Origin of the sequence: Acetobacter ascendens, from assembly GCF_001766235.1 — a bacterium.
Lineage (GTDB): Bacteria > Pseudomonadota > Alphaproteobacteria > Acetobacterales > Acetobacteraceae > Acetobacter > Acetobacter ascendens.
In genome coordinates, this window is record NZ_CP015164.1 from 455,212 (window position 1) to 915,180 (window position 459,969).

A 459,969-nucleotide genomic window follows, 5' to 3' on the forward strand; every position below is an offset into this window, starting at 1 on the left:
TTTCATTGCGGTAGCAAATGCCAAGGCCGCCGCCACAATCTACAACGCTTACAGCATTGCCTGCGGCGCGCACGGTGTGCACCAGCTCCGCCACGCGGGCATAGGCTGCACGATAAGGGGCTGTAGTTAAAATCTGGCTGCCAATATGGGTGGCAAACCCAACAGGGCGTACACCGGGGAGGGTAAACGCATGGGCATATAGTGCTGCGGCATCTTGAAACGGAATGCCAAATTTATTGGCGGCCAAGCCGGTTGTAATTTTGGCGTGGGTTTTGGCATCCACATCCGGGTTTACGCGCAGCGTAATAGTGGCCTGTTTGCCCAGTTTGCTGGCGATGGCTGAAATAGCTTCCAGCTCTTCCGCACTTTCCACGTTAATCTGGCCAATGCCGTGGCTAATGGCCTGTTCCAGTTCGGCATCTGTTTTGCCAACGCCGGAAAACACAATGTGGTCTGCTGGAATGCCCGCCTTTAAGGCGCGTGCCAGCTCACCACCGCTTACAATGTCCGCCCCAAACCCTTCCTGACCGATCAGGGTAAGAATGGCCAGATGATCATTGGCTTTCACGGCATAATGGATGGAAACATCCAGCCCGGCATTGCTCATGGCTGTGTGCATACGCTGCATACGCGCGCGCAGCGTGCCAGCCCCTAATACCCAACAGGGCGTGCCAACAGAATCAGCTATGGCGTTCAGGGCCACGCCTTCCAGCATCAATCCACAGGTGGGGTCAACTGTAAGCTGCGGGTGCGTATGTAACAGTTCTGCCAGTGTTGGGTCGGCATCGGTATAAACAGGTGTTTCGGCCATGAGGCGTAAAGACCCTGATTGCAAAAAAGGAGCAGGAGGCCACGCCAAGAAAGCCTCGGCATGGCAGGTTATGTTGTGCGGTGCAGTATCAAACCAATATAGTGCGCACTGCGGTCTTATTCATCCGGTGGGTACATCCGCGGGTAGGTAATTTTATTTTGTGGGCCGGGCTGATGCGGCGTGCCCTTTTTGCCGCAGGCTGCCAAAGGCAGAAACAAGATAGTGGCTAGCGCAAGGCCAAAAATCAGGCGGTAATTCATGGTTTTACTGCCCTGTTACGGTGGGTTCTGCACCCAGAGTTTTCAGCCAACGCTGCGCTTGCGCACTTACATTGCCCGGTGCGGTGCCACCTTCGCTGGTGCGTGATGCAATAGAGGCATCTACGCTGAGAACCGAATAGATATCATCCGTAATACCGGGTTCTTCAGCCTGCATTTCCTGCAATGTCAGATCTGCCAGCCCAACGCCTTTTTCCTCGGCTTTCGCAACCAAGCGGCCAGTTACGTGGTGTGCTGTGCGGAATGGCACTTTCAGCACCCGCACCAGCCAGTCTGCAATATCTGTGGCTGTGGAATAACCGGAACCTGCCAGCGCGCGCATCTGGGCGGTGTTGGCTGTCATATCCCGCACCATACCATCACATGCGGCAAGAGAGAGAACAGCGGCATCCGTGGCTTCAAATACGGGTTCCTTATCTTCCTGCATATCCTTGGCGTAGGCCAGTGGCAGGCCTTTCATAACCGTTAGCAGGCTAACAAGGCTGCCGGTCATGCGTCCGGTTTTGGCGCGCACCAGTTCTGCTGCATCTGGGTTGCGCTTTTGCGGCATGATGGAAGAGCCGGTGGTGAACGCATCTGAAAGACGGATGAAGGAGAAAGGAGAGGAACACCAGATGACTATTTCTTCCGCCATGCGCGAAAGATGCATGGCCATAATGGACAGCGCAGAAAGATACTCCAACGCAAAATCACGGTTGGATACAGAATCCAGAGAATTGGCGGTAGGGCGGTCAAAATGCAGCAGTTCGGCGGTCATCTTCCGATCAATGGGGAAGGATGTGCCTGCCAGCGCGGCCGAACCCAGCGGGCATTCATTCAGGCGCTTGCGTGTGTCTGCCAGACGGCCCCGATCCCGCGCCAGCATTTCCACATACGCCATCAGGTGGTGGCCGAATGTGACTGGCTGTGCGGTTTGCAGGTGCGTAAAGCCCGGCATGGGGGTGGCGGCGTGTTCCTCTGCCCGGCGGGCGAGAGAGCGCATAAGGGCGGCAACCTGCTGGTCCAGCCCATCAATGGCATCACGCACCCACAGGCGGAAATCTGTTGCAACCTGATCATTGCGGGAGCGGGCAGTGTGCAGGCGCTTTCCGGCCTCACCAATCCGGTCAGACAGCCGGGCTTCGATATTCATGTGAATATCTTCCAGCGCTTCGGAAAAGGGGAAGTTGCCAGCTGCAATTTCCTGCCCGATTTCTGTCAGCCCCTTGCGGATGGTGGCTTCATCATCCTTGGAGATAATGCCCACATGCGCCAACATGGCAGCATGGGCGAGGGAGCCGGCAATATCCTGCTTCCACATCACCTTATCAAAGCCGATGGAGGCATTGATGGCCTGCATGATCTCAGAAGGGCCACCGGCAAACCGCCCACCCCACTGGGCGTTGGCGTTTTTCTGGTTTTCCGTTTCCGTGCTGTTCTGGCTGTTCAGAGACATTTTAGGCCCTAATTCCGTCCTGCTGCGTAAGATGTGCTCAGGCGTTGGCTTATACTGCCGCGGCGCGGATGCAAAGATGCCACAGTAATGTTGCGCGCCCTAGGGCGCAAATGCCGGTTTGGGCAAAGGGCGTGGCAGGGCCGATCCTGCGGCGGGGCTGTTCTGTGCGCTGCGGTGCGGGAAAGGGCTGTGCCCGGCGGCAATTCTCTGCTTAAAAGCAAGTGAAATTCAGGGAGTTCATGAACATGACAACACCACACAAGCTTACAACCTTTGCCGTGATTGATCCCGGCCCGAATGTGCTTTTGGAAGTTATGCGCGCAGAAAGCCCGGTTGTGGCTGTTGAGCGCTTGGAAGGCAAAATGCGCGGCCCGGAATATGTGGCGGCTCGTAGTTACGATGTTGGCGGCGAAGAATCGCTGGATGGCGCAGATCCGGCCTATCTGGTGTACGAACTCGATGATAGCGGGTTGGATGCAGAAGGCCTGACGGGGGAAGACGCAGGGCAGGTACGTGCACAGGCCGATCTGGCTGCTGTTGTGGTATCTTCCGCCAAATAAGTTTTTCAAACCCGAACGAGAGTGTTCTGTGGCATGGCGGAAAGGGTAGGCGTTACCTGCTTTTTCCGCACCATGCCGTGCGATGCAGGAGGTGGAAGAGGCATGTCTGTTGATCAGGTGCTGATGGCAGAAAGTTTTGTGGTGCATGGCCGGGATGAAGGTGGCCCCTTTGTGCTGGTAAGTGACCATGCAGGCCGTGCCATTCCGCCTGAACTGGGTGATCTGGGGCTAAGTGCGCAGGAACGTGCGCGCCATATTGGCTGGGATATCGGCATAGATGGCGTAGGCCGCAAACTGGCTGATCTGCTGCCTGCTGTGTTGATTGAGCAGGTATATTCCCGCTTGGTGATTGATTGTAACCGTGCGCCCGGCCACCCAACCTCCATCGTGCAGGTAAGCGATGGCACAACAGTGCCGCGCAACCAGAATATCTCGGCGCAGGATCGGGCTTGGCGGGAGCAAACAATTCTGCACCCTTATCACGCCCGTATTCGGCAGGAACTGGACGCCCATGTGGCCGCTGGCCGCCAAACGGTGGTTGTGGCACTACACAGTTTTACGCCATCCATGCACGGCAAACAGCGCCCGTGGCATGCAGGGCTTTTGCATAATCATGATTCCCGGCTGGCTCGTATCATGATTGCTCTTTTGCAAAAGGCTGGCTTGGTGGTGGGGGATAACGAACCCTACGCCCTGACAGATACATCAGATTACACCATCCCTCAGCATGGTGAGCAGCGTGAACTGCCGCATATTGAAATTGAAATTCGGCAGGATCTGATCGCCGATGATGCCGGGCAGACCGAATGGGCAAACCGTCTGGCCCGCGTGCTGCCACAGGCATGGCAGCAGTTTTGTGAACAGTATGGAGAAAGCGCATGACCGCCACAGATACAGCCAAGCCGCAGATTATTACGGGCAAGGCCAAGCTGGCGGGTGTTCTGGGCTGGCCCGTTGCACATTCGCGCTCTCCCGTGCTGCATAATTACTGGTTGCGGCGTTATGGCGTGGATGGCGCTTATGTGCCGCTGCCCGTTGAGCCAGATGCGTTTGTAGCAGCCGTTCTGGGCTTGCAGGCAGCGGGCTTTCGGGGCGCGAATGTGACCATTCCGCACAAGGAAGCCGCCTTTAAAATTGCGGATGTGCTGGACCATTCCGCCCAGCGTGCAGGTGCCGTGAACACGCTGGTGTTTGAAGATGACGGCAAAATTCATGGTTACTCAACAGATGGCGCAGGTTTTGTCGCCAGTATGGAAGCCGCAGGATTAAATCCGCCCAAACAGGCACAGGCTCTGCTGCTAGGTGCTGGTGGGGCTGCACGATCTGTTGCTGCCGCTTTACAGGATTGTGGCCTGCGTGTTGCCGTTACCAATCGCACCCAAGGGCGAGCAGAAGAACTGGCAAAAGCTCTGCCGGGGCTGGACGTGGTGCCGTGGAATGCGTGGGAACAACGCCTTGGCACGTTTAGTCTGCTGGTAAACACCACATCTTTGGGTATGGAAGGTGGCCCGGATGCGGCGTTCCGGCCTTCCTTGGCGCATGCGGGCAAGGAACTGGTGGTGGCGGATATTGTGTATGTACCGCGCATAACGCCGTTGTTGGCAGAAGCTCAGTCTGCTGGTCTGCACACTTTGGGTGGGCTTGGTATGCTGTTGCATCAGGCACGGCTGGGTTTTCAAAAATGGTATGGCGTGAACCCAGAAGTGGATGCCGCAACGGAAGCTTTTGTGCAGGAAAGTTTCTAAGGGTTACAGTAAGGGCATGAAAATTCTGGGCCTTACTGGCGGTATGGGCATGGGCAAAAGCACCGTGGCCACATTGTTGCAGCGTGCAGGCTTGCCGATATTTGATGCAGATGCCGAAGTGCGCAGCTTGCAGGCGGATCATGGGGCCGCCTTGCCCGCCATAGCGCAACTGGTGCCGCATGCTGTGCAAAACGGACACTTGGATAGAGCCATATTGCGGCAAGCTGTGATAAAAGAACCGGCACTGCTGAAAAAACTGGAACACATCATCCACCCTATGGTGCGGGCTGCGCGTACACGGTTTTTACGCATGCAGCGCTTGCAGGGGGCGCATTGTGTGGTGCTGGATATTCCATTGCTGTATGAAACAGGTGCCCAGCGTGAATGTGATGATGTTTTGGTGGTATCCGCCCCACATTGGGTACAGGCGCGGCGCGTGGCCAAAAGGCGAGGCATGCCATCAGCCGAGGCGCGCAAGCTGATAGCGCGGCAAATGCCAGATGCTCAACGCGTGCGCCAAGCCGGCAAGATTATCCACACTGGCGGTAGTATGTGGGAAACAGAGCGGCAGGTGCGCCAGATAATCAGGAGCCTGAGGGCATGAAAAGATCCATTCTGTTTGATACGGAAACCACAGGGCTGGACCCGGCAACGGGTGACAGAGTGATTGAAATTGCAGCCCTGGAACTGGTGGGAGACCTGCCAACAGGGCGCACTTTTCATACGCTGATAGACCCCGAGCGCGATGTGCCGGAGGAGGCTTCCCGCGTGCATGGCTTTACGCGGGCAGATCTGGAAGGCAAACCCAAATTTGCCGAAGTGGCGGATGATTTTCTGGCCTTTGTGGGGGATGACCCACTGATTGCGCATAACGCCCGGTTTGACTTTGGCTTTATGAATGCAGAGCTTAAACGCGCAGGTAAGAAAACGCTGGGGCTGGACCGTATGGTGGATACGCTGGATATGGCGCGAGAGCGCTTTCCCGGCATGCCCAACAGTTTGGATGCCTTGTGCCGCCGCTTTGGCGTAGATCTTTCTGCCCGAACCACCCATAACGCGCTGCTGGACTGCAAACTACTGGCCGATGTGTATGTGGAACTTATGGGCGGCCGCCAGCATGGCCTTGGGCTGATGGCAGAAGATGGGCAACTGCCTTCTGTGATGTATGAAGGGCCGATGAACCGCAAGGTTGTGCGGGTGCAGCCAACACCGCAGGAACTAGCAGCACATGCGGCATTTGTTGCCGGCTTGAAAGAGCCCATTTGGGAACACTGACCGCACATTGAAACCGTGTAGTGAATTCTTGCGAAAAGGGCTTTGCAGGGGCGGGTGGGTATGCCATCCTTGATTCTACAAAACGTGACAAAATGTACAAAAATGTTTTGTCAGCCGTTTCCACCGCTTTTTACGCAACGGAAAAGGTAAGTTGTTTCAATGAATTCGGGGAGCCCTTTGATGCGTTCTGCATCCCGCCATTTTGCTGCTGCCTTGGCGCTGTGCGGAGCATGGTTCATGCCTGCGGGCGCAGAAACCATGCTTGGCCCGGTTACGGCAACAGTTACATTTAATACGCGTTCGGCGGATCTGGGTGTAGGATATACATGGGGCCGTGGCGTGCTAACATATGGTGGCCGCCAGTATCCGTTTGAAATCAAAGGGACTTCCGCTATTGCTGTTGGGTATTCCTCTGGCCACAGTGTAGGCAAGGTATACAACCTTCAGCGTATTGAAGATTTTGAAGGTACATTCTGGGCGCTTTCGGGTGAGGCCACAGTTGGGCGTGGTGTTGGCGGCCTGCTGATGGAAAATAATGATGGCGTGCGCATCCGGCTGGATGAATACCGTTCTGGCGGCCGTATTGCGGCATCACCTTCCCGTCTGACAATTCATTTGCTGAATAAAATAGGTACACCCGTCGTAACGGCGTCGGTTGGTCAGAAATCAGCCCACTAAATACATTACATCCGCGCCTGATGGCTTAATGTGTCAGCAGGCGTGTGGTTGTTTGTAGAATTGTTTTTTCATCAAATAAGCGTAGGGCCCGTTTTAGCCCAGCATCGCCCATACGCTGGCACAAGGCTGGGTTCTGCACCAGCGTTGTAAGGGTTTTAGCCAGTTCTGCTATGGTGCCGGGAGGCACAAGTAGCCCGGTTGCACGCGGCACAACCTGTTCGCGCGAACCCCGTATATTGGTAGCAACTACTGGCAATCCGCACAGCATGGCTTCAATAATAGACATGGGCAGGCCTTCAAAATGGCTGGGCAACACAAAAATATCTGCTGCTGCCAGTAAAGCCGGAATATCTGCCCGATAACCAAGGCATTTTAGCCTTGGGCCAAGTACAGCACGTGCTTTGGTAAGGTATTCATCCATATTGGCACCGTGGTCCGATGCCAGTCTTTCTCCTACAATCCATAATTCTGCTTCAGGCACCCGCTCCATGGCCGCCAGAAGTTCTGGATACCCTTTGTGGCGTACAAGGCGAGAGACAACAATAATTACAGGCGTTTGCGTAGATGTGCCCAGTTCTGCCCGGATACGGGTTCTGGCTTGCGCATCTGGGTGAAAGCGGGCCGGGTCCCGCCCATTTCCAATCGCAACCGGGTGGGAGTGAATATGCAGGCGTTTGGCATCCTGCGCTTCTTCATGGCTGACGGTCAGGTAAACATCAGTCATGCGCCCGCACAGAATTTCCAGCATCAGAGCCAACCCGCGCCGTAGGCGGGAGCCGGGTTGGTTAAACAAAAAGCCGTGGCACGTATAGGCAATGCGCGGCACACCGCACAACTTGGCTGCCACACGCGCCAGAATGCCGCTAATAGGCATATGGGCGTGTACCAAATCCGGCTTTTCTTTTTTTATAAGCCGAACAAGTGCCCAAAAGGCTCGTAGCTGCGCAGGCACGGAAAATGAACGTGCAAAAGGCAGTGTTTCAACCCGAAACCCTTCGCTTCTGGGGTGTTGAAGCAAAGGGCCATCTGCACAAACGCCTATCACCTCATGCCCTTCTGCCCGTAACTCTCGCATAAGAGGCAACAGAAAATGAGTGAGTGAAAAATCGACGTTTGTGATTTCCAGAATTTTCACGTCAGCCCATTACGCATTCTTGAGAGAAAGCGACCAGCAGATAGGCGGTTTGCTTGGGGCCTGAGGCACTGGCGGCGGTGGCAGCAAGGTGTTTTCCAAGCCACTGGCCTCGGGGGCAGAAGGGGCAACCAACAAGCCAGAACCTACTTCTGGCACTGTTGGCATCTGTGCTTCCGGCATAGCAGAGGCGGGGGCTAATTCAGCTTGTTCTTCCGGTTCCATTGCGGGAGAAGAAACTGCGCTTTCATCGTTTTGGTGAGATTGAGTGGGAATGAGCACCAACTGCCGTGTGGCTTCACATTTTCCCTGCCCCAGATAAACGCTTTCTTCTATTTCAATATCAGCGTCAGACCAGAAGAACCATGTTTCTTCTGGCGTGTGCAGCAAATAGCCATCTTCTTCCTGCTCAATGCTTACATCAGGATGCAGGTGGAAGCGGATGCAAAGCGGCACTGGAATACTCACGTCTTCCAGCTTTTCAATGCCCTGCAGAACCATGCCGTCTTTATCCAGATAAATCTTGCGAGAATACAGGCCACCCCCTTGGGGCTTGTAGCCATCATGCGTCATGCTCAGGCAATGCACGCCATCCTGCACAGACGTTTGGCGTGTAACCTGTGGCTTTTGAGAAATGCCGCCATTGGCATCAAACCGCATGGGGGTGAGGTCTGCCAGTTCCAGAACAGAGTGCGCAGCCGGATAACGCAAGGCTTCAGCCCACCCACGTTGGATACTGCTGCCGCAATTTACAATCAGCCGTTGTCTGCCGGATGAAAACTCAAAGGACAACATGCCCGCGTGTGCGCTGCTATCATAACCCGCAGGGGCGGCAGAGGCGGCATCGGCAATTAGCAGGGCGCGTCCGTTGTTCAGGCGTGCAAAGCCAGATTCTGGCAGGCCCGCAGCTACAACGCGTGTGCGGGATGCACGGCTGAGCACGTGTTCAATAAATTGCGGGTTTTGTTCACTGCTGCCATTAAACAGGGCCAGCCCGCCATCACCATGCCGCATAGCACGCAAGGCAGGGGCGCTGCGGTTGGCGGCATCCAGCACGCTGGTGGGCAATGGCACGCGGGCGACCTGTAGAATATACAGCATTTCTGCCAGTTCGCGCACGCATTGCAACAGGTCTTCCGGGCAGCGAGTAATATGGCCGCCATCGGGCAGAATCTGCTGGCTGATGGCGGCATCAATCAAACGCAGATAACGGCTTAGAAATTCAGGATAATCAGGCAGGGAAACTGCAACAGCCAACAACCCTTTAAGGGCGGTAAGGGCACGCCATCCTGTGGCTTCCTCTGGCATGAGCGCCATTATGGAACGCGCTTCCATAATCAGCGAGGCCATAAGCTGCTGACGGAAAGAATCATCCGCCGATGCCGCAAAAAATTCGTAACAGCCCAACCAAGCGGCCAAGCGGGCACCAGTTATGGATGGGTCTGAAATAGGCCGTTCTGCCGGGGTTTGCTCCATCCATTGGGCCACTAGCGTACGGGCCTTAATGCGGGCAGATTCAGCACCCAGTTCCCGCAGATCCTGCAACCACGTAAAACCTTGCAACCAGCGCCGATAGGCTTCTGGCCATTGTGGGTTATCCCACTCCCCTTCAATCAGAGGGCGTTGGGTGTCTTCAAAAAGTGTCTGGTTGCGAACAAGCTGTTCACCCCCAGCAGCGTTTCCTGACCACAGATCCCGCAAAGCAACGGCAGGGGCTGCCGGCACGTGGGCAAACCCTCCCAATGGGTTGCGCATGGCATAGGCAAGGCGGGCTCCGCGGGTCCAGCGACGCAGGGGCATTGGAAGTTCAGAACTCCATCAAGGCAGGTGCAGAAAAAGTTAAGATCTGTTTATGGCAGAATATTCATGCAAGGAATGACTTATTTGCCGGATGTGGCTTTATTTTGGCTTAGCAACATGTGTGCGCAATGCGGCAATGGCGGTGGCATAATCTTTTTTGCCATATACGGCACTCCCGGCAATCAGCACATCTGCGCCAGCATCTATGGCTAGAGGAGCAGTTGCGGCATCTATGCCACCATCTACAGCCAACCGGATATCGCGCCCGCTTTGGGTGATCATGTCGCGAATGCGCCGAATTTTGGGGAGCTGGCTGGACAGGAACTTCTGCCCCCCAAATCCGGGGTTAACAGTCATCACCAAAATAATGTCCACCAAGTCCAGCACTTCACTAATGGCTTCTGGCGGTGTGGCGGGGCACAGCACAACGCCCGGCTTGGCCCCTAAATCCCGAATGCGCTGTAAGGAGCGGTGAGTATGCGGCCCGGCTTCAATGTGGATCAGAATCTGATCTGCCCCGGCTTGTGCAAAGGCTTCCAGATACGGGTCCACCGGTGCAATCATCAGGTGCACATCAAATGGCAGATCGGAACAGGGGCGGAGCGCCTTAACCACCGCAGGCCCGAACGAAATGTTGGGCACAAAATGCCCATCCATAACATCCAGATGCACCCAATCTGCCCCAGCCTGCTTGAGCGCTGAAACTTCTTCTCCCAACCGGGTAAAATCGGCAGCGAGAACACTTGGGGCGATAAGGGGATAAGATACAGGGCGCATACCCTGTTTATCGGCAATCCTACGCCCGTGCGCAACAGTATGTTTGGTCTTTTTTCAAACAGTTTTGCAAATGTTATGGGCGAATAAAGCGGGCGGCAAAAAATCCATCCATGCTGCCTTTGTCTGCCCACATTCCGGGGTGGGTGCGTAGCCAGCCTTCGGGGGTTCTGGCTTCTGGCAGAAAGGCCAGTTCTTCTGGCGTAAACGGGGCTGGCACCAGCCCCATGGCTTCTGCCGCACGGGCGCGGTCTGGCCCTTCTTCCTGCTGCAAGGAGCACACGGCGTAAACCAGCCGGCCACCGGGGCGCAGCATGTTTTTAGCAGCTTCTAGTAAACGGTCTTGCCCGGCGGTGAGTGTTGTTAAATCACGCGGGCGTTTCACCCACAAAACATCTGGGTGGCGGCGTGCCGTGCCTGTGGCAGAGCAGGGGGCATCCAGCAAAATGGCATCAAGCGGGGTATCGGGCTGCCATGTGCCAGCATCTGCCTGCAGGGTGGCAACATTGGCAAGGCCCAAACGCGCCAGATTTTCCTTCAGCCGTGCCATACGGTTGGGGTTGTTCTCAATAGCAGCGACCTGCGCACCGGTTATAGCAAGCTGCGCGGTTTTGCCGCCCGGGGCCGCACACAAGTCGGCTACCTTTTCACCTTTCTTTACGTGCAGGAGGTGTGCAGGAAGTGTGGCTGCTGCATCCTGTACCCAAAAAGCGCCTTCTTCATACCCAGTCAGATCAACAACGCGGGTGCCTGCCGGGTAACGGACAGACCCATTGGGCAGCACAATCCCCCCTTCCGGCGCTGTGGCACCGGGGCGCAGGGTAATATCCAGCGGGGCTTCGTGGCTGATACCTTCAGCTATGGCGCGGGGCACACCACGGCCCAGCACACTCCATGAGCTCCATAGCCATGCGGGAATATTCAGCCGTGCCTGATCCAGCCCTTCCAGCACGTTTTGCCCTTCTGCCGCTACCTTACGCAGCACGGCATTGGCCAGCCCGGCAAATGGGGCCAGCTTGCGCCGGCGCAGGAGGGAAACTGTGGTGCCAACAGCAGCATGCGGAGGTGTTTCTAAAAACAGAAGCTGCGCACAGCCAATCATCAGCGCCACACGTACGGGTTCTGGAGGTTCCTTGCGTAAAAACGGTTCCAGCACAGTGCGCAGCGTGCCCATATGGCGCAATGTTGCTGCGGCCAAGCGGTGCGCTGCGGCTCTGTCTCGCGGTTCGGCCTTATGTGCTTCGGCTGAGCGAGAAAGGCTGTTTTCCAGCATGCGCCGGTGTTCCACCACGCCGCACAGAATATCAAAGGCGATATCGCGCGTAGGATCAGGCTGTGGAGGGGCTGGGCGGTCTTTTCCACGCTTTGGGGAACGGGGGGCGCGTACTGGTGTGTTCATAAGACTGTCAGAACCGTTCAGGAAAACAGAAAAGGAAAAAGCGCCTTACCCAACAAGCAGGGCGCATTCTGCCGGAGCAGAAACAGGGCGTTGAAGCAGAAAGTGGCGGAGCACCTGCGGGTAAAGCTGGTGTTCCTGCCGCAGAACGCGCGCCCCAAGTGTATCTGCGGTATCATCCGGCAGAACAGGCACAGCGGCCTGGCCCAGGATAGGCCCTTCATCCATGCCTTCTGTTACCAGATGCACAGTGCATCCATGCACGCGCACGCCAGCTTGCAGCGCACGTTCATGCGTATGCAGGCCGGGAAAAACAGGCAGCAGGCTGGGGTGAATGTTCAACATCCGGCCAGCCCATGCGCCGGTTAAAAACGGGGTGAGCAGGCGCATATAGCCTGCAAGGCAGATAGCCTGAGCACCAGATTCTGTTAGGGCCGCGTGTACAGCGCGTTCATGCGCTTCGCGGTTTTTGCCAAAATCACGATGGTTGACAGCCAGCGTGCGCAGGCCTGCTTTTTTAGCCATTTCCAGCCCCGGTGCATCCGGGTTGTTACTTAAAACAAGGCAGATACGGGCAGGAAAGGAAGGATCTTCACACGCGCGGATCAAGGCCGTGGCATTGCTGCCTCGGCCACTGATCAAAATGGCAATGGGTGTTTTTTCAACGCTCATGCTGCGCGAAAATCCGGAGTGGCCTGCATTTTTAGATCAGGCTTGGCGGTGGGGGAGGCCGCTTTGGCAATATACCCAATACGCACGGCCGGTTCACCCATATCATGCAGGCGGGCCAGAACAGCATCGGGTTCTGGAGTAATCAGGATCATGCCGATACCGCAGTTGAACACACGCAGCATTTCTTCTGTATCCACATTGCCGGTGCGGGCCAACCATTTGAACACAGGCGCCACGGGCCATTCCTGATCAATCACCGCATCAAAGCCATCAGGCAGCACGCGTGGCAGGTTACCGGGCAGACCGCCGCCGGTAATGTGGGCCGCACCATGCAGCAGGCCGGCTTTATGCAGGGCCAGAACCGGGCGCACATACAGGCGTGTGGGCTCTAAAAATGCTGCGCCAAGATTTTTGCCCGGGGCAAAGGCTGCGGGGTCTGTCCATGCCAGATGGGCATCTGCCACAATGCGTCGCACTAATGAGAAGCCGTTGGAATGTACGCCAGAAGAGGGCAGCGCAATAAGGGCATCACCTTCTGCAATGCCGGAGGGCAGGAGCGCGCCACGTTCTGCCGCACCAACGGAAAAACCAGCCAGATCATAATGCCCATCGGCATACATGCCGGGCATTTCTGCTGTTTCACCGCCTACAAGGGCACAGCCAGACTGTTCGCACCCGGTGGCAATGCCGCGCACAACCTTGGCGGCGCTGTTAACAGACAGACGGCCTGTCGCGAAGTAATCCAGAAAGAACAGGGGTTCAGCACCCTGCACGATCAGATCGTTCACACACATGGCTACCAGATCAATGCCCACTGTTTCGTGCAGGTCATTATCAATAGCCAGTGTCAGCTTAGTGCCTACGCCATCTGTGCAGGACACAAGTACGGGGTCTTTAAAGCCGGCGGCCTTCAGATCAAACAGTGCGCCAAATCCGCCAAGGCCCCCCATTGTGCCGGGGCGGTCTGTGGCTTTGGCCGCCGGTCGAATGGCATCAACAAGGGCTTCGCCTGCTTCAATGTCCACGCCGGAATCACGGTAAGTGAGGCCGGAGGAAGGGGTGCTAGGTGAAGACGTCATGCGCGTGCTCTTGGTCCGAATGAGAATAAGGGTCGATGTGCGGGACAGGGTGGGTTAGGATTCCCGCTTGAGGACAGTCTTTACGGCAGGAGAAGCGGCGCGCAAAGCGGCATGACACGGATTGATGAAACAAAAAGCCCCTTAAACGCGCCTTCGGGTGGGCAAAAGCGCCAAAATGAGGCCAGCGAGGCAGAACAGATTGCCTTGCCCTTTGCGCATCGCCCCCGATTCGGAAGGTCGGACTTTGTGGCAGCACCCTCCAATGCGGCGGCACGGGCATGGGTGCTGGATGCAGAAGCTGCTGCGCGTTGGCCAGAAGGCCGCATGGCCCTGTGGGGAGAAAGTGGCACGGGCAAAACGCATCTTCTTTCTATTTGGGCGGGCCGTTATGGCGCACCCATTATGGAAGGCAGCCGCCTGAACACGCATGAAGCCGCAATGCTGTTTGAGGATGGCGGGTTCCGTGCCGCTGCATTGGATAATGCCGATAAAGTACCCAATGAGCGGGACTTGCTGCACCTTATCAATCTGGCGCGGGAGCGGCGTGTGGCTTTGTTAATGGCAGCCCGCAGGCCGCCAGCACGTTGGCCGGTTGTGCTGCCAGATTTGGCAAGCCGCCTGCGGGCTACCGCTTCTGTGCCGTTAGGTTCGGCGGAGGAGGGGCTGTTGCACCGCCTTTTACTGCGGCTGTTGGCTGAACGCCAGATTGTGGTGGGCGCACAGATAACAGAATGGCTGTTGCGCCGCTTGCCACGCCGCGCAAGTGCCATGCGGGATTGCGTGGCGATGCTGGACCAAGCCGCATTAGAATCGGGCGGGCGGGTCACACGCGCTCTGGCTGCCAATGTTCTGGAAAGCCTGCTGGCGCGGGAAGAATAATGAATATATTCGCTTCAAACGTGTTGTGATGTTTCAGTTTTATGACATCATCATCAGAATGATGAGCTGAACTTTTCGCGCCAGCCGTGTTTGCGTAAAGCTTTGCTTGCCCCAAGGCAGGAAACGGGGCGCATGATGCAGCACAAGGAAAGGAAGAAACGTGACGGCGCAGGATAAAAAAGAGCAGGCCCCTGTAAAAGCGCGTTCACCAGCCCGAAAAGCAGCGCCCAGAAAACCTTCTACCCGCCAACCTCGGCAGAGCAGAAAAACGGCAGAGCGGAAGATCACTCTGGAAATGCCAGAACGGTTTATCAACCGCGAGCTGTCTTGGCTGGATTTCAACCAGCGTGTGGTGGAAGAGGCCGATAACGCCCGCAATCCCTTGCTGGAACGCCTGCGCTTTTTATCTATCAGCGCCAGTAATCTGGATGAGTTCTATTCCGTACGTGTGGCCGGGCTTGTCGGGCAGGTGCGTGAGGGGCTGACCAAACTTTCCCCCGATGGCCGCACGCCAGCCCAGCAACTTGAGGCTGTGCGCGAACGCTGCGCCAGGCTGCTGCGTGAACAGCAGCGAATCTGGACAGAACTGCGCGGCCTACTGGCTAAAGCGGGCGTAGAACTGTGTGAACCAGATGCGCTAACAGATGCCGATACGGAATATCTGGCTAAAATCTTTATGGACAGGGTGTTTCCGGTTCTTACACCCCTTGCGGTGGACCCAGCACATCCTCTGCCGTTTATCCCCAATATGGGTTTGGCACTGGGTTTACGCCTGCTTTATGCAGATACGGGCCTGTTTGCCATGAACGCCCTTATTCTGTTGCCTGCGCAGATAGAGCGTTTTATTCGCCTGCCATCTCCCACTCCGGCAACGGATGCCACAAATCCACCGAAGGTACGGTTCTTCCGTCTGGAAGATCTGATTACCCTGTTTATTGATCGTCTGTTCGATGGTCTGGAAGTGGGGGAAAGCGGCGTGTTGCGCGTGGTGCGCGACACCGATGTGGAATTTGAGGACGAGGCAGAAGATCTTGTCCGCTCCTACGAAACAGCCCTGAAACGCCGCCGCCGTGGGGTGGTGATCCATCTGGATATGGAAAAACGGGTGCCGACGGAATTGACAGAAGCCATTGCCTCGGACCTTGATTTGCCGCCCGATGAAATTGCCGTACATTCCGGCATGATCGGCGTGGTGGATCTGAAGCAGATGATTGTGGATGATCGGCCGGATCTGCTGTTCCCGCCCTATACTCCGCGCTTTCCCGAACGTATCCGAGATTTTAATGGCGATTGCTTTGCCGCCATCCGCGCTAAAGATTTGCTGGTGCATCACCCGTTTGAAAGCTTTGATGTGGTGGTGCAGTTCCTGCGGCAGGCAGCGCTAGACCCTAACGTGATTGCCATTAAGCAGACGCTGTATCGCACATCGCGCGATTCACCCATTGTGAAAGCGCTGATTGAGGCAGCAGAGGCCGGTAAATCCGTAACCGCTATGGTGGAATTGCGAGCCCGGTTTGATGAGGAAGCCAATATTCGCCTTTCCCGCGCGCTGGAAGCCGCAGGCGTGCAGGTGGTGTTTGGTTTTGCGGATTTAAAAACCCACGCCAAACTCAGCCTTGTAGTGCGGCGAGAAGGCGGGCTTGTGCGCTCTTACGCACATTTTGGCACGGGCAATTACCACCCCATTACTGCCCGTATTTATACAGATCTTTCCTTTTTTACGTGTGATCCGGCATTGGCGCGGGATTCTGCGCGCTTGTTCAATTACGTTACGGGCTACGCCATGCCCGCACAGATGGAGAAAATTGCTTTCTCCCCCATCACCATTCGCAGCACGCTGAAGGAACTGATTCAGGAAGAAATTGATCACGTTAAAGCTGGCAAACCGGGCAGTATCTGGTTGAAGATGAATGCGCTGGTGGACCCGGAACTGATTGATTGCCTGTACAAGGCCTCCTGCGCGGGGGTGAAGATTGTGGGTGTTATACGCGGCATCTGCTGCCTGCGGCCGGGTGTGCCCGGTCTTTCAGAAAACATCCGCATTAAATCCATTGTCGGGCGCTTTTTGGAACATTCGCGCATTTTTGTGTTTGGTAACGAACATCGTCTGCCATCGCGCTATGCCAAGGTCTTTATTTCTTCGGCAGACTGGATGACGCGGAATATGGATTGGCGCGTGGAAAGCATGGTGCCTATTACCAACCCCACCGTGCATGCGCAGGTTTTGGGCCAGATCATGGTGTCCAACATTCGCGATACCTTACAATCATGGATGCTGGAACAGAATGGAGAATGGCGGCGTGTAAACCCCGGAAATCGGCCTTTTTCCGCACATGAATGGTTTATGACACATCCTTCACTTTCCGGACGGGGCTCAGCCGCGCATGACACACCCATCCGGGCCCCGGCGTCTTTGACCTCTTCACAGGACTTGCTGATAGATTGATGTCTGAAATCATGAGCTTTTTTCTTGCGTCGGGATTATCGCATCCCCGTTGTTCCAAGCTGCATAGCCAGTTTTTGCAAACGGGGAGGGGCTTCTGATGGAGGCTGATCAACCGTGCCGTTCCGCAGTGGTGGATCTTGGCTCCAATTCCGTAAGGCTTGTGGTTTTTGAAGGACGTTCACGCAATCCGCTTCCCATTTTCAATGAAAAAGCCGTGCTGCGTTTGGGGCGCGGGCTGACCGAAACGGGGAAGCTGAATGAAGAAGGCGTGGAAATGGCGAAGGAAGTGCTCAGCCGCTTCCATGCCATTGCCCGTGCCATGAAGGCTGATCCGTTTGAAATTCTGGCAACCGCCGCTGTGCGGGATGCCAGTAATGGGCCTGCTTTTGTGCAAACCCTGCGTGAAAGCATGCCCGGTGTGCCCATCCGTATTCTTTCTGGCAAGGAAGAAGCCGATCATTCCGCTATTGGCGTTATGTGCGGTGTTCCCGGCGCATCTGGGTTGGTGGCTGATGTAGGTGGTGGGTCTTTAGAACTCATCCATCTTACGCCGCAGGGGCGGCATGATGCCACAACCTTGCCGCTGGGTATGATCCGGCTGGCCGATCGTTCTGGCCGAGATCTGGATAAAGCCAAAAATCTGGCAGATAAAGATATTGGCGGCGTAGAATGGCTGCCCAAGGTAAAAGGCAGCACGCTTTATCTGGTGGGTGGGGCGTTTCGTGCATTGGCGCGGCTTCAGATTGCGCGTACGCAATATCCGCTCAACATCGTGCATTATTATACAATGGATGTGCAAGAAGCACGGGAAATGACGGGCTGGCTGCAAAACAGCTCGCGCCGCAGTTTAGAACGTCTGCCCGGTGCCCCCCGTAAGCGGTTGGATGATACGCCTTTTGCCGCGATGGTGTTGCGGCGGCTGATGAAGAAGGTGCAGCCGGATAAAATTGTCTTTTGCGTGGATGGCCTGCGCGAGGGCTGGTACATGCTTAAGGTTGCGCCGGATATTCTGGCCCAGAACCCGATGGATGTGGTGGCGCGTGAAATGTGTGTCCGTTTTGGGCGCAGTAATTCACTTCCTTACGCCTTGATGCAGTGGACAGATTTTTTACGGCCGGAGGAAACGGCGGAAGAAAAATATTTGCGTCATCTGGCTTGTTATCTGTCTGATATCGGCAGCCACGATCACCCGGAATATCGGGCAGAGCAAACATACTGGCGTATCCTGCGTGTGCAGAGTGGCGGGTTTGACCATCCTTCCCGCGCATGGTTGGCGTTAGCGCTAGCTATCCGTTACGCCGCAGATCAGCAGGCACCTTTCTTGGCGACGTCTCGCGCATTGTTGAACGATCAGGACTGGAAGAGCGCTGTGGTGCTGGGGCTGGCCCTGCGTCTGGCGTATTCTCTCTCCGGCGGTGCAGGGCGGTTGCTGGAAGGTACATCCCTTGAATGGGAAGAAGATGCATTGGTGCTGATCCTGACATCTGCCCGCGTGGCCGTAAAAGGAGAGAGCGTGCGCCGCGGGTTAGAACGTTTGGGCCAAGCCTTGGGTGTTGCAACACGTTTCGAGATTGAACTGGTCGGCTGATATGCCATAGACAGGATACAGGTGCGGGGTGGACAACCCCCATCTATCGGGGCACATTACGGTTTATACATCCTGATATGGTGCAGTGGCGCGGTTGGTTGGCCGGCTTGCTGTAACTGTCTGCCAGAATCAGGTTTTGAATAACCGGTAAAGCAGCGGAACCTTATCTCGTGTCTTCTGAAGAGATCATAGATCCCACAGTCCAGCACGATGCTTCTATCCGAAGGGTTCTGCTGCATCTTGTTCTGCCATTTGTTGTTACGGTTATGGCCGTGCTGGCCATTGCGCTGGTGGGGATAAATTCCTACCGTACCACCAAGGAAGGCGTTTCCACCCTTACGCACCAGCTTATGGGCGCTGTGCAGCAATATATTGTGCAGCAGGTTACAGATTACATTCTGCCAGCCGCCACCGGTAATCTGATTGCCTCGGGCATGATTGAACATGCTCCTGCACAGGTGGAAGACAAGGTCTTTTATTCTTACGGCAGCACCATGTTGCGGAAGATTCCGCAGCTTCAGTCCTTCTATCTAGCGGATGATGAAGGGCACTTCATGCTCATCGCCCGTGCCGCGCAAAAAGGTGTGCAGGAGCATGTACGCCTGATTGAAAAAAATGGGCACAAATATTTCCATCACGCATTCTGGGATGAGAGCGGGCAGAAAATTTCCGAAACGGAAGATGATGCCAATGATTATGACCCACGCACGCGCGATTGGTACAAAAATACAGCCGGAACAGATAAGGTAACCTGGTCCAAGCCACATTTGTTCCCCACCACCAGTCAGTTTGTCATGACCAGCTCCCTGCGGTTCAAGACAGACGCTGGACATACAATGGTGTTTGCCACCAACATTTCTCTAAACGAACTCAGTTCTTATCTGGATCAGATCAAGGTTGGTAAAACTGGCTCCGCTATGATTGTGGATAGCCGGGGCCTGTTTATTGCCGGTAAAAATCTTACGCAGCAGGCCAAGGCCGCTGGGTGGGACCCGGATAAAATGGTGCTGGACCGCAATGCCTATCCGGTTTTTGCGTTGGGGTATGATCACTACCGTGTGCGTGGTGTTGGGCCACGGCATGTTACGTGGGATGGCACGGATTACATCACCATTGCCGCAGCTTTGCCACGCTATTCTGATAGCTGGATTTTGCTGATGGCCGCGCCCGAAAGTGATTTCGGGTCCTTCGCGCACCAAAGCAGCCATCAGAGCTTACAGTTTTTGGCCATTATTACGGTTTTCTCGCTTGTGCTTGCCGGGTTGCTTGTGCGGCAGGTGCGGCGGACAGAGTCTAGCACGCGCCTGTTGGTGAAGCAGAAAGAGCAGATCCAGCGTGAAAGCTCTGCTGTGCAGCAGGTGGCCGTTGCGCCACGTCTGTTTGACCCCACAGTGGAACCATTAAGTCTAACAGAGCAGTTAACGCTTGTAACAGGTGCGCGGCGTGCCACGCTTTGGCGCTTCCTGCATGATGGTGCTGCCATGGTGTGTGAAGATGCGTACGATCAAACGCAGAACACACATTCCGGCGGGTTTGAAATGGCCCGCACAGAATTGGGACCGTTCTTTTCTGCGATTGAAGAAGGCAACGCGTTCTCGGTTGAAAATGCAGCCGTAGACCCGCGCACTACGCGGTTTGAACGTCTGACCATGCGTGAACTGGGCACAAAGGCATTGGCTGTTTGCCCTGTGCATGGCCCGCATGGGGTGGAAGGCGCGATTATGCTGGAAGATCCGCATCTTCAGCCGCACCTGCTTTACTTCCTTGATCTTATGGCCGGGGTGGCAGCCCTGCGCTTTGCTGCACAGGCACAACTGCTGAATAACCAGACAGACAAGATTGTAGATGTCGGGCAGCAGGTTGCCACGCTGGATGTGCCCGCGCCCAAATCTGATAATATGCTGATGAAGGCGCCAGAAGCCACAGCCGTTAATTCCGCCAGCATTTATCCATCTGTTGCTGTGTTGGTTATCACGTTCTCTGACCCCGTGGTGGAAGGGGGAAAACAAACCGAGGCCCTGATTGAACTCATCAATCAACTGGCGGCAGATGTGCAGTCCGTCGCGCAGGAAGAAAAACTGTTTGCCGTGGAAGTGGCCGGCCACCGCATGATCTGCATGGCAGGTTGCCTGCCCACGCCAGATGTTACAGCCATTGTGCGCGTTGCAGATGCCGCGCTTAAAATGCGTGAAATCTTTATGGCATCACTGGCCGCGGCGGATCTGGAACCCGTGTTTACTATGGGGATTGATTACGGCCCGGCATTTGGTGGCGCGGTAGGGAACGAACCCAAGGTATTCAACCTGTGGGGGCAAACGGTATCTCTGGCCGAGTTGATGGCACAGGGTGCGGCAGACCCCGGCACCATTCAGGTGACAGAGCGTGTTTATGGTGTGCTGCGTGACAGATATCTGTTCCGTAGCCGTGGTTCCTTCTTTGCACCGCATCTGGGTCTGGGGCGTGCCTATACATTGGCGGCAAGGCGATGAGTGGGAGCCAGCAAACAGGCGGCCCCAACCTGCCGTCGGATGATGAACCAGATCTGATTCTGCAAACAGATGCACATAAGCCTGCCAAGCGTATTCCGGTGCATGAGTGGATACGCAGGAAGCTGGCATGGATCGGTCGGCTTGTGCGTAGGCAGGCACGGTTTTTTCTGGTTGTGCTGGGGGCAGGCTGGGGCGTGATTTTTGAGAGTTTTCGCTCTCACGCATGGCGCCGCACGGTGCGGTACGAATTTGTAACCACCATGAACAACATTATCGGCGGTGGGGTAAGTGCATCACTGTTTGCTGGTATGCTTACAGGTGTGGCGGCTGTTTCTCAGGTTATTTACTGGTTGGGTCTTACCGGCCTTGCCAAAATGACAGGCTCCATTCTGGTCAATGTGGTTATCCGTGAAATTGCGCCCATTCTGGTAGGTATTCTGCTGCTGGGGCGTAATGGCATGCTGTCCGCCACAGAGTTGGGGCTGCTGACCATTGGCGGACAGGTGCGGTCCATGCAGTCTGTGGGGATGGACCCGTTTTTGATGCTGGTTCTGCCGCGCACGCTGGCGTTTACCGTGGCTGGGTTTACGCTGGGTATTCTGTTCTCCATGTCATCACTGATAACCGGGTACGTGATGAGCCGTATTTCCGGCGTGATTACCAACCCGATCTGGACATTTCTGGATGATGTGGCTGCGGCCATGTCTGTCACAGACTACGCCGTTATTCCGCTTAAATTCATCATGGTTGGTTTTGTGGTGGGGCTGGGCGGCTGCCTGACAGGCCTGACTGCCACCAATGAAGATTCACTGCGCACCTTGCTGCCACGCGGCTTTTCCCGCGGGATGCTGATTGTGATGATGGTGAGCGTTCTGTTCAGTCTGGATCTGTAAGATGGAGGCATATTCAGCAGGCCCACTTCTAGAACTGAACAAGGCGGTGCCCTCATTTGAGGATAGCGGACTGCCACCAGTGTCCTTCAGCATGAAATTGATGCCCGGCGAATGTATGATTGTGGAAGCGCGAGACCCAAGCCGCGCCACCATGTTTGCAGATTTGTGCAGCGGTATGGTGGAACTGGAAAGCGGGCAGGTTAGCTTTATGGGGCTGGATTGGGCAAACCTGCAGGATCGGGAACTTAACGCTCTGCGCGGGCGTATCGGGCGCATTACACGCCGCGCCAGTTGGGCGGAGTTCATGCCCACGCATCTGGGTATTATTTTGCAGCAGTTGCACCATACCACCCGCAGTTTGGATGATCTGGTGGCAGAGGCTGTGCGGCGTTCAGAAAGTTTTGGTCTGCCGGGTGTGCCCACAGTTAGCCCATCCCTGCTTTCAGATACGGATCTTACGCGCGTTTCATGCGTGCGGGCTTTTATGGGGCAGCCGCATTTGCTGCTTTTGGAAGACCCGCTGGAGGGTGGCTCGCCCGAACTGTACAACTCTTTCCTTTCTTCGGTAACAGAAGCGCGGGATAGAGGGGCAGGCGTAATCTGGTTGGTGCGCAGCAATGCCGTTTGGCAAAGTTACCGGCAGGGTATTACCTCCACATGGCGTCTTGCTGATGATGGCCTAGTAGCAGTACGGATGGCATAATGTTCCAGCTCCGCTTAAGACAGAAAGTGAAACCTCTTATTTCTCTGCGTTATGCAGATGAATGGGTTGGGTTTCTGGTTCTTCTCAGCCTTGTTATTTTTGCAGGCGCGGTGATTGAAGCCGGCGTGCTGCGAGATTGGCTTACTCCACCTGCGCGCTTGCGCGTGGTGCTGCCAGCTTCTGGCGTGGGCGGCCTTACGGTTGGGGGGGATGTGCAACTTATGGGTGCCCATGCTGGTACCATCCGTTCCATCAAGCTCAATCCATCTGGCAACATGTATGCGCTGGTGGATCTGGACCCGCAGGCCAAGCCGTTTATCCGGCGTGATAGTTCAGCCATTATCCGCAAACAGCTTATTGTAACTGGTGCCGCCTATCTGGATCTCAGCCGTGGGCATGGGGAGCCAATGGATTGGAGCTACGCAGTTGTAAGCGCAACGCCAGCCCCCAACCCGGCAGACCAGATTACCGCTACGCTCAACAGTATTCAGGCTGAAATCATGCCCGCACTGGCAAGTGCTCGGCACATGATGGCGCAGCTTGATGGCACCATTAGCGATATGCACGCAGGCAAAGGCACCGTTGGCCAGTTGATGACGAATGATCAGCTGATCAAACAGGCAGAAGCCACCATTGTCTCGCTCAATGGGGTGATTGACCGCCTGAAACCGATTGAAAATCAGATTTCCGGCATCATGAACAAAACCGATGCCACGGTGGCAAACCTGAAAGGGGCCTCGCATGATCTAAAGGGTGCAACACCGCATCTGCCGGGTATTGCGGCTAATCTGGATGCCAGCACCGCAGATCTGCCAGCATTGCTGGCGCAGGCGCAAACCACCCTTTACGGGCTGGAAAAACTAACAGACCAGTTGCGCGGTATGTGGCTACTGGGGGGGCAAAAAGTGGTACGGCATAACCGTCTGTCACCTAAGCAGGTGCGGCCATGAGGTATTTTTCTCCCGCTGTGGCTGTTTTATGTCTGCCTTTGCTGTTGGCCGGGTGTGGTGGCGCTACGCAGGATAAACCCACCGCGCAGGATGATGCCGCGTGGGATCAGGCCATGACAGCCGGGCGAGATTCCTTTGAACTGGGGCGTTATACCGTAGCTGTTACGCAGTATCGCAAAGCAGCAGATCTGGCTTTGCTGCGGGATGATACCAGCGCGATAACCGAGGCCGGGTATGATCTGGCCGTGGCACAACTGGCTGCAAACACGCCAGATAAAGCGTTGCAAACAGCACAGGCTACACGGCAGGCCGCTGGCGTGCGTGGGCAAACGCAGCTTTATTCGCTCGATCTGGTAGAGGCCGCTGCACATTACAGGCTGGGCCATTACAGTTCTGCCATGTCATCTGCCACGCAGGCCATGCAGTCATCCGATAGTGCATTGGCAGGCAGAGCTGCTCTGGTGCTGGGGCTTGCTGCAGATGCGCAATCCGATAGCGCCAATCTGCAAAAAGCAGCTACCTATCTTGGCAGCCTTAAAAAGCCGCTTTCTGCCACGCAGCAGGCAGATCAGGCGGAAATTCAGGCGCGTATGCTGCGTCAATCCGCACCACAGCAGGCGGAAGCTTTGGCCGTGCAGGCGGCTGATCTGCGGCGTAATGATGGCTCTTACCGTGATATGGCACGCGCACTGGCTCTTGCTGCGCGCATTGCTTCTGCTCAGGGTGATCAGCAAAAAGCCCGTGCGTTGTGGGAGCGTGCTGCGCAAAGTGCAGCAGCGCAGTCTAGCGGCTTAAACCGGATGGATGTGCAAACACTGGCGCATGGTTCCATCAACAAAGGTAACTACGTGCCGCCTGAAGATGATGCCGCAGCATGGGCGCGGGATGCCGGGGGTGTTTCCCTGCGTCCGTTTGAAGAAAAAGACGCACAGTAAAACGTGTAAGGCGTAAGTGGCTGGGGTAATGCAGCGGAACCTGATTATTGCACGCTGTGGGGCCCATTCCTTGCATCCAGAATGGCTAAAAGGGGGCGTGCCAGAATGGGATCTGGTGTTATGCCCATTTCAGCCTGTGGATACGCAGGGTCTCCCCAGCCAGATGATACCGGGCCATAAATGGGATGGCCTTTATCGTTTTCTAACAGAATGGAATGGATGGAAGCAGTACGACTATATCTGCTTTCCGGATGATGATCTGTTAGCTACGGCAGAAACGTGGAACCGCTTTTTTGCTGCGTGCAAGCAGTATAACGCCAAATTGGCAGCTCCAGCACTTACGCCGGGTTCTTTCTGTAGCCACCTTTCTACTTTGCAGAATAAAAACTTTAAGGCCCGCGCTTCTACATTCGCAGAAATTATGGCGCCATGCATGCAGCGGGATTTTTTACATCAGGCGCTGCCAACGCTGCGCTTTTCACGCGCTGGCACAGGGTTCGGGCTGGATTTGCTGTGGCCCATGATGCTGGGTTGGCGCGATATATGGATAATGGATGCCACCCCGGTAGAACATACGCGCCCGGTAGGGCAGCAGCGCTCTTCCGCATTGAGGGAAATTAGCCAGTATGATTTTCGTTTTATAGCGGGTTTGGGCGTAGTTGGTGCTACGTGGTCTTACGGTGGATATCCCCCGCAAGGCACGTATCTGGATTATCATGATAGCCGCTTTGCAGAACTTTATAGGCAAGGTTACGCCTATGTGCAGCAGCACTATCCGCAATATTGGGCGGAAGTTTGTACGTTTCAGTCAAGCGCACACCCGCAGGTAAGTGCGCAGGCGCTTGATAAGCTGGAACAGGCCCTGTTCCATTTAAACAAGGATGCCGGGAACATTCTTTCTCGCCATAGGCCCGCCATGTTGTCCACCGTGTCGCAATGGTCATGGTCTCATGATGCTGCACGTGAAGCCTCTGGCGGGAACGATGGGTTGATAAACGGCGGATACGGTTTTCATACAGATTTTGAAGATGATCCGTGGTGGCAGGTTGATCTGGAACAGATGTGCAGAGTGCAGGAAGTTGTAATGTACAATCGGCTGGATCAAAAAGAATGCTGTGTGCAGCTAAATATTCTGGCCTCTCATAATGGCACGGATTGGCACACGGTTTTTACCAAACGGGATGATACGCATTTTGGTGGGGCGGATTCTGCACCCTTGCATGTGGTTTTGCCCAAACCTGTTATGGCGCGTTTTGTGCGTGTGCAGGCCCTTGGCCATACGGTGCTGCATCTGGATCAGATAGAAGTGATAGGCACACCCAGCAGCATGAGGGCACAAAACGGTTTTTTTGAAAAGGTTATCTACAAAACCGCACGTTTTCTAAACGCAATGCGCTCATCATAAAAACTCAGGGTTTTATTATGTTTTTTGAGGGAGCTTGCAGGGGTTCCATGCAGAATTGTTGAGGCACGCTAAGGCTGTGCCGTGTATCACCGCAACAGAGGGCGCATCCCCATACCGGGCCGGTGCGCGGAGCGGTGATCATGAAAAGACTATTGCGAAGGTATAAAAAGAAAAGCCAGATTGATAAGGAAATTCGTCACACGCCGCTGGAGGATGTGGGCGGATCTTCTCCGGCGCAGAAAAAGAAGGAAAGCGGGCGTTTTTCTTTAAGCACGCGTGAAGCCGCTAAGCGTTTTAGAGCCCATGCGCTGGTAGAAGAAAAAGGCCACCACGATGTTGTGCGTGTGGGGCTGAAAGATAGCGTATGGACAGATCTGTACCATCACGCCCTTACAGCAAGCTGGCCCGCATTTACGGCTGTAGCTGTGCTTTCTTACCTGCTTATCAATTTGATATTTGCGCTGCTGTATATGGTGGCGCCAGATCAGATTACGAGTGATAGCCAGCATACTCTGCTTTCACTGTTCTTTTTTAGTGTGCAAACACTTTCCACCGTGGGCTACGGGGGCATGACGCCCGTTGGTATTTACGCCAATGCCATTGTCTCATTGGAAGTGTTTATCGGCATGATGCTGACAGCCGTGGCAACGGGTTTGCTCTTTGCCCGTTTTGCCCGGCCACGTGCGCGTATCATGTTCAGTAATACCGCTGTTGTCAGTAGTGAAAGTGGTATTCCCGCGCTGTGCATTCGTATTGCCAATTTGCGTGTTAGCGTTATTCTTTCGGTGGATGTAGAAGTAGCGCTTTCCCGCTTGGTTATGGGGGAAAATGGGCATCTGGTGCGCAAGTTTGACCAGTTATTACTTGTGCAGTCTCATGTTCCAGTGCTGCGTTTTGCCTTTGTAATGGCACATGTGATCGGGCCGGAGAGCCCTTTACACGGCAAAACAATGGCGGAACTGGAAACCGAGGAAGCCGAAATTATTGTAACAGTTACCGGCACGGATGAAGCCTTGGGACAAACAGTGTTTGCCAGAACGGCTTACAGGTTTGACCGCGTGCGCAATAACCATCGGTTTGTAGATATCGTGGTGTCCCGCCCAGATGGCCGCATTGCGGTAGATTATACGCGCTTCCATGATGTGGAGCAGCATTAAGCACTACGGCGTGTCGTCAGTTAAGCAGGATGATGATTGAGGCGAACTGCACGGCTGCGAGGAAGGTCGATTTCAGTTTATCGTAGCGGGTTGCGATAGCGCGAAACTGCTTGAGTTTATTGAAGAACCTCTCAACAAGGTTCCGTTCGCGGTAGAGAGAAAAATCGGTTTTCCGTCGTGTCGTTCTGTTGCGTTTTGGCGGGATGACCGGGGTAATCCCGCGCTGTATCAGCCGATCGATCAACCTGTCCGCGTCATACGCCTTGTCAGCAAGGAAAGCATCCGGTTCGATGTTTTCCAGAAGTGGTTCTGCCTGGGTGATATCGGCATCCTGTCCCGGTGTGATGCCGAGTTCCACTGGATTGCCCAGAGCGTCGCAGATGGCATGGATCTTTGTAGTTAGCCCGCCTCGTGATCGTCCGATGGCCTGATCCGTGCCCCTTTTTTGAGAGCTCCGGCACTATGCTGATGCGCTCGGACAATTGTGCTGTCGATCATCATGTATTCGTTGTCGTAATCAGCGGCCAGATAACGAAATATCCGTTCGATGACGCCGCTTTCACACCAGCGGCGCAGACGCCGGTGCACGTTTTTCCAGTCACCGAAACGGGCAGGAAGGTCGCGCCATGGAATACCCGCGCGATAGCGATACAACACCGCCTCCACGAACAGACGGTTGTTCACCGCAGTGCCGCCGACATAGCCTTCTCGACCAGGAAGAAGATCCTTTATCCGCTCCCACTGGTCATCGCGTAAACTATAGCGCCGCATCTGTCTGTCTCCCCAAAAAAACGGGAAAACAGTCAGCACACGCAGACACAAAGTACAACCCTCACGTGCCACTCTCAGGGCTTAACTGACGACACGCCGTAGGGTTTTAGGCGGTCAGTCGATCTGGGGCATCGGCAAGGTGGAAGCGCCGGGTGATATCCATAAATGTGGCATGGGCCGTAAACTCATGCCGCAATACCTCCAGCGCCCCTATGGCACGAATAAGGTCTATTTGTTGAGATAGGTTTCGTTCTGTCATGGCCGCTGGCAAAAGGGCCCGCATGGCTTGGGCAGAAGCAAGGGCAGGGGCCTGTGTATAGCCTTTTATCTGGCTGATTGTTTCTAGCACATGTGCAATTTTCTGGTGTTGATCTACAGATAACAGTTTGTGAGACAGCACATTGTGCAGGCGCAAAATAAGCAGGCCAGTTGTCATCGCACTCATGGCTCCTGTCAGATAGGCTTCCACCAAGGCATTTGGGTGGGTGCCTGCATGGCGAATAATCTGTGCAAGCCTGTCCCCCGAACGGGCAATCCACTGGGCAGATGTAAATGTCAGGCGGCCTTTGGCCATCAGGCGCAAATCACGCACCATTTTGCGGCGTAGCCTCCAGCGTTCTTCGGCAGGATCAAACGGCAATACAAGGCGGAAGGCCCATATCCCCAGCCCAATACCCAGAACAACTGCGGGTGTGGTGTTAAACCACGTAATTTCATCCATACGGCTGTGGTTGGCTGGCCCCACCATAAAGGGCAGAAAGTTATTATAGGCAGCCGCTGTGCCCGCAATACTGCCGGGGGCTCGTAAAGCCAGCCCACCAACCAGCATGGGAAAAAAGAGTGATGCCAACAGGGTTTCTACTCCAGATTGCTGAGGTAGGACCACAAAGCTGAGAATGAACGAAATAATAGCTGTCCACACTGCGCCACGGAAGAAGCCGCTGGCCGCATGTACCGGATCTTCAAATGAGGAGAAGCGTGTGGAGGTTACAGCCACAAACATGGCAAGGGTAGAGCCATCGGGCCATGCTGTTATTTCCCATATCAAGCCACCTGCGCAAATGGCCGCAGCGGAACGGATGCCGTTATTAGTGGCCAGCAGCACATCTTTTTCAGAATGGCGGTCAAACCGGAAATGGTCAGACCTGCTAGGCGTCTGGGTGGCAATAAAGTGCTCCAGAACAAGGTCCAGTTCCATCAGTAGTTTGGCTAGGGCAGATTCCAGAATGCGCCCTTCCAGCAGATCGCGCTGCTGCTGTTGCAGAGTAGGGGCATCTTGCTGTTGCAGAGATTGAAACTTTGCCAGCCGTTCTATGCCACGTTGTTGGCTGCGGGTGCGGTAAAGCCGGATTTGGGCGCGCGCCCGTGTTGCCGCAGTTATGGTGGCATCCTGTTCCAGCTCTGTCGGTAATGCCGTGAGGAGTGCGCTAATATCATCAATCGCTTGCTGGAAGTCAGGCGGGACGGGCGTTGCGGCCTGCATGTGAATACGCAGCGTCATGCTTCGGGCCAAAAAGGCGAAAACAGCATTCAGGCTGGCACGTGCGTGGTCTCCCGCATGGTTGTGGGGACCCATTTCAATTTCACTAAATTCTGTTTGATCTGCTAAGGAAGGAATACTTCCCAGCAAGGCGCGAGAGCGTAGCAGGCCATCGGGCTGGTTGCGTAACAGCCCTTGCACACCTGTGCACGCACCTTGCAATGCACCCAGCAAGCGCTCTCGCATTTCCTGTTGGGCCATGTGTTCAAGGCGCGGGGCAAATAGGGCGGCCAGCAGGCTTTCACACACAATACCCAGCGTAATGTAGGTGGTGCGGGAAAGTGCTATCATAAACACGTTGTCGGGCTGGTTGGCAGCGCTCAGTACAATAATGGTGGTGGTGAAGGACACCAGCACCAGTGCGTAAGACCGAAAATTACGCAGGAATGTTGCAATGGCACAGCATCCGCCGGCCCATATGGCCAGAAACGGAAAAACAAGCCCCGGCTCCTGCGGTAAGGCTGCCAAAAACGCAATACCCGCCACTGCGCCAATGCAGGTGCCAATCAACCGCCATTTGGCTTTGGAGAGGCTTTGCCCACGAGAGTTCTGCGCCACAATCCATGTGGTCATGGCGGCCCATTGGGGGCTGTCCATTTCCATCCACAAGGCCAAGCTTAGGGCAATAAATGCCGCTATAGTGGTGCGGAGGGCAAAGCCCAGATCAGCCGGGGCCGGGGCAATCAACCATGCCAGCGGAAAGGAAGAGCCGCTGTGTATTTTGGCATGCAGGGCGCGATACCATTGTAATGGAAATGAAACCACGCAGCCAGATGCCCCAGATTGAAGTTGTTGTTATAACAATTTCTTGAGCATCTGACAAAAAAAGAGCCGGAACAAAAGCCCGGCTCTTTAACAGCTTGATTGTCGCGGTGTTTATACTGCGCGGTAGGGTTTGGAGGCATCCAAAAATACGGCGTTGGCATCCAACTCGTGCGAGACCACAATCAGGTAGGCAATGGCGCGTGTAAGCTCGATACGGGTGGAAATATTGGGTTCCATTGCTTCCATGCGGCGGAGGGCAGATGTTGCAACCCGTGCAGCATGTGCCGTGTGGCCGTATTTACCGGTAAAGTGGCTCATACGTTTCATAACAATTTCAATGGCGCGTTTGGCTGCCGGTGGAATCTGGTTGCGTTTCAGCAGGGTGCGCAAACGGATAATGTTTAGCCCGATAGTCATGGCTGCCAGCGTGCCCTGCAAACACCCTTCAATGGTGGGGGAAGGCGTGGGACCGGCGTGGCGGATCAGGCGGGCAAACCTATCAATATTGCGGCCAATCCAGTCTCGCGTTTCGGGCATGGGCTCTGCCGATGCCAGCGTGCGCAAATCATGCAGCATGGTACGGCGCATACGCCAGCGTTCTGCATTATTGTTAAAGGGTAGTACGGCGCGGAAAATCAGCACGGCAAAAAACACGCCCAGCAGTACGGCTGCGGTGGAATTGAACCATCCGATTTCGTTCTGGCGCCCTTGGTTAAGGGGGTGCACAAAGTTGGGCAGCAGCAGCGTATAGGCCGCAGAATGCAGGGCAGTGCCCGCGTTACGGGCTGCCAAGCCGCCCGCAATCATGGGCAGTGCGAGTGAACCCACCAGCATTTCGTAATCTGCCTGCGTGGGCAGTACAAGAAACACCAGAAAGAACGAAACAACAGCCGCCCATATGCCACCCACCATGAACTGTGATGAGGCAACAACGGGGTTTTCTCGGGTTGCAAACAGCCCGCAAACAATGGCCACAAAGGTAATAAAGCCCAAACCTGCGGGCCATGCCGTACATTCCCATACCAACCCGGCAGCCGTAATGGCCACCATGGCACGCACGCCATTATAAACGGCTTCGCGCTTATCTACGTGGGCTTGCAAACGGAAGTGAAAATGATCCCCACGGATAAAGTGCTGGCTGGCATCATATTCCCGGATAGCCTGTTCCAGCTCACCCAACAGTTCATCCAGCGCATTGTGCAGGATGCGGCCATCGAGCAGGGCGGGAATGTCTGTATCGTTTGCGGGGTTATCATCAAATGCCGTGTCAATTTCCTGAGAAAGCGCATCGACCACACGTTGATGGCATTCAGCACGCAGCAATTGCAGATCGTGCAGCAGTTCTTGCACGCTTTCATCGGAATCCAGCCGGTTGGCAACAGAGGTCAGAAACTCGCTCACATGGGCTGCTGTTTCCCGGAAAGCAGGTTGGTCTGTTTGCACATATTGCAGGCGCACAGCCATACCCAAACCGCGTGAAAGCAGCACGGAAACGGCTGCCAGTGCAGCGCGCGCGTGGTCACCTTCATGCCCGTGCGGACCCATTTCCACTTCGGAAAATTCGATCTGATCGTTGATTGAAATCAGCGGGCCAAACATGGCGCGGGAGCGCACCAATGCTTCCTCATCCCCAGCCAGCAGGCTGGAAACAGAGGTGGACACGTTGGAAAGTGCAGTGCGCAGTTTATCGCGCATGTTGCGGCGTGCTGTTTCAGCCAAGTTATAGGCAAACAAACCTGCCAGCGTGCCCTCGCACACAATGCCCAGCACAATGTAGGATGCGCGGGACATGGCAGTCATAAACACGTTTTCTGGGTGCGGAATGGCGCCAATGGCAATAATGGCGGTGGTGTATCCGGCCAGCACAAGGGCGTAGGAACGGAAGTTACGCACCAATGTAGCCAAGGTGCAGCATGTTCCGACCCAAATAGACAGAATGGGGAAGAACAGCCACGCATTCTGGTTAAAGGCCGAAATAAGGGTAATAGACATTATCACCCCTATGGCCGTACCTACCAGACGCCATCGGGCTTTGGAAAGACTTTCCCCGCGGGAGCCTTGGGCCACAATCCAGACAGTCATGGCGGCCCATTGTGGGTCATCCAGTTCCATCCACAGGGCAATCACCAACGCCAGCAGGGCTGCGGCAGTGGTGCGTACAGCAAAACCGATGGCCGCAGGTGTGGGAGAGATCAGCCAAGCAAAAGGCAACTTCCCGCGTTCACCCGGCCGGTGCAGGGGGCGGAAATTGCGCAGGGGGCCGATCCGGTCAAGGATAAACATAGGGAGACTGGGCACGGCGACTATTTTATCCTGACAACGAAAAACAGGGAGGAACGCCGCACAGGGTAGCCTGATTCCCTGCTTTTTCCTTGTGGGTTCAGACGCATATCAGCTATCAGTCTTCCGGCGATGAACGCGCGTGGGATCAGAATTTATTTATAAATCTTGCACATATAAGCTATCATGTTCCCGGATAGAAAATACTGTGAATATACTATGCTCACAGTTGCTGTAAGATAAACGAAAGTAGGCGCGATGTCTGATTTCCTTCAAAACATTCTTGGTAAAGTAGAAAGCGCTCTGGGCGTGGATGTGCAGGGAGCATTACAGCAGCAGTTGCAGTCTTTGCTACAGCCGCAGAATCTGGAAGCACTGCTTACGCGGGCAGATCAGGCCGGGCTGGGTGATAAAGTGCGTTCATGGGTCAGCCAGGGTGGCAACGTGCCCGCTACTCCGGATGAAATTCAGACCATTCTGGGCAGCGATATAGTGCATAATCTGATCGCAAAAACCGGCCTGCCAGCAGATACCGTGCTGACCGCTCTGGCACATTTTCTGCCAGCCGCAGTGGATAAGCAGACCCCACAGGGCGTGCTGCCAGAAGCCGGAGCAGAAACCAAACAGGCGTAATATTTTCTGCACGCCTGCAATGCGCATGTGTTGAAGGCGTGCATCCTGCGTATGAATCCGGTAGAATTACGCCATGGATTTGGGCGAACGCATTAAACGCATGGATAGCTGGCTGCTGGATGAAGTCTGCCAGCCTTTGGCAGATAAACTGCCAGAACGTCTGACCGCTTTTGAAGTGGGGATGAGCTGCCAGCTTGGCTCTTTATTATTGTCTGCGGTTTCCATTATTGCCGTATTTGTCGTGACCGGCATGAATGATTTTGGAAACATGATCTTCAATGTGCTGGTCTGGGCGTTGTGTGTTACGTTTTTTATTGGGTTGGGCCGCCTGCGCGTGCTGGTGCAGCCGGGCAAGGCTAATCCCTTGCGCTACATGCTGATTAGTGTGCGCATTATCTCTATTCCGTTTACATTTTACGTGATTTACCAAGCCATTACATCGCCAGTCACGTTTAGTTCGGCAATGTGGTTTAACGCGTTTTCTAATATTGTTTTTGTCGTGGGGTTGTATTTTATTTCTTGTCAGCCCCGTCCGCCCCAACGCCGGGCGAAGGAAGAAATCTGGGGCCGTGTTATAGCCCCAGAAGGCAGCGGTCTTTAACGCTTAATAAATGTCATGGGGAACATCGATCAGGGGTTATCCTGATCGTGCTCTCCCTGTGCAATGCGTGCCTGCACAGCACTGCGCCATGTTGCATCCTGCGGGGCGGCATCCAGAGCTTTGCGGAAGAGCGCAAGCGCTTGCGGCGTAACCTGATGATTGGTGCGTGTCATGGCTTCTGCCGTGCGGGCAGCCAGTTCAGCATCAAAACCCATATCTAAAGCACGGTTCCACGCATCTGCGGCTTCAGCATAATGCTCGCGGGAGGCCTCAACCTGCCCAAGTAGGAGATACCCTTGGCGCAAAGCAGGATCACCCGGCGGCAGTGTGGCCAATGTCTGTTTCAGGCGTGCCACCAGCATATCATTTTTTGTGTCCTGCATATGCTCAGCGGCAAGGCGCGGGCCAAGTGGTTGCGCAGGCAGGGAGGGCACGCCGTTTGTCAGATACAGGCCCACAGCCAGCACGGGGGCTAGCCCAAGGCCGATCCAGCCCACTGTGGCCGCGCGGGAATTATCGGCGGAGGATGGTGCTTTATCAGCCGCCAGAATGCGGCGCTGAATTTCCAGCCGTGCAATTTCATGTTCAGCAGGGGCAATTAGCCCAATTGTCAGGTCGCGATCTACCTCCGCCAATTGGGCTTCGTGCAAGGCAAGGGCGGCGCTGCGTTCATCCCGCACGGTGCGGGTGCGTTTCCATAAAGTGGCGCAGACAGGGGCCAGAGCCAGCAGGCTGAGCAGGGCAATGGAAAGCCAGATCATGGGGCGTTATCCTTATCCTTTGTCAGCTGGGCCAGCCGGTTTTTTTCTTCTTCTGTCAGCGGAGGAGGAGAGGGCGGGGCAGCAGCGCGACGGCGATAAAAGATAAAGGCCGAGACAAGCCCCAGCAGCAGCGCCAGAACTGGCATACACCACAACAGCAAGGTGCTGAATGAAAATGCAGGTTTCAGACGGATGAAGTTGCCATAGCGGTTTACCATCCAATCCATAATCTGCTGGTTGTTTTCACCTTTGGCAACGTGTTCGCGCACCACGCGGCGCAGATCTCGCGCCAAGCCAGCGCTACTGTCTTCAATGGATTCATTTTGGCAGACAAGGCAGCGCAGTTGGGAGCCAATGGCCTCAGCCCGCGCTTCATCCTTGGGGTTGGGCAGCATTTCCATGGGGTCATCCACCGCCAGCACCAGCGCAGGTGCCGCAATAAGGGAGAACCCAACGCAGGAGGCTGCCAGAAAACGGCGCATGTTCATGGCGTTTTCAACTTTTCAACCAAAGGCAGAAGTGTCTGGTTCAGAATGTCGTCCGTAAGCGGGGCTGCCGTGTGCCAGCGGATAACGCCACCGGGGCCAATCAGAAATGTTTCCGGCACGCCAGAAATACCCCATTCAATACCCACGCGGCCTTCATGGTCACTCCCAAGGCGGGAGAACGGGTTGCCGGAGTGCTTGAGAAAGTTTTCCGCATTTTCTGGCCTGTCCTTGTAGGCAATACCCCACATCGTCAGCTTGTCTTTCAGCGTCATCAAGGTTGGCATTTCTGCAAGACAGGGAATGCACCATGAGGCAAAAAAGTTCACCAGCACAGGCTGTGTCAGGTTGCGTAAATCCTGCGTGTTAAAGCCCTGCATGGGGGGCTGATCTGGCAGCGTAAAATCCGGCACCGGGCGGTTAAGCACTGGCGCGTTGATATCATGCGGGTTGAAGGAGCCATGCTCCATGCCGGAAAGCATTTTCCAAAATGCAACGCCCACAACGCCAGCCCCCGCCAATGGCAAAGCCATAAGCAGGCGACGGCGGGACGCATTGGGGGGTGTTTCTGAATTGCTCATAATACTGCACTCATTTCGGCAGAAGGTTTGGCACGCTGCGGCGCACCCACACGCACACGACGGTCAGATAGCGAAAGTGCGCCACCAAAAGCCATAACCAGCGCCCCCAGCCACATCCACGGGGCCAGCGGGTTGTAATGCAGGCGCAACACGTAGGTGGGGTTGCTATCTGGCCCGTGCTTGTCACCCAGCACACCATACAGATCTGCCAGCAGGTTGGTGTGGATGGCAACATCGGTTGTGGTCTGGTTTTGCGTATTAAAGCTGCGTTTAGAAGGGTGCATAACCGTGACAAGATGCCCGTTATGCCGCACTTCCAGCGTGCCCACCATAGCGGTGTAGTTTGGCCCCGGTTCCTGCTTTACGTTTGTAAGTGTCCAGTCATATCCAGCCAGATGCTCTGTGGTGCCAATAGGCACTTCCACAATTTTATGCTGTGCCTGAGACATAGCGGAAAGCCCAAGCACCGTAATGCCCACGCCAATATGTGCAATGGCGGTGCCAATAATGGCGCGGGGCAACATACGCGCACGCTGCACGCTTGTGGCAAATGGCGCACGGAACAGGCGCACACGTTCCACAACATCCGTAATGGTGGATGTAATAATCCAGATAGCTGCCGCCGCGCACAGAATAGGCAGAACGCCAGAAAGGCGGAAGGCCGCAATGGCACAAGCAATAGCGGTAATAACAGCCGCCACCCACAGCTTCTGCAAAATGGGCCAAAGCTGCGCACGCTTCCACGGCAGCATGGGGCCAAACCCCATGAAGATGAACAGCGGCAGAGCCAGCGGAATGGTGGTGGCATCAAAAAATGGTTTGCCCACAGAAATGGTGCGGTCAAACAGCAGGGACATAAATGGCGGATACATTGTGCCCGTTAGCACCACGGCGCAGAGCGAACACAGCAGAATGTTGTTCAGCACTAACGCCCCCTCGCGCGAGACCGGGGCAAACAGGCCTCCAGAGGTGAGGGATGGAGCGCGATAGGCAAATAGCGCCAGAGAGCCACCAATCACCACAGCCAGCAGGCCCAGAATAAACACGCCACGTGCAGGATCATTTGCAAAGGCGTGCACGGAGTTCAGGATGCCCGAACGCACAAGGAAGGTGCCGGAAAGTGAGAACGAGAACGTGCCAATAGCCAGCAGCACGGTCCAGATTTTAAGGGCTTCACGCTTTTCCACCACAATGGCGGAGTGAATAAGGGCGGTGCCTGTCAGCCACGGAATGAGTGAGGCATTTTCCACCGGGTCCCAAAACCAGTAACCACCCCAACCTAACACGTAATAAGACCACCAGGACCCCATAGCGATCCCGCAGGTTAGGAAACACCAAGCGGCCACGGCCCAAGGGCGCACCCAACGGCCCCATGCGGCATCCACCCGGCCTTCCAGCAGGGCGGCAATGGCAAAAGCAAACGGCACGGCAAAGCCAACATAACCCGTGTAGAGAATAGGCGGATGAAAAGCCAAGCCGGGGTCTTGCAGCAGGGGGTTCATACCCTGCCCATCCATTGGGGCAGGCCAGATACGGGCAAATGGATCTGACGTGGTAAGGCAGAACAGCTCAAACCCGGTAGCCACCAGCCCTAGCACGCCAATGACGCGGGCGCGCAGGGCAGATGGCAAGTTACGCCCAAAAGCCGCAACAGCCGCGCCGCACAGCCCCAGAATAAGTGCCCATAGAAGAATGGAGCCTTCGTGGTTCCCCCATACGCCGGTAATCTTATACAGCAGCGGTTTGGAAACCGCGCTGTTGGCCGCAATGTTCTGGACAGAAAAATCATCCGTAACAGCGGCGTAAACCAGGCAGAGGAAAGAGGTTAGCAGCGCAATAAGCTGGCCAATGGCAAGGCCGGGAGCCAGTGCCATCAGCCGTACATCGCGGCGGCGTGCACCCATAAGGGGGAGAATACCTTGTATGGCAGCAAGCACGCAGGCCAGCGCAAGGGCGTAGTGTCCGAGTTCGGGGCTCAGCATGTCAGGGGGTAGACTCCCGCTTTTTCAGGTCTGTATATTAGTTGGTGGCAGGCTGGGTGGCGGTGTTTTTGCGGGCATCCTGCACCGTCATTTTGTTCCAGCTATCCGCACTGGGTGGCGGACCAAAACGTGGGTCCCACTTCCCGGCTTTTTTCAGGGCCTCGGCCACTTCCTTGGGCATGTAGGTTTCATCATGCTTGGCCAGCACTTCAGTGGCGGCAAAATCGTGCGAGGGCTGTACCGTGCCAATGGCTACAACGCTTTGCCCTTCACGGAACAGATCTGGCAAAATGCCTTCGTAATGCACGGTAACAGCGGCCTGACCATCGGTAACGTTAAACGTGGCAACAGGTGTTTCACCCCTGCGTTCACGATGGACAGAGCCAGCCACCACCATGCCACCCAGCTTGACGGTTCTATCCTTGGGCGGAGCGGAGGCCATTACCTGTGAAGGCGTGACAAAAAACACGATATCGGAAGAAAAAGCCCGCAGAATCAAAGCTGCGGCGGTGCCAAGGCACGCCACACAGGCAATGACAAGCCAAAGGCGACGGGTTTTGCGGGTCATGATTGCGGAGCGGCTCCTGCCTTGCGGGGGGCTTTTTGTTCAAGGGTGGCCAGCCGAATGCGGTCGCGCTTCAGGCGCAAGGCAGCGCCAACGGAAAACACAAGCGCCATAATGGCAAACAAGCCGTAGCTGGCGGCAATATAAGGCAGATGGGTCATGCAGCGTTGCCTCTACGGCGGGGGGAGGTCAGCAGAGCGCGAATACGGCTTTCCATCACGGCAGCGCGGGTGCGGGCCACAACAATAGCGGCAAAGCCAAGCCCCATGCCCAAGGCAGACAAAGCTAAAGGCCACAGCATGGAAGAAGACATGGTGGGCGCGCCCGTAAGAGTAATGCTGTCTGGTTGGTGCAGGGTATTCCACCACTGCACACTAAACTTGATAATGGGCAGATCAACCGCTCCTGCAAGGGCCAGAATGGCGGCGGCTTTATAGCCACGCTGCGGATCATCAAACGCGCGAATAAGCGCGATATGCCCCAGATACAGGAAAAACAGCACCAAAACGGAGGTTAGCCGCGCATCCCACACCCACCAGGTACCCCACATGGGTTTGCCCCAAAGGGAACCTGTAGCAAGGCAAAGCGCAGTGATAGAAGCACCAACAGGGCCAATTTCTACTGCGGCCAAGTCAGCCAGCGGGTGCCGCCATACAAGTGAGAGCAGGCCACATATGGCCAATCCAGCATACCCCGCAGAAGCCAGCATGGCGGCAGGCACATGCACATACATAATGCGCACGGAATCGCCCTGCTGCCAGTCTGCAGGGGAGAAAAACAGCCCCCAGCCCAGCCCTGTAAGAGTAAGGAGTATGGCAGGCCACGTAAGCCACGGCTGAAGGCGTGCCCCCAGCTTAAGAAACTGGCCGGGATTGGCATACCGATGGAAAAAATTGCCGGTACGCGCGACAAAGGTCGGAGAGGCGCTCAAAAGTCAGTCCGTTCCATCTGTATCTGGTTCAATCCTGTGGTCTTCCTCTTTCACCACCATTGTGGAAGTGGGAAAAGGACTACCTGTGTCCCCTTTTACAACATTCCGTGCCTCTTGACACGATGCAGTTGTTCATGGGCGTCTTGCCCACACAACACAACGGAGGAAATTATGCTGTTTGCCATTACCTGTACGGATCGCCCCGGCGCGCTGGACCTGCGCAAGGCCACACGTGCGCAGCATCTGGCATTTTTGGAAGCCCATAAAGATGGTATCCTTTTTGCAGGTCCGCAGTTGGATGCTAACGGCAACCCCTGCGGCAGCCTTGTTTTACTAGAAGCGCCAGACCGCGCCACAGCAGAAGGTTTTGCGGCGGCAGATCCGTATGCAAAGGTTGATCTGTTTGAAAGCGTGATTATTCGCCCGTTGCGGACCGTGTTCCGTGATGGCCAGATGGCTGAATAATCATGGCCTACTGGCTGGTGAAAAGTGAGCCGGATGCCTTTAGCTGGGATGAGCAGGTGGCCAATGGCGTAGAGCCATGGACAGGTGTGCGCAACCATCAGGCCAAAAAGAACCTAGCGGCCATGAAGGCGGGAGACCGCGCTTTTTTCTACCATTCCAACGTGCAACGCGCCATTGTTGGTGTGGTGGAAGTGGTGCGTGAAGGCTACCCAGACCCAACGGCAGAAACCGATAAGTGGGTATGTGTGGATGTAAAAGCCATAGCCCCCATGCCCACACCGGTAACACTGGCGCAGATTAAGGCGGAACCTACGCTGGAAAGTCTGGCTTTGGTGCGGCAATCTCGCTTGTCTGTCTGTCCCGTATCAGCAGAGCACTGGCAGATTTTGTGTGACATGGGTGGGTGGCAGGAACCAGCCTGAAACGCAGCCCGTGTTCACGATATTTTGTAGTTTGTGGGTAAATACAACCCAACAAAAAAGGCCGCTCCATGATGGGCGGCCTTTTTTGCAAGCAGTGCAGAGCAGGAATTAGCTCTGTGTTGCCAGTGTCCATGCCTGAGCAGAACGGTTGCCAGAACGGCAATAGGCAAAAATCGGGCCTGGCAGGGTGTTGATGGCTTCCTGCGTTTCAATCACGGCATCGGAAGAAGGTGTGAGCGGTGCAGAAACTGGAATGGCAATAAAGGAAAGGCCAGCTTTGCGTGCGGCTTCACCAACAGTTTCAGCAGAAGGCTGGCCAGCTTCTTCGCCATCCGGGCGGTTGCAGATAATGGTTTTGAACCCTGCACCCTGAATAAGCGGAATATCTTCCACCGTAATCTGGGGGGAAACTGCAAAATCGGGGGAAACAGAATGATACTGCATGGGAATAGGTATCCTGAAAGCTAAAAAGAACTGCCGCAGAATGCGACTTTTGGGGCTGAATGCAAGGTCAAAGCAGCCAGACCCAAAAGCGTGTGCGATTGATTATCTGTTTAGCGGTGAATGAAGTACATATCGGAATACAGGTTTTTCAGTGCAGCGTGGTCTGCTAGGCAGTGGCGCACCAATACAGCGCGCAGGCTGATAGCGGCCTGCTGCACGGCTGGGTCTGTGCTATCCGGGTGCAGGGCTGGGTAGTGCTGCATACAGGCTTTAAGCGTAGGGTTGTTCATATCCACGCCAGAGCGGATCTTTTCTTTTAGCTCGCTATAGTAATCGGAAACTTCTTTATCAGAATCCCACAGCGGCACGGAGGTATCCACCTTTCCGTTGTGCATGAAGTAAGCCACCGTGAAAAAGCCTGTTTCAGGTGCAGCCGTGCCGGATTGAACTGTCATGCGGCAAGCGCGTTGTGAATATGGCGGAAAGCTTACATCCGGCATGGCGGAAGAAGCTTGCACCTGTATGGCTGGCGCAGGCGTATTGGGGTTGGGAGAAGCATCCTCAACATCTGCACCACCGGCTTCATGTGCCTTTTCCCATGCTTTTGCCACCAGAACGTGGAAACGGTCAGACTGGCACAGATCAGGTGCAGTGCGTGCTTCAGCCAGCGGGGTTTCATATGTCTGTTCCTGCGGGGTGGCGCAGGCTGTAGTTGCTACAACAGCCGCCAGCGGTGCCAGCCGCAGAAAGCGCCGTACAGAACGCTGGATGGATGAAGGATCGGTCATGTCAGGATACTCCGCAATAAGGTGTGCGCCTGGATGGAGAACGGTATTTCTGCTTTGGAGTGTGTAAGGGCATTATGCAAGCCTTACAACGGCGCGGGCCGCGTATGCAGGGTGGATAAGGTGCTGGGTGCTGTTTTTCGTGCCCTGTGCCTGTTATGATTGCTACGGAATAGAGAAAAATAAGGCGCCAGAGTGCGTCGCTGCTTCGTTCGCAAACGGGCGTAGCATGCAGCAGGCAGGAGAGGCACGGATGAGCACACAAAAAACAGCAGGGAATGCCCTGGCCCCCATGCTTTTGGAAGGGCACGAACTGGCAGAACTGGAACAGGCTCTGGCCGATGTGGAATCTGGCCGGGGTGTTCTGGTGCGTCTGGCAGACCTTATGGGCGGTGCTGTTGGGCATGCCGCACGTTTGGGCCTGCGTGGTTTGGGCATGGCCCCCAATATGGAAGAAAAAATGCGCGGGCTGGCAGAAACTGCCATTGCACGTGCGTTTGATGTGGCCATTGTGGGCATGAAAGGCCGGACAGATAGCCAAATGGCAGAAGCCCGTTGGCGTGGCCCGGCATTGCAGGCTGCGGTGGCTGTTTCTGGCGCAGTGGGTGGCTTTAGTGGCTTGGCCGGTTTGGCCCCGGATATTGGTTTTACAACGCTCACAATCATGCGCGAAATTGCACGTGTTGCGCGGGAGGAAGGGGAAGACCTGTCTGACCCAGATGCCCGCCGTGCATGTTTGGAAGTGTTTGCGCTTAAAGCTTTCCCGAACAGCAGAACTGGCGAAGAAAGCGAACTGGGTTATTTCTCGGCTCGCGCCGTGCTGCGTGGCCGCCCGGTTGTGATGCTGATTGCTGAAGTGGCCTCTCATTACGGTTTGGCGCTGGGGCAGAAAATTTCCCTCCAGCTTATGCCTGTAGCAGGTGCGCTGTGTGGGGCCTCTTTGAACACGGCATTCTTTAACCATTACCGTGCGCTTGCCCGTGCGCATTTCACCATTCGCCGTTTGGAGCGTGAACATGGGCCGGTTGTGCGTGATACCGCTATGTCCATGCGCGAAGATCTGGCCGAACGTGGGGTAGAAGCCTAAGCCATTTTGAGCTAAAGCGAGAGAAATGCAAAAAAGGCCAGCACCTTTATGGGCTGGCCTTTTTGCTGGTTAGGCGGGTTTTTTCACCACCTTGCGGGGTGGTTCGCCCTCAAGAAATGTGGTGAGAATGGCAAAGCCAAGCTGGGTGATGCCGATAACCTTGGCCGCCAAATGGTAATGCGGGGCCCAAAAGCTCACGGCAAAGCACGCTGCAATACCAATCAGGCAAGACAGGCGCATGTTCATGGCAAAAGCTGCTCCTTATACCGTAACGGGCGTGGGCATGGGCAACCCTTTTGCTAAGGCCTCAACATTGTCTAGCGCCAACATGCACATGGCGGTGCGCGTTTCTATGGTGGCGCTGCCTGCGTGCGGTGTCATGAAGATATTGGGCAGGGCTGTCAGCCGTGGGTTGGGGTTTGGTTCCTGCCGGTAAACATCCAGCCCAGCCCCAAACAGATGGCCAGATTCCAAAGCCTCTATCAGCGCATCTTCATCCACCAGGGACCCACGCGCCGCATTTACAAACACACTGCCCTTGGGCAGCAGGGAGAATGTCTGACTGTTCATGAGGGGAGGCGCGGAAGGTGAGCCCGGCATGTGCAATGTGAGCACATCGCAATGGGGCAGCATGTCTTCCAGCTTTTCAAAATAGGTGGCACCAGCTTCTTCTGCGGCGGAAAGGCGGCTGCGGTTGTGATAAAGAATGGTCATGTCAAAGCCGCGTGCACGCTTTGCCACAGCCTGCCCAATACGGCCCATGCCCACAATACCCAGCCGCTTTCCGGTAACACGATGGCCCAGCATGCCGCCCATACCAAGGCCATGATGCCAGCCGTTTTTCATGAGCGTATAATATTCGGCGGCCCGGCGGCAGGCGGCTAGAATCAGCATCATGCTTAAATCGGCATTACAATCTGTTAGCACATTCGGGGTGTTGGAAACCGCAATCCCGCGTGCATGCAGGGCGGGAATATCCAGATGGTCTAGCCCAACGCTTACGGTAGATACCAGTTTTACGCATTCTGGCAGCGCATCTACATCCTTACCTTTAAGGGGCGCGTTATTGGTAAGCACAACGGCAAAAGGCTGAAATTCCTTAGCGAGTTCCAGAAGTGCCGGTGTTTTTAGGCTTTTTTCTGGAGGGGGTGGCGCTGTAAATTCTGTTTTAATACGATCTTCCGCAGCATTTAACAGGCGGATGGAGCGGATAAGGCGAGGTGCTTCTGTGCTCACAGGCAACTCCGTAGGCTGGTGAGTTGGTGGTTGTCTGGCACAAGTTTGTGCCCAATGCAGGCTGGCATCAAGCAGGGTCAGACAACATATGGGCTATGACACTCCATAACGGCATGCAAAGCTAGAGGTTGCCTTGGCATGCGGAATGATGGGTTGCAGAAAAGGAACATACAGCAGATGACACAGGAACTTACCCCCCAGATCATGCTAGGTGCATATGCGGCGGGACTGTTCCCTATGGCGTCTGATGCAACGGATACTACCTTGCGGTGGTATGACCCGGACCCACGCGGTATTTTGCCGCTGGATGGTTTTCATCTCCCGCGCCGTTTGCGCCGCACTGTGCTGTCTGACCAGTTTGACGTGTGTGTGGATCGGGATTTTCCCGCCGTTATGCGCGCATGTGCCGCACCCGCACCCGCACCCGCACCGGGGCGAGAAACCACATGGATAAATAGCGAGATATACCGCCTGTTTTGCGCTCTGCATGACATGGGCTTTAGCCACAGTGTGGAATGCTGGCAGAATGGTGAGCTTGTTGGTGGCCTGTATGGCGTAGCCCTTGGCGGTGCGTTTTTTGGAGAAAGCATGTTCAGCCGCACAACAGATGCCTCCAAAGTGGCCTTGGTGCATTTGGTGGCACGCTTGCGCTTGTGCGGGTTTGTTGTGCTGGATACACAATTTGGCACTGAACATCTGGCCCGCTTTGGGGGTGAGGAAATACCAGCAGCCGAATATAAAGCCATACTGGAAAAGGCCGTAAGCATGCAGCCGCGCTGGCAGCGGAATATTCCGGCCGATGTGCTGGAAGCAGAAATCCGAAACATGTAAGTAACTGCCATATTCCGGCCCGTGGCATGCTTTAGGGGTGCAGTATGTTGCTTGCGTCCAAGGTAGAGAGCAAAGCGCGGGCCTATAATTTGAATGACTGGAATGGATGATATTATGAGCACACGCCTGTATGGTCGTATGCGTTTTTTTTGCCTGATGAGTGTTCTGGGGGCTGCTGTGCCTGTGGTGGGTGCGGTTATTCCCGGGCAGGCACAGGCACAGGTTGCGCTGGATCATCCGCGTTTAACGCCCGCGCGTGATGCTATTATTGATTACAGCTTTCAGCCTCAGCCCACAGCGCAGGATTTGCAAAACGGCGCCAAGCCAGACACCTCTGTGGCAACGCGCCATGTGCAAGTGATGTTCTCTGGCGATGGCGGGCTTATGCGCATTAACTACATGACAAACATGGAAGGTGATGAAAGCCGTGGAGCCGTCATTATCAACCGGGCTTCACAGGAAGTACTGGTAATTTTGAATGACCGGCATATCTACACCCGCCTTGTGCAGCAAGAAGGTATCCGCAACCCTTTTTTGCTTGATTTGTCCATGCAGTTTACGCGCAAAGGGAGCGATGTTGTGGCCGGGCAACCGTGCACTGTCTGGGCTGCGCAATCTGCCCAAGGGCAGGCCACGGCTTGCGTAACGGATGATGGCTTTATTCTTTCCCAAACCGGTATTGATGTAGATGGGCTGAATGGCCGTATCCGTGCCATGAAAGTATCTTACGACCCCGTGCCCGATAGCGTGTTTCAGCCGCCTGTAGGCTTTCAGGAAGTTAACCCGCATAGCGGCAATAAGAACGGTGGTGGTTCAGCGGGTGCCGCACCGGCACAGCCTGCTGCGCCTTCTGGCGTAGGGCCGATGATATCTGCCCCAGCTACAAGTGGTACGGAAGGAAATCCGTAAGATGTTTGCAAAGCGTTTGCTTGCAGGTGTGGGGTTTGTGCTGTTGGGGGCTGTGGCTTCCGGCACGGTAGCCCACGCCCAGATACAGCCCCAAACACCAGAACCAACACAGATAAGCCCTGCCGATGCACCAGTGGTGACGCCATCTGTTGATGCAGATGTGGTGTATGAGCTGAACTCAGCCCAAGGTGATGCACACACGCAGCAGCGTATGCGCTGGCAGGTCAGCTCCCTACGCCAGCGGCTGGACCCGCAGAATTCTGATGTGTTTATGATTACATCATGGACAGATCATACTCTTACGGTGGTGGATACCGCACGCAAGCGTGCCAGTGTGATGCCCGTGCCCGGCCCACAGCAGATTACTCCGCCAGGGCAGCCCGCAGCGGCTGGCACCTATGCACGATTGGGGAATTCCGTTGTGGCGGGTGAACAGTGCACATTATGGCGCACAACGGATGCCGATGGGCACCCAACAGATGCATGCTATACGCCAGACGGCCTGCTTTTGCAGGTTGCGCAGCAGGAGCAGGTTACGGTGCGCGCGCTGAGTGTAAACCGAACCTCGCAGCCAGATAGCGTGTTTGCCATTCCGTCCGGGCTGAAGCGGGAAGCCCCTGCACACCCATAAGGTTTGATGTTTCGGGCGGCATAAAACGGAAAAAGAGAACGTCGCCATGAAAATCCGCCCCAGCTTTTCACTTTTTTATCTATTTCTCGCTGGGGTGAGCCTGCCTGTGTTTGCGCTGGCGGATGATGGAAGTTCCGGCACAGTTTCCGTATGTTTGCGCGCAGATATTGCACAACCGCCCCAAGCTATGCAGGTGGTGGCATCTGGCACTGTGTTTACAGCACAAACCAAAGCTGGTGGCCGTAAGGGCGGGGAAGAAAACGAAGCGTTGGTCACCACCGAAACCGTAACCCTAACCCATATGCAGCCATGTATGGATGCAGATGCATCCTCCGTTATCTCGCACTCGCGGCACTGGTTGGTTTCCCCCGTGCAGCCGCAGTCTGGCGTGGTGTTTCATGCTGTTGGGGAGGTCAGCGGCAATGGTCTGGATACCGCGTTTGACGATGAAGGCACATCTTTTCGCGATATCGTGCGGGCAGGGGGCATTACCGCCACAGTGCACAACCCGCTGACGGATGCCGTATCCCTTATGGAAGGAGCGGCTGATCTTCCCCCCAATGCAGATGGAGAAGATCCCGCTATTGATGACAAATAACCCTGCCCCTTAACGAAGCCCCGCAAAGGGGCGGCCACCGGGTTAAAAAATCCGGCGCAGCGCTCCGGGTAAAAAGATGGAATAGGGGTTTATGTGCAGGGAAGGATTGCTCATCTGCCCAGCCACGCCAAACGTTACGGCAACAAGCCCGCCATCTTTTTCCGGGCTGAACATCCAGCCAATGCCCGGCAGCTTTCCGGGCAATTTGTTAATGGCAAAAATAGGCACCACAGTGCCGTGTAAATCTATGCTGTTCTTATCCAGATTTACATTGCCTTCAAGCGTTGCTCCCAGCGCGTTGTTGCCGGTTCTGCCATCATGAATATTCAGCACGCCATCTTTGAATGTTACGGGCAACACAAGGTGTGTGACCATAAATTCTGATGTTTTGTGTGCCGCCAGCCAGCCGTAAAACGAGATATTCCGCGCCATACGCAAGGCCGTTGGGGCTTTTTTTAGCACAAATGGCGTTACGGTTATGCGGCCGTTAAACGGGGCGGAGGCCTCCGTATCATCAAAAGATCCGCTAAGAACGGCGTGGCCACCTTCAACATCCGGCAGAATGTTAAAGTCAGACAAAAATGCACCCATGTCCGGGATAGAAACGCGTAGGTCTCGCCCCGCGGCTTTGGGGGTAAGTGTCATGCTTACGGGGGTGGGCCCGTGCATGGCAAAATACATTTTTTCCAGCCGCTGACCGTTATCCTCAAAATAGGCTTTTACAGCTTTTAAGGAAGGTTTGTCCGGGTTGTAGCGCAGTGTGTTGGCTGTCAGATCAATAGCCCATGCTGTACCCGGAGGGCCATGTAGCTTGCCGGTAGCAGCCTCTGGCACATGGTAGCCGCTGCTGGCTGGCTGCGTGGGTTTGGGGTCTGATGGATCTCCCGTTACCAAGGGGGAAAGATCCAGCATGTCTGCATATACGCCAACATGAATGACTGAGCCTGTTACACCTTTTTGCGGCAATTCCAACATGGCGTGACCAGTGGAATTGGCAACGCGGAAGGAAGAGATAATCAGTTGAGGTGCATGGTTGGGGCGTAGGCGGGCCTTGCCACGCACATCCAAATCCGGGCCAGTGGCCAGAATACGATCGACCGCAACAATCTGGCCATTCTTCAGCCCCAGTGTGGCGTTTGCCTGTGCCGCGCGCCCCGGAGCCTTATGCCAGAGAGGAATACGGATTTGGGAGTTCCTGAGGTTGAGGTTGATATCCACAAGCCCATGATGATCTCCGTACTGGCGGTAATCCACCACGGCATCAGCCGAACCACCAAAGTGGTCTCCCGTTGCAAAACCGGCAGCCGTTGCGGTTTGCGGAGTGATGCGAGATGTCAGATGCGCCTGTTCCAAAAGTCCGGTGGGCGGCACATGTCGGAAATCTGTTGAATAGGAAATATTGGAGGGCAAGCCTCCCAATACGCCATGCCCAGCAAGGGAAAGCCCATCCGCCGTGGCATCCAGCTTGATATCAGCACGCCGTACACCACGCCCTGCCACCACATTATCAAGCGATGCCTGTGTGATATCGGCATGGCCCTTAATTTCCATGTCATCAATGCTGACATCGTCTTTCAAGGGCAGGCTGAGCATAAGCTGAAGTTTAGCGCGCCCGCGTGGGTTACGAAGATCCAGCGGGTGGCGGGAAAGCAGATGCAGGCGTGGTTCGGCCAGAAGAGCCATAACATCCTGCAACTTGCCATCCAGTTGCGTGTTGATAATGCCGGTCTGGTCTTTTTTGGTCAGGCCCACAATGTCCATGCTGCCGGGGCCCGCGGCAATCCGACCCGTGCCATTTTGGCCTACATTTTTACCAGCACGGTCAACAAGCTGGTAGCCGTGGTCAAACTTGATGCTCAGCTTGTCCAGCCCATCCACATCCATATGGGCATCCATGCCCCGGAGCGGAGAAATGGGCCGCAGCCAGTAGATGGTCAGCCCCTTGGCATCCAGCCCTCCGGCAATGTTGCTAACATCTACACCATTCCAACCCGTTTTGCTGGATAAGGAAACAGTGGTGTGCAGGTTGTAGGCCACACCATCTGTAATGTTTTTGGTCACCCACTTTTTGCCGCCCTTGGCAGCCTTATCTGGCCAATAATAAACCAGATCAGGAAAGTATACCTGCGGAATATCAGCAGTAACCTGCCCGGAAACGGTGGTAGGGTTTACCAGATCAGTGGCATCCACTTGCCCGGATACCGCCAGATTAAGCCCTCTGGCTTCATCTTCCGGGTGGTCTGGATTGCGCAGGTTTGCGGTAATGTTATGGACAATAATATGCGCAGGCGTGCTGCCATCCTTAAGATGGTCAAGCCGCAGGGTAATATTGGCTGAGCCACCGTTTAAAAAGTAACGTGCTCCGGCGGCTGTTACCTTGCCGCTTTGTGCATCTGCATGCAGATCCATCGCACCCGGCATCAGCCAATCCGAACCCGGCGCAGGCAGGAAACTGACATCAGACGTCACCGCAATAGGCGTTCTGATATGTTGCAGATCATGGGAAATATGGGAAAAACTGGCAGGCTTAACGGCATTGGTTGCCAGATGCCATACAATGCCTTTGCCATCTGTATCTGACAGGCTGTTGGCTTTTACCTCTATGTGGCAATCGGGGTTTTCTTCCCCCGTTACGGCAAATTGCACCGCACCCGTTATGCCCTTTTTGCCTTGGGCTGAGGCCATGTGCAATGTGGCATCCAGCGGAGAAGCTACCCAATGTGTGCCGGTAAGCTGGTCATTCATACGCACAATGGCGTGCGAGATAACAGCGCGGTCCAGCCCAGCGGTATCCACACTTCCGCTATCACCTGCCCCAGCAGAAGGAGGGGTATCAAAATCAAACCCCACAGCTCCGTTTTTACCACGGCGCAGGGCAAGATTTACGCCTTCTAGCTCCACCGCGCGCAGGGCAATGCCACCATGCAACAGGGCCAGTGTATCTAGTGTAACATGCGCTTCATGCACGGTATCAACAACTGTGCGATCCGGGCCTTTAACAGCAATATCCTGCAGAACAAGCATGACCGGAGATGTGAAGCCATCACGCAGGCCGTTCCATTCCAGATAGGCGCGGTTGAGCCCCAGTGTGGCGACGGGAGGCTGCTTTTTGCTGCCGGAAATAACGGTAACGGGCAACAAAGGGCGCACCAGCGGCGTAACATTTATGGGCCCCAGCGCCATGCGTGCAAACAGCAAAGCTGTGCCCACAAGTGGCAGCCCAACCATGGCATAGGCACCATAGACCAGAAATCGCCGGGTTTTTGTGCGCCGTGGGCGCGTGGTGTCTTGACCGTTGGAAGTCAACGCAGCAAGCCTTTATTGTTCACAGCACGGGCCAGATCATGACGCAGGCAGACCATTCCCTTTTTCGAGACGTAAGGCAACCTAGGGGGCATGGTTCCCGCATGTGGCCAGATGCAGATTGGCCCGCCCCGGCTGATAAACGTGCAGCCGATCTGTTTACGCAGGACATGCTGGCCCTTGCGCAGGATGCCGGTATTGCAGATTCCATCATGATACAGCCGGGCGCGAGGGAGCTTCTGGCCTGCCTTGGGGGCAACAGCCCTTATCTGGCTGATCTGGCGCGTGAAGATGTTCTGGCCTTTGCGGCCCTGCTGGAACAGGGGCCGGATATTTGTGTGCAGGATGCGTTTGCAACATGCGCGAAGTTTGACACAACATCGGGGCGAGAGTGTGTCGCAGCTTTTTTGCGGCATACAAAAAAACGTATAGCTTTTATTTGCGCTGTGGCGGATCTGGGTGGCTTCTGGTCTTTGGAAGAGGTGACACATGCCCTGAGCCGTTTGGCTGATACCGCGTTGGATCTGGCTGTCAGGCATTTATTGTTAAGCGCCTTTCAGGCAGGGCAACTGGCTTTACCCAACCCGGAACAGCCCGCGCAGGGCTGCGGCTTTGTAATTCTGGCCATGGGTAAGCTGGGCGCGCGGGAACTGAATTTTTCATCCGATATAGACCTGATGGTGCTGTATGATCCCACAGCGTACCCTCAGTCGGACACAGTGCGGCGTGTGTTCGTGCGTATGACTAGCGATCTTGTGAGCCTGATGGAAGCACGAGATGCCAATGGATACGTTTTTCGTACAGATTTAAGGCTGCGGCCCGATCCATCCTCCACGCCTCCGGCGGTTACAGTGCAGGCTGCTACCCTGTATTATGAAAGCCTCGGCCAAACGTGGGAACGCGCAGCCATGACAAAAGCGCGCCCCGTGGCGGGGGATCTCACGCTGGGGCGGCGTTTTCTGGCAGCTATTCGACCATTCATCTGGCGCAGGCATCTGGATTTTGCGCTGATTGATGATCTGCATGACATGAAGGCCCGGATTGACCGTTACCGTAAGGCGGGCCGGACAGATTTAACCACCCTGCCGGATACTGTGCTGGCAGATCCTTCCGCCAGTATAGAGTGGCTGTTGGGCCATAACCTCAAGCTGGGGCAGGGCGGTATTCGTGAAATTGAATTTATCGCGCAGGCTATGCAGCTTGTCTGGGGTGGGCGCGAGCCTGCGTTGCGGGATAAAACCACCTTTGGCGCACTTAAAAAACTTGTGGGTTCAGGCCGCCTGCCACGGGAAGAGGCCGAGGTGCTGGCCCGCACCTATCGCTTTTTGCGCGATGCGGAACATCGCTTGCAAATGCGCGCAGACCACCAAACTCATAGCCTACCCGATACGCGGGAAGGATTTGAAGCTTTTGCCATCTTCATGAACTATCCAGATGCCGAAGTGCTGGCGCTGGATATGTTGCCCCGTATGCGTGAGGCACGGCGTATTTTTGAACGCCATTTTGTGCTGCATTCCGCCCAGCCGGAAGAAGTGGAGGGCAGCGTGCTGGTGCCGGGGCCGGAAGATGGGCAAACGGCAGAACTGTTGCAAAAGCACGGTTTCCCGCCCGAACAGGTGGAAGAAGCTACGCAGGTTCTTACCCGTTGGCGCGGTAACGGCTTGCGGGCGCTGCGGTCTGAACGCGCACATGCGTTGTTGCGTGTGTTGTTGCCGACATTGCTGGCCAGCTTTGGTGCTCGCAGTAATCCTCTGGCCTGTTTGCGCCGGTTTGATGCGTTGCTGGCGCGGCAACACGCCGGGGTGCAGCTTCTTTCTCTGTTTGAACGCAATCCGGCGTTGGTGGACCGTATTGCTAATATCTTTGATGCCTCGGTTTTTCTGGCAGATTATCTGGCAGACAAGCCCTCTGCGCTGGAAGGGTTGTTGGAATCCGAGCCAGAGGAAGGACGTACGGTTGTAGCGCGCCTTCAGCATCTGGCGGAGGAAATGGCAGATGTTGAAGAGCTGGTAACAGCTCTGCGCCCGCTTTTGCGCGGCGAGGAATTTCGCCTATCCGTTGCCTTGTTGGAAGGCCGCATTACGGAAAACGAGGCCGAAAAGCAGCGCACGGTGCTGGCGGATATTATTATCACCATTGTTAAACACGCGGTGGAAGTAGAGCACACACGCCGCTACGGGCATGTTCCGGGCGGTGGTATGGCCATTGTAGCACTTGGCAAAGCTGGCTCGCGCGAGATGATGCCGAGGTCTGACCTTGATTTGCTAATGGTATTTGATCATCCCGAAGATGTGCAGGCCAGTGAGGTGCCGCAGGCGGATACAAAAGCAGAGCGTCCGCTGTTTTCTGCCCCGCGTTCTGTGGGGGTGGCGCAGTATTACACACGGTTGGCCCATGCTTTTATTGCTGCGCTAACTGCACCGGGGCCAGAAGGGCCATTATACGCGGTGGATATGCGGTTGCGTCCCTCTGGCGCAGCAGGGCCGGTTGCTGTCTCGCGCCCCGCTTTTTTGCGTTACCACACAGAATCCGCATGGACATGGGAGTGCATGGCGCTCACGCGTGCCCGTATTGTGGCCGCTCCAGCAGAATTGAAGCGTGTTTTAAGGCAGGATCTGGATACCATTCTGGATGGCCATTTGCGGGCCGAGCCAGCACCTCGCGCAATACTGCTTAAAGATGCCTGCGCCATGCGCGCACGTTTGGCGCGAGACCTGCCCGCATCTTCTGTGTGGGATGTTAAACGGCGGCTGGGCGGGCTGATAGATGTGGAATTTATTGCCCAGATTTATCAGTTGATTGGCGCAAATAGTGCTGTGCGGGATGTAAGTACTCGTTTGGCGCTGGGGCGGCTGGAAAAGGCAGGGCTGCTGAGTGCAGAAGATGCCCAGTTTTTAAAGCAGGCCGAGTTGTTCTGGCGTCAGCTTCAGGCTGTATTGCGGCTGCTCTGTGGGGCAACGCCGCCTGTTGATCTGGAGCGTGATCTGGCATCGGCATCATTAAACGTGCTGCTAAGAGCCATGAAGCTGGAGACCCTGCCGGATCTGATTGAAAAAGCAAACATTCTAGCGCGTGATGTGCACGCAGTTTTTGTCCGGCTGGTTGGCCCGGTGGCATAAGCCGGGTTTGAAGCTGGAACAGCTTGCTAACCTAGCACGTTCAGTCTGGCGTAAGAGATGTTAAAAGAAGGAAACCCAAGCATGACGGAAAAACACACGCTTAAAGTAGGGGATGTTGCTCCGGCGTTTGATATGGAAGCAAGCGGTGGCCGTAAGGTGACGTTGGCAGATTTTAAGGGCAAGCCATTTGTTCTGTATTTCTACCCCAAGGCAGATACACCCGGATGCACAAAGGAAGCCTGCGGATTTAACGAGGCTCTGAAGGATTTTGACAAGGCAGGCCTGACCGTTATTGGCGTCTCGCGCGATCCGGTGAAAAAGCTGGATGCCTTTGCAACCAAATATGACCTAACATTTCCCTTGGCATCAGATGAAGCCGGGAGCGTGACAGAGGCCTACGGCGTGTGGGTAGAAAAAACCAATTACGGCCGCCAGTATATGGGTATTGAGCGCACAACTTTCCTGATTGGGGCGGATGGTAAAATCGCGCATATCTGGCCCAAGGTGAAAGTGCCGGGCCATGTTGAAGCCGTGCTAGAAGCTGCCCGCACATTGGCGGGCAGTGCCTGATTTTTGCTTTTAGGCTTTAGTTATTACCACGCTTGGTAATATCCGCCGCCCGGGGGGCCATAATAGCCGTAGCCCGGTCCGGGCATAACCGGTACGGCTGGTACCACGTAAGCTGGTGGAGGCGGAGGAGGGGGCGGTGCGTAAGCCACTGGCGGGCCACCAGCCATTGTGGCTCCGGCCAAAGCCCCCACGGCCAATCCGCCAATAAGGGCACCGGCAATGGCGCCGCCGCCGGGGCCACGATGATGGTAATAGCCGCCCCTTGGCCCGCCCCAGCCGGGGCCACCCGGTCCGCCACGTGGGCCACCGGCCCAACCGGGGCCGCCCATCATATGTGGGCCAGGTTGCGCCTGCGCCATTGGCACGCTTGCCAAGCCAAGGCCTGTAATAACGGGCAGGGCCATCAGAAGTTTGGTTATCTGGCGCATGAAATGAGCCTCCTTGAAACAGGATTACACCTGCGTTCTTTGCCTCATTTCAAATAATGGCGCGTCTTATGGCAAATTAAAGGCGTATCCGCGGCGTTATTTTGCACAGCTATTTTATGAAACTCTCAGGCTCGTAATTAAAAGACCGTAACTGGCATGTTGCCTCATGCGTGAAAGACAACATGCCGTGCACTGATATTAGGAACGTGCAGGAGCGGCGGCCGGTGCGGTAATGCGGTTTGCCTGTTTAAGACGCAAAACCGTAAGCAGGGTGACCGCCGCACAAATGGAAACATAACCGGCAAACCAGTTTTCGTGCCCGATCTGTTTACACCACAGAGCAATGTATTCCGTAGTGCCACCAAAAATGGAAACCGTGAGCGCATAAGGCAGAGCCACACCCAAAGCGCGAATACGGGTTGGAAACAGCTCTGCTTTCACAATGGCGTTAATGGATGTGTAGCCCGATGCAATAAACAGCGCCGTAACAATCAGGGCAAAAGCCGCCCATGGGGACGAAGCACCTGCAAGCATATGCAGCAGCGGAATAGTGCCAAATGTTGCGCCAAAGCCAAAAAATAGCAGCAGCGGTTTGCGGCCAATTTTATCAGAAATGGCCCCAAAAACAGGCTGCATGGCGGCAAATACCACCAGACTGGCGGTGGAAATAAGGGTTGCTGTTTCCTTGGGAAAGCCCAGCGTATTGGCCAGATATTTCTGCATGTAAATGGTATAGGTATAAAATGCTACGGTGCCACCAAGGGTAAGGCCGCATACCGTCAGCACAGCCCGCCAATGATGCAGAAGAACGCGAATACCGCCTTTTTCTTCTTCTGTATGTGCGTTTTTAAAGCTGTCACTTTCTGTCATCTGGCGGCGTAGCCAGAACACCAGCACAGCGCCTAAAGCACCCATCAGAAACGGCACACGCCAGCCCCTGCTTGCAATCTGCTGTGGTGTAAGCAGCACGTATTGCATGACCAATAGCAGAACAAGTGCCAGAAGCTGGCCCATAACCAGTGTGACATACAAAAAGCCAGACCAGAATCCGCGATGTTCCGGTGTGGCCACTTCTGCCAGATAGGTAGCGGATGCCCCGTATTCTCCCCCAAGGCTCAGGCCTTGCAGCAGGCGGGCAACTAACAGAAGCAGCGGAGCTGCAAGGCCGATTTGATCATAAGTAGGGCATACGGCAATGGCCAAAGACCCAAAACACATGGTGAGCACAGAAATGGTGAGCGCGCTACGCCGGCCATATCGATCCGCCGCCATGCCCAAAGCCATCCGCCCACAGGGCGCATGAAAAAACCTACAGCAAATACTGCGGCTGCATTTAAGAGTTCTACGGTAGGATTGCCGTGTGGAAAAAAGGCATGCGCAAAGTAAATGGTGAAAGAGGAATAAACATACCAATCAAAATATTCCAGTAGGTTGCCTGCGGAACCTGCCACAATGCCGCGAATGCGCTGTGCCGTGTTCACTCTTATTGTTCTCCTGTCTGGAAGAGGGATGGTGTTATTTAACCACGCATCCCGGATAACAAATTTTATTGGCCCACTGCATAAAGCATGTGCTGCACGCAGGGCAGGCGGATGGGTAGGTCATACCACCGCCTATGGTTTCTTGTCATTACGGATGTGCGATAAAGCTGATTGTGGCGGGTATTCTATGCATTTGTGGTGCTTGCTCTTGTTGCAAACATCAGACAAAACAAGGCATGAGTTCCATAATTGTTCTTTTGAGTGTTGCTATCTGTGCCCTGCTATTGGGGGCTGGTGCTGTTGTTGTGCTACGCCCCAAATCCGGGGGTGGCACAGATGCAGATCTGCTGGCCCGATTGTACGTTCTTGTAGAGCGCGAGGCCACCACAGCACGTTCGGATATTGCCGCACAGCGCAACAGCATGGTGGAAATGGAACGTGCCATGGGTGGGCGTATTGAGCGCATGCGCACGGAATTGGCCGAGCAGCTTGGCGCGCTGGCCGGAGGGCTGGGGCGGGAGCAGGCCGAAGCCCGCGCCGCACAGGCCGAAGCCTTGCGTAATCTGGCAGACACATCTGCCCAGCAGCTTGCCTCCATTCGCCATGCGGTTACAGAACAGTTGCACGAAGCCGTAGAGCAGCAGATGCAAACATCGTTTCAGCGTGTGCTGGAGCAGTTTTCTGCCATGCAAAAGGCCATGGGTGAGGTACGGGCCATGACAGGCCAGATAGGGGACCTCAAACGTCTGTTCAGCAATGTTAAAACCCGTGGTGGCTGGGGTGAAGCCCAGTTGCGCGCCATTTTGGATGATGTGCTGCCGCCCGGTACGTATGAAAGCAATGTACGGATTGGCAATGGGAATGACGTGGTGGAATTTGCCATCCGCATGCCGGTTAAATCCAGCACACCGCCCCTGTTGCCAGTAGACAGTAAATTTCCCACCGAGGCCTATGAGCGGTTGTTAAATGCCGCAGATGAAGGCGATACGGCGGGGGAAAAGGCAGCCCGTAAATCTCTGGAAAATACCATGCGTCTAGAGGCGCGCAAAATTTCCAGCAAATATATCCATCCGCCCAAAACAGTGGAGTTTGCCGTACTGTATCTGCCCACAGATGGGTTATATACAGAAGTGGCACGTATGCCGGGGCTGATTGATGATCTGGGGCGGCAGTTTCGGGTTATGGTTATGGGGCCGGCTCTTATGCCAGCCATGTTGCGCACAATCCATCTGGGGTACGTTACACTCGCGCTGGAAGAGCGGACAGAAACCATAGCGCGCCTGCTGGGGGCCACACGGCAGGAAATGATTAAGATGGATGGCGTGCTGGATAAACTGGCGCGCAATGCACAGGCCATGTCCTTTTCTATCGAGGAAGCCCGCAGGCGCACACGTTCGGTCAGCCGCAAGTTGCGTGAACTGGATGAACCGGAAGACAATACCGCCGGAACAGAAGAGTCTGAAATTGAATTTACTGGTGTTGATTCAAATGGGATGGCATCAGGGTAACAGATGAATGGAACAGCAGATATGCTCAAGGAAGATGCCGATTTTTTCTCACCCAATGGGAAAACGGTGCTTCTGGTAGAAGATGATGGCACCATAGCCGAAGAAATTGCAGCTGAACTGACAGCCCGCGGTTTTAAGGTGCTGCATGAAGCCACAGGAGATGCCGGGCTGGAAGCTGCCTTACGGCTAGAGGCCGATGTTATGGTGGTGGACCGTCTTTTGCCCGGTCTTGATGGTTTGAGCGTTATAGAAACCATGCGCCAGCAGGGCATACGTCTGCCGGCCCTGGTGCTTTCTGCCCTTTCGGCGGTGGATGATCGGGTAACGGGTCTTAAAGCGGGTGGGGATGATTATCTCACCAAGCCTTTTGCCATAGAAGAACTGGTAGCCCGTATAGAAGTCCTGTTGCGCAGGCCGGATGATACGCGCAGCACCAAGCTGCATCTGGGGCCGATTGATATGGATCTGATAGAACGCCGTGTCTGGCGCGATGGACGGGAAATTGAGCTGCTGCCGCGTGAATTTCGTTTGCTTGAATATCTCATGCGCAGGCCGGGGCAGGTGCTCACACGTTCCATGTTGCTGGAAGATGTGTGGCAGTATCGGTTTATTCCGCGTACCAATCTGGTGGATGTGCATATTGGCAAGTTGCGGCGTAAAATTGATGGGCCGGGAGAGGAACCGTTGATCGAGAGCATTCGCGGAACGGGATTCCGGCTGCGTGTTCCTGACTGAACTTTTTCGCACAGCTACTTTTCGCATCACCCTTATGGCGTTGGCCGCCATGGCGGGGGTGATGGTCATGCAGTTTGGCCTGGTTTACGCGCAGCTTGAGGCTGTGGAATCTCGCCGTTCCACCGAGTTGCTGAAAGGTGAGGCCGAACTGCTGGCCCAGATGTCTCCCGAGCATCTGGAATACGTTATTCGCCGGCGCGCCACGGATGATCTGCGGCTGATCATTAACAGTGCCGGGCTGTTTGATTCCGGGCATGCCCTTATTGCTGGGGATTTGCGCACATGGCCTAAGGGCCTGAAGGCGGATGGCAAACCCCATAATGTAGAAATCTACCCCGAAGAAGGGGATTCGTACCCCTTGCGCGTGCTGGCAGAAAAACTGCCAGATGGCACTATTTTGGTGTTGGGGCGCAGTTTTTATCTGCTTTCTGAACAAAAACTCATGCTGCGCCACACCATGTTGGTGGCGGCCATTCCCACTTTTGTGTTCGCGTTGTTTCTAGGGATCGTGCTGAGCCACCGCGCACTTTCCCGCGTGAAGGAAATGCACGAGGCCATAGACCGCATTATGGCCGGGGATATCCATGAACGCCTGCCCGCGGCCAAGGAGTGGGATGATCTGGAACGCTTGGCTGGCAGTGTAAACCGTATGTTGGACCGGCTGGAACGGCTGATGGACGATATGCGGGAGGTGGGGAATGATATTGCGCATGATTTGCGCACACCTCTTTCCCGCGTGCGTGCCCGATTGGAGCGGGCACTCTCTACCGGAACAGAGCCGGAAGCGCTTGAGGCCACGGTAGGGCGTGCCGTGGATGATCTGGACCAGTGTTTAGGTATTATCACCGCATTGCTGCGCATTGCAGAAATAGAAAACAGCCGCAGAAAAGCAGGCTTCGGGCAGGTGCTTTTAGCCGATCTGGTGGCAGACGTATTTGATTTGTATGAACCCATAGCTGAAATGGAAGATAAAGTGCTGGTTGCAAAGGAGGGCGAAGCCCCTTGCTTTGTATGGGGAGACCGACACTTGTTGATCGAGCTTTTGGCTAATCTAGTTGATAACGCTATCAAATTCACACCAGAAGGTGGCCGTATCACTCTGGGTTCACAGCGAATCAACGGGGCAGCAACCCTGTTTGTAACGGATACAGGTGTAGGTATTGCACCAACAGAAAGAGAAGCCGTGCTTTCACGCTTTTATCGGTCAGATAAAAGCCGCCACGTACCGGGTAGCGGGCTGGGGCTTAGCCTTGTGTGCGCCATTGCGCATCTGCACGAAGCCCATGTCACCATTGAAACAGGGGCCGAAGGAATAGGCACCTGTTTTAGAATTACCTTTCCATCCGCTTTTTTACAAAAGGTTGAAGATTGCACGTAATGATGTTGGCGGGCCGCAGATATGTATGTAACGATAAAACCATGCCAAATCTGCCTGTCTGCAATGCAGCGTCTCTAACCGTGCAAGGTTGGAGCGCATGAACGAAATTGTCGTTACCGCGCTTAAAAAGCCGTATACGTTTGTGGTGCTTTCCATCCTGATTCTGGTGTTCGGAATCAGGGGGATATTTAATACGCCTACAGACGTATTTCCCAGCATTCGTATTCCTGTTGTGGCAGTGGTCTGGACCTATACGGGCCTGATGCCTGAAGATATGTCTGGCCGCGTGGTATATTATTACGAACGCGCCCTGACCGCGACCGTGAATAATATCGAGCATATCGAGAGCCAATCGTATTACGGCCGTGGGATTGTGAAGATCTACTTCCAGCCCGGTACGGATACATCTGTGGCGCAAACCCAGATTACCTCGGTATCGCAGACAGTTATCAAGCAGATGCCCACGGGTTCCACACCGCCATTGGTGTTGGCTTATAACGCATCTTCTGTGCCGGTTATCACGTTGCAGGTGTCTTCCACCTCCATGACGGCCTCACAGATTTACGATATGTCCTCCAACCTTATCCGCCCTGCGCTTGTTTCCGTGGCGGGGGCTGCCATTCCCAACCCTTACGGGGGGCAGCCGGGCAATATCATGGTGGATCTGGACCCGGTTAAGCTGCTGGCGCATCGGCTTTCCCCGGTGGATGTCTCTCGTGCGCTGAACAGCCAGAATATTGTGCTGCCTGCGGGTGATCAGCGCATTGGCCCGTTTGACTGGATGGTTCAGACCAACGCCTCTCCCAAAAACATGGAAGAGCTGAACATGATCCCCATCAAACAGGTGAGGGATGCCGTGGTGCGCTTGCAGGATGTGGCGTGGGTGCATGCAGGCGGGCCGCCGCAAACCAACCTTGTGCTGGTAAAAGGGCAACAAGGCGTTTTGATCGTCATCATGAAAAGTGGTGATGCCTCTACGCTGGATGTTGTGGCGGGGGTTAAAAAGCTGCTGCCGGGCATTGTAAAAACCCTGCCTGAAGGCGTGAGCATCAAAGTGTTGAATGATGCCTCCACCTTCGTGAAGGAATCCGTGCAGGATGTGGTGCGTGAAATGCTCACTGCCGCATGCCTGACAGGGCTTGTGGTGCTGCTGTTTCTGGGGTCTTGGCGGTCTACTGTTATTATTGCCACCTCCATTCCGCTGGCCATGCTCTGCTCTGTTATCGGGCTGGGATGGGCCGGGCAGACCATCAACGTCATGACACTGGGTGGCTTGGCGCTGGCCGTGGGTATTTTGGTGGATGACGCCACGGTGATGATCGAAAATATCGATGCGCACCTTGAGATGGAGAAGGATCTGGAAACGGCCATTATTGATGCCGCCAACCAGATTGTTATTCCCACCTTTGTGTCCACCATGTGTATCTGCATTGTGTGGATGCCGCTGTTCCAGCTTACGGGTGTTGCGGGCTGGCTGTTCATGCCGATGGCCGAAGCCATCATTTTTGCCATGATCGCCTCTTTCATTCTGTCCCGAACACTGGTGCCCACTATGGCCAAATACATGCTGGCGGCACAGGTGGCGGCCCATGCGCATGGGCCGCAGGAACCCAAAACCATTTTTGGCCGCTTTCAGCGTGGGTTTGAGCGCAAGTTCGAGCAGTTCCGGCACCGGTATCACGAATTGCTTTCGCATCTGGTGGCAACGCGCGGCACTTTTGTACCGGTGTTTGTGCTGTGCTCTCTTGGCTCCTTGGGGCTGCTGTTCTTTGTGGGGCAGGATTTCTTCCCCGAAGTGAACTCGGATGCCATTGCCCTGCATATGCGTGCGCCCATTGGCACAAGGCTGGAGGAATCCGGTAAGATTTCTCAGTTAGTGAATGATGAGATCGAACGCACACTGCCGGGGCAAGTAGAAGGGCTGGTTGATAACTGCGGCTTGCCATTTAGCCCGCTGAACCAAGCCTATATTCCAACGCCAACTGTGGGCACGCAGGATTGCGATATTACGGTTTCTCTTAAAAATCCGGCATCTCCTGTGGCGGAATATCGGCGGCTTTTGCGCCATAATCTGAATATGAAATTCCCCGGCACACAGTTCTCCTTCCTGCCGGGGGATCTGACAGCTAAAATCCTGAACTTCGGTCTGCCATCACCTATTGATGTGCAGGTGATTGGGCGCAACCTGTCGGAAAACTTCCGTTTTGCGAACCGTCTGGCAGAACGCCTGCGCCATGTTACGGGCCTGACAGATGTGTTTGTGCAACAGCCCATGACCACGCCGACACTTATGGTGAATACCCGCCGAACCTATGCATTGGGCACCGGTATTACAGAATCCGATGTAGCCAATAACGCACTGGTTTCTCTGTCTGGTAGTTCTCAGGTGGGGCAGGTGTACTGGCTGGATACCAAAACAGGTGTCTCGCATCTGATTGATATTCAAACACCGGCACCTTTCCTCCAAACCATGAATGATCTGGAAATCACGCCTGTTGATAAAGGGGATGGCAACCCATCAGGCCAAGACCCGCAAATTTTGGGTGGTTTGAGCAAGATTGATCAGATTGGCACCCCGGCGGAGGTGGCGCATTACAACATCATGCCGGTGTTTGATATTTACGCCACAAACGAAGGGATAGATCTTGGCACTGTCTCGCGCGAGGTTTCGCGTATTGTAGATGAAGCGCAGGGCGATCTGCCTCATGGTTCCTCCCTCAGCGTGCTGGGGCAGGCTATCACCATGAACAGTGCCTATGTGCAGTTGCTGGGTGGCTTGGCCATGTCTGTGCTGCTGGTTTACCTGCTGATTGTGGTGAACTTTCAGTCTTGGCTAGATCCGTTCATCATCATCACCGCATTGCCCGGTGCGCTGGCTGGTATTTCATGGAGCTTGTTTCTTACGCACACCACGCTTTCTGTGCCTGCGCTTACAGGGGCTATTATGTGCATGGGCACCGCCACGGCTAATGCCATTCTGGTGGTGGCCTTTGCGCGTGAACGGCTGGAAGAGCACGGTGATGCCATTAAGGCCGCGTTGGAAGCTGGGTTTGAGCGTATTCGCCCCGTGCTGATGACAGCCTCTGCCATGATTATTGGCATGTTGCCCATGTCTTTAAGTAATTCGCAAAACGCACCCTTGGGTAAGGCAGTTATGGGCGGCCTGATAGTGGCAACTGTTGCCACTCTGCTGTTCGTGCCCTGCGTATTTGCCATGCTGCACACACGTAAAAAACCGCATGAAACCGAACAAGAGGAAGCTGCCGCATGACCCAAGAGCATCCAGACGCTTCAGGGCCTCAATCTCCCACGCCGGCTGGCAGCACACGTAAACGCAAGATCGGGTTTGTGGCTGTTGGTGGGGTTGCCATCCTGCTGGCAGTGGTGGGTATTGTTCAGCGCCACACGCAGTATGTTAATCTGGCGCATGAAACGGCACATAACGCTATTCCATCCGTGCAGGTTATCTTCCCCCAGCCGGGGCCAGATGAACGCACGCTTTCCCTGCCAGCCAATATAGCCGCGTGGTATCAGGCGCCCATTTATGCGCAGGTCTCTGGCTATGTGAAAATGTGGTACAAAGATTTTGGCGCCAAGGTGAAGGCAGGCGATGTGCTGGCCGAAATTGATACACCGGGATTAGATGCCCAGTTTGCCGCTGCCAAAGCCAACCTGAATGTGGCGCTGGCGCGGTACAAGCTGGCCCAGATTACAGCAAAACGCTGGAAGGCCCTGCAGGGTACGCAAGCTGTTTCTCAGCAGGAAGTAGATGTACAGGCAGCGAATGCCGAGGCCCAGAAGGCCGAGGTAGAAGCCGCCCAGCATGATGTAGAACGTTATGCCGCGCTGGAAGCATTTAAGAAGATTGTTGCGCCGTTTGATGGCGTTGTTACATCGCGCTTGGCGGATGTGGGGGATTACGTCAACGCCGGACGTGGGGATATAGATGCCCACGGCAATGCTACCGAGCTGTTTAGTGTGGCAGATGTGCATGCCATGCGTGTGTTTGTGGCCGTACCGCAGGATTATGCAGATATTATCTCCCCTCGGTTGGAGGCGGATTTAAGTATTCCGCAATATCCTGAACGCACCTTCCGGGCGCATTTTCTGGCTACGGCATCGGCCTTTAATGCCTCCACCCGTACCGTCACAACAGAATTGACGCTGGACAATAAATCCGGAGAGTTGTGGCCTAATTCCTATGCCACTGCCACGTTCCATGCTCCCGGTGATACGGAAGAACTGATTCTACCATTGGGCGCCATTGTATTCAGAGCAGAAGGTACGCAGGTTGCGCTGGTGGATGATACCAACCACGTGCATCTCGTAAGCGTCACACTGGGCACCAACTTTGGCACAACAGTGCAAATTCTGCGCGGTGTGAAAAAAACGGATCGGGTTATTAATAACCCATCCGCAGGCCTGCTGGATGGGCAGGAAGTACGCATTGTTAAGGGCACGCCCGGCTATAACCTGCCTAGCACGCCGCCTGCGGCCAAAAAAGCAGAACCCCAAAAGCCAGTTCCTCCCACCAAATCATCCGAACAGGAGGAAGGAGATGACACCCGCGCAATGCCCGATGACAGCGCGGATGCCTCTGAAGCTGGGGCCCGCCCATGAGGAAGGGGAACATTCTGCCGCGTAACGTCACACATATTCTATTGGTAGGGGTGGCTACATCAGCCTTGGTGGGCTGTGATATGGCCCCGCGCTATAAGCCTGCGCAGTTTGTGCTGCCTGATAACTGGAGCGGGCAGGGCGTAATGAAGCCTGCACATCCATCGGATAGCGCCATGCGTCCGGATTGGTGGACAATGCTGGGTGATCCGGTGTTGAACCAGTTGGAAGATCAGGCCATGCGTCTGAACCCGGATTTGCAGGCGCAGGCAGAAGCGTTCATGCAATCGCGCGATATGGCGGCGGAAGCCAAATCTCACCTCTATCCGCAGTTGAATGGCGCGGCGAGCGGGGAAAAATATAAAGGCTCACAACACAGGCTCTGGCATGAGGCCGGGGCAACCGGGCCGATGTATATGTCGTCCGAGCAGTATTCGGCCACCGCAACGTGGGAGCCGGATTTTTGGTCTGCTATCCGCAACCGTATCCGTATGGCCAAGCAGGGTGTGCAGGAAGATGCTGCCAATTATGCCTCAGCACGTTTGAGCCTACAGGCAGAGCTGGCATCGGATTACGTTATTCTGCGCGGGTTAGATGCGCAGGATGCGGTGTACAAGGATTCCATCCGGTATTACCAAACAGCCGTGCAGGTTACGCGCATGCGTCTGGCCGGGGCAATTGCTCCGGGTATGGATGTTTCCCGTGCAGAAGCCCAGCTTTACACCACACAGGCGCAGGAAACAGATATCCGTACCCAGCGTGATGTTATGGAACATGCCATTGCTGTGCTGGTAAATCAGGCTCCGGCCTCGTTCCACATCGCGCCGGTTACAAAGCTGACGTTTGAAGAGAAAGAGCCACCCATAGCGCTGCCTTCTACCTTGCTAGAACGCAGGCCGGATATTGCTGCGGCAGAGCGGCGTATGGCCCAGGCCAATAGAACCATAGGCGTATCTCGCGCGGCGTTTTATCCGCACGTTACATTTAACGCCATGACAGGCTTTATGGATAACGGGTTCGATCTGGCCTCGCTGTACAACGCCATGTACCAGTTTGGGGCGCAAGCTGTGCTGCCGTTGTTTCAAGGTGGTCTGCGGCGAGCAGAATTGCAGCGCACATGGTCAGGCTACCGGCAAACGGAAGACCTTTACCGTGCCACGGTGCTGGATGCTTTTCAGGAAGTGGAAGACAACCTAACGCGCACCAACCGTTTAAAAACGCAGGTGAAGCAGGAAAGTAACGCTGTAGATGCGGCCTTGCGCACGCAGGGTATGACGATGGTGCTATATACTGGCGGGCTCACCAATTATTTGGATGTTGTGGTGGCGCAGGTGGCGGCGTTGAACGCGCGCATTTCATTGGTGCAGGCGCAAACCCGGCAGGTGGATGCACGTGTGCAACTTGTGCGTGCCCTTGGGGGCGGGTGGTCTCGTAGCCAATTGCCGCATGGTGAGGAAACCATCATGCCTTTCAAGCCCTTGCAATATGAAAATCTGCGGCATGCAGCCCCATTGGGCGGCATTAGCACCCAGACAGATCCGGTTTCCAATGATCTGACAGGCGGCATGAAAAACACACAACCACTTGACACACAGCCAGCGCCCCGGTAAGCGCGGCACTTCTGATCGGAACGCGGGAGATTCTTGTCTGCGCCCTGTGCGTGGTGCGGAATCGGAAGAACCGCGGTCCGGGTTCATTTTGAGGAGTCCCGGATATGGCCAAAAAAGTTGTTGGCTACATCAAACTTCAGATCCCCGCTGGTAAGGCTAATCCTTCCCCGCCGGTTGGTCCGGCACTGGGTCAGCGCGGTCTGAACATCATGGAATTCTGTAAGGCATTTAACGCCAAGACCCAGGGTCTTGAGCCGGGTATGCCGATTCCGGTGGTTATCACCGCATATGCAGACCGTACGTTCAGCTTCATCACCAAAACCCCGCCGAACACTTACTTCCTGCTGAAGGCCGCCAAGATTTCTAAGGGCAGCCAGACAGTTGGTAAGGGTGGCAGCGTTGGTAAAGTGACCATGAGCCAGCTTCGTGAAATTGCTGAACAGAAACAGCAGGACATGAACGCAAACGATCTGGATGGCGCAGTGCGCATGCTGGTCGGCTCTGCCCGCTCCATGGGCATCGATGTGGTGGAGGGCTAATCTATCATGGCAAAGAACAAGCGTCTCGCCGCTGCGCGTGCCAAGGTTGAAGCTGGTAAAGTTTACGGTGTTGATGAAGCTGTTGCGCTGGTAAAAGGCAATGCAACAGCCAAGTTTGACGAAACCGTTGAAATTGCACTGAACCTGGGTATTGACCCACGTCATGCAGACCAGATGGTTCGTGGCTTTGTTTCCCTGCCGAATGGCACGGGCAAAACCCTGCGCGTTGCCGTGTTTGCACGTGGCCCGAAAGCTGAAGAAGCTCAGGCTGCTGGTGCAGACATCGTGGGTGCAGAAGACCTGATGGAAAAAGTGCAAGCTGGCGAAATCAACTTCGACCACTGCATTGCTATGCCTGACATGATGGCCCTTGTGGGTCGTCTGGGTAAGATCCTCGGCCCGCGTGGGCTGATGCCGAACCCCAAGCTGGGCACCGTGACCATGAACGTAAAGGGCGCTGTTGAAGCGGCTAAGTCTGGTCAGGTTGAATATCGCGCTGAAAAGAGCGGTATTGTGCATGCTGGCGTTGGCAAGGCTTCCTTCAGCGAAGATAAGCTGGCTGAAAACGTGCGTGCATTTATTGATGCCGTGCAGAAGGCCCGTCCGTCTGGCGCAAAAGGTGCTTACATGAAGAAGGGCGCTCTGTCCTCCACCATGGGCCCGGGCGTTCAGTTGGATCTCTCTGCCTTCGCTGGTTGAGAAAGAATGACGCTGCGCCAGCTTTCGGGTTGGCGTGGTGCATGAAGGGGTGGTTACGGCTGCTCCTTCTTCCTGTCCGAGACCGTGCGCAACTTCGGTTTTAATCAGCCTTCGGGTTGGCGAACGGTAAGACGGGAATGCTGGTTACAGGTCGTATTTACGGCACGCCAGATATTCCGTTTCAAGGACAGGCGAGCGGGTTTCGTTATGTATAGCGAAACCTAAAGGGCAACCCGTTCTGTTGGGCGCAAGCTTGATGGAACAAGACGGAGACGGGATTTGAACCGTACGGAAAAGAAGGCCTTTATCGCCTCTCTGGCCACCGTTTTCGCCCAGACGTCCATGGTTGTAGTCACCCGTAATGACGGGCTGACTGTGGCTGCTGTGACGGAACTGCGGCGTAAGGTGCGTGCAGCGGGTGCGAACTATAAGGTCGCTAAAAACCGGCTGGCAACTCTCGCCCTGGATGGGACCCAGTTCAACGGCATCGCGCCGCTGCTGCAAGGCCCGACCGCGCTTGCGTGGTCTGAAGACCCTGTGGCTGTGGCTAAGGCTGTCGTTGAGTTCGCCAAAACAAATGACAAGCTTGTGCTGCTTGGTGGTTCTCTTGGTTCTCAGGTGCTGGACGCCGATGGAATCAAGGCTCTTGCCGAGCTGCCGTCTCTTGATGCGCTGCGCGCGCAGCTCGTGGGTCTTATCTCCACGCCAGCTACGCGTATCGCCAGCGTTACTCAGGCGCCGGCAGGCCAGCTTGCACGTGTTTTTGGGGCCTATGCCAAAACGGGTGAAGCTGCCTGATTTCATTCCTTCATATGAGGGGATGTTAAAGAATTTTGCGCTGCCTTCGTGCTTGAAGGTTGCGTTCTGCTAACCAGTATCTATATTAGGAAGTCAAACTATGGCTGATCTTGCTAAGCTTGTTGACGAACTGTCCGCTCTGACCGTTCTTGAAGCTGCTGAACTTTCCAAGCTGCTCGAAGAAAAATGGGGCGTATCTGCTGCTGCTCCTCCTGTAGCAGTTGCTGCTGCTGCACCTGGTGCTGCTGCTGCTCCGGCTGAAGAAAAAACCGAATTCACGGTTGTTCTGGCTGGCGCTGGCGACAAGAAGATCAACGTGATTAAGGAAATCCGTGGCATCACCGGTCTGGGTCTGAAAGAAGCCAAGGATCTGGTTGAAGGTGCACCGAAGACCGTTAAAGAAGGTGTCAGCAAGGACGAAGCTGACAAGATCAAAAAGGCTCTTGAAGGCGCCGGGGCAACCGTCGAAGTCAAGTAAGTTTGCCAAATTTCTGATGCAAGGCATCGGAGAAATGGGAAAAAAGGTTTTCGGGTGGGGCATTGTGCCTCTGCCCGTTTGCCTGTTTCGGGTTGATCTGAAACAGGAGCCGGGTAAAACCGGTATGGGCTTGAGACCAAAATTAGGTCGGACCATCAGGCTCGCGGGACGACCACGGGCATGATGGTCCGAGATAAATGGGCGGGGCAGGAGCGACGATGAACGCAATCACTAAATCGTTCACAGGACGGAAGCGGATTCGCAAAAGTTTCGGGCGGATTCCCGAAATCGCCCCGATGCCGAACCTGATTGACGTGCAGCGTGCGTCTTACGAGACATTCCTTCAGGCGAATGTATCGCCTGATGCGCGTACTCCAACAGGTTTGCAGGAGGTATTCCGTTCCGTTTTCCCCATCAATGATTTTGCGGGGCGGGGGCGTCTGGAATTCGTCAGTTACGAATTTGAAGAGCCTAAATATGATGTGGAAGAATGCATTCAGCGTGGCCTGACGTATGCGGCACCGTTGAAGGTTATTTTGCGCCTTATCGTGTGGGATGTGGACGAAGATACGGGGTCTCGTTCCATTCGCGATATTAAGGAGCAGCCAGTCTATATGGGCGATATGCCGCTCATGACAGACAACGGCACCTTTATCGTAAACGGTACAGAGCGTGTTATTGTCAGCCAGATGCACCGTTCACCCGGTGTGTTCTTTGATCATGATAAAGGTAAAACGCATTCTTCCGGCAAATATCTGTTTGCTGCACGCGTTATTCCTTACCGTGGTTCTTGGCTAGACTTTGAGTTTGACGCCAAAGATCTGCTTTACGTTCGTATTGACCGTAAGCGTAAGCTGCCTGTCACTACGCTGCTGTATGCGCTTGAAGGCGCAGCATCTGAAGCTGCACGCAAAGCTAAGGCGGCGGAAGGTGGTGATGTTGACTCTATGGAAATCAAGGGGATGGATGCCAATGAAATCCTCTCTTATTTCTATAATGCTGTCACATTCATAAAAACAGCCAAAGGCTGGGCCCGTCTGTTTGATGCGGACTCTTTCCGTGGTCTTAAGCTGCTGGCGCCGCTGGTGGATGCAGAAACCGGTGAAGTGGTGGCGGAAGCCGAAACCAAGCTGACGGCCCGTATGGTGCGCAAGATCGCGGAAAAAACGCGTGAAGTGCTGGTGGGTGAGATCGATCTGCTTGGCCGCTACATCGCTCATGATATCGTCAATATGCAGACTGGCGAAATCTATGGTGAGGCAGGTGAAGAAATCACCGAGGCACGCCTTGCTGCTTTGGAAGAAGCTGGCATTACAGAACTTCCTTTGCTGGCGATTGATGCAGCTAACGGCCCGTGGATCCGTGATACCCTCACAGTAGATAAAAACAGCAGCCGTGATGAAGCGCTGATTGATATCTACCGCGTGATGCGCCCCGGTGAGCCGCCAACGGCTGAAACCGCCGAAGCCATGCTGAATGGCCTGTTCTTTGATCCTGACCGCTATGATCTTTCCGCCGTTGGTCGCGTGAAGATGAACATGCGTCTGGACATGGATGTGCCAGATACAGTGCGTGTGCTGCGTAAAGAAGACATTCTGCGCACCATTAAAACACTGTGCGACCTTAAAGATGGTCGCGGCCAGATTGACGATATTGATAACCTTGGTAACCGCCGTGTTCGCTCGGTTGGTGAACTGATGGAAAATCAGTACCGCATTGGCCTGCTGCGTATGGAACGTGCCATCCGTGAGCGCATGGGTTCTGTGGATATTGATACGGTCATGCCGCATGATCTGATCAACGCCAAACCTGCTGCCGCTGCTGTGCGTGAGTTCTTCGGTTCTTCCCAGCTCAGCCAGTTTATGGATCAAACCAATCCGCTGTCTGAAGTCACGCACAAGCGTCGTCTATCAGCGCTTGGCCCGGGTGGTCTTACCCGTGAGCGCGCAGGCTTTGAAGTGCGTGACGTTCACCCAACGCATTATGGCCGTATCTGCCCAATTGAAACGCCGGAAGGCCCGAACATTGGTCTGATCAACTCTCTGGCAACCTATGCCAAAGTCAACAAATATGGCTTTATTGAAACGCCTTACCGCCTGGTGAAGGACGGCGTGCTGCAGGATGGCTGGAAGTACCTCTCCGCTATGGAAGAGGAAAAGCTGGTTGTTGCGCAGGCCGATGCCAAGGTGAACGATCAGGGTGCTCTGACAAGCGATCTGATCTCCGTGCGCCGTAACGGTGATTTCCGTCTGGTTCCACCAACGGAAGTAACGGCGTGTGACGTTTCTCCCAAGCAGTTGGTGTCTGTTGCAGCAGCGCTGATTCCGTTTCTGGAAAACGATGACGCGAACCGTGCACTGATGGGTTCCAACATGCAGCGTCAGGCTGTGCCGCTGGTGCGTTCTGATGCACCGCTGGTTGGCACAGGCATGGAAGCTGCTGTGGCGCGTGATTCCGGTGCAACAATCGTCGCCAAGCGTGATGGTATTGTTGACCAGATTGACGGTGCCCGTATCGTGGTGCGTGCAACAAACGCAACAGGCTCTACGCAGGGTGTGGATATTTACCGTTTGCGTAAGTATTCCCGTTCCAACCAGTCTACCTGTATCAACCAGCGACCTCTGGTGCATGTTGGTGACAATGTGCGGGCTGGCGATATTATTGCCGATGGTCCTTCCACGGAGCTGGGTGAATTGGCGCTGGGGCGTAACGTGCTGGTCGCGTTTATGCCTTGGAACGGTTACAACTTCGAAGACTCCATCCTGATTTCCGAACGGATTGCCAAGGATGACGTTTTCACCTCGATCCATATCGAGGAATTCGAAGTTATGGCTCGTGATACCAAGCTGGGTCAGGAAGAAATCACGCGTGATATTCCGAATGTGGGTGAAGAAGCCCTGCGGAACTTGGATGAAGCCGGCATTGTTTATGTAGGTGCCGAAGTTAATCCGGGTGATATTCTCATCGGTAAGGTGACACCAAAGGGTGAAAGCCCGATGACACCAGAAGAAAAGCTTCTGCGTGCTATCTTTGGTGAAAAAGCCTCCGATGTGCGTGATACGTCTCTGCGTCTACCGCCTGGCACGTCTGGCACAATTGTAGATGTGCGCGTGTTCTCTCGTCGTGGTGTGGATAAAGACGAACGCGCCATGGCTATTGAACGTGCGGAAATCGAACGTCTGGCTAAAGACCGTGACGATGAACGCGCTATTCAGGAACGTTCTTTCTATAGCCGTCTGCGTGAAAAACTGCTGGGGCAGGTTGCTGGAGCTGGGTTCAAGGGTATTCGCTCTGGAACCGAGATCACAGATGCTGTTCTGGATGAACACCCGCGTGCTACGTGGCGCCAGATCGTTGTTGCTTCTGACAGCGTTATGGCAGAGCTGGAAACCCTGCGGCGTGAATTTGATGCGGCTATTGCTCGCATTCAGGCACGTTTTGAAAGCAAGGTTGAAAAGCTGCAGCGTGGTGATGAACTGCCGCCTGGCGTGATGAAGATGGTCAAGGTCTTTGTGGCTGTTAAGCGTAAGCTGCAGCCTGGGGATAAAATGGCCGGTCGTCATGGTAACAAGGGTGTGGTTTCCCGCGTTGTTCCTGTTGAAGACATGCCATTCCTGGAAGACGGCACAGCGGTTGATCTGGTGCTGAACCCACTGGGTGTGCCTTCACGTATGAACGTGGGGCAGATTTTGGAAACGCATCTGGGTTGGGCCTGCGCCAAAATTGGCCGTGGCATCGGCGATATGGTGGATGAATACCAGCGTAATGGCGAAAAACGTCAGGAACTGCTGGACCGCCTGAAAGATGTGTATGGGGATAAGGTTTACAGCGAAGACATTGCGAACATGAGCAATGATGAGCTGGTTGAACTGGCCAATAACCTGCGCAAAGGCGTGCCGATTGCAACGCCAGTGTTCGATGGTGCTTCCATTCCGGATATTGAAGCCATGCTTGAAAAAGCTGGTGTGAATAAATCCGGTCAGTCTCAGTTGATTGACGGGCGTACGGGTGAGCCGTTCGAGCGTAAAACAACTGTTGGCTACATCTACATGCTCAAGCTGCACCATCTTGTTGATGACAAGATTCATGCACGCTCTATTGGCCCATACTCGCTGGTTACACAGCAGCCTCTGGGTGGTAAGGCGCAGTTTGGTGGTCAGCGCTTTGGGGAAATGGAAGTGTGGGCGCTAGAAGCATACGGCGCAGCTTACACTCTGCAGGAAATGCTGACTGTGAAGTCGGATGACGTTTCTGGCCGAACCAAAGTTTATGAATCCATCGTGCGTGAGCAGGATGGTTTTGAGGCCGGTATTCCGGAAAGCTTTAACGTTCTGATCAAAGAGCTGAAGTCTCTGGGTCTGAACGTAGAACTGGAGCAGGGGGCCGAGTGACGGTGAATTTCGCCACCACCATCCGTTCTTATTTCAAAGGGGAGGTCGGGGTAGAAACCTCGGCTCCCCGTTTCCCGCTGGGGGCTTCGGCACATGAATGAGCTCATGAAAATTCTTGGCCAGACCGGCCAGGCGATGACATTTGATCAGATTAAGATTCAACTGGCATCGCCCGAACAGATCCGTTCCTGGTCTTATGGCGAAATCAAGAAGCCCGAGACCATCAACTATCGTACGTTCAAGCCAGAACGGGATGGTCTGTTCTGTGCGCGTATTTTTGGTCCGATCAAGGACTATGAATGTCTTTGCGGTAAATACAAGCGGATGAAATTCCGCGGTATTATCTGCGAAAAGTGCGGTGTTGAAGTTACGCTGGCCAAGGTGCGTCGTGAACGCATGGGCCATATTCAGCTTGCCAGCCCCGTTGCCCATATCTGGTTCCTGAAGTCTCTGCCCAGCCGTATCGGCCTGATGGTTGATATGACGCTGAAAGATCTGGAAAAGGTGCTTTATTTTGAAAGCTACCTGGTTCTGGAACCTGGCACGTCTCCGCTAAAGCAGTATTCCTTGCTGACGGAAGAACAATACCTTGATGCCATGGATGAATATGGCGATGAAGGTGTTGAAGTCGGTATCGGTGCAGAAGCCATTAAAAAGGTTCTGGAGCGTATTGACTGCGACGCCGAAAAGGTAGAGCTGCGCCAGGAACTCAAGGAAACAACTTCAGAAGCCAAGCGCAAGAAGCTGGTTAAGCGTCTGAAGCTGATTGAAGCGTTTGCAGAAAGTGGCTCCCGCCCAGAATGGATGATTCTGGATCTGGTCCCGGTTATTCCGCCGGATTTGCGTCCGCTGGTGCCGTTGGATGGTGGTCGCTTTGCAACGTCTGATCTGAACGATCTGTATCGTCGCGTTATTAACCGTAATAACCGTCTGAAGCGCCTGATGGAGTTGCGTGCGCCCGATATTATCGTGCGTAATGAAAAGCGTATGCTGCAGGAAGCTGTGGATGCGCTGTTTGATAACGGGCGTCGTGGCCGTGCGATCACGGGTGCTAACAAGCGTCCGCTGAAATCCCTGTCCGATATGCTTAAAGGTAAGCAGGGGCGTTTCCGTCAGAACCTGCTGGGTAAGCGCGTCGATTATTCTGGTCGTTCCGTTATTGTGGTGGGTCCAGAACTTAAGCTGCACCAGTGCGGTCTTCCCAAGAAGATGGCATTGGAACTGTTTAAGCCGTTCATCTACGCCAAGCTGGAAAAATACGGGCACGCGACCACCATTAAAGCAGCAAAGCGGATGGTGGAAAAAGAGCGTCCGGAAGTTTGGGATATTCTTGAAGAAGTTATCCGTGAACACCCGGTTATGCTTAACCGTGCGCCTACGCTGCATCGTCTGGGTATTCAGGCGTTTGAACCGGTGCTGGTTGAAGGTAAAGCTATTCAACTGCATCCGCTGGTCTGCACCGCGTTTAACGCAGACTTTGACGGTGACCAGATGGCCGTGCACGTGCCGCTGAGCCTTGAGGCCCAGCTTGAAGCACGTGTGTTGATGATGTCCACCAACAACATCCTCAGCCCGGCAAATGGTAAGCCGATTATCGTGCCTTCTCAGGATATCGTTCTGGGGCTGTATTACCTCAGCCTCGAAACACCTGAATTCAAGGTTACGCCGGATCGTTGTGAATATGACGAGACAACAGGTGCTCTGACCAAAGAAGGTGCGCCGTCTTTCTCTTCTATCGGCGAAGTGGAATACGCACTGAGCGCCGGTGCGCTGAAGCTGCATGATAAAATTCGTGCACGCTTCCAGAAGGTCGGTGCAGATGGCAAGGTTACTTACGAAACAGCCGTGACCACGCCTGGTCGTGTGCTGATTGCGCAGATCCTGCCGCAGCATGAAGCTGTGCCGTTCTCCCTTATCAACCGTCAGCTTACCAAAAAGGCTGTGTCTGACGTTATTGATACGGTGTACCGTCATTGTGGTCAGAAAGAAGCTGTTATCTTCTGTGATCGTCTGATGGCTCTGGGTTTCCGCCACGCTGCTAAGGCCGGTATTTCCTTCGGTAAGGATGACATGATCATCCCGCCCGAAAAGAAAGAATTGGTTGATCGCACGGCTGCCGAAGTAAAAGAGTTTGAACAGCAGTATCAGGATGGTCTGATCACGGCTGGCGAACGCTACAATAAGGTGGTGGACGCATGGTCACGTTGCACGGATGAAGTGCAGGCGGCCATGACCAAAGAAATTTCTCGTCAGGAAGTTGGCAAGCAGATCAACTCCGTGTGGATGATGAGCCACTCCGGGGCTCGTGGGTCGCCGGCTCAGATGAAGCAGCTGGCCGGTATGCGTGGTCTGATGGCCAAGCCATCTGGTGAAATTATTGAACAGCCGATTATCGCCAACTTTAAAGAAGGTCTGTCGGTTCTCGATTACTTCACCTCTACCCATGGTGCACGTAAAGGCTTGGCTGATACCGCGCTGAAAACCGCTAACTCCGGGTATCTTACCCGTCGTCTGGTGGACGTGGCGCAGGACAGCATCATTATTGAAGAAGATTGCGGCAGTGAACGTGGTCTGACGGTGCGCGCAGTTATGGATGGTGGTGAAGTTGTCGCTTCTCTATCCGAACGTATCTTGGGCCGTACTGTTGCTTCCGATGTAGTGGCTCCAGGCACCAGCGAAGTGATCGTTCCACGCAATCATCTGATTGATGAAGCTGATGCGGAACGGATTGAAAAATCCGGTGTGGAAACGGTTCATATCCGTTCTGTGCTGACCTGTGATAGCCGCGTTGGTGTATGCGGCCATTGCTATGGGCGTGATCTTGCGCGCGGCACACCGGTAAACATCGGTGAAGCTGTGGGTGTTATCGCCGCTCAGTCCATTGGTGAGCCCGGCACACAGCTGACAATGCGTACCTTCCATATTGGTGGCGCGGCGCAGCGTGGTGCGGAACAGTCCATGATCGAAGCCTCTCGTGATGGCCAGGTTGTGATCCGTAACCGCAACGTTGTTCACAACAGTCAGAACGTGCCGATTGTGATGGCACGTAATTGTGAAATTCTGCTGTCTGATGAAAACGGGGTAGAAAAAGCCCGTTACCGTGTGCCGTATGGTGCACGCCTGCTGACAGAAGAGGGTGCAAAGGTTGCACGCGGTCAGAAGCTGGCTGAGTGGGATCCGTACACCCTTCCGATCATCACGGAAAAAGCTGGTAAGGTTGAATACCTGGATCTGATTGACTCCATTACGCTTGTTGAGCGTATGGATGAAGTGACAGGCCTGACATCCAAGGTGGTGGTTGACTATAAGCAGGCAGGTAAGGGTGTGGATCTGCGTCCACGTCTGCAGCTTAAAGCTGCCAACGGTGATGTGGTGAAGCTGGATAATGGTGCAGATGCCCGTTACTTCCTCTCCCCCGAAACGCTTCTGTCCGTTGAAAACGGCACGGAAGTGAATGCCGGTGACGTTTTGGCCCGTCTGCCGCGTGAAGGGTCCAAAACCCGTGATATTACGGGTGGTCTGCCGCGCGTAGCTGAACTGTTTGAAGCACGTCGGCCAAAAGACCATGCGATTATCGCGGAAATGGAAGGTCGCGTTGAATTCGGGAAGGATTACAAGTCCAAGCGCCGTGTTATCGTGAAAAACGATGAAACGGGTGAGGAACAGGAATACCTAATCCCGAAAGGCAAGCACATTTCCGTTCAGGAAGGTGACTTCGTGGAAAAAGGTGATCCGCTGGTCGATGGTCCGCGGGTGCCCCACGATATCCTGAAGGTGATGGGTGTAGAAGCTCTGTCCGATTACCTGATCAACGAAATTCAGGATGTGTATCGTCTTCAAGGTGTGAAGATTAACGATAAGCATATTGAAGTTATTGTGCGCCAGATGCTTCAGAAGGTCGAAATTCTGGAGCCGGGTGACACGACGTATCTGATTGGCGAAACCGTTGACCGTATTGAGTTTGAGGCTGAAAATGCCAAGAGCATCAAAGCAGGTGAGCGACCAGCCCAGGGTATGCCGGTGCTGCAAGGTATCACTAAGGCCTCTCTGCAGACACAATCCTTCATCTCTGCGGCATCGTTCCAGGAAACCACACGTGTGCTCACAGAAGCTGCTACGGCAGGGAAAGTGGATAAGCTGATGGGCCTGAAGGAAAACGTGATTGTTGGGCGTCTGATCCCAGCAGGTACGGGCAGTGTTATGAAGCGTCTGCGGGCCATTGCGGCAGAGCAGGATCGCCAACGTGTTGGGCGTTCCGCGGCCGAATAAACGTTGCAAATATGCTTCATGAAGGAAGGATCAGGGGAAACCCTGGTCCTTTTTTCATGTACAGCACATGCAATTCTTTAAGAATCGCAGGGTAAAACTTGACTCCCAGCGGGGGGAGGGTTAGGTAGCAGCCCTCAGCTCTGGATATCCCTGTGGATAGAAAGAGCAATTAGGTTTTCTGTGTGAGTCTAGCATGCGGTTGGCTTCCGGGGTGGAAGCGGGGCCGGATGCCAACATAGCCCCATACAGGCAAATGCCTGATGGGATCTTTTTTAATGAAAGTCGGCAGTCAGAAATAATGGCGGTCGGCCGAACTGTGTAAGGATCGGGAAAGGCGCATGTCGACCATCAACCAGCTCATTGCCAAGGGGCGCAAGCCTGCGGTCAAGCACAACAAGGTGCCCGCGCTGCAAGGATGCCCCCAAAAGCGCGGTGTTTGTACCCGTGTTTATACCACGACGCCAAAAAAGCCGAACTCCGCACTGCGTAAAGTCGCTAAGGTGCGTCTGACGAACGGTTATGAGGTGGTCAGCTATATTCCAGGTGAAGGTCATAACCTTCAGGAGCATAGTGTTGTGCTGATCCGCGGCGGTCGTGTGAAGGATTTGCCGGGTGTGCGTTATCACATCCTTCGTGGTGTTCTGGATACGCAGGGTATTGCCAAGCGGCGTCAGCGTCGTTCGCTGTATGGCGCCAAGCGTCCGCAATAAGAGGAAGAACAGGTATGAGTCGCCGTCATCGCGCAGTAAAGCGCGAGATCCTTCCCGATCCGAAATTCGGAGATATCGTTGTCACGCGTTTCATGAACGCGCTGATGTACGATGGTAAGAAGTCTGCTGCAGAAAGAATCGTATACGGAGCGCTGGATGCCATGGTGCGTCGTAGCGGTAACGGTGCGGATGCAGTGGTTCTGTTCCACAGTGCGCTGGATAACGTAAAGCCGGCTGTTGAGGTGCGTTCTCGCCGTGTTGGTGGTGCAACCTACCAGGTGCCGGTTGAAGTTCGCGCAGACCGCCGTCAGGCGTTGGCGATCCGTTGGGTGATTGATGCTGCGCGCAAGCGTGGCGAAAACACCATGCAGGATCGGCTTTCCAATGAGCTTCTGGATGCCGTCAACAATCGTGGCGCAGCAGTGAAGAAGCGGGAAGACACCCACCGTATGGCGGAAGCTAACAAAGCATTCAGCCACTATCGCTGGTAATGAAAGAAGCTGCTGCATTTCCTCTTGCAGTGAGTTTGCAGGGCTTATAACAACTGCATCCCGAATGGTTTTTGGGGCATGGAGTAAAAAATGGCTAAGGCTAAATTTGAGCGGAATAAACCGCACTGCAACATCGGCACCATTGGTCACGTTGACCATGGTAAGACCTCTCTGACGGCTGCGATCACCAAGACGCTTGCTGCTAAGGGTGGCGCTGAATTTAAAGCGTATGACCAGATCGACGCTGCTCCGGAAGAACGCGCTCGCGGCATCACCATTTCCACGGCTCACGTGGAATATGAAACCGACAAGCGTCACTACGCGCACGTTGACTGCCCCGGACATGCTGACTACGTGAAAAACATGATCACGGGTGCAGCGCAGATGGACGGCGCTATTCTGGTTGTGTCCGCAGCTGACGGTCCGATGCCGCAGACCCGCGAGCACATCCTGCTTGCTCGTCAGGTTGGTGTGCCTGCTCTGGTTGTCTTCCTGAACAAGGTTGACCAGGTTGACGATCCAGAACTGCTTGAATTGGTTGAAATGGAAGTGCGTGAACTTCTGTCTTCCTACCAGTTCCCAGGCGACGATGTGCCGATCATCAAGGGTTCCGCTCTGGTAACTCTGGAAGATGGTGATCCGGAAATTGGTGCAGACCGCGTTCGTGATCTGATGGACGCTGTTGACTCCTACATCCCGCAGCCGGAGCGTCCGGTTGACCGTCCGTTCCTGATGCCGATCGAAGATGTGTTCTCCATCTCTGGTCGTGGCACCGTGGTAACGGGTCGTGTAGAACGCGGCGTGATCAATGTTGGTGACGAAATTGAAATCGTTGGTCTGAAGCCGACCACGAAGACAACCGTAACCGGCGTTGAAATGTTCCGTAAGCTGCTTGACCGCGGTGAAGCTGGTGACAACATCGGTGCTCTGCTGCGTGGCACGAAGCGTGAAGATGTGGAGCGTGGTCAGGTTCTGGCAAAGCCAGGTTCCATCACGCCGCATAAGAAGTTCAAGGCAGAAGCTTACATCCTGACGAAGGAAGAAGGTGGTCGTCATACACCATTCTTCACGAACTATCGTCCGCAGTTCTACTTCCGTACGACTGACGTGACGGGTGTTGTGCACCTGCCGGAAGGTACCGAAATGGTGATGCCGGGCGACAACTGCGCTATGGAAGTCGAGCTGATTGCTCCGATCGCCATGGATGAAGGTCTGCGTTTCGCTATTCGCGAAGGTGGCCGCACGGTTGGTGCTGGCGTTGTTTCCTCCATTATCGAGTAATCGATAGAGGATATGAGCCTAAGTGGCCCCGACCGATTGATTTTGGTCGGGGTCTTACTTGGCGGCCGGGATTCCCCGGATAAGTAAAGTGTTGGACTAAAAAACAAATGGACAACCAGAACATCCACATTCGCCTGAAAGCGTACGATCATCGGGTGCTGGACAACAGCACGAAAGAGATCGTGAATACGGCGAAGCGTACGGGTGCGCGGGTTCGGGGTCCTATCCCGCTTCCTACGCATATCGAACGGTTTACGGTTAACCGTTCTCCTCACGTTGATAAAAAGAGCCGCGAGCAGTTCGAAATTCGAACTCATCGCCGTCTGCTCGACATTGTTGAGCCCACTCCGCAGACCGTGGACGCTCTCATGAAGCTCGACCTCGCCGCTGGCGTTGATGTCGAGATCAAACTCTAAGGTCCAGACGATGCGCACCGGATTGATCGCAAAGAAGTTGGGTATGTCCCGACTGTTCAAGGAAGATGGCACGCATGTGCCTGTTACCGTCTTGCATGTTGATGATGTGCAGGTGGTTGATGTCCGTAACCAGGAGCGGGATGGCTACGTAGCTGTTCAGTTGGGTATGGGTAAAGCCAAGGTGAAAAATGTAACCAAGCCGAATCGTGGGCATTTCGCTCGCACGAAAGTAGAGCCCAAGCAGGCTCTTCGTGAATTTCGTGTAGCTGATGATGCCGCTCTTGAGGTTGGTGCTACCCTTTCAGCTTCTCACTTTGTTGTTGGCCAGAAGGTTGACGTTACAGGTGTGAGCAAAGGTAAGGGATTTGCTGGCGCAATGAAGCGCTGGAATTTTGCTGGTCTTGAAGCCACGCATGGTGTGTCTATTTCGCACCGTTCGCATGGTTCGACCGGTAATCGCCAGGATCCCGGCAAGACCTTTAAGAACAAGAAGATGGCTGGTCATCTCGGTGATGAACGCGTGACCACCTTGAATCTGGAAATCGCAGCGGTCGATCCGGAAAAGAATCTGATCATGGTTCGTGGCTCCGTGCCAGGAGCGAAGAACGGTGTTGTTCTGATCCGTGACGCCATTAAAAAAGCCCGCCATGGTGACGCGCCTTATCCGGCCGGCCTCGTGAAGGCGGAGGGCTGAGGTCATGGAAATCGAAATCAAGACGCTAGACAACAGCAGCGCTGGTTCTGCAACACTTCCGGACGAAATTTTCGCCGTAGCACCGCGTGCAGATATCATGGCTCGTGTTGTGCACTGGCAGCTGGCAAAGCGCCGTGCTGGCACGCACAAGGTGAAGGGCATGGGCGAAGTGTCCGGCACCACCAAAAAGCCGTATCGCCAGAAAGGCACGGGTAGCGCCCGTCAGGGTTCCTTGCGTGCGCCGCAGTATCGTACCGGTGGGGCAGTGCATGGTCCAGTCGTGCGTGATCACGGCTACGACCTGCCGAAAAAAGTGCGTCGCCTTGGCCTGATCTCCGCGCTTTCTCAGAAGGCAAAAGACGGCAAGCTGATTGTGCTGCAGTCTGCTTCTGGCGTTGATAAAACCAGCGAACTGGCAACGAAGCTGAAGTCTCTGGGTTGGACATCTGCACTGATCGTGGATGCTGCTGTGGACGAGAACTTCGGTCGTGCCGCCCGTAACCTGCCCAAGATCGACATTCTGCCGACCATTGGTGCGAATGTTTACGACATTCTGAACCACGAGGTGCTTGCTATTACGCAGGCCGGCCTTGAAGGACTGAAGGAGCGCCTGGCATGACGAACATTCTTGCCATTCGCAAGAAAGCCGAGCGTCTTTCCCGTGAAGCAATGTACGACATCGTGCGTACACCTGTGATCACGGAAAAAGCTACGGCGCTTTCTGAAAAGAATCAGGTTGTTTTCAAAGTGGCTATGTCCGCTACGAAGCCTGAAATCAAGGTTGCGGTGGAAACGCTGTTCGGTGTCAAGGTTGTTGGTATCAACACTTTGGTGCAGAAGGGAAAAACCAAGCGCTTTAAAGGGCGTGTTGGGCAGCGTTCTGACGTGAAGAAGGCGTTCGTTCAGCTTGCGGAAGGTCAGTCCATTGATCTTACCGCCAAGCTGGCGTGACCGAAGGTAGAAATTCATGGCTCTGAAGCACTTTAATCCTGTCACGCCAAGCTTGCGTGGTACGGTGCTGGTTGATCGTGCTGACCTTTGGAAGGGTAAGCCGGTCAAACAGTTGACCGAAGGTAAAAACAAGACAGGCGGTCGTAATAATAACGGTCGTATCACTTCCCGTTTCCGTGGGGGTGGTCATAAGCAGTCTTACCGTTATGCAGACTTCAAACGTCGTAAGTTTGATGTTCTGGGTACGGTAGAACGTCTGGAATATGATCCGAACCGCACCGCGTTTATTGCGCTGGTGAAGTACGAAGATGGTGAGCTTGCATATATCCTGGCTCCGCAGCGCCTGAAAGTTGGTGACAATGTCATCGCTGGTGCACGTGTGGATATTAAGCCTGGTAATGCTATGCCACTGGCTTCCATCCCGGTGGGAACGATCATCCATAACATCGAGCTGAAACAGGGTGCAGGCGGTAAGCTAGCACGTTCTGCAGGCACATATGCCCAGCTCGTTGGTAAGGATTCCGGCTACGCCCAGATTAAGCTGCAGTCTGGTGAGCTGCGTGTTGTTCGTGGTGAGTGCATGGCTACCGTTGGTGCTGTGTCCAATCCGGATAACATGAACCAGCATATGGGTAAGGCAGGGCGTTCCCGTTGGTTGGGTCGTCGTCCTCATAACCGTGGTGTGGTGATGAACCCAGTTGATCATCCGCATGGTGGTGGTGAAGGCCGTACATCTGGTGGCCGTCATCCGGTTACGCCGTGGGGCAAGCCAACCAAAGGGTACAAAACTCGGGTCAACAAGCGGACGGACAGTCTGATTATCCGTCGTCGAAAGACCGGCAAGTAAGGGGCAATATAAGATGGCACGTTCCGTCTGGAAAGGCCCGTTCGTCGACGGGTATCTGCTGAATAAAGCTGAGGTATCCCGCGCGTCGGGTCGTAACGAAGTGATCAAAATCTGGTCACGTCGTTCTACAATTCTTCCGCAGTTCGTCGGTCTGACGTTCGGTGTTTATAACGGTCAGAAGTTTCTGCCCGTACAGGTTACGGAAAACATGGTCGGACATAAGTTCGGCGAATTTTCCCCGACCCGTACATTCCACGGGCATGGCGCTGACAAGAAGTCTAAGCGGGGCTAAGCAGAGATGAGCAAGCCGAAGCATCCGCGCACACTCGCGGAAACAGAAGCGCAGGCAGTTACGCGCAACATCCGGGTTAGCCCCCGCAAGCTGAACCTTGTGGCCGGCCTGATCCGCAACAAGCCTGCTTCTCAGGCAGTTGCAACGTTGACGTTCTCTAAGCGCCGTATCGCTCAGGAAGTGAAAAAGACGCTGGAAAGCGCAATCGCTAACGCTGAAAACAATCACCAGCTGGACGTTGACCAGCTGGTGGTGAAAACAGCTGAAGTTGGAAAATCCATTGTTATGCGGCGTTTTCATGCCCGTGGCCGTGGGCGTTCTGCTCGCGTTGAAAAGTTTTTCAGTCACCTGAAGATTGTTGTAGCTGAACGGGCTGCTGAGCCTGAAGCAGCTTCTTCCGAACAGAAGGCGGCCTGAGGTATGGGACATAAAGTCAATCCAATCGGGCTGCGGCTCGGTATCAACCGCACGTGGGATAGCCGGTGGTATGCCGATTCCGACTATTCAAAGCTGCTTCATGAAGATTTGAAGCTGCGTGCATTCCTGCGCCGCAAGCTGGTTGGCGCTGGTGTGTCTCGTGTCGTTATCGAACGTCCGGCTAAAAAGCCCCGCGTTACCATTTACGCTGCCCGTCCGGGTGTTGTGATTGGGAAGAAGGGCCAGGACATCGATGCGCTCCGCAAGGAGCTGACACGTATGACAGGCACGGAAGTTGCGCTGAACATTGTTGAAATCCGCAAGCCGGAAATCGATGCAACATTGGTTGCAGAAAACATTGCTCAGCAGCTGGAACGTCGTGTGGCTTTCCGTCGTGCTATGAAGCGTGCAGTGCAGTCTGCAATGCGTCTGGGCGCACAGGGCATTCGTATTAACTGCTCTGGTCGCCTTGGTGGCGCAGAAATTGCACGTATCGAATGGTATCGTGAAGGTCGTGTGCCTCTGCACACCCTACGTGCTGATATCGATTATGGCACAGCCACAGCAAAGACCACTTATGGCACTTGCGGTGTAAAGGTCTGGATCTTTAAGGGCGAAATTCTTGCTCATGATCCGATGGCTCAGGATCGCCGGGCGGCCGAACAGGCTCCTCAGCGCTGAGGAGAGGGATAAAACAACATGCTTTCCCCGAAGCGGACAAAATTCCGTAAAGCCCACAAAGGCCGTATCTACGGCCTTGCTAAAAGTGGCACCACGTTGAACTTCGGTACGTTTGGACTGAAGGCTCTTCAGCCGGAACGTATTACGGCACGCCAGATTGAAGCCTCCCGTCGGGCTATCACACGTGCCATGAAACGTGCAGGTCGCGTCTGGATTCGTATTTTTCCTGACCTTCCGGTCTCGACAAAACCTGCAGAAGTGCGTATGGGCTCCGGTAAGGGTTCCCCCGAATTCTGGGTGGCCCGTGTGAAGCCAGGTCGCATTCTGTTCGAGATCGAAGGTGTACCCCCTGAACTGGCGCGTGAAGCGTTGGCTCTGGGTGCAGCAAAACTGCCGATCAAGACCAAGTTTGTGACCCGAATTGGAGATGCGTGAGATGGTAAAGGCAACTAAGCCAGCCGATTTGCGCGCCAAGACTCCAGACGAGCTCGAAGCTCGTCTGGTTGAATTGAAGCGTGAGCAGCTTAATCTGCGTTTCCAGCAGGCCACGGGTCAGACTGAAGCGCAGAGCCGCATGCGTGCGGTGCGCCGTGAGATTGCACGAATCAAGACGATTGCGGTGCAAAATACAAAGACTGCAGCAGGTGCAAAAACATCTGCTGCCAATGCCTGAGGAGAGTTAGCCGATGCCAAGGCGCGTCCTGACCGGGCGTGTGACCAGCGATAAGATGGACAAAACCATTACGGTTCTTGTTGATCGTCGCGTCATGCATCCGCTCTATAAGAAATTCATTCGTCGCTCTAAAAAATATGCGGCGCATGATGAAGAAAATATCTGCAAGGTTGGTGACTCCGTGCGGATTGTTGAATGTCCGCCTATTTCACGCCGCAAGACGTGGACTGTGATTTCCCGCAACGGCGAAGTCGTTGGTGCGGAAGCCGGTGCATCGGCTTAACGTAAGGATATTTAGGTTATGATCCATCCCGAGACCAACCTTGACGTGGCCGATAATTCCGGCGCACGTCAGGTGCAGTGCATCAAGGTACTGGGCGGCTCCAAGCGGAAGTCCGCCTCGGTCGGCGACGTGATCGTCGTTTCCGTTAAAGAAGCTATCCCGCGCGGGAAAGTGAAGAAGGGCGACGTTCACCAGGCTGTTATCGTGCGGACTTCCTATCCTGTCCGTCGGCCTGATGGTAGCGCTATCCGTTTCGATAAAAACGCAGCCGTGCTGATTAACAAGCAGCAGGAACCAATTGGTACGCGTATTTTTGGACCGGTTGTGCGTGAATTGCGTGCGAAGAAGTTCATGAAGATCATCTCTCTTGCGCCGGAGGTGTTGTAATGGCTGCCCGTATTAAAAAAGGCGATACGGTTGTCGTCATCAGCGGTTCCTCCAAAGGAACGCAGGGAGAAGTTCTGGAGGTTCGTCCTTCTGAAAGCCGTGCTGTTGTACGTGGCGTGGCGCTGATTAAGCGCCATCAGCGTGCGCGCCGCATGGGTGAAGAAGGCGGGATTATTACCCGTGAAGCGCCCATTCACCTTTCTAACCTGAAGCTGATTGATCCGGCCTCTAAAAAGCCCACACGTGTTGGCTTCCGAGTGCTGGAAAACGGCAAAAAAGTTCGCATCGCTAAGGCGACCGGCGAAGCTATTGAAGGTTGAGGGGCTACGAATGAGTGCGAAACAGGAAGGTCGTTCTCTGCCGCGCTTTCAACAGCGGTATGAAAGCGAACTGCGTGCCAACCTGCGCAAGCAGTTTGGTTACAAAAATGAAATGCAGGTGCCTCACCTTGAGAAAATCGTCCTGAACATGGGCGTGGGTGAAGCTGCTGGCGATCAGAAGAAGCTGGATGCTGCTGTTGCAGAAATGGCTCTTATTGCTGGTCAGAAGCCTGTTAAAACAGTGGCGAAGAAAGCTATCGCGGGTTTCAAGATCCGTGAAGGTCTGCCGATTGGCTGTAAGGTCACTCTGCGCCGTGCACGGATGTATGAATTCCTTGACCGTCTGGTAACCATTGCTATGCCACGCATCCGCGATTTCCGCGGTCTGCCGGCTACCAAAGGTTTTGACGGTCGTGGTAACTTTGCTCTGGGTCTGAAAGAACAGATCATCTTTCCTGAAATCGAATACGATAAGGTAGATGAAATCCGCGGCATGGACGTGGTATTTGTTACCAGTGCAAAGACAGATGCAGAAGCCAAGGCCCTACTTAAGGCGTTTGATCTTCCCTTCTTGGGGTGATACAGACCCTTCTGGGTGTTTTAATGTGTGATCTTGGAAAACCGTCGAAGGTTTTCGAAGGGTTCCGGAGGTAATTTGTATGGCTAAGACTTCTGCCATTCTGCGTAACGCAAAGCGCGCGCGCATGGCGGCACGGGATAAAGAGAAGCGGGTAGCTCTCAAAAATATCGTTATGGATCGTTCTCTTCCCGTGGAGGATCGGTTTGATGCGTCTTTGAAGTTGGCTGAACTGCCGCGCAATGGTTCGCGCGTGCGGGTTCGTTTGCGCTGCAAACTGACAGGTCGTTCTCGCGGTAACTACCGCAAGTTTGAGCTGTGCCGTATTGCTTTCCGTGATCTGGCATCTGAAGGCCAGATTCCGGGCGTGGTTAAAGCAAGCTGGTAAGGGCGCGAGATGTCACTTTCTGATCCTTTGGGTGATATGCTCACCCGTATTCGTAATGCTCAGCGTGCGCGTCATAATGCTTGTGTGGCTCCGGCTTCCAAGTTGCGCGTGAGTGTTCTGGAAGCTCTGCAGCGTGAAGGCTACATTCGTGGCTATAAGCGTGAAGACGTCCGTAAGGGTATTGCTCAGCTGCATATCGAGCTGAAATATACTGACGGTGAGCCGGTTATCCGCGAAATCCAGCGCGTTTCACGCCCTGGCCGTCGCGTATATTCCAAAATTAAAGAACTTCCTCGTGTTTGTGCCGGTCTGGGTGTTTCCATCCTTTCTACGCCGCGTGGTGTTCTTTCCGATGTTGAGGCTCGTGCTGCCAATGTTGGCGGTGAAGTCCTCTGCCGTGTTTTCTAAGGAGGGGTAAATGTCACGCGTAGGCAAGTATCCTGTTGAAGTGCCGGCAGGGGTAACCATCGCTATTGCAGATGGTGTTCTGAAGGCCAAAGGAAAGTTGGGGGAGTTGGCTCTGCCACTTTCTTCACATGTTTCCGTTGATGTGCAGGATGGTAAAGTTGTTGTGCAGCCAGTGGGCACTGCTGCTCAGGCTCGCATGATGTGGGGTACAACACGTGCCCTGATCGCAGCGGCTGTTAAAGGGGTTTCGGAAGGTTTTTCCAAGGCTCTGGAAATTAACGGCACAGGTTACCGTGCGGCTGTGCAGGGTTCCAATCTGGTGATGAACCTTGGGTTCTCCCATGATGTTGTGTATCCGATTCCTGCAGGCATCAAGATTTCTACGCCGCGTCCGACGGCTATTGTGGTGGAAGGGATCGATAAGCAGCGGGTTGGGCAGGTTACCCTTGATATCCGCAGCTTCCGTAAGCCTGAACCTTACAAGGGCAAAGGTGTTCGGTACGAAACGGAAACCATTCGTCGTAAGGAAGGCAAGAAGAAATAATGAGCACTCAGCAGGAATTGCGGAACCGCCGTCGGGCGCGTCTCCGTTTTCAGCTGCGCCGCAAGGCAGGTGGGCGCCCGCGTCTGTTTGTTTTCCGGTCTGGCAAGAACATTTATGCTCAGGTGATCGACGATGCGCAGGGCCGCACTCTGGCCTCAGCGTCCTCCTTGGATAAGGAGCTGCAGACGGATCTGAAAAAAGGTTCGACGCAGGAAAGCGCTGGCGCTGTCGGTAAGCTGGTTGCACAGCGCGCCGTTGCTGCAGGTGTATCTCAGGTCGTGTTCGACAGGGGGTCTTATCTTTATCACGGGCGCGTCAAGGCCCTGGCAGAGGCGGCCCGTGAGGGCGGTCTCTCCTTCTGAGGAAAGGATCACGGAATGGCTCGTGAACCAAGAGAAGGCGGTCGAGGCGGCCGTGAGCGTGAACGCGAAGGGGATGAACTGGTTGACAAGCTGGTAACCATCAATCGCGTTGCGAAAGTGGTTAAAGGTGGTCGTCGGTTTGCTTTCGCCGCTCTGGTTGTCGTTGGTGACCAGAAAGGGCGTGTTGGCTACGGTGCAGGTAAAGCGCGCGAAGTTCCTGAAGCAATTCGTAAGGCTACGGAACGCGCCAAACGTGGCATGATCCGTGTCCCGATGAAGGAAGGCCGTACACTGCATCATGATGTTGCTGGTCACTTCGGTGCCGGTAAGGTTGTGCTGCGGTCAGCCGAAGCAGGGACGGGGATCATCGCTGGTGGTCCGATGCGTGCTGTGTTTGAAAGCCTTGGTATTAACGATGTTGTTGCGAAGTCTCTGGGCACCCGGAACCCGCACAACATGGTTAAGGCAACCTTTGATGCGCTAACACGTTGTGCCAGCCCACGTTCTGTAGCTAGCCGTCGCGGTAAGAAGGTTGCTGAAATCTTCGGTAAGCGTGAACAGGCAGTTGCTGCGGAGGGCGCTGATGTCTGATAAAAAAACCTTTAAGGTTGTGCAGATTGCGTCCGGTAACGGACGTAAGCCTGGGCAGCAGGCAACTTTGATCGGTCTGGGTCTGAACAAGATTGGCCGTGAACGCGTTCTGGAAGATACCCCGTCTGTCCGGGGTATGGTACGCAAAGTGGCTCACCTGGTGAAGGTGGAGGATTGAAATGAAGCTGAACGAACTTCGTGATAACGAAGGTTCCCGTTACCGGAAGAAGCGTCTTGGGCGCGGTATTGGTTCTGGTAAGGGTAAGACGTCTGGTAGGGGTGTAAAAGGCCAGAAAGCTCGTGAAGGGGTTTCCCTGAACGGGTTTGAAGGTGGTCAGCTTCCTATCTACCGTCGTCTGCCAAAGCGTGGTTTCAAAAACATCTTCCGTAAGGTTTATGCTCCTGTAAACCTTGGCGCGGTGGAAAAAGCCCTGGCTGATGGCAAACTTGCAGCAGATGCAGCAGTTACTGAAGAAGCTTTGAAAAAAGCTGGTCTGGTTGGCACTGGCAAATATGCTGGCGTGCGCATTCTGGCCGAAGGTGAGCTGACAAAAGCTGTTACGTTTGAAGTCTCTGGCGCATCAGCTTCCGCTGTTGCAGCAGTAGAAAAAGCCGGAGGTAGTGTTAAGCTGCTGCAGCCAAAAGCTGCTGAAGCCAGCGCTTCCTGATGTTGCAAAAAGGAGAGCAGTGTTCGCACTGTTCTCCTTTCTTGTTCCTTCTCAGAATGTTGTCTGAATTTTTCAGGCGATTGTGCCAGCGTCTCCACAGCCGTGGTGGCGCTGTTTGTATGAAAGGACGGATGCATGGCTTCCGCGGCCGAACAACTGGCTGCCAACTTTAATGTAGGCTCTTTTGCCAAAGCGACTGAACTTAAAAAGCGAATCTGGTTTACGCTGGGTGCGCTGATTGTTTACCGCTTGGGCGCATACATCCCGGTTCCGGGGGTAGATGCCACAGTTATGGGGCAGCTTCTGGCGCAGCATCAGGGTGGTATTCTGGGCATGTTCAACATGTTCACGGGGGGTGCGCTTGGGCGTATGACCGTGTTCGCACTGAACATCATGCCATATATCTCTGCGTCTATTATTGTGCAGCTTATGTCTACTGCTGTGCCTTCTCTTGAGGCTCTCAAGAAGGAAGGTGAACAGGGGCGTAAAAAGCTTAATCAGTATACACGTTACCTAACTGTTCTTATCGCGCTGTTTCAGGCGTATGGGATAGCGGTTGGGCTGGAGAATGTACATAGCGCTGCAGGCGCTGCTGTTGTTCATCCAGGTATGTTCTTTTTGCTTTCATGCGTAACCACGCTTGTTGGCGGAACCATGTTTCTGATGTGGCTGGGTGAGCAGATTACCGCGCGCGGCGTGGGGAATGGGATCTCACTCATTATCTTTGCGGGTATTGTGGCCAACCTGCCGCATGCACTGGCAAGTCTTTTTCAGCTTGGCTACACGGGCGCACTTTCGCCGTTTTTTGTGCTGCTTTTCTTGGTTCTCGCAGCGCTTACCATCATGTTCATTGTGTTCATGGAGCAGGCGCAACGCCGGGTTGTTATCCAGTATCCAAAACGCCAGATGGGGCAGCGGATGTTTGGGGGTGATACAACCCATATGCCACTGAAAGTGAATACTGCAGGCGTTATTCCACCGATTTTTGCCTCTTCGGTGCTGCTGATTCCGGTAACGATTGCTGGCTTTATGAATGGCAAGTCTCTGCCTGGTTGGCTTTCATTTCTGGGGCAGGAGCTTGGGCAAGGGCAGCCGCTGTATATGCTGTTCTATGCTGCCATGATCGTGTTTTTCTCATATTTCTATGCGGCCGTTACCTTCAATCCGACGGAAACAGCCGATAATTTGAGAAAGCAGGGTGGTTTTATCCCCGGTGTGCGTCCTGGTGCTTCTACGGCATCGTACTTTGATAAAATTCTCACCCGTCTGACTACGATCGGTGCAGCGTATATGGTGGCAGTCTGTCTGTTGCCTCAGATCCTGATCAGCCACTACAACGTACCGTTCTATTTTGGCGGAACGAGTCTGATTGTTATTGTGTCTGTAACTATTGATACGGTCACACAAATTCAGTCTCATCTGGTGGCGCATCAATATCAGGGGCTTATGCGTAAATCGCGCGGCGGTAGGAAGCAGAGGATCATCAGACGATGAATATTATTTTTCTGGGCCCTCCCGGCGCGGGAAAAGGTACGCAGTCCAAACTTCTTGAAGAACGGTATGGGCTGATCCAGATTTCTACGGGCGATATGCTGCGTGCAGAAGTGTCCAAGGGATCTGAAACCGGAAAGCAGGCAAAAGCTTTAATGGATGCTGGGAAACTGGTTCCTGATGAGCTGATTATTGCAATGCTGAAAAGCCGGATTGCGCAGGCAGATTGCCAGAATGGCTTCATTCTGGACGGTTTCCCGCGCACACTGGCGCAGGCTGAAGAGCTGGACAGCATGCTGTCTTCTGATGGGAAGAAGATCGATACGGTTCTCTTCCTGGATGTAGACGAAGAAATTCTGGCAGATCGGATTTCCGGTCGCTTCACTTGTGGCAACTGCGGCAAAACGTACAACGAGGTCTCTAACCCACCTAAGGTGGAAGGAACCTGTGATTCTTGCGGTAGCCATGAGTTTAAGCGTCGGGCGGATGATAAGCGGGAAACCGTTGTTGAACGGCTGAAAGAGTACCGGAAACTCACGGCACCGATTCTGCCGTTTTATGAAAAAACCGGACGGCTGCACAAAATTAACGGCATGCTGTCGGCCTCTGAAGTGACAGGCGAAATCGAAGATGCGCTTGCCAGCGAGGGGCTGATCACGAAAAAGTGATCCGTTTTCGTTGACTTGTGGCGGTGGCCGGTATATTTCGCGGCCACCAAGTGAAATCTGCCCCAAGGGCTATGAGCGTTCGTGGTTAAGGCGGGCGAACAGGAGTATAAGGCGTGGCACGTATTGCCGGCGTGAATGTCCCGACCAACAAACGGGTTGTTATCGGGCTTCAGTATATTTACGGGATTGGCGCAACTAAGGCTGCTGAAATCTGCAAAGCTCTGGAAATTCCGGAAGCAAAGCGGGTAAATGAGCTGAGCGATGACGAAATCCTGAAGGTGCGTGAACTGATCGACAGCAAGTATCGCGTTGAAGGCGATCTGCGTCGTGAAATCGCAATGAACATCAAGCGTCTGATGGATCTGGGCTGCTACCGCGGTCTGCGTCATCGTCGTGGTCTGCCTGTGCACGGTCAGCGCACACACACCAATGCCCGCACGCGCAAGGGCAAGGCTGTGGCGATTGCAGGCAAGAAAAAAGCAACGCGCTAATCCAACTGGTTAGGATGTCTAACCCTGCTATGGCAGGCTCTGGGCAGGGACTGAGGTAGAAAAGACATGGCGAAAGCCGCAACTCCGCGTATTCGCAAAAAAGAGCGTAAGAACATTATTTCTGGCGTGGCGCATGTGCTCTCCACGTTCAACAACACCATGATCACCATCTCTGATGCGCAGGGGAATGCCATTTCTTGGTCTTCCGCTGGTGCACAGGGTTTTAAGGGGTCTCGGAAATCTACGCCTTATGCGGCGCAGGTTGCGGCGGAAGACGCAGGTCGCAAGGCTCGCGAACATGGTATGGAAACTCTGGAAATCGAAGTTTCCGGTCCTGGGTCAGGGCGTGAAAGCGCACTGCGTGCTTTGCAGGCTGTTGTTGGTTTCACCATCACCTCCATCCGCGATATGACGCCGGTTCCGCACAATGGCTGCCGCCCGCGTAAGCGTCGCCGCGTCTAAGTCCTGAGCAGGAAGACAGCTTATTCATTAGGCTGTCTTCCGGTTGTTGTGTCCACTTCAGAGAAATCGCTGCGATTGCAGTGGTTTTTCGTATTGAAAGGCCGGTACCTTGGTCCTTCAGAAAAACTGGCAATCTCTGATCAAGCCTGAAAAGCTTGAGGTCGAATCCGGTGTGGAGCCAGCACGCATCGCAACCGTGGTTGCAGAACCTCTGGAACGCGGGTTCGGGATGACACTGGGGAATGCGCTGCGGCGTGTTCTGCTGTCCTCGCTTCAGGGTGCGGCTGTTACTGCTGTGCAGATTGACGGCGTGCTGCATGAGTTCTCGTCTGTTGCAGGTGTTCGGGAAGATGTTACGGACATCGTGCTGAACATCAAGCAGCTGGCACTGCGTATGCATGGCGAAGGGCCAAAGCGTATGATGCTGACGGCCACAGGCCCCGGTGAAGTGCGTGCCCGTCAGATCCAGACCGGCCATGATATCGAGATCATGAACCCCGATCTTGTTATCTGCACGCTGGACGATGGCGTTAAGCTGGGCATGGAGTTTATTGTTAACATGGGTAAAGGCTATGTGCCTGCCGCGGCTAACCGCCCGGAAGACGCACCAATTGGCCTGATTCCGGTGGATGCAATTTATTCCCCTGTAAAGCGCGTGTCTTATAAAGTTGAGCCTACCCGCGTTGGGCAGGTGACCGACTATGATAAGCTGCTGCTGACGGTTGAAACCAATGGCGCTGTAACACCTGAAGATGCTGTGGCTCTGGCTGCACGTATTCTGCAGGATCAGCTTCAGCTGTTCATCAACTTTGATGAACCGCGCCCTGTGCAGGCTGAAGAGCCTGAAGATGATCTGCCGTTCAACCGCAATCTGCTGCGTAAGGTGGATGAGCTTGAGCTGTCTGTTCGTAGTGCAAATTGCCTGAAGAACGACAACATCATCTACATTGGGGATCTGGTGCAGAAGAGCGAGCAGGAAATGCTCCGTACTCCGAACTTTGGCCGGAAATCCCTGAACGAAATCAAGGAAGTTCTCACCTCTATGGGGCTGTCCTTGGGTATGAATGTGCCGGCTTGGCCGCCGGAAAATATTGAAGAGCTGGCAAAGCGGCTTGATGAGCCGTTTTGATCTGACTTTTCACACGATACGTAGGAACTGAACTATGCGTCACGGGATTGCCGGCAGAAAGCTCGGCGTTACTTCTTCTCATCGCGCAGCCATGTTTCGTAATATGGCTGTTGCACTGATCAAACACGAACAAATCACCACCACGCTGCCTAAAGCTAAGGAACTGCGTCCGGTTGTTGAAAAGCTGATTACGCTGGGTAAGCGGGGCGACCTGCATGCTCGTCGTCAGGCTTTTGCCATGCTGCGTGATGATGTGATCGTGAAAAAGCTGTTTACTGCTATTGCAGAACGCTACAAGGCTCGTAGCGGCGGTTATACGCGCGTTCTGCGTGCTGGTGTGCGTTATGGCGATGCCGCACCTATGGCTGTTATCGAACTGGTTGATCGCGATGTTTCTGCCAAAGGGCAGGACAGCGGCCCACGTCCGGAAGCAGAAGAAAAGCAGGATCTGGCTGCATAAGCTACTCATCCGGTTTTTAGAAAAAGGCTGGCTCAGAAATGGGCCGGCCTTTTTTTATGCTTTATATTAAGTGCCCTAGTGATGCGATTTTATATCGTGAAATTGGCTGGAAAATTTACACCATTTCTACTTGCTATATTGACAATATAGCCTTGTGGCACGTTAGTAATTGCAAAATGAATGGCGTAAACAAACACGGTGGCATTATGAGGCGAGTTTTTCTGCGGATTATGCTGGTGATCAGCCTGCTTTTTGTAGGGCTGACACAGCAGGCACGGGCCGGAACCCCGGTGCGTATTGGGTATATTCCTGTTCTGGGTTCATCCGCTCTGTTTGTTCTGGATGGTGAAGGCTGGGCTAAGCAGGCTGGGCTGGATTTGCAGCTTGTGCGTTTTGGCTCTGGCCCGCAGGCTATTCAGGCTTTGGTATCCGGGCGGATTGATGCCTACGTGGCGGGTGTACTGCCGCTGTTGCAGGCGCGTGCGCATGGCGTGGATGTTAAGGTTGTTGCTTCTGGCTCGGTTGAAGAATTGGAGTTGGTGGCGCGCGGCCCATTGGCACAAATGATGCCAGAGGGGCAAGAAGGTGGCTTGTCTGCTCAGGTCATTAAGGACGGCTTTGCCAAGTTCAAGCAGGAGCAAGGCCATCTGCCAAGGGTTGCTGCACAGCCAGCCGGTTCTGTGCCGGATATCATGCTGCGTTATTGGCTGCAAAAACGCCTTGATATTGCGCAGCCAGCCTCTGTTATCAACATTGCCGGTGTAGATATTGATGCCGCACAGCAGGCGTTTCTGGCTGGTGCAGTAGATGCCGCCGTATTGCGCGAACCTTCTTTAACAGTTGCAAAAATGCGCGTGCCGGAAGCCAGAATTCTGGCCACTGGGCATGATATGCTGCCCGATCAGCCGGGTTCTGTTCTGGCTATTGTAAAACCAACTGAAGTTCCGTGGGCAAAAACGCTCACAGGCCTGTTTGTTAAAGCCAACACCTTGGTGGCCCAGCACCCGGATGAAGCAGCTCCTTTCGTGCGCACGGCACTGGGTGGCGGTATGCTGAAGGAAGAAGTGCTACAAAAGGCCCTTGTACGCTCTGCACAGCATTTTGTGAGCGATCCTGCGCGTATTGTAGAAGGCGTGCGTCAGTTGCAGGATTTTGAGGTTGAACAGGGGCTTTTGCGCAAAGCCGAGCCAGTGGATGGCCTGTTTGATCTGGAGATGTGGAAGCAGAGCCAGCAGTGAGGGATAAAGTTTCGTTTTCAACAAAATGGGCGTTAGGTCTTGTTGGGCTTATCGTCTTTTTTGGAGGGTGGGAGACAGCAGTCCGAACAGGGTTGCTGCCTTCTGGTATGGTGCCTGCTCCCAGTTCACTTGAGCCAGCCTGGCTGGATGAAGTGCGCGGAGGCTTTTGGCAACAGGCCATTCTAGACAGTCTGCATCATTATCTGTTGGGCCTGCTTATTGGTTCCGTGCTGGGGGCTGGTTTAGGTATTCTGTGCGGAATGCTGGCTGTTGTGGATGGTTTACTGGAAGGTATTGTCCGGCTGCTGCGCCCCGTGCCGGGTTTGGCGTGGGTGCCTTTTGCCATTTTATGGTTTGGTCTGAACACATCAGGCGCCACTTTTGTCATCGCCATTTCGGTCTTCTGGATCAACTTTTACGCGGCTCATAGCGCAGTGCGCGGGGTGGACCCAGAGCTGTATGAACTGGCTGCCGCTTTTGGGCATGGCAGCTTTTTTGGCCGCTTGTTCAAAGTGGTGCTGCCTGCGGCCTCTCCCGGCCTTATGTCTGGCCTACGCACAGGCTTGGGGCAGGGCTGGATGTCTGTTGTGGCGGCGGAGCTGTTTGGTGTTCCCGGTATTGGTGCGCGAATGATGCAGGCCTCCAGCTTGCTGGCAACCGATGTTGTGGTTGTTTACATGCTCACCATGGCCCTGCTTTATGCGGTAACTGATTTTCTGTTCGGGTTTGTAAGAAAGCGCGTGCTGAGGTGGCAACCATGAGCGAAAAACATAGTGTTGCCAGCTTGGATAATGTCGGCCTCTCGCATGATGGCGGGGCTAATTTTGTACTGCGCAATGTCAGCCTGACATTGGAGCAGGGCGAATTTGTTGCGCTTTTAGGCCCATCTGGTGTGGGTAAATCCACATTGTTGCGCGTGTTTATGGGGCTGATGCAGCCTACGGAAGGCACAGTAGGCGGTTCGGCCTGCACAACAAATGCAGAAGAAACAGGCACCAAACGGCGCCGGCGTGCCTTGGTGTTTCAGGATGCGCGGCTTATGCCGTGGCGCTCTGTGCTGAAAAATGTTGAGTTCGGGCTGGAAGGCTTGGGCCTCACGCGTGAAGAAAAGCGTACCCGCGCTATGGATGCGCTCAAACTGGTGGGGCTGGAGGAAGCAGCAGACCGGTGGCCACGCCGCATGTCCGGTGGTCAGCGCCAGCGTGTAGGAGTTGCCCGTGCTTTTACCGTAAACCCTGATCTGCTGTTGATGGATGAGCCCTTTGGCGCGCTAGACCCCATTACACGTAGCAGCCTGCAAGAAGAACTCCAGCGTATCTGGATGCAAACACATAAAACCGTGCTGTTTGTAACGCATGATATTGAGGAAGCCTTGCGCCTTGCCACACGCGTGGTGGTGCTGGCAGGTGGCCCACCAGCAGGCATTACGGGGGAAATTGCCATTACAATGGATGAAAGAAACCCCGAAAGCACAGCTTTCAGAACATATGCTGCCCGTTTACGCGCCATGATTGCAGGGGAAAAAGACCCCGGTGGCGCTCCGTACTGGCGTTCTGCTGAAATTTAGTTGAAAAGCATATAAATAAACATAACACGGCATCCTTTGCGGGGTGTCGTGCGTTCACATGCAACAAAACGGGGAGACATCGCATGAGCGATGACAACACAAAGGATTACGCGCTGGAAGAAGGCATTGGCCGTGTTCAGGATGGTGCGGAAGGCTTGTTCAGCCAACTCCCCAGTTATGATGAAATGAACCCAGGCAAGCGTTGTGCTGCAACAGAAGCAGTGAAAGATGTGGTGATTGACCGGCCATTCCTGATCCTGCCGGTTGTGGGGATTTTCAGTTTTATTGTTGGTGGCCTGCTGCGTCGGCGACGTTGAGGTTTTTGATAGACGTCTTTCAGTCAGAAAAACTCTGCCTGAAAGTATGAAGGAGATGATTACATGCTGAAGCTGGCACTGTTTTTTCTGGTTATTTCCCTTATTGCGGGGCTGTTCGGTTTTGGCGGCATTTCCACCGCAGCCGCAGGAATGGCAAAAATCCTGTTCTTTATTGCAATTATTCTTTTTGTTGTTTTTCTGGTGGTGGCCTTGCTGGCTGGGCGCGCCATTACAAAATAACAGGTTCTGAATAACCAGAACATGGAGGGTTCTAAAAACCCCCTGGTTTTGAGGTCTTCTGTATGATTCTATTTCTTCTGCGTTGATTGAGGGAATGGCGATATGAAGCAGTCTGGTTTCTTTGATGTTGAAGAGCGTCTTGCCCGGCTGAGTGGGCTTGGCGATCAGCTCGAAGCGTTTTCCCGGACTGTGGATTTTGAAGCGTTCCGTCCTGATCTGGACAAGGCCCTGGCGTATTCCGATGGAAGCAAGGGCGGACGACCGCCATTTGATCCTGTGCTGATGTTCAAGATCCTGGTGATCCAGACGCTCAACAATTTGTCTGATGAGCGGACGGAATATCTGATCAACGATCGCCTCTCCTTTATGCGTTTCCTTGGGCTGGGACTTTCAGATCGGGTGCCGGATGCCAAAACGGTCTGGCTGTGTCAAAAGCGTTTGACACAGGCGGGTGCCATTGAAAGGCTGTTTGACCGCTTTGATGCGACCCTGCGTAACGCCGGGTATTTGCCGATGTCAGGCCAGATCCTGGATGCCACGCTGGTAGCGGCTCCGAAGCAGCGGAACACCAATGCAGAGAAAGCGGATCTGCGAGCAGGCCGTATTCCTGAAGACTGGCAGGACAAACCCGCAAAGCTGTCGCACAAGGATCGTCATGCGCGCTGGACACTGAAGTTCACGAAGGCGAAGCGGCAGGATGATGGAACCATGCCATCCAGCGATCTCGCCATCCCGTTCTTTGGCTATAAATCGCATGTTTCCATCGATCGGAAATACCGGTTCATCCGCAAATGGAAAACAACGCATGCCGCTGCCAGTGATGGCGCGCGATTGAGAGAGGGGCTTCTGGATAAAACCAATACGGCCTCAAGTGTCTGGGCCGACACGGCCTATCGCTCAAAAGACAACGAAGACTTCATGGAAAAGCAGGGCTTTGTCTCCAAGGTTCATCGCAAAAAGCCGCATCTCAAGCCTATGCCCCGGCATATCCAGAAATCAAATGCTGGAAAGTCGGTCATCCGCTCGCGTGTCGAGCATGTCTTTGCCGATCAGAAGTCACAGACGGGGCTGTTTGTCCGGACTGTCGGTATCAGTCGAGCCACCATGAGGATCGGGCTCGCCAATATCGTCTACAATATGCGCCGCCTCCTCTTCCTCGAAAGATTGAACGCGAGCGCATAGCCATCCAGCGAGAGACAACTCCCAATCTGCTCAAAACGCAGACTGGACGCCATCGCAAAAACCGTCAATCAAATCGCCAAAACCCAGAAATTACCGGCCAAGCACATCAATCAAGGGTTCTTCGATCCCTCCACATGAAAAACCCCCGGTCTGCAAAGGCCGGGGGTTTTTGTTTGTGTAGCCGAAATGCGGCAAACCCTAGTTTTTGTCCTTCTGAATAAAGGAAGGCAGAAGGGGGTTGTCTGTCTGCATGGAATCTTTGCTAGGCAGGGAGGAAGCATCCCATCCACCGCCAAGAGCCTCAATCAGCGTGACGGAATCCAGAATGCGGCTTTGCTGAATTTGCAGCGCCGTTTCTGCGTTGGAAAGAGCTGTTACTTCCGCCGTAATCACCGTGGTGTAAATCTGGGTGCCAGCCATGTACTGGTTGAAGGAAATCTGCACAGCCTTGTTGGCTGCTTCTACAGCAACGGCCTGCTGGTCTGCCTGATCTGCCAGCACGCGCAGGTTGGCAAGCTGATCTTCCACCTGTTGCAGGGCGGTTAGTACGGTCTGGCGGTAGGCAGCCACGTAGTAATTGTAATTGGTGTTGGCTTCACGCACGGCAGCGGTACGTGCACCACCTTCAAACAAGGTTTCCGTGGCGGAAGCGCCCAAGGCCCAAATACGGTTGGCTACCTGCACCAGCGCCCCTACCGGGTCACCACTGTAGGAGTAGCTGGCCGTTAGTTTTACGTCTGGGTAAAAGGCTGCAAGTGCTGCGCCAATCTGGGCGTTATATTCTTCCATCCTACGTTCTGCGGCAGAAACATCTGGCCTACGTTGCAGAAGCTCTGAGGGCACAGCAACGGGAATAGCCGGAATATCGCGCGTGAGTGCACCATGTGGGATGGAAAGATCTGCCGGAGATTTGCCCATCAGAATGGCAATGGCGTGTTCATATCCTGCGCGGGCGGCATCTGTTGCGGTGGCTTGAGCACGAGTTTGTTCAAGCTGCGTTTTGGCCTGCATTAGGGTGGTGGGGTCAGCCGTGCCCGCATCATACTGGTTTTTGGTAATCTGGTAGGAGCGCTCGTAAAAATCTACGTTTTTTTGCAGCAGATCGTGCAAGCTGTCCTGATACCGCAGGTTAAAATAGGCTGTTGCCAACTGTGCCTGATAGGAGAGTTTGGCATTGGCCAAATCAGCCGCAGAAGCCTGAGCCTCTGTGACCTGAGCCTGAATCTGGCGGCGGATATTGCCCCACAAATCCAGATCCCACGAGGCTGAAGCCCCCATTGCATAGGTGTTTTCAGTGGTGTTGGAGGCAACGGATGACGTTGTATCTCCGTAATTGATGATCGTGCCCGATGAGCGAGAGCCACGGCCAGAACTCTGACGGTTGAAGGAGAGGGCACCGCTTAACGTAGGATATAGTTCTGCCCGTATGGCGTTAATAGCAGCGCGGGCATTGCGGTATCTGGCCTCATACTGCGCCACGTTCTGGTTGTTGATTTCAACCTGAGATTCAAGCTGGTTCAACAGCGGGTCATTATACAACGTCCACCACGCGCCTTTGGGAATGGCGGCCAAGCTGGGTTGCGCATAGTTCCAGCCAGCAGCAGGCCGAAGCTCCTTAAACTGCGGAGAGATAATGGCCGAAGGGCGTTTGTAATTGGGGCCAACCATGCAGCCCATAAGCGCCAGTGGTGCCATAAGGCTGGCAGCGCGGCGGGACAGTTTTTTGTGTTTGAGCATCATGCTGGAAAAAGAAGGCGAAACCATCAGCTATCCTGCCGGGAGGTGCGAGAAAAGAAAGAGCGCAGGCGTATTTTCTGAACGTGCAGTCGCCACGTATCAAGCGTAAGATAAATAACAGGGGTGGTGTAAAGCGTAAGTGCCTGACTGACGAGCAACCCACCCACAATGGCAATGCCCAACGGGTGGCGCAGTTCTGCCCCATAGCCATTGGTGATCATCAGCGGGGCTGCCCCCAGTGCTGCGGCAGCGGATGTCATGATAATGGGGCGGAAGCGGAGCAGGCAGGCAGTACGAATGGCCTCAAGTGAAGACATGCCATGTTCACGTTCTGCCACAAGGGCAAAGTCCACCAACATGATGGCGTTTTTCTTCACAATGCCAATCAGTAAAATCACCCCGATCATGGCAATAAGCGAGAACTCTTCACCAGCCAGTTGCAGCGCCAGCAGCGCCCCAACACCCGCAGAAGGCAGAGTGGAAAGAATGGTGAGCGGGTGCAGGTAGCTTTCGTACAGAATACCCAGAACAATATACACGGCGCATAGAGCTGCCAGGATCAGCAGGGGCTCATCATTCACGGCCTTCTGGAACTGTGCGGCATTTCCCGCAAAGCTGCCGTGGATGGTAGAGGGCATGTGCAACGTAACCTGAGCAGCATTGATAATCTGTGTTGCCGTACTGAGCGAAACCCCCTTGGCCAGATTGAAGGAGATAGTGGAAGCCACTGCCATACCCTGATGGTTGACCGAAAGGGGGGTGCGTGTCTGCACAATCTGTGAAACCAGCGTAAGTGGCACCATGCTTTCAGAAGAGGTGCTGACGGCGGAACCGCTGGAAGCCCCGGCACCACCAGCCAGTGCGTTGGCAATCTGGTTTTTGAAGGATTCCGAACTCAGGGAGGATTCCGAGCTACTGCCTGCGGCATCCAGCCCGCTGGTGTTGCGCACACGTATGGTGTTGGATTGTGTGCCACCACCTGCTGTGCCACCAGCCACACTGACCCACACCTGCATCAGGCTATGGGGGTTAGACCACAGCACCGGATCAGCTTCCATGACTACGCGATACTGATTGAGCCTGTTGTAGATAACTGAGGCCGCGCGTTGCCCGAAGGCATCATACAGCGTGTTGGAAAGCAGCTGAGGCGTGATGCTGACACGTGCGGAGGTATCGCGGTCTATATCCACGCTCATGGCAGAACCACCCTGCTGCACGTCGGATGAAAGATCGGTCAGTTCCGAGTGGTGGCGCAGTTCACTTTGGAGTTTATCTGTCCATGTATAAAGCTCGGATGCGTTTTCACCCTCCAATGTATATTGGTAGGACGCATTGCTCTGCCGGGCACCCGCACGTACGGCACCGGGTTCCATCAGGTAGAAATCAGCCCCCACCAGTTTGCTCAACCGCTTGCTGATACGGTTGATAAGGTCTGTTGGCGTATCCGAACGCTTGCTTTTGTCCTGTAACTGCAGGAACAGATTGGCTTGGTTGGAGGAACCGCGCCCACCGATAAAGGAGGAAACACTTTGCACCTCCGGTTCCGCCAGAATGGCCTTTTGCACATCAGCCAGCTTTTTGCTGAGTGCGCCAAAAGAGATGGACTGATCCCCCCGCAAATGTCCCATCAACAGGCCCGTATCTTCCACCGGGAAGAAGCCTTTGGGCATGAGAATAAACAGTGCAACAATCAGTGCCAGCGTAAAGGGCAGGCTTAGCAACACCAGCTTGCTATGCCGCAGCGCCACATCTAGCGAATACGCATATCCAGCCTGAAGTTTATCCAACGCACGGGTAATACGTGCCGCCACGCGGGCAGAAAGCGGAGGACGCTCCTGTGTTTCAAGCGAAGATGCACGTGGGGCCAACAGGTAAGCGGCCATCATGGGCGTAAGGGTGAGAGACAACACCATGGAAATAATGATGGTGATGCTGACCGTCATGGCGAATTCGTGGAATAACCGGCCCGCAAGACCACCCATCAGCAGAATGGGCAGAAAAACCGCAATAAGCGAAATGGAAATGGAGAAAACGGTAAAAGCCACCTCGCCACTGCCTTTTATGGCGGCATCACGCGGGGCAAGGCCTTGCTCTATGTAGCGGGCAATGTTTTCCACCACCACAATGGCATCATCCACCACAAAGCCGGTAGAAACCGTAAGCGCCATAAGGGACATGTTGTCCAGCGAATAGCCAAACATTGCCATCACCCCAAAGGTGGCCACAATAGAAGCTGGCACCACAATGGCGGGAATAAGCGTCATTCTAACAGAGTGCAGGAACAGCAGCACCATCAGCACAACCAGCACCACGGAAATAACCAGTGTAAACTGTGTATCTGCCAGAGAGGCACGAATGGTAAGGGAGCGATCCAGCCCTACATGCAAATCCACCCCACCGGGCAGGGCGGCCTTGAGCATAGGCAACTTGGCGTTGATCTGATCCACCGTATGGATCACGTTGGCCCCAGCCTGTGGGAACACTATGGCAATAACTGAATCTTGGCCGTTGTAATACCCTGCGTTGCGTAGGTCTTCCACGCTGTCACGCACTTGGGCAATATCCGCCAGCCGCACGGGCCGACTATTGCGCCATGCAATAATCAGATCTCGATAATCCTGCGCTTTGCTGACCTGATCATTCGTATCCAGCGTAAAGCGCATGCCACCCTGATCAATAATACCTTTGGGGGTATGGGCATTGGCCGAGGCCAAGGCTGCGCGCACGTCTTCAAAGCTGATGCCATAGCGGTAAAGCGGCAGGGGGTTTATTTCCGCACGGATAGCCGGCAGCGCACTCCCGCTGATTTCTACCTGACCAACCCCTGCTACGGAGGAAAGATGCTGCACCAACACGTTGGTGGCGTAATCATAAAGCTGCGGGCGCGTATGTGTATCTGATGTTAGGGTTAAAATCAGAATGGGCGCGCCGTTGGGGTTGGCTTTACGGTACGTTGGGTTTTGCCGCAGGGAGGAAGGCATATCTGCATGGGCTGCCTGAAGGGCGGCTTCCACATCTCGCGCAGCGCCGTTGATATCGCGCGAGAGAGAAAATTGCAGCATGATGCGTGTGGTGTTTTGTGAGGATTGTGACGTCATTTCCGTCACATCCGCAATCTGACCCAAATGCCGCTCAAGCGGGGCCGCCACAGAACTGGCAATTTCTTCCGGGCTACCACCGGCCTGTGTGGCCTGTACCATAATGACCGGAAAATCCACATTCGGCAGGTCAGATACCGGCAGTGTCCGGTAGCCTAAAATGCCCCCCAGCAACATGGCCACCGTAAGCAGAATGGTGGCCACGGGCCGGTCAATAAACAGCCGGCTTATGCTCATGGTGCGGAATGTCCATCAGCCGGAGGTGGGGCAGAAGGCTGGCTATGCCGATGCCGCATGGCATTGAATTTATGGGCCAGTGTATCCAGCGCCAGATAGATAACCGGCGTGGTGAACAGCGTAAGCAACTGGGAAAGTGCCAGCCCGCCAATAATACTCAGCCCCAGAGGGTAGCGTAGTTCCGAACCCGTGCCGTGGGAGATCACCATAGGCACGGCACCCAGCATGGCGGCAAGGGTTGTCATCAAAATAGGGCGAAAACGCAGCGTGGCAGCGGTGCGGATGGATTGCAGGGAGTCCATGCCATGCACACGTTCGGCTTCCAGCGCGAAGTCGATCATCATGATGGCATTTTTCTTCACAATACCAATCAGCAGTACAATGCCGATAATACCCATAATATCCAGATCCACGCCTGCAATCATTAGCGTAAGCAGCGCACCAATGGCGGCGGAGGGCAGGGTGGACAAAATGGTAACCGGGTGCACAAAGCTTTCGTACAGAATGCCCAACACGATGTACACGGCTATCAGCGCCGCAGCCACAAGGAACAGCTCGTTGCTGAGTGAGCCTTCAAACGCTGCCGCAGTGCCTTGGAACGATGTCTGGAAGGCGGAGGGCAGACCTATTTCTTTTTCTACCTTGCGGATGGCGGTCGTTGCATCCCCCAGCGCGTAACCATCGCTCAAATTGAAGGAAATGGTGGTGGCGGGGAACTGCCCAAAATGCGTGAGCAGCAGGGGGGCTGTTTCCTGCGTAACGGTGGTAACAGCAGCCAGCGGCACCAACCCGGAGGTGGGCGAACGCGTGGGGCCAGAAACACTTTCCCCCGAATTGCCGCTGATACCCGGCAGATAAAGTTGGGAGAGTGAGGTCAGGTTGGTCTGAAACTGCGAGTCTGCTTCCAGAATAACGCGATACTGGTTGGACTGCGTATAGATGGTGGAAATCTGCCGCTGGCCAAAGCTGTCATACAGCACGTTATCAACGGTTTGCGGCGTAATGGAATAGCGCGCCCCAGTGGCTCTATCCAGCGTAACCTTTGCCACCAGCCCAGATGCCTGCAAATCCGATGTGACATCAGAAAGCGCAGGTTCCTGCTTTAGGCGGTCCAGCAGTTTGGGCACCCATGTTTCAAAGGCACTGTATTCGGGGTTTTCCAACAGGAACTGGTATTGCGTGGCTGTAACCGTTGTATCCAGAGAGAGATCCTGAATAGGCTGCATATACAGTTTGATACCGGCGACCTGTGCGGTTTCATCTGCCAGGCGGCGGGCAATTTGCGCTGCGGTACTTGTACGGTCATCATGCGGTTTGAGGTTAATGAGGAACCGGCCCTGATTGAGCGTAGCGTTCTGCCCATCTACCCCAATAAAGGAAGAAAGCGAGACCACATCCGGGTCTTTCAGCAGCACTTTGGCAAGTTCCTGCTGATGCTCCTTCATGCTCTCAAAAGAGATGGTTTGTGAGGCAACGGAGATGCCCTGAATAACCCCTGTATCCTGCGCAGGAAAGAACCCTTTGGGGATAACCCACGCCAGCACACCCGTAAGCACCAGTGTGCCCACGGCCACGCACAGGGTGAGCACACGGTGGGCCAGCACCACATCCAGTATGCGGTCATACCCGGCAATCAGTTTTTCCGTGTAATCTTCCATCCGGGCAGACCAGCGCTGGAATGCCGTTGTGGCAGAGCCAGCATCATGCACACGTTCGGAAAGAATGCGCGCACACATCATCGGCACCAGCGTAAGCGAGACCACAGCAGACAGAATGATGGTCACAGCCAGCGTAAGCGCAAATTCATGGAACAGGCGGCCCACCACATCCCCCATGAACAGCAGCGGAATCAACACCGCAATCAGCGAGATTGTCAGCGAGATAATGGTAAAGCCAATTTCCCCAGCCCCTTTCAAGGCGGCTGTCATCCGGTCTTCTCCTGCTTCCACGTAGCGGGAGATGTTTTCGATCATGACAATGGCATCATCCACCACAAAGCCGGTGGCGATCGTAAGCGCCATGAGCGACAGATTATCCAGCGAGAAATCCAGCAGATACATCACTGCCAGCGTGCCGATAATGGAAAGCGGCACAGACAGGCTGGGAATAATGGTGGCAGGGATATTGCGCAGGAATACAAAAATAACTGCCACAACCAGCGCGAGAGATAAAAACAGTTCACCCTGTACATCGGATACAGAAGCGCGGATGGTGGTTGTGCGGTCTGTCAGCGGGGTAATATCAATACCCGGAGGTAGTGTTTCCCGCAGGGCAGGCAGGGTGGCCTTTACGTTATCCACCACGGAAATCACGTTGGCGCCGGGCTGGCGCTGCACGTTCATGATGAGCGCAGGTGTCAGGTTAGACCACGCCGCAAGCTGCGTGTTTTCTGCGCCCACAACCACGGTTGCCACATCACGCAGGCGGATGGGGCCGCTGTTCTGGTAGGCAATAACCTGATTAAGCAGCACATCTGCGCTGGTAATCTGCCCATCCACCTGCAACGTGGCGGCCTTTTGCGGGCCATCAAACGTACCGGTAGGGGAGTTTACGTTCACGTTGCCAATGGTGGTGCGTAACGTGTCCAGATCCATCCCATAGGATGTGAGCTTGGGAATGTTCACCCGCACCCGAATAGCCTTGCGGTTGCCACCAGAAAGCGTCACCAACCCCACGCCAGAAATCTGGCTGATTTTCTGTGCCAGACGCGTATCCACATAGTCTTCCACTTCGGGTAGCGGAATGGTGGAGGATGTAATGCCCAGCGTAAGCACAGGTGTATCAGCCGGGTTTACCTTGGCGTAAACCGGAGGGGCTGGCAGGTCTGTTGGCAGCAGGGAATTGGCTTGGTTGATAGCTGCCTGAACTTCCTGTTCCGCCACATCGATAGAGGTATCCAGTGCAAAGCGCAGGGTAATAACCGATGCTCCGCCAGATGATCGTGATGTCATCTGGTCTAGCCCCGGCATTTGGCCAAACTGGGTTTCCAGCGGAGCGGTAACAGAGGTAGACATCACATCCGGCCCGGCACCGGGGTAGAATGTTTCAACCGTAATGGTTGGATAATCTACCTGAGGCAGGGCGGAAACGGGCAGAAAATGGTAGCCCAGCAGGCCAGCCATAAAAATGGCCAGCATAAGCAGAGTAGTGGCAACCGGCCTGCGAATAAAAAGGGCTGATGGGTTCACTTTGCTGCGGAATCCGATGCTGGGGTGGTTTGTGCAGGAATGGTGACTTTAATGCCAGCGCGCAGATGATCTGTGCCATCTGTTACAACCTTGTCACCATCCTTCAGGCCGGTGGAAACAACAATGTTGGTGCCATCTGATGTGCCCGTGGTAACGGGCCGCACCTCAACAGTGTTATCGGCCTTTACAACGTAAACAAACAGGCCGGTGGGGCCGGTTTGCACGGCTGTAGTGGGCAGCAGCAGCACGTTGTTAAGTGTTTTGACCAACAGACGAGCATTTACAAATTGATTGGGGAATAGATGCTCATCTGTGTTGGGGAAAATGGCACGCAGGCGCACGGTGCCGGTGGAGGTATCTATTTCACTATCTAACGTGCTGACGGTGCCATCAGCAATTTTTTGCGTGTTGGAACTGTTCCATGCCTCTACGGGAAGAGACTTTTGAGTGCGTAGTTCTTCCGCCACTTCTGGTAGCTGATCCTGCGGCAACGTGAAGATAACGGAGATAGGCTGCATCTGCGTGAGAATAGCCAGCCCGCCAGATTGGCCTGCCGTAACGTAGTTGCCCTTATCCACGGCACGTATGCCAATGCGGCCATCTACAGGTGCAATAATATGGCAGTAAGTGATCTGGAGCTTCTGGTTATCCACCAGTGCCTGATCGGATTTTACAGTGCCTTCTAGCTGCTGCACAACAAACTGCTGATCCTTGGCGGTTTTGGCATCAATACTGTCTTGCCGGATCAGGCGCTGGTAACGCGCGCTATCAACGCGTGCCTGCGCAAGCTGCGCCTTATCTGCGGCAAGCTGTCCTTCATATTGGGCCAGTTGCACCTCATAGGGTCGGGTGTCTATCAGTGCCAGCAGATCGCCTTTGTGAACGTGCTGTCCTTCCGTAAACAGCACGTTCATCAGGTAGCCTTCCACGCGGGTTTGCACGGTCACGTTGGTAATGGGAATAACCGTTCCCAACTCAGTAAACACCACGGGCATGGCACCACTATGCACCGTTTGCACGGCAACCGGCTGCCCCTGAGATGCATCTGCAGTTTGGTGTTTGCCTTTTTTATGCGTTCCGCTGCTGGTGTCTCCATGCGGGCGCAGGAAGGCAAAGGCCAGTACGCACGCACCTGCCAGAGCTATGCCTGCAAGTAACATCCGTTTTTTACGGGGAGGGCGCGGAGATGGTGAAGACGGAGAAGCGGGAGAGGCTGGCTGATGTTCATCCATGTGGCGCGCTGCGTATTACCTAAAAAATAAGGAATGTTGGTTCAGACAGGAAAATAAAGGCCAGAATAAGGTTTTATAATCCGTCTGAAAAAATTGATATGTGTCGGAAAGCAGAAAATCCTGCTTTCACCGTAAAACGTACCACATGGATATGGGAAGGGCTTGTTACGTTTTTTTAGCGCTTGTTTCCGCTCATGGATGCCCCGGCAGAAGGTGCAAGGCGTGCGGCAAAAGGCACAGCCAGAAGAGATACAGCCCCGGTTGCCAGAAAACCTGCGGAAAAATCACCCAAAGTGGGTGTTGTGTGTCCATATATTTGCCCCAGCACCGTAAGTGTGCCTGCAGCAATACATATGCCAGCAGAAAGCATAATCTGCTGCATGGTAGAATACAGGCTGGTTGCCGCACTCATGTTGTTTGCAGGTACATCCGCATAGGCAATGGTGTTGTAAGCAGAAAACTGGATAGCTTGAGCAGCCCCGGTGCATGCCAGAATAAGCGAGAAAAGCCACAATGCATGCGGCAGCCGAAAGCTGGCCACCAGTGTAAACACCACTGCGGCGGAAACACCATTAAACATCAGCACCTTGCGGAAGCCCCAGCGCCGCAAAATGGCTGGCACAAAGGGACGTGTTATTAACGCACCGATAGGCGCCGTAAATGTGACCAGCCCGCTTTGCGCAGCATTCAGCCCCATGCCGATTTGCAGAAAGGACGGCATGAGAAAGGGCAGGGAACCCACAGCCACGCGTGAAGCCGCGCCAGCAAAAACAGAAATCCGAAAAGTGGGAATACGCATCAGCCGGAAGTCCAGCAATGGCGCGGGAACACGAAAGGCATGGATGCAATAAACTGCCATCAGCAGGCTGCCCGCGCCAAGCAAGGCCAAGCGCAGGCTGATTGAGCCTTCTGCGTGGCTGAACAGTTCTGCAAAAACAGAAAGCAAAGCCAGCCCGCCCCCCGCCAGCACCATGCCTTTTAAATCAAACGGAGGGGGTGAGGGTTCGTAAATTTGGGGAATGAAGCGCCACGTTAACCCCAGCCCGATCAGTCCTATGGGAATGTTGAGGTAAAAATTCCACCGCCATGAAAACCATGTGGTGATAAATCCGCCCACTACCGGGCCTAACAAAGGGCCAAGCGTTGCGGGTAGCATCATCCATGTCATGGTGCGCACAAGCTGATTACGCGGTGTGCTGCGGATAATCACCAGCCGCCCTATGGGCACCATAAGAGCGCCGCCAATGCCTTGTAGCGTGCGCATGCAGGCCAGAAAGGGAAGGGAGTTTGCCTGGGCGCAAAACAGGGAGCTGGCTACAAAAATGCAAATAGCCACCATCAGTACAGAGCGGCTGCCCAATCTGTCTGCCAAGGCGCCAGAAGCCGGTATGAAAATGGCCAGCCCAATAATATACGATGTGAGCGCAACAGAGGTTGCAACTGTATCAACGTGTAAACTGTTAGCGATAGAGGGCAGAGCTGTTGCCAGAATGGTGCCATCAAGCTGTTCCATAAACATCATGGAGGCAACGATCAGGGCGGTGAACTGCGCTTTGGTCGGGCGTGGCATGCCTAGTCAGAAACGTGTTTTTGCGGTCTGATGCAACCTATGATCCTGCAAGCACTGTTTTGTTACGGCAAGCAGGCGGGCAGGATTGCACTCAAAGTTTAAGGAAAAAGTCATGGCTGAAGATAAAATCAAAAATGTTGAAAGCAAGGTTGAAGGCGCAGCAACAGATGCCAAAGGCCATGTGAAGGATGCTGTGGGCGGTCTGACAGGTAACATTGGCATGCAGGCTGAAGGCAAGTTCGATCAGTTTGCTGGCCACATGCAGCAGGATTTTGCAGACCTGTATGAAGAAGGTGAAGGCGTGCTGGAAAAGGCAGCTACCTTTGTGCGGGATAAGCCCTTGCTTTCATTGGGTATTGTGTCTGCTATCGGCCTTGTTCTGGGCTGGCTGATCTTCCCCCGCCGCAAGCGTTCTTGAAAAATTAGTTTACCGGGACTCTTGCGCTCCTAGGTAAAAAATGCTTCTCCTTCTCTGCGGAGTCGCAGTTGATGCGACTCGGTTAATTTAGCCGAGTCGCATCAAATGGATGGAAAGAGGGGCAATGCCGGACTTTACGCGGGAACAGCAGCTGGGTGGCCGAGTGGCCGGGGTAGATGAAGTGGGCCGTGGCCCGCTAGCAGGCCCCGTGGTTGCTGCCGCAGTGGTGTTTGGCGCTGGTGTACCTGCTGATCTTGCCGCCGTTATTGATGATTCCAAAAAATTAAAACCAGCTGTGCGCGAAGCCATAGCGGAACGCCTGCCACAGGTGCCGGGTATTGAAATCGGCATTGGGGCGGCTTCTACTTCGGAAATCGATAAGCTGAACATCCACCATGCAGCCCATCTGGCTATGCAAAGGGCGGTAGGCCGTCTGCCGCGCCTGCCAGACCACGTGCTGGTGGATGGCAACAAGCTGCCGGATTTTGGCTGCGCTGCACAGGCCATTGTGGGTGGAGACAGGGTAAGCCTGTCTATTGCCGCTGCATCTATTGTGGCCAAGGTGGTGCGTGATCGGGCTATGGCCCGGCTGGATGCGCGCTGGCCTGATTACGGCTGGGAGAAAAACGCGGGCTACGGCACGGCTGTTCATCGCAAGGCGCTGATCAGCGTGGGTATTACACCGCACCATAGAAAGACGTTCGGCACAGTGCGCCGGCAGCTAGAAGAACATTATTCGGCGGAGAAGCAGGTATGAGCGGCGCAAAATCAGCATCCATGGAACTTCCTCTTGATCAGATCCTCCGTGGTGAATGTGTGGAAACCATGCGTTCCCTGCCTTCTGGCTCCGTGGATTGCGTGTTTGCAGATCCGCCGTACAACCTTCAACTGCGTGGAGAGCTGCGCCGCCCGGATGATACGCTGGTGGACGGTGTGGATGATGATTGGGACAAGTTCTCCGATCTGGAAGAATATGACCGCTTCACCCGTGCATGGTTGGCAGAAGCCCGCCGCGTGCTGCACAAGGATGGCACAATCTGGGTGATTGGCTCCTACCACAACATCTACCGCATTGGTGCCATTTTGCAGGATCTGGGTTTCTGGATTCTGAATGATATTGTGTGGCGTAAATCTAACCCCATGCCCAATTTCCGTGGTCGGCGTTTTACGAACGCGCATGAAACCCTTATCTGGGCTGCGCGCGGGCAGGATAGCCGCTACCGCTTTAACTATCAGGCCATGAAGGCCCTGAATGATGATGTGCAGATGCGCTCAGACTGGTATCTGCCGCTGTGCACAGGCAATGAGCGCCTGCGGAATGAACATGGCTTGAAGCTGCATCCTACCCAAAAGCCGGAAAGCCTGCTGCACCGCGTGCTGCTGGCCTCCACCACGGTAAACGATGTTATTCTGGACCCATTCTCTGGCACAGGCACCACGGCGGCTATGGCACGCCGGCTGCGGCGGCACTTTATCGGTATTGAACGCCACCCGGATTACGTAGAAGCTGCCATGGCGCGCGTAGCTGCTGAAACGCCGCTGGAAGCCGATGCCGTGCAGACCACGCAGGATAAGCGTGAGGCCCCGCGTATTCCTTTTGGCTCATTGGTAGAGCAGGGCGTTATTGCTGCTGGTACAGTGGTGTGTGACAAAAAACGCCGTGTGCATGCCACTGTTTCACCCGATGGCACGCTGGTAAATGGCACCAAGCGCGGTTCCATCCACAAGCTGGGTGCGCAGCTTACAAATGCCCCTTCCTGCAATGGCTGGACATTCTGGTATTTTGAGCGTGCAGGGGAATTGTTGCAGCTTGATGTGCTGCGGCAAGAAACACTTCAGAAAACAGCGCAGGCATAACTGCGCTGTTTTCTGAAGCATAAGACAATACTTTAAAAACAGATGTAAAAAGGCAGCTTTTTAGCTGCCGCCAAAGCCCAAAAAGCCAACAGAAGGCTGTGCAGTGCCGCCTGTGCTGTCATACCGCCGCTCTAGCATTTGCTTCTGTTCATCCTGTTCGTAGCGGGCATTGTTGATGCCGCCAGAAACAACAGGTTCCGCACCACCATCCATGCCGCCACCGTAAGAACGTGGATTATCCGCAGGCGTGCGGAGGGACAGTAGCAGAAAGGTAATGGGGTTACGGTTGAGGTCGATAGACATATCCAGCGGTGTCTGACCCAGAATGTTGTGCCCGCTTAGATCCGCCCCACGGTTAATAGCATCTTTTGCAGCAGAAATGCTGCCACGGTTGATGGCATCAAAAAGTGCGGCTGTGGGCTCCACATCCTTGTTAGACTTATCCCCGTCATCTTCATCCAAGCTGGAGGCACCGGGAATATTGGTGGGCGGGGCAGCCTGTTTGGCAGCCTGTGCGGCTTCCGCCTTTTTGGCGTCTTCAGCAGCAGCAGCTTCATCGCCCCCTTGTGCCTGCGCCCAGACAGGAGTGGTGGCAAAGCAGGCAAAACTGCCCATAAGCATGGCAGAAGAAGCAAGGCGGCAGAAACGGGTCATTGTCTGTCCATCATTACACGTATGCGTCATGCTAACACACCGCATAATGGTGTGAAAGTGGAGAGACCGCACACCCCACTCTTTCCCTGCTGGTATCAATTCCGGCCTTCACGCCACCATCCCGCAAAAAGGAAGGCGAGGGATACCAGCAACATGCTCCATGTTGGCAATAAGGGTTCTGCGCTTTTGCCCGTAACAATATGCGCGCCACGTTGCGGGAAGGCCAGCCAATCTGTGCTGTGCAGGTTATTGGATTCTGCCATCCGAATGGTTGGCATGGCCAGATGTTTCGGTGCACCCAGCCAGAATACCCCACCGCCTGATTGGTGCGCTATAGGTGCCAGTTTGGTGGCCGTGGCCCGTAAATCCGTCATTTCACGGATATCGCTTTGCACAGGCGCAGCATAGGCGGTGTGTGTACCATCCGTTACCTGCCAAATGCCGGCTTCATTGGCAGGCAAGGTTGTTGTCTGGCTACCATCCTGCGGGGCGGCATGTAGGTGCAGTGTCGTTTGCGTGCCCGAAGGTGCCGTAACGGTAACATCGGGCGGAGTGGCTTCGGTGCTGATACTATGGCGTGTTACGGTTAACACGTTGTCCGTAATGCTGGCGGCCAGTTGTTCCTCTTCCAATTCAGGTTCTTTCATGAGCCAGTGAGAAATCCGGCGCAGCAATTCCGCCTGCGGGCCGCCGCCGCCTTCACCGCGAGACCAAAGCCAGATCTGGTCTGAAAGCAGCAGGGCCACACGCCCCTGATCTACACGGTCCAGCACCAGCAGGGGGGCAGCGTCAGGCCCGCTCATCAGCACTTCTCCATGTGTGCTGTCGGGCTTTAGGGCGCGGTACCATGGCCCCCACGCACCAGCAACGGTTGTCGTGCTATCCGGCATGTTTGCATCTGGCGCGCCAGAAAGAGCTGCCGTTACAGGGTGTTGGCGGCCCTGAGCGGTTAACCGGGGGCGGAACTGACGCTCCACCATGCCTGTTTCTGGTGGCACATGTGCGGGCAACACATCGCCCACAGGTGTTTCCTGAAGTGATCCGGGGCCTACAAATTCCGGCCCGGCAGTCAGCAACAACCCACCACCACGGCGCACAAAATTGGCAATATTTTCCAGATAGCTATGGGGCAGAATGCTACGGTTTTCAAAACCATCTAGAATAATCAGGTCAAACTGGTTGATCTTGTCCTGAAACAGTTCCTTTACGGGAAAAGCAATCAGAGCCAGATCAGATAGCGGTGTGCCATCATCTTTTTCCGGCGGGCGCAAAATGGTGAAGTGAATCAGATCTACCGCGGGGTCGGCCTTCAGCAACCGGCGCCAGACACGCTCCCCTTGGTTGGGTGTGCCGGAAATCAGCAAGACCCGTAGCCTGTCCCGAATACCCATAATATGGGTGATGCTCTGATTATTTAGTTGAGAGACTTCTCCCGCTAAAGGAGAAACCGAAAGGCTGATGAGCATCTGCCCCGGTCGGGCAACAGGAATATTGATATCCTGCGGCGTGCCTGTAGTAACAGGAATAACCACAGGTTCTTCGCCATTTACACGCAGGGTCAGTTCAGCCGGTGTGCCGGCGTGCGTGCCGGGGCCGGAATCTTCGGCCAATACGCGCAAATGTGCGGGTTGCCCGGCAATAGCGTAGGGTGGTGCTTCCAGTATCTGGAGCTTGCGGTCTGTTTCCTCACCTTTGGCAGTTAGCAATACATGCAGGGGCAGGGTGCGTTGTTCCCCCATAGCAGTGCGCGGGCGGAGGCGATCAGGCAGGTTGGCCGGAACATCCGTTACCTGACCGTCTGTGACCATCATGGCGCCAGCAAGCTGATCAGGCGGAATATCTGCGGCGGCTTGATCCAATGCTTCAAACAGGCGTGTGCCATCATGCCCGTTCTGACGCACTGTAATGGTGCGGATATTTAGCCCATCCACCTGCATATGCGCCAACGCATCCGCAGCTTGTCGGGCAATAACCGCCCGCTGCCCAATGGACATGGAAGGAGATTGATCTACCAACATAAGCGCGGTTTGAGGCAGGCTATGCCAGCTTTCGCGCAGATGTTGCGGACCTGCCAGCCAGAAAAGAAGTGAGGCAAGTGCTGCCAAGCGCAATAAGGCTCCGCGCGCGCCGTTATACAGGCTCCACGCACAAAGAAGTATGCCCGCAATGCCGAGTAAGCCTAGCAGCCATAAAGGTAGCAATGGCGCAAAACCGATGGATTGCATCAAACTGTTCATCATGGCCGGTCTTCCAGCCGTTTCAGCAGCATGGGCACGTGTACTTGGTCTGCCTTGTAGCTGCCGGTAAGCGCATAAATGACAATATTCAGCCCGAAGCGATAGGCCAGCAAACGCTGCTCCGCTCCACCGGGAATAACCGCAAATGGCGTATTGCCAGATGGATCAACCGCCCAAGCATGTGCCCAATCTGCCGAGCCGATAATAATGGGGCTGACTTCATCATTTCCCGCATCGCCTTCGCGCGCCACCCAGATGGGCTGGCCAGCATAACGGCCCGGAAAATCATGCAGCAGGTAAAAGGTGTGCGCCAGCAGGTGATGGTCATTCATGGTCACAAGCGGCGGCACTGTTAGCCCTGTTGTGGCACGGCGCAGGGCGGCGCGTGTGCCCGGGGCATCACCAGCAAAGCTGGCATCATCTGCGGCAGCGTCTGGTGTGTCCTGCCCTTGGGTATCAATCAGCAAGATACCACCATGCGCCATAAAGCGGTTGAGCGCGGCTATCATGGCAGGAGAGGCATGGGCATCTGGCGTAATGGGCCAATATAGTAATGGATAGTAAGCCAGATCATCCGTTTCCGGGTGCACACCATCGGGGTGGCCCAGCACGGCAGATGTGCGGGCATTGGTAAAATCTGCCAGCCCCTGAAGCCCTTGGCGGGATGCCTCATCTACATCTTCATGACCTGTTAAAACATAGGCCAATCGTGTTTCAAGTGCTGCTCCGGGCACGGAGTGAGCAGTTCGCGGCGCTGGGGCAGGTAGCTGTGTATCTGCCGCATAAGCAGGAGCAGCCACACCAAGCAACATGCCCCCCATAACCAAGGCGGCTACATTAGTGGGTTTGGGTGCCAAAAATCCTTTACGCATCAGCAAAGCCAAAGCACCATCAAGCAACAACAAAACTATAGCTACCAGAAGGCAGAAGCGCCCAAGTGGTACATCCGGCTGTTGGCCTGCCGGATCAGTAATAACACCCACAGCACTTTCAGGATGCAGCGCGGTAACGTGATCTGCCGCATTCAAGGCACGGCGGCCAGAGCTAGGGCCATACAGGCCCGGAGGGTGCGCGGGGGATACATCCGTGGTGACAAAGGCAGAGGCTTTTAGGCCGCGTGCATAAGGGGGCGGAGGGCCAGCAACGCCTGCGCCATCTAGTGTTAAGGCTGGCTGCAATATGGCATCATCCGCGGATACACTCACGCCGTTTGCATGGTCTGTCAGCCGTTGCAGCATAGAGACAAACAAACCAGAGAGCGGCAGGTTAGACCAATCTGTCGTGCTGCTGACATGGAACAGCACAAGCTCACCTTTGCCCAGTGCTGCGTGCGTTACCAGCGGCGTGCCATCTGCCAGCCGGGCCCATGTATGCTCGGTTAGTGTAGCGGCGGGACGAGCCAGAACCTGCCGTGAGACTGTAACATCATTGGGGGGCACTAACCCGGCGAATGGGGAAGTTGCATCAAACTTGGCGAGTTTTTGTGGTGTACCCCATGTCATGGAGCCACCAAGCTGGCGTGCACCATCAAGCAAGGCAACGGGCAGTAGATCTTGCGTGGTCTGCTGGGTATTTTCGCTTTCAGCAGCTTCATCATGTTGGGCACCGGCAAGGGTGGGGCCAGCAAAGCGGATAAGCGTGCCACCGTTTTTCACCCATTCGCGCACTTTTTCGCGTGTTTCCGGGTCTGCCAGCGTACCATCTGGCGCAATTAAAACAGAAAGAGGGCGGCTTAAAAGAGCTGTTGGCGTGCCTTCATGCAATTCGGCAGAAGGCGCAAGGGCGCGGCGCAGATAAAACAAAGACCCGACTAAAGGTGTATCCGCGCCACCAGAAGCCAGAAGGCCAACCGGATGCAAGCGGCTGCTTTCATCCATCAGCACCGTAGTGGCCGCATTGGCTGTGCCTGCAAGTGTGAGTGTATCTATGCGGTTGCGCACGGCAGAGGGAAGGTTCACGGCAATATCGGCGTGGCCAGATTGTGCGGGCAGGGGTACGGGCACAACTGCCAGAGTGCCCCCATCTTGCGTGTGTGCAATAACGTTAAAGGCACGCGGAGCCGCTGCGGGCATTGCCACAAGCCGTGCCATAACATGACTGCCTTTATCGGCCATTGGTGCCAAAGCCACTGCATTTTGGTGTGGAAAGCGCACTTCTCGCACCTGGCCTAAACTTTGCAGAGCAGGCCTAAAGGTATCATCGCCGGAGGAGGCAACACCATCTGCCAGATACAGAATACTGCCAAATGTTTGCGTGCCTAAATGTTCTAAAGTGTGCGCGGAAAAGGTTCTGTCTACTTGCCAAGGTTCTGGGCGCAGTGCGTTCAGATGTTGACGCACTTGAGCAACAGGTAGGGGAACAAGGTTTTCTGCAATAGATGTTTCTGCTTCTGGTGCAGTGGTAAGCAACAGAACAGGGCGTTTAGCGCGTTCAGCATCAGCCAGAAAATTTTGTGCAGCAGCCAGTCGTTCGTTCCAGTCTGCGGCGCTGAATATACCGTTATCTATAACAAGAAGCACCGGGCCAGAGCCTTGCTGCGCGGCATTATGCCCCGGCAGCACAGGGCGGGCGAGGCCAAGCACCAACAGGGTAACAGCAAAAAGGCGCAACAGCAGTAACCAGAGTGGAGAGCGTGCGGCTTCGGTCTGGCGTGGTTTTAGGTTGGCCAGCAGTTTTACAGGCGGAAATGCCTGTTGGCGTGGGTGCGGAGGTGTTGCACGCACAAGCCACCACACCAACGGCAGCGTAAGCAGGCCTAGCAGGGCAAGGGGAGCCAGAAATATCATACCCGGCGGCCCATCAGGTTATACAGGGCCAGCAGAGTGGGCGTGGCAGGAGTATCTGTTACATGGCAAAGGTAATCATGCCCAAGGCTTGTGGCCATTTGTTCAATCTGGTTGCTACGAGCTGATGCCAGATGGATGTAATCTGCACGCAATGTTTGCACATGTGGCAGCTCAATGGGTGGTTCGCCTTCCAACCCCGTAAATTCAATGCGCCCTTCATAGGGAAGTGAAAGTTCAGCCGGGTCCGCAATATGCAGCATATGCGTGCGCACGCTACGCGCTGCACATTGGTGGAGCAGCCCGCGCAGGGCTTCTGTTTCGCACAGCAGATCACTCGCCAGCAGTAGATGTGCATGGCGCGGCAAAGCCGCAGCGGCAGGCAGAGCATTTTTTTGCGGCATGGAAGCCTGAAACACCAAGGCCAACGCCAGACGTTCTAGAAGGCTGCCGCCGGAAGGTAAATGCACCATGCCAGATGATGACAGTAGGCGAATGCGCTCTCCTCCACGCGCAAGAGCGGCAGCCATTGCCAGCGTGAGCAGAATAGCGCTTTCCACTTTGGAGGGAATGTTGGTGCGTGATTGCCAGTGCATGGAGGCTGAAAGATCACACCAAAGCAGAATGGTTTGTGCGCTTTCGGCTTCTGTCTCGCGCACATAAGCATGGGTGCTGCGGGCAGATTGGCGCCAGTCTATATGTGCGGCAGGCTCTCCCGGCTGGGCTGGGCGATATTGCCAGAAAGTATCGCCCCATCCCGCGCGATGTTGCGGGTGCTGCCCTGCGGCCAGTGTGGCTGCTGTGCGATTGGCCTGTACAATCAAATCGGGCATGCGTGCTGCCAAAGCCTGCGCCTGTTGGGTAAGGGCAGCAGGTTGCCCGATGGCAACAGAAGCATCCGCTTGCTTGGCAAAATGCGGTGCCTGTGTGGTGCCGGCCTTATTGCGGCGGAATGCGGCAGTAAGAAAGGATGGGCCGCGCAATGGCTTTAACCCAACTGTTGCAGAAGGCGAGAGATAACATCCTGAATGCACACACCTTCAGCACGGGCGGCAAAAGTCAGTGCCATACGGTGGGCCAGAACAGGCTGGGCCAGTGCCGCAACATCATCCAAACTGGGGGAAAGTCTGCCATCTAGCAGGGCACGTGCACGGGTGGCCAGCATAAGGGTTTGCGCAGCACGCGGGCCGGGGCCCCATGCAATCTGTTCGCGCAGGGTGGCATCTTGCGTGGTTTCTGGGCGGGCGTTGCGTACCAGATTGAGAATGGCATCCAGCACTTTTTCACCCACCGGAATACGGCGCACCAGTGCCTGTGCTTCCAGTAGGCTTGTGGCATCCATAAGGGTTTGGGGTTGCTCTGTTTGTGCGCCAGTGGTGGCCAGCAGCATCTGCCGTTCCGCTGCTTCATCGGGGAAGGAGAGCGGGATTTGCAGCATAAAGCGGTCAAGTTGCGCTTCTGGTAGTGGGTAAGTGCCTTCCTGTTCCAGAGGGTTCTGAGTGGCCAAAACATGGAAAGGGCGCGGCAGGGGGTATTCCGTTCCGGCCACGCTTACGCGGTGTTCCTGCATGGCCTGCAACAGGGCAGACTGCGTGCGCGGGCTGGCGCGGTTGATTTCATCCGCCATCAGCAGTTGGCAAAATACGGGGCCGGGCACAAAGCGGAAGCTGCGATGGCCTGATGCATCTTCATCCAGAATTTCACTGCCCGTAATGTCGGAGGGCATAAGGTCTGGCGTAAACTGCACGCGGCGCGAATCAAGCCCCAGCACTGTTCCCAAAGTTGTGACCAGCAATGTTTTGCCCAAACCAGGAGCGCCAACCAAAAGCGCATGCCCACCTGCCAGAATAGTGGCAAGTGTTTGGCGAATAACCTGTTTTTGGCCAAAAACAATGCGAGAGGTTTCCTGCTGCACGGCTTGCAGCCGTTCGCAGATACGGTCTGCCTCCCGCACTTCGGGAGGAGAGGAGGGCTGTTGCGCGGGCTGCGATGCGTCTGATGCGGTCATGGTTCCAGTGTGAAGCACATACGGGGCTTACATCAAGCGGGGTATCATCCCTATATCATCAGGATGACGGTATGGACACGTATTACAGGATGATAGGCCAGTGAAAGGCGAACACGCAGTGAGTGGCGACAGTCTTGCCTGTTCGGGGCATCAGGAAAGCCCGGAAAGAAAAAGGCATGACTTGGGATATCTGCCTTTTTTGGTTCGACGTGATGGTGTGTGGCTTTATCGCGGCACGCCCATAAAGCGTAAGGCCATGCTGTGCATGTTTGGCTCCATGCTCACGCGGGATGAAAAAGGGGCATACCTGCTACGCTCCCCTTTTGAGACCGGGTATATCGAGGTAGAAGACGTGCCTTTTCTGGCAGTGGAGCTGGATTGGACGGGCTGTGGCAGAATGCAGCGTCTGTGTTTTCGCACCAATATGGATGAAGTGGTGGTAGCCGGACCAGAGCATCCGATTCGGACAGATTGGAACATGCCACCAGAGGCCTGCCCAGATAGTTGCCCCCCTTATATTCGGCTGCGGGAAGGGGATGACAGGCACTTTCCGCTAGAAGCGCGTCTATCTCGCCCAGTGTGGTACGAACTGGCGGCTTTGGCAGAACCGGGCATGTGCCAAGGCATTCCCTGCATGGGCGTTTGGAGCTGCGGCTGCTTTTTCCCGCTGGCCAGACAAACATCCGGTACAGATTGCGACGTATGCCCCGCACTTTATTGGAGCGTCTGAAGCCTGCGCGCCTGCATGCATTGAGGCAGATATGGGTTGTGCTGCCTGAAGCACGTCTTGTTGGCGGCGTGGTGCGTGACCTGATGGTGGAGCGGCCTATTGCAGACGTTGATTTGGCAGTGCCGCAACCGCCCGAAGAGGTTATGCATGGCCTGAAGGCGCAGGGCATAACGGTTGTGCCAACAGGGCTGGCGCATGGCACCGTTACGGCGGTTATCGATTCCGCGCCCTATGAAATCACCACCCTGCGGCGAGACGTGGAAACAGACGGACGCCATGCTGTAGTATGCTGGACAGACAACTGGCAAGAAGATGCCGCGCGCCGTGATTTTACAATCAACGCCATGTCCTGTGACAGCACGGGCACTGTGCATGATTATTTTGGCGGCCAGCGTGATCTGGCAGATGGAATTGTACGCTTTGTAGGCGATGCCACACTGCGGATACAGGAAGATGCCCTGCGTATTCTGCGGTTTTTTCGCTTTTGGGGGCGCTACGGGCGTGGGCAGGCAAATGCACAAGCCATGCAGGCCATTACCGCGCAAGCGGCATTGTTGAACGGCTTGTCTGTTGAGCGGATATGGTCTGAACTCAAGCGTATTCTGGCTGGTCCGAAGGCGCTTGAGGTTGTGTATCTGATGCAGCAGGCGGGTATTCTGCCTGTTCTATTGCCAGAAGGTGCGCATGTGCCTTTGTTTGCGCAGTTAATGGCGTTTAATTCGCCAGCAGATGCCTTGTTGCGGTTAGCAGCTTTGGTGCCAGATAAAAGCGCAGATATGGCGCGCCGCCTCAAATTCTCTCGCGCTGAAGCTGCACGTTTGAAAGCCATGCAGGCTGAACCCGTGCCTTTGCCCGATATGTCTGATGCGCAATTACGCCACTTATTGGCAGATACCTCGCCAGATATTTTGGCTGCACGCAGTTGGCTGTATCAAGCACAGCATCCTCATGTTTCGGGCACAGAACTGCGGCAGCGTTTGGCGCAGCTTGAAATACCTGTGTTTCCATTAGCAGGGCGAGACCTGCTGGAAGCGGGCTGCCAGCCAGGGCCGCATATTGGGCAGGTGCTGAAAGATGTGCGCAACTGGTGGCAACAGGGCGGTTGCAATGCGAATAAACAGGTTTGTTTGGCCCATGCGTTAGGGCTGGCTAAAGCGTTGCCATAATAAAACCATGCGCCAGCCTCTTACGTGAAAGGGTGGGAGGCTGTTAGAGAAGAGCGCATGACGTCACAAGCATCTGCTTCCTCTACTCGTTCGTCCCGTTCATCCCGCGATTTGTTGCCGGATAATACTCGCGTGCTTCTGAGGAGGTTATGGCGGGGGCAGGTGCGCCATTACCCTGGTAACCTTACGGCTGTTGTGCTGCTTACGGTGTTAACCGCCGGGCTTACAGCATTGTATCCGCTGGTTATCCAGCGCGCGCTGGATATGTTTTCCAGCCACGATTCCCGCATTCTGTATCAGGTGCCGCTGTTGGTGGTGCTGATTACGGTTGCCAAATCTATTTCTCAATACGCACAAACGCTGGCATCTCAAGGGCTGGTGCTTAAGGTTATTCGCGGTTTGCAAAGCGAGATGTTTGCGCATCTGATGCAGGCGGATATTACCGATGTAGAGCGTGAAGCCCCGGCCAAACTGGCAGCACGTTTTACCACGGATGCCGTTTCTATCCGTGAAGCCATGATCCGGGCAGTGAACTCACTGGGGGATGTTGTTACCGTGGTGGGGCTGATTGCCTCCATGTTCTACATGGATTGGGAACTCAGCCTGATAGCCGGTCTGCTTTACCCCATTGCTGCCGTGCCTATCCAAAAATTGGGCAAGCGTGTGCGCCGCGCATCTGGCGGCATGCAGGAACGGATTGGCGAAACAGCCGCTTTTCTTACGGAAAGCTTTAGTCAGGCCCGCACCGTACGTGTGTATCGGCTTGAGCAGCGTGAGGAAGAACGCGCAGCTATTTCTTTCGATCATCTGCATCAGGCCATGTTGCGCATTACGCGAGGCCGTGCGCGTGTTGACCCCTTGCTGGAAGCACTGGGCGGTTCAGCCGTGGCTGCCGTGTTGGGGTTTGCAGGGTGGCGGGCTGCTATGGGTGGTGCCACATTGGGGGATTTCTCCGGCTTTGTGGCCGCATTGTTGCTGGCAGCGCGCCCACTGCGTGCATTGGGGGCCTTGAATGCTGCCTTGCAGGAAGGTCTGGCCGGGCTTGTGCGCATTTTTGAAATTATTGATGAAAAGCCCGCCGTGGCAGATTGCCCGAACGCCGTACCCCTTTGTGCCGGGCAGGGTGATTTGGTTTTTGAGGACGTCGGCTTTGTTTACCCAGATGGGCGGGTTGGCCTTTCTGGCCTAAATTTTGAGGCCAAGCCGGGCTTTACCGTAGCTTTAGTGGGACCATCTGGCGCAGGTAAGTCTACAGCACTTTCCCTTGTGCCGCGTCTGCATGATGTTACATCCGGCCGTATTTTGCTGGATGGGCAAGATCTGCGTGATCTTACCCTGACCAGCCTGCGAGATGCCATTGCCTATGTCAGCCAAGATCCGCTGCTGTTTGATCTTTCTGTGCGCGACAACATTCTAATAGGCCGCCCCACTGCTACAGAAGAAGAAGTGCAAGCAGCAGCCAAGGCGGCAGCGGCTGAAAAGTTTATTCTGGCCTTGCCCGCAGGGTATGAAACCATAGTGGGTCCGGGCGGGCAGCGTCTTTCTGGCGGCCAAAGGCAACGTGTGGCCTTGGCGCGGGCACTGCTACGTAACCCACGCCTTCTGCTGCTGGACGAGGCCACAAGTGCGCTGGATAGTGAGAACGAAGCCGCAGTGCAGAACGCTTTGGTGACGTTGCGGCAGGGACGCACAACGCTTGTGGTGGCGCATCGCCTTTCCACCGTGCGTTCGGCTGACTTGGTGGTGGTGATGCAGGAAGGCCATGCCGTGGAATGCGGAAACCATGATGAACTCATGGCGCAAAATGGCCTGTATGCGCGTCTGGTCAGAACCCAAGGGCTGGAACGCTAAGGCCAGCGCAGCAGATCAGACGTGCCAAACTGCGTCTTTTTTACAGCAAAACATTAAAAACCTGGGTTGCACGTGTGCTGAATGCCATGTGCGACTTGATGCCTGCTTGTGAACATGCCACAAAACTGACCGACCAGTTCGGTCAGAGAAAGATTGACCGAAAAAGCAGGGTATGCGCCGTGCGTTTGAGATGGCAGGGAACAGTATGACAGACGACCACAACGACCAGTCTTCCGCAAATACCGGCGCACCAGCCAAGCCAGAAGAAAAGAAAAAAGAGAATCCCCGCCGCAAAATAATTCTTACTGGGGTTATTGCCGTGCTGGCTGTGGGTGCCGGTGTGTACTGGTTTATGACTCGCAATGAAGTTGAAACCGATGATGCCTTTACCGCAGGACGTGCCATTACCATTGCGCCGCACGTTAGCGGGTATGTGACGGAACTGCTGGTGAACGATAACCAGTTTGTACGCAAAGGGCAGCTTCTGGCCCGCATAGACCCGCGAGACTGGAAAGCCGCGCGAGATCAGGCTGCAGCACAGGTTGAAAGTGCGCAGGCCTCCAAAAACGCCAGTGACATGATGCACATGGTGGCTATGCTGGAGTTCCCCGGTAAGCTGTTGCAGGCAAAAGGCCAGCTAGAAGCAGCCAAGGCTCAGGAATTCAAGGCGCAAACAGATTTCCGCCGCCAGCATGTGGTAGAGCGGGCTGCAACATCGCAGCAGGATATAGATTCCGCTCGCGCTGCGTTGGATGCGGCCAAGGCCCGTGTGATAGCCGCGCAGGGGGCTGTGCAGATGGCCATGCCTGTGCAGCCCAATATTCAGAACACCGCTATCCAGATCACTCAGGAAGAGGCAGCGGTTAAAACTGCGCAGGCTCGGCAGGAAACAGCAAACCTGAATTTGGAATGGACAGAAATTCGTGCCCCGCATGATGGCTGGATTTCCCAACGCAATCTGGAGCAGGGCAATTACGTGCAGCAGGGCCAGAATATACTGTCCATTGTAGAGCCGGAAGTGTGGGTGGTGGCCAACTATAAGGAAACCCAGATTACCCGTATGAAGCCCGGCCAAAAGGTGGATATCAAGGTAGATGCTTACCCATCCCTTAAGGTGCACGGGCATATTGATTCACTGCAAAAAGGCACGGGCGCGCAGTTCAGTGCTTTCCCGCCAGAAAACGCAACGGGCAACTACGTAAAAATCGTGCAGCGCGTGCCGGTTAAAATCCTGATTGATGACGGTTTGGACCCCAACCAGCCTCTGGCACTTGGTATGTCTGTGGTGCCCACCGTGCATGTTGATACAGAAGGGCATTCTGATGCACCACCACGTGATGGGGCAGAACCCGCAACTCCGGCCCCGGCTGCGCAATGAGCACACAGGCCGAAGTAGCCCCCGGCGGATGGAAGCCGAAGCATAATCCGTGGACTGTCGCCTTTGTTGTGACCATAGCGGCGTTCATGGAAATTCTGGATACAACCATCGTGAACGTCTCCCTGCCGCATATCGCAGGGAACCTGTCCAGCACATATGATGATGCCACGTGGACACTAACGGCCTATCTGGTGGCCAACGGGATTGTGCTGACAATTTCTGGTTGGTTGGGCAAGGTTTTTGGCCGCAAGAACTACTTTCTTATCTGCATTGTTATGTTCACCGTCTCGTCGTTTTTGTGCGGTACGGCCACCAGCCTTGCAGAGCTGGTTATTTTCCGCTTGTTGCAGGGCTTTTTTGGCGGAGGGCTTCAGCCCAATCAGCAGTCCATTATTCTGGATAGCTTTCCGCCCGAAAAACGTGCCGCAGCGTTTGGCCTTACCGCCATTGCTGCCGTTGTGGGGCCGGTTATTGGCCCAACGCTGGGTGGGTGGATTACCGATAACTTCTCATGGCGCTGGATTTTCTTCATCAACGTGCCATTCGGGTTTTTAACAACCGTAGGTGTGATGGCGCTGGTGGAAGATCCTCCATGGGCGCGTAAGCAGAAAGCCCCGGTGGATGCCATTGGCATCAGCTTAATTACCATTGGGTTTGCCAGCCTTGAAGTGATGGTGGACCGTGGTGAGGATGCAGACTGGTTTGGCTCTACCTTCATCCGCATTATGGGCGTTCTGGCGTTTCTGGGCATTGGTGGCGCTATTTTGTGGCTGCTGCATGCTAAAAACCCGGCAGTGGATTTGCGTGTGTTCAAAGATCGTAACTTTGCGGTGGGCACAGCGCTTATGGGGGCAATGGGGGCGCTGCTTTATGCATCCGCCATTATTGTTCCGCAGTTTGCCCAGCAGGTTATGGGGTACACGGCCACAATTTCCGGTTTGCTGCTTTCTCCGGGTGGGATTGCCGTTATCTTTCTCATCCCGATTGTGGGTAAGCTGATGACGCTCATGCCTGTGCGAAATGTGATTGCACTTGGTTTTGGGCTTATGGGCATAGCTCTGTTCTGGTCCGCCCATTTGTTGCCATTGCTGGACTTCCACCACCTCATGCTGTTCCGCATGAGCCAGACGGCCTGTTTGGCCTTTCTGTTTGTGCCGCTTTCCACCATTGCGTACTCCACTATTCCGGAAAAGCTGAATGCAGATGCCTCGGCTCTGTTCAGTATGGCACGTAACGTGTTGGGGTCTTTGGCGATTTCTGGCGCTACGGCACTGCTTACAGAGCGGCGGCAGGCGCATCAGTCCTACATGGTGCAGTGGATGACGCCGTACCATCAGCCGTATAATGACTATCTGGCACAGGCCAAAGGCGTTGCCACAGCCCACGGATACGCCCCCGGCGCGGCTCAGGCCATTGCACAGCACACCCTCTTTCAGGAATTCACCCGGCAGGTGGCCATGTTGTCTTATAATGAAGTGTTTATGATCTTGGGTATTGGCTCGTTCCTGTGTGTGCCATTTTGCTTCTTGTTTTCTGCCATTACAGGCAGCGGCAAAACGACCGGCGCACACTAAAAACTAAAAAGCGCAGCAAAAAGTTAATAAAAAAGCTCCCTGACTATGGTTGGTCAGGGAGCTTTTTTATTGCGCGTTACTTTTATGCGCGAGATTTTGCAAACTGTGCAAAATCCTGCACCAAGCGCTCATAAATCGGTTTTTTGAATCCAACATTTTGCTGGGACAGGGTGGCAAGATCTATCCATTGCCATGCGTCAAATTCCGCGGGTGTTTGGGCATCCAGATGGATATCAGTATCTGTGCCTTCAAAAGCCAAAGCAAACCATTTTTGTGTCTGGCCCTGATACTTTCCACCCAATGCACGGCCTATAAGATGCTGGGGCAGATCATACGTGATCCATTCTGGATGTTCGGCCAGAATGCGCACTTTGTCTGTGCCAATTTCTTCTGCCACTTCGCGCAGCACGGCTATTTCTGGAGCTTCTCCGGCATCAATACCGCCTTGCGGGCATTGCCATGTGCCTTCGCTCAATGGGCCACCAGCGCCGGGCATATCTGTGCGCCGGGCAATAAACACGCGCCCATCCGTATGAAAGATCATGGCCCCAACGTTAGGGCGATATGGAAGAGATGGAGAGTTTACGTCTATCATTGTTGCGGCTGGCCTTGCTGCTGCACCCGTGGGTTGGAGAGGTTCACATGCATGCTGCCATCTGCAGCGGCTGGGCCATAGGCGGACATATCCGGCGGCAGAACAATCTGGCTAACTGGCACCAACGCAATGCCCATATCTTTTAGGTGCGGCAACCATGCGCGTAGGCAGGCCATGGCTACAGGCCGCAACGGCCCCAAAATGCCAATGGCGCGCCCGTTCTGCCGTGCCAGTTGTTGAAGTTTTAGCAATTGGATATCAATGTTTACAATATCCGTATCCGTGTTCACTACAACATCAGCAGTGGCTGCGCTGCTGGCACCCTCGGTTTGTGTGCCCGGTGTGGCATCCAGATAAAGCAGGCCACGCTGATCCATGGCCTTTACCAAAGATTTAAAGCTTTCAGATTGCGGAAAGCTGCCGCCATTCTGCCCTGCAAAGGCGTTGGTAACACCCACATACCCAGCCAGATGAGAAAGCGCCCAGTTTAGATTATCCATGTTCTGCTGGGGAGAAAGCAGCAGCCCAAGCGCTTTGGGGCCGGCATCTGTATTTTTGTTGGCGTTATCCTGAATGGGGAGAGAAAGCAGCGTTTCATGGCGGTGCTGGCGTGCAGCATCCATCAGTGCTTCAGGGTTGGCTGCATAAGGTGAAATACCCAGAGAAACCGGACCGGGCAGGGAGTTTATGGCTTCGGTTGTCAGATCATCTGTCTGGTCTATGCCATCAATCAGCAAAGCCACCATGGGGGTGCCGGGCGGCACATCTACAGCAGGGGCGGCATAAACCTTTTTGGGCGTGCGATCATGCGCGCCCACTTTGGGGAGGGGAAAGCCCCCCGGCCCATTCTTGCTTTCCAGCAGATCAGCCTGTGGTCCGGGAATGGTGGTGCGCTGCGCGGGGGAGGATTGTTTGGCAGCGGAATCTGCCGAAACATCAATATCCTGCCCCTCAATGGAAAGGCCGGGCGGCCCCATAACTTGCAGCCCTATGGCAAGTGCCACAGCGGCTGTGGCGCACCCGCCCCAAAAGCGGATAAAGGCGCGCCCGTTAGAGGGCAGTTGCTGCCAGAGCGATGGAGTGTGCATGGCCTTTCCCTTTCGCGCCCTTAGTGGTGCGTTGCACTATCCGTTTTAGCGGGTGGCTTGGCAGGCGGCAGAGATGCAGCCGGATCAGGAGAAGGCAGGCCAGCCATAAAGCGCACAATGCGCAGGCCTTCCTGAAGCTGGAAGTCTGTTGCGGGCTTGTCATATTCAAACTCTGGCCAGTTTGCTGGCGGTTCGTTTGGAATATCCTTGGCAATCGCGGGCAGATCCGTGCGGGGCTGTGCTTTGGTCTGGTTGCCCCCCTGATTTTTCAGGATATGTTCCAGATCAGCTTCGCGCAGGCTGAAGGCCGGGTCTTCCCGCGTTTCTTTCACCACAATATCAGGCGTGATGCCCAGCGCCTGAATAGAGCGGCCAGAAGGCGTATAGTAACGCGCAGTGGTTAGGCGTACGGCACCATTACCCGGAATAGGGATAATAGACTGCACAGAGCCCTTACCAAAGGAACGCGTGCCAATCAGCACTGCACGGTGATGATCTTGCAATGCGCCAGAAACAATTTCGGAAGCAGAGGCGGAGCCACCGTTAATCAACACTACCAGCGGCAGACCATCCGTAATGTCGGTGCCGTGGGCATCCCAACGCTGGCTGTCTTTGGGGTTGCGCGAACGGGTGGAAACAATCTCGCCCGAACGGATGAAGTTGGAAGAAACATCCACTGCCTGATCCAGAAGCCCCCCCGGATCATTCCGCAGATCCAGCACCATTCCGGCCAACTTGCCACCAGCCTGCTGTTTAAGGCTGTTATAAGCCTTCAGCAGTTCTTTTTCCGTGGTTTCGTTAAACTGGGCCACGCGGATGTAACCTACCCGATCATACAGCGCGGATTTGACAACATCGATGTGAATTACTTCACGCGTTAGCGTCACCACAATGGGTTTGGGTGTTTTTTCGCGCACCAGTGTCAGGGTGATTTTGGTGTTGGCCTTGCCGCGCATTTTTTTTACGGCTTCATCCAGCGGGGTGCCATCAATCGGGTGGCCATCTACGGCAATAATGTAATCACCCGGTTTGATGCCTGCCCGAAAACCCGGTGTGCCATCAATGGGGGAAACAACGCGGATATGCCCATCTTGCTGCTGAAGTTCCAGACCAAGGCCGCCGAACTCGCCCTTCATCTGCACCATCATGTCATCATACTGTTTTTGCGTCATGTAAGAGCTGTGCGGGTCCAGCCCGCTTAACATGCCATTCAGCGCATTGGTAATCAGATCACGGTCTGAAACAGGTTCCACATACTGTTGGCGGATCATGTCCATAACCGTGCCAAACAGTGTGAGCAGCCGGTATGTTTCAGCATGGTTTGTGGTGGGTGTGGCATCTGGCGCAGTGGCAGCCTGCGCAGGGGAAGCTACAAGGGCAGAGCCAAAAAAGTGGCCCGGATGAAAAGCCAGGGCAAGGCCGGTTAAGGCAGTGGCGCCGAACATCAGACCTGTGCGGAACTTCATGCGATCGTCTCTCCTGTCGCAGGGCTGTATGTGGCCCTTGCGTGTTCTTCCTGTCTTTTCAGCCAGCACAATAGGGGTGCGGCCAAGGTTTTACGCGCATAACCAGATGTTCTGGCGTTGGTTGGGTAGAGTAACCTTTGTGCCCCTGCTTGGCAAAGTGCCAGCGTGTTTTTTGCCATTACAGAAAAGGCGCGGGATTGATGGTTTTCTGCCCATGGCGCAACTGAATGAACAGTGTGCCAGAGCCTCCGGAACTGCTCATCTGTCCTATAGGTGCGCCCTTTGTCAAACTCTGGCCCATATCTACGGCCAGTCCGCTTAGGCCCGCCATGATAAAGCGGTAGTGGCGGCCGCAATTTAAAATAAGCATTTGCCCATAGGTGCGGAACGGAGCTGCAAAGTCTACCGTGCCCGCACAAGGGGCGCGCACGCTGGCGCCGGGGGGTGTGCGGTATGTCATGCCCGTAGCAGGGCCAGATTCGGTGGCAGACCCCCAAGTAGAAATAAGTGTGCCTGCAACGGGCCGCAGGCCAGATCCGGCAGAAGGATGTTCGGCCAGCCCCGGCCCCTGTGTTTTCACCATAGCGGCCATTTTACGGCGTGCAGCTTCGGCCCGGGCCGCTTCATGCGCGCGTTCTGCGGCAGCTATTTCTTTTTGCAGGGCAGATTCGGCCTGTGCTTGAAGGGCATCTAGTTTGGAAACAGCATCCTGCAAACTGGCAGCACGTTGTGTTGCAGTTTGTAGCTGATGATTGGTGTTAATGGCAGTAGCTGACGCTTGTTTTTGGGCTTCCCGCGCAAGGGCTGCCTGTTGGCGCACAGTATCGCGCTGGTGACTTTGGGTTTGTTCAAGCTGGTTCAGTTCGGCCAACTTGTTTGTAAGCGTGGTGTTGAGCGCAGCCAGTCGGGTTTGACGAGCGCGCATGCCTTCGGCTTCCTGTTCCATCTGCCGAGAAAGCCCGCGTAGAACCAAAAAGCCGGTAATGGCATCACCCTGTGGCATGGGGGCCGCCAACAAGGTATCAGACGGGTACAGAGAAAGACGTTCCGCCAAGGGCAGAATAGGGGCGAGCGCATGGGCATCTTGCGCCAAGGCGGCCTGAAGGGTGGCCTGCTCCTTTTTGACATCCGAAATCTGATCTTGCAGATCAGCAAGCTGTTGCTCTGTGCTTTGAAGTTGCGATGTAGCACTGACTGTCGCAGCAGAAAGAGCAAGAGCACGGTTTTTAGCTTCTGCCGCTGCGGCCTGAGCTGCCTCATTCTGGCTGCGAGATTGCGCAACAGCGGCGGCTTGGCGGGCTTTTTCCTGTTCCATCGCCTCATGCTGCGCATGGGCCGCATTTACGGCAGCCTGTGCTTCTCGCACAGAACGATCAGACATAACGGAAGGCGCTGCGACCGTTTTGCTTTTGCGCGTATGTGTGCTGTGGGGTTTGCTTTCTCGCTCAGGAGTTTTGGTCGCAGTTTGTGTGGAATGATGCGTCGTTGCGACTTTTTTATGATGTGTGGTTGCAGCCTGTAAGGGCATTGCTGGATAGCCCACCAGCAATGCAGGAACTGCAACCAGAACCGCCGTATATCCGGCCAGTTTTCCCCAGTGGGGAGAAGGGCGGGCAGGGAAAGAAGAAGGCCGGATACGTTTCATTCAGCGTTCAAGCAGGGAAGAACCCGTCATTTCCGTAGGTTTTGGCAAGTTAAGAAGAGCCAATAGCGTGGGGGCAATATCTGCCAGCCTGCCACCATCGCGCAGGGCGGATGCGCCGGAACCATAGGCAATAAAGGGCACAAGGTTAAGTGTGTGTGATGTATGCGGCCCGCCGGTTTTGGGGTCTTTCATGGTTTCGCAGTTACCATGATCCGCCGTGACCAGCAGCGCGCCATGTTGTTCTGCTATAGCCTGTGCAATGCGGCCCAAACCGGTATCCACGGCTTCTACTGCCTTTACGGCAGCATCCAGCTTGCCCGTATGGCCGACCATGTCTGGATTGGCAAAGTTGAGAACAAGCAAATCATATTCACCACTTTTAATGGCGGTTACAGCTTTGTCAGTGAGTTCTGGAGCAGACATTTCTGGCTGAAGATCATAGGTGGCCACTTTGGGGGATGGCACCATAATACGATCTTCCCCTTCAAACAGCATTTCGCGCCCGCCGTTCATGAAGTAGGTGACGTGCGGGTATTTTTCCGTTTCCGCCATGCGCATCTGTTTGAGACCCGCGCGAGACACAACCTCACCCAGCAAGTTTGTCAGTTCCTCTGGCGGGAACAGAATGGACATGCGTTTGGAAAGCGTATCGCTGTAATGTGTCATGGCCACAGCGGCGGCAAACTGCACAATTTTGCGACGTGTAAAGCCATCGAAATCAGGTTCCAGCAGGGCATCCATGAGTTGGCGGATACGGTCTGCGCGGAAGTTGAAGGAGAGAATGCCATCTCCATCCTTCATGCCGGTGTACCCTTCCAGCACAGTGGGGATGATAAATTCATCTGAAATATCGGTCTGATAGGCGTTGTTCACCACATCTTCTGGCGTGGCAGCTTTTGGGCCTTCTGCGCTCACAATAGCGTTGTAGGTTTTTTCTACGCGATCCCACCGTTTGTCGCGGTCCATAGCATAGTAACGGCCGGAAATGGTGGCGAGCTTTGTGGAAGAAGGCAAATCAGCCTGAAGTTTTTTTAAAAACTCCTGTACAGAGCGTGGAGCGGTATCGCGCCCATCTGTAAACAGGTGAAACGCCACCGGCACGCCTGCTTGCGCAACAATATGCGCAAGGGCCGTGGCATGATCCTGATGGGAATGCACACCACCGGGGGAAACAAGCCCCATCAAGTGGCAGGTGCCGCCGCTTTTTTTCAGCGTGGCAATAAAGTTTTCTATCACCGGGTTACGGGCAAGGCTGCCATCCCGAATGGCGGTGAAAATGCGCGGCAGTTCCTGCATCACCACACGGCCTGCACCAATGTTTAGATGGCCAACTTCGGAGTTACCCATTTGCCCTTCAGGCAGGCCAACATCTTCGCCGCTGGTGCGTACAAAATTGTGTGGGTTGTTTTGCCACAGCTTATCAAAATTGGGGGTGCGGGCAATCCGCACCGCGTTGTCTGATTGATCCTCTCGCCATCCAAACCCATCAAGGATGACAAGCATAACTGGTCTTTTTTGTGGGTGCGATGTGGAGATCATAGGTTAAGCCTTTTTATGTTTTTTGTTTATGCGTGAATAATGCCACCAAATTGCATGAAGACAAAGAGGGCAAGTACAGCAAGCGCCCGCATGCCCAAACACAAAGGGCAGCCCCAATAAAGGAGCTGCCCTTGTAAAAGCCTCAACACCTAAAAGTTTTCAGGCGCGACGCACAATATAGGATTTACCTAGTTCCTGCGTGATAAGGGCAGCGTGTTCTGGGTCTCGTGCTTCTATCATCACTTCCAACTGTGCTGCCTGCACAGAGGGGGCAGCAAACAGGCGCTGGTGCGAAACTTCGATAATATTGCCGCCAGCTTCCCCAATGCTTTTGGAAATATCGGCCAGAACACCGGGGCGGTCTGGAATTTCCATAATCAGGCGCAAGATACGGCCATCACGCAGCATGGCGCGCAGCAGAGTGTTGGCCAGAATACGGCTATCAATGTTTCCGCCAGAAACAGGCAGGGCAACCTTTTTACCGCGGAACATATCCGGGTAGGTCAGCAGGGCAGCAAGCCCGGCAGCGCCTGCGCCTTCACTTACCTGCTTGGCGCCTTCAGCCAGCAGGGTAATGGCGTTTTCAATAGCGGATTCAGAAACAACCAGAACCTGATCAACCAGCTTGCGGATGACTTCATCCGTTTGGCGGCCAATTTGCAGAACGGCAATACCTTCCGCAATGGTAGCACCGCCATTGGGGCGCGTGGCCGGGCCGGGGAAGGCACACAGGGAATCATACTTTTCCACCTGCACGCCAATCAGCTTGATATCCGGGCGCATGGCGCGGGCAGCCACGGCGCAGCCAGAAAGCAGGCCACCCCCACCAATCGGCACCACCAACGCATCCAACGGCCCGGCATCCTGAAAAAGTTCCAGCGCGCAGGTGCCTTGGCCCGCCATAACTGCGGGGTCATCATACGGGTGAATAAAGGTGCGGCCTTCGCGTGCTTGCAGGTCTTCTGCAAACATCAGGGCTTCTGCAAAGCTTTCGCCTTCCAGAATAACACGCGCGCCCCAGTTGCGGGTGCGCACCACTTTGCCTGCTGGTGTAAACTTGGGCATGACAATAACGGCATCAATACCCAGCAGACTGGCATGGCGGGCCACACCTTGCGCATGGTTGCCAGCAGATACGGCAATCACACCACGGCTGCGTTCTTCGGGGGAAAGCAGTGCCAGTTTGTTGGCGGCGCCACGCTCCTTGAACGACCCAACAGCCTGAAGGTTTTCAAGCTTAAGGGTAATATCAGCCCCGGTTGCTTTAGAAAGCGCGTGGGAAGCAATGGTGGGCGTACGGATCACATTGCCACGGATACGATCTGCCGCGGCTGTGACATCCTCAAACGTGATCATATTAGATAAATTTGACGGAAAGGATTTCGTAAGTCCGATCTCCGCCCGGTGCGGGCACAGAAACGGTATCGCCTTCTTCCTTGCCAATTAGTGCTTTGGCAAGTGGGGAGGAAATGGAAATGCGGTGCTGTTTGATGTCTGCTTCGTGCAGGCCAACAATCTGGTACGTAATTTCCTTGTCCGTATCTTCGTCCACAAGGCACACAGTGGCCCCGAACTTGACCTGCTTGCCGGAAAGGGAGGTAGGCTCAATAACTTCTGCGGTGGAAATAAGTTCTTCCAGCTCCAGAATGCGGCCTTCAATAAAGGACTGTCGTTCTCGTGCTGCGTGATATTCCGCATTTTCAGAAAGATCGCCGTGGCTACGGGCTTCCGCAATGGCGCGGATAACTGCCGGACGTTCTTCTGATTTCAGCTTGCGCAGCTCATCTTCTAGCTGCAGCAGGCCCTTGCCCGTCATTGGAGTTTTCTGCAAGACGCATCCCCAGACTTAAAAAAGCGGCCGGAACCAGCGGGTTCCGGCGCAAAAGTTAAACAGTTACACGGGCAAGGCATAACCTGCAAAAGCAGGCTGCCACCCGAACATGGCTAAGGGGGCGCAGGCAGGTTATGCCCGCACCTTTAGCTTAGAATGTTCCACTAAAGTATGACTGAAGTGGCGCAACATCAAGCGGTCCTTCACGCATTGCCGCAATTGCATGAATTGCAGCCCGCGCGCCGGCCATGGTGGTGTAGTGCGGAATCCCCAGCACAAGGGCGGAGCGGCGGATATCAAAACTGTCCGCTACAGACTGCGCACCCTGTGCTGTGTTGATGACCATCTGCACCTCGCCAGAGCGAATGGCATCCACACAATGTGGGCGGCCTTCCAGCACCTTGTTCACAAGGTTGACCTCAATACCGGAATCGCGCAGCTTTTTAGCTGTGCCGCGGGTGGCCATAATACGGAAACCCATGGAAGCCAGCAGTCGGCCCAGCGGCGGCAGTTGGGGTTTGTCACTTTCACGCACGGAAAGGAACACCGTGCCGGAGGTTGGCAACTTAACGCCAGCCCCAAGCTGAGATTTGGCAAAGGCACGCTCGAAGGATGTATCCAGCCCCATAACTTCACCCGTGGAGCGCATTTCTGGCCCCAGAATGGTGTCTACTTCCGCAAAGCGGTTGAAGGGGAATACGGCTTCCTTCACCGCAACATGCGGCACCACAGCCCGATCATCCAGATTAAAGCCGGAAAGCTTGGCGCCAGCCATAACGCGTGCACCAATTTTAGCCACCGGTACACCTGTTGCCTTGGCCACAAATGGCACGGTGCGGGATGCGCGTGGGTTCACCTCAAGAACAAAGATTTCCTGATCCTTGATGGCGTACTGCACGTTCATCAGGCCCACAATGCCCAATTCCCGCGCCATGGCTTCTGTCTGGGCTTTCAGCTCAGTTACAATGGCGGGGGAGAGGGTATAGGGCGGCAGGGCGCAAGCACTATCACCGGAATGGATACCTGCTTCTTCAATGTGTTCCATCACGCCAGCCACATACACATCTGTGCCGTCTGCAATGCAGTCCACATCAGCTTCAATGGTTTCGTTCAGGTAACGATCAAGCAGGATCGGGCCAGAGGAAATATCGTGCCCGGCCATTGTCAGCACATCGCGCATGTAGCGTTGCAGGCCGTTACGGTCGTACACAATTTCCATGGCGCGGCCACCCAGCACGTAGGAAGGGCGCACCACAACCGGATAGCCAACTTTTTCGGCCACGGCTTCGGCTTCTTCCGGCGTACGGGCAATGCCGTTTTCTGGCTGACGCAAGCCCAGCTTGTGCAGCATGGTTTGGAAGCGTTCACGGTCTTCCGCCCGGTCAATAGCATCTGCCGGGGTGCCCAGCAGCGGAATGCCTGCGGCTTCCAGAGCGCGGGAAAGCTTAAGAGGTGTCTGCCCGCCATACTGCACAATGCAGCCCTTAACCGTGCCTTTCTGCTGTTCGCAGCGGATAAGGGAGATCACGTCTTCAGCCGTCAGCGGTTCAAAATACAGACGGTCGGAGGTGTCATAGTCAGTAGAAACCGTTTCCGGGTTACAGTTGACCATGATGGTTTCATAACCGGCTTCACGCAGGGCGTAAGCGGCATGCACACAGCAGTAATCGAACTCAATACCCTGCCCGATACGGTTGGGGCCGCCACCCAGAATAATAATCTTTTCCCGGTCTGTCGGGTTGGATTCACAGGTTGGCGGCGCAAACTGCCCTTCGTAAGTGGAATACATATACGGGGTGGAGGATGCGAACTCACCTGCACAAGTATCAATGCGTTTGTAAACCGGCGTTACACCAGCTTCTGACCGCAGTTTGGCCACTTCTTTAGGCTGCGTGCCAGACAGGCGGGAAAGCTGCACATCCGAGAAACCAAGGGCCTTCAGGCGGCGCAGGCTCTGGGCATCCTTCGGCAGACCGTGGTTTTCCACTTCCCGTTCTGCGTGAATGATTTTTTCCATTTCACGCAGGAACCAAGGCTCAAACTTGCAGGCTTCGTGAATGTCATCCACGGAAAGGCCCGCACGCAGCGCCTGTGCGGCCATAAGGATGCGCTCCGGCTTGGGCTGGGAAAGCGCCGCACGGAAGGCATCTTCTCCACCATCGCCGGGCTGCTCCACAGGGTCCAGCCCGTGCAGGCCGGTTTCCATAGAGCGCAGGCCCTTCTGCAAGGCTTCGGGGAAGGAGCGGCCAATGGCCATGGCTTCCCCCACCGATTTCATGGAAGTGGAGAGCAGAGCCGGTGCGCCGGGGAATTTTTCAAACGTAAAGCGCGGGATCTTCACCACCACGTAGTCAATGGTGGGTTCGAAGGAAGCCGGGGTGGTGCGCGTGATGTCGTTTTTCAGCTCATCCAGCGTGTAGCCAACAGCCAGCTTGGCCGCCACTTTGGCAATGGGGAAGCCCGTAGCCTTGGATGCCAGCGCAGAGGAGCGAGACACGCGGGGGTTCATTTCAATAACCACCATGCGGCCATCTTTGGGGTTCACCCCAAACTGCACGTTGGAACCACCCGTTTCCACGCCAATGGCCCGCAGGCAGGCAATGGAGGCATCACGCATGCGCTGATATTCTTTATCGGTCAGCGTTAATGCCGGAGCAACGGTGATGGAATCACCCGTATGCACACCCATTGGGTCAATGTTTTCAATGGAGCAGATGATAATGCAGTTGTCCGCCTTATCGCGCACAACTTCCATTTCATACTCTTTCCAACCCAGCACGGATTCTTCCACCAGCACTTCCGTGGTGGGGGAGGCATCCAGCCCGGAAAGCACGATCTGGTCGAACTCTTCACGGTTATAGGCAATGCCGCCGCCGGACCCCCCCATGGTGAAGGAAGGGCGGATAATGGTGGGGAAGCCAATCTGCTTAAGCGCATCGTGCGCTTCTGCCAGCGTGTGGGCAATAAAGCTGCGCGGGCTTTCAATGCCAATGGCATCCATGGTTTCACGGAACTTCTGGCGGTCTTCAGCCCGGTCAATCACCTCGGCGTCTGCGCCAATCAGTTCCACATTATGCTTGGTCAGAAAGCCCGAGGCATGCAGCGCCATGGCGGTGTTTAGCGCTGTCTGGCCGCCCATGGTGGGCAGCACGGCATCTGGCTTTTCCTTAAGGATAATGCGTTCCACCACTTCCGGCGTAATGGGTTCCACATAGGTGGCGTCCGCAAGGCCGGGGTCTGTCATGATAGTGGCTGGGTTGGAGTTTACCAGAATAACCCGGTAGCCTTCTTCCCGCAGGGCCTTACAGGCCTGTGCGCCAGAGTAATCGAACTCGCACGCCTGCCCGATAACAATAGGGCCAGCGCCGATGATAAGGATGGAGCGGATGTCTGTCCGTTTGGGCATGATACGTTCGTTCCCGTTATTTCTTGGCGCTGTTAAGGTCGATCAGGGTGACAAAGCGTTTGAATAGATAGAAGCTGTCAGACGGGCCGGGGCTGGCTTCGGGGTGATACTGCACGGAAAATGCCGGATATTTGTCTGATGCCAAGCCTTCGTTTGATCCATCAAACAGGCTGACATGCGTAACATGGGCATTGGCTGGCAGAGTATCGGCATCCACGGCAAAACCGTGGTTCTGGCTGGTAATTTCTACCCGCTTGGTGGCCAGATCCTGCACCGGCTGGTTGGCCCCGCGGTGGCCGCGTTCCATCTTGTAGGTTTTGGCACCCAGCGCACGGGCCAGAAGCTGATGGCCAAGGCAGATGCCAAACAGAGGCACACCGGCATCCAGCACAGCTTTAATGGCGGGCACAGCATATGTAGCCGTTGCTGCCGGATCGCCCGGGCCGTTGGAGAGGAATACACCTTCTGGCTTAAGGGCCAGAATTTCTTCACCCGTGGTGGTGGCCGGTACAACGGTGACATCGCACCCAGCGGCTACAAGGCAGCGCAGAATGTTACGTTTTGCGCCGTAATCAACAGCCACAACCTTGCGGCGGTTTGTGGGGGCTTCCTTGCTGCCTTCGGGCCATTCCCACACGCTTTTGGTCCATGCATATGGAGCAGAGCATGTGACTTCCTTGGCAAGATCCATACCTTCAAGGCCAGGCCAAGCTTTGGCTTCCGCCAAAACGACATCCAGATCAAACTTGCCATCTTGCGGGAAAACCAGCGCTGCCGTTTGCGCACCCTTGTCCCGAATTTTTAGGGTGAGGGAGCGGGTATCCACACCGGCAATACCGGAAACGCCGCGTTCCTTCAGCCACACATCAAGGCTTTCTGTTGCACGCCAGTTGGCTAGTGCAGTGGGGTCTTCCTTCACTACAAGGCCGCGTGCAAACACCTTTGTGGCTTCATCATCTTCAGCATTCGCGCCCACATTACCGATATGGGGGAAAGTGAAGGTAATGATCTGCCCAGCAAAAGATGGATCAGTCAGTGTTTCCTGATACCCGGTCATGCCGGTTGAAAAGCAGATTTCGCCAATGGAGGGTTTGGAGGTAAAAGCACCAAAGCCTTTTCCCCACAATACGGTTCCATCTGCGAGAACAAGCGCGGCGGTGGCGCCATCGGGGCGGGCGTCGGGCATGGATGATCCTGTCTTGCTGTCTCCCGCATGGGGGGAGGGTCGGTCTGTCGAAATGGGCTGGAGGTCTTCCAGGGCAAGGCCTGTGGCCTGCGCAATGACTGGCCAATGGCGGGGCGGAATAGCCTGCGCCTGCCGCCATTTGCGGATGGCTTCTGTGCCAACGCCTGTCAGCTTGGCCGTGGCATCTGGGCCGCCAATCCGGGCGATAATGGTATCTATGGACAAGGGCATGTGCGTGCTTGTGCCTCCCGAAGCCGTCTTCTAGCACTCGTTTTTCAAGGTGGGAAGAAATTTCCCACTCGCAAGATGCTATGGTGGAAATGGGTGGGAAGTTTTTTCCCGCAGTGTTGCATACGTGCCGCGCAGGGGTGGGGAGGTTCTTTATTTCCTGCCAAATGTTTTTTTTGTGAGTCTGGGTGATATGGTGCGCCCGATTGCAGCACAGAAAGAGCGGAGCATATGGAAATGACATTACGTGAACGCCTGATGGCAGACCTGAAAACAGCCATGAAAGCAGGCGAAAGTGCCCGCGTGGCCACAATCCGGATGATTACGGCCAAGCTGAAAGATGTGGAAATTGCAGGCCGCGCCAAAGGGCAGGAAGGTCTGAATGAAAACGAAGCCATTGCAGCCCTGCGCGGAATGGTAAAGTCCCGCACGGAATCTGCTGGCATGTACCGTGATGGCGGTCGCCCCGAGTTGGCGGAAAAGGAAGAGGCGGAAATTGATGTGATCCGTGGCTATCTGCCGCCAGAAATGGATGAAGCTTCCCTAAAGGCCGCAGTGGATGAAGCTGTTGCTGCCGTAAAGGCCGAAAGCCTGAAGGATATGGGTAAGGTGATGGCTGAACTGAAAAACAAGTTCGGCGTGGCGCTGGATATGGGCAAAGCCAGTGCTGCTGTCAAAGCACGTTTGGGCTAAGCGTTTTTTAAACGTCATATTGCAGAAATTAAGTATCGGCCCGATCTGGAGTGGCTTTGTGCTGCTTGGTCGGGCCGCTTGATGAAACGGACAGTCAATGGCGATTGATTCAGCTTTTCTGGATGAATTGCGGGCCCGCACGCCCATTGCGTCCGTTGTGGGGCGCAGGGTCAAGCTGGCTCGCTCCGGGCGGAACTGGAAAGGGTGTTGCCCGTTCCATGGTGAAAAAACGCCCTCCTTTTACGTGTATGATGATCACTTCCATTGTTTTGGCTGCGGCGTGCATGGAGATGTCATCTCCTTTGTCATGCAGATGGAAGGCAAAAACTTTCCCGAAGCTGTAGAGGAATTAGCCTCCAGCGCAGGCATGGACGTGCCAAAGGATACTCGCCGTACACAGCAAGAAGTGGCGCATGTGCGCTCGCTGGAAGATGTGCTGGCAGCTACGCAGGAAATCTGGTCTCACGCTTTGTATAAACCGGAGGGTCGCGCCGGGCTGGATTACCTGCTGGGGCGCGGTCTAACGCGAGAAACGCTGGAAGCCTTCGGCCTAGGCTGGGCGAGTGAGAGGCGGGGCGAACTTGTTTCTGCCCTCGCACCCAAAGGCATTACGCCCGATATGATGGCTGAAGCAGGCCTGATGCGGGTGGATGAGCACGGCCACCCCAAGGGTGAGCTGTTCTGGGGGCGCGTTACGTTCCCTATTCGGGATCGTAAGGGGCGTCTGGTTTCCTTTGGTGGGCGTATTCTGGGTGATGGGCAGCCTAAATACCTTAATGGGCCAGAAACCCCAGTTTTTTCTAAACGGCGGCTTTTGTTCGGGTTGGATCGTGCCCGTGCGGCTGTACGTGCGCCACGCCCCAAAGGTGTATTGGCACCGGATCTGGTGGTGGTGGAAGGGTATATGGATGTTATTGCCCTGCATCAGGCCGGTTTTACGGGGGCAGTTGCCCCGCTGGGTACGGCATTAACCCTCGAACAGCTAGAAGCGCTTTGGCAGGTCGATCGTACGCCCATCCTATGTTTTGATGGTGATGCGGCTGGGCGGAGGGCAGCGGTTAAGGCAGCAGAAACGGGCCTGCCGCTGCTTAAGCAGGATTATTCCCTGCGCATATGTTTGCTGCCAGATGGGGAAGACCCAGATAGCTTGGTGCGTACACGCGGGCGGCAGGCTGTGGCAGAGATGTTTGCGGCAGCGCAGCCTTTATCCGAAGTGCTATTTGATCTGCTTAGCGCAGGCACCAATAATCCGGGACCAGAAGAGCGTGCGGCCCTGCGGCGCAGGCTGACAGAAGTTGCCGCCCTTATTCCAGATAAAACGCTGGCGTCTGAATATCGCTCCACATTGCTGGATCGGTTTTTCACAACGTTCCGGCGCGGTGGTGGCGGTAAGTGGAACGGGCCACAGGGGCGCAAAACCAATGCACCGGCCTCTGTGCCCGGTGCTGTGCCAGTAAATATGGATCAAACGCGTGAACGCCAGCGCCTGATGCTGGAGTTGCTGTTGTTTCATCCTATCTTGGTGCCGGAGGTGGAAGAGGCTCTGTGCCGGCTTGATTTGCCAGAAGAATTTGCCGAGGTGCGCGCCCTTTTGCTTGATCTTTCTGCTGAGGGTGAGTTGCCAGATAACGCTGCGGCATTATATGCATGGTTACAGGCGGAAGGGGCGGAAGAAACCATTCGCGCTGTCATGCGTGAAAGCTACTCTGCGATGTCGGAAAGTGATGCAGAAGACCCGGCACACACTGTTGCGGCAAGAACACAGTGGTGGCATTTTTATGGTTTGCTCTACGGGCCGCAATTTATTCAGGAAGTAAATCGTGAGATTGCGCGTTTTGTTGAAAAAGGCGGAGATTCCGCTGAATGGCAACGGTTACAGGCGCGGCTAGAGGCAATGGAACGCCTGAAACGCGGCGGTGTGGACGACACCGAGCTATAAGACAACAAATGTGTTCAGGGCGTGTTCCCCTTGACTTCACGCGCAGGATATCCCACGTCCTGCCCGCCCTGAAAAGAGAGCAGTACATAGTAAACTGGTCGTTCTGCATTCTGTTCGGATGCGGGCGGGGAGGAGCAGGTCTGGCATGGCGACAAAAACGGCATCAACCAACGCAGCGCAGGAACAGGATGGTGATACCACCCTGCTTGATACGCGGTCTTCTGCAGTCAAAAAACTGATTGCCAAAGGGCGTGAGCGCGGGTGCATTACGTTTGATGAGCTCAATGCCGTTCTCCCGCAGGACAAAATGTCTTCTGAACAGATTGAAGACATTATGGCCGTGCTGTCTGAAATGGGTATTCAGGTTGTCGAAAACGAAGATAACGACAACGAAGAGGCTGAACCCAAGAAAGCCGCAGCAGAAAGCGAAGATGCAGAGGAAGAAGCTGAGGCCGAAGCCGAAGCTGAAAGCCCAACCGGTAACGTAAATGCCGAAAGCGTAGGCCGTACGGATGACCCCGTGCGTATGTATCTGCGCGAAATGGGCACGGTGGAACTGCTCTCTCGTGAGGGCGAAATTGCCATTGCCAAGCGGATTGAGGCTGGTCGCGATGAAATGATTGGCGGCTTGTGTGAAAGCCCGCTGACATTTCGTGCCATCATCTCCTGGCATGAGATGATCCGTAACAATGAAATGCTGCTGCGTGACATTGTGGATCTGGAAGCCATGCAAAGTGGTGGCAACCCGCTGGAAGAAGGCGGAGACGGCACGTTTAACGAAGCCGAATCCGATTCCGAATCGGAAGAAGCAGAAGAGCCAGAAACCGAGGGCGAAGGCGATATTGAGAGCGAAGGCAGTGGCCTTTCCCTTTCTGCGCTGGAAGAAAAGCTCAAGCCGGAAATTCTCGCGCTTTTTGATGAGATCGAACCGCTTTATGCAGCCCTGCGTAAGCTACAGGTTCAGCGGATTGAAGCCCTGACATCTGGTGAAGATGTTGATGGCAATTTTGAAGAAAACTACGTTGCCCTGCGTGAAAAACTGGTGGGCAAGGTAGAGCAGGTGCACCTGCACAATAACCGGATTGAAGATCTGGTTGCCCAGCTTAAGCAGATGTTCCAGAAGCTGAACATGCTGGAAGGGCGTATGCTGCGTCTGGCAGAAAGCTGCCGTGTCTCGCGTGAAGATTTCTTGCTGAAATACCGTGGCCGTGAGCTTGATCCGGGCTGGATGGACATGGTTTCCGGCCTGTCTGGTCGTTCATGGAAGAACTTTGTAGCCAAGCACGCCAATACGGTGGTTGGGCTGCGTGATCAGGTTGCGCAACTGGCGCAGGAAACGGGTTTGCCGATTGGCGAATTCCGCCGTGTGTATGCAACGGTTGCGCGTGGTGAGCGAGATTCTGCCCGTGCTAAAAAGGAAATGATTGAAGCCAACCTGCGCTTGGTTATTTCCATTGCCAAAAAATACATCAACCGCGGTCTTCAGTTCCTTGATCTGATTCAGGAAGGCAATATCGGCCTGATGAAGGCGGTGGATAAGTTTGAATACCGCCGTGGCTACAAGTTCTCCACCTATGCAACGTGGTGGATCAGGCAGGCTATTACGCGCTCCATTGCGGATCAGGCTCGTACAATCCGTATTCCAGTGCATATGATCGAAACGATCAACAAGCTGGTGCGTACCTCTCGCCAGATGCTGCATGAAATCGGGCGTGAACCTGCGCCGGAAGAACTGGCTGAAAAGCTGGGGATGCCGCTGGAAAAAGTGCGCAAGGTGCTGAAAATTGCCAAGGAGCCAATCTCTCTCGAAACCCCGATCGGGGATGAGGAAGATAGCCATCTGGGTGATTTCATTGAGGATAAAACAGCTATTATCCCGTTGGATGCTGCTATCCAGACCAACCTGCGTGAAGCCACAACCCGCGTTCTGGCCTCTCTTACCCCGCGTGAAGAACGCGTGCTGCGTATGCGCTTTGGTATTGGTATGAACACGGATCATACGCTGGAAGAAGTTGGCCAGCAGTTTAACGTAACGCGTGAACGTATCCGTCAGATTGAAGCCAAGGCCCTGCGTAAACTCAAACATCCAAGCCGTAGCCGTAAGCTGCGTTCCTTCTTGGATGATAACTGATCTAAACTTTAACGCCGAATCCGCAACGCGCATGAAGGTGGTTGTTACCTTCATGCGCATGTTTTCTCCGCCCCAACACGTAGCTCTGGCTTTGCCTGAAGGATGGCATATGCAGGAGCGTATTCGGCCTGATGTGGCTGGGTATCGGCTTTTGCAGGATCGGGTTGGGCGAGACTATTGCTGGTGGATGCGGCAGGCGGCATCAGATACCACTCTGGCCCGTTTTCTGGAAACAGCACCTGTAAACATTGGCCTGTTGCGGCAAAAGCAGCAGATCCGTGGTTTTTTTGAGCTGGATTTAGCAGACCCACAATCTGTAAACCTTTCTTATTTCGGCCTGTTTCCAGAAGCGATAGGCCAGAGGGTAGGGCGCGCTTTTCTGGATAACGTATTGCATTTGGCGTGGCGGGGTGGCCCGCGCTCGGTGCGCGTGAATACCTGCACGGCAGATCATCCTCGGGCATTGGCTCTGTATCAGCAGGCAGGCTTCAAGGTTATGCGGCGCGTAGAAGAGATATGGGATGTGCCAGATCGGCTTGGCATTCCTGTTCCACAGCATCTGCGTGTGTGAATCTCTCTTGCTTTTGCCGCGTAAATGTGATTGAGACTGCTCTTTCCCTGCCGGGTTCATGGCATTGGCCCGGCTATACCCGCAGCTTCAGATTTTAAAACTCTGTAGCACCGTAGGCCGGAACGGTTCGGCACGGGTGGGTTGATTGTATCCGAAGGGAGTCAACATGCCACTTTATGAAACCGTGCTGATCGCGCGGAATGATATTTCCCAGCAGCAGGTGGATGCCATTCTTGATGGTATTGCCGCCCAGATTGAAGCCGATGGCGGTGCCGTGCGTAAGCGCGAGTACTGGGGCCTGCGCAGCCTTGCCTATCGTATCAAAAAGAACCGCAAGGGCCATTACGCCCTTCTGGGTCTGGAAGCACGTTCTGAACTGGTGAAAGAAATTGAACGCCAGCTCGCTCTGAACGAAGACGTTCTGCGTCTGCTGACACTGCGCGTTGAAGAAATCGACGAAGCTCCGTCTCCGGTTCTGTCCCGCAAGGGTGATGACCGTGGTGACCGTGGCGGCTTCCGTGGCCCCAAGCAGGCCGGTGGTCGTTTTGAAAGTGGCCGTGGCCGCCGCAGCGGTGGTGAAGACCGCAGCAGCACCGCCGAACAGCCAGCTGACAACGCAGCAGCGGAGTAATCCAGAATGTCTGATACAATGGAAGTCAATCCCGCCGCCCGTCGTCCGGCCGTGGGTGCGCGTCGTCCGTTCTACCGTCGTCGCAAGTCTTGCCCGTTCTCCGGCCCCAACGCGCCGAAGATCGATTATAAAGACGTGCGTCTGCTCAGCCGCTTCCTGTCCGAACGTGGCAAGATCGTGCCGAGCCGTATCACGGCGGTTTCCGCAAAGAAGCAGCGTGAACTGGCACAGGCTATCAAGCGTGCCCGCTTCCTGGCTCTGCTTCCCTACGTTGTAAGCTGAGGGAGCGATCAATGGCTGCTACAGAAGTAATCCTGCTTCAGCGCGTCGAACATCTGGGTCAGATGGGCGATGTGGTGAAGGTACGTCCGGGTTTTGCCCGTAACTATCTGCTGCCACAGGGCAAGGCTATTCGTGCAAACGATGATAACCGTGCCCGTTTTGAGCGTGAACGCGTTCAGTTGGAAGCACAGAACATCAAGCGTCGTGAAGAAGCTGAACGTCTGTCCGAACGGATGGAAGGTCTGGCTGTCATCCTGATCCGTCAGGCTGGCGATAGCGGCAGCCTGTATGGTTCCGTTAGCACGCGCGATGTTGCGCAGGCTGTTACGGAAGCAGGCTTCACCATTTCCCGTCAGCAGGTTTTTCTTGCACACCCCATTAAGTCTCTGGGGGTGTACGAAGTGAAAATTGCGCTGCACCCAGAAGTGGTTGTGCCGGTTATCATCAACGTGGCACGTTCTGAAGAAGAAGCAGAACGTCAGGCACGTGGTGAAGCTGCTTCTCCTGAAGAAGAAGCTGAAATTGCTGGTGATGATGCCGTTGTTGAAGGCGAACTCATTACCGACCCAGCAGAAATTGCTGAAGCAGAAGCTGCACCGGCAGAAGCTAACGCTTAATTTGCCGTTTGCATTTTCATGCGGAAGAAGCCCGGAAAATTCTTTTCCGGGCTTTTTTTTGCGCGTATGCTGCAATCAATTTTCTGAAGGAGACGCGAGATGAAGCAAGTTCTTGATCGCATTCTGCAACATTTTATCGCAGATGGTCAGTTGCAGGTGCGCTGGCCGGATGGAAGCACAAGCCTCTATAAAGGCCGCAATCCCGGCCCTTCAGCAGGCGTAGTATTGCATAATCAGGCTGTCGTGCGGGCTATGGTGATGAACCCGGGGTTGGGTTTTGGTGAAGCCTATATGGAATCTCACCTCGATCCGCTGGATTGTACATTATACAATCTGCTGGATGTGCTAATGCTTAATGCCATGCGGCCCGGTGGCCATGTGGCAGAACGTCTGGCATCGGCCCTGCGGTATGCGCGTCGTGGGTGGATACAATTTAACACCATCAAGCGTGCGCAGCAGAATGTGGCGCATCATTATGATTTGGATAATCGCCTGTATTCTTTATTTTTGGATAAAGACTGGCAATATTCCTGCGCTTATTTCCGGCATGGCACAGAAACGCTGGATGAGGCGCAAGAGGCCAAAAAGCACCATATTGCCGCCAAGCTGCTGTTAGACCGGCCGGGTTTGGAAGTGCTGGATATTGGGTGCGGTTGGGGTGGTATGGCCCTTACGTTGGCCAAGGATTACGGCGCTATTGTTACCGGCATTACCCTATCTCGGGAGCAATTGGCTTTTGCACGCCAGCGCGCCAAAGATGAAGGGCTGGAAGGGCGCGTACGCTTTGAGCTGCTGGATTACCGCAACCTGCACCGGCGATTTGACCGCATTGTCTCGGTAGGCATGTTTGAGCATGTGGGCGTTGGGCATTATCGCCAGTTCTTTGATGTTATCAAAAACGCATTGGTGGATGATGGCGTGGCCCTTGTGCATTCTATTGGCCGTAGTGATGGGCCGGGCGCAACAAACCCGTGGGTGAACAAATACATTTTCCCCGGCGGGTATTCTCCGGCGTTAAGCGAGGTTTTTGCTGCGGTTGAGCCTACTGGCCTGTGGGTGACGGATTGTGAAATCCTGCGTTTGCATTATGCAAAAACAATTGCCATTTGGCGTGAGCGTTTTGCGGCCAAGCGTGCAGAAGCTGTTGCGCTGTATGATGAGCGCTTTGCCCGGATGTTTGAGTTTTATCTTAACGCCGCTGAACTGGCTTTCCGTGTGCAAGGGCACATGAACTTCCAGCTCCAGCTTTCACGCTCTATTTCTGCCGTGCCGTTTACGCGGGATTATATCGCCACAGCAGAAAAAGAATAAGGCGCTTTATTGCGCCGATAGGGCAAAATGCGCACGTGCCAAGCGGTCAAACTCTGCAATATCCAGAGTTTCCGCGCGGCGGGTGCCATCTATTTCTGCCGCTGCCAAAAGCTTATCACCGTTCAGGCCTTTTAAGGCCCCGCGCAGCATTTTGCGCCGCTGCCCAAAGGCTGCTGCCGTTACACGTTCCATGGCTTTAAAAAGAGCAGGCTCTGGTTGCTGAGCATGAGGCGTAATGCTGGCAACGGCAGACCATACAGCTGGGGGTGGTGAAAACGCACCCGGTGGCAGTTTCATAACAATTGCACATTCTGCACACCATTGGGCCAGCACGGCCAAGCGTCCGTAATGTTGGCTGTTGGGGGCGGCGCAAATGCGTTCTGCCACTTCCCACTGGAACATGAGTGTCAGCCGTTCCCACGCATTACCTTGCCGTAGCCAGCCAATAAGCAACGGAGTGGCTACATTGTAGGGCAGATTGGCAATAATCTGCCGTGGTGCAGGGCACAGTTCTGTAAGGTCACATTTGAGCGCATCCGCTTCCACCACCTTGAGGCGGTTGAGGTAAAAGCCTGCCAGTTCCTGAATAACCAGCACTGCGCGGCTATCAAGCTCTATCGCCGTTACGGATTCAGCCGGGCCGTTCAGTAAAGCACGTGTCAGGCCGCCGGGGCCGGGGCCAACTTCTACAACGTGGCGGCCTTTCAGGTTGCCTGCCAGTGTTACAATGCGTTCTGTAACACCCGGATCAAGCAGAAAGTGTTGGCCGAGGGCTTTGCGTGCATCCAGCCCGTGCCGATGGATAACATCGCGCAGGCTTTCCAGTGGGGCAGACAGGGCCTTATACCCCCTTCAGCTTGATGTGCTTGTCAATAATGGCGCGGCGGTGCAGGTCACTATCCAACTGGCGGGCGGCCTGTTCCACACGTTCATTCATCAACTGATCAGCAATTTCGCTGGGTGAGCGGTTGGAAAAATTCTTTTCCTTTTTGGTGCACACCATCAGCAGATCAATCCCATCGCGCGAGACCAGAGGGCGCGATACCTTACCTTCGGGCAGATCAGCCAGCAGAGCTTGCATCTGTGGGTTCAGGCGTTCCAGCGGCATCTCACCCGGATCTGTGGGGAGTTTTTCGCCTTCAGCCTTGTTAACGGCTTCCATTTCCGTGCAGCTATGGGTGTTCTGGATAACCTGCATGGCTTTTTGCAGGGTTGTTTCCTGCTGCGGCGTAATGTGCTGCGGGTCTAGCGGTGTATCAAAGGAAAGGAACGCCTGCCGAATGGTAATCAAGTGGCCCATTTCGTGCCCGATAACACGCTTGCCATTAAGGGTGATGATAACATACCCGCCCGGCACCTTGATGGGGTTGGAAATAGCCCCAACCCCCACAGGCATCTGCCGTACCACCTGCACAACAGCCGGGTCAAGCTCATCTTCCTGCACCCAACCCATAGACCCACCATCTAGCGCTGTCTGGCTCTGTGAGAACTGAGCAGCAACAATGGGGAAGGGCGCACCCTTACGCAGTTCCTGAATAACGGTGTTGGTAAAATCCAGCTCTTCCTGATCGTGCCGGGGATCTTCCACTTTTACAAAAATTTCGGCCAGTTCGTATTCTGTACGGCCTTCCTCACGCTTGAGCGCAGCCTGACGCTGGGCAATATCCTGCGCAGATACGCGTGAGCGTGCGCCTAGCTCCTGCCGGAGTACCTGAATCCAGCCAATCTGTACCCGGATCTGATCGATCAACGTGATGAGGGATACGCCATCTTGCGCCAGATGCTCACGCAGGGTGCCTTCGGGCATGCCGTTGCGCCGCTCAATATTGGTAATGGCGCCTGCAATCTGTTCGGGCGGCACGTTGATATGGCGGCTGAGAATTTCCTGCGTGCGCAGGCGTTCATCAATAAGCTGGCGGATAATCTGGGGCCGTAGCCGTGCCATCAGATCGGGCGTAAGGGGTAGGCCAGTAGAAAGGGCAAACAATTTGCCGCGGTTATCAACATCGCGCTTGGTCAGCGGGATACTGTTGATAACAGCCAGAATCATATCATCTGGCTCTAGCTGGGCAGGTGCTGCAGTTTGCTGCGTTGCCGCGCTGGAGGTATGCCGTGTTGCTGCCTGCGCATACGGTGCGCCAGCAATGGCCGGAACAGTAAGCGCGGCAAGGGAACAACAGGCCAGTGCAAGGGAACGCAGGCGCATACGGAACAGTCTTTCAGCTTTCTGCCAGATCGGGAACTCTGTTCCCTGATACCGGAGCGCGAAGCATTTTTGAAGCAGTTCTTACTTAAGGCCGAAAGACCCAAGCGTTTTCAGGCTAAGGGTGAACAGGAAGGTAGAGTTACGCTGCTGCCCACCAATGGTAGTGTACTGCTTGAGATACATGAAATCGAGGCCGAAGCAGTCATTCGTATACCCAATATCCCCACCCAGAGAGACAAATTCACGACGGGAGAGGCTGCGGCGCGCAAAGCCGGAAAGATGCCAGTTATCCCAGTCGGAGGAGAAGCCGCCGCTGATTTCGTTTGTGCGTACGGTGTACAGCTGGTTGGGGTTATAGGAGCGATAGTTGGTGGCGAAATAGTAATAGGGTGTAACCGGCTCGTACACATACCCACCACGGATACGGAAATGCGGCACCCCGGCGCTGAACAGAGCATCACCAAAGTTGAATTTGCCGGTGTAGGGGTCAAGCCGCATACGGGCGTTGAAGTCAAAATATTCGTTTGGTGAAACGCGGGCGCGCGCCACAATGTCCGAGGCATGATGGTCTAGCCCAGAATAGGGCAGGCGATCATGCTCGATATGTTCCTGGAAGCTTTCACCGGCCAGAAGGTCTACTTCGTGGCCATCCCATGTCCAGTTAGCATGCACTCCAATGTTGCCGCGAAGGCCGCCATCCAGCCTGTCTGTGCCCTGATATCGGTTGAGCGAGAATAGCGTTGAATCCGTAAATTCATAGGCCATACTGTCTTCGTTCGGAATCATGTCCGTTGCGCCCATGCCGGTATTAGGGGCGTAAATGGCCTGCACAATCGGTTCGATTAACTGCGTGCCACGGCCATGTTCAAAGCTCCGCACAAAGGGCCAATTTGTTTTAAGCGCAATAGTTGGCAGAACCTGCCCGCTCACAACAGTACGGGCTGTTTGATAGTAGTTGGGTTGCTGGTACAGCTTACGCGCGCGGTACACCATGGAATCAAGCCGCAATGTCAGCAGGAATTGCTGGCCTTGGCGAGAGCGCCACAGCCTGTCCCAATTGAGCTGCAATTCGCCACGCTGATCGGCAGTTCCGTTTTCACGATACACGTAAAAATCGGTGGTGTTTACGCTGGTGCGGCCGCCCAATGCATCCGGTTGACCAACAAAGCTGTAGGTATAACGCGGCAGCGCCCATGGCAGATCGGTGTTGTGAATGACACCTTTGTTCAGGCCCTGATAGTACTGTCCGTCAATACGGGAGTAGGAGCCTGTACCAAAGCCTTCAATATAGACGTTGGAATTCAGGGTATCAGACCCGTAACCCTGCACACGGTAATCGCGCATATAGTCAGCAGAGGTGGCAAGATTGATGTTGGCCCCGGCGCGCCAGTGCTTGTCTATGGCAAACTGGCCGCGGGCAAACAGATAGCCCTGCACACCGTGGTTGCCGCCCCGGCCCACATCATCACCAAAGCCGTTGGTGTAACTGTTACTGCGATGCGTATCGTAAGCCAGACCGCCCTGAATGTTGATCTTGCCGAAGTTGAAGAAGTTGCGGTACTGCGCGCTGATCTGCGGCCCTGTTTTGGTGGAGAAGAGGCCCTGCACGGTCAGGTCAGACTGATCATCAATCACCCAGTAATACGGGATGGTGAAATACGTGCCCAAGTAACGGTCATGCGGTGTAATGCCGGGCATAAGGAACCCGCTATGCCGCTTGGCTGAAGGATCCGTCATGGAAAAATAGGGCAGGTAGATGACGGGAATGCCCAGAATATCCAGATAGGCATCACGGAAATCGATTTTCTGGTGTTCTAGATCCTGCGTGGCATCATAAGCGCGGAACTGCCAGAAAGGTGCGCGGGTTTTGTCTTTTTCGCAGATTTCACAGGCCGTATAAACGGCGCGGCTCATCACGTTAATCTTGCCCGCCGTACGCCGCAGGCCATTAGCTGCCAGCTTGGCGTTGTCCTGCATGGTGGCATTCACGTGCATCATGATGCCATCCTTCATGCCGCCCGAAAGTTCGGCATAATGGGTGTACAGCACGGAACCATCTGGCTGGATGGTGGCTACATTTCCGCGTGCGGCCATAACGCCGGTATCGCGGTCATATACAATGCGGTCTGCTCGCAGCACATGGTCGCCCTGCCAGACCTGGACATTGCCAGTCCAGGTAACGGTGTGCTCAACATCGTTGTAGTCAACCTTGTCGGCCTGAAAGGTTGCCGGTTCATCGGGAGATGTCGGGCGGCCGGTATCAAGGTGCATCACCTGCGGGCGGAACTGCGCATGCGCATGTTTGGGCAGGCTGAAAAGAAGGCACGCGGCCATGCTCCCCAATGCGGTGGCCGCACTGAGGGTGGAACGACGGCGCAGCAAAGGGCTGCGCAAAGGCCGGCGGGCCACGGTCAATCAGCCATCCTCCAAATGAAGCAGCAACGAAACAGCCAGGCACAACCCGGCCAGCGTAGGGGCCCATGCAGCCAGCATTGGGGGAAGTGCCCCCGAATTCCCGAACTGCTCTGCAACCTTCGATACGGTGAAAAGCAGAAAACCCGCCGCAACGCCAGACCCGATCATGCGGGCAACGCCCCCGCGCCGTGATGGACGCATGGAAAAACCCGCCGCAACCAGTGCCATAGTGCCCGCCAGCATAGGTAATGCCAGCAAAGACTGAAAATGAATACGATGCCGAATAGATGAGAAACCGGAGCGATCAAGCAAGGAAATAAAGCCCGGCAGCGCCCAGACAGAAAGTGTTTCGGGGGAGGAAAAACTTTCCTGCACACGGTTAACCGTTAAATCTGTGGGTAAATCAATCTGGCCGACGTGGTGCAGCAAATCATTTGGCCGCACGACTGAGGCGTCACTTAAAATCCATTTCAATGTTCCCAGATAGCCTTCAGGGGCTTCGATTCGCATCATCAGCTTGTCTTGATGATCAAGACGGAACACGCTCACATTACGGATACGAAGTAAGCCATCCTTAAGCTGCACACCACGCGCATGAAGCATGGCAACGCCGTGTGGATCATACTGACTATCTGATTGCCGCAGCCATAAGGATCCGCTGGACAGGCTTAGCGGCCCTCCACCCGTACGCAGATATTGCTGATCCAGCTCTTCTGCCCGGCGGTACATGGATGAAGACACCGGAGAAATCAGGGTGGTGAAAATAGCGCCAATCAACATGGCGCAGGCTACGGGGGCGGTCAAAAACTGCCATGCGGAAATACCGGCAGCACGCGCCACAATCAGTTCCGAAGAACGGGTAAGCCGCCAGAAGCACACAATCCCGCCCAACAGCATGCCAAAAGGCAGAATTTCTGTGGCAAAATAAGGAACATGCAGTGCTGCAATTTCTGTTACCACATTGGTGGAAACATCTGGCTTGGTGGCCACGCGGCGCAACAGGTCAATAAAGTCAAACAGGCAAACAATGCCGGTAAGGGAGGCAATCATCGCCACAACGGAAAACACAAACTGCCGCGCGATATAGCGGGAGAGGGTAACGGCAACAATCATCAGGCCGGAAGCCCCTTCAGTTCTGTGTCAGGCGGGCAGCAGCGCGGTCTGCCAGCATTTCCGGAATGAACAGTATGCCTGCGCATATCAGCCCCGGCAGTAATGCCACAAGCGGAATAAGCGGGATAAGAGCCATGTTTCGGCTGGCCAGATTTTGTAGCAACAGGTTGGTGGCCAACAGCCCCACAACAGTTAGCACTGCGGCAAGTGGGCGCTTGATATTGCCGTAGCGGGAAAAAGCCCCACGCAGCACCGCAACCAGCCCCACCATGGCAAAGGAAAAGCAGGTAAGGGGAGATGTAAGGCGGCGCCAGCCTTCTACCTTAAACTTGCCTGTATCGCGTTCAGAAACCTGCTGTGGGTCTGGGTGCAGCAATTCCCCCAAAGACATTTCAGCAGCATCCCGAAAGCGGGCGTCTTCCTGATGTGCGGAAGACAAATCCATGGAATCCTGCTTGAAAACCAGCATGTTCAGGCGGCCTGTCTTATGGTCGATCACCTGTCTGGAACCATCGTACAGGATCACGCGTGGGGTATCATTCACGATCATCATGGACCCATGATTGGCCAGAATTGTGGCCTGATTACCCGGTTGCCGATCATCTTCCACCATAATGCCGTGCAGCGTGCCATCGTGGCTACGGGAACGGATATAAACCGTCATGGCATCCGAAACTTTGGTGAACACACCCTCTTGCAGCATGAAGGCAGCCATCTTGTTGCGGATATCAAATTCGTATTGCCGGAAGGCGTGGTAGGATGTGGGCACAATCCACAAATTCAGCAAAAAGCCCATAAGGGTGGCCATAAGCGCGCAGCCAAGCCCCGCCCTTGCCAGCGCAAATTGTGAAAGCCCCGCCGCCTGCATAACTGTAAGTTCGCGGTCTCCCGCCAGCCGCTGATACACAAATAGGCTGACCACAAAGGTGGTAATAGGCAGCACCACCGCCACAAAGGAGGGGATGAGCAGGCTAGTGAGTTCAATGAACACACGCAGCGAAAGCCCTCTGTCCACTACCAGAGAGACAAAGCGCAAGGATTGCATAAGCCAGATGAGCGCGGCCAACCCCCCGGTGGTTGCCAGCAGTGCCACCAGAAGCTGGTGGAACACATACCTGTCCAGCGTGAGGAAACGCGATTTCAGCCAAGACTGAAGTGAACGGACGGTCATACGTCTGTTATCTACTTCACCTGTGCGGGAGGCAACAGCCTTATCATGCATAAAGCAGGTGGTGGCATGTTGCTCCGGCGCGGTTTTTCTTGAAAAGTGACAGTTTTATTGGTGCAAACTCTAAAAATTCTGCATTTTCTTTTTTCGGTTTCCGCAGAATTTCTAGAATAGAAGAATCACACCACCAGCAGCCGTATTGTCGCTTTCCTTGTAGGGGCCGTGGGCGGCAGAAGATGTGTGCGTGTATTCGCCCACCAGATTCAGCCAGTCTGTCAGCTTATAAAAGACAGCGCCAACTTCAGACTGATTGCGCCGCACAAGGGTCGGGCTGTTTTCACCCGGAGCCTGATACAGATTACTGACACCGTAACTCCCCACCAGCTTAAGCCTTTTGGTAACGTGGTAGGCACCCTGCACATAATACCCTTCGGATGCACGTTTGCGGCCATTTTGCCCAACACCATCAAAGAACAGCCCGGTCGTGCCCAGCCCGCTGCCGCGATAGTAGTAGGCCACACCTTCAAGCGGACCGTAGGTGACCTTGGTGCCGATATCGCCCGCTTCTGCTATGGCGCCCTTGCGGCTGTCTGTATTCAGTAAAGTGCTTTGCAGGCCCTGCTGATGCTGGATCAGGAAGCTGGCCCAGATGCGTGTCTGCACCTCGCCAACCTTGAAATCATACGTAACCTTGCCCTGCACCATGGGGGAGGAGTGATGCTCGGAAGAGGCAGACAGATCGCCCCCGGCAAAATTGAATTCATCCAGCGGTTGGAAGATACCGACAGTGCCCTGAAAACCGTGGATTGTGGGGGAAGCGTAGGAAATCTGCGGAATCCAGTCTGCATACACATAACCCACGCCAATACGGCCCAAAGATGTGTTGCCCGGAGCCGCGTTGTTACCAGAAGCACCTACGCTGAGCAGCGTGGCATCGTTCAGGATGGCGTCGGAGCCAAACAGCGCCAGATCACGCCCGACTTTGAATGTGCCGATATTCTTATTGCCAAACGTGACATAAACCTGACGAAGATCGATACCAGCAGTGCCAAGCCCCACGGGGCTACCACCTGTGTTGGCGTTAAAGGCCCCGTTTTTGGCGTTATCAATGCCCGGATACATGCCCAGAACGGCAGAAATATCCATGCCGCGCTGTACGGTGCTAAGCTTGAGCACAAAGCCAGCAGGTAGCAGGCCGTTACGTACAGCAGAAGAATCAAACCCGCTGGAACCGGTAGAAACACCCCCCGCCACGGCTTGGCCGCCAGCAGGGCTGTTATAGGTGTAAAACCCGTTCACAAAGCCAGAAAGGTTGATGTTGATGGGGCCTGCCATAAAGGTAAGGCCCTTGCCGGGTACGTATTTAGCCACCCGCACCACATCGTTGCCTTTAAGGGATTTGGCGGCTTCTTCGGCAGAGCGTGCGCTGGCTTCTGCGCGTTCAGCAGCACTTTCAGCCCGCATGCCGGAATCTTCTGCACCGGGGTCAAATTTAATGCCGGGTTCGTATTCATCACCGCCCGCACCGTGCCCGACATGGGCCACCATGCGGTGCCGCGTGCCTGCCGCCGCAATGCGCCCAGAGCCTGATGACCCACCTCTGCTGACGCCTGAAGATGCGCGCTCGGTTTGTGCAGGGGCGGAGTGGCGCACATGTTTGGCAAGCAGTGTATCGTATTCATGCTTGGTCAGGCTGCCTTTGGCGCGCAGCACATCCAGCAAATCACTGTAATCATCAGCCAGAGCAGCTTTTGGCCGCATGGCAGGCGAACCAGCAACCGATGCGGCCATAACCGTGGCAACCAGCGCCTTTTTTCCCGATGCCATAAAACTGTGCTCCCCTAAAAACCTGCTCTCTCTTACTGTGGATCAGAGTTCCTGCCGTCAATACGGCGTAGAAAGGCAGCAGCTTTGTGAGCCAAGGGGGTAACGATGCAGTAAAATCGAACGCATTGGTAGAAAATTCCCCGCCATGCGATGCCGCGTAAACAGCAAAACATATTGGTTCCATAATGGAATGGAATAAATAATAATTTTTAATATCAAGGAATTACAGAGTGATCTTCAGCTATGGAAACAGAGCGGCAAGCACTGCAAATTAAAAATGACGTAAGCAGTTTTGGCGATAAAATGCTATACACACAGCACAAAAAGTGAAGAAAAGAGCAGTCACAAAAGTTCCCTCATCACGAAATTTTTATTGTTATAACAATAATTTACGTCATCTCTTGGGCCTGTTTTGGATTGGCGGCGCAAAAGGGTGCGAGAATTTTCCCGTAATTGCAGTACTTTGCATCATGGCTTGCCATTATGCCGCCGTGTTCGCGCCGCACAGCACATTTTGGTGTCTTGGAATGTAAACTTAGCCGGGCAGGGCGTGTTGTTCTGCTAAATTAGCAACGAAAGCAAACATAGTGTCGGCGGAAAAAGAAAAACACAGCCAGGTTTTGCAACAAGACGCTCCGCAGCAAGCTTTTTCTGCTCAGCCCGCCATAACTGTGCCGGATGAGGAACTGCCACACTATGCAGGGCGGCCCATAGCGTTTTTGGTGCGTTATATGCGGCATTGGCCTGTAGGTCATGCGTTGGTCTTTGGTTCCGTGGGGCTGGCCATTGGCTGCATTGTGCTTTCGTCCAACGGTATCCGCCGTTTGGTAGACCTTATGACAGGCACTTCCCCTACAGGGGATGTTATGGCCGTATGGTCTGCCGTTGGGGTGCTGATCGGCCTGATTGTGGCAGACAATATCTCGTGGCGTGTTGCCGGATGGTTTGCAGCCCGCACTTTTGTGGCGGTTACAGGGGATATTCGGCAGGATCTGTTCCGTTTTCTAACAGGCCATTCTCCCGCTTATTTTGCAGACCGTATGCCTACATCTCTTGCAGCGCGTATTGCTACCGCCGGAAATGTGAGCTTCACCATAGAAAACTTGCTGGCATGGAGTGTGCTGCCTCCTAGCCTGAATGTTTTGCTTTCTGTGGTGCTGATGTTGTCTGTCAGCACCATTATGGGCAGCGTGACCGTAGTTTTGGCTGTTGGCCTGTGTTTTTTGATGTTCCGCTTGGCCGTGCGGGGCCGAAAGTTGCATGGAGATTACGCAGCCGCAGCGGCCGGGCTGGAAGGTGAAACACTGGATGTGATGGGCAACATCGCGCTGGTGCGGGCCTTTGGCATGCGCAACCGTGAGCGTGAACGGTTTAATGCCCTTACGCAACGGGAAATGGGCGAACGCCTGAAGTCTCTGCGCTATATGGAAAAGCTGCGCATGATCCATGCGTTGCTAACAGCGGTGCTTACTACAGGTTTGCTCATCTGGGCTGTATTGCTGTGGCAATGGCAGCAGGCAACCGTGGGGCAGGTGGTCATGATTATCACGCTGGGCTTTGCCATTCTGCACGGCACGCGGGATCTGGCTTTGTCTATGGTGGAAACCATTCAGCACAATGCCCGGCTTTCCGAAGTGCTTTCCTCGTTGCTGGTGCCGCATGATATGCCAGATGCCGAAAATGCCGTGCCGATGAAAGGCCCTGTGTTGGGTGATGTGCAGTTTAGGGATGTTGTGTTTGCGTATCCGGGCGGTGCCGCGGTGCTGGATCATTTCAACCTGCATATTCAGGCGGGCACGCGCGTAGGGCTGGTGGGGCGTTCTGGTTCTGGCAAAAGCACGGTGCTGGCCTTGTTGCAACGCATGCGCTTTGTGCAGTCTGGCACTGTGCTGATAGACGGGCAGGATATTCGCGATCTTACAGAAGATGCGCTGCGGGCTTGCCTTTCCATTGTGCCGCAGGATGTTTCCTTGCTGCATCGCTCTGTGATGGAAAACATCCGCTACGGCAGGCCAGATGCCACAGATGCAGAAGTGTGTGCAGCCGCCGCAGCAGCAGGGTGTGCCGCGTTTATTGAGGAATTGCCTGAAGGGTTTGATACTATTGTAGGGGATAGGGGCGTAAAGCTATCTGGTGGGCAGCGCCAGCGTATTGCTATTGCGCGTGCCTTTTTACGCAATGCCCCCATTCTTATTTTGGATGAAGCCACCAGCGCGTTGGACACAGAAAGTGAACAACACGTGCAGCAAGCGCTGGATAGGCTGATGGTTGGGCGCACGGTTATTGCTGTAGCGCACCGGCTTTCCACCTTACAAAATTTTGACAGAATCGTTGTGATGCAGGAAGGCAGGATTATCGAGGATGGTTCTCCTGCGCAGCTTGAACAGCAGGATGGCCCGTACAGACAGTTTCTTAACAGGCAGATGACACACGCATAATGACAACCATACAAATACCACAGGCGTGGAAAAACCTGCGACCCGAAGGGCGGGGTGAAGCACGAGGTGCTCTGGCAGCCTATGCTTACCAACAGATACGCGACAGGCTGATTTACTGCCATTATCAAGGTGGTGAGCGTTTGGTTTTGCGCCTCCTTGCGGCTTCATTGGAGTTAAGCCCAACTCCGGTGCGTGAGGCATTGTTGCGTCTGGTTTCAGAGCAGGCGCTGGAACTGGATGAACGCAATACGGCCCGTGTGCCCACCACCACACGCGCATTGTTTTTAGAAATTCATGGCGTAAGAGGAGATCTGGAGGGGCGTGTTACCCGAGATCTGATTACGCATATTACGCCCGAACAAATTGCGGTGCTGCGAGAAAAGCATCGGGATTTTATTGTAGCATATGAAAATGCAGACCCGCACGGAGCGGCTGTGGCCAATGCTATTTTCCACAGCACGGCAGCAGGTTTTTCCCGCTTGTTGTTTACGGTAGGGATTATCCGCGGGTTGTGGGCGCGTATGGGGCCAATTTATGCGGCGGCTAACAGCTTGCCTACAATCAGTCCGGCAGACCCAAATCATCCGCATCTGCAAATTTTGGCCGCGTTTGAAAAGCACGATGTTGATGCTGCAACAGATGCATTGCGGCGTGATTTTCTGCAAGCCAAAGAATGGCTAGAGCCTCTGCTGCCTGAAGAACAGCCTGTAACAATTTGAAATTGAAATAAAATATACAAGCCTGCCACGCCGTTAAGATAAGGCAGGCTTGTATATTTATGTGTGGGCGTGGGCAAGCGCAGCCCTACACCTAGGCCAAGTATCAGGCCGGTTTGGTTTTGCCGCCAGCCGGAGGTTTGTCTGATGCGGTATTTTTGGCCTTGTCTGCCTTGTCGGACAGGCCGGGCACTTCCACATCAATTTCCAGCATGGAACAATGTGCACCACGGTCTAGCTTGATCTGAACTTTGTCCTGATCAACCGAAACGTGGCGCTTGATAACTTCCATGATTTCGCGGTGTAGCTGAGCCAGCAGGTCATCCTTGCCGTCGCCTACACTGATGCGTTCATGCGCCAGCAAAATCTGCAACCGATCCCGCGCAACGGGAGCGGAGGAGCGGCGCTTAAAGAGGTTGGAGAGGAAGGTCATGAGACTCTCCGTTTGAACAGCCAGTCAAACAGGCCTTTGCGTTCAGTTGGAATGGTAACTTCCACTTTTTCACCCAACAGGCGGCGCGCTGCTTCTGCATAGGCGCGGGCTGGAGCGCTTTCCGGTTCGGCAATGGTAACAGGGGCACCCACGTTAGATGCTTTCAGAACATCCGGGCTTTCTGGAATAATGCCAAGCAGTGGAATGGAAAGAATTTCAAGCACGTCATCCGTGGCCAGCATGTCACCGCGTGCGGCGCGCTGGGGGTCATAACGTGTCAGCAGCAGGTGCTTCTCAATTTTCTTGCCACTTTTGGCTTTTTCCGTTGTGCTATCCAGCATCCCGATCATGCGGTCACTGTCTCGCACAGAGGAAACTTCCGGGTTCGTGACAATAACAGCCATATCAGCATGGTGCATGGCCATTTGCGCGCCGCGTTCAATACCTGCGGGGCTATCACAGATCACCCAGTCAAACTTTTTGCGGAGTTCTTCAATAACCTTGGCAACGCCCTCTGTGGTCAGGGCATCTTTATCCCGCGTCTGGGAGGCCGGTAGAAGGGAGAGGGTATCAATCCGCTTGTCCTTGATAAGCGCCTGTGCCAGATTGGCGTCACCCTGAATAACATTAATCAGGTCAAACACCACGCGGCGTTCCGCACCCATAACCAGATCAAGATTACGCAGCCCGACGTCAAAATCTACCAGCACGACTTTCTGGCCGGTTTTGGCCAGTGCGGCTCCCAAGGCTGCGGAGGTTGTGGTTTTACCCACACCACCCTTGCCTGACGTGACGACCAGAACCTTTGCCATCAGTATTCCTTTTTATATCTCTGCGGGATCATCTGGGTGAAGCCATGATGACCTTGTATGGCGATAACATGACAAGCTGCATCTAAAAAGAAAACTGCCAATGTCTATTTAGCCTTAGTTTTCTTTTTATTTATTCTCTTACGGCAGCGGACGGAACAAAAGAGCTTCCCCCGAAAGCAGAACCTGTGCAGGTTTTTCTGTGCAGGCGGGATCCATTTCTTCCGCCGTGGCATAGAATCCATCTATGGCTACAAGCTCGGCAGCCAGGTTGCGGGTATAAATCCGGGCATTGCTGTGCCCGCCAATACCAGCAATGGCCCGCCCGCGCAGGGCTCCATAAACATGGATAGACCCTCCGGCAGAAACTTCTGCCCCAGAAGCCACAGCTCCCAGAATAACCACATCGCCATCTGGCCAGACAATATGCTGGCCGGAGCGTACGGGGTCTTCTATCAGTAGGGTTGTGGGTTCTGGTGGGCCTTCGGGTTCTTCTTCCGGCGCGGTAATGGGGCCGGAAGAGCGGCCACCCACGGAGCTTTCTGGCCATTCCCAATCTGCCACGGCTGGCCACGAGCGATCACCGTTTTCTATGCCAAGCACGCGTATGCCGCGTTCTTTGAGCGCTGGCAGCAGAAAGGCAAGGTTGGGTGTATCAGCCTGCATCATGCTCAGATCAAGAATAACGGGCTTGCCAGCAAAAAAGCCAACAGACCGCGTGATCTGATGATCCAGCGCCACCAGCCAATCTTCCAGCGGGGCTTCCGGCGTGAGGGTGAGCGCCAGAAAAGAGCGCCCGGACATACGAATACGGGGGAGTGGGGGATGTGTGCCGGACAAGAACAGCCGCTCTCGAAATAAAGATCAGGAATAACAGATGCACAGGATAATGGCGTTACAGTGCAGTTGGGAAGTGTCTGTTACGCATTGGATGCATGAAGGCAAGGAGATGGTGAGAATTTGATGTGCTTTCATGCTGTTTTCCCTCTGGCGCTGGGGCAGGCAATGGCATAAATCATCGGGTATGCGTACCCTCTTTCATTTTCCCCTCTCTCCTGCCAGCCGTACTGTTCGGCTTGTACTGGCGGAAAAGCGCCTGCCGTTTGAGGCCATTATTGAACGGGCATGGGAACACCGGCCCGAATTTTTGGCCATGAACCCAGCAGGTGATGTGCCGGTTTTGGTGGAAGATAACGGGCTGATTGTGCCGGATTCGTATGTGATCTGCGAATATCTGGAAGAAGCATATTCCGATACGCCGCTGCTGGGGCGTACGCTGGCAGAACGTGTAGAAGTACGCCGTGTTATGGCGTGGTTTGATACGCTGTTTGCGCGCGAAGTTTCTGGCCGGTTTATTGATGAACGGGTGATGAAGCGCTTAAGCGGCCGCGGAAATCCGGATGGCACTGCGCTGCGTGAGGCCTATGCCGCCATGCGCCCGCTTATGAAATACGTGAACGATCTGGCAGAAAACCGGAACTGGCTTGCAGGTAATTTTCTGTCTCTGGCAGATTTTACAGCAGCCGGGCATTTATCCTGCCTGGATTTTATTGGCGATATTGATTGGAGCAAGGTGCCTGCTGTGCGGGACTGGTACGCACGCATGAAGTCTCGCCCCTGCTTCCGTCCGCTTCTGGCTGATCGGGTTTCTGGCATAACGCCGCCTGAATATTACACCAACTTGGATTTCTGATCTTTTGAAACACCAAACGGCGTGGCACGCGCCAGATGTGCTGGTTATTGGCGGCGGTGCCGCAGGGCTAATGGCGGCCATAACGGCAGGCCAGCGCGGGTGCAGCGTTGTTGTGGTGGAACACGGGCCGGAGGTGGGGCGCAAAATCCTTATTTCCGGCGGTGGACGCTGTAATTTTACCAACACGGAAATGCGGGCAGATCGGTTTTTGTCTGCCAACCGGCATTTCGTAAAATCAGCACTCAGCCGCTATAAGCCAGAAGATTTTCTGGCCCTGTTGGCCAAACATTCCATTGCATGGCACGAGAAAAAGCTGGGCCAGCTTTTTTGCGATCATTCAGCGCGGGATATTGTTTCCATGCTGTTGGCGGAATGTGCGGCAGCGGGCGTGCGTATCCTTACAGATACACGTATTCGCCACGTAAGCCGCTCTGGTGATGCTTTTCGGGTAGAAAGTTCTGCCGGTGAGTTTCAGCCAAAGGTCGTTATTTTGGCCTCAGGCGGGCTTTCTATTCCCAAGTTGGGGGCCAGCAGCTTTGCGTATGATGTGGCCCGGCAATTTGATGTGCCCGTTATCAAACCAGAACCCGCGCTTGTTCCACTGGTGTTTGATCAGCCTCAGGATGGTTGGCTGAAAACACTGGCGGGTGTTTCTCTGCCCGTGCGTGTGAGCTGTGGCAAAATAGCGTTTGATGAAGCTTTGCTGTTTACGCATCGGGGGCTTTCTGGCCCAGCCTTGTTACAAATTTCTTCTTATTGGCAGGCGGGGCAGGCCGTAAAGGTGGATATGCTGCCGGGGCAGGATTTGGCAGCATTGCTGATGAAGCTGAAAAAAGCTGGTTCAAAAGCTAAAGCACCAGCCGCTTTGGCCCGATGGTTGCCCCAGCGTTTGGCTGCGGCTTTGGCGGCGCAGAAAGCATCTGATCGCCCTATGGCGGAATGGGCAGATAAAGATATTCAGGCCTTGGCGCAGCGGGCGCAGAATATGCAGTTTTACCCCACAGGCACAGAAGGTTTTGCCAAAGCAGAGGTTACGCGTGGAGGGGTGGATACACGCGGGCTTTCTTCCCGCACCATGCAGGTAGAAGCTGTGCCCGGCCTGTTTATGGTGGGTGAGGCTGTAGATGTTACGGGCTGGCTGGGTGGTTATAACTTCCACTGGGCATGGGCCAGCGGCCACGCTGCGGGGGAAGCCGCAGCGCAGTTTCGCGCTGTATAGGTTTTAGCTTTTTGCAGCCTTAATTTCGGCGGCCAGCTCCAGAGCGCGCGTATAAACGGTGCGCTTTGGCAAGCCTGCTGCTGTTGCAGCCAGTGCAGCAGCATCTTTAACGGAATGTGTTTCCAGCAGGCTGCGTAGGGTGGTGTCCAGATCATCTTCAGATGTCTGTTCCGGCTCGGCTGGGCCCAGCAATACGGTTATTTCTCCGCGCGGAGGGGTGGTGGCGTAAAAGGCGGCCAGTTCACCCACGCTATCACGTCGCACTTCCTCAAACTTTTTGGTCAGTTCGCGCGCTACGGCGCAGGGGCGCGTGGGGCCAAAAATTTCTGCCATATCGGCCAGAGTTTCAGCCAGTCTGTGGGGGGCTTCGTGCCAAATCAGGGTGGCACTCAGGCCAGCACGCTCAGCCGCATGTAGCTTGGCAAAGCTTTCCTTGCGGGCTGATGAGCGCGGAGGCGGAAAGCCAAGAAACATGAACGGATGCGGAGGTAGGCCAGAAAGTACAAGCGCTGTGAGTGCCGCGTTGGGGCCGGGCACAACCGTAACCGGCACGTTGGCTTCTATGGCAGCCCGCACCAAGCGGAAGCCGGGGTCTGATAGCAGGGGCATCCCTGCATCAGAAACCAGCGCAATATTGGCCCCCCCTTGCAAGCGGGCAATCAGGCCGGGAATACGCTGGCGCTCATTATGTTCATGCAAGGCTTCTGTGCGGGCAGAAATACTGCGTTCTGTCAGCAGTCGGGCCGTGGTGCGTGTATCTTCGCACAGAATCAGATCCGCACTTGCAAGTGCTTCGGCACCACGTGGGCTGAAATCCCCCAGATTGCCAATGGGTGTGGCAACCAGCGTAAGGCCGGAGGAAGAAGGCGCATGACTTGGCGGCTTTCCTTCGCTATGGAGGGGGGAAGTCCGGTCGCGGTGTTCATCAGGCCGGTTGTGTGTGGAGGACGATCTTGATGATGACGCGTGCATGTTCGCTCCTGTCTGGACTTTCCAGCCAAGGTCTGGCGGGAAAACAGACATGGCGCAAGGCCGGTCTGGCTGCGTTGGGCATAACTGGCATGGCTTTAGCTGGCTGTGCAGACCAATCTCCCTCTGCTGGTGGTGGGGTTTCTAAACCTGTTGCCAGCCATAAAATTGGGGTTCTGCTGCCTCTTAGCGGGCCAAATGCTGGGTTGGGGCATGAATTGCTGGCAGGTGCACAGCTTGCAGTCGGCACCACTGCATCGGCTGACCCCACGGGGTTGCAGTTGGATGTGCATGATACAGCCGCCGCCGGTGAGGCATCTGGTGCAGCCACTGCCGCAGTAAGTGCCGGAGATGGCCTACTGCTTGGCCCGCTTACCAGTGGTGATACCGCAGTTGCCGCGCCAGCAGCACAATCTGCCGGTATTCCGGTTCTGGCGTTTACCAGTGATATTTCTCAGGCCCGTTCTGGTGTGTGGATTATGGGTATCACCCCGGAAGATCAGGTGCAGCGTTTGGTCGAACAGGCGCGGCAGGATGGACGGCGTAAGTTTGCGGCACTTTTGCCCAATACCCCGCTGGGGCATGCATTGGGCAATGGTTTGCAGTCCGCTTGCCATGATCAGGGTTTACCGGAACCAACAATTGTGTATCACTCCGGCACGGCAGCCAGCATTTCGCAAAGCCTGCGTGATATTTCCGATTACGATACGCGCTTGCAGGCTGCCAAAGGCAACAGTGGTGAGCCCACCCCTTACACGCCAGATGCAGCCACAGCAGATGCAGATGCCGCCAAAACGGCAGACAAGCTGCCTTCTAACCTGGCGGCAGCATTGGGCACGGATAGTAACTCCGCAGTGCCAACAGATGCACCTAAGGCGGATACTCCCAAGCTGGAAGCACCACCCTTTGATGCGCTGCTACTGGGGGATACCGGTCTAAATCTGAGAAACGTGATTGTGGCGTTGAATGAAACCCAGATCAGCCTGCCATCCGTACGTATTATGGGGCCGGGCCTTTGGGCTGCTTTTGCCACCAAGCTAGGGGCCATTAAAGGCGCATGGTATGCCGCGCCAGATCCTACAACCCGTCAGGCTTTTGTGACGCATTTTATGGCAGTTAACCACCATATGCCCAAGCCATTGGCTGATTTGTCTTACGATGCCGCGAATGTGGCCAAAACCGTGGCGCAGAGTGGTGTCTCTGGGTATCCGGCAAGCGCACTTACGCGGTCTGATGGGTTCTCTGGCGTAAACGGCCCGTTCACACTGCTGCCTGATGGGCGTGTTCGCCGCGCTTTGGGTGTGTTTGAAGTGATAGGGGGCGGTAGCCCTGCCAAAATGCAGAGTGCTCCAGCAAAGGCCAGTGCAATATCTGGCTGATCTGGATGTATTTGCACTAAATGCTCAAAAGGGCTGCCTGATGTATTTTCAGGCAGCCCTTTTTATTTGCCGTGTAGAAAAGAAATTATTTTTTGTGCTGTGCCAGAATGGTTAAAACCTCGGCAACGCGTTCCACGACATCATCCCACTTTCGCGGGGTCGTTTGGCGGATAATCTGCAACGTGGGGTACCACGGGCTATCTGTGCGCCCGCTTAGCCAGCGCCAGCAGTTATCGTACCGATCCATCAGCAAAACAGGTTTGCCCAACCCACCAGCCAGATGCACCACAGAGGTATCTACCGTGACCACAACATCAAGAGACATGATGAAGGCTGCTGTATCATCCATATTGTGGAGAAGGTGTGTGGGATCATACAATACCATGTTGGGTGGTGGATCATTCATCTGCTCGGCATAGGGGCCTTTTTGCAAACTGATGAGATTGACGCCTTCCACATCCCCTAATGGAGAAAGTGTGCGCAGGTTTATGGAGCGTCTGCGGTCTACAATATGGGCGGAAATTGTATTGGGCCGGGGTGCACCGCCCCAGACCAGCCCCACATTCAAATTATCATTTTCAGGCAGGAATTTTGCCAGTTCGCGCACTTTTATAGTGTCTGCCCGCAAATAAAGTACCGGTGCCCCCATGGCATCCGGTGTGGCAGAAAAAACGCGGGGCAGGCTGATAAATGGGCAATGCCAATCAAATGGCGGCGTGGTGCCACCTACCTGCACAATGTGTGCGCCCACAACCCGCTTACAAAGTTCACCTAGTGTTTCTGGCACCCATAAATGCGGAATGGCCCCCCGATCTGAAAGTGGCTTAATATAGCGCAGATACATTAAAGTATCTCCAAGCCCTTCCTCCTGCGTAATCAGGATACGCTTGCCCCGGATGTCCGTATTTGGCCCCAATGAAGGCATAAGCGTGCTGGGGGGCAGGCTGGTATGGCCGGGCAGACGCAAGCGCCATTCATGTTCTGTCCAACCCTGTGCATAACGCCCGGCTTTAAGCAACGTAATAGAGTGGTTTAGGCGGACTTGTGGTTCCGTAGGGCGGAGGGAGATGGCCCTACGGTAGTAATCCAGCGCTTCATCCAACCGCCCTTTGCCTGCCAGCATACACCCGATGTTTGAAAGTATACCTGCGTGATCTGGTTGGGTTTTTAAAACACTTTGCAGATGAGCCAAGGCTTCATCAAAACAGCCTTGTTCAAGCATCGCCATGGCCAACAGGTTGTGGGAGTGCATGCTGTTGGGCCGCAGTTCAATAGCTTGGCGTAACAGGCTGATAGCTTCATCAAACAGCCCACATTGCACCAGCAGATTGCCCAGAATATCATAGATACGGGCATCCTGCGGCGTGCGCGTAAGCGCAGCGCGGCATGTGGCTTCTGCCAGAGGGCGTTTGTCCAGTTCTGCCAGCAGATCACTCAGTGCTTGTAACGGATGCTCTGTGCCGGCATGGCGGGAAGCAATATCACACAGAATTTCTGCGGCTTCTTCCGGCTGGCTGGTTCCTGCAAGGCAATATGCATACAGAGTTTTAGCCAGATCATTATTGCCTGTGCTGAACGGCTCCAGAACAGCAAGCATTTCGTTGAAGTGACCCGCAATAATTTCTGTACGTGCACGCCGCAACGTCAGTTGATCGGGCAGGGTAGGGGCAGAAGCAGCAGGAGTATTCATGATGGCATTAGGTATCGTTCAAAACAGATGAATGAATAACACAAGGCAGGTAATGTGTAGGCAATAAAAAAACCCGACACGATAGTGTATCATGCCGGGCGATGAACCTGAATGTATAAAGTAACGGAATGTAAAAGGTTCAGGCAGCTTTCATAACTGCTGTCAGGGATTCCAGAACTTCAGTCGGGTCTTTGTTTTCCAAAACAGCCACTTCGGCCACAAAACGTTCCTGCGCGGCTTCAAACAGCTTGCGTTCACTAAAGCTGCCATCCAGACTATCAACATTGCGGCGCAGATCACGCAGCACTTCGGCAATCTGGACCAGATCACCCGAGTTGATTTTTTCCTGATAAGCTACGGCGCGGCGGGCCCACATGCCTTTGCTGACATGCGGCTTACCCTTGATAATGGCCATGGCCTTATCCACAATCTCGCGCGAGACGATTTTGCGCAGGCCAGCCTTACGGGCCTTGCTGAGCGGGATGCGCAGTGTCATCTGGTTGCCGGGGAATGAAATCTGGATAACTTCCAGCTTCGTTCCGGCAATTTCATCAACCCCTATCCGGTCTACCCGCCCCACGCCATGGGCGGCATAGACAATGGCATCGCCTTCCTCAAAAGGATCTTCATCCTTTACTTTTGTTTTTGCTTGGGCTGCCGTAGCAGCTGCAGCGGTGCGTGCCATGGCGTCTGTCACGCCGCCTTTAGGAGGTGCTCTGAACGTGTTCATAGCTAGAGCTTATAGCATAAAACCGCAGCGTTGTCTTGTAAAAGAGAAAACTGCGGTTCTGCTATTCAGTATTGCACACCGTTTACAGCAACAAGAGGCGGGGCTGTTGGGTCTCCGGTAGGCTGGGTGACGTCAATTTCAATATTTCGTGCCATGGTTGCCATAGGCAGTGCATGCGGCGTGCCGGAAAAGGGTTCCTGCAGATCGTTCGCGCTTTTATCCAGCACCAAAAACAGGCAGCCCACCAAAGATGAACCCAGCGGCGTAATCCATTCCAGCGTCTGCACCATGGAAAGGGGCAGCACGATGCAAAAAATGTTCACCAATGTGCGCGGCAAGGCCGAAAACTGCATGGGCAGAGGTGTATTACGAATACGCTCCAACCCGCCTTGGGCGTTGGCAATGTCAGACAAAATGCGATCAATTTGCCCGTGCACCGCGCCATCAATGCCCTTTTTATTCACTTCCTCCGTAACGCCCAGCCCAATCTGATACAAAATGGCATTGGGCTTGTTCCGATAATGAACAATGGCATCTTGCATATAAGGGGGCAGCAGACGCTGAATATCGGCTGAGGCATCTTCTTTCCCCAATGCCATACGCAGGGCATGGGGGTAGGCGGCAATGGCGTACATCAGATCATGCCGATCTCCTAGCAATGTGCCGGCCTGTCGGCCAAAGGAGCGGCAGTTGTTGGTAATGGCGCCCCACAATGTGCGGGCTTCCCACCAGCGTGCATAGGCGCTGTTGCTGCGGAAGCCCATGAACAACGCCAGTGCAGAACCAATAAGGGAAACCGGCAGGCTGGGCTGTTCCATCCACTCCTGATGGAACACCTGAAAAAGCACGACTACAATTAAATCCCATCCTGCCATCAGCAGGATAACACCTAGAATTTCTTTTCCGATAATGCGTAGCCCGACCCTTTGGTCAACAATCATTCACAAATCTCCGCGTGTCAGAAAAGCGTTCTTGCCTGAACCTATATCAACATGGCACGAAAAAAGGAGTTTCTTAACAATACATATATTTATTTCATATTTTTCAGCACGATTGCGGATTTTTGAAGAAACAGGAGGGTAGAAATGGATACGCACCCAACCGGCTTGCATCTGCGTGAAGAGCACGTATGCCACGGTGGTAAGGTACAGTTTTATGAACACTTTTCCCGCACTTTGGGGCTTACCGCCCGGTTTGGTGTGTTCTTGCCGCCAGCAGCCTGCGCCGGACAAAAGGTGCCGGTTGTTTATGCACTGGCCGGGCTAACCTGCACGGAAGAAACGTTCCTGATTAAATCCACCGCATTGGCAGAAGCCGCGCGTTTGGGGCTGGCATTGGTGGCGCCCGATACATCGCCACGCGGCGCAGGCGTGCCGGAAGAAGATAAAGATTGGGATTTAGGCACCGGCGCTGGTTTTTATCTGGATGCCACGCAGCAGCCTTGGAGCAAACATTACCGCATGGGCAGTTATATTGCGCAAGAACTGCCAGAACTTGTGGAGCAGACCTTGCCGTTGGATAGCGCGCGGCGTGGCATTATGGGGCATTCCATGGGCGGGCATGGTGCGCTGATACATGGCTTGCAAGCGCCAACATTCTGGAAATCCATATCAGCTTTTGCGCCTATTGTGCATCCGGCGGCTGTGCCGTGGGGAAAAAAGGTATTTACCGCGTATTTAGGGCCAGATCAGGCCGCATGGCGCACGTATGATGCGGTATGCTTGTTAGAAGATGGCCACAAACACTCCAACACCATTCTGGTTGACCAAGGTGAGGCTGACCAGTTTTTGCAACGCGAGCTTCAGCCATGGCATTTACAACAAGCGGCGGAACAGTTTGGGCAAAAGCTGAACCTACGTCAGCACGCGGGGTATGATCATTCCTACTGGTTTGTACAAAGCTTTGCGGCAGACCATTTGCGCCATCATGCGGCCAATTTGAAAGTAGGCTGAACTTTTTAGGAGTGGAGGGCGCGGCTCAGGCCGGGAGAGGTAAATCCCCCCAGCGCGCCCAGCCATTTAAGATATTCCAACGCCAGAAGCCGCAAAGAGGAACGGCGCAGAGGGTGTTCCATGGCAGGAGGCAACACCGGATAGGGGTACAAGGTTACATCCGGCAATGTGCGGCTGAACTCCAGCAATGCGCGGCGCATGTGGTAACTGGCAGTCACAACGATAAGAGATGTAATATGGTTATCCGCAACCCAAACGGCTGTTTCTGTGGCGTTACCAATGGTGGAGCGTGCCTGATACCCAAGAGTAATACGGTCCGCCAAAGCCGGAGGGGCTGTGGGGGGTAAAAGCTCACCCAGTGTAGTTTGGGTATCCACCCCTGAAATTAGTAGTTTCTCGCCCTGATTACGTGCGAGCAGATTAAGCGATGTATCAATGCGCCCCACACCACCTGTAAGTGCAACAATGCCATCTGCATGGGGCAAATAGCCCGGTGGACGTAGGGCATCATTTACAAACCAACCAAACCCACCGGTAAAGGCAAAGCAGGCCAGTAAGATCAGCCGGAATGAAAGCCGTATGAAAAGCATGATCGAGCCAGAAGGGCGCGGTCCAGATGGCTTGCGGTGAGGGATTAAGGGAGCCGCCGCAGCCATAGGCGCACCATGCTCTGTGTTGTAATCCAGCAAATAAAGGCTGCAACAAATGGTAGTGCAGCAAAGGCAACCAGCATATCTGTTGGAATAACGTTTTGCAGGGTTTGCCAATCTGGCAGCAACAGCGTGTCAGACTGGAGCGAGATATTGGCAAAAGGCGCTGCCATTCTGAACAGAACCAGCAAAGGCACCATGGCCAGAACAGTGCCAGCCAAACTGCCACCTAGCCCCAGCATGGCCGTGCGCCAGGCAAAGCGGCCTGCAATATAGCCATCTGATGCTCCCAGCCCGTGCAGAATTTCAATAATATCGCGGCGGGTTGAAAGGCCAGCACGTGTGGCAAGGCCGGTTACAAGCGTGGCAATGCCACCAACGGTTAGCAGCGCTAAACCTGCGCAGGCTAAAAGGCTGTTTGCCAGTGCTTTCAGGCGTTCTCCCCAGCTTGCATTATGCTCCACAATGGTACCGGGTACATGCGCGGTAAGAGTTTGTTCCAGATCTTTCGGCACCTGCGTGTTGTCTGGCAAACGAATGCGGATAATAGCTGGTAGTGGGAGGGCGGAATTATCAGCTTCACCCAACCAAGGTTCTAAAAGCCGTGCCAGTTCCTCTTTATCCAAGCGGTGCATCACCGAGCCGGGAGGCAGGGTGTTGAGGTCTGCCAAAACAGCTTCCGCACGGGTGGGGCCTGCGGGTTCTTTTTTGCTGGCAGGGGTAAGGGGTTGATCCGGATCTGGCACCTGCACGGTTACAAGTTGGGCAGCACCTCCGGCCCAGCGGGCAGAAAGCGCGCGCGCGCCTGTTGCCCCGGCAAGGGTTAAAGCTGCCAGAAAGCTCATCATGGCTACAAGCGTAAACAGGCTGCGGTCTGGCAGGGCTTCGGAAACAGAAAGGCCGTCCTTACGGCCAGAAAAGGGCATCATGGCGTTGCCCCTTCATTCTGCACCAATCGGCCGCGTTCCAGATACAAAGCGGGGCGTTCTAGCCTACGGATTAGGGCCTCGTTATGGGTTGCCACAACCATGGTGGTGCCCATGTCACTCAGTTCGGCAAACATATCCAATAGGCGGTGGGCTTGGCTTTCTTCCAGCGCGTTGGTGGGTTCGTCTGCCAAAATCAGGCCCGGACGGTGAATAATGGCGCGGGCAATCGCTGTACGCTGCTGTTCCCCACCAGAAAGGCTGGCTGCGGGGGTATTCAGGCGCTCACCCAAACCCACCCATTTAAGAATGGCGTGAATTTCATCCTGAATTTCATCTTCAGGACGTTTTTGCAGGCGCAAAGGCAGGGCCACGTTATCCGCAACACTCAGGCCGGGAATAAGTTTGTAATCCTGATGCACCATGCCGATTCTCTGCCGCAGGCGCACAAAATGTGCACGCTTTTCTGCCTTGGAAACAGGCTTACCCAAAAGCAACATGCGTCCTTCAGTGGGGAGTGTTTCAAGGTGCAGCAGGCTTAACAGGCTGCTTTTACCTGCGCCCGATGGGCCAAGAAGCCAGCGGAATCCCCCTTGCGGAATAGAGAAGGAAAGATCGGACAATACTTGCGTATTCTGCTTTTTGCCCCGCCGCCATGAAACGTTTTCCAGACGGATCATACTGGAACCATAAAGGACAGAAGTGGCATAAAGCGGAGCAATTGTTGCATGTATGTAGTGTAACCGAGAGGCAGGGGGAGTGTCGATTGAAAGACACAACATACTGCTTAATAAACGGTATGTTCCATCTTTTTGGCGCGATGTCTGGCGCGAACGGGTGTTACCTGTGCTAAGGGAGATGCCAAATCTGTTCTTCCGTTCGATGCCTTAGCCTCGCATCTGCGTGCAGCAGGCGCAGGGAGGAAGGCAGCCTTGTATCAAGAGAGTGTTCATGAAGATCGTCTGTCCTTCCTGCGGTGTGGCCTATCAGGTTCCAGAGGCTCTTCTTGCCAAAAGGCATATGCTCAAGTGCTCTGCCTGTGGCGTTAAATGGCGGATTCAGATCCCGCAGGCCCAGCCCGCGCCGACAGCAGAGCCTGTGTCGCATGAACACGCTCAACCGCAATCTGCCCTATCAGAAGCAACACAATCACACAGCGCGCCAGAAGAAAAAGTAGCCTCTGTTCCGGCATCTTCGGAAGCTCCTATTGCGGATAAAACGGATTCGGAGCCTCTGCCGGCAGAAGAGCCTCCGGTACCACAGGTGCCTGCTCCAGAACCCGTTGCCGAGGAAATACCAACAGCACCGGCACCAGTTGAAGAACTGGCACCAGAAGCCCCCGTTCAGCCACCACCTGAACCTCAGCCTGTTCCACCGCCATCGGAGGAACCTGCGCCGGAATTTCCCAGCGCGCCTGCTGTGGAACCGAAACCTGTAGTCGAGCCAGAAGAGCCAGTTGCACCGCAGCCCGCGCCAGAAGTGCCGCAGCCAACAATGGTGCGGCAGGTGCATGTAACGCAAACACCTCCGCCATATGTTCAGCCGCATGTTGAACCCACGCTATCGTCTGCTGCACAACCTTCCGCTCCAGCTAACCCCGTAGCTGCAGCAGAACCGCAGCAGCCAAAAGAACCCGCTACACAAACAAGACAACGCTCTGAACCTTTGCGCAGGGCATCACCCGCAGCGGCACCTTCTGCACCCGCAGTGGCACCAGGCGTAGGGGCTACAAACACGCCACGGCCTATGGGAATGCCCAAGGTAAGGCCGGAAGTGGCGCAGGCTTATGCCCAAAGTGCAGCGGCGCATGTTGCGCAGCCCAAGGCGCAATTGGCACGTAAGCTTGATGTAAACGGGCTGATTTTAACGGAAAAATTCTGGAAAATAGCCTGGATTTTCAGCATTGTTCTGGCTGTTATCGGCTTTGTGGCTATCTGGCATTGGTGGAATGCCATTGTGCATGCATGGCCTGCGGCAGCGCGTCTGCATCGTGCAGGTTAATAACCTGATACGAAAAGACGCGCCTAATTTGTCAGGGTGAGTTTGCGCAGCTTTTACATGCTGCGTCCGGCCAATGTTGCCAGAGTGGCGCCAGCGGCTGCCAGGGCCATCAGCATAATACCATCCCAGATCAGGCCGCTTGCTGTAAGATCATGCCCAGCAATAACAAGATGATGCGGAATGGCGGAAGCCACATTGGCAATGGCGTCTCGTGCTTGCGGGTCTGCCGATGCAGCGGATTTGGAAAGAGCACCAACCAGTGCGGGCAGGGCGGCCCATGCCACACCCGCAATCAGCAGCAGTGGGGCAAATAGCTCGGCAATCTGTTGCACAAAATAGAACGCAAAATAACAGACAGACCAAATAGCTGTGCGCACAAGGGCAAAGCCAGAAGTGCCAGAACGGGAGGCAGCGGAAGACTGGGAAGAAAGAGGCATGCGCGGGTCCATAGGTATCGTTCCTTGCCGGCAGTAAACAGGGCCGAGTAGTTTGCTGTATCCAACCCACAGAGCGCGCAGGCGGACTATTCTTGCCCTGTATATACAGGCACAAGGTAAAGCATGCCAATGGATAGCCATATGACGTATGCAAGACATGTTTTCATATGAGTAACGCATTCGCGATGAGGGTGTGAGGGCAGAGTTTTGTTAGAATGTGTTTTTTACACTGACCTCTCGGAAGGGCACGTCAGCGGATTTTATGCCGGTGGCCGGTAAAATTATGGATTTTCTTTCCTGCTCCATCCTGTTTGCCGGGGTGGACGCGGCTTGGCAGGTACATCTGCAAACCCTGCTGCAAGCGCGTGGTTTACGTGTAAAAAGCGTGGTGGATGGCCGTTCTGCCTTTGCCGGATTTGATGAGGATCTGCCTGATCTTTTGGTTGTGCCCGCACGTTTGCCAGATATGCTTGCAACCCAGCTTTGCCAGCGTTTGCGGTTAAACGCAGCCACGCGGGGTATTCCGGTTGTGGTGCTGTTGCCTGAGGCCAACAGCAGGCAGGAAGCCGAAATTTTGGAGCGCGGGGCAGATTGCTGCTTCAGCATGGCGGATAATCCGCTTTTGCTGGTTTTTCGCATTTGTGCGTTGCTGCGTGAATATGATGAAGACGTAGCTGGGCGTGAAGGTGTGGTTTTTCGTCAACCGCGCATTGTCATCATGACAGCACCGGGCGGCGTATTATGGGCATGGTCTGATAAGCAGAAGCCCGCAGATTTTGAACTGGCCAGAGGCGACCAGCCTTATCTGGTGGAACTTCTACAACAGAATGGTGAAGATGCCCTGCAGGTAGAAGACCCGGAAAAGCTTGATCTTTCCGGTATTGCCAGTAGCCGCTCCTGCCCGGATTGCGTGGTGGTGGATTTGGCTTGCCCGGCATTTGATGGCTTGGCGCTTGCCCGCACTATAGCGGCTTTTCGTCGGCGCAGCCGCCAGTGCACGCGCATTATGGGCATGGTGGAACACGGTGGCCTTTCAGGTGAGCAAGTGGCACGTGCATTTCATGCCGGGATAGATGATCTGCTGGACGCCGATACACCGGTAGATTTGTTGGTAAGCCGTATTGGCAGCCTTGTGCGGCGCAAAACATTGCAAGATGAAGCCCGGCGTGAAGAAGCACATATAGAAAGTGCCCGTGCGCGTATGGCGCTGGCCGATGCTCTGCGGCGTGTGAATGCAGATCTGGCGGCAGCTAACCGCAAATTGATAGAGGCGCAGGCCAAGCTGGTGCAGTCCGCCAAAATGGCATCTTTGGGGGAACTGGCAGCCGGTATCGCGCACGAATTTAATAACCCGCTGGCGTTTGTTTTGGCGCATGAAAACACAGTTAAACGCAGCATGGTCAAGGCGCTGCATGCCGTCAGATCTCAAGATCTGTTTACGGCGGAAACCGCACTGCAAAAGGGGAGCGAGCGCCTTTCAGCCTCTCTTATCGGTCTTTCACGTATGCGGGATCTGGTGGCCAGTCTGCGCCGTTTTTCCCGGCTGGAAGAAGGGGAATTCCGCCGTCTGGATGTGCCCGAGGCCATAGGCATGGTGCTTACGTTGCTTGCCCCCAAGCTGGGGCAAGATATTGAAGTGACCTGCAAGCTGGAGGCCCCGCTAGAACTGGTGTGTCAGGCGGCGCTGGTGAATCAGGTGGTCATGAATATCGTGAGCAATGCCGCAGATGCCATTTTGGACAAACGGCGCGAAACGATTCAAAGCACCGAGCCGATGCTTTCCCGCGCAGATCGCATCCTTATTACCTCGTTTTTGGAAGAAGCCGAAAGCGGTAAAGGTGAAGAATACGTGATCCAGATAAGCGATACCGGGCCGGGTGTACCCAAAGAGCTACAGGAACGTGTTTTTGAACCGTTTTTTACCACAAAACCTGTAGGGTCTGGTACGGGGCTTGGGCTGGCCACCGCGTATGGTGTTGTGCAGGCCCACGGCGGCAATGTTGTTGTAACCAATGCAAGCGCGCTGGGGGGCGCCTGTTTCACCCTCCGCGTGCCATACAGAGCAGGAGAGGAGAGGCGCGGTGATAACGTTGCCTGACCTGAAACAGCGTCCCATCGTGCTTGTGGTGGATGACGAACCGGAGATTCTGGTTGCGCTGACAGACCTGCTGGAAGGGGCCTACCACGTTCTTTCTGCTTCATCAGGAGAGCAAGGGCTGGCGTTGCTGCGTGAAAACCCAGATGTAGCGGTTATTATCTCGGATCAGCGTATGCCCGGCATGACGGGTGATGTCTTTTTGGCGCAGGCGCGGGATATTTCCGGCGCAGGGGCTATTTTGCTGACAGGATATGCCGATATCTCTGCGGTGGAAGCCGCGCTGAACCGGGGGCAGATTTCCTTTTTTGCGTACAAACCGTGGGATGATGAAACACTTCTTTCCATGGTTGGACAGGCGGCTGCACGCTATTTTCTGGAAAAAGAATTGGAGTGCGAACAGCTTTTGCTGCGCGGGCTATTAGAAAACCTGCCATTTGGGTTGGCGTTTAAGGATCAGGATGGCTGCTTTATCCGCCTGAACCAGCAAATGGCGCGGGAGTTTGGGCGTAGCGTTGCCGAATGCCTGGGCCAGAAAGAAGAAGATCTGGTAAGCGGCCCATGGCAGGAAAGCCTGGAAGAAGCGCGGCAGGCGCTGGAAACATCCGGGCGGGATCAGCAGGTCTTGCAGCTTCCGGGGCCAGATGGGCAAAATCGCTGGCATGATCTTACCCGCGTGCGGCTAGATAGCCTGCGTAACGCCCCTGTGCGCTCGGGCCTTTTGTCTGATTATTCCATTCTGATTGATCGGGACGTAACAGACTTGCTGGGGCTGGAGCAGCGCTTGCGGCAGGCCCAGAAAATGCAGGCCATTGGCACATTGGCGGGTGGAATTGCGCATGATTTTAACAATCTGCTCACTGCCATTCAGGGGTCTTTAGAGCTGGTGCAGGATCTGGAACCTCCGCGCGAGCCGGGTGTGGCGCGGCTGTATCAGAACGCCATGGAAGCCGCACGCCGAGGAGGCACACTTACGCGCAAATTGCTGGACTTTAGCCGTCCGCGCCATTTGGTGTGCCAACGGGTGGAAGTGCAGGATGTCATCCAGAATCTTCAAGGCTTTATGAAGCAAGGCAAGGTGCCAGAAGATATCCGCGATGCGCTGGATTCCGCCTTGGTAGAAGGCAGTGGCCGCTTCAGCAGCGTGCAGTTTGTACTGCCCGAAGAACCTCTCCCTCCCGTATGGACAGACCCCGTTCAGCTTGAACTGGCGGTGTTTAGTCTGTGCATTAACGCCATAGATGCGCAGCCGGAGGGCGGCAAAACCAGCGTTTCCGTGCGGCAGGTTGCACGGTTGTTAGGCCGCCATGTTGGCAAGGATCATGCTGGCGCGTGGGTGGTTGTGCAGGTTTCGGACAGAGGCGTGGGCATGACGGAAGAAATGCGTGCCCGCATTTTTGATCCGTTCTTTACCACCAAGGATATGGGGCAGGGTACCGGGCTGGGCCTGTCCATGATTTACGGCTTTATCAGCCATTGTGGAGGTGAAGTGCGGGTGGAAAGCACACCGGGTGGTGGCACATCCGTAGAGCTGTGGTTCCCGGCCATGGATGCGCAGCTTTCGGCCTCTCTCCCACCAACAGCGGGCACTTCCGGCAATGCTACCGCCAACATGCGCACACTGGCAGCCACACCGCAGGGGCGCGCTATTCTGGTTGTGGATGATGAACCAGGCGTGCGGGCTGTAACGGCAGGATTTTTGAGCCGTGCAGGATATGAGGTTCTGGAATCTGCCAGCGGCGCAGAGGCCGTGGAAACCGTGCGCAACAGGCCGGATATTGCCCTTGTGGTGATGGATGTGATGATGCCGGGCATGAATGGTGGTGAGGCCGCACAGCGCATTCATGCTGAACGGGCAGAACTGCCGGTGCTGTTTGTAACAGGTTACGCAGATTTGGGTATTTTGCCCGAAGGCGTAGCTGTGCTGCACAAACCCTACACCCGTGATGCGCTTTTAGGAGATGTGAAGGCCATGCTGGCTGCATAGGCCAACCCCTTGTTCTGGGCGAAATAAGGCTTATCTGAGGAAGATCATGCATACTCTTCATACAGCTTCCTCATCTCATGATCCCGTCGGTTGGCACGGGACAACCATTCTCTGTGTGCGGCGCGGGGCCGAAGTTGCCATGGCGGGCGATGGTCAGGTCACGCTGGGCAGCACAGTTGTAAAGGGCAATGCCCGTAAGGTGCGCCGCATAGGCCCGCAGGATAATATTCTGGCGGGCTTTGCGGGGGCCACGGCAGATGCTTTTACCCTGCTGGAGCGGCTGGAAGCCAAGCTGGAACGCTATCCCAACCAGCTTGAGCGCGCCTGTGTGGAACTGGCAAAGGATTGGCGGACAGACCGTTATCTGCGCCGGTTGGAAGCCATGATGGCCGTGGTAGATGCCGAGCATTCCTTTACCCTCACAGGTAATGGCGATGTGCTGGAACCCGAAGATGGCATTATCGCTATTGGATCAGGTGGCAATTACGCCCTTTCCGCCGCGCGTGCCCTGCTAACGGTTGATGGGCTGGGGGCTGAGGAAATTGTGCGGCGGTCTATGAAGATTGCTGGTGATATTTGCGTTTACACCAATCATTCTGTCCGGGTGGAAACACTCAAGGCAGCTTCAGATCAGGAGAGCCGGTAATGGATGCTCCTAATTTTTCCCCACGTGAAATTGTAAGCGAGCTGGATCGGTTTATTGTGGGCCAGCAGGATGCCAAGCGGGCCGTGGCTATTGCTATGCGTAACCGCTGGCGGCGTGCGCAGCTTTCTGAGGGCATGCGTGAAGAGGTTGTGCCCAAAAACATCCTCATGATCGGCCCCACGGGCTGTGGTAAAACGGAAATTGCCCGCAGGCTGGCAAAACTTGCGCAGGCCCCTTTTTTGAAGGTGGAAGCCACTAAGTTTACCGAAGTGGGGTACGTGGGCCGTGATGTAGACAGCATTGTGCGCGATCTGGTGGAAGTGTCCATCACCATGCTGAAAACATCGCGCCGCAAGGATGTTGAAGAAAAAGCCCAGCAGGCAGCGGAAGAACGCATTGTGGATGCGCTAGCGGGGGAAGGATCTTCTGCCGATACAAAAAGCAAATTCCGCAGCATGCTGCGCAGCGGCCAGCTTGAAGATAAGGAAATTGATATTGCCGTAACCGAGCAGGCCCCTGCCGGAAGCGGTGAAATGCCCGGAGCTATGCCGGGGCAGGCCATCAATGTAGGCGATATGATGAAAGCCTTCATGAACCGTGCCCCCAAGCAGAAGAAACTCAAGGTTTCTGTGGCACGGGAATACCTGAAGCGTGAAGAAGCAGACCGCCTGCTGGATGGTGAGGCCCTCACGCGGGAAGCGGTGGCAAATGCGCAGGAAAACGGCATTGTCTTTTTAGATGAGATAGACAAGGTGTGTGCCCGTGCATCAGAAAGCGGTGCAAAAGGTGGCGATGTCTCTCGCGAAGGGGTGCAGCGCGATCTGCTGCCGCTTATTGAAGGCACAACCGTTTCCACCAAATACGGGCCGGTTAATACAGACCATATTCTGTTTATTGCCTCTGGCGCGTTCCATTTGGCTAAGCCGTCCGATCTTTTGCCAGAACTTCAGGGCCGTTTACCTATTCGGGTAGAATTGCAGCCGCTTAGCCGTGAAGACTTGCGCCGCATTCTAACAGATCCCGAACATTCTCTGCTGAAACAGTATATCGCTCTGATGGGAACAGAAGGTGTTACCTTAAACTTTGCGGATGATGCGATAGATGCGCTGGCTGAACTGGCAGCAGATATTAACGACCGTGTAGAAAATATTGGGGCGCGGCGCCTTGCCACGGTGCTGGAAAGATTGTTGGAAGATGTATCTTTCACGGCATCGGACCGTAAGGGCGAAGCTGTGGAAGTAAATGCTGCAATGGTGCAGGAAAAAGTCGCGCCACTGGCGCGCAAGGGAGATCTGAGCAGGTTTATTCTGTAATGGAAGCACCATTTGTAACGCCGCAGGAAGATACGGCAGAAGAAGCTATTGAAGCCATCCGCGATGAGCTGGAAATCTTTGATGATTGGATGGAGCGGTATCAGTACATCATAGAAATGGGGCGCAAGCTGCCTCCTTTTCCTAAAGAATGGTGTGATGATGCCCACCGCGTGCCCGGCTGCCAAAGCCAGGTATGGCTGGAAGAAAAGGAAGAGGACGGCAAACTGTATTTTGCAGGTCTGTCTGACGCCGCCATAGTGTGCGGGCTGGTAGCCTTGTTGCTGCGTGTGTATTCCGGCCGATCTAAGGAAGAAATTCAGGCAACAGATCTCAAATTTTTGCGTGATCTGGGGCTTGTGCAAGCACTTTCCACCAACCGAGGCAACGGCGTGGAAGCTATGGCGCGGGCTATTCGTTCCGTTGCGGCTTCTGCTGTGGCCTGAACTGAATGTGAATTGCGCTGCCTTTAGACAGGTGGTGCAATTTCAAATAAAAAACCGGCGTGCTGGAAAAATCCAGCCGCCGGTTTTTTTTTATGCCTGCTTTACAGAAAAGCGGGTGCCTGAAAAATCAGGCGTTCCCTTTTTCTTTCAGCGCTTTCAAAATGTCAGCCGGGCGCACAGGCAGGTGCCGCATACGCACGCCAACAGCATTGAAAATGGCGTTGCCAATAGCTGGCGCAATGGTGGTTACACCTGGTTCACCAAGACCCATGGGTTTTTCTGTGCTGGGCAGGAATTCAATATCCATATCCGGCACATCTGTAATACGCAGGGGCGTATAGGTGTTCAGGTTGCGGTCACGCACGTTGCCGTTTTCAATTTCTGTGCCTTCAAACAGCGCCATGCTCAGGCCCCACAGTGCGCCGCCTTCGGTTTGGGCCAAAGCGCCGTCTGGGTCAATAATCGTGCCAGCATCCAGCACTAGCCAGATTTTCTGGCAGGTTACAACGCCTGTTTCGCGGTCAACATGTACCTGTGCGGCACCTGCTGTCCATGTTGGCATGTTGCGTTCCTGCCCGAAGGTGGTGGCAATGCCAATGGCCGTATCTTTAGGCAGGCTGACTTTGCCGTAACCGCACTTTTCTACCAGCTTTTTGAGCACATTGGCCTGACGGGATGCGCCACCAACAGAGTTGGGAGCACTACCTGCATTACGGCCTTTGCACGTGAGCAGCCCAAGGCGGAAATCAATTGGGTCTTTCCCATAATCATGGGCCAGTTCATCCAAAAAGCATTCATGCGCCCAAGGCGTCCAGCCGGAACTGACCGAACGCAACCAGCCGGGGCGGATAGTGGCGTCTGCCAGATCATTATCCAGTGCGCGCACCAGAATGGGGCCTACGTCGTACCAATGGTCAGCACCCGCAATAGCGAACTGATCGTATGGTTTACCGTCTTCACCTTTTTCCATAAAGGCAGCAGCCATCACGCCTGTTGGCCAACCTGCAGAAGCATGATGTTCCCACCCATTGATGGAGCCATCTTTGTTAACGCCAGCGCGCACTGTCTGGATGGACGGTGAGCGGATGGAATCAAACAGCACGTCATCAGAACGCGTGAAGACCAGTTTAACAGGCTTGCCACCCAATGCCTTGGAAATCAGCGCGGCGGGAACTGCGTAATCCCCGTTCAGGCGGCGGCCAAAACCACCCCCCAATAGGTAGCTGCGCATCACCACATCGGATTCAGGAACCTGAAGCGCCTTGGCAATAACGGGCAGGAAAAGGGTCTGCCACTGGTTGCCACAATGCACTTCCCACTTGCCTTCATGCAGGCGGGCAAGAGCGTTCATGGGTTCTAGCTGATAATGCAGCACGGAAGAGCACGTATAGGTGCGTTCCACCACCTTATCGGCTTTGGCCAGCGCTTCATCCACTCCGGCATCATTGAAGATGCGCGAACCGCCGGTTTTTTCGGCAATCTGCTTGCGGCCGTGCTCAATAATGTCCTGTTCAGTCACGTTGGCGGTTTTACCCGGTGTCCACGTAACTTTCAGGGCATCTGTTGCGCGGATGGCAGCAGGGTAGGAGGAAGCAAGAACCGCAACCCAGCCCGGCACAGTGTTGGAAGGATCTTCCAGCACAATGTAGCGGATATAGCCCTTAACCTTTTTGGCTTCTGTATCATCAACAGAAACCACTTTGGAGCCATACCGCGTGGGCGGCATTTTGGGGCGGGTATACACCATGCCTTCCAGCTTGGCATCAATGCCATAAATGGCGGAGCCATCTGTTTTGGAAGGGATATCGAGCGCTTTAACTTCACGCCCGATCAACCGGTGTTCGGATGAAGGCTTCAGCGGCAGCTTGGCCATTTCATCTGGCGTAAAGGTGCGGGTGGGGTGTGCACGGCTGACAATATCACCGTAGGAAATGGAGCGCTTGCCCGCAATAACCTGCCCATTGCGTGCGATACAGGCAGAAGGAGCCACACCCAGCAGGCGTGCGCCTTCTTCCACCATCACAGTGCGGGCTGCTGCACCAGCTTGGCGGAACTGATCCCACGTCAGCCAGACAGACCAGGAACCACCTGTAATCATCAGGCCCCACTTGGGGTCTGTATCTACATAGGTGATCCGAACCTTGTTCCAGTCCGCTTCCATTTCATCGGCAATAATCCGGGCAAGGGCTGTGCCAACATGCTGGCCCATTTCTGCACGAATAACATTTACGTTCACCCAGCCATCTGGCGCAATGGAGCACCAGATTGTGGGTTCAAACGCACCACCAGCGGGCAGATTGCCTGCGGCCTGCGGATAAACCTGCGCAGCGTTACCCTGCCGCGCAAAGCCGAACATAAAGGCCGAGCCCATGGCCGTAAGCAGAAAACCGCGGCGCGTAGGCCCACGGCCTGCGGCCCGATCCTGCCGGGCTGCAATGCGTTCCAGCTTACCCATGAGATGCCTCCTCCTTCTGCATGGCGGCGGCTGCTTTCTTGATTGCCTTGCGGATGCGCACATACGTCATGCAGCGGCACAGGCTACCGCCCATTACGCCATCAATCTGCTCATCCGTAGGGTCGGGATAATCTTTCAGAAGGCTGACAGCCTGCATGATCTGGCCGGACTGGCAGTACCCACACTGCGGAACCTGAATATCCTTCCAGGCTTCCTGCACGGGGTGTTTGCCTTCTGGGTGCAGGCCTTCAATGGTGGTCACATCAGCGCCTTCAAGGGAGCTAATGGGCGTAATGCAGGAGCGGGTGGCACGGCCACCCACCAGCACGGTGCATGCACCGCACTGGCCTACGCCACAACCAAACTTTGTGCCTGTCTGGTCCAGATCATCACGCAGGGCCCACAACAAAGGGGTATCTTCTGGCACATCGACGGAAACGTCACGGCCATTGAGTTTGAATTTTATCATCTCTTGCTCCGTGTTCCGTCTTAGTGCGAAGAATTGACAGGAACTGGCTGGACGGTCTTGCGCACTTCGGCGGCCTTTTTCTCAAGGTTTGTCCACGGCGGCAGTGTGGTGCGGGTGCGGCGCAGATAGGCGGCAATGCGGGCCATATCCTTGTCGGACAGCGCATTGTAGAAGCTAGGCATGGCAACGTCAGATTGCCCTTCTTCCGCCGTAAGCCCACGTAGCATAACCTGATACAGGTTTGTGGGCTCATCCAGCCACAGTGCGTTGTTTAGCGCCAGATCCGGGCGGCCAAGAACAGGGGTGGGCGCTGCGTTGTAATGGCAGGCTGCACAGGCACCCTGATACAGCTTTGCGTCCGGGTCCACATTCGGGCCAATCAGATCGGTTTTGGATTCTTCCATGGCGCGAGCCAAGGCTGCTTTATCGTTCTTTTCACGTTCGGCAGCGTGGTCCACATCCGCAAAGTAATGCGCAATGGCATGCACATCTGCTTCCGGCACGGTGGAAAGGAAGCGATGCGGCACGGGAGACATAGGCCCACCAGCCGGACCGTGCAGCGGTGCTACGCCAAAGCGCAGATACTGGAACAGCTCGTCTTCCGTCCATGTGGTGGGGGTTGGGTTGTGCTCGTTAAGGGCGGGCGCAATCCAGTTATCCACCACAGCGCCATCATAGGCAGAGCCTTTCTTTTCGGCCCCCATGAGGTCACGCGGGGTATGGCACGCGCCGCAATGGGCGTTGCCTTCGGCCAAATAGGCACCACGGTTCCACAACGCATCATGCCGAGGGTCGGGCTTGTACACGCCGGGGCGCAGATACAGCAGCTTCCAGCCAGCCTGCAGCAGACGCAGGCTGAGGGGGAAGGGTAGTTCGTTCGGGCGGCGTGACATATGCACGGCCGGACGTGTCATGATGTAGGCATACAGATCGGAAATATCCTGATCCGTCATCTTGGTGAAATGATCGTACGGGAAAGCCGGGATCAGATGCACGCCCTTGCGGGAGACACCAAGGTGCATGGCGCGGCGGAAGGCTTCTTCCGACCAGGAACCAATGCCCATTTCAACATCTGGTGTGATGTTGGAAGAATAGATGGCCCCGAACGGGGTATCCATTTTATAGTCACCAGCCAGTTCTGGGCCGCCGCCGTTATCTGTGCGGGTATGGCATTCAGCGCAATACCCTTCGGCAGCAACAATCCGCCCACGCTCTATCTGCTCGGCAGAAAAGCTGGCGGGGTTTGGCCGCTCAATTGGTTCAATTGGTGGATACCACGCATAATATAAGAACCCGAGCCCCCCAAGGACCCCGGCCGCGGCTACTCCCGCTAGAAGACGTTTGATCACTCTACCCCCAATCCCGTGAAAAACGTACCATCTGGCGGGCAACACGTAAGCCTACGCGCCATGAGCCGATGGATCAGCGTCTGAGGTTCGTTTCTTGATTCAGGACAATTCTTATCTGGATTTGCGATGTAAATAAACGCATAGGTTCCACTGTATTACAGTGAAATCTGAATAAGATTTATTTGTCTGCCGAGAATATTGCAGAAAAACAGGGGTTTGGTCTTTATCTATATTTTAACGTATATAGTTAAGCGTTGATTTTGCATGTATGCCATGCGCTCAGTTCTTGAAAGAAATCATATTTTTGCGATGAAAGGGGCTGTTGCGCTCTCTGCTTGGGCCGTATTCGGTTTATCGGAGAGAGCGCAACGGTAGGGCGGCGTAATGGCCTAAGGCTGATTAGCCAGCGTGCTGGGCAAGGGTTTTATGTGTGCCCTGAGCACGAATGCTCTGGCGAATTTTAACAACATCGGTTGCGAAGCTGGGGTGATCTTTCAGGTTCCAACCCGCAAAAACAGTCATCTGCAATCCTGCGGCCAGATCTTCTGCGCGCGCCAATGCGAGTTGTTCGGCGTTGATGGCAGGTTCTGTAATGGTATAGGGCGTGCCCTGATCCGTGGTGCCACGCAAATATTCCAAAAAGCAGGCTGTGCCAAACGCCAGCCGCCAATGATCGCGCCCGGAGCCCAGAACGCCATTGACAGTATCTGTCAGGAATACAGGCAGTTTGGAGCCGCTATCAGAAGCAATGCGCAAAAGCTGATCGCCCACCGCAGGGTTGCGGAAGCGGTGCAGTACCTGTTGGGCATATTGTGCCAGAGAAACGCCTTTGGGTGGTGTAATGAACGGTGAGGCATCTTCTGCCAGAAAACGTTCCAGATGCCCCAGCAGCAAAGTGTCTTCTATGGCATGCGGCACGGTGTCATACCCCATCAGTACGCCGGGAAGTGCCAGCATAGAGTGGGAGGCATTGAGCATCCGCAGTTTTACCTGCTCATAAGGCCCCACATCATCTGTAAACTGCACGCCCACGGTTTCCAGTTCTGGTCGGCCATCGCAGAAATTATCTTCAATCACCCATTGCGTAAAATCTTCTGCAAAAATGGGCATCTGGTCAGCAACGCCGTTAAGGGCATTCAAACGTGTAATATCTGCATCACCAACAGATGGCGTAATCCGGTCCACCATGCTGGATGGAAAGGTCACGTTTTCCTTTATCCACGCACCCAAAACAGGATCGCGCGCTGTGGCGTAGGCGCAGAAAGCCGTGCGGGCAGCTTTGCCATTGTGGCGCAGGTTATCGCAGCTTAGTACTGTAAAGGGGCCGGTGCCGCTTTCGCGCCGCTGACGCAGGGCTTCACATACCAACCCAAATGCAGTTTCGGGTACATCACGTGCTAAATCTGCTTTAATATCAGGGTGATCGAGCGTGAAGTTACCTTCAGCATCCAAGTAGTACCCACCTTCTGTAATGGTGAGGGTGACAATTTTAATATTCGGGTCTGTCAGGCGCTTAATGGCGGCAGCACGATCTTTGGCTGCATGCACATATTCTATAATGCTGCCGATAGCATTGGTTTCATGGGAGCCATCGGGTGCAAAAGCGGTGAGTGTGTACAGGTTATCCTGTTCCGCCATAATGGCAGCGCGCCTATCTTCACGCGGGGTGTTGCGCAGGCCTACGCCAACAATGGCCCAGCCTTGATGGCCCTCACGCTCCAGAACTTTGTTAATATACATGGCCTGATGGGCGCGATGAAAATTGCCCACGCCAAGATGAGCAATGCCTGCCGTGGTTTTCTGCCGATCATAACGTGGCGTTGTAACCTGAATGGGAAGCTGATGCAGTGTGGCGTTGGAAAGAGGGATCATGAAAACTGTGTACCTCGCTTTAAAATATCTGTTGGTGAATAATGTTGGGGCAAAACGCAGCATAAGCAAGAAAGCTGCGTATGTGAGGCTTGAAAGTGATGGGGCTTTTCGTTAAGGGAGCGCATTCGCACACGCGTCCGGGCTTGTAGGGCATGCCCGGCCGTGGTTGGTTACCTTATTATGTAAGGTAACGTTATCCAGAGTTTTTCAGGAGTGTTGAAATGCCCAAGATGAAGACCAAATCGTCGGTCAAGAAGCGGTTTAAAATCACCGCAACCGGCAAGGTGCTCTCTGGTCCGTGCGGTAAACGCCACGGCCTTATCAAGCGCACACAGAAAATGAAGCGCTCCGCTCGCGGCACGCAGACCATGACCCCGCAGGACGGTCGTACCGTCAAGCAGTGGGCCCCCTACGGGCTATAAGGAGCATCTGATTCATGGCACGTGTAAAACGGGGTGTTACCACCCTTGCTCGTCATAAAAAGGTTCTGGAACTGGCCAAGGGTTATCGTGGCCGCTCCTCCACCAACTATCGCATTGCGCTGGAACGTGTTGAAAAGGCACTGCGCTATGCTTACCGTGACCGCCGCAACAAAAAGCGTGAATTCCGCGCTCTGTGGATTCAGCGTATCAACGCTGCGGTGCGCGAACATGGCCTGACCTACAGCCGTTTCATTAACGGTCTGGACAAGGCTGGTATCGAAATCGATCGTAAGGTGCTGGCCGCCATTGCGTTTGATGATGCCGCAACTTTTGCTGAAATCGTAAAGAAGGCTCAGGCTGCTCTGGCTGCCTGATCTGCCTGTCTGATACGATAAGGTTGAAGAAAAGGCCGTCCCCCGTGGGCGGCCTTTTTGCTTGGTGCCGGTGAGGGAAAATGTGGTTTTCCCTCTTGGGGCTTTTCTTCCGTTGCGGGAAATTGTATCCGCCCGGTAAGCATTTTCTCCTCGCGTGAGGTTTCATGAGCAACGATCTTGAGATTCTGCGGCAGGAAGTCCTGTCCGAACTGGCTGGCGCCACAGACCTGAAAGCATGGGATACCGTGCGTGTTAGTACACTGGGAAAATCCGGTAGGCTGACGGCTTTGCTCAAAGCGCTGGGGAAAATGCAGCCCGATGAACGCAAAGCCCGCGGTGTAGCGCTCAACCGCCTGCGTGATGAACTCACTCGCGCTGTTGAAGCGCGTGGGAAAGAGCTGGAAGCCGCAGAGCTGGAAGCTCGCCTGGTTGCCGAGCGGGTAGATGTTACCTTGCCGCCACTGCCGGTTGAGCGTGGCTATCTGCACCCTATCAGCCGCACGATTGAAGAAATGACCGCCATTTTTGGCGCCATGGGCTTTAAGGTGGCAGAAGGGCCGGATATCGAAACCGACTGGCATAACTTTTCCGCCCTCAACACGCCCGATCATCACCCTGCGCGCACGGATCATGATACGTTTTATCTGCCGCCGCAGCCGGGGCTGGACGTTACACGCGTGCTGCGTACCCAGACGTCTGGCGTGCAAATCCGCACCATGCTGGCGCAAAAACCGCCTATCCGCGTGATTGTACCGGGCCGCACTTACCGGGCCGATCATGATGCCACGCATTCCCCCATGTTCCACCAGTGCGAAGGTTTGGTTGTGGGTAAGGGCATTACGCTAGGGCACCTTAAGGGCTGCCTGATTGAATTTTTGCGAGCGTTTTTTGGTAAGCCGGAACTACCTGTGCGTTTCCGTTCCTCTTACTTCCCATTCACCGAACCTTCCTTGGAAGTCGATATCGGCTGGTCTCGCAAAACTGGTGAGATCGGCGGCGGGGAAGATTGGCTGGAAGTGCTGGGTGCAGGTATGATTCATGCCCGCGTGTTGGCCAACTGTGGGCTGGACCCGCGTGAATGGCAGGGCTTTGCCTTTGGTATGGGCATTGAACGGCTGGCTATGCTCAAGAACGGTATTCCCGATCTGCGTTCGTTTTATGAAAGTGATATCCGCTGGCTGCGCTATTATGGGTCAGACCCACTTGCGCCCGCGCTACTGCATGAGGGGGTGTGAGGAATGAAGTTCACGCTATCTTGGTTGTATGACCATCTGGATACGCAGGCCACGCTGGAAGAAATCTGCGCGAAGCTGAACCAGATCGGGCTTGAGGTTGAAAGTGTTGAAAACCGCGGCGCGGCAATTGAGCCATTCTTAACCGCCCGTATTTTGGATGCCCAGCCGCACCCCAATGCAGACCGCCTTCAAGTATGCCGGGTAGATGCTGGCCCCGGTTTTCAGGATGTGCAGGTGGTGTGTGGCGCACCCAACGCACGTAAAGGGCTGGCTGTTATTTTTGCCAAGCCGGGCACCTATGTGCCGGGGCTGGATATTACCATTAAGGAAGGCAAGATTCGTGGTGAGGCCAGCGGTGGTATGCTGTGCTCCCTGCGTGAATTGGGCCTTGGTGAAGAAAGCAACGGCATTGCAGAACTGCCAGAAGATACGCTTCCCGGCCAGTCGTATGCTGATTTTGCTGGCCTTGATGATGTGGTGATCGACATTGCCATTACCCCCAACCGTGGTGATGCGCTGGGTGTGCGTGGTATTGCGCGGGATCTGGCCGCAGCAGGGCTTGGCACGTTGCGCCCGTGGCTGGCGGAAACGGTGGAAGGCAAATTTGAATCCCCTGTGGTGTGGGATATTTCTTACCCGGAAGCCTGCCCGTGGGTGCTGGGCCGCACTATTCGTGGTGTGAAAAACGGCCCCAGCCCGGAATGGCTCCAGCGCAAGCTGGAAAGCATTGGCCTGCGCCCGATTTCTGCATTGGTGGATATCACTAACTATTTCTGTTTCGATCTCGGCCGTCCGCTGCATGTGTTTGATGCTGCCAAAATTGCTGGTGGTAAACTGACAATCTGCCGCGGCGAAGGTGAGCAGTTCCGTGCGCTGGATGGGCAGGACTACACAGTTGGCCCGGAAGACTGCGTGATTGCAGATCAGGCTGGCGTGCAGTCTTTGGCCGGGATTATGGGTGGTGAAGCCACAGGTGCAACAGCAGAAACCACAGATGTATTTGTGGAATGTGCACTGTTTGATGCCGTAAAAATTGCTCTGAGCGCCCGCCGCGTGGGCGTTTCCTCGGATTCCAGCTATCGGTTTGAACGTGGGGTTGACCCGGCCCTGCCAGTTTCGGCTTTGGAAGCTGTAACACGCCTGATTATTGAACTGTGTGGTGGCGAGGCCAGCGAGGTTGTTTCCGCTGGGGAACCGCCTGCATGGCAGCGTGATGCTACGCTGCGCTTTGCCCGCGTGCGTGATCTGGGTGGGCTGGATGTGCCTGCTGATGAAAGCGTGGACCTGCTGGAAAAGCTGGGTTTTGAAGTGCAGGAACGCACCAATACGCAAGTGCGCGTGAGCGTGCCATCATGGCGGAACGATATTGCCCAAAAGCCTGTTTTGGCACAGAGCGAGGGCATTCCGGTTGATGTTGCGGCCAAGGCTGCGGAAGGTGTTGCAACCATAGAATCAGAAAGTGATCTGGTTGAAGAAGTGCTGCGTCTGAAAGGGCTGGACGCTGTACCTGCGGTGCCGCTGCCATCTGTGGTGGTTGTGCCAGAAGCAGCACTTACGCCCCGGCAGGTGCGGCTGGCACTGGCACGGCGCTTTTTGGCTGCGCGCGGGCTAACAGAAACAGTCGGTTTTTCCTTCGTCTCGCACGAGGAGGCTGAACGCTTTGGTGGTGCGCCGGAATCCCTGCGTCTGCTCAACCCCATTGCATCTGATCTGGACCAGATGCGCCCCACGCCTATGATCAACCTGTTGGCTGCAGTTAAGCACAACAGTGCTCGTGGATGGGGCAATCTGGGGCTGTTTGAAGTTGGCCCAGCCTTTGCAGAAAACGGCCAGCAACCAGTGGTAGCTGGTGTGCGCTCTGGCCACACAGCACGTTATCCGGGGCAGGCGGGACAGCCTGTTTCCCTCTGGGCGGCCAAGGCTGATGCACTGGAATTGCTCCAGCAGCTTGGTGTGACCCCAGATGCCATTAGCACCACCACAGATGCACCGGGTTGGTACCACCCCGGCCGTTCCGGCGTGCTGCGGCAGGGGTCCAAAAACGTTCTGGCCTATTTTGGTGAACTGCATCCATCTCTGCTTCAGGCCGAGGGTATTGATGTGCCGGTTGTCGGGTTTGAGCTGATGCCAGATACGGTGCCAGATCCCAAACGTAAAAAGAAAGCCGCTCCGCGTCTTTCTGCGTTCCAACCCGTGCGGCGTGATTTTGCATTTGTTGTGGCGCGCGATGTGCCGGGTGAAAAATTGCTGCGGGCCGTGCGTGGGGCAGAGCGTCAGCTTGTGGCAGATGTAAGCCTGTTTGATGTGTATGAAGGCCCGCATGTGCCGGAAGGTCATCGCTCCATTGGTGTGGAGGTTACCCTTCAGCCCATGGATAAAAGCCTGACAGATGCGGAACTGGAAGCTGTGTCTGAAAAAATTGTTGCCGCTGTTACCAAGGCAACAGGCGCAACCCTGCGTTAAGTAGCAAGGAGCAGGGCTGTATGAAGGAAAAGCGCATCATGGCGGGCAGGGCAAAGAATATGCGTTGGAAAAAAACGGTTGCTCTCTCTGCCTTGTTGTGTGGCTTGGCGGGCACTGTTTTGCCGCAGGCGCAGGCTGAACAAATTACAGGGGCTGGTTCCAGCTTTGCCGCGCCCTTGTATCAGTCATGGTCTGCGCATTCTGCGACGCAAACCGGTGTGCAGCTTAATTATCAGACCATTGGTTCTGGCGCTGGGCAAAATCAGGTTCTGGCTGGCACAGTAGATTTTGGGGCATCTGATGCCCCTATGTCTCATGCGCGGTTGGAGGCTGGGCATTTGCTCCAGTTTCCCACCGCTATTGGTGGCATTGTTGTTATAGCCAATGTGCCGGGCGTGCCTGAAGGTGCCTTACGCCTTACCGGTCCCGTTTTGGCAGCTATTTATGATGGTTCCATCACGCAGTGGAATGATCCGCGCATTGTTGCGCTCAACCCCGGTGTTACGTTGCCGGGTCTACCCGTGGCCCCGCTGCATCGGGCAGATGGATCAGGCACAACCTACGTGTTTACAGAATATCTTGGCCGGGTTTCCCCTACGTGGGACAAACAGGTGGGGCGTGGCACGTCTGTTGCATGGCCAGTTGGCGCAGGCGCGCGTGGGAATGATGGCATTGCCTCTTACGTAAAAAATACGGAAGGCAGTGTGGGGTATGCGGAGTATGCTTATGCAGAACGCAACCACCTTTCTACCGTTGTTCTGCAAAATCGGGCGGGGGAATTTGTGGTGCCGTCTGTTACCAGTTTTACACGGGCTGCGGAAAACGCCACGTGGGACCATGCAGATATGACAGCCTCGCTCTGTGATGCAGATGGAGCCGGAAGCTGGCCGATTGTGACCACCACCTATGCGCTTGTGCCGCGTGAAGCGAATGAGGCAAATCACGGAAACGCCGTAAGAACGTTCTTTCGTTGGGGTGTGAAGGATGGAGAAGCCGCCAGCCGGGAACTGGACTACGTGCCATTGCCCCCAGTTGTGCGGGATGCCGTTCTGGAACGGCTGAAATAGGCGGATAACCGGGTTATCCGGTTCTTCCAGCTTTCATCCTGCGGTTGTCCCACGTTTCATCCACAGATTCTGTGGATAAAGCGTTAAAGCGGGATAAGTTATTGAACCCATGCCTGAGAAAACAAAAGCTGGTTTACGGTTGTGAACAATAGGTTTTTCAGGCGTGGGGATGTTAAAATCACAGCATCTTTTTCAATGGCCGGGGCCACGGGGGCTTGCTCCATAACCCGCCTGTCTGCCTCCTGCCACAGGGCGTTTTGCGCCTGTGCGCTCAGGCTTACATCCGTTTTGGCTTTATCCATCAGGCTTTGCACATCTTGGTTACAAAAGCCGGGAATATTGATGGAACTGTCTGAACCGGGATGAATATTTTCACACCCCAATAAAGCATCCAAAAAGTTGGAAGCCGATGGATAATCGGCAGACCAAGAGGCTACGCCAATTTGCACATGGTTATCCGAATTCTGCATGTAGGAAAAAGCCAGCGCGCTGCTAAGCGGGCGCAGGTTGGCGCGGTAGCCAAGATTTTGCAGCATATCCCGCACCCATGCGCCCATAGCCAGATCAACACTGGTGTTGGCGGCTATCACAGTAACTTTCTGGCCGTATGTTCCGCTTTCACGCACCAGATTACGCGCTATTTCCATATCTGTGCCACGCCACATGGGGGCAGGAGATTCAGGAGAGGCATCCTTGGTATAAAAACATTGCGTAGAGGATGCCGGTAAAGTGGAAGGCAACATGCCGCATAGCGGGCGGGCAATGGCGGGACCTCCATATAAAATGGTCATGGCCTTGCGATTTAGGGCGTAATTTACGGCCTGCCGTGCCTTAAGGGAAGAAAAAGGCGCTTCCCGCATGTTCATGGGCAGAAAATACATGGCCGGGTGGCGTAATACATGCGTTTGGCTTGCAAAGCGGCTGCCCAATTCTCCCAATCGGTCTAGGGGAATAGGGTCTGCCATCCAATCATACTGTCCGTTTTCTACGGCGGTTACGGCAGCTTCATCTGGTATGCCAAAGGTATAATCTATTCGGTCAGGGTAGCCGAAGGGCTGCGCCTGTGCGTTCCATTCCTTGAAATACGGATTGCGTTCCAATTTCAAAAACCGGTTTGGGTCATATGCTGTAAGCTGATAGGGGCCGGTGCTGGGCAAAGGCACATTGCCGGTATCATGGTCTGGCGCGTTGGCGGGTAAAATAACAGCGTGCGTAAATGCCAGCTTATGCAGGAATTCTGTGTCAGGCGTTGTCAGATGGAACGTAATGCTGCGCGTGGCAGGGTTTTCTACAACACCTTCAAGCTTGCAGTCTGCCGGGCTGCGTAGGCAGGCATCCGCACCTTTAATGGCGCCGTAAAAAGCTCCAGCCGTTGGGCTGCCGACACGAAAAATCCGGCGGAAGGAGGTCACAACATCTGCCGTAGCAACGGGCTGCCCGTTAGAGAATGTAATGCCTTCACGCAGGCGGAAGGTGTAGGTTAAGCCACCATCTTCGGGTTGTGGAAGGTCTTCAGCCAAATCTGGCACCACATCTGCCCCAGCCAGACCATCTGCTTTGCGGAAGGTGGTTAACCCATCATATACATTGGCAAATAGGTTGATGTATTTGGCGGAGTAATTGATTTGGGGGTCCAACGTACCGCCCGAAGATGCCGCAACCAGACGTAAAGTCCCGCCCATATGTGTGGTGATTGCCGTAGGGGTATCTGAAGCAGGCGCGGCCATGCCTGCTTTTGTTGCGCTGTTTGTAAGCAGCACACAAAAACAGGCACAGCGAAACAGTGTGCCAGATTTACTGGCCAGCATTCTGCTCCATTGCCGCTTCGGGGGAAGGAGATGTCATTAACGCGCTAAGGTTTTTGTAAAGGGACGATACCATCATTATGCCCACAATTATCGTAGCAATAATAATGCAGATTCGTACAAATTTACTGGTCATAGCGTATTGAGCCGCCACCATAGTTGGTGGTGGAGTGCTTATAGGGGTTAGTACCCTGCTGAGGCGTAAGAGGGGGACGGTACCAGCCAGGCGCAGCACGCCCGTGGTTTGAGCCGGGGTGATAATAGTGCCGGTGCGGATCATGCGCACAGGCAGCAAGCCCAAATCCGGCCAGCAACATAAGGGCGATCTTGTGAGCGCGCCGCAATGAAGAAAACTGTTTCATCATACCTCCAGCATAGCGTTGTTTGGGGCTGTTCGCCAAGAACAAAGCAGGTAGGCGCTGATATGTGGCGTGCAAGCCCCATGCGTTCACATAATGGCAAGAAAATGCGTGAATAATGAGGCCAATTTCTTGGGGAATATGGCTAGGGCAGGGTATGCCATGTTAGGGATAAAGCACATATGGCGTAGAAGCTGCCATTTCCTTGCCTTATCATGATGATAACGGTGGGGCAGTGTGGATGTTGGTGTTGGATATAGGGAATAGCGTGGCATGGCGGTAACGGGTCTGGCAGCGGTACTGCTTGTTATTGCATTGCTTTTGGTGGTGGTAAGCACCGTGCAGCCCATTGCGCGCAAGCTGGAACTGTCTGAAACGGTTCTGCTGGCTATTGTGGGCATTATCATCGGGTCTTTGGCAGATGTTGCGCTGCGCAGCTCTCATACCTCAGCCTTCAATGGCATTGCTGAGGCGTTGCTTGATTTCCCGCTGAACAGTGAAGAGTTTTTGCTCATCTTTTTGCCCGCGCTGGTGTTTCAAGGCGCGTTGGCCATTGATGTGCGGCGTTTGGCGCATGAAACAGGCACCGTTTTGCTTCTGGCTGTGGTGGCGGTTGTTATTGCCACGGCCACAATTGGCTTTGCGCTGTATCCCTTCGCCCAGATGCCACTTGTGGTTTGCCTGCTGCTTGGCTCAATCGTGGCTACGACAGATCCTTCCGCTGTGGCCGGGATTTTCCGAGATATCGGGGCCGCAACACGTTTAACACGGCTGGTGGAAGGTGAGGCGCTGCTGAATGACGCTGCGGCTATTTCCATCTTCTCCATTCTTCTGCCATCCGTCACGCTGCACAAAGCCATCCATCTGGGTGATGCGCTGATTTCCTTCGTGGTCTCCTTTGTGGGGGCGCTAATTGTCGGGGTTGTTGTTGGGCGTCTCACACTGGTCATGATGTCTGCCATTGCCAGTTCGGCGGCAGAAATCACGCTGACAGTTGCGCTACCTTATGTGGTGTACATCCTTTCAGATGAAATTCTGGGGGTTTCCGGTGTGGTGGCTACGGCAGCGGCAGGGCTTACGCTCTCTGTTTACGGGCCGTCCACCATTCGGCCGCAAACATGGTTGTTTCTCAATCAGCTTTGGCAGCAATTGGTGTTCTGGGCGGGGTCCTTGGTGTTTGTGCTGGCCTCCATGCTGGTGCCGCGTCTGCTGGTGGGCATGACCCGGTGGGACTGGGTGCTTATCCTTATTGCCAGTGTGGCGGGGTTGGCTGCACGTGCGGCTGTGGTGTTTGGCATGTTACCACTCTTGGCATGGACACGCCTTTCCCCACCGGTGCCCACACCGTTTAAGGTGACAATGGTCTGGGGTGGTTTGCGTGGTGCCATTACGTTGGCGCTGGCGCTGGCCGTTACGGAAAACGAGCACGTTTCCACGCCTGTTGCACATTTTATCGGTATTATCGCCACCGGCTTTGTGTTGATCACACTGCTTGTTAACGGCACCACGTTGCGTTCACTCGTACTGTTTCTCAAGCTCGATCGGCTTTCCCCCATTGATGAGGCCATGCGGCATCAGGTGCTGAGCATCGGACTGGGCAATGTGTGCACCCGCGCCAAGGAGCTGGGGGATGAACTCGGTTTTAGCGCAGATGCCACGCGCTCGGTTGTTGATCATCTGGGGCGCCGGGCAGAGGAAGAACAGGCTGCTAATGAGTTTGACCGCGCATTGTCTGACATCCAGCGTGTTAATCTGGCACTGATCACCATTGCCAGTCAGGAACGCTCTATGCTGCTGGATCTGTTCCGCATGCAGGGGCTTTCCCGCCGTGTGATGGAAACACTGTTGCGGTCTTCCGAAGCGGCTATTGATGGTGCACGGTTGGAAGGGCGCTTGGGTTATGTGCGGGCATTGCGCAAACGGCTAAGCCCATCCTTGCGTTTCAAGGCAGCGCAGTGGGTGCATAATCATTTGCGTTTGGATCGGCCTCTGATGCTGTGCATGGCGGAGCGGTTTGAAATGCTGATGGTGGCGCATTTCATTTCCATCTCACTTACACGGTTCATGCACGAGCGGCTGGAGCCTACATTGGGCAGCCGTATTGGAGAAATTGTGGCCGAGGTGCTTTCTCGCCAGCGCAAGTTGCTGGATGAGGCGCTGGAAACCTTGCGGCTGCATTATCATGGCTATGCCGAGGCGCTGGAAAACCGGATTTTTCGCCAGATTGCCCTAAGGTTGGAAAGCGAGGAATACACAACCCTGCTTTCAGAATCCCTTATCAGTGATGAACTCAGCCGCGAACTGCTAAAAGAGCTGGAACGCCGTAGGCACCGTCTGGTCAAACGGATGAGCTTTGATTTGCGCAGTGGCATAGAAGACCGCCTGAAACATGCGGCCATCTTCAAAGGGCTGCCGGGGGCAGAGTTGCATGATCTGGCCACCACAACATCTTTGCGCTTTGTGGCCCCGCAGGAGGTTATCTGCCGGAAGGGCCGTAAGATGGGCGCCATCTATTTTATCAGCGCAGGTTTGGCAGAAAGCCACGTGGCCGGGGCCGATGTGCTGTATGGCGCAGGGGATCTGATAGGGGCGCAGGAGGCTTTGCATGGCTGGCGTTGCCCCGGCACAATCCGTGCCGTGCAGTTTGGGCATTTTATGGTGATTACAGCCAGCCGCTTTCAACGCCTGATAGAAGATTACCCCGTGGTGCTGGAAAATATTCAGAACATCTTGCGCAAGCGTGAAGCGGGTGAGCGGCCTATTGCTCTTTTGCCCGGTGCAAACCGTAAGGTGGAAGATAATGCAGGCAAGGATGCCCTTATGCTGTTGGCCCCTAAGAGCCAGTTGCCACCTTCATCCGATGCAAAGGAATGAATGTGGCCTTATAATGTGGCCATAAAAAACGGCGCGGAGCCAACAGGCCCGCGCCGTTTTTGTATATTACGTCGTAAATTCTATAGGCGGGTAATGGGGGGCGGCAGGGAATTGCTCTGGCGCAGGGCGAGGCCAATTTGCAGCCAGCTTATGCCGCTTACAATCAGCTCTGCCCCAACAAATGTGCCAATCAGCCACAGGCCAGACCACGGCAGGGTGAAGTACAGGCACAGGCCCACAAGCAGGCTGATAAGCCCGCTACCCAGAATAATCACCCAGCCGGGCATATTGCGTGCCTGCAGGGCCAGAACGCAGCGCAGCACACCCACAACCACAAAGCAGGCAGATACAAAAATTGTAATAACAACAGAGCCCGTGGCTGGTTCTTCTATAAGAAGGTAACCGCCCGCGGCGTAGAGTAGCCCGCACAGCAGGGAAAAAATAAAGCCGCCCCAATCCCGCACGGCAAAGGCATGTACCACCTGCATAATGCCGGCCACAATCAGCAGCGCGCCAATAAAGATGGTGCTGGCAAGGGTTACGGAAACCGCATCAATACAGGCAATAAAGCCTAATATAATCAGGGCGAGACCCAACGCCACAAATAGCCCCCATTTTTTAGCAAATGGCATGCTGAGCAATCCTTTCTTTTCAATTTTATGTGCCGATGGCACGACTATGCACTGCAGAATGGAAGAAAGCGCAACGGAAAAAGTTGACACTGCGCCCGGGGTTTCGTAATTCCTGCCTCCATTGCCGGGAATGTGGACAAATCGGCCAGTGGGGCAATATGCCGCGTTGGTAATACGGTTTGCGCCCGCTCCGATCCGTGGTGGACGGAGACTACCGGTGTAACGACGGACATCTGCCCGATGTTCCGCCTGTTAAGAGAGAAGAGCGCACTATGAGCAAGCGCCTTGAGAGCAAGTATAAAATTAACCGTCGCCTTGGTGTAAACCTGTGGGGTCGCGCCAAATCTCCGGTTAACCGTCGCGAATATGGCCCGGGCCAGCATGGCCAGCGCCGTAAGGGCAAGCCGTCTGACTTCTCCGTTCAGCTGATGGCCAAGCAGAAGCTGAAGGGTTACTACGGTAACATTACAGAAAAGCAGTTCCGCCGCTACTATCAGGAAGCCGTGCGCCGCAAGGGTGATACGTCTGAAAACCTGATCAACCTGCTGGAACGCCGTCTGGATGCCGTTGTGTACCGGATGAAGTTTGCTATCACGCCGTTTGCTTCCCGTCAGTTCATCAGCCACGGCCACATTCTGGTTAACGGCAAGAAGATGAACATCCCTTCCTACCTCGTGAAGGATGGTGACGTTATCGAAGTGCGTGAAAAGTCCAAGCAGCTGGCTATCGTTCTGGATGCCGCTCAGTCTTCCGAACGCGATGTGCCGGAATACATGGAAGTCGATCATCGCCAGATGAAGGGCACGTATCTGCGTGGCCCGCAGCTTTCCGATGTGCCGTATCCGGTGCAGATGGAACCGAATCTGGTGGTCGAATACTACTCCCGTTAATCGGCGTTTAGGTTCGTTTTATGCCGCGCCGGGTGGAGGGGTTTCTCTCCATCCGGCGTTTGCCGTTTTTACTCATGTTTGTTTCGGAACAGAGCCCTTATGTCTGATACCGCATCCGCCCCTCTTAGCAGTGATATTACCCGCCGCCGGACCTTTGCTATTATCTCGCATCCGGATGCTGGTAAAACCACGCTGACAGAACGGATATTGCGGGCAGGTGGGGCTATTCAGATGGCGGGCAACGTGCGCGCCAAGGGTGAACGCCGCCGCACACGGTCTGACTGGATGGGCATTGAGCGGGATCGCGGGATTTCCGTTGTCAGTTCGGTGATGACGTTTGATTACGGCGGCTGTGTCTTCAACCTGCTAGATACACCCGGACATGAAGACTTTTCTGAAGATACCTATCGTACCCTAACGGCCGTTGATTCCGCCGTAATGGTGATTGACGCCGCCAAAGGTATTGAAGATCGGACACGCAAGCTGTTCGAAATTTGCCGCCTACGCGATATTCCGATTGTCACCTTCATCAACAAGATGGACCGTGAGGCGCAGGACCCGTTCGCCCTGCTGGATGAAATTGCATCATCCCTTGCGCTGGATACATCGCCTGCCACATGGCCGGTAGGGCGTGCGGCCACGTTTGTTGGTACTTACGATATTCTCACCAAAAAACTGCACACAACGGTTGAGCTACCAGAAGATGATGCCCGCCTTGTGCAAATGCGTGAGGAATTGGAACTGGTAAAAGCTGCGCTACCGGAGTTTGATAAAGAATCTTTCGATGCCGGGCACCTTACTCCTGTATTCTTCGGAAGTGCGATCAAGGAAATCGGGGTGACTGATCTGCTGGACGCACTGGTAGCCTTTGGCCCACCGCCGCGCGACCAAGCCGCAGAAACTCGTGTGGTAAAGGCCACAGAACCGAATATGACGGCGCTGGTGTTCAAAATTCAGGCGAATATGGACCCCAACCACCGTGACCGTATTGCCTTTGCTCGTATTTGTTCTGGCAAACTTAGCCGTGGCATGCGCCTTAAGCATACGCGCACTGGCAAAAGTTTTGCCGTGCATACGCCTCAGTTCTTTTTCGCGCAGGATCGGCACTTGGCAGAAGAAGCCTTTGCGGGCGATGTGGTGGGCATTCCCAACCACGGCACCTTGCGCATTGGCGATACGCTGACAGAGGGTGAGGATATCCAGTTTACCGGCGTGCCACACTTTGCCCCGGAAATTCTGCGTCGCGTGCGGCTGGATGATGCCATGAAGGCCAAAAAGCTCAAGCAGGCGCTGGTGCAGTTGGCGGAAGAAGGTGTGGTGCAGTTGTTTCGCCCACAAGATGGTGCACAGCCAATTGTTGGGGTGGTAGGTACTTTGCAGCTTGACGTGCTGCAATCTCGCCTGAAAGCAGAATACGGCGTGGCCATTGGTTTTGATTCCACGCCTTATTCTCTAGCCCGCTGGATTACCGGCCCGCGTGAGAAAATTGAGGCCTTTGCCGCCGCACATCGCTCTGCCATGGCGGATGATCTAGATGATGATCCGGTATTTCTGGCCACGTCAGCATTTATGATGCGCCGTACAGAAGAGCAGAACCCGGATATCAGCTTCCACGATATCAAGCAGATTGGTGTGGAAATTAAATAACGGATGCAATGCCGCGTATCATAAGGTGCGTGGCATTTTGCTTTTTACGTCATGCTGCAAAAGATACTGGCTGGTTGGTAAAATGGCGTTTTGCCCCAGCCATGTTGTTACATCTTGGGCGGGCACGCAGGCCAACATATCGTATTCTTTGTTGGCATGCTGTTTCCAGCTTTTTTCTACTTTTTTAAAAGTTAACGCAGTTTCTAATACAAGCCCAATATCCAGTACACGGGTATGAGGGTGCCGCACTGCCATAAGTGGCTGCCCAACCTGTAGGCTTTTGGCATCCAGCCCCAACTCTTCTGTGGCTTCTGCTAAAATTTGCTCGGCCAGATTGACGCTTTGCGTGTCAGTTCGTTTTTCAATGCTGCCAGCAGGCGGGCTTTGCCAGAAATTTCCCTGATAAATGGAAGATGGGTTGCGCCGGCCTAATATGTATCCATCTGGTGTATGCACCAACCCCACCACGGCCAATGGTTGCAGGCGCAAAAATGGAAAAAGTGCAGGGTTCTTCATTTGCGCAAATACGCGACGATACTCTGTCCAATAGCCTTTAATGGCTGTGCGCGTTACGCAGGATGCGGAAAATACACAGCCATTAAACAGAGCAGGCGTTGTTACGCAGGCTTGCTGCCATAAATGCGTAATTTCCTGCTCAATATCTGCCGGAGCCGCCGGAGGAGGTGGTTCCACATCAATGCGGAAGGAAGCAGAAAGGGGCAGGGCAGGCCACGGGCCACCAAAAGAATGGATCATGCCTTACCCTAATGCGATGTGTGGCCAAAAGAAAAGGGAGCCACTAGGACTCCCTTTCCATCGCAATCGGTTTTTTAAACAGCCGGAATGCTCAATATCAGGCAACGGCCTGTTTCAGAGCTGCCGTCAGATCCTTTGTGGAGGCATTACCGCCCAGATCCTTCGTGCGCACTGTACCGTTGGTGATAACCTTTTTGATACCGGCATCAATACGGTCAGCCAGATCATTACGGTTTACATGGCGCAGCATCATAACGGCTGCCAGCAGCAGAGCCAGCGGGTTGGCAATGCCTTTGCCTGCAATATCTGGTGCAGAACCGTGCACGGCTTCAAACACAGCGGCTTTTTCACCAATGTTTGCACCCGGGGCCATACCCAAGCCACCAACCAGACCGGCCGTAAGGTCGGAAAGGATGTCACCAAACAGGTTGGTGGTGACAATCACATCAAACTGCCACGGGTTGATAACAAGCTGCATGGCGCAGGCATCTACAATCCGTTCATTGAATTCAATGCGGCCCTTGTATTCTTCTGCAACCTTGCGCCCTTCTTCAAGGAACAGGCCTGTCAGCAGTTTGAGGATATTGGCCTTGTGAACAATGGTAACCGTTTTACGGTTGTTCTTTACCGCATATTCAAAGGCAAACTTTACAATCCGGCGGCATTCTGCGCGGGAGTTAAAGCCGGAGCTTAGCGCAATACCCTTGGGGTCATCCCCCACCGGAATGTAATGTTCCATTGCTGCGTAATAACCTTCAAGGTTTTCACGGAACAGAACAAGGTCGATATCATCAAACCGACCACCGGGAATGATGGTTTTGGTGGGGCGCAGGTTGGCAAACAGGCCAAATTCCTGACGCAGGGTTACGTTGATGGATTTGAACCCACCACCAACTGGAGTTGTCAGCGGGCCTTTCAGGGCCAGGCCCGTGCGCCGGATGCTTTCAATTGTCTGCTTGGGCAGCGGGTCATTTACCGCGTCCACACCCGCCATACCGGCCAGTTGGCGATCCCATACAAATGGGGCCCCAACGGTATCCAGAATTTCGGTAACTGATTCAACAATTTCAGGGCCGATGCCATCACCTGCAATAAGAGTGGCTGGAATGGTCTTGCTGTCTGTCGTCATTCTGAGAAGCTCCCTTCAACTTCGTAGCCTGTTTTGCGCCCGTTTTACGGTGCATGCGATTCTCAATTTCGTGACCAGAGGGGAAAGACTCCGCCTCTCACGCCCTCTTGAGAGGCGCACATGCCGTTTTCAGCCATTTCTGTGCATCAGATGGCAGGTGAGGGCCTACCTGATGCAAGATTTGAGCATGGTACGCGTCCAGCACGGCAGTATCTTCCGGGCCTAACAGGGCTAGGTCAATCAACCGCCTGTCAAAAGGTGCCAGTGTAAGGGTTTCAAATTCCAGAAAAGCCCGATCCGAATGTGGTATGTTGCCTGGGCGGATCAGCACCAGCGTTTCCAAACGGATGCCGTAAGCGCCGGGTTTGTAAAAGCCCGGTTCGTTGGAAATCACCATGCCTTCTTCCAGCGTAATGGGAGAAGGCATTTTGGAAATACGGGCTGGCCCTTCATGCACGGAAAGAAAGCTGCCGACACCGTGGCCGGTGCCATGATCATAATCCAGCCCGGTCTGCCACAGGTCAAACCGCGCCAATGCATCTAGCGCATGGCCTTTGGTGCCCACCGGAAAACGCGCGCGGCCCAAACGCAAATTCCCTTTGAGTACGCGGGTAAACACGTCTTTCAAACTGGCAGGTGGCGCATCGGGGCCGGTCCAGATTGTGCGGGTGACATCGGTTGTGCCTTCGGGGTACTGGCCACCACTATCAATCAGGTAAACTTCGTTATCCTGTAATGTCCGGTCGCTTTCCGGCGTAACGCGGTAATGAATAATTGCCCCATTAGGGCCGGAACCGGAAATGGCAGGAAAGGATTCTTCTTTGTAATCCTTCCCTTCAGCACGGAAGGCATCAAGCTGTGCTGCGGCCTCAAGTTCTGTGCAGTTGCGGCCTTTTGTATCCAGCCAATGCAGGAAACGACAAAGCGCTACACCATCGCGCAGATGGGCTGTGCGCATACCCATCTGTTCCACCTTGTTTTTGCGGGCTTTGGGCAGCAGGCACGGGTCTGGCGCTTCCTGCACCGTGGCCCCATGGCGGGTGAGCGTTTGGCCAAACCAGACAGCATTGCAGGCAGGGTCCACACCAACGGTTTTGCCTTTCAGGGTTGCCAGAACCTGCTCCATCTCCTGCGGTGCATGCATACGCACGGAAGAGCCAAGCCATTCCTTAATATTTGCCGAAATTTTTTCTGGCTCTATAAACAGATCAACCGAATTGTTTGCATGTACCAGCGCAAATGCCAGCACCACAGGTGTGCAGGGAATATCGGAACCACGAATATTCAGCAGCCACGCAATAGAGGCTGAATCGCTTAGAACCGCTGCATCCTGACCATTCTGCGCAAGAATTGCAGAAATTTCCTGCCGTTTTTCAGCAGAGCTTCGGCCCGCAAAGGCAAGCGGGTGCATACAGGCTGGGGCAGAGGGAAAAGCTGGGCGGTCTGTCCAGATATCATCCACCAGATTGCGGGATGTTGGTACCAGTATCACACCGCTTTGGGCAGCAAATGGGCGCAGTTCCGCTACACTCATTACGCGCGGATCATACCCCACGCGGGTTTTCGGTTTTGCTTGCTCTTTCAGCCATGTGGCCGGAGGTGTCTGGCTAATATGCAGGCGTTGCCAGCATGTGCCATCCACTTGTTGATCCATCTGGGTGATGTAACGGCCATCAGAAAACACGGCGGCAGTATGGGGCAGCACAATGGCCGTGCCTGCGCTGCCCGTAAAACCTGTTAACCATGCCAGACGTTCTGCACAGGCTGGTGTGTATTCCCCCAAAAATTCATCGCTATGGGGCACAATCAGGCCATCCAGCCCCTCGTTTTGCAAAAGGGTGCGCAATGCGGCAAGACGGGTAAAGGATGCAGACGCCATGGAAACCGTGTCCTGAAAATACTGGGAAAAGAAAAAGCCGATCAGGCTGTTTTTCGGATGGGAAGAACCGGGCGACGCAGGATGAGGGTAGACCATTCCCCTTCATGGAGTTCCTGCTCAAGCACCAGCCCTTGCCGCCGATGCGCGGCCAACACCATACGCACCTGTGTGCGCAACAGCCCAGCCAGAATAACTGTGCCGCCGGGGGCCAGATACCGTGCCAGATCCTTGGCCATCAGGCACAAGGGGCGGGCCAGAATATTGGCAAAAACCAGATCAAACGGGGCGGCCTTCCAGATAGCCGGGGTTTGCCACCCATTGCCCAAGCGGCATGTCATGGCGCGGTTTAGCTGGTTACGTTTGGCGTTTTGTGCTGCCACGCGCACAGACCACGGCTCAATATCCACTGCCAGCACCTTTTGGTGCAGCAATGCCGCCGCCGCCATGGCCAAAATGCCGGTGCCACAACCCAGATCCAGAATACGGCGCGGCCGGCGGTAAGCCACACGTTCCAGCGCACGCAGGCACCCACGGGTAGATCCGTGCTCGCCCGAGCCAAAGGCCACGCCAGCATCTAGCGTGAGCACAATGCGGGTGGCATTTTTGGAATCGGGCAAATGCGTGCCACGCACCACAAAACGGCGGCCCACTTCCTGCTCCGGAAAAGCCTCATACGTGCGGGCCAACCAGCCTTCGGCTTCTGTGCTGGCACGTTCCAGTGGGGCGCTTACGCCCGTTGTCAATTCAGCCAGCACAAGGGCGGCTGCCAGTTCATCTTCGCGGTGCCCGGTGTCTTTTACGCCTTCTACCCGCCATTGGGTGCCTTCTGGGTTGGCCTCAAAAATACCTACCGTGGCGCATACGCTGCCAATGGCGTTTTCGTAAGCTTCCACCGCCGCTTCCGGCACAGTGACAGAAATGGTTTCAAGGCTGGTGGCATGACGGCGGGTAGGAGGGGCCATTAGATTTTCTCGATAAAGGATGAAAGAAGACGTTTGGTACCGACAGATTCAAAAGACACTTCAACATGGTGCCGATCTGCCGAAATAATGATGCCTTCCCCAAAGCGGGGGTGGCGCACATGGTCACCCAGTTGCAGGGCCGGTGCGGCTTCCAGCATGGGGTCTTTTCTGCGGCGGGCAATAATGGGGCCGTTATCAAACACGGATTCGGAAAGGTTGAGGCCCTGCTGCGAGAACCCGCCGCCCTCATCATGGCGGATCACGTGTTCATCTGGCAGTTCGTCCAGAAAGCGGCTGGGCATGGAGGGCTGCCAGTTAGCGTAAATGCGCCTGCGGCCTGCATGAAAGATAATGGCTTCCTGCCGTGCACGTGTAATGCCCACGTAAGCCAGCCTGCGTTCTTCCTCCAGCCCTTTCAGGCCGCCTTCATCCAGCGTGCGTTGAGAGGGGAAAACGCCTTCCTCCCATCCGGGCAGAAAAACTGTGTCGAATTCCAGCCCCTTGGCGCCGTGCAGTGTCATGATGGACAGGTAATCATCCTGCCCGTTTTCATCATGATCCATGACAAGGGCAACGTGTTCCAGAAATTCGCCCAGCGTTCCAAAATCGGCCAGTGCGCGCGTAAGTTCTTTCAGGTTTTCCAGCCGCCCCGGCGCATCGGGGGAGCGGTCCTGCCGCCACATGTCTAGATACCCGCTTTCTTCCAGCAAATGTTCTACGGCTACCACATGGCCTTCACGCGCCAGAATATCGCGCGTGCTGGCAAAGGCTTCCATCAACTGGCGTAAATGGGCAGCAGATTTTCCTTTAAGCGCTTTATCTTCCAGCAGCTTTTTCGTGCCGCCTGTAAGGGGCAGGTTATTGGCGCGGGCTGCGGCGTGTAGTTTTTGCAACCCGGCAGGACCAACACCACGTTTGGGCACGTTGATAATGCGTTCAAAAGCCAGATCATCCGCCGGTTGGCTGAGCACGCGCATATAGGCCAGTGCATCACGTATTTCTGCGCGTTCATAAAAGCGCAGGCCGCCCACGATGCGATAGGGCAGGCCGGTTTGCATCAGGCGTTCTTCAAATGCACGAGTTTGAAAGCCCGCACGCACCAGAATGGCTATTTCCTTTAGGGCGTGGCCTTGTGCACGCAATTTTTCGGCCTGCTCGCACACCATACGGGCTTCTGTATCCGAATCCCACACCCCAAGAATGCTAACTTTTTTACCTTCTGCATCTTCTCGGCCGGGGCGGAGCGTTTTGCCTAACCGCTCACTATTATGGGCGATAAGCCCTGCGGCTGCCCCCAGAATATGCCGGGTAGAGCGATAATTGCGTTCCAGCCGTACAACTTTGGCGGAGGGAAAATCTTTTTCAAACCGCAGAATGTTTTCAACTTCCGCCCCACGCCATGAGTAGATGGATTGGTCATCATCCCCCACGCAGCAGATATTGGCTGGGCCTTCTGGGTGTTTGGCCAGCAGGCGTAGCCAGAGGTACTGTATGGTGTTGGTGTCCTGATATTCGTCCACCAGAATGTAACGGAACAGGCGATGATACTGGGCCAGCACATCAGGCCGTGTGCGCAAAATTTCGGTGACATGCAGCATTAGATCACCAAAATCGCAGGCATTAAGCTGCTTCAGGCGGGCCTGATACGCAGTGTAAATGGCGCGGGCATGGCCGTTGGCGAAGTCCGAATCCTCGGTGGGGGTAATGCGCTCTGGTGTAAGCCCCCGGTCTTTCCAGCGCTGGATCACGCCTAAAAGGCCCGGAGCAGACCAGCGTTTGATATCAATCTGCCACGGTGCCATAACCTGCTTGAGCAGGCGTAACTGATCATCCGTATCCAGAATGGTGAAGCTTTGTGTTAGGCCCACATATTCAGCATGGCGGCGGAGCATACGCGCGCATAGGGCATGAAATGTACCTAACCATAGCCCCTCTGCCGGGCTACCTAACAGCAGGCTTATACGCTCACGCATTTCTCGCGCAGCTTTATTGGTAAAGGTTACTGTCAGGATCTGCCACGGCTTGGCGCGGCCTGTAAGCAGGATATGCGCAAAGCGGGTGGTTAAAACCCGTGTTTTGCCTGTGCCAGCACCAGCCAGTACCAGCAAAGGGCCATCCGTTGTTTCAATAGCTGCACGCTGTTCGGGGTTAAGGCGAGCCAGATAACTGTCACCCGAGGCAGACGGAGATGAAAAAAGCGGGGCGGAGGGGTGTTCGGACGTATTCACCATGCCTTTATATAAGCATGTGCGCTTCAGGCCAAACGGAGCAATGGAATGGGGAGACAGTCGGCAGAGCAAAAAAGGCAAAAAAAGCCCAGCAGCTTTGCAGCAAAGACTGACACAACCCAAGGTTGTTTAAATGCGCTACAAGATGCCCAACCTGTTTTTGAAAGTACAGGCCCCACAGGGCATCGTAAACGTATGCGTCAACGCGTGTTGGTGCAGGGTGCGGGTTCCTTGGCTGATTACGAATTGCTGGAAATGCTGCTGTATGTCGGGGTTCCACGCAAAGATACAAAACCGCTGGCAAAAAGCCTTATCAATACGTTTGGTTCTTTGCTGGCCGTATTGGAAGCGGGGGAAGAAAACCTGCGCCAGATTAGCGGCGTTACGCGCGCAAGTGCTGCGCTTTTGCAAGATGTGGCCTACGTGGCAGATAAATTGCCAGAAAGTGGTGAAGAATCACGCCAGTTTTTGGGAAACTGGGACAGTATTTTAGAATACGCAGACATATATCTGGCAAATGCACCCAGAGGACAGGTGCGTGCTTTGTTTTTGGATAGCCGCAACCAACTGATTGCAGATGAAGCCGTGCCAGTCTTTTTGCATGAAGGTAGCAGCCATGAGGCCATGGCCTGTATCCGGCATGCTGTTGCGCTGGTTTTACAACGTGCGTTGGCTTTGCATGCCTGTGCATTGGTGACTGTGGATTTGGTGGCAGAAAATCAGACATTGGATCAGAGTCTTGCGCAAAACGCGCCTTTTGTAAGGGAATTGCAGCGCAGCGCACCATTATTGGCGGTAGAGGTGCATGATCATATTGCCATTGGATGCGGAGAATGGCGCAGCTTTAACCACCATACAGGGCCGAAACCTTGAAGCGGCCACCCACAAAAACTGGAAAAAAAGCCGTAAGCCAATTTGCTGATGCCACACATTTTAGGCTGAATGTTTCAGCGGCGGAAGCTATTGCGTTTTCAGCCGAAATTTATAGTGGCACAGCGCCAGAACTTCCTGAGGTGGAAGAAACAGATCAGGCTCTGTTATGCAGGCTTATAGTGCAAGCACAGCCGCGTAATGGCAAAGCACAGGAACAGGCACATAATTTATTACGTGAATATGGGAGCTTGTCCGCAGTAATGGCAGCTATAAGCTGGCAGGAGCCAAGTAAAAGTATAAAAGCATTGCCAGAATCTGTGCGTGTTTTGCTAATGTTGGTGCGTGAAGCCGGGCTGCGCATTCAACGCGCAAGATTACGCCGTTCTGGCATATTGGCTGATAGTGCACAGCTTTATGCTTATTTACGGGCTGTAATGGGGCCGGAAAAGCGTGAACAAGTGCGGGTGTTGTTTCTAAATGATAAGCATCAGCTTTTGGCCGATGATATTATGGGGCAAGGCACAGTGGACCATACGCCTGTTTACCCGCGGGAAATTGTATCACGTGCTTTGCAAGTAAAGGCGACCATGCTGGTATTGGTGCATAATCATCCAAGTGGAGACCCAACGCCCTCAGCCGATGACGTGGTGATGACAACGCAAATCTGTGGTGCGGCAAAAATTATGAATATTCATGTCTGGGATCATATTATTGTTGCCGGAGAAAAGTTGTTGAGCATGCGTGAAGCAGGGCTTTTGTAAGCTCTCTGCTTCACGCAATGCCTTAACTGGCTGCTGAATTTTCTTCAGGTTCCGGGGCCGCGGTTTTGGTGGCCAATGGTCCCAAGGCGTCCTGAATACCCAAATCTCCGGGCAGTGCGCTGTAGGGGAACAGAATATTCACATGCCCCATTTTGCGGCCAACACGGGCTTCTTTTTTGCCGTATAAATGCGGAATAAAGCCTTGTGTAGCCATAATCTGCGGCAACAGGGCCATATCTTCCGGCCCAACCAGATTTTTCATGATTGCATCAGAATGGCGCACAGCATGAGGCAGAGGCAGCCCCGCAACTGCGCGGATATGCATGTCAAACTGATCTTGCGGGCAGGCATTCATGGTCCAGTGGCCCGAATTATGGGGCCGGGGCGCCATTTCGTTCACCAGCAGGTTGCCGGTGCGATCAACAAACATCTCAACGCCCAGAATGCCCACTAATTCCAGTTTTTCTGCAATGGTGGTGGCCAGTTTTACAGCCTGTGCGGCAATGTTTGGATCAATAGGGGCTGGGGCCAGTGTAAGGTCCAGAATGCCGTTCCAGTGTCGGTTGAGAGCTGGATCAAAACACCGCACCGTACCATCTGCACTGCGTACCACCATAACGCTGATTTCGCAGGCAAAATCCACCATACCTTCTGCAACCAGAGGATGTGGTGCGAGGGCGTTAAAAGCGTCTTCCAGATCATGGATATGATGCACACGGCGCTGGCCTTTGCCATCATATCCGTTGCGGGTGGTTTTGAGAATCAGCGGCAAGCTAACTTTTTCTGCGGCTTCATGCAGCGTTTTTATGTCTGTAACCGCATGCCATGGTGCTAATGGGATACCAGCAGAAGCAAAAAAAGTTTTTTCTGCTAATCTATCTTGGCTGATGCGCAAAATATGGCCCGAAGGATGCACAGGGCAATGTGTGGCCAAAAGGTCCAACGCATCTGCGCTGATGTTTTCAAACTCAAAAGTTACAACATCAACAGCACTGGCAAACGCATCCAACGCTGCCGGATCATCATACTTACCGCATGTTACGGCGTGAGAAACCTGAGCTGCCGGGCCATTAGCCTCGGTTGTCAGAATATGTGTACGAAAACCAAGGCGCGCAGCAGCAATGGCAGACATACGGCCAAGCTGGCCACCGCCCACAATGCCAATAACTGCATTGGGCTTAAGCGGAGAATGTGAGGAGATCATTTATCTTCGGTAATGGGGGAGTTGGGGACAGAAGCTGTCTGCAATGCGCGCCATGTTTCAAGGCGTGCGGCAAGGGCAGGGTTATGCAGTGCCAGAATAGAGGCCGCCAGCAAGGCTGCATTTTTAGCCCCGGATGCACCAATAGCCAAAGTGCCCACGGGTACGCCGCCGGGCATTTGCACAATGGAAAGCAGGCTATCCATGCCTTTAAGCGCGCGGGATTCTACCGGAACACCCAGTACGGGCAGGCGTGTCCATGCTGCGCACATACCCGGCAGATGTGCGGCCCCGCCCGCACCGGCAATAATGACGTTTAGCCCACGTTCGGCTGCCGTACGTGCGTAATCCGCCAGCCGATCTGGTGTGCGATGTGCTGAAACAATCAGAGTTTCGTGCGGGATTTCCAGCTCTGTTAGCAATGCATCTGCATGGCGCATGGTTTCCCAGTCTGACTGGCTGCCCATGATAATCCCCACAACTGGGGCAGAGGCTGCTTTATCGTCTAAAGCATCGGAAGCGGAGGGCAGGGGGGCGGTTTCGCTCACGGTAGGTATCTATCCGGGTTTTCTAAAGTCTGAGACGGAATGGTTTAGGCGATATCATCAGGGATCAGAAGGCTTTCAACCTTGGTTATCTGATCTTTTAACAGGAGTTTACGCTTTTTAAGCCGCTGGAGATACAGTTGATCAATAAAGGTGGTTTCATGCGTCATCCGGCTGATAACTGTATCCAGATCTCTGTGTTCACTACGCAGTTCATGCAGTTGGGCAAGCAGTAAATCGCGATCTCGCAGCATGATGTCCTGTCTCCTTCACCACTGATGCGGAATCGTGCGCCGGATCTGGCGGCCCGCAGAGTGAATAGCATGCCCGAAGCAGTGTTTACCATGTAAGAGCCGGACGCCAGCCAGGATTATAAAAAAACTTCCATGCTCAGCCTGCATATCAGCAGGGCGCGATATATGAAATTAACATGAACTTTCTTACCCTCGGTACGTTAGCGTTTACGGGTCATCAATCGAGTGGAGGCACCCAAATGACACGCCTTTCAAGGATCGAGAGTCTTAAATCGCGCCATTTCCGTATTGATCAGAAAATTATGAGCGAAGGCGGGCGCCCCAGACCGGACGAGCGCGTGCTGATGTGCCTGAAATTACAAAAACTACGAATAAAGGAAGAAATAGAGCGCCTCTCGGTCTGATACCGTATTTGGCAACTTAAATTGCTTCTGAGGCAGAAAGAATAATCTTCTGCCTCAGGGCATTATCTTACTGGTTTTCGGAAGAGCTAAAGCTTTCCATATCTGTAACAGGTGCAGGAATTTCCTGCCCTTCGCGTTCCAGACGCATATTGGCTTCATGCACAGCAGCGTTCAGATCTGTCTGGCTGCACAGCCCCACAGTTACCGGATCACGCGGTTTAATATTGGGGGTGTTCCAGTGCTGCTTGTTGCGTACTTTGGCAATGGTATCTTTAGTGGTGCCAAGCAGCTTAACAACTTGCTGGTCACTCAGTTGCGGATAGTTGCGCAGCAGGAATGCAATACCATCTGGACGATCATGACGTTTGGCAACAGGCGTATAACGCGCCCCTTTGGAGCGACGACGCACAGGGTTGTTGGACGGCAGAATTTTTAGGCGTGCGTTGGGGTCTTTTTCACAACGCTGGATTTCTTCCTGCTTTAGCTGGTGATTCGCAACCGGGTCATAACCGACAATACCATGGGCCACTTCGCCATCAGCAATGGCCTGCACTTCTAGCGGGTGCATACCGCAAAAAGCGGCAATCTGTTCAAAACTGAGAGCAGTTTTTTCAATCAGCCACACAGCAGTTGCTTTGGGCATTAACGGTAGGGTCGTCATGTTTTTGTATTCCTGTCGTCGGGCGGCGCTTGCGCAGGCACCGGGAACTTGACGGCCCGGAACGTGTTCCGCAGGCCTGCGTGCCTGCCGGCGCGCATCTGTGCCACGATATGGGGGGAGTGGCTGCTTCAGGTCAAGCCGCAATACACATAACGCCTCAATATTCTATACATGAAGTAAGGGGAAAACCGCAGTTTCCCCCTTACTAAGCGCATATAGAATTTATGAGTAAAACTTCAGCAATCAGGCCGCTGTGGCAATAGATTGCTGAGGCTGCTGCTGTGCCTGATTTTTCTGCTCGGTTGCCACCGCACGTTCTGCCTGTGTGGCGCTCACAGTTTTAACAGGAATACGGCGCGGCTTAAGCGCTTCGGGAATGATTTGCTGCACTGTAATGCGCAATAACCCGTTGTTCATTTCTGCGCCTGTTACTTCCACGTGGTCCGCCAGCGCAAAGCGGCGTTCAAACGCACGGCGTGCAATCCCGCGATGCAGAATTTCCCCTTCATCTTGTGGGGCATTAACACGGCCAGACACAACAAGCGTGTTATCTTGCACTACCAGTTCTATATCTTCTGGCCCAAACCCAGCCACTGCCATAGTGAGCGTGTAGCTATCGTTTCCTGTTTTGGCGATATCGTAAGGCGGAAAACTGGAGTTGCCCGGTGAGCGGGCCGCAGAATCCATAACTTGTGCAAGGCGGTCAAAGCCAATTGCCGTGCGAAATAGCGGTGTAAAATCGTAACTCATGTAAGAACCTCCTCGTTCAGCAAGGTTCTGCCGGTTTTGCCAAGACCCCCGAAGGCAATCTGCCCGGCAGCGTTTTTTGGCGGAAACCCCATATGCGGGCATTTCCTTACCCCTGAACGTGGAAAGCCCCGCGCTCTTTTTCAAGAGGCGGGGCTTTTCTGCATACGCAAAGAACTGAAAAATCAGCCTTTTTTGCGGGTGCCAATACCAGCAAAACGCTTGTTGAACTTGGCAACCTGGCCCCCGGTATCCAGCATACGCTGCACGCCTGTCCAAGCCGGGTGAGACTTAGTGTCAACGTCCAGACGGAGCGTGTCGCCAGCCTTGCCGTAGCAGGAGTTCGTCTTGAATTCCGTGCCGTCAGTCATGACAACATTGATTTCGTGATAATCGGGGTGAATGCCGGGTTTCATGAAACTGGTTCTTTCGTTACAGCAGAAAGGGCCCGATACCGACCGGGCCAAGATTGCCGTGCATATAAACGAAATGCGTATGCTGGATCAACCGTTCATTTGCCTTGCTGGGCATGATAATGAAGTGAAGCATATAATAGGCAAATAACAGCGTTTGTGCTGCATTTGCGCTACAGAATAGCTGAAATATTAAGAAAAATGTGTCAATCTTGATACAAGGGCTTGAGGAAAAAGCAGTAAAACGGCTACTTCTGGGCAGATTTTTCAGTATTTAACAGGAATTTTTGTATGGCTGACCTTAAGTCTCACGTCCATGCCCTGGGTTGGGTGGGCGAGTTCCGGGCATTTATCATGCGCGGCAATGTTGTTGATCTGGCTGTCGGTGTTATTATTGGTGCTGCCTTCACATCCATTGTGAACAGCTTGGTAAAAGACATCTTCAACCCGTTGATTGGTCTGCTTATCGGCGGGATTGATTTCTCCAACCTGTTCATCACCCTTAAGGGCCCGCATCTGGCTACTCTGGCAGAAGCCCAGAAAGCTGGTGTCGTTACACTGAACATCGGCCTGTTCCTGAATGCTGTTATCCAGTTCCTGATTGTGGCCGTGGCTATTTTCTGGATGGTTAAGGCTCTTACACGCCTGCACGTGCGTGAAGATGAAGAACCCAAGGCACCGCCGCCGCCATCCAAAACCGAAGTTCTGCTTGAGCAGATTCGTGATGAACTGGCAGCTAATAATAAAGATCAGGCACCTCATCAGGGCTAATACGCCTTATGCCTGCTGCCATTGGTCTAAAATGGCGGCTATGTGATCTGTTCCGGAAAGTGGGATATGGGATATGCTTCTTAGATGAAGCGCTCCCGATCCGGCTTTCCGGTTTTTTTTCGTTCAGCAGTTGCCGTGCTGGCCATATCGGGGCTGGCAGGGTGCCAAAGCTCACGCGGGCTGAAGGTGCAGGAAACACCGCTTACGCTGCTGTACAGTTACGAGATAGCCAATGGCATGGCGCGCGGGCGGATAATGACAGAAGATCTGCCACCAGCCCAAATCTTCAATATTATTACAACAGACAGGAACGCGCTTCTGGCCATTCTGGCGTTTCGGGATAAACCAACGCGGCGTACGTTGCGGCAGGCGGGGCATAAGGTGGAAGATTTTATTGGCGCGGTGGAACAGCCCACACAGCCTCTTTCCCCGGCTTTGTCTGGCCCCATTCTTTTACCACCCCCGCCAACATCTGATTTTATGCGCTAGGCATAAAAAAACGGAGCAGGGTGTATAACCCGCTCCGTTTTTTGTTGGCTGGTTGCCGCAAAATAAGGCGTATCAGCTTTTTTGCTGTGCTGCGGCTGGGCCTGCTTTGGCACCACGCTTCAGCCTGCCTTCTCCCATAAACAGCAGCAATGGCGCTGCAATAAAGATGGAGGAGGATGTGCCCACTACAATCCCGAAGAGCATGGTCCACGCAAAACCAGAAAGCGTAGCGCCACCCCACAATGCCAGCGGAAGAGCTGCCAGAAATACAGTGGAGGATGTGCCCAAAGTACGGTTTAGCGTTTCGTTGATGGAGAGGTTGATCAGTTCCATCAGCGGCATGGTCCGATATTTGCGCAGGTTTTCACGCACACGGTCATACACCACCATCTTATCATTGGTGGAATAGCCCAGAATGGTCAGAATGGCGGCCACCATCACAAGGTCAAACTCAAAACCAGTAATAACTAGAAAGCCCATGGTTTTGGTAAGGTCCAGCACCAGGGTGATGACGGCGCTAAGGGCAAACTCCCATTCAAAGCGGAACCAGATGTAAACCAGAATCATGGCCAAGCTGAGCCCAAGGGCCAGCATACCATTGCGGAATAGCTCGGCAGAAACAGAAGCACCAACAGCATCGGCACGCAGGATGGTGGTGCCCGGTTGTGCATCTGTAACCGCGCGGCGCACCGTGTCCACCACGGCATCGGTATTCTGGTCATCACCAGCATCAAGGCGGATCAGCACATCATCGGGTGCGCCAAAAGCCTGAAGCGATGCGTGGGAGATATGCTGTGCTGCCAGCGCCGTACGCAGCTTGGCAAAATCTGCCGGGCCGCTGGTTTTGGCTTCCACCACAATGCCGCCTCTAAAATCCAGCCCCAGCGTAAGACCGGGGTGGAAGAACAGAATAATAGAGGCAATGGAAAGCACGGCCGAGACAATAAGCCCCATGTACCGGCCACGCATGAAGTTGATATGCGTGTCTTTGCGTACAAAACGCAGAAGAGGACGTCCGAACATAATGGCCTCGCTTCAGACAGGCAGGCTGGCAGGGCGCGTACGCGCATACCAGCGGGCCATAAGCATGCGGGAAAGCAGCAGGGTGGTGAACAGCGTGGTGGCAATACCAATGGTAATGGTGAGCGCAAAGCCACGTACCGGCCCGGTGCCAAATACAAACAGCATGACATGGGCCAAAAAGGCCGTGGCATTACTATCTACAATGGTGGAGGTGGCGCGTTCAAACCCGGTTTGCATGGCAGCCAGAGGTGTGCGGCCACGGGCTACTTCTTCGCGGATGCGTTCGTTAATCAGGATATTGGCATCCACCGCCATACCCAAGGTAAGCAGCATGCCCGCCATACCCGGCAGTGTGAGTGTGGCTTCAAACAGAGAGAGAATAGCCACCATCAGTACAAGGTTGGCCAGCAGGGCGATATCTGCGTACCAGCCAAAGCGGCCATAAAACAGCACCATAAAGACCACAACCAGCAGGAAGCCAACGCCAAGGCTAAGAATACCTGCCCGGATGGAATCGGCCCCAAGAGATGGCCCAATGCTGCGTTGTTCCACCACGCTTAAAGGTGCGGGCAGTGCGCCGGCACGTAGCATAAGAGCCAGATCCGTAGCTTTCTGGGCATCAAACCCACCCGTAATCTGCCCGTTGCCGCCTGTAATGGGTGTGCGGATAAGGGGGGCTTCAATCACCTTGTTATCCAGAACAATGGCGAAGCGTTTGCCAACATTCGTTTGCGTAACAGATGAGAAAGCCCGCGTGCCAACTGAATCGAACGAGAAGCTGACTGCCCATTCGCCTGTCTGCTGGTCAATCACAGCGCCTGCGTTTGTCAGGTCTGTGCCGTCCACATCCACATGGTCAAAAACGGGTAGGGGTCCGCCTTCAGCTGGGTTGGCCATAGGCACAAGGCTCACACCCGGGGGCGGATAGGTAGCGTGTAGCGGGTTGGAATCTACCAGCCGGAAGGTCATTTTGGCCGTGGTGCCCAGCAGCGCCTTGATCCGTTCCGGATCACTGATGCCCGGCAGTTCCACCACAATCCGATCATCACCCTGACGGGTAATTTCCGGGTCTACAGCGCCTGTGCCATCAATACGCCGGCGCACAATCTCGATGGACTGCGTAACAGCTTCCCGCGCGCGGGCCTTAATGGCATCAGCAGAAAGCACGAGGGCGACTGTGCCGTCATCCTGTTTTTTAACGCTGAATTCATTGGGTACAACGCGGGGTAGCTTGTCCAGCGTGGCAACATCCGTATCAGCCTCAGCCGCATCACGCGGTTGGAAGGAGACGGTGTTTTTATCGGCATCCACGTTGGTGTTCTGATAGCCGAGCTGAGATTTTAGCAAGGTATCACGCGTGTTTTCTGCCAGTGTCTGGAGCCTATCGTGCGTAAGGCTTTTAAGGTCAACCTGCATCAGCAGGTAAGACCCGCCCCGCAAATCTAACCCCAGATGGATTTGACGCCATGGTATGGAAGGGAAAGGCTTGCGCATACCGTTGGGTAGGCACAGCAGCAGGCCCAACAGGCACACGCCCAGCACCGAGGCCAGTTTGAGGCGGCTGTAATACATTCTCACCTGATCGCTTGCAGTTTTCTTGCCGGGAACATGCCGCCCCGGCAGGCGGGATGCAACCGTTGTGCTGCATTATTCGCGTTTCATACCTGTTATATGGTCGCCACACCAAGATGTACGTGGCCAAACTGCATCAGTTTGCGGCAAGGCTGCCTGCTGTTGGGGCGGCTTGCATTCGGCTGCGGGGGTGCTACGCCTGCATGCAGTCTTGTAGGGCATAAAAAAGAAGGCGGATTTCATGGCTGAAATACTTAAGGTTGGCGTAATTGGAGCCGGACATTTCGGACGTTTTCATGCCTTGAAAATGCGCCACGTTGCGCGGGAAACACTGGTGGGGCTGTTTGACCCCGATGGCAAGCGTGCTGCCTTGGTGGCAAAGGAAGCCGGATGCCCTGTTATGCAGGATGTAGATACTCTGCTGGCGGCGTGCGATGCCGTAGTGGTGGCAGCCCCGGCGGAATTCCATTTTGAACTGGCAGTGCAGGCGCTGCGTGCGGGCAAGCATGTGCTGGTGGAAAAGCCGATAGCCGCCACGCTGGAGCAGGCAGATTTTCTGGTTAGCCTTGCGCATGAAAGTGGGCTGGTCTGTCAGGTTGGGCATCTGCTGCGTTATTCTGCCGAGCACGATGCCATTACCCAGCGCATCACCCGGCCCCTTTATATAGAAGCCACACGCATTGCCCCCTACAAGCCGCGCGGTACGGATGTATCTGTTATTCTGGATCTGATGATCCATGATCTGGATCTGGTTCTGGCTATTGTAGATAGCCCCATTGCACAGGTGGATGCCTTGGGTGCGGCTGTAAGTTCCGCGCATGAAGATATCGCCAATGCGCGTGTGCGGTTTGAAAACGGCTGTGTGGCCACCATTACTGCCAGCCGTATTTCCCTTAAAACAGAACGGCGCATGCGCCTGTTCTCTGAGGAAGGTTACCTGTCCGCCGATTTCGTAAAGCGGGAACTTACGATGATTGGCCGTGACCGCGGCCTGCCGTTGCCGGGCACGGGTGGATTCCGGCGCGAGCATATCACGTGGAAAGAGCATGATTCGCTGTTGGCTGAGCACGAAGCTTTTGTTGCTGCGTGCCTGGATGGTGCCCCTGTGGTGGTGGACGCAAATGCAGGTCGGCGTGCTCTGGCGGCGGCTCTGGCCGTGGCAGATGGTATTGCCGAATCTCGCCGTCGGATGGAACTTTCCGGACTGATTCAACCCTAATACTGCCGGACGAAAAACCATCCCACAGAAGCGGGAGAAAACCGCCAGTTTCAAAATTTCAAGCCCCTTTTTCTGGCTTTGTGTGCAAAATTTCACTAGATATAGGGGGCGAGATAGAGCACAAGCACGAGATATGGTGCGGAGGCATAGCCTCCCCATCTGACCCCAAAATTGACGCAGAAAATAGCGGAGTAACCCAACCATGACCCTGATTGACGTACAGGAAAATGACATTCGTCGTTCCTCGTCCGGGGGCGCAGAAGCCGGAGAACCCGATCTGTTCAATGCTGGTAAGATGGAAGATATGGTGCAACTGCCTGGCCACCATCAGGTGCGGGTAGACCGCTCTCGGGATGCGCTGCTGACACCTTTTGGCAAAGCCACTCTGGATAACCGTTACCTGCTGCCAGATGAAGGGTATCAGGATCTGTTCGGTCGTGTGGCCTCGTATTACGGGGCAGATGCAGCCCATGCTCAGCGTATTTATGATTACATCAGCAAGCACTGGTTCATGCCGGCAACGCCTGTTCTGTCTAACGGCGGAACATCACGCGGCCTGCCTATTTCCTGCTTCCTGAACGAAGCCAGCGATAGCCTGAAGGGCATTGTTGACCTGTGGAATGAGAACGTCTGGCTGGCCAGTAAAGGTGGCGGCATTGGCTCCTACTGGGGCAACCTGCGCTCTATTGGTGAAAATGTTGGCCGCAATGGCAAAACATCGGGTGTTATTCCGTTCATCCGCGTGATGGATAGCTTAACACTTGCTATCTCTCAGGGCTCTTTGCGCCGTGGCTCTGCCGCAGTGTATCTGCCGGTCTGGCACCCGGAAATTGAAGAATTTATCGAACTGCGTCGCCCTACAGGAGGAGACCCCAACCGTAAGGCGCTGAACCTGCATCACGGTGTGCTGGTGTCAGACGCCTTCATGCGGGCAGTGGAAAATGATGATGAATGGGCGCTGATTTCCCCTAAGGATAGCAGCGTTATCCGCAAGATTTCTGCCCGTGGATTGTGGATCCGTATTCTTACGGCCCGCATGGAGCAGGGTGAGCCCTACATTGTGTATTCCGACCATGTGAACAATGCACGACCGGAACATCACAAACTGGCCGGGTTGGAAGTAAAAACCTCCAATCTGTGTTCCGAAATTACGTTGCCTACCGGGATCGATCATCATGGCAAGGCGCGTACGGCTGTGTGCTGCCTTTCCTCCCTCAATCTGGAAACATGGGATCAGTGGAAAGATAATCCGCAGTTTATTGAGGACGTGATGCTGTTCCTCGATAACGTGTTGCAGGATTTTATTGATCGCGCGCCAGAAGATATGCACCGTGCCAAATATGCAGCCATGCGTGAACGTTCTGTTGGGCTAGGTGTTATGGGCTTCCATACCTTCCTGCAAAGCCGCAACGTGCCGTTTGAAAGCGTGATAGCAAAGGTTTGGAATCGTAAGATTTTCAAGCATATTCGTGAGCAGGCAGATGCAGCCTCCCGCAAGTTGGCGGAACTGCGTGGCCCATGCCCGGATGCTGAAGAATACGGCATTATGGAACGCTTTTCTAACAAGATGGCCATTGCGCCCACGGCGTCTATTTCCATTATTGCTGGTAACGCCAGCCCGGGAATTGAGCCGATTGCGGCCAATGTATTCTTGCAGAAAACGCTTTCCGGTTCCTTTACAGTGCGGAACAGGCATTTGCAGAAGCTGCTGGAAGAAAAAGGGCAGGATACGCCGGAGGTGTGGTCTTCCATCACCACCAGCAAAGGCAGCGTGCAGCATCTGGATTTCCTGACCCAGCAGGAAAAGGATGTGTTCAAAACCGCGTTCGAACTGGATCAGCGTTGGGTGGTGGAACATGCGGCAGATCGCCAGCCGTTTATCTGCCAGGCACAATCCGTTAATCTGTTCCTACCAGCAGATGTGCATAAGCGGGATTTGCACCAGATCCACCACATGGCTTGGAAGAAGGGGCTGAAATCTCTGTATTATTGCCGCAGCCTATCTATTCAGCGTGCAGATACAGTCAGCAACGTTCTGGCCAAGAATGATGTGATGAATGTGGATTCATCTCAAGCATCGTCAGGTTCCGCATCAAGCGGGAATGACTACGAAGAATGCTTGGCCTGCCAGTAAGCATTGGCCACTAACAATTTGTTTATAAAAGAAATATGACGGTTTCCTTCGTGTTGCCGTCAAGGGAGGCAGCATGAGCGAGCATATGTCTGGTCAGGAGCCGCAGCAGGAACAGAAGTTTGATCTGCTGACAGCCAACCCGGTTTACAAGCCGTTCCGCTATCCGTGGGCGTATGATGCGTGGCTAACGCAGCAGCGCCTGCACTGGCTGCCAGAAGAAGTGCCTCTGGCTGATGACGTAAAAGACTGGCACCGTGTTCTGAACGAAGGTGAGCAGCATCTGGTTACGCAGATTTTCCGCTTCTTCACCCAGTCCGATGTGGAAGTGAACAACTGCTACATGAAGCACTACAGCCGTGTGTTTAAACCCACGGAAGTGCTGATGATGCTTTCAGCGTTCTCTAACATCGAAACCATCCATATTGCAGCGTACAGCTACCTTCTGGATACGCTCGGCATGCCCGAAACCGAGTATTCCGCTTTCCTTAAATATAAGGAAATGAAGGATAAATACGATTACATGCAGACGTTCACGGTGGACAGCAAGCATGAAATCGCCAAAACGCTGGCAGCCTTTGGGGCCTTTACAGAAGGGCTTCAGCTTTTTGCATCTTTTGCAATTCTGCTAAACTTCCCACGCTTCAACAAGCTTAAGGGCATGGGGCAGATTGTGTCATGGTCTGTGCGTGATGAAACACTGCACTGCCTTTCCATTATCCGGCTGTTCCGTGTGTTCATTCAGGAAAATCCTGAACTGTGGACAGAGCAACTGCGTACGGAGCTGACAGATATCTGCCGCACCATTGTAGAGCATGAAGAGGCCTTTATTGATCTGGCCTTTGAAATGGGGGCAGTAGAAGGGCTAAATGCGGATCAGGTGAAAACCTATATCCACTTTATTGCAGACCGTCGCCTTACCCAGCTTGGGCTGGAGCCAATTTATAATACCACAACCAACCCGCTGCCGTGGCTGGATGATATGTTGAATGCGGTGGAACACACCAACTTCTTCGAAAACCGCGCTACGGAATACAGCCGTGCCTCCACATCCGGCACGTGGGAAGAAGCATTCGAAAACTCAGTTTTCGAATAAGCAGGTTATAGCCCTGGTAACGGGGCACCTTCTTCCAGAACTGTGCGGGCAGTGGGTGTAAAAGCCCCATCTGCTTCGTGCAGTACCAGCCCTGCCAGAACACGGGCAGGGCTTTTTACGCCTTTACGGGCCTGCACCAATACAATGCGCGATTCTCGGCCAGCTTTTGGCCAGAAGGGATACAGCGTAACGCCCCCAAATTCGGCTTTGCTTAGGCAGAAAATAGCTTGGTCTGCCAGTGCCGCAGGCAGGGCAAGCGTAAGGCTGCCTTTGTGGCGCAGGATTCGGGCAGCGCCTGCAATCCATGTGGGTAAAGTATCTGCCCCCATACGCCGGGCCAGATCACGCCGCGGATGCGCCGAGGCCGTGCCTAACGGCGCATGCCACGGCGGATTCGCCATGCAGTGGTCAAAATATTGTTCGGGCTGTGGCGTATCTGCCAGAAAAACATCGGGAAATGTGGCGTTCAGAATCCTGATATTCTGCTGATGGTTGGCGGCCATGTTTTGCTGGGCCAAGGTTGCCGTATCGCTTTCTTTTTCCACACCCGTGCCATGAATGGTGGGGATGCGGTGAAGCAGGCAAAGCAGCCCGGCCCCAGCGCCACAGCCAATTTCCAGCACATGCTGGCCTTTGCGGGCAGGTACGGCGGCGGCCATAAGCACGGGTTCTAGCCCGGTGCGATAGCCTTGCAGAAACTGGCTATAGGAGATACGGCCACGCAAAAGCGTTCCGGGAGTAATGGCAAAACGAGCTGGCATGGTTTCCGATGGGAGCTATGTGTCTGGCTGGCTTGAATTCGTAGGCGCTTGACCGTTTTTCAGGTGCCTCGCATATAGAAGAACGTCAACTCATCCCATGGCTGGGGGATAAAACGTTTGGGTGTTGCAATCAGTCTGTCAGAAGCAGGCAGAACCACAAGCCAGGATGGATCTGGAGTTTCAGTGAGTAAACCAGGAGAAGCAGGCCTGAAAGCGCTGGCCGATTATCTTGCGTCGGACATGCTTGCCTGCAACCAGGTCATTGTAGACCGTATGCAAAGCCCCGTGGCACTTATACCGCAGCTTGCGGCCCATCTTGTGGCAGCAGGCGGTAAGCGGCTACGGCCCTTGCTCACTTTGGCTGCGGCCAGAATGTGCGGTTACAATAATCAGGATGGGCGCATGCGGCATGTAGAAATTGCCGCGTGTGTGGAATTCATTCACACAGCCACGCTGCTGCATGATGATGTGGTGGATGACAGCCAGCTTCGGCGTGGGCTGGCAAGTGCCAATGCCATTTTTGGCAACAAGGCTTCCGTGCTGGTGGGGGACTTCCTGTTTGCGCGCTCTTTCCAGATTCTGACAGCCGATGCCTCGCTGAGTGTGATGGCGATTCTGTCTGCGGCTTCTGTCACACTGGCGGAAGGTGAGGTCATGCAGATGACCACGCAGAACGATCTTTCCACATCGGTGGATCAGTATCTGCAGGTTATCTATGGCAAAACAGCGGCTCTTTTTGCGGCTGCGTGCGAATCCGGCGCCGTAATTGGTGAAGCCACACCAGAACAGCGTGAAGCATTGCGCATGTATGGTGCCAATTTGGGCATGGCTTTCCAGCTTGTGGATGATGCGCTGGACTATGCGGCAGATCAGGCCACGCTGGGTAAGGAAGTGGGGGATGATTTCCGTGAAGGAAAAGTCACCCTGCCTGTTCTGGCGGCTTATGATGCAGGGAATGAGGAAGACCGCATTTTCTGGCGTCGGGTGATTGAAGAATGCGATCAGCACCCCGGAGATCTGGAAGCTGCGTTGGATCGTATTGCAAAAACAAATGCGATTGGGATTACCCTGAAGTGTGCGGAAGATTACGCCGCCAAGGCGCGTGAAAATCTTTCCATGTTCCCAGATGACACATTGAAAAACTTGCTGCTGGAAACCGCCAGCTATTCTGCCAGCCGCGAACGTTAAGAACGGCTGTGTATTGGGGGCTGGCTATTACAGGTGTTAGTAATAGCTGGCTTCTACCTCATTCACATCTTCCCATAATGCGGCGGCACTGAACCTGTAAGGTTTTAAGTGTGTGAACAGGGCTTCATCATCAGGTAAAGCAGTAAACCATGCGCAGGGATGTGCGTGGGTTTTTTGTGGCAAATGAGCCAGCAGGTTACAGGTATGCCGTGCCACAGCCGGTGCGGGGTCTAGCCACGTTAAACCGGGTGGGGAGAGCGCACGCAGGCGGTCCAGCACAAAGGTATAATGTGTGCAGCCAAGGCCTATGGCATGCAGCCTGTTAGAATCCGGGTGAATAAACAGCCCTTCAATTTCTTGCAAAATCGTAGAATCAGGCACATCCTGCCCACGGAAGGCTAATTCCGCACATCCAGCCAAGCCGGGTGCTGCGTGGGCAATAAGTGTGCATTCCGGTGCGTAAAGCGTATGGAGGCGCGAAAGGTAGGGCCGCCGCACGGTGGCACGTGTGGCAAGCAGCCCAATCACCTTGGTTTGGGTGATACGCGCAGCCCAGCGTATGGGCGGAACACACCCTACAAAAGGCATATCAGGCCACGCAGCCCGCAAGGCTTCCAGCGCCAATGTGCTGGCTGTGTTACAGGCCACCACCACAGCTTGAGGCTGAAGACGCCGAATGGCCTGAGAAAGCAGGAAGACGATTCGCTCAATCAGAAAATCGTCATCCTGTTCGCCATATGGAAAAATGGCGGTGTCGGCCAGATAATCTACGCAGACATCTGGCGCCAGCGCTTGAATGGCCCTGACAATACCCAAGCCCCCAATTCCAGAATCAAATGCCAGAATATGCCGGGGGCCGGAAAGGGCAGGGCCATCTATCTGCACCGTTTTATTTATCCTTGTTGGCTTTAAATGCAGCCGCTTCTTCCAAGGTGCCAACGCCACCGTGGCGGGCAGACCAAGCGCAAGGGTCTTCCAGAAAACGCCGCACTTCTGATGCCGCTTCTTCAGAGAAGTATGGCCGTGTAGAGCATGCTTCCAGCACATCCCACCATGTGCATAGAGCGTGCAGAGATACGTTCATTTCTGCCAGCGTGTTCTGCGCGCCGGGGAAAACGCCGTAATAGAATACAACAAATGCGTGGTTGATAATGGCACCAGCATTACGCAGCGCGTTGGCAAATTGCACTTTGGAGCCACCATCGGTGGTCAGGTCTTCCACCAGCAGGGTGCGCATGTTTTCGGGCACATCGCCTTCAATCTGGGCGTTGCGGCCAAAACCTTTGGGCTTTTTGCGCACATAAGCCATTGGCAGCATCATGCGGTCTGCCATCCATGCGGCAAACGGAATACCTGCGGTTTCACCACCCACAACGGCATCCAGGCTTTCATACCCAACATGGCGACCGATTTTTTCCACCCCAAGTTCCATAATTTTGGCACGGGCGCGGGGGAAGAAGATAATGCGGCGGCAATCAATATAGACGGGAGATTTCCAGCCAGAAGTTAGGGTATACGGGTCTTCTGGGCGGAAATTTACGGCTTTGATTTCCAGCAGCAGGCGAGCGGTGGTTAGGGCCGCGTCGCGGTCCCAGTCGCTGGTCTCAGCGGGGTGGGCAGAGGCCACGCCTGAGGGTGATGTCATGTGCGCATGTCCTTGAATTTGGCGGTTGTCTATATGTGTTTGGAATAACGCCGCGGGCGTGGAAAATCCATGCCTGATATGGCAGTTTTCCTGCATATGCATGCCAGATAAATACGTGTGCGGCGTATGAGTGAAAAACTTGTGATGTTCAAAAGCTCACGAATTGATTTTTGCACCTTGCTTATATGGCGGATGTAGCGTTTAATCATCTCCAGTTAAGATTGATTATCAGTTAAGGAATATGCCGTGGCCGCCGAAGCTAATCGTATCGCGCGCAAGTGTGAGCGGGCCGTTATAACGGCTTACAAGGAACTGCGCGAAGTTGGGACAGCGGATGTTACGGCATTTAATGCCTGCACTACCCTGTACCGCATTCATCACCCTGAAGCATCAGTGAATGAGGCGCGCCGCCTTGTATCTGAATGGATTGATCATCACGTTGTTCGTATGGATTCCGGGCCAACCAAAGGGTGTGACTGTAACTAACGCACCTAAGGCGCATAACCCGATGTAATCAGACGCATGTTCCGCTAGGGCATGCGTTTTTTTTATGCCCAAATATGATTGGGTGTCTTTGTGGTGCAGAAGCATAAGACAAACAAAAAGCCGGTCTCCCTTAGGGGAAGCCGGCTTTTTGGGGTTAGGTACTTTTACCGTTTGACAAGTGGCACATAGTCACGCTGCGGTGCACCAACATAAAGCTGGCGAGGGCGACTAATACGCTGGCCCGGTTCTTCAATCATTTCCTTCCACTGGCTGACCCAGCCGGTGGTGCGGGCTACGGCAAACAGCACGGTGAACATGCTGGTGGGGATGCCCATGGCCTTGAGAATGATGCCGGAGTAGAAATCCACATTCGGGTAGAGCTTGCGCTGCACGAAGTAATCATCGCTCAGGGCAATTCTTTCCAGCTCAACAGCCAGATCAAGCAGCGGATCATCCTTAATGCCCAGTTCTGTCAGCACTTCGTGGCAGGTCTGCTGCATGATCTTCGCACGTGGGTCAAAGTTTTTGTAAACGCGATGGCCAAAGCCCATCAGCTTCACGCCGCTGTTCTTGTCCTTCACTTGCGCAATAAAGGCGGGGATGTTTTCTTTTTTGCCAATCCGCGCCAGCATTTTCAGCACGGCTTCATTGGCTCCGCCATGGGCAGGCCCCCACAGAGCGGCAATGCCTGCGGCAATACATGCAAACGGATTAGCACCCGTAGAACCAGCCAGACGTACGGTAGAGGTAGAAGCGTTCTGTTCATGATCAGCATGCAGGATCAAAATCCGGTTCATGGCGCGGGCCAGAACAGGGTTGACCTTGTAAGGTTCGGACATGCGCGCGAACATCATGGACAGAAAGTTTTCTGCGTAGTTCAGATCATTCCGCGGATAAATAAAGGCTTCACCCTGCGTGTATTTGTAAGCCCATGCCGCAATAGTTGGAATTTTGGCAATCAGCCGCATGGCGGCCAGATCCCGGTTGGCGGGAATGGCAATATCGTTGGCATCTGGGTAGAAGGCAGACAAAGCCCCAACCGTGCCGCACAGAATAGCCATGGGGTGGGCATCACGCCGGAAGCCGTTAAAGAAGTTGCGGATCTGCTCATGCAGCAGGGTGTGGTTTGTAAGGGTGTTGGTGAAGGTGTCGTACTGTGTCTTGTTTGGCAGTTCGCCATTCAGAAGCAGGTAAATAACTTCCTCATAGGAAGCATTTTCCGCTAGCTGGGCAATGGGGTAACCACGGTGCAGCAGAACGCCCTTGTCGCCATCAATAAAGGTGATTTTGCTGTTGCAGGCGGTTGTTTCCCCGTAACCTGGGTCAAACGTGAAAACGCCCAGTTGTGCAGGAAGTTTGCGGATGTCAACAACATCCGGTCCCAGAGTGCCTGAAAGCACAGGCATTTCGGCGGATTTTCCATCAACCGAAATGGTAGCGGTAGATAGCTTACCTTCTTTCTGCGACGCGCTCATTAGTGTTTCCTTTTGCATGTTTGGGCCACGGTCGCTGCTGCGGCCTGTTCGTTCCACTTTGTCACCTATTCAAAAGGAAACCGGAAGATTGCCGGCGATAAACGAAGCGTTATCGGAACGGACTATGCTTGGAAAACCACAGTTTTTTGGGATTAGGGTCGCGCGAATGTGTGCAAATGCATGCTTTGGCCATCGCACATTTGCCAGCGTGTCATATCTGGCAATGTGTTGCTTCCATACATTTCAAAAATGGCAACGGCCCCTGGCGCGAATCCCTGGTCCAGTTCACTGGCCTGCATATCTAAGTGGTGGGCTAATAAGGAAATACCCGGGTTATGCCCCACCATCAGCACGGTAAAAACCGAATCAGGCACCTGCTGAATACGTGGCAACAAAGCCTCGGGCGTGGCTTCGTAAATATCTGCGCAATAATCTGGAGTGGGGAGCGCAGGTGGCAAAGCCGCCATCGCACCCGCTAAGGTCTGTCGCGTGCGTAAGGCCGGGCTACATATAATGCTATCAGGAACAATACGCTGCGCTGCCAGCCAATGCCCGCAGCGCCGTGCCGCCTCTTGCCCCGCAGGTGTAAGGGGGCGGTTCATATCAGCTTCGGCGCTGAAATCTCCTAACGGGGCGGAAGCCGCTTCAGCATGGCGAAGCAGAACAAGGCGACGCATGCGTGGGCCTTACGCCTTGGGGGCTTCGGCTGTTTGCCGTGCGATGGCCTCATGATGCCGGATAACTTCATGGATAATAAAGTTCAGGAACTTTTCAGCAAAATCTGGGTCCAGATGCGCATCTTCTGCCAGGTTGCGTAGGCGGGCAATCTGCTGGGCCTCACGCGCTGGGTCTGCTGGCGGCATGTTGTAGCGTGCCTTAAGCGCCCCCACAGCCTTGGTGCAACGGAAGCGTTCCGCCAGCATGGAAACCAAAGCGGAATCGATGTTGTCAATGCTGCGGCGCAGGTCCTGAAGGGCCTGAGTAGGGGAGATGGACTGGTCGTCTGTCACGGTCATGCTGTTCCGGTTCTGTCAGAATATGCACCAGCGCCTGTAAGATGCGCTGTGGTTGGTAAAGTCTGTTCAGGCTTTTTCCACAAAAGGTGGGGGCAGGTCTAGCCATGCCAGATGTCCCCCTTTACCGGCACCCGTATCTACAAAAATGGCCTGCCCGCCAGAACGGCCGGGAATGGCCAACGGGCAGCCATTGGTGGAGCGCTGATCATGCCCGCAATAGATGGTGTAACCAGCGGGAATGGTGTTCACCCAATTAAGTGTGCGTTCGGGGTATCCATCTGGCTGCATGCGGTTTGTGGTTTCTCCAAACAATGCGCGCGAAAGCAGATAGGTAACGCGGCCCAACGGCGGAGGTGGGGGTTCCATCAACATACGCGGGTCAAACGCGCCATGCACAAAAACGGTCTGGCCCATAACCAACCATGCGGGGGCATTTTCCAGCACGGGCAAAAGGGCATGCAACACATCTGTGTTTTCTGGCCGGTAGAGTTGCGCCAGCGTGTCTTCCAGATGAGGGGTGGAGCGCAAACGCTTGCCCATAAGGGCGCGGCCGAGTTTGCGATCATGGTTGCCAATTAAAAACAGGCCCCGTTTTTCGTGGATGACCTGCAACATCAGCCGCAACACACCTGCGCTGTCTGGCCCGTAATCTACCAGATCACCTAACTGAATTACAAAGCGGTCTGTGGCAACGGCATGACGGAAAGCGTCCAGATCTCCATGCACGTCCCCCACAATGCGGAGTCCGTTTCGCATTGCATCTTTCACGTTTCCGTCAGGGGGAAGCAGTTCAAGCATGGTGTTTTAATCCGTTATTTCCTTACTTCCATGTAGGCTTTTCGAGATGAAACAGGAACTGGAACAGCAAGTTTTTTTCATTTACCCCCTGATCGTGCACAAGTATGTGACGCGCCAGCACGATATGTTTGCGCTTACGTTATACGGGCAATCGGGTTTTTGAAAAAACAGCCTGAAACGGAAGGATAACATGCCACAGGTAGAAGAATGTGCTGGAACGGCTTCAAACAGTTGCAGCCGCGCCTTCTTGGTGGTCTGTGCTTTCGGGAATTCGGAACAGTTTGAAAAAGAACAGGAAGCCCTCTCATGACAGAGCGCATTCGGAACGTCGCGCTGCGCAGTAAAGTATGTCCGGCAGAAACCGCATCCGAGTTGATCAAACACGGTGATGTGGTGGGCACCAGTGGTTTTACTGGTGCAGGCTACCCCAAGGAAGTACCCAAGGCGCTGGCCCGCCGGATGGAGGCTGCGCATGATCGGGGTGAGAAATACCAGATCAGCCTGATTACGGGTGCTTCTACCGGCCCGCAGTTGGATGGTGAACTGGCAAAGGCCAACGGGGTTTATTTCCGCTCACCGTTCAATACGGATGCCATTATGCGCAACCGTATTAATGCAGGTGAAACAGAGTATTTTGATAACCATCTGGGGCAAGTGGCTGGCCGTGCCATTCAGGGCAATTATGGCAAGTTCAACATTGCTTTGGTAGAAGCTACAGCTATTACGGAAGATGGCGGTATTGTTCCCACATCTTCTGTCGGTAATTCCCAGACATTTCTCAATCTGGCTGAAAAAGTCATTATTGAAGTGAATGAATGGCAGAATCCGGCACTGGAAGGCATTCACGATATCTGGGATGGCAACGTAAGTGGTGCGCCAACGCGTGATATTGTGCCGATTGTGCGGGCAGACCAGCGCGTGGGCGGCACGGTTTTACGTGTAAACCCAGACAAAATTGCTGCCATTGTGCGCACGAATGATCGGGACAGAAATGCCCCATTTGCCGCGCCGGATGAAACAGCCAAAGCTATTGCAGGCTATCTGCTTGATTTCTTTGGGCATGAAGTCAAACAGAACCGTCTGCCGCCATCACTCCTGCCGCTTCAGTCTGGCGTGGGTAATGTGGCTAATGCTGTGCTGGAAGGGCTAAAGGAAGGCCCGTTTGAAAATCTGGTAGGATATAGTGAGGTCATTCAGGATGGCATGTTGGCCATGCTGGATTCTGGCCGTATGCGTATTGCCTCTGCCACGTCTTTCTCACTCAGCCCAGAAGCCGCGGAAGAAATTAATAACCGTATGGATTTCTTCCGGAGCAAGATCATTCTGCGCCAGCAGGATGTCAGCAACAGCCCTGGCATTATCCGCCGTTTGGGTTGTATTGCCATGAACGGCATGATTGAGGCGGATATTTACGGCAACGTAAACTCCACCCGCGTGATGGGCTCCAAGATGATGAATGGTATCGGGGGTTCGGGTGACTTTGCCCGTAGTTCCTATCTATCCATCTTCCTGTCTCCCTCCACGGCCAAAGGTGGCAAGATTTCTGCCATTGTGCCTATGGCTGCGCATGTGGACCACATCATGCAAGATGCGCAGATATTTGTAACCGAGCAGGGTCTGGCAGATTTGCGTGGGCTTTCACCCGTGCAGCGTGCGCGTGAAATTATTTCTAAATGTGCGCACCCGGATTACCGGCCAATGCTGCAGGATTACTTTGACCGCGCGCTCAAGAATTCCTTTGGCAAGCATACACCACACCTGCTGACGGAAGCTCTTTCCTGGCATCAGCGGTTTATTGAAACAGGCTCCATGATGCCTGCTTAAAATAAAAGGAGGGGCAGGTTTTCTGCCTCTTTTTTGGGCTTCTTCCTGCATCTTCAAAAGAAGTGGGAAGAAGCCTTTTTTATGCTCAGCTCTTGTTGGCTGTTGTATCGGCCAATTGCGTAGGCTGCTGCGTAATCATGATATCTACGGGCCGTTCAGCCAGAAACTCGCTGGTAGAACCTTTGGGCGCACCCGGATTATCCGTAATAATGGCTTCGGCATCACGGTGCGTCAGCGCAAACAGATGCGGTGTGGCAGAAGGAGAAAGATATGCCGCGTAAGGGTGGTGGCCTGCCAGCTTATGAGCTGCATAGGCATCCCGCTCGGAATTTACGGGAATAGCAACCATAATTTTGGAATCGGCATGCAGCACGGTTTCTGTGTCTTTATGGTCTGAAGGCACCAGAATAACTCTGTCCCGCATCCGGGTTTTGCGCACCAGTTTTACCACATTATCCGCGCTGGCGCTGTTGATATCCAGCATGAGCAATGTGTTGGAGTGGTGGGCAGAAGCCAGCACGCCTTCCAGCTCGTTAGAGCCGGGCTCTACCATAACGCGCCCATCTGGCCCATTGGCAAGCTCCAGCCGCAGCATGGAGGGCACGCCATCATGGGGGGATGAGGTGGAAACCGGGGTGGTTACAAGCCCTGTGCCCGGTGTGCAAACAATCAGCCCGTGGTGGATGCGTGCCATAATGCCATAGGCTTTGGAGTGTTGCACAACCAGCGTTGTACCCACTGCCACGCACAGCCCAACAGCCAGAGCGATCTTTTTAAAGCAGCCACGAGAAGACTTGCTGCTCTGTTGCACAGAGATGTCAGCCGCCTTTTCAGGATGCGACATTCGGTTCTTCCTTATCATTCTGGCCAGCCATGGAAGCAGCCCGTGCCAGATCAACTGAAAGCACGCGGCTTACGCCTCTTTCCTGCATGGTGACACCAAACAGGTGGTCCATATGGGCCATAGTTAACTGATGGTGGGTTACCACCAGAAAACGGGTTCCCGCTTCGGTTACCATATCACCAAGTAAGGCGCTAAAGCGGCCTACATTGGCATCATCCAGCGGTGCGTCCACTTCGTCAAGAACGCATACTGGTGCAGGGCTACAGCGGAAAACCGCGAAAATCAATGACAATGCGGTTAAAGCTTGTTCACCCCCCGAAAGAAGGGAGAGTGTAGCAAGCTTTTTGCCCGGCGGCTGGGCGTAAATTTCCAGCCCGGCTTCCAGCGGATCATCACTCCCCACAAGCCCCAGATGCGCACGCCCACCGCCAAACATACGGGTGAACAAAGACTGGAAGTGGTGATCCACCTGCGTGAACACAGCCATCAGCCGTTCACGTCCTTCTTTATTTAGTGTGCCGATGGAGCCACGCAAGCGGCTGATGGCCGCTTCCAGATCAGCAATTTCATCAGCCAGTGTGCGCGCTTGGGTAGAGGCCTCTTCTGCTTCAATTTCTGCACGCAGGTTGACTGGCCCCATATCCTCGCGTTCGCGCGTGAGGCGGGAGATTTTACGGCGCAGGGAGCTTTCAGCAGCTTCTGTCAGATCCCCTGTAGGTTGGCGCGGCGGAGCAGGCGTATCGGCCAAAAGTTGATCTAGAATGGCCTGTGCCTGTTCACTTTTAGCATCGGCTTTCAGCAGGTTTTCACGTGCTGTATTCAGTTCGGCTTCTGTGCGACGGCGCTGTTCATTGGCGGCATTTAATGCGGCTTCGGCTTCAGCGCGTATTTTATCGGCCTGTGCGTAGGCTTCTTCGGCCTCTTCCAGTGCTGAAAGGGTTTCCTGCTTCTGACGTTGCGCTTCGGCCGGAAGTTCTGAAACCTTGGTATGTTCATGACGTGCCGCATCTACACGTTGGGCTGCATTTTCAGCTTCCGTGCGGGCTGTGGTGGCGCGTTGGCTCCATTCCTCTGCTGCTGCCGCAAGAGATGTCAGGCGTGTTTCCAGCGTTGAGGCTTCGACCTGAAGCGTGGCGCGCAGTTCACGCGTGGCTTCTAGCTGGCTGGTAAGTGCCGTGCGTTGTGTATGCAACTGGGCAAGTGTTTCTTCTGCATCCTGCGGCAGGGCTGCTGCTGTTTGGGCTTCTGCCTGTGTGGCGGCTGTTAGTTTGTTTTGTGCATCCTGTTGTTCTTGCTGCAATTCTTCCAGCCGAGGAGTCAGGGCGGTAATTCGGCTGCGCAGCGTAAGAGCCTGCTCCTGCATTTTTTGCTGCTGCTGCGTGCTGGCTTGGGCAGCTTGTTCGGCTTGGGTAAAGGCGGAGGTGGCCGTTTGAAAAGCCTCTTGCGCCTGTTCCAGATTGTTTTGTGCGTCCTTTAGGGCGGCGGCTGTGGCATTTTCTGTTTGGGCAGATGTTAACCGCTGCTCAAGCTCAAGAACGTTGGCCTCTTCAGCTTCCAGATTCTGGCGGAGGCGGAGGCATTCTGGCGCAAGCGTTTCCAGCCGTGTTGTGGCGGCTGTGTGCTGGTTTTCTGTTTGGGTTTGTTTTTGCTGGACGCGTTGAAAGGTCTGTTCTGCCAGTTTAAGGGCTGTGCGGCAGTCCTGCTCAGTTTTTTGCGCTTCTGTATGCTGTTCCCGCGCGGTGGCGAGGGCTTGCTGAAAGTTTTGTGCCGGAGGCAAAGCCTGTTGAGCTGCTGTGGCGGTTGCCAAGGCAGATTCGGCTTCGGTTTTGGCAGCAAGCGCGCGTTCCTGTTGGGGGCGGAGCGTATCTAACCTTGCCCGGAAAGACGTGTGCTGGCGTTCTAGCACGGATTCCTGTGTGCGGGCTTTTTGCAGGCTCTGTTCCAGCTTGCTGCGCTCTACGCGCTGTTCCTGCGCCTGTTTTTCTCCGGCCTGCACATTGGTGCGGGCGGTTACGGCTTTTTCTTCGGCCTGCGGAACGTGCTGTTCCATTTCCGCAATACGGGCCAAGGTTTCACGCAGAATACGGCGTTGGGCCAACCTACGGGCAGAGGAATCGGGTTCACCCGCGCGGGTGTAAAAACCATCCCACCGCCATAAATCCCCTGCGCGAGAGACCAGACATTGCCCCGGCAGAAGTTGTGCCTGCAAACTGGCGCCATCTGTGCCATCGGGCACAACGCCAGTATATGCCAGCACTCTGTTCAGTGCTGGAGGTGCGGTAATAACGGATTTAAGCGCAACAGCTTTACCGGGCAAAGGTGCTGTAGAGGCATCTTTCAGCAAATGCCAGCCACGGGGGGCATTGTCTGCTGCGGGAGCATCCAGCCCATCTGTGAGCGCTACAGCTAACGCAACTTCATATTCCTCGGGAACGGTGATCTGAGCGGATATGGGTTCAGCCGAGGCTTCTTTCTCATTCCCAAGTGCTTCGGCCAAGCCCTCAGCTTGCGCGCGTAGGCGGGTAAGTTCGGCTTGCAGGGTGGTAAGCTGTTGCTGGGTTTGTGTTTGTTCCTGCCGATGGTGTTGCAGGTTGCGTTCAGTTGTTTCCAGCGCCTGCACAATTTTTTGCAGGGCCTGTTCTTGCGTGGCGCGTTGTTCCCGCGCTTGCTTCAGCGCATCTTCAGGCGGGGCTTCCGCCTGTGTTTTTTCCAGTGCTTGCGTAAGGGTTTGGGCTTCCTGCGTTGCGCGCTTGAGAGAGGATTCGGCGGCTCGCAGATTGTTTTCTGCATTGCGGCGCTGGGCTTCGGCTTCCTGCGCAGCGCGGCTGGAATCGGTTAGGGCTGTGTTGGTGTTCAGCCGTTCTGTTTCGGCTTTTTCCAATGCTTCACGGGCAGCCTGCACGGCGTGGGCTGCGGCATCAGTTTCCTGCTTAAGTTGAAGCCTGATGCTTTCATCAACCAAAGCGGCAAGCGTATCAGCATGGCGTTTTTCTGCTTGGGCCAGATCAGCTTTAAGGGAAGACAGCCGAGAGCGCGCCTGTTCCAGCGTGCGGCGGAGTTCCGTAAGCGCTTGTTCCGCGGCCTGTGCATTATTGCGCGCAACAGAAAGCGCCACATTGCATTCAGACCGTGTGCGTTCTGCCGCATCCAATGTGATTTTGGCGTTCTGGAAAGTTGTCTGGGCACCTTCTACAGCTTTTTGTGTAGCCTGAATGGCTTCAGAACCCGGTAGCTGCTGCTCAAGTGATGTAAGCTCGGCCTGTAATGCTGTGTATGCAGCCGCAATACGGGCGTGGTGGTTTTGTGCTGCCGTTAGATTCTCGGTTGCGCGTTCATGTGCGGTACGTGCTGTATTGAGTTCGGCTGCAAGCTGGGTAAGTTTTTGCTCTGTTTCTGCCAGCTCTTTGGCCAGTGCCTGCTGCTTTGCCTCTGCTTCCGCTGTGCGGGTGGGGAGTGAGGCAATGGCGGCTTCTGTTTCTGTTTTTTCGGATTTCAGACGTTCAAGCGTTGCTGTGGCATCATCCAGCCGGGTTTTGGCTGCGTCTGCATCTGCTTCATGTTGTTTTAGGCGTTCTGCGGCATCATTGGCCTGTGTGGCCGCGCGTTCTTCTTCCCGCGCAACGCCTTCGGCCAGCACGCGGCACCGTTCCAGCGCTGTGCGGGCTGCATCGGCTTTTTCTCGGGCACCGGGTAAAACCTTGTTGGCTTCAAATTCGGTAACCACAGCACTTTCTGCGGCTTCCTCATGCTCGGTGAGGGTTTTGCGGGCGCGTGCGGCGTTATCAATAGCGCGTTCTACAGCCAGCCGTGCGCGTGCATGCAGCACTGCCAGAAGTTCTGTTTCGGCTTCTCGTAAAGCGGCGGAAAGTTCACGGTAACGGCTGGCATCGCGGGATTGTTCTGCCAGCCCATCTAACCTGTCTGAAAGTTGCTGGCGGCGGTCTTCTGCGCGTGTCAGGTTGGATTCTGTCGCACGCAGTTTGAGTTCTGCTTCATGCCTGCGGGCGTGCAGGCCGGTAATGCCTGCGGCTTCTTCTAAAATGGTGCGGCGTTCTTCGGGCCGTGCGCCAACCAGCATAGCCACGCGGCCTTGGCTGACCATAGCGGAAGAACGTGCACCCGATGCCAGATCTGCAAACAGGGTTTGCACATCTCGCGCACGTACGGGGCGGCCATTTATGCGGTAATCACTGCCAGACCCGCGTTCTGCCCGGCGGGTAATTTGCAGTTCATCCATATCTGCAAAGGCAGCGGGACCAAAGCCCTTGGTGCCTTCCAGCGTAACAGTAACTTCGGCTAAAGATCGGGCTGGGCGCCCGGTAGTGCCTGCAAAAATAAGATCATCCATTTCCCCCCCGCGGAGGGAACGCGCGGATGATTCACCCATCACCCAGCGCAGGGCTTCCACCACATTGGATTTGCCGCACCCATTGGGGCCGACAATACCTGTCAGCCCGGGCAGGATTTCCACCGTTACCGGATCCGCAAAACTTTTGAATCCGACAATGCGCAGACGAACGAAACGAACTGTCATGCAGGTATAGGGCGCAGGCTCAGGAGAACATGTGTAAGCTTAGCTGGCTTTAGCCAAATATTTGGTGAAGTCATCATAAGTCAGCGCGCTGGACACCTGCTCCTTGTTATTGAAGCGGAAGGTGGGGGTGGAATCAAAATGGAATTTGTCCTGCGCTTCCGTCTGCTGGTTCAGAATGAATTGCATGAGCTGCTGATCGGCAATGGCTTTTTCAAACGTATCGCCCGGCATGCCGGCAAAGGCCGCCATTTTCTTCAGCTCGTCCTTTGGGCTACCTTCCTTGATGTAAGCCCAGCGGTCCAGGCTAGCAAGCAGGGAGGAGCAGAAAGGCTCGTACCGTTCTGGCGGCAGGGTACGGGCCACCATGGCGGCGACTGTTGCGAGCTGATCTGTGGGGAAATCATGAAAAACGTAGCGGATTTTCCCGGTATCAATCAGGTCTTTCTGTACCTGCGGGAAGGTGTTTTCTGCAAAGTGCGCGCAATGAATGCAAGTAAGGGAGAACCATTCTTCCACAACAATCTTGGCGTTCGGGTTGCCCAGTTCACGCGGGGTAAAGCGTGTATCCGTGGTATCTGCTGCCAAAGAAATGCCGCGCAGGGCAGTGGAGGCAACGGCCAGACTTCCGGCAGCTAGAATGGAACGGCGGGTGAAAGACATGGAAATCCGGTCTCCCTGAGTGGGTGCAAATCAGTAAGCGGTTAAAGGCATGACGGCAGATTGGCTCTGCCGTCAACCCACAGATTTATCTGTAGCAGCAGATGTTTCGGCCTGAGTGGGTGTTGCAGACTGTTCGGCCAGCTTGCGCACACGCACGCGGCGGATGTGTCGGGCATCTGCATCCAGCACGCGGAAGAGATAGCCATTTTCATGCGTTAGCACTTCACCGCGGGTGGGTACGTGCCCTGCCATGCGGAACACAAGGCCACCAACGGTTTCAATTTCGGCTTCTCTCTCACTGTCCGTCAGAATGGGGCCGATGGCTTTTTCAAACTCTTCAATCGGGCAGCGGGCATCTATATCGAAAGATCCATCGGGCCGTGGCGTAATCATGACAATAGCAGGTTCATCATGCTCATCCGAAATGTCACCCACAATGGTTTCAATCAGATCTTCAATGGTCACCAAACCATCAATGCCGCCGTATTCATCAATCACCAGTGCCATGTGGGTCTGGCGCTGGCGCATCTGCAACAGCAGGTCTAGCACCGGAATTTGCGGCGCAATCATGAGCGGTTGGCGCAAAAGCACTTCCAGATTAAAGGCCTCGCTGGTGCCAACATAGGCAATCAGATCCTTCACATGGATCATGCCTACAATATCGTCCAACTGATCCCGATAAACCGGCATGCGGGAATGGTTTTCCCGCCGCATCATGGCCAGTGCTTCGTCCAGACTGATGGAAACCGGCATGGCCACAATATCGGCGCGTGGCACCATTACATCATCGGCGGAGATGTTGCGCAGGCGCAGCACGTTGGCAATAAGCGCACGTTCCTGTCTATCTAGCTCCGGTTTTTCACCCGTTGCAGATTCTTCGGGTTCATCCGCAGCCTGCTGCACCAGTGCGGCGATAGAACTGCGTAAATCTGTTTGATGTTTTTTGCGGTGGAAAAAGGAAAACAGGCCGCGACTGCTGGCTTCCTGTTTATCGGAAGAGGAATCGTGTTCACTCATGATCGGGGCTTCCAAGGATTGGGAACCCTGAGCCGCGAAAGCAGGCGGGATTCCAGCATTTCCATTTCGCGCGCTTCACCGGGGTGGTGGTGGTCATACCCAGCCAGATGCAGGCTGCCATGGATGACCAGATGCGCAAGATGGTCTGCAACGGGTTTGCCGGCTTTGTGCGCTTCGCGCACCACGGTTTCCAGCGCCAGAATAATGTCTCCCCCATGAATGCCGGGTGGAGGCTCAAACGTGAGCACATTAGTAGGGCGATGCTTGCCACGGTGGCGGCCGTTCAGTTCGCGCACCTCCCGATCTGTTGCCAAAACAACAGTATCAGGCAGGCCGCCATATTCTGAACAGGCGGCCAAGGCGCGCCATACTAACTGTTCCGGGTTGTGCACATAAGAGCGCCAGCGCCTATCCCGGACAAGGATTTCAGGGCCTTCGTTCTGCTCATCGGAAAAAACAGCCTGAAAAGGCAAACTTTTTTCTGGGGCATCCATATCTTGCATAGAGATATGGGCGGGGCTACTTGGCGGTTCCATTTTTCTCCTGACGGCCCTTGCTACGGGAAGGTTCCCTTACAGCCGTCGCCTTTGCATCATAGGCTTCAATAATGCGGGCGACTAGCTTATGCCGCACCACATCTGTTGAATCAAAGCGGGAAATGGTAATTCCCTTTACGTTTTCAAGCGTTTCTATTGCATCACGTAGGCCGGAGGTAGTGCCTGCGGGCAAGTCAATCTGCGTGAGGTCGCCCGTAACCACCATGCGGGAACCGGGGCCAAGGCGGGTAAGAAACATCTTCATTTGCGCGATGGTGGTGTTCTGGGCTTCATCCAGAATAACAAAGGCATGCGAGAGCGTGCGCCCGCGCATGAAGGCCAGTGGTGCCACCTCAATATCGCCCGATGCCATGCGCCGCACGACTTGATCCCCCGGCAGCATATCGTAAAGGGCATCGTACAGTGGGCGGAGGTAGGGGTCGATCTTGTCTTTCATATCTCCGGGCAAAAAGCCCAGTCGCTCACCAGCTTCTACAGCCGGGCGAGAGAGAATGATCCGATCAATGGAGCCAGCTTGCAACATAGCCACGGCCTGCGCCACGGCCAGATAGGTTTTGCCTGTGCCTGCTGGGCCAATGCCGAACACCAGCTCCTTTTTGGCCAGCGCCTTCATATATGCAGCCTGACCGGGGGAGCGGGGTTCAATATTGCCGTGCCGCATACGGATAAGGGGCAGATCCCCTTCCAGTTCCGGGGTGTCCTGCGGGGTGTTGGAGAGAATACTGGTGGTGTTCTGGGGCGGGCGGGACATGCGTATGGCGGCCTCTATGCTGCTGATATCCACGTTTTCGCCTGCTGCCAGTTTTTGGTACAGCACGCTCAGCACCGCACGCGTGCGGGCTGTTTGTTCAGGAACACCTTGGATGGAAATGCGGTTGCCGCGCCGGGCAACCTCCACTTCCAAACCTTCTTCCAGGCAGCGCAGATGCTTGTCGTGGTCTCCCACAAGGCGCGCCAGAAGGGTGTTATCTTCAAACTGCAAGGTAGCAGAGGCATGGGGCATTTCTGCAGCCATGCGGGGTGAGGCGGAAATACGCGTGCTACTCAAGCGGACACACACTCCTCTTCTAAAACGCCGGACAGGGAGTTGGTCAGGCGTTCAACAATACGCACGGGCAGTTCCTTGCCAATCAGATGCTTGGGCCCAGAAACATGCACAGGCTGCAACCACGGAGAACGTCCGGCAATCTGCCCCGGTTTCCGTCCTTCTGAGGTAAACAGAACAGGAATGGTTTTGCCCACAAGTGTTGCATTAAAAGCATCCTGCTGTTCACGCAGCAGGGCCTGCAAAGCTTGCAGGCGGGCATCCTTCACATCTTCTGGCACCTGCATGCCAGCGCCTGCGGCAGGGGTGCCGGGACGGGGGGAGTATTTGAAGGAGTAAGCCAGCGCAAAGCCAACATCACGCACAAGCTGCATGGTGGCTTCAAAATCCTCATCCGTTTCACCGGGATGGCCCACAATGAAATCGGATGACAGAGCCAGATCGGGCCGCGCTTCACGCAGGCGGCGCACAATATCCCGATACTCATCTGCCGTGTGGCCACGGTTCATGGCGCGCAGGATACGGTCAGACCCAGCCTGAACAGGCAGGTGCAGGAACGGCATAAGCTGCGGCAGATCACGGTGGGCGGCTATCAGAGCATCGTCCATATCCCGCGGGTGGGATGTCATATAACGGATGCGCGAAAGGCCGGGCAGCTTGGCAAGTTCATATGCCAGTTTTGGCAAATCCCACGTTGAGCCATCCGGCCCTTCACCATGATAAGCGTTTACGTTCTGGCCCAGTAGGCAAATATCCTTCACGCCGCTTTCCACCATCCGGCGTGCTTCTGCGAGCACGGAAAGCACGGAACGGCTGCTTTCTGCCCCACGGGTGTAAGGCACCACGCAGAAGGAGCAGAATTTATCACACCCTTCCTGAATGGTTAGGAAGGCCGTGTAATTGCCTGCGGTTTGTGGGGCTTCCGCTTCTGGCAGAAAATCGAATTTCTGTTCTGCGGGAAAATCCGTTTCAATAACGGCGCCACCGGCCCGCGCGGCACGGGCCACCATTTCTGGGAGGCGGTGATAGGTTTGTGGGCCCAGAACAATATCTACATACGGCGCGCGGGCCAGAATTTCCTGCCCCTCGGCCTGCGCCACGCACCCGGCTACAGCAATAATAGTTTGCTGCCCGGCTGTTTCCCGCGCTTCCTTGATTTTGCGCAGGCGGCCGAGTTCTGAAAACACTTTTTCTGCCGCTTTATCCCGAATGTGGCAGGTGTTCAGGATAATCATGTCTGCTGTATCTGGCGTGGCAACTGGCTGATAGCCAAGTGGCCGCAGAACATCCCCCATACGTGCACTATCATACACATTCATCTGGCAACCCCACGTAATAACGTGCAGGCCACGGGCAGGGGATGTGTTGGCTGGGGTTCCGGTCATGATGGCAGGCGCTCCGCTATGCCGCAGGCCCATTCCATGCGGCAGGTGGAGGAAATCGGGCCAGAGCGCGTGCAGGTCAAGCCTCTTTTCTCACCAAGGCGAGAATAGTGGGAAGGTAAGAACGGCCAAAAAGTATTCTGGCGCTTAACAGACCGAATGTTCCTTATGGGTTTGGTGGCCTGTAACAGCCACCGGTTTTGCTGCCTAAAGTCTTATGCGTATTGAAGCAAAAAAGGAGGCGGTTCTGTCAAGTATCCTTTTGGCTTTCTTGACAGAAGGCGGCAGAAAATTAACGGGCAGGGTGGCGGGGTTAAACCGGCCTTTTATAACCGTAGGCTTGCGGTTTTGGCGCAGTTCTGCCGCACCTATGGAAACAGCCTTCCATGCAGCCTGTGCCAGAGCCTTGCGGCTGGGGAACATATCTGGGTCCAGCGGTTCGTGCAGCAACACAGTTGCGCGGGAGCGCTTCCACTTCAACAAAGCCCATACATGGGGGCCAAGGTCCATATCTCCGTACCATGAAAACACAGGGCGACGGAGGCGAGAAATGGGCAGGTCTTCCAGCCGATCATATACAAGGGATACGGGCTGGATAAGGGGCGTCATGCCCGGTTCAAATGTTATGGGCAGAAGGCTTTTATCCATGCCTTCCTTTAGCCGGGGCAATTTTGCGATGGCAAAAAAAGCGGACATGAAGGGCAACACGCGGGAGCCATCGGATGATGTGCCTTCAGGGAACAGGACAAGATTATCTCCTTCCACCATGCGGCGGATCATTTCATCACGCTCACGGCCAGTCGTGCTGCGCTGGCGGCTGACAAAAATGGTGCGCCCGATTTGGGAGACCAAGCCCATGATCGGCCATTTTTCAATATCGCCTTTGGCCACAAACACGGAAGGCAGAATGGTGCCCAACACCGACACATCCAACCAAGACATGTGGTTGCAAATATAGATAACGGGCCGTTCACCCCGCTGGCGAGCCTTGAGGCCACCCACCGTGCCCACACGTTGCCCCACAACATGGATTTGCAACCCGATAATACGGCATAGCACGCCCCAGATTACGCGCGTCCAGCGGATTTTTGGTGTGCCGGGCACAAGCAGCAAGCATGCTTCAAAGCCAACAGATAGCGGCACCCAGACAACCAGCGCACCAAGGCGCAGGACCGCCCTTAAATCTGCCGTGCGGCGGAAATAAGCTTCCACCCACGCAGGTAAAGGGGAAAGACCATGGGGCTTCTTTTGGGGGGAAGCGTAGGGAGGACGGGTTTGGTCAGACGGGCGTGGTGTCATCGTTTCATTTCTGCCAGACACAGCTCTGTCGGACAAACGCGCCCGGCAGCGGCGCAGATGGAATGAAAAAGCATGCGCTCTCTTACCGCGATTTTGGCCGGCTGGACAATCCATCTCCCAATTTATGCGTAACAGAAGCTGTTTTGGGCTTCGGCACCGTATTTTTGTCATGGTATGTGCATAAAAGGGTTTGTAAGCAGAACTTTGGCAAATAGGTGCAGGCAGATTTTGGTGAGGACACGCAAGAACAACATGCTGAACAGGCTTGCTCTCACCGCGAATCGTGTTCTGGCTGGTGCCGCTTTGTGGGGTGCATCGTCCTGTCTGTCTTGGTCCTGGGCGGCAGATCCACAGCCTTACACCACCAAGCTGGTGCCTACGGGGGAGGCAGATCTGGATACGGCTATTAAAAGCTCATCCGATCTTCAGTCTCTCCAATCCACACATGCGGTGGGGCCGTTTGCGTTGGCCGGGCGTGTGCGGAATGAATATGACCGCTTGCGCACGGCGTTGGAAAGCTGCGGTTATTACGCAGGTACGGTGCATATCACCCTCAGTCGGAATGGCGGCAAAGATGCCGTGAAGATGGACGGGATGTCTCCCGCTCTTTCACAATGGATCGAATCCGTTCCTACGGGTGAAAAAATTCAGGCTGAAGTAAAGGTAGATAAAGGCCCTCTGTTTCATCTGGGTACGGTCACACTGGTGGATGACAAAACCGGCCAGCCTCCTGTTTTGACGGATGCTCAGAAAAAAGCCTTCGGGCTGTCATCGGGGCAGCCTGCGGTTGCCAAAAGCGTGCTGGACGGCGGCAGCAACCTGATGGATGCCCTGCGTGAAGATGGGCATGCACTGGCTACAGTGGAAAAACCCAAGGCTTTTCTGGAACCCACCACACATACGTTGAACATTACCTACCCTGTAACGCCGGGCCCGGTATTGAATATTGGCAAGATAGATACAACCGGCCTGAAACAGGTGCATGAAAAGTTCGTGCGCCGCCGTATGACGGTGCAGGAAGGGCAGCTTTATCAGCCCTCTAAAATTGAAAACGCAAGGCAGGATCTGGCCTCCGTTGGGGTATTTTCTAACGTAACAGTGCAGGATGCTTCTACCTACGCAGTGGATGGCACCATGCCGCTTGATTTCAGCTTTAAGGAAGCCAAGCGCCACTCCGTGGGGGCAGAAGGCGGCTATTCCACAGATTTGGGTGCGCGCGCCGGTGGATCATGGACACATTATAACCTGTTGGGCAACGCAGAGCGTTTGCGGTTGACAGCACTTATTACCGGCCTTGGCGGTTCTGCCCAGCAAGGCTTGGGGTATGATGTGTATGCAGATTTCTTCAAGCCCGATTTTCTGGAACGCAATCAGAACTTAAGTGCACGTATTGAAGGGCTGCGGCAGTTATTCTGGTCCTATCGGCAGACGGCGTTTTTGATTCGTGGCGGTATTACGCGCCCGTTGGCTAAAAACTGGAACGGCAGTTTTGGATTGATGGCAGAGCAGGAAAAGATCGAACAGTTTGGTGTTACGCGTGATTACACCATTATTTCTGCACCACTTTCCGTTATGTTTGACAACACGGGCGTTGGAAACCCCATTGAACCTGCAACACACGGTGTACGTGCCAGCATGAGCATTACGCCATCCGTTTCCTTGGGGAACAAGGGCAGCGGTACCTCGTTTTTTGCCATCCTGAACGGCACGGCTTCTACATATTTTGATCTACACCATCTGGGTATCAGCAAGCCTGGCAACAGTGTTCTGGCTTTTCGGGGCATGGTTGGCAGTATTCAGGGTGCCAGCACGTGGGATATTCCGCCAGATCAACGCCTGTATGCCGGCGGTAGTTCCACGGTGCGAGGCTTCCGCTGGCAGGGCGTGGGGCCACAGTATAAAAATACGCGCTATGCTATTGGCGGAACATCTCTGGATGCGGGAAGTGCAGAATTCCGCCAAAGAATTATAGGCAACGTGGGCATGGCCGGGTTTATAGATGCCGGTCAGGTTGGCAGCAGCAGTTTGCCATTTACCGGCAAGCTGCGCGTGGGTGCTGGTGGGGGCGTGCGGTATTATACGCCTATTGGCCCCATTCGGCTGGATGTTGCTGTACCTCTTAACCGTGCCCCACGCGGTGATAAGTGGGATCTGTATATCGGCCTTGGGGAGACATTCTAATGGCCGATACGCCAGAACCCATTCTGCCACGCTTGCCGGATAAACCTGCGCGCCCGCTCTGGCGGCGTGTGGGGCGTATTGCCCTTATAACCGGTGGTTCTCTGGTTGGCATAACTGGCCTTGCTGTGGCTGTTTTGCTGGTGGGGGCCAATACCGGGCCGGGCCGCAAAATGCTCATGCATCAGACATCCTCCCTTACGGGCGGGATGATAGGGCTTTCGGGCATGTCTGGCCGCTTTCCCGATAACTTCCGGCTGGATACGCTAGAAATTCGCGATAAGCAGGGCGCTTGGCTTACGCTGCATAATGTGGCGCTTAATTGGTCTCCTTTGGCAATAATTGGGCGCACAGCACGTATTTACGCCGTTACGGCAGATGAGCTGGATATTCCGCGTCTGCCTGTGTCTGATCCAGCCAAGCCAGCTACACCTTCCAAAAGTTCGCCTTCTGCGCTGCATCTGGGGGTAGATATCCGCAAACTTGCGGTGGGGCGTATTAATGTGGGGGCAGCACTTGCGGGTTCTCCGGCCAGTTTTTCCTTGGCTGGGCGGGGCAGGATTTCGAACATTGATCCGGTTATCAATGGGCTAAGTCTACCTTCTCTGCCGGGTGCGGATATTGCTCTGCACCTTAAAAGGCTGGATGCCGCCGGACAGATTGATCTGGCAACCACAACCGGCAAAGGCAATCTGGGCCTACATCTGGATGCTAGCGAGGGCACAGATGGCTTTGCCGCTACACGCCTGAAAATGCCGCAATTGGTGCCACTGGCCCTCAAGCTGGATATTAATGGCCCGCCTTCGGCTGCTGTGCTGGGCTTTGCCGCTTCTGCCGGGGATATAAAAGCCCATGCAGATGGCGTGCTGGATCTGCTGGCCGAAAAGCTGGGGAAGCTGAATGCCGGGGTGGATGCGCCAGCTATGTCTCTTTCGCCCGATCTGGCATGGGGTGGTATTCATTTAGGGGCGCAACTGCACGGCAAAATGGCAGCGCCGCTGGGCACGGCGCAGGTGCAGGTTGATCAGCTAGCCGCATCTGGCGCAGGTGTGGGCACGTTGAAAATGCAGTTCTCGGGCGAGAACGGCAGTGCCGATATGGCCAATTTGCTGCATGTGGTGGCAACAGCAGATGGTGTGCGCTTGCCGGGCAAGGCACCTACGCTGCTGGCTTCTGCGCCGTTGCAGCTTGATGCGCAGTTGGAGCCACAAAAACCCGGCAAGCCGCTGGCCTTTACGCTCTCTCACCCTTTGCTAAATCTTTCTGGCAATGTGCAATCTGCAGCTCCACAGCGTGGCACGGTGGCATTGAAGCTACCTGATTTGCTGCCGTTTGGTGAAATGGCCGGCACGCCTTTGCGCGGCAGCGCGGGTATGAACGTGCAATTTGACCTTCCCGCAAAGCCAGAGGGAGATACACACCTTACAGCAGATGGCACGCTGGCTATTACAGGTGGCCAGGCTCAGGCTGCGGGATTAATCGGGCCGGATGGCAAGTTTGCCCTTACAGCCACCATGCGGCCCTTGGCTGCGCAGGATAAGTTGCCAGCAGCCAAGCAGATTGACCTGCAAAGCCTGAGTGTAGATGGCCGCGCCCTTAACCTTAAAGGTGGCGGGCAGGTGAATACGGGCCGCGATATGGATCTGGGGTTTGATCTGGGCCTGACAGATCTTGCGCGGGCGTTACCTTCTCTGCGTGGGGCGCTTACGCTGGCCTTGCAGGCTAAAGGCCCGATGCAGGATTTTACAGCCACACTCCATGCGAAGGGAGACCCCGGCACCGCCACCATGCCGCGCGGGCCAATAGAGTTGGATGCCAATGTGCAGCACTTGCCCACTGCGCCAGAAGGTACGGTGCAGGCACATGGCACGCTTAACCGCGCACCCTTGTTGCTGGATGTGGCTTTGGCCCAAAGCGCACAGGGTGACAGGCAGGTTGATATTCGCAAACTGTCATGGAACAGCGTGGCCGGGCAAGGGCAGCTTTCTCTCCCTACAGGTGAGGTGGTGCCACTGGGCACGCTGGACCTGAAGGTTGGACGCTTGGCAGATTTTCGCCCGCTTATAGGGCAGGCTATTTCTGGCGCGCTGGCTGCTTCTGTTAAAACCACGCAGGTGGCCGATAAACCTCAGGTTGCTCTTAAGCTGGATGGCAATGTGGCTATGCCTAGCGTAAAAATTGGGTCTCTGGCTCTGGCAGGCACGGTAAAAGATCCGGCCGCCCACCCCAATGCTGATCTTACGCTTAAACTGGGCGGCCTTTCTGCTTCCGGTGTAACCGGTCAGGCACGTTTAAGTGCCAAGGGGCCGGATAATGCTATGGCGTTGACCGCACAGGTAGGGCCAGCAAGCTGGTCTGGCAGCCCGTTGATGCTGGATACCGCAGCCCTGTTGAACCTGCCTGCCAAGCAGGTGAAAGTGCAGCGGCTGAATGCTACCGCCAAGCAGGTGAAAGTGCAGCGGCTGAATGCTACCGCCAAGCAGGAAACGGTGCGTCTTTTAGCACCTGCGTTGGTCTCATTCGGTGAGACAATGGGGGTTGATCGGCTGCGGGCCACGTTGGTGACGGCAGGCAGCCAACCCGCCACCATTGATGTTGCCGGTAAGATCAAGCCCTCTTTGGCCGTTACGGCGGATATCCGTAATTTAACGCCTGCTTTGGCACATCCGTTTGCGCCAGATTTCAAGGCATCTGGCACGGTTTCTGTTCAGGCCAAGGTGGCGGGAACGTTAAATGCACCTCAAGGGCAAGTTAAGCTTACTGGGCGAGATTTGCGTATGGCTGGTAGTTCTGCCGCTGCTTCCATTCCGCCATTGCATCTAGATGCCGCAGCCAATTTGGCGGGTAGTTCTGCCAAAGTGCAGGTGGCTGCGGGCGCCGGCCCCAAGCTAAACGTGAACGTGGCAGGCACGGCTCCGCTGAACAAAACTGGGCCAATGAATCTGCGCGTCAATGGTAATCTGGATTTAAGCATTGCCAATGGCATTCTGGGCGCGCAGGCACGGCAGGCGATGGGGCAAGCCCAGATGGCGCTATTGGTTGCGGGCACCATGTCCTCTCCCCGTGTAACGGGCACGGTTGATCTGCGCGATGCCGATGTGCAGGATTTTGCTCAAGGCTTCCATCTGGCCAATATCAATGGCCGCGTGGTGGGTGAGAACGACAAGATAGTTATTCAGAACCTTACGGCCAAAGCTGGTGATGGCAGCTTGGGCGTAACTGGTTTTGTGGGCATTGGTTCCCCCGGTATGCCGCTGGATATTCGTTTGCAGACCCATGATGCTCGCCCCATCTCCAGTGATCTGCTGACAGCGGTGATGAACGCGGATATTGCCGTAAAAGGGCAGGTGCAAACCCGCATGGATGTTGATGGCACGGTAGATTTGCGGCGTGTGGAAATCAATATTCCCAATTCCTTGCCATCTTCCGTGGCGCGTTTGGATGTTGTGCGCCCCGGTGATGAGCAAAAGCAGGCGGAAGCTGCCAAGGCGGAAAGCACTAAGTCTGCTGTTATCGGGCTGAACCTGAGCCTGACATCACCCGGCAAATTCTTTGTGCGCGGGCACGGCTTGGATGCGGAAATGGCTGGCAAACTAAAAGTTGGCGGTACAACGCAGGCTCCGCAGATGAGCGGCGGGTTTGACCTTAAGCGCGGTAACTTTGATCTGGCCGGTATTTCGCTTAACTTCACCAAGGGGCGGGTGGCCTTTAATGGCTCGGGCGTTGGCCACAAAATGGACCCCACGCTGGATTTTGAAGCCGATCGTGCTGTGCAAGGCCAAACAGCCATGCTGAAGGTGGGTGGTTATGCCAGTGCGCCCAAGATTACGTTTGAATCCATGCCGCCCCTGCCGCAGGATCAGGTTCTGGCTATGCTGCTGTTTGGCACAGATGCACACTCTCTTTCTTCCACGCAAATGGTGGAATTGGGCACGGCGCTGGCCACGCTTACCGGGCTTACGCCGTTTGACCCCATGGGTACCATTCGTAAAACCTTGCATCTGGACCGCTTGGCCATTGGCGGCGGTTCTGGCGTGGGGAATGGTGGCACCAGTGTTGAGGCTGGCAAATACGTGATGAAAGGCGTTTACGTAGGTGCCAAGCAGGCCACATCTGGTTCTGGCACACAGGCGCAGGTGCAGGTTGACCTGACAAAGCACCTTAAGCTGAACACAACGGTGGGCACAGGCGGCACCGTGACTGGCTTTACCACCCCAGAAAACGATCCGGGAAGCAGCGTTGGGCTGCTGTGGCAGTATCGTTACTAAGCATTCAGATGAGTATTTGAAGCGCTCTTTTTTACAAGCGCCTCAAATACTGGGCTTTAGTCCGAAAGGCTAAAATCTACCACAACCGGCACATGGTCGGAGGGACCTTCCCAATCTCGCGCCTCACGCACAACCGTCATGCCATTCAGGTTGGGCAGGAGGTCAGGCGTCATCCAGACGTGGTCTAAACGGCGGCCTCGGTTGGATTTTTTCCAGTCCCGGTTGCGGTAAGACCACCACGTATAAAGTTTTTTTTCCGGTGGTACAAAGTGGCGCATGGCATCCACAAAGCCGGTTTGCAGCCAAAGGTTTAGGCGCTCTGTTTCTGGCGGGGTGTGGCTGACAATTTTAAGAAGCTGCTTGTGGCTCCATACATCATGCTCAAGCGGCGCGATGTTGAAGTCCCCCACCAACACCGTGCGGTTGAGGGGGCGGGATTGAAACCACTCTGTTACTTCCTCCACAAAAGCCAGTTTATGGGCGAATTTAGGGTTGGTTTCCGGGTCTGGCTCATCCCCTCCTGCGGGAATATAAAAATCGTGCAGTTCCACTTCGCCTTCTGGCGCACATACAGTGGCGGCTACATGGCGGCAATCTTCCTTGCCGTACCATACCGGTGTTTGTGTGACGGGCTTTAGCGGATGGCGAGAAAGAATGGCAACGCCATTATAGCCTTTCATGCCCCGGTAATGCAGGTGCTCAAAACCCAGAGCCTTTACGCCATCTTCGGGAAATAAAGGGTCTGGCACCTTGGTTTCCTGTAGGCACACAACATCTGGGGCGAGATGCCGCACCAGCTTTTCAAGCAGAGGCAGGCGCAGGCGGAGGGAATTGATGTTCCATGTTACTAATCGCATGTGCCGTGGCATGACGGATTGCGGTTTGCAGGGCAAGCAAAAACAGGCGCATAAGTGGGGCAGATGGAACCCGGCTGTTCCCTTGTAATTTCATGTAACAGGGCCATTTTTTAAATTATGACAACCCAACCTTCTTTCGTTTCTCCGGATGCAGTTGCGCTGCATCGTGCCTTGTTCACTCTGGATAGCCATATCGATATTCCATGGCCCGACCGGAATGATGCGTTTGAAGATACGGCAGATAGGCGGGTGGACCTGCCTAAAATGCAGCAGGGCGGTATGTTTGCCGGATGCTTTGTGGCGTACATTGCCCAAGCCGCCATAGACCGGGAAGGGCACGCACAGGCGCAGGAACAGTGCCTTGCTATGTTGGATGCCATAGGCCGCATGCAGGGCATCCATAATGGCGTAAGTGCACGTGTATGCTCCGCTGTGGCGGATATGCGTGCAGCGTTTCATGAAGGTGTGCTGGTTGTTGTTCCAGCCGTAGAAAATGGCTACGGCATGGGGGATGATCCTGCATTGCTTAAGCAGTTTCGGGCCAAGGGAGCGCGTTACGTTACGCTCACCCATAACGGCCATAATGCGCTGGCAGATGCGGCCATTCATCGCCCCAGTCTTGGAGATGGACCACAGCGCCACCACGGCCTTTCCGCCCTTGGGCGTGAAGCGATTGCCGAAATGAACCGCCTTGGTATTGTGGTGGATGTGTCTCATTCCTCCAAACAAACCATGCTTCAGGCTGTGCAGGTTTCTGCCACACCTATTGTGGCCAGTCATTCCTGCGTGCGCACGCTTTGCGATCACCCACGTAATCTGGATGATGAGCAGTTGGATGCGCTGAAGGAAAGTGGCGGAGTTATCCAGATTACGGCCATGCCCGCGTTTTTGAAGCCCAAGCTGGAGGAAGGCAAACGGCAAGGTTTTGTAACCGATCTGGTAGACCATATTGATTACGTTGTGCGCAGGCTTGGGCCAGAATACGTAGGTATTTCCTCAGATTTCGATGGTGGTGGGGCGCTGGAAGATTGGCAGAACGCCACACAGGGTGTGAACATTACCGCCGAGCTAATGCGTCGTGGTTATGACAAAAGTGAAATTGCGGCTTTTTGGGGTGAAAATTTCCTGCGCGTGTTGGAAAATGCAGAACAGGTGGCAGAACAAAGCAGGATTGCATGAGAACAAAAAACTGCAAAATTTGTCCACTTCCTGTCTTGACATCGCGTATTTTCAACAAAAAGTTCAAAAACCACAGGGTGTCAAAAAACCGCAACACATTAAATCTTTTGAAATCAGTAGGTTGCTAGGAATGACCAAAAACTGTGCAATCTGTTGAAAGGGCTGACTTTCTGCGGTTTATGATGCATCAGCCCCAGCTGTTCCACAGAGTTATCCACAAAAACGGTGGATGAAATTTACCTTTCGACCAAGAGCGTATGATGACAGCTGATTCTCCCCCTTCAGATACCCTGCCTGTGGCGCAGGAACAGGCAGCCCCTGCTGTAAAAGGGGTAGAGGCCATTCGGCATGCGCTTAAAACCATGCCGCTTTCACCGGGCGTGTACCGTATGCTGGGGTCTAAAGGGGAGGTGCTGTACGTTGGCAAGGCGTTAGCACTTAAAAAGCGGGTAACATCGTACACCCATATCAATCGCTTGCCCGAACGGCTGCGGCGCATGGTTTCCGAAACGGTGGCAATGGAAATTGTCACCACCCATACGGAAGCCGAAGCCCTGTTGCTGGAGGCAAACTACATCAAGCGCATGAAACCGCGCTTCAACATCCTGCTGCGGGATGACAAAAGCTACCCGTGGCTGATGCTGACAGATGCACATGCGTTCCCGCAAATTGCCAAGCACCGGGGTAAGGCCGTTAAAGGGGCCAGCCTGTGGGGGCCATTTGCTTCGGCTTGGGCGGTTAATCAGACACTCAACCTGATCCAGCGTGTTTTTCTGCTACGCTCTTGCACAGATGCGGTTTTTAACGCGCGCACCCGTCCATGCCTGCTTTATCAAATCAAACGCTGCTCTGGCCCATGTGTGGATCGGATAGATCAGCACGCTTACGGACAATTGGTAGAACAGGCGCGGGAGTTCCTGTCTGGCAAGGATACAGCGCTGCGCGAAACCTTGGGGCAGGAAATGAACGCCGCCGCAGAAGCGTTGGATTTTGAACGCGCTGCTGTGCTGCGAGATCGTATTCGTGCGCTGGCACAGATGCAGGAATCCAGTGTGATCAATCCGGCATCTCTTCAGGATGCAGACGTGCTGGCGCTGTGGCAGGAGGCCGGGCATGCCTGTATTCAGGTCTTTTTCATTCGCGGTGGGCGTAATAATGGCAGCCGCTCGTTCTTTCCGGCTCATACGCAGGATGCTTCACCTGCAGATGTGCTGTCTGCCTTTATCGCGCAGTTTTATGATGATAAACCATGCCCTGCCCAGATTTTGGTGAATTATGAACTGCCGGAATCTTTACTGCTGACGGAGGCTTTATCTCTCCGGCGTGGCCGCAAGATAGAAATTCTTGCTCCGCAAAGGGGTGAAAAAAAGCAGGTGCTTGATCATGCCGTTACCAATGCGCGGGATGCTCTCAGCCGCAAACTGGCAGAAACCGCAGGGCAGGCCAAATTGCTGCAAGGCGTGGCAGATGTTTTGGGGTTGGATGCGCCGCCAGAACGCATAGAAGTGTACGATAACAGCCATATTCAGGGCGCGCACGCTTATGGTGTGATGATTGTGGGCGGGCCGGAGGGCTTTAACCGCAAGGCGTATCGCAAGTTCAAAATAAAAGGCCCCGTTACGCCGGGGGATGACTTTGGCATGATGCGCGAAGTGCTGGAGCGCCGCTTTGGCCGTGCCCTGAAAGAGGCGGAAGAAGGAGATACTTCCAACTGGCCAGATGTGCTGCTGATTGATGGCGGCGCTGGGCAATACTCTGCGGTGCGCAGTGTGCTGGATGATCTGGGCGTAACAGGCGTAAAGCTTGTGGGCATTGCCAAAGGGCCAGACCGTGATGCCGGGAAGGAATGGTTCTATACGGAGGACAAGGAACCCTTCCAGCTCGATTTGCGAGACCCCGTACTGTACTATCTGCAACGGCTGCGTGATGAGGCCCACCATTTTGCCATTACCACCCATAGGTCTGGCAGATCTAAAACACTGGTGAAGTCGGAACTGGATGATGTGCCCGGCATTGGGCCTGCGCGTAAAAAGCTGTTGCTGAACACATTTGGTTCAGCACGCGCCATCAAACAGGCCGGTTTGGCAGAGTTGGAAGCTGCACCCGGTATCAGCCGAGAAACAGCGCGGGCTATTTACGGCCATTTTCACCCAGATTGGACGCCAGGATGACCACCAGCATATGAGCATTGCAGAAGAATTCTGGGTGCCTGACACCTTTGCGATGACATAAGCCATTCCAGCAGTGCAGGAAATAGGTTACTATATTCCGTAATGCTGACAGATCTGCCGAATGTCCTGACAATCTCGCGTATTGTAGCCATACCCATTGTGGTCACTCTGGCTGCATGGGGGAGCCCGCGTACAGATGCCTTGGCGTGTCTGCTATTCATTCTGGCGGGAATAACCGATTACTTTGATGGCAAGCTGGCACGCTCACGCCATCAGATGTCAGATTTCGGGCGCATGTTTGATTCCATTGCAGATAAGCTGCTGGTTGGGGCCTGTTTGATGGTGTTGGCTGGTTTTGCGCGTCTGCCTTATCAGGGTTTGTGGCCTGCCATTATTATTCTGTGCCGTGAAATTCTGGTTTCCGGCATGCGGGAATATCTGGCGGAACGGCGTGCGCGCCTGCCTGTAACCCGTTTGGCAAAGTGGAAAACTGGCTTCCAGATGACAGCCATTGGCTTTTTGCTGGCGGGGGACGGTACTGGCGCTTTGTTGGGTATGCCGTGGCTGCCAGTGGCACTTATTGGTGCTGTATTACTTTGGATTTCTGCGGTGCTTACATTGATAACCGGCTGGGATTATTTAACAACTGGTCTGCGCCATGTTGAAATGTAAAAAACTTTGTTACTCATTTAGTAATACAGAGCATCTATTCCAGAAAAATAACTTCATTTTGCTGCATCGCCTTGTGTCTGGTGGATAAACCGTTATTTAGCATGAGGTGCGGTTCTAAAAGGCCGCAATCGCAGGCAGGGAATGATTCGCCTGCTGTTGAAAGATGATGATTGCGGAGTCAGGGCATGCGGAAAGCCGCTCTTCTAGGTTTATGTATGATCGTGAGCGGATGTGCAGGCTTTGACAAGTTTGTCTCGGATACAGCAACGCTTCCGGGTGAAAACCCAAATGCGACGACTGGGGATGAGCTGAACATGCGGCGGATCAGGGGGCAATCTGCTGTAGATGTTCCTATTCTGCCAGAAGGCGGCAATATGTGGCCCGGCCCACCAACACCGCTGCCTACGCTGGAAGATGTTGAAAAAGACCGAAGCGGCACTGTGCTGGGCGGAGATGCCGCCACAGGTCCGCAACTTCCTGATGGCGAGGAAATGAGCATTGGCGAAAAAGAAGACATTCGCCACGGTGTTATTGGGGGTGGTACGGCAGGTAAACTGCCAGACGCAGAACCAGATGTTTCCAGTAAGTACGGGGCGCATCGCGGGGTAGGTGCCCCTATTGAAATCCCGAATGATGATGGCACCATTACCTTGATCCAGCCAGATGGATCCGTTAGCACCATCAAGGATAACCGTTCTACCGTACATCACTAACGGCTACGCTGTTTAAGCGTGGCAGATGCAACGGCTAGAAAACTCAAACCGCAGTAGGCAGGCCATGACAGGCTCCGTTAATATTCTTTATTTTGCCGCCCTGCGTGAGCAACTGGGGCGTGAAGGCCAGCAGGTTACTCTGCCATCCAATAATGTGCCTGTGGCCGCTTTGGTGCAGGAACTGCGCCAGCATGATGCCAGGTTGGATGAGGTGTTTGCCGCCACACCGCGTATTCGTGTTGCTATCAACCAAAAGCTGGGTGGGTTTGATACCTGCGTGCAACCGGGTGATGAGCTTGCGTTTTTCCCCCCCATGACAGGCGGATGATACCCATGCCTGTCCGTGTTTTGGTGCAACAGGCAGCTTTTGATACGGGGGCTGAAACCGCGCGTCTTTCTGGCCTTTCCGAACAAGTTGGCGGTATGGGCCTGTTTATAGGGCAGGTGCGTGGTGGAGATGGCTTGCTAAGCCTGACGCTGGAACATTATCCGGGCATGACGGAAACAATCCTTCATCAGCTTGCGCAGGAAGCTATGGAGCGGTTCAATCTGCTTGGATGTACGCTCATACACAGGGTTGGCCGGTTAGAAGTGGGTGCGCCTATTGTGCTGGTGGGAACGGCTGCGGCCCATCGGGGTGCAGCACTTTCCGCTACATCGTTCTTGATTGATCGGCTTAAAACCGGCGCGCCGTTCTGGAAAAAAGAAGAATTCGCGAACGGCCATACCGCATGGGTGGATGCGCGGGAAGAAGATGAACACGCTGCAGCGGCATGGATGCACACAGCGCCTTCATCTTCCTAACATTACAGTTTTCAGGACAATACTTTATAAATGGCGTCTGTGAGTTTGCGTAAATCCTGTTTTTCAATGGTAAAGGCAGGGGTTAGGTAAACAATATTACGGAAGGGGCGTATCCACACGCCTTCGGCAATAAAACGCTGCCGCAATGCATCCGGGTTATTGATCTTTTCCAGCTCCACAACCCCAATAGCTCCAAGTGTGCGCACATCCTTTACGCCGGGTAGGGTGCGGCAGGGTTCTAGCGCTTCGGTCAGAAACGCGTTGATGTTTTGCACTTGTTGAAGGCGTGGCTCGGTTTCAAACAGATCGAGCGAGGCATTGGCGCAGGCGCAGGCCAGTGGGTTCGCCATAAAGGTGGGGCCGTGCATAAGCGCATGTTCGGGATTATCAGAAAGGAATGCCTCAAACACATGCCGCCGCGCCACTGTGGCGGCAAGCGCCATGGTGCCCCCCGTAAGCGCTTTTGAAAGCGTGATAATATCGGGTACAATACCAGCCTGTTCGCAGGCAAACATGGTGCCCGTGCGGCCAAAGCCGGTGAAAATCTCATCTAAAATCAGCAGCACATCGTGATCATTCGCAGCTTTGCGCAAGGTGCGCAGTGTTTGTGGAGAATGAAACAACATGCCACCAGCCCCTTGCACCAAAGGCTCGGTTATAATGGCGGCAAGTTCGTGCGCGTGTTTTGCTAGTAAATCCAGAAATGTAGCAGTGCTGGCTTCATCCACTGGCAGAGGGGATATTACGTGCTCCATCAGGGCAGAGCCGTAGAGATGGTGCATGCCTTCTTCCGGGTCACAAACAGACATCGTGGCCAGTGTGTCTCCATGATAGCCACCACGGAACGCCAGCATCTTGGTACGTTTGGTCTGCCCTTTGTTCAGGCGGTACTGAATGGCCATTTTCATGGCGACTTCTACGGAAACCGAGCCTGAATCCGTAAAAAACACCCGTTCCAGATCTCCCGGCAGCATAGTGCATAATCTGCTGGCCAGCCGCAGGGCGGGTTGGTGCATCATGCCGCCAAACATCACATGGGGCATAGTTTCCATCTGCTGGCATACGGCTTGGCGAATATGAGGGTGATTATAGCCGTGGCAGGCTGTCCACCATGCGGCCACGCCATCTACCAGTTCCCGGCCATCTGTCAGGGTTATGCGCGTGTTATGCGTGCGTGCGGCGACAAGTGGCGCAGAGGCTGTTTTCATCTGGCTATAAGGTAGCCAGATATGGGGCAGCCCCTGCGTGTACCATTCCGGCATGGAAGATAAAGATGAGCCGGAAGCTTCTGTCATGGAATGTTTCCCCATAGATGATTGACCCGCCCTTCAGGCTGCGGCACCACATGTTACATGACGCGGTTTGATAATCTTTTCCAGCAGGGGCTGGCGGATCTGTCTGCTCAGGGGCGTTTGCGCACCTGTCAGGAATGGCAATATGCCGGAGATGCGTTGCTCAAACGTTCAGATGGCGTTGTGGTCACAGATTTTTCGTCTAACGATTATCTGGGCCTGCGCATGCATCCCTTGTTGCGTGAGCGTGCATATGCTTGGGCACAGGCAGAAGGCAGTGGCAGCGGTGCCTCCCGGTTGGTTACGGGCACATCTTCCCAAGCTTGTGTGCTGGAAAAGCGCGTGGCGCGGCTAAAGCACATGCAGGCGGCACGTTTGTTTTCTTCCGGCTGGCAGGCCAATGCTTCCTTGGTGCCTGCTTTGGCGCGGCTTTCTACGCAGGTATGTGGGGCACCTGCCATTATTCTGGCGGATAAGCTTATCCATGCCAGCCTGTATCATGGTTGTGCAGCGGCTGGTATACGCCCGATTCGGTTCCGCCATAATGATGTGGCGCATCTTGAAAGCCTGCTTCAAAAAACTGAAGGCGCAGGCCTGCGTATTGTGCTGACAGAAAGCGTGTTCAGCATGGACGGGGATGCCGCAAATATGACCGCACTGCATGAAGTAGCTCAAAAATATGACGCTCTGCTGTGTGTGGATGAAGCCCACGCAACCGGCATATTGGGGCCAGAAGGTGCCGGGTTGGCAAATGGGCTGGCAGATGTGGTGATTGGCACATTCAGCAAGGCTTTGGGCAGTATGGGGGCATTTATTGCTGCCTCCGAGGGGCTATGCAGATGGCTGGATAACGCAGCATCGGGCTTTATTTATTCCACTGCGCCTTCTCCTTTGGTGCTGGGGGCTGTTGATGCAGCGCTTGATTTGCTGCCGCAAATGGATACCCAACGTGCTCATGTTGCTGCACTTGCCACCAGATTTCGCCAGAAAATGCACGATGCGGGGCAGGATACCGGTCCATCCAGCACCCAGATTGTGCCTATTCTGGTAGGGCAGGAGGCGCAGGCGCGTACTCTGGCCCAAAAGATGCAAGAGGCTGGTTTTCTGGCCGTGGCTATTCGTCCTCCCACGGTGCCACCGGGCGGCTGCCGTTTGCGGGTGGTTTTTCATGCCAACCATACATGGGCGCAAATGGAATTACTGGCTGATACGTTCATACGAGCAAGCAAAGGTAGCGCGTAATGGCGCGGCTATTACCTGTGTTTGTACACGGCTGGGCGTTTGGCCCGGAATTCTGGCAACCTGTGCTCGCACAACTGAACTGGGCAGATGCGGTAATGTTGGATCTCGGCTTTTTGAAGCCAGAGGCTAGCGATGTTACAAAAGCGGTTATGCTGAATGATATATGCCAAAAGCAGCAACCCATACTGGGGATTGGCCATTCCCTCGGGTTCATGTGGCTGATGATGCAACGCAGGCAGGGCATTTTGCCAGCGGGAAGCCAGTTTGCAGGTATCAACACATTTGCCAGCTTTGCCAGCCGAGAAGGTTTTCCCGAAGGTGTGGCACCGCGCATTGTTCAACGTATGATCCGAGGCTTGGGGCGAGAACCTGCTGCAGTGGTAAATGATTTTCGACAGCGCTGTGGAGCATTGCCTGTTCCGGCTACACGCTGCCAGCCAGAAGAACTGGCACATGGGCTAGATATTCTGTGCACAGAAGATGTGCGGGCAGATTTGCCATGTGGCCCATTAAATGTGTTGGCAGGGCGGCAGGATGAAATTGCCTCACCCAGTATGACCAAAGCCTCTTTTCCTGCTCCTACACATATAAAATGGGAGGAAAATGGGGGGCATTTGTTGCCTCAAACGCACTCTGTTGAATGTGCCCGATTTTTGGAAACGCTGCGCAACAGGATGGAACGACAGCCATGAAAAACCCCACCCGCGCTGCGCGTATTTGCCAAAGTTTTGATGCTGCCGAAAAGTATGATCAAGCTGCCACGGTGCAGCGTGTGGCAGCGCGTGAATTGTTCCAGCACATACACACCAGCATGGCAGGCAAAAAGCCTCTGCGTATTTTGGAAATTGGCTGCGGCACAGGTTTGCTGACAGAGCACCTGCGCGTTTGCTGGCCAGATGCAGAAATTGTGGCAACAGATTTTGCGCCAAATATGCTGGCGCGCGCTAAAATCCGGTTAGGAGAAAGTGTTACCTACCATCAGATGGACGCGACCGCGCCAGATGTTCGCGGTCCGTTTGATTTGATTTGTGGCAACCTGATTATGCAATGGCTGCCTGATCCCGCAAAGGTTTTGCGCACTTTAGCGGAACTCCTGGCTCCGGGTGGTGTGCTTGCGGTTTCTACATTGCTGGATGGCACATTTGCTGAATGGCAGCAGGCCTGCCAGCAAGAAGGACAGCAACCAGCAACTCCGGTTTACCCAGAATTAGCCAATGCACAGAATTGGCGTCCGCCTGCGTTTTCTGGTGGATGGGCTGAGCAGGATATTGTGCAGGCTTTTGCAGATGGGCTGGATTTTGTAAGGCATCTAAAGGCCACAGGCGCCTCTGTTCCGCGTGAAGGGGCAGTACCGTTATCAGCAATGCAGTTACGGCACATTGCGTTGCGGTTTCAACAAGCAGGATGCGCCATTACATGGCGTGTGGGCTATGCCTGTTTTCGTAAGCCGGCACGTAAAGGGGTGTTTGTAACTGGCACCGATACCGGCATTGGTAAAACGCTGGTTTCTGCCTGCTTGGTGCGGCGCTGGCAGGGGGCTTATTGGAAGCCTCTGCAAAGCGGTCTGGCGGATGAGGAAGGGGATACCCCTACGGTTAAGAAGCTTGCCGGAGATCCACCTTGCTTCAAACCCGCAGGAGCTTTTCTTGCTTCACTTTCTCCCGATGCCGCAGCGCGAGCAGAAGGCGTGCAGATTGATCCGGCCCAACTGGTGCTGCCGCAAGGTGAAGCAGCTAAGCCGCTGGTTGTAGAAGGCGCGGGTGGCCTCATGGTGCCTGCAACCCCAGACTTGATGATGATTGATCTGGCCCAACGCTGGGGTTTGCCCGTCGTACTGGTGGCACGGAGTGGGCTAGGCACGCTCAATCATACTTTATTGAGCTTGGAAGCCTTGCGCGCCCGCCAAATTGCTGTGGCAGGTGTAGTGCTAAGTGGCCCACTGAATGCGGAAAATCGTGAGACAATTGCGCAAAAAGGTAAGGTGCGCATTTTGGCAGAAGTGCCATTTTGTGCGGACATTACGCCAAATGTTGTTTCAGAACTGGCAGAGCTGTTTCCGCAATGGGATGATATTTATCCGAGATAGAAACAATAAATGCCTGCGCGGGAATAATAACTTTTTGCCACGCAGGCATGTTACTTAATACTGTCTGATTAATCCTGCTAGGCAGCCCTGAATGCGCAGTTTTTCAGCCGGCACAATACGGGTTTCGTAGCTGGAGTTAGCTGGTTCCAGCGCAACCATATTGCCTTTGCGCCGCAGGCGTTTGAGCGTGACTTCGTGTTCATCAATCAACGCCACAACAATCTGCCCATTTTCAGCTTGGTCTGTGCGGCGGATAATTACATTATCACCATCCAGAATGCCAGCATCCACCATGGAATCCCCAGCCACTTCCAGCGCGTAGTAATCTCCCGTGCCCAGCATTTCGGTCGGAACCGTGATGGCGTAGGAGGTATCCGGTACGGCTTCTATGGGCAGGCCAGCAGCAATGCGTCCATAAAGCGGGATTCTGACGGTTTCGGCTTTGGGGCGGGTAAAGCTGGCACGCACCACATTGGGTGGCAGTTCCTGCATTTCTGGCAGTTGAATAACTTCCAACGCCCGTGCCCGATGATGGTGACGGCGTAAAAAACCGCGTTCTTCCAGCCCGGAAATCAGCCTGTGAATGCCAGATTTGGAACGCAGGCCCATAGCCTCACGCATTTCATCAAAGGAAGGTGAAAAACCTGTCTGTTTGAGGTGCGAATCAATAAAAAGTAGGAGTTTGTGCTGTTTGCGCGTCAGCATATCGCACCTCAAAAAGCGACTGTCGGAATGAAAAGAAAATCTTAATCTTGTTCTATATAAGTTCTCTTTTTATGTCAAGGGAGAGATCAGGGCAGGCGAATAATCTGGCAGGGTGTGCCTGCTTTTTGCGCCGGAGCAAAGGGGGCACGAAGCACCAGCACCTGGCTTTGCTTGAGAATATTCAGCTGGGCTGAATCCTGCCGGGAAAAAGGCGTGGCCACAGCTACAGCGCCTTTTGGGGAAGGCGCAAGTGTTGCGCGTAAAAAATCCTGCCGGGCATCGTTTTCTTTGACATCACAGCCCAGAATCGCGGGCTCTGTTTGCAGTTCGGTGCCAACGGGCAGCCCCATAAGGGTGTGCAGTGCAGGCGTTACAAACACAATGGAACACACCATTGCGGCCACCGGGTTGCCGGGCAGGCCGATAATGGGGGTGTTACCTAGCCGGCCAAACATCAGCGGTTTGCCCGGGCGCATGGCAATTTTCCAGAAATCCTGCTGTAACCCAATTTCGGCCAGCGCAGGGCGCACCAAATCGTAATCTCCCACACTGGCGCCACCAATGCTCACCAGCATGTCCAACGTGGCAGCTTGGCGGAACTGGGTTGTCAGGCTTTCCATGTTGTCTCGCGCAATGGGGAGCATAATGGTTTCTGCGCCTTGCTGTTGTAACAGGGCCGCCACCATGAAGGAGGCAGAATTAAAAATGCCGTCCGCAGGGTCTGGGTCTCCGGGCAGGATAATTTCATCACCCGTGGCCAGAATACCTACGCGCGGGCGGCGCGAAACCGTAAGCCAGACATGCCCGCCCGCAGCGGCCAGCCCGATATCTCGTGGGCCGAGTCTGCGCCCTGCTGGCAACAACTCGTCATTTTTCTGAAAATCCTGTCCTTGCTGGCGAATATACTGGCCTTGGCGTGCTGAAGCGGTCAGCTTGGCGTGGTCACCTTCGCGCTGCACGTTTTCCTGAATGATCACGGTATCTGCGCCAGCGGGAATTTGCGCGCCGGTAAAGAGGCGAACACATTCCCCTTTCTGCACCGTAACAGCAGATGGGTGGCCTGCGGGTATTTCGTCCACAATGTGCAAAACCGCGCCTTCCAGCGCATCTTCCGCTTTTGCGGCATATCCATCCATTGCGGAAACAGAAACCGGTGGGTTGGCCGTGCGGGCATGAACAGGCTGGGCCAGCACCCGCCCACAAGCTTGTGAAAGCGGCACAATTTCCTGCCCACATGTTTTTAGGTTTTCAAGAATTCGGGCGCGCGCAACAGCCACATCCAGCATGAAAATTCCTCCTTTTTTGGCCTGTTGCACCGCTTTGATGCAAGAATACTTGACCTTTTGCACTTGTATGCGCATTTTGCCGGCACTTGAACACCGTCGGTGCCGTTTATGCGGCTCCGTACATCATGCTCTGCTGAGGAAGTCATGGCCAAGACCAACGTTATCAAGATCCGTCTCGTCTCCACGGCGGACACCGGTTACTTCTACGTGACCAAGAAAAATGCTCGTGCGCACACCGGTAAAATGGAACTGAAGAAGTACGATCCGGTTGCTTGCAAGCACGTCGTGTTCCGCGAAGCTAAGATCAAATAATCTGCATTCTTTGGAATGTGGATATGAAAAACGGCGCCCCAGAGCGCCGTTTTTTTATACCTGATCGTGCCGGAGGAATATGTTATCCGGCACAAATATAAGGTGGAGGCGCTTAAAACAGCGGGTCTCGCCTATCGTAAGGCACAACAATATCGTTACGGTCTGCCATGTTCAGCATGGCGCGGGCGCGTTCATCCAGAATATCTGTATCCAGAGATTGCTCACGCAGGCCGTTTACGCGGCGGTGCCATGCAGCCTGCTCGGCAATGGCATCCTGTTTGGATTGCTTGGCCTGTTCTAGTAGCCCCAATTGCTGCCTGTAGGCCTGAATGCCATGATCGCCCTGCGTTGCGTTCCAGCCAAAATAGCCCGCAATGCCAAGAAAAACCAAAGGGGGCACAACCGCCCGCACTGTGCGACGAATGAAACGACCGATCTGCACTCTGGCGCTGCCTTTTTTCTGGTTCTGTGCAGTTTAGCCTGCACCTCTGGGTCTTCCTTTCTGTCTAAACCATGAAGTGTGGCAGCGCCAAGGCATGAGGGCATGAAAAAAGCCGCCTCCGGGTGGGGAGGCGGCTTTTTTGCAAGCTGTTGCGCTAAAAGCGCTGTGGTTTATGCAGTTTTCAGAATGGTGCGGCCTGCATAGCGTGCGGCGGTTGCCAGTTCCTGCTCGATACGGATGAGCTGATTGTATTTGGCTGTCCGATCGGAACGGGAAAGGGAGCCGGTTTTGATCTGCCCGCAGTTTGTGGCCACGGCCAGATCAGCAATGGTGGAATCTTCTGTTTCACCAGAGCGGTGGCTCATCACGGCAGTGTAGCCAGCGCGATGCGCCATTTCCACGGCCTGAAGTGTTTCCGTCAGTGTGCCAATCTGGTTGACTTTCACCAGCAGGGAGTTGGCAACACCAGCCTGAATGCCGCGGCGCAGGCGTTCTGGGTTTGTCACAAACAGATCATCCCCGACCAACTGGATTTTTTTGCCCAGTTCCTGCGTCAGTAGGGCCCAGCCTTCCCAGTCATCTTCGGCCATACCGTCTTCGATGGAAACAATCGGGTAACGGCTCACAAGGTCAGACAGGTAGGACACCATACCAGCGGAATCGAACTCCTTGCCTTCGCCCTTCAGGTTGTATTTGCCATTCTTGAAGAACTCGGTGCTGGCGCAATCCAGCGCAAAAGTTACGTCTTCACCCGGGCGGTAGCCTGCGGCTTCCACCGCGCGGGTAATAAAGCCCAGTGCTTCATCAGCAGATTTAAGGGCAGGGGCAAAGCCGCCTTCATCCCCAACATTGGTGTTGTAACCAGCAGCGCTGAGGGCCTTTTTTAACTGGGCAAAAATTTCCGAACCCCAGCGGATGGCATCGGCCACAGTAGGTGCTCCCACCGGCTGCACCATGAATTCCTGAATATCAATGGGGTTATCTGCATGTTCCCCACCGTTGACAATGTTCATCATCGGCACGGGCAGAACATGGGCAAATACGCCGCCAATGTAGCGGTATAGCGGCACATGCAGTTCGGCTGCCGTGGCTTTGGCAATGGCAAGGGACACACCCAGAATGGCGTTGGCACCCATACGGCCTTTGTTGGGTGTGCCATCCAGATCGATCATGGCGTTGTCGATATCAATCTGATCTGCCGATTCGGCACCCTGTAGCGTGGGCAGAATTTCGTTTTCAATGTTCTCAACAGCTTGAAGAACACCTTTGCCACCAAAACGCTTGGGGTCACCATCACGCAGTTCTACGGCTTCATGCGCACCGGTTGAGGCACCAGAAGGAACAGCCGCACGCCCTCTGGCGCCGGATGCCAGCTCCACATCTACTTCAACCGTTGGGTTGCCGCGGCTGTCCAGAATTTCACGTGCGATAATGTCAACAATGGCACTCATTGGTGTTTCCGTTCCTTTATTGTCTGGCCTCTGGCGGCAGAAGCCGGTGTTATTCTTTTTGGTTCCGGGCGGAACACGGTGGGCAGGGTAAACCTGCCTACGGTTGCTAGTGGCCGCTTGTTGGGCTTTTCTGTCAACCACATTGGGTATGAAATTATCAGGTAAAGGCCTGCTGCACGTTCATGAAAAAACTTCCATTTCTGGCTGTAGTGCTCATGGTGATGGGGCTTTTGCCCTTTGTTGCCTGCACATGTGGCATTGTGTTTTTTGATTCCGGCGTGCCTGTGCCCAATCTGTTGATGGCGTTGGTGATTTATGGGGCGGTGAGCCTGTCCTTTATTGGGGCCGTGCATTGGGGGCTGGCGCTAGAGCTCGATCGCGCCATTCTCACAAGTGGGGCAGACAGGGCAGATAATCTGCGGCTGGTTTTGGGTGTTGTGCCAGCCTTTGCCGGGTGGATTGTTGCTTACCTGGCTTACGCATGGGTGCCGCTTGCCGGGGTAATTGGTTTGGCCGTGCTTTTCCCGCTGGTGGCATTGGCAGAGCGCGGGACGTGGCAACGTGGGTGGTTGCCGCCCGGTTACATGGGCATGCGCTGGATTGCCACGGCGGTAACGGAATGTTGCCTGTTGATGGTGCTGCTTGTGCGGGCATTCTGAATATTAAAGCGGCATAACCCCTTGCAGAAGCAGGGTTTGAGGCGTGTTATAACGCCAAGATGCAGCAGCACATCGCCAGTAACGGAGGCAAGGTAGAGAGTATGAACGGCAAACCGCGCATTCTGGTAAAAGGGGCCGGTGTGGCGGGTATGACAGCCGCCGTAGCTCTGGCCGAACGGGGCGGAGATGTGACCCTGTATGAGAGCGGAGGCCGCGTGGGGGCTGGGGCCTCATGGATGGCAGGCGGTATGCTTGCCCCTTGGTGCGAAGCCGAATCAGCGCCAGAGGAAGTCACAGCCCAGTCCATCGATTCGGTAGATTGGTGGGCGGAGCATGTGCCCGATGTTACGCGTGAAGGCAGCCTTGTGTTGGCACCTGCGCGAGATGTGGGGGAAGTTGCTCGCTTTGGCCGCCGCACATCGCACTTTCAGACGATAGGCACGGCAGAAATTACCCAGCTTGAGCCAGATCTGGCAGGCCGTTTTCATAAGGGACTGTTCTTTCCCGATGAAGGGCATGTGGACCCGCGCAAGGCATTAAAGGCCCTTCTGGCACGGCTGGAACAACTGGGCGGCCACGCCGAGTTTGGTGAAACCTGCCCAGATGAATCCGCATTTGATTGGGTGGTAGATAGTACTGGCCTTGCTGCGCGTGACAAGTTGGATAATCTGCGTGGCGTGCGGGGTGAAATGCTGCTGCTGCGCTGCCTGGATGTTACCTTGCATCGGCCAGTGCGGATGCTGCACCCGCGTATACCGGTTTACATTGTGCCAAGGGCTGACCATGTGTTCATGGTTGGTGCCACCATGATTGAAAGCGAAAATGCTGGCGGCATGGCAGTACGTTCCATGATGGAACTGCTGAACGCAGCATGGACTTTGCACCCCGGCTTTGCCGAGGCAGAAATTCTGGAAATGGGCACGGGTTTGCGTCCGTCTTACCCAGATAACATGCCCCGCGTGGTGCAGGATGGAAAACGCATTTATATCAACGGTATGTACCGGCACGGTTTTCTGCTTTCTCCTGCTCGGGCGCGGGAGGCGGCAGACTTGATATTTGGCGCACAGGCCTAAGGAGCAACGCCCGATGAAAGTTGTGGTTAACGATACAGCGCACGAGGTATCCGCCAAAACGCTGGCGGCCCTAATAGATGAGCTAGGCTATAGCGGCGCCCGCATTGCCACGGCGCTGAATGGTCGGTTTGTGCCCAAAGCAACGCGAAATGAAACGCGGCTGGAAGAGGGTGCGCAAATTGAAATTGTTGCCCCCATGCAAGGGGGTTGAGGGCATGGCTGTTTCATTTTATGGGCAGGATGTTGTCTCGCCGCTTATGCTGGGTACAGCCCAGTATCCATCCCCCGAAATTTTGCGCGATGCCGTAATTGCGGCACAGCCGGGGGTTGTGACCGTTTCCCTCCGCCGCGAATCTGCGGGGGAGCGTGCTGGGCAGGCGTTCTGGTCTCTTATTCAGGAACTCAAGGTGCCTGTGCTGCCAAACACGGCAGGCTGCCACACGGTTAAGGAAGCTGTCACCACTGCGCATATGGCGCGGGAAGTGTTCGGCACGGATTGGGTGAAGCTGGAAGTGATTGGCGAGCTGGATACGCTTCAGCCAGATGTGTTCGGGCTTGTAGAGGCCGCGCGTATTCTTACGGAAGATGGTTTTAAGGTCTTTCCCTACACCACGGAAGATTTGGTGGTGGCGGAAAAACTTCTGGCCGTGGGGTGTGAGGTGCTGATGCCGTGGGGTGCGCCCATTGGTTCCGGCAAGGGTTTGAACAACGTGTTTGGCTTGCGGGCCATGCGGGCGCATTTTCCCGGTGTGCCGTTGGTAGTGGATGCAGGCATTGGTGTGCCCTCTCACGCCGCGCAGGCGCTGGAGCTTGGTTATGATGCCGTGCTGATAAACACCGCCGTGGCCAAGGCAGGAGATCCCGTAAATATGGCCCGTGCGTTTCGCCTGGCAGTAGAGGCGGGGGAACTAGCCCGTATTGCAGACCCAATGGAAGAGCGCGATATGGCTGTTCCTTCTACTCCCGTTGCAGGAAAGGCCATGCTGGCATGACAGCTCTGCCCCAAAAGATTTATCCCGTTGTTGATAGTGCCACATGGGTGGACAGGCTGGGTGGAGCAGGTGCGCGCTTTATCCAGCTCCGCCTGAAAGACATGGAAGAAGACGCACTGCGCACAGAAATTCGCCAAGGCCATGCCTATGCCAAGCAGCATGGGGTATGCCTTGTGCTGAACGATTACTGGCAGATCGCGCTGGATGAAGGCATAGATTACATTCATCTGGGGCAGGAAGATCTGGATACGGCAGATCTGGCCGCTATTCGTAAAGGCGGTATTCGCCTTGGCATCAGTACTCATTGCCATGAGGAACTGGATCGCGCCCTAAGCTGCAACCCGGATTATGTGGCCCTTGGCCCTATTTGGGAAACCAAGCTGAAAAAAATGGCGTTCGGTCCCCAAGGTCCGTTGAAGCTGACAGAATGGCGCAAGCTTATTGGCAACCTGCCACTGGTTGCCATTGGCGGCATTACGCTGGAACGTGCATGGGCTTGTATTGAGGCCGGGGCCGATAGTGTTTCTGCCGTATCAGCCTTTATTCGCCAACCAGACCCGGAAGGGCAGGTTAAGGCGTGGCTGACTGCTGTAGAAGGCTAAAGCTGCAACCGTTTAGCCGCCGCTAAAAATGCGTGCGGCATCGGTTTTGTTAAACAACGTCAGCAAAATGCGTGGTGCTGCCGGCAAATTTTTTTCCGGCATGCTGGTGGGTGGGCCATCGGGCAGAATCTCCGTGGCTTCATCATGTGCTGTGTCTAACAGCATATCCACCAGCATTTCTGGCGCCATGCGGTAGTCGGGCAGGCCGGATTGGCGACGGCCCGTTGCTTCACCTCCGCCACGTAGGCGGAAATCCTCATCCGCGATGAGAAAGCCATCTTCTGTTTCCTTCAGGCAGGAAAGCCGACGGCGCGCCGTAAGGCCCAAGCCTTCATCATGCAGCATAAGGCAGAAGGAAGCATCAGCCCCACGCCCCACACGGCCACGGAGCTGATGCAACTGCGCCAGCCCAAAGCGTTCTGCATGTTCTATCACCATGATTGTGGCGGAGGGCACATCCACGCCCACTTCAATCACGGTGGTGGCCACCAGCATACGGGTTTCACCATTAGAAAAGGCTTGCAGCACTTCCTCACGCACATTGGCATCCTGTTGCCCATGCGCCAGCCCAATTTTATCTCCAAACCGTTCAACAAGAGCTGCATGGCGGGCCTCGGCGGCGGCTAAATCCATGGCTTCACTTTCCGAAACCAGAGGACACACCCAAAAAATCTGTGCCCCTTTGTCTAGCGCGCGGCCAATGCCAGCCAGCACATCTTCAAAATTGCCAAGGCTGTGCAGGGATGTACGCACAGGCTTACGGCCAGCCGGTTTACCCTCTAACCGGCTAATTTGCATTTCCCCAAAGCGGGTGAGCAACAGCGTGCGGGGGATGGGGGTTGCTGTCATGACCAGCATATCGGCCTCATAGCCTTTTTCCACCAACGCCAAGCGTTGATCGACCCCAAAGCGGTGCTGCTCATCAATAACGGCCAGCCCCAGATCAGCAAATTTCACCCCATCCTGCACAAGTGCGTGGGTGCCTACCACCAGCTTGGCGGTGCCATCGGCAATATCTTGCAAGGTTTGTTTGCGCGCCTTGCCTTTGACAGAGCTGGATAAAAACGCCACCGGCACAGGGGAGAGGCGCCGGAACGTAGCCGCATGCTGGCGGGCCAGAATTTCCGTAGGCGCCATAAGGGCGGCTTGAGTGCCAGCTTCTACCGCCCGCAACATAGCCATAAGGGCCACAAGGGTTTTGCCTGCCCCCACATCACCTTGCAAAAGGCGGCTCATGCAATGCGAGGTAGCCATATCGGCTTCAATTTCTTGCAGAACGTGTTTTTGGCCGTAGGTAAGCTCATGCCCAAAGCTGGCGAGTGCCTGCTTTTGCAAGTGGCCATTACCATTCAGGCTACGGCCGGGCCGGGCGCGAGATGCCTGTTGGGCAATCCGCATGGCCAGTTGGTCTGCCAGCAGCTCATCACACGCCAAACGCGCCTGCGCACGTGTGCGGTTGCTGTGCCACGCATCGCCCTGTGCACTATCGGGGATGGTATCTGGAAAGTGCATCCAGTTCAGGGCCGTGGCAAAATCCGGCCAGTTTTTCTGCTTGATAAGCGCTTTATCATGCCATTCGGGCAGGTTGGGCGGCAAAAGGCGGAGAGCTGCTGCCATAGCCATGCGCACTTGCCCGGTAAACAGCCCAGCCGTAAGGGGCCAAACGGGGTCTAGCAGCGGAATGCGCTCTATCTGGCTTGCGGGTACTAAATAATCGGGGGATGTGATGGTGAGCTTATCGCCAAAGCGTTCCACCTTGCCGGAAAGAGCAATGCTTTCTCCCTTTACAACCTGTTTGGCCTGCCAAGGAGAAAAAAACGCGACTTCCAGCATACCCGTGGCATCATCAATCATCACGCGCCACGGCTGGCGGGTGCGCGGGGTCGGGCTACGAATATCCTGCACTACGCCAGTAACGGTTGCGATTGTATCGGGCCTGAGTTGCGCCAATGTAGGCCGTAGTCTGCGGTCTGTAATGCTTTCTGGCAGGCAGAATAGCAAGTCCATTACCCTGCGGCCGCCTGCAATGCGGCCTAGCAGCTTGGCGCGTGCGGTGCTGATACCGGGCAGGCTTTCAAGCGGGGCCAGTAATGGGGCTAGGGCAGAATTGCCATCTTGCCCTGTAACCGAAGAGGATGTGAAGGAAAGGGGACTGGACACAAGCGGTACACAAGCCTCTGTTTGGCAGGCTGACAGACAGGTTTAGCAACGGTATAGGACACCAGCGCCATGCAAGACAATTTTACAGCTTCTTCTCCTTCATCTTCCTCCAGCGCATCTGGCGTGGCGGAAGATAATCTGGCTGCCCGCAGGCGGCGGCTGAAGTTCCGTGCTAACCATCGGGGCACGTTTGAAACAGATATTCTGATTGGCGGCTTTGTAGAAGCCAACGCAGATACCATGACGGCAGAAGAACTGACGGATATGGAAAACATTCTGGAAATGCCAGACCCAGAGCTGACAGACTGGCTGTTTGGGCGTTTGCCATTGCCGGAAGAGAAAGCCACCCCCATGTTACGCCGGATGGTAGAAGATAGCCGTATCAGGCGCGGCGGTTGATAAAACCCTTCAGGCTCCGGCAAAGGCATGCTGGCAGCTTGCGGGGTGTGCGTATTTAAGAACAGGCGGATACCGGGATGACAGCACAAACAGGCACACAAAAACGGATAGCAACCGTGTGGGGCGTGCCAGAAGGGTATGATGCCCTTTTGCTGGCGCGTCGTGCGCGGGATCATAAAGGTCCGGTGCTGCATATTGCGCGCAATGATGCCGCCATGGCCCGCCTGAATGATATGCTGGCCTTTGTGGCGCCTGATGTGGATGTGTTGCGTTTTCCCGCATGGGATTGCCTGCCGTATGACAGAGTTTCCCCCAACCCTGCCATAGTGGCCGAGCGTGTTTCCACCCTTACGCGTCTGCTGGAACCCGCAAAAGGCCGCCCTCGGCTTGTGCTGGCTACGGTAAATGCCGTGGTGCAGCGTGTGGCCCCGCGTAAAACGTTTGAGGGGCAATCACTTTCCATTCGCACGGGGGAAAGTCTGGATCAGGGCTTTCTGATCGAGTTGCTAATCGCCAATGGTTACACTCGCACAGATACGGTGATGGAAGCCGGGGAGTTTGCAACCCGTGGCGGTATTTTTGATCTATACCCTGCCGGTGCAGGTGAACCCCTGCGGCTTGATCTGTTTGGGGATGAAGTTGAGAACATCCGCGCGTTTGATCCGGGGTCTCAACGCTCTACGGCCAAGCGTGATGGGCTGACACTTTGCCCTGTTTCTGAATTCTCGCTGGATAAGGAAAGCATTTCACGCTTCCGCACCGGATGGCGTGATGCCTTTGGCCCCGCTGCCACGTCTGATCCGCTTTATGAACATATTTCTGATGGGCGCAGGCATCCGGGTATCGAACACTGGCTGCCTTTGTTCCATGATCATTTAGAAACGCTGTTTGATTACCTGCCCGATGTTGCTGTTTCACTCGAACATCAGGCAGAGGATGTGCTCAAAGCCCGGCTGGAAATGATAGAAGACCACTATCAGGCCCGCCGTCAGCCTGTGCGGGAAGGGGAAATACCATATCGCCCACTCCCTCCGCATCTGCTCTATCTGGATGAAAAAGGGTGGGATGCCTGCCTGTCCCGCGTGCCTGTGGTGGCATTTAGCCTCTATGCACAACCAGATGGTGCCGGAGGGGTGGATGTAGGTGGCCGCCCCGGTAAGATATTCTCCAAAATTGTACCCGGTGCCCAGCGTGAGCAGGTGTTTACGCTATTGGGGGATCAGGTAAAGGAATGGGCACAGGTTAAGCGCCGCGCCTTTGTGGCGGCATGGACCAAGGGCTCGCGCGAGCGTATTGCCACATTGCTGCGTGAACACGGTGTGCCAACCCAGACATATGAAACATGGGAACAAGCCCACAAAGCCAAACCCGGCCCGGTTGGGTTGCTTACACTTGGTCTAGAACGCGGCTTTGTTGCAGATGATCTGGCGTTTGTTTCTGAACAGGATCTGCTGGGTGAACGTATTGGCCGCCCACCGCGCCGCCGCCGCCGTGCAGATGAACTGATTGCCGAAGCCAGCGAACTTTCCGCCGGTGATCTGGTGGTACATCAGGATTATGGGATTGGCCGTTATGATGGGCTGGAAACAGTAAGCGTAGGTGTTGCCCCGCATGATTGCTTGCGCCTGTTGTATGATGGCGGGCAGAAACTCTACCTGCCGGTAGAAAATATTGAACTGCTCAGCCGCTTTGGGTCAGGCCAAGCAGGCGTTGCGTTGGATAAGCTGGGCGGCACGGCATGGCAGAACCGTAAATCGCAAATGAAAAAGCGCATTCGCGATATGGCGGGTGAGCTTATTAGAACCGCCGCCATGCGTGCCCTAAAGGAAGCGCCGGAACTGGTTCCGCCGGAGGGACAGTGGGATGAGTTCTGTGCCCGCTTCCCATTTGTGGAAACGGATGATCAGGCACGTGCCATTGCGGATGTGCTGGAGGATATGTCTTCCGGCCGACCAATGGATCGTCTGGTATGTGGTGATGTGGGCTTTGGTAAAACCGAGGTAGCCTTACGTGCGGCCTTTGTGGCGGCCATGTCTGGTGGGCAGGTAGCGGTTGTGGTGCCTACCACGCTTCTGGCCCGGCAGCATTACCGCACCTTTGCTGCGCGGTCTGAGGGCTTTCCCATTAAGGTGGCGCAACTTTCGCGCATGGTAACGGGTAAGGAAGCTACAGCAGTGCGTAAGGGCATTGCAGATGGTAGCGTGAACATTGTTATCGGCACGCATGCATTGTTGGCTAAAACGGTTCAGTTTGCCTCACTCGAACTGTTGATTATTGATGAAGAACAGCATTTTGGCGTGTCTCATAAGGAAAAGCTGAAAGCCCTGCGCGAAGATGTGCATGTGCTCACACTTTCTGCCACACCATTGCCCCGTACGCTCCAACTCTCGCTTTCCGGTGTGAGGGAAATGAGCCTGATTGCCACCCCACCAACAGACAGGCTGGCAGTGCGCACCTTCATCATGCCGTTTGATAGTGTGGTGATAAGGGAGGCCATCCAGCGAGAACGCTTCCGTGGTGGGCAGATTTTCTGCGTGGCGCCGCGTATTGAGGATCTAGACAGGCTAGCTGAACGGCTTACCGCCATTGTGCCCGATGCCCGGCTAATACAGGCGCATGGTCGCCTTTCCGCCACAGAGCTGGAACGGGTGATGACCGAGTTTTCAGACGGCAAATACGATATTCTGCTCTCCACCAATATTGTGGAAAGCGGACTGGATATGCCTGCGGTGAATACGCTGATTATCCATAGGGCAGATATGTTTGGTCTTGGGCAGCTTTATCAGCTGCGTGGGCGCGTGGGACGTGGCAAGCAGCGAGGTTACGCTTACCTGACATGGCCACAAACGCATGTGCTTTCAGATTCCGCTGAAAAGCGGCTGGAAGTGATGCAAACGCTGGATACGTTGGGTGCTGGCTTTACGCTGGCTTCGCACGATCTGGATTTGCGTGGTGCGGGTAATCTGCTGGGCGATCAGCAATCCGGCCATGTGCGCGAAGTGGGGATCGAACTTTACCAGCAGATGCTGGAAGATGCCGTGGCCGACCTCCGCTCAGATAAAAATCGCCGTGCCGCAGAAGATCGGGACTGGACGCCCAACATTGTTATGGGCCTGCCTGTGTTGATCCCGGATGAGTATGTAACCGATCTGCCCGTAAGGCTTGGGCTATACCGCCGTATCAGCGCGCTGGCATCGGATGCGGAACTGGAAGCCATGGAAGCCGAACTGATAGATCGGTTTGGTTCCCTGCCGCCGGAGGTCAAGAACCTTCTGGATATTGTGGAGCTTAAACGCCTGTGCCGTCAGGCCGGGGTAGAGCGTGTAGAGGCTGGCCCCAAAGGCATGGTGCTGCAATTCCGTAATAATACCTTCCGCAACCCAGCAGGGTTAGTGCAGTGGATGGGGAAATGGAAGGATGTCACAGTCCGCTTACGGCCAGACCATAAAATGGCGGTTGTGCGCGAACTCACCAACGTGCAGCGCATAGATCTGGCCCGGCGCGTGCTGAAGGATCTGGCCGGTATGTGTGAAAAAGTTATGGAAATGGCCTAACCAGGCCCAATGGCCGGAGGGCTGCATTTAAGTACCTCCGGCCATTTTGTTTATTTAAGCGGGATGGGAAAGCCGTTTACGGTGAGTACACCGCTTTCCCATTTTGTATCCCACGTATTCTGCTCACCATGTTTATGGCTCACCAAACGGGCCACAACCATGCCTGCGGCCAGTTTCATCTGCTTGGCGGTGCGGGCCTTATCAATCAGTGTTTCCAGATTGGTAATTTCCAGATGTCCAGAGGCAGATGTGTTGTTCACATTGCCTGTAAGCGTTGCCACGCCATTACCGTGTAGGGAGGCTTCACCCTGCGTGGCATCAAAGCTGGAAATGGTGGCATGCACGGCGGGAGCACTGGTGCTGCGGCCCCCAATGGCGCTCATAAGGGCAGGTACTTCCGCCGCGGGAAGCGAGAACGTGGCATGGGCTGCTGTAGGCAGCAGATCCTGATTGGCAACATTATGGAAACTTACCCCATCCATACCCAATGATGCCGAGGCAGTCGCGCTGCCACCCTGCATCTGGTAGCGCGCGGTGTTGACCGTTACCTGTGCGGCCCCGTGCGTGAGCGTAGCGTTCTGCCATGTCAGATCATAGCTTTTGCCAGTCTGAAGGCCCGCCAGAACGCGCTTGCCCTGTGTGTTCAGCCAATCAGTGCACGCGGCATTGTGATGTCCCGTCATGGCGGACATGAGTAGCAGAGAGGCCGCATCTGCCAGATCATGCGTGGCTTCGGGCGTTTCTCCAGAACCATGCAGGGTAAGGTGTCCTGCCTTAAAAGTTGTTCCGCCATCTGGGGTGCGTAACACCAGATTCTGATATGTAACGCCTTGTGCCGTTTCCTGCCCAGAAGCGCGGGAAACCACCGCACAGCCAGAAGGAGGGGCCGCAAAAGCCGGAGCCGCAGCAACTGTGGCATAAATGCTCACAGCACCGAGAACGGAGAGGGACGGGAAAGTATACTGTTTCATTTCAGTTAAAGGGTGCCGTAAGTAAAACATGCAGGCAACCAGAAAGAAGAACGAAAGGGCAGGCGTGTGCGGTTTTTGAAATTGGACCCCTTTTTAATGGGGTTGGTCAGCGCTGTGTTGCTGGCAACGTTCTTTCCCTGTCATGGGGCGGCTGTTCCGGTTTTTAGATGGCTTTCCATTAGCTTGATTGCCCTGATGTTTTTTTTGCAGGGTGCAAGGCTTTCTCGCAAGGCTGTGGTGGATGGCTTGGTGGCATGGAAGCTGCACCTGCTCATTCTATGCTGCACCTTTGTGTTATTCCCTCTTTTGGGGCTATTGGGCCACGCACTCCTGCCCAATCTGATGCAACCAGAAGTCTGGATGGGTGTGCTGTTTTTGTGTTGCCTGCCTTCCACTGTGCAGTCTTCCATTGCGTTTACCTCTATTGGTGGGGGCAATGTGCCTGCGGCGGTGTGTGCCGCTACGGCTTCTAACGTTTTGGGCATTTTTATTACGCCGGTGTTGGTAGGGCTTATTCTAAGCAAACATGGTGGTGCGGCTGGTAACCCGCTGGATATTGTGTACCAGCTTTTGCTACCCTTTATTTTGGGGCAGGTGTTGCAGCCATGGCTTGGCCCGTGGGCGCACCGCAATAAAAAACTGCTTTCTTTTTCAGACCGAGGTTCTGTGCTGGTTGTGGTGTATGCGGCATTCAGTGATGCCGTTATGCAAGGGCTTTGGCATAAGCTACCAGTGGCAGAACTGGGCGTAATTGCGCTGGTGGATGCCGTGTTGCTGTTTGTGGTGCTGGGCATTACCATTTTTGCTGGTCGCGCCTTTGGCCTGCCCCTTAAAGATGAAATTGCAGTGGTGTTCTGTGGCTCCAAAAAAACACTGGCATCTGGGGTGCCTATGGCCAATGTACTGTTTCCTCCCGCATCGGTGGGGATGATTGTTCTGCCACTTATGATATATCACCAGATCCAGCTTTTTGTATGCGCCGTTCTGGCCCGCCGTTTTGCCCGTATGACACAGCAGGCAGAACAGCATGAGCAAAAGACAGAGATACGTCACGCATCCTGAATACGGATATTGGAGAAAACAGAAGTGGCCGGGTTAGATCCAGAAAACTGGGAAGAATTGCGCACGCTGGGCCACCGCATGTTGGATGACATGCTTGAGTCCATAAAAAACGTGGCAAAAGGCCCGGTATGGCAACCTATGCCGGATACGCTGCGGCAGAACTTTAAACAGGCTCCTTTGCCCCAAGGCGCACAACCGCTTGAAGGGCTGTACGAACAGTTTGCCAGTGCAGTGCAGCCTTATGCAGTGGGCAACCGGCACCCGCGCTTTATGGGGTGGGTGCATGGCGGTGGCACGGCACAGGGTATGTTGGCAGAAATGCTGGCCGCTGGCCTAAACGCCAATCTGGGTGGCCGTAACCATGCTCCGGTTGAAGTGGAACGCATGGTTATCCGCTGGGCCGCGGAAATGTTCGGCTTTCCAGATACAGCAAGCGGTGTGCTGGTTACCGGTTCTTCCATGGCCAACTTTATTGCCATTCTTACGGCCAGCCGCGCAGTCCCAGATGGCACCGCTGTGCGTGAGCAAGGGGTGGCAGGCCGCAAACTGGTAGGATACGCAGCACAAACTGCACATGGATGTGTGGCCCGTGCGTTTGATATGGCCGGGTTGGGCATGAAGGCCCTGCGCCGCGTGCCGGTTGATGCTGCATTCCGTATGGATATGCAGGCGCTGCGCCGCATGGTGGCGCAGGATAGGGCGGATGGATACGAGCCTTTTCTGGTTGTCGGCACGGCAGGTACTGTGGACACAGGCAGTGTGGACCCGCTGGATGAGCTGGCAGATTACGCAAAGGCCGAAAAGCTCTGGTTCCATGTAGATGGGGCTTTTGGCGCGTTGGCACAGTTGGCGCCAGACTATGCTCCGTTGCTCAAGGGGTTGGAGCGGGCCGATAGCCTTGCCTTCGATTTTCATAAATGGGCACAAGTGCCTTACGATGCAGGCTGCGTGCTTGTGCGAGAACAGGGGCGGCAAGCGGCAACTTTTGCGCAATCCTTAGCCTATCTCTCGCGCGAGGATCGTGGACTGGCAGCAGATGCCCCATGGTTTTGTGATCTGGGGCCAGACCTTTCACGCGGGTTTCGGGCGCTTAAGGTGTGGTTCACGCTGGCGGGGTTTGGCACCCAAGGGTTGGGTAATGTGGTGGCGCAATCCTGTGCGGTAGTGCAATATCTGGCATCACGCGTGGTCACCACACCCGGCCTTACCCTGCTGGCTCCGGTAACGCTGAATATTGTGTGTTTTCGGGTGGACATGCCCGATGTGGGTGATCTGGATTCGCTGAATGCGGAACTGGTGAAGGATCTTCAGGAAAGTGGCATTGCCGCCCCGTCCACCACGCGCATTCATGGCAAGCTGGCTATTCGTGCAGCTATTGTAAACCACCGCACAACCAAGGAAGATGCAGATATTATGCTGGCTGGCTTGGTAGATCTGGCGCAAGCCCGTCTGGGCCGCCCGCTGTCCTAAATACAAGGCCGGGCAGGCGGCGCCTTTGCTTTTAACGGGAGCGTTTACGTGGGCCGCGTTTTTCTTCAAACAGAGCGGAAAGGGACTGGAGCATCGTGCCTCCCAGTTCCTCCGCATCTGTAATGGTAACGGCCTTTTGGTAATAGCGTGTTACATCGTGCCCGATACCAATAGCCGTTAATTCTACAGGGCTGCGGTTTTCGATCATGTCAATCACAGCACGCAAATGGTCTTCCAGATAAGATGCTGGGTTGACGGAGAGTGTGCTGTCATCCACCGGCGCGCCATCTGAAATAACCATCAGAATTTTGCGGGCTTCCTGCCTGTTTCTGATACGGTTCCATGCCCAAAGCAGGGCTTCACCATCTATGTTTTCTTTCAGCAGGCCTTCACGCAGCATCAGGCCCAGATTTGTGCGGGCACGACGCCACGGCATATCGGCTGATTTGTAAACAATGTGGCGCAAATCATTCAGGCGGCCCGGTTCTGGGGGCTTGCCGTTTTGCAACCAGAGTTCCCGGCTTTGGCCACCTTTCCATGCGCGGGTGGTAAAGCCCAGAATTTCCACCTTTACGCCACAATGTTCTAGCGTACGGGCCAGAATATCCCCGCAGGATGCCGCAACAGAAATAGGCCGCCCTCGCATGGAACCGGAATTATCAATCAGCAGAGTTACGACCGTATCGCGGAATTCCGTATCTTTCTCCTGCTTGTAGGACAGGGAAAGCATAGGATTTACCACAATGCGGGATAGGCGGCCCGCATCCAGAATACCTTCTTCCAGATCGAACGACCAAGAGCGCGTTTGCTGCGCCATCAAACGGCGCTGAAGCCGGTTGGCAAGCCGAGACACCACACCGTGCAAAGTGGCTAATTGCAGATCAAGCTGATGCCGCAGGCGGGAAAGTTCTTCGGGGTCGCACAATTCTTCTGCGCGAATCTCTTCATCAAACTGGGTGGTGTAGGGGTGATAGCCTCTGGCTGTTAGGCCGGGTTCATTTTCTGGCCTGCTGCCGGGGCCCGAGGCTTCCCCCGTGCCTTCACCCATACTGGCATCGTGTTCTTCTTCTGCAAATTCTGAAGAAGATTCGCCGCTTCCCGCCATCAGTTGAGGTTGAGAGATTTCCTCTTCCTGCTCATCCTGCTGTGGGGATGTGTTTTCTTCCTGATCTGGGGGAGGTGGATTTGAATCATCCTGCGAATCCGCAGGTTCGGAAGAATCGTTGTCGGCATCCATATCTTCAGATGCCCTGTCATCTTCTGTCAGGGCGCAGACAGCCATAAGCTGACGGCTGGCGCGCGCGTATGCGGCCTGATCCGTCTGGTGCTTGGCCATTTCATCCAGCGCACTCAAGGCTTCTGGCGGAAGGGTTTGCTTCCATTTCTCCAGAATAGCCTGAGCCGGTTCAGGCACCGGTTGGCCTGTCAGTTTTTCACGCGCCAGTAATTCCAGCCCCACGACGGGGGAAAGCTGGGAGGCATCTTTCATCCGGTCCAAGCCAGACGCACGGATATCCTGTTCAAGCCGCTGCCGCAGGTTGGCCGCCACGCCTTTCATGTGGCGTGCGCCTACAGATTCGATTCTGGCTTGTTCCAGTGCATCATACACATCCCGCGCCTGCGTTTCGGCAGGCTGGCGTGCGGCGTGCAGGGCAAAGTCATGGTGCTTTAGGCGCAGTGCCTGCGCATCTGCTGCACCACGGATGCGCTGCATTTCCTCCTCATTTAAATTGAGAGAAGGAGATTGCAGCCGCACTTTTTTCCCAAGGCTGATCGGGGCCAGAGGCATGTTGCCGCTGTGGAAGGAAACACCTGCCTCTTTCTGCCCGCCAATAGCGCGTAAAGCGGCAGATGTAGCCTGCTTGAAAGTGTCCGCCCGTTTTTCCGCCTGTTCCCGAGAGAAAGGCGGCGTGTTGGGAGAAGAGGGACCTTTGGTGCGCTCAGCCATGAAAAAATCCGATTCAGGCAGTGCGGCCGGGCAGCGGGCTGGTGTTGAAGCAGCGCTGATAATACTCCGCCACCATGCTGCGTTCGGCCTCATCACACTTATTCAGGAAGGTCACGCGGAAGGCAAAAGCCACATCATTAAAGATGCGGTCGTTCTCTGCCCAAGCAATAACCCCACGGGGTGACATAACGGTAGAAAGGTCTCCCGCCATAAAGCCGGAGCGGGTAAGGGCTGCCAGCGCTACCATGTTATCAATTTTGTCGCGCGCGGCTTTGTCATCTTCCGCAATGCCCAGACGCGCACATACAATGCCCACTTCCTGCTGATGCGGCAGATAGTTCAGGGAGGTAACAATATTCCATCTGTCCATCTGGGCTTGGTTGATTTGTTGCGTGCCGTGATACAGCCCAGTTGTATCACCCAGCCCCACAGTGTTGGCCGTGGCAAACAGGCGGAAGAACGGGTTGGGGGAAATTACACGGTTCTGGTCCAGAAGAGTCAGCTTGCCTTCCACTTCCAGTACGCGCTGGATCACAAACATCACATCCGCACGGCCTGCATCGTATTCATCAAACACCAGTGCGCAGGGGCGTTGCAGGCACCACGGCAGTAGGCCTTCCTGAAATTCGGTAATCTGCTGGCCGTCCTTCACCACAATGGCATCTTTGCCAATCAGATCGATACGGGAAATATGGCTGTCTAGATTGATGCGAATGCACGGCCAGTTCAGGCGTGCGGCAATCTGTTCAATATGTGAAGATTTACCGGTGCCATGGAAGCCCTGCACCATCACACGGCGGTTAAAGGCAAAGCCTGCCAAAATGGCCAGCGTGGTGTCATGGTCGAACAGATAAGCCTTATCCACTTCGGGTACGTGTTCTGTACGGATGGAAAAGGCAGGTACCTTCATGTCAGAATCAAGACCGAACACATCACGCACACTCACTTCCATATCTGGCGTGGAAATGGCTGAAATGGGCGGGAGTTCGGAAGCGTTGGACTGGCTGGAAATATCCGTCATGGCTATATGTCTGCGCTCTTTGTCTGACAGGAAAGAAAAAAGGCAAAGCAACCGGAAATATATGATGCCTTGAATGCAGCATACATCATCACAGCGCTTTTTCGAGGCTTTCGGTTAAGAGATGGGTCTTCACAATCGTGAAGGCAACATTGATTTTTTTAAGCCGTTCTTCGGCATTCCGGTCTCCGTTATTGGTGTCCGGATGGTGTTTGCGCGCCAATGCCCAGTAATGGTTTTTGGCTTCTTCCATACTGACAGGCCAAGAAAGCCCCAGAATGGCCAAAGGTTCCCGCAATGCCGCAGGGGCGGATGTGCGTTCCTGATAAGCCTGCGCGCGCGCGCGTTCTGCGCGGGAGCGGCGGTTCTGGCCCAGAATATCCAGCGGGTCTAGAATATCCTCTTCATTGGGTGTGGCGCGTTTTGCACCTTTGGCGCTTTGGCCAAAAGCCCATGTTGGCCGGTCCCACCCGATATCTGCGCGCAGGTGCGCTTCAATCTGGCCGGGGCTCATGCCTTTGTAATAATCCCACCGCGCATTATATTCCCGAACATGGTTGAGGCAGAACCAGTAATACTGGTTCAGCGCATCGCGCGAGCGGGGCGCGCGGTAACCTGCCGGCTCCTGACAGCTTGGCATGTCACAGCAACGTGTTGGCGCGTCAGGGTCAGGATCGAACGCGCGGGGGCGGGTGTTCCTACGTTTAATCATTTAGCGTTATGTGCGGTGCAAAAGCATCTGTAGCAAGAGGTAAACAGGGATATGACCAGTCTTTCAGATTCTTCGGCTCTTTCCAAGGCAGAAGGTGTGCGTATGCAGCGGGTTCGTAATGTTCTGGAAAAAACATTCAACCCCATTATGCTGGAAATTGAGGATGAAAGCCACCGCCACGCTCACCATAAAGCCATGGTGCGTGGGCCAGAAGCCGGTGCCACAGAAACGCATTTTCGGGTGCTCATGGTTTCCGCCGCGTTTGAAGGTGTTAACCGTGTGAACCGCTCCCGCATGGTGCATGAGGCTTTGGCCCCGGAATTTTCTAGCGGTTTGCATGCTCTGGCCCTTACCCTGCGCACACCGCAGGAAGCGGAGAAGGTGGCATAATGCGCAAAGGCTTAAAATTAAACCGTCGTGCCTTTGCCTTGGTGGCCCCTCTGGCGTTGGCAGCCTGCGCGGGGCAGGCCCTGCAGGGCTCATCTGGAGCAAAAAATACAGATGTGGCCCGCGTGGAAAATTACTTCCGCACCGTGGATTTGGAAAACGCACCATTCCTTCAAACATGGGCCAATGGCAGCCGTGGCGGCGGGTTAATTACCTACAAACCCGGATCATTGTACATGCACTATACAGCACCGCATGAAATGGAGCTTCGGGCTTCTGGGCATCATGCTGTATTTACAGATGCCCAGCAGGGCTCTCAAACCCGTATTGGTCTGGCGCATAATCCGCTGGGTTTGCTGTTGGATAACCCTGTTGTGCTGTCTGGTGCCGTCACTGTTACCAACGTGCAAAAGCAACCCGGCGTGTTGCAGCTTTCGCTCACACGCACGGATAACCCTTCACAGGGGTTGGTTACGTTGGTTTTTCATGACGTGGCAAACAAGCTTGCGCTTTCTTCCATTCAGATTGTGGATGAACGCAGACATGTTATTTCCATCAGTCTGGACCCTGTGTAACGGCCACTTCCTGTAAGGGAGAAGGGACGCTGCCAAATGTGTTGGCCCAGGATTGGGCCAGCGCGTGGTCCAGTTCCTGCATGGTGGTGGAAAGCCCCAGTTTGCGAAAGCTGGTCACGCCGTATTCCCTGATTCCGCAGGGCACAATGCCCTCAAAATCCGCCATGTTGGGGTCTAGGTTGATGGCAACGCCATGCCAGCTTACCCAGCGGGAAACACGTACCCCAATAGCGGCAATTTTTTCTTCATTCCCAGTTCTGGGGTCTGTAACCCACACGCCCACGCGGCCTTCGCGCACTTCACCATGAATGCCAAAATGGTCTAACGCACCAATCCCCCACGATTCCAACGCATGTACATAAGCGCGTAGGTCTCTTGCCGGTACGGGGCCGTGGGGGCATTGCAGGTCTAGCATCACATAAGCGGTTCTTTGCCCCGGGCCATGATATGTCCATTGCCCGCCGCGGCCTGCATGATACGTGGGGTAATTTGCGGGGTTGAAAAGATCTTCTGTTTTGGCAGATGTGCCTGAAGTATAAAGTGGTGGGTGTTCCAGTAACCACACGCGTTCTGCAGCTTCATCCGCACGTATGCTGCGGGCCATGCTTTCCATACGGCTGAGTGCTTGAGGGTATGGAACCAGTTTTTTGCTGATTTCCCATAAAATTTGTTCTTTTGTCATTGCCGCACGTTCCTGCTTCGGCTATAGGGCTGTTCACCAACGGTATCGCTCTTCTGGTGCCGATTGTCACGTGCGGCCGTGGCGGAATGGTAGACGCGCAAGCTTGAGGTGCTTGTGGGGGAATACCCCGTGGAAGTTCGAGTCTTCTCGGCCGCACCATACTTCTTCAAAAATAAAATTGAATCAGAGCAATAAAATACAGCAGAGATTTTCTGCCTGTTGGGTGCATATCTGTTCTGCCAGAGTACAATTCTGCATTTTTATGCATGAATTGTCATATTCACGCCTCTCTTTTCCGGTTTTTAGAATAGGCGCATGGTTTTAGATGTGTAAAATAAAAGCCATGTAGAGTGTGGTCTAAAACACGCACACGCGTTTTTGCGCGTTGGGTGGGTTTTGCTGCATTCTTGATGAGCCGTGTTGTTGGCAGGGTGCTCTCTGCGGGCAGGGTGGTTCTGATGGTTGAGGTTTAACCCGTTTTTTAAGGTGTTGTATTCGTGTCCAAACCCAAGCCTTTACGTAAAGCAGTCCTGCCTGTTGCGGGATTGGGAACGCGCTTTCTGCCTGCAACTAAGGCCATGCCAAAAGAAATGCTGCCTGTTGTTGATAGGCCACTGATCCAGTATGCGATTGATGAAGCGCGTGAAGCCGGGATTGAAGAGTTCTGCCTGATTACAGGCCGTGGTAAAGACTCTCTTATTGATTACTTTGATATTGCTTATGAGCTGGAAGATACGCTCAGAGAGCGCAACAAGATTGATTGCCTGAAAGCGCTGGAACCCAGCTCTATTGAAGCAGGCTCTCTTATTGCAGTGCGTCAGCAGGAACCGCTGGGCCTTGGGCATGCTATCTGGTGCGCACGCTCCTTTATTGGGGATGATCCGTTTGCCATCCTGCTGCCCGATGATATCGTGCAGGCTGCACCCGGCAAGGGTTGCCTGAAGCAGTTGGCCGATGCGTATAATGAAACAGGCGGTAGTGTTGTGGCGGTTACAGAAGTGCCGCGTGAACAAACAAACCGTTACGGTATTCTGGACACAGGCAAGGATGATGGCCGCCTTGTGGAAGTAAAAGGTTTGGTTGAAAAGCCAAAGCCGGAAGATGCGCCTTCCAACCTGTCCATCATTGGCCGTTATGTGCTGACACCAGAAGTTATGCCTTACCTTTCCAAGCTGGAAAAAGGTGCAGGTGGTGAAGTGCAGCTTACAGATGCCATGGCAAAAACCATTGGTCAGGTGCCTTTCCACGGTCTGCGTTATGAAGGCACCCGCTATGACTGCGGCAACAAGCTTGGCTTCCTTGAAGCTCAGGTAGCCTTTGCTCTGGAACGTCCTGATCTTGCTGACGGCGTGAAGGAATTTTTGAAAAAGTACACAGATAAAATCTGATGTCTTTTACGCATAGGTTTGAATCTACCAGCCTGCGTGAATACGATATTCGCGGAATTGTTGGTAAAACCCTTTCAACCGATGATGCGTTTGCCATTGGCCGCACCTTTGGCAGCCTTGTGCGCCGCAACGGCGGTAAAACGCTGGTTGTGGGCTATGATGGCCGCTTGTCTTCTCCTTCATTGGAGAAGGCATTGGTGCAAGGTGCTGTAGCGTGCGGGCTGGATGTCGTGCGTGTGGGGCGTGGCCCCACACCTCTGCTATATTATGGGTCTGTTATTCTTAAAGCTGATGGTGCCATTATGGTAACAGGCAGCCATAACCCGCCTGATCACAACGGCTTTAAAATAACCTTGGCTAGCAAGCCCTTCTTCGGTGCCCAGATTCGGGAACTGGGTGATCTGTCTGCCAAAGGCGATGTGGTGCCAGAAGAAAAAGGCACCGTGCGCGATGTGGATATTCGTGAAGAATATGTAGAGCGGCTTGTAAAGGATTACGTTGGCGGACAGCGCAAGCTGAAAGTTGTCTGGGATAATGGCAACAGTTCCGCCGGTGAAGTTCTGGAAATGCTGGTAAAAAAGCTGCCGGGCGAGCACATTGTGCTGAACGCTAAAATTGATGGCACTTTTCCTGTGCATCATCCTGATCCAACGGTTGCCAAAAATCTGGAGCAGCTTATTGCCTCTGTGCGTGAGAATGAGGCTGATCTGGGTATTGCGTTTGATGGGGATGCAGACCGCATTGGCGTAGTGGATAATGCAGGCGGAATTCTGTGGGGCGATCAGCTTCTTATTTTGCTGGCGCGCGATGTGCTAAAATCCCATTCTGGGGCCACTATCATTGCTGATGCCAAGGCCAGCCAAGTGCTGTTTGATGAGGTGGCAGAAGCCGGTGGCAAGCCACTGATGTGGCGCACAGGGCATTCGCTTATCAAATCCAAAATGGCGGAAACAGGTTCACCTCTGGCGGGTGAAATGTCTGGCCATATCTTCTTTGCAGATAAATGGTACGGCTTTGATGATGCCTTGTACGCCGGCGTGCGCGTGCTGGATATTGTTGCCCGTATGAATGAACCGCTTTCGGCTTTCCGTGAAGCGCTGCCCAAAACCACATCTACCCCGGAATTGCGTTTTGAGTGTGATGACCACCGCAAGTTCAAAGTGATTGAGGAAGTTGCTGCACGCCTGCGTAAGGAAGGTGCAGATGTTTCCGAAATTGATGGCGTGCGCGTGAACACCCCAGATGGCTGGTGGCTGCTACGGGCTTCTAACACGCAGGCTGTTCTGGTTGCGCGTGCAGAAGGCCGGACAGAAGCGTGTCTGGAACGCTTGAAGGAAGCACTGGTGCAGCAACTTGAGCTTTCTGCTCTGCCGCGCCCTGATTTTTCAGGAAACAGTTCTGGCCACTAGGTTTTTAGCTTAGGCTGTTAGGTAAGGCGGGCGGTTCTTTCAGGGCCGCCCGTTTTGCTATCATAAGCAACTGTGTTTTTCCGTAACCAACCTTCAAACTGTCGTTTTATGTGGGGTTGGTTTCTGATATAGAGAACCAATGTTGTCCTCTTTAACGGATCCTGCCGGGCGGCGGATTTCTTACCTGCGTGTATCGGTAACAGACCGGTGCGACATGCGGTGCACATACTGCATGGCTGAACGCATGACCTTTCTGCCGCGCTCAGATGTTCTGGATTATGATGAACTGTTGCGCCTATGCCGTGTGTTTGTGCAGCACGGTGTGCGCCGCCTGCGTATAACAGGCGGAGAGCCTTTGGTGCGCCGTGATATTGGCCCGTTTTTTCAGGAGCTGGGGTCATGGCTCAAGCATTCCGATAATCGCGGCCAGTTGGAAGAACTCACTCTTACAACCAATGGCAGCCATTTAGCGCAGTATGCACAAACCTTGTTTGATGCCGGTGTGCGCCGTGTGAATGTCAGCCTGGATACGCTGGATGAAGCACGGTTTACCAAAATAACCCGCAGGGGCAAGCTGGCCGCTACCCTGGAAGGCATACGTGCTGCGCGGGATGTTGGGTTAGCGCTGCGTATCAACACCGTTGCAATGGCCGGTGTGAATGATGATGAATTTGATACCCTGCTGGCATGGTGTGGAGAAATAGGCGCAGATTTATGTCTGATTGAAACCATGCCAATGGGAGATACGGGGGAAGATCGCACATCGCGCTATCTGCCGTTGCTGGATGTGAAGGCAGATTTATCCAAGCGTTGGACGCTTACGCCCATTCCAGATGCAACCGGTGGTCCAGCCCGATATTTGCGGGTAGGAGAAACAGGCAGAAGGCTGGGGCTGATTACCCCTATGAGCCACAATTTCTGTGCAACGTGTAACCGGGTGCGGTTATCTTGCACGGGGCGGCTTTATACCTGTCTGGGGCAGGAAGATGGTGCCGATTTGCGCAGCCTGATACGGGCAGGTGTAGATGATGCCGTATTGGAAAGAGCTATTCAGGATGCCATTGCGCGCAAACCCAAAGGGCATGATTTTTTGCTTGGCGCATCGGAAGCCGATGTTTCCGGCCCGCAACGGCATATGAGCGTTACGGGCGGGTAAAAATCTGTTCGCTTATTTTTTGGTTAAAGGTTGGGGCTGCTGTTGCAGCACATCATGCAATGAATGCGTAAATTGCCCCGGCGTGAGCGGTTGTGGCTGATTGCCAGAGGGAGACCACGCCGCAAGTATTGCCATATGTAATGGCATGCAGAAACTCTCTGCTTTTTCATCTTCTAGTTCATGCGCGGCCGCAGGAAACAGCAAGCGTGGGGGAATGGCGCGCGAGCGCAGAGCAAGCGCATTGGTTTCTCCCGCAGCGCGTAAATCTGCCATCAATGCGTGTAAGGAGCGGTAACGCAGCTCCAGTGTTTCTGTATCCACCACAGGTAACGCAAATCCTGCACGCTGCAGTAACGAGACACAGCTTTGCTGTGTGGGCAGGGGTGATACGCGGGGGGAAACACCATCGCTTAAAGCCAATTCGGCCATTTCCAAGGCCTGCCGCAACGGTCGCAATGTAGGCAGAATGGGAATGCTGGCCAAAAAAAGCCCATCAGGCCGCAAGATAGAGCGAATTTGGTGGAACAGGCCCGGTAAATCATTCACCCAATGCAGGGAAAGGCTGGCAACCACCAGGTCAAAGCTACTGGGGGCAAAGGGCAGGCGCTCTTCATCAGCGCACACGCTTGGAGTTGATGCGCAACGTGCCTGTGCCTCGGAAAGATCACACGTAATGGCGGGAATCTTTCTGCGATTCAGCCCTTGGCAGATAATGCCGCGGCCACCAATATCCAACGCGTTGGAAAATGAACGCATGACATCATCCAGCCGATCCAGCAGAATATCTGCAGCCGCTTCCAGTATGGGGGTAGTAGCACGCTGGGTTTTGGCTGCACGTTCACGGTGCAGTCTTACAGCTTTGCGATCAAAAATTACGGGCACATCCATTTTGCAACATGTGCGTGCTTCCCTGTGGTTTGCCAAGGAGAGAGACCAGGAAATTTTGTGTGAGCCGCAGAAATGCAGGTGAAGATACGCAAACTGGGCACTGCTTTGATGGATATTTTGTATCCGCCAAGTTGCGTGTTGTGTGGCGCAGATGTGGCCCAGCATGGGCTAACCTGCGCATCATGTTTTGGCCGCTTACAACCTATCAGCCATCCATTTTGCGATGCCTGTGCAACACCTCAGCCCTCGCAGGAAAGTTTGGGGCATACAGGTTTGTGCGCTGCGTGTGAGCAGCAGCATCCTGCATGGCAACAGGCTCGGGCCGCTTTTATTTACACAGCAGCAGCCAGAGATCTGATTTTACAGCTTAAATATGCAGATAGAACAGAAAATGCCCAGTTTCTGGCACAACGTATGGGGCAGATTGGGCAAGATATTCTCCGCCCAGATGTGTTGCTGGTTCCTGTGCCTGTGCATAGGTGGCGCTTGCTTCGGCGCCGTTACAATCAGGCAGCGCTGCTGGCGGCTGAAGTGGCGCGGATAAAACATTTACAGGTGGCGCCTGATGCCCTTATGCGTATGCGCGCTACAACAAAACTAGCTGGATTTTCGCGCAAAGAACGGCAGCAGGAAATGCAAAGCGCCATTACATTCAGGCCCAAATGGCAGAAAAAATTGCAAGGGCGTTGTGTTGTATTGGTGGATGATATGCTCACAACAGGCGCCACAGCTACCGCCTGCGTGCAAGCATTAAGGCAAGCTGGGGTGCATAACGTTAGTCTTTTAGTGGCAGGGCTGGTGTCTGCGCGGCCAGAAGTTGATATAAACCTACCAGAATAGATGTGCGGTGTCAGAACCGGGCTTTGAAACACCCAGAAGGAATATGTTTATGCCTGAAATCGAAATTTACACCCAGCGGGGATGCCCGTTTTGCGTACGAGCAGTTGCGCTGCTGGAAAGTAAAAAGGTGCCATTCAAGGAAATTAACGCACCACGAGGCACGCAGGAACGCGAAGATGCTATCCGCCGTTCTGGTGGCAGCACAACAGTGCCGCAGGTTTTTGTAGGCGATCGGTGCTTGGGCGGATGTGATGATCTGATGTCATTAGAGCGGCAGGGCAAGCTGGATGCCGCTTTGGGCTTGGGCGAAAACTAAACAAACAGGAGGTAAAAGCGGATGATCTGTTATCAGCTCTGTTGCGCAAACGGACATACGTTTGAAGGCTGGTATCGGGATAGCGCCGCTTTTGCACGCCTGAAGCAGGAAAATTTGCTGAGCTGTGCTATCTGTGGTTCGTCCAAAGTGGAGCAGGCCCTTATGGCGCCCGCTATTGTAAAGGGCCGTGCACACCCGAAAAAAGTGGAATCTTCGCAGCCTGAAGCAATTCCACAGCAACAACCAGAAGCGCCAACCGCAACGCAACAGCCAGAAGCCGTAACGCCAGATAATCTGATGAGCGCTTTGCGCCAGATCAGAGCCGTGGTGGAAGAAAACTGCGATAATGTAGGTTCCAATTTTGCGGATGAAGCCTTGCGTATTCATCATGGAGAAGCGCCAGAACGCGGTATCTATGGGGATATGACGGCATCAGAGCGCGAAATGCTGGAAGATGAAGGGGTTGATGTGCTGCCGCTTCCGTGGGTACGCAAGACCGACAGCTGATTTTTCGGGGTTGTCGGAACCGTACTTAGGGTGGCAGGCAGTGCTTACGGTGCCCAAATTAACAGGGCAGGCCAGCCGGTTACGTAAAAAGTATATGTTGGAAACAGGGCTGGGCGAAGGAGAAAGAGAGCATGAAAAACTTCATGGCGCGCGGCGCTCAAACTGGAATTAGGGCTTTTTTTCTTTCGTCTGTATTAGGCATATCTGCGGCGCTGCTTCCTGCACTTTCTCAGCCTGCCATGGCGGATTCTGCTGCGATGGGCGGTGAAGATAGCCTGATGGGCTATTGGCTGAGCCAAGATCATGATGGCGTTTTCAAAATTGAAAAATGCGGAGAAACCGTTTGCGGTCGGCTGATCGGGCTGCGTTACGATGGTACGGATGTGCCCAAGGGGCATGATGGAAAAACCGAGTGTAACCTCCTGATGTTAACAGATTTTCGCCCCCTGAAAGATGAAAAAAACAAGTGGGAAGGGAATATTCTAGACCCCGATAGCGGCCATAAGTATGACGCACGCATCTGGTCTCCCCAATCTGGCGTTCTAAAGCTGCGTGGCTATCTGGGGCTGCCCATTTTTGGTGAAACCCAGACATGGACACGTTATTCCGGGCCTCCGATGGGGCCTGTCTGCAAGATGCCCTGAGCATACGCAAGCAAGGAGACAAACAGGATTATGAGCGGCTCGTTTTCGCGTCGTGCTTTCGGGCTGGGTAGTCTGGCGTGTGGTTTTTTGGGGAGCGCCTATGCGCAGGCAGACGATAATGCGCCTGCGCCTGATAAGCAGGATGCCGCAACGCCACCGCAGCTAGAACGTATTTTATGTTATGTAGGTGGCTATACGCAGCACGGGCCGCCGGGCGGCAATGGAGATGGGATTACGGTTTTTGAAATGGACCGTAAAACAGGCGCTCTCAACCATCTGAATACATTTACAGATGTTGCCAGCCCGTCCTTTATTGCGTTTTCTCCAGATAAGCTTTTTCTCTACGCTGTTAACGAAATCAATGATTTTGAAGGAAAAAATACCGGGGCCGTCACGGCGTTTTCGGTAAATCATGGCACGGGTGCGTTAACAAAGCTGAATACTGTTTCTTCCGGTGGGGCAGATCCGGCGCATCTTAGCGTTCATCCTTCTGGCAAATACGTTATGGTGGCCAACTATACGGGTGGGAACTTTGCACTGCTGCGTGTGCAGAAAGATGGTTCCTTGGGGCAGATGACAACCCTTATCCACAATACTGGCCCACGTATGCCTGATCGGGCTTCGGATAACCCACCGGGCAACTTTGCCATAAGCGATCATTCAGGTTCGCACCCACATATGATCCACGCAGACCCTTCAGGCCGCTTTGTGGCGGTGGCAGATGCTGGTCTGGATAGAATGTATGTGTATGGCATCAACTTGGAGACCGGGCGTCTGTTTCCGGCCAAAAAGCCGTTTACCACCATGACAGCGGGTTCAGCCCCGCGGCATTTTCAGTTTTCTGCGGATGGCTTGCGGCTGTACATTCTGTGCGAGCAGGATTCCAAGGTGGTAGTGGCAAATTTTGATGCCAAAACAGGGGATATTGCACCGCAGCAGGCCGTAAGCAGCCTGACGGCTCATTTCCGGGGCAGCACCTTGGCTGCGGGCATCCTGTTCTCACCCGATGAGCATTTTCTTTACGTATCCAACCGCTTGGGCGATTCCCTTGCCGTGTTTCAGGTGGCTAAAGATGGCGGTCTAACATTGGTGGATGAAATCTGGACACATGCCGATTACGGGCGCGCGCTCAAATTTGATCCTTCTGGCAGCTATTTGTTCGTGGCCAACCAGCGGAGTGATTCCATCACATCTTTCCGGGTAGATAAAACCACGGGCAAGATTGGCTTTACGTGGGATTTTACACCCATTGGGAGCCCAACCTGCTTTGAGTTTCTGACACTTCCCGCTTAATATTTTTATAAGGAAATGTCAGAAACGTACTGATAATAAAGGAAATTACGTATCAGTCTTTTTTGAAGGCAGCGATATAGTTAATGCCTAAGTCCCGTGTTTCTTTCCAGCTACCAATGCCGGGGGCCATGCCAGAAATGGCGACCATCCGCAGGCCAGCAGCGCGGGCATATCGGCCCAGTTCGGAAGGTTGGATAAACTTGCGCCATTCATGCGTGCCCACAGGCAGCAGGCGCAGTAGATATTCTGCCCCAATCTTACCCACCGCCAAAGAGCGCAGGGTGCGGTTCATGGTGGAAACAATTACCGTGCCATTGGCATCTACAAGCTGAGCCAGCATAACCATAAATGCTTCAGGATCAGTGACATGCTCTATAATTTCTAAAGCCATCACAGCATCAAACTTGGCGTGTTCTGCTACCAGTTCTTCTGCGCTGCCTTGGCGATAATGGAGCGTGCCAGAGCCGGCAGGAAGGGGGTTGGCTTCCAGATGCGCCTGTGCGGCAGCAATACCATTGGCCGATGCATCCAGCCCCAATACGTCATACCCGGCTTTTGCAAGGGCCTCACTGGCCAATCCGGCACCGCAGCCAATATCCAGCACATGCGGCTTGCGTGATTTGCGGCCACGCAGGGGCAGGTGGCGGCTGGCCCATTCAATCCGCAGGCCGTTCATGGCATGTAGGGGGCGCATGGGGCCTGTTGGATCCCACCACTTGTCTGCCAGAGCACTAAAGCGGGCAATTTCCTCGGAAGAAACAGAGGAAGGCGCTTCCTCTCGGGTGGCGTGCATACAACAAATTCCTTTCCTGCTGGTCTCCCCGCTGGACGAAAGGGGGCCGGGAGAGGTATGTGACGCGGCTTGTGAAGCAGCGCAACCGTTCCCATGCGTCTTTTCCGCTATGCAGGTTGCGGGAAGGGCTGGTGCAATGCGTTTTACGGCCTGTTTGGTGGAGAATAAAGCTATGTCCGGTTCCGCACCCCGGATTGTCATGAAATTCGGCGGGACATCCGTGGGGGATCTTGACCGTATCAGAGCCGTGGCCGAACGCGTCAAAAAACAGAAAGACGCAGGCTGCGATGTGCTGGTGGTTGTTTCAGCCATGGCAGGGGAAACCAACCGCTTGGTTGGGTTCTGTCAGTCTCTTTCTCCTTTGTATGATGCGCGCGAATACGATGCCATTGTGGCAACGGGTGAGCAGGTAACAAGTGGTTTGCTGGCCATTGCCCTGCAAAAGCTTGGCGTGCCTTCGCGCTCCTTTGCTGGGTGGCAGGTGCCCATTCTTACGGATTCTCTGCACGGCAAGGCCAGCCTCGATTCGATAGATGGCGCACGCCTTCTGGGCAGCATGGCCGAAGGCATGGTGCCTGTTGTGGCAGGCTTTCAGGGTGTGGGGCCAGATGGCCGCGTAACCACGCTGGGGCGTGGTGGCTCGGATACATCTGCCGTGGCGCTTGCCGCCGCTATTAAGGCAGACCGGTGCGATATCTACACAGATGTGGATGGTATTTACACCACAGATCCCAGAATCGTGCCCAAGGCGCGCAAGCTGGACAAAATTACGTATGAAGAAATGCTGGAGTTGGCATCTGTTGGTGCCAAGGTGCTGCAAACACGCAGCGTAGGCCTTGCCATGCGTGAGCGTGTGCGTGTGCAAGTGCTTTCCAGCTTTGAAGATGGCCCCGCAGTGATGGAAGGTCACCTTCCCGGCTCTATGGTGGTGGATGAGGACGAAATCGTGGAAAAGAAACTGGTCACCGGCATTGCCTACTCCCGTGATGAAGCCAAGCTGTCGGTTCGGCGCATTCCTGACCGTCCGGGCATTGCGGCGGCAATTTTTGGCCCGCTGAGCGAAGCCAATGTGAATGTGGATATGATCGTGCAGAGCACGGGTGCCGATGGCACTACGAACATGACCTTCACCACCAGCAAGACCGATCTGCCACGTGCTATCAGCATTCTGGAAAGCGTGCGTAGTGCTGTGCAGTATGAAGAACTGCAAACAGACCCGGATATCGTGAAGGTGAGCGTGGTAGGTAGCGGCATGCGTTCTCACGCAGGTGTTGCCAGCACCATGTTCCGCACGCTGTCTGAACGCTCCATCAATATTCAGGCTATTTCTACCAGCGAAATCAAGGTGTCTGTGCTGGTAGCCGCAGAATATGCCGAACTGGCAGTGCGTGCGCTGCACACGGCCTATGGTCTTGATGATGTCTGATATTGCAAGCAGCCTGAATCCTGCTCCAACTTCAGAAGAATGGCAACGCGCCCGCTCACGGCTGGATAAGCTGTGGCAGCGCGGAGCGGATTTTCTGGGCACGCCTTACGCCATTCTGGCCGGGGCGATGTCTTGGGTGAGTGAACGCCACCTTGTATCCGCCATTTCTAACGCAGGCGGGTTTGGCGTGATTGCCTGCGGCGCAATGGAACCAGCCCGTCTGGCAGAGGAAATTGCCGCCACCCGTGCGCTGACAGATCGGCCCTTTGGTGTGAACCTGATTACCATGCACCCCAAGCTGGATGAACTGGTGCAGGTATGTCTGGACGCCAAGGTAGGTCATATTGTGCTGGCAGGTGGTATTCCACCTAGCGCTGCCATCAAGGCCGCCAAGGATGGAGGTGCCAAGGTTATTGGCTTTGCCCCCGCATTGGTGCTGGCCAAACGGCTGATCAAGATGGGTGTGGATGCGCTGGTGATTGAAGGCGCAGAAGCTGGTGGCCATATCGGCCCTGTTTCTCTAACTGTGTTGGCACAGGAAATTCTGCCGCATATCCAGAACGTTCCCGTGTTTGTGGCTGGCGGCCTTGGCCGTGGTGATGCGCTTGTTTCCTACCTGGAGCAGGGTGCCGCTGGTGGTCAGTTCGGCACACGTTTTGCTGCGGCAGAGGAAAGTATTGCCCACGAAAACTTTAAAAAAGCTTTTGTGCGGGCCAATGCGCGTGATGCGACGACCTCAGTGCAGCTTGATGAGCGCTTTCCGGTTATTCCGGTGCGGGCCATCAGCAATGAGGGCGGGCGCAAATTTGTGGCGCATCAGGCTGATGTTATCCGCCGCTTTCAGGCCGGTGATCTCACGCGCGAAGATGCTCAGCTGGAAATCGAACATTTCTGGGCTGGCGCTTTGCGGCGTGCGGTTATTGATGGAGATGTGGAAGAAGGCTCTGTTATGGCCGGGCAATCTGTTGGCATGGTGAAATCTGTGCAGCCGGTGGCCCAGATTATTGCTGACCTGATAGATCAGGCCGTGATAGCGCTGATCCGTCAACAACGCCGTATGGATGCTGATGGCTGAAAACGCCCCAAGTTCTGAACAGGAGCAGCCGGCTGCTCTGCCTCCACTCCCCGATATTGGTACATATGGGGTAGGGGGTGCGCTGCGCAAACGCCGCGAACAGCTTGGCTGGTCCTTGGATGATGTTGCTGCGTATCTGCGCATCCGTGATGCGTATCTGGATGCGTTGGAAACCGGAAAAGCGGATGTGCTTCCGGCGGAAGTCTATACGCTTGGGTTTTTGCGGGCCTATGCGCAGGCTTTGGGGTTTGATCCAAACCCCATGGTGGAACGCTATAGGCTGGAAACGCGCAACGCCATTCGGCAGCCAGAACTTGTGTTTCCAGATCCACCGCCAGATCGGCGTATTCCGCCGGCTGTGTCCATCTCTCTTGGGCTTGCGGTTATTCTGGCCAGCTATGTAGGTTGGTATTATTTTACAGGGCACACGCCGCCTGCTCCCGAGCGCGTGCCGCCTGTGGCAAGCCTCCTGCCTGGTGAGCAGACGCATAATGCGCCCTCTCCGCAAGTGGCTTCCATTTTGCCGGATAAAAGTGCGGTTCCGGCACCTTTGCCACCACCCGTGCAGCTTAAGCCGCCTAATGCTGAACAGGCAGTGAATGCGCAAGGTGCTGGAAGTGCTTCGCCCGAAGGTGTCATGCCACCGAAAGCAACCCAACTGGGGGGGGATGTTGGCACGCCAGCTACGCAAACGCCTCCGCAACCCAACGTGCAAGCGCCATCTTCCGCAATGCCAGCAGTTCCTTCTGCGGCCATTGCGGATAATCAGATCGTGCTGAAGGCCCTAGCCGCCAGTTGGGTGCAGGTGAAGGATGCCAACGGCAAGGTTGTGTATGACCACATTCTGCAACCCGATGAGGAATGGAATGTGCCGGTTGAAGGTGGGCCTTACAGCCTAACCGTAGGCAATGCTGGTGGTGTGGTTTTGCGTATGGGAGAACTGGTTACAGCCCCTTTGGGGCGCAATGGTGCCGTACGCCGCAAAATGGTGCTAACACCGCAAAGCGTGCGTGATGGCACATTAGCCGCACCCACTGCGCAAAATAATGTTGCCATACCACCTACACATGCAGATGTTGCAGCCCCTGTGCCCAATGCGGTATCAGGAACATTAACAGATGCGCAGACAGATCTGGCAGCCTCGGAACAGGCGCTTAAGCCCAAGGAAACTGCACCCCGGCCACGCCGCCGGGCCGCACCCGTACAAGCCGAACCAAGCGCTGATGATTTGAATGCGCGCCAGCTTCAGGGCATGGGTTCGCACTAGAATGGCACCCTCGCGCGTATTATGTGTAGCCAAATGGTCCTGATTTTGGCAGGAAAACACCAAACGCAATGGAGAACGCCGTGTGGCCGAACACGGCAGCTTCCCTCAACTGTCGTTTTCGACAAAAGGATGTAAAATGAGCGGCTACCGGCCTTACCAGCATATCGAGCGTCGGAAATCTCGGCAGATCCATGTCGGCAAGGTAGCCGTCGGTGGTGATGCGCCGATTTCCGTCCAGACCATGACCAACACCCTCACCACCGATGCACAGGCAACAATCGAGCAGATTCGTCGTGCAGAAATGGCGGGTGTGGATATCGTGCGTGTGTCCTGCCCGGATGAGGAAAGCACCAAGGCGCTGGAAGAAATTGTAAAGGAAGTGAACGTGCCGATCGTGGCCGATATTCACTTCCACTACAAACGCGCTATTGAAGCCGCAAAGGCAGGTGCCGCCTGCCTGCGTATCAACCCCGGCAACATCGGCAGCGCCGAGCGTGTGCGTGAAGTGGTGAAGGCTGCTAAGGATTACGGCTGTTCCATTCGTATTGGTGTGAACGCCGGATCACTGGAAAAGCATCTGCTTGAAAAATACGGTGAACCTAACCCCGATGCGCTGGTAGAAAGTGCTCTGGAACACGCCAAAATTCTGGAAGATCATGACTTCCGTGAATTCAAGATCAGCGTGAAGGCCTCCGATGTGTTCATGGCTGTGGCAGCGTATCAGCAGCTTGCAGATGCCTGCGATTACCCATTGCACATTGGTATTACAGAAGCAGGCAGCAAGCGCGCTGGCACTGTAAAATCCTCCATTGGTCTGGGCAATCTGCTGTGGGCCGGTGTGGGTGATACCATGCGCGTTTCTCTTTCCGCCGCGCCGGAAGAAGAAGTGCTGGTGGGTTGGGATATTCTTAAGTCCCTCGGCCTGCGCCACCGCGGCGTTAAGATTATTTCCTGCCCGTCCTGCGCACGTCAGGGCTTTAACGTGGTGGAAACAGTGCAGACGCTGGAAGACCGGCTGGCACATATTAAAACCCCGCTCACCCTGTCCATCATCGGCTGCGTGGTGAATGGTCCGGGTGAAGCCCTGCTGACAGATCTGGGCGTAACCGGCGGTGGTTCTGGCCGTCACATGGTGTATGCCGGTGGCAAGCAGGATCATACCGTGCCAGCAGCAGACATGATCGAACATGTTGTGGAACTGGTAGAAGAGCGCGTTGCTGCTATTCAGGCGGAAGAAGCCAAGGAAAAGCAGGACGGCAAGGCGCAGGAACTGCCAGACATGGCATCTGCCAACTAAGCCTTAAACATTCTCCCTCTGCTTTGCACCAAAAGGTGCGGGCAGGGACAGACGTGCCATTTAAACAGCAAAAAACATCACGCCAGCCAAGGTTACGGGTGCCGTGGTGTGGGAATATGTATTCGTGAGCAGCATTCAGCCCGTAAGAGGAACGCACGACCTTATTGGAGAAGGCCAGCGCCGCCATGCGCATGTAGTAAACACAGCGCGCCGGATTGCAGATGTTTACGGGTTTGATGAATGGGCAACCCCGATTTTTGAAGATACGCGGGTTTTTTCTCGCTCCTTGGGGGATACGTCCGATGTTGTTTCCAAGGAAATGTATTCCTTTAGTGATAGAGATGGTGAAAGCCTGACATTGCGGCCAGAAGGCACGGCAGCCATTTGCAGGGCTTTGGTTACCAATGCGCTTACGCAGTCCTTACCGCAGAAAGTATTTTATGCTGGTCCCATGTTCCGGCATGAACGCCCCCAGAAAGGGCGGTATCGCCAGTTCCACCAGATTGGTGCAGAGCTTCTGGGTGCAGCAGAACCTCTGGCAGATGCAGAAGCCATTGCCATGGGGTACGAGGTGCTCAAGGCACTCGGTATTGCAGATTACGTTACCCTTGAACTGAACACTTTGGGGGATGCCGCCAGCCGTGATGCATGGCGTGATGCTCTGGTGGCTTATTTTTCTGCCCATAAAGATAAACTGTCTGCAGACAGCCTGACCCGCTTGGAAAAAAACCCGCTGCGCATTCTGGATAGCAAGGATGCAGGCGATAAGGTTCTGGTGGCGGATGCGCCTATGATGGCGGAATTTCTTACGCCAGAAGCGCGCGCATTTTGGGATGATCTGCGTAAAAAGCTGGATGTGTTCGGTATTGCCTACACCGTAAACCCCAGCATTGTGCGTGGGTTGGATTACTACAACCACACTACGTTTGAGTTCGTCACCAACCGCTTGGGGTCTCAGGGCACGGTGTTGGCCGGTGGCCGGTATGATGGCTTGGTAAAGCAGATGGGTGGCCCGGAAGTGCCCGCTATTGGTTGGGCTGCGGGTATTGAGCGCCTGTCCATGTTATTGGAGCAGGTGCCACCAGCTCCGCGATCGGTTGTATTGGTGCCTGTTGGCGCACCTGATGAAAGCGCAGTTGTGCAGATTTTGCAGGGTTTGCGCGGGCAGGGTGTGAGAACAGAAATTGGCTATAAAGGTTCGCTGCGCAAACGCATGGAACGTGCAGGTAAGCAGAATGCCAGCCACGTGCTTTTCCTTGGGGAAGATGAACTGGCCAAAGGTCTGTTCCGTGTGAAAAACATGGAAACAGGAGCGGAGCAGGAAGTCTCTCGCGATGCATTGCTTTCTAAAGCGCAAGACGTCTTTGCAGCATGAAGTTTGACGAACGGTTAGATCAGATTGTTAGCCGCGCACTGGAGCTGGAGGCGCAGCTAGCAAGTGGGCTGAATGGTGAGGCCTTTACGCAGGCCTCTCGCGAGTACGCTGAAATCGAACCCGTTGTGGCGCGTATCAACGCCCTGCGCGGGGTGGAAGACGGTATTCAGCAAGCTGAGCAGCTTTTGGCAGATCCGGAAATGAAGGAACTGGCAGAAGCAGAGTTGACCGAACTGCGTGAGCAACTGCCGCAGCTGCAAAAAGATGTGCGTCTGTCTTTGTTGCCAAAAGATGTGGCGGATGCACGTAGTGCCATTTTGGAAGTGCGCCCGGCAGCAGGGGGCGATGAAGCTGGCCTGTTTGCTGCTGAACTGTTTGATATGTACCGCCGCTATGCCGACCTAAACGGCTGGCGCTTTACCGTTATGGATTATGACGAAAGCGAGCTAGGCGGCCTGCGCGAAGGCATTGCTGAAATTAACGGTAAAGGCGTGTTTGCGCGGTTGAAGTATGAATCCGGTGTGCACCGGGTGCAGCGCGTACCAGCCACGGAAAGCCAAGGCCGTATTCATACATCCACAGTTACGGTGGCCGTATTGCCGGAAGCCGAAGATGTGGATGTAGAGGTTAACGAAACAGACTTACGGGTAGATGTGTTTCGGGCCTCTGGCGCGGGTGGGCAGCACGTGAATAAGACGGAAAGTGCCGTACGCCTTACCCATATGCCCAGTGGCATTGTGGTTTCCATGCAGGAAGAAAAAAGCCAGCATAAAAACCGTGCCAAGGCGATGAAAATTCTGCGGGCGCGTTTGTATGAACGTGAAAGGGCACAAGCCCATGCCAGCCGGGCGGCAGATAGGCGCTCTCAAGTGGGTACGGGGGATAGATCAGAACGTATTCGCACCTATAACTTCCCGCAGGGGCGTGTCACAGACCATCGGATCAACCTGACACTTTATAAAATTGATCGTGTCATGTTGGGTGAACTGGATGAGTTTGTGGATGCCCTGACGCAGGAAGAACAAGCGGCTTTGCTGGCGGCTGAAGGTTTTTAACTAATAGGTGCGGCACATACGCCAGAACGGCCGGGGTGATGCTCTGCCGCTTCTGGTGCATTGGGGTCTGTTAAAAAGAATTCGGTGAAATTGTCAGAGCCCAAGGCATAAAAATGGTGCCCATCGGGGTTGTGGAGCGTGCCATCGCTATCTACCTCATGGGTTTCTACTCGGCCTTCGGGGGAGCGAATGGTAATTTCGCCGCATAATGTATAGGTGTGGTCTAACCGCCCCATAGGAGTGGTAATTTTAACCGTTTTTTCCTGATTTTTATCATCCAACCGGATTACGCTTACAAGTTTACCGTCCAGATAGATGCGTGAAACTTCTGAAATTTCAGCATCAGCCTTGCCATCCGTTACTGTAAATTCGCCTGCATAAGCGTAGGAAAATGGCAGCATTGCCAAAAGGGCTAGCAGGCAGGTTGTTGTGTTCTGGATACGGTGGAAAAATTGGGGCATTGATGTCTAACCAGATCAATCCATCAAGGTTGCGCGTGTGATTACAGCAGAAAAAACAGTTCCCTGCCAACCAATAGCGCAACTGTTGCGTGAGGGTACACAACTTCTGGCCCAGGCAGGTATTGAAGGCCCGCGGCGGGAAGCGCGATTACTGCTTATTCATGCGCTTTCCCTTACGCCAGAGCAACTGCTGGCACGCTCTCCCACAGAGAACGTGCCGCGTGAGCCTTTTTTTTCTTACGTAAAACGCCGCGCTGCACATGAACCCTTTGCCTATATTACAGGTAGTAAAGGGTTCTGGAGTTTAGACCTCGCCGTGTCTCCGGCAAGTCTGGTACCGCGAGGAGATACAGAAACACTGATTACAAGCCTTTTGGAATATCGCCCAGATCAGGCATCTACGCTGAATATTCTGGATTTGGGCACTGGTACAGGTTGTTTACTGCTGGCGGCTTTGGCCGAATATTCCAAAGCGCATGGGGTAGGGGTGGATATTAACCCGCAAGCCGCCATTTTGGCGCATGCCAATGCCCAACGTTGCGGTATGCAGGAGCGCGCATTTTTTATGGCGGCGGAGTGGGATGCTGCTTTGGCTCCAAGCATGCGTTTTGATGTAGTGCTGAGCAACCCTCCCTATATTCCCACCTCGGATCTGGCCGATCTTATGCCGGAAGTGCGTGAGCATGAGCCTGTGCGTGCGCTAGATGGCGGGGGCGATGGGTTAAATGCGTACCGCTATATTTGCAGTCGTCTACCATTTTTGTTGGTGGATGGTGGGTTGGCTGTGTTGGAAATTGGCATAGGGCAAGAAGCCGCTTTACGCACCTTGGCAGACACCAATGCCTTGCACGTGGTGGATGTAAAAGCGGATCTGGCAGGTATTGCCCGCGCTGTGGTGCTGGAAAAACAGGTTTGAAAAATAACTTGGCTTTATGCGCTTGGGTTGCTACACTACCCAAGCTTGCTTCTGTAGCAGATGTAAAAATCCAAAATCACTGCATCAGAAATTAAAGCAGCAAGGGGGCCTTTCATTTGGCAACGCTTTATATGTGTTGTCTTACATAAAGCCCATTCCGAAAAAACAATTCGGCCTTCACTCAGGAAGCATACCTTTTTAATACAGGATTGTTTCTTTATGCCAAAGTGCCCTGAACAGGAAAGCGCTGTGATAAACCCATGAACGTAAAACGGATGTGGACAAGACACCATCGTTCCAACGGGAGCAATGGGAGTTCCCGACAACTGAATGGACAGATTCCGATGAACAGGAATCATGTTTTTGATAGTCATGGCCCGGATGTGCGCGTGCGTGGCACAGCTCAGCAGCTTTTTGAAAAATATCTCCAGCTTGGCCGTGATTACACAGGTAGCGGAGACCGCGTGGCTGCGGAAGGTTACTTCCAGCATGCCGAACATTACTTCCGTATCATGAATGCTATGGCGCAGGCTGCGCAGCAAAGCCAGCAAGAACGCGCCGAACGTCTTGCCGCTCGCCAGCAGCGTGCTGTTGCGCAGACAAATGAAGGCGACGAAGACCGGCAGGATCAAGACCCTCAGCCAGACGTCCGGGAAGACTCTGAACCTCAGCCTGAGCTTTCCGAAGGCTAAAACCCTTCAGATTCCTTGCTGCCCTGCTTCTGATATCTGGAAGCGGGGTAGGCGAGGTAGAGTTGGGTTTGCTTGAATGTTATTTCAGGCAGCCATAAACTAAACTATGTACACAACGCCAAAAACGACACAGCAAGCACTGAGCTTGATGTGGTTTTAGTGTGCTTGTTTTTAAGGGAATTTGGTAGCGGCGGAAGGATTTGAACCTCCGACCAAGGGATTATGATTCCCCTGCTCTACCACTGAGCTACGCCGCCATCATGTGATGGCGCTGATCTACCTGATTCTCTGTGATGTCGTCAACCCGGTTTGGCATATTTTGTTACAAAAATAATCAGATAAGAGAATGTACGGGCTTACTGGCCCAGATTTCCGGCACCAAAAATATAATTGCTCACTTGTTGCTCTAGGCTTGTGGGCTCTAGCGTATGTGTCAGCATTCCATTGGGCGGCGCCATAGTGGATGACGTACCGGGTTCAATCATCAAAGCGTTTTCAGATGAAAGTGTGGCGCTGCTGATTGTGAGTGTGCTGTCCTGTGGCAAATGCAGGGCGCCATCCAGTGTAAAGTGCACAAAGGCCATCTGAGTGGCTGGGTCCAGCGTGATGGATGATACGCGGCCGACTTTTACGCCGGCAATATCTACATCCGCGCCACGCTCCAGCCCGTTGGCAGAAACAAAGCGGGCAGAAAGAGCATAGCTATCTGTGCCCGGAGATTTTTGGGTGCCGTGTGCATAAACGGCAAAACCCAGCGTGGCTGCCAGAACTGCTCCGCTAAAAAGACACGCGCCTGCACGGTTTTGCCTGCTCATGGGTGTATTTTCATCCCGAATAATAATGTTGTGGCACAAGATTAGCATGAATCCTTGCAGCATGGTGGCGCATGGTGCAAGGACAGGCAGCAAAGTTGTGCCAGCGTGGGTTGTAACTGCATATGTCGTTTCTTCAGGCTATCATTATCGCTCTTCTTCAGGGAGCAACAGAACTCTTTCCCGTAAGTAGCCTTGGACATGCTGTTATTCTGCCGGCGTTGTTCCATTGGTCGTACGATCCGCATGATCCGGCTTTTCTGCCGTTTCTGGTCATGCTGCATCTGGGCACCTCTGTGGCGCTGCTGGTTTTCTTTTGGAAAGACTGGCTAGCTCTCTTCAAAGGGGCTAGCGGCAGCTCCGGTCAACGCATGCAAATGGAAAGCCTGCATATTCTGTGGCTGCTCATTGTGGCCACCATTCCCGCTGTTGTGGTGGGCGGCCTGTTTGAGCACTTCTTGCGTAATTTGTTTGGTTCGGCTTCTTCTGCTGCCATCTTCCTGTTTTTGAACGGCCTGCTTTTGCTGGTAGTAGAACGGTTGCGCAGCAGCGTGGTGCGCAAAAACGTTAATTCTGTTGCCAGTATGACATCGCGCGATGCGGTGATTATCGGCTTGTTCCAGTGCCTTGCATTTTTTCCGGGGCTTTCGCGCTCTGGCGCAACTATTTGCGGTGGTCTGCTGCGCGGACTGCACCATGATACAGCGGCACGCTTTTCCTTTTTGATGGCGCAGCCGGTTATTCTGGCTGCTACGGTGCGTGAAGCCTTCAAGATGCGGCATCTGGATCTGCAACCGGGCCAGATGCGCATTGCCTTGGTGGCGGCAGTTGTTTCTGGTCTGACAGCGTTGTTCAGCACCGCCTTTCTGATGCGGTACTTCCGCGATCATGACAGATGGGCACTTTCTCCCTTTGCTTGGTACTGCATGGGTGTAGGCGGTATTGCGACCATTCTATTCCATTTCATGCACTGATCCAGAAAATAGTCTGATGGGAGATCTTTCTGGTTCGCCGCGGCGCAAATCCTTACAGCGCATTGAAAAGGAAAACAGCAACCAACGCCTGAACAGAACATTGGGGCCATTACAGCTTACCATGTTGGGTGTGGGCTCCACTATTGGTGCTGGCATTTATGTTATGACAGGCACGGCCGCCGCCAATTACGCGGGGCCGTCTATCCTTCTGTCCTTTATTGTGGCGGGAGTTGCCTGCCTTTTTACGGCTCTTTCCTATGGTGAGCTGGCATCTTCCATGCCGGTTTCAGGCTCTGCCTACACGTATGCCTATGTTTCCATGGGGGAACGTTGGGCATGGGCTGTGGGGTGGTTGTTATTGCTGGAATACGGCATTTCCTGCGCCGGTGTGGCCGCTGGGTTTTCGGGGTACGCTGTCAGCCTTTTGCAAGATTTTGGCGTGCATGTGCCATCAGCACTTTCCACCACCACGCTACAAGTTGCGTTTGAAGGGGCTTCCCGCCACGTTGCAGCAGGCTGGCGGATGGATGCCGTAGGTGCTTTTTCTATTCTGGCAGTTTCTTTACTGCTGGTTTTAGGGGTGCGTGAATCCTTCAAAATCAACGCGTTGATTGTTTTTTTAAAGGTTGGTGTTCTGGCGCTGTTTGTGGCGTTGGGCGTGTGGGAGGTGCATCCATCTTACTGGACGCCCTTTATCCCGAAGTATGAAGGCGGCTTTCGGTTTGGCTTCCCCGGTATTTTCCGCGCCGCATCAGTTATCTTTTTTGCGTATGTAGGGTTTGAGGCTGTTTCCACTGCAGCCGGAGAGGCGCGAAATCCTCGGCGGGATGTGCCTGTTGGCATTGTGCTCTCACTAATCATCTGCACGGTTGTGTACATGATTGTGGCTGCTGTGCTGATAGGCGTGGTGCCGTGGCAGACGCTGGATGTGGCAGACCCACTGGCTATAGCCGTTAACGCCATGCATCAGCCTTGGTTGGCTTTATTTGTAAAGCTAGGGGCCGTTATTGGCCTGTGCTCCGTGCTGATGGGGCTGTTATATGCCCAAAGCCGCATCTTTTTTGCCATGGCAGAAGATGGGCTGTTGATGCCGATGTTCAGCAAGCTGCATCCGCGTTTTCAAACACCGTGGATCGGCAGCATTGTGTTGGGCCTTGGTGTGGCGTTGGCGACTGCCATGTTGCCGATTGATATTATTGGTGATCTGGTCAGCCTCGGCACAGCCGTAGCGTTTGGTATTGTGTGCTTTACCGTTATCTGGGTGCGCAACAAGGCGCCGGAAATTCCACGCCGTTTCAGTGTGCCTTGGGGTGGCTTTACCGTGCGCGGTATCTGGTTGGGTTATGTGCCGCTTTTGGGGATTTTCTTCTGCGCAACCATGGTGGCGCCGCTTTGCGTGGATATGATACTGGCCCTGTATAAGGGGGACCCCATACCTCTGCTGCTGCTGCTTGCTTATGCCGGTATAGGGTGGGCCAGTTATCGGTTTTATGGCCATGTTCATTCCCGCCTAGGGCGGGAACAGCGCGAAAAAGCTAAATAAATCAGTCGTTCAACGGGTAGGAAGCTAAAAGCCGCTTTTGGCGTTGCCACAGGCGCACGCCTTCCCACAAATTGGTGGGAGACCAGCCAGCCTTCTTCTTTTTGGCACCAATACGGAAGCTTTCCCGGTAATGGTGGAATTGGGCTGCATAGGCTTCGCGCAACGTGGTGCGGGAATCCCAGATGTGGATGGCTTCTGAGCCTACACCGTTGATTTCGATAATCTCAAAATCTTTGCCTTCACGCAGTGCTTCGGCAGAACGGAACTTCACATCAATACGCCCGAAATGAAAATCGGGGATATCCTGCATGATAGCATCAATCTGACGCGTGAGTTCCGGTGTAATATCTGCCTTGCCGTTGCGGAAAATGGCCCCTTTGCAGTGGTTGCCCGCAAATACCAGTTCCAGTTCATCACCGTCTGGCAAAACTTCGTGCAGGCAGTGGGTCAGGCGCGGTGTGTAGATGTGCAGCACTTTGCTGGTGCGGCTATCTTTTTGTAGCAATTGCAGAACCGTATCGCGCCCATTCCCGCGCAAGGCCGGAATATCCTTGTAAGTGAGGGATGAAATTTCCCCCATAGGGCTGTCAGGGTGACGAATATAAAACAGCCCGGCTTCGTGCTTCCATGTAATCAGTTTTTGTATCACCAGTCGGATTTTGCGTGGGAAGGAGGCGAGGGCTGCTTTCAGCTCTTCTTCCGTACGTACCAGCTTTACGCCAGTACCATTGCACCCAATGTCGGGCTTAACCACGACAGGTAGGGTGAGTCCCTTGGCCTGCATGGCTGTATGAGCACGAGCAAGATCATGCGTGCCGGTTGGGAGCGTGACGTAAGGTGCAATCCAGCGTTTGGCATAATTGCCTGCCATATCCAGAATGCTGCTTTTGCTTTCACCGCACAGGCCTCCCGTTTCAATACGCGGGTTGGCGGCTGTGGGCAGGGTAACATCCCCATAGCGCAGGCCAAGCAGAATCCAGTATGCCACAACGGGCGTGTAAAAAACCCAACCAGGCCAGAATTCAAAAAGGGAGAGAGGAGAAGGCTGTTTTTCGGCCTGTGTCATGTCTTCTGTTTCTGTGCTCGGGCAACCAAACGGCCCATAAAGAAAATAACCAGCACAAACCCGGCCAGCCCAGCCCAGCGCCACGCGCCAAGATGATCCAGAATAAACCCACCAACATGGAGCGAAAGCGCAAAAAGCGCGGTTGTCCAGATAAGTGTGGCCAGAAATGTAGCGGCGGTAAATATAGGCAAACCCGCATTAAAAAAACCGCTTGCCGTATAAAGCGGCAACCGGGTGCCCGGAATAAAGCGGCTGATAAATACAACCCAGAACAGGTTTTTGGAAAGCCAGACTTTTTGGTTTTCCATCTGTGCTGTGTTCACCCACCTTTGGGCAGGTTTCCAGCGTGCCGCTAAATAGCCCAACCCGTAAAGCCCCACATCGCCCGTTACAATGCCAATATACAACGCAACAAGTGCTGTAATGGGGGAAAGAGTGTGAAGGTTAACCTGAATAGCCGTAATAACTGTGGCAGCATCTTCCAGCACAAATGTGGCCAGAATAACGATAATAACCTGCGCAAGGGGGTAAGCGGCGGTAAGTTCCAGAAACTGATCCAGCAAAGAAGGTAATCTCTCTCCGGCCAGAACAGCACGGTCTTGAAGGTTTTAAGAGTGTGAGCAGGGCTCCAACAGGCTCTTTTGTGACAGTATTGTCAAGGGGTGGTGGCAGGTATGGGGCCGAGTGCGCGTAACCAAAAATAAGGAATAAAGAAGATGGCCTGACAAAGGCCTTATTCCACTATATTCTATGATATTGAATGTTACACAGATCAGAAGCGTGAAGCCTTAATGCTACGAAGAAAACTTCTTGTTGGTGGGGCTTCTGCTCTGTTCGCCACACCTGTATTGGCCCGCACAACGGCGGCTACAGCTCCGCATCCTGCGGCTTCATCCAGTTATGCCACTTTTCTGGCTGGTGTGCGGCGTGAAGCCATAGGGCAGGGTATTTCTGCCTCTGTGGTGGATCAGGCGCTGGCACTTACTACCCAGCCAAACGCCAAGGTGCTTAAGGCAGACCGGCATCAGCCGGAATTCACCCTGACATGGGCGCAATATAAAGATCGGGTTCTTACGGAAAAGAAAATTTCCGATGGGCTTGCGGCTGTTGGCCAACGTACAGCGCTGCTCAACCGTATCAGTTCCACATATGGTGTTCATAAAGGGGCTATCGCAGGTATCTGGGGGCTGGAATCTGCTTACGGTACACGCATGGGCATCTTCCATGTGATCGATGCGTTGGCGACTCTGACTTACGATGGCAGACGTTCAGCCTTTTTCCGCTCAGAACTCATGAAGGCGCTGAGCATTCTGGGGCAGGGTGACATCACACCCGCAGGCATGCTGGGCAGCTATGCAGGTGCCATGGGGCAGCCACAATTCATGCCCAGCGCCTATTTGCGTTACGCAGCCAGCTACCCGGAAGGTGGACGGCGCGATATCTGGCATAATGAAGCCGATGTTTTTGCCTCTATCGCCAATTATCTGGCCAAGTGCCATTGGCTGCCGGGACAGCCATGGGGTGAGGAAGTATTGCTGCCTGATACCATAACACAGGCACAAATTGGCCGTACGGCTGTGCATCCCATTTCATGGTGGGCGCAGCAGGGTGTGCGGCCACGCGCAGGGCAGTTTTCAAGCGCCGTGCAGGAGGGTGCCATTATCCGCCCGGATGGGGTGGGGGGCGAAGCCTTTATCGTTTATCATAATTTCAACGTGATCCGCCGCTACAACCCCTCCGATTTCTACGCGCTGGGTGTAGGGCTTCTTGGTGATGCAATAACGTGAAAAAACTCGCCCTTGTAGGGTGCCTGGCAGTGCTGGCCTGTTCGCGCCAGCAGCCCGTGGCACAGCAGGATCTGCATTATACAGTTGGGCCGGCATGGCAGGCCGCTGGTAAATGGTTTTACCCGCGGGAAGACTTTGCATGGCAAGGCTCTGGCTTGGCTGTAAGGGAGCCTGCACAAGCAGAAGGGCACCTGACTGCGGATGGTGAGGTCTGGCACGCTGCCAGCATGACCGGCAGCCATCAGACATTGCAGTTACCCGCCGTGGTGCGGGTGACCAATCTGGATAACGGGCGGCAAATTGTCATCCGCCTGAATGATCGTGGCCCGAATGATCCGGGGTGCGTGATCGGCCTTTCCCCTCGTGCCGCAGATTTGCTTGGCGTGGGTAAGGAGCCTGCGCGTGTGCAGGTGGTGGAAGATGAAATGGCCAGCAGGCAGTTTGCCGAGGTACTGCCCGGTGGCCCTATGTTGCAGATTAGTGCGGCCCCGCTGGAAAAAGTGCAGCAAACGGCATTAGGTAACGCGGCGGTGGATAGGCAGGGCCTTACAGTTCTGGCAGATAACACCACGCAGGAAACACCTGCGCCGGGCAAGGTGGTGCTGGCAGATCTGCCAGCCACTGTTATGCAGGGCGTGCCTGTGTCCAGCATGCTGTGGGTGGAAACCATGGATTTTACATCCCGCTTGGCCGCTATGCGGCAGGCGGCGGCACAAGGTGCCAGCGTTCGGCCTGTGTTTTTGGGGCACAGCACAATGTGGGCTGTGCGCTACGGGCCTTTTACGACTATAAGCGAAGCAGATGCCGCCCTTAAGCGAGCGCTTGCTACTGGTTTAACCGGATCTCATATCGTCGTCGAATAGGGAAAAATGTTGCAGACTCGACGGTTCTTACTCGCAGGGGGCGCTGCCCTTTTCTCTGGTGCCTATGCGCTTGATGCCATGGCACGGCCTCGCCACCACGGCGCGGCGGCCAAAGGTGCAGCACCTGCGGCGGCCCAGCCTGCTGTGCCGGGGGCGGATACACCCGCCACCACGCCCGTGGGGCCGGTGGATACACAGGCACGCTGGGCCTGCATTCTGGATTACAATAGCGGTGCCACACTGCTTGAGAAAAATGCAGATGAGCGCATGCCCCCATCATCCCTCACCAAGATGATGACGGCATACGTCACATTTGGCATGCTCAAATCTGGCCGCTTGAAGCTGGACCAGATGCTGCCTGTAAGTGAACGTGCATGGCGTATGCAGGGTTCACGCATGTTTGTGCCTTTGGGGCAGAGCGTGAGCGTGCAGGATCTTATTCAGGGCATGGTCATCCAGTCCGGTAACGATGCCTGTATTGTTATTGCCGAAGGCATTTCCGGCTCGGAAGAACAGTTTGTGGCGCTGATGAACGATACAGCCACCAAGCTGGGGTTGACCAATTCGCACTTTATGAACGCCACTGGCTGGCCAGCAGAAAATCATTACATGTCTGCGCGGGATGTGGCTTATCTGGCCCTGCGTCTGATCCATGATTTCCCGGAATATTACCACTTCTTCTCGGAAAAAGAGTTCCTGTTTAATAAAATCAGGCAGGAAAACCGGAACTCTCTGGTGGTTAAAGGTCTGGCTGATGGCCTGAAAACCGGCCACACAGATGCAGGCGGTTTTGGCCTGTGCGCTTCTTCCGAGCGCGAAGGGCGGCGTGTGGTGCTGGCCGTTAACGGCTTGCCATCTTCCGCAGCGCGTGGGCGGGAGGCTGAACGCCTGATGGGCTGGGCTTTTGCCAATTTTGAAACCGCGCAAATTGTCAGCAAAGGCGATGTTCTGGAACAGGCCCCCGTATGGATGGGCGTGACCCAGACAGTGCCGCTGGTGGCTGCGCAGGATTTCAAAATTCTTCTGCCACATGGCTGGCGCAACGGCACACATCTGGCGCTAGATTATAACGGCCCGATTATTGCACCTGTGCAAGCTGGGCAGGTTGTGGGCCAACTTACAGTGGCGCTTCCCGGTGGGCGGCAGGCCAGTATTCCGGTGCAAGCCGGACAGAGTGTGCCTGCTCTGGGCTTTTTGGGGCGGGCAGCACGTCGGCTGCACCTGTAACTTATGGCTTGTGGCATGTTCATAACGCTGGAAGGCGCAGAAGGGGTGGGAAAATCCACCCAACTGCGGCTTTTGAAGGAAAATCTGGAAGCGCAGGGCCAGAAAGTTCTGGCCACGCGTGAACCGGGAGGTTCGGTCGGGGCGGAAGATCTGCGCCAGCTTTTGCTCTTTGGTAAAAACCCGCTCTCTGCCCGGGCAGAAATTCTAACCCATTTTGCAGCACGGTATGATCATGTTGATCAGGTTATTCTGCCTGCTCTTAAGGCTGGGCAGATTGTGCTGTGTGATCGCTTTACCGATTCCACTATGGCGTATCAGGGATACGGGCGCGCCAATGGTGATCCGGCTATTTTAAGCCTGATTGAAACATTGCAAAAACAGCTCGGTTTGCAGCCAGATATAACATTTCTGCTGCAAGCACCGCGTGCTGTTTCTCGCCAACGTCTGGCTGTGCGTGGTGCGCCAACAGATAGGTATGAGCAAGCGGATGAGGCCTTTCATGCGCGTCTGGCAGATGGTTTTGCACATATCGCCAAGGCCGAACCGCAGCGCGTGAGGGTGGTGGATACCTCCGTTCATTCGGCAGAGCAGGTGAACGCTCAGATTCTGAAAGATATCCAGACCTGTCTGGCCCATGCCGGGGGCTAAGGGTGTGCAGGAACCGCGTCTGGCATCTTTGCAACTACGTGGGCATCAGGCTGCTTTGCAGGCGTTTCGGCAGGCTATGCAGGGTGGGTGCTTACCCCATGCATGGCTGATTACAGGGCCGCCGGGCATTGGCAAGGCCACATTTGCATTCCGGCTGGCACGTATATTGCTGGGCGGGGAAGATGAGCTTAGCCCCGCTGGGCGGCGTGTTTCTGCCGCCACACATGCAGATTTGCTGGTAGTTGCCCGCGGTTTTGATGAAAAACGCCAGAAATACCGCAGCGAGATTGTGGCGGATGATGTGCGCCCCATTAACTCCTTTTTGCGGCGCACAGCGGCAGAAGGTGGGTGGCGTGTTGTTATTGTAGATGGTGCGGAATGGATGAACCGTAGCGCTGCTAACGCTGTGCTGAAAATTCTGGAAGAGCCACCACCCGCTACCGTATTGTTATTAACTTGCTCCGCTCCTGGGCGGCTTTTGCCAACTATCCGTAGCCGATGCCGCAAGCTGGAACTGGCACCGCTGGATGCGGCAGATATGTCTGCTGTGCTGCATGCGCAGGCTCCAGAGGCTGCGGATACAGAAATACAGCGCGTTATGGCAGAAGCTCACGGCGCGCCGGGGCGTGCTCTGGCGTTGCTGGCAGATAAGGGTGGTGAAGTTGCCAGTCTTGTGCACGAAGTGGTGCAGGGTATTACGCCATTACGCAGCTATGAGGTTGCAGAAACCATTTTACGCAGGGATTATGGTTTCAGTCTGTTTTTCAGCCTGTTATCAGACACACTCCAGATACAGGCCCGTCAGGCGGCGCGGCAGGGTAACCCGCAATGTGTGGCCTTGGCCAACGCGTGGGAAGCCACCATGCGCAAGCACGCCGAGACGGAACGCTTTAATCTGGATAAACAGGAAGCCCTGCTTGAAGCTATGACGATTGCGAGCCGAGAATGACCCGTCGTTTCTATGTAACTACGCCCATCTATTACGTGAACGGAGCGCCCCATATCGGCCACGCTTACACGTCTATTGCTGCGGATGTGATGGCCCGCTTTCATCGTCTGGCAGGGGATGAGGTCTTCTTTCTGACGGGCACGGATGAGCACGGCCAGAAGGTGGAGCAGGCCGCGCAGACCAACGGCACAGATGCCAAAAGCTTTGCGGATAAGGTTTCGGCCGATTTCCGCAACATGGCCGACGCCATGAACATCTCGTATGATGATTTCATCCGCACCACAGAACCACGCCACATTACCAGCACGCAGGCACTGTGGAAGAAAGTGGCGGATAACGGAGCCATTTATCTGGGCGCGTATGAGGGCTGGTACGCTCTACGTGATGAATGCTTCTACGGTGAAGATGAACTGGTGCCTGGACCAGACGGTAAAAAAGTTGCCCCCACAGGTGCTCCGGTAGAATGGGTGAAGGAACCTTCTTACTTCTTCAATCTGTCCGAGTATCAGGATCGGTTGTTGGAGTTGTATGAAAACACCCCGGATTTCTTGGGCCCACATGGCGCGCGGAACGAAATTGTCAGCTTTGTTAAACAAGGGCTGCGTGATCTTTCCATCAGCCGCACAAGCTTCAAATGGGGCATTCCTGTTCCGGGTGATGATAAGCACGTTATGTACGTGTGGTTTGATGCACTTGCCAATTACCTAAGCGCTCTGGGTTATCCAGATACCAACGCGCCGCGTATGGCATTCTGGCCAGCCAACTTGCATCTGGTGGGCAAGGATATTGCGCGTTTCCATGCCGTTTACTGGCCTGCCTTTCTGATGGCTGCTGGTATTGAATTGCCGCGCAAGGTGTTTGCCAATGGTTGGTGGACCATTGAAGGCCAGAAGATGAGCAAATCTCTGGGCAATGTGGTGGACCCGCGTGATTTGGTGAAAGAGTTCGGGCTGGATGCCGTACGCTTCTTCCTGCTGCGCGAAGTACCTTTTGGTGGGGATAGTGATCTTTCCCGCAAGGCGCTGATTATGCGCAACAATGTGGAATTGGCGAATGATCTGGGCAATCTGGCCCAGCGCACGCTTTCTCTGGTAGCGCGTAACTGCGGCGGTATTCTGCCAGAACGCGGCGCGCTGACAGAGGAAGATACCCATCTGCTGGGGCAGGTGATGGTGCTGCCCGATCTGCTCAAATCTCAGATTGAGCGGTGCGCCCTTACAGATGCGCTGGAAGATGTGTGGAAGGTTATCCGCGCCTGCAACGCATATATCGATCATCAGGCTCCGTGGGCGCTGCGCAAAACAGATCCCGAACGCATGAAAGACGTGCTGCGTGTGCTGGTGGATGCCCTGCGTGGTATTGCCACCATGCTCCAGCCTTTCATGCCACAGAGCATGGAGCGCATGCTGGATCAGCTTGCTGTTACGGCAGAAGAGCGCAGCTTTACCGCGCTGGAAACGCCGCTGCCCGGTGGGCGTCAGTTTCCGGCACCGCAGGGCATTTTCCCCCGTTATGTTGAGCCCGAACAGGCATAATGATGACAGAGGACAGTACAAAGCTGGCAGGGTTAATAGATTCACACTGCCATCTTGATCATTTTTCAGCCGAGGAAATGCCAGAATTGCTTGAGGCTGCCAAAGAGGCGGGCTTGAGCGGGATGGTAACTATCGGCACCCGCTTGGCCCGTGCACCAGAACAAAAGGCGCTGGCCAAGCTGGATACGCCGGATATGCGTGTATGGTGCACTGTTGGCACGCATCCAGACCATGTGGAGGAAGAACCCCTTCCCGGCGTTGCAGATATTGCGGCCATTGCCGATGTGCCCGAAGTGATTGGCATTGGTGAAACCGGGCTGGATTATTTCCACGGCAAGGAAGATGTGCGCCCGCTCCAGCACGACTATTTTCGCCAGCATATTCGGGCCGCGCGGGAACTGGATGTGCCGGTTATCATCCACGCCCGTCAGGCGGATGAAGATGTGGCCACCATTTTAGAGGAAGAACATGCAAAGGGGGCTTTCCCCATTTTGCTGCATTGTTTTGCCTCTGGCCCGGAACTGGCGCAGCGTGTGGTCAATCTGGGCGGGTATGTCAGTTTTTCAGGTATCGCCACATTTCCGAAATGCGATGAAATTCGGGCTGTTGCACGGGATGTTCCGGCAGATCGTATTGTGGTGGAAACGGATTCTCCCTACCTCGCGCCCGTGCCAAAGCGCGGCAAGCGCAATCAGCCTGCTTTTGTGGCGCATACCGCAACCCGGATTGCGCAGGAACGCGGCATGGAACTGCCAGATTTTACACGCATGACCACCGAGAATTTCTACCGGTTATTCCGCAAGGCAGTGTGATGGTTGCCGAGAAAATGTGGGGGAAACGGGTATGAAAATTACAGTTCTGGGGTGTGGTGGGTCTGCCGGCGTGCCTATGGTTGGCGGTGCTGATGGCCACGGAATTTGGGGTGCGTGTAACCCGAAGGAGCCTCGGAACACGCGCACCCGTTCCTCTATTTTGCTGCGGTTAAAAAACGGTGCTGGCGTATTGGTGGATACGGGGCCGGATTTGCGTGCCCAGCTTTTGGCAAATGGCATTAAGGATTTTCAATCCATTATCTTTACCCATGCCCATGCGGATCATATTTCCGGGCTGGATGAAGTGCGCGCTATTAACCGCGAGATTCAAAAGCCTCTACATGCTTACGGTGCAGCGGAAACGCTGGAAGATATTCAGCGGCGGTTTGATTATGTGTTCAAACCGTGGACACCGCCAAACTTCTTTCGTGCAGTGGTGGAAGCACATCCGGTGGCAATGGGGCAGCCTGTTACCATAAGCGGCACGGAGTTTACCTTGTTTGACCAAGTGCACGGGCGCGTTGGGTCAACAGGTGCGCGGTGTGGGAGTTTTGTTTACAGCACCGATGTTATGGAGTTTCCCGAAGCATCTCTGGAAATTCTGCGAGGGGTGGATACATGGATGGTGGATTGCTTCCAGCGTCAGCCCCATAGCGCACATGCTTGGCTAGAACGGGTGTTGGAATGGCAGCAGGCTATTAATCCACGCCGCATGATACTTACCCATATGGGCCCAGATATGGATTGGCAGTGGATGCAGGATCATCTTCCCGCAGGCATAGAACCTGCGTGGGATGGCGCAGTGTTTGAAGTGGCCGATCCCTAAAAGTAACAGAGGGTCTGCCTTGGCAACCCCTCTGTTCTGTTTTGGGCCTTAGCGGCTCATCAGCACCGTAATATCGGCATGTTCCAGCGTATAACGGGTAACACCACCCAGAATGAGCTGGCGCAGGCGAGAGTGTGAATAAGCACCCATCGCCAGCATGTCGGCATCAAAGTCCTTACACGCAGCTTCCAACCCTTTACCCACATCCCGGTCTATGGGTGGGAATTCTACGCAATCAGCCGTAATGCCATGAATGGCCAGATAATCCACCACGTCCTGCGCGGTGAGGCCACGGCGCTGGTAATCTCCGCAATGCAGCACACGCACGGCATCCGCCGTTAGCGCCCAAGCCAGTGCACCACGCAGAGCGGAAGAGGCTTCTGCCGTGCCATTCCATGCAATGCAAACACGTTTGATAAGCCCTTTGGGCGGCGTGCGTGGGGCAATCACCACCGGGCGTCCGCTATCAAACAAAACGGCATGCAGGGTTTCGGATGATGAAACGGCATCTCCGGAATCAGGGTGCGGCACAAGTGTAAAGTCAGAGAGGCGTGCCTGCGCAGGCACAATTTCACTTTCTGCACCACGTAGAATGTTAAAGCTGATGGTTGGCGTATCCATAGGGAAGGGGCCGCGTGGGGGCACGACCTGAATATCTGGATGCGCGGCTACAAAACGTTCAAACAGGGCGTGCACTTCATGCGCATGGCGTGCGCCTTCATGCTCGGCAGAGCGCATCAGGTCTTCCACCATGGCGCCGGAAAGGCCTTCACCAGCCAATGGCGCCATTTCCCGCCCATCTGGGCGAATATGCAGCACAGCCAGATGTGCGCCAAAGCGGCGGGCAAAGTTATAGCCCCGGATAAGTGCGGCTTCAGCATTGGATGTGCTGGGAAGCGGCAGCAGAATTTTACGAACATCTTTCATTCTTATTTTTCTCCGCTGTCTTTATAAAATGATGTGTTTCAAGTGGCTATGCGCTTACGGATATAAACGCGTGACATCCCAATCGTTTCCATTACGTGCCCATACAGCGCGATCATGCAAGCGGAAGCGCCGTTCCTGCCAGAACTCAAAATATTCAGGGTTTACCCGGTAGCCAGACCAGTTGGCCGGGCGAGGGATAGGGTCTTGCGGGTATGTTTCTTCCACCTGCTTTAAGCGTTCTTCAAATACGGCGCGGTTTGCCAGCGGGCGGGATTGATCGGATGCCACAGCACCAAGGCGGGAAACACGGCTCCGACTCGCAAAATACGCATCCGCCTCTTCCGGCGTTACGGGGGTAACTGCCCCTTCAATCCGAATCTGGCGGCGCAGGCTTTTCCAATGGAACAGCAGGGCCACGTGCGGGTTTTCTTCCAGCTCACGCCCTTTGCGGCTGTGCGTGTTGGTATAAAACACAAACCCTCTGTTGTCGGCCCCTTTTAGCAGCACAATGCGGGCCGATGGTCTGCCGTCTCGCGTGGCTGTGGCCAGTACCATGGCGTTGGGGTCGTTCACCTCTGTCTTTTCCGCCTCCTTCATCCATGTCTCAAACAGCGTAAACGGGCTGGCTGTCAGATCAATCAGAGGCTGACTGTCTAATGGGAGGGCCGCGGGAGAAGGTGAGGTTTCCGTCATGCTCGGACTCAATTCGTGTTCGTTTACGTCAAGCTGCGGCATTGCAGCTTTGTGTCTGTTATCATACTCCTACGTTCACCGGGTTTGAAGCATGTGTGTCGCTTTGCTCTTGTTTCAATAGCGCGTGTATGCGACCAACCAGCGAACATTCGGATATTTGAACAACAGAAAATAGGTTGAGGTCACGCATGTCTTCTCCCAACGCCACATTGCCTGCTCAGGGAACGCTCATGAAGGGCAAGAAGGGTCTGGTAATGGGTGTCGCTAATGATCGTTCCATTGCATGGGGCATTGCCTCCGCCGTTGCGGCACAGGGTGGGGAGCTTGCATTTACGTATCAGGGCGAAGCTCTGGGCAAGCGTGTGCAGCCTTTGGCAGAAAGCGTGGGCTCCAGCCTGGTTCTGCCCTGCGATGTAACAGATGACGCCGCCATTGATGCCGCTTTTGCCACCATTGAAAAAGAATGGGGTGAACTGGATTTTGTGGTGCACGCCATTGGCTGGGCAGACAAACAGTTCCTGCGTGGACGGTATGTTGATACCCCGCGTGAAGCATTTTTGAAGGCGCTGGATATTTCCTGCTATTCTTTCACGGCTGTTGCGCAGCGCGCTTCCAAGCTGATGAAAAATGGCGGCTCTTTGCTCACCCTGAGTTATCTGGGTGCAGAACGGGTGATGCCGCATTACAACGTGATGGGTATTGCCAAGGCCGCCTTGGAAGCCTCTGTGCGGTATATGGCAACAGATCTGGGGCGTGATGGCATCCGTGTAAACGCTATTTCGGCTGGCCCAATCAAAACCCTTGCCGCCAATGGTATTGGGGATTTCCGCTACATTCTGAAGTGGAACCAGTACAACTCTCCGCTGGAACGCAACGTGGCGTTGGAAGAAGTGGGTGGCGCTGGCCTGTATATGGTGTCTGATCTTTCATCCGGCGTAACGGGTGAAGTGCACCATGTGGATTGCGGCTACCATGTTGTGGGCATGAAAAACCCGACTGCCCCTGATATTTCTGTAGCTGGGGACTGAGGGCGCGCCGTGTCTTACAATACCTTCGGACAGCTTTTTCGTGTGACCACTTGGGGTGAAAGCCACGGCCCAGCCATTGGGTGTGTTGTGGATGGATGCCCGCCACGTCTGGCGTTAACAGAAGCTGATATTCAGCCGTTTCTAGATAAGCGCAAGCCGGGGCAATCTGCCTTTACCACACAGCGTAAAGAACCGGACCAGGTGCGTATTCTGTCTGGCGTGTTCGAAGGGCAGACAACAGGCACGCCTATCTCTCTGATGATTGAAAACACAGATCAGCGCTCGCGCGATTACGGCGATATTGCCCGCACATATCGTCCTGGCCATGCTGATCTGACGTATGACCTCAAATACGGCATCCGTGATTATCGTGGTGGCGGGCGTTCTTCTGCGCGTGAAACGGCTTGCCGTGTGGCGGCAGGTGCTGTGGCCCGCAAGATTCTGGGCGAGGGCGTGCGTATTCGCGCGGCTTTGGTGCAGCTTGGCCCGCATGATATCGACCGCACGCGTTGGGATTGGGAAGAGGTAAACCGTAATCCATTTTTCTGCCCGGATGCCGGTGTTGTAGCGGAATGGGAAGAATATCTTGCAGGTATTCGCAAGGCAGGATCTTCCATCGGTGCCGTTATTGAGGTTGTGGCCGAGGGGGTGCCCGCCGGTTTGGGTGCTCCCGTTTACGGCAAGCTGGATTCAGATCTGGCCGCTGCTCTTATGAGCATTAACGCCGTAAAAGGTGTGGAAATTGGTGATGGCTTTGCTTCTGCATCCCTCACAGGGCAGGAAAATGCAGATCCGTTATATATGCGTGATGGCAAGCTGACTTTCGGCGCTAACCACGCGGGTGGTATTCTGGGTGGTATTTCCAGCGGTCAGCCTATTGTGGCGCGCTTTGCCGTTAAGCCTACCAGCTCCATGCTCACGCCGGTTCCGTCCATCACAACTGATGGCAAGGAAACAAAAGTGATTACCAAAGGCCGGCATGACCCATGCGTAGGTATTCGTGCCGTACCAGTGGGTGAAGCCATGATGGCCTGCGTGTTGGCAGACCATCTTATGCGCCACCGGGCACAGGTGAGCTAAAAAGCCACCTAACTTTTAGTCTAGCAGAGTGGCTTCCAAAGTAATGGAGGCCCCTTTGAAGAGTTTGGAAACAGGGCAGCCTTCCTTGGCTTTTGTAGCCAGTTTTTCAAACTGATCCGCCGTAGCGCCCGGAATACGCGCCTTAAGGGTGAGATTGACTTTATCTATTTCAACCCCGCCATCCTTTTTATCCAGGCTGACATCTGCGCGCGTATCAATGGCAGAAGCGGTTAATCCTGCTTCACCCAGAATCAGCGAAAAAGCCATGGAAAAACAGGCCGCATGTGCAGCGCCCAAAAGCTCTTCAGGGTTAGAGCCGGGCTTGCCTTCAAAGCGGGTGTTAAAGCCATAAGGCTGATCTTTTAAGGCGCCGCTTTCGGTGGAAATTGTGCCTTTGCCTTCCTTAATGGCGCCTTCCCAATGTGCTGTACCGTATTTAACAATACTCATATTAAAACCCTTCCATTTATGTGTGGATGCTAGAAAACCATTCTAACGGTTAGCAGCCCAAACGCTCTTACGGGGGAATGGTTCAGGAAAAGCTGCCATGCTCTCGCAGAGATGAGCAGGCGAGAGCGCAACGATGTGCCTATAATGCTTTCCAGTTAAAGGCCTGCCGCGCGCGCATACTTCTTTCTTGCATGCAAAAGAAGTTGGGGGCATGTGCAGGTATGGATCCAGCCCTGCCAGCATGTAAGGTGCAAAAGGCAAACACGGCTGACAATGCGGAGACCACGATGAGTTCCACCACGACCGATACCGCTTCTTCTGTTGATGTCGTCCTGATCGGTGGGGGCGTCATGAGCGCCACGCTGGGAACCCTGCTGCGGCAGCTTCAGCCGGACTGGAGCATTAGCATTTTTGAACGCCTGGATAGCGTGGCGGAAGAAAGCTCCAACGCCTGGAACAACGCCGGCACAGGCCATTCTGCTTTGTGTGAACTGAACTACACGCCACAGCAGGCCGATGGCAGCGTTGATATCACCAAAGCGATTAACGTAAACGAGCAGTTTCAGGTTTCCCGCCAGTTCTGGACCTATCTGGTTGAGCAGAACATTCTGGCTTCTGCGCGAGATTTTCTAACCCCTGTGCCGCATATGAGCTTTGTGTGGGGGGATAAAAACGTGTCCTTCCTGCAAGCACGTTATAAGGCGCTGAGTGAGCACCCGCTGTTTTCCGGTATGGAGTTTACGCAGGATCAGGCGCAGATCGCACAATGGGCGCCGCTGATTATGCGCAACCGCCCTGCAGGGCAAAATTTGGCTGTAACCCGCAGCTTGCGTGGCACGGATGTAAACTTTGGTGCGTTAACGCGCTTGCTGTTTACCTACCTGGTCAGCACCCCGGCTTGCACGTTGCATACAAAGCATGATGTGCATGACATCCGCCGTGATGCGGATGGCCGCTGGGTTATCAAGGTGCAGGATACACGCCTGCATACCGAGCGTGAAGTTAAGGCACGGTTTGTCTTTATTGGTGGTGGTGGTGGTGCCCTGCCGCTGTTGCAGAAAACGGGCATTCCAGAAGCTCGCGGTATTGGTGGCTTCCCCGTTAGTGGGCAGTTCCTGCGCTGTACCAACCCGGATCTGATTGCCCAGCACCATGCCAAGATTTATGGCAAGGCTTCTGTTGGTGCGCCTCCCATGTCTGTTCCGCATTTGGATACACGCATGATAGATGGCACCCCAGCATTGTTGTTTGGCCCATATGCTGGCTTTTCCACCCGGTTCCTGAAAAACGGTTCCTTGATGGACTTGCCGCGTTCTATCCGGGCAAGCAACATCAGCGCTATGCTGGCTGTGGCCCGTGATAACTGGCCGCTGACCAAGTATCTGATCGAACAGGTCATGCAGACCCACAATGATCGGATCAAGGCGCTGCGCGACTTTATCCCTGATGCACAGGCCAAGGATTGGGAATTGGTTGTGGCTGGCCAGCGTGTGCAGATTATCAAAAAAGATGCGAAAAAAGGCGGTGTTCTGCAGTTTGGTACGGAAGTTATTTCCAGCGCAGATGGTTCTGTGGCCGCACTTCTGGGGGCTTCTCCGGGTGCATCAACCGCAGCCCCAATTATGCTGACAGTGCTGAAAAAGTGCTTTGCCAGCAAGCTGCCTGAATGGGAAGATAAGCTGAAGCAGATTATCCCATCTTACGGCCAGAAACTGGCAGATAATCCGGCACTTTGCACGCAGCTATTTGATAAAACCACCAGCGTTCTGGGGCTGAAAGAAGTCTAATGCCGCATAGAGCCTGCTTGTTATAAGGCAGGCTCTCATTGCGTTTTATTAGATAAAGGTAACCGGGCTATTGGTATCGGATATGCTCATATCTGCCCGGTTCCACCAGCAATTTTCTGGTGGCCGTGGGGCAGGGATAAACTCTGCTGGATTGCCAGAAAAAGAGACCGTGTTGGTGGGTGTTTCCTGAATACTGAGTTCAGAGCACCACAAAACGCCGCCTTCTGCTGCCAAAAAGGCGTTGATCTTGGCCATAAGCAGGCAGACCATTAATTCTGTGGTAGGGTCTCCCGGTGTAATAACAATACGGGCCGCACGGGCTGGCTCGTTGGTTTGAAACCACGCCAGTAGCGGATCATCCTCTGCAAGTTGCAGGGCATGATCCAGCTTTTCATCTACAAAACGATGCCACGTGCTTTTGGCTTTCTGGAAGGATACCGGCATGTTGCCTTTGCCATCCAGCGGCGCAAAAGCTGTTGGCTTTAGGCGTACGGTCACAAATTCATTATGGCCGTGGGGCAGGGCGCAGCTTTCACTCGCACCATGAATAAGCCGATGGCCCATGGAAAAACGACGGGTAAAAACAAGATCAGGCATGTGTCTGCGTGCCTTTTTTGTGGACTATGTACTCATCCCACCCAGATTTACGCAGTTGGCAGGCGGGGCAAGTGCCGCAGCCATGCCCCCATGCGTGCAATGTGCCGCGCTCTCCTAAATAACAGGTGTGGCTTTCTTTATTAATAAGCTCAACAAGCGGTTGCCCGCCAAGCTCTTCAGCTAGTTCCCATGTCTCGGCTTTATCCAGCCACATCAAAGGGGTGTGTAGAACGTAGCGGGATTCCATGCCAAGGTTGAGCGCAACCTGTAGGGCCTTGATGGTATCATCCCGGCAATCTGGATAGCCCGAGTAATCAGTTTCGCACACGCCAGTGACAATGTGCTTAATGCCACGTCGCGCCGCCAAAGCAGCCGCAAAGGTTAGAAAAATCAGGTTTCGGCCCGGCACAAACGTATTGGGCAGGCCGTTTTCCGCCATGCTGATTTCAGCATCTCGCGTTAAAGATGTTTCAGAAACCTCGCCCAGTGCGTGCAAGGGCAGAGTGTGGTCTTCCTCCAAACGCTCAGCCCAGACGGGATTCTGATGCGCAAGCCCTTGGCGAATGCTCGCACGGCATTCCAGTTCAACCGCATGGCGCTGGCCGTAATCAAACCCCAGTGTTTCTACGCGCCCATAGCGTTCCAGCGCCCATGCCAGACAGGTTGCGGAATCTTGGCCTCCAGAGAATAGAACGAGGGCAGATTCCTGTTTATCACGGGCAGGAAGAGGCATGATTAAGGTATTCCGATAAGCTTGTGGGTCTGGAGTGAAAGCCCCCATAAAGGGTGTTCCAGGCAGTATTCAATAGCGGCCTGCGTGTTAGCTGCTTGTTGCGGGCCATCCATAGGCTGAAGCCAGAAATGTTGGAAATCAAAATTTTCCAGAGTAGATGGGTCAATGCCCGATTGCGGGAATACAAGTTTCAGCTCGGTTCCCGCTTTTTGCACCAGTTCAGCCCCGGCTTTGGGGCTGATGCACAACCAGTCTATGCCTTCGGGCGCGATGACTGTGCCGTTGCTTTCTACTGCAATAGTAAAGTCTTGGGCATGCATGGCGTTTATCAAGGCAGAATCAAGCTGGAGCAGGGGTTCACCCCCTGTAAAAACAACCAGTTTTTGGCCGGTTGCTTTTACATCCTGCGTAGGCTGCGGCCAGAAGCTGGCAATGGTTGCCGCCAGTTCTACCGCATTTTCAAACTTGCCGCCGTTCACGCCATCTGTGCCGATGAAATCGGTATCGCAAAACTGACAGATGGCTTTAGCCCGATCTTCCTCTCGCCCAGACCATAGGTTGCAGCCTGTAAAGCGGCAGAAAACAGCCGCGCGACCGGCCTGTCCGCCTTCACCCTGAAGAGTAAGAAAAATTTCTTTAACCGAATACGTCATGAATTATGCAGAAGGTAGGCCAATGCCTGTTGTGTGCATCCCAAGCTTATCCAGCAAAGTTCTGTCACGTGTGGCTTGTGGGTTTGGGGTGGTCAGCAGGCGTTCACCATAGAAAATGGAGTTGGCACCAGCCAAAAAGCAGAGCGCCTGTGTTTCATCACTCATGTTTTCGCGGCCAGCAGCAAGGCGTACGCGGCTTTTGGGCATGGTAATGCGGGCAGCGGCAATCATGCGCACAAAATCAAGCGGTTCCACTTCGTCTGCTTTGGCCAGCGGCGTGCCTTCCACTTTAACCAGCAGATTGATCGGCACGCTTTCAGGGTGTGCGGGCAGGGTGGCAAGGGCCGTAATCAGGCCAGCACGATCTGTTTCATTTTCACCCAAACCAACAATGCCGCCGCAGCATACATTGATGCCGGCATCCCGCACGTTGGAAAGCGTATCCAGCCGTTCCTGATAAGTGCGGGTGCTGATGATTTCCCCATAATATTCGGGGGAAGTATCCAGATTATGGTTGTAATAATCCAGCCCGGCATCATGCAGTTTATGGGCCTGCGCGTTATCCAGCATGCCCAGCGTTACGCAGGTTTCCATCCCCAACTGCTTTACGCCTTCAATCATGGCGCACACGGTATCCAAATCACGTTCCTTGGGGGAACGCCAAGCAGCCCCCATGCAAAAACGGCTGGCCCCAGCGGCTTTGGCCTTTTTGGCCTCAGTCAACACGGCTTCAACAGCCATCAGCTTGTCTGCCTTTACGCCTTGCTCATGCTTGGCGCTTTGTGGGCAGTAGGCGCAATCTTCCGGGCAGCCACCAGTTTTAATGGAAAGCAACGTGGAAATTTGGGTTTCCGTTGGGTCAAACGCAGCACGGTGCAGCGTTTGTGCCCTGAACATCAGCTCAGGAAACGGTAGGTCAAGCAGAGCCTGAACTTCTGCGACCGTCCAATCATGGCGGACTTCCGAAGAGGAGGTGACAGAAGAGTGAGCGAGTGGGGAAGAACCATCAGGCATGGAATGCAAACCGAACCAGATTTATAGAGAAGGAAAGTGATTTATAGCCTTTTTATCCAAGCAAGGCCAGTTTTCACGTTGCTTGTTAAAGACATATTCAGGGCTATACGCCATACTAAATGTTTATAATTCAGCTTGTCATGATGCGGCTGGAATGAAGGAGAACAAAATGTCTGCAAAAAAAGGCGTTTCCGGCGCAATCCTTGCCGTAGCACTAACCGGCATTTTGGGTGGCTGCCATGAACAGCATGAAGAAAATGCTAATCGAGCTGTGCGGCCGTTGCGGATGCCTAATCCGGCGGCAGTTTATTGTGTGAAGAAGGGTGGCACGCTGAGCACCGAAAGCACAGACAAAGGGCAGATCAGCTACTGCCATCTGCCGGACGGTAGCGTGATGGAAGAATGGGAGCTGTTCCGTAAGGACAATCCGATGCCCAAAAAGTAATTTGATCGATCGAACATGAATTTTGGCTCGATGCAGGGGATTTTAACCCATGAGGGGGCTTTGCATCGGGCATTTTGAGCGCTTTAGGCGGTAGGGTGGATCGATTTTAGAATTTTAGGGCGTCAGAATGAGCGTGTGAGAGGGTGCTGTGCAGATATGATTGATGGGTCTGAATATTTTTCAAACGGCTATAAATTGTATAAGATATATTATGCAAACAAAACGGACTATAAAACATGAGTGCGTGAGGGATCGCTTATATAACTATTCGTTATGATAGTTAATTGGAGAATATGGCCCTTGCGACGTTGAATTTTGGGTTGTGGGTTCCTTATTATATCTGTATCACGTCGTTAATTACATTTTCTGTCATACGGGTTTGTGTGTAGTGACCGCTCTTTCTGATGATACAGCGACCATAGCAAAGCAGCTTGTGCCCGTGCAGGAGAACCCAGTTCTTCTGCTGCACAAGGCAAGTGAGCTTTTGGGTGACAGGTTGGCTGTCCTCTCCTCTTTTGGGGCGGAATCTGCGTTGCTTCTGGCTATGGTGGCAGAGGCTGATCCGGCCATGAAAGTGCTGTTTCTGAATGCCGGGAAACACTTTCCGCAAACCCTTGAATATCGGCAGAATTTGGCAGATTTTCTGCACCTTTCCAACGTTCAGGACGTGGCGCCACAGCCCCAGCAGGTCGAAAATCGGGATCCTACGGGGGAATTGTGGGCGTTTGATCCTGATGCCTGCTGCGCCTTACGCAAGGTGGAGCCCCTAAAGGTGGCTTCTCTGCCCTATGAAGCGCTGGTTACCGGGCGTAAACGTGGGCAGGCTGCAACAAGATCCACGCTGGAAATTGTGGAATTACGAGAAGATGGGCAGTTGCGGCTTAACCCTCTTGCATTTTGGAGTGCGGAAGACATTACGCAAGAAATGCAGCGCCGGGGGCTGCCTCCTCACCCGTTGGTGGCGGAAGGCTATCTTTCCATCGGCTGCGCCCCATGCACGCAACCAGTCAATGGTGCGCAGGATGCACGGGCCGGACGCTGGGCCGGGTTGAACAAAACCGAATGCGGCATCCATATCAAACACTAACGGGTTTCGGCTGATTTTACCCTCAGCCACATCGTGTCATACACAGGGTTACGGAAACGGAAACATGGATCATCTTGATCAACTCGAAGCTCAGAGCGTTTTTATTCTGAGAGAAGCTTACAGAAAGCTCAAACCTCTGGCCATGCTGTGGTCTTTGGGTAAAGATTCCAATGTTATGGTCTGGCTGGCCAAAAAGGCGTTTCTGGGCCGGGTTCCCTTCCCTGTCATGCATGTTGATACCGGCAAAAAGTTCCCGGAAATGTACAAATTCCGCGATGAATACGCCAAAAAATGGGATCTCAATCTGCTGCTGGGCGAGTGCCCGCCGGTAGAAGATATGGATCCTTCCCTTCCGCCTGCCGCTCGTTCTGCTGCGCGTAAAACAGCAGGCCTTGCCGCCATGATCGAAAAGCACAAGCTACAAGGCGTTATTGCCGGTATCCGCCGTGATGAGCAGGGAACGCGCGCCAAGGAACGTGTTTTCAGCCCGCGTGGTGCCAGCCATAAATGGGATATTCGTAACCAGCCGCCCGAATTCTGGGATCAGTACGCAACTCCGCACGAAGAAGGCATGCATATTCGCGTGCATCCGCTGCTGGCTTGGCGTGAAATTGATATCTGGCGCTATATCGAGCGGGAAGGCATTCCGCTGGTTGATCTGTATTTCTCCAAAAACGGCAAGCGTTACCGCTCTTTGGGTGATTCAGACATCACCTTCCCGGTAGAAAGCAACGCTTCCACCTTGGCGGAAGTGATTGAAGAACTGGAAACAACCAAAACGTCTGAACGCGCAGGCCGCGCAATGGATCATGAATCCGAAGATGCTTTTGAACGCCTGCGTGTGGCGGGTTACCTCTGATTACGGCGTGGACTGGAAATAGAATATCATGAGCGAAAAAATTTATTCATCTCAGGATGCCGCCACGCCAATCGTGATTGTGGGGCACGTTGACCACGGTAAATCCACCCTAATCGGGCGTTTGCTGCACGATACGGACAGCCTTCAGGATGGTAAGGTTGCCCAGATTATTGAATCGTCCAAAAAGCGCGGCCTGAAGATTGAATGGAGCTTCTTGCTGGACTCCCTTCAAATCGAGCGCGATCAGGGCGTTACGGTTGATTCCACCCGCATTCCGTTTCGCTTGGGCCAGCGCGAATTTGTGATTGTGGATGCGCCGGGACACCGCCAGTTCCTGCGTAACATGATTACAGGTGCCGCCGATGCAGAAGCCGCCGTGCTGGTGGTGGATGCACAGGAAGGTGCGCGTGAGCAGACACGCCGGCACGCCATGCTGCTGCACCTTATCGGCATTCGCCATGTTATTGTGCTGCTGAACAAGGTGGATCTGCTTGATTTCGACCAGACCAAGGTAGAAGCGGTCGAAAAGTCTGTAACGGAACTTCTCAACAAACTGGGGCTGGAAGCTGCTCTGTTTGTTCCGGCTTCTGCGCGTGATGGTGATAACATTGCCAGCCGCTCAGAACGCTCTCCGTGGTATAAAGGCCCTACGCTGACAGAAGCTCTGGCCAGCGTGCCCTCACCCGCTTCCCGCTCCGAACTGGCGTTGCGTCTGCCGGTGCAGGACGTATATCGTTTTGATAACACCCGCTATGTGGCTGGGCGTGTTGAGCGCGGTCGTGTGCGCGTGGGCGATACGGTTATTATCGGCACGCAGAAAACCCCTGCTCGCATTGCTTCGATTGAAAGTTGGCATACGGCGCCGCATGTGTCTGCCTCTGCTGGGCAGTCCATCGCCGTAACGCTGGAACCAGACGTGATTCCCGATCGTGGTGACCTGCTGCATCATGCTGATGCACGGCCAATGGAAGCCTCCCGCGTGCGGGTGCGCCTGTTCTGGCTGCGTCAGGAACCGCTGCGTGTGGGTGAACACTTCCGCCTACGTCTGGCCACGGCAGAACATGCTGTTACCGTGACGGCTATTGATAAAGTGGTGGATCTGGATGATCTGACAGAACACCCCGGCACCAAAGTTCCGCCCGAAGGTTTTGCGGAAATCGTACTGTCTGCGGCAGAAAACATTCAGTTTGACCCGTTCACCCCCGGCACGACAGATGGCCGCGGCGTGTTGGTTGACCGCCAACAGCGTATTGTGGGCGGCGCGCCTATTATTGGCCCAGCCAATATTGCCGATGGTGAAAAGGTTATTCACCCAAGTGCTAGCACCGTTACCGTGCAGGACCGTGAACGCGCCAAAGGTCACAAAGGCTCTGTGTTCTGGCTGACCGGCCTATCTGGCTCTGGCAAAAGCACGCTGGGCCGTGCAGCAGAAACCCGTTTGTTTGCAGATGGTGTGGATGTAACCGTGCTGGATGGTGATACGCTGCGTGCCGGCCTGTGCAAAGATCTGGGCTTCTCTGAAGCTGATCGGACCGAAAACGTGCGCCGTGCTGCAGAAGTAGCACGCTTGCTGCGTGATGCTGGTCAGGTTGTGATTGTGGCCCTGATCTCCCCACTGCGTTCCGACCGTGATCTGGCCCGCCAGATTATTGGAGACGGGTTTGAGGAAGTGTTTGTAGATGCCGATCTTGGCACTTGCGAACAACGAGACCCCAAGGGCCTGTATGCAGCCGCACGCGCAGGAAAAATCAGCGGCTTTACAGGCATTGATGCCCCGTATGAAGCCCCAGGCATACCTGCCCTGCGACTGGTAACCGGTAAGGATAGCGTAGAGGCTGCCACAAAAACGCTGGTGACTTTTGTAGAAGACACCGTGCGTAACAAAACCGGCGCCCGCGCGCAGTCTTAATTGCCTTCTGGTTTGATAAGGCGGGTGTAAAATACCCGCCTTATTTGCCCTTGTGGGTGGTTGTTAAGAGCTTATGTGTATTTTGAGGTGCCGGGGGTGCTTCAAGATACGTTTTTGATACGTGGCATATTGATATTCTCGCATCTGTTGTGTAATTCTAAACCTGCACACGGGGCAGAAAGGGATAAGCGTTGGATCGGAGAAACAATCGGCGGGATGAACAGGGGCTGAGCGTTGTTACAGCCAACCGTCTGCTTGATGGGCGCATTGTATGGTTGGATGCGCAAGGTAAGTGGCAACTTTTTATCCAGCAGGCGCACCCTTTCCCCAATGCGGAAATGGAACAAGTTCTGGCCCGCCAAAACGCAAAAGCTGCTGCGGATGAAGTGGTTGGGGTGTATGGTGTACAAGTCGAGCAAACATCGTCTGGCTTGCTGCCCATAACCACGCGGGAGCGTATTCGTGCCCTTGGGCCAAGCGTTCATGCCGAGTTCACACCTGCATGGCAGGCTGCGCAACACGCCAGCGCCTGATACCAGCAGAGCAAGACGGACACAGTTAAAGCCATGTCTTATTCCACCCAGCCTGCCCTTCCGGTTGGCCGTTACGCGTATGATGATGTTGATCGTACGTTTCTCAAGCAGCGTGTTGAGCAGTTTCGGGATCAGGTCCAGCGTCGTATCGCTGGAGAGCTGACCGAAGAAGAGTTCAAACCCCTGCGGTTGATGAACGGTCTGTACCTTCAGTTGCATGCTTATATGCTGCGTGTGGCCATTCCCTATGGCACGCTCAGCTCTTCCCAGATGCGTGCCTTGGCACATATTGCCAGAACGTATGACCGGGATTACGGGCACTTCACCACGCGGCAGAATATTCAGTTCAACTGGATCAAGCTGGAAGATACGCCCGATATCCTGAATGTGCTGGCCGATGCAGAAATGCATGCCATCCAAACCAGCGGTAATTGTATCCGTAACGTCACGTCAGACCAGTTTGCTGGCGCTGCGGCGGATGAGGTGCTGGACCCGCGCGTGCATGCTGAAATCCTGCGTCAGTGGTCTACCCTGCACCCAGAATTCACGTTCCTGCCGCGTAAGTTCAAGATTGCCATTTCCGGCAGCAAGCAGGACCGTGTTGCCGCACGCTTTCATGATATCGGCTTACTGGCCCGCAAGGGTGAAAACGACCGTGCTGTATTTGAAGTGTATGTTGGCGGTGGCTTGGGCCGTACCCCGATTGTGGGTGTAAAACTGCGTGATGATCTGCCAGAAGAAGATCTGATTGCGTATCTGGAAGCCGTACTGCGCGTTTATAACGCATACGGTCGGCGCGATAACATGTACAAGGCCCGTATCAAGATACTGGTGCAGGCTTTGGGTGCAGAGGCTTTTCTGGCCAAGGTGAACACAGAATTTGCGGCTATGGATCGGGCACGTTATCGCCTGCCAGCCGAAATTGTTGCGGCCATTCAGGCCCGTTTTGGCACGCCAGAGTTTCAGGCAGAAAATGGCGCGGCAGAAGCTTTGGCTGCCCAGCAGAAAGCAGATGCGCAATTTGATGAATGGGTGCGCACCAATACGCATGCCCATAAACAACCTGGCTACGCATGTGTTACCATATCCTGCAAGCCGGTTGGCGGTATTCCGGGGGATGTAACATCTGCCCAGATGGATCTGCTGGCTGATCTGGCGGACAAATACAGCTTTGGCGAACTGCGCATTACGCATTTGCAGAATGTGGTTCTGGGCCATGTGCGCCAAGATGCGCTGCATGAGCTGTGGCAGATCCTTAAGGCAAATGGGCTGGGCACGGCCAATATCGAGATGGTGACAGACATTATTGCCTGCCCTGGTCTGGATTATTGCGCACTGGCCAATGCGCGTTCCATCCCTATTGCGCAAAAGCTGAGCGAACGCTTTGGAGATGCCGCACTCCAGCAGGAAATTGGTAACCTGCGGCTGAATATCTCTGGCTGCATCAATGCCTGCGGGCATCATCATGCAGGCCATATTGGTATTCTTGGCGTTGATAAACGGGGTGAGGAAGCATTCCAGATCACTCTGGGCGGCAGCGCGATGGAAGATGCCTCTGTTGGGCAGATTCTGGGTTCTGCACTTTCTGAAGATGAAACGGTTGATGCCGTGGCGCGGATCATAGATACATATCTGGCCGAGCGTGAGGCCGGAGAACGGTTTATTGATACGTGCCGCCGTCTTGGCACAGCCCCCTTCAAGGATGCAGCTTATGCCCCTGTTTGAAAACGGCCAGATTATTGAAGACACATGGCTGATCGCACAGGATGATCAGCCCTTGCCGGAAGGTGATGTGTTGGTGCCGCTAGCGCGTTTGGCTGAAGGTTTGGGCCGTAATGGTAAAGGGCGTTTGGGTGTTCTGCTCAAGCAGGATGAACAGGTGGAAGACCTTAAAGCCGCTCTGCCCCGGCTTGATGTTGTATGTCTGACATTCCCCATTTTCCGTGATGGACGGGCATTTACGCAGGCGCGGAGCTTACGTGAACACTTGCATTATGCGGGAAAAATTCGTGTAACCGGGCATTTTCTGCCCGATCAATACGAATTTCTGCTGCGTTGCGGGGTTGATCAGGTAGTTATTCCTGAAGGCAGCAAGATTGATGTGTGGGAAAAAGCACATCATCGCTTCACCATCGCCTATCAGCCTTCTGTATTGAACGAAAAGCCGGAAGGTTTTGCATTCAGGAGATTTCTCTCCTAATCAGGCTGCGTGATTATGCTGCGTGTCCTGAAGACAGATTGTAAAAACATGGCCCGTAAGGCTGGCGTATGGAGTTTACGCCAGTACTTGGGGTTTGCCCTTAAAACAACGCGCTGGACGTTTCGGGTAAACGAACAGGCATGGCCGCTGTTAACCAGCCAGAACGGGCAAACAGCGGTTGTGGCTTTCTGGCACGAAGTGTTGCCCTTAACATCGGTCTTATGGTGGTGGGCCGAGCCGCAGAACCCCCATATCCGCCTACGTGTGCTGATAAGCCGCAACCGTGATGGCCGCATGATTGCAGATGTGGTGGCTCCGTGGCGTATCTGGTCCATTGCAGGATCATCAGATTCCAAAGGAAAAAACAAAGGTGGGGCCGCAGCGCTCAGGCGGATGCGTGCAAGCTTGCGCAATGCCACCCTTGTTGCCATTACGCCCGATGGCCCCCGTGGCCCGCGCAGGCAGGCGCAGCAGGGCACACTGGCCCTTGCCAAGCTGGCAGGCAAACCCATTGTGCTGGTGGGCGCAACATGCACAGGCATACAACTGAAAACATGGGACCGGATGATTTTCCCCCTGCCTTTTGGGCGCGGTACTGTGGCATGTGCACCGCCTATAGATATGCAGCGGCATAATCAGGAAGAAGGCAGCGGCGGTGAAACATTTACCCAAAAGCTGGAACACGCGCTGGATAATATGATGCGCCTTGCGCAACAGCCTTCCAGCATGTCTTCCCCTGCCGGCTATACGCATGAAAGAGTAGCCCTTAGCCCACTCTCCCTTATGCCTTCGCGTGTGTGGCAAGTGGCCGCAACTGTTCTCTCCCCCGCTCTGCCCTTTTTTCTGAGATGGCGGCAAACCAAAGGAAAAGAAATTCCATCCCGTGTGCGGGAAAAAATGGGCTTTCCTTCACATTCTAGAGGTAATGGAAATCTCATATGGTTTCACGCTGCCAGTGTGGGAGAAACCGTTTCTATCCTGCCGCTTGTTTCTGCATGCCTGGCGCAGAAATCAGATTTTCAAGTGTTGGTCACAACAGGTACAGTCACGGCGGCGCGCCTATTGGCACAGCGTCTTACGCATCCGCGCGTTGTGCATCAGTTCATGCCGTTGGATGTGCCGCGTTGGGGTAAACGCTTTTTGGATTACTGGCAGCCAAAGGCCGCTGTTTTTACAGAAAGCGAATTATGGCCCAATATGCTGGGGCTGTGCCATACACGTAATATTCCCGTTATGCTGGTAAATGGCCGTATGTCTGCATCTTCCTTTAAAGGATGGCGGCGTATGGGGCGTGTGGCACGGCGGATGCTGGAGCGCTTTGCGTGGGTCTCTGCCCGCTCTGATGAAGATGCCCAGCGGCTGCAACAATTAGGTGCTACCAAACTGTTTGAAACGGGAGACCTAAAAACCGCCGCCCCGCCCTTGCCGGTAGATGAATCTGAACTGGCTCGCCTGAAAGAACATTTGGCTGGGCGCAGGATTTTTGCAGCAGTTTCCACTCATCCGGGTGAAGAACAGCAGATTGCTCAAGCTGCCAAGTTGATCCGGCGAGATTGCCCAGATGTGTTGGTGCTGGTTATCCCGCGCCATCCAGAGCGCGGGGCAGATTTAAGCGTTATGCTGGGCTATGTGCCGCGCCGTGGCGCTGGGCAAATTCCCACAGAAGATGATCTGCTTTGGGTGTGCGATACGCTGGGTGAATTGGGGCTGTTTTTCCGCTTGGCACCCTGCGTGTTTATTGGCAACAGCTTGCCCGGTGTACTAGGCGGTGGCGGTGGGCATAATCCGTTCGAGCCTGCACGGTTGGGCTGTGCCATTGCATCTGGCCCATTGGTGCAGAACTTTACAGATGCCTTTCAGCACATGGCCGCGGGCATTATGATTGTAAACACAGCGCAGGAACTGGCTGCATGGGTGCGAGACATGTTCGCCAATCCTGCCAAGCGCCAACAGCTTGCCGATAATGTGCAGCGCATTGCCACGGCCAATGCAGACCTGCCGGAACGCCTGGCAAAGCATATTTTAACGCAGATATGGTAAGGCTGCGTGCCCCTGCGTTTTGGAGCCAGCCTTCTGCCAAAATAAGGCCGCTCCTGTTATCTCCATTTTCTGCCATTGTGGCGGCAATAACGGCACGTAAGCAACGCCAGATGTGCTGGGCGGCACCAGTGCCCGTGCTGTGCTGCGGGAATATTTCCGTAGGTGGCACAGGTAAAACCACGGTGGTGCTAGATCTGGCAGCGCGCTTGCTCCTGCGGGGGAAAAAACCTCATATCCTCACGCGAGGATATGGCGGACGCCTACGCACAATAACACGGGTAAACCCAGCACAACACACCGCACAGGATGTGGGGGATGAGCCCTTGCTGCTGGCACAGCTTTGCCCTGTATGGGTTGGGGCAGACCGCGCAGTTTCTGCTCAAATGGCTGTGGCTGCTGGCGCGGATTGCCTGTTGATGGATGATGGCTTCCAAAATCCATCTCTTCACAAAAATCTGTCCTTGCTGGTGGTAGATGGCGGTGTGGGCTTGGGCAATGGTCATGTCTTGCCTGCAGGCCCGTTAAGGGAGCAGCCATTGCAGGCCTTTGCGCGGGCGCAGGTCACTGTTTTAATAGGGCCGGATAAAACAGGATTTCTGGCACAGTTTGGAAAAGTTACACCGCATCTTATGCAAGCAGAACTGCGGCAGTCCGATACTGTCAGCGCGTTACAAGGGCAGCGTTGCGTGGCATTTGCTGGGCTGGGGCGGCCAGAAAAGTTTTTTGAAGGGCTTAAAAACTGCAATGTCGCATTAGAGCAGGTCGTAGCCTTTCCTGATCATTATTTTTATAAACAACAGGATTTGGAGCATCTGGCAGATATGGCCGTTTCCCTGCAGGCGCGTTTGGTAACAACACCCAAGGATGCTGTGCGTTTGCCTGAATATTTCCGCCAGAAAGTTATAACTGTTGGGGTAGATCTGGTATGGCAGAACCCTGCCGCACCACACGTCTTGCTAGACCAGTTTTTGAATGGATCAGCGAGATGAGTAGCAAAGCCCTTACGGCCGCCTTGATGCAGGCAGAGGCCCTTCTGGCAAGCGGGTTGCTGAAGTTTCTAACATGGCTTGGACCTTCTACCGCTTCCAATGTTGCGGGGAATGTTTGCCGCTTTATAGGCCCCAAACTCCCTGTTTCTGGTGTGGCATATCGCAATCTGGAATTAGCTATGCCAGAGCTAACCCCACAGCAGCACCGCCAGATTGTACACGGTGTGTGGGAAAATCTGGGCCGCACAGTTGGGGAACTGCCTCATATTGCGGCCTTGCAGGAAAACACGCCTTCCGGCCCAGGTTTTGAGGTTCAGGGTGCTGAATATCTGGAGGAACAGGCGCGCAAAGGTGGGCCTGTTCTGTTTGTGTCCGGCCATATCGGAAACTGGGAAATGCTTCCTCCCGGTGTTGCACGCCATGGCACACCTTTTGCTTCTTTTTACAGGGCCGCAGGCAACCCGCTGATAGATGGCATGATCCGCCGTTTGCGTGATAAAGCCATGGGCAACACGCCCGTGCCATTGTTTGCCAAAGGTGCCAGAGGTGCGCGGGAAGCACTCTCTTATGTTTCCAAAGGTGGCAGATTGGGCATGTTGGTTGACCAGAAAATGAATGACGGTATTGAGGTGTCGTTCTTTGGCCGCCCTGCCATGACAGCCCCAGCCCTTGCCGCTATGGCGCTGCGTTACCGCTGCCCGGTTATTCCCGGATATGTGGAACGCCTAGGCCCTGCCCGCTTGCGTATTGTGGTTGAGCCGCCGTTGGACCTGCCAGATACGGGAGACCGCAAGCAGGACCTGCACACATTGGCGCAGATGATCAATGATCGTCTTGAAACGTGGATAAGGCGCAAGCCAGAAAGCTGGCTGTGGTTACACCGGCGTTGGCCCAAGGAACTTTATAAGCGGAAGACCTAGTCTTTTGAGTGTGTGCATGTAAGGCATAGGCCGAATGCAGGCCTGCGCGCTCGTCTTGCTGCACGTAAAGGCGTATAATGTGCTCAGCCTTTAATGCCTTATTTTATCAGGAGTTACAGCAATATGTCTTCACCCAGCCCTGCCCTTGCCACACGTTTGGAAGCCGCACGGGCTGTGGTGCATGATGCCGCACAGATGGCCATGGCTATGCGTCCGCCACCGGGTGGGCCGCAGGCATCGCAAAAATCTGCGCAGGATTGGCTGACAGAAACAGATGGCGCGGTAGAAGCCTTTATTGCCAACCGTATGAAAGCTCTTTTCCCCGATGATGGCTTTCAGGGGGAGGAAGGTGGTGTTGCGCGCACAGGCAGCTTGCGCTGGGTGGTAGACCCTATTGATGGCACCTCTAACTACGCACGTGGGCGTTGTCGTTGGTGTATTTCACTCGGCTTGTTGGATGGGGATGAACCCGTGGCCGGTGTGATTGATGCCCCCGCCTTGGGCGAAGTGTACACTGCCCTGCGTGGATATGGCGCATTTTTGAACGGCAAGCGTATTCAGGCTTCTCCGGTGAAGGACCCTACCAGCTCAATGATTGAAATGGGCTGGAGCAACAGAGTGCCCAAACCTGTGTTCATGGAAAAAATGGACGCCATTATGGCAATGGGTACCATGCCTCGTTCAGGCGGCTGTGGTGCATTGGCGCTGGCTGATGTGGCAAGCGGGCGGCTAGATGGCTATATCGAAATTGTTATTAACCTGTGGGATGTGGCCGCAGCCTTGCCCTTGCTGGCTGAAGCTGGGGCGCGTGTTTCACCCTTTTTGCAAGAAGGCGGGCTAACGGGGCCAGCCACAATTATGGCAGCAAACCCGCATATTGCGCAGGCTCTTTCCGAGGCAGTATCTATTCCGCTGGCATAAGTGAAAAACATGCACGCGGGGCCTTTCTGCGGCCACAAAGGCGTGCTTTCTAGCAGATCATATTTACCGGCTTATTGTGGAGAATTCCGGCATGCGTCTGGTTACTCACCTTTCTTCTGCTTCTCTGGCTTTAGCTGCTGCGTTTTCTTTGTGCGTTGCGGCACCGGTTCAGGCGGCTGATAAGCCGCAGGCGCTGGTTGATAAGGCTGCCCTGAGCGTACAGGATGTTTTTGTAGGCGCAACCAGCCAAAGCCCGATGGTAACCAATCTGGCCAAAGCCCGTGCTGTCATGGTGTGCCCAGATATGTTCCGCATGTCTATTGCTTTTGGTGGTGCACATGGTGGCTGCCTACTGTTGGCGCGCGATGCTCGTGGTTCATGGTCTGATCCGGCATTTTATACCCTTAGCACCGCATCATTCGGTTTGCAGTTTGGGGTGCAGAGTTCCGAGATCGTTTTCTTTGTCATGACAGATCGCGGTTTGCAGGCCCTGCTGGATAGTCAGTTCCAGTTTTCTTCCAATGCAGGGGCCTCTTTTGCCAGCATGAGCACGGCAGTTGCTAAGGGAAATGCAGGCGCACGCAATACGGATATTCTGATTGCCCAGAAATCTCAGGGCGTGTTTGCTGGCGCTTCCTTGGGTGGTAGCAAACTGACCGTGAACAGCGATGCCAACCGCGCATACTACAAGCAGAGCATTGGCCCAGAAGATATTGTTGTCAGCATGCGCGTGAACAACCCGGATGCTGACCCCCTGCGGAGTGTGCTGATGCGTTATGCCGCTATGGCAAAAAGCACAGGTGCTGCGTCTTCCACATCCTCACGCGCATCTAACAGCAACACGGTTTCTCAGAGCGATGCAGATGCTCTTGCCGCAGATACTGTTGGGGCATCTGGTGGCGGTGGCATCAAGCAGGAAAGCCTAAGCCCCTCTAGATAAGTTTTTCTAGGTTAAAGATTAAGCGCTTTTTGCCCTTGGGGGTGAAAAGCGCTTAATGCGTATTATGTTGCCGAAAAGCAGAAACATTCCGATTATGTTCGGCCAGTGTGGTGGAAAAATTATGCCCACCATTGCCATTTGCGACAAAGAAAAGAGCATCCCCACTGGCAGGGTGTGCCGCAGCCTCTAATGAAGAAATACCGGGTGAGCAAATAGGCCCGGGAGGCAACCCTGTAACAACATAAGTATTATATGGATCTGGCGTAGTGAGATCCGTGTGCGTAAGAGCACGCCCTAGCGGTGGATTGCCATGCGTTATGGCGTAAATCACGGTTGGGTCTGTTTGCAGTTTCATACCCTTTTGCAGGCGGTTTAGAAAAACGCGCGCAACCATGGGTCTTTCTGCAGGTAAGGATGTTTCTTTTTCTATAAGAGATGCCAGAATAAGCAGAACCTGTGGTGATGATACAATACCATCTAAAGCAGGATCATGCTTTTGCCAGACGGTATTAAGCGCCGTTTGCATGGCATTTTGTGCACGTTTTACAATATCAATCCGTTGGCTATTCCGCAGGTAATTATAGGTTTGCGGCAATGTGCTGCCCTCTGCGGGCAAAGGTGCCTCACCTTCCAAAAAAGGTGCAGAAGCAATAACGGCCTGAATCTGGTGGGCAGAAAGCCCTTCCGGAATGGTCAACTTATGTAAAACAGGTCTGCCGTGCCGCAGAATAAACAGCACATTCTGCATGGAAACATGTTGTGGAAAATGCAGTTCTGCGGCGTGTAGTTGGCCACTTTTACGCGTAAGAGAGATAGCCGTTACAAACAGCTTATCTGTTAACCAGCCAGATGGCAGAACTTGCGCTTGTTGAAGCGCACTTATTGTGCTGGCGTAGCCACCATGTGGCACAACAACATCCGCGGCCTCTGGCAAGGGCCCCGGTTTTATATAGCTATACCATGCAAAAAAACCTGTTCCTCCTCCTGCTAATGCAGAAAGAAGAAACAGGCCCCCTAGCCATTTCAGGGCAGCACGACCTTTTTTGGTAGGCTGTTTTGCAGGCTTCTTTTTTGGTTTAGACGCCACGCACAATCAGGCTGGCATTTGTGCCGCCAAATCCAAAGCTGTTGGAAAGAGCCACGTTAATTTCCCGCTGCTGTGCCGTGTGGGCAATGCGGTCAATCACGCTTTCACGCGATGGATTATCCAAGTTCAGCGTAGGCGGCGCCACGTTGTCCCGAATGGCCAGAATGGAGAAAATAGCTTCCACTGCACCAGCGGCACCAAGCAAATGGCCTGTTGCAGATTTGGTGGAAGACATGGCCAGCTTACGGGCATCATCACCAAACAGGCGTTCAACTGCTTCTAGCTCAAGGTCATCCGCCATGGTGGAGGTGCCGTGGGCATTTACGTAGTTGATGTCTGCCGGGGTAAGGTCTGCACTTTTCAGCGCAGCGCGCATGGCACGGTATGCCCCGTAATGGCCTTCTGCCGGTGCGGTAATATGGTATGCATCACCAGACATGCCGTAGCCGATAATTTCGCCATAAATTTTGGCGCCACGGGCTTTGGCGTGTTCGTATTCTTCCAGCACTAACACGCCGGAACCTTCACCCATTACAAAACCATCACGGTCTTTATCCCATGGGCGGGAGGCTTTTCCGGGCGTATCATTAAAGCCGGTAGACAGTGCACGAGCTGAGCAGAAGCCTGCGATACCCAATGGGCAAACGGTTGCTTCTGCACCACCTGCTACCATTACATCGGCATCGCCAAACATGATAATGCGCGCGGCATCACCAATGGCATGCACGCCGGTGGCGCAAGCTGTGACAACTGAATGATTTGGCCCCTGAAAACCATATTTAATGGAAACATGGCCAGAAACCAGATTGATGAGAGCGGACGGGATAAAGAACGGCGAAAGACGCCGCGCCCGACCTTCATGCACGGTAATGGAGGCATCATAGATGGTCTGTAAACCACCAATGCCAGAGCCAATCATCACACCGGTACGGCATTTATCTTCTTCAGTTTCGGGTTTCCAACCGGAATCCTCTACCGCTTCCGTTGCTGCCACCAACCCCATGTGAATGAAGCGGTCCATTTTGCGCTGGTCTTTGGGGGAAATCCACTCGGAAAGTGTAAGCTTTCCTTCTGCGGTCGGCCCTTCCGGCACTTCCCCAGCCACATGGGCCGGCAGATCGCTTGGGTCGAACTGCGTGATTCTACCAATCCCGCTTTCGCCTGCAATCAGACGTGACCATACGTTTTCAACGCCCAGACCCAGAGGTCCGACGATGCCCATTCCGGTGACGACTACCCGTCTCCGTCCAGAATTTACTCCGGCCGACTGCAACAAACCAGCCCGCTCCCTGTTCTGCACGTATATGGTCCCTCAAATAGTAGAGGAACCCACAGTTTCCGTTAAACGCAAAAGTACCTGAAAATCAGGCAGCTTTCTGCTTTTCGATGTAATCGATAGCATCTTTAACGGTGGTGATTTTTTCCGCTGCATCTTCCGGGATTTCGACATTGAAGGCTTCTTCAAACGCCATCACCAGCTCAACGGTATCAAGGCTGTCAGCGCCCAGGTCATCGATGAACGATGCATCCGGTGTGACCTTGCTTTCCTCGACGCCGAGATGCTCGACCACGATTTTCTTAACCTTATCAGCGATTTCGCTCATCTGTCTTTGTATCCCATAGGCCCGGTTTTACATGCGGGCAGGTTGTTCTGGTGCCTGCTCTACCACAACCCCCGTTGGTAGAAGAATAGAAAACAGCACTGCTTCCGTTATTCTTCCCCAGCAACAGGGGTTGCGGGCGCTTAGCACGTTTTTCCATCACAAGCCAAGGCAAACCGGAAAAGACTTTCTTCCGGCCCCTCGGCCATGTGCGTGTTTGCATAGTCTGTCTGCCACATCTGAAAGTATTTTGCACCCTCTCTTCTGCGCAGGCAGTATAGAGACCAAGTTTAAGGGTGTTACCCCTTAAACCATTGCCATGCCGCCGTTTACGTGCAGCGTGGTGCCCGTAACCCATGCGGCTTGTTCCGATGCCAGATACAGCACGGCAGAAGCCACATCTTCTGGCTGACCCTGGCGGCCCAGCGGAATCGCGCCCAGCAGTTTTTCTTTCTGCGCATCTGGCAGAGCGTCTGTCATGGGGGTTACGATAAAGCCGGGGGCCACAACATTTACGGTTACGCCGCGTGGGCCGGCTTCCTGCGCCAAGGATTTGCTCATACCCACAATGCCAGCTTTTGCAGCAGCATAGTTGGCCTGCCCGGCATTGCCAGTGGCGCCGATAACCGAGGAAATGTTGATAATACGCCCTGCCCGGCGGCGCAGCATGCCTTTAAGTGCTGCACGGCACAGCCGGAAAGGAGAAGACAGATCAACATTCAGAACCTGATCCCAGTCTTCATCCTTCATGCGCAGGGCCAGCATATCGCGCGTTAAGCCTGCATTGTTCACCAGAATATCAATGGGAGCCCCAGCGGCTTCTTCCGCCTTGGCAATTAGGCCATCTGCTTCTTTGGGGTCAGAAAGGTTGGCAGCCACGTAGAATGCGCGCCCTTCTCCCAGTTCTTCTGCCTGCTTCTGCAACACGGCTTCACGCGTGCCAGATAGCACCACGTTTGCGCCCTGTGCGTGCAGTAAACGTGCAATGGCGCTGCCAATGCCGCCGGTTGCACCTGTAACCAGTGCGGTTTTTCCGTCCAATTTGAACATGATATTTATTTACCCGCTGTTTTTACAGAGTTTTCAGAAAAGATTCGATATCGGCGGGCGTTCCCACAGAAAGGCCAGTCACTTCAGAATCAATACGGCGCACAAGGCCGGAAAGTACTTTGCCTGCACCAATTTCTACAAATGTATCTACGCCCATACCAACCATAGCGGCCACACTTTCGCGCCAGCGCACACGGCCAGTGACCTGACGCACCAGATTTTGCCGAATCGTATCGGCATCGGTTTCGCGCTCGGCTGTTACGTTGGCAATTACGGGCACAATTGGGGCGGCAATTTCAGTTTTGGCCAGAGCTTCGGCCATAACATGTTCTGCCGGTTTCATGAGTGAAGAATGGAATGGTGCGGAAACTGGCAGCTTGAGTGCCCGCTTGATCTTCATTTCCTTGGCGATGGCAATGGCTTCATCAATGCCTGCGCTCTTGCCGGAAATAACAATCTGGCCACCACCGTTATCATTGGCAATTTCCACATCGCCTTTGGTGCAGATGTCTTCTGCCTGCGCCAACGTCACGCCAATAAGGGCTGCCATGCCGCCTTCTCCTGCGGGAACGGCTTTCTGCATGGCCTGTCCGCGTAGCCGTAACAGGCGTGCAGCTTCTGCCACACCAAAGGCACGCCCAGCCGCCAGAGCGGAATATTCACCCAGAGAATGCCCAGCAAGCAACGTAACTTTGCCAGCAAGATCCAAGCCGCCATCCTGTTCCAGAACGCGCAAAACAGCCATGGAAACTGCCATAAGTGCGGGCTGGGCATTTTCTGTGCTGGTCAGGCTTTCCATCGGGCCTTCAAAAATGATTTTGGAGAGTTTTTCGCCCAGGGCGTCATCAACTTCTTCAAAAACAGAGCGTGCCGCAGGAAAAGCTTCTGCAAGCTCCTGCCCCATGCCAACAGACTGGCTGCCCTGTCCGGGAAAAACAAATGCGTAAACGGCCATGATACTCACTGTTCCAAATTTTTCCTTGCCAGACACGGATGGAAACCACCTGTTTTGGCAAGATCATGAACTGCGCGGGCTGCTTTGTTATGCTTTGCGCAAAATAGCAGCCTGTAAAAAGGAAGCCACGCAAAACGCAGACCGGCAGGAAATCGGGCGGCAGAATACGGTGCAGTTTAACGCCGCACAATACGCCAGCCCAGAACAAGCAGTGCATCCCACGGTAGGGCAAGACATTCATGCGCGATACGCAGGAATTTTTTGCGCATATTAGGAACATGCGATTGCGCACGTAAAAATGGCACGGCCTGTACTTTCCAGCCAGCAAGGCGCATGAGTAAAACGCAGCGCGGCAGGTGTAAGGGGCTGGAAACAACAGCTATGGGCTGAGCAGTAGAATACCCAGCCAGACGCAACAAACGTGTGCAAGCAACGGCGGAATCAAACGTATCTCCCGCTGTAGGTTCGGGCAGAATATATTCTGGAGCAATTCCGGCCTTTAACAGGTGGGAGGCCATAACATCTGCTTCTGTCTGGCCGTTTTGCGGCACGCCACCTGTAGGAATATACACAACAGGCCCATGTGCTGCACCAAACACCAGCGCTGAGTGCACCCGGTTTAGCAGCGCGACAGAAGGGCTGCCATCTGGGTTGAGGGCTGCACCAAAAATAATTACGGGTAGTGCTGACATTTCATATCTCCTCCCCGTAATGGGTGCAATCAGGCTGGCGGGCGCAAGAGCACACGGTTAAGCCGTTCCAAAGTAGTAAAGCCTTCAGCCCATACTTTGCGGAACTTGCTTTCCGAAATACCACGAGCTGCCACGGCCTCTGCCAAAGCCCCAACTGTGCGCTCACCGTCAATTAAGGGCAGGATGCCGCGCATTTGTGGCGGTAAGGGAATGGGCACAACCAACGTGCCAAAAGCAAAAGGTAATGTGTGATCTGGCCGCATCTGCTTGGCCAGTTCTACCCCCGGTATTTCACGCATAACCGGCACAGATGCAAAATCTAGCGGATCTGGCGGCGTAATGTGTGCGCCTTTGCGTACAACATAGGCAACGTGCGTGGCCATATTGCCAGCCAGATCTTCCGCGATGGCGGCCTGCTGCTGCCATGGTAGGCCGCTGATGCGTGCACGCAGGCGTGGGTCTGGCAAAAACAGGGTTGGATCATACCGCGCCGGTTCCATCAGGCAGGAAGGTTCCAACCCGGCTTTATCGAGAAACTCCAAAAACTCCGTAACGGTATAAGCTCGATCTCTTGGGTTCAGCAGCAGATCGTATAATCCTGCATCGCCGCCGGAAAGGTGATCTCCAAAGTTGCCATTCTGCCGTAGCCACGCGGTAGCTGGCAGCGTGCGCATAACGCGGCGTGCCATATCCAGCCGAGCTTGAGGTGTTTCGGAATGAGGCGCAATTTTTTCGAGGGCATCCTGCACCATGTAAACGCCAGTGCGCCCGTAGGGAGCATAGACCATCAGCCCCATCCCGCCATCGGGGGCGAGGTGCTTTTCCAGTAGAGCCAATGCGGCATCAGGATCAGGCAGATGATGCAGCACACCACAGCAATCAATATAATCAAAAAGACCCAGATCCAGCGTATCCAGCTCTGTCAGAGAACCCTGAATGAAGCGGATATTCGCCAGTTCCCGCGCTTGCGCTCGTGCCTGCGCAATGGAAAGCGCTTTTTGGGAGCGATCCACACATACAACCTCACCGGGGCGTCCGGCGCGCTGTAGGTGCGTTGCCAGCATGATGGCGCCATCCCCCGTGCCGCACCCGGCCACCAATGCACGCAAAGGCTGGCTTTGCGGCCGTTTTGCACCAAAAACCCAGTAATCAATTTCCCGCAGATGGCTGGGGCTGCCTATTAAAAGGCGTTTGGCCTCATCTTGCGGATTTCTTTCTGGGTATGGATACGCCTCATACTGAGCGGCAAGGCTGGAATCGCGCGTATCGGCGGGGGATTGCTCTGTCATGCTGGCGCGGCCTTTCCTTAGCGGGGCAGTAATTTGCCGCGCTGCCAGGCTTCTGCCGCTTCATCGGCTGTCATGCCTTCAACACGCATGGCGTAATCCATGGCGCTAATAATTTTGGCGCTCAGCATCAGTTCATCCAGTTCGTCCAGAAGATCCTGCTCCATTTCATCCTTGGTTTCTGCACGGATCAGAATGCGCGCGTCCTGTTCGCCCCCTAATGCGTTCTTGGGGTCGTTCAGAATACGGAAACCGCCAATGTGAAACAGGAAGCAAGGCTGAAACAACGGCATCAGCACCAGTTCTTCCCGCTTAAGAGCGGCGTTGAGTTCTGCCAGAGCTTCTTCATCCGGCAGCACTTTCAGGCTGAAGCCAGCGGTATCCAACCCATACTGCTGCAACACGTTTTCCATGTGCTTTTGCAAGGATGCGGGTGTGATAATGGTGCGGGAAAGTTCTGGCCCAGCCTGTGCTACATCGTCCAAAGATGTCAGCGGCGTATCTTCTGCGGAAATGCAGCAATGGGCTGCTGGGCGAAATAAATTGCCAAGAGGAAGAATCCCAGGCGCCAGCATGCCAGCATCTTCATCCGGCAGCCATGCAGACACGTAAAAATCAACCTCACCCTTTTTAAGCATGTCTGTCAGCACGTCTTTAGGGCCAGTCACAATATCGGGCTCTACGTCATTGGCTTCCAGAACGCGGATGATTGCTGCTGCCGTAGCCTCATGCACGGTGGTTTCGGGATATGCGAGGGTCAGGCTTGTCATCTCAGGATCCTTTCAGATCTGCTCGAACTGGTGATGGTCTGCGTAGTCCTTGCAGCAGGAGAAACCCATGAGGCAATCCCTGAAATGGAAATAACAGGATTTCGTAATGATTTGGTGCAAGGTAAGTGGGCAAAAAAAAGCCGCCCCTCCCTTGGAAGGGAAGAAGGCGGTCAACCGGAATAATACCTTAAACTGGGGCGTTTAAGCGGCAACAATACCCTGTTCGTGCGGCATGACGGGGCGGATCATGTTTAGGGCATCGGCAAAAGTGTTAAAGCTACCCAGTTTATTGTCACGGATGGCATCCATAACAATCCAGCGGTTGCCGTGACAGTAAATCTGGTAAGCAGGATCTGGGGTTTCGCGCACCCATACCACAACATAACCAGCGGAAATGCCGGCCTGCTTCTGCTCAGATACAAAAACATCCGCATCGCAAATGCCCATGGGCTGAGCAGCCTGAACCCAACGGGTGAGGTAAGCCTGCTGGCGGGATGTGATCTCCATCTGGAATGGGATGATCTGGCAGGTGTGTTGCTGAGAAAATGTTGTTGTGCGCGACATGGTTTCTTTTATCCCCCTTACAATCCCGGTTCGGTCTTGATGTTTGGAGTGTAAAAGAGCCGCAGCGCGCTACGCTATGAGAAAACGAATGTTAACGCCTCAAAAGCAGGCAGGTTTAAGACCTCGTGACGAAAAAAACACAAACGCACGTAAATTGCACAATTTTTATGCCTGTTTTTTGTGCAATCGCCCTTCTGTGGTGCAGAAAAAAGAATCAGAATTTTGCCGAAACCATTAATGAACCATAGTTAAACAGGCCAGACTTGGCTGTGGTGAACTGCTGTGTCTGCCAAACCTGGCTGTAGGAAATGCGCAAACCGCAGAACATGAAGGCCAAACCGGCGTGAATTTCACCCACATCCCATTTTTTAATCACATGCAGGGAATTGCTGCGCATGGTGTTGCCTTGCAATGAGGCATCATACCCAACGGCCTCTCCCGTTACGCCGCCAAAGATGTACCATGAAAAAGGACGCCGGGATTTATAAGCATCGGTGCCATCTGTGCCGGAAGCCTGAATGGTAGGTGTGCCGAAATCACTATCCAGCCCCTGCCCGATCCGGAACACATCCCCAATGCGGCCATAAATCTGGTAATCACCAATGGCAGCCGCGGCAGATGGCAGCATGTCAAATTCCACGCCAAATACATGCGCCAAAGGCAAACGCCAGATACGCCCGCCCTGCACCTGAAAGATGGGCTGGTTTTTAAGCTGATGAGACCAGCCCTGATTTTTGGTATCGCCAATTAGGCCGTGGAATCCGTTCTGGAGCTGTTCGCCCAAGCCGCCCGGCCCCATAATACCAAACTGAATGCCAAATACGCTGCGGGTTCTATCCGTATCATTAATAAGATTCACGGTGCCCAGCAGCAGGCTGGAATAGGGCCTATCGTTAATACGGGCAGTTTGCGCCTGCCCCGGAGCCCACGGGCTGGAAACCTGCGTATTGCGCGGGGTAAAGATGAGCTGCTGCAAACCAATGCTAATACGCTGCACCCCTTCCCCCCAAATGGCCTTATTAATGGCGGCAATGGGGGTGGGCAGCGTGTTGGTGCCAGATGTCCAGTTAAAGCGCAGGCCGCTGGTATAATATTGGTCCGATGTGCCTTTCAGGGTGGTGATGGCATCGTTTTCACCCTGAAGGGTCCATGTGCCTTTGTTGTCAGAGGCAGGAGTTGCTTTGGCGGAAGAAAGAGAACACACGGATGCCCCTGCCAGCATAAGAGACGCAAGGGCAAGGCGCCGTACGCGAAGCCGTTTTAAAACTACGGGCATGCTTTTTCTTCCATTTGGCCATGTGCGGGCATGATTCTAGGCTGTTCTTAATAGATAATACCCACACAAGAAAGCCCGTTTCCCCTTAATCCTGTCCTGCTGTGGCTATCATGCTAGCATCGACCGGTTATGGGGGTAGAGACATCACATAACCGTGAGATTAAGAAAAGTGTGTGAAACTCCCGCCAATTTCATGCTTTTCTATAGTCGCACGCTGTTGGCTGTGCTACGGAAACAGTGGGCGCATTTGCAGCTTTCAGGAACGGGAACGGTGGCGTTTTCTTCAAAATACGTAAACCTGTCAACCCATTCCGGCAAACTGCCCGTTTTTCAATATCGGGAGAAGCTTCAGCCTTCTCCGTACTCCAGGATCAAGACCGTTGAAAAGTAACAGGACCGACCGCAGCTCTCGTTTTCCTCGCCGCGGCGGATTTGATGACGATTACATGTCCATGCCTTCCTTTGGTGAGCGCCCTGCTTTTGGTGGCGGTGACCGTGGTGGATTTGCACCGCGCCGTGGCGCTGGTGGTCCGCAGGTTGTGGCTTCCGGGCCGGAAGTTGGTGCAACTGTTAAGTGGTTCAACAGCGAAAAAGGCTTCGGCTTTGTTGAACTGGCAGATGGCACCGGTGATGTATTCCTGCACGCCAATGCACTCTCTCAGGCAGGCCATCAGGGTGTAAGCCCCGGTGCGACACTGGTTGTACGGATTGGCCAGGGCCCGAAAGGTCGCCAGGTTGCGGAAGTTATTTCCGTTGACGAAAGCACCGCTCAGCCAGAACGCCCCCGTGCACCGCGCCCCGGTTTTGGCAGCCGTCCGGCTGGCCGCCCTGCTCCAGATCTGTCCATGGCTGAAGGTACACGTGGTACCGTAAAATGGTACAACTCTGTCAAAGGCTTTGGCTTCATCACACCGGAAAGCGGTGGCAAGGACATTTTCGTTCATGCTTCTGCTCTGGAACGGTCTGGCCTGAGCGCACTGAACGAAGGTCAGGGTGTAAACGTAAAGGTGGTTCAGGGCCAGAAAGGCCCAGAAGCTGCTGAAGTTTCTCCGGCCTGATCCTGATTTTACAATTAGGTTTCAAGAAAAAACCCCGGTTTTGCCGGGGTTTTTTTATGGGGTTAGAGCCTAAAGCAACAATCTCTTCAGAAAGTGGAAGGGAGCGTTTAGTAGTCCCCCTTCCCCTTATTTCGGATTAAGCGTGCTTTATCGCGCTGCCAATCTCTGTCTGCAATGCTCTGGCGTTTGTCGTGGCTTTTCTTACCAATGCCTAAGCCGAGTGTGACTTTAGCCAAGCCTCTATCATTAAAATGCACATTCAAAGGCACAAGTGTCGCGCCCTGCTTGGCAATAGCACCTATAAACTTGCGCATTTCCTTACGGTGCATCAGCAGCTTACGCGGAGCACGCGTATCAAAGCGAGAGAGAACGCCCCCCTGATATTCAGGAATATAGCTGTTAAACAGCCATAATGCTCCATCCCGCTCGCTAGCAAAGGCTTCGTTAATGGTGGCACGGCCAAGGCGTAGGCTCTTAACCTCGGCACCTTTCAGCACAAGGCCAGCTTCAATGGTTTCCAGAATATTGTAATTGAAGCGCGCCTTACGGTTTTGCGCCACCATGCCATGAGAAATCATGGAGCTTTTGGCAGATTTTCCAGATTTGGAGCTCATCAGTTCAGTAGCCCGACATCAACAAGAGCAGCACGTACTTTCTCGCGAGAAGGTTCGGTCAGCGGAGCAAGTGGCAGGCGGCAGGTTTCACCAGCAAGCCCTAACAGGCTGGCGGCGTATTTGGCCGGTGCCGGATTGCTTTCGCAAAAAAGCGTATCATGCAAAGGCAGGAGTTTATCCTGAATGGCAATAGCATCCTGCGCGCGGCCTTCCTGCCACGCCTTTTGCACATTGGCACACAAGGCAGGCGCAACATTGGCCGTTACGCTAATGCAGCCATTACCACCCGCAGCCAGAAAAGCCACGGCGGTGCCATCTTCCCCAGAAAGCTGGTTAAAGCGCTTTTCTACCGCGCGGCGTACCTGCAATGGGCGCAGAAGATTGGCTGTGGCATCTTTTACGCCAATAATGTTTGGGTGCCGTGCCAGACGCGCCATGGTTTCCACGCTGATATCAACAATGGAACGGCCCGGAATATTGTAAAGAATAACCGGAATGGAAATGGCATCCGCAATAGCCATGTAATGCCGGTAAAGCCCTTCCTGCGTGGGCTTGTTGTAATAAGGCGCTACCACCAATACAGCATTTGCCCCGGCTTTTTCAGCATACTGTGCCAGATCTATGGCTTCGGATGTGCTGTTTGAGCCTACCCCAGCAATAACAGGAACCCGCCCGGCCGATACCTTTATGGTACGTTCCACAACAGCATGGTGCTCAGCATGAGAAAGGGTTGGGCTTTCCCCTGTTGTGCCAACAGCACACAGGGCAGATGTTCCCTCACGGATTTGCCAGTCCACCAGTTTTTCGAACGAGACAAAATCCAGACTGCCGTCCCGGTTCATGGGGGTAATCAGCGCGGTAATGGACCCGGAGAAAAAGGTATCAGACATGGGCAGTCACTTATCCTGAAATGGCATGTGCCGGCATAGTGCACGGCGTATCCTGAGAAGTATGCTGGCGGAAAGGCGATTGAGGGTAGACACCTAGAATTGTGGTGTTCTGTGCAAAAAAATCAAGTTCTGCTAGTGCTTTGCTCAGCCGTATATCATCTGGGTGACCATCAACATCCAGTAAAAAACGGGTGGCAGCAAAGGTTTCACCAGACATGTAGCTTTCCAGCCGGGTCATGTTTACGCCGTTGGTGGCAAACCCTCCCAACACTTTATACAACGCGCCGGGTTGGTTTTTGACACTGAAGATCAGTGTCGTCATCACATTGGAGGTATCTACCGGCGGACGATCCGCCGTGCGGGAGGCAATGTAAAAACGCGTGGTGTTGTGGTCTGCGTCTTCCACATTCTTTTTAAGAATTTCCAGACCGTAAAGTTCTGCTGCCAAGGCAGAAGCCACAGCGGCTTCTTCTGGTTTTTTCCATAAGGCTACCAGCTCCGCAGCACCCGCTGTATCAAACTCAGCTACTGGTTCCAGATTGTAATCACGGATCAGGTTTCTGATTTGGCCTAAGGCTACCGGGTGTGTGTGCACGCGCCGCACCTGTTCCATACGGGTGCCGGGTACAGCCAGCAGGCAGTGTTCTACCCTCTGAAAGTGCTCTCCCACAATTTGCAGGCCAGAAGCAGGCAATAAGGAATGAATATCCGGCACGCGCCCGGCCAGACTATTTTCGCACGCTAGCATGGCCAAATCTGCCCGGCCCTGATGCACGGCATCAATGGCATCGGCAAAAGTGCGACATGGCAGGGTTTTCCACCCCGGTTTGGCATTACGGCAGGCCAGATCTGAATATGCGCCCGGTGTGCCCTGAAAGGCGATAACCTTTTGTGTCATGCCTCAATTATGCTCCAAATGCACGGCGTGCGCGTTCCAGATCTTCTGGTGTATCCACCCCAAATGGCGCTGATGCAAGGCGTGTGCAGCCAATACGCATGCCAGATTCCAACGCCCGAAGCTGTTCCAAACTTTCACGCTTTTCCAAGCCAGATGGTGGCAGGGCTACAAATCGCTCCAAAGCAGCCCGACGCCACCCGTATACACCAATATGGTGCCACAGCGGCCCATTGCCCCACGGAATAGGCTGGCGGGAAAAATAAAGCGCGGGCGCAGTTTGCGTATCCCCTGAAAAATCACAGGCGACTTTCACCACGGAAGATGCGTTCTTTTCTGCATCTGATGTTACAGGTGCAACCAACGTTCCCACATCGTAAGTTGGGTTGGCCATAACATCCATAACGGCGCGTAGGGCCTGTGGGTCAAATGTCGGCAGATCACCCTGTAGGTTTAGCAGCACGTCATATTTACCATCAGGGTCAAATACTTGGGTGGCCTGCCATACTCTGTCTGACCCGGAAGGTAAGTTAGGGTCTGTTAGAATCGCGGTGCCACCCGCTGCGGTTACGGCATCATAAATTTCCTGATCCGCCGCAGCCACCATAACCGGGCCGATATTGGCGGCCATGGCGGCATCCCACACACGCAGAACCATAGGGCGGCCAGCAATGTCTGCCAGCGGCTTTCCCGGCAGGCGTGTGGAAGCAAGCCGGGCAGGTATGACAACAAGAGAAGAAACCATTAGCTTGCTCCGAAAAGCGGCTCGTCCTATAGCCGGTTGAAAGCGGCGCGCAGTCTATGAAAGCTGCACGGTAAACGCAACCGGCAGAAAACGAGGTGCCTCCCGGGCATGGATGGCAGGTTTCTGAACAGAATAGCGGTTTCCACCGTGCTTAGTGCGGCAGTGCTGGCAACATGTGTGTTTGCTGCACGCAGCACCGTGCCAGATACAGCCCCTGCCCGCCCCGCTTTTTCTTTGCCGGAGTTAGAGCCCGTACCTATTGCTCCGTTAATGACGCAGGCCAATGTGCAGCGTGGTGGTGCAACCGTCAGGCAGGTTTGCGCGCAGTGCCACGCCTTGGCTGGTGGGGCCGCGGAAAACGCCGGGCCGCCGCTAGCCGGTGTTGCTGGGCGTGGTGTGGCATCATGCACTGGCTACACCTATTCTGCGGCGTTACGGCAGTATGCAGGCCAGCATTGGACAGACCAGATGCTAGCGGATTGGCTTATGGCCCCTGCCCGCTTTGCGCCCGGTACACGTATGTCTCTCACTGGTATACCAGATCCCGCCCAACGGGCGGATGTTATTGCATTTCTTCACACTCTCGGCGGGCAGGCTGCGCCCGCACAGGCAGGATGCACACCATGACACATTCGGAAGAACTCGGCCTTTTTACAGATGTCGCCACCATGATGGCAGATGCCGCCCGCACGGTTGTGCGTCCGTGGTTCCGACGAGATGTGGCGGTGGATGATAAAAAGGATGCAAGCCCTGTAACCATTGCAGACCGCAGTGCAGAACGTGTGATGCGCGCCATTCTGGCTGAACGCCTGCCTGATCACGGCGTGTTTGGTGAAGAATTCGGCCACGAAAACCCAGAGGCTCCGTGGCAATGGCTGCTGGACCCGGTGGATGGCACGCGGGCTTTTGTAACGGGGCGCCCCATGTTTGGGACGTTGATTGCCCTTTGCCATCATGGTGTGCCGGTGCTGGGGCTGTTGGATCAGCCGGTGCTGAATGAACGCTGGTTGGGTGTGAAAGGTCAGCCTACGCAGTTTTCATCACCGTTGGGCGGTCGGCCTGCCACACGCCAGAACGTGGCGCTGGAAGCTGCAGAAATGTCCTGCACATCCCCCGAAATGCTGGAACTAGCCCCCCACACTGGCTGGAAAACCCTGAAAGCCTGCGCCAAGCGCATGACATGGGGCGGAGATTGCTACGCCTATGGCCTGCTGGCTTTGGGGCAGATTGATCTGATAGCCGAATGTGACATGAATCCGTGGGATTGGGCTGCCCTTGTGCCCGTTATTGAAGGCGCAGGTGGTGTGATAACAGCATGGGATGGCACCCCCTTACGGATGGATGGAGATCGCACGGTTCTGGCCGCTGGCTCGGCCTCCCTGCATCAGCAAGCCGTGGCAACCTTGCAGGCAGATCGCTAGATTTCGGTATCTTTTCTTTATCTCTAATGCGGCGGCCCTATCAATTTTGTAGTTTTTGGGATAGGTCTGCGGCTCGGCACAACAGCTATTTGGTCGGTTCCACATGAGCACAAGCACGCACCTGTCTCTCCCCAAGGACAAGATCCGCATTCTGCTGCTGGAGGGTATCCACGATAGTGCCGTCGCCCTTCTTAAAGCCAGCGGGTATGAAAACGTTGTGCGTCATAAAGGCGCGCTGGAGGGCGATGTCCTTAAAGAGGCGTTGGAAGGTGTGCATATTGTTGGCATTCGTTCCCGCACGCAGCTGACAAAGGAAGTGCTGGATGGCGCAGACCGGCTTATGGCCATTGGCTGCTTTTGCATCGGCACCAATCAGGTTGATCTTGAAGCCGCGCGTATGAACGGTATTCCCGTTTTTAACGCACCTTACAGCAACACACGTTCCGTGGCGGAACTGGTGATGGGCGAAATTGTTATGCTCATGCGCCGCATTTTCCCACGCTCTGTGGAATGCCATGAAGGTAAGTGGTCCAAATCCGCCCATAATAGTTGGGAAGTACGCGGTAAAACGCTGGGTATTGTAGGTTATGGCTCCATTGGCTCCCAGCTTTCTGTGCTAGCAGAAGCTTTTGGCATGCGCGTGGTGTATTACGATGTGGTGGACAAGCTAGGCCACGGGAATGCGCTGCCGGTAGAAACGCTGGAAGACCTGCTGGCGCAGAGCGATGTTGTGAGTCTGCACGTTCCGCAGTTGCCCACAACCAAGAACCTGATGGGTGAAGCCCAGATCAAGGCGATGAAGAAAGGTTCTTTCCTCATCAACAATGCACGCGGCAATGTGGTTGATCTAGATGCGCTGGCAGAAGCACTGAAAAGCGGCCATCTGCTGGGTGCGGCTATTGATGTGTATCCCAAGGAACCCAAAGGCCCGAACGACAAGTTGGAAACACCTGTGCAGGGGCTGGATAACGTTATCCTTTCTCCACACGTTGGTGGCTCTACCGTGGAAGCGCAGGAACGCATTGGCGTGGAAGTGGCGCGCAAGCTGGTGGAATACTCCGATGTGGGTTCCACCTTTGGCTCCGTGAACTTCCCCGGCGTGCAGTTGCCGCAAAGCCCACGCGGCACCCGCTTTATGCACGCGCACCGCAATGTGCCTGGCATGATGATGCGCCTGAACGAAATCTTCATGAATGCAGATTGCAACGTTACGGCACAGTTCCTGCAGACGGATGGAGAAATCGGTTACGTGGTGATTGAAGCCGATACCGGCGGCAACACGGAACTGGATGATCGTCTTCTTCAGGACTTGCGTGGCATGGAAGGCACAATCCGCGCACGCCTGATTTACAAAGGTAAATAAGCGTGTCTGTCGGGGCGGGAATACTCAATTCCCGCATCCGCAGTTTTGCCTTTTGTGGCATAGAAGCCCGCCCTGTTTGGGTGGAAGTGCAGATTTCCAGCGGTTTGCCAGCTTTTCTCATGGTTGGCCTGCCGGATAAAGCCGTGGCAGAAGCGCGTGAGCGTGTGCGAGCGGCACTCACTTCCATCGGGCTTGCACTACCTGCCAAGCGTATTCTGGTTAATCTGGTTTCTGCGGATATACCCAAGGAAGGATCGCATTTCGATCTTCCTATTGCGTTGGCGTTGCTAACGGCCATGGGCGTGATACCGGGTGAGGAAGTGGCGCGTTATGCCGCTTTGGGTGAGCTTTCCCTACGGCGTGTCGTCAGTTAAGCAGGATGATGATTGAGGCGAACTGCACGGCTGCGAGGAAGGTCGATTTCAGTTTATCGTAGCGGGTTGCGATAGCGCGAAACTGCTTGAGTTTATTGAAGAACCTCTCAACAAGGTTCCGTTCGCGGTAGAGAGAAAAATCGGTTTTCCGTCGTGTCGTTCTGTTGCGTTTTGGCGGGATGACCGGGGTAATCCCGCGCTGTATCAGCCGATCGATCAACCTGTCCGCGTCATACGCCTTGTCAGCAAGGAAAGCATCCGGTTCGATGTTTTCCAGAAGTGGTTCTGCCTGGGTGATATCGGCATCCTGTCCCGGTGTGATGCCGAGTTCCACTGGATTGCCCAGAGCGTCGCAGATGGCATGGATCTTTGTAGTTAGCCCGCCTCGTGATCGTCCGATGGCCTGATCCGTGCCCCTTTTTTGAGAGCTCCGGCACTATGCTGATGCGCTCGGACAATTGTGCTGTCGATCATCATGTATTCGTTGTCGTAATCAGCGGCCAGATAACGAAATATCCGTTCGATGACGCCGCTTTCACACCAGCGGCGCAGACGCCGGTGCACGTTTTTCCAGTCACCGAAACGGGCAGGAAGGTCGCGCCATGGAATACCCGCGCGATAGCGATACAGCACCGCCTCCACGAACAGACGGTTGTTCACCGCAGTGCCGCCGACATAGCCTTCTCGACCAGGAAGAAGATCCTTTATCCGCTCCCACTGGTCATCGCGTAAACTATAGCGCCGCATCTGTCTGTCTCCCCAAAAAAACGGGAAAACAGTCAGCACACGCAGACACAAAGTACAACCCTCACGTGCCACTCTCAGGGCTTAACTGACGACACGCCGTAGATGGACGGCTTAACCCGGTTGCGGGTGTGCTTTCCGCTTCCCTGGAAGCGGCTTCCATGAATTTGGGTTTGGTGTGCCCTGCGGCGCAAGGTCAGGAAGCCTTGTGTGGTGGGGATATTTCCATTCTTGCCGCACCAGATTTGCTCGCACTTATCAATCATTTTAACGGGCTACAGGTTTTATCTCCCCCGGCTTTTTCCGCACAGGAAGATGAACCGATATCTGAACCCGATTTGTCAGATATCCGCGGGATGGAAACGGGCCGCCGCGCGTTGGAAATTGCAGCAGCAGGCGGACATTCTCTGCTGCTCAGTGGGCCGCCGGGTGCAGGCAAATCCATGCTGGCGGCACGTTTACCAAGTCTGTTGCCAGATCTTTCTTTGGCAGAAAGTCTAGATGTTTCGCGTATTTATAGTGCGGCGGGTTTGCTGGGTGGTGGTAAACCTATTAGACGCCCGCCTTTTCGTGATCCGCACCATTCGGCCAGTCTGCCCGCTTTAGTGGGTGGAGGAGCCCGTGCGCGGCCGGGTGAAATTAGTCTGGCGCATCGGGGCGTGTTGTTTCTGGATGAATTGCCAGAATTTTCCCGATCCGCTTTAGCAGCCTGTCGGGTTGGGTTACCCAGTGAAGGGGTAAGGTTGTAAGGTGGTGAGATGAGCAGCTTCATCCCGTTTGACCGGTCTCAGCCGTATCTTCTGCCTCCTGATCTGAAGTCGTGGCTTCCTGCTGACGATATGGCGCATTTCATTGTAGCCGCCGTTGAGCGGGTTCCGATGAGTGCGTTCTGCGTGCCAGTGCGCACGGGTGGCAAGGCACAGTACCATCCGCGTCTGATGTTGGCCCTTCTGATCTTCAGCTATGCGAACGGGTTGTTTTCCTCACGCCGGATCGAGCGGGCGACATATCGCGACATCGGGGTACGCTTCGTGGCGGCGAACCTGCATCCGGATCATGATACGATTGCGACCTTCCGCCGGACGAACCGGACAGCCATTGAAGCTGCATTTGCGCAGGTTCTGCTTCTGGCGCGCGAGGCGGGTCTGCTGCGTCTGGGTGTAGTATCGATCGACGGCACGAAAATTGATGCCGACGCTTCGAAATACCGTTCCCTGCGCTACGACCGGATCAGGGCGCTGCGCGAACAGCTGGCGGTGGATATCGCGAAACTGATGGACCAGGCGGAGCACGCGGATGCCACAGACAGAGATCCGCAGGCCCTGCCAGAAGAGCTTGCCCGACGGGAAACGCTGAAAGCGAAGCTGGACGAAGCCTGCGCCCGGCTGGAAGCAGATGCGAAGGCGCAGGCCGAGGCGGCGCGACCGGCATACGAGAAAAAGAAGGCGGTGTATGACGCAAAAACAGGGCGTCGCGGCCGGGCGCCCAAACCGCCCGATGATGAACCACCACCCGACCGGCAGATCAGTCTGACCGATCCCGACAGCCGCCTCATGCGGCGTTCGGACGCTCACGAGTTCCGGCAGGCTTACAATGCCCAGGCCGTGGTCTGCGCCGAAGGCAGTCAGTTGATCGTGACAACCGACGTTGTCGCCACGTCAGCGGATGCGCCATCCTTTGCCGACACGGTGCTGTCGATGGAAGACACAATCGGTCTCCCGGAGAAGGTGCTTGCCGACACCGGTTACGCCAGCGGACAGGCGGTCCGGAAACTGCAGGAAAAGGGCATTGATCCGCTGGTCGCCATTGGACGGCCCTGTGCCCGCAGGCCTTACGACTTCCGACCCCATCCCGAAGCAAAGGAGCCACGCCGGATAACCGAACCCTGGCGGCTCGCCATGAAGGCGAGACTGGAAACCACAGAAGCCGGAGATGTTTACAGACTACGAAAACAGACCGTGGAGCCGGTCTTTGGAATTATCAAAAGCATCATGGGCTTCAGAAGGTTCAGTCTGCGCAGCCTTGCAAAAGTCACGACCGAATGGACACTCGTCGCTCTCGCATACAACTGCAAAAGAATGGCACGGCTTCAGGCGGCATAAGCCGGGTCAGCCTCGGCCTTATAACCCTCAAAATGACCAACCCGACAGGCTGTTAGAGGCACTAAGGCAACCATTGGAAACCGGCCAGATCAGCATCGCGCGGGCTGCCGTGCATATCACGTACCCTGGCCGTTTTCAGCTTATTGCGGCCATGAACCCGTGCCGCTGCGGTTATCTGGGCGATGCCAGCCGGGAATGCCGCAAAGCCCCGCGCTGTGGTGAAGATTACATGAACCGTCTTTCTGGCCCATTGCTGGACAGAATAGACATGCATCTTGCCATGCAGCCCTATGAACCTTTGGGGTATATGGCAGGCCCAGCGGGAGAAAGCAGCGCAACGGTAGCAGAGCGCGTGCGGTGTGCGCGCCAGATGCAGGCAGAGCGGCAAGGTGCACGCAAGAATGCAGAAGCCGCATTGGAAGATTTGTGTGTATCGGCAGAAGCACAGAATATGGCACAAGCTATAGCGGCCAGATTTCGGTTTTCTGCGCGCGGTTATACGCGCATGTTACGCGTGGCACGCAGCATTGCAGATCTTGCTGGTGAGTCAGATATTCAACCCCAGCATGTGGCAGAAGCAGCCACCTATCGCAGCCGAGGTTCTGCCAACTAACCTCGGCTGGTGGTTGTGCTTCCTAAGTTACTTACTGGTTAGTAATTGTAAGCCTTGTTCCAGATCAGCAATCAGATCATCCGGGCTTTCCAGCCCAATCTGAAGGCGGAAAGCTGGACCATCCTGCACAGGGGATTCACTGCTGCGGGGAATGCCTCCTGTGGTAGGAAGAATAAGGCTTTCATACCCTCCCCAAGATGCGCCAATGCCATACATCTTTAGGGCATCAATCATACGTTGCATGTCCTGCACTGTGTAATCGGCTTTCAGCACAACACCAAACAGGCTGCCTGCTCCGGTAAAATCACGCTTCCAATACGTATGGCCGGGGCATTCTGGTAAGGCTGGGTGTAGTACGCGGGCCACTTCCGGCCGAGTTTGCAGCCATTTGGCAATATGTAGGGCAGATTTTGCCTGTTGCGCCAACCGTACGCCCATAGTGCGCAGGCCACGCAGCGTAAGCCAACATTCATCAGGCCCAGCCACCTGCCCCATCTGAATGGCGGCATCGCGCAATGTATGCCATAGGCGTGTATCGGCAACAGTAACGGCGCCAGCAATTACATCAGAATGGCCTGCTGGGTATTTTGTAAGTGCCTGAATAGAAACATCCACGCCATGTTTGAATGGCGCAAAAATACCAAAGCCCCATGTGTTATCAAAAAACAGCAAGGCACCATGCGCATGGGCAATTTCTGCCAGCATGGCAACATCCTGTACCTCAAACGTGTGGCTGCCGGGACTTTCTGTAAATACAACCCGCGTATTGGGTCGCATCAGGGCCGTTATGGTTGCGGCATCAGCACAGGGTGGAAAATAGGAAATTTCCACTCCAAAGCGCTTGAGCATGTTTTCTGCAAAGCGCCGGGTGGGCCCATATACGTTATCTGCCAGCAGGCAGTGGTCTCCTGCTTTTAAAAAAGCCAGAAGCGGCGTGGTGCAGGCTGCTAGGCCAGAACAGACAATTTGTGTGTCCGTACCACCTTCTATGGTGGCAATGGCCTTTTCCAACTCATGCTGGGTGGGCGAGCCCATGGCTCCATAAATGCTGACATGCTCATACCGCTTGCGGCCGGTTTGTTGCATGGCATCCAAAGATGGAAACACAACGGTAGAGCCACGTTCCAATGGCAGGTTTACGTAGGTTCCTGCCTCTGTTGCTTGTGGGCGGGCAACATGGCTGAGGGAAGATGCAAGTTTAAGCCAGCCGGCGGAAACCCTGTTTTCGTCTGTCATGCTGTGCGTTCCACTGTTACGGGCGCATTGGGAAAACTGCCCCATTCTGCCCAGGATCCATCATACAAGGCACCTATATTAAGCCCAGCAATAGTCAGACCTGCTGTGAGCACTGCTGCGGTCATGCCGGAACCGCAGGTGGTTATGGGGGCATCAGATTCCGTAATGCCTGCTTGTGCAAAGAGAGCGCACAACTGTTCAGGGGGCAAAAACTGCCCTTTTGTATTCAGCAGGTTTTTATAAGGCATATTACGCGCACCCGGCATGTGGCCTGAGGCAACATTAGGCCGAGGTTCTGGCGTTTCACCATAAAAACGGGCAGCGCTGCGGGCATCCAGAATGGGGCGTGTGCCGTGTTTTACAATATCCAGCATGTCCCCCAAACCAACAATATGCCTATAGCATGTGCGTGGCTGATAAGGTGCTGGCAACGCCGCAGTAGGAGCAGCCGCTTCTGTTGGGTGCCCATCACGCACCCATGCGGGTAATCCACCATCAAGAATAAAGCTGCGTTCATGCCCAAACAGGCGCGTTAACCACCACCCGCGGCAAGCCGATGCAACATTGCCCTGATCATAAAAAACCACGGTGTCCTGCGTTGTTATGCCCAGCCTGCCAAACAGGTGGCTAAACCGCGCGGCAGAGGGGACTGTATGCGGCAATGCGCTTTCTGGGTCAGAAAACAGCTCGATATCAAAATACCGGCTGCCGGGAATATGCGCTGCGGCAAAATTTTGCTGCGGGTTAAAGGTTTCTCCGGGCAGCAAAGCGGTTGCATCCAGCAGATGCAGGCCGGATGTGCCAACCATTTCGGCCAGTTTTTGAGTGGAAATAAGAGGTGACATATCGGCTGCCTGACCCATTGTTATTTTGAATATTCTGCCGCAAAGATCACACAGCCCCGTCTGGCTGGCAAACAAAACATCATGGTGCGTCATGTTGAGTGTGCATGGAGAAGTTTTGTTTTCACACCAGACAAAATCCAGATTTCATGATTTAATGGCTGAATGGCAACTGGTCAGCCCGCTTCTACTGAACGCATCATGCGGCTGCTGCTTTTGGGCGGCATTACGTATGGGTGCGTGCTGGTGCTTGCACCCTTTTCTTCCGCTCTGTTGTGGGCAGGTGTGCTGGCTTATACAACGTGGCCATTGTTCCAGCATTTGCGCCACCGTATGGGGCCAAACGCTGCCAGCCTGACCATGACACTACTGTGCGCTGTAGGTGTGGTGTTGCCATTGGCGTTTTTGGCATCTGCCTGCGTATCATCCGGCCCACGCTGGGCACGACAGGTTATGGCGTTTGTTGGCACTATTCATGAACTACCCCCCTTGCCCCATTGGATAACATCACTGCCTGCATTTGGGCCTGATATCAGCCATCATTGGGAGCGCTGGAGCCGCAACATCAGCTCTGTGGGGGATGAACTGCGCCCCTATGCGGGCGAGATTATTCAATCTCTCCTCGAAGTGTTGATGCGTATGGCCAATGGTGCCCTACATCTGGTTATGGCGCTGTTTATTGCCTTCTTTTTTTGGCTCAGTGGTCCCATGTTATGGGATACGGTGCAAGCTGTTATGGTGCGTATTGCAGGGCATCAGGCTGGGCGGCACCTGCATATTGTAGGTAGTACATTACGCGGAACAGTGTATGGCATTTTGGGCACCGCGATCATACAGGGTATTCTTACAGGATTGGGCCTGTGGCTGCTGGGGGTTGGAGAAGCCGTTATTTTAGGTGTGCTGGCAGCATTTTTGGCGGTTTTCCCCATAGGTGCGCCTTTGGTGTGGATACCTGCTGCCCTATGGCTGTTTGGTATGCACCATCCGGGAAAAGGCATTTTACTACTGCTTTATGGTGTTTTGGTTATCTCAGGTGCAGATCACCTTATCCGCCCGCTGTTTATTGCGCGTGGCAGTAAGCTTCCCTATTTGCTGACAGTGCTGGGCGTTATTGGCGGCCTGCTGGCTTTTGGTGGTGTAGGTATTTTTCTGGGGCCTATTCTGCTCGCTATTGGCTTTACACTCACAACAGAATTTGCAGCGGATGAAGCCGCGCAACCTCTTACGCAGGATGAAAAAGGACTCTGACATCATGAGGCGTCCACTCTCTCGGCTGGTTGAGTTTGCGCGTCGCAAGTCAGCCCATTCCTTTGTCGCCTGTGATATGGAAGGCGTGCGGGTTATTAGTTGGAATCTGCTACGCCGCACTGGGGCAACCGTACATGATATTGCTGCCCTTATTGAGGCCGAAAAGCCCGATGTGCTGCTTATGCAAGAGGCCACGGTAGAAATAGATGTGCTGCCAGATGTGATTGGCGGCCACTATGCGCGTAACCCGCAGCCGGGGCGTATTCATGGTGTAGCATGTTGGAGCCGTATTCCGTTTGCGCGTGCACCCAGAGCCTGCACCATTCCTTCTGGCCCGCTGTTTAAGCGCCATGCTCAGATTATTGAGTATGAGAATTTTTCCTTGGCCAATGTCCATCTGTCTCATGGGCAGATGTTGAACCGTAAACAGTTGCGGCGCTTGGCCACCCTGCTTTCTCCCCCATGTGCCATTCTGGGGGATTTCAACCTGTTAGGCCCAACATTGGTGCCGGGCTTTAAGGATGTTGGGCCTAAGGCCCCTACACACCAGATGGTGGATTTGCTGCCTATTAGAATTGACCGGTGTTTAGTGGAAGGCATGCAGTGTTTGAGCGCGCGTGTCCTGCCTGTTTTTGCCTCGGACCACCGGCCTATTGCGGTGACTTTGCGGCCCTTGATTGGACTGTAGTTTTTACAGATAAGGCATGAACAATCTGGCAAACGCATCTCGAATTTGGATGATCTTGTTGCGGTTATCCAGATCATAATGTGTGAGCCGTTTGTTGCGATGCTTGGTGATGAAATCATCCAGCATTTCAGCCAATACGGTATCGTAGATTTCCATATTGACTTCAAAATTCAGCCTGAGGCTACGAATATCAAGATTGGAACTTCCCACACAAGACCAAGCGCGATCCACCACCATCAACTTGGAATGGTTGAATGGCGGATTTGCCAGCCACACCCGTACACCTGCATTCAGCAAAGGTGCGATATTTGCGGCACAGGCCCAATCCAGTGGGAGATGATTGCTCTGGCGGGGTATGACAAGATCAACCTGCACACCGCGAAGAGCCGCCAGCCCCAGTTCAGACATAAGGCGTTGTCCCGGTAAAAAATAAGGCGTCATCAACCTTACGTTTTTGCGGGCCAGCGTGATGGCCTGCAACATGGTGTATTCTATTTTTTCCAGATCCGTATCTGGCCCAGCCGTAACAATACGCGCCAGTGATTCCCCTGTGCTTTTATGCTCCTGAAAATACAGATCACCATGCAGGCGTTCCTGCGTGGTAAAATACCAATCCCACGCGGCGGCCTCGGCCAACTGACGAACCACCGGGCCTTCTACTTTAAAATGCGTGTCTGATACCGGGTGCTTGGGTTTGCGGGAGACCATGTTTTCATCCGCAATATTCAGACCGCCTAAAAAGCCGATACGCCCATCTACCACCAGAATTTTGCGGTGGTCTCGCAAATTGATAAAAGGCATCCGCCACGGCAGTAAGGAATGCATAAAGCGTGCGCACGGCACCCCTGCCCGCCGCAGCCGATGGTAAAGGGGGGATAGAAAATAACCGCTACCTATGCCATCAACCAGCACACGTACTTGCACGCCGCGTTTATGGGCTGCAACCAGTTTATCTGCAAACAGGCCGCCAATTTTGTCATCTCTGAAAATATAGGAACATAGCAAAATACTTTTGCTGGCGTGTTCTATGGCATCCAGCATATGTGGGTATCCGCCATCTCCATCATGTAGCGGAATGATGGAATTGCCACCTACCAGAGCACGACTGCTGAGCTTGCCCACCATAAGTGCTAATGGCGCAAACTGGCCTTCTAGCTCTCTGTTCCAAGATGAAGGCTGATCTATTTCCAACCTACGGGGAGACCGATCTCCTACCAGCTTTTTGGCCAAGCGGGTCACGCGGTTGATGCCAAACATCAGATAAAGGGTTGTGCCCAGCAGCGGCATAAAAACACATGCGCCTATCCACCCGATAGCAGATGCCGTGTTGCGTTTTGTAAGAAGAATGTGCAACCCGACAGAAACAACCAGCACAAACCTGATAACTGTAAGCGCAAGCGTAAAGGGTGAAATGGATAAGTCTGGCAACATGATAGATAAAATGCTCACACAAAATGGGCTGGTCTATAAGATACCGAACAAAGTGGCTGCAAAACAGGGGCCAGCATTTTTGCAGAAACAAAGAAGTGGCAGTGTTGCTTACACGCAAGGCGTGGCTGCAGAACAGCAAGCCTGCCACTGGCTAGAGCAGGACGGATGGACTGTGCTTTTGCGCAGAGCCCGCACCCACCGCGGCGAAATTGATATTGTGGCCAGTAAAGCAGCAGTTCTGTGTTTTGTGGAAGTAAAAAAACGGCGTTCTATAGAAGAGGCATTGGTAAGTTTACAACCAGCGCAACAGCGGCGCTTGTTCCGGGCAGCGGAATGCTTGTTGCAAAAACATCCGTATTGGCAATACGAAGAAATGCGTTTTGATCTGTTTGTGTTTGATAATGCAGGCAAAATGGAACGGTTAGAAGATATTCTCCGCCAAATGTAAAAAAGGCGCTTCTGTAACAGGAGCGCCTTTAAAACATTCGTGGGTATAAAAAGAGAAAAGATCAGGTGCGGTGGCGATGTTTTACACTATGTGCAGAAACGGCATGTGCTGGATGATAGCTTACAAGCCGTACCATGCTATGGGCTTTACCACGCTGGGCAGCAGCCAGAACAACACGGTGTGAAGACTTGGCCACAGCAACGTGCCGCACATGGTGCACAACTGGCGGCGGCGCTGCTGTAAGCGCCGCAAAAGTCAGCTTGCTGGCTTCCAGATCAGAAATAATGCGTTCTGCTCGAGCAGAGGAAGAAGTGATGACTAACCCTACGCCAAGTGCTGTAAGAGCAAGAGCGCCACGTACAACCGCAACTCGTTTCATTAATCTGATCCCAGCCTGTTTCTCTTTTCTTTAGGGACTATACAGCCCCTCCCCCACTTGACAACCTAAAAATCAGGCTGGGGCGTTACAAGGAATGTTTTTTTCCTTGAACAGGTTTTGCAGTTCACCAGACTGGTACATTTCGGTAACAATATCGCACCCGCCAATGAATTCCCCTTTTACGTAAAGCTGGGGAATGGTCGGCCAGTTTGAGAAATCCTTAATGCCCTGGCGAATGCCCGGATCAGCCAGCACGTTTTCGGTTTTGAAAGGTACGCCAAGGTGCTGGAGAATCTGCACAACGCGCGCAGAAAAACCGCACTGAGGGAAATCGGCATCCCCTTTCATGAACAGCATAACGGGGTTGGCTTCAATGTCCTGCTTGATGCGCTGCTGTGCTGTATCTGTCATGGTCTGATATCCTTAAAGCTAAGTGATTAGGGAGCAGAAGTTGTAAGCGCCAGCGCATGCAGCTTGCCGCCCATGTGGCCTTGCAGGGCCTGATAGACAAGCTGATGCTGCCGCACGCGTGAAAGGCCCCGGAAGGCTTCGCTCACCACGGAACAGGCATAATGGTCACCATCCCCAGCCAGATCATCAATCTTGATCTGGGCATCCGGAAAAGCCTGCCGGATATAGGTTTCGAGTTCTGTGGCGGACATTGCCATCGGTCTGCTTCCTTCCCGCTTGTTTTGTTAGTTGCCCATCAGCGTCGGGAAAAACGCTTCATGGGCCGTTTTCAGGCGTGCTGCGGATATGGTGACGCCGCTTGGCAGAATCAAATCATTTCCGCCTGAGCGGGCAATAATACGTGCTGGCACACCGGCTACTTGTGCGCGTTCACACAGGGCTTTGCCGTCTGCCACACAAGCCAGATAGCGGGCCTGATCTTCACCAAACCAGAAGGCTTCTGGCCGGATGCCGGAATCTGGGCTTTCCAGCTCACACCCAATGCCGCTTGCCATCACCATTTCTGCGGCGGCAACCATAATGCCACCATCAGCAATGTCATGGCATGCGGTAATGGTGCCATCCAGAATGGCGCTGCGCACAAAGTCACCATTGCGTTTTTCTGCGGCCAGATCGACCGGCGGCGCTGCACCAGCTTCCTGACCAAGGATTTCACGCAGCCAGATGGTCTGGCCAAGTTCACCCTTGGTTTCACCAATCAGCACCACGTCTGTTTCTGGCTGCATACCAAGGCCAACAGCCTTGTTAACATCATCCAGAACGCCCAACGCACCAATGGCGGGTGTGGGCAGAATGGCGGTGGTGGAGCCATCGGGGTTACGTGTTTCGTTATAAAGAGACACGTTGCCGCTAACGACCGGGAAATCCAGCGCTGAACAGGCTTCCCCCATACCTTCAACCGCAGCCACAAATTGGCCCATGATCTCGGGCTTTTCTGGGTTGGCGAAGTTCAGGTTATCCGTTACCGCCAATGGGCGTGCGCCGGTGGCTGTAAGGTTACGCCATGCCTCGGCAACAGCCTGTGCGCCACCCGTTTTGGGGTCTGCCTGACAGTAGCGCGGGGTGCAATCTGTGGTGATGGCCAGGCCGATGTCTGTATCTTCCACCTTCACAATGGCCGCATCAGCAGCGCCCGGGCGGCGGACTGTCTGCCCACCTACGGTGCTGTCATACTGGTTCCATACCCATGCGCGAGAGGCCAGATCTGGCGAACCTACCAGCTTAAGCAACGTGGCATCTAAAGAAAGCGGTGCATGCACGCCTTCCAGCGGAGCCGGGGCTTTGGGTGGCGTTGCAGGGCGATCGTAAATGGGGGCCTGTTCTGCCAATGGGTCCAGCGGAATATCTGCTTCCAACTGCCCTTTGTGCTTAACTACGATGTGGCCGGTATCTGTCAGATGCCCGATAATGGCAAAATCCAGTTCCCATTTTTCAAAGATCTTGCGGGCCACGTCTGTCCGATCAGGGCGCAGCACCATCAGCATGCGTTCCTGGCTTTCAGACAACATCATTTCATAAGCCGTCATATTCGGCTCACGCTGTGGCACGGCATCCAGATCAAGCTCGATACCTACGCCGCCCTTGCCTGCCATTTCTACGGAAGAAGATGTCAGACCGGCAGCGCCCATGTCCTGAATAGCCACAATGGCATCTGTTGCCATCAGTTCCAGGCAGGCTTCAATCAGCAGCTTTTCAATGAAGGGGTCACCTACCTGCACCGTGGGGCGCTTGGAAAGTGCATCTTCATCAAATTCGGCGGAAGACATGGTGGCACCATGAATACCATCGCGCCCTGTGCGAGAGCCTACGTAAACAACCGGGTTGCCAACACCTGCTGCGGCAGAAAGGAAGATACGGTCCTTACGGGCCAAACCAACCGTCATGGCGTTTACCAGCGGGTTGCCATCATAGGCTGGGTGGAAGTTAATTTCTCCGCCTACGGTGGGCACGCCAACGCAGTTACCATAGCCGCCAATACCACGCACTACGCCATCAATAACGCGGCGGGTTACGGGGTTTTCTGGGCTCCCAAAACGCAGGGCATTCAGGTTGGCAATGGGGCGTGCGCCCATAGTGAACACATCGCGCAGAATACCACCAACACCCGTGGCCGCACCCTGATAAGGCTCGATAAAGGATGGGTGGTTATGGCTTTCCATCTTAAAGATGGCAGCATAGCCCTGCCCGATATCTACCACACCAGCATTTTCACCGGGGCCATGAATAACCCACGGTGCTTTAGTCGGCAGCGTACGCAGCCACTTGCGGGAAGATTTGTAAGAACAGTGTTCCGACCACATCACAGAGAACACGCCCAGCTCTGTCAGGCTGGGGGTGCGGCCCATAATGGACAGCACACGGCCGTATTCCTCAGATGTCAGCCCGAATTCACGGGCAAGAGATTCATCAACGGTTACAGGCTTATTCACCGGACTACAGCCTCCACCAAACCTTGGAACAACGGCAGACCATCTTCACCGCCCATCAGAGGATCAACCAGATCTTCCGGATGAGGCATCATGCCGCAAATGCGTTTGTTTTCGCTAAGAATGCCCGCAATGCTGTTAACGCTGCCATTGGGGTTACTGGTGGCATCATCAGCCTGCACGTTGCCTTTGGCATCGGCATAGCGGAAAGCCACAAGGCCTTCGCCTTCAAGCCGTTCCAGCGTGGCAATATCTGCCGTGTAATTGCCATCACCATGCGCCAGTGGGGTGCGGAAAACATCGCCCTTTTTCCACTTATGGGTGAAAGGCGTGTTTTCGGCTTCCACCTTCAGGTAGCAATCCTGAGAGAGGAAGCGCAGATTGGCGTTGCGCAACAGTGCACCGGGCAAAAGCCCCGTTTCCGTTAAGATCTGGAAGCCGTTGCAAACACCCAAGATATGGCCGCCCTTTTGGGCAAAGGCTTTGATAGCCCCCATGATGGGAGAATGCGCGGCCATAGCACCACAGCGCAGATAATCGCCATAGCTAAAACCACCTGGCAGCACGACCAGATCGGTATCTCCCAGATCTGTTTCATGGTGCCAGATCATGCGCGGAGCCTGCCCTGTAACGTGCTTGAGGGCAATGGCCATATCGCGCTCCCGGTTCGTGCCGGGGAATACGATAATTGCTGCTTTCATTTTTTCACACTGCACGGATAAGAGGCATGCAGGGCGGCAAAAACACTTTCACCAACCGGCTTGTCCAGTGTTTCGGAATGCGCTTTCAGCCAAGCAAGAACCTTGGAACGCATAACGGGCATGGTTTCTGTAGTCGGCACACAAAAACCTGCAGGCGCAGATGGATCACCCTCGTTCCGATCATTGATCTTGGAGAGAGAAACACCATCCGTCAGGCCGCCAATATAGGCATCGCAAATGCCTGCGCCGGTGGCACGTGCGCAAATGCGGGCAAAGTTACCTGCCTTCATGGGCGCAATGCGCTGGGCATGGGCAAAGCCCGGTGCCGCACATGCCAGGGCCAAAGTTACAAGGAGGGTGCGCTTCATTCCACCACCTCTACAGAGTAATCTTCAATCACCAGATTGGCCAGCAGATCACACGCCATGGCATCGGCCTTTTTCTGGGCTTCCTCTGCCTTTGCGCCGGGCAGATCCAGCTCAATCACCTTGCCCACGCGCACATCTTGCACGCCGTCAAAGCCAAGTGTCTGCAATGCGTGGCTAATGGCCTTGCCCTGCGGATCCAGAACACCGTCTTTCAGCATGACGGTTACACGTACCTTCATTTTCAAGCTCCCGTTGCCACCAGCGTGGTTACTGAACCGTTTCCGGCCCCTTCATATCTCCGCCTGCCCCGTTTTCTGGCAGGATACCCATGCGGCGCGCCACTTCCTGATAGGCTTCTTTTACGTTGCCCATATCGCGGCGGAACCGGTCTTTATCCAGTTTTTCGTTTGTGTGCATATCCCACAGGCGGCAGTTATCTGGCGAGATTTCATCAGCCAGTACAATCTGCATATCTTCGCCTTCCCAGATGCGGCCGAACTCCAGTTTGAAGTCTACCAACTGGATGCCAATGCCGCTGAACAGGCCGCACAGAAAATCATTTACCCGCATGGCCATGCCGGTAATTTCTTCCATATCGTGCGGGCAGGCCCAGCCGAAGGCGATGATGTGGTCTTCTGAAACCAGAGGATCACCCAGCGCGTCATTCTTGTAATAGAATTCCACAATCGGGCGTGGCAGGCGCTCACCTTCGGGAATATCAAAGCGCTTGGAAATGCTGCCAGCGGCAATATTGCGCACAACTACTTCCAATGGAATGATTTCCACTTCCTTTACCAACTGCTCACGCATATTGATGCGGCGGATAAAGTGCGTGGGAATGCCGATTTCCTGCAACCGCAGCATCAGAAATTCACTGATACGGTTGTTCAGAACGCCTTTCCCGGTAATTACGCCGCTTTTTGCGCCGTTCCCTACTGTGGCATCGTCCTTGAAATATTGCACAAGGGTGCCAGGTTCGGGGCCTTCAAAAAGGATTTTGGCTTTACCTTCATAAAGCTGACGCCGACGGGCCATGATGATCCTTACCTGTCGAAAAAGGGTAAAGCCAGTTCGGGCAGAACTGGCTATTATTCAAGGGGCCAGCCAGTATGGCCCCTTACATACTAGAATATGGTTCATAGCAGGCTTCCGGGTAGGAAGATATATCCTGCTATGACAAGGGAGCCTGCTTACTGGCGGGGCCCTGTTTCACCAAAGATTTTTTCGTACTGGGTATCCAGCGCTTTCAGGTGCTGGCGGCTATCCATTGCCGCGTCCAGAACGTCTGGAGAGATACGGCCAGAAATTTCCGGATCTGCATCCAGATTTTCACGGAAAGTTTTGCATTCTGGTGTGCCCAGCTTGGTCCATGTTTCCATGGCATTACGCTGCACAATCCGGTAGGCATCCTCACGTGAAAGGCCAGCTTTGGCCAGTGCCAGCAGCACCTCACCGGAATGCACCACACCGCCAAGACTTTCAATGTTGGCGGCCATGCGGTCTGGATACACCAGCATTTTGGAGATCATGCCAGATAGGCGCACAAGAGCAAAATCCAGCCCGATTGTGGCATCTGGGCAGATGTTCCGTTCTACGGAAGAATGGCTGATATCGCGCTCATGCCACAGGGCCACGTCTTCCAGCGCCGGAATAACAGCGGCGCGTACCAAGCGGGCCAGACCTGTCAGGTTTTCTGTCAGCACCGGGTTGCGCTTGTGCGGCATGGCGGAAGAGCCCTTCTGGCCCTTATGGAAGAATTCTTCTGCTTCACGCACTTCAGAACGCTGGAGGTGGCGTACTTCAATGGCCAAACGTTCAATGCCGCTGGCAATCACAGCCAGAGCACAGAAATAAGCAGCATGCCGATCACGCGGAATAACCTGCGTGGAAACGGTTTCCGGCTTCAGGCCCAAACGTTCTGCCACATAGGATTCAACGCGTGGGTCCAGATGCGCATAGGTGCCTACAGCGCCAGAAATGGCACAGGTGGCAATTTCAGCACGTGCTGTTTCAAGCCGTTCTTTGTTACGGGCGAATTCTGCGTAATGGCCAGCCAGCTTCAGCCCGAAGGATGTGGGTTCAGCATGAATGCCGTGGCTGCGACCAATGGTGAGAGTATGCTTATGTTCGAAAGCGCGTGTTTTCAGCGCATCCAGAACACCATCCAGATCTTTCAGAAGCAGGTCTGTGGCCTGTACAAGCTGCACAGCCAAGCAGGTATCCAGCACATCGGATGATGTCATGCCTAGATGTACAAAGCGGCTTTCTGGGCCAACCTTTTCTGCCAGCCATGTCAGGAAGGCAATGACATCGTGCCGGGTTTCGGCTTCAATTTCATCAATGCGGGCCAGATCGGCATCAGAAAAAGCGGCCATTGCGGCATCGCCCTTTTCGCGCACAACCTTAGCGGCTTCCTTTGGCACGGTGCCATATTCAGCCATGGCTTCACACGCCAGCGCTTCAATTTCAAACCAGATGCGATAGCGGTTTGTGGGAGACCAGATGGCGGCCATGACGGGGCGAGTATAACGCGGCACCATAACGCAAAATTCCTTAACCAAAACAATAAAGCCAACAGGTGGCGTCTCTCTAGCGGATTTCGCGCCTTTCGTCTGCCCGCAAAGCGGAAAACTTTGACTTTTTGTATTCCTTCCCGAAACTGCCACCTTTTCGGGCGCATTTTGTGCCCTGTTTTACGAATCGGAGCTCACGTGAACGGCTTTCTAGATTCCTTCAGCCTGACAGCATTTGTCGCCTTTTTGCAGGTTGTGCTGATTGATGTGACACTGGCGGGGGATAACGCCGTTGTTATTGGTATGGCGGTGCGGTCTCTTTCTGGCGAGCAGCGGCGGAAAGCTATTCTTGCCGGTGTAGGGCTGGCGGCTGTTATCCGTATTCTGCTGGCTTTGGTGGCTGTGCGGCTGTTGGAAATTGTGGGCCTTACGCTGGCCGGTGGCTTTTTGCTGCTTTGGGTATGCTGGCGCATGTACCGCGAAATGCGGGAAAACCACGCGAATGATGATACTGGCCCTGCTCCTCCAGGCAGTTTGGGGAAAGCTATTTTCCGTATTCTGATTGCTGATTTGTCTATGAGCTTGGATAATGTGCTGGCTGTTGCCGGTGCTGCGCGAGAGCATCCGGGTATTCTGATAGCAGGTCTGGCACTTTCTGTGTTGCTTATGGGGCTGGCAGCTTCTGTTATTGCGCGCCTGCTGGATAAGTACAAATGGATTTCCTGGGTTGGCCTGTTGATTGTTCTGGCTGTTGCTATTGAACTGATTGTTAAAGGTGGCGGCGAAGTTTGGGGGCATTTGCCCCATTGATTTGTGAGTGGTGCGGAAAGCACTTGCCAACGCGCGGGAAACGCGCTGATTCTGCGGTATGAGACGTTTTGCGATTTCGTACCGATACCGCCTTGTGGCTGCTGTTTCTCTGGCGTGTGTGGGGTTGAGCGCCTGCTCATCTTCCTCGTCAGAACAGCAAGGGGCCTCTGAAAACCGTTTGGCATGGCCAACAGAGCAGCAGGCCGCCCAAGGCACGCCTCCTACAAGTGATGTCGCCAGCCGGTTAACAGTCTGGCTGGGGTTGGTGAAATCCTCGCAGAACAGTGCGCAGGCTTATGCTGATTTCCTGCAAACACGTCCGGTATGGCCGCGCTGGCAATTACTGACATCGCGCATGCAACTTGCTTTGGCCAAGGAAACAGATCCGGCAGTGTTGGCCCGGCTTTGCGCCACACAAAATCTGACATATGGCCCCGCTCTTGCGCAATGTGCCACGCAGGTTCCAGCTTCGGCAGATTTAAGCAAACGCTTAAATACAGAGGCCGCGCAGGCTTGGGCAAATGGCAATGATGCCAGCTCCGCTGCTACAGCTCTGCAAAGTAATTTTGCAGCTGCCATAACGCCAGAACGTTCATGGTTGCGGTTTGATCGTGAAGAAAAAAATGGGCTGGTCGCGGCTGCCAAGCAAACCCTACCCTATCTTTCTGCCCAGAAGCAGCCGCTGGCTCAGGCCCGCTTGGCTTTCCGTGCGGATGACCCGGCAGCAGAAACACTAGCAGCCGCCCTGCCCGCCAATCAGCGGTCTGATCCGTACCTTATTCTCGATCATGCGCGGTGGTTGCGTAAACAACAGCGTTATGATGAGGCTGTGGCTCTTTGGAAAGGTGCTGGTGTAGATGCCGAACGCAGCACGCATGGCGCCTCATTCTGGCGGGAACGGGATACGCTGGCGCGTGAACTGATTCAGGCTGGTCGTGCCGCAGATGCTTTTGCCGTGGCAAATGATACAGCTACAACACCAACAAACAGGCTGGATGCGCAGTTCCTTTCCGGTTGGATTGCCTTGCGCCTTCAGCATGATCCCGCAACAGCAGAAACTTTTTTCCGTCCGCTTGCACAGTCCTCAGCCCTTATTACACGTAGTCGTGGCTTTTACTGGCTTGGGCGGGCACGTGCTGCTGCGGGAGATTCTGCATCGGCCCATGCAAATTGGCAGCAGGCTGCCGCGCTGCCCGGCACATTTTATGGGCAAATGGCCGCCGCAGCGCTGGAAGGTCGTAACAATGTGCTGCTGGACCCCGCCAATGTGCCAGAGGAAACGCGCACGCGCCTAAAAGCCGAGCGTGATCCGGAAACAACCACATCAGAAGATGTTTACGTTTCTGGAAGTGAACTGGCGCAGGCAGCCCAGATCCTTGTTTCATGGGGAGACCGTCCACATGCGCGAGATTTCATGAACATGCTGGAACAGCAGGTTACAAGCACGCCGCAGCGTTTGGCGCTTTCTTCCTTGTCTGCACAGTTGGGTTTGCCGGATATAGCAGTAACCGTTTCCCGCCACGCAGGGCGAGATGGCGTATTTTTGCTGCGTTCTGGCTGGCCGCTGCCATATACGCCGCCATCCAGCACTTTGCCTGCGGGCATTGCACTCGGTTTGATGCGGCAGGAAAGTAACTTTAATCCTGACGCCGTTAGCCCCTCTAACGCTATTGGGCTTATGCAGCTTAAGCCCTCCACTGCAGGAGATATGCTGCGCGTAACGGGTCTACCCGCTTCTGCGGCAACGGCTGCCGGGCTGCATGATCCAGAAAACAACATGCGTTTGGGTACAGCTTATCTGGAGCATATTCAGTCCCGCTTTGGGGCTGTGGTGCCGTATATGGCTGCGGCCTATAATGGTGGACCTACCCGTTTGGCCCGTTGGTTAAGCGCCGCAGGTAACCCAGCCCAGAATGGTGCTTCTGCTGAAGAGATGATCGACTGGATTGAGAGTATTCCCTATTCCGAAACACGGAATTACGTGCAGCGTGTGTGGGAAAACATGACCATCTATGTAGCGTTGGGGAACCAGTAAAATGGATATAGCACGGCTGATTGCAACATTTGGTGGTTGTGGGCTTTCGCCTCGCGCGCCGGGTACGGTTGGTTCCTTGGCGGCATTGGTGGTGGGGCTGCCTTTGTTAAAGCGCCCGCGGCTTTTGGTGGCAGGTATTACAGCTGTAACCGTGGTGGGTTGGTGGGCCACAAAACGCAGCGGCAAAGGCGAAGATCACAGTTGGATTGTGATTGATGAAGTGGCTGGCATGTGGATAGCTCTGCTGGCGTGCCTGCCCAAAACAGGGGAACAGGCCCGTGAAAAATGGTTCTGGATGTACCCTCTGCTAGCATTTGCCTTTTTTCGGTTGTTTGACATTACAAAGCCCGGCCCGGTGGGCGTGCTGGATAGACGGCACGATGCCACAGGTGTGATGGGAGATGATGTGATTGCAGGCGCTATGGCTGCGTTATGTGTAAAAGGTGTGCGTACGGTTATGGAGCGCACATCACACTAAGCGGAAGGTTTGGGCAATGTCTGCTGCTGATGCTTCTTTTTCCGAGTTCTCTGTGTTGGCTGCTGCTGAACGCACCCTTTCCCGTTTACGGCAGGTAAAGGGGCATGTGGTAACAGCGGAAAGCTGCACAGGCGGCTTGGTTGCAGCAATGCTAACGCATTTTCCCGGTTCTTCTGATGTAACGGAGGGCGGGTTTGTAACGTATTCCAACACCATGAAGCAAAAAGTGCTGGGGGTTCCGGCCAAAGTATTGGAAAAGCACGGAGCCGTAAGTGCGCAAACCGTGGAAAAAATGGCTGAAGGTGCTTTAAAGGCTTCACCGGTTGCTTCTGTTTCTGTTGCTATTTCCGGCATAGCTGGGCCAGATGGCGGAACAGCAGAAAAACCCATAGGGCTGGTATGGTTTGCAACGGCCGTAAGAAATGACGCTGTTATCTCGGACAAGCAGGTTTTTTCTGGAAGCCGGGAAGACGTAAGAGCGCAAGCAGCGCTGCATGCATTTGAGCTGATTTTACAGCGTTTGGGCTAAAACTTACAAAAAATACTGCTGCCGAAACAAATGTCGGCAGCAGCACATATGCTTAAATTACTGAACCGGAACAGGTGCCGGCAGTGGAGCATTTGTGGGGACTGTAGCTGTAGGAGCTGTAGGCAGAGCAGGTGCTTTTACGCCTGTGCCAGCAGCTACCGGAGCCGGAATGCCGGAAGCTGATACATTTGGTGCCGTAAGGGCCGGTGCGGATGGGGCCGTTACAGCAGGTGCTCCGCCAGCAATGGCAGGAACCTGATTGTTCTGCGCTGCGGCCAGGCTTTTGGCGTTCAGATCTGCTGTTTCAGCATCACCATTGTTCTGTGCAGATTTTTCATCAGCAGCACATTTGCCTTTCAGGCAATGTTCATGATGATGGTGAGCATGCATACCGTGATGCGTTGCGGTTTCAGCAGCCATAGCTGGCACAACAGCCAGAGTTGCAGAAGATGCCAGCAGAGCCGCTGCAAAAAGTTTTTTCATATGGATATATTCCTTCAGCAAGGTTGAATCGCCTTTTCACAGGCAATTCCCATATTCCACAATAGGTTACAGAAAATTGCCTGCGTGCATCATAAGCAGGGTTTCAACCGAAACAAAGGAATAAACCAAAGAAAATACCCACACTGCTTTCAGGTGGCGGGGTGTTCACTGGTACAGGCTGTTGTTGTGTTGGTGATTGGCGTTTGTGGCGGCCCATATACTTCGCGCGCGCGCTTGATAAAGGCAGAAACCATCAGCCTTGTGGCTTCTGTAAATACAACACCAATAGCCGCCTGCAAAATGCGTGAACGGAATTCAAAATCTACAAAAAACTCCACAAGGCAGCCTTCGGGCGTTGCGGTGAATTTCCAGATGTTGCGCAAATACCTAAAAGGCCCGCGCTCATATCGCACAGTAATAGATGATGGACGATCTAGCGTAACGCGCGATGTAAAACTTTCCCGGAACGGGCCAAAACCAATGGTCAGATCCGCAACCAGTTCTGTAGCTGTATGGGTGCGTACTTTGGCTGCAACACACCAAGGCAGAAACTTGGGATACTGGCCAACATCGGCAACAAGATCAAAAATCTGATCCGGGCGATAAGGTAAAACACGCTTTTCTGCGTGCTGTGGCATTACTGATCCTCCTTCAGGCGGGCATTGCGTGCATCACGCAGTGCGGCAAAGTCGGCATCGGCATGGTAGGAGGAGCGCGTAAGGGGGCTGGAACTTACCTGTAAAAAGCCTTTTACGCGTGCCATTGTGCCGTAATCCTCAAACTCTGCCGGGGTAACAAAACGTGCAACAGGGGCATGTTTGACTGTAGGCTGGAGATACTGGCCCATTGTAATAAAATCTACATCTGCCACGCGCAGATCATCCATGACCTGAGCGAGTTCCATTTTTTCTTCTCCTAATCCAAGCATCAGCCCGGATTTGGTGAAGATGGATGCATCAAGCTGTTTTACCCGATCCAATAACCGCAGAGACTGATAATAACGTGCCCCCGGCCGGATGGTCGGATACAGGCGTGGCACAGTTTCCAGATTGTGGTTAAAAACATCAGGCCGTGCTTCAACAACCACTTCTAACGCATTCTTTTTACGTAAAAAATCTGGTGTCAGGATTTCGATAGTTGTTTCTGGTGCCGCTGCATGAATGGCATGAATAACGCGGGCAAAATGGTGTGCACCACCATCTTCCAGATCATCCCGATCTACGGATGTAATAACAACATGCCGCAGCCCAAGCCGTGCCACGGCTTCTGCCACACGGGCGGGTTCATCCGCATCCAACGCATGCGGTAGGCCGGTAGTAACATTGCAGAATGCGCAAGCCCGGGTGCAGATTTCCCCCATGATCATCATGGTGGCATGACGCTGAGACCAGCATTCCCCAATGTTGGGGCATGCGGCTTCCTCACACACAGTTACCAGTCTGTTACTACGCATCAACGCGCGTGTTTCGTGGTAAACAGGGTGATTGGGCGCCTTAACGCGTATCCAGTCCGGTTTGCGGGCTATGGGGTTGTCTGGCCGATGTGCTTTTTCTGGATGACGCAGCTTGTTGGGGCTGCTGCCTCCTGTTCGATGATCAATCACAACGCGAATAGACATATCTTTGCCCGCTTTTGCCAAGGGTTACCACAGAACTGGAACGCTCCTGCCGTGGCGTCAAGGCAGGAACGCCCCAGATAGTGCTCTGGCAACATCAAACCCTTGAGATGATACACCAAAACTAGAAATGTAGCGCTCCGCCATAAGCGGCCAGAACGGCTTCGTGCATGGATTCAGAGATGGTGGGATGAGGAAAAATGGTTTCCATCAGCTCGGCTTCGGTAAGCTCTGCCGTGCGGGCAATCACAAAGCCCTGGATCATTTCCGTAACTTCCGCGCCAATCATATGCGCGCCCAGAAGTTCGCCTGTCTGGGCATCAAATACGGTTTTCACCATGCCTTCAGGCTCACCCATGGCAAGTGCTTTACCGTTTGCCATAAGCGGGAATTTGCCAATGCGTACTTTGTAACCAGCTTCCTTGGCGCGAGCTTCCGTATACCCAACAGAAGCTACCTGAGGCCGACAGTATGTGCAGCCCGGAATTTTTGTAACATCAATAGGGTGCACGGTTTTGCCAGCAATGGCTTCAACGCACATCACAGCTTCATGGCTGGCTTTATGGGCAAGCCACGGGGCACCGGCTAGGTCACCAATAGCGTAAACACCCGGTTCACCCGTGCGGCATAGATCATCTGTGACCACATGCGTGCGGTCCACTTTGATCTTGGTGCCTTCCAGCCCGATATTTTCAACATTGCCCACAATGCCCACGGCAGAAATGACGCGGTCCACGGTAATAGTTTCCGTTTTACCGCCGATTTCTACCGGCACAGTCACGTCGTTCTTGCCTTTTTTCAGTGCTCCCACCTTGGCGCTGGTAAGAACACGCATGCCCTGCTTTTCAAATTCCTTGCGGGCTAAGGCACTGATTTCTTCGTCTTCCACGGGCAGAATTCGCGGCGCAACTTCCACTAGTGTCACTTCAGACCCCATATTGCGATAGAACGAGGCAAATTCCGTGCCGATAGCGCCAGACCCAATGACGAGTAGCCGCTTGGGGAGTTCTTCCGGTACTAAGGCTTCTCGGTAAGACCAGACAAGCTTGCCGTCTGCTTCCAGCCCTGGCAATGCACGCGCACGTGCACCTGTAGCCAGAATAACGTGTTTGGCGGTAAGGGTTTGTGATGCGCCGCTTTCTGGTTGCACCAGCACCTTACGCTTGCCACCGGCCGCAACACCATCCAGCTTACCAAATCCTTTAAAAACAGGAACTTTGGCTTTTTTCAGTAGGTGTTGCACACCAGATGCAAGCTGTTTGGACACAGCGCGAGAGCGTGCAACAATTGCTTTAAAATCAAAGCTTACGCCGTCGGCTTTAAACCCATATGGGCCAAGATCATGCAGTAGATGGTTGATCTCGGAAGCACGCAGCAATGCTTTGGTAGGAATACAGCCCCAGTTCAGGCAGATGCCCCCAAGATGGTTTGCTTCCACCACAGCAACGGAAAGCTTAAGCTGCGCTGCCCGAAGTGCCGCCACATAACCGCCCGGCCCACCGCCAACAACGATGATATCAAAATCAGTCTGGCTCATAATATGCCTGATCCTCAGAAAGCCACGCGGTTAGAGAACGAGTGAGAGCGGAGATTCAACCGCAGCACGGAAAGCAGAAAGCCAGCGAGCCGCCGCAGCACCATCCACCACACGGTGATCAACCGAGAGTGTAACGGTCATAACAGTGGCAATGGCCAGTTCATTCTCTTTAACCACAGCCTGCTTCTTACCTGCTGCAATAGCGAGAATAGCTGCCTGCGGCGGGTTAACAATGGCAGCAAAGTCCTTCACGCCGTACATCCCCATGTTGGAGATGGAGAACGTACCACCCTGGAATTCTTCCGGCTTTAGCTTACCAGCACGGGCGCGGGCAATCAGGTCCTTAGCTTGCTGGCTGATGTCTTTCAGGCTCTTGCGGTCTGCCTGTCTGACGATAGGCGTAATCAGCCCATCATCCAGAGAAACTGCAACCGAGATATCTGCATCTTCATGCAGGATCATGGCATCTTCGGTGTAAGACGCATTAACTTCTGGCACCTGTTTAAGGGCAACGGCAGAAGCCTTAATGAGCATGTCATTCACAGACAGCTTGAAGGCATCTGCCCCTTCTGCCGGAGACATGGCATTAAGCTGCGCGCGCAAAGCCAGAAGCGCATCCAGTTCCACATCTATGGAGACATAGAAGTGCGGAATAGTGGCTTTGGATTCACTTAGGCGTCGCGCAATAACCTTACGCATAGTGGTGTGCGGCACAGCACTGCTGCCACCAGATGTAGGCATGGCAGAAGCTACCTGTCCTGCACTTGGGGCTTTATTAAGAGCCGCCTCCACATCCCGTTTGACAATACGGCCATTCGGCCCCGTGCCTTTAACCGCTGCTAGATCAATGTTCTTCTGGTGTGCAATGCGCCGCGCAAGCGGAGAAGCCACAACCCGGCCAACAGGCGGCTTGCCTGCCCGCTGTGCAGGTGCGGCTTGCATTGCCACAGGAGCAGAGGCCGCAGCAGCCTGCGGTGCCGTTGCAGGGCTGGCAGAAGCCACGTTTTTAGGTGTGTCGATATTGTCTGGTACTGCCTCACCTTCTTCTACCAGAATGGCAATAGGTGTGTTTACCGCAACACCTTCTGCGCCTTCTGGTGTGAGAATACGGCCTAGAATACCTTCTTCAATGGCTTCTACTTCCATTGTGGCTTTATCGGTTTCAATCTCGGCCAGAACGTCACCGCTGTTTACGGCGTCCCCTTCCTTTTTCAGCCAGCGGGCCAGTTTGCCCTCTGTCATGGTAGGAGAAAGGGCGGGCATTAAAATTTCAGTCGCCATCTGTCATTCCCTCACATCAAGCCAAGTGCGGCTTTAACCACATCTTCAGGCTGTGGTAGGGCCAGTTTTTCCAGATTGGCGGCAAATGGCATGGGCACATCCACACCCGTTACACGGGCCGGTGGGGCATCTAGCCAATCAAACGCATGTTCGATTACCTGCATGGCAACTTCTGCGCCAATGCCCGCAAATGGCCAGCCTTCTTCCACCGTTACTAGGCGGCTGGTTTTCTTTACACTTTCTACAATTGTATCTGTATCCAGCGGACGCAGACTGCGCAGGTTGATAACTTCTGCCTCAATCCCCTGCTTGGCCAGTTCGGCGGCAGCGTCCAGCGCTGTGGTGACAGCAATGGAGAACGCAACAATTGTAACATCCGAACCAGCGCGTTCGATCTTGGCTTTGCCGATGGGAACAATGAAATCTTCATCAATCGGGCATGGGAATTTGCGCCCGTAAAGAATTTCGTTTTCCAGCACCACAACGGGGTTAGGATCACGGATAGCGGCGCGCAGCAGGCCTTTGGCATCTGCAGAAGACCAAGGCACAACCACTTTTAGGCCCGGCACATGGGCATACCAGCTACCATAACACTGAGAATGCTGAGCACCCACACGGGATGCAGGGCCGTTAGGGCCACGGAACACAATGGGGCACCCCATCTGGCCGCCAGACATATACAGCGTTTTGGCTGCGGAGTTGATGATATGGTCAATAGCCTGCATGGAGAAGTTCATGGTCATGAACTCCACCACGGGCTTGAGGCCAGTAAGAGCAGCACCCACGGCCATGCCTGTAAAGCCATGTTCGGCAATAGGCATGTCAATTACGCGCTTATCACCAAATTCCTGCAACAGGCCTTGGGAGATTTTGTAAGCACCCTGATACTGGGCAACTTCTTCACCCATCAGGAACACGTCTGGATCATGCCGCAATTCGGCAGCCAGTGCATCGCGCAGAGCTTCACGCACAGTGATTTCCTGCGTTTCACCCCAGTCTTTTTCTTCTTCAACAGGGGCAGATACCGGTGCGCTTACAGGAGCAGAGGCTACTGGCTGGGTTACGGGCGCGGCTTCTGCAGGTGCGACATTTTTAGGTGTGTCGATATTGTCTGGTACTGCCTCACCTTCTTCTACCAGAATGGCAATAGGTGTGTTTACCGCAACACCTTCTGCGCCTTCTGGTGTGAGAATACGGCCTAGAATACCTTCTTCAATGGCTTCTACTTCCATTGTGGCTTTATCGGTTTCAATCTCGGCCAGAACGTCACCGCTGTTTACGGCGTCCCCTTCCTTTTTCAGCCAGCGGGCCAGTTTGCCCTCTGTCATGGTAGGAGAAAGGGCGGGCATTAAAATTTCAGTCGCCATGTTTATGCTCAAGCCTCCAGAACAACATCCGTATAAAGTTCGGCCGGATCTGGTTCCGGGCTGGTCTGCGCAAATTCCGCAGAGTCGTTCACGATGCCCTTGATCTCGGTTTCCATGGTTTTCAGTTCTGCTTCTGTCACGCCAGAATCCAGCAGGATGTGTTTGACATGTTCAATGGGATCACGCGTTTTGCGGACTTCATCCACCTCATCTCGCGTGCGGTATTTTGACGGGTCAGACATGGAGTGGCCGCGATAGCGATATGTCATCATTTCCAGTAGGTAAGGTCCCTTCCCTGCGCGGCAATGCTTTACGGCTTCTTCGGCTGCGGCATATACGGCAGCAACATCCATGCCATCTACCCGCTTGCCGGGAATGCCCCATGGTTCGCCATTTTTGTACAATTCGTGCGATGCAGATGCCCGCTCAATAGCGGTGCCCATCCCGTAACGATTGTTTTCAATAACAAAAATACAGGGAAGTTTGAGCAGAGCAGCCAGGTTGAAACTTTCGTAAACCTGACCTTGGTTGGCTGCGCCATCACCAAAGTAAGCTACGGAAACTTCATCCGTATCACGGTATTTATTGGCAAACGCCAGCCCGATACCCAGAGAAACCTGCGCGCCAACAATGCCGTGGCCGCCATAAAAGTTTTTCTCGCGGGAGAACATATGCATGGAACCGCCCTTACCGTGAGAATATCCGGTAGAGCGGCCCGTAAGTTCGGCCATCACGCCACGAGGAGTCATACCCGCCACCAGCATCTGGCCGTGGTCTCGGTAAGATGTAATCAGCTTATCGCCTTCATGCAGGCTCATCTGGATACCAACCACCACAGCTTCTTGCCCGATATACAGGTGGCAGAAACCGCCAATCAGGCCCATGCCGTAAAGTTGCCCGGCTTTTTCTTCAAAGCGGCGGATCAGAAGCATGTCATAGTAGGCTTTAAGAAACTGGTCTCGTGTTAAGGAAGGACCGTTATTTCCTGCCTTGCCGACCTGTTTGGCGTTCGTTCCCATGCGTGATGAACCTTCTGCGATATGTAAACATTTCGTAATAAATGGTGCGTAACAGCAGCATCCGTTTCCGGGGCTTCAGATGTTTCCTAAAGCTCCAGTAAAACCGCATGGCGTTTCGCATGATTCATTATGCAGCGTTGTAGTCTCCTGAGCGCCCTCCACTTTTGTGAAGGAGCTTTATATTTTCTATCTGCATGCCGCGGTCAACTGCTTTGCACATATCATAAAGTGTAAGGGCCGCGGCAGACACGGCGGTTAACGCTTCCATTTCCACCCCGGTTGCGCCGGTTGTTGTAACAGTTGCGGTAATCTCGATCCTGTTATCATTTGGCGCTAGATCTACAGTTACACTGCTCAGGCTAAGCGGATGACAGAGCGGGATAATATCTGCTGTTTTTTTTGCGGCCATAATGCCAGCAATACGGGCCGTTGCCAGAACATCACCTTTTGAGGCTGCGCCTGAAAGGATCATTTCCAGTGTTTGGGGCTGCATAATAATAGCCCCGGTGGCAACAGCCTTGCGGTGTGTGGCGGCTTTGGCGGAAACATCCACCATATGCGCATGCCCCGCCGCATCCAGATGTGTGAGTGCTGGAGAGGGCACGTTAGGCCAGCCCCAGCAGTTTTTTGGCGGCATCGCCCGGATGCGGATCACGCAGAAGGGATTCACCCACCAGAAAGCCGGTTACACCGATGCCAGAAAGCTGTACAATATCTTCATGCGTTTTGATGCCGCTTTCAGACACAATAATCCGATCTGGCGGCACTAGCGGAGAAAGTTCCCGCGTGGTGTCCAAACTGGTCTGAAGCGTTTTAAGGTTGCGGTTATTGATACCGATCAGGAAGGTATCCAACGCAAGGGCACGGTTGAGTTCTTCCTCATCATGCACTTCCACCAGCACATCCATGTCCAGCCCTTTGGCGTGGTCAACCAGTTCCAGCGCCATTTCATCGGACAGAATGGACATAATCAGCAGAATGCAATCTGCCCCGATCATGCGGCTTTCATAAACCTGCCACGGATCAAGGATAAAATCCTTACGCAGAACTGGAAGGGAGCATGCAGCCCGCGCCTTGCCCAGATCTTCATTATCACCATGAAAGCAGGAGCTTTCGGTCAGCACGGAAATGCAGGCAGCACCGGCTTGTTCATATTCTGCGGCAATTTCTGCGGGATCATAGGTCTCGCGCAGAATCCCTGCTGAAGGAGAAGCCTTCTTGATTTCTGCAATTAGGCCAACGGCCCGATCAGCAGCCTTTTCCTTCAGCGCCCGACCAAACCCACGTGGAGCCTCTTTGGTTTCCTGCGCTTTGGCTGTGATTTCCTTAAGGGACATCAGGGTGGAGCGATGTTTAACTTCCAGCTTGGTGCGTGCGCAGATGCGGGAGAGAACATCCGGCAGTTCGTCAATCTTGCTGGCAAGAATGTCCGAAGCAGAAGCTGCCGAGGACGCGAGTGGTGTATCGTTCATGATTATCCTGTCATGTCTCAGGCGCGCGCATCCGGGTTGGAAGCGCGCAAACCATTTAGCACTGCCAGAGCTGTGCCATCATCCAGTGGGCGTGCAGCTAGAGCCACACTTTCCCGCAAGGCCTGCGGATCAATGCGTCCGTCCCGCAGGAGCGTTACCCGCCCTGCTACATGGAGTGCGCAGGCGGCGTTCAAAACAACTGTATCACGATATGCCCCTGATACGCCATGCAACAAAGCTTCCAGAGCTTGCGCATTATATCGGGCATCTCCTCCCAATATGGCGCTGACGGGAGCATAGGCAAGGCCAGCCATTTCCGGCGTAATGGAAAATGAGCAGATGGTACCATCTTCCAGCGCCACAACCTGCGTGGGGCCAGCTAGTGTAATTTCATCAATGCCGCCCTGCCCGTCTGATGGCAGACCGCACACGGCCCAGACTTTCTGGGAGCCCAGATTTTTGAGCACATTGACCATAGGTTCCAGCCATGCGGGTGAGAACACACCCACAAGCTGCCGTTTAACACCTGCTGGGTTTACCAAAGGCCCCATCAGATTAAACAGCGTGCGCACCCCAAGGGCTTTACGCACCGGGGCAGCAAAACGCATGGCGGGGTGATGATGTGGGGCGGATAAAAAGATGACCTTATGCGCCTGCATCTGCTCCGCCAGAACTTCCGCCCGGGCAGAAAGCGGCACACTTAACGCGGCCAGCACATCAGAAGCGCCTGATCGAGAAGAAATCGCTCTATTGCCATGCTTGGCAACGGGCACACCCAAGGCACCCAACACAAAAGCCACGGCCGTGGATACATTGAGGGTGCCGTAATTATCTCCGCCAGTGCCGCATACATCTATTGTATCGGCTGGCATGGCGGGTACGCTGTGCATACGTGCTCGTAAAGCGGTTACGCCGCCAAGCAGCTCATCCTGTGTTTCACCGCGCACACGTAAGGCCATAAGAAAAGCCGCAATGCGCTCTGGCGCAATCAGGCCATCCATAATCACGCCAAAAGCGGATTCTGCTTCAGCTGCGCTGAGTATTTGTCCCTCAGCAACACGTGCCAGAATGGAGGAAAAAAACTGTTCACCTGCCTGCTGAGATACAGTTTCCTGCGTGGTAACAGACATCAGGCAACGGCCTGTTTTTCTTTCCAGGCAGCAGCGATGGAAAGAAAGTTTTTCATCAGATCGTGGCCGTATTCCGAGGCAATGCTTTCCGGATGGAACTGCACGCCTGAGATGGGATACTGCCGGTGGCGCACACCCATAATCACACCGTCTTCTGTCCAGGCCGTAACTTCCAGAGCATCTGGAATGCTGGCCGGTTCAAGCGTGAGGCTATGGTAGCGCGTGGCATTGAATGGGTTGGGTAACCCCGCAAAAACATCTTGCCCATTATGGAAAACGGGGCTCACCTTGCCGTGCATGGGCGTAGGAGCACGCACGACTTCTGCGCCAAACACCTGCCCAATAGCCTGATGCCCCAGACATACTCCAAAAACCGGCACCTTACCGGCAGCAGCAGATATCAGATCACAGCAGATGCCGGCTTCATTGGGGGAGCATGGGCCAGGAGAAAGCACAATGGCATCTGGCTTAAGGTCCAATGCATCTTCTGCGCTCAGGGTATCATTGCGGCGTACGTCACATTGCACACCCAGTTCACCCAAGTAGTGAACAAGGTTGAAGGTGAAGCTGTCATAATTGTCGATCAGAAGGATCATGGCCGAATGATGACCTTATGTGCTGTTGGGGTCAAATAAGAATGAAACAGAAACGACATTAAGAACGCCCTGCCCTTACCTGTTCTAGCGCAGCTTCTGCTGCGCGGAATACGGCGCGGGCTTTATGGCGTGTTTCTTCATATTCCGTTTCGGGTACACTGTCTGCCACCACGCCACAGCCTGCTTGCACATGCATTTGCCCGTCTTTTACAACGGCCATACGCAGCCCGATGCATGTATCCATGTTGCCGCCAGCACCAAAATAGCCAATGCACCCGGCATAGGTGGCACGGCGGGTGCGCTCGACTTCATCAATAATTTCCATGGCGCGGATTTTAGGCGCGCCCGTAAGCGTGCCTGCGGGGAACGCGGCTACAAGAGCATCCAGCGCTTCCAGATCCGGTTTGAGTGTGCCCTGCACGTTAGAAGAGATGTGCATGACGTGGCTGAAACGCTCAATGACGAATCGTTCCGTTACTTTCACCGTGCCGGGAATGCTGACGCGGCCTACATCATTACGGCCAAGGTCTATCAGCATCAGGTGTTCGGCCAGTTCTTTTTGGTCGGCCAGAAGGTCTTTTTCAAGCAGCAGATCTTCTTCGGCTGTTTTGCCGCGTGGGCGTGTGCCTGCAAGCGGACGTACCGTCATGGTGCCATCCTGCAAACGCACCAGAATTTCGGGCGAGGACCCGACAAGTGAGAACTCACCAAAATCCAGATGGAACAGGAATGGCGCAGGATTGATACGCCGCAGCGTACGATACAGTGCCAGAGAAGGCAGCGGAAACGGCATAGAAAAACGCTGGCTAGGCACAACCTGAAAGGCGTCGCCAGCCGCAATATAATCTTGAATACGCTCAACAGCCTGACAGAACTCATCCTTACTGAATGAAGAGCGCGGTTCGGCTGGTTCTGGCAGATTTTCTGGGGTTTTGGGTAATGGCGGAAGAGCGCCTGCCAAACATTCTCGTGCACGGCGTAGCAGGTCCTGCGCTTTATCCCATGCTTGCGCTGCGGTTTCATCTTTTTGTGGGCGAACTGGTGCAGCCAGAATGAGTTCGTCACTTACTGTATCAAACACAGCAAAAAGACCGGGACGCATAAGGATAGATTCAGGCAGATTCAGGTCATCCGGTGGGGCATCTGGCAGATGCTCCATCTGGCGCACCATGTCATAGCCCAAATATCCAAACAGACCTGCAACCATAGGGGGGACGCCTGCGGGCAGTTCCAAATGTGTGGCATGGATAAGCGCTCGCAGGCTTTCCAGCGGCTTTTCTGTAAGAATACGCGGGGCAATATCTGGGTTTTCTAGGTTTTCATCCAGTGTGATCTGCCCGTTATGGCAGGTCCATATGATATCTGGCTTGAGGGCGATAACAGAATACCGCCCGCGAGATGTGCCGCCTTCCACGCTTTCCAGCAGCAGTGTGTTTTTGCCTGTGCCACCATCAAAGCGCGCAAGGCGCAGATAGGCCGAAACTGGCGTAAGCAGATCCGCTGCTTCTACAGAGAACACAACAGAAGGCTGACCTTGTGCCCAAGCAGCCTCACATTCCTGGAGAGAGGGTGAAGGCGCAATGCGTGCGGTAATGCTCATGGCGTGGCTTCTCCTCCAAATCCGGTGGCAGACAGTGTGGCCATAACGGCACGTTCGTTAATATGGGGCGGTGTGCGTTTGCTTAAAGCTTCAACATAACTGGCAACCAGATCATCACTATCGGCCTGTGCCAGAGAGTCTTTCAGGCGCTGTACGCCATCGGCTGGAGCTGGTGGATTAGGCACGAACAGTTTTGTGACAACGGCTACCAGGAAGTGGCCATCATCTTCCGCCATAACCGTCTGTCCTGGCTGCATGCGCGGCAGATAATCCATTAGTGCGGCAGGTATGTTTTTGTTGGGCTTGGCGAAGGAGAATGCCGCATCCCGCGTAATTTGTGCGCCCGGTGCGCTTGTCGTGCCCAGAGCCTGCTTGTTTTTAGCTGCCAGATACAGGCTTGTTGCCTGCTCATTTGCTGCATGTTTGCGGGCTTCAGCCTGCCATGCGGCCAGAACGTCTGCATGTGCTTGCTCAAAGGTGCGTGGCGCTGCGGGTGTTGCTGTATCCACTTCCACAGCAAAGCTGCTGTTATCTGGTCCATCAACAAGCGTTGCACGTGCACCGGGTTTTTGCGTGAAAATCTGGTGGATAATGGCTTCACGCAGCTTGCCAGATGCGGGCAGCGGTGCGGGCTCCTTATCTGCTGTCATGCCCTGCGCATCCAGCGTGCCCGCAGTGGCAACAGCACCTAGGTCTGCCGGAATAGCCTCCAGCCCCTTACCGGCAAGGGCATCTTGTAGTTTGCGCTTGCGTTCGCCCGCAACAGATGGCGCAACAGCAGCCCGATACTGGGAGAGGATGTCTTTTTTGGCGTCCTCATACGGCGTGGTGTGCGGGGCTGTTATTTTGGTTACGCGAAAAACAGCCCATCCGCTTTCTGTTTTAAGTGGGCTGCTAACCTGTCCTTCTGGAGCCTGAAAAACAGCCTGTCGCAATGTGGCAGAAGGAATGGTGGCTGGGCGCGCATTTGGCATTTCTACAGCAGCCGCATCTTTTGCGCTGTTCTGGATAGCCTGCCAATTGCCACCTACTTTCCATGCATTGGCAATGGCGGTGGCCTGTGCCTGATCTTGCAGGGTTATGAGCTGAATATCGCGCGTTTCTGGCACATCGTAGCGAGATTTCTGCTCATCATAAATGCGTTTGATGTCAGCTTCACCCAGAGTGATGCCGTCTGCCACCGTTTGTGGGGAAAGCACCACAATTTTGGCATGGCGCAGTTCTGGCGTGCGGAACATCCACGGATGGTTGTTGTAATAGCGCTGCAACACTGCATCATCTGGCACTTTGGGGGTCGGCTGTGCGTCAAATGGAATGCTCACAAAATCTACCACGCGCGTTTTTGCACCGTAGGTTAGAAAACGCTGAAGCATTGTGTCGGAAACGCTGCCCGCCTGCGCCAAGGGCTGTAGAATGGTGCGGGTTGTTAGATCATTCCGCACCATGTCCAAAAAGCGTTGCTCGGTTAGCCCGCGGTCACGCAGCTTCTGATTGAAGCTGGCGCGGTCAAACTGGCCATTGGCTCCTTTAAAATAAGGGAGCGAGAACACTTCATCCCGTACAGCCGAATCAGGCACCACCACTTTTAGTTTCTGTGCAGTGTTCAGCAGTTCTGCCTGCCCAATCAGGCGGTGCAGAATCTGGTAAGCAACCTGCCGCTGCATGGCCAGAGGAATTTGTGATGGGTCTGTAACCCCCATCCGGCGCGCAATGGTTGGTAGTTCAGATTGCAGGGCTGTGGCCAGATCATCGGCAGAAACCTGTTGTTGCCCCACTTTGGCAACAACATCGGTTTCATCCCCCATATAGCCCATAACATCGCCTATTCCCCAGCCGACAAAGGCCAGAAAAATGACAATTGCAGTCACCCGGCCTAGCCAGGACTCAACAAAAACGCGACGTAGATAGGAAATCATGACCCGATGGATCCACAGCTATGCTTAAAAAACATCATACCACAAAGGGTATGCACAGGCGCGGCACCATAAGGGTAGCTGCGGTGCTTGACCAGACATAACCGCGCCTGCACGCCAGACAGGCAAGAATAAGCTGCCTGCTCTCTTGCCCCAAAGGGGGCGTCTATGGTTTAGCCTTCATGGAAGAACTATATTATAAAACGCGCGTGCCCGTTGGCATGGCGCGCTACAGGCAAGGAGCAGGGCATGACCAGACAGATTATTGTCGGCAACTGGAAAATGAATGGCCTAAGCCGTGATTCGCAGGAACTCGTCAAGGCTATTACCAGCGGCTTGCCCGCCAATAGTGCTGATGTGGTGGTGTGCCCGCCTTTTACCCAGCTTGGGCTGCTGACAGATATGCTTAAGCCCACCCCAGTAAAGTTGGGTGCGCAGGATTGCCATCAGGAAGTTTCCGGCGCGCATACGGGTGATATTTCGGCCCCCATGCTGGCTGATCTGGGTGTGTCTTATGTTGTTCTGGGTCATTCAGAACGCCGTCAGGAACACGGTGAGCTGGACGAAACAGTGCGTGAAAAAGCCATGGCTGCCACCAAAGCCGGGTTAACCCCTATTGTCTGTATTGGTGAAACAGAAGATCAGCGCGAAACTGGTGAGCACTTTGATGCGCTGGGTTGGCAGATCAAGGGTTCTCTGCCCGATGGTTTCAACGGTATTTTGGCATATGAGCCTATCTGGGCGATTGGTACAGGCCTTGCTGCCACTACTGATCAGATTGCCGAAACCATGAAATTCCTGCGTGAAGAATTGGTGCGACAGTTTGGAGAGGCTGGAAAAGTCATCAAAATCCTGTATGGAGGGTCCGTAAACGCCGGGAATGCGGCCACCATCCTGCCCATTCCTGAAGTGGCGGGTGCGCTTGTTGGCGGTGCCAGCCTTAAGGCGGACGCGTTTCTTTCCATCGTCAGTGCAGCATCTGCTGCCTGATTTGCTGTTCTGATCTGGAATCTGACATGACCACAGCCCTGCTGATCCTGCATTTCTGTGTGACCATAGCCCTGATTGGCGTTGTGCTAATTCAGCGGAGTGAAGGCGGTGGCCTTGGAATTGGCAGCAGCCAGGGCATGGGGGCTTTCATGTCCGGCCGTGGAACAGCCAACCTGCTTACGCGCACAACGGCTGTGCTGGCTGGTGTGTTCATGCTGCTTTCCCTGTTGCTGGCCGTGCTTTACAAAGGCTCTGTTACGGGTGAAGGGCATGATATTCTGGCCCAGCCCCCAGCAGCCACCACACCCGCACCTGCTGCTCCGGTAACAACGGCTCCGGCTCCGCAGCCAGCTACTCCGGCGCATCCGTAAAATGCAGGTTTCTCTCTCCTTTCCGCTATGTGTGAGGAGAGAGCCCTTTTATCCCTTCAGCTCCGCATGTCCTGTGGCATGCGGTAGTTTGCGTTTGTCCATCTTTACCCGCCCGGCCTTGTCCGTGTAGGAAGTCTGCTCATGACCCGCTTTGTTTTTATCACCGGTGGTGTGGTATCCTCTCTTGGCAAAGGCATTGCATCTGCTGCCCTTGCTGCCCTGTTGCAGACGCGTGGCTACAAAGTGCGCCTACGCAAGCTTGATCCCTACCTGAACGTTGATCCCGGCACCATGAGCCCCTACCAGCACGGGGAAGTGTTTGTGACCGAGGATGGCGCCGAGACAGACCTTGATCTTGGCCATTATGAACGCTTCACAGGGGTGAATGCTTCCAAGGAAGACAACACCACAACAGGCAAAATTTATTCAGATGTTATCGCCCGTGAACGGCGTGGTGATTATCTGGGCGCAACCGTGCAGGTTATCCCGCATATTACGGATGCCATTAAAGATATTGTCGTTGCCAATACAGATGATCTGGATTTCGTGTTGGTGGAAATTGGTGGCACTGTTGGCGATATTGAAAGCCTGCCGTTTCTGGAAGCTATCCGTCAGTTGCGCAATGATCTGGGTCCGGATCAGACCATGGTTGTGCACCTTACGCTGCTGCCATGGATCCCTTCTGCGGGTGAGCTGAAAACTAAGCCAACCCAGCATTCTGTTAAGGAATTGCAGAATGTGGGTATCCAGCCGCAGATTCTGCTGTGCCGGTGTGATCGCCCCATTCCGCCAACAGAGCGGCGCAAGATTGCCAATTTCTGTAACGTGCGGCCAGAAGCCGTTATTGCCGCGCGGGATGTGGACACCATTTACTCCTGCCCTCTCTCCTACCATGCAGAGGGTATGGATACCGAAGTGCTGCGTTACTTCGGTCTGCCGCATGCAGAAGAACCTGATCTGATGGGGTGGGAAAAGATTGTAGATGCCATCCGCCACCCGGATAACGAGGTGCGCATTGCAGTGGTTGGCAAATATACAGCCTTGCTGGATAGCTACAAATCTCTGAACGAAGCCCTGCTGCATGGTGGCATTGCCCACCGCACCAAAGTTATTTTGGATTGGGTGGATGCAGAGGTTTTTGAAAAAGATCCAGCATCACTGGAAGCCAAACTGGGCGGTGTAGATGCCATTCTGGTGCCCGGCGGGTTTGGTGAGCGTGGGTCTCAGGGCAAAATTGAGGCCATTCGTTTTGCGCGTGAAAAAGGTATTCCGTTCCTTGGCATATGCTTTGGCATGCAGATGGCGGTTATTGAATGTGCCCGCAATCTGGCAGATCTGCCCAACGCATCTTCCACCGAATTTGGCTATACGGAAGAGCCTCTGGTGGGGCTGATGACCGAATGGGCACGCGGTAACGAACGCCTGCGCCGGAGCGAAGGTGGGGAACTCGGTGGCACCATGCGTCTGGGCGCTTACCCCGCCAAGTTGATTGAAGGTTCCCGCGCTGCAGAAGTGTATAGCGCGGCCTCCATTCGTGAGCGGCATCGCCATCGGTATGAAGTGAATATCCATTACAAGGATCAGCTTGAAAAAGCCGGGATGAAGTTTTCCGGCCTTTCACCAGATGGTATCTTGCCAGAAGTGGTGGAATACCCAGATCATCCGTGGTTCATTGCTGTGCAGTATCATCCAGAACTCAAGTCTCGCCCGTTTGCACCGCACCCGCTGTTTGCGGGGTTTGTTGGGGCTGCGCTGGAAAAGGCTAAAAAAGCATGATGCAGGCACCGGGTTCAGATTTCCAGCTTGGTTCTTTGTACATCGGGAACGATCAGCCATTTGTGCTGATTGCCGGGCCGTGCCAGATTGAATCCGCTGCGCATGCAATGGAAACAGCCACAGCGCTGAAGGAGATCTGCCAGAAGGCTGGTATCGGGCTGATTTACAAAAGCTCGTTCGATAAAGCCAACCGCACCAGCATTTCCAGCGCGCGCGGCATTGGTATGGCAGAAGGGCTGGATATTCTGGCAAATGTGCGGAACACGCTGGATATTCCGGTGCTGACAGACGTGCATGCGCCAGAGCAGTGTGCGCCTGTGGCTGAAGCCGTGGATGTGCTGCAAATTCCCGCTTTTCTGTGTCGCCAGACAGATTTGCTGTTAGCCGCCGGTAAAACAGGCGCTGCGGTGAACGTGAAAAAAGGCCAGTTTCTTGCCCCGTGGGACATGAAGCATGTGGCGGCCAAAATTGCCTCTACCGGCAATAATCGCATCATGCTGTGTGAACGAGGCACCAGCTTTGGCTATAATACGCTGGTAAACGATATGCGTGGCCTGCCCATTATGGCTCAGACCGGTTACCCTGTTGTGTTTGATGCCACGCATTCTGTGCAGCAGCCTGGTGGCTTGGGTGGTGCATCTGGTGGCCAGCGTGAGTTTGCCCCAGTGCTCTCTCGTGCTGCTTTGGCAATTGGTGTGGCGTCTCTGTTTATTGAAACGCATGAGAACCCAGACCAAGCACCGAGTGATGGCCCCAACATGCTGCCGATTAAAAACCTGCCTGCCCTGCTGGAGCAGTTCAAACAGATTGATGCTCTGATTAAAGGGTAAACTGTTAGAAGCCAGCCTTCTTTCCAGCAAAAAGCCGCAACCTGATTTTTCAGGCCGCGGCTTTTTTGTAGCTTCTTTAAGGGAGAGATAAATTCTCTCCCTTTTTATGCAGGTATTAGACGTCCAGATTGGCAACCTTGAGTGCGTTGCCAACAATGAAGTCACGCCGAGGTTCTACAATATCACCCATCAGGGTGGTGAAGACATCGCCAGCTTCTTCCACATCACCTACGCGCACCTGCAACAGCGTGCGCATGGCCGGATCTAGCGTGGTTTCCCAAAGCTGCGCGTCATTCATTTCGCCCAGACCTTTAAAGCGGTTAATAGTCAGCCCACGGCGGCCCTGAGCCAGCAGCCGGGCATAAAGATCAGCCGGGCCACTGAGCTGGTGTTCGGTGGTATCGTTTTTCAACGCTACACCCTCTGCAAAGTCTTTTTGTAGGCGGTTTGCTTGCATGGTCAGCCAGCGGGCATCGTTACTGGCCAACATGGTTGGGTCAATACGGTACACTTCCCCTACCCCACGCACATTGCGGGCCAATTCTACACCATCGGCACTGGCAACAGCTTTCCAGCTTTTTTCATTTTCAGCAGATGCCGCATCAAGGCGTTGCTGCAGTGCAGGCATCCGCTGCTGGAGCTGTTCAACATCTGTGGTGAGTGCGCCAGCCAGAGCAACCTGTTCGATAATCCAGGAAGGAATACGGTTGGAAAGGCGGTTAATAGCCTGCGCTGCCTGCCGGATGAACGGAAGATCTGCTGCCAGTTCTTCACCGCTTACAACGCGTTTATCTGTATAAACAAAGCTGGCGTTGTTCAGGGCTTTGTTGAGCAGATATTGCTCCAGCGCGGCATCATCTTTCAGATACGTTTCTTCATTCCCGCGTTTGGCACGGTAAAGCGGTGGCTGTGCGATATAGAGGTAACCACGCTCAATCAGTTCCGGCATCTGGCGGAAGAAGAATGTTAGCAGCAGTGTACGGATATGAGAGCCGTCCACATCAGCGTCAGTCATGATGACAATACGGTGGTAACGTAGTTTCTCGATAGAGAAGCCACCCTGCTCAGGCTCACCTCGGCCAATGCCTGTACCCAGTGCGGTAATAAGTGTGCCAATTTCGGCAGAGCCCAGCATACGGTCAAACCGGGCACGCTCCACGTTCAGGATCTTACCTTTAAGCGGCAGAATAGCCTGAAAGCGTCTGTCACGCCCCTGTTTGGCGGTACCGCCTGCGGAATCACCCTCCACAATAAACAGTTCAGCTTTGGCGGGGTCACGCGCCTGACAGTCTGCCAGCTTACCGGGAAGTGATGAAACGTCCAGCACACCTTTGCGGCGTGTTAGTTCACGCGCCTTACGGGCTGCTTCACGCGCAGAGGCCGCATCCAGCACCTTGGAGACAACAATTTTTGCTTCTTTGGGGTGGGTTTCAAACCAATGGCTGATAATGTCTGCCGCCGCCGCATGCACAACCGGCTGCACTTCGGAAGAAACCAGCTTGTCCTTGGTCTGAGATGAGAACTTGGGGTCTGGCACCTTAACGGACAGAACAGCCGTCAGCCCTTCACGCATATCTTCCCCTTGCAGGGAAAGCGCATCTTTTTTGGCAATGCTTTCGGCATATTTGCCAACAACACGTGTAAGCGCCTGACGGAAACCAGCCAAATGGGCCCCACCATCACGCTGCGGAATGTTGTTGGTGAAGCACAGCATGGTTTCATGGAAGCTATCATTCCATGTGAGCGCAAACTCAACCTTAATGCCGTTATCCGGGTTTTCCAGACTGCCAGTAATGGGAGGTGTAAACAGCGAGGTGCGAGACCGATCTAGCCAATTTACAAAAGCTTCTAGCCCACCTTCGTAAAAGAATTTTTCTTCCCGCACGGGGGTAACGCGTGCATCACGCAGCACAATTTCCAGCCCGGAGTTAAGAAAGGCCAGTTCACGCAGGCGGCGTTCCAGAATGGTGAAATCGAAATCCGTTTTGGGGAATGTTTCACGGCTGGGTTTAAAGGTTACTTCCGTGCCTGAGGGCTCGGAAGATGGGCCAACCACTTCCAGCGGGGCATCACGCTCACCATGTTGGAAGCGAATGAAATGTTCCTTCCCGTTACGCCAGATGCGTACTTCCATCCATTCGGACAGCGCATTCACCACAGCGGCACCCACACCGTGCAGGCCGCCAGAAACCTTGTAAGAGTTCTGGTTAAACTTACCGCCAGCATGTAGCCGGGTTAGCACCACTTCTGCAGCACTAATGCCTTCTTCAGCATGCATATCTGTGGGAATACCGCGCCCGTTATCGCGCACGCTTACGCTGCCATCTGCATTGAAAGTGACAATGCAGCGGGATGCAAAACCGGCCTGAGCCTCATCCACCGCGTTATCGATAATTTCAAATGCCATGTGGTGCAGGCCGGAACCATCATCCGTATCACCAATGTACATGCCGGGCCGTTTACGGACAGCATCCAGCCCCTTCAGCACAGAGATCGACGCGGCATCATACTCTTCGGAAACGGCAGATGGCGTGGGCTGAGAGAGGTCGGTCATAAGAACGGTACGCTCCGTACAGGAAAGAACAAAAAACCTTTTATTCTTATACCCTGATCAGACCTCTGGGGCCAGATTGAGCAGCATGTTTTATGACCCTGAGGGCAAAAAAGCTCCGTTTTTCAGGGTTTCAAACTGGGCACTCTGCTTAAGCGGCGCAAAAGGTGCCTGATCTGTGCCGGTAAGCAACACGGTTGTGCGAAAATCCTGCACAATTTCCAGCAATGAGGCCCGACGCGCGGCATCCAAATGCACTAAAGGTTCATCCAATAGCAAAATGGGCGGCTGCCCACGGTAGTCGGTTACAAGCCGGGCATGTGCCAGTACAACGCCAATAAGCAAGGATTTCTGCTGGCCAGTGCTTGCTAGTGCGGCGGGCTGCCGAGACGTCAGATCTTCTAGCAGAAAATCACTGCGATGCGTGCCAAATGTGGCGCGGCCGCGTGTGGCGTCATCTTCGCGCAGATCGGCAAGTTTTTCGCGCAACCAGTCCTCTACAGCCAGCGCTGGAGATGTTTCCAGTTTTTGGGCAATAGCGCATTGCAGCATCGCAATGGCAGCAGGAAAAGCACCCAGACCATTTTGGGCATAATGGCAAATCTGGCGCACGGTTTCTTGCCGTGCTGCGGCAACAGCCACAGCATGCCGCGCCATGGAGGCCTCCAACCCGGATAACCATGAGTGTTCGGAAAAACGTGTTTGTAGCAGACGGTTACGTTGCGTCATGGCGCGGTCGTACGCAGCCAGCTCTCGCGCATGGTGCGGTGTAACCGCCATAACCAGCCGATCCAGAAAGCGCCGCCTGCCTGAGGTGCCCTCACTAAATAATCGATCCATCTGCGGGGTAATCCACACAGTGGCGAGGGTATCTTCCCACGCCTCTTGCCCCCGGATTTGCCGGCCATTCAGTAAAAAAACACGGCGCGGCCTTTCCTGCCCGCCCTGTGTGCCGGTGCCGAGTTCAAGAAACTCATCTTCAGTTTTAATGCGCGCAGAAACGCCCCAGTTGGTCGCACCCATGCGGCCGAATTGTGTAAGGGGTGCAGCCCGCAACCCTCTGCCCGGAGAGAGAAGAGAGACAGCCTCTAGCAGATTGGTTTTGCCGCTGCCGTTTTCGCCCGTCAGCACCAACAGGTTTGCATCGGGAGACCACACAAGCCGTTCGTAATTACGAAAATTGGAAAGCGTAAGTTTAAGAAGCCGGGGCATGCCACGCAGCTTCTGTTGGCCTGCCTGCATTTTGGCAGTGAAGGCAGGCCGTAAGTGTTAAAACAAAAAAACGGATCACACGCGCATCGGCATGAGAACATATAGTGCGGATGGGCTATCTACATCGCGCACAATGGTGGGGGATGCGCTATCTGCAAACGCAAATTCCACCTCTTTTTCTACCTGATCTGTGATGTCGTTAAGGTAGCGCGCCTGAAAGCCGATTTCCAACCCTTCTGCATCGTAAGAAATGCGGTTGTCATCCAGCTCTTCCTTGGCCATGCCCTGCTCTGTGCTGCTGGCAGACAGAGTAAGCAGGCCGGGTTCAAGCGTTAGCTTTACCGGGCGTGAGCGTTCCTGACTAATGGCGGCAACACGCGCTACAGCATCGGCAAAGTCTTTTTTGCCAACCCGCAGAATGCGTGTGTTGTTGCGTGGGATAACACGTTCATATTCAGGAAATGTGCCGTCAATCAGCTTGGACGTAAGCGTAACAGGCCCGGCCGTGAACTGGATGCGCGTTTCAGAAAGCGCAATTTCCACTTTTTCCGGGGCTTCATCAATCAGCTTGCGCACTTCAGCCACTGTTTTGCGCGGGACAATAACGCCCGGCATCCCGGCAGCACCTGCTGGCAGATCAGCTTCCACGCGGGCCAAGCGGTGTCCATCTGTAGCCACAGCGCGCAGCTTGGGATCGCCATCAACTTCTGTGCCATGCAGAAAGATACCGTTGAGGTAATAGCGGGTTTCTTCGGTAGAAATGGCAAACCGTGTACGGTCTATCAACGAATGCAGTGTTGTGGCAGGCAGCTTGAAGCGGTATGGAAAATCCCCCGCCCCCATGGATGGAAAATCATCCACACTCAACACGTTCAGGCGGGTAGCGTAGCGGCCAGCACGCAGCAGAAGCGGGCCTTCGCTATCAGCCTGATCCAGTTCCACATCCACGCCGTCGGGCAGCTTGCGTACAATTTCGTACAAAACAGCTGCTGGTGCCGTTGTGGCCCCTTCCCGCGAAATTTTGGCGGGAACACCTTCAACCACTTCAATTTCCATATCTGTGGCTTTCAGGCTGAGCTGTCCGTTAGCTGCCTGAATAAGAACATTGGCTAGAATGGGAATGGTGTTACGCTTTTCCGCAACACTCTGGATATGGGCCAATGCCTTAAGCAGTGTTGCGCGTTCCGCCGAAAACTTCATCTAACCCTCTTTCCTGCAAGACAGGGCCTCTGTTTTGCAAGAGGCATTCGCTTTTTCCACCTCGAAAAGTAACAGGTGGGCGTTATCAGTCAATCCCTTTGGAATCTCTACGTTTTCAGCTTTCCAGCATTCGCCGCAGGAGTTCCACATCTTCTGCAAAAGCTGCATCCAGCCCCATAAGTTCCGTTACACGATTTACCGCATGCATAACGGTTGTATGGTCACGATTACCGAACTTGCGCCCAATTTCAGGCAAAGAGCGGCTTGTAAGCTGCTTGGCCAGATACATGGCAACCTGCCGGGGCCGCGCCACATTGCGCGCTCTACGGGCAGATGACATGTCTGTCAGGCGGATGTTCCAGTGTTCTGCCACTTTTTTCTGGATTTCTTCAATCGTCACACGCCGGTCATGCGCTTTGAGGATATCGTGCAGCACTTCCTGCGTGGCTTCCAGTGTAACCGGGCGGCCAAACAGGTTGGCATGAGCAATCAGACGGTTGAGCGCGCCTTCCAGTTCACGCACATTGGACGTGATTTTGTGCGCCAGAAATTCCAACACCTTACCGGGTACAACAACACCAGAGGCCGCGGCTTTTGATTCCAGAATGGAAATACGCAGTTCAAACGTGGTGGCATGAATATCTGCCACCATGCCGCAGCCCAAGCGCGTGCGCAGCCGATCTTCCAGCCCTGAAAGATCGGACGGAGATTTATCAGCCGAAACCACAATCTGTCGTCCGGCATCCACCAGTGCGTTAAAGGTATGGAAGAATTCTTCCTGCGTGTTGTCCTTGCCAATCAGGAACTGCAAATCGTCAATCATCAGCACATCGACGGAGCGCAGTTGCTCCTTGAACTCAATGGTGGACTGCGAGCGAATGGCCGCAATAAACCGATACATGAACTTTTCGGCAGACATGTAGGCCACGGATACATTGCCGCTCTGGATCAGCTCGGCCCCGATGGCGTGCATCAGATGCGTTTTACCTAGCCCAACGCCGCCATAAAGGAACAGCGGGTTAAACCCAACACTGGAGGGTTTTTCTGCAACGCGGCGGGCGCAGGCGTAAGCAAATTCGTTCGGCTTGCCCACAACAAATGTATCAAACGTAAAGCGGCTATCCAGCGCCGTTACCAAATCACTCCGCACTTCTGGTGCGGTGCGTGCTACTGGGGTTACCTCTTCCTGCACGGGTGTTGCAGTGCTGGCGCTAGGCACATTTTCTAAGGGGATGGGGGCAGGATCACCCGCGCGGGCAACCTGTAGCTCCACCCGGCGGATACTGGGGATTTCCTGATTCCACAGTTCACTTAGGCGGTCACCATACTGACTTCTCACCCAATCGCGCAAAAAGCGTGTGGGTAAAAGCAGGGTGATTTCATCACCATCAATCGGGCCTAGCGCAATTTTGGTCAGCCAGGTGCGGTATTCAACTTCGCCAACTTCGCCCTTCAGGCGGGCGCAGATACGCAGCCACGATTCCTCAAGCCCCTTGCCGTCTTCAAGCCGGGGAAAGGCGCTTTCGTCATCGTCCACTCCGATTGTCATTTTTGCTCCCGAGCGGTCATTAAGGCGCGAATGGGTTCACGCAATTCACAAAATAGGCGGCACATGTGCTGCCGGTTCTGTGCAACATCTGTAACGGCCTTGGCGGCCTACGGTGCAGGCTTGCTTGTATCTTGCGGAAGATAGCCCGAACAGCGCCAAGCCATCTTGCAAGGTAAAGCAGTGAGAGCAAATGGAGCAATCAATATTTCATGCTGCCTGCCCTGCTTGCGCTTTATCCAGCCAAGGTGGTGATAAAAACAAAGCCGAACCATCTGGGTGATGATTCGGCTTTATCTCAAAGCGTCAGATGGCCACCATAAGGTCGCCCCGCACTTTCCTCAGGCCGGAGCCAGTGCTTTCACACGGGCAGACAGGCGGGAAATTTTGCGGGCCACCGTGTTGTGGTGGATAACGCCCTTAGTGGCCGCACGCTGGATTTCTGGCTGAGCAAGGCGCAGTGCTTCGCGCGCAGCGCCATGATCACCAGCTTCAACTGCGGTTTCTACTTTCTTGATGAAAGTACGCATGCGGGATTTGCGGGCGGTGTTACGAGCAGTCCGCTTCGCGGTCTGCCGGATGCGCTTACGCGCCGAAGCGATATTCGCCATGAGTTTCTATTCTGTCCAGCACTTAAGAAAGATTAAAAGGGCAGACACGCCGGAACGCGCTACCCAAAAGAGTAAGCGGTGCTGTAATGCACCTAAGCGCCTTCCGTCAAGCTTCTTCCGTGCCGACCACTAGGATTTTACCCGTTTTTCTGCCTTTGGGGACAAAAAAATGTGGATCGTCCGGCTTGTGTTATCTGCTGCACGCCAGAACATGCGGGGGCGCCGGGGCAATTGGAGCATGGTTTGCCCGTTTGCCCATATACCCGCCACGCGTGCTGGAAGTACCCTAACCCTCCCTCTGGGCGTACATAATCTTTCAGGCTGGAACCACCGGCTTCTATGGCCTCTTCCAGCACATCCCGTATGGCCTGCGCTAATTTGCGGGCTTTAGGGGCTGTAAGATTACAAGCTGGCATGGTTGGGGCAATGCCAGCCCGGAACAGGGCTTCGCACACATAAATATTGCCCAACCCTGCCACAACCTTCTGATCAAGCAGGAAGGGTTTGATAGGCATCCGCCTGTTTTTGCTGGCAACCAATAGTGTTTTGAAGGTGAAATCTGATTCAAGCGGCTCTGGCCCCATGCCTGCCAGTAATGGGTAGGTATCCTCCCGATCCGTGGGAACAATATCCAGCATGCCAAATCGGCGGGGATCTATGTATCCGCAGCGCTTTCCATCCTGCAGAATCAGCACAACGTGCTCATGCAGTAACGGCTCGGTCGGAGAATCGAGGAGCACGCGCCCAGACATACCCAAATGCCAGATTATGGACATTCCACCAGACAGGCGCATAAGAATATATTTGCCCCGGCGACGAAAGCCTTCTATCCGGCGGCCTTTGATTGTTTGTGAGAAATCGGCAGGAATCCGCCATCTCAGGTCATGACGGCGCACAATTGCTTCTTTGATGGTACCGTTTTGCAGGGCAATCTGCATCCCGCGCATTACGGTTTCTACTTCAGGGAGTTCCGGCATGGCTAAAAAGCAGGGTATAGGGGAACCCCATGACCGACAACAGCTTTACGTCCTCCCCCGCTTCTTCTGGCGCAACAGTGGAAGAAACGGATTTCGGCTTCCGCTCCGTAAGGAAGGAAGAAAAAAAAAACCTTGTTCGTGACGTGTTTGATAGCGTCGCTGGCAAGTATGACGTGATGAATGACATCATGTCCCTTGGCATCCATCGGGTATGGAAGCGTATTTTTGTAACAGAGCTTGGCCCGCAGCCCGGTATGTCTTTGTTGGATCTGGCCGGTGGCACAGGTGATATTACCTTTGGCTGGCTGAAGGGTGGCGGCGGTTCCGCTATTATGACCGACATTAACAGCAGCATGCTGTCTGTTGGGCGGGACCGCGCCATTGATCGTGGTTTTGTCTCTGACCTGTCTTTTTGCGTTGTGGATGCAGAAGCCATTCCGCTGCGTGATATGTCAGTAGATCGGGTTTCCATCGCTTTTGGCCTGCGCAACTGCACGGATAAAATGGCCGTGCTGCGTGAAGCCCGGCGTGTGCTCAAACCCGGCGGACGCTTTCTGTGTCTGGAATTCTCTCGCGTTCAGGTGGCGGCTCTGGCTCCTATCTATGATGCGTGGTCTTTCAAGGTGCTGCCCGCCATGGGCAACCTGATTGCCAAGGATCGTGAAAGCTACCAGTATCTGGCAGAAAGCATCCGCACCTTCCCGGATCAGGAAACACTGGCAGATATGTTCCGTGAGGCCGGGTTCTCTCACGTGCGGTATCAGTCTCTTTCTGGTGGTATTGCGGCTATTCATTCCGGTTGGCGCGTGTAAGGCCAAAAGGTATGGATGTGGCTTTGCCTTCCCGTTCTGTTTTGCTTGTTGTGGGCGGTAGTATTGCCGCCTTCAAAGCACCGGAGTTAGTGCGCCTGCTTAAAGGCGCTGGCATGCAAGTACGTTGCGTGCTTACGGAAGGCGGAAGCCAGTTTGTTACCCCCCTTACCTTGCAAGCGTTAAGTGAAGAGCCGGTTTATACAAGCCTGTTCTCCTTAACGGCTGAACAGGAAATGGGGCATATTGCGCTTTCTCGCTGGGCAGATCTGGTTCTTGTTTGTCCTGCGTCTGCCAATTTGTTGGCGCGTATGACGGCTGGTTTGGCGGATGATCTGGCTAGTACGCTTTTATTGGCCACAGATGCGCCGGTAATGGCGGTTCCCGCTATGAATGTGAGAATGTGGGAGCATGCCGCCACGCAGGATAACGTGGCCACGTTGCAGCAGCGCGGTGTGTATGTTGTGCCACCAGCTATTGGCCCCATGGCCTGCGGTGAATTTGGCGCGGGCCGTATGCCAGAACCCGCCGATATCTTGGATGCCGTGCTGGCCTTTTTTCGCCAGAGACAACAGCAGAATGGCCCCTTAGCGGGTAAATCTGTTCTGGTAACAGCAGGGCCCACGCATGAACCGCTTGATCCGGTGCGATATCTGGCCAACCGATCATCCGGCAAACAGGGCTATGCCGTTGCAGCCGCATTGGCCGATCTGGGCGCTTCCGTTACATTGGTAAGTGGCCCGACCACGTTGCGTGCTCCTGCCGGCGTGACGTATGTTCCGTGCGAAACAGCTTGCCAGATGTTGGCGTGTGTTAAAGCTGCGGTCCCGTTTGATGCGGCAGTTTGCACTGCGGCAGTGGCAGATTGGCGGCCTGAGGTGCTGGCTGGGCAAAAAATCAAAAAAATCAGCCGGGATGATGTGCCTGCTCCTATTCGGCTGGTGTCTAATCCAGATATTCTGGCCGAAATTTCTACTCCCGGCTCACAGCGGCCTGCGCTTGTTGTGGGGTTTGCGGCTGAAACCGAAAAGGTTGAAGAACACGCAACCGCCAAGCGCCAGCGCAAGGGGTGTGATTGGATTGTTGCAAACGATGTAAGTGCTGGCACAGGCATTATGGGGGGTGATAGTAATCAGGTTGTTCTGATAACCGCCCAAGGGAGCGAGCGCTGGCCGCACATGCTAAAGGAGGAAGTTGCACAAAGGCTTGCTTCTCGCATGGCAGATTGGTTTACAGAATCCTGATAGATTGTTTTTGAAATTTTTATAGAGGCTTGTTGATGTCTGCACCCATTTCTCCTTCGGCTGATCTTAGTGTGCAGGTGCAACGCCTCCCCCATGCGCAAGATCTGCCCCTACCTTCCTACGCCACAGTAGGGGCTGCGGGAATGGATCTGCTAGCCGCGGTAGTAGAACCTGTAGTGTTGTTGCCCGGTGCACGGGTGTTGGTGCCAACCGGGCTGCGTATTGCTTTGCCCCGTGGGTATGAACTTCAGGTTCGGCCACGTTCTGGTCTGGCCCTCAAGTACGGCATTATTCTCCCAAATTCTCCCGGAACAGTGGATGAAGATTATCGTGGAGAACTGGGCGTTATTATGCTGAATGCTGGCCAAGCACCGTTTACCATTGAGCGTGGCATGCGTATTGCTCAGGCTGTTGTGGCCCCCGTGACCCGAGTGGTGTGGGCCGAATGTGATGAACTGGGTGAAACGCAGCGTGGCGCAGGTGGGTTTGGCAGCACGGGAACCGGAGTGCCATGAACAGAAGTTGGATGAACCTTGTTCCTAAACCACAAGGTTCGTCTTCTCTGCCTTTACGTTATCTGAACAGCGCAGATGCTCTGCTGCTTTTGTGTCTGGCGGCTGCGGCAATAGCGCTGGGGGCAGCGGTAAGGCACATGTTGGGGCCATTAGTGGCTCCTGCCAGCATGCCCATACATTTAGATATGTGGCACCTGCCCGGCTACGCGCTGCGCACAACCATACGCATGTTTGCGGCTTTGGCGTGCTCACTGGTATTTACGTTTGTGTATGCAACGCTCGCGGCAAAAAGCCGGCGTGCAGGACAGATTTTGGTGCCTTTGCTGGATGTGCTGCAATCTGTTCCTATTCTTGGGTTTTTGTCTTTCACCATCACATTTTTTCTGGGGTTGTTTCCGGGCCGCATACTGGGCGCGGAATGCGCAGCCATTTTTACCATTTTTACCAGTCAGGCATGGAACATGGCGTTGGGCATGTATCAGAGCCTGCGCTCTGTACCGCCTGAACTGGAAGAAACGGCCCGTTGTTTTGGCCTAACAAGCTGGCAGAAGTTCTGGCGCCTGGAAGTGCCCTGCACCATCCCCTCCTTGGTGTGGAACGCCATGATGTCCATGGCCGGTGGCTGGTTTATGGTGGTGTATTCTGAAAGCATTACCGTGGGCAGCACGGATATTACTCTGCCGGGGATAGGTTCCTATGTGGGTATGGCCATAGATCATCAGAATATTGGCGCTGTAGCCGCAGCCATTGTGGCCATGATGGTTGTTATTCTGGTTTACGATCAGGTGCTGTTTCGGCCTCTGGCCGCATGGGCCACACGTTTTAGGCTGGAAAGTGTCAACGCAACCCAAGTTGTAGAGCCGTGGTTTTTGCGGCTGGTGCGCCGGACGCGTTTGCTGCGGATATGCGGGAATGCCCTGCTTTCTGTTGGGCGGCGTATTAGCTACCTGCCTCTGGGTTCTCGTCCTAACTCTGTGCTGGTCAATGCCGAGGAGGATAATGGTGGCGCGGACTGGCTGTGGTGGGGCTTTCTTCTGCTCGTCTGTCTTGGGGCTTCATGGCAAGTGTGGGACTATGCCCATACGCATTATACACTTGGTCAAATTGCCTATGTGTTTGGGTTGGGCAGCATAACATTGGTGCGTGTGGTCAGCATGTTGGTGCTAGCTTCTTTAATCTGGGTGCCGGTAGGTATCTGGTGCGGTCTGGACCCAACGCGTGCCTGGCGGGCGCAGATATTGGCGCAGTATGGGGCAGCTTTTCCGGCTAACCTGTTCTTTCCGGTGTTTGTGGTGGTGATTGTACATTTCCGCTTAACCCCAGATATCTGGCTTACCCCCCTGATGATTTTAGGGGCGCAGTGGTACATCTTGTTTAACGTTATTGCCGGGGCCTCATCCTTCCCGTCCAATTTGCTGGAAGTTGGCCGAAATCTGGAAGTGAAAGGCTGGTTTTGGTGGCGGCGCATCATCCTGCCGGGCATTGCGCCTTATTACCTTGTTGGCGTTATGGCGGCCGCAGGTGGCGCGTGGAATGCAGCCATTGCATCGGAAGTGGCGCAATGGGGAGAAACAACCTTAACGGCCCACGGTCTGGGCGCTTATGTTGCGCAAAGCACTCAGCTCGGAAACATTAGTAATGTTGGGTTGGGTACGGTGGTGATGTGTGTATTTGTCATGTTCACCAACGCTTTGGTATGGCGGCCTTTGTCTGACTTTGTAGCACGCCGCCTGAAACTGAACTGAACCGGATAGATAGCAATGGCATCTGGCCCAGAGAAAAAAACATTTCCATCCGGCTCTGTTTTAGCAGAAGCACGCAATGTCAGCCGTTTTTATCATAAGGATAGCGCTGCCGATGTGCAGGTGCTGGATAATATCAGCCTTACCCTACATGCCGGAGAAATAGTTGGGCTGCTTGGGCGGTCTGGTTCTGGTAAGTCTACCCTGTTGCGTATTCTGGCTGGTTTGCTGCCGCCCTCATCTGGTGAAGTGTTGTGGAAAGAGCAGCCCCTACGTAAACCCACGCAGGACATTGCAGTGGTGTTTCAGTCCTTTGCCTTGTTCCCGTGGATGACGGTGGAGGAAAACGTTGCACTGGGTTTGGACGCGCGCGGTGTGCCTGCGGCAGAGCGTGACAAACTGGTTGATGATGCCATAGATCTGATTGGTTTGGGTGGGTATGAAAATGCGTGGCCCAAGGAGCTTTCTGGTGGCATGCAGCAGCGTGTAGGGCTGGCCCGCGCCTTAGTGGTGCATCCTGATTTGCTCCTTATGGATGAACCTTTTTCTGCTCTGGATGTGTTAACTGCAGAAAATCTGCGTACAGATCTGATAGAACTGTGGTCGGAAGAAAAATTGCCGGTTCAATCTATGCTGATTGTGACGCATAATATTGAAGAAGCCGTGCTGATGTGTGACCGCATCGTGATTGCGTCTTCCAACCCCGGACGCATCGCACATGTGTTGCATGTGCCGTTTGTGCACCCACGCAACCGCGAAGATGCAGAGTTCCGCCAACTGGTGGACCACATTTACGCATTGATGACGCAGCGCGCCCCCATTGTTTCAGAAGCGGATCTGGCACGCCGCGGTGCACCGCAAGGGGCTGCCCTCACCCGTTCCTTCCGGGCTTTGGTGCCTGTTTCTATCACTATGATGATTGGGATGATGGAGGCTTTGGCCGCCCCCCCGCTAAATGGGCGGGCCGATTTACCTGTATTGGCAGAAAAGCTTCAGCTTGAGCTGGATGATCTGTTCCCATTAGGGGAATCTCTGGAACTCCTGCGTCTGGCAGAGCTGGAAGATGGGGATATTCTCCTTACCAATGAGGGCGTGCATTTTGTTCTGAGTGATCTGGATGAGCGCAAGGCCATTATGGGCCATGCGCTGCTCCATAACGTACCGTTGGTGCGAATGATCTGCACCCTACTAGATGAACGGCCTACACACAGCATTAAAGCAGAGCGCTTCCGCAGTGAACTGGAAGATAGCATGTCTGCTGATTACGCGCGCCAAACACTCCAGACCATTATTGGCTGGGGCCGCTTTGCCGAATTGTTTGATTATGATGAAGAAGGAGACCGCTTTTTTCTGGAAGATGAAACTTCAGAATAAGCAGTCTGCCCTTTATGTCGGGCTAAAGTAACGCGCAAATTCCTTGCGGGCTTTAGCCACTTTAGGGCTGATAACCACCTGACAGTACCCAGCCATAGGGTTACGGGCGTAATAATCAAAATGCGCTTCTTCCGCAGGCCAGAAAGCGGTGAGAGGCTGAATTTCTGTCACCACAGGCTGATCACCCCAGATTTTTTCCTGGGCGATGTCTTGCTTTGCACGTTCTGCAATCTGCTTTTGCTGGTCATTTTCATAGAAAATGACGGAGCGATACTGCGTGCCCTTGTCATTCCCCTGCCGGTTCAGGGTTGTAGGGTCATGCATAATAAAGAAGATGCGCAGAATTTCAGCGTAACTGATAATGGCTGGGTCAAACTCTAGCCGAATAACCTCGGCATGGCCTGTCTGCCCAGTGCACACTTGCTGGTAGCTAGGGTGTTGCACAGTGCCGCCAGCATAACCCGGCGCAATGGAGAGAATGCCTTTCATACCACGGTAAACGGCTTCCAGACACCAGAAGCACCCACCGCCTAATATTGCTGTTTCCATGCTTCTGTTCTCCCCCTTTTTTTGTGTGGCTCAATAGCCTGCCAGCAATTAAGCCAGCAGGCTACGTAGGCTCGCGCGGTTGTTACCCGATGCGAGACAGAGCGGCTTTTAGGCGCACACATTCGCCTTGCTGCGCTTCCAGACGGTCCCGCATTTCCTGCACCACTTCCGGTTTGGCGCGGGTGACGAAGTTTTCGTTGCCAAGTTTCTTTTCGGTTTTGGCAACTTCATCTTCCGCCTTACCCAGTTCCTTTTTCAAACGGGCACGTTCGGCATCCAGATCAATCAACCCGGCCAGCGGGATGATAAGAGTTGCCTCATCCACCACAGCCTGCGCGGAACCATGCGGAATATCACCCAGCAACGGAGCAATTTCGGAAACGCGTGCCATACGGCCAATGGCTTCCTGCCAACGCTGTGCGTGGTCCAATGTTTGCGGCAAGGCATCTTTCAAAAAGACTGGAGCTTTTTGCGCTGGTGGCACGTTCATTTCTGCGCGCACTGTGCGGATTTCCGTAATCAAGCGAATAATCTGATCGCACTCTGCTTGTGCAGCTTCTGCACCAGCCGGCACAACAGGTTCTGGCCAGCTTGCAGAAATAAGGCTGCCTTCTTCTCCATACCCAAAGGAATGCCACAGCGTATCCGTTACAAACGGAATAACAGGTTGCAGCAGACGCAGGATAACACCTAGAACATAAGCTGCTACAGCGCGAATTTCTGCGGCTTCGGCTTCATCCGTGGAGTTAAATACGGGCTTTGCAAACTCAAGGAACCAGTCACAGAAGCGGTTCCATACAAAGCGGTAGCAGCTAAGCGCATATTCATCAAAACGGTAGGAATCTAGCGCCCGCGTTGCTTCTGTAATGGCCGCGGCAGATTCGGCAATAATCCACCGGCCAAGCGGAGATTTAACAGTTGCCGGATCAAACCCTTCTACAGGTTTAACGCCATTCATTTCACAGAAGCGTGCGGCATTCCAGAGCTTGGTGATGAAGGCGCGGTAGTCTTCTACCCGCTTGCGGCCCAGCTTAACATCTCGCCCAATGCCGGTAAGCGCGCAAATAGTAAAGCGCATGGCATCAGCACCGTACTGATCAATCAGTTCCAGCGGATCAATACCGTTGCCTTTGCTCTTGGACATTTTCTGCCCGTGCTCATCGCGCACAAGACCATGAATGAAAATGTTGCGGAACGGCACATCGTGCATGAAGTGCTGGCCCATCATCATCATTCGGGCAACCCAGAAGAAGATGATGTCAAAGCCTGTTACCAGCACATCAGTTGGGTAATACCGGGCGAGTTCTGGCGTTTTGTCCGGCCAGCCCAGCGTGGAGAACGGCCACAGGGCGGAAGAAAACCACGTGTCCAGCACATCATCATCACGCCGCAGTTCTTCTACCTTGCCGTAATGGGCATTGGCCTGTGCCCGTGCGTCTGCTTCATCATGTGCCACAAATACGTGCTCATCTGGCCCGTACCATGCAGGAATACGATGGCCCCACCAAAGTTGGCGCGAAATGCACCACGGCTGGATATCACGCATCCATGCGAAGAAGGTGTTTTCCCACTGTTTGGGAATAAAGCTGGCGCGGCCAGATGTAATGGCTTCTACGGCTGGGCCGGATAGTTTTCCAGCATCACAGTACCACTGTGTGGTCAGGCGAGGTTCAATAACCGCTCCACCACGTTCAGCATGCGGCACCTGATGGCGATGGGGTTCGATTTTTTCCAGCCAGCCATCTTCTTCCAGACGGGCCACAATGGTTTTGCGTGCTTCTTCGCGGGAAAGCCCAGACAGGCTGCGCACAAAGGCTGGGTCAGCCAGCCCGTCAACAGCGCTCAGGTCCTGCTCAATTTCATCCAGAACAACACGAGCCTGATCGTCCAGAACGGAGAGCATGGGCAGGTTGTGGCGACGGCCGACTTCGAAGTCGTTAAAATCGTGCGCGGGGGTGATTTTAACCGCACCCGTGCCTTTTTCCGGGTCCGAATGTTCATCCGCCACAATCGGGATCAGACGGCCTGTAAGCGGCAGGCGAACGGATTTGCCAATCAGGTTTTTATAGCGTTCATCTTCTGGGTGAACAGCGACCGCAGTATCGCCCAGCATGGTTTCTGGCCGCGTGGTGGCAACGGTAATTGTTGCATCCCCTGCGCCTTCAACCGGGTAGCGAATATACCATAGGTTACCGGCAACATCCTTGCTTTCCACCTCTAGATCGGAAATGGCGGAGCGGAAAACCGGGTCCCAGTTCACCAACCGGCGGTCACGATAAATCAGCCCTTCATTATAAAGGGTTACAAACACTTCCCGCACCGCGCGGGAAAGGCCTTCATCCATCGTGAAGCGTTCACGCGGCCAATCGAGCGATGCCCCAAGGCGACGAAGCTGCTTTGTAATGCCGCCGCCGGATTGCTCTTTCCATTCCCACACGCGTTCAATAAACGCATCGCGGCCCATTTCCTGGCGGGTTTTGCCTTCGGTAGCCAAGGTGCGTTCCACCACCATCTGGGTGGCAATGCCTGCGTGGTCTGTGCCGGGCTGCCATAGGGTATCAAACCCCTGCATGCGCTTCCAGCGGATAAGTGTGTCCTGCAGTGTCATGGTCAGGGCATGGCCCATGTGCAGGGTGCCGGTAACATTCGGCGGTGGAATCATAATGGTGAACGGCTTTTTGCCGCTATTGGGCTGTGCAGAAAATGCCTTTCTGCTTTCCCATAATTCGTACAGGCGTGTTTCTATCTGGGCCGGCTCAAAAGACTTGTTCAGCATATGTATTCCACCACACAACGTAAAAAAGGCGGCAGGCATGTACTGCCTCCGCCTTTGCAGAGCAATCATCCGGTTTTTGGCAGAGCACCCGTTACTGAAATGTGTGCGTTCACCCAGTAACGGCGTGTCTGGTTTCCGGTATTACAGACCGCGCTGCGTCAGACGTTCCACTTCCTTACGGACAGCAGCCTGCACGATGCCTGCAAGATGTGCATCCAGCCACTTTTTAAGGAATACGCGCACTTCCTGGCGCACGATATCTTCAACAGTCAGAGACCCTTCATGTGAAATAGCCACTTTTCTCTCCTCATGCTCTCTTAGATACTTATCCTGCAGGGTTTTCTGCAGAACAGCGAATGAATTTGATGTATCTGACATGGTTTCGTCATTCAGGGGGATAGGGAGAGGACCAGACATATCGTGTTCTGCCTTTTCAGTTAGCGGGATCTGTCTCAGATCGGTTACGGATAAGATACCGTCATCATGAGCGATAGGTGATGACTGCACAAGAGCCGTATCTTCTCCCATATTGACTGGATGATGCGCCGAACTATTGGGCTGGCTGGTGTGATGATCCGGCTCTGATTCCTGCACAAGTCCTTCCATCATGGAAGGGGAAAGAACCAGCATATCGTCGTCTTCATCACCCTGTGCGGAGTCTGTATCCGAAGAAGGGGGAGCCATGGCTGCCAGATGCTCATCATGCAGGGTCTGCCGGATAGAAGACAGCACATCTGCTACTGATTTACCTGTACCTTCAGATGGATCCTGTGACGATGCCATACAATAACCCCTGCCCTTACCCTTGCTGTTCAGCTTTTAGCGTCCTGGCTGGCTGACCGCATAATCGTTCAGCCCCCATAGACGGTCTTTTACAGCGTTATAGTAAGCCTTGTCATCATAAAGAGGAACATTCAACTTGAGATCGGCTGCCGTAAGGCGGCCAATGGCGGCGGCAACGTTGTACGAAGTTAGCACCATATTGCTCAGGCTTTGTACAAGGGCCACCTGTGCCTGTAACAGAGTTTGCTGTTGCTGCAAGACTTCCAGCGTTGTGCTGGTGCCTACAATAGCCTGCCGTTCCACCCCATCAAGGGCCACGGTGCCTGCCTGAATAGCGGCGCGGTTACTGTTAATTGCGGCCTGATAGGCAACCAGTTTCTGCCAGTTTGAAACGGCATCCTGCGCGGCTGTTCTACGCTGCACATCAACTTCACGGTGTGCTGCTTGCGCCTGCTGCTTGGCCTGCCGCACGGCTGAATATTCTGAGCCACCCTGATAAACCGGGATATTGAAGTTGATGATGGCGTATTTGTTTTCGTCAATCTGGTTGTTCAGGCTTTGGTTAACCTGCCTGGAATAGGCTAGAGTGGCGGAAACTTTGGGCATGATTGCCGCCATTGCAACAGATACCGCATCTTTTTGAGAAGATTCGGTAAACAGTGCATTGATAACATCTGGATTGTTTTTAACCGCCATGGCGGCGGCCATTTGTTCATTTTTAACAGGCAATACCAGAGGCTGCGGCGGCACCAGATTAGGTGGCGGTGCCATGCCCACAATTTGCATATATGTGGCCTGAGCAGTCTGTAATGTGCCTTCAGATTGCTGGCGGGTAGCTTTGGCCGTTGCATAGGCAGATTCAGCCTGCGCGACGTCTGTGCGGGTAATTTCCCCCACACGGAAGCGTTCATTCGTTGCACGAAGCTGTTGCTGAAGCACGCGTTCGTTGTTGATGTTCAACTGTAAAAGCTGTTCATCCTCAATAACCGACACATATGCATTCACAACCTGCTTGAACACTTGCTGTTCAGCGGAAATCAGATGTGCACGTGCCGCCATAACTTTGTTGACAGCCTGATGCGTGGAGGCCGTGGTTTTGCCACCCGTATACAAAGGCTGGTTAACGCTTACGCCTGCCGTATAACCAGGGGTGTTATACTGACGAATATAGCCAGTAGAGGGCTGATCTGCCTCACCCTGATAATCGTTTACACCCTTATAGTATGTCAGGCCTACCGTACCGGTTACGGTGGGGCGCCAGCCAGCCAAAGCAGTTGGTACCTGCTCATCTGTGGCGCGTAAGGTGGCGCGCGCTTCCTGAAGGGTTGGATTTGTCAGATAGGCTGCGGCAAGCGCTTCCTGCAGCGTGTGTGGTACAAAGGTTGGCGAACCACTGCCATCGTATTTCTGTCCCCATGCAGTGGAACTGCATAGCACAACAGCCATACCTACCCCTGCTCCGCAAATACGCCGCATCTGATACTCCTGATTCAGTTACCGTATTGCCGCTTAAGGCACTGCTCATGCCACGATACTGAACCTATTTCTACAAATTTGTAATCAACTGCGACAGAATATCTTTCTAAAAGTTTATTTCTACGGCGTGTCGTCAGTTAAGCAGGATGATGATTGAGGCGAACTGCACGGCTGCGAGGAAGGTCGATTTCAGTTTATCGTAGCGGGTTGCGATAGCGCGAAACTGCTTGAGTTTATTGAAGAACCTCTCAACAAGGTTCCGTTCGCGGTAGAGAGAAAAATCGGTTTTCCGTCGTGTCGTTCTGTTGCGTTTTGGCGGGATGACCGGGGTAATCCCGCGCTGTATCAGCCGATCGATCAACCTGTCCGCGTCATACGCCTTGTCAGCAAGGAAAGCATCCGGTTCGATGTTTTCCAGAAGTGGTTCTGCCTGGGTGATATCGGCATCCTGTCCCGGTGTGATGCCGAGTTCCACTGGATTGCCCAGAGCGTCGCAGATGGCATGGATCTTTGTAGTTAGCCCGCCTCGTGATCGTCCGATGGCCTGATCCGTGCCCCTTTTTTGAGAGCTCCGGCACTATGCTGATGCGCTCGGACAATTGTGCTGTCGATCATCATGTATTCGTTGTCGTAATCAGCGGCCAGATAACGAAATATCCGTTCGATGACGCCGCTTTCACACCAGCGGCGCAGACGCCGGTGCACGTTTTTCCAGTCACCGAAACGGGCAGGAAGGTCGCGCCATGGAATACCCGCGCGATAGCGATACAGCACCGCCTCCACGAACAGACGGTTGTTCACCGCAGTGCCGCCGACATAGCCTTCTCGACCAGGAAGAAGATCCTTTATCCGCTCCCACTGGTCATCGCGTAAACTATAGCGCCGCATCTGTCTGTCTCCCCAAAAAAAACGGGAAAACAGTCAGCACACGCAGACACAAAGTACAACCCTCACGTGCCACTCTCAGGGCTTAACTGACGACACGCCGTAGAATTCAAAAGTAACGGGAGTGGAAAGATCTGGCAGTAGAGGTAGCTGTGTTTCAAAAAGGTTCGTGACAATGAAACTGGACGCACTTCCTGGCTCTCTCATGGCCACAAAAGCTTCGGCTAATCTGTTGGGGGCAGCCATTACCCCTGCCATGGTACCGGATGTACCCAGTTGAGCGGCACAAAAAGCGGGAAAACGCAGAATGGCGCCATTAAAATAAATGACATCATAAGGTGCAGTGCTTGCAGCCCCTTCGCTAAGGGGTGCGATTACCCATGAAACGTTAAGAGCTTCTTGCAGGCAAAAGTGTTGCCCTTGTTCAGCCAGGCGTGTGTTTGATTCAAGCGCAGTCACATTGGCGCCAAGAGCAGAAAAAAGTGCTGCCGTGTATCCGGTGGCGGCCCCCACAACAAGAACTCGCGCCTTTTCTACGGGCATAACGGCCTGCACAAGGCGCGCTGTAAGCAGAGGTTGCGGCAATACACGCCCCTGCCCCAAAGGAAGTGTCATATCTGCGTAAGCAGCGGATTGCTGGTCAGGCATAACGCAACATTCGCGGGGCAATTCCCGCATAACCGACAATAATGAGAGGTTTGTAATTTCTGAAGGGCGAAGTTGATCGTCCACCATTAGGTTACGTGCTATTTCCATATCTTTATCTTTTGGATACGGCATTGGGTAGGAATCCTGCTGTATTGCGGCTTGAAATGTCACGTTTTCCTATCCCTTGCAGTTAAGGTTTATGCCCTTTGCAATTCTAACCAGACCAAGGGCAAAACATTTTGTGACACACTGATTTAAAATTCGCACAACACAACGGCTTGACCAATGCGCCAGAACAGGAGATAAGGCACCCCATCACCCGATGGTCTGGTGGCAGAATGGTGATGCAGCGGACTGCAAATCCGCGAATGTGGGTTCGATTCCCGCCCAGACCTCCATCTCCCTACGAAGCTAAAAGACAATGCTTGACATTTTCCGCAGAAAATTGCGGTTGTCAGCTCTTATTCGTATGACATGGAATGACGCGGTAAGACTCTCAGAGATAAAAATTTGGGAGTGTTGCTACAGGTGTAGGGGTATCAGTGCGAACAGACGCAACAATCTGCTGCGCAAAGCTCCAAGATAAGTCCTACAAGTAGGCTGATTCGGAAGGGCTCTACCTGCGTGTAAGGCCAAAAGGAAATCGGCTATGGCGCTTGATGTATTATATTACGCGCAGGAAAAGCTGTTCTTACTCAGCGAACATCCCGAAATATTTTCGTCTGATACGAAAACTAAGGGAATGCTAGACACGCGCGCTAGCGCCTAAAAATTCATTTTGGTCACCGTAGAGCATCGCCTTCACACGGCGGGGTCACATGTTCAATCCCTGTCGTAGCCAACCACAATACTTGCAGTATTTATAAAAGCTGTCCTGTTGTGGGTATTGGGTACAATGTCCGTTCAGAAGTCTTCGGGTACTCTGCATATTTTGGGTGGTCTGGGGTGCAGGTAGAAGCGTTGCCTCTTGCGGCTGCTGCGTTCACATTCCCGCTGTCATAATTTTACAAAGGAATACTCTCGTGAGTAATGACACAACAGCACAGAATGGCGTTTTGCGTTCCGTTAAGGTGCAGAAGGACGGAAGCACCAAGGCAAAGCTGTGCTTTACAAAGCAGGACCAAAATATTGAATTTTCTGTAACAGTCACCCTGCCCCCAACCCCTGGTGCAAGTGCTGATGCTGCGTTTGTTGATACAGCAAACCTGCTGGGCCTGACCAAGGTTGCCATTCAGAAACTGGCAAAAGATCAGAACATCACGCTTCCAAATTTTGCGGAATAAAAGATACTGCGGGCAGCGAATCTGTAAAAGGTGCTGCTGCCCACATATCTTGGGTTCCGGTTTGCCGTGCCGGGTATAAACATTTCGCAAGAAAGGACTTGGCTTGTGCAGAAAAAATTTGCCGATGTTTTTCTGGAAAAAGTAGAACAGATAAACGCTGGGCGGACCATTTATGCCAGCGCAGGTGCGTTTTTATGTGTCTGTTTTATGTTGGGTTTGGCTAACCTGATTTGCCATTTCGGCCTGCATATTGATCTGGCTTATCTGGTGCGAGATCTTATTTTCATTATGGCATTTTATTTTTTCCTGCCTCCCCTTATCCTATGGGTTGGAAAAGGCAGGCTTCCGGGTGGAGATAATTAGGCTTTTTCTGCCCCATCAAGCTTGTGCTTCACTTTTTTGAAGCAGCACAAGCTCTCAGGAAAAAACTTATTGTCGCTCTTTTTGGCCGACAATCAGGCTGCGTAAAATACGTTCACGCAGGCATTGCGGCAGCAGTCGCTCAAGAACGCGAAGCACCCTAAACGGCCACGGAAAAATATAAACTTTCTTTCTTTTGGCAATGGTGCGGATAATACGGCGCGCAGCACTTTTAGCTGAAACCAGAAATGGGCGCGGCCCTTCCAGCCTGCGGCTCATGGGCGTGTCTATAAAGCCCGGCACAATCAGCGTGAGGCTTACACCTTTATCTCCCCACGCCAGACCAGCCGCACGCGCAAAAAAATCCAACCCACATTTGGAACTGCTATAGGCCGGAGAACACGGTAGCTCGTAAAACCCGGCTACCGAGCCAATAAGGGCAATATGCCCACCTCCATTGGAAATCATATTCTGGGCCGCGGCTGTGGCCAGAGCTACGGGCGTGGCATAATTCACCTGCGCAAGCTGCAATACCTTTTGCGGGTCTTCTGTCATGCTGTCCAATGGCTGTATGTCAGATAACCCAGCCCCAAGAATAACCAGATCAGGCTTATGGTCAGCATAATCGGCCTCAAACGCCGCCAGAGCGGCTTCACCATCACACAGATCAATCTGGCGGGTAAAAACAGCAGAGCCACGTGCGCAACACGTAGTGGCAATTTCTGTCAGACGTTCAGGGTTTCTACCCCATAATATCAGGGTTCGGCCCGGCCGTGCGTAGCGTTTGGCCAGTTCCATTCCAATTCCGCCGGTGGCCCCAGTAAGCAGAACAGAGCGTGCGGTGTGTTTTCCGTTCGCAACAACTTTCACACTTTTCCCTTTCCCAATGCTGCGTAATAAGGCATCACCCACTGGCTTTTGGCTTTCACACAACGGAGTGGCAATGTCTTCCCCCACTCAGATTACGGTTACACCTGTTTCGGGTTCACGCCAGCTTTCTCTCTTTATAAAACTTCCACGCCTTCTTTACGATGGCTTGCCGAGTTATGTGCCTTCTTTAGATATGGAGCAGCGGGATATTTTTTCACCCACGCATGCCCCATTTTTTGAGCACGGCTTTGCTTGTTATTTTCTGGCGTGGCGGAATGGAAAGCCCATTGGGCGTATATCTGCCCAGATAGACGCCTTGGCTCTTAAGCAGCCCGGCCCGCGTACTGGCTTTTTTGGCGCGCTGGATACGCTGGAGCCTGAATGTGTAGCCCCATTGCTTGAAGCCGCCGCGCAATGGCTGAAGCTGCGCAAAATTGAGCGCATACGTGGCCCGTGGACACTGAATAGCAATGGTGAATCCGGGATTATGGTGGAAGGGCAGGATGAGCCCCCCATGATTGGCATACCGTGGCACCCCAAAACTCTTGGCCCTGCGGTTGAGGCCGCTGGGTTTAAGCGTGCTGTGGATTTGCTGTCTTACCGGATGGAAACCAGTCCTTCTGCCGAACGTGCAAACCAGATACCTGCCAATATTCGGCAGCGTCTGGGGGCTATCACCATGCGCGGGCTACGTAAGGACAAGGTAAATGAAGACGCCGAAATCCTGCGCGAAATCTATAATGACGCGTGGTCTGATACATGGGGGAATATTCCACTTACGCAAGATGAGGTGAAAAGCCTGCTCAAGGCGCTTAAGCCCATTTTGCGGCCAGAACAGTATGTGCTGGCTGAAGTGGCCGGAGAACCCGCAGCCATTGCGCTGGTTATTCCCAACATGTTTGATATCAGTGGTGATCTGGGTGGTGCGCCCTCTCCGCTTGGCTGGCTCAAGCTGGCTTCACGCGTGGTCAGCCATGATTTCCGGTCTGCGCGTGTTGTGCTGCTGGGTGTGCGCAAAAAGTACCTCGCCACCGCCCTGCGCGCCATGCTCCCTGCCCTGATTATTGATGAGTTGATGAAGCGCGGCCACGTGCTGCCTTATCGCAGCATTGAGCTTGGTTGGGTGCTGGAAACGCATGAAGGCCTGCGCAAGCTGATTGAGCGCATTTCTCCCACGCCTTACAAACGGCACCGGATGTACGAAAAACTTTTGACGGAATAAACCGCGCTCTGGCGGGTGGAACGCCTAAAGGTGGCTCCACCCGTGGGAACGGAATTGCAGGTTTTTGCCTGCGCTATCCAGAACCGTTACGCCTGTAGATTCCCGCGTAAATTCCCCTATACGGGTTACTTTTACGGGACCACAGACAGTATCTAACGCGCCTTTTTTTAGCAGCGCAGATTCGTGCTGAGCAGGGACGACAAATAAGATCTCATAATCATCACCGCCAGTCAGGCAGGTTTCCAGCCATTTTAGGCCGGCTTGGCGGGCTGCGTCTGATAGAGGCACTGTATCTGCGTGGATTGTCACATGCAGTGTGTTTTCACGCGCAAGATGCCCTGCATCCTGTAGCAAACCGTCTGAAATATCCATGGCGGCAGAGGCTAGGCCATATAAGGGCAAACCAATACGGGGCTGCGGCAGACGGTAACGCTGTGCCAGATATCCGGATGGATCAGATATTTCACCCTGAAGGGCACGTAAGCCTAAGGCGCCATCACCAATGGTGCCAGTAACCCATAAACCATCGCCTGCCTGCGCGCCTTGTCGGCGGATGGCTTGCCCCGGTAACACAGAGCCCAGAATGGTTAGGGATAACACCAGTGGGCCACGGGTGGACGTGGTATCACCCCCTAGTAGCTGAAGCCCAAATTGCTCCTGATCCGCTTTCAGCCCCTTGCAGAACTGCGCTACCCACTGTTCGGTAATATGAGGCGGTCGTGCAAACGTAAGCAGCCAACCTTCCGGGCGGCTGCCCATGGCAGCCAGATCAGATAAATTGCAGCGTAGCAGCTTGCGGCCAATGGTTTCTGGTGGATCATCTGGCAGAAAGTGAACATTTTCCACCATGCCATCCGCTGCAATCACTAACTCCCGCCCTTCTGGCGGCGTAAAAACAGCGGCATCATCCCTTAATTCAAGGGCAGCAGCACCAGCCAGAGCAGAAAAGTGCTGCCGGATAAACGCAAATTCCTGCGGCAGATCAGTCTGGCTGCTGGGTTTGTTCTGTATCATGGTCTCGTTCAGCCGCCAGACGTTTGAAAAGCGTATCCAGAACGCCGTTCACAAGGCGCGGTTCGTCACCAGAGAAGAACGCATGGGCCACGTCCATGTATTCATTGATCAGCACGGGAGCAGGCGCATCGCCCTCTGTTGCTTCTGCTGCGGCAGCTAAAAGCAATGCGCGCAATACGGGGTCCAGCCGTGCAATAGGCCATGTTTCTGGAAGCGTTTTTTCAACTTCCTGCGTAACCTGCGTGCGAATGGAGGTTACTAGCCGTACAATATGGCTGAAAAGCTGCGTATCGGCTTCTGGAATGCAACCATCTTCATAGCTTGCACCATCCAGCGTTGTGCCAAACCGATGGACCAGAAACTGCTCAATAACGTTTTCTGGGCGGTCTCCATTCTGGTCAATCTGGAACAGGGCCTGCACAGCGGCAACGCGTGCTGCCGTGCGGGGCCGTTGCGCCCCTTTCAAACGGGGTTCATCCTGTAGTTCTGTCATCCATCCCTCCTGCCCGGCAGTTGCAAAGCCGGGTTTCATGGCGCTTTTCTGTTCTAAGGTCTAGTCTTTTCCGGGGGCTGGTGCGCCACCTGATTCCATAAGGTTCAGAATTTCCGAAAAATCCTTGGCTTCCGTAAAATCGCGGTACACGCTTGCAAACCGCACATATCCAACGCCATCCACTTCCTTAAGGGCATCCATGGCCAGTTCACCAATGCGGGTGGATGTCACCTCGGTTTCCCCGTTTCCTTCAAGCTGGCGCACAATGCCGGTTACAATCTGCTCAATCTGTTCTTCGGAAACAGGGCGTTTGCGCAGGGCAATGCGGATGGAGCGTGCAATTTTTTCCCGGTCAAAGGGGGCGCGCCTGCCATCGTTTTTCACCACAACCAGTTCACGCAGTTGCACGCGTTCTACTGTGGTAAAACGCTGCCCGCAGGACAGGCATGCACGCCGCCGCCGAATGGCCAGCCCTTCCTCATTGGGGCGACTGTCCTTGACCTGACTATCTGGGTTCCCGCAAAAAGGGCAACGCATGGTGGTATCAACCTTCCCTCAGGCGCATTTTTGGCTGGCGTTTTCTGTTGTTAAAAGAGCGCGTATGTAAAGGCACCACTTATTTCTTTTGGGCCGTTTCGTCCATACCATGTGGCGGTCCATCTGGATGGAGAAATTATGAAACGCAGCCATTTTGCTGTTCTGTTCTGCGCAGCTCTTTCTTGTTCAACCTATGCCGTGCCGCGGGCATGGGCCGATAATCAGCCTCCTCTGCCCGTTTTGCCCGAGCAGGCGGATGCTCAAAAAGATATTACCATATTTGATACATCTCTGCATCTGGCACCGGAAGGAGAGCCTGCAACGGTTTATTTTGCTCTTTCCAATGCCAGTGAAACAGCGCACCTGCTTACGGGAGTAAGTTCCCCTGTGTGCCAGAAACTGGTCGGGCACCATGCCGATCAGGAAAGTACAGGGGGCACCCGAGTGCTGTTCACCCACCTTGCCCTACCGGGCAATTCCACACTGGTGTTTCCGCCGGGTGGATATCATCTGCTCTGCTTTGGGCTTTCTAACAATGTGCGCGCCAATCAGAATGTGCAGTTTACATTTACATTTATGGGTGGGTCTTCAAAAACTGTATCTATTCCTGTTCAGGATGCAGGCACAGATGCAGAAAGTGATCATAAACCAGACTGATCACGTCTTATTTCAGCAAAGCGCAGTTCTGGCAGGAAAGTGCTTCCTGCCAGAAACTTTAGGTTCAGTTGCCTGTATAGGTGCTAAGGGTGCGCTTAACCGCCTGATGCCATCCGGCAATCATGGTGCGGCGCTGTTCATTTTCCATTTTAGGTTCAAACAGAGAGCCCCGAGCCCATTCGGAAGCCACAGTCTGCTCGCTATCCCACACACCTGTTGCAATGCCTGCCAGAAAGCCTGCGCCCAGAGCAGTGGTTTCCACGTTGCGTGGGCGTTCCACCTTGGCCTGCAGCATGTCTGCAAGAAACTGGCAGTACCAGTCATTGGCAGACATGCCGCCATCTACGCGAATGCTATCTGTGGTGCCACCGCCATCCTGCATCATGGCTGTAACCAGATCGAGCGTCTGATAGGCCACGGATTCCAAAGCTGCACGGGCAATATGCGCAGCACTTGAATCCAGCGTAAGGCCGCAGATAAGCCCACGTGCGTCCGGATCCCAATGCGGGGCGCCTAGGCCCACAAAGCCCGGCACCATGTAAACACCGTGGCTGTCTGGCACACGTGTGGCCATATCATCGGTTTGAGATGCATGGGTGATCAGATGCAACCCATCACGTAGCCACTTGATGGCTGCACCAGCCACAAAAATGGAGCCTTCCAGCGCATAGGTGGTTTTGCCATTAATACGATAGGCAATGGTGGTGAGCATGCGGTTGCGTGATGTTACGGGTTTATCCCCCGTATTCAGCAGCAAAAAGCAGCCCGTACCGTAGGTGGCCTTGGCCATGCCGGGTGTAAAACATGCCTGCCCCACTACAGCGGCCTGCTGATCCCCTGCAATACCTGCAATAGGAATGGGCCGACCGAACAGTTCCGGCACGGTTTCACCATAAATGCAGCTACTATCTTTTACTTCTGGCAGAAGTGCCGCAGGTACGCGGAAAAGGCGCAGAAGGTCTTCATCCCACTGTTGGCGATGGATATCAAACAGCATGGTGCGGGATGCGTTGGTGACATCCGTTGCATGTACCTTGCCGCCTGTCAGGCGCCACAGAATGAAGGAATCAATGGTGCCAAAAGCCAGTTCACCTTTTTCTGCGCGCTCGCGGGCCTGAGGTACGTTATCCAGCAGCCATGCCAGCTTGGTGGCAGAAAAATATGGGTCAATCAAAAGCCCGGTGCGTTCGCGCACCAGTGTTTCTGCGCCTTCATCACGCAGTTTCTGGCATACATTGGCTGTGCGCCGATCCTGCCAAACAATGGCGCGATGGATAGGCTTGCCTGTGGCGCGTTCCCATACCACAATGGTTTCGCGCTGGTTGGTAATGCCAATGCCTGCCACCCGATCTGCCGCGCCAGATTTTTCCAGCGCTGTGCGTGCGGTGTTAACGACATCTTTCCAGATATCTTCCGGGCAGTGTTCTACCCAACCAGCCTTGGGGTAATGCTGTGCAAACTCCTCTCTGGCGGCGGCGAGTTCCTGCGCATCACGATCAAAGACAATGCTGCGTGTTGATGTCGTTCCCTGATCAATAGCCAGGACACAGTCTTGCTTATTCATTAAGGAGTATCCTTCTGCGTGTTGCGGTCAGTCTGCCGCCGTCGTGGTCACCCGGGCCCTTGCGGGCATAAATGGGCAGAGAAGTGTCTGGTAAAGTGTGGCACCCACTAAACCGCCCGCCATGGGGCCAGCAATAGGCATCCACCAATAATTGCCGGGGGAAGGAAACGCAGCACGTCCCCATCCTGCAACAAAACAGAAAATGCGCGGCCCAAGATCTCGCGCAGGGTTAAGGGCCCAGCCTTCCAGAAAGCCGGAAGATGCGCCCAGAACGGCCACCAGCAAGCCAATAATTAGCGCACCAGAATTAGCCTGTGGGGCCACGGTATTGTATTCACAGGTAATAGCAAAAATACCCAGCACCAAAATGGCGGTCAGAATAACCTCATTCATCATGGCATGAATTGGGGTTACAAAATCACCGGGATGGGTAAAGAAAACGCCAGAAGCTGCGCCATCATTCACCCAATCCAGATGATTGGCGAGCGCATAATGCTGGATAACAGAGCCGTACAGGGCATACACAAGCGAGGCACCTAAAAAGCCGCCACCAACTTGCGCCACCCAGTAAGGCACAACTTTTTTCCAAGAAAAACCACGGTAGCATGCCAAAGCCAGCGTAACGGCTGGGTTGGCATGCGTGCCCGATACAGAACCAGTGACATAGATGGCCAGCGTAACGGCTAGCCCCCATGTAATGGCAACACCCCAGTAAGCCTGCTTGTAGGGGCTGGGATCATACAGCGAGAACATTGCTGCCACTGAATCCCCAATAGTCACTATAATCATAACAGCCAGACATTCGGCTATCATTTCCCCAAGCAGGGCTTTTCCTGTTTTTTCCATGACCTTCCTCATTATTATTTTTCTTGTTGGAAAGGACGTATCTATGGTTCTCAGATATCAGGCAAGTTTCTTCCCGACATATGCTTCAACATTGGCTTTTTCTGCATCGTTCAGATGCAGACCCAGCTTGCTGCGGCGCCACAGAACATCTTCTGCTGAGCGCGCCCATTCGCGAGAAATCAGATAATCTACTTCACGCGATGTCAAGTCACCGCCCAGCACATCGCCCATATCCTGCATGCTATTGGCCTCGCCAATAATTTCGTAGGTCCGGCTGCCATAATTGCGCATCAGGCGCCATGCAAGACCTTCTGGCAACCACGGTGCCGTGCGGCGCAGGCGTGCCAGAGCCTGATCAAACCCGCCATCACCTAAGTCACCACCGGGCAAAACTTCTTGTGCAGTCCAGCTCTGGCCACCTACTGCGGGCAGAACAGGTGCCAGTTTCTCCAGCGCGTGTTCGGCAAGCTTGCGGTATGTGGTGATCTTGCCGCCAAAGATGGAAAGCAGCGGTGCACCATCCTGCGTATCCAGATCCAGAACGTAATCACGCGTTACCGCAGAGGCGTTGGCAGAGGCATCATCATACAGCGGGCGCAGGCCAGCGTAGCTCCATACCACATCGCTTTCTTTCACCTGCACGTTCAGATAGCGGTTTACGCTTTCACACAGGTAAGTCACTTCATCGGGCGCGATTTCCACTTTGCCCGGTTCCTGCTTCCACGGAATATCGGTGGTGCCGATCAGCGTGAACTTCTGTTCATACGGAATAGCGAACACAATACGCTTATCCGGGTTCTGGAAGATGTAAGCCTGTGGGCCTTCATACACGCGTGGCACAATAATGTGGCTGCCCTTGACCAACCGAACAGATTTGGAATTCGGGATCTTCAGCGTATCGGCCAGCAGGCGCGCAACCCATGGGCCAGCAGCGTTGACCAGCGCCTTGGCGCGCACAGTTGTGGTTTTACCGGTTGAGCGGTCTTCCAGTGTGGCTTCCCACACGCCGTTGGCACGGCTGGCGGCAATCAGGCGTGTGCGTGTGCGCACATCTGCACCGCGCTCTGCGGCATCCATGGCGTTCAGCACCACAAGCCGGCTGTCCTGCACCCAACCATCGGAATACACAAAGCCTTTGGTGTATTCCGGCTTTAGAGCCGCACCAGATGAATGCGTGCGGAAATCAATGCCGCGAGACTTGGGCAGTGTCATGTTGGAAGCAAGGTGATCGTAAAGGAACAGACCAGCCTTGAGCATCCATGCCGGGCGCACCAGCTTGGAATGCGGCAGCACGAACCGGAGCGGCCACATGATGTGCGGAGCCATCTTCAGCAGGCGTTCGCGTTCCATCAGGGCTTCGCGCACCAAGCGGAATTCGTAATATTCCAGGTAACGTAGGCCGCCGTGAATCAGCTTTGTGCTGGAAGATGATGTATAGCTGGCAAGGTCATCCTGTTCCACCAGCAGAACAGAGGCACCACGGCCAACAGCATCTCGTGCGATGCCTGCGCCGTTTACCCCTCCTCCAACAATGAGCAGATCATAAATGCGGGCGGGAGATGCAGTAGGTGTGGTCATGGTTTCTTCCGGTTTCGGTCAGAACGCAAACTTCTGTCTTTTATTCGTATTCGAAAAGAAAACGCAAGAAGAATGGCGTCAATATGGCCATATGGCGGTTTTTAACGGCCCTTCCCGCTTTCCTTTACGAAAATAATGGCTCATGGCTGTGCAATATGCAGTTTTACATCATGTTCTTTTAGCAGGGTGCGAATGCCCGCTGGCGGTGGTTGATCGGTATAAAACGCGTTAACCTGAGTAATGTGCCCTACGCGTGCCATGGGTCTGCGGCGGAATTTGGTATGATCTGCTAATAAAAAAACGGTGCGCGCATTGCGTAGGATAGCCTGCGCTGCGTTAATTTCATCGGCATCAAAATCCAGCAATGTGCCGTCTTCATCTATGCCGCTAATGCCTATAACGCCAAAATCTGCCCGGTATTGCTCAATCATGGCGGCGGCTGTGGGGCCGACTATGCCACCATCACGCAGGCGCACATGCCCGCCTGTAATAATCAGGCTACATTCAGGAGCGGGAGCCAGAAGCGTTGCCACATGAATATTGTTGGTAATAACCCGTAGTGCCTTATGGGTGCGGAGAGACTGGGCAAAGGCTTCTGTGGTTGTACCAATGTTGATGAAAAGCGAAGCCCCGTTGGGAATAGCCTGTGCGGCATCACGCCCAATGGCTTCTTTTTCACGCAGGTTCAGGATCTGCCGATCGGAATAGGAAATATTTTCTGAAGGCGAAAGAGAGCTTGCTCCACCATGATGACGTGCCAGAAGCCCCTGTGCAGCCATGGTGTTAACGTCTCGCCGCACGGTTTGCACCGTAACATTGAGTTCACGTGCCAAATCTTCACTGGTTGCATAGCCATGCTGCTGCACCAGCTTGAGAATACGAAACCGACGTTGTTGCACTGCCTGAGTCATGCCTGCGCTGTTTCAAGAACCTCCAGCACGGCTTCTCCGTACCGTTCCAGCTTGGAGCGCCCTACCCCTTTGATATCGCCCAGTTCATCCAAGTCTGAGGGTTTTTCCATGGCGATATCGCGCAACACGGAATCATGGAAAATAACGTAAGGCGGAATTTCCTGCTCCTGCGCTTCTTCCCGACGCCATTGGCGCAGTGCATCAAACAGGGCTTTACTGTCTTCTGTAAGGGCGATGCCTGCGCTTTGGCTGCCGCGATCTGATAAACGGCTGGTTGTTTCCACTACAGGATCTGCCCGCAAGTGAATTTCTTCTTCCCCACGTAAAATGGGGCGGGCAACATTCTGGTTTAAAATCAGGCCACCGTATTGGCCCTCTGTGCGTAAGGCTCCACGGGCAATAAGCTGGCGCACTACACCACGCCAGAATTGCTCGCTTTTATCCTTGCCGATGCCCCATACGGTCAGCTTTTCATGCCCACTCCGCGTAATGGCTTCTGTGGTTTTGCCGCGCAATACACCGATAACATGCAGTGCACCAAAACATTGCCCTGTGCGATACACAGCAGAAAGCAGCTTACGAGCGGCTTCGGTGCCATCAAATGTCAACACCGGGTGTAGGCAGTTATCACAATGGCCACAGGGTTCGGCCAGTTCCTCACCAAAACAGTGCAGTAAGGCACGGGTACGGCAGCCTGTGGTTTCGGTCAGCGCGATCATGGCTTCCAACCGGCTGCGCATAATCCGCTTTTCGCTTTCTGGTGCGGCAGATTGATCTAGCCAGTAGCGGGCACGGGCCATGTCTTCCCCGCCGTAAAGCAGAAGTGTGTCAGACGGCAGGCCATCGCGCCCGGCTCGGCCAATTTGCTGGTAATAGGCCTCTGGTGAGGATGGCATATCCAAATGCACAACGGCGCGTACGTCTGGCCTGTCTATACCCATGCCAAAGGCAATAGTGGCCACAATAACAAGGGGTTCACCAGAACGAAACCGCAGCAATGCGGCGCGTTTTTCTATGGGGGAAAGCCCCGCGTGATAGGCCAAGGCGGGCCACCCACGTTCACGCAGAGAAGCGGCCATGCGCTCTGTACGGGCACGGCTGCCGCAATACACAATGCTGGCGGCATCCTTATGCCGCTCCAGTGCTGTAATAAGCTGGCGCGTTTCAGACGCTTTGGGCTGTACGGAAATATTGAGGTTAGGCCGGTGAAAGCTGGAAACCAGCACTTCAGCGTGCGGCATATCCAGCGCTACCAGAATATCTTCTCGCGTGCGCTCATCTGCTGTGGCGGTAAGGGCAATGCGTGGCACATGCGGAAAATGGCGCGGCAGTGCTGTAAGTGCGCGATATTCTGGCCGGAACTCATGCCCCCATGCAGAAATGCAATGCGCTTCATCAATAGCAATAACCGAAAGCGGTATGCGCACCAGCCGGTCTAGCGTGCCAGATGAAAGGAGCCGTTCTGGGGAGATATACAGCAGGTCTATCCGCCCATTTGCCAGATCGGAGCGGATTTTGGCGGCTTCATCCCCTTCCAGTTCAGAATGGAGGGCAGCGGCATTGATGCCAAGCTGGCGCAGGCCCGCAACCTGATCATCCATCAAAGCAATAAGGGGGGAAATAACCAGCCCCATGCCTTCGCGGCAGAGGGCGGGTATTTGGTAACAGACACTTTTGCCGCCGCCGGTGGGCATAAGCACCAGTGTATCTCTGCCTTCCATAACGCATTCAACAGCTTGCGTTTGAAGGCTGCGGAAACCCGGAAAGCCAAAAACTGCCTGCAGAACTTCCTGCGGCGGTTTGCCAGCAAACCGGTCTCGTTCCAGCCTGCTATGTGAAAACTGAGAGGGCGTGGATATGGAGCCGGTTTCTGTCATTCTATCAGGGGTTGGCCAGTTCGATCTCCACACGGCGGGAGCCAACCTGCATGCCTTCGCTGCTGGAAGGTGCGCGTGGGGTTTGGGCGATATGATCACCCGCTACGCCATCTTCGCTCAACTGCTGGGCAACAGCCTTGGCGCGCTGAATGGCCAGAAGGGCATCGGCAGAAAGATCAGGCCCTGCATGTGCGTAACCTTCCACCTTTACGATGCGGGAAGGATGCTTTCTGGATTCGTCTGCCACCTGCAACAGGACATTGCGAGCATTGTCATCCAGCTCTGTTGAACGAGCAGAGAAGAAAACCACGTATTTGCGTGGTGCATTGCCAGCACAGGCAGCCAGAAGGCAGAGACCAGCAACAGGAAGCAAGCGGCGCATATAAAATGTCCTAATCAAGATATGTCATTATTTCCTAACAGGTGCCCTGCTGGGGCCGTTACGTCAACATATTTGCTTATGCAACGGCGGCCTTGGCAATTCCGGCAGAAAGCCGCCAGATACGGTCCAGCTTTTCCACACCTGTCAGGCGGTGCGCAATAAGGATAACCGTACGGCCTTCTGTAACGGTATTGAGTGTGCGCAGGAATTCTTGTTCGGTCTGGGCATCCAGCCCGGTGGCAGGTTCATCCAAAATCATGATAGGGGCTTGCGTTAGCAATGTGCGGGCCAGTGCAATACGCCGCCCCTGCCCGCCAGATAGCCGAACACCGCCTTCACCCAGCCACGTATCCAGTCCTTCTGGCAGGTTACGTACCACATCTGCAATGGCGGCTTCTTCCAACGCCTGCCACAGGTCTTCTTCCGTGGCATCTGGGCGGCCCAGCAGCAGGTTAGCGCGGATGGTATCATCAAACAGATGGGTGGCTTGGGAAAGCCACGCGATACGTTGGCGCAGAGAGTCTGCCTTAATATGGGAAATATCTTCTCCACCCAGTGTAATTGTTCCGGCTTCTGGGGTGGCAGCTTTAAGGAGCAGAGCCGCAAGACTGGATTTGCCCACGCCTGATGGCCCCAGAATAGCCACACGTGCACCGGCAGGAATATCCAGCGTAAGGCCATCAAACACCCAAGGGCGATTTGCAGCCCAGCGGAATTTTACGCCTTCTATATGAATATGAGTGTCTAGTGGTGCATCTGTCTGTTCAGAGGCTGGAATGGTGATGGCAGAAGGCTGTTCAGCCACTTCTACCACGCGGCGCGCTGCGGCCCCCATTGCGCCAGCCTGCAGCCCGGCGCGGGTTAATGCAGCGGCACTTTCAAAAGCTGCAACGGTTAGGAACAGAACGCCCACACCTTCAAGGGCAGGAATATGTTCTGCAAATAGCCCGCCAATGCTCAACAGCACGGCAAACACGGCAATCTGTCCAGCCAGAAAGGCCATGGCATTGGCAAAAGCAGCCCGCCGAGCCAGACGGAGTTGATCTTGCAACAGCGCAGCATCTGCCGCCTGCACACGTGCCAGCATACGGCCTTCTGCGCCAAAAGCACGGATTTCACGCAGACCACCTACTAGATCCAGCACCGTAATGCGCAAATGCGCCAAATGATGCACAATCTGGCTGGCTGATGCGCGGCTGGAACGCGCAATCATCCAAGGCACTACAAAGGCAGAGCAGGCAAACAAAAGCCCCACAACAAGGCCCAGCAGCATACTGGCATGGCCCGCAATAATAACGAGAGCCGGAAATGTAACGCAGGCACAGATAAGCGGCATTACAATACGCAGGTATAGCCCATCTAGCGTTCCAATATCTGAAACAAGACGGGAGAGCATATCCCCTGCCCGGCGGAAACCCAGGCCGGCAGCCGCGCCCTGTGCGAGAGAGCGGAAAAACCATACACGCAAATCAGCCAGCGCGCGGAACATGGCATCATGTGCGAACAGGCGTTCTGCATAACGCAAGATTACTCGACCTGCACCAATCCAGCGCAAGGCGGTTGTGGCAATAACAATTTCACCCATAACGCAACCGGCCAGACGCAGCCCGGAGGTTTGCATGAGCGCTAGCCCAAAAGCCAAAGCTAGCAGAGCCAGAACAATGCCACCCGCAAGGCGAATACCCTGTTTGCGCCAAAGTGCAAAAACGGTGCGTATAGCTTGCCAGTCTGTCAGTTCCCCTGTGGGGCGTGGGTTAGGGAGAGAGGTCATGCTCAGGCTGCTCCCTGTCGGCTGATAACGCGGCCACCGGCCAGATCTATACGGCGGCCTTTGAACATATGCACTGCGGCAGAATGCGTGGCCAGAATAACGGTGCGGCCTACGGCCAAGCGCTGCAGGCTTTCAAACACGCTTTTTTCTGTTGCCGGGTCCAGATGCGCTGTGGGTTCATCCAACAGCAGCACCGGGGCATTTTTCAGATAAGCGCGGGCAATGGCAATACGCTGGGCCTGCCCGCCAGAAAGACCAAACCCACCTTCCCCAATTCGGGTTTCAAGCCCTTCGGGCAGGCTGGGCAAGAACTGGTCAACCGCAGCAGATTTCAGTGCAGCCTGAAGTTCGGCATCACTGGCATCGGGTTTTGCAAACAGAATGTTCTCGCGCAGCGTGCCAGCAAACAGAACGGGTTTTTGCCCAATCCATGAAACCATGCGGGCCAGTGCGTCCGGCACAATACTATCCAGCGGCGCGCCGTTAAACAGCACGCGCCCAGTATCGGGCTGAATAAAGCCGAGCAGCAACTCCATGATGGTGGATTTGCCCGAGCCAGAAGCTCCCGCCAGAATCAGGGTTTCACCTGCAGGTACGGTAAAGCTGACATGATCTAGCGCCAGACCACGCGCTGGATCCCATGAAAAGCTGACATCATCGAAGGATACCATCACACCATTGGCGTTCACGGTGCGCGCGCCCTCCGGCGCAGAGCGTTCCTGAGCTTCAGGTAGTTCCAGAACGGCTGTAGCAGACCCTTGGGCGTGTGCCCGATCCTGATAGGCAAGAGCCAAACCACGCAAGGGCGCAAAAAATTCCGGCACAGCCAGCAGAACAAATAGCCCTGCTGTAACGGCATGCACCAATGCTGGAGCACTTCCCTCCGCCTGTAGGGCCAGAGCCTGCCGGCCATCCATAATGGCAATGGCAATAAGAGCAACAACCATGGCGCAGTCGATAGAGGCGGAAGACAGGAAGGCGACCCGCAGCACCTTCATGGTGCGCTGGCGCAGTTCTTCTGCGGCATCGCCCAGCTTACGTGTTTCATCTTCCGCACGGCCTGCCAGAACAATGGTGGCAATGCCTTTAACGCGGTCCAGAAAACGGGCTTGCAGGCGTGTCATGGCCAGAAACTGATTGCGGGAGGCCACAGCCGCCCCAATGCCGAACAAAGCCTGTCCGAAAGGTACAGCTATACCACATAGGCCCAAAACCAGTGCTGCATGTGGCTGCACAAAGGCTATGGGAATAAGAATGGCAACGGGTGCTGCAATCCATAGAATAGAGGCCGGGATCCAGCGGCCAAAAAAACCGTCTAGCGCTTCTACTCTATCCACAATGGTAGAGGCGAGCACACCACTATGCACACGGCGCAAAAGTGCAGGCCCACCTGTAAGAACAGAGGCCAGAACCTCTCCACGCAACCGGCGGCGTGCGGCAATGCCTGCACGTGCGGCACCTGTATCGGCCTGAACCATAACCAAAGCGCGTAGAATGGCCAGAACCGGAAAGGCCAGAAAAGGCCATACAGGCATAGGGCCGCCTGCGGCATCTGCCATCTTCCAGTTAACCAGGGCATGCCCCAGCACAACGGCCACACACCAGACCTGCCCTATACCGACAAGACTGGAGAGCAGCCCGGCTCCAACCACTGATCGCGCTGCCTGACGCCCCAGACGCGATTGTGTCCGTGTCCAGTTGCGGATTGCTGCTTTCTCGTTGCTCATAACACAAGGCTTTTATACCGACAGGCGCAAGACGCAAACAGTTTAGAAAGCCATCCCCCGCTGCAATCTGGGCATAGCGCGCATTTTTTGCCTTATTTTTTGATCTCTGACGGGTTTTCTGGCAGGCGCATCACCAGTGTATATTGCACGCCGCCTTCGCCTTGATATATCAGCGTGGCTTTGAGTTGGCGTGCAAATGCATGAATAAGTTTAAGCCCAATGCCTTGATGTACCGGCGGATCTTCCCACGCGCATCCCACGCCGTTATCTCCAACTTGTAAAGTAAGTTGCCCGTGGCTGCGGTGCAGGCGCACAAAAATAGTGCCTTTCTGGCCATCCGGAAAAGCATATTTAATGGAGTTGGTGATAATCTCCGTAACGATCAGCGCAAGTGGTACTGCCTGATCCGGGTCCATCCAAAAACTGTCTGAAATCACGTCCAGCGTAATGCGTCCAGATTCAGATTCTCCGGCAATGTGGAGTGTCTGCTCACAAAGCTCTTTCAGAAAGGCAGACATGTTCAGGCTGTTCAGGGCATCTTCTACATAGAGTGTTCGATGCAGTGTTGCCAATGCGCGAATTCTATCCCGCGCGAGGGCAAATTCAGCCCGTACCTCCGGGTGTTCAATCTGATTGGCCTGGAGGTTAAGCAAGGAGGCCACAATCTGGAGATTGTTCTTAACGCGGTGATGCACTTCCTTCATCAGCAGTTGCTTATGCGCCATTGCCTTTTTAAGCCGTGCCTCATGGCGAGAAAGGCGGCGTGTGGCACGCGTAAAAGCCTGCCCAAGACGTTGCAGTTCAAGCGGCATGGAGCGGGTAATGCGTGCATCAAAAATCCCTTCCATCTGCCATTTCTGCACGGAGTATGTGAGGCGGCGCAATGGGCCTATCAACACAATATTGGCGGCCAACGTAACGGCAACAAGCCCGATAACCAGCAGTAGCACCAACCCTACAATTTGAAGGATCATGGTATGCAGGGCATCAGATTCCATAGATGTGCGCTGGGTGGAAACAAGAATATCTGCACCACCTGCAATAGCGCCGAGTGCATAGCCCCCAAGGCCGGTGGGAAGCGTGATAATACTGCGCTCACTGTTTTCCAGCGCGTTTTTGAGTTCATGCACAATGGAAGATGGCGGAGATTGCCATCCGCAATCCGAGCATACAGGCAGCAATTGCCCATTATGCATAAGCAGCCATGCCTGTATGGGGTTGTCATCTTCTGCAAAAACCTGCCAGCCGGAGGCGCTGCCCAGATAGGCTCTTTGCCGAGATATCTGGAGAATACCCATAAGGTAACCATGTGCTTCAGGAAGGGCCAAAAAACCTGCGGGCACGGTGATACGCAAAAAAGCACCACCTTCCCCCGGTCCGCCACTGGTCTGCACAGCTTCAAGTAATGTGGAATGCACATCGGTTGGCGTGGAGAGTGCCCCTACCTCCGCACATCCCCGCCCTTGGGGAGAAACAGACTGTATGGGTTTTCCTTCATCATCCAACACGGAAAGAAAACAGTAGCGCTGCCCACTAATGGTTTCCATAAGCCGGAGAGCATGCACGATCTGATCTGGTGTTAGATCCATATGGCCTATGGTTTCAAGGGCGCTACGCAATCTGTCTGTATCGTGGCGGAATTGCAGGTCCAGCCGCATAATAGCGTTGCCAGCACGCTGCGCACTGCCAAGGGTAACTTCACGATAATTATGGAGAGCTAATACAGCGCCAATGGCAATAACAGGAACAGCCGAAAGGCAGATCAGCAGCCGCATCCGTGCGCTTGTGGTGCTGAAAATACGCCCTAAACCAGACAGAAGGGAGGCCGCTACCCGGCTTGCAGGGCCTTCCCCTCGCCCACTGATATGCAAAGTGCTTAATCCTGTTTTTCTCGATCCTCCTGAATAAGCTTTAGGAGCTCTTCAGGTACGGGTTCATTCACAACATTGTCGAACATCTGGTGCAGGCCACGCTTCAGCCAGAGGTCAAAAGCTTTATCCCGCTTTTTTTTCGGCTTTCGGGAGTGGGTGTCGTCTCTCCTTTTTCCCATCCTGAACTCCGGTTTCTGCCATGCCATCCATTCGGGCATGACCTGTTGAGTGCTTTGTTTGCACGACTCTGCGGGCTTTGGGTCCCTAACATCAGTATCGTACGCCATTGCGTTTATGCCGTCTGCTGTGCGTTACGCGTTGTGTTCCGGGCCGCACGGGTTTTCCGTCGGGTTGAAGAAATTCGGGTGGTGGATTCTGTGCCTGTTTTGCCAGAAATACCGCCGTCTTCTTCCCCCATCAGCCAGACTTCCAGTTGTCGGCGTGCCCGAAAGACCCGGCTTTTTGCTGTACCCACAGCGCATCCGGCAACGTCTGCCAGTTCTTGATAGCTCATCCCCTCCAGAACTCCCAAGACCAAAGCTTCCCGCTGGTCGTCTGGCAGCCGTGCAAGCGCTGCATCCAGTTCCTTCAGGGCCAACCTATCCTCGTGTCGTCCACTGACAGACAACAAGGATTGCGGTGTATCATCAATGTTCCCAACTTCACGCTTTTTGCGGAGGTCAGAGATAAAACGGTTACGCAAAATACGGTGCATCCATGCGGCAAAATTGGTGCCCATAACAAAACTGTCCTGCGCCGCCAAAGCATTGCACACAGTATCCTGCACAAGATCTTCGGCTACAGAACGATTGCGGGTGAGTGCCAATGCCTGCACGCGCAGTTTGGGGAGGATAGCGATAACCTGATCATGGAAAGAGGCTGTCATTTTTTGTGTTCTCCGCCTTGTGGATCTCTTAACCCTTCAATGTTTGGCGGAGTGAAAAGGTTACATTCAAAAACAAGCGAGTGTTCACGAAAACGAGAGCTGTAAATTTATGTGCTCTCTGGTCCATTTTTTTGATCCTGCGCGGCCATGACCTTCTTGAGCGCTGCCCGTGCGCGTGAAACGCGCGCCTTCATGGTGCCCACTTCCACTTCGCATATTTCTGCGGCTTCTGCGTATGTCAGCTCCTGCGCACCTACCAACACCAGAGCCTCACGCAGGAGTGGAGATATCTGCCACAGCAGGCTTTCAAGTTCCTGCATTTCTGTTTGCGTGTGCGGAGACGATTCGGAGGTGGGCGCAGGTTGGTGGCCATAATCTTCCAGCGCAATGCGCTCCCTGTGGCCCCGACGATGTTGTTCTAAAAAGAGGTTGCGTAAAATGGCAAAGCACCACGCCCGCAGGTTTGTGCCAAGTGCAAAGCTATCTGCCTTATCCAGAGCACGCACAATTGTATCCTGCACCAGATCATCGGCAATGGCGGAATCACGCGCCAGAAAGCGTGCAAACCCACGTAATGCAGGGATAATTGCAAGAAGTTCTGTGCGAAACGTGCGCCGCGTGGCAACATGGGTGGAATGTGGAATGCGAGTCAGGATAAATCCCCTTTCCGGAAAGCCGGTGCGCGTGCATCATCGCGTTCTCGCATGTTTTTGTCATGACCCATTATGAAGGAGACTTGCCATGTCAGAGTCGCTGCGTGACGGCCTGATCCGGGTCCTCCCTTATGGCAGACGTTACGCGCGGGCGCTGACAGGCAGCCAACCAGAAGGTGATCTGCTGGTGGCCGAAAGCCTGCGCGGCCTTTCTGCGCAACGACTAAAGGAAGGCTTTACACCTCTTTACCAGCTCTATGAGGCAATTTCAGGGCTGTTTTCTCGCAAGGGGTTTGCTGCTGAATATGATGTTGCAGGGCTTTCTGTAACACAGCGCCAGCTTCTGCTTTTGATTACGCTGGAAGAGGTGCCGGTTGAAATGGCCGCACGGATTACAGGCGTATCTGCCAAACAGGCGGAGCAGGAATTGGAAGACGCACAGGGCCGCTTGCACAAGAATGTGCAAACATCCGTGCTGATTATTGAAGATGAACCCATTATCGCCATGGATATTGAGCAGCTTGTGCTGCAATGTGGGCATCAGGTTGCAGGCATAGCCCATACACAGGCCGATGCAGTAAAATTGGCAAGAGAAACCAAGCCGGGGCTTATTCTGGCAGATATCAACCTTGGTCCGGGTGGAGATGGCATACAGGCGGTGGCAGAAATTACCTCCTCCTTCAATGTGCCGGTGATTTATGTAACGGCGTATCCCGAACGTTTGCTGACTGGGGAAACCATGGAACCCAGCTTTGTTATTACCAAACCGTTTGACCCCCTCACCCTTGCCGTTGCCACGTATCAGGCTGTTAGTAGCGCACGCACACAGGCTGCATAACTCCATTGGCATTCCATTGCTCTTTCATAAAACGGATTATCTTTTCTAAGCATGGCGCATCCTCCTTTACTCCACCTTCAGGACATCACTCTTACACTGGGGGGGAACCCACTTTTGGATGGCGCGGGCTTTGCCGTTGGGCGAGGTGAGCGCCTGTGCCTTGTGGGCAGAAACGGCTCGGGTAAGTCTACTCTCCTCAAAATAGCAGCCGGCGTTATTCAGCCGGATTCAGGTTCTGTTTTTGTGCAGCCCGGTGCTTCCCTGCGCTATCTACCGCAGGAGCCGGATTTAACCGCCTATGCTACAACGGCAGATTATGTGGTGGACCAGATTGGAGACCCGGATATGGCATGGCGAGCCGCGCCATTGCTGGATGCGCTGGGCCTTACAGGCAAGGAAAACACGCAAAACCTATCTGGTGGTGAAGGCCGGCGCTGCGCCATTGCCGGGGTGCTGGCGGCAGCCCCTGATGTGCTGCTGCTGGATGAGCCCACTAACCATCTGGACATGCCCACTATTGAATGGCTGGAGCGCGAACTGCTGAGCCTTGGCTGCGCCATGGTGATTATCAGCCATGATAGGCGGCTGCTTTCTACGCTTTCACGGTCTGTTGTGTGGCTAGATCGGGGGATTACCCGCAGGCTTGATGAAGGCTTTGGAAGGTTTGAAGCCTGGCGTGAAGAAGTTCTGGAACAGGAAGAGCGCGATGCGCACAAGCTGGACAGGCAGATTGCGCGTGAAGAAGACTGGATGCGTTATGGCGTTACGGCACGCCGTAAACGTAACGTGCGCCGCGTGCGGGAACTGGCAGATTTGCGCACAGCCCGTAAGGAGGCCATTCGTGTCCCCGGCACCCTCACCTTAAACACGCAGGCTGCCGCAACGTCCAGCAAGCTGGTGGCCGTGGCCGAAGATATCAGCAAAGCGTGGGGTGAAAAACAGGTCGTCCGCCATCTGGACCTGCGCATCCTGCGAGGAGACCGGCTGGGTATTGTTGGCGCCAACGGTGCTGGCAAAACCACATTGCTGCGTATGCTTACAGGGCTGGACCAACCCGATAGTGGTAAAATCTCGCTTGGCCCCTCCCTCAATATGGTGACGCTGGATCAGCAGCGCCGGAGCCTAAACCCACAAAGCACCTTGGCCGATACCCTGACTGAAGGTGGCGGTGATATGGTTCTGGTGGGCACGGAAAAGCGCCACGTTATTGGGTATATGAAAGACTTTCTCTTTCGGCCTGAACAGGCACGTACACCTGTAAGTGCCCTTTCTGGCGGAGAACGTGGGCGCTTGATGCTGGCCTGCGCCTTGGCCAAGCCCTCTAATCTGCTGGTATTGGACGAACCGACTAACGATCTGGATCTGGAAACACTGGATATCTTGCAGGATATGCTGTCCAGTTATGAAGGCACAGTGCTGCTTGTAAGCCATGATCGTGATTTTCTGGATCGGGTTGCCACATCTGTTCTGGCGACAGAGGGAGATGGTAACTGGATAGAATATGCCGGTGGCTACAGTGATATGCTGGCCCAACGGCACCAGAAACCACTTACAACGGCTGCTGTGGTGGAAAATGAACCCTCCAAACCCAAGGATGCAGCCCCAGTACGCGGCCCAGCTAAAAAGCTGAGTTATAAGGACCAGTTCGCGCTGGATAACCTGCCCAAAGAAATGGAAAAGCTGGAAGCGCAGGCCACAACGCTGCGTGAAAAACTGGCTGACCCAGACCTGTACGGAAAAAACCCGGCGCAGTTTGAGAAAATTTCGGCTGATTTACAGAATCTGGAAACCAAGCTGGCTGAATCTGAAGAACGTTGGCTGGAACTGGAAATGAAGCGCGAAGCCCTGCAGGCGGACTAAGGGCTGGCGCATTTTTCAATCATCTTCGACTTGCAGGCAGGCAGGGGCAGTGCCTATGTTTTGGTATGCCCTGTTTTACTGGTTCTCTTTATAAGCGCACTCTTCCTGTATGTAGTGTGGCGCTTCTTGCCCTTCTAACCGCAGCGCCAGTGGCGTATGCGCAGGATACGCCTGCCGCTGCGGATGCTGAAGGCGCGCAACCATTGCTCAGTCTGGCGCCTTTACCGCCGGGGAGCGTGCAGCCAGAAGCCCCAAAGCCGGAGGGGCCGAAAGCGCCAGAAGCTATGGCCAAAAGCAAAACGGAAGCACCAGCAGTGGTGGAACAGGATATCCGCCCACCCTCCATTGCGTTTGATGGACTTTTTGCAGCCATCCATCAAACACGTATGTTTACAGACCCCAAAGTGGTTTCGGACATTGTGCCCGATCGCTCTCCTACCGATCTGGTGGCACTATGGAAGCAGGAAAAAGACAAGCCGGGCTTTAACCTTAAAGACTTTGTAACAGATCATTTTACCATCCCTGCCCTGCGTTCTGCCGCCTATACGCGCAAGCCGGATGAAAACGTGCGGGATTATATTTCCGGCATGTGGGATGTTCTTACGCGAGACCCAGACGTGGCCATGTCATGGTCCACCCTGTTGCCCCTGCCCTATAAATATATTGTTCCGGGTGGGCGGTTTGCAGAGATTTATTACTGGGATAGCTACTTCACCATGATCGGCCTGTATGAGGATGATCATGTAGACCTCATGCGCGATATGGTGCGTGATATTGCATCGCTTATCAATACGTACGGGCATATGCCCAACGGTAACCGCACCTACTATCTAAGCCGTTCTGGCTTGCCGTTCTTTTCTCTTATGCTGGATTTGCTAGCCAGCCACGATGGGCAGATTGCCTATACTTCCTTCTTGCCAGAATTGCAGAAGGAATATGATTACTGGACCTTTGGTGCCGCCAATCTGCCGCCGGGTATGGCACGGCACCATGTGGTGCGCCTGCCAGATGGCACCCTGATGTTCCGCCATTGGGATACACGCAGCGCCCCGCGTGATGAAAGCTGGCCGCAGGATATGGCCACAGCGCAGGAAACAAGCCGCCCTTCTGGCGAAGTCTGGCGTGATTTGCGTGCTGCGGCAGAAAGCGGGTGGGATTTTTCATCGCGCTGGCTGGCTGATGGTAAAACGCTGACAACAATCCAGACGACATCGTTGCTGACAATTGAGTTGAACTGTCTGATGGTACATCTGGATCAGACACTCTCTCATGCCTACGCGCTCAATGGTCAGGAAGATAAGGCAAGCTACTACGCGCAACAGGCAGAAATTTTGCGTTCTGGTATCAATCGGTTTTTGTGGAACGAAAAACAGGGGGCCTATTTTGATTACAATTGGCGCACCGGGCGGCAAACGGACATTTTATCCATTGCAACGTCCATGCCGCTATTCCTGCATCAGGCCAGTGTAAACCAAGCTGATGCTGTGGCCGAAACGCTTAAAACACGCTTGCTGCATGTGGGCGGCCTAACGGCAACCGAGCATCCAACAGGCCAACAGTGGGATGCTCCAAATGGCTGGGCACCGTTGGAATGGATGGCCGTTAAAGGGCTAGAACAATACGGGCATCATGAATTTGCGGCTGATATTGCACGGCGCTGGATGGCCCGCGTGATTGGTATCTTTGAACGCAGTGGTGTGTTGCTGGAAAAATACGATGTTTCCGCCACCGAGATCAGCCCCACAGGCGGTAAAGGTGGTGGGGAATACCCCATGCAGATTGGCTTTGGTTGGACGAACGGCACCTTAGTGGGCTTTATGAACCGCTACCCGCAAAATACGCGGCAGGTGTTGGATAACAACCCATTGGCAGATCAGCCCTCGCAAGAACCTCTGCCGCCGATTGACGCGTGGGATGCCAAAGGCCCGGAAATTCCGGTGGAAGAGCGCTCTCCTTTGCGGGGTGTGCCGCTGTCATCCCTCAATATGGAGCAATTTAACAAGGATGATGATGGTGATGATGACGATGCGCCTGCGCAGGATGCCCCACACAGCGCGCCATCATCAGACAAACCGGCCCAACATACTGATCAGCCGGGTAAACCAAACAATCAGTAAACACAGGCCGATATATTACGGAGTGTAGTGGATGACACTCCGAATAGATTTACCTTCATGCATCAGATCAAACGCTGTGTTGATGTCTTCCAGCGGCATGGTGTGTGTTACAAATGGGGCCAGCTCAATTTTGCCTGCCATGGCATCTTCCACCATGCCGGGGAGCTGAGTACGGCCCTTAACACCGCCAAACGCCGTGCCTTTCCACGTACGGCCAGTTACCAACTGGAACGGACGGGTGGAAATTTCCTTTCCAGCGCCGGCCACGCCAATAACAACGGATTGGCCCCAGCCACGGTGTGCGCATTCCAAGGCCGCGCGCATCACTTCCACATTGCCGATACATTCAAAGCTGTGATCCACGCCCCAACCTGTCATTTCAATAATGACCTGCTGAATGGGGGCCTCATAATCCTTGGGGTTGATGAAATCCGTGGCCCCAAAAGCCTTGGCCAATTCGAACTTGTCCGGGTTGGTATCAATAGCAAAAATACGCCCAGCCTTAGCTTGGCGGGCACCTTGAATAACAGCCAGCCCGATACCGCCTAACCCAAAAACAGCTACGGAATCTCCTTCCTGCACTTTGGCTGTATTGTGTACGGCCCCAATGCCAGTGGTCACACCACAGCCCAGCAGGCATACATGTTCCGGGTTGGATTTGGGGTTGACTTTGGCGAGGGAAACTTCAGCTACCACAGTGTATTCACTAAAGGTGGAGCACCCCATGTAGTGGTAAAGCGGTTGGCCTTTATAGGAAAAACGGCTAGTACCATCGGGCATCACGCCTTTGCCCTGCGTGGCGCGTACGGCAATGCACAAGTTGGTTTTGCCAGAGGTGCAGAACTCGCACTTACCGCATTCTGCCGTATATAGCGGAATAACGTGATCTCCCGGCTTAACGCTGCTAACGCCTTCGCCCACTTCCATCACAATGCCCGCGCCTTCATGCCCCAGCACAACGGGAAAAAGCCCTTCTGGATCTTGGCCAGAAAGAGTGAAGGCATCTGTATGGCAAACGCCTGTGTTCAGAATTTTAACCAGAACTTCCCCTGTCTGTGGGGGGGCTACGTCAATTTCAACAATTTCCAGAGGCTGGCCCGGTTTGAATGCAACTGCAGCGCGTGATTTCATGAAAACCTTCTCCTGTTCCTCAAGGCTGGCAGTAATCTGCCATATCCTCTTGCCTGTTGATATTGAGAGTTCGGGTTTAAGGCATCACAATTTCCCTCAAACATAAACATCGTGGTATTTCGCGTTCTCCATCATAAATGGTATTTATCAAAAACACCTTCTGCCCTGCCCCTCAGGATCAGGATTTCAGATGGAGAAATTAAAGGATGATAAAATGAAGTGCCCTTCTTGTGGTTCCGAGTATCCCTATCATGATGGAAATTTGTGGGTTTGCCCGGAATGTGCCCATGAATGGAATGAAGAAACCCAAGCGGATACTGCCGGAGCGGAAGATTCATCTGTTGTGCGGGATGCCAACGGAAACCAGCTTGCTGATGGTGATACGGTAACAGTTTTGAAAGATCTGAAAATTAAAGGATCTTCTCAGGCTGTTAAAGGTGGCACCAAGGTTAAGAACATTCGGCTGGTGGATGCGGGCGATGGCCACAACATTGCTTGTAAGATAGCCGGTTTTGGTGCCATGAATCTGAGATCAGAATTTGTGAAAAAATCCTGATTATTTACGCAGAGGGTGCATTTTTAAACATGCGCCCTCTGGTTTGTTAGGTTGTGTTTTTCACATCCACGCCAAAAAGGGTGAGATGCACAGCAGAAGGCCTATCAGGGTAATAAATGTCAGGCTGGGTTTGCGATATTTGCGCAGATCAGGCGTTTTAACCACCAGCCAGACGGGTAACAGACAGCCAATAATACCAAAAATTGGGCTGCTGAATGTTGTAAAAGACAACACCGGCAAATTGGCAACCACCGCGCCCCAAGAAAGCAGAATGGCAAACCCCATAACGCCATACTGAACCCAGTTGCGGTGCAGATGTCCGGGGTTGACCCAATGCCCGAGCATGGAACTGAAAATACCCACGCTGGCTTCCCGAAAGCCAAGATAAACTCCAAAAAATGCTGTCATAACGGCAAAAAGGTTCAGAATAACGCCAATAAGGCTACGGCGTGTCGTCAGTTAAGCCCTGAGAGTGGCACGTGAGGGTTGTACTTTGTGTCTGCGTGTGCTGACTGTTTTCCCGTTTTTTTGGGGAGACAGACAGATGCGGCGCTATAGTTTACGCGATGACCAGTGGGAGCGGATAAAGGATCTTCTTCCTGGTCGAGAAGGCTATGTCGGCGGCACTGCGGTGAACAACCGTCTGTTCGTGGAGGCGGTGCTGTATCGCTATCGCGCGGGTATTCCATGGCGCGACCTTCCTGCCCGTTTCGGTGACTGGAAAAACGTGCACCGGCGTCTGCGCCGCTGGTGTGAAAGCGGCGTCATCGAACGGATATTTCGTTATCTGGCCGCTGATTACGACAACGAATACATGATGATCGACAGCACAATTGTCCGAGCGCATCAGCATAGTGCCGGAGCTCTCAAAAAAGGGGCACGGATCAGGCCATCGGACGATCACGAGGCGGGCTAACTACAAAGATCCATGCCATCTGCGACGCTCTGGGCAATCCAGTGGAACTCGGCATCACACCGGGACAGGATGCCGATATCACCCAGGCAGAACCACTTCTGGAAAACATCGAACCGGATGCTTTCCTTGCTGACAAGGCGTATGACGCGGACAGGTTGATCGATCGGCTGATACAGCGCGGGATTACCCCGGTCATCCCGCCAAAACGCAACAGAACGACACGACGGAAAACCGATTTTTCTCTCTACCGCGAACGGAACCTTGTTGAGAGGTTCTTCAATAAACTCAAGCAGTTTCGCGCTATCGCAACCCGCTACGATAAACTGAAATCGACCTTCCTCGCAGCCGTACAGTTCGCCTCAATCATCATCCTGCTTAACTGACGACACGCCGTAATAGAACTTGCCGGAAACACCTGCGCAATAATGGCCAAAGCAGAGATGTTCTGCTGATACGCGGCAATGGCATCACTCGGCTTCATGGCGAGTGTAAAGGAAATGGCATAGAAAAAAACCGTTACAAACAGGATTGCAAAAGCAATGTTCATGGCCCGCAAGGCCTTGTAACGCGCCACTTCTGGGGATTTTTCACGCGCCCGGTAGGAAATAACCATAGGGCTGAGGGTTTGAATAAACAGAATGGACGTAAGCGTAAAAGGCAGCGTGATAACGGCTTTTGTTATCAACGTGCCAATGGGTGGTAATGCGCCAAGATGAGCGGTGTTCCAGCGTGGGATCATGAAAACACCCATGGCCGCCACAATCAGCAGTTTGGTGATGACCATGAAGGAAGACACGCGGAACAGCAGCTTTTCCCCGCGAGATGCCAAGCCTACCAGAACGGTCAGTAGAATAAGCGGGTACCACGCATAATTGGAAAGCAGATGCTGCGTTATGCCAAAGCTATGCAGGTAAGATGCGCTATCCCGCGTAATGGCGGTGGCATACACAAACATCCAGATAACCAGCATGACAAAATACAGCGCTCCCAGCAAAGTGCCCCAGCCCCGGCCCAGATAGCTGGAGATCATATCCGGGTATCCAACAACAGCAGACAGCAGAAAAACCCACACGCCCATTAGCCCTACCTGAACGGGCAGAAACACAATGCCCGCACCAATAGCCATGCCAATGCTCATGACAATCCAGCCGATATCTGTGCCATCAAACCGGGTGGCTTCTTTCCATTGTTGGGGAGAAAGCGCATCGGTTCCGGTGTTTAATGTGCGCGTATCAGGAGGCTGCATAAATGTTTCCGTAATCTACGGCGTGTCGTCAGTTAAGCAGGATGATGATTGAGGCGAACTGCACGGCTGCGAGGAAGGTCGATTTCAGTTTATCGTAGCGGGTTGCGATAGCGCGAAACTGCTTGAGTTTATTGAAGAACCTCTCAACAAGGTTCCGTTCGCGGTAGAGAGAAAAATCGGTTTTCCGTCGTGTCGTTCTGTTGCGTTTTGGCGGGATGACCGGGGTAATCCCGCGCTGTATCAGCCGATCGATCAACCTGTCCGCGTCATACGCCTTGTCAGCAAGGAAAGCATCCGGTTCGATGTTTTCCAGAAGTGGTTCTGCCTGGGTGATATCGGCATCCTGTCCCGGTGTGATGCCGAGTTCCACTGGATTGCCCAGAGCGTCGCAGATGGCATGGATCTTTGTAGTTAGCCCGCCTCGTGATCGTCCGATGGCCTGATCCGTGCCCCTTTTTTGAGAGCTCCGGCACTATGCTGATGCGCTCGGACAATTGTGCTGTCGATCATCATGTATTCGTTGTCGTAATCAGCGGCCAGATAACGAAATATCCGTTCGATGACGCCGCTTTCACACCAGCGGCGCAGACGCCGGTGCACGTTTTTCCAGTCACCGAAACGGGCAGGAAGGTCGCGCCATGGAATACCCGCGCGATAGCGATACAACACCGCCTCCACGAACAGACGGTTGTTCACCGCAGTGCCGCCGACATAGCCTTCTCGACCAGGAAGAAGATCCTTTATCCGCTCCCACTGGTCATCGCGTAAACTATAGCGCCGCATCTGTCTGTCTCCCCAAAAAAACGGGAAAACAGTCAGCACACGCAGACACAAAGTACAACCCTCACGTGCCACTCTCAGGGCTTAACTGACGACACGCCGTAGGTGATCTCATTTATAGAACGAGTAGATTGAGAAAACGCATAAAACAACAAAATTTATGTAATCAGATAATTCAACGAATAAAAATAGTTAATATATTTTCCCAGTTGGATATGTTTACCGCAGACACACTTAATTTAAGCGCCGTGTATGTTATGGAGCATTTTTTGGCACCACTCCAAGCGGCATCGTTTTTATAAAAATGAGCACACAGCCTTTTTCAAACACCAAGACTATTGCTCTTATTGGCGCAGGTGCCGTTGGGCTTTGTGTGGCAGCGGCTTTTGCTGTGGCAGGATGGCAGGTTGTGGTGTGTGGAGCGCGAGTGCGGTTTTCTCAAATTGAAGAAACCGAAGGAACAGATGCGCACACATACCCCATTCAGCATGCGGCCACACCAGCAGGTATTGGCCCTTGCGATGCTGCTATTCTGGCTGTGAAGTCTCATCAAACTCAAGATGTATCCGCTTGGTTGCGGGCGTTTAACCAGGCCGGTACCACTATTCTGGTTGCGCAAAACGGGCTTGGGCAAAAAGAACGTGTGGCAGCCTATGCGCCACAGGCCAATATTTTACCGGCTATTGTTTATTTTAACGCGCAACGTGCTGCCCCCGGTAAGGTCACGTTAAAGCGCATTGGAACGCATGATGTATGCCTGCCAGATAGTACGACTGCACACTATTTTGCGGATATTCTGCAAAAAGGAAATATGCGGGTTCAGATAACAGCAGATATGACCACTGCTCTGTGGTTGAAATTGCTGGCAAATATTACGGCCAATCCCATTACCACGCTGACAGGCCGCCGCACGGGCGTAATGCAAGATGACGCCATTCAGGCCACCGCACGGCAGATTATGGCCGAAGCCGTAAAGGTTGGCCAAGCTGAAGGCGCAAAACTGACTGCGCAGCATGTAGAGGATATTCTTTTATGGTTGCAAACCATACCGGCAGAGAGTGCCACATCCATGTTGCAGGATCGTCAGGCCGGACGAAAGTTAGAATATGAAGCGTTAACAGGTTACGTTGTAAAAGCAGCAGAAAAACATGGAATTGATGTTCCACTGAACCATCTGATTTTATCTCTGTTATCTTCTATCCACCCCGCAGATTTCTGAAAGGCATAATAGCATCATGAAACGTGCGTACAAAGTTGTAGATGTTTTTACAAAAACGCCTCTGCTGGGGAACCCGGTAGCTGTTGTGCTGGATGCGGATGGGCTGGATACTAAAATCATGCAGGCCATTGCGAGTTGGACAAATTTGTCTGAAACCACATTTCTGCTGCCCCCCACAAATCCGCAAGCTGATTACCAGTTACGCATATTCACCCCAAAGCATGAGCTTCCATTTGCCGGGCACCCTACCCTTGGCAGTGCTCATGCTGCGCTAGAAGCTGGACGCATTGTGCCACGCAGTGGTGTGTTGGTGCAGGAATGTGGCGTTGGGCTTGTAAAATTGGCTGTAGAGGGAGATAGCGCAAACAGAATACTCTCTTTTGCAGTGCCGCCAGCAAAGCTTACGCCGTTAAACCCTGCCCAAATTGAAAGACTGGAGGGCATTCTGGGCGCAACAGTTGAGCGTAAAATTGCTCCCATGATTGTAGATATGGGAGTTGTCTGGATTGTTGCGCAACTTTCCAACGCGCCCAAAGTGCTGGCCTTACGCCCAGATTTTGGGCGCTCCGTGGCATTTGAGCATAGCCTCGGCGCAACTGGCATTACGGTTTTTGGGTCGTATGCAACAGGTGATGCGCAAATAGAAGTGCGCTCTTTCGCCTGCTCTCAAGGCGTGCAGGAAGATCCTGTTTGTGGCAGTGGGAATGGGGCTGTGGCCGTATTCCGCCAGACACTTGGCCTTCTTCCTAAAGGCCGCGGTGATTATACAGCAACACAAGGGCATTGCCTTGGACGGTCTGGCCGCATTGCAGTGCATATTGCCCCCGATGGGCAAATAACTATTGGCGGCCAGTGTGTAACATCAGTGGATGGTGTTTTAAAAATCTAACAGTAGCAGTTTTTAAAACGCCTCTCTTTTTATGTAGATACGGCCTGTGCCAGACGTTTTACAACATGGCGTGAGTGCTGCATGAGTTCTGGTAGATCAGCACCTTTTACCACGCCGTCATACACAACAGGCTTACCCGCTTTTAGCACGTGCCGAACACATGCAGCCCCAGAGGCTACAGGCGCAATCAGCGGATCTGCCAACCCAGCATGACGTGGATGGTTTATGTCATGCACAACCAGATCTGCCACCATGCCTTCAGCAACGGCTCCTATGTCTGGTAGCCCCAGAATACGCGCACCTTCGTGCGAACTCCAGCGCACGACATCTTCGCAACGAATAGCGTCTGCGCCGTGCACAAAGCGGTGCAAAAGCCATGCGGTGTGCATTTCTGCGCCCATATCGCAGGCCTCGTTTGAAGCCGCGCCATCCACTGCCAGAGAAACACGCCCCCCAGCCTGTTCCAACGCGGGTGCAGGTGCAATGCCAGAACCCAGCCGCCCATTGCTTTGCGGGCAATGGGCCATGCCTGTTTGGGTTTGGGCCAGAAGTGCTATTTCGCTGGCATCAAGGTGCACCAAATGGGCAAACCAGACATCTGGCCCCAGCCAGCCATGCTCACCCACAAACTGAACGGGGCGCATGCCGTACACTTCGTTGCAGTATTTAACGTAATTTTCTGTTTCCGAAAGATGTGTGTGCAGGCCAATGCCCATGCTACGCGCGCCTTCGGCAAGGGCACGCAGTTCATCCGGCGTTACGCCCCATGTGGGGGTATTGGGGGCTATGGCAATGCGTCTGCTGCTATCTGGTGCCGGATCATGATAACGGCTGACCAGATCACTCACCTGTTTGAGCATTTCATCCAGCGTTTCTGTGGGGGCTGGAACAATTTCGTCCGTATCACACTTACGGGTTCGCGTGGTGCCTCCACGGGCCAGAACCAGCCGCATACCCAGCTTTTCTGCTGTTTCAAACAGCACAGCCGCAGGATCATACTGATAGCTGTGGGCAAACAGATAGTGATGATCCACCACTGTCGTGCAGCCCGATAGCAAAAGCTCTACCATGCCAACCTGGGCAGCAGTTTGCAGCGTATCTTCATCCAGATAGCGCCAATATGTGTTGGGCACTAAGCGCAGCCATTTTTCAAGCGGCGCGTTAATGGCGGTGGGAATGCCCTTCAACATGCTCTGAAAAAGATGGTGGTGGGTAGAAATTAACCCCGGTGTAATCACCCCACCTTTTGCATCCAGCACAGTATCTCCCGCTTGTTCGGGAATGTGCTCAATGCTGACAATACGCCCTGCCCGTATACGGATATCTCCTACACGCCGTTCCTGTGGGCCTTTTAGGCCAGTGAGGATACCGGATGCACTGCGGATGACAAGATCATTCATGCGGGCATCACCTTGGCGCGGTCTGTAAATTTGGCTGTAAAGGCGGATTGCCAGTTTACGGTTTTATCCAGCAGATAATTATCCACCATGAATTGATACGTTGCCTGCCAGCGCGCTTCTGTCATGCAGCCCAACCCTAATGTTTTTGTATCTCCGCCCTCCACCACGTTGGCTTTGGCCATGGCACTATGTCCAAACATAATCTGGCCTTCTGTCATGCGGGGGTTGGCTTTGCGTATCAGGGCATTACCGGGTTCTGGGTCTCGCATATAATCCTGCCAGCCTAATAGAGAGGCATGCACGAAGGCTTGCGTGGTGGCATCATTTTTATCTGCAAATTCATGGGTGGTTAATACCGGAGTGCCGTATGGTGGGTAGCCCAGATCTGCAAATGGAAAGAATTTTACAGGCACATTGCGCTGCTGGGCCTCGTAGGGCTCAGAGGATGCATAGGCTTGCACAGCCATTTCCGGGTCCAGAAAAAACGGTTGCAGGTTAAAGGTATAGGGTTTTGCCTGCGCTGGGCTGTAACCAAATTTCTTGCACAACCATCCCCAGTAGGATGCATGGGCCGGGCTGGAAATGAGGATGGGATGATTACGTAACTGGGCCAGATCTGTAATGTTATCGTGCGTCATCAATCCCTGCAGATCATGCTGGAAAGAGGACATAACAGTTAGCAGTGGCATGCCGCCCTGTATGCCGCGCAGTGTTTGAAAATCATACCCCGTTACAAAATCTGCGCGGCCAGCGGTCAGTATTTGCATGGTATTTACCTGCGGGCCACCCATATCTATATGTACGTCCAGCCCTTCCTGCGCGTAAAAACCTTTCGCCAGAGCCTGATAAAACCCGCCTACTTCTGCCTGCGCAAACCATGACAGCAGTAGCCTGACCGGGGTTGCCGCCTGCGCACGTTTAAACGGCGTAAATGCAGCAACAGATGATGCCGCAGCAGCTGAAAGCAATGTTCGACGTGTAAGAGACATTCCGAATTCCTGCACTGGCATGATCTTCTTATTTCGCATCCGGTATGTTCATACAGAACATACGCATTTGGGAAGCTGTAAAATAGAGCACGCTTCATTGCTTTTTTTGTAACGATTTACCCCTTGATCTTCGCAGGATTGAATGGCCTAAACTGCATAAATCATTTCTATGCAGGAATGTTGTATGCCGCGCCTTTTCGCTTTTTCTTCCCCAATTGCTATTTCTCGGCTGGCTAAAACCGTTATGGTGGGAGCATTGGGCATGTTTGGCCTGATTGTCGCGCTGAATAACGTAACTGATTATAACTCGAACTTTCAGTTTGTGCGCCACGTTTTAAGCATGGACACAACATTCCGTGGTAACAGCCTAATGTGGCGCGCCTTACCCCAACCTGTTCTATGGCACCTGTTTTACGGCCTGATTATTTTAGGGGAAGCCGCAACCGGCCTGCTTTTTGCTATTGCGGCCTACCAGATGGGCACGCGTCTTTTGGCCTCGGAAGATGCCTTTAAAACAGCAAAAAGGTTTGTGCCCGCAGCCACGGCTTTGGGGTTTCTGATCTGGTTTTTTGGCTTTTCTGTTGTAGGTGCTGAGTGGTTTCTGATGTGGCAATCACAGGCATGGAACGGCCAGCAACCTGCATTTCGCTTTTTTATGACCATGCTGGCTGTGTGCATTTACGTGCAACAGCCCGAATAATCTGCTGCCTCTTCTTCTGCAAAATTTGGATGGATCATGCAAGAAACCGTTATCAGCATTCAGTCTGCTGAAAAAACCTTTCCAAACGGTGTTCAGGGGCTGGCACCTATTACCTTGGATATTCACCCCAGAGAACGTATCGGCCTGATTGGCCCTTCTGGTTGCGGTAAAAGCACGCTGCTGAAGCTGATTGCCAATTTACATCAGCCTTCCTCTGGGCATTTGAGGTGGTGGAACAAAGGGTTTGCAGAAGTCGGCAAGGAAAATAGGCGTCTGTCCTTTGTTTTTCAGGAACCCACGCTTATGCCGTGGAGCACGGTGCGCAAAAATGTACGTTTGCCGCTGGATCTGGAAGGTGTTTCTCCTGCTCTATCAGCGCCACGCGTGCAGCAGGCGCTGGAAGTTGTAGGCTTGGCTCATGCGGCAGATCGCTTTCCCGCCCAGCTTTCCGGCGGGATGAAGATGCGTGTTTCTATCGCGCGGGCATTGGTCACGCGCCCTAACCTGCTTTTAATGGATGAACCCTTTGGCGCTTTGGATGAATTAACGCGCAACCGGCTGGATGAGGATATGGCCACGTTATGCGCCAAGGATGATCTTACCTTATTGTTTGTAACGCATTCTTTGTATGAGGCCGCTTTTCTTTCTACCCGCGTGATGGTTATGGCGGCGCATCCGGGCCGGATATTTGCCGAATATGAAATTGACCCTGCCATACTCAGAAATGAGGAATTTCGCCTAAGCGATACATTTGCCACAATATGCCAGGATCTGAGCAAACTGCTTATTCAGGCATCTCAATCTTCCCTTCTTGCAGAGGTGGCCTAACTTATGCCTGCTCGCCTGATATCCGTTTTTGCGCCGCTTATTGTTGGCATTCTGTTTCTTTTGTTGTGGCAGGGTATTTGTTATTTTTGGCATATACCGCCTTATCTTATGCCTGCCCCTTCGGATATTGCACGTTCTCTGTTCAGTAATATCGATGCACTGGGCCATGCGCTGTACAGTACGCTTACCGTTACATTAGCAGCACTGTGCGTATCCGTAATTCTGGGTGTTCTGGTTGCTTTTGTACTGGTGCAACATCCGCTTATTGAGCGCAGCCTGATGCCCTATGTAGTGCTTATGCAGGTCACACCTGTGGTAGCTCTTGCCCCATTGATTATCATTTTGGTCAAAACAACACTGTTGGCACTTGTTATCTGTGCCACGCTGATTGCTATTTTTCCTATCATTTCTAATACGTTGCAAGGTCTTAAAAGTGTTGATCCGGGGTTGGAGGCATTTTTCCGTATGCATAAAGCCTCACGTCTTAAAACGCTTTTGCGCCTGCAAATACCCAGTGCTTTGCCTATGTTTATGGCGGGTTTGCAAATTTCCAGCGGCTTGGCCCTTGTTGGCGCTGTGGTGGCCGAGTTTGTGGCTGGCACAGGTGGCAACAGTGCCGGTTTAGCTTACGAAATTTTGCAGGCTGGTTTCCAGATGGATATTCCACGCATGTTTGCTGCGCTGTTCATGATTACCCTTACCGGCCTTGCTCTTTATATGGCTACCAGCGGTATCAGAAAGCTTGTCTTGTATAATCGCTTTCAGCACTAAAAACAGGGGGTTTGCCAATATAATTTGTTGACTTATCGAAATATTAAGATCTATACTATAAAAAGTGAGTAGAAGCGGTCGGAATAGAAATATTCTGGGCATTGCTCCACCTTGTTGGTCTTATTCAGCATGGGGGAAGCTTCGACCGCTAGAAAACACGCTTTCCCACATGCTGGTTTGCACCAACTGCTACGTCCTATGGGCCAGTTTGCAATTTGTGTGAGAAACGCCATGACCCTGAATACCAAAACTGCCGCAGATTACCCTATGGAAGAGCTTAAGCGCGAAGCCACTATAGGCAGCATGGGCACAACCTCCTTCCGCTCCATCCCTGTTATTGATTTTTCAGACTATGAAAACAGGCGCGCCCAGATTGCGGATGATTTGTGGAATGCCGCGACGAAGGATGGGTTCTTTCAGGTTATCAATCACGGAATTTCGTTAGAAGACATTGATAACGCTTTTGCGGAAGCAAAAAGGTTTTTTGCTCTTCCTATGTCAGAAAAGGAAGTTTTCAAAAAGAAACCAACCGTGAATGCTGGCTGGGAATATTGCTCTCAGGTGCGGCCTTCCACCGGCACACCAGATAATAAGGAATCCTACCAGATTACTTTGCCAGAAATGGATAATCTGTGGCCGGATGAACAGGTTTTACCCGACTTTCAGGCAAAGCTTTTGCAATTTGAGGAAGATAACTGGCAGCTTGCCATGAAAATACTGTCCTGCTTTGCAGAAAAACTTGGATTTGAAACAAATTTCTTTGCGGAGTGCTGTAAAAAATCTTCTCCAGGGTATCAGTGTACTTTACGCCTTATCCACGCGGATTTCTCACACTTGAGGCAATTTCGGGTCATTTTGTAGAATTCAGTCATCCCACAGGAGCCCGATCTGGAATATTGACGATATTCTGCTTCTGGCGGCGGGTTCTGAACGCAGTGAGGGTGTCACGGCCTGAGAAGGCAGTGTTGGTGGAAGCTATGTGGTCTGTGCACTGTCTGTTTCTTCAGATGGCCTGCCGGAGCCTTCGCAATCGTGCATGAGCGAGGGCGAATTCATGCTGACAGGGGAACATGTCCGGCATGGACAGGACAATCCGACGGACGCTGAGCGTTACACGTGTCGCGATTTTGAGCAGTCGTGCGCGTATGGTGCCACAGGTCGCCGTCTCCAGGCTGGTCTGGCCAAGGGCCAGTCTTTGCAGAGCGGTCAGCAGGACATAGGCTGCGGCCGAGAACCACAGCCGGAGCTGGTTGGCCCGGATGGTGTGGGACGAGGTCCTGTCTGAGAACAGATCCATCTGGCATTCCTTGATGCGGTTTTCCATATCCCCGCGTGCGCAGTAAATCTGTTCGTAGAGATGGCGGGGGTCGGACATTCCCTGCGGTAGCGTGGTGACAATAAAGCGATGATAGCGGTTGCCATGGCGCCATTCGACCTTGGCCACGACCCGCCTGCGGCGCGTCCAGCTGTCCTTTGTGATCCAGTCAAAGGAGGCGAAACCGCGCGCAGCTCTGCCTGTCGTGGCGGCTTCGTCACGAACCTCAGCGGACAAAGAGGCAATCCGGTCATACAGGCGGGTGTTGCCTGCAAGCCCGAACAGGAAGTCAACGTGGTTGTCTTCGCACCATGTCATCAGACTGTCCCGGGCGAAACCGCTGTCCCCACGCACCAGGATACGCACCCGGGGCCAACGGCTCCTGATCTGCTCCACGATCCGGCGGATGTCTGCCAGTGCTTCCTTCCCCGGGTCCCTGTCTGCCGTGCGCAGGGTAGCGCTGAGGAGATGGTCCCCGCAGAAGACATACAGGGGAAGATAGCAGTTATGGCCGTAATATCCATGAAAGGCGCGGCCTTCCTGATGGCCATGGATACGGTCATCGGTGGCATCCACATCCAGAACGATCCGGGCGGGTGCGCGCTCATGCTGGTCCATGAAAAGCGTCACGAACAGGGTAGCCAGGGCCTCATGATCAGCAATGATGCGGCAGTAACGATCTGCCTGCTGCCCACTGCGCTCTAGCCGGTTCAGCGTGGATTTTCCTGCCAGTGCCGCACAGTTGGCCCGGCTTCCTGACAGACGTCCCGATACCAGACCCATGACAGGATCATGACGTAAAGCGTCATGGTCATTAAGGTCTTCATAGCCCAGTGCCAGGCCCATGATCCGCTGACGGACAAGGTCTTCAACCCGGTATTCCACAAAGCCGGGATGCCGCTTATCGCGAAAACAGGCAGCAAAGCGGCGGCTGAGCCCCAGAATGTCATCAGCCTGCTTCACCAGAATGACGCCCCCATCCGAACTCATGCGACCCCCGTCAAAACGGGCCACAACACGCCGTCCACAGGAGGCTGGAAACTCATACGCGCCTGCGCTACACTCTGTCTGCATCGGGTTCGTTTATTGCTTATGAAAAATTCTTTTGTGCAAAACAGACTTTTTCATAATCTAACCCGATGTACAACCCTTCTGTGAGATTTCCGCGTCCACTACATGAGCATGGAAAACGCCAAACCGGAAGATTTTAAGCAGTGGCGTGCCGGTGCGCATTCAGACTTTGATTGCCTGACACTCCTGCATCTGCGTGAAGGTGAAGGTGGCTTACAGCTTTGCCCAGGCAACGAAATTTCATCCAATGCGTGGACAGAAGTGACACCCATAGCAGGTGCTGTTACCTGCAATATCGGTGATATGCTGATGCGTTGGAGCGATGATAAGCTGAAGTCCACCCTCCACCGTGTGCGTATGCCGCAACCGGGGGAATATCTTGGCCCGCGTTTGTCTGTTCCCTTTTTCTGTCAGGCAAATCGGGAGGCTGTCATTGAAGGGCCAGAAGGTAAATACCCCCCCGATTACAGCGGAAGATTACATTTACCAGCGCCTACATGCCAACTTTGTGCAAAAGCACAAGTAATGGGTGAGTATGGGGGAAGGTTAACTTCCCTCATACAGTTTCTGTGCCAAACAGTTATGCCGCTCTATAACCATATTCACATCCAGCTTTGTAAAATGGCCATCCTGTATCAGCACCTTGCCGTTAACCATACTAAAGGCAACGGAAGAAGGGGTGCAGAACACCAAAGCAGCTACCGGGTCACTTAATGCGCCAGTATATTCCAGCTTGCACATATCAAACGCAATAATATCGGCCGCTTTTCCTGCCGTTAATTGGCCAATATCTGTGCGGCCCAGAACTCTGGCCCCTCCGCGCGTGGCTAAAGTCAATACATCACGCGCTTTGAGCATAACGGCCTGTTCATCTTGCGCAGATAACAGGCGGGAAACGAGCATGGCTTGTCGTGCTTCTGCCAGAATGCTCGCACCATCATTAGAGGCAGACCCATCAACCCCCAAGCCAACAGGAACACCCTGTTTCTGCATAGACCAAATAGGGGCAATACCAGATGCCAAACGCATGTTGGAACATGGGCAATGGGCAATTCCTGTACCTGTTCGGCCAAAGCGTGCCATGCCTGCGGTATCTAGTTTAACGCAATGGGCATGCCATACATCGGCACCAACCCAACCAACATCTTCTGCATATTCTGCAGGCGTCTGCCCAAAACGCTCCTTGCTGTAAGCCACATCATGCTGGTTTTCAGCCAGATGCGTGTGCAGCCGAGTGCCCGTGGTGCGCGCCAGTTCCGCCATATCACGCATGAGTTCCGGGCTAACTGAAAAAGGCGAGCACGGCGCACCCCCTACGGTCAGCATCGCCAGAGGTTCTGGATCGTGGTACGTTTCAATCACGCGTAGCGTATCACGCAGGATGTCGGATTCTTTTTCTACCAGACTATCCGGCGGTAGCCCCCCTGCACTTTCTCCAACACTCATGCTGCCACGGCAGGCATGAAAGCGCATACCCATTTCAAGCCCGGCCTCAATTTCATCATCAAGGCGGCACCCATTGGGGAAAAGGTAAAGATGATCACTGGTTGTGGTGCAACCAGACATCAGCAGTTCTGCCATAGCCGTGCGGGTGGAGGCTTTTATCATGTCTGGCGTGAGGTGCGCCCAGATGGGGTAAAGCGTTTGCAGCCACTGGAATAGTGAGGCGTCCTGAGCCTGCGGAATAACCCGCGTTAAGGATTGGTACATATGGTGGTGGGTGTTCACCATACCCGGCATAACTACATGGCCAGACATATCCAGCACCTCATCCGCAGGAGGATGAGGGTCTTCCAAACCACCAAGGGCGACAATCTGCCGCCCTTCTGTCACGATCCACCCGTTTTTCAGCTCTTGCCTGGCATCATCCATCGTGATGAGGCACAGGGCATTTTTTAGCAAGTATCTACGTGACATTGTAAAAACACCTACGGCGTGTCGTCAGTTAAGCAGGATGATGATTGAGGCGAACTGCACGGCTGCGAGGAAGGTCGATTTCAGTTTATCGTAGCGGGTTGCGATAGCGCGAAACTGCTTGAGTTTATTGAAGAACCTCTCAACAAGGTTCCGTTCGCGGTAGAGAGAAAAATCGGTTTTCCGTCGTGTCGTTCTGTTGCATTTTGGCGGGATGACCGGGGTAATCCCGCGCTGTATCAGCCGATCGATCAACCTGTCCGCGTCATACGCCTTGTCAGCAAGGAAAGCATCCGGTTCGATGTTTTCCAGAAGTGGTTCTGCCTGGGTGATATCGGCATCCTGTCCCGGTGTGATGCCGAGTTCCACTGGATTGCCCAGAGCGTCGCAGATGGCATGGATCTTTGTAGTTAGCCCGCCTCGTGATCGTCCGATGGCCTGATCCGTGCCCCTTTTTTGAGAGCTCCGGCACTATGCTGATGCGCTCGGACAATTGTGCTGTCGATCATCATGTATTCGTTGTCGTAATCAGCGGCCAGATAACGAAATATCCGTTCGATGACGCCGCTTTCACACCAGCGGCGCAGACGCCGGTGCACGTTTTTCCAGTCACCGAAACGGGCAGGAAGGTCGCGCCATGGAATACCCGCGCGATAGCGATACAGCACCGCCTCCACGAACAGACGGTTGTTCACCGCAGTGCCGCCGACATAGCCTTCTCGACCAGGAAGAAGATCCTTTATCCGCTCCCACTGGTCATCGCGTAAACTATAGCGCCGCATCTGTCTGTCTCCCCAAAAAAACGGGAAAACAGTCAGCACACGCAGACATAAAGTACAACCCTCACGTGCCACTCTCAGGGCTTAACTGACGACACGCCGTAGCCCCTCCTTTGTGTTAAAGAGAGGGGCGTTAAGTTTGTTCAGGACGGTATTAGAAAGAGGTTGAGATCGTACCTGTCATGGAGAAGCGTGGTTCCACCATGAAGGTATTGCCGTAACCTGTGTAAGCTGCAGAGCTACCGCTATAAACCGTGCCGGCATCATGCTTACTGTAAACAGCGCCCATGGCACCCGTACGCACAATAGAGCCAGTAAGGTTGGTGAAGTTCAACCGGAACGTGGGGGATTTCACAAAGCCAAATGGCTTGAAGTGATACCCAACAGTTAGGCTGTTGGTCACGTAACCCGGTATTCTCTGGTCTCCAGCAACACTAACGGACTGCGGGCCGGTGTAGTGCACAGAACCGTTGGCAAAGAAGCCTTTATACTTATAGGTCAGACCAAAGTTGGCCATAACCCGTGGCGCCATAATGGCCTGCGTGCCCTTGGAATGCAGCATGATGTTCTGGTACGGATCAAACACGTTGCTATCCTGCGTGGCGTGCAGATACTCCACAGAGGCATAAGGGCTGAAGCCGTGGATCTCACGCCCGGCGATCATGAAGTCCAGCCCGCGCATGGTCTGGCTACCGATAGAGAACGGACGGTAGTTGTTCATGCCCAAATACTGGTCAACTACACGGTTGGTCACGTTGTAGTTGAAGAATGACAGGTCCATCATCATGTAGCGGTTGTGGTAGCGGTACCCCAGTTCTTCCTTAATGGAATACTGGTTCTTCAGGATCGGCACATCCGTGTACAGCCAGCCCATATCGTTTTCTGTTGGCTGACGGTAATCCCCTTCCGCATTCACATAGATCTGGTTCTGATCATTAATGTTGTAGCTGATGGAAAGCTGCGGCAATGGAGCCGTGCTGTTACGCCCCTGCCTGCCGTAGTAATCCTTGTTCCATGCGTTGGACATTACAAATTTAAAGCCGCCGTTAATCAGCAGTTTGTCATGCAGATACTTGGCTGTGTCCTGAATGAACAGCGAGTGGATTTCATACCCCGCAACCTGCCGATCGCCTTTATCAATACGATACTGAGACCAGTTCGGGCTAGGTGCGCCGCCTGCGGGCATAGCAAAGCTGGTAGGGTAGCTACGGTCTGATTGGCTGTTGTTATACCAGTAACCGAAGGTCAGGTGGTTGTGCTTATCAATATCATAGCCGAGTGATGCCGTGGCCCCCACAACGCGGTCACCATGTTCCTGAAAGTAGCCAATCGTGTTCTGCATATCACCCGCAGAGTTGGCTTCTGCACCATTGGGTTTGGCGCTCCAGCCTTGCCCATAGGTGAGGTATGGGTGCAGATCGAAGGACAGTTTGTCTGTAATAACGGTGTGGATAGGCGCGCTTAGGAAGATCTGGTTCCAGTGGTCAGCATTGTTCTTCCAGTAGTTTGCGTTCCCCGGGTGGGATGAGCGATCCCAGCCCTGCCCCGTGTGCTTATACAGCATGAATTGATCTTCTGTGGGGTAGTTATCAATTGTCCAGTCAGCAGAGTTCCATGAGATAAACAGGTTGGCGTTGGAGCCGTTTTCCCAATCCTTGCGTGCGCCAAAATCAATGTGCTTACGCTCGTTAATGCCAGAACCCATCCAGCTACGTGCATGCGTGTTGGAAAAAGAAAAGTAGCCCCGGATACCGCTATTGCCGATATCACCGGAATCAAGGCGAATAAACTCGCGCGAGAGGTTGTTGGTGCCGTAGGAAAAGTCCGTCATACCGCCAAATTTGTGGGACGCGATATGGGATTTGGAGTTCATTACCCCGCCAGCAGCAGACATAACGGGCAGATCACGCGCAGCACTGCCGGGTGTGACGCTCACTTCATCCACGTTTTCCGAATCAATAATTTCTGCCAGATATTTTGCCTGCCCGGCAGAAATGCCATCCACCATAATGGCCATATCACGGTCTGTCAGGCCGCGTGTCTGCACCTGCCCGCCCTGCATGCCCGATGTATCTGGGGTGGTGACGTTCACACTCGGTAGGTTTTTAACCAGATCTAGCGCCGTAGAAACGGGGCTGCGCATATCAATGTATTCTTTGGTGACTGTCTGCACTGCATGGGGAGCTGTTTCAAGCCGCATCATACCGCCACCGCCATTGCGCCTGCGGCGTGTGGACCCTACCGAAACTTCTTCTGTCCCGTGTGCTTCAACCGCTTTTATGGAGCGTGGACGCGCATGCGCAGCGGAAGATGTTGCAGATGCCCGTGTAAGCTGGGATGATTTTTTGGCTGCCGTGGCCGTTTGCGCCTGCGCGGTAGAAAGGCTGGCGCAAAACCCAACAGCACTGACAAGGCAGGATAATGTTGCAAGGTGTTGGCGGTATGTCAGTCGGGACAGAACTGGGCGGGATGGCGCAATAATCCGTAAGGACATGGGAAAATTCCTCAGCAGGGAAGCTTAACAACGATGCAGGAACAGGATGCCTTTTTCTTCAAATTGGCCTGTGTAAGAACCGCAATTTGAAAATCGGCAAAGATCTTTGAGTAAGCTTCCGACATGAGATTAAGGCTCCGGGCAGCGGGCGATAAAACGATACGATATCGATATATATAGGCTTATAAGCGAACGCACAAAAACAAAAAAGGCACTTTCTTGTTGCCGTTTTAAGAGCGCTGCCTGATCTGAATTCGGCAATGCAACATTGCTTTTTTTGCTTTTGAGAGAACGGGAAAAACCTGCGTATAGTTTGTTTCGCCTTTGATATGGCGCAAGATGTAACGTTTTTTATTGACCTCCTAACCCTAGAGGCCCGTATGCAAATCCTGCCCAATGTTTCATATGTTGCAGATGCGTCCGGGAAAAGGGCAGTACAACGGTGTGACTTTTTAGCGCATCCTCCTTTTTCAGACACACCGGATGGTCTGTTTCGCTCCTATCTTTCCCCTGCCTATACCGCGACAGTAAAGCTGGTGCGTGAATGGATGGAAGAAGCCGGAATGCATTGCCGGATAGATGCCGCAGGTAATCTGATTGGCCGATATGAAGGCATTACTCCTAACGCCCCTGCTCTACTCATTGGCTCTCATCTTGATAGTGTGAAAAACGCAGGCAAGTATGATGGCACACTAGGCGTTATTCTGGGCATAGAGGCCGTTGCCAGCTTTCATGCACAACAAAAACGCTTTCCCTTCGCCATAGAGGTGATTGGGTTTGGGGATGAAGAAGGTTCGCGCTTTCCAGTTTCCATGTTGACATCCCGTGCAGTGGCTGGCTCTTTAGGTGAGTTGCCAGATGTACAGGATGCCCAAGGCACCAGCATCCAGCAGGTACTTCAAGAAAGTGGTCTAGACGCTGCACGTTATCTGGAGGCTGCCTATAAGCCATCTCGGGTTCTAGCGTATTTTGAAGCGCATATAGAACAGGGCCCTGTTCTGGAAAGCACACACCATGCGGTTGGGCTGGTTACATCCATTGCCGCGCAATATCGGTTTAAGGTGACAATGAAAGGTATGGCCGGGCATGCAGGCACATTGCCCATGCATCTACGCCAAGATGCCTTGGCCGCTGCGGCTGAAGCCATTTCCTGCATAGAAAAAATTGCGCAATCAGGGCCGGATGATCTGGTGGCAACCGTTGGGCATATGACCGTAAAGCCCGGTGCACCCAATATTGTGCCGGGCAGGGTGGAGTTTAGCATTGATGTGCGTGCTGGCACGGAAAGTGTGCGCAACAAAGCCGCAGAAACACTAACCAATGCCTTGCAGGAGATCAGCCAAAAACGTGGCGTGAAAATGGAACTTGCTCTTCAGCACGATCTTTCTGCCACGCCGTGCAACCCGCAACTCAGCAATATTCTTGCTACCTCTATTCAAACAGTCACGGGGCAACCGGCTTATGCGCTGGTAAGTGGTGCTGGGCATGATGCCATGATCATGGCCGCCCTTACCCCTGTATGTATGCTGTTTATCCGCTGTGAAAAAGGCATAAGCCACAATCCTGCCGAAGCTGTACGCGATCAGGATGTAGAAACGGCTTTACGTGTCATGTGCGATTTCATCCAGAATATTCCATCAGAAAAAGCCGCCTAGTTATGGAGCAAACCCGTATGATTTCACCAATTTTCAAACAGATTGATCCGCCCCAACGGTTTCTGATGGGCCCCGGCCCCATTAACGCCCATCCGCGTGTTTTGCGTGCCATGTCTGCCGATATGCTGGGGCAGTTTGACCCGGAAATGACGGAATATATGAATGAAACCATGGCCCTATACCGTCAGGTATTCATGACACAGAACCAGTGGACGTTTCTGGTAGATGGTACGGCCCGTGCCGGTATTGAAGCGGCTCTTGTTTCCTTGGTCGAGCCGGGGGCAAAAATTCTTATTGTGCGTGCCGGACGCTTCGGTTTATTGCTTTCAGAAATTGCTGAACGTATTGGAGCAGAAATCTGCACGCTGGACCTGCCGTGGGGTGAAGTGGCCTCGCTGGGGCAGATAGAAGCAGCATTGCAGGAACATAAACCGCAGGTTCTGGCTTGTATTCATGGTGATACCTCCACCACAATGGCGCAGCCTTTGGATAGTGTTGGGGCATTGTGTAAAAAATACAATGTTCTTTCCTATGCCGATGTGACGGCTACATTGGGGGGCGTGCCGGTTTGCACGGATCGGTGGGGGATTGATGTCATCTCCGGCGGTTTGCAGAAATGTATGGGCGGTCCGCCGGGTTCTGCCCCCATTACCATTTCGGATCGGGCGGCTGAGCACATTATGGCGCGCCGCCATGTAGAGGCCGGTATCCGCAGCGCAAGCCTTACGGATGGGCAGCGCTCACGTATTTCATCCAATTACTTCGATCTGGCTATGGTGATGGATTACTGGTCTGAAAAGCGGCTGAACCACCATACCGAAGCCACCACCATGCTGTATGGCGCCAGAGAAGCCGCTTGTATTGTGCTGGAAGAAGGGCTGGAAAACCGTTTTGTCCGCCACAAAATGGCGAGCACGGCGCTTATTGCCGGCTTACGTGCAATGGGGCTGACCATCTTTGGTGATGATGCACACCGTATGGCCAACGTAACGGGGGTGTGGATTCCAGCCAGCGTGGATGGAGATAAAGTCCGTATGCGTATGCGTGATGATTTTGGCATTGAAATTGGCACGGCTTTTGGCCCGCTTACTGGCAAAATCTGGCGCATTGGCACCATGGGCTACAATGCTGTCAAACACAAAGTGTTGCTGACATTGGGCGCATTGGAAGCGGCTTTGGCTGCCGAAGGGTTTAAGCCCCCGCGCGGCGCTGCTGTGGATGCGGCTATGGCATCTTGGCCGTAAATCAACGGAGAAAGCGCAATGGAACTGAATAATCCAGAAACACTCCGGCAGGTTGAAGCATGTTCAGACCTTTATGAACGTGCTCTGGCTGAAAATGATGTGCAAGTTCTGGATGATCTGTTCTGGAATGGCCCGGAAGTGGTGCGCTACGGCGTGGGAGAGAACCTATATGGAGCGGAAGAAATAGCAGCTTTTCGCCGCTCCAGAAAAGGAGGACGCCCGCCACGCCGTAATCTGCGGCGCACCATTACCGCCATTGGTAATGAAAGTGCTGTTGTTAGTCTGGAATTCCAGCGAGAAGGATCGGATCGGGTCGGCCGGCAGATGCAGACATGGATCTGGACTGACAATGGATGGAAAATTCTGGCAGCCCATGTGTCGCTTATGGCGGCGCGTCCAGAAACCGAAAGACCTGCTTTATAAGGAAATAGGCCCATGACTGCCCCTTCCTCTGATCAGGAAAATCTTGTGCGCGCACGCGCTACACCCATAGGGCTTGATCTTTCTCCCGCATGTCTGCCGGGGGTTATCAGCAATTCCGCCCTTTTGGCACACTATGCCAAACTGGTTGAACAGCACGCCCTACCAGATACGTGTGAACCAGCATACGAGTACATTCCATGACCCGTTTTTCCAGCGCGCATGCCATTGCGGAGGCTATTCGCTCTGGTAAAAAAAGTGCAGTTTCCACTATTCAGGAAACATTAAATACGTTGCGTACACAGGATAATGGCATCCGATGCGTAACGCATATTTTTGCAGATGAGGCCTTGCCGCAGGCTCAGAAAATAGATGCCATGCGGCAAGCGGGCCAAACCCTACCCCCTTTGGCTGGTGTGCCGTTTGGTGTGAAGGATCTGTTTGATATTGCAGGCCACGTGACCACGGCAGGTTCTATTGTGTTGCGCGATACGCCACCAGCGCAAAAAGATGCTGCCATCGTGCAGCGGCTTAAAGCTGCTGGGGCCATTCCTGTCGCAACATTGAACATGGATGAATTTGCTTACGGGTTTGCGACCGTAAATGCGCATTACGGCACCACCCATAATCCGCATGATCTGGCCCGTATGGCTGGGGGGTCGTCTGGTGGATCTGCGGCGGCTGTCGCTGCGGGCTTTCTGCCTTTTGCCCTTGGGTCTGATACCAATGGGTCTATCCGTATTCCGGCATCATTATGCGGTGTGTGGGGGATAAAGCCTACTTTTGGCCGCCTGCCCCGGGCAGGTGCTTATCCGTTTTCTGCCAGTTTGGATGTTGTGGGCAGTTTTGCATCCTCTCTGGATGATCTGATTACAACATTTTATGTAATGGATGGCAGCGCCCCAGCACCAGAACCAGCGGCAGATATGCTTAGGGTTTCCAGGTTGGGGGGATGGTTTGCATCCAATTTGGCACCCGCCCTTGTGGCAGCGCTAGACCGTGTTTGTGCCAGCCTGCAAACCACCAGTACGGTTGAGTTGCCAGAAGTGGCAAACGCACGTGCGGCAGCTTTCTTGATAACTGCGGCAGAAGGCGGAAACCTGCACCTGCCGCGCCTGCGTAAGCAGGCAGAAGAGTATGACCCAGCCACGCGAGACCGCCTGATTGCCGGAGCCTTGTTGCCATCATCTACCTATTTGCAGGCACAGCGTTTTAGAAACTGGTTTCGGCAGCAAATTCATGAGCTATTTCAGAAAACAGATGTTCTCATAGCACCTGCTGTTATGGGAGAAGCGCCTTTGCTGGATGAGCCAACCATTATGGTGGACGGCAAACCCGTATCTGCGCGGGCTAATCTGGGCCTGTTTACGCAACCTTTAAGCCTGTCGGGCTTGCCTGTGTTGTGCCTGCCCTTGAAAAATACAGGCTCTTTGCCGCTTGGCTTACAGCTTGTTGCTGCGCCGGGGCAGGAAGCCGCGCTATTTAGTGTTGCGCGGGCGCTGAAGAAAAGCGGCTTAGCTGGGTGCGTGCCCCTGCCAGAAAAGGAAATGGCCTAAAGGTTATAAGGATGGGTGGAGCACATGCTCCACCACTTCCGCTGTAACAAGGGCAGCAATAACTTCTGGCCGTTTATCCTTGATCCCGCGTTCTCCTATGGGGCAGATGAGGGACTGTAAACGCTCTTCTTCCATGCCAAGCTGGCGGAAGCTGTGTTCAAACCTCCTGCGTTTGGTGGCAGAGCCAATAAGCCCCACATAAGACAGATCATCCCGCAAAAGAGCAGATTCTATAATTAACGCATCTAACGTGTGGCTGGGTGTAAGCACCAGCACACCGGCTTTAGACGGAGCGGCATGCAATATTGGCTCCCATTGGTTTGTTATGCGTGTTTCTATGCCAGCGGGCACATTGCCAAATTCCTGTTTTCTCGGGTCTATCCAAATCAACCTTAGGGGCAACGGCGCC

426 protein-coding genes, 3 tRNA genes and 6 pseudogenes (2 of these 435 cut by a window edge) are annotated in these 459,969 nt (G+C 54.2%); 233 read left to right on the forward strand and 202 right to left on the reverse strand.

Annotated features, from left to right (window positions below):
- The 3 genes from lysA to argH form a co-directional block, all read right to left on the reverse strand.
- Positions 1-811 carry the 5' portion of a diaminopimelate decarboxylase gene (gene lysA, locus A4S02_RS02265; protein WP_070322825.1) on the reverse strand. 533 nt of this gene lie to the left of the window's left edge, so 811 of the gene's 1,344 nt are visible here — the first part of the coding sequence; the start codon lies at positions 809-811; its stop codon lies beyond the left edge, outside the window.
- A gap of 116 nt (positions 812-927) precedes the next feature.
- Positions 928-1,071, reverse strand: a complete 144-nt coding sequence (locus A4S02_RS15835; protein WP_019089984.1) for a hypothetical protein — start codon at positions 1,069-1,071, stop codon at positions 928-930.
- A 4-nt stretch (positions 1,072-1,075) separates the two neighbouring features.
- The gene (gene argH / locus A4S02_RS02270; RefSeq protein WP_070322826.1) at positions 1,076-2,524 is read right to left on the reverse strand and encodes an argininosuccinate lyase; all 1,449 of its coding nucleotides are present in this window, start codon (positions 2,522-2,524) and stop codon (positions 1,076-1,078) included.
- A 239-nt stretch (positions 2,525-2,763) separates the two neighbouring features.
- On the opposite strand from argH, the gene A4S02_RS02275 reads away from it, so the two are divergent.
- The 6 genes from A4S02_RS02275 (at position 2,764) to A4S02_RS02300 (ending at position 6,782) form a co-directional block, all read left to right on the forward strand.
- Positions 2,764-3,084, forward strand: coding sequence for a hypothetical protein (locus A4S02_RS02275; RefSeq protein WP_019089987.1), 321 nt, complete (start codon positions 2,764-2,766; stop codon positions 3,082-3,084).
- A 102-nt stretch (positions 3,085-3,186) separates the two neighbouring features.
- Entirely contained in the window at positions 3,187-3,966 is a 780-nt protein-coding gene (locus A4S02_RS02280; RefSeq protein WP_070322827.1) for an N-formylglutamate amidohydrolase, read from the forward strand.
- Positions 3,963-4,829 (forward strand): shikimate dehydrogenase, encoded by an 867-nt coding sequence (locus A4S02_RS02285; protein WP_070322828.1) that lies wholly within the window; start codon positions 3,963-3,965, stop codon positions 4,827-4,829. Before A4S02_RS02280 ends, A4S02_RS02285 begins: the two co-directional genes overlap by 4 nt.
- A 16-nt stretch (positions 4,830-4,845) precedes the next feature.
- Positions 4,846-5,433: a dephospho-CoA kinase gene (coaE, locus tag A4S02_RS02290; protein WP_070322829.1), complete on the forward strand. Its 588-nt coding sequence runs from the start codon at positions 4,846-4,848 to the stop codon at positions 5,431-5,433.
- Complete coding sequence (dnaQ, locus tag A4S02_RS02295) at positions 5,430-6,104, forward strand: DNA polymerase III subunit epsilon (RefSeq protein ID WP_070322830.1); 675 nt, start codon at positions 5,430-5,432, stop codon at positions 6,102-6,104. The genes coaE and dnaQ overlap by 4 nt, the downstream gene beginning before the upstream one ends.
- 159 nt (positions 6,105-6,263) lie before the next feature.
- On the forward strand, positions 6,264-6,782 hold the full coding sequence (locus tag A4S02_RS02300) for a hypothetical protein (RefSeq protein WP_208858906.1): 519 nt from the start codon (positions 6,264-6,266) through the stop codon (positions 6,780-6,782).
- A gap of 25 nt (positions 6,783-6,807) precedes the next feature.
- On the opposite strand, the gene A4S02_RS02305 is transcribed toward A4S02_RS02300, so the two are convergent.
- From A4S02_RS02305 to purM, 6 genes are all read right to left on the reverse strand, one after another.
- Positions 6,808-7,917: a glycosyltransferase family 4 protein gene (locus A4S02_RS02305; RefSeq protein WP_070322832.1), complete on the reverse strand. Its 1,110-nt coding sequence runs from the start codon at positions 7,915-7,917 to the stop codon at positions 6,808-6,810.
- A gap of 9 nt (positions 7,918-7,926) precedes the next feature.
- Positions 7,927-9,714 (reverse strand): heparinase II/III family protein, encoded by a 1,788-nt coding sequence (locus A4S02_RS02310; RefSeq protein ID WP_070322833.1) that lies wholly within the window; start codon positions 9,712-9,714, stop codon positions 7,927-7,929.
- A gap of 99 nt (positions 9,715-9,813) precedes the next feature.
- Complete coding sequence (gene rpe / locus A4S02_RS02315; RefSeq protein WP_019089995.1) at positions 9,814-10,491, reverse strand: ribulose-phosphate 3-epimerase; 678 nt, start codon at positions 10,489-10,491, stop codon at positions 9,814-9,816.
- Between the two features lie 73 nt (positions 10,492-10,564).
- The gene (locus A4S02_RS02320) at positions 10,565-11,887 is read right to left on the reverse strand and encodes an RsmB/NOP family class I SAM-dependent RNA methyltransferase (RefSeq protein ID WP_070322834.1); all 1,323 of its coding nucleotides are present in this window, start codon (positions 11,885-11,887) and stop codon (positions 10,565-10,567) included.
- 45 nt (positions 11,888-11,932) lie between these two features.
- The gene (purN, locus tag A4S02_RS02325) at positions 11,933-12,556 is read right to left on the reverse strand and encodes a phosphoribosylglycinamide formyltransferase (protein WP_070322835.1); all 624 of its coding nucleotides are present in this window, start codon (positions 12,554-12,556) and stop codon (positions 11,933-11,935) included.
- On the reverse strand, positions 12,553-13,635 hold the full coding sequence (purM, locus tag A4S02_RS02330) for a phosphoribosylformylglycinamidine cyclo-ligase (protein ID WP_019089998.1): 1,083 nt from the start codon (positions 13,633-13,635) through the stop codon (positions 12,553-12,555). The genes purN and purM overlap by 4 nt, the downstream gene beginning before the upstream one ends.
- A 111-nt stretch (positions 13,636-13,746) precedes the next feature.
- Between purM and A4S02_RS02335 the strand changes: the two genes are divergently transcribed.
- From A4S02_RS02335 to A4S02_RS02380, 10 genes are all read left to right on the forward strand, one after another.
- Positions 13,747-14,514 (forward strand): P-loop NTPase family protein, encoded by a 768-nt coding sequence (locus A4S02_RS02335; protein WP_070322836.1) that lies wholly within the window; start codon positions 13,747-13,749, stop codon positions 14,512-14,514.
- 160 nt (positions 14,515-14,674) lie between these two features.
- Positions 14,675-16,960, forward strand: coding sequence for an RNA degradosome polyphosphate kinase (locus tag A4S02_RS02340; RefSeq protein WP_070322837.1), 2,286 nt, complete (start codon positions 14,675-14,677; stop codon positions 16,958-16,960).
- A gap of 97 nt (positions 16,961-17,057) precedes the next feature.
- Positions 17,058-18,548: a Ppx/GppA family phosphatase gene (locus tag A4S02_RS02345; RefSeq protein WP_070322838.1), complete on the forward strand. Its 1,491-nt coding sequence runs from the start codon at positions 17,058-17,060 to the stop codon at positions 18,546-18,548.
- A gap of 170 nt (positions 18,549-18,718) precedes the next feature.
- The gene (locus tag A4S02_RS02350) at positions 18,719-21,037 is read left to right on the forward strand and encodes an adenylate/guanylate cyclase domain-containing protein (protein WP_070322839.1); all 2,319 of its coding nucleotides are present in this window, start codon (positions 18,719-18,721) and stop codon (positions 21,035-21,037) included.
- Positions 21,034-21,930: an MlaE family ABC transporter permease gene (locus A4S02_RS02355; RefSeq protein WP_019090003.1), complete on the forward strand. Its 897-nt coding sequence runs from the start codon at positions 21,034-21,036 to the stop codon at positions 21,928-21,930. Before A4S02_RS02350 ends, A4S02_RS02355 begins: the two co-directional genes overlap by 4 nt.
- A 1-nt stretch (position 21,931) precedes the next feature.
- Positions 21,932-22,633 carry an ABC transporter ATP-binding protein gene (locus tag A4S02_RS02360; protein WP_070322840.1) on the forward strand — a complete coding sequence of 234 codons (702 nt, stop codon included), beginning with the start codon at positions 21,932-21,934 and terminating at the stop codon, positions 22,631-22,633.
- The gene (locus A4S02_RS02365; protein ID WP_019090005.1) at positions 22,633-23,583 is read left to right on the forward strand and encodes an MlaD family protein; all 951 of its coding nucleotides are present in this window, start codon (positions 22,633-22,635) and stop codon (positions 23,581-23,583) included. Before A4S02_RS02360 ends, A4S02_RS02365 begins: the two co-directional genes overlap by 1 nt.
- Entirely contained in the window at positions 23,580-24,518 is a 939-nt protein-coding gene (locus tag A4S02_RS02370) for an outer membrane protein assembly factor BamD (RefSeq protein ID WP_070322841.1), read from the forward strand. The genes A4S02_RS02365 and A4S02_RS02370 overlap by 4 nt, the downstream gene beginning before the upstream one ends.
- Before the next feature lie 28 nt (positions 24,519-24,546).
- On the forward strand, positions 24,547-25,923 hold the full coding sequence (locus tag A4S02_RS02375) for a discoidin domain-containing protein (RefSeq protein WP_070322842.1): 1,377 nt from the start codon (positions 24,547-24,549) through the stop codon (positions 25,921-25,923).
- Positions 25,924-26,045: 122 nt separating this feature from the next.
- Positions 26,046-27,080: an ion channel gene (locus A4S02_RS02380; RefSeq protein ID WP_019090008.1), complete on the forward strand. Its 1,035-nt coding sequence runs from the start codon at positions 26,046-26,048 to the stop codon at positions 27,078-27,080.
- Positions 27,081-27,096: 16 nt separating this feature from the next.
- On the opposite strand, the gene A4S02_RS14760 is transcribed toward A4S02_RS02380, so the two are convergent.
- The 3 genes from A4S02_RS14760 to A4S02_RS02400 form a co-directional block, all read right to left on the reverse strand.
- Positions 27,097-27,851, reverse strand: a protein-coding gene (locus A4S02_RS14760; protein ID WP_087651418.1) for an IS5 family transposase whose coding sequence is annotated in 2 segments (ribosomal slippage) — positions 27,097-27,512 and positions 27,512-27,851 — 756 coding nt in all. Because the reading frame shifts where the segments join, the coding sequence is not laid out codon by codon here.
- A 106-nt stretch (positions 27,852-27,957) separates the two neighbouring features.
- Positions 27,958-30,156, reverse strand: coding sequence for an FUSC family protein (locus tag A4S02_RS02395; protein ID WP_070322843.1), 2,199 nt, complete (start codon positions 30,154-30,156; stop codon positions 27,958-27,960).
- Positions 30,157-30,267: 111 nt separating this feature from the next.
- Positions 30,268-32,454, reverse strand: a complete 2,187-nt coding sequence (locus A4S02_RS02400) for an FUSC family protein (RefSeq protein WP_208858907.1) — start codon at positions 32,452-32,454, stop codon at positions 30,268-30,270.
- A 240-nt stretch (positions 32,455-32,694) separates the two neighbouring features.
- Here A4S02_RS02400 and A4S02_RS02405 point away from each other — a divergent pair, with 240 nt between their 5' ends.
- Positions 32,695-33,069, forward strand: a complete 375-nt coding sequence (locus tag A4S02_RS02405) for a YidB family protein (protein WP_006116093.1) — start codon at positions 32,695-32,697, stop codon at positions 33,067-33,069.
- Between the two features lie 73 nt (positions 33,070-33,142).
- A complete protein-coding gene (locus A4S02_RS02410) occupies positions 33,143-33,670 on the forward strand; it encodes a hypothetical protein (protein WP_019090011.1) in 528 nt (175 codons plus the stop codon).
- 29 nt (positions 33,671-33,699) lie between these two features.
- Here the strand turns inward: A4S02_RS02410 and ccmI are convergent, their stop codons facing one another.
- From ccmI to A4S02_RS02440, 7 genes are read right to left on the reverse strand one after another with little or no spacing between them, the layout of a single operon-like run.
- Entirely contained in the window at positions 33,700-34,431 is a 732-nt protein-coding gene (gene ccmI, locus A4S02_RS02415) for a c-type cytochrome biogenesis protein CcmI (protein WP_070322845.1), read from the reverse strand.
- Positions 34,428-34,919, reverse strand: a complete 492-nt coding sequence (locus A4S02_RS02420; protein WP_019090012.1) for a cytochrome c-type biogenesis protein — start codon at positions 34,917-34,919, stop codon at positions 34,428-34,430. The genes ccmI and A4S02_RS02420 overlap by 4 nt, the downstream gene beginning before the upstream one ends.
- Complete coding sequence (locus tag A4S02_RS02425) at positions 34,916-35,497, reverse strand: DsbE family thiol:disulfide interchange protein (protein ID WP_003625198.1); 582 nt, start codon at positions 35,495-35,497, stop codon at positions 34,916-34,918. The genes A4S02_RS02420 and A4S02_RS02425 overlap by 4 nt, the downstream gene beginning before the upstream one ends.
- Positions 35,494-37,479, reverse strand: coding sequence for a heme lyase CcmF/NrfE family subunit (locus A4S02_RS02430; RefSeq protein WP_070322846.1), 1,986 nt, complete (start codon positions 37,477-37,479; stop codon positions 35,494-35,496). The genes A4S02_RS02425 and A4S02_RS02430 overlap by 4 nt, the downstream gene beginning before the upstream one ends.
- 37 nt (positions 37,480-37,516) lie before the next feature.
- Positions 37,517-38,047 (reverse strand): cytochrome c maturation protein CcmE, encoded by a 531-nt coding sequence (gene ccmE / locus A4S02_RS02435; protein ID WP_019090014.1) that lies wholly within the window; start codon positions 38,045-38,047, stop codon positions 37,517-37,519.
- Positions 38,044-38,205 carry a hypothetical protein gene (locus tag A4S02_RS15840; protein WP_003622625.1) on the reverse strand — a complete coding sequence of 54 codons (162 nt, stop codon included), beginning with the start codon at positions 38,203-38,205 and terminating at the stop codon, positions 38,044-38,046. The genes ccmE and A4S02_RS15840 overlap by 4 nt, the downstream gene beginning before the upstream one ends.
- Positions 38,202-38,975, reverse strand: coding sequence for a heme ABC transporter permease (locus tag A4S02_RS02440; RefSeq protein WP_070322847.1), 774 nt, complete (start codon positions 38,973-38,975; stop codon positions 38,202-38,204). The genes A4S02_RS15840 and A4S02_RS02440 overlap by 4 nt, the downstream gene beginning before the upstream one ends.
- Before the next feature lie 171 nt (positions 38,976-39,146).
- Here A4S02_RS02440 and A4S02_RS02445 point away from each other — a divergent pair, with 171 nt between their 5' ends.
- Positions 39,147-39,440 carry a YciI family protein gene (locus A4S02_RS02445; RefSeq protein WP_019090015.1) on the forward strand — a complete coding sequence of 98 codons (294 nt, stop codon included), beginning with the start codon at positions 39,147-39,149 and terminating at the stop codon, positions 39,438-39,440.
- Between the two features lie 2 nt (positions 39,441-39,442).
- Entirely contained in the window at positions 39,443-39,862 is a 420-nt protein-coding gene (locus tag A4S02_RS02450; protein WP_019090016.1) for an EVE domain-containing protein, read from the forward strand.
- 108 nt (positions 39,863-39,970) lie between these two features.
- Here the strand turns inward: A4S02_RS02450 and A4S02_RS02455 are convergent, their stop codons facing one another.
- Positions 39,971-40,306 (reverse strand): TIGR01244 family sulfur transferase, encoded by a 336-nt coding sequence (locus A4S02_RS02455; protein ID WP_070322848.1) that lies wholly within the window; start codon positions 40,304-40,306, stop codon positions 39,971-39,973.
- 110 nt (positions 40,307-40,416) lie between these two features.
- A complete protein-coding gene (locus A4S02_RS02460) occupies positions 40,417-41,094 on the reverse strand; it encodes a hypothetical protein (RefSeq protein ID WP_070322849.1) in 678 nt (225 codons plus the stop codon).
- 226 nt (positions 41,095-41,320) lie between these two features.
- Between A4S02_RS02460 and A4S02_RS02465 the strand changes: the two genes are divergently transcribed.
- Entirely contained in the window at positions 41,321-42,178 is an 858-nt protein-coding gene (locus tag A4S02_RS02465; protein WP_070322850.1) for an EcsC family protein, read from the forward strand.
- Between the two features lie 69 nt (positions 42,179-42,247).
- Here A4S02_RS02465 and A4S02_RS15845 read toward each other — a convergent pair whose 3' ends face one another.
- Together A4S02_RS15845 and A4S02_RS02470 are read right to left on the reverse strand one after the other, a co-directional pair.
- Positions 42,248-42,424 (reverse strand): hypothetical protein, encoded by a 177-nt coding sequence (locus A4S02_RS15845; protein WP_167542410.1) that lies wholly within the window; start codon positions 42,422-42,424, stop codon positions 42,248-42,250.
- A 15-nt stretch (positions 42,425-42,439) separates the two neighbouring features.
- Positions 42,440-43,414 (reverse strand): 2-hydroxyacid dehydrogenase, encoded by a 975-nt coding sequence (locus A4S02_RS02470; protein WP_070322851.1) that lies wholly within the window; start codon positions 43,412-43,414, stop codon positions 42,440-42,442.
- A 177-nt stretch (positions 43,415-43,591) separates the two neighbouring features.
- On the opposite strand from A4S02_RS02470, the gene aat reads away from it, so the two are divergent.
- The 4 genes from aat to A4S02_RS02490 all read left to right on the forward strand — a co-directional run bounded on the left by aat (position 43,592) and on the right by A4S02_RS02490 (position 46,383).
- Complete coding sequence (gene aat / locus A4S02_RS02475; RefSeq protein WP_070322852.1) at positions 43,592-44,245, forward strand: leucyl/phenylalanyl-tRNA--protein transferase; 654 nt, start codon at positions 43,592-43,594, stop codon at positions 44,243-44,245.
- 93 nt (positions 44,246-44,338) lie between these two features.
- Positions 44,339-45,154, forward strand: a complete 816-nt coding sequence (locus A4S02_RS02480) for a DUF4412 domain-containing protein (RefSeq protein WP_208858908.1) — start codon at positions 44,339-44,341, stop codon at positions 45,152-45,154.
- A gap of 1 nt (position 45,155) precedes the next feature.
- Positions 45,156-45,785, forward strand: a complete 630-nt coding sequence (locus tag A4S02_RS02485) for a hypothetical protein (protein ID WP_070322854.1) — start codon at positions 45,156-45,158, stop codon at positions 45,783-45,785.
- Positions 45,786-45,831: 46 nt separating this feature from the next.
- Positions 45,832-46,383 carry a hypothetical protein gene (locus tag A4S02_RS02490; RefSeq protein ID WP_019090026.1) on the forward strand — a complete coding sequence of 184 codons (552 nt, stop codon included), beginning with the start codon at positions 45,832-45,834 and terminating at the stop codon, positions 46,381-46,383.
- Positions 46,384-46,425: 42 nt separating this feature from the next.
- Here the strand turns inward: A4S02_RS02490 and A4S02_RS02495 are convergent, their stop codons facing one another.
- Positions 46,426-49,611 carry an AsmA-like C-terminal region-containing protein gene (locus A4S02_RS02495; RefSeq protein ID WP_208858935.1) on the reverse strand — a complete coding sequence of 1,062 codons (3,186 nt, stop codon included), beginning with the start codon at positions 49,609-49,611 and terminating at the stop codon, positions 46,426-46,428.
- A gap of 116 nt (positions 49,612-49,727) precedes the next feature.
- Here A4S02_RS02495 and A4S02_RS02500 point away from each other — a divergent pair, with 116 nt between their 5' ends.
- On the forward strand, positions 49,728-52,805 hold the full coding sequence (locus A4S02_RS02500) for a bifunctional [glutamine synthetase] adenylyltransferase/[glutamine synthetase]-adenylyl-L-tyrosine phosphorylase (protein ID WP_208858909.1): 3,078 nt from the start codon (positions 49,728-49,730) through the stop codon (positions 52,803-52,805).
- Positions 52,806-52,886: 81 nt separating this feature from the next.
- Positions 52,887-53,375, forward strand: coding sequence for a thioredoxin-dependent thiol peroxidase (bcp, locus tag A4S02_RS02505; protein ID WP_019090029.1), 489 nt, complete (start codon positions 52,887-52,889; stop codon positions 53,373-53,375).
- Positions 53,376-53,398: 23 nt separating this feature from the next.
- Here the strand turns inward: bcp and A4S02_RS02510 are convergent, their stop codons facing one another.
- Together A4S02_RS02510 and A4S02_RS02515 are read right to left on the reverse strand one after the other, a co-directional pair.
- Entirely contained in the window at positions 53,399-53,803 is a 405-nt protein-coding gene (locus tag A4S02_RS02510; RefSeq protein ID WP_019090030.1) for a hypothetical protein, read from the reverse strand.
- Between the two features lie 198 nt (positions 53,804-54,001).
- Positions 54,002-55,216 (reverse strand): MFS transporter, encoded by a 1,215-nt coding sequence (locus A4S02_RS02515; protein WP_228142436.1) that lies wholly within the window; start codon positions 55,214-55,216, stop codon positions 54,002-54,004.
- A 304-nt stretch (positions 55,217-55,520) separates the two neighbouring features.
- Here A4S02_RS02515 and A4S02_RS02520 point away from each other — a divergent pair, with 304 nt between their 5' ends.
- The 48 genes from A4S02_RS02520 to A4S02_RS02755 all read left to right on the forward strand — a co-directional run bounded on the left by A4S02_RS02520 (position 55,521) and on the right by A4S02_RS02755 (position 97,532).
- On the forward strand, positions 55,521-56,792 hold the full coding sequence (locus tag A4S02_RS02520) for a DNA recombination protein RmuC (protein ID WP_070322857.1): 1,272 nt from the start codon (positions 55,521-55,523) through the stop codon (positions 56,790-56,792).
- A gap of 3 nt (positions 56,793-56,795) precedes the next feature.
- Positions 56,796-57,527, forward strand: coding sequence for a response regulator transcription factor (locus tag A4S02_RS02525; protein ID WP_070322858.1), 732 nt, complete (start codon positions 56,796-56,798; stop codon positions 57,525-57,527).
- Entirely contained in the window at positions 57,514-58,905 is a 1,392-nt protein-coding gene (locus A4S02_RS02530; RefSeq protein ID WP_082246727.1) for a sensor histidine kinase, read from the forward strand. The genes A4S02_RS02525 and A4S02_RS02530 overlap by 14 nt, the downstream gene beginning before the upstream one ends.
- 97 nt (positions 58,906-59,002) lie before the next feature.
- On the forward strand, positions 59,003-62,176 hold the full coding sequence (locus A4S02_RS02535) for an efflux RND transporter permease subunit (RefSeq protein WP_070322859.1): 3,174 nt from the start codon (positions 59,003-59,005) through the stop codon (positions 62,174-62,176).
- On the forward strand, positions 62,173-63,525 hold the full coding sequence (locus tag A4S02_RS02540) for an efflux RND transporter periplasmic adaptor subunit (RefSeq protein WP_070322860.1): 1,353 nt from the start codon (positions 62,173-62,175) through the stop codon (positions 63,523-63,525). The genes A4S02_RS02535 and A4S02_RS02540 overlap by 4 nt, the downstream gene beginning before the upstream one ends.
- Positions 63,522-65,132 (forward strand): efflux transporter outer membrane subunit, encoded by a 1,611-nt coding sequence (locus A4S02_RS02545; RefSeq protein ID WP_070322861.1) that lies wholly within the window; start codon positions 63,522-63,524, stop codon positions 65,130-65,132. Before A4S02_RS02540 ends, A4S02_RS02545 begins: the two co-directional genes overlap by 4 nt.
- 104 nt (positions 65,133-65,236) lie before the next feature.
- Positions 65,237-65,671, forward strand: coding sequence for a 50S ribosomal protein L11 (rplK, locus tag A4S02_RS02550; RefSeq protein ID WP_019090038.1), 435 nt, complete (start codon positions 65,237-65,239; stop codon positions 65,669-65,671).
- A 6-nt stretch (positions 65,672-65,677) separates the two neighbouring features.
- Positions 65,678-66,370, forward strand: coding sequence for a 50S ribosomal protein L1 (gene rplA, locus A4S02_RS02555; protein ID WP_070322862.1), 693 nt, complete (start codon positions 65,678-65,680; stop codon positions 66,368-66,370).
- Between the two features lie 279 nt (positions 66,371-66,649).
- A complete protein-coding gene (gene rplJ / locus A4S02_RS02560; protein ID WP_019090040.1) occupies positions 66,650-67,168 on the forward strand; it encodes a 50S ribosomal protein L10 in 519 nt (172 codons plus the stop codon).
- Positions 67,169-67,268: 100 nt separating this feature from the next.
- Positions 67,269-67,646 (forward strand): 50S ribosomal protein L7/L12, encoded by a 378-nt coding sequence (gene rplL, locus A4S02_RS02565; protein ID WP_070322863.1) that lies wholly within the window; start codon positions 67,269-67,271, stop codon positions 67,644-67,646.
- A gap of 218 nt (positions 67,647-67,864) precedes the next feature.
- Positions 67,865-72,037 (forward strand): DNA-directed RNA polymerase subunit beta, encoded by a 4,173-nt coding sequence (gene rpoB / locus A4S02_RS02570; protein ID WP_070322864.1) that lies wholly within the window; start codon positions 67,865-67,867, stop codon positions 72,035-72,037.
- Positions 72,038-72,130: 93 nt separating this feature from the next.
- The gene (gene rpoC, locus A4S02_RS02575) at positions 72,131-76,306 is read left to right on the forward strand and encodes a DNA-directed RNA polymerase subunit beta' (protein ID WP_019090044.1); all 4,176 of its coding nucleotides are present in this window, start codon (positions 72,131-72,133) and stop codon (positions 76,304-76,306) included.
- 338 nt (positions 76,307-76,644) lie between these two features.
- Positions 76,645-77,016: a 30S ribosomal protein S12 gene (rpsL, locus tag A4S02_RS02580; protein ID WP_070322865.1), complete on the forward strand. Its 372-nt coding sequence runs from the start codon at positions 76,645-76,647 to the stop codon at positions 77,014-77,016.
- 14 nt (positions 77,017-77,030) lie between these two features.
- Positions 77,031-77,507: a 30S ribosomal protein S7 gene (gene rpsG / locus A4S02_RS02585; protein WP_006116053.1), complete on the forward strand. Its 477-nt coding sequence runs from the start codon at positions 77,031-77,033 to the stop codon at positions 77,505-77,507.
- A 90-nt stretch (positions 77,508-77,597) separates the two neighbouring features.
- Positions 77,598-78,788, forward strand: coding sequence for an elongation factor Tu (gene tuf, locus A4S02_RS02590; protein WP_019090046.1), 1,191 nt, complete (start codon positions 77,598-77,600; stop codon positions 78,786-78,788).
- Between the two features lie 107 nt (positions 78,789-78,895).
- Positions 78,896-79,204, forward strand: a complete 309-nt coding sequence (gene rpsJ / locus A4S02_RS02595; RefSeq protein WP_070322866.1) for a 30S ribosomal protein S10 — start codon at positions 78,896-78,898, stop codon at positions 79,202-79,204.
- 10 nt (positions 79,205-79,214) lie between these two features.
- Positions 79,215-79,898, forward strand: coding sequence for a 50S ribosomal protein L3 (gene rplC / locus A4S02_RS02600; RefSeq protein WP_003622704.1), 684 nt, complete (start codon positions 79,215-79,217; stop codon positions 79,896-79,898).
- A gap of 4 nt (positions 79,899-79,902) precedes the next feature.
- Positions 79,903-80,517, forward strand: a complete 615-nt coding sequence (gene rplD / locus A4S02_RS02605) for a 50S ribosomal protein L4 (RefSeq protein WP_019090047.1) — start codon at positions 79,903-79,905, stop codon at positions 80,515-80,517.
- Positions 80,514-80,849: a 50S ribosomal protein L23 gene (locus A4S02_RS02610; RefSeq protein WP_019090048.1), complete on the forward strand. Its 336-nt coding sequence runs from the start codon at positions 80,514-80,516 to the stop codon at positions 80,847-80,849. Before rplD ends, A4S02_RS02610 begins: the two co-directional genes overlap by 4 nt.
- A gap of 16 nt (positions 80,850-80,865) precedes the next feature.
- Entirely contained in the window at positions 80,866-81,696 is an 831-nt protein-coding gene (gene rplB, locus A4S02_RS02615; protein WP_070322867.1) for a 50S ribosomal protein L2, read from the forward strand.
- Positions 81,697-81,709: 13 nt separating this feature from the next.
- The gene (gene rpsS, locus A4S02_RS02620) at positions 81,710-81,988 is read left to right on the forward strand and encodes a 30S ribosomal protein S19 (protein WP_012812769.1); all 279 of its coding nucleotides are present in this window, start codon (positions 81,710-81,712) and stop codon (positions 81,986-81,988) included.
- Positions 81,989-81,994: 6 nt separating this feature from the next.
- Positions 81,995-82,405: a 50S ribosomal protein L22 gene (rplV, locus tag A4S02_RS02625; protein WP_003622713.1), complete on the forward strand. Its 411-nt coding sequence runs from the start codon at positions 81,995-81,997 to the stop codon at positions 82,403-82,405.
- 3 nt (positions 82,406-82,408) lie between these two features.
- Entirely contained in the window at positions 82,409-83,086 is a 678-nt protein-coding gene (gene rpsC / locus A4S02_RS02630) for a 30S ribosomal protein S3 (RefSeq protein ID WP_070322868.1), read from the forward strand.
- Positions 83,087-83,104: 18 nt separating this feature from the next.
- Positions 83,105-83,521 carry a 50S ribosomal protein L16 gene (rplP, locus tag A4S02_RS02635; RefSeq protein ID WP_070322869.1) on the forward strand — a complete coding sequence of 139 codons (417 nt, stop codon included), beginning with the start codon at positions 83,105-83,107 and terminating at the stop codon, positions 83,519-83,521.
- Position 83,522: 1 nt separating this feature from the next.
- Positions 83,523-83,759, forward strand: a complete 237-nt coding sequence (gene rpmC / locus A4S02_RS02640) for a 50S ribosomal protein L29 (protein ID WP_026019477.1) — start codon at positions 83,523-83,525, stop codon at positions 83,757-83,759.
- A 13-nt stretch (positions 83,760-83,772) separates the two neighbouring features.
- Positions 83,773-84,042 carry a 30S ribosomal protein S17 gene (gene rpsQ / locus A4S02_RS02645; RefSeq protein ID WP_006116046.1) on the forward strand — a complete coding sequence of 90 codons (270 nt, stop codon included), beginning with the start codon at positions 83,773-83,775 and terminating at the stop codon, positions 84,040-84,042.
- Positions 84,043-84,060: 18 nt separating this feature from the next.
- A complete protein-coding gene (rplN, locus tag A4S02_RS02650) occupies positions 84,061-84,429 on the forward strand; it encodes a 50S ribosomal protein L14 (protein WP_012812770.1) in 369 nt (122 codons plus the stop codon).
- Complete coding sequence (gene rplX / locus A4S02_RS02655) at positions 84,429-84,749, forward strand: 50S ribosomal protein L24 (RefSeq protein WP_070322870.1); 321 nt, start codon at positions 84,429-84,431, stop codon at positions 84,747-84,749. The genes rplN and rplX overlap by 1 nt, the downstream gene beginning before the upstream one ends.
- Before the next feature lie 10 nt (positions 84,750-84,759).
- Positions 84,760-85,329, forward strand: coding sequence for a 50S ribosomal protein L5 (gene rplE, locus A4S02_RS02660; protein WP_003622727.1), 570 nt, complete (start codon positions 84,760-84,762; stop codon positions 85,327-85,329).
- A 79-nt stretch (positions 85,330-85,408) separates the two neighbouring features.
- Positions 85,409-85,714, forward strand: a complete 306-nt coding sequence (gene rpsN / locus A4S02_RS02665) for a 30S ribosomal protein S14 (protein WP_003622728.1) — start codon at positions 85,409-85,411, stop codon at positions 85,712-85,714.
- A gap of 9 nt (positions 85,715-85,723) precedes the next feature.
- The gene (rpsH, locus tag A4S02_RS02670) at positions 85,724-86,122 is read left to right on the forward strand and encodes a 30S ribosomal protein S8 (RefSeq protein ID WP_003622730.1); all 399 of its coding nucleotides are present in this window, start codon (positions 85,724-85,726) and stop codon (positions 86,120-86,122) included.
- A gap of 10 nt (positions 86,123-86,132) precedes the next feature.
- Complete coding sequence (gene rplF, locus A4S02_RS02675) at positions 86,133-86,666, forward strand: 50S ribosomal protein L6 (RefSeq protein ID WP_070322871.1); 534 nt, start codon at positions 86,133-86,135, stop codon at positions 86,664-86,666.
- Positions 86,666-87,028, forward strand: coding sequence for a 50S ribosomal protein L18 (rplR, locus tag A4S02_RS02680; RefSeq protein WP_070322872.1), 363 nt, complete (start codon positions 86,666-86,668; stop codon positions 87,026-87,028). The genes rplF and rplR overlap by 1 nt, the downstream gene beginning before the upstream one ends.
- Positions 87,029-87,043: 15 nt before the next feature.
- Entirely contained in the window at positions 87,044-87,619 is a 576-nt protein-coding gene (gene rpsE, locus A4S02_RS02685) for a 30S ribosomal protein S5 (protein WP_070322873.1), read from the forward strand.
- The gene (gene rpmD, locus A4S02_RS02690; protein WP_003622738.1) at positions 87,612-87,797 is read left to right on the forward strand and encodes a 50S ribosomal protein L30; all 186 of its coding nucleotides are present in this window, start codon (positions 87,612-87,614) and stop codon (positions 87,795-87,797) included. Before rpsE ends, rpmD begins: the two co-directional genes overlap by 8 nt.
- 1 nt (position 87,798) lies before the next feature.
- The gene (gene rplO, locus A4S02_RS02695; RefSeq protein ID WP_019090053.1) at positions 87,799-88,287 is read left to right on the forward strand and encodes a 50S ribosomal protein L15; all 489 of its coding nucleotides are present in this window, start codon (positions 87,799-87,801) and stop codon (positions 88,285-88,287) included.
- Between the two features lie 135 nt (positions 88,288-88,422).
- The gene (secY, locus tag A4S02_RS02700; protein ID WP_070322874.1) at positions 88,423-89,781 is read left to right on the forward strand and encodes a preprotein translocase subunit SecY; all 1,359 of its coding nucleotides are present in this window, start codon (positions 88,423-88,425) and stop codon (positions 89,779-89,781) included.
- Positions 89,778-90,446, forward strand: coding sequence for an adenylate kinase (locus tag A4S02_RS02705; protein ID WP_019090054.1), 669 nt, complete (start codon positions 89,778-89,780; stop codon positions 90,444-90,446). The genes secY and A4S02_RS02705 overlap by 4 nt, the downstream gene beginning before the upstream one ends.
- 113 nt (positions 90,447-90,559) lie before the next feature.
- Positions 90,560-90,937, forward strand: coding sequence for a 30S ribosomal protein S13 (rpsM, locus tag A4S02_RS02710; RefSeq protein WP_006116037.1), 378 nt, complete (start codon positions 90,560-90,562; stop codon positions 90,935-90,937).
- 66 nt (positions 90,938-91,003) lie between these two features.
- A complete protein-coding gene (rpsK, locus tag A4S02_RS02715) occupies positions 91,004-91,399 on the forward strand; it encodes a 30S ribosomal protein S11 (RefSeq protein ID WP_070322875.1) in 396 nt (131 codons plus the stop codon).
- 109 nt (positions 91,400-91,508) lie between these two features.
- Positions 91,509-92,528 carry a DNA-directed RNA polymerase subunit alpha gene (locus tag A4S02_RS02720; protein WP_003622752.1) on the forward strand — a complete coding sequence of 340 codons (1,020 nt, stop codon included), beginning with the start codon at positions 91,509-91,511 and terminating at the stop codon, positions 92,526-92,528.
- 34 nt (positions 92,529-92,562) lie between these two features.
- A complete protein-coding gene (gene rplQ / locus A4S02_RS02725) occupies positions 92,563-92,988 on the forward strand; it encodes a 50S ribosomal protein L17 (RefSeq protein WP_070322876.1) in 426 nt (141 codons plus the stop codon).
- A 176-nt stretch (positions 92,989-93,164) separates the two neighbouring features.
- A complete protein-coding gene (locus A4S02_RS02730) occupies positions 93,165-94,226 on the forward strand; it encodes an ABC transporter substrate-binding protein (RefSeq protein WP_070324147.1) in 1,062 nt (353 codons plus the stop codon).
- Positions 94,223-94,987, forward strand: a complete 765-nt coding sequence (locus A4S02_RS02735; protein ID WP_070322877.1) for an ABC transporter permease — start codon at positions 94,223-94,225, stop codon at positions 94,985-94,987. Before A4S02_RS02730 ends, A4S02_RS02735 begins: the two co-directional genes overlap by 4 nt.
- Positions 94,975-95,793 (forward strand): ABC transporter ATP-binding protein, encoded by an 819-nt coding sequence (locus A4S02_RS02740; RefSeq protein ID WP_019090059.1) that lies wholly within the window; start codon positions 94,975-94,977, stop codon positions 95,791-95,793. The genes A4S02_RS02735 and A4S02_RS02740 overlap by 13 nt, the downstream gene beginning before the upstream one ends.
- Before the next feature lie 83 nt (positions 95,794-95,876).
- The gene (locus A4S02_RS02745) at positions 95,877-96,110 is read left to right on the forward strand and encodes a hypothetical protein (protein WP_003622764.1); all 234 of its coding nucleotides are present in this window, start codon (positions 95,877-95,879) and stop codon (positions 96,108-96,110) included.
- 63 nt (positions 96,111-96,173) lie between these two features.
- Positions 96,174-96,350 (forward strand): DUF1328 domain-containing protein, encoded by a 177-nt coding sequence (locus tag A4S02_RS02750; RefSeq protein WP_003622765.1) that lies wholly within the window; start codon positions 96,174-96,176, stop codon positions 96,348-96,350.
- Between the two features lie 102 nt (positions 96,351-96,452).
- Complete coding sequence (locus A4S02_RS02755) at positions 96,453-97,532, forward strand: IS5 family transposase (RefSeq protein WP_070322878.1); 1,080 nt, start codon at positions 96,453-96,455, stop codon at positions 97,530-97,532.
- Between the two features lie 198 nt (positions 97,533-97,730).
- On the opposite strand, the gene A4S02_RS02760 is transcribed toward A4S02_RS02755, so the two are convergent.
- From A4S02_RS02760 to A4S02_RS02780, 5 genes are all read right to left on the reverse strand, one after another.
- The gene (locus tag A4S02_RS02760; protein WP_019090060.1) at positions 97,731-99,296 is read right to left on the reverse strand and encodes an efflux transporter outer membrane subunit; all 1,566 of its coding nucleotides are present in this window, start codon (positions 99,294-99,296) and stop codon (positions 97,731-97,733) included.
- Entirely contained in the window at positions 99,296-102,604 is a 3,309-nt protein-coding gene (locus A4S02_RS02765; RefSeq protein WP_070322879.1) for an efflux RND transporter permease subunit, read from the reverse strand. Before A4S02_RS02765 ends, A4S02_RS02760 begins: the two co-directional genes overlap by 1 nt.
- The gene (locus A4S02_RS02770; RefSeq protein WP_070322880.1) at positions 102,601-105,792 is read right to left on the reverse strand and encodes an efflux RND transporter permease subunit; all 3,192 of its coding nucleotides are present in this window, start codon (positions 105,790-105,792) and stop codon (positions 102,601-102,603) included. Before A4S02_RS02770 ends, A4S02_RS02765 begins: the two co-directional genes overlap by 4 nt.
- Positions 105,789-107,024 carry an efflux RND transporter periplasmic adaptor subunit gene (locus A4S02_RS02775; protein ID WP_019090063.1) on the reverse strand — a complete coding sequence of 412 codons (1,236 nt, stop codon included), beginning with the start codon at positions 107,022-107,024 and terminating at the stop codon, positions 105,789-105,791. The genes A4S02_RS02770 and A4S02_RS02775 overlap by 4 nt, the downstream gene beginning before the upstream one ends.
- Positions 107,025-107,199: 175 nt before the next feature.
- Complete coding sequence (locus A4S02_RS02780) at positions 107,200-108,594, reverse strand: MFS transporter (protein WP_070322881.1); 1,395 nt, start codon at positions 108,592-108,594, stop codon at positions 107,200-107,202.
- A 112-nt stretch (positions 108,595-108,706) separates the two neighbouring features.
- On the opposite strand from A4S02_RS02780, the gene A4S02_RS02785 reads away from it, so the two are divergent.
- The 3 genes from A4S02_RS02785 to A4S02_RS02795 all read left to right on the forward strand — a co-directional run bounded on the left by A4S02_RS02785 (position 108,707) and on the right by A4S02_RS02795 (position 110,869).
- Positions 108,707-109,012 (forward strand): CsbD family protein, encoded by a 306-nt coding sequence (locus tag A4S02_RS02785; protein WP_003628207.1) that lies wholly within the window; start codon positions 108,707-108,709, stop codon positions 109,010-109,012.
- 109 nt (positions 109,013-109,121) lie between these two features.
- Complete coding sequence (locus A4S02_RS02790; RefSeq protein WP_019090065.1) at positions 109,122-109,769, forward strand: ribonuclease HII; 648 nt, start codon at positions 109,122-109,124, stop codon at positions 109,767-109,769.
- Positions 109,766-110,869: a site-specific DNA-methyltransferase gene (locus tag A4S02_RS02795; RefSeq protein WP_070322882.1), complete on the forward strand. Its 1,104-nt coding sequence runs from the start codon at positions 109,766-109,768 to the stop codon at positions 110,867-110,869. Before A4S02_RS02790 ends, A4S02_RS02795 begins: the two co-directional genes overlap by 4 nt.
- Positions 110,870-110,929: 60 nt before the next feature.
- Here the strand turns inward: A4S02_RS02795 and A4S02_RS02800 are convergent, their stop codons facing one another.
- Genes A4S02_RS02800 through A4S02_RS02820 form a run of 5 tightly spaced genes read right to left on the reverse strand, consistent with a single transcriptional unit; the run spans position 110,930 to position 118,569 of the window.
- A complete protein-coding gene (locus A4S02_RS02800; RefSeq protein WP_070322883.1) occupies positions 110,930-111,595 on the reverse strand; it encodes a hypothetical protein in 666 nt (221 codons plus the stop codon).
- 23 nt (positions 111,596-111,618) lie between these two features.
- Entirely contained in the window at positions 111,619-113,763 is a 2,145-nt protein-coding gene (locus A4S02_RS02805) for a hypothetical protein (RefSeq protein WP_070322884.1), read from the reverse strand.
- Positions 113,760-116,546: a DUF4159 domain-containing protein gene (locus tag A4S02_RS02810; RefSeq protein ID WP_070322885.1), complete on the reverse strand. Its 2,787-nt coding sequence runs from the start codon at positions 116,544-116,546 to the stop codon at positions 113,760-113,762. The genes A4S02_RS02805 and A4S02_RS02810 overlap by 4 nt, the downstream gene beginning before the upstream one ends.
- Positions 116,543-117,526: a DUF58 domain-containing protein gene (locus A4S02_RS02815; RefSeq protein WP_070322886.1), complete on the reverse strand. Its 984-nt coding sequence runs from the start codon at positions 117,524-117,526 to the stop codon at positions 116,543-116,545. The genes A4S02_RS02810 and A4S02_RS02815 overlap by 4 nt, the downstream gene beginning before the upstream one ends.
- A gap of 5 nt (positions 117,527-117,531) precedes the next feature.
- Positions 117,532-118,569 carry an AAA family ATPase gene (locus tag A4S02_RS02820; RefSeq protein WP_099046875.1) on the reverse strand — a complete coding sequence of 346 codons (1,038 nt, stop codon included), beginning with the start codon at positions 118,567-118,569 and terminating at the stop codon, positions 117,532-117,534.
- Between the two features lie 82 nt (positions 118,570-118,651).
- Between A4S02_RS02820 and A4S02_RS02825 the strand changes: the two genes are divergently transcribed.
- The 5 genes from A4S02_RS02825 to A4S02_RS02845 all read left to right on the forward strand — a co-directional run bounded on the left by A4S02_RS02825 (position 118,652) and on the right by A4S02_RS02845 (position 125,250).
- On the forward strand, positions 118,652-119,281 hold the full coding sequence (locus tag A4S02_RS02825; RefSeq protein WP_070322888.1) for a DUF1285 domain-containing protein: 630 nt from the start codon (positions 118,652-118,654) through the stop codon (positions 119,279-119,281).
- Positions 119,254-120,447, forward strand: a complete 1,194-nt coding sequence (locus tag A4S02_RS02830; RefSeq protein ID WP_070322889.1) for a CCA tRNA nucleotidyltransferase — start codon at positions 119,254-119,256, stop codon at positions 120,445-120,447. Before A4S02_RS02825 ends, A4S02_RS02830 begins: the two co-directional genes overlap by 28 nt.
- Before the next feature lie 57 nt (positions 120,448-120,504).
- Positions 120,505-122,298, forward strand: coding sequence for an ABC transporter ATP-binding protein (locus tag A4S02_RS02835; protein ID WP_070322890.1), 1,794 nt, complete (start codon positions 120,505-120,507; stop codon positions 122,296-122,298).
- A 172-nt stretch (positions 122,299-122,470) separates the two neighbouring features.
- The gene (locus A4S02_RS02840) at positions 122,471-123,676 is read left to right on the forward strand and encodes an HlyD family secretion protein (protein WP_019090075.1); all 1,206 of its coding nucleotides are present in this window, start codon (positions 122,471-122,473) and stop codon (positions 123,674-123,676) included.
- Positions 123,673-125,250 carry a DHA2 family efflux MFS transporter permease subunit gene (locus A4S02_RS02845; RefSeq protein ID WP_070322891.1) on the forward strand — a complete coding sequence of 526 codons (1,578 nt, stop codon included), beginning with the start codon at positions 123,673-123,675 and terminating at the stop codon, positions 125,248-125,250. Before A4S02_RS02840 ends, A4S02_RS02845 begins: the two co-directional genes overlap by 4 nt.
- Positions 125,251-125,332: 82 nt before the next feature.
- Here A4S02_RS02845 and A4S02_RS02850 read toward each other — a convergent pair whose 3' ends face one another.
- The 9 genes from A4S02_RS02850 to carA form a co-directional block, all read right to left on the reverse strand.
- Entirely contained in the window at positions 125,333-125,845 is a 513-nt protein-coding gene (locus A4S02_RS02850; RefSeq protein ID WP_070322892.1) for an RNA pyrophosphohydrolase, read from the reverse strand.
- Complete coding sequence (locus A4S02_RS02855) at positions 125,842-126,933, reverse strand: divergent polysaccharide deacetylase family protein (RefSeq protein WP_019090078.1); 1,092 nt, start codon at positions 126,931-126,933, stop codon at positions 125,842-125,844. The genes A4S02_RS02850 and A4S02_RS02855 overlap by 4 nt, the downstream gene beginning before the upstream one ends.
- 20 nt (positions 126,934-126,953) lie before the next feature.
- Positions 126,954-128,399 (reverse strand): S41 family peptidase, encoded by a 1,446-nt coding sequence (locus A4S02_RS02860; protein WP_019090079.1) that lies wholly within the window; start codon positions 128,397-128,399, stop codon positions 126,954-126,956.
- 178 nt (positions 128,400-128,577) lie between these two features.
- Positions 128,578-130,044 carry a murein hydrolase activator EnvC family protein gene (locus A4S02_RS02870; RefSeq protein WP_070322894.1) on the reverse strand — a complete coding sequence of 489 codons (1,467 nt, stop codon included), beginning with the start codon at positions 130,042-130,044 and terminating at the stop codon, positions 128,578-128,580.
- The gene (gpmI, locus tag A4S02_RS02875; protein WP_070322895.1) at positions 130,045-131,583 is read right to left on the reverse strand and encodes a 2,3-bisphosphoglycerate-independent phosphoglycerate mutase; all 1,539 of its coding nucleotides are present in this window, start codon (positions 131,581-131,583) and stop codon (positions 130,045-130,047) included.
- Between the two features lie 159 nt (positions 131,584-131,742).
- Positions 131,743-132,939 (reverse strand): threonine ammonia-lyase, encoded by a 1,197-nt coding sequence (locus tag A4S02_RS02880; protein ID WP_003628190.1) that lies wholly within the window; start codon positions 132,937-132,939, stop codon positions 131,743-131,745.
- A gap of 1 nt (position 132,940) precedes the next feature.
- Entirely contained in the window at positions 132,941-133,414 is a 474-nt protein-coding gene (gene greA, locus A4S02_RS02885; protein WP_019090082.1) for a transcription elongation factor GreA, read from the reverse strand.
- Positions 133,415-133,565: 151 nt separating this feature from the next.
- The gene (gene carB / locus A4S02_RS02890; RefSeq protein WP_070322896.1) at positions 133,566-136,820 is read right to left on the reverse strand and encodes a carbamoyl-phosphate synthase large subunit; all 3,255 of its coding nucleotides are present in this window, start codon (positions 136,818-136,820) and stop codon (positions 133,566-133,568) included.
- Between the two features lie 16 nt (positions 136,821-136,836).
- Positions 136,837-138,237 carry a glutamine-hydrolyzing carbamoyl-phosphate synthase small subunit gene (gene carA / locus A4S02_RS02895; protein ID WP_070322897.1) on the reverse strand — a complete coding sequence of 467 codons (1,401 nt, stop codon included), beginning with the start codon at positions 138,235-138,237 and terminating at the stop codon, positions 136,837-136,839.
- 234 nt (positions 138,238-138,471) lie between these two features.
- On the opposite strand from carA, the gene A4S02_RS02900 reads away from it, so the two are divergent.
- The 8 genes from A4S02_RS02900 (at position 138,472) to A4S02_RS02935 (ending at position 146,409) form a co-directional block, all read left to right on the forward strand.
- Positions 138,472-138,927 (forward strand): GatB/YqeY domain-containing protein, encoded by a 456-nt coding sequence (locus A4S02_RS02900; RefSeq protein WP_026019480.1) that lies wholly within the window; start codon positions 138,472-138,474, stop codon positions 138,925-138,927.
- Positions 138,928-139,024: 97 nt separating this feature from the next.
- Positions 139,025-140,866 carry a DNA primase gene (gene dnaG / locus A4S02_RS02905; RefSeq protein WP_070322898.1) on the forward strand — a complete coding sequence of 614 codons (1,842 nt, stop codon included), beginning with the start codon at positions 139,025-139,027 and terminating at the stop codon, positions 140,864-140,866.
- A 145-nt stretch (positions 140,867-141,011) separates the two neighbouring features.
- On the forward strand, positions 141,012-142,997 hold the full coding sequence (gene rpoD / locus A4S02_RS02910; protein ID WP_070322899.1) for an RNA polymerase sigma factor RpoD: 1,986 nt from the start codon (positions 141,012-141,014) through the stop codon (positions 142,995-142,997).
- The gene (locus tag A4S02_RS02915; protein ID WP_070322900.1) at positions 142,987-143,568 is read left to right on the forward strand and encodes a GNAT family N-acetyltransferase; all 582 of its coding nucleotides are present in this window, start codon (positions 142,987-142,989) and stop codon (positions 143,566-143,568) included. The genes rpoD and A4S02_RS02915 overlap by 11 nt, the downstream gene beginning before the upstream one ends.
- 166 nt (positions 143,569-143,734) lie before the next feature.
- Complete coding sequence (gene rpsF, locus A4S02_RS02920; protein ID WP_070322901.1) at positions 143,735-144,199, forward strand: 30S ribosomal protein S6; 465 nt, start codon at positions 143,735-143,737, stop codon at positions 144,197-144,199.
- A 6-nt stretch (positions 144,200-144,205) separates the two neighbouring features.
- Complete coding sequence (gene rpsR, locus A4S02_RS02925; protein ID WP_003622836.1) at positions 144,206-144,481, forward strand: 30S ribosomal protein S18; 276 nt, start codon at positions 144,206-144,208, stop codon at positions 144,479-144,481.
- An 11-nt stretch (positions 144,482-144,492) separates the two neighbouring features.
- Entirely contained in the window at positions 144,493-145,098 is a 606-nt protein-coding gene (gene rplI / locus A4S02_RS02930; protein ID WP_070322902.1) for a 50S ribosomal protein L9, read from the forward strand.
- A 99-nt stretch (positions 145,099-145,197) separates the two neighbouring features.
- Positions 145,198-146,409 (forward strand): SAM-dependent methyltransferase, encoded by a 1,212-nt coding sequence (locus A4S02_RS02935; RefSeq protein WP_070322903.1) that lies wholly within the window; start codon positions 145,198-145,200, stop codon positions 146,407-146,409.
- Between the two features lie 6 nt (positions 146,410-146,415).
- Here A4S02_RS02935 and rsmA read toward each other — a convergent pair whose 3' ends face one another.
- The 6 genes from rsmA to A4S02_RS02965 form a co-directional block, all read right to left on the reverse strand.
- Complete coding sequence (gene rsmA / locus A4S02_RS02940) at positions 146,416-147,246, reverse strand: 16S rRNA (adenine(1518)-N(6)/adenine(1519)-N(6))-dimethyltransferase RsmA (RefSeq protein ID WP_070322904.1); 831 nt, start codon at positions 147,244-147,246, stop codon at positions 146,416-146,418.
- A gap of 4 nt (positions 147,247-147,250) precedes the next feature.
- Positions 147,251-148,615 carry a peptidylprolyl isomerase gene (locus A4S02_RS02945; RefSeq protein ID WP_070322905.1) on the reverse strand — a complete coding sequence of 455 codons (1,365 nt, stop codon included), beginning with the start codon at positions 148,613-148,615 and terminating at the stop codon, positions 147,251-147,253.
- 81 nt (positions 148,616-148,696) lie between these two features.
- Positions 148,697-151,024 carry an LPS-assembly protein LptD gene (locus A4S02_RS02950; protein ID WP_082246859.1) on the reverse strand — a complete coding sequence of 776 codons (2,328 nt, stop codon included), beginning with the start codon at positions 151,022-151,024 and terminating at the stop codon, positions 148,697-148,699.
- Positions 151,025-151,030: 6 nt separating this feature from the next.
- The gene (gene lptG / locus A4S02_RS02955; protein WP_019090094.1) at positions 151,031-152,143 is read right to left on the reverse strand and encodes an LPS export ABC transporter permease LptG; all 1,113 of its coding nucleotides are present in this window, start codon (positions 152,141-152,143) and stop codon (positions 151,031-151,033) included.
- 16 nt (positions 152,144-152,159) lie between these two features.
- The gene (lptF, locus tag A4S02_RS02960; protein WP_019090095.1) at positions 152,160-153,365 is read right to left on the reverse strand and encodes an LPS export ABC transporter permease LptF; all 1,206 of its coding nucleotides are present in this window, start codon (positions 153,363-153,365) and stop codon (positions 152,160-152,162) included.
- A 111-nt stretch (positions 153,366-153,476) separates the two neighbouring features.
- The gene (locus A4S02_RS02965; RefSeq protein ID WP_070322907.1) at positions 153,477-155,138 is read right to left on the reverse strand and encodes a porin; all 1,662 of its coding nucleotides are present in this window, start codon (positions 155,136-155,138) and stop codon (positions 153,477-153,479) included.
- A gap of 587 nt (positions 155,139-155,725) precedes the next feature.
- On the opposite strand from A4S02_RS02965, the gene A4S02_RS02970 reads away from it, so the two are divergent.
- Together A4S02_RS02970 and A4S02_RS02975 are read left to right on the forward strand one after the other, a co-directional pair.
- Positions 155,726-157,576, forward strand: a complete 1,851-nt coding sequence (locus A4S02_RS02970) for an ABC transporter ATP-binding protein (protein WP_082246728.1) — start codon at positions 155,726-155,728, stop codon at positions 157,574-157,576.
- Complete coding sequence (locus tag A4S02_RS02975; RefSeq protein WP_070322908.1) at positions 157,576-158,295, forward strand: GntR family transcriptional regulator; 720 nt, start codon at positions 157,576-157,578, stop codon at positions 158,293-158,295. Before A4S02_RS02970 ends, A4S02_RS02975 begins: the two co-directional genes overlap by 1 nt.
- A gap of 103 nt (positions 158,296-158,398) precedes the next feature.
- Here A4S02_RS02975 and minE read toward each other — a convergent pair whose 3' ends face one another.
- The 3 genes from minE to minC form a co-directional block, all read right to left on the reverse strand.
- The gene (gene minE, locus A4S02_RS02980; protein WP_019090099.1) at positions 158,399-158,725 is read right to left on the reverse strand and encodes a cell division topological specificity factor MinE; all 327 of its coding nucleotides are present in this window, start codon (positions 158,723-158,725) and stop codon (positions 158,399-158,401) included.
- Positions 158,722-159,537 carry a septum site-determining protein MinD gene (gene minD / locus A4S02_RS02985; RefSeq protein WP_003622855.1) on the reverse strand — a complete coding sequence of 272 codons (816 nt, stop codon included), beginning with the start codon at positions 159,535-159,537 and terminating at the stop codon, positions 158,722-158,724. The genes minE and minD overlap by 4 nt, the downstream gene beginning before the upstream one ends.
- A gap of 138 nt (positions 159,538-159,675) precedes the next feature.
- The gene (gene minC / locus A4S02_RS02990) at positions 159,676-160,374 is read right to left on the reverse strand and encodes a septum site-determining protein MinC (RefSeq protein WP_082246729.1); all 699 of its coding nucleotides are present in this window, start codon (positions 160,372-160,374) and stop codon (positions 159,676-159,678) included.
- Positions 160,375-160,507: 133 nt separating this feature from the next.
- Between minC and A4S02_RS02995 the strand changes: the two genes are divergently transcribed.
- Positions 160,508-161,227: a glutathione S-transferase family protein gene (locus tag A4S02_RS02995; RefSeq protein WP_003622857.1), complete on the forward strand. Its 720-nt coding sequence runs from the start codon at positions 160,508-160,510 to the stop codon at positions 161,225-161,227.
- Positions 161,228-161,231: 4 nt separating this feature from the next.
- Positions 161,232-162,446, forward strand: a complete 1,215-nt coding sequence (locus tag A4S02_RS03000; protein WP_070322910.1) for a BaiN/RdsA family NAD(P)/FAD-dependent oxidoreductase — start codon at positions 161,232-161,234, stop codon at positions 162,444-162,446.
- A 3-nt stretch (positions 162,447-162,449) separates the two neighbouring features.
- Here the strand turns inward: A4S02_RS03000 and rsmI are convergent, their stop codons facing one another.
- Positions 162,450-163,418 carry a 16S rRNA (cytidine(1402)-2'-O)-methyltransferase gene (gene rsmI, locus A4S02_RS03005; protein ID WP_070322911.1) on the reverse strand — a complete coding sequence of 323 codons (969 nt, stop codon included), beginning with the start codon at positions 163,416-163,418 and terminating at the stop codon, positions 162,450-162,452.
- Here rsmI and A4S02_RS03010 point away from each other — a divergent pair.
- A complete protein-coding gene (locus A4S02_RS03010; RefSeq protein ID WP_070324149.1) occupies positions 163,406-164,794 on the forward strand; it encodes a penicillin-binding protein activator in 1,389 nt (462 codons plus the stop codon). The genes rsmI and A4S02_RS03010 overlap by 13 nt on opposite strands.
- 85 nt (positions 164,795-164,879) lie before the next feature.
- On the opposite strand, the gene A4S02_RS03015 is transcribed toward A4S02_RS03010, so the two are convergent.
- From A4S02_RS03015 to A4S02_RS03025, 3 genes are all read right to left on the reverse strand, one after another.
- The gene (locus tag A4S02_RS03015) at positions 164,880-166,484 is read right to left on the reverse strand and encodes a tetratricopeptide repeat protein (RefSeq protein WP_070322912.1); all 1,605 of its coding nucleotides are present in this window, start codon (positions 166,482-166,484) and stop codon (positions 164,880-164,882) included.
- Between the two features lie 139 nt (positions 166,485-166,623).
- Positions 166,624-167,214: a CarD family transcriptional regulator gene (locus tag A4S02_RS03020; protein WP_003622862.1), complete on the reverse strand. Its 591-nt coding sequence runs from the start codon at positions 167,212-167,214 to the stop codon at positions 166,624-166,626.
- Positions 167,215-167,279: 65 nt separating this feature from the next.
- Entirely contained in the window at positions 167,280-168,155 is an 876-nt protein-coding gene (locus tag A4S02_RS03025; RefSeq protein ID WP_019090105.1) for a bestrophin family protein, read from the reverse strand.
- A gap of 144 nt (positions 168,156-168,299) precedes the next feature.
- Between A4S02_RS03025 and fghA the strand changes: the two genes are divergently transcribed.
- A complete protein-coding gene (gene fghA, locus A4S02_RS03030; protein WP_070322913.1) occupies positions 168,300-169,166 on the forward strand; it encodes an S-formylglutathione hydrolase in 867 nt (288 codons plus the stop codon).
- Positions 169,167-169,171: 5 nt separating this feature from the next.
- Here the strand turns inward: fghA and A4S02_RS03035 are convergent, their stop codons facing one another.
- The 3 genes from A4S02_RS03035 to A4S02_RS03045 are packed head-to-tail and all read right to left on the reverse strand — an operon-like array spanning position 169,172 to position 171,524.
- Positions 169,172-169,756: a YdcF family protein gene (locus tag A4S02_RS03035; protein ID WP_070322914.1), complete on the reverse strand. Its 585-nt coding sequence runs from the start codon at positions 169,754-169,756 to the stop codon at positions 169,172-169,174.
- Between the two features lie 44 nt (positions 169,757-169,800).
- Positions 169,801-170,745 (reverse strand): cell division protein FtsX, encoded by a 945-nt coding sequence (locus tag A4S02_RS03040; protein WP_019090109.1) that lies wholly within the window; start codon positions 170,743-170,745, stop codon positions 169,801-169,803.
- Positions 170,742-171,524, reverse strand: coding sequence for a cell division ATP-binding protein FtsE (locus A4S02_RS03045; protein WP_082246730.1), 783 nt, complete (start codon positions 171,522-171,524; stop codon positions 170,742-170,744). The genes A4S02_RS03040 and A4S02_RS03045 overlap by 4 nt, the downstream gene beginning before the upstream one ends.
- A gap of 121 nt (positions 171,525-171,645) precedes the next feature.
- On the opposite strand from A4S02_RS03045, the gene A4S02_RS03050 reads away from it, so the two are divergent.
- Positions 171,646-172,743, forward strand: a complete 1,098-nt coding sequence (locus A4S02_RS03050; protein WP_070322915.1) for a zinc-ribbon domain-containing protein — start codon at positions 171,646-171,648, stop codon at positions 172,741-172,743.
- A 53-nt stretch (positions 172,744-172,796) separates the two neighbouring features.
- On the opposite strand, the gene A4S02_RS03055 is transcribed toward A4S02_RS03050, so the two are convergent.
- Positions 172,797-173,192, reverse strand: a complete 396-nt coding sequence (locus A4S02_RS03055; protein WP_019090112.1) for a hypothetical protein — start codon at positions 173,190-173,192, stop codon at positions 172,797-172,799.
- A gap of 250 nt (positions 173,193-173,442) precedes the next feature.
- Between A4S02_RS03055 and A4S02_RS03060 the strand changes: the two genes are divergently transcribed.
- Genes A4S02_RS03060 through A4S02_RS03080 form a run of 5 tightly spaced genes read left to right on the forward strand, consistent with a single transcriptional unit; the run spans position 173,443 to position 179,664 of the window.
- Complete coding sequence (locus tag A4S02_RS03060; RefSeq protein WP_070324151.1) at positions 173,443-175,278, forward strand: ATP-binding protein; 1,836 nt, start codon at positions 173,443-173,445, stop codon at positions 175,276-175,278.
- Positions 175,262-177,262 carry a response regulator gene (locus tag A4S02_RS03065; RefSeq protein WP_019090114.1) on the forward strand — a complete coding sequence of 667 codons (2,001 nt, stop codon included), beginning with the start codon at positions 175,262-175,264 and terminating at the stop codon, positions 177,260-177,262. Before A4S02_RS03060 ends, A4S02_RS03065 begins: the two co-directional genes overlap by 17 nt.
- 46 nt (positions 177,263-177,308) lie before the next feature.
- Positions 177,309-177,908 (forward strand): ATP-dependent protease subunit HslV, encoded by a 600-nt coding sequence (hslV, locus tag A4S02_RS03070; RefSeq protein ID WP_070322916.1) that lies wholly within the window; start codon positions 177,309-177,311, stop codon positions 177,906-177,908.
- Positions 177,908-179,221, forward strand: coding sequence for an ATP-dependent protease ATPase subunit HslU (gene hslU / locus A4S02_RS03075; protein WP_070322917.1), 1,314 nt, complete (start codon positions 177,908-177,910; stop codon positions 179,219-179,221). Before hslV ends, hslU begins: the two co-directional genes overlap by 1 nt.
- Positions 179,221-179,664: a SufE family protein gene (locus A4S02_RS03080; protein ID WP_070322918.1), complete on the forward strand. Its 444-nt coding sequence runs from the start codon at positions 179,221-179,223 to the stop codon at positions 179,662-179,664. Before hslU ends, A4S02_RS03080 begins: the two co-directional genes overlap by 1 nt.
- Before the next feature lie 127 nt (positions 179,665-179,791).
- Here A4S02_RS03080 and A4S02_RS03085 read toward each other — a convergent pair whose 3' ends face one another.
- The 4 genes from A4S02_RS03085 to A4S02_RS03100 all read right to left on the reverse strand — a co-directional run bounded on the left by A4S02_RS03085 (position 179,792) and on the right by A4S02_RS03100 (position 185,809).
- The gene (locus A4S02_RS03085; protein WP_070322919.1) at positions 179,792-182,119 is read right to left on the reverse strand and encodes a xanthine dehydrogenase family protein molybdopterin-binding subunit; all 2,328 of its coding nucleotides are present in this window, start codon (positions 182,117-182,119) and stop codon (positions 179,792-179,794) included.
- Entirely contained in the window at positions 182,112-182,588 is a 477-nt protein-coding gene (locus A4S02_RS03090) for a (2Fe-2S)-binding protein (protein ID WP_019090118.1), read from the reverse strand. The genes A4S02_RS03085 and A4S02_RS03090 overlap by 8 nt, the downstream gene beginning before the upstream one ends.
- Before the next feature lie 20 nt (positions 182,589-182,608).
- Positions 182,609-183,937, reverse strand: coding sequence for a c-type cytochrome (locus A4S02_RS03095; protein ID WP_070322920.1), 1,329 nt, complete (start codon positions 183,935-183,937; stop codon positions 182,609-182,611).
- 399 nt (positions 183,938-184,336) lie between these two features.
- On the reverse strand, positions 184,337-185,809 hold the full coding sequence (locus tag A4S02_RS03100; RefSeq protein ID WP_070322921.1) for a mannitol dehydrogenase family protein: 1,473 nt from the start codon (positions 185,807-185,809) through the stop codon (positions 184,337-184,339).
- A gap of 221 nt (positions 185,810-186,030) precedes the next feature.
- On the opposite strand from A4S02_RS03100, the gene rpmI reads away from it, so the two are divergent.
- The 5 genes from rpmI to pstS all read left to right on the forward strand — a co-directional run bounded on the left by rpmI (position 186,031) and on the right by pstS (position 191,370).
- Positions 186,031-186,231, forward strand: coding sequence for a 50S ribosomal protein L35 (gene rpmI, locus A4S02_RS03105; protein WP_003622898.1), 201 nt, complete (start codon positions 186,031-186,033; stop codon positions 186,229-186,231).
- Positions 186,232-186,245: 14 nt separating this feature from the next.
- A complete protein-coding gene (gene rplT, locus A4S02_RS03110) occupies positions 186,246-186,605 on the forward strand; it encodes a 50S ribosomal protein L20 (RefSeq protein ID WP_003622900.1) in 360 nt (119 codons plus the stop codon).
- Between the two features lie 164 nt (positions 186,606-186,769).
- The gene (gene pheS, locus A4S02_RS03115) at positions 186,770-187,840 is read left to right on the forward strand and encodes a phenylalanine--tRNA ligase subunit alpha (protein ID WP_019090122.1); all 1,071 of its coding nucleotides are present in this window, start codon (positions 186,770-186,772) and stop codon (positions 187,838-187,840) included.
- Positions 187,841-187,843: 3 nt separating this feature from the next.
- Positions 187,844-190,303, forward strand: a complete 2,460-nt coding sequence (gene pheT, locus A4S02_RS03120) for a phenylalanine--tRNA ligase subunit beta (RefSeq protein ID WP_070322922.1) — start codon at positions 187,844-187,846, stop codon at positions 190,301-190,303.
- 20 nt (positions 190,304-190,323) lie between these two features.
- Positions 190,324-191,370, forward strand: coding sequence for a phosphate ABC transporter substrate-binding protein PstS (gene pstS / locus A4S02_RS03125; protein WP_082246731.1), 1,047 nt, complete (start codon positions 190,324-190,326; stop codon positions 191,368-191,370).
- A gap of 98 nt (positions 191,371-191,468) precedes the next feature.
- Here pstS and A4S02_RS03130 read toward each other — a convergent pair whose 3' ends face one another.
- Both A4S02_RS03130 and A4S02_RS16005 read right to left on the reverse strand, forming a co-directional pair.
- The gene (locus tag A4S02_RS03130) at positions 191,469-193,178 is read right to left on the reverse strand and encodes an ABC transporter substrate-binding protein (RefSeq protein ID WP_070322923.1); all 1,710 of its coding nucleotides are present in this window, start codon (positions 193,176-193,178) and stop codon (positions 191,469-191,471) included.
- Positions 193,179-193,300: 122 nt separating this feature from the next.
- A complete protein-coding gene (locus tag A4S02_RS16005) occupies positions 193,301-193,540 on the reverse strand; it encodes a hypothetical protein (RefSeq protein WP_228142439.1) in 240 nt (79 codons plus the stop codon).
- A 267-nt stretch (positions 193,541-193,807) separates the two neighbouring features.
- Between A4S02_RS16005 and A4S02_RS03145 the strand changes: the two genes are divergently transcribed.
- Positions 193,808-196,408, forward strand: coding sequence for a cation:proton antiporter (locus tag A4S02_RS03145; RefSeq protein ID WP_019090127.1), 2,601 nt, complete (start codon positions 193,808-193,810; stop codon positions 196,406-196,408).
- 80 nt (positions 196,409-196,488) lie between these two features.
- Here A4S02_RS03145 and A4S02_RS03150 read toward each other — a convergent pair whose 3' ends face one another.
- On the reverse strand, positions 196,489-197,040 hold the full coding sequence (locus tag A4S02_RS03150; RefSeq protein WP_070324153.1) for an HdeD family acid-resistance protein: 552 nt from the start codon (positions 197,038-197,040) through the stop codon (positions 196,489-196,491).
- A 272-nt stretch (positions 197,041-197,312) separates the two neighbouring features.
- Between A4S02_RS03150 and rpsD the strand changes: the two genes are divergently transcribed.
- A complete protein-coding gene (gene rpsD, locus A4S02_RS03155) occupies positions 197,313-197,930 on the forward strand; it encodes a 30S ribosomal protein S4 (RefSeq protein WP_003622919.1) in 618 nt (205 codons plus the stop codon).
- 99 nt (positions 197,931-198,029) lie between these two features.
- Positions 198,030-199,577 carry a peptide chain release factor 3 gene (locus A4S02_RS03160; protein WP_070322926.1) on the forward strand — a complete coding sequence of 516 codons (1,548 nt, stop codon included), beginning with the start codon at positions 198,030-198,032 and terminating at the stop codon, positions 199,575-199,577.
- Between the two features lie 18 nt (positions 199,578-199,595).
- Here the strand turns inward: A4S02_RS03160 and A4S02_RS03165 are convergent, their stop codons facing one another.
- From A4S02_RS03165 to A4S02_RS03185, 5 genes are all read right to left on the reverse strand, one after another.
- Positions 199,596-200,333 (reverse strand): hypothetical protein, encoded by a 738-nt coding sequence (locus A4S02_RS03165; RefSeq protein ID WP_019090130.1) that lies wholly within the window; start codon positions 200,331-200,333, stop codon positions 199,596-199,598.
- Between the two features lie 97 nt (positions 200,334-200,430).
- Positions 200,431-201,462 (reverse strand): isocitrate/isopropylmalate dehydrogenase family protein, encoded by a 1,032-nt coding sequence (locus A4S02_RS03170; RefSeq protein WP_019090131.1) that lies wholly within the window; start codon positions 201,460-201,462, stop codon positions 200,431-200,433.
- A gap of 97 nt (positions 201,463-201,559) precedes the next feature.
- Entirely contained in the window at positions 201,560-203,341 is a 1,782-nt protein-coding gene (locus A4S02_RS03175) for an aminopeptidase P family protein (RefSeq protein WP_070322927.1), read from the reverse strand.
- Between the two features lie 41 nt (positions 203,342-203,382).
- Positions 203,383-204,303 (reverse strand): 50S ribosomal protein L11 methyltransferase, encoded by a 921-nt coding sequence (locus tag A4S02_RS03180; RefSeq protein ID WP_019090133.1) that lies wholly within the window; start codon positions 204,301-204,303, stop codon positions 203,383-203,385.
- Positions 204,303-206,534: an ATP-dependent helicase gene (locus A4S02_RS03185; protein ID WP_082246733.1), complete on the reverse strand. Its 2,232-nt coding sequence runs from the start codon at positions 206,532-206,534 to the stop codon at positions 204,303-204,305. The genes A4S02_RS03180 and A4S02_RS03185 overlap by 1 nt, the downstream gene beginning before the upstream one ends.
- Positions 206,535-206,579: 45 nt before the next feature.
- Between A4S02_RS03185 and A4S02_RS03190 the strand changes: the two genes are divergently transcribed.
- A complete protein-coding gene (locus A4S02_RS03190; protein ID WP_070322928.1) occupies positions 206,580-207,404 on the forward strand; it encodes a JAB domain-containing protein in 825 nt (274 codons plus the stop codon).
- Positions 207,401-208,165, forward strand: a complete 765-nt coding sequence (locus A4S02_RS03195; RefSeq protein WP_070322929.1) for a JAB domain-containing protein — start codon at positions 207,401-207,403, stop codon at positions 208,163-208,165. The genes A4S02_RS03190 and A4S02_RS03195 overlap by 4 nt, the downstream gene beginning before the upstream one ends.
- Positions 208,166-208,187: 22 nt before the next feature.
- On the opposite strand, the gene A4S02_RS03200 is transcribed toward A4S02_RS03195, so the two are convergent.
- From A4S02_RS03200 to A4S02_RS03210, 3 genes are read right to left on the reverse strand one after another with little or no spacing between them, the layout of a single operon-like run.
- Entirely contained in the window at positions 208,188-209,369 is a 1,182-nt protein-coding gene (locus A4S02_RS03200) for a 5-(carboxyamino)imidazole ribonucleotide synthase (protein WP_070322930.1), read from the reverse strand.
- Positions 209,366-209,914 carry a 5-(carboxyamino)imidazole ribonucleotide mutase gene (gene purE, locus A4S02_RS03205; RefSeq protein ID WP_019090138.1) on the reverse strand — a complete coding sequence of 183 codons (549 nt, stop codon included), beginning with the start codon at positions 209,912-209,914 and terminating at the stop codon, positions 209,366-209,368. Before purE ends, A4S02_RS03200 begins: the two co-directional genes overlap by 4 nt.
- A 44-nt stretch (positions 209,915-209,958) precedes the next feature.
- On the reverse strand, positions 209,959-210,165 hold the full coding sequence (locus A4S02_RS03210; protein WP_019090139.1) for a YdcH family protein: 207 nt from the start codon (positions 210,163-210,165) through the stop codon (positions 209,959-209,961).
- A gap of 239 nt (positions 210,166-210,404) precedes the next feature.
- Here A4S02_RS03210 and A4S02_RS03215 point away from each other — a divergent pair, with 239 nt between their 5' ends.
- Positions 210,405-210,569 carry a YdcH family protein gene (locus A4S02_RS03215; protein WP_080585990.1) on the forward strand — a complete coding sequence of 55 codons (165 nt, stop codon included), beginning with the start codon at positions 210,405-210,407 and terminating at the stop codon, positions 210,567-210,569.
- A gap of 67 nt (positions 210,570-210,636) precedes the next feature.
- On the opposite strand, the gene A4S02_RS03220 is transcribed toward A4S02_RS03215, so the two are convergent.
- The 3 genes from A4S02_RS03220 to rpmE all read right to left on the reverse strand — a co-directional run bounded on the left by A4S02_RS03220 (position 210,637) and on the right by rpmE (position 212,393).
- Positions 210,637-211,230 (reverse strand): DUF1013 domain-containing protein, encoded by a 594-nt coding sequence (locus A4S02_RS03220; RefSeq protein WP_026019489.1) that lies wholly within the window; start codon positions 211,228-211,230, stop codon positions 210,637-210,639.
- 243 nt (positions 211,231-211,473) lie between these two features.
- A complete protein-coding gene (locus A4S02_RS03225) occupies positions 211,474-211,980 on the reverse strand; it encodes an Hsp20 family protein (protein WP_019090142.1) in 507 nt (168 codons plus the stop codon).
- Between the two features lie 182 nt (positions 211,981-212,162).
- Positions 212,163-212,393, reverse strand: coding sequence for a 50S ribosomal protein L31 (gene rpmE / locus A4S02_RS03230; protein ID WP_019090144.1), 231 nt, complete (start codon positions 212,391-212,393; stop codon positions 212,163-212,165).
- 288 nt (positions 212,394-212,681) lie between these two features.
- Here rpmE and mscL point away from each other — a divergent pair, with 288 nt between their 5' ends.
- Together mscL and A4S02_RS03240 are read left to right on the forward strand one after the other, a co-directional pair.
- Entirely contained in the window at positions 212,682-213,161 is a 480-nt protein-coding gene (gene mscL, locus A4S02_RS03235; RefSeq protein ID WP_070322931.1) for a large conductance mechanosensitive channel protein MscL, read from the forward strand.
- A gap of 84 nt (positions 213,162-213,245) precedes the next feature.
- Entirely contained in the window at positions 213,246-213,650 is a 405-nt protein-coding gene (locus A4S02_RS03240) for a hypothetical protein (protein WP_019090147.1), read from the forward strand.
- A gap of 72 nt (positions 213,651-213,722) precedes the next feature.
- Here A4S02_RS03240 and secF read toward each other — a convergent pair whose 3' ends face one another.
- Together secF and secD are read right to left on the reverse strand one after the other, a co-directional pair.
- Positions 213,723-214,673 carry a protein translocase subunit SecF gene (gene secF / locus A4S02_RS03245; protein WP_070322932.1) on the reverse strand — a complete coding sequence of 317 codons (951 nt, stop codon included), beginning with the start codon at positions 214,671-214,673 and terminating at the stop codon, positions 213,723-213,725.
- A gap of 12 nt (positions 214,674-214,685) precedes the next feature.
- Positions 214,686-216,251, reverse strand: a complete 1,566-nt coding sequence (gene secD, locus A4S02_RS03250) for a protein translocase subunit SecD (RefSeq protein WP_208858911.1) — start codon at positions 216,249-216,251, stop codon at positions 214,686-214,688.
- A 235-nt stretch (positions 216,252-216,486) separates the two neighbouring features.
- Here secD and A4S02_RS03255 point away from each other — a divergent pair, with 235 nt between their 5' ends.
- The 3 genes from A4S02_RS03255 to A4S02_RS03265 all read left to right on the forward strand — a co-directional run bounded on the left by A4S02_RS03255 (position 216,487) and on the right by A4S02_RS03265 (position 220,691).
- Entirely contained in the window at positions 216,487-217,464 is a 978-nt protein-coding gene (locus A4S02_RS03255) for a Gfo/Idh/MocA family protein (RefSeq protein ID WP_070322934.1), read from the forward strand.
- Positions 217,465-217,666: 202 nt separating this feature from the next.
- Positions 217,667-219,598: a ribonucleoside-diphosphate reductase subunit alpha gene (locus tag A4S02_RS03260; RefSeq protein WP_070322935.1), complete on the forward strand. Its 1,932-nt coding sequence runs from the start codon at positions 217,667-217,669 to the stop codon at positions 219,596-219,598.
- A gap of 73 nt (positions 219,599-219,671) precedes the next feature.
- Positions 219,672-220,691: a ribonucleotide-diphosphate reductase subunit beta gene (locus tag A4S02_RS03265; RefSeq protein ID WP_003622956.1), complete on the forward strand. Its 1,020-nt coding sequence runs from the start codon at positions 219,672-219,674 to the stop codon at positions 220,689-220,691.
- Between the two features lie 5 nt (positions 220,692-220,696).
- Here the strand turns inward: A4S02_RS03265 and A4S02_RS03270 are convergent, their stop codons facing one another.
- Positions 220,697-221,452: a tRNA1(Val) (adenine(37)-N6)-methyltransferase gene (locus A4S02_RS03270; protein WP_070322936.1), complete on the reverse strand. Its 756-nt coding sequence runs from the start codon at positions 221,450-221,452 to the stop codon at positions 220,697-220,699.
- Positions 221,453-221,569: 117 nt separating this feature from the next.
- Here A4S02_RS03270 and A4S02_RS03275 point away from each other — a divergent pair, with 117 nt between their 5' ends.
- A complete protein-coding gene (locus A4S02_RS03275; RefSeq protein ID WP_070322937.1) occupies positions 221,570-222,640 on the forward strand; it encodes a polyprenyl synthetase family protein in 1,071 nt (356 codons plus the stop codon).
- Positions 222,641-222,656: 16 nt separating this feature from the next.
- Here the strand turns inward: A4S02_RS03275 and A4S02_RS03280 are convergent.
- Together A4S02_RS03280 and A4S02_RS03285 are read right to left on the reverse strand one after the other, a co-directional pair.
- Positions 222,657-223,525 (reverse strand): annotated as a pseudogene (locus tag A4S02_RS03280) (glutamate racemase); the annotation flags it as partial.
- 4 nt (positions 223,526-223,529) lie between these two features.
- Positions 223,530-224,285: an orotate phosphoribosyltransferase gene (locus A4S02_RS03285; RefSeq protein ID WP_012812827.1), complete on the reverse strand. Its 756-nt coding sequence runs from the start codon at positions 224,283-224,285 to the stop codon at positions 223,530-223,532.
- 246 nt (positions 224,286-224,531) lie between these two features.
- On the opposite strand from A4S02_RS03285, the gene A4S02_RS03290 reads away from it, so the two are divergent.
- Positions 224,532-224,771 (forward strand): hypothetical protein, encoded by a 240-nt coding sequence (locus A4S02_RS03290; protein ID WP_003622965.1) that lies wholly within the window; start codon positions 224,532-224,534, stop codon positions 224,769-224,771.
- Between the two features lie 164 nt (positions 224,772-224,935).
- On the opposite strand, the gene gltA is transcribed toward A4S02_RS03290, so the two are convergent.
- The 4 genes from gltA to A4S02_RS03310 all read right to left on the reverse strand — a co-directional run bounded on the left by gltA (position 224,936) and on the right by A4S02_RS03310 (position 228,060).
- Entirely contained in the window at positions 224,936-226,246 is a 1,311-nt protein-coding gene (gltA, locus tag A4S02_RS03295) for a citrate synthase (protein WP_070322939.1), read from the reverse strand.
- Positions 226,247-226,398: 152 nt separating this feature from the next.
- Complete coding sequence (locus tag A4S02_RS03300) at positions 226,399-226,923, reverse strand: SixA phosphatase family protein (RefSeq protein ID WP_070322940.1); 525 nt, start codon at positions 226,921-226,923, stop codon at positions 226,399-226,401.
- A 9-nt stretch (positions 226,924-226,932) separates the two neighbouring features.
- The gene (locus A4S02_RS03305) at positions 226,933-227,262 is read right to left on the reverse strand and encodes a chorismate mutase (RefSeq protein WP_070322941.1); all 330 of its coding nucleotides are present in this window, start codon (positions 227,260-227,262) and stop codon (positions 226,933-226,935) included.
- Positions 227,263-227,328: 66 nt separating this feature from the next.
- Entirely contained in the window at positions 227,329-228,060 is a 732-nt protein-coding gene (locus A4S02_RS03310) for a metallophosphoesterase (RefSeq protein WP_019090158.1), read from the reverse strand.
- Positions 228,061-228,366: 306 nt separating this feature from the next.
- On the opposite strand from A4S02_RS03310, the gene A4S02_RS03315 reads away from it, so the two are divergent.
- The gene (locus A4S02_RS03315; RefSeq protein ID WP_070322942.1) at positions 228,367-229,884 is read left to right on the forward strand and encodes an acetyl-CoA hydrolase/transferase family protein; all 1,518 of its coding nucleotides are present in this window, start codon (positions 228,367-228,369) and stop codon (positions 229,882-229,884) included.
- Between the two features lie 85 nt (positions 229,885-229,969).
- Here the strand turns inward: A4S02_RS03315 and A4S02_RS03320 are convergent, their stop codons facing one another.
- The 8 genes from A4S02_RS03320 to A4S02_RS03355 all read right to left on the reverse strand — a co-directional run bounded on the left by A4S02_RS03320 (position 229,970) and on the right by A4S02_RS03355 (position 241,222).
- A complete protein-coding gene (locus A4S02_RS03320; RefSeq protein WP_019090161.1) occupies positions 229,970-230,728 on the reverse strand; it encodes a hypothetical protein in 759 nt (252 codons plus the stop codon).
- Positions 230,715-235,262: an AAA family ATPase gene (locus A4S02_RS03325; protein ID WP_070322943.1), complete on the reverse strand. Its 4,548-nt coding sequence runs from the start codon at positions 235,260-235,262 to the stop codon at positions 230,715-230,717. Before A4S02_RS03325 ends, A4S02_RS03320 begins: the two co-directional genes overlap by 14 nt.
- 39 nt (positions 235,263-235,301) lie before the next feature.
- Entirely contained in the window at positions 235,302-235,922 is a 621-nt protein-coding gene (locus tag A4S02_RS03330) for a thioredoxin domain-containing protein (RefSeq protein ID WP_019090163.1), read from the reverse strand.
- Between the two features lie 72 nt (positions 235,923-235,994).
- Positions 235,995-236,939: a hemolysin family protein gene (locus tag A4S02_RS03335; protein ID WP_070322944.1), complete on the reverse strand. Its 945-nt coding sequence runs from the start codon at positions 236,937-236,939 to the stop codon at positions 235,995-235,997.
- On the reverse strand, positions 236,936-237,442 hold the full coding sequence (gene ybeY / locus A4S02_RS03340) for an rRNA maturation RNase YbeY (protein ID WP_070324155.1): 507 nt from the start codon (positions 237,440-237,442) through the stop codon (positions 236,936-236,938). Before ybeY ends, A4S02_RS03335 begins: the two co-directional genes overlap by 4 nt.
- Before the next feature lie 16 nt (positions 237,443-237,458).
- Positions 237,459-238,556, reverse strand: coding sequence for a PhoH family protein (locus tag A4S02_RS03345; protein ID WP_026019494.1), 1,098 nt, complete (start codon positions 238,554-238,556; stop codon positions 237,459-237,461).
- Positions 238,541-239,959 (reverse strand): tRNA (N6-isopentenyl adenosine(37)-C2)-methylthiotransferase MiaB, encoded by a 1,419-nt coding sequence (gene miaB / locus A4S02_RS03350; protein ID WP_070322945.1) that lies wholly within the window; start codon positions 239,957-239,959, stop codon positions 238,541-238,543. Before miaB ends, A4S02_RS03345 begins: the two co-directional genes overlap by 16 nt.
- Positions 239,960-240,130: 171 nt before the next feature.
- Positions 240,131-241,222 carry a lysophospholipid acyltransferase family protein gene (locus tag A4S02_RS03355; RefSeq protein ID WP_070322946.1) on the reverse strand — a complete coding sequence of 364 codons (1,092 nt, stop codon included), beginning with the start codon at positions 241,220-241,222 and terminating at the stop codon, positions 240,131-240,133.
- 252 nt (positions 241,223-241,474) lie between these two features.
- Here A4S02_RS03355 and A4S02_RS03360 point away from each other — a divergent pair, with 252 nt between their 5' ends.
- Both A4S02_RS03360 and A4S02_RS03365 read left to right on the forward strand, forming a co-directional pair.
- Positions 241,475-243,403, forward strand: a complete 1,929-nt coding sequence (locus A4S02_RS03360; protein ID WP_070322947.1) for an autotransporter assembly complex protein TamA — start codon at positions 241,475-241,477, stop codon at positions 243,401-243,403.
- Entirely contained in the window at positions 243,403-247,668 is a 4,266-nt protein-coding gene (locus A4S02_RS03365) for a translocation/assembly module TamB domain-containing protein (RefSeq protein WP_070322948.1), read from the forward strand. Before A4S02_RS03360 ends, A4S02_RS03365 begins: the two co-directional genes overlap by 1 nt.
- A gap of 56 nt (positions 247,669-247,724) precedes the next feature.
- Here A4S02_RS03365 and A4S02_RS03370 read toward each other — a convergent pair whose 3' ends face one another.
- Positions 247,725-248,537, reverse strand: coding sequence for an exodeoxyribonuclease III (locus A4S02_RS03370; protein ID WP_070322949.1), 813 nt, complete (start codon positions 248,535-248,537; stop codon positions 247,725-247,727).
- 105 nt (positions 248,538-248,642) lie between these two features.
- On the opposite strand from A4S02_RS03370, the gene A4S02_RS03375 reads away from it, so the two are divergent.
- From A4S02_RS03375 to A4S02_RS03400, 6 genes are all read left to right on the forward strand, one after another.
- Positions 248,643-249,704 carry a dipeptidase gene (locus tag A4S02_RS03375; protein WP_070322950.1) on the forward strand — a complete coding sequence of 354 codons (1,062 nt, stop codon included), beginning with the start codon at positions 248,643-248,645 and terminating at the stop codon, positions 249,702-249,704.
- A gap of 257 nt (positions 249,705-249,961) precedes the next feature.
- A complete protein-coding gene (gene uvrC, locus A4S02_RS03380; RefSeq protein ID WP_070322951.1) occupies positions 249,962-251,875 on the forward strand; it encodes an excinuclease ABC subunit UvrC in 1,914 nt (637 codons plus the stop codon).
- 102 nt (positions 251,876-251,977) lie between these two features.
- Entirely contained in the window at positions 251,978-252,547 is a 570-nt protein-coding gene (gene pgsA / locus A4S02_RS03385; RefSeq protein ID WP_003623001.1) for a CDP-diacylglycerol--glycerol-3-phosphate 3-phosphatidyltransferase, read from the forward strand.
- Positions 252,548-252,732: 185 nt separating this feature from the next.
- The gene (locus A4S02_RS03390) at positions 252,733-253,260 is read left to right on the forward strand and encodes a hypothetical protein (RefSeq protein ID WP_019090175.1); all 528 of its coding nucleotides are present in this window, start codon (positions 252,733-252,735) and stop codon (positions 253,258-253,260) included.
- A 64-nt stretch (positions 253,261-253,324) separates the two neighbouring features.
- Entirely contained in the window at positions 253,325-253,588 is a 264-nt protein-coding gene (gene moaD, locus A4S02_RS03395) for a molybdopterin converting factor subunit 1 (RefSeq protein ID WP_019090176.1), read from the forward strand.
- A gap of 5 nt (positions 253,589-253,593) precedes the next feature.
- Positions 253,594-254,064: a molybdenum cofactor biosynthesis protein MoaE gene (locus A4S02_RS03400; protein ID WP_019090177.1), complete on the forward strand. Its 471-nt coding sequence runs from the start codon at positions 253,594-253,596 to the stop codon at positions 254,062-254,064.
- 11 nt (positions 254,065-254,075) lie between these two features.
- Here the strand turns inward: A4S02_RS03400 and A4S02_RS03405 are convergent, their stop codons facing one another.
- A complete protein-coding gene (locus tag A4S02_RS03405; protein ID WP_070322952.1) occupies positions 254,076-255,374 on the reverse strand; it encodes an adenosylmethionine--8-amino-7-oxononanoate transaminase in 1,299 nt (432 codons plus the stop codon).
- Between the two features lie 42 nt (positions 255,375-255,416).
- On the opposite strand from A4S02_RS03405, the gene A4S02_RS03410 reads away from it, so the two are divergent.
- From A4S02_RS03410 to bioD, 3 genes are read left to right on the forward strand one after another with little or no spacing between them, the layout of a single operon-like run.
- Entirely contained in the window at positions 255,417-256,598 is a 1,182-nt protein-coding gene (locus tag A4S02_RS03410) for an aminotransferase class I/II-fold pyridoxal phosphate-dependent enzyme (RefSeq protein WP_070322953.1), read from the forward strand.
- Complete coding sequence (locus A4S02_RS03415; RefSeq protein ID WP_070322954.1) at positions 256,598-257,290, forward strand: alpha/beta hydrolase; 693 nt, start codon at positions 256,598-256,600, stop codon at positions 257,288-257,290. The genes A4S02_RS03410 and A4S02_RS03415 overlap by 1 nt, the downstream gene beginning before the upstream one ends.
- Entirely contained in the window at positions 257,287-258,684 is a 1,398-nt protein-coding gene (gene bioD, locus A4S02_RS03420) for a dethiobiotin synthase (protein WP_070322955.1), read from the forward strand. Before A4S02_RS03415 ends, bioD begins: the two co-directional genes overlap by 4 nt.
- Before the next feature lie 54 nt (positions 258,685-258,738).
- Here the strand turns inward: bioD and lexA are convergent, their stop codons facing one another.
- Together lexA and A4S02_RS03430 are read right to left on the reverse strand one after the other, a co-directional pair.
- Entirely contained in the window at positions 258,739-259,389 is a 651-nt protein-coding gene (lexA, locus tag A4S02_RS03425; protein ID WP_070322956.1) for a transcriptional repressor LexA, read from the reverse strand.
- A gap of 86 nt (positions 259,390-259,475) precedes the next feature.
- A complete protein-coding gene (locus A4S02_RS03430; RefSeq protein ID WP_082246734.1) occupies positions 259,476-260,750 on the reverse strand; it encodes a molybdopterin molybdotransferase MoeA in 1,275 nt (424 codons plus the stop codon).
- 69 nt (positions 260,751-260,819) lie between these two features.
- Between A4S02_RS03430 and rpmG the strand changes: the two genes are divergently transcribed.
- Entirely contained in the window at positions 260,820-260,987 is a 168-nt protein-coding gene (rpmG, locus tag A4S02_RS03435) for a 50S ribosomal protein L33 (RefSeq protein WP_070322957.1), read from the forward strand.
- Between the two features lie 112 nt (positions 260,988-261,099).
- Here the strand turns inward: rpmG and A4S02_RS03440 are convergent, their stop codons facing one another.
- Positions 261,100-261,429, reverse strand: a complete 330-nt coding sequence (locus A4S02_RS03440; protein WP_003623018.1) for an FtsB family cell division protein — start codon at positions 261,427-261,429, stop codon at positions 261,100-261,102.
- Positions 261,430-261,599: 170 nt separating this feature from the next.
- On the reverse strand, positions 261,600-262,880 hold the full coding sequence (gene eno / locus A4S02_RS03445) for a phosphopyruvate hydratase (protein ID WP_019090184.1): 1,281 nt from the start codon (positions 262,878-262,880) through the stop codon (positions 261,600-261,602).
- 182 nt (positions 262,881-263,062) lie between these two features.
- On the opposite strand from eno, the gene A4S02_RS03450 reads away from it, so the two are divergent.
- From A4S02_RS03450 to A4S02_RS03470, 5 genes are all read left to right on the forward strand, one after another.
- A complete protein-coding gene (locus A4S02_RS03450) occupies positions 263,063-263,539 on the forward strand; it encodes a DUF3429 domain-containing protein (protein ID WP_070322958.1) in 477 nt (158 codons plus the stop codon).
- A gap of 101 nt (positions 263,540-263,640) precedes the next feature.
- Complete coding sequence (gene thiO, locus A4S02_RS03455) at positions 263,641-264,612, forward strand: glycine oxidase ThiO (protein WP_070324157.1); 972 nt, start codon at positions 263,641-263,643, stop codon at positions 264,610-264,612.
- 13 nt (positions 264,613-264,625) lie between these two features.
- A complete protein-coding gene (thiS, locus tag A4S02_RS03460; protein WP_019090188.1) occupies positions 264,626-264,823 on the forward strand; it encodes a sulfur carrier protein ThiS in 198 nt (65 codons plus the stop codon).
- 4 nt (positions 264,824-264,827) lie between these two features.
- A complete protein-coding gene (locus A4S02_RS03465; RefSeq protein WP_019090189.1) occupies positions 264,828-265,604 on the forward strand; it encodes a thiazole synthase in 777 nt (258 codons plus the stop codon).
- Positions 265,601-266,206: a thiamine phosphate synthase gene (locus A4S02_RS03470; RefSeq protein ID WP_070322959.1), complete on the forward strand. Its 606-nt coding sequence runs from the start codon at positions 265,601-265,603 to the stop codon at positions 266,204-266,206. Before A4S02_RS03465 ends, A4S02_RS03470 begins: the two co-directional genes overlap by 4 nt.
- A gap of 12 nt (positions 266,207-266,218) precedes the next feature.
- Here A4S02_RS03470 and recG read toward each other — a convergent pair whose 3' ends face one another.
- Positions 266,219-268,366: an ATP-dependent DNA helicase RecG gene (gene recG / locus A4S02_RS03475; protein ID WP_070322960.1), complete on the reverse strand. Its 2,148-nt coding sequence runs from the start codon at positions 268,364-268,366 to the stop codon at positions 266,219-266,221.
- A 69-nt stretch (positions 268,367-268,435) separates the two neighbouring features.
- Between recG and A4S02_RS03480 the strand changes: the two genes are divergently transcribed.
- Together A4S02_RS03480 and mfd are read left to right on the forward strand one after the other, a co-directional pair.
- A complete protein-coding gene (locus A4S02_RS03480; RefSeq protein ID WP_003623435.1) occupies positions 268,436-268,765 on the forward strand; it encodes an FAD assembly factor SdhE in 330 nt (109 codons plus the stop codon).
- 77 nt (positions 268,766-268,842) lie between these two features.
- Positions 268,843-272,319 (forward strand): transcription-repair coupling factor, encoded by a 3,477-nt coding sequence (gene mfd / locus A4S02_RS03485; RefSeq protein ID WP_070322961.1) that lies wholly within the window; start codon positions 268,843-268,845, stop codon positions 272,317-272,319.
- A gap of 50 nt (positions 272,320-272,369) precedes the next feature.
- Here the strand turns inward: mfd and A4S02_RS03490 are convergent, their stop codons facing one another.
- Positions 272,370-273,320: a DUF945 family protein gene (locus A4S02_RS03490; RefSeq protein WP_070322962.1), complete on the reverse strand. Its 951-nt coding sequence runs from the start codon at positions 273,318-273,320 to the stop codon at positions 272,370-272,372.
- Between the two features lie 36 nt (positions 273,321-273,356).
- Between A4S02_RS03490 and A4S02_RS03495 the strand changes: the two genes are divergently transcribed.
- Positions 273,357-274,352 (forward strand): bile acid:sodium symporter family protein, encoded by a 996-nt coding sequence (locus A4S02_RS03495; RefSeq protein WP_082246735.1) that lies wholly within the window; start codon positions 273,357-273,359, stop codon positions 274,350-274,352.
- A gap of 24 nt (positions 274,353-274,376) precedes the next feature.
- A complete protein-coding gene (locus A4S02_RS03500) occupies positions 274,377-275,822 on the forward strand; it encodes a pyridoxal phosphate-dependent decarboxylase family protein (protein ID WP_070324158.1) in 1,446 nt (481 codons plus the stop codon).
- 31 nt (positions 275,823-275,853) lie between these two features.
- On the opposite strand, the gene cobT is transcribed toward A4S02_RS03500, so the two are convergent.
- The 3 genes from cobT to A4S02_RS03515 form a co-directional block, all read right to left on the reverse strand.
- A complete protein-coding gene (gene cobT / locus A4S02_RS03505; RefSeq protein WP_070322964.1) occupies positions 275,854-277,770 on the reverse strand; it encodes a cobaltochelatase subunit CobT in 1,917 nt (638 codons plus the stop codon).
- Between the two features lie 13 nt (positions 277,771-277,783).
- A complete protein-coding gene (gene cobS, locus A4S02_RS03510) occupies positions 277,784-278,791 on the reverse strand; it encodes a cobaltochelatase subunit CobS (RefSeq protein ID WP_019090197.1) in 1,008 nt (335 codons plus the stop codon).
- An 88-nt stretch (positions 278,792-278,879) separates the two neighbouring features.
- Complete coding sequence (locus A4S02_RS03515; RefSeq protein ID WP_082246736.1) at positions 278,880-279,500, reverse strand: J domain-containing protein; 621 nt, start codon at positions 279,498-279,500, stop codon at positions 278,880-278,882.
- Positions 279,501-279,551: 51 nt separating this feature from the next.
- On the opposite strand from A4S02_RS03515, the gene A4S02_RS03520 reads away from it, so the two are divergent.
- Positions 279,552-279,890: a BolA family protein gene (locus A4S02_RS03520; protein WP_070322965.1), complete on the forward strand. Its 339-nt coding sequence runs from the start codon at positions 279,552-279,554 to the stop codon at positions 279,888-279,890.
- Positions 279,890-280,462 carry a LolA family protein gene (locus tag A4S02_RS03525; protein WP_019090200.1) on the forward strand — a complete coding sequence of 191 codons (573 nt, stop codon included), beginning with the start codon at positions 279,890-279,892 and terminating at the stop codon, positions 280,460-280,462. The genes A4S02_RS03520 and A4S02_RS03525 overlap by 1 nt, the downstream gene beginning before the upstream one ends.
- Here A4S02_RS03525 and lipB read toward each other — a convergent pair.
- Entirely contained in the window at positions 280,443-281,144 is a 702-nt protein-coding gene (gene lipB / locus A4S02_RS03530) for a lipoyl(octanoyl) transferase LipB (RefSeq protein WP_070322966.1), read from the reverse strand. The two genes, A4S02_RS03525 and lipB, sit on opposite strands and share 20 nt — an antisense overlap.
- Positions 281,145-281,216: 72 nt before the next feature.
- Between lipB and A4S02_RS03535 the strand changes: the two genes are divergently transcribed.
- The 4 genes from A4S02_RS03535 to moaA all read left to right on the forward strand — a co-directional run bounded on the left by A4S02_RS03535 (position 281,217) and on the right by moaA (position 285,097).
- Positions 281,217-281,303: transfer RNA gene (locus tag A4S02_RS03535), tRNA-Leu, on the forward strand.
- A gap of 338 nt (positions 281,304-281,641) precedes the next feature.
- A complete protein-coding gene (galU, locus tag A4S02_RS03540) occupies positions 281,642-282,532 on the forward strand; it encodes a UTP--glucose-1-phosphate uridylyltransferase GalU (RefSeq protein ID WP_003623457.1) in 891 nt (296 codons plus the stop codon).
- A complete protein-coding gene (gene pgmG, locus A4S02_RS03545; RefSeq protein WP_070322967.1) occupies positions 282,532-283,941 on the forward strand; it encodes a phosphoglucomutase/phosphomannomutase PgmG in 1,410 nt (469 codons plus the stop codon). Before galU ends, pgmG begins: the two co-directional genes overlap by 1 nt.
- A gap of 139 nt (positions 283,942-284,080) precedes the next feature.
- Complete coding sequence (gene moaA, locus A4S02_RS03550) at positions 284,081-285,097, forward strand: GTP 3',8-cyclase MoaA (RefSeq protein WP_070322968.1); 1,017 nt, start codon at positions 284,081-284,083, stop codon at positions 285,095-285,097.
- 12 nt (positions 285,098-285,109) lie between these two features.
- Here moaA and A4S02_RS03555 read toward each other — a convergent pair whose 3' ends face one another.
- Positions 285,110-285,985 (reverse strand): methyltransferase domain-containing protein, encoded by an 876-nt coding sequence (locus A4S02_RS03555; RefSeq protein WP_070322969.1) that lies wholly within the window; start codon positions 285,983-285,985, stop codon positions 285,110-285,112.
- A gap of 72 nt (positions 285,986-286,057) precedes the next feature.
- Between A4S02_RS03555 and A4S02_RS03560 the strand changes: the two genes are divergently transcribed.
- The 5 genes from A4S02_RS03560 to A4S02_RS03580 all read left to right on the forward strand — a co-directional run bounded on the left by A4S02_RS03560 (position 286,058) and on the right by A4S02_RS03580 (position 289,585).
- On the forward strand, positions 286,058-286,825 hold the full coding sequence (locus tag A4S02_RS03560; RefSeq protein ID WP_070322970.1) for a ComF family protein: 768 nt from the start codon (positions 286,058-286,060) through the stop codon (positions 286,823-286,825).
- A 49-nt stretch (positions 286,826-286,874) separates the two neighbouring features.
- Positions 286,875-287,141: a glutaredoxin 3 gene (gene grxC, locus A4S02_RS03565; protein WP_003623465.1), complete on the forward strand. Its 267-nt coding sequence runs from the start codon at positions 286,875-286,877 to the stop codon at positions 287,139-287,141.
- Between the two features lie 21 nt (positions 287,142-287,162).
- A complete protein-coding gene (locus tag A4S02_RS03570) occupies positions 287,163-287,648 on the forward strand; it encodes a DUF1178 family protein (RefSeq protein WP_070322971.1) in 486 nt (161 codons plus the stop codon).
- 131 nt (positions 287,649-287,779) lie between these two features.
- Complete coding sequence (locus tag A4S02_RS03575; RefSeq protein WP_019090210.1) at positions 287,780-288,292, forward strand: DUF2147 domain-containing protein; 513 nt, start codon at positions 287,780-287,782, stop codon at positions 288,290-288,292.
- Between the two features lie 30 nt (positions 288,293-288,322).
- Positions 288,323-289,585 (forward strand): lactonase family protein, encoded by a 1,263-nt coding sequence (locus A4S02_RS03580; RefSeq protein WP_070322972.1) that lies wholly within the window; start codon positions 288,323-288,325, stop codon positions 289,583-289,585.
- A gap of 52 nt (positions 289,586-289,637) precedes the next feature.
- Here the strand turns inward: A4S02_RS03580 and ubiG are convergent, their stop codons facing one another.
- A complete protein-coding gene (ubiG, locus tag A4S02_RS03585; RefSeq protein WP_019090212.1) occupies positions 289,638-290,378 on the reverse strand; it encodes a bifunctional 2-polyprenyl-6-hydroxyphenol methylase/3-demethylubiquinol 3-O-methyltransferase UbiG in 741 nt (246 codons plus the stop codon).
- Between the two features lie 172 nt (positions 290,379-290,550).
- Between ubiG and A4S02_RS03590 the strand changes: the two genes are divergently transcribed.
- The 6 genes from A4S02_RS03590 (at position 290,551) to prfA (ending at position 297,873) form a co-directional block, all read left to right on the forward strand.
- Positions 290,551-291,804, forward strand: coding sequence for an aspartate kinase (locus A4S02_RS03590; protein ID WP_070324160.1), 1,254 nt, complete (start codon positions 290,551-290,553; stop codon positions 291,802-291,804).
- Positions 291,797-292,879 (forward strand): NAD(P)H-dependent flavin oxidoreductase, encoded by a 1,083-nt coding sequence (locus A4S02_RS03595; protein ID WP_204251362.1) that lies wholly within the window; start codon positions 291,797-291,799, stop codon positions 292,877-292,879. Before A4S02_RS03590 ends, A4S02_RS03595 begins: the two co-directional genes overlap by 8 nt.
- Positions 292,872-294,146, forward strand: coding sequence for a helix-turn-helix domain-containing protein (locus tag A4S02_RS03600; RefSeq protein WP_208858913.1), 1,275 nt, complete (start codon positions 292,872-292,874; stop codon positions 294,144-294,146). The genes A4S02_RS03595 and A4S02_RS03600 overlap by 8 nt, the downstream gene beginning before the upstream one ends.
- Positions 294,147-294,282: 136 nt before the next feature.
- A complete protein-coding gene (ispG, locus tag A4S02_RS03605) occupies positions 294,283-295,443 on the forward strand; it encodes a flavodoxin-dependent (E)-4-hydroxy-3-methylbut-2-enyl-diphosphate synthase (protein ID WP_019090216.1) in 1,161 nt (386 codons plus the stop codon).
- A 124-nt stretch (positions 295,444-295,567) separates the two neighbouring features.
- Positions 295,568-296,818 (forward strand): histidine--tRNA ligase, encoded by a 1,251-nt coding sequence (gene hisS, locus A4S02_RS03610; RefSeq protein WP_070324162.1) that lies wholly within the window; start codon positions 295,568-295,570, stop codon positions 296,816-296,818.
- Positions 296,815-297,873 (forward strand): peptide chain release factor 1, encoded by a 1,059-nt coding sequence (prfA, locus tag A4S02_RS03615; RefSeq protein WP_019090218.1) that lies wholly within the window; start codon positions 296,815-296,817, stop codon positions 297,871-297,873. The genes hisS and prfA overlap by 4 nt, the downstream gene beginning before the upstream one ends.
- Here prfA and A4S02_RS03620 read toward each other — a convergent pair.
- Positions 297,870-298,334, reverse strand: a complete 465-nt coding sequence (locus A4S02_RS03620) for a hypothetical protein (RefSeq protein ID WP_019090219.1) — start codon at positions 298,332-298,334, stop codon at positions 297,870-297,872. The two genes, prfA and A4S02_RS03620, sit on opposite strands and share 4 nt — an antisense overlap.
- Positions 298,335-298,371: 37 nt before the next feature.
- On the opposite strand from A4S02_RS03620, the gene prmC reads away from it, so the two are divergent.
- Positions 298,372-299,250: a peptide chain release factor N(5)-glutamine methyltransferase gene (gene prmC, locus A4S02_RS03625; protein WP_070322974.1), complete on the forward strand. Its 879-nt coding sequence runs from the start codon at positions 298,372-298,374 to the stop codon at positions 299,248-299,250.
- A 260-nt stretch (positions 299,251-299,510) separates the two neighbouring features.
- Positions 299,511-299,942 carry a DUF4167 domain-containing protein gene (locus A4S02_RS03630; RefSeq protein ID WP_070322975.1) on the forward strand — a complete coding sequence of 144 codons (432 nt, stop codon included), beginning with the start codon at positions 299,511-299,513 and terminating at the stop codon, positions 299,940-299,942.
- Positions 299,943-300,124: 182 nt separating this feature from the next.
- On the opposite strand, the gene A4S02_RS03635 is transcribed toward A4S02_RS03630, so the two are convergent.
- Both A4S02_RS03635 and A4S02_RS03640 read right to left on the reverse strand, forming a co-directional pair.
- Positions 300,125-300,199, reverse strand: a tRNA-Met gene (locus A4S02_RS03635).
- 99 nt (positions 300,200-300,298) lie between these two features.
- Positions 300,299-300,820: an MlaD family protein gene (locus A4S02_RS03640; protein WP_026019499.1), complete on the reverse strand. Its 522-nt coding sequence runs from the start codon at positions 300,818-300,820 to the stop codon at positions 300,299-300,301.
- A 59-nt stretch (positions 300,821-300,879) separates the two neighbouring features.
- On the opposite strand from A4S02_RS03640, the gene A4S02_RS03645 reads away from it, so the two are divergent.
- Together A4S02_RS03645 and A4S02_RS03650 are read left to right on the forward strand one after the other, a co-directional pair.
- Positions 300,880-301,728: an undecaprenyl-diphosphate phosphatase gene (locus tag A4S02_RS03645; protein ID WP_070322976.1), complete on the forward strand. Its 849-nt coding sequence runs from the start codon at positions 300,880-300,882 to the stop codon at positions 301,726-301,728.
- A gap of 16 nt (positions 301,729-301,744) precedes the next feature.
- A complete protein-coding gene (locus A4S02_RS03650; RefSeq protein WP_070322977.1) occupies positions 301,745-303,271 on the forward strand; it encodes an amino acid permease in 1,527 nt (508 codons plus the stop codon).
- A gap of 1 nt (position 303,272) precedes the next feature.
- On the opposite strand, the gene A4S02_RS03655 is transcribed toward A4S02_RS03650, so the two are convergent.
- Positions 303,273-304,337: an ATP-grasp domain-containing protein gene (locus tag A4S02_RS03655; RefSeq protein WP_070322978.1), complete on the reverse strand. Its 1,065-nt coding sequence runs from the start codon at positions 304,335-304,337 to the stop codon at positions 303,273-303,275.
- Positions 304,334-304,900 carry a DedA family protein gene (locus A4S02_RS03660; protein ID WP_070322979.1) on the reverse strand — a complete coding sequence of 189 codons (567 nt, stop codon included), beginning with the start codon at positions 304,898-304,900 and terminating at the stop codon, positions 304,334-304,336. The genes A4S02_RS03655 and A4S02_RS03660 overlap by 4 nt, the downstream gene beginning before the upstream one ends.
- A 228-nt stretch (positions 304,901-305,128) precedes the next feature.
- Here A4S02_RS03660 and A4S02_RS03665 point away from each other — a divergent pair, with 228 nt between their 5' ends.
- From A4S02_RS03665 to A4S02_RS03700, 8 genes are read left to right on the forward strand one after another with little or no spacing between them, the layout of a single operon-like run.
- Positions 305,129-306,124 (forward strand): lytic murein transglycosylase, encoded by a 996-nt coding sequence (locus A4S02_RS03665; protein ID WP_070322980.1) that lies wholly within the window; start codon positions 305,129-305,131, stop codon positions 306,122-306,124.
- Positions 306,121-306,987, forward strand: coding sequence for a septal ring lytic transglycosylase RlpA family protein (locus A4S02_RS03670; protein ID WP_070322981.1), 867 nt, complete (start codon positions 306,121-306,123; stop codon positions 306,985-306,987). The genes A4S02_RS03665 and A4S02_RS03670 overlap by 4 nt, the downstream gene beginning before the upstream one ends.
- Before the next feature lie 6 nt (positions 306,988-306,993).
- Entirely contained in the window at positions 306,994-308,214 is a 1,221-nt protein-coding gene (locus A4S02_RS03675; RefSeq protein WP_012812868.1) for a D-alanyl-D-alanine carboxypeptidase family protein, read from the forward strand.
- A gap of 3 nt (positions 308,215-308,217) precedes the next feature.
- Positions 308,218-308,862 carry a dTMP kinase gene (tmk, locus tag A4S02_RS03680; protein ID WP_070322982.1) on the forward strand — a complete coding sequence of 215 codons (645 nt, stop codon included), beginning with the start codon at positions 308,218-308,220 and terminating at the stop codon, positions 308,860-308,862.
- A gap of 4 nt (positions 308,863-308,866) precedes the next feature.
- Entirely contained in the window at positions 308,867-309,811 is a 945-nt protein-coding gene (locus tag A4S02_RS03685) for a DNA polymerase III subunit delta' (RefSeq protein WP_070324163.1), read from the forward strand.
- Positions 309,808-311,346 carry a methionine--tRNA ligase gene (metG, locus tag A4S02_RS03690; RefSeq protein WP_070322983.1) on the forward strand — a complete coding sequence of 513 codons (1,539 nt, stop codon included), beginning with the start codon at positions 309,808-309,810 and terminating at the stop codon, positions 311,344-311,346. Before A4S02_RS03685 ends, metG begins: the two co-directional genes overlap by 4 nt.
- Complete coding sequence (locus A4S02_RS03695) at positions 311,346-312,158, forward strand: TatD family hydrolase (RefSeq protein ID WP_070322984.1); 813 nt, start codon at positions 311,346-311,348, stop codon at positions 312,156-312,158. The genes metG and A4S02_RS03695 overlap by 1 nt, the downstream gene beginning before the upstream one ends.
- Positions 312,159-312,189: 31 nt before the next feature.
- Positions 312,190-312,984 carry an MBL fold metallo-hydrolase gene (locus A4S02_RS03700; protein ID WP_070324164.1) on the forward strand — a complete coding sequence of 265 codons (795 nt, stop codon included), beginning with the start codon at positions 312,190-312,192 and terminating at the stop codon, positions 312,982-312,984.
- Positions 312,985-313,032: 48 nt separating this feature from the next.
- Here A4S02_RS03700 and A4S02_RS03705 read toward each other — a convergent pair whose 3' ends face one another.
- Together A4S02_RS03705 and pdxH are read right to left on the reverse strand one after the other, a co-directional pair.
- Positions 313,033-313,911: a universal stress protein gene (locus A4S02_RS03705; protein ID WP_070322985.1), complete on the reverse strand. Its 879-nt coding sequence runs from the start codon at positions 313,909-313,911 to the stop codon at positions 313,033-313,035.
- Between the two features lie 54 nt (positions 313,912-313,965).
- On the reverse strand, positions 313,966-314,646 hold the full coding sequence (gene pdxH, locus A4S02_RS03710; RefSeq protein WP_019090235.1) for a pyridoxamine 5'-phosphate oxidase: 681 nt from the start codon (positions 314,644-314,646) through the stop codon (positions 313,966-313,968).
- A 146-nt stretch (positions 314,647-314,792) separates the two neighbouring features.
- Between pdxH and fabI the strand changes: the two genes are divergently transcribed.
- Both fabI and aroC read left to right on the forward strand, forming a co-directional pair.
- Entirely contained in the window at positions 314,793-315,632 is an 840-nt protein-coding gene (gene fabI, locus A4S02_RS03715) for an enoyl-ACP reductase FabI (RefSeq protein ID WP_003623523.1), read from the forward strand.
- A gap of 9 nt (positions 315,633-315,641) precedes the next feature.
- The gene (gene aroC / locus A4S02_RS03720) at positions 315,642-316,712 is read left to right on the forward strand and encodes a chorismate synthase (protein WP_019090236.1); all 1,071 of its coding nucleotides are present in this window, start codon (positions 315,642-315,644) and stop codon (positions 316,710-316,712) included.
- A 15-nt stretch (positions 316,713-316,727) separates the two neighbouring features.
- On the opposite strand, the gene A4S02_RS03725 is transcribed toward aroC, so the two are convergent.
- Positions 316,728-317,162 carry an OsmC family protein gene (locus A4S02_RS03725; RefSeq protein ID WP_070322986.1) on the reverse strand — a complete coding sequence of 145 codons (435 nt, stop codon included), beginning with the start codon at positions 317,160-317,162 and terminating at the stop codon, positions 316,728-316,730.
- 287 nt (positions 317,163-317,449) lie between these two features.
- Between A4S02_RS03725 and A4S02_RS03730 the strand changes: the two genes are divergently transcribed.
- Positions 317,450-318,949, forward strand: a complete 1,500-nt coding sequence (locus A4S02_RS03730) for a malate:quinone oxidoreductase (RefSeq protein WP_070324165.1) — start codon at positions 317,450-317,452, stop codon at positions 318,947-318,949.
- A 48-nt stretch (positions 318,950-318,997) separates the two neighbouring features.
- On the opposite strand, the gene A4S02_RS03735 is transcribed toward A4S02_RS03730, so the two are convergent.
- The 4 genes from A4S02_RS03735 to bioB are packed head-to-tail and all read right to left on the reverse strand — an operon-like array spanning position 318,998 to position 321,946.
- Complete coding sequence (locus tag A4S02_RS03735) at positions 318,998-319,546, reverse strand: 6-pyruvoyl trahydropterin synthase family protein (protein ID WP_070322987.1); 549 nt, start codon at positions 319,544-319,546, stop codon at positions 318,998-319,000.
- The gene (queC, locus tag A4S02_RS03740; protein ID WP_070322988.1) at positions 319,539-320,279 is read right to left on the reverse strand and encodes a 7-cyano-7-deazaguanine synthase QueC; all 741 of its coding nucleotides are present in this window, start codon (positions 320,277-320,279) and stop codon (positions 319,539-319,541) included. Before queC ends, A4S02_RS03735 begins: the two co-directional genes overlap by 8 nt.
- 2 nt (positions 320,280-320,281) lie before the next feature.
- Positions 320,282-320,932, reverse strand: a complete 651-nt coding sequence (gene queE, locus A4S02_RS03745; RefSeq protein ID WP_070322989.1) for a 7-carboxy-7-deazaguanine synthase — start codon at positions 320,930-320,932, stop codon at positions 320,282-320,284.
- Between the two features lie 3 nt (positions 320,933-320,935).
- Positions 320,936-321,946: a biotin synthase BioB gene (gene bioB, locus A4S02_RS03750; RefSeq protein ID WP_070322990.1), complete on the reverse strand. Its 1,011-nt coding sequence runs from the start codon at positions 321,944-321,946 to the stop codon at positions 320,936-320,938.
- Between the two features lie 169 nt (positions 321,947-322,115).
- On the opposite strand from bioB, the gene A4S02_RS03755 reads away from it, so the two are divergent.
- The 12 genes from A4S02_RS03755 (at position 322,116) to A4S02_RS03810 (ending at position 334,789) form a co-directional block, all read left to right on the forward strand.
- The gene (locus tag A4S02_RS03755; protein ID WP_019090243.1) at positions 322,116-322,391 is read left to right on the forward strand and encodes a putative hemolysin; all 276 of its coding nucleotides are present in this window, start codon (positions 322,116-322,118) and stop codon (positions 322,389-322,391) included.
- Between the two features lie 322 nt (positions 322,392-322,713).
- On the forward strand, positions 322,714-323,478 hold the full coding sequence (locus A4S02_RS03760; protein WP_082246738.1) for a phosphoadenylyl-sulfate reductase: 765 nt from the start codon (positions 322,714-322,716) through the stop codon (positions 323,476-323,478).
- A gap of 64 nt (positions 323,479-323,542) precedes the next feature.
- Positions 323,543-324,337, forward strand: a complete 795-nt coding sequence (gene cysD / locus A4S02_RS03765) for a sulfate adenylyltransferase subunit CysD (RefSeq protein ID WP_003628792.1) — start codon at positions 323,543-323,545, stop codon at positions 324,335-324,337.
- 28 nt (positions 324,338-324,365) lie between these two features.
- Positions 324,366-326,246, forward strand: a complete 1,881-nt coding sequence (gene cysC, locus A4S02_RS03770) for an adenylyl-sulfate kinase (protein WP_070322991.1) — start codon at positions 324,366-324,368, stop codon at positions 326,244-326,246.
- A gap of 191 nt (positions 326,247-326,437) precedes the next feature.
- Entirely contained in the window at positions 326,438-326,779 is a 342-nt protein-coding gene (locus A4S02_RS03775; protein ID WP_003628795.1) for a DUF2849 domain-containing protein, read from the forward strand.
- Positions 326,780-326,812: 33 nt separating this feature from the next.
- A complete protein-coding gene (locus A4S02_RS03780; protein ID WP_070322992.1) occupies positions 326,813-328,504 on the forward strand; it encodes a nitrite/sulfite reductase in 1,692 nt (563 codons plus the stop codon).
- Complete coding sequence (locus tag A4S02_RS03785) at positions 328,491-328,979, forward strand: DUF934 domain-containing protein (RefSeq protein WP_070322993.1); 489 nt, start codon at positions 328,491-328,493, stop codon at positions 328,977-328,979. Before A4S02_RS03780 ends, A4S02_RS03785 begins: the two co-directional genes overlap by 14 nt.
- 15 nt (positions 328,980-328,994) lie before the next feature.
- The gene (locus A4S02_RS03790) at positions 328,995-331,019 is read left to right on the forward strand and encodes a glycosyltransferase N-terminal domain-containing protein (protein WP_208858914.1); all 2,025 of its coding nucleotides are present in this window, start codon (positions 328,995-328,997) and stop codon (positions 331,017-331,019) included.
- Complete coding sequence (gene lpxK / locus A4S02_RS03795; RefSeq protein WP_070322995.1) at positions 331,013-332,008, forward strand: tetraacyldisaccharide 4'-kinase; 996 nt, start codon at positions 331,013-331,015, stop codon at positions 332,006-332,008. The genes A4S02_RS03790 and lpxK overlap by 7 nt, the downstream gene beginning before the upstream one ends.
- The gene (locus A4S02_RS03800; RefSeq protein ID WP_070322996.1) at positions 332,005-332,928 is read left to right on the forward strand and encodes a lysophospholipid acyltransferase family protein; all 924 of its coding nucleotides are present in this window, start codon (positions 332,005-332,007) and stop codon (positions 332,926-332,928) included. Before lpxK ends, A4S02_RS03800 begins: the two co-directional genes overlap by 4 nt.
- Positions 332,929-333,021: 93 nt before the next feature.
- Complete coding sequence (locus A4S02_RS03805) at positions 333,022-333,849, forward strand: inositol monophosphatase family protein (RefSeq protein WP_019090251.1); 828 nt, start codon at positions 333,022-333,024, stop codon at positions 333,847-333,849.
- Positions 333,850-333,940: 91 nt separating this feature from the next.
- Positions 333,941-334,789, forward strand: coding sequence for a lipid-binding SYLF domain-containing protein (locus A4S02_RS03810; protein WP_019090252.1), 849 nt, complete (start codon positions 333,941-333,943; stop codon positions 334,787-334,789).
- 52 nt (positions 334,790-334,841) lie between these two features.
- Here A4S02_RS03810 and mltG read toward each other — a convergent pair whose 3' ends face one another.
- The 10 genes from mltG to A4S02_RS03860 form a co-directional block, all read right to left on the reverse strand.
- Positions 334,842-335,876 carry an endolytic transglycosylase MltG gene (gene mltG, locus A4S02_RS03815; protein WP_082246740.1) on the reverse strand — a complete coding sequence of 345 codons (1,035 nt, stop codon included), beginning with the start codon at positions 335,874-335,876 and terminating at the stop codon, positions 334,842-334,844.
- Positions 335,866-337,176: a beta-ketoacyl-ACP synthase II gene (fabF, locus tag A4S02_RS03820; protein ID WP_019090254.1), complete on the reverse strand. Its 1,311-nt coding sequence runs from the start codon at positions 337,174-337,176 to the stop codon at positions 335,866-335,868. Before fabF ends, mltG begins: the two co-directional genes overlap by 11 nt.
- Before the next feature lie 64 nt (positions 337,177-337,240).
- A complete protein-coding gene (locus A4S02_RS03825) occupies positions 337,241-337,480 on the reverse strand; it encodes an acyl carrier protein (RefSeq protein WP_003628807.1) in 240 nt (79 codons plus the stop codon).
- 303 nt (positions 337,481-337,783) lie between these two features.
- On the reverse strand, positions 337,784-338,527 hold the full coding sequence (fabG, locus tag A4S02_RS03830; RefSeq protein ID WP_070322997.1) for a 3-oxoacyl-[acyl-carrier-protein] reductase: 744 nt from the start codon (positions 338,525-338,527) through the stop codon (positions 337,784-337,786).
- A 22-nt stretch (positions 338,528-338,549) separates the two neighbouring features.
- Positions 338,550-339,482: an ACP S-malonyltransferase gene (gene fabD, locus A4S02_RS03835; protein ID WP_070324168.1), complete on the reverse strand. Its 933-nt coding sequence runs from the start codon at positions 339,480-339,482 to the stop codon at positions 338,550-338,552.
- Between the two features lie 176 nt (positions 339,483-339,658).
- Positions 339,659-340,174, reverse strand: a complete 516-nt coding sequence (locus tag A4S02_RS03840) for a YdcF family protein (RefSeq protein WP_070322998.1) — start codon at positions 340,172-340,174, stop codon at positions 339,659-339,661.
- Positions 340,175-340,203: 29 nt separating this feature from the next.
- Complete coding sequence (locus A4S02_RS03845; protein ID WP_070322999.1) at positions 340,204-341,463, reverse strand: class I SAM-dependent methyltransferase; 1,260 nt, start codon at positions 341,461-341,463, stop codon at positions 340,204-340,206.
- Positions 341,464-341,480: 17 nt separating this feature from the next.
- Positions 341,481-342,230 carry a glycine betaine ABC transporter substrate-binding protein gene (locus A4S02_RS03850; RefSeq protein ID WP_050819723.1) on the reverse strand — a complete coding sequence of 250 codons (750 nt, stop codon included), beginning with the start codon at positions 342,228-342,230 and terminating at the stop codon, positions 341,481-341,483.
- Positions 342,231-342,431: 201 nt separating this feature from the next.
- The gene (locus tag A4S02_RS03855) at positions 342,432-342,794 is read right to left on the reverse strand and encodes a hypothetical protein (protein ID WP_070323000.1); all 363 of its coding nucleotides are present in this window, start codon (positions 342,792-342,794) and stop codon (positions 342,432-342,434) included.
- Between the two features lie 214 nt (positions 342,795-343,008).
- Positions 343,009-344,070: a lipid A deacylase LpxR family protein gene (locus tag A4S02_RS03860; RefSeq protein WP_070323001.1), complete on the reverse strand. Its 1,062-nt coding sequence runs from the start codon at positions 344,068-344,070 to the stop codon at positions 343,009-343,011.
- 380 nt (positions 344,071-344,450) lie between these two features.
- Between A4S02_RS03860 and A4S02_RS16330 the strand changes: the two genes are divergently transcribed.
- Positions 344,451-345,128, forward strand: coding sequence for a cold-shock protein (locus tag A4S02_RS16330; RefSeq protein WP_082246741.1), 678 nt, complete (start codon positions 344,451-344,453; stop codon positions 345,126-345,128).
- Positions 345,129-345,235: 107 nt separating this feature from the next.
- Here the strand turns inward: A4S02_RS16330 and smpB are convergent, their stop codons facing one another.
- From smpB to A4S02_RS03885, 4 genes are read right to left on the reverse strand one after another with little or no spacing between them, the layout of a single operon-like run.
- The gene (smpB, locus tag A4S02_RS03870) at positions 345,236-345,742 is read right to left on the reverse strand and encodes an SsrA-binding protein SmpB (protein WP_070323003.1); all 507 of its coding nucleotides are present in this window, start codon (positions 345,740-345,742) and stop codon (positions 345,236-345,238) included.
- Positions 345,742-346,632, reverse strand: a complete 891-nt coding sequence (dapA, locus tag A4S02_RS03875; RefSeq protein WP_070323004.1) for a 4-hydroxy-tetrahydrodipicolinate synthase — start codon at positions 346,630-346,632, stop codon at positions 345,742-345,744. The genes smpB and dapA overlap by 1 nt, the downstream gene beginning before the upstream one ends.
- Before the next feature lie 10 nt (positions 346,633-346,642).
- Positions 346,643-347,530, reverse strand: a complete 888-nt coding sequence (locus A4S02_RS03880) for a prephenate dehydratase (protein ID WP_070323005.1) — start codon at positions 347,528-347,530, stop codon at positions 346,643-346,645.
- Positions 347,531-347,537: 7 nt separating this feature from the next.
- Positions 347,538-348,272, reverse strand: a complete 735-nt coding sequence (locus tag A4S02_RS03885; RefSeq protein ID WP_070323006.1) for a 3-deoxy-manno-octulosonate cytidylyltransferase — start codon at positions 348,270-348,272, stop codon at positions 347,538-347,540.
- 108 nt (positions 348,273-348,380) lie between these two features.
- Here A4S02_RS03885 and A4S02_RS03890 point away from each other — a divergent pair, with 108 nt between their 5' ends.
- From A4S02_RS03890 to A4S02_RS03905, 4 genes and pseudogenes are all read left to right on the forward strand, one after another.
- A complete protein-coding gene (locus tag A4S02_RS03890) occupies positions 348,381-348,899 on the forward strand; it encodes a c-type cytochrome (protein ID WP_070323007.1) in 519 nt (172 codons plus the stop codon).
- The gene (locus A4S02_RS03895; RefSeq protein ID WP_012812889.1) at positions 348,896-349,693 is read left to right on the forward strand and encodes an inositol monophosphatase family protein; all 798 of its coding nucleotides are present in this window, start codon (positions 348,896-348,898) and stop codon (positions 349,691-349,693) included. Before A4S02_RS03890 ends, A4S02_RS03895 begins: the two co-directional genes overlap by 4 nt.
- Positions 349,694-349,796: 103 nt before the next feature.
- Positions 349,797-351,056, forward strand: a complete 1,260-nt coding sequence (gene serA / locus A4S02_RS03900) for a phosphoglycerate dehydrogenase (RefSeq protein WP_070323008.1) — start codon at positions 349,797-349,799, stop codon at positions 351,054-351,056.
- A gap of 2 nt (positions 351,057-351,058) precedes the next feature.
- A pseudogene (locus tag A4S02_RS03905) lies at positions 351,059-351,412 on the forward strand (magnesium chelatase domain-containing protein); the annotation flags it as partial.
- Positions 351,413-351,422: 10 nt separating this feature from the next.
- Here the strand turns inward: A4S02_RS03905 and A4S02_RS14770 are convergent.
- A protein-coding gene (locus A4S02_RS14770) for an IS5 family transposase (protein WP_087651418.1) occupies positions 351,423-352,177 on the reverse strand; the annotation gives its coding sequence in 2 pieces (ribosomal slippage) (positions 351,423-351,838 and positions 351,838-352,177; 756 coding nt in all).
- 95 nt (positions 352,178-352,272) lie between these two features.
- On the opposite strand from A4S02_RS14770, the pseudogene A4S02_RS03920 reads away from it, so the two are divergent.
- The 3 genes and pseudogenes from A4S02_RS03920 to A4S02_RS03930 all read left to right on the forward strand — a co-directional run.
- Positions 352,273-352,890, forward strand: a pseudogene (locus A4S02_RS03920) (ATP-binding protein); the annotation flags it as partial.
- A 42-nt stretch (positions 352,891-352,932) separates the two neighbouring features.
- Positions 352,933-354,276, forward strand: a complete 1,344-nt coding sequence (locus tag A4S02_RS03925) for an IS1182 family transposase (protein ID WP_070323010.1) — start codon at positions 352,933-352,935, stop codon at positions 354,274-354,276.
- Positions 354,277-354,328: 52 nt separating this feature from the next.
- Positions 354,329-354,889: pseudogene (locus A4S02_RS03930) on the forward strand (ATP-binding protein); the annotation flags it as partial.
- A gap of 27 nt (positions 354,890-354,916) precedes the next feature.
- Here A4S02_RS03930 and metC read toward each other — a convergent pair.
- Together metC and A4S02_RS03940 are read right to left on the reverse strand one after the other, a co-directional pair.
- Positions 354,917-356,125 carry a cystathionine beta-lyase gene (gene metC, locus A4S02_RS03935; RefSeq protein WP_070323011.1) on the reverse strand — a complete coding sequence of 403 codons (1,209 nt, stop codon included), beginning with the start codon at positions 356,123-356,125 and terminating at the stop codon, positions 354,917-354,919.
- A complete protein-coding gene (locus A4S02_RS03940) occupies positions 356,122-357,063 on the reverse strand; it encodes a sulfurtransferase (RefSeq protein ID WP_082246742.1) in 942 nt (313 codons plus the stop codon). The genes metC and A4S02_RS03940 overlap by 4 nt, the downstream gene beginning before the upstream one ends.
- A 69-nt stretch (positions 357,064-357,132) precedes the next feature.
- Between A4S02_RS03940 and A4S02_RS03945 the strand changes: the two genes are divergently transcribed.
- Together A4S02_RS03945 and A4S02_RS03950 are read left to right on the forward strand one after the other, a co-directional pair.
- Positions 357,133-358,215, forward strand: a complete 1,083-nt coding sequence (locus A4S02_RS03945; protein WP_070323012.1) for an AI-2E family transporter — start codon at positions 357,133-357,135, stop codon at positions 358,213-358,215.
- Positions 358,216-358,219: 4 nt separating this feature from the next.
- Positions 358,220-358,903: an endonuclease/exonuclease/phosphatase family protein gene (locus tag A4S02_RS03950; RefSeq protein WP_070323013.1), complete on the forward strand. Its 684-nt coding sequence runs from the start codon at positions 358,220-358,222 to the stop codon at positions 358,901-358,903.
- Positions 358,904-358,906: 3 nt separating this feature from the next.
- On the opposite strand, the gene cls is transcribed toward A4S02_RS03950, so the two are convergent.
- Positions 358,907-360,334, reverse strand: coding sequence for a cardiolipin synthase (gene cls, locus A4S02_RS03955; RefSeq protein ID WP_019090273.1), 1,428 nt, complete (start codon positions 360,332-360,334; stop codon positions 358,907-358,909).
- Here cls and A4S02_RS03960 point away from each other — a divergent pair.
- A complete protein-coding gene (locus A4S02_RS03960) occupies positions 360,333-360,782 on the forward strand; it encodes a YraN family protein (RefSeq protein WP_208858936.1) in 450 nt (149 codons plus the stop codon). The two genes, cls and A4S02_RS03960, sit on opposite strands and share 2 nt — an antisense overlap.
- A gap of 61 nt (positions 360,783-360,843) precedes the next feature.
- On the opposite strand, the gene A4S02_RS03965 is transcribed toward A4S02_RS03960, so the two are convergent.
- The 9 genes from A4S02_RS03965 to purB all read right to left on the reverse strand — a co-directional run bounded on the left by A4S02_RS03965 (position 360,844) and on the right by purB (position 367,667).
- Positions 360,844-361,161, reverse strand: a complete 318-nt coding sequence (locus tag A4S02_RS03965; RefSeq protein WP_070323015.1) for a hypothetical protein — start codon at positions 361,159-361,161, stop codon at positions 360,844-360,846.
- Positions 361,162-361,233: 72 nt separating this feature from the next.
- Entirely contained in the window at positions 361,234-361,572 is a 339-nt protein-coding gene (gene grxD, locus A4S02_RS03970; protein WP_006115271.1) for a Grx4 family monothiol glutaredoxin, read from the reverse strand.
- A 26-nt stretch (positions 361,573-361,598) separates the two neighbouring features.
- On the reverse strand, positions 361,599-361,829 hold the full coding sequence (locus A4S02_RS03975) for a BolA/IbaG family iron-sulfur metabolism protein (RefSeq protein ID WP_006115272.1): 231 nt from the start codon (positions 361,827-361,829) through the stop codon (positions 361,599-361,601).
- 27 nt (positions 361,830-361,856) lie between these two features.
- A complete protein-coding gene (gene purL, locus A4S02_RS03980) occupies positions 361,857-364,061 on the reverse strand; it encodes a phosphoribosylformylglycinamidine synthase subunit PurL (RefSeq protein ID WP_070323016.1) in 2,205 nt (734 codons plus the stop codon).
- Positions 364,058-364,759, reverse strand: a complete 702-nt coding sequence (gene purQ, locus A4S02_RS03985) for a phosphoribosylformylglycinamidine synthase subunit PurQ (RefSeq protein ID WP_070323017.1) — start codon at positions 364,757-364,759, stop codon at positions 364,058-364,060. Before purQ ends, purL begins: the two co-directional genes overlap by 4 nt.
- Positions 364,756-365,127 (reverse strand): Rap1a/Tai family immunity protein, encoded by a 372-nt coding sequence (locus A4S02_RS03990; protein ID WP_019090278.1) that lies wholly within the window; start codon positions 365,125-365,127, stop codon positions 364,756-364,758. Before A4S02_RS03990 ends, purQ begins: the two co-directional genes overlap by 4 nt.
- A complete protein-coding gene (purS, locus tag A4S02_RS03995) occupies positions 365,124-365,366 on the reverse strand; it encodes a phosphoribosylformylglycinamidine synthase subunit PurS (protein ID WP_070323018.1) in 243 nt (80 codons plus the stop codon). Before purS ends, A4S02_RS03990 begins: the two co-directional genes overlap by 4 nt.
- 28 nt (positions 365,367-365,394) lie before the next feature.
- On the reverse strand, positions 365,395-366,162 hold the full coding sequence (gene purC, locus A4S02_RS04000) for a phosphoribosylaminoimidazolesuccinocarboxamide synthase (RefSeq protein WP_070323019.1): 768 nt from the start codon (positions 366,160-366,162) through the stop codon (positions 365,395-365,397).
- A 155-nt stretch (positions 366,163-366,317) separates the two neighbouring features.
- Positions 366,318-367,667, reverse strand: a complete 1,350-nt coding sequence (gene purB, locus A4S02_RS04005) for an adenylosuccinate lyase (protein WP_012812894.1) — start codon at positions 367,665-367,667, stop codon at positions 366,318-366,320.
- 171 nt (positions 367,668-367,838) lie between these two features.
- Between purB and A4S02_RS04010 the strand changes: the two genes are divergently transcribed.
- From A4S02_RS04010 to A4S02_RS04025, 4 genes are read left to right on the forward strand one after another with little or no spacing between them, the layout of a single operon-like run.
- Entirely contained in the window at positions 367,839-368,450 is a 612-nt protein-coding gene (locus A4S02_RS04010) for a TerC family protein (protein ID WP_019090280.1), read from the forward strand.
- Positions 368,451-368,508: 58 nt separating this feature from the next.
- Complete coding sequence (locus A4S02_RS04015; RefSeq protein ID WP_070323020.1) at positions 368,509-370,485, forward strand: lytic transglycosylase domain-containing protein; 1,977 nt, start codon at positions 368,509-368,511, stop codon at positions 370,483-370,485.
- Between the two features lies 1 nt (position 370,486).
- Entirely contained in the window at positions 370,487-370,963 is a 477-nt protein-coding gene (locus tag A4S02_RS04020) for a phosphatidylglycerophosphatase A family protein (RefSeq protein WP_019090282.1), read from the forward strand.
- 16 nt (positions 370,964-370,979) lie between these two features.
- A complete protein-coding gene (locus tag A4S02_RS04025; RefSeq protein WP_070323021.1) occupies positions 370,980-371,492 on the forward strand; it encodes a CinA family protein in 513 nt (170 codons plus the stop codon).
- Positions 371,493-371,549: 57 nt separating this feature from the next.
- Here the strand turns inward: A4S02_RS04025 and A4S02_RS04030 are convergent, their stop codons facing one another.
- From A4S02_RS04030 to A4S02_RS04090, 13 genes are all read right to left on the reverse strand, one after another.
- Entirely contained in the window at positions 371,550-371,975 is a 426-nt protein-coding gene (locus A4S02_RS04030) for a hypothetical protein (protein WP_070323022.1), read from the reverse strand.
- A gap of 149 nt (positions 371,976-372,124) precedes the next feature.
- A complete protein-coding gene (locus A4S02_RS04035) occupies positions 372,125-372,613 on the reverse strand; it encodes a type II toxin-antitoxin system RatA family toxin (protein WP_019090285.1) in 489 nt (162 codons plus the stop codon).
- Complete coding sequence (gene lipA, locus A4S02_RS04040) at positions 372,613-373,593, reverse strand: lipoyl synthase (RefSeq protein ID WP_070324170.1); 981 nt, start codon at positions 373,591-373,593, stop codon at positions 372,613-372,615. The genes A4S02_RS04035 and lipA overlap by 1 nt, the downstream gene beginning before the upstream one ends.
- 121 nt (positions 373,594-373,714) lie before the next feature.
- Positions 373,715-375,127, reverse strand: a complete 1,413-nt coding sequence (lpdA, locus tag A4S02_RS04045) for a dihydrolipoyl dehydrogenase (RefSeq protein ID WP_070323023.1) — start codon at positions 375,125-375,127, stop codon at positions 373,715-373,717.
- A gap of 30 nt (positions 375,128-375,157) precedes the next feature.
- Positions 375,158-376,408 carry a pyruvate dehydrogenase complex dihydrolipoamide acetyltransferase gene (locus A4S02_RS04050; protein ID WP_070323024.1) on the reverse strand — a complete coding sequence of 417 codons (1,251 nt, stop codon included), beginning with the start codon at positions 376,406-376,408 and terminating at the stop codon, positions 375,158-375,160.
- 11 nt (positions 376,409-376,419) lie between these two features.
- Positions 376,420-377,775, reverse strand: a complete 1,356-nt coding sequence (locus A4S02_RS04055) for a pyruvate dehydrogenase complex E1 component subunit beta (RefSeq protein ID WP_019090289.1) — start codon at positions 377,773-377,775, stop codon at positions 376,420-376,422.
- A gap of 8 nt (positions 377,776-377,783) precedes the next feature.
- Positions 377,784-378,794, reverse strand: coding sequence for a pyruvate dehydrogenase (acetyl-transferring) E1 component subunit alpha (gene pdhA, locus A4S02_RS04060; protein WP_070323025.1), 1,011 nt, complete (start codon positions 378,792-378,794; stop codon positions 377,784-377,786).
- A gap of 127 nt (positions 378,795-378,921) precedes the next feature.
- Positions 378,922-379,398, reverse strand: coding sequence for a cyclic pyranopterin monophosphate synthase MoaC (gene moaC / locus A4S02_RS04065; protein ID WP_070323026.1), 477 nt, complete (start codon positions 379,396-379,398; stop codon positions 378,922-378,924).
- 1 nt (position 379,399) lies between these two features.
- Positions 379,400-380,266, reverse strand: coding sequence for an indole-3-glycerol phosphate synthase TrpC (trpC, locus tag A4S02_RS04070; RefSeq protein ID WP_070323027.1), 867 nt, complete (start codon positions 380,264-380,266; stop codon positions 379,400-379,402).
- Between the two features lie 17 nt (positions 380,267-380,283).
- Positions 380,284-381,396, reverse strand: coding sequence for an anthranilate phosphoribosyltransferase (trpD, locus tag A4S02_RS04075; protein WP_070323028.1), 1,113 nt, complete (start codon positions 381,394-381,396; stop codon positions 380,284-380,286).
- Positions 381,396-381,992 (reverse strand): anthranilate synthase component II, encoded by a 597-nt coding sequence (locus A4S02_RS04080; protein ID WP_070323029.1) that lies wholly within the window; start codon positions 381,990-381,992, stop codon positions 381,396-381,398. The genes trpD and A4S02_RS04080 overlap by 1 nt, the downstream gene beginning before the upstream one ends.
- A 58-nt stretch (positions 381,993-382,050) precedes the next feature.
- Positions 382,051-383,592, reverse strand: coding sequence for an anthranilate synthase component I (gene trpE, locus A4S02_RS04085; protein ID WP_070323030.1), 1,542 nt, complete (start codon positions 383,590-383,592; stop codon positions 382,051-382,053).
- The gene (locus A4S02_RS04090; protein ID WP_070323031.1) at positions 383,589-385,508 is read right to left on the reverse strand and encodes a peptidyl-prolyl cis-trans isomerase; all 1,920 of its coding nucleotides are present in this window, start codon (positions 385,506-385,508) and stop codon (positions 383,589-383,591) included. Before A4S02_RS04090 ends, trpE begins: the two co-directional genes overlap by 4 nt.
- A gap of 246 nt (positions 385,509-385,754) precedes the next feature.
- On the opposite strand from A4S02_RS04090, the gene tpiA reads away from it, so the two are divergent.
- From tpiA to kdsA, 4 genes are all read left to right on the forward strand, one after another.
- Positions 385,755-386,495, forward strand: coding sequence for a triose-phosphate isomerase (gene tpiA, locus A4S02_RS04095; RefSeq protein ID WP_019090297.1), 741 nt, complete (start codon positions 385,755-385,757; stop codon positions 386,493-386,495).
- Positions 386,496-386,521: 26 nt separating this feature from the next.
- Positions 386,522-386,866 (forward strand): preprotein translocase subunit SecG, encoded by a 345-nt coding sequence (gene secG, locus A4S02_RS04100; RefSeq protein ID WP_019090298.1) that lies wholly within the window; start codon positions 386,522-386,524, stop codon positions 386,864-386,866.
- A 141-nt stretch (positions 386,867-387,007) separates the two neighbouring features.
- Positions 387,008-388,642, forward strand: coding sequence for a CTP synthase (locus A4S02_RS04105; RefSeq protein ID WP_070323032.1), 1,635 nt, complete (start codon positions 387,008-387,010; stop codon positions 388,640-388,642).
- Positions 388,639-389,472, forward strand: coding sequence for a 3-deoxy-8-phosphooctulonate synthase (kdsA, locus tag A4S02_RS04110; protein ID WP_082246743.1), 834 nt, complete (start codon positions 388,639-388,641; stop codon positions 389,470-389,472). The genes A4S02_RS04105 and kdsA overlap by 4 nt, the downstream gene beginning before the upstream one ends.
- 115 nt (positions 389,473-389,587) lie before the next feature.
- Here the strand turns inward: kdsA and gyrB are convergent, their stop codons facing one another.
- The 6 genes from gyrB to mutM form a co-directional block, all read right to left on the reverse strand.
- Positions 389,588-392,026 (reverse strand): DNA topoisomerase (ATP-hydrolyzing) subunit B, encoded by a 2,439-nt coding sequence (gyrB, locus tag A4S02_RS04115; protein ID WP_019090301.1) that lies wholly within the window; start codon positions 392,024-392,026, stop codon positions 389,588-389,590.
- 90 nt (positions 392,027-392,116) lie between these two features.
- The gene (gene recF, locus A4S02_RS04120; protein ID WP_082246744.1) at positions 392,117-393,265 is read right to left on the reverse strand and encodes a DNA replication/repair protein RecF; all 1,149 of its coding nucleotides are present in this window, start codon (positions 393,263-393,265) and stop codon (positions 392,117-392,119) included.
- 45 nt (positions 393,266-393,310) lie between these two features.
- Complete coding sequence (gene dnaN / locus A4S02_RS04125) at positions 393,311-394,435, reverse strand: DNA polymerase III subunit beta (RefSeq protein ID WP_070323033.1); 1,125 nt, start codon at positions 394,433-394,435, stop codon at positions 393,311-393,313.
- Positions 394,436-394,550: 115 nt separating this feature from the next.
- A complete protein-coding gene (gene dnaA / locus A4S02_RS04130) occupies positions 394,551-395,984 on the reverse strand; it encodes a chromosomal replication initiator protein DnaA (RefSeq protein ID WP_070323034.1) in 1,434 nt (477 codons plus the stop codon).
- A gap of 338 nt (positions 395,985-396,322) precedes the next feature.
- Positions 396,323-396,592 (reverse strand): 30S ribosomal protein S20, encoded by a 270-nt coding sequence (gene rpsT, locus A4S02_RS04135; protein WP_012812907.1) that lies wholly within the window; start codon positions 396,590-396,592, stop codon positions 396,323-396,325.
- A 137-nt stretch (positions 396,593-396,729) separates the two neighbouring features.
- Positions 396,730-397,569, reverse strand: coding sequence for a bifunctional DNA-formamidopyrimidine glycosylase/DNA-(apurinic or apyrimidinic site) lyase (mutM, locus tag A4S02_RS04140; RefSeq protein ID WP_070323035.1), 840 nt, complete (start codon positions 397,567-397,569; stop codon positions 396,730-396,732).
- A gap of 29 nt (positions 397,570-397,598) precedes the next feature.
- Between mutM and A4S02_RS04145 the strand changes: the two genes are divergently transcribed.
- Genes A4S02_RS04145 through A4S02_RS04165 form a run of 5 tightly spaced genes read left to right on the forward strand, consistent with a single transcriptional unit; the run spans position 397,599 to position 403,253 of the window.
- Positions 397,599-398,381, forward strand: a complete 783-nt coding sequence (locus A4S02_RS04145) for a class I SAM-dependent methyltransferase (protein WP_070323036.1) — start codon at positions 397,599-397,601, stop codon at positions 398,379-398,381.
- A gap of 11 nt (positions 398,382-398,392) precedes the next feature.
- Positions 398,393-399,622, forward strand: a complete 1,230-nt coding sequence (gene coaBC / locus A4S02_RS04150; protein ID WP_070323037.1) for a bifunctional phosphopantothenoylcysteine decarboxylase/phosphopantothenate--cysteine ligase CoaBC — start codon at positions 398,393-398,395, stop codon at positions 399,620-399,622.
- Between the two features lie 35 nt (positions 399,623-399,657).
- A complete protein-coding gene (gene dut, locus A4S02_RS04155) occupies positions 399,658-400,137 on the forward strand; it encodes a dUTP diphosphatase (RefSeq protein WP_070323038.1) in 480 nt (159 codons plus the stop codon).
- Positions 400,134-401,882 carry an ABC transporter permease gene (locus A4S02_RS04160; protein ID WP_070323039.1) on the forward strand — a complete coding sequence of 583 codons (1,749 nt, stop codon included), beginning with the start codon at positions 400,134-400,136 and terminating at the stop codon, positions 401,880-401,882. The genes dut and A4S02_RS04160 overlap by 4 nt, the downstream gene beginning before the upstream one ends.
- 15 nt (positions 401,883-401,897) lie before the next feature.
- Positions 401,898-403,253: an ABC transporter ATP-binding protein gene (locus tag A4S02_RS04165; protein ID WP_070323040.1), complete on the forward strand. Its 1,356-nt coding sequence runs from the start codon at positions 401,898-401,900 to the stop codon at positions 403,251-403,253.
- Positions 403,254-403,265: 12 nt separating this feature from the next.
- Here A4S02_RS04165 and msrA read toward each other — a convergent pair whose 3' ends face one another.
- The 6 genes from msrA to A4S02_RS04200 all read right to left on the reverse strand — a co-directional run bounded on the left by msrA (position 403,266) and on the right by A4S02_RS04200 (position 410,541).
- Entirely contained in the window at positions 403,266-403,802 is a 537-nt protein-coding gene (gene msrA, locus A4S02_RS04170; protein WP_019090311.1) for a peptide-methionine (S)-S-oxide reductase MsrA, read from the reverse strand.
- Positions 403,803-403,884: 82 nt separating this feature from the next.
- The gene (locus tag A4S02_RS04175) at positions 403,885-406,578 is read right to left on the reverse strand and encodes a valine--tRNA ligase (protein ID WP_070324173.1); all 2,694 of its coding nucleotides are present in this window, start codon (positions 406,576-406,578) and stop codon (positions 403,885-403,887) included.
- A gap of 141 nt (positions 406,579-406,719) precedes the next feature.
- On the reverse strand, positions 406,720-407,361 hold the full coding sequence (locus A4S02_RS04180) for a DUF2497 domain-containing protein (RefSeq protein ID WP_019090313.1): 642 nt from the start codon (positions 407,359-407,361) through the stop codon (positions 406,720-406,722).
- 36 nt (positions 407,362-407,397) lie between these two features.
- The gene (locus tag A4S02_RS04185) at positions 407,398-408,837 is read right to left on the reverse strand and encodes a TolC family outer membrane protein (RefSeq protein WP_019090314.1); all 1,440 of its coding nucleotides are present in this window, start codon (positions 408,835-408,837) and stop codon (positions 407,398-407,400) included.
- A gap of 133 nt (positions 408,838-408,970) precedes the next feature.
- Positions 408,971-409,725, reverse strand: a protein-coding gene (locus A4S02_RS14775; protein WP_087651418.1) for an IS5 family transposase whose coding sequence is annotated in 2 segments (ribosomal slippage) — positions 408,971-409,386 and positions 409,386-409,725 — 756 coding nt in all. Because the reading frame shifts where the segments join, the coding sequence is not laid out codon by codon here.
- A 75-nt stretch (positions 409,726-409,800) separates the two neighbouring features.
- Complete coding sequence (locus A4S02_RS04200; RefSeq protein WP_228142443.1) at positions 409,801-410,541, reverse strand: protein-L-isoaspartate O-methyltransferase family protein; 741 nt, start codon at positions 410,539-410,541, stop codon at positions 409,801-409,803.
- Positions 410,542-410,694: 153 nt separating this feature from the next.
- On the opposite strand from A4S02_RS04200, the gene A4S02_RS04205 reads away from it, so the two are divergent.
- The 3 genes from A4S02_RS04205 (at position 410,695) to A4S02_RS04215 (ending at position 412,016) form a co-directional block, all read left to right on the forward strand.
- A tRNA-Cys gene (locus tag A4S02_RS04205) sits at positions 410,695-410,768 on the forward strand.
- A 624-nt stretch (positions 410,769-411,392) separates the two neighbouring features.
- Entirely contained in the window at positions 411,393-411,653 is a 261-nt protein-coding gene (locus tag A4S02_RS04210) for a hypothetical protein (RefSeq protein WP_070323042.1), read from the forward strand.
- 105 nt (positions 411,654-411,758) lie between these two features.
- Positions 411,759-412,016, forward strand: coding sequence for a hypothetical protein (locus A4S02_RS04215; protein WP_228142444.1), 258 nt, complete (start codon positions 411,759-411,761; stop codon positions 412,014-412,016).
- A 66-nt stretch (positions 412,017-412,082) separates the two neighbouring features.
- Here the strand turns inward: A4S02_RS04215 and A4S02_RS04220 are convergent, their stop codons facing one another.
- Positions 412,083-412,883, reverse strand: a complete 801-nt coding sequence (locus tag A4S02_RS04220) for an SDR family NAD(P)-dependent oxidoreductase (protein WP_408736037.1) — start codon at positions 412,881-412,883, stop codon at positions 412,083-412,085.
- Positions 412,884-412,956: 73 nt separating this feature from the next.
- Between A4S02_RS04220 and A4S02_RS04225 the strand changes: the two genes are divergently transcribed.
- Complete coding sequence (locus A4S02_RS04225) at positions 412,957-414,105, forward strand: hypothetical protein (RefSeq protein WP_070323043.1); 1,149 nt, start codon at positions 412,957-412,959, stop codon at positions 414,103-414,105.
- Between the two features lie 24 nt (positions 414,106-414,129).
- On the opposite strand, the gene thiL is transcribed toward A4S02_RS04225, so the two are convergent.
- From thiL to nrdR, 3 genes are read right to left on the reverse strand one after another with little or no spacing between them, the layout of a single operon-like run.
- On the reverse strand, positions 414,130-415,119 hold the full coding sequence (thiL, locus tag A4S02_RS04230; protein WP_070323044.1) for a thiamine-phosphate kinase: 990 nt from the start codon (positions 415,117-415,119) through the stop codon (positions 414,130-414,132).
- Complete coding sequence (gene nusB, locus A4S02_RS04235; RefSeq protein ID WP_026019509.1) at positions 415,088-415,612, reverse strand: transcription antitermination factor NusB; 525 nt, start codon at positions 415,610-415,612, stop codon at positions 415,088-415,090. The genes thiL and nusB overlap by 32 nt, the downstream gene beginning before the upstream one ends.
- A gap of 60 nt (positions 415,613-415,672) precedes the next feature.
- Complete coding sequence (gene nrdR, locus A4S02_RS04240) at positions 415,673-416,149, reverse strand: transcriptional regulator NrdR (RefSeq protein ID WP_006115317.1); 477 nt, start codon at positions 416,147-416,149, stop codon at positions 415,673-415,675.
- Positions 416,150-416,287: 138 nt separating this feature from the next.
- Between nrdR and A4S02_RS04245 the strand changes: the two genes are divergently transcribed.
- Positions 416,288-416,806, forward strand: coding sequence for a copper chaperone PCu(A)C (locus A4S02_RS04245; RefSeq protein ID WP_019090324.1), 519 nt, complete (start codon positions 416,288-416,290; stop codon positions 416,804-416,806).
- 64 nt (positions 416,807-416,870) lie between these two features.
- Here the strand turns inward: A4S02_RS04245 and glpK are convergent, their stop codons facing one another.
- From glpK to A4S02_RS04305, 12 genes are all read right to left on the reverse strand, one after another.
- Positions 416,871-418,370, reverse strand: a complete 1,500-nt coding sequence (glpK, locus tag A4S02_RS04250) for a glycerol kinase GlpK (RefSeq protein ID WP_070323045.1) — start codon at positions 418,368-418,370, stop codon at positions 416,871-416,873.
- 27 nt (positions 418,371-418,397) lie between these two features.
- Positions 418,398-419,228 carry an MIP/aquaporin family protein gene (locus A4S02_RS04255; protein WP_082246745.1) on the reverse strand — a complete coding sequence of 277 codons (831 nt, stop codon included), beginning with the start codon at positions 419,226-419,228 and terminating at the stop codon, positions 418,398-418,400.
- Between the two features lie 45 nt (positions 419,229-419,273).
- Positions 419,274-420,794 carry a glycerol-3-phosphate dehydrogenase gene (gene glpD / locus A4S02_RS04260; RefSeq protein ID WP_019090327.1) on the reverse strand — a complete coding sequence of 507 codons (1,521 nt, stop codon included), beginning with the start codon at positions 420,792-420,794 and terminating at the stop codon, positions 419,274-419,276.
- A 140-nt stretch (positions 420,795-420,934) separates the two neighbouring features.
- A complete protein-coding gene (locus A4S02_RS04265) occupies positions 420,935-421,705 on the reverse strand; it encodes a DeoR/GlpR family DNA-binding transcription regulator (protein WP_019090328.1) in 771 nt (256 codons plus the stop codon).
- Positions 421,702-423,582, reverse strand: coding sequence for a DNA helicase RecQ (gene recQ / locus A4S02_RS04270; RefSeq protein ID WP_070323047.1), 1,881 nt, complete (start codon positions 423,580-423,582; stop codon positions 421,702-421,704). Before recQ ends, A4S02_RS04265 begins: the two co-directional genes overlap by 4 nt.
- A 4-nt stretch (positions 423,583-423,586) precedes the next feature.
- Positions 423,587-423,964: an OmpA family protein gene (locus tag A4S02_RS04275; RefSeq protein WP_019090330.1), complete on the reverse strand. Its 378-nt coding sequence runs from the start codon at positions 423,962-423,964 to the stop codon at positions 423,587-423,589.
- A 76-nt stretch (positions 423,965-424,040) separates the two neighbouring features.
- Positions 424,041-425,735, reverse strand: a complete 1,695-nt coding sequence (cydC, locus tag A4S02_RS04280; protein ID WP_070323048.1) for a thiol reductant ABC exporter subunit CydC — start codon at positions 425,733-425,735, stop codon at positions 424,041-424,043.
- A 2-nt stretch (positions 425,736-425,737) separates the two neighbouring features.
- Positions 425,738-427,462, reverse strand: coding sequence for a thiol reductant ABC exporter subunit CydD (cydD, locus tag A4S02_RS04285; protein ID WP_070323049.1), 1,725 nt, complete (start codon positions 427,460-427,462; stop codon positions 425,738-425,740).
- A gap of 92 nt (positions 427,463-427,554) precedes the next feature.
- Entirely contained in the window at positions 427,555-429,237 is a 1,683-nt protein-coding gene (locus tag A4S02_RS04290; RefSeq protein ID WP_070324175.1) for a sensor histidine kinase, read from the reverse strand.
- A 101-nt stretch (positions 429,238-429,338) separates the two neighbouring features.
- Complete coding sequence (locus A4S02_RS04295) at positions 429,339-429,551, reverse strand: NepR family anti-sigma factor (RefSeq protein WP_228142446.1); 213 nt, start codon at positions 429,549-429,551, stop codon at positions 429,339-429,341.
- A gap of 74 nt (positions 429,552-429,625) precedes the next feature.
- A complete protein-coding gene (locus A4S02_RS04300) occupies positions 429,626-430,219 on the reverse strand; it encodes a sigma-70 family RNA polymerase sigma factor (RefSeq protein WP_019090335.1) in 594 nt (197 codons plus the stop codon).
- 107 nt (positions 430,220-430,326) lie between these two features.
- Complete coding sequence (locus A4S02_RS04305; protein ID WP_070323050.1) at positions 430,327-430,773, reverse strand: sigma-70 family RNA polymerase sigma factor; 447 nt, start codon at positions 430,771-430,773, stop codon at positions 430,327-430,329.
- A 187-nt stretch (positions 430,774-430,960) separates the two neighbouring features.
- On the opposite strand from A4S02_RS04305, the gene A4S02_RS04310 reads away from it, so the two are divergent.
- The 3 genes from A4S02_RS04310 to treF all read left to right on the forward strand — a co-directional run bounded on the left by A4S02_RS04310 (position 430,961) and on the right by treF (position 435,687).
- The gene (locus A4S02_RS04310; RefSeq protein WP_070323051.1) at positions 430,961-431,710 is read left to right on the forward strand and encodes a response regulator; all 750 of its coding nucleotides are present in this window, start codon (positions 430,961-430,963) and stop codon (positions 431,708-431,710) included.
- A gap of 51 nt (positions 431,711-431,761) precedes the next feature.
- Positions 431,762-433,570, forward strand: coding sequence for an ABC-F family ATP-binding cassette domain-containing protein (locus tag A4S02_RS04315; RefSeq protein WP_070323052.1), 1,809 nt, complete (start codon positions 431,762-431,764; stop codon positions 433,568-433,570).
- A 65-nt stretch (positions 433,571-433,635) separates the two neighbouring features.
- Positions 433,636-435,687: an alpha,alpha-trehalase TreF gene (gene treF, locus A4S02_RS04320; protein WP_070323053.1), complete on the forward strand. Its 2,052-nt coding sequence runs from the start codon at positions 433,636-433,638 to the stop codon at positions 435,685-435,687.
- A 15-nt stretch (positions 435,688-435,702) separates the two neighbouring features.
- On the opposite strand, the gene A4S02_RS04325 is transcribed toward treF, so the two are convergent.
- Entirely contained in the window at positions 435,703-436,818 is a 1,116-nt protein-coding gene (locus tag A4S02_RS04325; protein WP_070323054.1) for an S-(hydroxymethyl)glutathione dehydrogenase/class III alcohol dehydrogenase, read from the reverse strand.
- Positions 436,819-437,032: 214 nt separating this feature from the next.
- On the opposite strand from A4S02_RS04325, the gene A4S02_RS04330 reads away from it, so the two are divergent.
- A complete protein-coding gene (locus A4S02_RS04330) occupies positions 437,033-437,374 on the forward strand; it encodes a zinc ribbon domain-containing protein YjdM (RefSeq protein ID WP_070324176.1) in 342 nt (113 codons plus the stop codon).
- A gap of 60 nt (positions 437,375-437,434) precedes the next feature.
- Here A4S02_RS04330 and A4S02_RS04335 read toward each other — a convergent pair whose 3' ends face one another.
- Positions 437,435-437,782 (reverse strand): amino acid permease, encoded by a 348-nt coding sequence (locus A4S02_RS04335; protein ID WP_070323055.1) that lies wholly within the window; start codon positions 437,780-437,782, stop codon positions 437,435-437,437.
- 136 nt (positions 437,783-437,918) lie between these two features.
- On the opposite strand from A4S02_RS04335, the gene A4S02_RS14780 reads away from it, so the two are divergent.
- A protein-coding gene (locus tag A4S02_RS14780) for an IS5 family transposase (RefSeq protein WP_087651418.1) occupies positions 437,919-438,673 on the forward strand; the annotation gives its coding sequence in 2 pieces (ribosomal slippage) (positions 437,919-438,258 and positions 438,258-438,673; 756 coding nt in all).
- On the opposite strand, the gene A4S02_RS04345 is transcribed toward A4S02_RS14780, so the two are convergent.
- Both A4S02_RS04345 and A4S02_RS14785 read right to left on the reverse strand, forming a co-directional pair.
- Positions 438,604-439,536, reverse strand: coding sequence for an amino acid permease (locus A4S02_RS04345; RefSeq protein WP_228142447.1), 933 nt, complete (start codon positions 439,534-439,536; stop codon positions 438,604-438,606). The two genes, A4S02_RS14780 and A4S02_RS04345, sit on opposite strands and share 70 nt — an antisense overlap.
- A gap of 28 nt (positions 439,537-439,564) precedes the next feature.
- A protein-coding gene (locus tag A4S02_RS14785; protein ID WP_087651418.1) for an IS5 family transposase occupies positions 439,565-440,319 on the reverse strand; the annotation gives its coding sequence in 2 pieces (ribosomal slippage) (positions 439,565-439,980 and positions 439,980-440,319; 756 coding nt in all).
- 301 nt (positions 440,320-440,620) lie between these two features.
- Here A4S02_RS14785 and A4S02_RS04360 point away from each other — a divergent pair.
- Both A4S02_RS04360 and A4S02_RS04365 read left to right on the forward strand, forming a co-directional pair.
- Positions 440,621-441,535, forward strand: coding sequence for a ketopantoate reductase family protein (locus A4S02_RS04360; protein ID WP_070323056.1), 915 nt, complete (start codon positions 440,621-440,623; stop codon positions 441,533-441,535).
- Positions 441,536-441,551: 16 nt separating this feature from the next.
- A complete protein-coding gene (locus A4S02_RS04365; RefSeq protein WP_070323057.1) occupies positions 441,552-442,424 on the forward strand; it encodes a PhzF family phenazine biosynthesis protein in 873 nt (290 codons plus the stop codon).
- 29 nt (positions 442,425-442,453) lie between these two features.
- Here A4S02_RS04365 and A4S02_RS04370 read toward each other — a convergent pair whose 3' ends face one another.
- Positions 442,454-443,824 carry an amidohydrolase family protein gene (locus A4S02_RS04370; protein ID WP_070323058.1) on the reverse strand — a complete coding sequence of 457 codons (1,371 nt, stop codon included), beginning with the start codon at positions 443,822-443,824 and terminating at the stop codon, positions 442,454-442,456.
- Entirely contained in the window at positions 443,821-444,834 is a 1,014-nt protein-coding gene (locus A4S02_RS04375) for an ABC transporter substrate-binding protein (protein WP_070323059.1), read from the reverse strand. Before A4S02_RS04375 ends, A4S02_RS04370 begins: the two co-directional genes overlap by 4 nt.
- 148 nt (positions 444,835-444,982) lie before the next feature.
- Between A4S02_RS04375 and A4S02_RS04380 the strand changes: the two genes are divergently transcribed.
- The 4 genes and pseudogenes from A4S02_RS04380 to A4S02_RS04395 form a co-directional block, all read left to right on the forward strand.
- Positions 444,983-445,513, forward strand: coding sequence for a DUF2165 family protein (locus A4S02_RS04380; RefSeq protein WP_019090346.1), 531 nt, complete (start codon positions 444,983-444,985; stop codon positions 445,511-445,513).
- 36 nt (positions 445,514-445,549) lie between these two features.
- The gene (locus A4S02_RS04385; RefSeq protein ID WP_070323060.1) at positions 445,550-446,341 is read left to right on the forward strand and encodes an ABC transporter ATP-binding protein; all 792 of its coding nucleotides are present in this window, start codon (positions 445,550-445,552) and stop codon (positions 446,339-446,341) included.
- Positions 446,342-446,344: 3 nt separating this feature from the next.
- Positions 446,345-447,112 (forward strand): ABC transporter permease, encoded by a 768-nt coding sequence (locus A4S02_RS04390; protein WP_070323061.1) that lies wholly within the window; start codon positions 446,345-446,347, stop codon positions 447,110-447,112.
- 111 nt (positions 447,113-447,223) lie between these two features.
- Positions 447,224-447,931 (forward strand): annotated as a pseudogene (locus A4S02_RS04395) (2-oxoglutarate and iron-dependent oxygenase domain-containing protein); the annotation flags it as partial.
- Between the two features lie 184 nt (positions 447,932-448,115).
- On the opposite strand, the gene A4S02_RS04400 reads toward A4S02_RS04395, so the two are convergent.
- Positions 448,116-449,501, reverse strand: a complete 1,386-nt coding sequence (locus tag A4S02_RS04400) for an IS1380 family transposase (RefSeq protein WP_070323062.1) — start codon at positions 449,499-449,501, stop codon at positions 448,116-448,118.
- Positions 449,502-449,594: 93 nt separating this feature from the next.
- On the opposite strand from A4S02_RS04400, the pseudogene A4S02_RS14790 reads away from it, so the two are divergent.
- Positions 449,595-450,024, forward strand: a pseudogene (locus tag A4S02_RS14790) (2OG-Fe(II) oxygenase family protein); the annotation flags it as partial.
- Positions 450,025-450,044: 20 nt separating this feature from the next.
- Here the strand turns inward: A4S02_RS14790 and A4S02_RS04405 are convergent.
- The 3 genes from A4S02_RS04405 to A4S02_RS04420 form a co-directional block, all read right to left on the reverse strand.
- Positions 450,045-451,415 carry an 8-oxoguanine deaminase gene (locus A4S02_RS04405; RefSeq protein ID WP_082246747.1) on the reverse strand — a complete coding sequence of 457 codons (1,371 nt, stop codon included), beginning with the start codon at positions 451,413-451,415 and terminating at the stop codon, positions 450,045-450,047.
- 24 nt (positions 451,416-451,439) lie between these two features.
- Positions 451,440-452,194 (reverse strand): IS5 family transposase gene (locus tag A4S02_RS14795; protein WP_099046877.1). Its coding sequence is split into 2 segments (ribosomal slippage): positions 451,440-451,855 and positions 451,855-452,194, totalling 756 coding nucleotides; the frame shifts between segments, so codons are not numbered across the junction.
- A gap of 151 nt (positions 452,195-452,345) precedes the next feature.
- The gene (locus tag A4S02_RS04420) at positions 452,346-454,685 is read right to left on the reverse strand and encodes a TonB-dependent receptor (protein WP_070323065.1); all 2,340 of its coding nucleotides are present in this window, start codon (positions 454,683-454,685) and stop codon (positions 452,346-452,348) included.
- A 329-nt stretch (positions 454,686-455,014) separates the two neighbouring features.
- Here A4S02_RS04420 and A4S02_RS04425 point away from each other — a divergent pair, with 329 nt between their 5' ends.
- Genes A4S02_RS04425 through A4S02_RS04445 form a run of 5 tightly spaced genes read left to right on the forward strand, consistent with a single transcriptional unit; the run spans position 455,015 to position 459,560 of the window.
- On the forward strand, positions 455,015-456,340 hold the full coding sequence (locus A4S02_RS04425) for an allantoate amidohydrolase (protein ID WP_070323066.1): 1,326 nt from the start codon (positions 455,015-455,017) through the stop codon (positions 456,338-456,340).
- A gap of 2 nt (positions 456,341-456,342) precedes the next feature.
- Positions 456,343-457,584 carry a pyridoxal-phosphate-dependent aminotransferase family protein gene (locus A4S02_RS04430; RefSeq protein WP_070323067.1) on the forward strand — a complete coding sequence of 414 codons (1,242 nt, stop codon included), beginning with the start codon at positions 456,343-456,345 and terminating at the stop codon, positions 457,582-457,584.
- Between the two features lie 18 nt (positions 457,585-457,602).
- A complete protein-coding gene (gene hpxZ, locus A4S02_RS04435) occupies positions 457,603-458,007 on the forward strand; it encodes an oxalurate catabolism protein HpxZ (protein ID WP_070323068.1) in 405 nt (134 codons plus the stop codon).
- A gap of 12 nt (positions 458,008-458,019) precedes the next feature.
- Positions 458,020-458,208, forward strand: a complete 189-nt coding sequence (locus tag A4S02_RS04440) for a DUF4089 domain-containing protein (protein ID WP_070323069.1) — start codon at positions 458,020-458,022, stop codon at positions 458,206-458,208.
- Complete coding sequence (locus tag A4S02_RS04445) at positions 458,205-459,560, forward strand: AtzE family amidohydrolase (protein ID WP_070323070.1); 1,356 nt, start codon at positions 458,205-458,207, stop codon at positions 459,558-459,560. Before A4S02_RS04440 ends, A4S02_RS04445 begins: the two co-directional genes overlap by 4 nt.
- A gap of 3 nt (positions 459,561-459,563) precedes the next feature.
- On the opposite strand, the gene xdhC is transcribed toward A4S02_RS04445, so the two are convergent.
- A protein-coding gene (xdhC, locus tag A4S02_RS04450) for a xanthine dehydrogenase accessory protein XdhC (RefSeq protein WP_070323071.1) crosses the window boundary here: on the reverse strand, positions 459,564-459,969 show its final stretch. It continues 410 nt past the right edge of the window; the window shows 406 of its 816 coding nt (coding positions 411-816); its start codon lies beyond the right edge, outside the window — the gene reads right to left on this strand; it ends in the stop codon at positions 459,564-459,566.

What these genes read in the sequence shown, in the direction of transcription:
- A4S02_RS03255 (WP_070322934.1), top strand. Translation starts at nt 216,487, where the DNA reads ATGGCTGAAATACTTAAGGTTGGCGTAATTGGAGCCGGACATTTCGGA.
- A4S02_RS03860 (WP_070323001.1), bottom strand. Translation starts at nt 344,070, where the DNA reads ATGCCCGTAGTTTTAAAACGGCTTCGCGTACGGCGCCTTGCCCTTGCG.
- A4S02_RS02845 (WP_070322891.1), top strand. Translation starts at nt 123,673, where the DNA reads ATGAGCACACAGGCCGAAGTAGCCCCCGGCGGATGGAAGCCGAAGCAT.
- A4S02_RS02780 (WP_070322881.1), bottom strand. Translation starts at nt 108,594, where the DNA reads ATGCCACGCCCGACCAAAGCGCAGTTCACCGCCCTGATCGTTGCCTCC.
- A4S02_RS03885 (WP_070323006.1), bottom strand. Translation starts at nt 348,272, where the DNA reads ATGGTTTCTTCTCTTGTTGTCATACCTGCCCGGCTTGCTTCCACACGC.
- A4S02_RS03225 (WP_019090142.1), bottom strand. Translation starts at nt 211,980, where the DNA reads ATGAGTTACGATTTTACACCGCTATTTCGCACGGCAATTGGCTTTGAC.
- smpB (WP_070323003.1), bottom strand. Translation starts at nt 345,742, where the DNA reads ATGAGCTCCAAATCTGGAAAATCTGCCAAAAGCTCCATGATTTCTCAT.
- A4S02_RS02490 (WP_019090026.1), top strand. Translation starts at nt 45,832, where the DNA reads ATGAAAATCCGCCCCAGCTTTTCACTTTTTTATCTATTTCTCGCTGGG.
- A4S02_RS02995 (WP_003622857.1), top strand. Translation starts at nt 160,508, where the DNA reads ATGCTGTTTTCCCTCTGGCGCTGGGGCAGGCAATGGCATAAATCATCG.
- rpmG (WP_070322957.1), top strand. Translation starts at nt 260,820, where the DNA reads ATGGCCAAGACCAACGTTATCAAGATCCGTCTCGTCTCCACGGCGGAC.
- A4S02_RS03160 (WP_070322926.1), top strand. Translation starts at nt 198,030, where the DNA reads ATGTCTGATACCGCATCCGCCCCTCTTAGCAGTGATATTACCCGCCGC.
- A4S02_RS02455 (WP_070322848.1), bottom strand. Translation starts at nt 40,306, where the DNA reads ATGCAGTATCATTCTGTTTCCCCCGATTTTGCAGTTTCCCCCCAGATT.
- A4S02_RS04405 (WP_082246747.1), bottom strand. Translation starts at nt 451,415, where the DNA reads ATGTCACGTAGATACTTGCTAAAAAATGCCCTGTGCCTCATCACGATG.
- A4S02_RS03370 (WP_070322949.1), bottom strand. Translation starts at nt 248,537, where the DNA reads ATGCCACGGCACATGCGATTAGTAACATGGAACATCAATTCCCTCCGC.
- fabD (WP_070324168.1), bottom strand. Translation starts at nt 339,482, where the DNA reads ATGGCCGTTTACGCATTTGTTTTTCCCGGACAGGGCAGCCAGTCTGTT.
- purC (WP_070323019.1), bottom strand. Translation starts at nt 366,162, where the DNA reads ATGGCCCGTCGGCGTCAGCTTTATGAAGGTAAAGCCAAAATCCTTTTT.
- A4S02_RS03665 (WP_070322980.1), top strand. Translation starts at nt 305,129, where the DNA reads ATGCTACGAAGAAAACTTCTTGTTGGTGGGGCTTCTGCTCTGTTCGCC.
- grxD (WP_006115271.1), bottom strand. Translation starts at nt 361,572, where the DNA reads ATGACAGATACAGCACAGCAGCGCATCAAGCAGGACATTGAAGCCAAC.
- A4S02_RS03790 (WP_208858914.1), top strand. Translation starts at nt 328,995, where the DNA reads ATGCTGCGTGTCCTGAAGACAGATTGTAAAAACATGGCCCGTAAGGCT.
- A4S02_RS03560 (WP_070322970.1), top strand. Translation starts at nt 286,058, where the DNA reads ATGCAGGTGAAGATACGCAAACTGGGCACTGCTTTGATGGATATTTTG.
- mutM (WP_070323035.1), bottom strand. Translation starts at nt 397,569, where the DNA reads ATGCCGGAACTCCCTGAAGTAGAAACCGTAATGCGCGGGATGCAGATT.
- mfd (WP_070322961.1), top strand. Translation starts at nt 268,843, where the DNA reads ATGACAGCACAAACAGGCACACAAAAACGGATAGCAACCGTGTGGGGC.
- A4S02_RS03755 (WP_019090243.1), top strand. Translation starts at nt 322,116, where the DNA reads ATGTCTGCAAAAAAAGGCGTTTCCGGCGCAATCCTTGCCGTAGCACTA.
- metC (WP_070323011.1), bottom strand. Translation starts at nt 356,125, where the DNA reads ATGACAGACGAAAACAGGGTTTCCGCCGGCTGGCTTAAACTTGCATCT.
- rplP (WP_070322869.1), top strand. Translation starts at nt 83,105, where the DNA reads ATGCTTTCCCCGAAGCGGACAAAATTCCGTAAAGCCCACAAAGGCCGT.
- A4S02_RS04335 (WP_070323055.1), bottom strand. Translation starts at nt 437,782, where the DNA reads ATGACAGCATTTTTTGGAGTTTATCTTGGCTTTCGGGAAGCCAGCGTG.
- A4S02_RS03285 (WP_012812827.1), bottom strand. Translation starts at nt 224,285, where the DNA reads ATGACATCACCCTCAGGCGTGGCCTCTGCCCACCCCGCTGAGACCAGC.
- cobS (WP_019090197.1), bottom strand. Translation starts at nt 278,791, where the DNA reads ATGACGGATATTTCCAGCCAGTCCAACGCTTCCGAACTCCCGCCCATT.
- A4S02_RS03145 (WP_019090127.1), top strand. Translation starts at nt 193,808, where the DNA reads ATGGCGGTAACGGGTCTGGCAGCGGTACTGCTTGTTATTGCATTGCTT.
- A4S02_RS02915 (WP_070322900.1), top strand. Translation starts at nt 142,987, where the DNA reads ATGATAACTGATCTAAACTTTAACGCCGAATCCGCAACGCGCATGAAG.
- A4S02_RS04365 (WP_070323057.1), top strand. Translation starts at nt 441,552, where the DNA reads ATGAAACGTGCGTACAAAGTTGTAGATGTTTTTACAAAAACGCCTCTG.
- A4S02_RS04180 (WP_019090313.1), bottom strand. Translation starts at nt 407,361, where the DNA reads ATGGCATCGTCACAGGATCCATCTGAAGGTACAGGTAAATCAGTAGCA.
- A4S02_RS03465 (WP_019090189.1), top strand. Translation starts at nt 264,828, where the DNA reads ATGGCTGTTTCATTTTATGGGCAGGATGTTGTCTCGCCGCTTATGCTG.
- rsmI (WP_070322911.1), bottom strand. Translation starts at nt 163,418, where the DNA reads ATGCACGCGTCATCATCAAGATCGTCCTCCACACACAACCGGCCTGAT.
- A4S02_RS02540 (WP_070322860.1), top strand. Translation starts at nt 62,173, where the DNA reads ATGACCCAAGAGCATCCAGACGCTTCAGGGCCTCAATCTCCCACGCCG.
- A4S02_RS03630 (WP_070322975.1), top strand. Translation starts at nt 299,511, where the DNA reads ATGAACGTAAAACGGATGTGGACAAGACACCATCGTTCCAACGGGAGC.
- A4S02_RS03470 (WP_070322959.1), top strand. Translation starts at nt 265,601, where the DNA reads ATGACAGCTCTGCCCCAAAAGATTTATCCCGTTGTTGATAGTGCCACA.
- rpsC (WP_070322868.1), top strand. Translation starts at nt 82,409, where the DNA reads ATGGGACATAAAGTCAATCCAATCGGGCTGCGGCTCGGTATCAACCGC.
- A4S02_RS03415 (WP_070322954.1), top strand. Translation starts at nt 256,598, where the DNA reads ATGGCGCGGCTATTACCTGTGTTTGTACACGGCTGGGCGTTTGGCCCG.
- A4S02_RS02855 (WP_019090078.1), bottom strand. Translation starts at nt 126,933, where the DNA reads ATGCACACTCCATCGCTCTGGCAGCAACTGCCCTCTAACGGGCGCGCC.
- gltA (WP_070322939.1), bottom strand. Translation starts at nt 226,246, where the DNA reads ATGAGCGCGTCGCAGAAAGAAGGTAAGCTATCTACCGCTACCATTTCG.
- A4S02_RS02525 (WP_070322858.1), top strand. Translation starts at nt 56,796, where the DNA reads ATGAATGGAACAGCAGATATGCTCAAGGAAGATGCCGATTTTTTCTCA.
- A4S02_RS02335 (WP_070322836.1), top strand. Translation starts at nt 13,747, where the DNA reads ATGACACGGATTGATGAAACAAAAAGCCCCTTAAACGCGCCTTCGGGT.
- A4S02_RS02745 (WP_003622764.1), top strand. Translation starts at nt 95,877, where the DNA reads ATGAGCGATGACAACACAAAGGATTACGCGCTGGAAGAAGGCATTGGC.
- bioB (WP_070322990.1), bottom strand. Translation starts at nt 321,946, where the DNA reads ATGCCTGATGGTTCTTCCCCACTCGCTCACTCTTCTGTCACCTCCTCT.
- A4S02_RS02975 (WP_070322908.1), top strand. Translation starts at nt 157,576, where the DNA reads ATGACAACCATACAAATACCACAGGCGTGGAAAAACCTGCGACCCGAA.
- A4S02_RS03215 (WP_080585990.1), top strand. Translation starts at nt 210,405, where the DNA reads ATGACACGCCTTTCAAGGATCGAGAGTCTTAAATCGCGCCATTTCCGT.
- thiS (WP_019090188.1), top strand. Translation starts at nt 264,626, where the DNA reads ATGAAAGTTGTGGTTAACGATACAGCGCACGAGGTATCCGCCAAAACG.
- A4S02_RS02750 (WP_003622765.1), top strand. Translation starts at nt 96,174, where the DNA reads ATGCTGAAGCTGGCACTGTTTTTTCTGGTTATTTCCCTTATTGCGGGG.
- A4S02_RS03880 (WP_070323005.1), bottom strand. Translation starts at nt 347,530, where the DNA reads ATGACACAAAAGGTTATCGCCTTTCAGGGCACACCGGGCGCATATTCA.
- A4S02_RS04160 (WP_070323039.1), top strand. Translation starts at nt 400,134, where the DNA reads ATGAACAGAAGTTGGATGAACCTTGTTCCTAAACCACAAGGTTCGTCT.
- A4S02_RS04315 (WP_070323052.1), top strand. Translation starts at nt 431,762, where the DNA reads ATGGCGCATCCTCCTTTACTCCACCTTCAGGACATCACTCTTACACTG.
- A4S02_RS03730 (WP_070324165.1), top strand. Translation starts at nt 317,450, where the DNA reads ATGAGTTCCACCACGACCGATACCGCTTCTTCTGTTGATGTCGTCCTG.
- lexA (WP_070322956.1), bottom strand. Translation starts at nt 259,389, where the DNA reads ATGCTGACGCGCAAACAGCACAAACTCCTACTTTTTATTGATTCGCAC.
- A4S02_RS02320 (WP_070322834.1), bottom strand. Translation starts at nt 11,887, where the DNA reads ATGAACACACCAGTACGCGCCCCCCGTTCCCCAAAGCGTGGAAAAGAC.
- A4S02_RS04145 (WP_070323036.1), top strand. Translation starts at nt 397,599, where the DNA reads ATGACCGACAACAGCTTTACGTCCTCCCCCGCTTCTTCTGGCGCAACA.
- A4S02_RS04185 (WP_019090314.1), bottom strand. Translation starts at nt 408,837, where the DNA reads ATGCGGCGTATTTGCGGAGCAGGGGTAGGTATGGCTGTTGTGCTATGC.
- A4S02_RS03575 (WP_019090210.1), top strand. Translation starts at nt 287,780, where the DNA reads ATGAAAAACTTCATGGCGCGCGGCGCTCAAACTGGAATTAGGGCTTTT.
- A4S02_RS03950 (WP_070323013.1), top strand. Translation starts at nt 358,220, where the DNA reads ATGAGGCGTCCACTCTCTCGGCTGGTTGAGTTTGCGCGTCGCAAGTCA.
- nrdR (WP_006115317.1), bottom strand. Translation starts at nt 416,149, where the DNA reads ATGCGTTGCCCTTTTTGCGGGAACCCAGATAGTCAGGTCAAGGACAGT.
- A4S02_RS03695 (WP_070322984.1), top strand. Translation starts at nt 311,346, where the DNA reads ATGATGACAGAGGACAGTACAAAGCTGGCAGGGTTAATAGATTCACAC.
- A4S02_RS03620 (WP_019090219.1), bottom strand. Translation starts at nt 298,334, where the DNA reads ATGCCCCAATTTTTCCACCGTATCCAGAACACAACAACCTGCCTGCTA.
- eno (WP_019090184.1), bottom strand. Translation starts at nt 262,880, where the DNA reads ATGAGTGCCATTGTTGACATTATCGCACGTGAAATTCTGGACAGCCGC.
- A4S02_RS02785 (WP_003628207.1), top strand. Translation starts at nt 108,707, where the DNA reads ATGGCTGAAGATAAAATCAAAAATGTTGAAAGCAAGGTTGAAGGCGCA.
- trpD (WP_070323028.1), bottom strand. Translation starts at nt 381,396, where the DNA reads ATGTCTGTTACCACGCAGGAAACTGTATCTCAGCAGGCAGGTGAACAG.
- A4S02_RS04015 (WP_070323020.1), top strand. Translation starts at nt 368,509, where the DNA reads ATGAGACGTTTTGCGATTTCGTACCGATACCGCCTTGTGGCTGCTGTT.
- A4S02_RS04245 (WP_019090324.1), top strand. Translation starts at nt 416,288, where the DNA reads ATGAAACGCAGCCATTTTGCTGTTCTGTTCTGCGCAGCTCTTTCTTGT.
- rpmC (WP_026019477.1), top strand. Translation starts at nt 83,523, where the DNA reads ATGGTAAAGGCAACTAAGCCAGCCGATTTGCGCGCCAAGACTCCAGAC.
- A4S02_RS03825 (WP_003628807.1), bottom strand. Translation starts at nt 337,480, where the DNA reads ATGAGCGAAATCGCTGATAAGGTTAAGAAAATCGTGGTCGAGCATCTC.
- pdxH (WP_019090235.1), bottom strand. Translation starts at nt 314,646, where the DNA reads ATGCCGCAGCTTGACGTAAACGAACACGAATTGAGTCCGAGCATGACG.
- A4S02_RS02835 (WP_070322890.1), top strand. Translation starts at nt 120,505, where the DNA reads ATGACGTCACAAGCATCTGCTTCCTCTACTCGTTCGTCCCGTTCATCC.
- A4S02_RS03850 (WP_050819723.1), bottom strand. Translation starts at nt 342,230, where the DNA reads ATGACAAGCCTGACCCTCGCATATCCCGAAACCACCGTGCATGAGGCT.
- lpxK (WP_070322995.1), top strand. Translation starts at nt 331,013, where the DNA reads ATGGTAAGGCTGCGTGCCCCTGCGTTTTGGAGCCAGCCTTCTGCCAAA.
- A4S02_RS03990 (WP_019090278.1), bottom strand. Translation starts at nt 365,127, where the DNA reads ATGAAGCGCACCCTCCTTGTAACTTTGGCCCTGGCATGTGCGGCACCG.
- A4S02_RS02765 (WP_070322879.1), bottom strand. Translation starts at nt 102,604, where the DNA reads ATGAGCATAAGCCGGCTGTTTATTGACCGGCCCGTGGCCACCATTCTG.
- A4S02_RS03780 (WP_070322992.1), top strand. Translation starts at nt 326,813, where the DNA reads ATGTCTTATTCCACCCAGCCTGCCCTTCCGGTTGGCCGTTACGCGTAT.
- A4S02_RS04290 (WP_070324175.1), bottom strand. Translation starts at nt 429,237, where the DNA reads ATGCGGCTGCTGATCTGCCTTTCGGCTGTTCCTGTTATTGCCATTGGC.
- A4S02_RS04105 (WP_070323032.1), top strand. Translation starts at nt 387,008, where the DNA reads ATGACCCGCTTTGTTTTTATCACCGGTGGTGTGGTATCCTCTCTTGGC.
- ccmE (WP_019090014.1), bottom strand. Translation starts at nt 38,047, where the DNA reads ATGACCCGCAAAACCCGTCGCCTTTGGCTTGTCATTGCCTGTGTGGCG.
- rpsS (WP_012812769.1), top strand. Translation starts at nt 81,710, where the DNA reads ATGGCACGTTCCGTCTGGAAAGGCCCGTTCGTCGACGGGTATCTGCTG.
- A4S02_RS02535 (WP_070322859.1), top strand. Translation starts at nt 59,003, where the DNA reads ATGAACGAAATTGTCGTTACCGCGCTTAAAAAGCCGTATACGTTTGTG.
- bcp (WP_019090029.1), top strand. Translation starts at nt 52,887, where the DNA reads ATGACGGAAAAACACACGCTTAAAGTAGGGGATGTTGCTCCGGCGTTT.
- A4S02_RS03330 (WP_019090163.1), bottom strand. Translation starts at nt 235,922, where the DNA reads ATGTCTTTCACCCGCCGTTCCATTCTAGCTGCCGGAAGTCTGGCCGTT.
- pheS (WP_019090122.1), top strand. Translation starts at nt 186,770, where the DNA reads ATGAGCAACGATCTTGAGATTCTGCGGCAGGAAGTCCTGTCCGAACTG.
- rplL (WP_070322863.1), top strand. Translation starts at nt 67,269, where the DNA reads ATGGCTGATCTTGCTAAGCTTGTTGACGAACTGTCCGCTCTGACCGTT.
- A4S02_RS04255 (WP_082246745.1), bottom strand. Translation starts at nt 419,228, where the DNA reads ATGAGGAAGGTCATGGAAAAAACAGGAAAAGCCCTGCTTGGGGAAATG.
- A4S02_RS04050 (WP_070323024.1), bottom strand. Translation starts at nt 376,408, where the DNA reads ATGGCGACTGAAATTTTAATGCCCGCCCTTTCTCCTACCATGACAGAG.
- rplQ (WP_070322876.1), top strand. Translation starts at nt 92,563, where the DNA reads ATGCGTCACGGGATTGCCGGCAGAAAGCTCGGCGTTACTTCTTCTCAT.
- A4S02_RS02510 (WP_019090030.1), bottom strand. Translation starts at nt 53,803, where the DNA reads ATGCGCCAGATAACCAAACTTCTGATGGCCCTGCCCGTTATTACAGGC.
- tpiA (WP_019090297.1), top strand. Translation starts at nt 385,755, where the DNA reads ATGACCAGACAGATTATTGTCGGCAACTGGAAAATGAATGGCCTAAGC.
- A4S02_RS03165 (WP_019090130.1), bottom strand. Translation starts at nt 200,333, where the DNA reads ATGATCCATTCTTTTGGTGGCCCGTGGCCTGCCCTGCCCCTTTCTGCT.
- A4S02_RS03785 (WP_070322993.1), top strand. Translation starts at nt 328,491, where the DNA reads ATGCCCCTGTTTGAAAACGGCCAGATTATTGAAGACACATGGCTGATC.
- uvrC (WP_070322951.1), top strand. Translation starts at nt 249,962, where the DNA reads ATGATGACAGCTGATTCTCCCCCTTCAGATACCCTGCCTGTGGCGCAG.
- A4S02_RS03260 (WP_070322935.1), top strand. Translation starts at nt 217,667, where the DNA reads ATGACCCTGATTGACGTACAGGAAAATGACATTCGTCGTTCCTCGTCC.
- rpmI (WP_003622898.1), top strand. Translation starts at nt 186,031, where the DNA reads ATGCCCAAGATGAAGACCAAATCGTCGGTCAAGAAGCGGTTTAAAATC.
- A4S02_RS03015 (WP_070322912.1), bottom strand. Translation starts at nt 166,484, where the DNA reads ATGAATACTCCTGCTGCTTCTGCCCCTACCCTGCCCGATCAACTGACG.
- A4S02_RS03405 (WP_070322952.1), bottom strand. Translation starts at nt 255,374, where the DNA reads ATGGGGAAACATTCCATGACAGAAGCTTCCGGCTCATCTTTATCTTCC.
- A4S02_RS03430 (WP_082246734.1), bottom strand. Translation starts at nt 260,750, where the DNA reads ATGCGCATACAAGTGCAAAAGGTCAAGTATTCTTGCATCAAAGCGGTG.
- minE (WP_019090099.1), bottom strand. Translation starts at nt 158,725, where the DNA reads ATGACCTTCCTCTCCAACCTCTTTAAGCGCCGCTCCTCCGCTCCCGTT.
- A4S02_RS02405 (WP_006116093.1), top strand. Translation starts at nt 32,695, where the DNA reads ATGTCTGATTTCCTTCAAAACATTCTTGGTAAAGTAGAAAGCGCTCTG.
- A4S02_RS04370 (WP_070323058.1), bottom strand. Translation starts at nt 443,824, where the DNA reads ATGAATGATCTTGTCATCCGCAGTGCATCCGGTATCCTCACTGGCCTA.
- A4S02_RS04265 (WP_019090328.1), bottom strand. Translation starts at nt 421,705, where the DNA reads ATGACTCAGGCAGTGCAACAACGTCGGTTTCGTATTCTCAAGCTGGTG.
- ccmI (WP_070322845.1), bottom strand. Translation starts at nt 34,431, where the DNA reads ATGATCTGGCTTTCCATTGCCCTGCTCAGCCTGCTGGCTCTGGCCCCT.
- moaA (WP_070322968.1), top strand. Translation starts at nt 284,081, where the DNA reads ATGTTGTCCTCTTTAACGGATCCTGCCGGGCGGCGGATTTCTTACCTG.
- A4S02_RS16005 (WP_228142439.1), bottom strand. Translation starts at nt 193,540, where the DNA reads ATGATGAAACAGTTTTCTTCATTGCGGCGCGCTCACAAGATCGCCCTT.
- ispG (WP_019090216.1), top strand. Translation starts at nt 294,283, where the DNA reads ATGAGCGGCTACCGGCCTTACCAGCATATCGAGCGTCGGAAATCTCGG.
- A4S02_RS04055 (WP_019090289.1), bottom strand. Translation starts at nt 377,775, where the DNA reads ATGGCGACTGAAATTTTAATGCCCGCCCTTTCTCCTACCATGACAGAG.
- A4S02_RS04035 (WP_019090285.1), bottom strand. Translation starts at nt 372,613, where the DNA reads ATGCCACAGCACGCAGAAAAGCGTGTTTTACCTTATCGCCCGGATCAG.
- cobT (WP_070322964.1), bottom strand. Translation starts at nt 277,770, where the DNA reads ATGGCTGAGCGCACCAAAGGTCCCTCTTCTCCCAACACGCCGCCTTTC.
- A4S02_RS03150 (WP_070324153.1), bottom strand. Translation starts at nt 197,040, where the DNA reads ATGCCATTTGCTAAAAAATGGGGGCTATTTGTGGCGTTGGGTCTCGCC.
- purS (WP_070323018.1), bottom strand. Translation starts at nt 365,366, where the DNA reads ATGAAGGTACGTGTAACCGTCATGCTGAAAGACGGTGTTCTGGATCCG.
- prfA (WP_019090218.1), top strand. Translation starts at nt 296,815, where the DNA reads ATGAAGTTTGACGAACGGTTAGATCAGATTGTTAGCCGCGCACTGGAG.
- A4S02_RS03100 (WP_070322921.1), bottom strand. Translation starts at nt 185,809, where the DNA reads ATGATCCCTCTTTCCAACGCCACACTGCATCAGCTTCCCATTCAGGTT.
- A4S02_RS03060 (WP_070324151.1), top strand. Translation starts at nt 173,443, where the DNA reads ATGCCGGTGGCCGGTAAAATTATGGATTTTCTTTCCTGCTCCATCCTG.
- rplF (WP_070322871.1), top strand. Translation starts at nt 86,133, where the DNA reads ATGTCACGCGTAGGCAAGTATCCTGTTGAAGTGCCGGCAGGGGTAACC.
- rplE (WP_003622727.1), top strand. Translation starts at nt 84,760, where the DNA reads ATGAGTGCGAAACAGGAAGGTCGTTCTCTGCCGCGCTTTCAACAGCGG.
- A4S02_RS02805 (WP_070322884.1), bottom strand. Translation starts at nt 113,763, where the DNA reads ATGATGAACAGTTTGATGCAATCCATCGGTTTTGCGCCATTGCTACCT.
- A4S02_RS03305 (WP_070322941.1), bottom strand. Translation starts at nt 227,262, where the DNA reads ATGACCGTGACAGACGACCAGTCCATCTCCCCTACTCAGGCCCTTCAG.
- A4S02_RS03800 (WP_070322996.1), top strand. Translation starts at nt 332,005, where the DNA reads ATGAGTAGCAAAGCCCTTACGGCCGCCTTGATGCAGGCAGAGGCCCTT.
- A4S02_RS03640 (WP_026019499.1), bottom strand. Translation starts at nt 300,820, where the DNA reads ATGCTGCAAGGATTCATGCTAATCTTGTGCCACAACATTATTATTCGG.
- queC (WP_070322988.1), bottom strand. Translation starts at nt 320,279, where the DNA reads ATGCCTCTTCCTGCCCGTGATAAACAGGAATCTGCCCTCGTTCTATTC.
- argH (WP_070322826.1), bottom strand. Translation starts at nt 2,524, where the DNA reads ATGTCTCTGAACAGCCAGAACAGCACGGAAACGGAAAACCAGAAAAAC.
- treF (WP_070323053.1), top strand. Translation starts at nt 433,636, where the DNA reads ATGCCCTGTTTTACTGGTTCTCTTTATAAGCGCACTCTTCCTGTATGT.
- A4S02_RS03325 (WP_070322943.1), bottom strand. Translation starts at nt 235,262, where the DNA reads ATGACAGTTCGTTTCGTTCGTCTGCGCATTGTCGGATTCAAAAGTTTT.
- A4S02_RS02520 (WP_070322857.1), top strand. Translation starts at nt 55,521, where the DNA reads ATGAGTTCCATAATTGTTCTTTTGAGTGTTGCTATCTGTGCCCTGCTA.
- aat (WP_070322852.1), top strand. Translation starts at nt 43,592, where the DNA reads ATGACACAGGAACTTACCCCCCAGATCATGCTAGGTGCATATGCGGCG.
- trpE (WP_070323030.1), bottom strand. Translation starts at nt 383,592, where the DNA reads ATGAGCATTACCGCACGCATTGCGCCTTCACCCTCTCTCCAGGAATGT.
- cydD (WP_070323049.1), bottom strand. Translation starts at nt 427,462, where the DNA reads ATGAGCAACGAGAAAGCAGCAATCCGCAACTGGACACGGACACAATCG.
- A4S02_RS04020 (WP_019090282.1), top strand. Translation starts at nt 370,487, where the DNA reads ATGGATATAGCACGGCTGATTGCAACATTTGGTGGTTGTGGGCTTTCG.
- tmk (WP_070322982.1), top strand. Translation starts at nt 308,218, where the DNA reads ATGGCTTGTGGCATGTTCATAACGCTGGAAGGCGCAGAAGGGGTGGGA.
- metG (WP_070322983.1), top strand. Translation starts at nt 309,808, where the DNA reads ATGACCCGTCGTTTCTATGTAACTACGCCCATCTATTACGTGAACGGA.
- A4S02_RS15845 (WP_167542410.1), bottom strand. Translation starts at nt 42,424, where the DNA reads ATGAACATGCGCCTGTCTTGCCTGATTGGTATTGCAGCGTGCTTTGCC.
- rplV (WP_003622713.1), top strand. Translation starts at nt 81,995, where the DNA reads ATGAGCAAGCCGAAGCATCCGCGCACACTCGCGGAAACAGAAGCGCAG.
- A4S02_RS04445 (WP_070323070.1), top strand. Translation starts at nt 458,205, where the DNA reads ATGACCCGTTTTTCCAGCGCGCATGCCATTGCGGAGGCTATTCGCTCT.
- A4S02_RS03890 (WP_070323007.1), top strand. Translation starts at nt 348,381, where the DNA reads ATGGATGGCAGGTTTCTGAACAGAATAGCGGTTTCCACCGTGCTTAGT.
- A4S02_RS03335 (WP_070322944.1), bottom strand. Translation starts at nt 236,939, where the DNA reads ATGAGTGAACACGATTCCTCTTCCGATAAACAGGAAGCCAGCAGTCGC.
- A4S02_RS03270 (WP_070322936.1), bottom strand. Translation starts at nt 221,452, where the DNA reads ATGCCAGCTCGTTTTGCCATTACTCCCGGAACGCTTTTGCGTGGCCGT.
- A4S02_RS02500 (WP_208858909.1), top strand. Translation starts at nt 49,728, where the DNA reads ATGACGCAGGCAGACCATTCCCTTTTTCGAGACGTAAGGCAACCTAGG.
- glpK (WP_070323045.1), bottom strand. Translation starts at nt 418,370, where the DNA reads ATGAATAAGCAAGACTGTGTCCTGGCTATTGATCAGGGAACGACATCA.
- serA (WP_070323008.1), top strand. Translation starts at nt 349,797, where the DNA reads ATGAGCACAAGCACGCACCTGTCTCTCCCCAAGGACAAGATCCGCATT.
- A4S02_RS03595 (WP_204251362.1), top strand. Translation starts at nt 291,797, where the DNA reads ATGTCTGATATTGCAAGCAGCCTGAATCCTGCTCCAACTTCAGAAGAA.
- A4S02_RS04300 (WP_019090335.1), bottom strand. Translation starts at nt 430,219, where the DNA reads ATGACAGCCTCTTTCCATGATCAGGTTATCGCTATCCTCCCCAAACTG.
- dnaQ (WP_070322830.1), top strand. Translation starts at nt 5,430, where the DNA reads ATGAAAAGATCCATTCTGTTTGATACGGAAACCACAGGGCTGGACCCG.
- coaBC (WP_070323037.1), top strand. Translation starts at nt 398,393, where the DNA reads ATGGATGTGGCTTTGCCTTCCCGTTCTGTTTTGCTTGTTGTGGGCGGT.
- A4S02_RS03725 (WP_070322986.1), bottom strand. Translation starts at nt 317,162, where the DNA reads ATGAGTATTGTTAAATACGGTACAGCACATTGGGAAGGCGCCATTAAG.
- A4S02_RS04225 (WP_070323043.1), top strand. Translation starts at nt 412,957, where the DNA reads ATGTCTTCCCCCACTCAGATTACGGTTACACCTGTTTCGGGTTCACGC.
- cysD (WP_003628792.1), top strand. Translation starts at nt 323,543, where the DNA reads ATGGATCATCTTGATCAACTCGAAGCTCAGAGCGTTTTTATTCTGAGA.
- A4S02_RS03410 (WP_070322953.1), top strand. Translation starts at nt 255,417, where the DNA reads ATGACGCGGTTTGATAATCTTTTCCAGCAGGGGCTGGCGGATCTGTCT.
- rpoD (WP_070322899.1), top strand. Translation starts at nt 141,012, where the DNA reads ATGGCGACAAAAACGGCATCAACCAACGCAGCGCAGGAACAGGATGGT.
- purN (WP_070322835.1), bottom strand. Translation starts at nt 12,556, where the DNA reads ATGAGCGTTGAAAAAACACCCATTGCCATTTTGATCAGTGGCCGAGGC.
- queE (WP_070322989.1), bottom strand. Translation starts at nt 320,932, where the DNA reads ATGACGTATTCGGTTAAAGAAATTTTTCTTACTCTTCAGGGTGAAGGC.
- fabG (WP_070322997.1), bottom strand. Translation starts at nt 338,527, where the DNA reads ATGTTCAAATTGGACGGAAAAACCGCACTGGTTACAGGTGCAACCGGC.
- A4S02_RS02495 (WP_208858935.1), bottom strand. Translation starts at nt 49,611, where the DNA reads ATGGTTGGGCTGCCACTTGTGGGCACAGCTTTGCTGTTTGCACGCATG.
- rplX (WP_070322870.1), top strand. Translation starts at nt 84,429, where the DNA reads ATGGCTGCCCGTATTAAAAAAGGCGATACGGTTGTCGTCATCAGCGGT.
- A4S02_RS03490 (WP_070322962.1), bottom strand. Translation starts at nt 273,320, where the DNA reads ATGTTTTACTTACGGCACCCTTTAACTGAAATGAAACAGTATACTTTC.
- A4S02_RS02945 (WP_070322905.1), bottom strand. Translation starts at nt 148,615, where the DNA reads ATGCGCCTGCGTTCCCTTGCACTGGCCTGTTGTTCCCTTGCCGCGCTT.
- recF (WP_082246744.1), bottom strand. Translation starts at nt 393,265, where the DNA reads ATGCAGGCAGGCCAACAGAAGCTGCGTGGCATGCCCCGGCTTCTTAAA.
- carB (WP_070322896.1), bottom strand. Translation starts at nt 136,820, where the DNA reads ATGCCCAAACGGACAGACATCCGCTCCATCCTTATCATCGGCGCTGGC.
- A4S02_RS15840 (WP_003622625.1), bottom strand. Translation starts at nt 38,205, where the DNA reads ATGACCCATCTGCCTTATATTGCCGCCAGCTACGGCTTGTTTGCCATT.
- A4S02_RS02755 (WP_070322878.1), top strand. Translation starts at nt 96,453, where the DNA reads ATGAAGCAGTCTGGTTTCTTTGATGTTGAAGAGCGTCTTGCCCGGCTG.
- A4S02_RS03600 (WP_208858913.1), top strand. Translation starts at nt 292,872, where the DNA reads ATGGCTGAAAACGCCCCAAGTTCTGAACAGGAGCAGCCGGCTGCTCTG.
- A4S02_RS04420 (WP_070323065.1), bottom strand. Translation starts at nt 454,685, where the DNA reads ATGTCCTTACGGATTATTGCGCCATCCCGCCCAGTTCTGTCCCGACTG.
- A4S02_RS02830 (WP_070322889.1), top strand. Translation starts at nt 119,254, where the DNA reads ATGCCCCGCACTTTATTGGAGCGTCTGAAGCCTGCGCGCCTGCATGCA.
- A4S02_RS03650 (WP_070322977.1), top strand. Translation starts at nt 301,745, where the DNA reads ATGGGAGATCTTTCTGGTTCGCCGCGGCGCAAATCCTTACAGCGCATT.
- rpsG (WP_006116053.1), top strand. Translation starts at nt 77,031, where the DNA reads ATGAGTCGCCGTCATCGCGCAGTAAAGCGCGAGATCCTTCCCGATCCG.
- A4S02_RS03580 (WP_070322972.1), top strand. Translation starts at nt 288,323, where the DNA reads ATGAGCGGCTCGTTTTCGCGTCGTGCTTTCGGGCTGGGTAGTCTGGCG.
- A4S02_RS02460 (WP_070322849.1), bottom strand. Translation starts at nt 41,094, where the DNA reads ATGACCGATCCTTCATCCATCCAGCGTTCTGTACGGCGCTTTCTGCGG.
- rpsJ (WP_070322866.1), top strand. Translation starts at nt 78,896, where the DNA reads ATGGACAACCAGAACATCCACATTCGCCTGAAAGCGTACGATCATCGG.
- A4S02_RS03805 (WP_019090251.1), top strand. Translation starts at nt 333,022, where the DNA reads ATGCCTTATTTTATCAGGAGTTACAGCAATATGTCTTCACCCAGCCCT.
- A4S02_RS02965 (WP_070322907.1), bottom strand. Translation starts at nt 155,138, where the DNA reads ATGGCATCGGGAAAAAAGGCGCTGGTTGCCACGGTTATGGCCGCATCG.
- purM (WP_019089998.1), bottom strand. Translation starts at nt 13,635, where the DNA reads ATGACGTCTTCACCTAGCACCCCTTCCTCCGGCCTCACTTACCGTGAT.
- rpoC (WP_019090044.1), top strand. Translation starts at nt 72,131, where the DNA reads ATGAATGAGCTCATGAAAATTCTTGGCCAGACCGGCCAGGCGATGACA.
- msrA (WP_019090311.1), bottom strand. Translation starts at nt 403,802, where the DNA reads ATGGAAACAGCAATATTAGGCGGTGGGTGCTTCTGGTGTCTGGAAGCC.
- A4S02_RS02795 (WP_070322882.1), top strand. Translation starts at nt 109,766, where the DNA reads ATGAGCGGCGCAAAATCAGCATCCATGGAACTTCCTCTTGATCAGATC.
- A4S02_RS04030 (WP_070323022.1), bottom strand. Translation starts at nt 371,975, where the DNA reads ATGAAAAAACTTTTTGCAGCGGCTCTGCTGGCATCTTCTGCAACTCTG.
- rplA (WP_070322862.1), top strand. Translation starts at nt 65,678, where the DNA reads ATGGCAAAGAACAAGCGTCTCGCCGCTGCGCGTGCCAAGGTTGAAGCT.
- pdhA (WP_070323025.1), bottom strand. Translation starts at nt 378,794, where the DNA reads ATGGGAACGAACGCCAAACAGGTCGGCAAGGCAGGAAATAACGGTCCT.
- A4S02_RS04440 (WP_070323069.1), top strand. Translation starts at nt 458,020, where the DNA reads ATGACTGCCCCTTCCTCTGATCAGGAAAATCTTGTGCGCGCACGCGCT.
- A4S02_RS03675 (WP_012812868.1), top strand. Translation starts at nt 306,994, where the DNA reads ATGTTGCAGACTCGACGGTTCTTACTCGCAGGGGGCGCTGCCCTTTTC.
- A4S02_RS02370 (WP_070322841.1), top strand. Translation starts at nt 23,580, where the DNA reads ATGAGGTATTTTTCTCCCGCTGTGGCTGTTTTATGTCTGCCTTTGCTG.
- A4S02_RS03240 (WP_019090147.1), top strand. Translation starts at nt 213,246, where the DNA reads ATGAAGCGCTCCCGATCCGGCTTTCCGGTTTTTTTTCGTTCAGCAGTT.
- A4S02_RS03170 (WP_019090131.1), bottom strand. Translation starts at nt 201,462, where the DNA reads ATGACGACAGACAGCAAGACCATTCCAGCCACTCTTATTGCAGGTGAT.
- A4S02_RS04165 (WP_070323040.1), top strand. Translation starts at nt 401,898, where the DNA reads ATGGCATCTGGCCCAGAGAAAAAAACATTTCCATCCGGCTCTGTTTTA.
- trpC (WP_070323027.1), bottom strand. Translation starts at nt 380,266, where the DNA reads ATGAACGATACACCACTCGCGTCCTCGGCAGCTTCTGCTTCGGACATT.
- A4S02_RS03450 (WP_070322958.1), top strand. Translation starts at nt 263,063, where the DNA reads ATGAAAAAACTTCCATTTCTGGCTGTAGTGCTCATGGTGATGGGGCTT.
- A4S02_RS15835 (WP_019089984.1), bottom strand. Translation starts at nt 1,071, where the DNA reads ATGAATTACCGCCTGATTTTTGGCCTTGCGCTAGCCACTATCTTGTTT.
- rpsH (WP_003622730.1), top strand. Translation starts at nt 85,724, where the DNA reads ATGTCACTTTCTGATCCTTTGGGTGATATGCTCACCCGTATTCGTAAT.
- A4S02_RS03200 (WP_070322930.1), bottom strand. Translation starts at nt 209,369, where the DNA reads ATGATCTCCTCACATTCTCCGCTTAAGCCCAATGCAGTTATTGGCATT.
- secF (WP_070322932.1), bottom strand. Translation starts at nt 214,673, where the DNA reads ATGTTCGGACGTCCTCTTCTGCGTTTTGTACGCAAAGACACGCATATC.
- A4S02_RS04325 (WP_070323054.1), bottom strand. Translation starts at nt 436,818, where the DNA reads ATGAAATCACGCGCTGCAGTTGCATTCAAACCGGGCCAGCCTCTGGAA.
- A4S02_RS03185 (WP_082246733.1), bottom strand. Translation starts at nt 206,534, where the DNA reads ATGGTGAATACGTCCGAACACCCCTCCGCCCCGCTTTTTTCATCTCCG.
- A4S02_RS03555 (WP_070322969.1), bottom strand. Translation starts at nt 285,985, where the DNA reads ATGGATGTGCCCGTAATTTTTGATCGCAAAGCTGTAAGACTGCACCGT.
- A4S02_RS03845 (WP_070322999.1), bottom strand. Translation starts at nt 341,463, where the DNA reads ATGACAGAGCAATCCCCCGCCGATACGCGCGATTCCAGCCTTGCCGCT.
- A4S02_RS02790 (WP_019090065.1), top strand. Translation starts at nt 109,122, where the DNA reads ATGGAAAGAGGGGCAATGCCGGACTTTACGCGGGAACAGCAGCTGGGT.
- thiL (WP_070323044.1), bottom strand. Translation starts at nt 415,119, where the DNA reads ATGATACAGAACAAACCCAGCAGCCAGACTGATCTGCCGCAGGAATTT.
- A4S02_RS02705 (WP_019090054.1), top strand. Translation starts at nt 89,778, where the DNA reads ATGAATATTATTTTTCTGGGCCCTCCCGGCGCGGGAAAAGGTACGCAG.
- A4S02_RS02410 (WP_019090011.1), top strand. Translation starts at nt 33,143, where the DNA reads ATGGATTTGGGCGAACGCATTAAACGCATGGATAGCTGGCTGCTGGAT.
- rplN (WP_012812770.1), top strand. Translation starts at nt 84,061, where the DNA reads ATGATCCATCCCGAGACCAACCTTGACGTGGCCGATAATTCCGGCGCA.
- pgmG (WP_070322967.1), top strand. Translation starts at nt 282,532, where the DNA reads ATGTCTTTTACGCATAGGTTTGAATCTACCAGCCTGCGTGAATACGAT.
- lipA (WP_070324170.1), bottom strand. Translation starts at nt 373,593, where the DNA reads ATGTCTATTCGCGTTGTGATTGATCATCGAACAGGAGGCAGCAGCCCC.
- A4S02_RS02480 (WP_208858908.1), top strand. Translation starts at nt 44,339, where the DNA reads ATGACTGGAATGGATGATATTATGAGCACACGCCTGTATGGTCGTATG.
- A4S02_RS03300 (WP_070322940.1), bottom strand. Translation starts at nt 226,923, where the DNA reads ATGCGTCGCCTTGTTCTGCTTCGCCATGCTGAAGCGGCTTCCGCCCCG.
- lptG (WP_019090094.1), bottom strand. Translation starts at nt 152,143, where the DNA reads ATGATTGTTGCCGTTACCCTCTCCCGCTATATCGCGCGGCAGTTTGTG.
- rplB (WP_070322867.1), top strand. Translation starts at nt 80,866, where the DNA reads ATGGCTCTGAAGCACTTTAATCCTGTCACGCCAAGCTTGCGTGGTACG.
- A4S02_RS02545 (WP_070322861.1), top strand. Translation starts at nt 63,522, where the DNA reads ATGAGGAAGGGGAACATTCTGCCGCGTAACGTCACACATATTCTATTG.
- A4S02_RS04375 (WP_070323059.1), bottom strand. Translation starts at nt 444,834, where the DNA reads ATGCCAGTGCAGGAATTCGGAATGTCTCTTACACGTCGAACATTGCTT.
- carA (WP_070322897.1), bottom strand. Translation starts at nt 138,237, where the DNA reads ATGCCCTTGTCCATAGATACCATTATCGCCCGGATTGGCGGCCCAGAT.
- A4S02_RS02280 (WP_070322827.1), top strand. Translation starts at nt 3,187, where the DNA reads ATGTCTGTTGATCAGGTGCTGATGGCAGAAAGTTTTGTGGTGCATGGC.
- A4S02_RS02275 (WP_019089987.1), top strand. Translation starts at nt 2,764, where the DNA reads ATGAACATGACAACACCACACAAGCTTACAACCTTTGCCGTGATTGAT.
- A4S02_RS03975 (WP_006115272.1), bottom strand. Translation starts at nt 361,829, where the DNA reads ATGGCAATGTCCGCCACAGAACTCGAAACCTATATCCGGCAGGCTTTT.
- A4S02_RS03055 (WP_019090112.1), bottom strand. Translation starts at nt 173,192, where the DNA reads ATGGACCCGCGCATGCCTCTTTCTTCCCAGTCTTCCGCTGCCTCCCGT.
- ybeY (WP_070324155.1), bottom strand. Translation starts at nt 237,442, where the DNA reads ATGCAAGATATGGATGCCCCAGAAAAAAGTTTGCCTTTTCAGGCTGTT.
- A4S02_RS03010 (WP_070324149.1), top strand. Translation starts at nt 163,406, where the DNA reads ATGACGCGTGCATGTTCGCTCCTGTCTGGACTTTCCAGCCAAGGTCTG.
- dnaG (WP_070322898.1), top strand. Translation starts at nt 139,025, where the DNA reads ATGGCGATTGATTCAGCTTTTCTGGATGAATTGCGGGCCCGCACGCCC.
- A4S02_RS03220 (WP_026019489.1), bottom strand. Translation starts at nt 211,230, where the DNA reads ATGACGACCCTACCGTTAATGCCCAAAGCAACTGCTGTGTGGCTGATT.
- rplT (WP_003622900.1), top strand. Translation starts at nt 186,246, where the DNA reads ATGGCACGTGTAAAACGGGGTGTTACCACCCTTGCTCGTCATAAAAAG.
- A4S02_RS02935 (WP_070322903.1), top strand. Translation starts at nt 145,198, where the DNA reads ATGAAGCAAGTTCTTGATCGCATTCTGCAACATTTTATCGCAGATGGT.
- cls (WP_019090273.1), bottom strand. Translation starts at nt 360,334, where the DNA reads ATGTTGCCAGACTTATCCATTTCACCCTTTACGCTTGCGCTTACAGTT.
- A4S02_RS03390 (WP_019090175.1), top strand. Translation starts at nt 252,733, where the DNA reads ATGCGGAAAGCCGCTCTTCTAGGTTTATGTATGATCGTGAGCGGATGT.
- A4S02_RS03360 (WP_070322947.1), top strand. Translation starts at nt 241,475, where the DNA reads ATGCTGAACAGGCTTGCTCTCACCGCGAATCGTGTTCTGGCTGGTGCC.
- A4S02_RS02375 (WP_070322842.1), top strand. Translation starts at nt 24,547, where the DNA reads ATGCAGCGGAACCTGATTATTGCACGCTGTGGGGCCCATTCCTTGCAT.
- A4S02_RS02485 (WP_070322854.1), top strand. Translation starts at nt 45,156, where the DNA reads ATGTTTGCAAAGCGTTTGCTTGCAGGTGTGGGGTTTGTGCTGTTGGGG.
- pheT (WP_070322922.1), top strand. Translation starts at nt 187,844, where the DNA reads ATGAAGTTCACGCTATCTTGGTTGTATGACCATCTGGATACGCAGGCC.
- A4S02_RS03035 (WP_070322914.1), bottom strand. Translation starts at nt 169,756, where the DNA reads ATGCTTTTCATACGGCTTTCATTCCGGCTGATCTTACTGGCCTGCTTT.
- hslU (WP_070322917.1), top strand. Translation starts at nt 177,908, where the DNA reads ATGGATGCTCCTAATTTTTCCCCACGTGAAATTGTAAGCGAGCTGGAT.
- A4S02_RS02285 (WP_070322828.1), top strand. Translation starts at nt 3,963, where the DNA reads ATGACCGCCACAGATACAGCCAAGCCGCAGATTATTACGGGCAAGGCC.
- A4S02_RS04275 (WP_019090330.1), bottom strand. Translation starts at nt 423,964, where the DNA reads ATGCGCCGCTTGCTTCCTGTTGCTGGTCTCTGCCTTCTGGCTGCCTGT.
- A4S02_RS03190 (WP_070322928.1), top strand. Translation starts at nt 206,580, where the DNA reads ATGGGGAGACAGTCGGCAGAGCAAAAAAGGCAAAAAAAGCCCAGCAGC.
- miaB (WP_070322945.1), bottom strand. Translation starts at nt 239,959, where the DNA reads ATGGGCCTGCGGCATAGCGGAGCGCCTGCCATCATGACCGGAACCCCA.
- A4S02_RS03365 (WP_070322948.1), top strand. Translation starts at nt 243,403, where the DNA reads ATGGCCGATACGCCAGAACCCATTCTGCCACGCTTGCCGGATAAACCT.
- A4S02_RS03840 (WP_070322998.1), bottom strand. Translation starts at nt 340,174, where the DNA reads ATGTCAGCACTACCCGTAATTATTTTTGGTGCAGCCCTCAACCCAGAT.
- A4S02_RS04310 (WP_070323051.1), top strand. Translation starts at nt 430,961, where the DNA reads ATGTCAGAGTCGCTGCGTGACGGCCTGATCCGGGTCCTCCCTTATGGC.
- secY (WP_070322874.1), top strand. Translation starts at nt 88,423, where the DNA reads ATGGCTTCCGCGGCCGAACAACTGGCTGCCAACTTTAATGTAGGCTCT.
- fabI (WP_003623523.1), top strand. Translation starts at nt 314,793, where the DNA reads ATGTCTTCTCCCAACGCCACATTGCCTGCTCAGGGAACGCTCATGAAG.
- A4S02_RS04430 (WP_070323067.1), top strand. Translation starts at nt 456,343, where the DNA reads ATGGAGCAAACCCGTATGATTTCACCAATTTTCAAACAGATTGATCCG.
- rpoB (WP_070322864.1), top strand. Translation starts at nt 67,865, where the DNA reads ATGAACGCAATCACTAAATCGTTCACAGGACGGAAGCGGATTCGCAAA.
- dnaA (WP_070323034.1), bottom strand. Translation starts at nt 395,984, where the DNA reads ATGACAATCGGAGTGGACGATGACGAAAGCGCCTTTCCCCGGCTTGAA.
- A4S02_RS04175 (WP_070324173.1), bottom strand. Translation starts at nt 406,578, where the DNA reads ATGCTGAACAAGTCTTTTGAGCCGGCCCAGATAGAAACACGCCTGTAC.
- rplR (WP_070322872.1), top strand. Translation starts at nt 86,666, where the DNA reads ATGAGCACTCAGCAGGAATTGCGGAACCGCCGTCGGGCGCGTCTCCGT.
- ubiG (WP_019090212.1), bottom strand. Translation starts at nt 290,378, where the DNA reads ATGCACGCCACCCGAGAGGAAGCGCCTTCCTCTGTTTCTTCCGAGGAA.
- A4S02_RS03925 (WP_070323010.1), top strand. Translation starts at nt 352,933, where the DNA reads ATGAGCAGCTTCATCCCGTTTGACCGGTCTCAGCCGTATCTTCTGCCT.
- A4S02_RS03080 (WP_070322918.1), top strand. Translation starts at nt 179,221, where the DNA reads ATGGAAGCACCATTTGTAACGCCGCAGGAAGATACGGCAGAAGAAGCT.
- rpmE (WP_019090144.1), bottom strand. Translation starts at nt 212,393, where the DNA reads ATGAAACCCGGCATTCACCCCGATTATCACGAAATCAATGTTGTCATG.
- rplD (WP_019090047.1), top strand. Translation starts at nt 79,903, where the DNA reads ATGGAAATCGAAATCAAGACGCTAGACAACAGCAGCGCTGGTTCTGCA.
- A4S02_RS02430 (WP_070322846.1), bottom strand. Translation starts at nt 37,479, where the DNA reads ATGCTGAGCCCCGAACTCGGACACTACGCCCTTGCGCTGGCCTGCGTG.
- A4S02_RS02840 (WP_019090075.1), top strand. Translation starts at nt 122,471, where the DNA reads ATGCGCCGTGCGTTTGAGATGGCAGGGAACAGTATGACAGACGACCAC.
- A4S02_RS03210 (WP_019090139.1), bottom strand. Translation starts at nt 210,165, where the DNA reads ATGCTGCGAGATCGCGATTTACTGCTTGCCCAACTGCATGAACTGCGT.
- A4S02_RS03945 (WP_070323012.1), top strand. Translation starts at nt 357,133, where the DNA reads ATGGCAACTGGTCAGCCCGCTTCTACTGAACGCATCATGCGGCTGCTG.
- A4S02_RS03130 (WP_070322923.1), bottom strand. Translation starts at nt 193,178, where the DNA reads ATGCTGGCCAGTAAATCTGGCACACTGTTTCGCTGTGCCTGTTTTTGT.
- rpsN (WP_003622728.1), top strand. Translation starts at nt 85,409, where the DNA reads ATGGCTAAGACTTCTGCCATTCTGCGTAACGCAAAGCGCGCGCGCATG.
- A4S02_RS02425 (WP_003625198.1), bottom strand. Translation starts at nt 35,497, where the DNA reads ATGAGCAATTCAGAAACACCCCCCAATGCGTCCCGCCGTCGCCTGCTT.
- A4S02_RS03320 (WP_019090161.1), bottom strand. Translation starts at nt 230,728, where the DNA reads ATGTCGCATCCTGAAAAGGCGGCTGACATCTCTGTGCAACAGAGCAGC.
- A4S02_RS04345 (WP_228142447.1), bottom strand. Translation starts at nt 439,536, where the DNA reads ATGCAGCCTCCTGATACGCGCACATTAAACACCGGAACCGATGCGCTT.
- gyrB (WP_019090301.1), bottom strand. Translation starts at nt 392,026, where the DNA reads ATGACCGACCTCTCTCAGCCCACGCCATCTGCCGTTTCCGAAGAGTAT.
- rpsD (WP_003622919.1), top strand. Translation starts at nt 197,313, where the DNA reads ATGAGCAAGCGCCTTGAGAGCAAGTATAAAATTAACCGTCGCCTTGGT.
- hslV (WP_070322916.1), top strand. Translation starts at nt 177,309, where the DNA reads ATGCATACTCTTCATACAGCTTCCTCATCTCATGATCCCGTCGGTTGG.
- A4S02_RS03265 (WP_003622956.1), top strand. Translation starts at nt 219,672, where the DNA reads ATGAGCGAGCATATGTCTGGTCAGGAGCCGCAGCAGGAACAGAAGTTT.
- A4S02_RS04425 (WP_070323066.1), top strand. Translation starts at nt 455,015, where the DNA reads ATGGCGCAAGATGTAACGTTTTTTATTGACCTCCTAACCCTAGAGGCC.
- cydC (WP_070323048.1), bottom strand. Translation starts at nt 425,735, where the DNA reads ATGACCTCTCTCCCTAACCCACGCCCCACAGGGGAACTGACAGACTGG.
- pstS (WP_082246731.1), top strand. Translation starts at nt 190,324, where the DNA reads ATGAAGGAAAAGCGCATCATGGCGGGCAGGGCAAAGAATATGCGTTGG.
- A4S02_RS03040 (WP_019090109.1), bottom strand. Translation starts at nt 170,745, where the DNA reads ATGATGCCCTTTTCTGGCCGTAAGGACGGCCTTTCTGTTTCCGAAGCC.
- rpe (WP_019089995.1), bottom strand. Translation starts at nt 10,491, where the DNA reads ATGCGCCCTGTATCTTATCCCCTTATCGCCCCAAGTGTTCTCGCTGCC.
- minD (WP_003622855.1), bottom strand. Translation starts at nt 159,537, where the DNA reads ATGGCAAAGGTTCTGGTCGTCACGTCAGGCAAGGGTGGTGTGGGTAAA.
- A4S02_RS04330 (WP_070324176.1), top strand. Translation starts at nt 437,033, where the DNA reads ATGAAGTGCCCTTCTTGTGGTTCCGAGTATCCCTATCATGATGGAAAT.
- A4S02_RS03855 (WP_070323000.1), bottom strand. Translation starts at nt 342,794, where the DNA reads ATGTCGCGCACAACAACATTTTCTCAGCAACACACCTGCCAGATCATC.
- thiO (WP_070324157.1), top strand. Translation starts at nt 263,641, where the DNA reads ATGAACGGCAAACCGCGCATTCTGGTAAAAGGGGCCGGTGTGGCGGGT.
- fghA (WP_070322913.1), top strand. Translation starts at nt 168,300, where the DNA reads ATGGATACGCACCCAACCGGCTTGCATCTGCGTGAAGAGCACGTATGC.
- rpsT (WP_012812907.1), bottom strand. Translation starts at nt 396,592, where the DNA reads ATGGCGAATATCGCTTCGGCGCGTAAGCGCATCCGGCAGACCGCGAAG.
- A4S02_RS03020 (WP_003622862.1), bottom strand. Translation starts at nt 167,214, where the DNA reads ATGAACACGTTCAGAGCACCTCCTAAAGGCGGCGTGACAGACGCCATG.
- bioD (WP_070322955.1), top strand. Translation starts at nt 257,287, where the DNA reads ATGAAAAACCCCACCCGCGCTGCGCGTATTTGCCAAAGTTTTGATGCT.
- A4S02_RS02345 (WP_070322838.1), top strand. Translation starts at nt 17,058, where the DNA reads ATGGAGGCTGATCAACCGTGCCGTTCCGCAGTGGTGGATCTTGGCTCC.
- A4S02_RS04360 (WP_070323056.1), top strand. Translation starts at nt 440,621, where the DNA reads ATGAGCACACAGCCTTTTTCAAACACCAAGACTATTGCTCTTATTGGC.
- rplO (WP_019090053.1), top strand. Translation starts at nt 87,799, where the DNA reads ATGAAGCTGAACGAACTTCGTGATAACGAAGGTTCCCGTTACCGGAAG.
- kdsA (WP_082246743.1), top strand. Translation starts at nt 388,639, where the DNA reads ATGATGCAGGCACCGGGTTCAGATTTCCAGCTTGGTTCTTTGTACATC.
- A4S02_RS03810 (WP_019090252.1), top strand. Translation starts at nt 333,941, where the DNA reads ATGCGTCTGGTTACTCACCTTTCTTCTGCTTCTCTGGCTTTAGCTGCT.
- rpsK (WP_070322875.1), top strand. Translation starts at nt 91,004, where the DNA reads ATGGCGAAAGCCGCAACTCCGCGTATTCGCAAAAAAGAGCGTAAGAAC.
- cysC (WP_070322991.1), top strand. Translation starts at nt 324,366, where the DNA reads ATGAGCGAAAAAATTTATTCATCTCAGGATGCCGCCACGCCAATCGTG.
- A4S02_RS03570 (WP_070322971.1), top strand. Translation starts at nt 287,163, where the DNA reads ATGATCTGTTATCAGCTCTGTTGCGCAAACGGACATACGTTTGAAGGC.
- purB (WP_012812894.1), bottom strand. Translation starts at nt 367,667, where the DNA reads ATGGTGCCGCGTTATACTCGCCCCGTCATGGCCGCCATCTGGTCTCCC.
- A4S02_RS02730 (WP_070324147.1), top strand. Translation starts at nt 93,165, where the DNA reads ATGAATGGCGTAAACAAACACGGTGGCATTATGAGGCGAGTTTTTCTG.
- rpsE (WP_070322873.1), top strand. Translation starts at nt 87,044, where the DNA reads ATGGCTCGTGAACCAAGAGAAGGCGGTCGAGGCGGCCGTGAGCGTGAA.
- A4S02_RS02365 (WP_019090005.1), top strand. Translation starts at nt 22,633, where the DNA reads ATGTTCCAGCTCCGCTTAAGACAGAAAGTGAAACCTCTTATTTCTCTG.
- rplC (WP_003622704.1), top strand. Translation starts at nt 79,215, where the DNA reads ATGCGCACCGGATTGATCGCAAAGAAGTTGGGTATGTCCCGACTGTTC.
- rpsQ (WP_006116046.1), top strand. Translation starts at nt 83,773, where the DNA reads ATGCCAAGGCGCGTCCTGACCGGGCGTGTGACCAGCGATAAGATGGAC.
- A4S02_RS03315 (WP_070322942.1), top strand. Translation starts at nt 228,367, where the DNA reads ATGACAGAGCGCATTCGGAACGTCGCGCTGCGCAGTAAAGTATGTCCG.
- rplI (WP_070322902.1), top strand. Translation starts at nt 144,493, where the DNA reads ATGGCTGCTACAGAAGTAATCCTGCTTCAGCGCGTCGAACATCTGGGT.
- A4S02_RS02310 (WP_070322833.1), bottom strand. Translation starts at nt 9,714, where the DNA reads ATGCCCCTGCGTCGCTGGACCCGCGGAGCCCGCCTTGCCTATGCCATG.
- A4S02_RS03705 (WP_070322985.1), bottom strand. Translation starts at nt 313,911, where the DNA reads ATGAAAGATGTTCGTAAAATTCTGCTGCCGCTTCCCAGCACATCCAAT.
- A4S02_RS02610 (WP_019090048.1), top strand. Translation starts at nt 80,514, where the DNA reads ATGACGAACATTCTTGCCATTCGCAAGAAAGCCGAGCGTCTTTCCCGT.
- A4S02_RS03895 (WP_012812889.1), top strand. Translation starts at nt 348,896, where the DNA reads ATGACACATTCGGAAGAACTCGGCCTTTTTACAGATGTCGCCACCATG.
- A4S02_RS04025 (WP_070323021.1), top strand. Translation starts at nt 370,980, where the DNA reads ATGTCTGCTGCTGATGCTTCTTTTTCCGAGTTCTCTGTGTTGGCTGCT.
- A4S02_RS02870 (WP_070322894.1), bottom strand. Translation starts at nt 130,044, where the DNA reads ATGAAACGTATCCGGCCTTCTTCTTTCCCTGCCCGCCCTTCTCCCCAC.
- A4S02_RS03960 (WP_208858936.1), top strand. Translation starts at nt 360,333, where the DNA reads ATGATAGATAAAATGCTCACACAAAATGGGCTGGTCTATAAGATACCG.
- A4S02_RS02860 (WP_019090079.1), bottom strand. Translation starts at nt 128,399, where the DNA reads ATGAAGTTCCGCACAGGTCTGATGTTCGGCGCCACTGCCTTAACCGGC.
- A4S02_RS04385 (WP_070323060.1), top strand. Translation starts at nt 445,550, where the DNA reads ATGCAAGAAACCGTTATCAGCATTCAGTCTGCTGAAAAAACCTTTCCA.
- A4S02_RS02360 (WP_070322840.1), top strand. Translation starts at nt 21,932, where the DNA reads ATGGAGGCATATTCAGCAGGCCCACTTCTAGAACTGAACAAGGCGGTG.
- tuf (WP_019090046.1), top strand. Translation starts at nt 77,598, where the DNA reads ATGGCTAAGGCTAAATTTGAGCGGAATAAACCGCACTGCAACATCGGC.
- A4S02_RS03400 (WP_019090177.1), top strand. Translation starts at nt 253,594, where the DNA reads ATGCCTGTCCGTGTTTTGGTGCAACAGGCAGCTTTTGATACGGGGGCT.
- A4S02_RS04080 (WP_070323029.1), bottom strand. Translation starts at nt 381,992, where the DNA reads ATGATCCTTCTGATCGACAATTATGACAGCTTCACCTTCAACCTTGTT.
- A4S02_RS03645 (WP_070322976.1), top strand. Translation starts at nt 300,880, where the DNA reads ATGTCGTTTCTTCAGGCTATCATTATCGCTCTTCTTCAGGGAGCAACA.
- A4S02_RS04380 (WP_019090346.1), top strand. Translation starts at nt 444,983, where the DNA reads ATGCAGGAATGTTGTATGCCGCGCCTTTTCGCTTTTTCTTCCCCAATT.
- A4S02_RS03085 (WP_070322919.1), bottom strand. Translation starts at nt 182,119, where the DNA reads ATGGGTAAGCTGGAACGCATTGCAGCCCGGCAGGATCGGGCCGCAGGC.
- dnaN (WP_070323033.1), bottom strand. Translation starts at nt 394,435, where the DNA reads ATGAAGTTTTCGGCGGAACGCGCAACACTGCTTAAGGCATTGGCCCAT.
- rpsF (WP_070322901.1), top strand. Translation starts at nt 143,735, where the DNA reads ATGCCACTTTATGAAACCGTGCTGATCGCGCGGAATGATATTTCCCAG.
- A4S02_RS03525 (WP_019090200.1), top strand. Translation starts at nt 279,890, where the DNA reads ATGCGCAAAGGCTTAAAATTAAACCGTCGTGCCTTTGCCTTGGTGGCC.
- A4S02_RS04400 (WP_070323062.1), bottom strand. Translation starts at nt 449,501, where the DNA reads ATGCAGACAGAGTGTAGCGCAGGCGCGTATGAGTTTCCAGCCTCCTGT.
- A4S02_RS02810 (WP_070322885.1), bottom strand. Translation starts at nt 116,546, where the DNA reads ATGATATTTCTGGCTCCCCTTGCCCTGCTAGGCCTGCTTACGCTGCCG.
- A4S02_RS03520 (WP_070322965.1), top strand. Translation starts at nt 279,552, where the DNA reads ATGACCAGTCTTTCAGATTCTTCGGCTCTTTCCAAGGCAGAAGGTGTG.
- secG (WP_019090298.1), top strand. Translation starts at nt 386,522, where the DNA reads ATGACCACAGCCCTGCTGATCCTGCATTTCTGTGTGACCATAGCCCTG.
- A4S02_RS02450 (WP_019090016.1), top strand. Translation starts at nt 39,443, where the DNA reads ATGGCCTACTGGCTGGTGAAAAGTGAGCCGGATGCCTTTAGCTGGGAT.
- A4S02_RS03180 (WP_019090133.1), bottom strand. Translation starts at nt 204,303, where the DNA reads ATGGCCCCTCCTACCCGCCGTCATGCCACCAGCCTTGAAACCATTTCT.
- A4S02_RS02775 (WP_019090063.1), bottom strand. Translation starts at nt 107,024, where the DNA reads ATGGATGAACATCAGCCAGCCTCTCCCGCTTCTCCGTCTTCACCATCT.
- A4S02_RS02420 (WP_019090012.1), bottom strand. Translation starts at nt 34,919, where the DNA reads ATGAACATGCGCCGTTTTCTGGCAGCCTCCTGCGTTGGGTTCTCCCTT.
- A4S02_RS03355 (WP_070322946.1), bottom strand. Translation starts at nt 241,222, where the DNA reads ATGACACCACGCCCGTCTGACCAAACCCGTCCTCCCTACGCTTCCCCC.
- rpmD (WP_003622738.1), top strand. Translation starts at nt 87,612, where the DNA reads ATGTCTGATAAAAAAACCTTTAAGGTTGTGCAGATTGCGTCCGGTAAC.
- rplK (WP_019090038.1), top strand. Translation starts at nt 65,237, where the DNA reads ATGGCCAAAAAAGTTGTTGGCTACATCAAACTTCAGATCCCCGCTGGT.
- A4S02_RS03175 (WP_070322927.1), bottom strand. Translation starts at nt 203,341, where the DNA reads ATGGCGTCTGCATCCTTTACCCGTCTTGCCGCATTGCGCACCCTTTTG.
- A4S02_RS02465 (WP_070322850.1), top strand. Translation starts at nt 41,321, where the DNA reads ATGCAGCAGGCAGGAGAGGCACGGATGAGCACACAAAAAACAGCAGGG.
- moaD (WP_019090176.1), top strand. Translation starts at nt 253,325, where the DNA reads ATGACAGGCTCCGTTAATATTCTTTATTTTGCCGCCCTGCGTGAGCAA.
- A4S02_RS03480 (WP_003623435.1), top strand. Translation starts at nt 268,436, where the DNA reads ATGCAAGACAATTTTACAGCTTCTTCTCCTTCATCTTCCTCCAGCGCA.
- A4S02_RS02880 (WP_003628190.1), bottom strand. Translation starts at nt 132,939, where the DNA reads ATGATCACGTTTGAGGATGTCACAGCCGCGGCAGATCGTATCCGTGGC.
- A4S02_RS03045 (WP_082246730.1), bottom strand. Translation starts at nt 171,524, where the DNA reads ATGTTGTGTCTTTCAATCGACACTCCCCCTGCCTCTCGGTTACACTAC.
- A4S02_RS02355 (WP_019090003.1), top strand. Translation starts at nt 21,034, where the DNA reads ATGAGTGGGAGCCAGCAAACAGGCGGCCCCAACCTGCCGTCGGATGAT.
- nusB (WP_026019509.1), bottom strand. Translation starts at nt 415,612, where the DNA reads ATGACAGAACTACAGGATGAACCCCGTTTGAAAGGGGCGCAACGGCCC.
- A4S02_RS02850 (WP_070322892.1), bottom strand. Translation starts at nt 125,845, where the DNA reads ATGATAGACGTAAACTCTCCATCTCTTCCATATCGCCCTAACGTTGGG.
- dapA (WP_070323004.1), bottom strand. Translation starts at nt 346,632, where the DNA reads ATGTCTGATACCTTTTTCTCCGGGTCCATTACCGCGCTGATTACCCCC.
- A4S02_RS02300 (WP_208858906.1), top strand. Translation starts at nt 6,264, where the DNA reads ATGAATTCGGGGAGCCCTTTGATGCGTTCTGCATCCCGCCATTTTGCT.
- mscL (WP_070322931.1), top strand. Translation starts at nt 212,682, where the DNA reads ATGGCTGACCTTAAGTCTCACGTCCATGCCCTGGGTTGGGTGGGCGAG.
- A4S02_RS02445 (WP_019090015.1), top strand. Translation starts at nt 39,147, where the DNA reads ATGCTGTTTGCCATTACCTGTACGGATCGCCCCGGCGCGCTGGACCTG.
- lpdA (WP_070323023.1), bottom strand. Translation starts at nt 375,127, where the DNA reads ATGAGCCAGACTGATTTTGATATCATCGTTGTTGGCGGTGGGCCGGGC.
- recQ (WP_070323047.1), bottom strand. Translation starts at nt 423,582, where the DNA reads ATGACAGAAACCGGCTCCATATCCACGCCCTCTCAGTTTTCACATAGC.
- A4S02_RS03310 (WP_019090158.1), bottom strand. Translation starts at nt 228,060, where the DNA reads ATGCTTGAACTGCTTCCCCCTGACGGAAACGTGAAAGATGCAATGCGA.
- hpxZ (WP_070323068.1), top strand. Translation starts at nt 457,603, where the DNA reads ATGGAACTGAATAATCCAGAAACACTCCGGCAGGTTGAAGCATGTTCA.
- A4S02_RS03735 (WP_070322987.1), bottom strand. Translation starts at nt 319,546, where the DNA reads ATGCCTGATCTTGTTTTTACCCGTCGTTTTTCCATGGGCCATCGGCTT.
- rpsL (WP_070322865.1), top strand. Translation starts at nt 76,645, where the DNA reads ATGTCGACCATCAACCAGCTCATTGCCAAGGGGCGCAAGCCTGCGGTC.
- grxC (WP_003623465.1), top strand. Translation starts at nt 286,875, where the DNA reads ATGCCTGAAATCGAAATTTACACCCAGCGGGGATGCCCGTTTTGCGTA.
- A4S02_RS03515 (WP_082246736.1), bottom strand. Translation starts at nt 279,500, where the DNA reads ATGATTAAACGTAGGAACACCCGCCCCCGCGCGTTCGATCCTGACCCT.
- A4S02_RS03940 (WP_082246742.1), bottom strand. Translation starts at nt 357,063, where the DNA reads ATGACGCACCATGATGTTTTGTTTGCCAGCCAGACGGGGCTGTGTGAT.
- pgsA (WP_003623001.1), top strand. Translation starts at nt 251,978, where the DNA reads ATGCTGACAGATCTGCCGAATGTCCTGACAATCTCGCGTATTGTAGCC.
- A4S02_RS03965 (WP_070323015.1), bottom strand. Translation starts at nt 361,161, where the DNA reads ATGAAACGAGTTGCGGTTGTACGTGGCGCTCTTGCTCTTACAGCACTT.
- lptF (WP_019090095.1), bottom strand. Translation starts at nt 153,365, where the DNA reads ATGCATGATAAGGCTGTTGCCTCCCGCACAGGTGAAGTAGATAACAGA.
- glpD (WP_019090327.1), bottom strand. Translation starts at nt 420,794, where the DNA reads ATGACCACACCTACTGCATCTCCCGCCCGCATTTATGATCTGCTCATT.
- rpsR (WP_003622836.1), top strand. Translation starts at nt 144,206, where the DNA reads ATGTCTGATACAATGGAAGTCAATCCCGCCGCCCGTCGTCCGGCCGTG.
- coaE (WP_070322829.1), top strand. Translation starts at nt 4,846, where the DNA reads ATGAAAATTCTGGGCCTTACTGGCGGTATGGGCATGGGCAAAAGCACC.
- A4S02_RS04295 (WP_228142446.1), bottom strand. Translation starts at nt 429,551, where the DNA reads ATGCCCGAATGGATGGCATGGCAGAAACCGGAGTTCAGGATGGGAAAA.
- A4S02_RS03025 (WP_019090105.1), bottom strand. Translation starts at nt 168,155, where the DNA reads ATGATTGTTGACCAAAGGGTCGGGCTACGCATTATCGGAAAAGAAATT.
- A4S02_RS02760 (WP_019090060.1), bottom strand. Translation starts at nt 99,296, where the DNA reads ATGGTTTCGCCTTCTTTTTCCAGCATGATGCTCAAACACAAAAAACTG.
- A4S02_RS04390 (WP_070323061.1), top strand. Translation starts at nt 446,345, where the DNA reads ATGCCTGCTCGCCTGATATCCGTTTTTGCGCCGCTTATTGTTGGCATT.
- A4S02_RS03700 (WP_070324164.1), top strand. Translation starts at nt 312,190, where the DNA reads ATGAAAATTACAGTTCTGGGGTGTGGTGGGTCTGCCGGCGTGCCTATG.
- A4S02_RS03090 (WP_019090118.1), bottom strand. Translation starts at nt 182,588, where the DNA reads ATGATAAAATTCAAACTCAATGGCCGTGACGTTTCCGTCGATGTGCCA.
- A4S02_RS02900 (WP_026019480.1), top strand. Translation starts at nt 138,472, where the DNA reads ATGACATTACGTGAACGCCTGATGGCAGACCTGAAAACAGCCATGAAA.
- dut (WP_070323038.1), top strand. Translation starts at nt 399,658, where the DNA reads ATGTCTGCACCCATTTCTCCTTCGGCTGATCTTAGTGTGCAGGTGCAA.
- lipB (WP_070322966.1), bottom strand. Translation starts at nt 281,144, where the DNA reads ATGACAAAAGAACAAATTTTATGGGAAATCAGCAAAAAACTGGTTCCA.
- A4S02_RS03655 (WP_070322978.1), bottom strand. Translation starts at nt 304,337, where the DNA reads ATGACACAGGCCGAAAAACAGCCTTCTCCTCTCTCCCTTTTTGAATTC.
- A4S02_RS04090 (WP_070323031.1), bottom strand. Translation starts at nt 385,508, where the DNA reads ATGATTTCCTATCTACGTCGCGTTTTTGTTGAGTCCTGGCTAGGCCGG.
- purQ (WP_070323017.1), bottom strand. Translation starts at nt 364,759, where the DNA reads ATGAAAGCAGCAATTATCGTATTCCCCGGCACGAACCGGGAGCGCGAT.
- A4S02_RS03375 (WP_070322950.1), top strand. Translation starts at nt 248,643, where the DNA reads ATGACAACCCAACCTTCTTTCGTTTCTCCGGATGCAGTTGCGCTGCAT.
- gpmI (WP_070322895.1), bottom strand. Translation starts at nt 131,583, where the DNA reads ATGATCTCCACATCGCACCCACAAAAAAGACCAGTTATGCTTGTCATC.
- A4S02_RS03590 (WP_070324160.1), top strand. Translation starts at nt 290,551, where the DNA reads ATGTCCGGTTCCGCACCCCGGATTGTCATGAAATTCGGCGGGACATCC.